Source organism: Rhodococcus sp. NKCM2511 (assembly GCF_014905595.1).
In the GTDB taxonomy this organism is placed as follows: domain Bacteria; phylum Actinomycetota; class Actinomycetes; order Mycobacteriales; family Mycobacteriaceae; genus Rhodococcoides; species Rhodococcoides fascians.
In genome coordinates this window covers 1953356-2413069 of the sequence record NZ_BNHJ02000001.1, presented here as the reverse complement: position 1 = coordinate 2413069, position 459714 = coordinate 1953356, and the positions used below count along the sequence as shown (strand labels likewise).

444 protein-coding genes, 2 tRNA genes and 1 pseudogene (2 of these 447 only partly in view) are annotated in these 459714 nt (G+C 64.2%); 217 read left to right on the top strand and 230 right to left on the bottom strand.

Annotated features, from left to right (window positions below; translation table 11 throughout):
* Positions 1-131 carry the beginning of a bifunctional 2-polyprenyl-6-hydroxyphenol methylase/3-demethylubiquinol 3-O-methyltransferase UbiG gene (locus tag JLZ96_RS11135; RefSeq protein ID WP_201010114.1) on the bottom strand. Its footprint begins 493 nt before the window's first position, so only the first 131 of its 624 coding nucleotides appear in the window; the start codon lies at positions 129-131; its stop codon lies beyond the left edge, outside the window.
* A gap of 22 nt (positions 132-153) precedes the next feature.
* Complete coding sequence (locus tag JLZ96_RS11130) at positions 154-1206, bottom strand: DUF4185 domain-containing protein (RefSeq protein WP_201010708.1); 1053 nt, start codon at positions 1204-1206, stop codon at positions 154-156.
* A gap of 191 nt (positions 1207-1397) precedes the next feature.
* Between JLZ96_RS11130 and JLZ96_RS11125 the strand changes: the two genes are divergently transcribed.
* Complete coding sequence (locus tag JLZ96_RS11125; protein ID WP_032367083.1) at positions 1398-1832, top strand: MarR family winged helix-turn-helix transcriptional regulator; 435 nt, start codon at positions 1398-1400, stop codon at positions 1830-1832.
* A gap of 5 nt (positions 1833-1837) precedes the next feature.
* Here the strand turns inward: JLZ96_RS11125 and JLZ96_RS11120 are convergent, their stop codons facing one another.
* The 5 genes from JLZ96_RS11120 to JLZ96_RS11100 all read right to left on the bottom strand — a co-directional run bounded on the left by JLZ96_RS11120 (position 1838) and on the right by JLZ96_RS11100 (position 5326).
* Positions 1838-1999, bottom strand: a complete 162-nt coding sequence (locus JLZ96_RS11120) for a hypothetical protein (protein ID WP_167328661.1) — start codon at positions 1997-1999, stop codon at positions 1838-1840.
* A gap of 175 nt (positions 2000-2174) precedes the next feature.
* Positions 2175-2831 carry a DUF2064 domain-containing protein gene (locus JLZ96_RS11115; RefSeq protein ID WP_032383144.1) on the bottom strand — a complete coding sequence of 219 codons (657 nt, stop codon included), beginning with the start codon at positions 2829-2831 and terminating at the stop codon, positions 2175-2177.
* The gene (locus JLZ96_RS11110; RefSeq protein WP_201010113.1) at positions 2828-3520 is read right to left on the bottom strand and encodes a glycosyltransferase family 2 protein; all 693 of its coding nucleotides are present in this window, start codon (positions 3518-3520) and stop codon (positions 2828-2830) included. Before JLZ96_RS11110 ends, JLZ96_RS11115 begins: the two co-directional genes overlap by 4 nt.
* On the bottom strand, positions 3474-4532 hold the full coding sequence (locus JLZ96_RS11105) for an NAD(P)-dependent oxidoreductase (RefSeq protein WP_032367080.1): 1059 nt from the start codon (positions 4530-4532) through the stop codon (positions 3474-3476). The genes JLZ96_RS11110 and JLZ96_RS11105 overlap by 47 nt, the downstream gene beginning before the upstream one ends.
* On the bottom strand, positions 4529-5326 hold the full coding sequence (locus JLZ96_RS11100; RefSeq protein WP_032369478.1) for an S-methyl-5'-thioadenosine phosphorylase: 798 nt from the start codon (positions 5324-5326) through the stop codon (positions 4529-4531). The genes JLZ96_RS11105 and JLZ96_RS11100 overlap by 4 nt, the downstream gene beginning before the upstream one ends.
* A gap of 112 nt (positions 5327-5438) precedes the next feature.
* Between JLZ96_RS11100 and JLZ96_RS11095 the strand changes: the two genes are divergently transcribed.
* Positions 5439-6722 carry a hypothetical protein gene (locus JLZ96_RS11095; RefSeq protein WP_236254096.1) on the top strand — a complete coding sequence of 428 codons (1284 nt, stop codon included), beginning with the start codon at positions 5439-5441 and terminating at the stop codon, positions 6720-6722.
* Here the strand turns inward: JLZ96_RS11095 and JLZ96_RS11090 are convergent.
* From JLZ96_RS11090 to JLZ96_RS11070, 5 genes are all read right to left on the bottom strand, one after another.
* Entirely contained in the window at positions 6709-7374 is a 666-nt protein-coding gene (locus tag JLZ96_RS11090) for a methyltransferase domain-containing protein (RefSeq protein ID WP_032367078.1), read from the bottom strand. The two genes, JLZ96_RS11095 and JLZ96_RS11090, sit on opposite strands and share 14 nt — an antisense overlap.
* Positions 7371-7841: a hypothetical protein gene (locus tag JLZ96_RS11085; protein WP_027495403.1), complete on the bottom strand. Its 471-nt coding sequence runs from the start codon at positions 7839-7841 to the stop codon at positions 7371-7373. Before JLZ96_RS11085 ends, JLZ96_RS11090 begins: the two co-directional genes overlap by 4 nt.
* Before the next feature lie 102 nt (positions 7842-7943).
* Positions 7944-8642 carry a hypothetical protein gene (locus tag JLZ96_RS11080; RefSeq protein ID WP_032367076.1) on the bottom strand — a complete coding sequence of 233 codons (699 nt, stop codon included), beginning with the start codon at positions 8640-8642 and terminating at the stop codon, positions 7944-7946.
* Positions 8643-8797: 155 nt separating this feature from the next.
* Positions 8798-10384, bottom strand: coding sequence for a GMC family oxidoreductase (locus tag JLZ96_RS11075; RefSeq protein WP_027495405.1), 1587 nt, complete (start codon positions 10382-10384; stop codon positions 8798-8800).
* A gap of 42 nt (positions 10385-10426) precedes the next feature.
* The gene (locus JLZ96_RS11070) at positions 10427-12115 is read right to left on the bottom strand and encodes an aldehyde dehydrogenase family protein (protein WP_032392338.1); all 1689 of its coding nucleotides are present in this window, start codon (positions 12113-12115) and stop codon (positions 10427-10429) included.
* A 224-nt stretch (positions 12116-12339) separates the two neighbouring features.
* On the opposite strand from JLZ96_RS11070, the gene JLZ96_RS11065 reads away from it, so the two are divergent.
* Positions 12340-13527 (top strand): CdaR family transcriptional regulator, encoded by a 1188-nt coding sequence (locus JLZ96_RS11065; protein ID WP_032367074.1) that lies wholly within the window; start codon positions 12340-12342, stop codon positions 13525-13527.
* Between the two features lie 4 nt (positions 13528-13531).
* Here the strand turns inward: JLZ96_RS11065 and JLZ96_RS11060 are convergent, their stop codons facing one another.
* The 5 genes from JLZ96_RS11060 to JLZ96_RS11040 form a co-directional block, all read right to left on the bottom strand.
* Entirely contained in the window at positions 13532-14506 is a 975-nt protein-coding gene (locus JLZ96_RS11060; RefSeq protein ID WP_201010112.1) for a triacylglycerol lipase, read from the bottom strand.
* A gap of 188 nt (positions 14507-14694) precedes the next feature.
* A tRNA-Gly gene (locus JLZ96_RS11055) sits at positions 14695-14768 on the bottom strand.
* Positions 14769-14787: 19 nt separating this feature from the next.
* The gene (locus JLZ96_RS11050) at positions 14788-16581 is read right to left on the bottom strand and encodes a bifunctional diguanylate cyclase/phosphodiesterase (protein WP_057474390.1); all 1794 of its coding nucleotides are present in this window, start codon (positions 16579-16581) and stop codon (positions 14788-14790) included.
* Positions 16582-16724: 143 nt separating this feature from the next.
* Entirely contained in the window at positions 16725-18839 is a 2115-nt protein-coding gene (locus tag JLZ96_RS11045; RefSeq protein ID WP_201010111.1) for an Rv1355c family protein, read from the bottom strand.
* Positions 18836-19564, bottom strand: coding sequence for a hypothetical protein (locus JLZ96_RS11040; protein ID WP_051364987.1), 729 nt, complete (start codon positions 19562-19564; stop codon positions 18836-18838). Before JLZ96_RS11040 ends, JLZ96_RS11045 begins: the two co-directional genes overlap by 4 nt.
* A gap of 140 nt (positions 19565-19704) precedes the next feature.
* Between JLZ96_RS11040 and dcd the strand changes: the two genes are divergently transcribed.
* The 7 genes from dcd to JLZ96_RS11005 all read left to right on the top strand — a co-directional run bounded on the left by dcd (position 19705) and on the right by JLZ96_RS11005 (position 27315).
* On the top strand, positions 19705-20283 hold the full coding sequence (dcd, locus tag JLZ96_RS11035) for a dCTP deaminase (RefSeq protein ID WP_027495411.1): 579 nt from the start codon (positions 19705-19707) through the stop codon (positions 20281-20283).
* 105 nt (positions 20284-20388) lie between these two features.
* Positions 20389-21933 carry an Hsp70 family protein gene (locus tag JLZ96_RS11030; RefSeq protein WP_201010110.1) on the top strand — a complete coding sequence of 515 codons (1545 nt, stop codon included), beginning with the start codon at positions 20389-20391 and terminating at the stop codon, positions 21931-21933.
* An 85-nt stretch (positions 21934-22018) separates the two neighbouring features.
* Positions 22019-23458 carry a CYTH and CHAD domain-containing protein gene (locus JLZ96_RS11025; protein ID WP_201010109.1) on the top strand — a complete coding sequence of 480 codons (1440 nt, stop codon included), beginning with the start codon at positions 22019-22021 and terminating at the stop codon, positions 23456-23458.
* Positions 23459-23540: 82 nt separating this feature from the next.
* Entirely contained in the window at positions 23541-24608 is a 1068-nt protein-coding gene (locus tag JLZ96_RS11020) for a hypothetical protein (protein WP_201010108.1), read from the top strand.
* Between the two features lie 150 nt (positions 24609-24758).
* Positions 24759-25046, top strand: coding sequence for an ANTAR domain-containing protein (locus JLZ96_RS11015; protein ID WP_027495414.1), 288 nt, complete (start codon positions 24759-24761; stop codon positions 25044-25046).
* A gap of 137 nt (positions 25047-25183) precedes the next feature.
* The gene (locus JLZ96_RS11010; protein WP_201010107.1) at positions 25184-26152 is read left to right on the top strand and encodes an Hsp70 family protein; all 969 of its coding nucleotides are present in this window, start codon (positions 25184-25186) and stop codon (positions 26150-26152) included.
* Positions 26153-26235: 83 nt separating this feature from the next.
* Positions 26236-27315 carry a fused (3R)-hydroxyacyl-ACP dehydratase subunits HadA/HadB gene (locus JLZ96_RS11005; protein ID WP_032374830.1) on the top strand — a complete coding sequence of 360 codons (1080 nt, stop codon included), beginning with the start codon at positions 26236-26238 and terminating at the stop codon, positions 27313-27315.
* Positions 27316-27726: 411 nt separating this feature from the next.
* Here JLZ96_RS11005 and JLZ96_RS11000 read toward each other — a convergent pair whose 3' ends face one another.
* Positions 27727-28281, bottom strand: a complete 555-nt coding sequence (locus tag JLZ96_RS11000; RefSeq protein WP_201010106.1) for an ABATE domain-containing protein — start codon at positions 28279-28281, stop codon at positions 27727-27729.
* Between the two features lie 52 nt (positions 28282-28333).
* On the opposite strand from JLZ96_RS11000, the gene JLZ96_RS10995 reads away from it, so the two are divergent.
* Positions 28334-28924 (top strand): LysE family translocator, encoded by a 591-nt coding sequence (locus JLZ96_RS10995; protein ID WP_201010105.1) that lies wholly within the window; start codon positions 28334-28336, stop codon positions 28922-28924.
* A 217-nt stretch (positions 28925-29141) separates the two neighbouring features.
* On the opposite strand, the gene JLZ96_RS10990 is transcribed toward JLZ96_RS10995, so the two are convergent.
* Entirely contained in the window at positions 29142-29612 is a 471-nt protein-coding gene (locus tag JLZ96_RS10990; RefSeq protein WP_094621350.1) for a helix-turn-helix domain-containing protein, read from the bottom strand.
* Positions 29613-29705: 93 nt separating this feature from the next.
* On the opposite strand from JLZ96_RS10990, the gene JLZ96_RS10985 reads away from it, so the two are divergent.
* A complete protein-coding gene (locus JLZ96_RS10985; RefSeq protein ID WP_032387627.1) occupies positions 29706-30875 on the top strand; it encodes a thiolase family protein in 1170 nt (389 codons plus the stop codon).
* A 69-nt stretch (positions 30876-30944) separates the two neighbouring features.
* Here JLZ96_RS10985 and JLZ96_RS10980 read toward each other — a convergent pair whose 3' ends face one another.
* Positions 30945-31658 (bottom strand): GntR family transcriptional regulator, encoded by a 714-nt coding sequence (locus tag JLZ96_RS10980; protein WP_201010103.1) that lies wholly within the window; start codon positions 31656-31658, stop codon positions 30945-30947.
* A gap of 119 nt (positions 31659-31777) precedes the next feature.
* Between JLZ96_RS10980 and JLZ96_RS10975 the strand changes: the two genes are divergently transcribed.
* The 7 genes from JLZ96_RS10975 (at position 31778) to JLZ96_RS10945 (ending at position 39207) form a co-directional block, all read left to right on the top strand.
* Positions 31778-32824: a sorbitol dehydrogenase gene (locus JLZ96_RS10975; RefSeq protein ID WP_032387629.1), complete on the top strand. Its 1047-nt coding sequence runs from the start codon at positions 31778-31780 to the stop codon at positions 32822-32824.
* Positions 32821-34026 (top strand): D-mannonate dehydratase ManD, encoded by a 1206-nt coding sequence (manD, locus tag JLZ96_RS10970; RefSeq protein WP_032374833.1) that lies wholly within the window; start codon positions 32821-32823, stop codon positions 34024-34026. Before JLZ96_RS10975 ends, manD begins: the two co-directional genes overlap by 4 nt.
* A gap of 8 nt (positions 34027-34034) precedes the next feature.
* A complete protein-coding gene (locus tag JLZ96_RS10965; protein ID WP_027495421.1) occupies positions 34035-34970 on the top strand; it encodes a sugar kinase in 936 nt (311 codons plus the stop codon).
* Positions 34967-36379 carry a mannitol dehydrogenase family protein gene (locus JLZ96_RS10960; protein ID WP_201010102.1) on the top strand — a complete coding sequence of 471 codons (1413 nt, stop codon included), beginning with the start codon at positions 34967-34969 and terminating at the stop codon, positions 36377-36379. The genes JLZ96_RS10965 and JLZ96_RS10960 overlap by 4 nt, the downstream gene beginning before the upstream one ends.
* Positions 36376-37035 carry a bifunctional 4-hydroxy-2-oxoglutarate aldolase/2-dehydro-3-deoxy-phosphogluconate aldolase gene (gene eda / locus JLZ96_RS10955; protein WP_032383131.1) on the top strand — a complete coding sequence of 220 codons (660 nt, stop codon included), beginning with the start codon at positions 36376-36378 and terminating at the stop codon, positions 37033-37035. The genes JLZ96_RS10960 and eda overlap by 4 nt, the downstream gene beginning before the upstream one ends.
* Before the next feature lie 158 nt (positions 37036-37193).
* Positions 37194-38591: an MFS transporter gene (locus tag JLZ96_RS10950; RefSeq protein ID WP_201010099.1), complete on the top strand. Its 1398-nt coding sequence runs from the start codon at positions 37194-37196 to the stop codon at positions 38589-38591.
* Positions 38592-38766: 175 nt separating this feature from the next.
* Positions 38767-39207, top strand: coding sequence for an Hsp20/alpha crystallin family protein (locus JLZ96_RS10945; protein ID WP_027495425.1), 441 nt, complete (start codon positions 38767-38769; stop codon positions 39205-39207).
* Between the two features lie 68 nt (positions 39208-39275).
* Here the strand turns inward: JLZ96_RS10945 and JLZ96_RS10940 are convergent, their stop codons facing one another.
* The 8 genes from JLZ96_RS10940 to JLZ96_RS10905 are packed head-to-tail and all read right to left on the bottom strand — an operon-like array spanning position 39276 to position 46274.
* Complete coding sequence (locus tag JLZ96_RS10940) at positions 39276-39896, bottom strand: TenA family protein (RefSeq protein WP_201010097.1); 621 nt, start codon at positions 39894-39896, stop codon at positions 39276-39278.
* Positions 39893-40645, bottom strand: a complete 753-nt coding sequence (locus tag JLZ96_RS10935; RefSeq protein WP_201010096.1) for a glutamine amidotransferase — start codon at positions 40643-40645, stop codon at positions 39893-39895. Before JLZ96_RS10935 ends, JLZ96_RS10940 begins: the two co-directional genes overlap by 4 nt.
* Positions 40646-40654: 9 nt before the next feature.
* The gene (locus tag JLZ96_RS10930; protein ID WP_201010095.1) at positions 40655-41680 is read right to left on the bottom strand and encodes a phosphotriesterase; all 1026 of its coding nucleotides are present in this window, start codon (positions 41678-41680) and stop codon (positions 40655-40657) included.
* Complete coding sequence (locus tag JLZ96_RS10925) at positions 41677-42711, bottom strand: ABC transporter permease (protein WP_201010094.1); 1035 nt, start codon at positions 42709-42711, stop codon at positions 41677-41679. Before JLZ96_RS10925 ends, JLZ96_RS10930 begins: the two co-directional genes overlap by 4 nt.
* A complete protein-coding gene (locus JLZ96_RS10920; protein WP_032392130.1) occupies positions 42708-43493 on the bottom strand; it encodes an ATP-binding cassette domain-containing protein in 786 nt (261 codons plus the stop codon). Before JLZ96_RS10920 ends, JLZ96_RS10925 begins: the two co-directional genes overlap by 4 nt.
* A gap of 4 nt (positions 43494-43497) precedes the next feature.
* The gene (locus JLZ96_RS10915; protein ID WP_032400448.1) at positions 43498-44511 is read right to left on the bottom strand and encodes a substrate-binding domain-containing protein; all 1014 of its coding nucleotides are present in this window, start codon (positions 44509-44511) and stop codon (positions 43498-43500) included.
* Complete coding sequence (locus tag JLZ96_RS10910; protein ID WP_201010093.1) at positions 44508-45404, bottom strand: carbohydrate kinase family protein; 897 nt, start codon at positions 45402-45404, stop codon at positions 44508-44510. The genes JLZ96_RS10915 and JLZ96_RS10910 overlap by 4 nt, the downstream gene beginning before the upstream one ends.
* Before the next feature lie 3 nt (positions 45405-45407).
* Positions 45408-46274: a BtpA/SgcQ family protein gene (locus tag JLZ96_RS10905; RefSeq protein ID WP_236253897.1), complete on the bottom strand. Its 867-nt coding sequence runs from the start codon at positions 46272-46274 to the stop codon at positions 45408-45410.
* 202 nt (positions 46275-46476) lie between these two features.
* Between JLZ96_RS10905 and JLZ96_RS10900 the strand changes: the two genes are divergently transcribed.
* On the top strand, positions 46477-47502 hold the full coding sequence (locus JLZ96_RS10900) for a LacI family DNA-binding transcriptional regulator (protein WP_032406079.1): 1026 nt from the start codon (positions 46477-46479) through the stop codon (positions 47500-47502).
* Here the strand turns inward: JLZ96_RS10900 and JLZ96_RS10895 are convergent.
* The 4 genes from JLZ96_RS10895 to JLZ96_RS10880 form a co-directional block, all read right to left on the bottom strand.
* Positions 47463-48545, bottom strand: coding sequence for a M20 family metallopeptidase (locus JLZ96_RS10895; RefSeq protein ID WP_201010092.1), 1083 nt, complete (start codon positions 48543-48545; stop codon positions 47463-47465). The two genes, JLZ96_RS10900 and JLZ96_RS10895, sit on opposite strands and share 40 nt — an antisense overlap.
* 84 nt (positions 48546-48629) lie before the next feature.
* Entirely contained in the window at positions 48630-49463 is an 834-nt protein-coding gene (locus tag JLZ96_RS10890; protein ID WP_201010091.1) for an alpha/beta fold hydrolase, read from the bottom strand.
* 19 nt (positions 49464-49482) lie between these two features.
* Entirely contained in the window at positions 49483-50700 is a 1218-nt protein-coding gene (locus tag JLZ96_RS10885) for a lipase family protein (protein WP_201010090.1), read from the bottom strand.
* Between the two features lie 9 nt (positions 50701-50709).
* Positions 50710-51576, bottom strand: coding sequence for a hypothetical protein (locus JLZ96_RS10880; protein ID WP_201010089.1), 867 nt, complete (start codon positions 51574-51576; stop codon positions 50710-50712).
* A 66-nt stretch (positions 51577-51642) separates the two neighbouring features.
* Here JLZ96_RS10880 and JLZ96_RS10875 point away from each other — a divergent pair, with 66 nt between their 5' ends.
* Positions 51643-52413: a TspO/MBR family protein gene (locus JLZ96_RS10875; protein WP_201010088.1), complete on the top strand. Its 771-nt coding sequence runs from the start codon at positions 51643-51645 to the stop codon at positions 52411-52413.
* Here JLZ96_RS10875 and JLZ96_RS10870 read toward each other — a convergent pair.
* Positions 52372-52839 (bottom strand): SRPBCC family protein, encoded by a 468-nt coding sequence (locus JLZ96_RS10870; RefSeq protein ID WP_201010087.1) that lies wholly within the window; start codon positions 52837-52839, stop codon positions 52372-52374. The genes JLZ96_RS10875 and JLZ96_RS10870 overlap by 42 nt on opposite strands.
* A 150-nt stretch (positions 52840-52989) precedes the next feature.
* Between JLZ96_RS10870 and JLZ96_RS10865 the strand changes: the two genes are divergently transcribed.
* Positions 52990-54210 carry an oxidoreductase gene (locus JLZ96_RS10865; RefSeq protein ID WP_201010086.1) on the top strand — a complete coding sequence of 407 codons (1221 nt, stop codon included), beginning with the start codon at positions 52990-52992 and terminating at the stop codon, positions 54208-54210.
* A gap of 89 nt (positions 54211-54299) precedes the next feature.
* Positions 54300-55010 (top strand): TetR/AcrR family transcriptional regulator, encoded by a 711-nt coding sequence (locus JLZ96_RS10860; protein WP_201010085.1) that lies wholly within the window; start codon positions 54300-54302, stop codon positions 55008-55010.
* Positions 55011-55024: 14 nt separating this feature from the next.
* On the opposite strand, the gene JLZ96_RS10855 is transcribed toward JLZ96_RS10860, so the two are convergent.
* The 3 genes from JLZ96_RS10855 to JLZ96_RS10845 are packed head-to-tail and all read right to left on the bottom strand — an operon-like array spanning position 55025 to position 58385.
* Positions 55025-56800 carry an FAD-dependent monooxygenase gene (locus JLZ96_RS10855; protein WP_201010084.1) on the bottom strand — a complete coding sequence of 592 codons (1776 nt, stop codon included), beginning with the start codon at positions 56798-56800 and terminating at the stop codon, positions 55025-55027.
* Positions 56797-57723: a fumarylacetoacetate hydrolase family protein gene (locus JLZ96_RS10850; protein WP_201010083.1), complete on the bottom strand. Its 927-nt coding sequence runs from the start codon at positions 57721-57723 to the stop codon at positions 56797-56799. Before JLZ96_RS10850 ends, JLZ96_RS10855 begins: the two co-directional genes overlap by 4 nt.
* Before the next feature lie 26 nt (positions 57724-57749).
* A complete protein-coding gene (locus JLZ96_RS10845; protein ID WP_201010082.1) occupies positions 57750-58385 on the bottom strand; it encodes a VOC family protein in 636 nt (211 codons plus the stop codon).
* Between the two features lie 154 nt (positions 58386-58539).
* On the opposite strand from JLZ96_RS10845, the gene JLZ96_RS10840 reads away from it, so the two are divergent.
* Both JLZ96_RS10840 and JLZ96_RS10835 read left to right on the top strand, forming a co-directional pair.
* Positions 58540-59163 carry a TetR/AcrR family transcriptional regulator gene (locus JLZ96_RS10840; protein ID WP_201010081.1) on the top strand — a complete coding sequence of 208 codons (624 nt, stop codon included), beginning with the start codon at positions 58540-58542 and terminating at the stop codon, positions 59161-59163.
* A 28-nt stretch (positions 59164-59191) separates the two neighbouring features.
* Positions 59192-59851, top strand: a complete 660-nt coding sequence (locus JLZ96_RS10835) for an enoyl-CoA hydratase/isomerase family protein (RefSeq protein WP_027495442.1) — start codon at positions 59192-59194, stop codon at positions 59849-59851.
* On the opposite strand, the gene JLZ96_RS10830 is transcribed toward JLZ96_RS10835, so the two are convergent.
* Genes JLZ96_RS10830 through JLZ96_RS10820 form a run of 3 tightly spaced genes read right to left on the bottom strand, consistent with a single transcriptional unit; the run spans position 59820 to position 62365 of the window.
* Entirely contained in the window at positions 59820-60590 is a 771-nt protein-coding gene (locus JLZ96_RS10830) for a TetR family transcriptional regulator (protein ID WP_201010080.1), read from the bottom strand. The genes JLZ96_RS10835 and JLZ96_RS10830 overlap by 32 nt on opposite strands.
* Before the next feature lie 12 nt (positions 60591-60602).
* Positions 60603-61388: an SDR family oxidoreductase gene (locus JLZ96_RS10825; RefSeq protein WP_032392139.1), complete on the bottom strand. Its 786-nt coding sequence runs from the start codon at positions 61386-61388 to the stop codon at positions 60603-60605.
* Positions 61385-62365 (bottom strand): SDR family oxidoreductase, encoded by a 981-nt coding sequence (locus tag JLZ96_RS10820; protein ID WP_201010079.1) that lies wholly within the window; start codon positions 62363-62365, stop codon positions 61385-61387. Before JLZ96_RS10820 ends, JLZ96_RS10825 begins: the two co-directional genes overlap by 4 nt.
* Before the next feature lie 118 nt (positions 62366-62483).
* Here JLZ96_RS10820 and JLZ96_RS10815 point away from each other — a divergent pair, with 118 nt between their 5' ends.
* Together JLZ96_RS10815 and JLZ96_RS10810 are read left to right on the top strand one after the other, a co-directional pair.
* Complete coding sequence (locus tag JLZ96_RS10815; RefSeq protein WP_201010078.1) at positions 62484-63113, top strand: TetR/AcrR family transcriptional regulator; 630 nt, start codon at positions 62484-62486, stop codon at positions 63111-63113.
* 237 nt (positions 63114-63350) lie between these two features.
* The gene (locus tag JLZ96_RS10810) at positions 63351-65708 is read left to right on the top strand and encodes a pyruvate dehydrogenase (RefSeq protein WP_201010077.1); all 2358 of its coding nucleotides are present in this window, start codon (positions 63351-63353) and stop codon (positions 65706-65708) included.
* A 12-nt stretch (positions 65709-65720) separates the two neighbouring features.
* Here JLZ96_RS10810 and JLZ96_RS10805 read toward each other — a convergent pair whose 3' ends face one another.
* The 3 genes from JLZ96_RS10805 to JLZ96_RS10795 are packed head-to-tail and all read right to left on the bottom strand — an operon-like array spanning position 65721 to position 66387.
* Entirely contained in the window at positions 65721-65927 is a 207-nt protein-coding gene (locus JLZ96_RS10805) for a helix-turn-helix transcriptional regulator (protein WP_032374896.1), read from the bottom strand.
* Positions 65927-66244: a DUF2975 domain-containing protein gene (locus JLZ96_RS10800; RefSeq protein WP_201010076.1), complete on the bottom strand. Its 318-nt coding sequence runs from the start codon at positions 66242-66244 to the stop codon at positions 65927-65929. Before JLZ96_RS10800 ends, JLZ96_RS10805 begins: the two co-directional genes overlap by 1 nt.
* Before the next feature lie 5 nt (positions 66245-66249).
* Complete coding sequence (locus tag JLZ96_RS10795; protein ID WP_201010075.1) at positions 66250-66387, bottom strand: hypothetical protein; 138 nt, start codon at positions 66385-66387, stop codon at positions 66250-66252.
* Positions 66388-66579: 192 nt separating this feature from the next.
* Between JLZ96_RS10795 and JLZ96_RS10790 the strand changes: the two genes are divergently transcribed.
* Positions 66580-67428 (top strand): GAF and ANTAR domain-containing protein, encoded by an 849-nt coding sequence (locus tag JLZ96_RS10790; protein WP_052054943.1) that lies wholly within the window; start codon positions 66580-66582, stop codon positions 67426-67428.
* 251 nt (positions 67429-67679) lie between these two features.
* Here the strand turns inward: JLZ96_RS10790 and JLZ96_RS10785 are convergent, their stop codons facing one another.
* On the bottom strand, positions 67680-68342 hold the full coding sequence (locus JLZ96_RS10785) for a TetR/AcrR family transcriptional regulator (protein WP_032374898.1): 663 nt from the start codon (positions 68340-68342) through the stop codon (positions 67680-67682).
* A gap of 160 nt (positions 68343-68502) precedes the next feature.
* On the opposite strand from JLZ96_RS10785, the gene JLZ96_RS10780 reads away from it, so the two are divergent.
* The 10 genes and pseudogenes from JLZ96_RS10780 to JLZ96_RS10735 all read left to right on the top strand — a co-directional run bounded on the left by JLZ96_RS10780 (position 68503) and on the right by JLZ96_RS10735 (position 77263).
* Positions 68503-69705, top strand: coding sequence for a cytochrome P450 (locus JLZ96_RS10780; protein ID WP_201010074.1), 1203 nt, complete (start codon positions 68503-68505; stop codon positions 69703-69705).
* A complete protein-coding gene (locus JLZ96_RS10775) occupies positions 69702-69899 on the top strand; it encodes a ferredoxin (RefSeq protein WP_032389698.1) in 198 nt (65 codons plus the stop codon). Before JLZ96_RS10780 ends, JLZ96_RS10775 begins: the two co-directional genes overlap by 4 nt.
* Entirely contained in the window at positions 69896-71038 is a 1143-nt protein-coding gene (locus JLZ96_RS10770; RefSeq protein ID WP_201010073.1) for an NAD(P)/FAD-dependent oxidoreductase, read from the top strand. Before JLZ96_RS10775 ends, JLZ96_RS10770 begins: the two co-directional genes overlap by 4 nt.
* Before the next feature lie 8 nt (positions 71039-71046).
* On the top strand, positions 71047-71439 hold the full coding sequence (locus JLZ96_RS10765) for a hypothetical protein (protein ID WP_032389700.1): 393 nt from the start codon (positions 71047-71049) through the stop codon (positions 71437-71439).
* A 6-nt stretch (positions 71440-71445) separates the two neighbouring features.
* A complete protein-coding gene (locus JLZ96_RS10760; protein ID WP_032389701.1) occupies positions 71446-72204 on the top strand; it encodes a lysophospholipid acyltransferase family protein in 759 nt (252 codons plus the stop codon).
* Positions 72205-72238: 34 nt separating this feature from the next.
* Positions 72239-72382, top strand: a pseudogene (locus JLZ96_RS25215) (TetR/AcrR family transcriptional regulator); the annotation flags it as partial.
* Between the two features lie 509 nt (positions 72383-72891).
* Positions 72892-74481, top strand: coding sequence for a GMC oxidoreductase (locus JLZ96_RS10750; protein WP_032392147.1), 1590 nt, complete (start codon positions 72892-72894; stop codon positions 74479-74481).
* Positions 74482-74501: 20 nt separating this feature from the next.
* On the top strand, positions 74502-75794 hold the full coding sequence (locus JLZ96_RS10745; RefSeq protein WP_236253894.1) for a lipase family protein: 1293 nt from the start codon (positions 74502-74504) through the stop codon (positions 75792-75794).
* A gap of 258 nt (positions 75795-76052) precedes the next feature.
* Positions 76053-76796: an EAL domain-containing protein gene (locus JLZ96_RS10740; protein WP_179274279.1), complete on the top strand. Its 744-nt coding sequence runs from the start codon at positions 76053-76055 to the stop codon at positions 76794-76796.
* A 134-nt stretch (positions 76797-76930) separates the two neighbouring features.
* Entirely contained in the window at positions 76931-77263 is a 333-nt protein-coding gene (locus JLZ96_RS10735) for a DUF3140 domain-containing protein (protein ID WP_032387659.1), read from the top strand.
* A gap of 118 nt (positions 77264-77381) precedes the next feature.
* Here the strand turns inward: JLZ96_RS10735 and JLZ96_RS10730 are convergent, their stop codons facing one another.
* Genes JLZ96_RS10730 through JLZ96_RS10715 form a run of 4 tightly spaced genes read right to left on the bottom strand, consistent with a single transcriptional unit; the run spans position 77382 to position 81098 of the window.
* Positions 77382-77984 carry a methyltransferase gene (locus JLZ96_RS10730; RefSeq protein ID WP_201010072.1) on the bottom strand — a complete coding sequence of 201 codons (603 nt, stop codon included), beginning with the start codon at positions 77982-77984 and terminating at the stop codon, positions 77382-77384.
* A 22-nt stretch (positions 77985-78006) separates the two neighbouring features.
* Positions 78007-78999 (bottom strand): tripartite tricarboxylate transporter substrate binding protein, encoded by a 993-nt coding sequence (locus JLZ96_RS10725; RefSeq protein WP_032367030.1) that lies wholly within the window; start codon positions 78997-78999, stop codon positions 78007-78009.
* Positions 78996-80519: a tripartite tricarboxylate transporter permease gene (locus JLZ96_RS10720; RefSeq protein WP_201010071.1), complete on the bottom strand. Its 1524-nt coding sequence runs from the start codon at positions 80517-80519 to the stop codon at positions 78996-78998. Before JLZ96_RS10720 ends, JLZ96_RS10725 begins: the two co-directional genes overlap by 4 nt.
* 3 nt (positions 80520-80522) lie before the next feature.
* Positions 80523-81098: a tripartite tricarboxylate transporter TctB family protein gene (locus tag JLZ96_RS10715; protein ID WP_032389707.1), complete on the bottom strand. Its 576-nt coding sequence runs from the start codon at positions 81096-81098 to the stop codon at positions 80523-80525.
* Positions 81099-81240: 142 nt separating this feature from the next.
* On the opposite strand from JLZ96_RS10715, the gene JLZ96_RS10710 reads away from it, so the two are divergent.
* Together JLZ96_RS10710 and JLZ96_RS10705 are read left to right on the top strand one after the other, a co-directional pair.
* Positions 81241-82080: a MurR/RpiR family transcriptional regulator gene (locus JLZ96_RS10710; RefSeq protein ID WP_080731151.1), complete on the top strand. Its 840-nt coding sequence runs from the start codon at positions 81241-81243 to the stop codon at positions 82078-82080.
* Positions 82080-83249, top strand: coding sequence for an MFS transporter (locus tag JLZ96_RS10705; protein WP_201010070.1), 1170 nt, complete (start codon positions 82080-82082; stop codon positions 83247-83249). Before JLZ96_RS10710 ends, JLZ96_RS10705 begins: the two co-directional genes overlap by 1 nt.
* A gap of 97 nt (positions 83250-83346) precedes the next feature.
* Here JLZ96_RS10705 and JLZ96_RS10700 read toward each other — a convergent pair whose 3' ends face one another.
* From JLZ96_RS10700 to JLZ96_RS10690, 3 genes are all read right to left on the bottom strand, one after another.
* Positions 83347-83781 (bottom strand): GNAT family N-acetyltransferase, encoded by a 435-nt coding sequence (locus JLZ96_RS10700; RefSeq protein WP_201010069.1) that lies wholly within the window; start codon positions 83779-83781, stop codon positions 83347-83349.
* An 84-nt stretch (positions 83782-83865) separates the two neighbouring features.
* Positions 83866-84642, bottom strand: coding sequence for an IclR family transcriptional regulator C-terminal domain-containing protein (locus JLZ96_RS10695; protein WP_201010705.1), 777 nt, complete (start codon positions 84640-84642; stop codon positions 83866-83868).
* A complete protein-coding gene (locus JLZ96_RS10690; protein ID WP_201010068.1) occupies positions 84639-86138 on the bottom strand; it encodes an APC family permease in 1500 nt (499 codons plus the stop codon). Before JLZ96_RS10690 ends, JLZ96_RS10695 begins: the two co-directional genes overlap by 4 nt.
* A 339-nt stretch (positions 86139-86477) precedes the next feature.
* On the opposite strand from JLZ96_RS10690, the gene JLZ96_RS10685 reads away from it, so the two are divergent.
* The 9 genes from JLZ96_RS10685 (at position 86478) to JLZ96_RS10645 (ending at position 93334) form a co-directional block, all read left to right on the top strand.
* The gene (locus tag JLZ96_RS10685; RefSeq protein WP_201010067.1) at positions 86478-87059 is read left to right on the top strand and encodes a MauE/DoxX family redox-associated membrane protein; all 582 of its coding nucleotides are present in this window, start codon (positions 86478-86480) and stop codon (positions 87057-87059) included.
* A gap of 26 nt (positions 87060-87085) precedes the next feature.
* Positions 87086-87700, top strand: coding sequence for a redoxin domain-containing protein (locus tag JLZ96_RS10680; protein WP_201010066.1), 615 nt, complete (start codon positions 87086-87088; stop codon positions 87698-87700).
* Between the two features lie 34 nt (positions 87701-87734).
* Positions 87735-88433 carry a methylamine dehydrogenase light chain gene (locus JLZ96_RS10675; protein WP_201010065.1) on the top strand — a complete coding sequence of 233 codons (699 nt, stop codon included), beginning with the start codon at positions 87735-87737 and terminating at the stop codon, positions 88431-88433.
* A 56-nt stretch (positions 88434-88489) separates the two neighbouring features.
* The gene (locus JLZ96_RS10670) at positions 88490-89743 is read left to right on the top strand and encodes a hypothetical protein (protein WP_236254092.1); all 1254 of its coding nucleotides are present in this window, start codon (positions 88490-88492) and stop codon (positions 89741-89743) included.
* 20 nt (positions 89744-89763) lie between these two features.
* Positions 89764-91329 carry a multicopper oxidase family protein gene (locus JLZ96_RS10665; RefSeq protein ID WP_201010704.1) on the top strand — a complete coding sequence of 522 codons (1566 nt, stop codon included), beginning with the start codon at positions 89764-89766 and terminating at the stop codon, positions 91327-91329.
* Positions 91330-91339: 10 nt separating this feature from the next.
* Entirely contained in the window at positions 91340-91678 is a 339-nt protein-coding gene (locus JLZ96_RS10660) for a cupredoxin family copper-binding protein (RefSeq protein WP_063216515.1), read from the top strand.
* Positions 91679-91686: 8 nt separating this feature from the next.
* Positions 91687-91983 (top strand): biphenyl 2,3-dioxygenase, encoded by a 297-nt coding sequence (locus tag JLZ96_RS10655; RefSeq protein ID WP_236253892.1) that lies wholly within the window; start codon positions 91687-91689, stop codon positions 91981-91983.
* Between the two features lie 32 nt (positions 91984-92015).
* Positions 92016-92852: a methylamine utilization protein gene (locus JLZ96_RS10650; RefSeq protein WP_201010063.1), complete on the top strand. Its 837-nt coding sequence runs from the start codon at positions 92016-92018 to the stop codon at positions 92850-92852.
* Positions 92853-92941: 89 nt separating this feature from the next.
* A complete protein-coding gene (locus JLZ96_RS10645; protein ID WP_236253890.1) occupies positions 92942-93334 on the top strand; it encodes an ankyrin repeat domain-containing protein in 393 nt (130 codons plus the stop codon).
* Positions 93335-93336: 2 nt separating this feature from the next.
* Here the strand turns inward: JLZ96_RS10645 and JLZ96_RS10640 are convergent, their stop codons facing one another.
* The 4 genes from JLZ96_RS10640 to JLZ96_RS10625 form a co-directional block, all read right to left on the bottom strand.
* Positions 93337-95475 (bottom strand): catalase, encoded by a 2139-nt coding sequence (locus JLZ96_RS10640; protein ID WP_201010061.1) that lies wholly within the window; start codon positions 95473-95475, stop codon positions 93337-93339.
* 70 nt (positions 95476-95545) lie between these two features.
* On the bottom strand, positions 95546-96190 hold the full coding sequence (locus tag JLZ96_RS10635; protein ID WP_201010060.1) for a GAF and ANTAR domain-containing protein: 645 nt from the start codon (positions 96188-96190) through the stop codon (positions 95546-95548).
* Positions 96191-96404: 214 nt separating this feature from the next.
* Entirely contained in the window at positions 96405-97457 is a 1053-nt protein-coding gene (locus tag JLZ96_RS10630) for a YihY/virulence factor BrkB family protein (protein WP_201010059.1), read from the bottom strand.
* A 73-nt stretch (positions 97458-97530) separates the two neighbouring features.
* Entirely contained in the window at positions 97531-97683 is a 153-nt protein-coding gene (locus JLZ96_RS10625) for a hypothetical protein (protein WP_196249585.1), read from the bottom strand.
* 108 nt (positions 97684-97791) lie between these two features.
* Here JLZ96_RS10625 and JLZ96_RS10620 point away from each other — a divergent pair, with 108 nt between their 5' ends.
* Together JLZ96_RS10620 and JLZ96_RS10615 are read left to right on the top strand one after the other, a co-directional pair.
* A complete protein-coding gene (locus JLZ96_RS10620) occupies positions 97792-98862 on the top strand; it encodes an NAD-dependent epimerase/dehydratase family protein (RefSeq protein WP_201010058.1) in 1071 nt (356 codons plus the stop codon).
* 42 nt (positions 98863-98904) lie between these two features.
* A complete protein-coding gene (locus JLZ96_RS10615) occupies positions 98905-99285 on the top strand; it encodes a VOC family protein (protein WP_094651069.1) in 381 nt (126 codons plus the stop codon).
* Here the strand turns inward: JLZ96_RS10615 and JLZ96_RS10610 are convergent.
* Both JLZ96_RS10610 and JLZ96_RS10605 read right to left on the bottom strand, forming a co-directional pair.
* Entirely contained in the window at positions 99272-99610 is a 339-nt protein-coding gene (locus tag JLZ96_RS10610; protein ID WP_201010057.1) for a bile acid:sodium symporter family protein, read from the bottom strand. The genes JLZ96_RS10615 and JLZ96_RS10610 overlap by 14 nt on opposite strands.
* A 118-nt stretch (positions 99611-99728) precedes the next feature.
* Complete coding sequence (locus JLZ96_RS10605) at positions 99729-100409, bottom strand: FadR/GntR family transcriptional regulator (protein WP_236253888.1); 681 nt, start codon at positions 100407-100409, stop codon at positions 99729-99731.
* Positions 100410-100460: 51 nt separating this feature from the next.
* Between JLZ96_RS10605 and JLZ96_RS10600 the strand changes: the two genes are divergently transcribed.
* A complete protein-coding gene (locus tag JLZ96_RS10600) occupies positions 100461-102224 on the top strand; it encodes a 2-isopropylmalate synthase (RefSeq protein WP_236253885.1) in 1764 nt (587 codons plus the stop codon).
* Here JLZ96_RS10600 and JLZ96_RS10595 read toward each other — a convergent pair.
* On the bottom strand, positions 102221-102943 hold the full coding sequence (locus JLZ96_RS10595) for an SDR family NAD(P)-dependent oxidoreductase (RefSeq protein ID WP_201010054.1): 723 nt from the start codon (positions 102941-102943) through the stop codon (positions 102221-102223). The genes JLZ96_RS10600 and JLZ96_RS10595 overlap by 4 nt on opposite strands.
* Before the next feature lie 74 nt (positions 102944-103017).
* On the opposite strand from JLZ96_RS10595, the gene JLZ96_RS10590 reads away from it, so the two are divergent.
* The gene (locus JLZ96_RS10590; protein WP_201010053.1) at positions 103018-103560 is read left to right on the top strand and encodes a MarR family winged helix-turn-helix transcriptional regulator; all 543 of its coding nucleotides are present in this window, start codon (positions 103018-103020) and stop codon (positions 103558-103560) included.
* Here JLZ96_RS10590 and JLZ96_RS10585 read toward each other — a convergent pair whose 3' ends face one another.
* Positions 103561-104700 carry an alpha/beta fold hydrolase gene (locus tag JLZ96_RS10585; RefSeq protein ID WP_201010052.1) on the bottom strand — a complete coding sequence of 380 codons (1140 nt, stop codon included), beginning with the start codon at positions 104698-104700 and terminating at the stop codon, positions 103561-103563. It lies immediately after the preceding gene.
* Positions 104701-104884: 184 nt separating this feature from the next.
* On the opposite strand from JLZ96_RS10585, the gene JLZ96_RS10580 reads away from it, so the two are divergent.
* Complete coding sequence (locus JLZ96_RS10580; RefSeq protein ID WP_045841083.1) at positions 104885-105292, top strand: hypothetical protein; 408 nt, start codon at positions 104885-104887, stop codon at positions 105290-105292.
* On the opposite strand, the gene JLZ96_RS10575 is transcribed toward JLZ96_RS10580, so the two are convergent.
* Positions 105293-106087 carry a hypothetical protein gene (locus JLZ96_RS10575; RefSeq protein WP_201010051.1) on the bottom strand — a complete coding sequence of 265 codons (795 nt, stop codon included), beginning with the start codon at positions 106085-106087 and terminating at the stop codon, positions 105293-105295. It abuts the gene before it with no gap.
* Between the two features lie 135 nt (positions 106088-106222).
* Between JLZ96_RS10575 and JLZ96_RS10570 the strand changes: the two genes are divergently transcribed.
* From JLZ96_RS10570 to JLZ96_RS10555, 4 genes are read left to right on the top strand one after another with little or no spacing between them, the layout of a single operon-like run.
* Positions 106223-108106 carry a hypothetical protein gene (locus JLZ96_RS10570; RefSeq protein WP_201010050.1) on the top strand — a complete coding sequence of 628 codons (1884 nt, stop codon included), beginning with the start codon at positions 106223-106225 and terminating at the stop codon, positions 108104-108106.
* Positions 108103-108267, top strand: coding sequence for a hypothetical protein (locus tag JLZ96_RS10565; protein ID WP_167326471.1), 165 nt, complete (start codon positions 108103-108105; stop codon positions 108265-108267). Before JLZ96_RS10570 ends, JLZ96_RS10565 begins: the two co-directional genes overlap by 4 nt.
* 1 nt (position 108268) lies before the next feature.
* Entirely contained in the window at positions 108269-108688 is a 420-nt protein-coding gene (locus tag JLZ96_RS10560) for a hypothetical protein (protein WP_201010049.1), read from the top strand.
* Positions 108685-110001 carry a hypothetical protein gene (locus JLZ96_RS10555; protein ID WP_201010048.1) on the top strand — a complete coding sequence of 439 codons (1317 nt, stop codon included), beginning with the start codon at positions 108685-108687 and terminating at the stop codon, positions 109999-110001. Before JLZ96_RS10560 ends, JLZ96_RS10555 begins: the two co-directional genes overlap by 4 nt.
* Here JLZ96_RS10555 and JLZ96_RS10550 read toward each other — a convergent pair.
* Positions 109962-110270: a hypothetical protein gene (locus JLZ96_RS10550; RefSeq protein WP_201010047.1), complete on the bottom strand. Its 309-nt coding sequence runs from the start codon at positions 110268-110270 to the stop codon at positions 109962-109964. The genes JLZ96_RS10555 and JLZ96_RS10550 overlap by 40 nt on opposite strands.
* 45 nt (positions 110271-110315) lie before the next feature.
* Positions 110316-111008, bottom strand: a complete 693-nt coding sequence (locus tag JLZ96_RS10545) for a hypothetical protein (RefSeq protein ID WP_201010046.1) — start codon at positions 111006-111008, stop codon at positions 110316-110318.
* A 211-nt stretch (positions 111009-111219) separates the two neighbouring features.
* On the opposite strand from JLZ96_RS10545, the gene JLZ96_RS10540 reads away from it, so the two are divergent.
* Positions 111220-111558 (top strand): hypothetical protein, encoded by a 339-nt coding sequence (locus JLZ96_RS10540; RefSeq protein WP_236253883.1) that lies wholly within the window; start codon positions 111220-111222, stop codon positions 111556-111558.
* A gap of 20 nt (positions 111559-111578) precedes the next feature.
* On the opposite strand, the gene JLZ96_RS10535 is transcribed toward JLZ96_RS10540, so the two are convergent.
* Positions 111579-112769 carry a transposase gene (locus JLZ96_RS10535; protein WP_201010044.1) on the bottom strand — a complete coding sequence of 397 codons (1191 nt, stop codon included), beginning with the start codon at positions 112767-112769 and terminating at the stop codon, positions 111579-111581.
* Between the two features lie 194 nt (positions 112770-112963).
* On the opposite strand from JLZ96_RS10535, the gene JLZ96_RS10530 reads away from it, so the two are divergent.
* Positions 112964-114247 (top strand): MFS transporter, encoded by a 1284-nt coding sequence (locus JLZ96_RS10530; protein ID WP_236253881.1) that lies wholly within the window; start codon positions 112964-112966, stop codon positions 114245-114247.
* Here JLZ96_RS10530 and JLZ96_RS10525 read toward each other — a convergent pair.
* On the bottom strand, positions 114222-115244 hold the full coding sequence (locus tag JLZ96_RS10525) for an ABC transporter substrate-binding protein (protein ID WP_201010043.1): 1023 nt from the start codon (positions 115242-115244) through the stop codon (positions 114222-114224). The genes JLZ96_RS10530 and JLZ96_RS10525 overlap by 26 nt on opposite strands.
* A gap of 96 nt (positions 115245-115340) precedes the next feature.
* Entirely contained in the window at positions 115341-115763 is a 423-nt protein-coding gene (locus JLZ96_RS10520) for a hypothetical protein (RefSeq protein ID WP_236253880.1), read from the bottom strand.
* Positions 115764-115896: 133 nt separating this feature from the next.
* Here JLZ96_RS10520 and JLZ96_RS10515 point away from each other — a divergent pair, with 133 nt between their 5' ends.
* Entirely contained in the window at positions 115897-116373 is a 477-nt protein-coding gene (locus JLZ96_RS10515; RefSeq protein ID WP_201010042.1) for a DinB family protein, read from the top strand.
* Positions 116374-116533: 160 nt separating this feature from the next.
* Entirely contained in the window at positions 116534-117061 is a 528-nt protein-coding gene (locus tag JLZ96_RS10510) for a hypothetical protein (RefSeq protein ID WP_201010041.1), read from the top strand.
* Here JLZ96_RS10510 and JLZ96_RS10505 read toward each other — a convergent pair whose 3' ends face one another.
* Positions 117062-117841 carry an NAD(P)H-dependent oxidoreductase gene (locus JLZ96_RS10505; protein WP_201010040.1) on the bottom strand — a complete coding sequence of 260 codons (780 nt, stop codon included), beginning with the start codon at positions 117839-117841 and terminating at the stop codon, positions 117062-117064.
* Between the two features lie 150 nt (positions 117842-117991).
* Between JLZ96_RS10505 and JLZ96_RS10500 the strand changes: the two genes are divergently transcribed.
* Positions 117992-118855, top strand: coding sequence for a helix-turn-helix transcriptional regulator (locus JLZ96_RS10500; RefSeq protein WP_201010039.1), 864 nt, complete (start codon positions 117992-117994; stop codon positions 118853-118855).
* Here JLZ96_RS10500 and JLZ96_RS10495 read toward each other — a convergent pair.
* On the bottom strand, positions 118818-119972 hold the full coding sequence (locus JLZ96_RS10495) for an NAD(P)/FAD-dependent oxidoreductase (RefSeq protein WP_201010038.1): 1155 nt from the start codon (positions 119970-119972) through the stop codon (positions 118818-118820). The genes JLZ96_RS10500 and JLZ96_RS10495 overlap by 38 nt on opposite strands.
* A gap of 139 nt (positions 119973-120111) precedes the next feature.
* On the opposite strand from JLZ96_RS10495, the gene JLZ96_RS10490 reads away from it, so the two are divergent.
* Both JLZ96_RS10490 and JLZ96_RS10485 read left to right on the top strand, forming a co-directional pair.
* Positions 120112-121128: a MerR family transcriptional regulator gene (locus JLZ96_RS10490; protein ID WP_201010037.1), complete on the top strand. Its 1017-nt coding sequence runs from the start codon at positions 120112-120114 to the stop codon at positions 121126-121128.
* Positions 121125-121739 carry a LysE family translocator gene (locus JLZ96_RS10485; protein WP_201010036.1) on the top strand — a complete coding sequence of 205 codons (615 nt, stop codon included), beginning with the start codon at positions 121125-121127 and terminating at the stop codon, positions 121737-121739. Before JLZ96_RS10490 ends, JLZ96_RS10485 begins: the two co-directional genes overlap by 4 nt.
* Here the strand turns inward: JLZ96_RS10485 and JLZ96_RS10480 are convergent.
* Positions 121723-122397 carry a TetR/AcrR family transcriptional regulator gene (locus tag JLZ96_RS10480; protein WP_201010035.1) on the bottom strand — a complete coding sequence of 225 codons (675 nt, stop codon included), beginning with the start codon at positions 122395-122397 and terminating at the stop codon, positions 121723-121725. The two genes, JLZ96_RS10485 and JLZ96_RS10480, sit on opposite strands and share 17 nt — an antisense overlap.
* Positions 122398-122474: 77 nt before the next feature.
* On the opposite strand from JLZ96_RS10480, the gene JLZ96_RS10475 reads away from it, so the two are divergent.
* On the top strand, positions 122475-122873 hold the full coding sequence (locus tag JLZ96_RS10475; RefSeq protein ID WP_201010034.1) for a GNAT family N-acetyltransferase: 399 nt from the start codon (positions 122475-122477) through the stop codon (positions 122871-122873).
* A gap of 340 nt (positions 122874-123213) precedes the next feature.
* The gene (locus JLZ96_RS10470; RefSeq protein WP_201010033.1) at positions 123214-124437 is read left to right on the top strand and encodes an IS110 family transposase; all 1224 of its coding nucleotides are present in this window, start codon (positions 123214-123216) and stop codon (positions 124435-124437) included.
* Positions 124438-124583: 146 nt separating this feature from the next.
* Here JLZ96_RS10470 and JLZ96_RS10465 read toward each other — a convergent pair whose 3' ends face one another.
* Together JLZ96_RS10465 and JLZ96_RS10460 are read right to left on the bottom strand one after the other, a co-directional pair.
* Positions 124584-125249 carry an epimerase gene (locus tag JLZ96_RS10465; protein WP_032392175.1) on the bottom strand — a complete coding sequence of 222 codons (666 nt, stop codon included), beginning with the start codon at positions 125247-125249 and terminating at the stop codon, positions 124584-124586.
* Between the two features lie 99 nt (positions 125250-125348).
* Positions 125349-125648 carry a putative quinol monooxygenase gene (locus JLZ96_RS10460; protein ID WP_032406119.1) on the bottom strand — a complete coding sequence of 100 codons (300 nt, stop codon included), beginning with the start codon at positions 125646-125648 and terminating at the stop codon, positions 125349-125351.
* A 173-nt stretch (positions 125649-125821) separates the two neighbouring features.
* On the opposite strand from JLZ96_RS10460, the gene JLZ96_RS10455 reads away from it, so the two are divergent.
* Together JLZ96_RS10455 and trpS are read left to right on the top strand one after the other, a co-directional pair.
* Positions 125822-126730, top strand: a complete 909-nt coding sequence (locus JLZ96_RS10455) for an AraC family transcriptional regulator (RefSeq protein WP_032392177.1) — start codon at positions 125822-125824, stop codon at positions 126728-126730.
* A 752-nt stretch (positions 126731-127482) separates the two neighbouring features.
* On the top strand, positions 127483-128529 hold the full coding sequence (trpS, locus tag JLZ96_RS10450; protein WP_201010032.1) for a tryptophan--tRNA ligase: 1047 nt from the start codon (positions 127483-127485) through the stop codon (positions 128527-128529).
* A 112-nt stretch (positions 128530-128641) separates the two neighbouring features.
* Here trpS and JLZ96_RS10445 read toward each other — a convergent pair whose 3' ends face one another.
* Positions 128642-129013, bottom strand: a complete 372-nt coding sequence (locus JLZ96_RS10445; protein WP_032374932.1) for a VOC family protein — start codon at positions 129011-129013, stop codon at positions 128642-128644.
* 441 nt (positions 129014-129454) lie between these two features.
* On the opposite strand from JLZ96_RS10445, the gene JLZ96_RS10440 reads away from it, so the two are divergent.
* Entirely contained in the window at positions 129455-130999 is a 1545-nt protein-coding gene (locus tag JLZ96_RS10440; protein ID WP_201010031.1) for an MFS transporter, read from the top strand.
* 113 nt (positions 131000-131112) lie between these two features.
* Here JLZ96_RS10440 and JLZ96_RS24975 read toward each other — a convergent pair whose 3' ends face one another.
* The 4 genes from JLZ96_RS24975 to JLZ96_RS24970 all read right to left on the bottom strand — a co-directional run bounded on the left by JLZ96_RS24975 (position 131113) and on the right by JLZ96_RS24970 (position 133950).
* Positions 131113-131403, bottom strand: coding sequence for a hypothetical protein (locus tag JLZ96_RS24975; protein WP_308436824.1), 291 nt, complete (start codon positions 131401-131403; stop codon positions 131113-131115).
* 182 nt (positions 131404-131585) lie between these two features.
* Positions 131586-131906 carry a hypothetical protein gene (locus JLZ96_RS10430; protein ID WP_236253879.1) on the bottom strand — a complete coding sequence of 107 codons (321 nt, stop codon included), beginning with the start codon at positions 131904-131906 and terminating at the stop codon, positions 131586-131588.
* A 41-nt stretch (positions 131907-131947) separates the two neighbouring features.
* Complete coding sequence (locus JLZ96_RS10425) at positions 131948-133162, bottom strand: hypothetical protein (protein WP_201010029.1); 1215 nt, start codon at positions 133160-133162, stop codon at positions 131948-131950.
* 8 nt (positions 133163-133170) lie between these two features.
* The gene (locus JLZ96_RS24970; protein ID WP_236253878.1) at positions 133171-133950 is read right to left on the bottom strand and encodes a hypothetical protein; all 780 of its coding nucleotides are present in this window, start codon (positions 133948-133950) and stop codon (positions 133171-133173) included.
* A gap of 347 nt (positions 133951-134297) precedes the next feature.
* Between JLZ96_RS24970 and JLZ96_RS10415 the strand changes: the two genes are divergently transcribed.
* The gene (locus tag JLZ96_RS10415) at positions 134298-135764 is read left to right on the top strand and encodes a sugar transferase (protein ID WP_236253877.1); all 1467 of its coding nucleotides are present in this window, start codon (positions 134298-134300) and stop codon (positions 135762-135764) included.
* A gap of 59 nt (positions 135765-135823) precedes the next feature.
* On the opposite strand, the gene JLZ96_RS10410 is transcribed toward JLZ96_RS10415, so the two are convergent.
* The 9 genes from JLZ96_RS10410 to JLZ96_RS10370 are packed head-to-tail and all read right to left on the bottom strand — an operon-like array spanning position 135824 to position 145908.
* Positions 135824-137320 carry a cellulase family glycosylhydrolase gene (locus JLZ96_RS10410; protein ID WP_201010028.1) on the bottom strand — a complete coding sequence of 499 codons (1497 nt, stop codon included), beginning with the start codon at positions 137318-137320 and terminating at the stop codon, positions 135824-135826.
* 28 nt (positions 137321-137348) lie between these two features.
* The gene (locus tag JLZ96_RS10405; protein ID WP_268963053.1) at positions 137349-138575 is read right to left on the bottom strand and encodes an acyltransferase; all 1227 of its coding nucleotides are present in this window, start codon (positions 138573-138575) and stop codon (positions 137349-137351) included.
* A gap of 16 nt (positions 138576-138591) precedes the next feature.
* Entirely contained in the window at positions 138592-140082 is a 1491-nt protein-coding gene (locus tag JLZ96_RS10400; protein ID WP_201010026.1) for an O-antigen ligase family protein, read from the bottom strand.
* Positions 140028-141131, bottom strand: coding sequence for a glycosyltransferase (locus tag JLZ96_RS10395; protein WP_236253875.1), 1104 nt, complete (start codon positions 141129-141131; stop codon positions 140028-140030). Before JLZ96_RS10395 ends, JLZ96_RS10400 begins: the two co-directional genes overlap by 55 nt.
* The gene (locus tag JLZ96_RS10390) at positions 141128-142291 is read right to left on the bottom strand and encodes a lipopolysaccharide biosynthesis protein (protein WP_201010025.1); all 1164 of its coding nucleotides are present in this window, start codon (positions 142289-142291) and stop codon (positions 141128-141130) included. Before JLZ96_RS10390 ends, JLZ96_RS10395 begins: the two co-directional genes overlap by 4 nt.
* A 2-nt stretch (positions 142292-142293) precedes the next feature.
* Entirely contained in the window at positions 142294-143376 is a 1083-nt protein-coding gene (locus tag JLZ96_RS10385) for a glycosyltransferase family 1 protein (RefSeq protein ID WP_201010024.1), read from the bottom strand.
* 17 nt (positions 143377-143393) lie between these two features.
* A complete protein-coding gene (locus tag JLZ96_RS10380) occupies positions 143394-143939 on the bottom strand; it encodes a DapH/DapD/GlmU-related protein (RefSeq protein ID WP_201010023.1) in 546 nt (181 codons plus the stop codon).
* Positions 143936-144910, bottom strand: coding sequence for a GDP-mannose 4,6-dehydratase (locus JLZ96_RS10375; protein ID WP_201010022.1), 975 nt, complete (start codon positions 144908-144910; stop codon positions 143936-143938). Before JLZ96_RS10375 ends, JLZ96_RS10380 begins: the two co-directional genes overlap by 4 nt.
* Positions 144907-145908, bottom strand: a complete 1002-nt coding sequence (locus JLZ96_RS10370; RefSeq protein ID WP_032387709.1) for a GDP-mannose 4,6-dehydratase — start codon at positions 145906-145908, stop codon at positions 144907-144909. Before JLZ96_RS10370 ends, JLZ96_RS10375 begins: the two co-directional genes overlap by 4 nt.
* Positions 145909-146157: 249 nt before the next feature.
* On the opposite strand from JLZ96_RS10370, the gene JLZ96_RS10365 reads away from it, so the two are divergent.
* Entirely contained in the window at positions 146158-147480 is a 1323-nt protein-coding gene (locus tag JLZ96_RS10365) for a polysaccharide biosynthesis tyrosine autokinase (RefSeq protein WP_201010021.1), read from the top strand.
* Between the two features lie 53 nt (positions 147481-147533).
* Here the strand turns inward: JLZ96_RS10365 and JLZ96_RS10360 are convergent, their stop codons facing one another.
* Entirely contained in the window at positions 147534-148103 is a 570-nt protein-coding gene (locus JLZ96_RS10360; RefSeq protein WP_201010020.1) for an acyltransferase, read from the bottom strand.
* Between the two features lie 221 nt (positions 148104-148324).
* Here JLZ96_RS10360 and JLZ96_RS10355 point away from each other — a divergent pair, with 221 nt between their 5' ends.
* The 7 genes from JLZ96_RS10355 to JLZ96_RS10325 all read left to right on the top strand — a co-directional run bounded on the left by JLZ96_RS10355 (position 148325) and on the right by JLZ96_RS10325 (position 158270).
* A complete protein-coding gene (locus tag JLZ96_RS10355) occupies positions 148325-149428 on the top strand; it encodes a glycosyltransferase (protein ID WP_201010019.1) in 1104 nt (367 codons plus the stop codon).
* A 370-nt stretch (positions 149429-149798) separates the two neighbouring features.
* Positions 149799-151118: a UDP-glucose/GDP-mannose dehydrogenase family protein gene (locus tag JLZ96_RS10350; protein WP_201010018.1), complete on the top strand. Its 1320-nt coding sequence runs from the start codon at positions 149799-149801 to the stop codon at positions 151116-151118.
* A 492-nt stretch (positions 151119-151610) separates the two neighbouring features.
* Positions 151611-153119: a sugar transferase gene (locus tag JLZ96_RS10345; protein ID WP_201010017.1), complete on the top strand. Its 1509-nt coding sequence runs from the start codon at positions 151611-151613 to the stop codon at positions 153117-153119.
* A gap of 58 nt (positions 153120-153177) precedes the next feature.
* Entirely contained in the window at positions 153178-154323 is a 1146-nt protein-coding gene (locus JLZ96_RS10340; protein WP_201010016.1) for a glycosyltransferase, read from the top strand.
* 394 nt (positions 154324-154717) lie between these two features.
* A complete protein-coding gene (locus JLZ96_RS10335) occupies positions 154718-155473 on the top strand; it encodes a glycosyltransferase family 4 protein (protein WP_201010015.1) in 756 nt (251 codons plus the stop codon).
* Entirely contained in the window at positions 155473-157311 is a 1839-nt protein-coding gene (locus tag JLZ96_RS10330; protein ID WP_201010014.1) for a glycosyltransferase, read from the top strand. The genes JLZ96_RS10335 and JLZ96_RS10330 overlap by 1 nt, the downstream gene beginning before the upstream one ends.
* Positions 157308-158270: a glycosyltransferase gene (locus JLZ96_RS10325; RefSeq protein ID WP_201010013.1), complete on the top strand. Its 963-nt coding sequence runs from the start codon at positions 157308-157310 to the stop codon at positions 158268-158270. Before JLZ96_RS10330 ends, JLZ96_RS10325 begins: the two co-directional genes overlap by 4 nt.
* A 1-nt stretch (position 158271) precedes the next feature.
* On the opposite strand, the gene JLZ96_RS10320 is transcribed toward JLZ96_RS10325, so the two are convergent.
* The 3 genes from JLZ96_RS10320 to rfbB form a co-directional block, all read right to left on the bottom strand.
* The gene (locus tag JLZ96_RS10320; protein ID WP_201010012.1) at positions 158272-159315 is read right to left on the bottom strand and encodes a glycosyltransferase; all 1044 of its coding nucleotides are present in this window, start codon (positions 159313-159315) and stop codon (positions 158272-158274) included.
* 291 nt (positions 159316-159606) lie between these two features.
* A complete protein-coding gene (locus JLZ96_RS10315; RefSeq protein ID WP_201010011.1) occupies positions 159607-160539 on the bottom strand; it encodes a hypothetical protein in 933 nt (310 codons plus the stop codon).
* Positions 160540-161035: 496 nt separating this feature from the next.
* Positions 161036-162040: a dTDP-glucose 4,6-dehydratase gene (gene rfbB / locus JLZ96_RS10310; protein WP_135044879.1), complete on the bottom strand. Its 1005-nt coding sequence runs from the start codon at positions 162038-162040 to the stop codon at positions 161036-161038.
* 115 nt (positions 162041-162155) lie between these two features.
* Between rfbB and rfbA the strand changes: the two genes are divergently transcribed.
* The 3 genes from rfbA to JLZ96_RS10295 all read left to right on the top strand — a co-directional run bounded on the left by rfbA (position 162156) and on the right by JLZ96_RS10295 (position 165610).
* Positions 162156-163028 carry a glucose-1-phosphate thymidylyltransferase RfbA gene (gene rfbA, locus JLZ96_RS10305; protein ID WP_201010010.1) on the top strand — a complete coding sequence of 291 codons (873 nt, stop codon included), beginning with the start codon at positions 162156-162158 and terminating at the stop codon, positions 163026-163028.
* A complete protein-coding gene (locus JLZ96_RS10300) occupies positions 163025-163603 on the top strand; it encodes a dTDP-4-dehydrorhamnose 3,5-epimerase family protein (RefSeq protein WP_201010009.1) in 579 nt (192 codons plus the stop codon). The genes rfbA and JLZ96_RS10300 overlap by 4 nt, the downstream gene beginning before the upstream one ends.
* A 405-nt stretch (positions 163604-164008) precedes the next feature.
* The gene (locus tag JLZ96_RS10295) at positions 164009-165610 is read left to right on the top strand and encodes a polysaccharide biosynthesis tyrosine autokinase (RefSeq protein ID WP_201010008.1); all 1602 of its coding nucleotides are present in this window, start codon (positions 164009-164011) and stop codon (positions 165608-165610) included.
* Positions 165611-165993: 383 nt separating this feature from the next.
* Here JLZ96_RS10295 and JLZ96_RS10290 read toward each other — a convergent pair whose 3' ends face one another.
* Positions 165994-167283, bottom strand: a complete 1290-nt coding sequence (locus JLZ96_RS10290; RefSeq protein ID WP_201010007.1) for an O-antigen ligase — start codon at positions 167281-167283, stop codon at positions 165994-165996.
* A gap of 397 nt (positions 167284-167680) precedes the next feature.
* Here JLZ96_RS10290 and JLZ96_RS10285 point away from each other — a divergent pair, with 397 nt between their 5' ends.
* Complete coding sequence (locus JLZ96_RS10285) at positions 167681-167878, top strand: hypothetical protein (protein WP_201010006.1); 198 nt, start codon at positions 167681-167683, stop codon at positions 167876-167878.
* Between the two features lie 355 nt (positions 167879-168233).
* On the opposite strand, the gene JLZ96_RS10280 is transcribed toward JLZ96_RS10285, so the two are convergent.
* The 3 genes from JLZ96_RS10280 to JLZ96_RS10270 form a co-directional block, all read right to left on the bottom strand.
* Complete coding sequence (locus JLZ96_RS10280) at positions 168234-170405, bottom strand: acyltransferase family protein (protein ID WP_201010005.1); 2172 nt, start codon at positions 170403-170405, stop codon at positions 168234-168236.
* Between the two features lie 103 nt (positions 170406-170508).
* Positions 170509-171003, bottom strand: a complete 495-nt coding sequence (locus tag JLZ96_RS10275) for a DapH/DapD/GlmU-related protein (RefSeq protein ID WP_201010004.1) — start codon at positions 171001-171003, stop codon at positions 170509-170511.
* Between the two features lie 245 nt (positions 171004-171248).
* Positions 171249-173024, bottom strand: coding sequence for a DUF4012 domain-containing protein (locus tag JLZ96_RS10270; RefSeq protein ID WP_201010003.1), 1776 nt, complete (start codon positions 173022-173024; stop codon positions 171249-171251).
* A gap of 267 nt (positions 173025-173291) precedes the next feature.
* On the opposite strand from JLZ96_RS10270, the gene JLZ96_RS10265 reads away from it, so the two are divergent.
* The 5 genes from JLZ96_RS10265 (at position 173292) to JLZ96_RS10245 (ending at position 185543) form a co-directional block, all read left to right on the top strand.
* Positions 173292-183092 (top strand): non-ribosomal peptide synthetase, encoded by a 9801-nt coding sequence (locus tag JLZ96_RS10265; protein ID WP_236253874.1) that lies wholly within the window; start codon positions 173292-173294, stop codon positions 183090-183092.
* Positions 183092-183967 (top strand): cyclopropane mycolic acid synthase family methyltransferase, encoded by an 876-nt coding sequence (locus tag JLZ96_RS10260; protein WP_201010001.1) that lies wholly within the window; start codon positions 183092-183094, stop codon positions 183965-183967. Before JLZ96_RS10265 ends, JLZ96_RS10260 begins: the two co-directional genes overlap by 1 nt.
* Positions 183968-184070: 103 nt before the next feature.
* Positions 184071-184376 carry a hypothetical protein gene (locus JLZ96_RS10255; protein WP_201010000.1) on the top strand — a complete coding sequence of 102 codons (306 nt, stop codon included), beginning with the start codon at positions 184071-184073 and terminating at the stop codon, positions 184374-184376.
* Positions 184377-184402: 26 nt separating this feature from the next.
* Positions 184403-184579, top strand: coding sequence for a hypothetical protein (locus JLZ96_RS10250; RefSeq protein ID WP_179275063.1), 177 nt, complete (start codon positions 184403-184405; stop codon positions 184577-184579).
* Positions 184580-184874: 295 nt separating this feature from the next.
* Complete coding sequence (locus JLZ96_RS10245; RefSeq protein WP_201009999.1) at positions 184875-185543, top strand: hypothetical protein; 669 nt, start codon at positions 184875-184877, stop codon at positions 185541-185543.
* Here the strand turns inward: JLZ96_RS10245 and JLZ96_RS10240 are convergent.
* Genes JLZ96_RS10240 through JLZ96_RS10225 form a run of 4 tightly spaced genes read right to left on the bottom strand, consistent with a single transcriptional unit; the run spans position 185540 to position 191074 of the window.
* Positions 185540-186946, bottom strand: coding sequence for a glycosyltransferase (locus JLZ96_RS10240; RefSeq protein ID WP_236253873.1), 1407 nt, complete (start codon positions 186944-186946; stop codon positions 185540-185542). The genes JLZ96_RS10245 and JLZ96_RS10240 overlap by 4 nt on opposite strands.
* Positions 186943-188370 carry a hypothetical protein gene (locus JLZ96_RS10235; RefSeq protein ID WP_236253872.1) on the bottom strand — a complete coding sequence of 476 codons (1428 nt, stop codon included), beginning with the start codon at positions 188368-188370 and terminating at the stop codon, positions 186943-186945. Before JLZ96_RS10235 ends, JLZ96_RS10240 begins: the two co-directional genes overlap by 4 nt.
* 8 nt (positions 188371-188378) lie before the next feature.
* Positions 188379-189773 (bottom strand): hypothetical protein, encoded by a 1395-nt coding sequence (locus JLZ96_RS10230; RefSeq protein ID WP_201009998.1) that lies wholly within the window; start codon positions 189771-189773, stop codon positions 188379-188381.
* Positions 189770-191074 (bottom strand): glycosyltransferase, encoded by a 1305-nt coding sequence (locus JLZ96_RS10225; RefSeq protein ID WP_201009997.1) that lies wholly within the window; start codon positions 191072-191074, stop codon positions 189770-189772. Before JLZ96_RS10225 ends, JLZ96_RS10230 begins: the two co-directional genes overlap by 4 nt.
* Positions 191075-191209: 135 nt before the next feature.
* Here JLZ96_RS10225 and JLZ96_RS10220 point away from each other — a divergent pair, with 135 nt between their 5' ends.
* On the top strand, positions 191210-192490 hold the full coding sequence (locus JLZ96_RS10220; protein WP_201009996.1) for a glycosyltransferase: 1281 nt from the start codon (positions 191210-191212) through the stop codon (positions 192488-192490).
* Here the strand turns inward: JLZ96_RS10220 and JLZ96_RS10215 are convergent.
* The 3 genes from JLZ96_RS10215 to JLZ96_RS10205 form a co-directional block, all read right to left on the bottom strand.
* Positions 192482-193423, bottom strand: coding sequence for a glycosyltransferase family 2 protein (locus tag JLZ96_RS10215; RefSeq protein ID WP_201010696.1), 942 nt, complete (start codon positions 193421-193423; stop codon positions 192482-192484). The two genes, JLZ96_RS10220 and JLZ96_RS10215, sit on opposite strands and share 9 nt — an antisense overlap.
* A 63-nt stretch (positions 193424-193486) precedes the next feature.
* Positions 193487-194293, bottom strand: a complete 807-nt coding sequence (locus JLZ96_RS10210) for an ABC transporter permease (protein ID WP_048318110.1) — start codon at positions 194291-194293, stop codon at positions 193487-193489.
* Positions 194294-194337: 44 nt separating this feature from the next.
* The gene (locus JLZ96_RS10205; RefSeq protein ID WP_201009995.1) at positions 194338-195345 is read right to left on the bottom strand and encodes an ATP-binding cassette domain-containing protein; all 1008 of its coding nucleotides are present in this window, start codon (positions 195343-195345) and stop codon (positions 194338-194340) included.
* 679 nt (positions 195346-196024) lie between these two features.
* Here JLZ96_RS10205 and JLZ96_RS10200 point away from each other — a divergent pair.
* The 4 genes from JLZ96_RS10200 to JLZ96_RS10185 all read left to right on the top strand — a co-directional run bounded on the left by JLZ96_RS10200 (position 196025) and on the right by JLZ96_RS10185 (position 201330).
* On the top strand, positions 196025-197494 hold the full coding sequence (locus JLZ96_RS10200) for a condensation domain-containing protein (protein ID WP_201009994.1): 1470 nt from the start codon (positions 196025-196027) through the stop codon (positions 197492-197494).
* A gap of 13 nt (positions 197495-197507) precedes the next feature.
* Positions 197508-198995 (top strand): condensation domain-containing protein, encoded by a 1488-nt coding sequence (locus JLZ96_RS10195; protein ID WP_201009993.1) that lies wholly within the window; start codon positions 197508-197510, stop codon positions 198993-198995.
* An 18-nt stretch (positions 198996-199013) separates the two neighbouring features.
* Complete coding sequence (locus JLZ96_RS10190) at positions 199014-199721, top strand: GAF domain-containing protein (RefSeq protein WP_201009992.1); 708 nt, start codon at positions 199014-199016, stop codon at positions 199719-199721.
* A 166-nt stretch (positions 199722-199887) separates the two neighbouring features.
* A complete protein-coding gene (locus JLZ96_RS10185; protein WP_201009991.1) occupies positions 199888-201330 on the top strand; it encodes a sugar transferase in 1443 nt (480 codons plus the stop codon).
* Between the two features lie 12 nt (positions 201331-201342).
* On the opposite strand, the gene JLZ96_RS10180 is transcribed toward JLZ96_RS10185, so the two are convergent.
* From JLZ96_RS10180 to JLZ96_RS10160, 5 genes are read right to left on the bottom strand one after another with little or no spacing between them, the layout of a single operon-like run.
* Positions 201343-202407, bottom strand: a complete 1065-nt coding sequence (locus tag JLZ96_RS10180; RefSeq protein ID WP_201009990.1) for an isopenicillin N synthase family oxygenase — start codon at positions 202405-202407, stop codon at positions 201343-201345.
* Positions 202408-202457: 50 nt separating this feature from the next.
* Entirely contained in the window at positions 202458-202907 is a 450-nt protein-coding gene (locus JLZ96_RS10175; RefSeq protein WP_201009989.1) for a preprotein translocase, read from the bottom strand.
* Entirely contained in the window at positions 202895-203674 is a 780-nt protein-coding gene (gene tatC, locus JLZ96_RS10170) for a twin-arginine translocase subunit TatC (RefSeq protein WP_201009988.1), read from the bottom strand. The genes JLZ96_RS10175 and tatC overlap by 13 nt, the downstream gene beginning before the upstream one ends.
* On the bottom strand, positions 203671-203877 hold the full coding sequence (gene tatA / locus JLZ96_RS10165; protein ID WP_032366957.1) for a twin-arginine translocase TatA/TatE family subunit: 207 nt from the start codon (positions 203875-203877) through the stop codon (positions 203671-203673). The genes tatC and tatA overlap by 4 nt, the downstream gene beginning before the upstream one ends.
* A 33-nt stretch (positions 203878-203910) precedes the next feature.
* On the bottom strand, positions 203911-204915 hold the full coding sequence (locus JLZ96_RS10160; RefSeq protein WP_201009987.1) for a 3,4-dioxygenase subunit beta: 1005 nt from the start codon (positions 204913-204915) through the stop codon (positions 203911-203913).
* 169 nt (positions 204916-205084) lie between these two features.
* Here JLZ96_RS10160 and JLZ96_RS10155 point away from each other — a divergent pair, with 169 nt between their 5' ends.
* Positions 205085-206107, top strand: a complete 1023-nt coding sequence (locus tag JLZ96_RS10155) for an ABC transporter substrate-binding protein (protein ID WP_201009986.1) — start codon at positions 205085-205087, stop codon at positions 206105-206107.
* A gap of 65 nt (positions 206108-206172) precedes the next feature.
* Here the strand turns inward: JLZ96_RS10155 and JLZ96_RS10150 are convergent, their stop codons facing one another.
* A complete protein-coding gene (locus JLZ96_RS10150; protein WP_201009985.1) occupies positions 206173-207147 on the bottom strand; it encodes a GGDEF domain-containing protein in 975 nt (324 codons plus the stop codon).
* A gap of 369 nt (positions 207148-207516) precedes the next feature.
* Here JLZ96_RS10150 and JLZ96_RS10145 point away from each other — a divergent pair, with 369 nt between their 5' ends.
* A complete protein-coding gene (locus JLZ96_RS10145) occupies positions 207517-208323 on the top strand; it encodes a GGDEF domain-containing protein (protein WP_236254087.1) in 807 nt (268 codons plus the stop codon).
* 10 nt (positions 208324-208333) lie between these two features.
* Here JLZ96_RS10145 and JLZ96_RS10140 read toward each other — a convergent pair whose 3' ends face one another.
* Entirely contained in the window at positions 208334-209128 is a 795-nt protein-coding gene (locus JLZ96_RS10140) for an SDR family NAD(P)-dependent oxidoreductase (protein WP_094714668.1), read from the bottom strand.
* Between the two features lie 155 nt (positions 209129-209283).
* Here JLZ96_RS10140 and JLZ96_RS10135 point away from each other — a divergent pair, with 155 nt between their 5' ends.
* The gene (locus JLZ96_RS10135; protein ID WP_201009983.1) at positions 209284-209607 is read left to right on the top strand and encodes a hypothetical protein; all 324 of its coding nucleotides are present in this window, start codon (positions 209284-209286) and stop codon (positions 209605-209607) included.
* Positions 209608-209770: 163 nt separating this feature from the next.
* Positions 209771-210739: a diiron oxygenase gene (locus tag JLZ96_RS10130; protein WP_201009982.1), complete on the top strand. Its 969-nt coding sequence runs from the start codon at positions 209771-209773 to the stop codon at positions 210737-210739.
* Here the strand turns inward: JLZ96_RS10130 and JLZ96_RS10125 are convergent.
* Genes JLZ96_RS10125 through JLZ96_RS10115 form a run of 3 tightly spaced genes read right to left on the bottom strand, consistent with a single transcriptional unit; the run spans position 210712 to position 213095 of the window.
* The gene (locus tag JLZ96_RS10125; RefSeq protein ID WP_052057102.1) at positions 210712-211449 is read right to left on the bottom strand and encodes a TetR/AcrR family transcriptional regulator; all 738 of its coding nucleotides are present in this window, start codon (positions 211447-211449) and stop codon (positions 210712-210714) included. The two genes, JLZ96_RS10130 and JLZ96_RS10125, sit on opposite strands and share 28 nt — an antisense overlap.
* Before the next feature lie 53 nt (positions 211450-211502).
* A complete protein-coding gene (locus JLZ96_RS10120) occupies positions 211503-211859 on the bottom strand; it encodes a metalloregulator ArsR/SmtB family transcription factor (RefSeq protein WP_032366952.1) in 357 nt (118 codons plus the stop codon).
* A gap of 30 nt (positions 211860-211889) precedes the next feature.
* Positions 211890-213095 carry an MFS transporter gene (locus JLZ96_RS10115; protein ID WP_201009981.1) on the bottom strand — a complete coding sequence of 402 codons (1206 nt, stop codon included), beginning with the start codon at positions 213093-213095 and terminating at the stop codon, positions 211890-211892.
* Positions 213096-213230: 135 nt separating this feature from the next.
* Between JLZ96_RS10115 and JLZ96_RS10110 the strand changes: the two genes are divergently transcribed.
* Entirely contained in the window at positions 213231-214457 is a 1227-nt protein-coding gene (locus JLZ96_RS10110) for a GGDEF domain-containing protein (RefSeq protein ID WP_201009980.1), read from the top strand.
* A gap of 6 nt (positions 214458-214463) precedes the next feature.
* Here JLZ96_RS10110 and JLZ96_RS10105 read toward each other — a convergent pair whose 3' ends face one another.
* The 5 genes from JLZ96_RS10105 to JLZ96_RS10085 all read right to left on the bottom strand — a co-directional run bounded on the left by JLZ96_RS10105 (position 214464) and on the right by JLZ96_RS10085 (position 219054).
* Positions 214464-215447, bottom strand: coding sequence for an ornithine cyclodeaminase family protein (locus tag JLZ96_RS10105; protein WP_201009979.1), 984 nt, complete (start codon positions 215445-215447; stop codon positions 214464-214466).
* 2 nt (positions 215448-215449) lie between these two features.
* A complete protein-coding gene (locus JLZ96_RS10100) occupies positions 215450-216370 on the bottom strand; it encodes an ABC transporter substrate-binding protein (protein ID WP_201009978.1) in 921 nt (306 codons plus the stop codon).
* Between the two features lie 33 nt (positions 216371-216403).
* Positions 216404-217879 carry an MFS transporter gene (locus tag JLZ96_RS10095; RefSeq protein WP_201009977.1) on the bottom strand — a complete coding sequence of 492 codons (1476 nt, stop codon included), beginning with the start codon at positions 217877-217879 and terminating at the stop codon, positions 216404-216406.
* A gap of 179 nt (positions 217880-218058) precedes the next feature.
* Positions 218059-218685 carry a GntR family transcriptional regulator gene (locus JLZ96_RS10090; protein ID WP_057473518.1) on the bottom strand — a complete coding sequence of 209 codons (627 nt, stop codon included), beginning with the start codon at positions 218683-218685 and terminating at the stop codon, positions 218059-218061.
* Between the two features lie 75 nt (positions 218686-218760).
* The gene (locus JLZ96_RS10085; RefSeq protein ID WP_201009976.1) at positions 218761-219054 is read right to left on the bottom strand and encodes a hypothetical protein; all 294 of its coding nucleotides are present in this window, start codon (positions 219052-219054) and stop codon (positions 218761-218763) included.
* Positions 219055-219131: 77 nt separating this feature from the next.
* Between JLZ96_RS10085 and JLZ96_RS10080 the strand changes: the two genes are divergently transcribed.
* Both JLZ96_RS10080 and JLZ96_RS10075 read left to right on the top strand, forming a co-directional pair.
* The gene (locus JLZ96_RS10080) at positions 219132-219314 is read left to right on the top strand and encodes a hypothetical protein (protein WP_201009975.1); all 183 of its coding nucleotides are present in this window, start codon (positions 219132-219134) and stop codon (positions 219312-219314) included.
* A 236-nt stretch (positions 219315-219550) separates the two neighbouring features.
* Entirely contained in the window at positions 219551-219964 is a 414-nt protein-coding gene (locus JLZ96_RS10075; protein ID WP_201009974.1) for a hypothetical protein, read from the top strand.
* 50 nt (positions 219965-220014) lie between these two features.
* Here JLZ96_RS10075 and JLZ96_RS10070 read toward each other — a convergent pair whose 3' ends face one another.
* Both JLZ96_RS10070 and JLZ96_RS10065 read right to left on the bottom strand, forming a co-directional pair.
* The gene (locus JLZ96_RS10070; protein ID WP_094621454.1) at positions 220015-220500 is read right to left on the bottom strand and encodes a hypothetical protein; all 486 of its coding nucleotides are present in this window, start codon (positions 220498-220500) and stop codon (positions 220015-220017) included.
* A 46-nt stretch (positions 220501-220546) separates the two neighbouring features.
* Complete coding sequence (locus JLZ96_RS10065; protein ID WP_032366948.1) at positions 220547-220879, bottom strand: hypothetical protein; 333 nt, start codon at positions 220877-220879, stop codon at positions 220547-220549.
* A gap of 41 nt (positions 220880-220920) precedes the next feature.
* Here JLZ96_RS10065 and lepB point away from each other — a divergent pair, with 41 nt between their 5' ends.
* A complete protein-coding gene (gene lepB, locus JLZ96_RS10060) occupies positions 220921-221661 on the top strand; it encodes a signal peptidase I (protein WP_201009973.1) in 741 nt (246 codons plus the stop codon).
* Between the two features lie 3 nt (positions 221662-221664).
* Here lepB and JLZ96_RS10055 read toward each other — a convergent pair whose 3' ends face one another.
* The 4 genes from JLZ96_RS10055 to JLZ96_RS10040 all read right to left on the bottom strand — a co-directional run bounded on the left by JLZ96_RS10055 (position 221665) and on the right by JLZ96_RS10040 (position 224331).
* The gene (locus JLZ96_RS10055; RefSeq protein ID WP_201009972.1) at positions 221665-221982 is read right to left on the bottom strand and encodes a hypothetical protein; all 318 of its coding nucleotides are present in this window, start codon (positions 221980-221982) and stop codon (positions 221665-221667) included.
* Between the two features lie 28 nt (positions 221983-222010).
* The gene (locus JLZ96_RS10050; protein ID WP_027495537.1) at positions 222011-222385 is read right to left on the bottom strand and encodes a PLD nuclease N-terminal domain-containing protein; all 375 of its coding nucleotides are present in this window, start codon (positions 222383-222385) and stop codon (positions 222011-222013) included.
* 125 nt (positions 222386-222510) lie between these two features.
* Positions 222511-222969, bottom strand: coding sequence for a hypothetical protein (locus tag JLZ96_RS10045; RefSeq protein WP_094651004.1), 459 nt, complete (start codon positions 222967-222969; stop codon positions 222511-222513).
* 33 nt (positions 222970-223002) lie between these two features.
* On the bottom strand, positions 223003-224331 hold the full coding sequence (locus tag JLZ96_RS10040; RefSeq protein ID WP_201009971.1) for a glycosyltransferase 87 family protein: 1329 nt from the start codon (positions 224329-224331) through the stop codon (positions 223003-223005).
* 285 nt (positions 224332-224616) lie between these two features.
* On the opposite strand from JLZ96_RS10040, the gene JLZ96_RS10035 reads away from it, so the two are divergent.
* The 4 genes from JLZ96_RS10035 to JLZ96_RS10020 all read left to right on the top strand — a co-directional run bounded on the left by JLZ96_RS10035 (position 224617) and on the right by JLZ96_RS10020 (position 226728).
* Positions 224617-225090, top strand: a complete 474-nt coding sequence (locus tag JLZ96_RS10035) for a DIP1984 family protein (protein WP_048318093.1) — start codon at positions 224617-224619, stop codon at positions 225088-225090.
* 258 nt (positions 225091-225348) lie between these two features.
* Positions 225349-225918: a cysteine hydrolase family protein gene (locus JLZ96_RS10030; RefSeq protein ID WP_236253870.1), complete on the top strand. Its 570-nt coding sequence runs from the start codon at positions 225349-225351 to the stop codon at positions 225916-225918.
* A 27-nt stretch (positions 225919-225945) separates the two neighbouring features.
* Entirely contained in the window at positions 225946-226389 is a 444-nt protein-coding gene (locus JLZ96_RS10025; RefSeq protein ID WP_057473531.1) for a hypothetical protein, read from the top strand.
* A gap of 3 nt (positions 226390-226392) precedes the next feature.
* Positions 226393-226728 carry a hypothetical protein gene (locus JLZ96_RS10020; protein ID WP_057473532.1) on the top strand — a complete coding sequence of 112 codons (336 nt, stop codon included), beginning with the start codon at positions 226393-226395 and terminating at the stop codon, positions 226726-226728.
* Here the strand turns inward: JLZ96_RS10020 and JLZ96_RS10015 are convergent.
* On the bottom strand, positions 226715-227359 hold the full coding sequence (locus tag JLZ96_RS10015; protein WP_027495545.1) for a TetR/AcrR family transcriptional regulator: 645 nt from the start codon (positions 227357-227359) through the stop codon (positions 226715-226717). The genes JLZ96_RS10020 and JLZ96_RS10015 overlap by 14 nt on opposite strands.
* Before the next feature lie 225 nt (positions 227360-227584).
* Here JLZ96_RS10015 and JLZ96_RS10010 point away from each other — a divergent pair, with 225 nt between their 5' ends.
* From JLZ96_RS10010 to JLZ96_RS10000, 3 genes are read left to right on the top strand one after another with little or no spacing between them, the layout of a single operon-like run.
* The gene (locus tag JLZ96_RS10010; protein ID WP_201009970.1) at positions 227585-228709 is read left to right on the top strand and encodes a DUF5938 domain-containing protein; all 1125 of its coding nucleotides are present in this window, start codon (positions 227585-227587) and stop codon (positions 228707-228709) included.
* An 11-nt stretch (positions 228710-228720) separates the two neighbouring features.
* Positions 228721-230280 carry an AMP-binding protein gene (locus tag JLZ96_RS10005; RefSeq protein WP_094695594.1) on the top strand — a complete coding sequence of 520 codons (1560 nt, stop codon included), beginning with the start codon at positions 228721-228723 and terminating at the stop codon, positions 230278-230280.
* Entirely contained in the window at positions 230277-231032 is a 756-nt protein-coding gene (locus tag JLZ96_RS10000) for an SDR family NAD(P)-dependent oxidoreductase (protein WP_094650998.1), read from the top strand. Before JLZ96_RS10005 ends, JLZ96_RS10000 begins: the two co-directional genes overlap by 4 nt.
* A gap of 16 nt (positions 231033-231048) precedes the next feature.
* On the opposite strand, the gene JLZ96_RS09995 is transcribed toward JLZ96_RS10000, so the two are convergent.
* Positions 231049-231981 carry a TIGR01777 family oxidoreductase gene (locus tag JLZ96_RS09995; protein WP_094650997.1) on the bottom strand — a complete coding sequence of 311 codons (933 nt, stop codon included), beginning with the start codon at positions 231979-231981 and terminating at the stop codon, positions 231049-231051.
* Positions 231978-232649 (bottom strand): TetR/AcrR family transcriptional regulator, encoded by a 672-nt coding sequence (locus JLZ96_RS09990; RefSeq protein ID WP_027495550.1) that lies wholly within the window; start codon positions 232647-232649, stop codon positions 231978-231980. The genes JLZ96_RS09995 and JLZ96_RS09990 overlap by 4 nt, the downstream gene beginning before the upstream one ends.
* A gap of 100 nt (positions 232650-232749) precedes the next feature.
* On the opposite strand from JLZ96_RS09990, the gene JLZ96_RS09985 reads away from it, so the two are divergent.
* Together JLZ96_RS09985 and JLZ96_RS09980 are read left to right on the top strand one after the other, a co-directional pair.
* A complete protein-coding gene (locus JLZ96_RS09985; protein WP_032386514.1) occupies positions 232750-233424 on the top strand; it encodes a class I SAM-dependent methyltransferase in 675 nt (224 codons plus the stop codon).
* 66 nt (positions 233425-233490) lie between these two features.
* Entirely contained in the window at positions 233491-233793 is a 303-nt protein-coding gene (locus JLZ96_RS09980) for a helix-turn-helix transcriptional regulator (protein ID WP_032383044.1), read from the top strand.
* Here JLZ96_RS09980 and JLZ96_RS09975 read toward each other — a convergent pair.
* The gene (locus JLZ96_RS09975; RefSeq protein ID WP_032383043.1) at positions 233751-234380 is read right to left on the bottom strand and encodes a ClpP family protease; all 630 of its coding nucleotides are present in this window, start codon (positions 234378-234380) and stop codon (positions 233751-233753) included. The two genes, JLZ96_RS09980 and JLZ96_RS09975, sit on opposite strands and share 43 nt — an antisense overlap.
* Positions 234377-234985 (bottom strand): ClpP family protease, encoded by a 609-nt coding sequence (locus tag JLZ96_RS09970; protein ID WP_032383042.1) that lies wholly within the window; start codon positions 234983-234985, stop codon positions 234377-234379. Before JLZ96_RS09970 ends, JLZ96_RS09975 begins: the two co-directional genes overlap by 4 nt.
* 98 nt (positions 234986-235083) lie before the next feature.
* Here JLZ96_RS09970 and JLZ96_RS09965 point away from each other — a divergent pair, with 98 nt between their 5' ends.
* Positions 235084-235551 (top strand): SRPBCC family protein, encoded by a 468-nt coding sequence (locus tag JLZ96_RS09965; RefSeq protein ID WP_201009969.1) that lies wholly within the window; start codon positions 235084-235086, stop codon positions 235549-235551.
* Positions 235552-235656: 105 nt separating this feature from the next.
* Positions 235657-236106 carry a YdeI/OmpD-associated family protein gene (locus tag JLZ96_RS09960; RefSeq protein WP_201009968.1) on the top strand — a complete coding sequence of 150 codons (450 nt, stop codon included), beginning with the start codon at positions 235657-235659 and terminating at the stop codon, positions 236104-236106.
* Positions 236107-236144: 38 nt separating this feature from the next.
* On the opposite strand, the gene JLZ96_RS09955 is transcribed toward JLZ96_RS09960, so the two are convergent.
* The gene (locus JLZ96_RS09955) at positions 236145-237608 is read right to left on the bottom strand and encodes a PLP-dependent aminotransferase family protein (protein ID WP_201009967.1); all 1464 of its coding nucleotides are present in this window, start codon (positions 237606-237608) and stop codon (positions 236145-236147) included.
* Between the two features lie 315 nt (positions 237609-237923).
* Between JLZ96_RS09955 and JLZ96_RS09950 the strand changes: the two genes are divergently transcribed.
* The 4 genes from JLZ96_RS09950 (at position 237924) to JLZ96_RS09935 (ending at position 242768) form a co-directional block, all read left to right on the top strand.
* Positions 237924-238871, top strand: a complete 948-nt coding sequence (locus tag JLZ96_RS09950) for a helix-turn-helix domain-containing protein (RefSeq protein ID WP_057473539.1) — start codon at positions 237924-237926, stop codon at positions 238869-238871.
* 131 nt (positions 238872-239002) lie between these two features.
* Complete coding sequence (locus tag JLZ96_RS09945; protein ID WP_201009966.1) at positions 239003-240790, top strand: FAD-dependent monooxygenase; 1788 nt, start codon at positions 239003-239005, stop codon at positions 240788-240790.
* On the top strand, positions 240787-241863 hold the full coding sequence (locus JLZ96_RS09940) for a maleylacetate reductase (protein ID WP_032392236.1): 1077 nt from the start codon (positions 240787-240789) through the stop codon (positions 241861-241863). Before JLZ96_RS09945 ends, JLZ96_RS09940 begins: the two co-directional genes overlap by 4 nt.
* Positions 241864-241871: 8 nt before the next feature.
* Positions 241872-242768 carry a dioxygenase gene (locus JLZ96_RS09935; protein ID WP_201009965.1) on the top strand — a complete coding sequence of 299 codons (897 nt, stop codon included), beginning with the start codon at positions 241872-241874 and terminating at the stop codon, positions 242766-242768.
* Between the two features lie 4 nt (positions 242769-242772).
* Here the strand turns inward: JLZ96_RS09935 and JLZ96_RS09930 are convergent, their stop codons facing one another.
* From JLZ96_RS09930 to JLZ96_RS09910, 5 genes are read right to left on the bottom strand one after another with little or no spacing between them, the layout of a single operon-like run.
* Positions 242773-243405, bottom strand: coding sequence for a TetR/AcrR family transcriptional regulator (locus tag JLZ96_RS09930; RefSeq protein WP_032367367.1), 633 nt, complete (start codon positions 243403-243405; stop codon positions 242773-242775).
* A gap of 10 nt (positions 243406-243415) precedes the next feature.
* Entirely contained in the window at positions 243416-244630 is a 1215-nt protein-coding gene (locus JLZ96_RS09925) for an NAD(P)/FAD-dependent oxidoreductase (protein WP_201009964.1), read from the bottom strand.
* Entirely contained in the window at positions 244627-244800 is a 174-nt protein-coding gene (locus JLZ96_RS09920) for a rubredoxin (protein ID WP_027495558.1), read from the bottom strand. Before JLZ96_RS09920 ends, JLZ96_RS09925 begins: the two co-directional genes overlap by 4 nt.
* Positions 244797-244961: a rubredoxin gene (locus tag JLZ96_RS09915; RefSeq protein WP_032366929.1), complete on the bottom strand. Its 165-nt coding sequence runs from the start codon at positions 244959-244961 to the stop codon at positions 244797-244799. Before JLZ96_RS09915 ends, JLZ96_RS09920 begins: the two co-directional genes overlap by 4 nt.
* Complete coding sequence (locus tag JLZ96_RS09910; protein WP_201009963.1) at positions 244961-246184, bottom strand: alkane 1-monooxygenase; 1224 nt, start codon at positions 246182-246184, stop codon at positions 244961-244963. Before JLZ96_RS09910 ends, JLZ96_RS09915 begins: the two co-directional genes overlap by 1 nt.
* A gap of 772 nt (positions 246185-246956) precedes the next feature.
* Here JLZ96_RS09910 and JLZ96_RS09905 point away from each other — a divergent pair.
* Both JLZ96_RS09905 and JLZ96_RS09900 read left to right on the top strand, forming a co-directional pair.
* Entirely contained in the window at positions 246957-247175 is a 219-nt protein-coding gene (locus JLZ96_RS09905) for a hypothetical protein (protein WP_027495561.1), read from the top strand.
* Between the two features lie 98 nt (positions 247176-247273).
* On the top strand, positions 247274-248383 hold the full coding sequence (locus JLZ96_RS09900; protein WP_057473543.1) for a diguanylate cyclase: 1110 nt from the start codon (positions 247274-247276) through the stop codon (positions 248381-248383).
* A gap of 69 nt (positions 248384-248452) precedes the next feature.
* On the opposite strand, the gene JLZ96_RS09895 is transcribed toward JLZ96_RS09900, so the two are convergent.
* Together JLZ96_RS09895 and praA are read right to left on the bottom strand one after the other, a co-directional pair.
* On the bottom strand, positions 248453-249175 hold the full coding sequence (locus tag JLZ96_RS09895) for a hypothetical protein (RefSeq protein WP_032392238.1): 723 nt from the start codon (positions 249173-249175) through the stop codon (positions 248453-248455).
* A gap of 44 nt (positions 249176-249219) precedes the next feature.
* The gene (praA, locus tag JLZ96_RS09890; RefSeq protein ID WP_032366927.1) at positions 249220-249729 is read right to left on the bottom strand and encodes an alkane oxidation protein activator PraA; all 510 of its coding nucleotides are present in this window, start codon (positions 249727-249729) and stop codon (positions 249220-249222) included.
* Positions 249730-250152: 423 nt separating this feature from the next.
* On the opposite strand from praA, the gene JLZ96_RS09885 reads away from it, so the two are divergent.
* The gene (locus JLZ96_RS09885; RefSeq protein WP_196248612.1) at positions 250153-251382 is read left to right on the top strand and encodes an EAL domain-containing protein; all 1230 of its coding nucleotides are present in this window, start codon (positions 250153-250155) and stop codon (positions 251380-251382) included.
* 144 nt (positions 251383-251526) lie between these two features.
* Here JLZ96_RS09885 and JLZ96_RS24965 read toward each other — a convergent pair whose 3' ends face one another.
* The 6 genes from JLZ96_RS24965 to JLZ96_RS09865 all read right to left on the bottom strand — a co-directional run bounded on the left by JLZ96_RS24965 (position 251527) and on the right by JLZ96_RS09865 (position 254075).
* Positions 251527-251748: an ANTAR domain-containing protein gene (locus JLZ96_RS24965; RefSeq protein ID WP_032406160.1), complete on the bottom strand. Its 222-nt coding sequence runs from the start codon at positions 251746-251748 to the stop codon at positions 251527-251529.
* A 119-nt stretch (positions 251749-251867) separates the two neighbouring features.
* A complete protein-coding gene (locus JLZ96_RS24960) occupies positions 251868-252176 on the bottom strand; it encodes a WhiB family transcriptional regulator (protein ID WP_135043299.1) in 309 nt (102 codons plus the stop codon).
* Positions 252177-252306: 130 nt separating this feature from the next.
* Positions 252307-252786, bottom strand: coding sequence for a cation:proton antiporter (locus JLZ96_RS25165; protein WP_308436823.1), 480 nt, complete (start codon positions 252784-252786; stop codon positions 252307-252309).
* Entirely contained in the window at positions 252720-253286 is a 567-nt protein-coding gene (locus JLZ96_RS25160) for a cation:proton antiporter (protein ID WP_308436822.1), read from the bottom strand. The genes JLZ96_RS25165 and JLZ96_RS25160 overlap by 67 nt, the downstream gene beginning before the upstream one ends.
* Before the next feature lie 15 nt (positions 253287-253301).
* Entirely contained in the window at positions 253302-253502 is a 201-nt protein-coding gene (locus tag JLZ96_RS09870; protein WP_094663394.1) for a hypothetical protein, read from the bottom strand.
* A 36-nt stretch (positions 253503-253538) separates the two neighbouring features.
* Positions 253539-254075 carry a hypothetical protein gene (locus tag JLZ96_RS09865; protein WP_094663392.1) on the bottom strand — a complete coding sequence of 179 codons (537 nt, stop codon included), beginning with the start codon at positions 254073-254075 and terminating at the stop codon, positions 253539-253541.
* A 254-nt stretch (positions 254076-254329) separates the two neighbouring features.
* On the opposite strand from JLZ96_RS09865, the gene JLZ96_RS09860 reads away from it, so the two are divergent.
* Positions 254330-254761 carry a hypothetical protein gene (locus JLZ96_RS09860; RefSeq protein ID WP_201009961.1) on the top strand — a complete coding sequence of 144 codons (432 nt, stop codon included), beginning with the start codon at positions 254330-254332 and terminating at the stop codon, positions 254759-254761.
* Positions 254762-255223: 462 nt separating this feature from the next.
* Here the strand turns inward: JLZ96_RS09860 and JLZ96_RS09850 are convergent, their stop codons facing one another.
* On the bottom strand, positions 255224-255676 hold the full coding sequence (locus JLZ96_RS09850; RefSeq protein ID WP_027495572.1) for a DUF1003 domain-containing protein: 453 nt from the start codon (positions 255674-255676) through the stop codon (positions 255224-255226).
* A 255-nt stretch (positions 255677-255931) separates the two neighbouring features.
* Here JLZ96_RS09850 and adhP point away from each other — a divergent pair, with 255 nt between their 5' ends.
* Complete coding sequence (adhP, locus tag JLZ96_RS09845) at positions 255932-256942, top strand: alcohol dehydrogenase AdhP (protein WP_201010694.1); 1011 nt, start codon at positions 255932-255934, stop codon at positions 256940-256942.
* Between the two features lie 91 nt (positions 256943-257033).
* Here adhP and JLZ96_RS09840 read toward each other — a convergent pair whose 3' ends face one another.
* Positions 257034-257396: an ATP-binding cassette domain-containing protein gene (locus JLZ96_RS09840; RefSeq protein WP_308436829.1), complete on the bottom strand. Its 363-nt coding sequence runs from the start codon at positions 257394-257396 to the stop codon at positions 257034-257036.
* Between the two features lie 172 nt (positions 257397-257568).
* The gene (locus JLZ96_RS09835; RefSeq protein ID WP_201009960.1) at positions 257569-258480 is read right to left on the bottom strand and encodes a universal stress protein; all 912 of its coding nucleotides are present in this window, start codon (positions 258478-258480) and stop codon (positions 257569-257571) included.
* A 195-nt stretch (positions 258481-258675) separates the two neighbouring features.
* On the opposite strand from JLZ96_RS09835, the gene JLZ96_RS09830 reads away from it, so the two are divergent.
* The 4 genes from JLZ96_RS09830 to JLZ96_RS09815 all read left to right on the top strand — a co-directional run bounded on the left by JLZ96_RS09830 (position 258676) and on the right by JLZ96_RS09815 (position 262889).
* A complete protein-coding gene (locus JLZ96_RS09830) occupies positions 258676-259347 on the top strand; it encodes a response regulator transcription factor (RefSeq protein WP_027495581.1) in 672 nt (223 codons plus the stop codon).
* Complete coding sequence (locus tag JLZ96_RS09825; protein WP_080729413.1) at positions 259340-261046, top strand: GAF domain-containing sensor histidine kinase; 1707 nt, start codon at positions 259340-259342, stop codon at positions 261044-261046. The genes JLZ96_RS09830 and JLZ96_RS09825 overlap by 8 nt, the downstream gene beginning before the upstream one ends.
* A 119-nt stretch (positions 261047-261165) precedes the next feature.
* Positions 261166-262008 carry a universal stress protein gene (locus tag JLZ96_RS09820; RefSeq protein WP_201009959.1) on the top strand — a complete coding sequence of 281 codons (843 nt, stop codon included), beginning with the start codon at positions 261166-261168 and terminating at the stop codon, positions 262006-262008.
* Positions 262005-262889, top strand: coding sequence for a universal stress protein (locus JLZ96_RS09815; RefSeq protein WP_201009958.1), 885 nt, complete (start codon positions 262005-262007; stop codon positions 262887-262889). Before JLZ96_RS09820 ends, JLZ96_RS09815 begins: the two co-directional genes overlap by 4 nt.
* Positions 262890-262900: 11 nt before the next feature.
* Here the strand turns inward: JLZ96_RS09815 and JLZ96_RS09810 are convergent, their stop codons facing one another.
* Together JLZ96_RS09810 and JLZ96_RS09805 are read right to left on the bottom strand one after the other, a co-directional pair.
* Positions 262901-265291: a phosphoketolase gene (locus JLZ96_RS09810; protein WP_201009957.1), complete on the bottom strand. Its 2391-nt coding sequence runs from the start codon at positions 265289-265291 to the stop codon at positions 262901-262903.
* On the bottom strand, positions 265288-266166 hold the full coding sequence (locus tag JLZ96_RS09805) for a universal stress protein (protein WP_027495586.1): 879 nt from the start codon (positions 266164-266166) through the stop codon (positions 265288-265290). Before JLZ96_RS09805 ends, JLZ96_RS09810 begins: the two co-directional genes overlap by 4 nt.
* Before the next feature lie 150 nt (positions 266167-266316).
* Here JLZ96_RS09805 and JLZ96_RS09800 point away from each other — a divergent pair, with 150 nt between their 5' ends.
* From JLZ96_RS09800 to JLZ96_RS09790, 3 genes are all read left to right on the top strand, one after another.
* Positions 266317-266712, top strand: coding sequence for a DUF6153 family protein (locus tag JLZ96_RS09800; protein ID WP_201009956.1), 396 nt, complete (start codon positions 266317-266319; stop codon positions 266710-266712).
* 82 nt (positions 266713-266794) lie between these two features.
* A complete protein-coding gene (locus tag JLZ96_RS09795) occupies positions 266795-267418 on the top strand; it encodes a DUF305 domain-containing protein (RefSeq protein ID WP_032374984.1) in 624 nt (207 codons plus the stop codon).
* A 141-nt stretch (positions 267419-267559) separates the two neighbouring features.
* The gene (locus JLZ96_RS09790) at positions 267560-268867 is read left to right on the top strand and encodes an NAD(P)/FAD-dependent oxidoreductase (protein WP_201009955.1); all 1308 of its coding nucleotides are present in this window, start codon (positions 267560-267562) and stop codon (positions 268865-268867) included.
* A 93-nt stretch (positions 268868-268960) separates the two neighbouring features.
* Here JLZ96_RS09790 and JLZ96_RS09785 read toward each other — a convergent pair whose 3' ends face one another.
* Positions 268961-269359 carry a hypothetical protein gene (locus JLZ96_RS09785; protein ID WP_205914386.1) on the bottom strand — a complete coding sequence of 133 codons (399 nt, stop codon included), beginning with the start codon at positions 269357-269359 and terminating at the stop codon, positions 268961-268963.
* A gap of 118 nt (positions 269360-269477) precedes the next feature.
* Between JLZ96_RS09785 and JLZ96_RS09780 the strand changes: the two genes are divergently transcribed.
* The 3 genes from JLZ96_RS09780 to JLZ96_RS09770 all read left to right on the top strand — a co-directional run bounded on the left by JLZ96_RS09780 (position 269478) and on the right by JLZ96_RS09770 (position 271329).
* The gene (locus JLZ96_RS09780; RefSeq protein WP_201009954.1) at positions 269478-269786 is read left to right on the top strand and encodes a hypothetical protein; all 309 of its coding nucleotides are present in this window, start codon (positions 269478-269480) and stop codon (positions 269784-269786) included.
* Between the two features lie 177 nt (positions 269787-269963).
* Positions 269964-270929: an alpha/beta hydrolase family protein gene (locus JLZ96_RS09775; protein WP_236254085.1), complete on the top strand. Its 966-nt coding sequence runs from the start codon at positions 269964-269966 to the stop codon at positions 270927-270929.
* A gap of 103 nt (positions 270930-271032) precedes the next feature.
* Positions 271033-271329 carry a hypothetical protein gene (locus JLZ96_RS09770; protein WP_027495602.1) on the top strand — a complete coding sequence of 99 codons (297 nt, stop codon included), beginning with the start codon at positions 271033-271035 and terminating at the stop codon, positions 271327-271329.
* A gap of 53 nt (positions 271330-271382) precedes the next feature.
* Here JLZ96_RS09770 and JLZ96_RS25210 read toward each other — a convergent pair whose 3' ends face one another.
* Together JLZ96_RS25210 and JLZ96_RS09760 are read right to left on the bottom strand one after the other, a co-directional pair.
* Positions 271383-271973 (bottom strand): CsbD family protein, encoded by a 591-nt coding sequence (locus tag JLZ96_RS25210; protein ID WP_063216602.1) that lies wholly within the window; start codon positions 271971-271973, stop codon positions 271383-271385.
* A gap of 167 nt (positions 271974-272140) precedes the next feature.
* Positions 272141-272302, bottom strand: coding sequence for a hypothetical protein (locus tag JLZ96_RS09760; protein ID WP_155291285.1), 162 nt, complete (start codon positions 272300-272302; stop codon positions 272141-272143).
* A gap of 196 nt (positions 272303-272498) precedes the next feature.
* On the opposite strand from JLZ96_RS09760, the gene JLZ96_RS09755 reads away from it, so the two are divergent.
* Genes JLZ96_RS09755 through JLZ96_RS09745 form a run of 3 tightly spaced genes read left to right on the top strand, consistent with a single transcriptional unit; the run spans position 272499 to position 275547 of the window.
* Positions 272499-274055 (top strand): NAD(P)/FAD-dependent oxidoreductase, encoded by a 1557-nt coding sequence (locus JLZ96_RS09755; protein WP_201009953.1) that lies wholly within the window; start codon positions 272499-272501, stop codon positions 274053-274055.
* Positions 274052-274873 (top strand): alpha/beta fold hydrolase, encoded by an 822-nt coding sequence (locus JLZ96_RS09750; protein WP_230593457.1) that lies wholly within the window; start codon positions 274052-274054, stop codon positions 274871-274873. The genes JLZ96_RS09755 and JLZ96_RS09750 overlap by 4 nt, the downstream gene beginning before the upstream one ends.
* Positions 274870-275547, top strand: coding sequence for a TetR/AcrR family transcriptional regulator (locus JLZ96_RS09745; protein WP_201009952.1), 678 nt, complete (start codon positions 274870-274872; stop codon positions 275545-275547). Before JLZ96_RS09750 ends, JLZ96_RS09745 begins: the two co-directional genes overlap by 4 nt.
* Positions 275548-275563: 16 nt before the next feature.
* On the opposite strand, the gene JLZ96_RS09740 is transcribed toward JLZ96_RS09745, so the two are convergent.
* Entirely contained in the window at positions 275564-276652 is a 1089-nt protein-coding gene (locus JLZ96_RS09740; RefSeq protein WP_201010691.1) for a 2Fe-2S iron-sulfur cluster-binding protein, read from the bottom strand.
* Positions 276653-276764: 112 nt separating this feature from the next.
* On the opposite strand from JLZ96_RS09740, the gene JLZ96_RS09735 reads away from it, so the two are divergent.
* The 7 genes from JLZ96_RS09735 to JLZ96_RS09705 all read left to right on the top strand — a co-directional run bounded on the left by JLZ96_RS09735 (position 276765) and on the right by JLZ96_RS09705 (position 282845).
* Positions 276765-277772 carry an alpha/beta hydrolase gene (locus JLZ96_RS09735; protein WP_308436821.1) on the top strand — a complete coding sequence of 336 codons (1008 nt, stop codon included), beginning with the start codon at positions 276765-276767 and terminating at the stop codon, positions 277770-277772.
* Complete coding sequence (locus JLZ96_RS09730) at positions 277769-278647, top strand: SDR family NAD(P)-dependent oxidoreductase (RefSeq protein WP_032371856.1); 879 nt, start codon at positions 277769-277771, stop codon at positions 278645-278647. Before JLZ96_RS09735 ends, JLZ96_RS09730 begins: the two co-directional genes overlap by 4 nt.
* A gap of 1 nt (position 278648) precedes the next feature.
* On the top strand, positions 278649-279569 hold the full coding sequence (locus tag JLZ96_RS09725; RefSeq protein ID WP_032366903.1) for a hypothetical protein: 921 nt from the start codon (positions 278649-278651) through the stop codon (positions 279567-279569).
* Complete coding sequence (locus JLZ96_RS09720) at positions 279566-281089, top strand: NAD(P)/FAD-dependent oxidoreductase (protein ID WP_201009951.1); 1524 nt, start codon at positions 279566-279568, stop codon at positions 281087-281089. The genes JLZ96_RS09725 and JLZ96_RS09720 overlap by 4 nt, the downstream gene beginning before the upstream one ends.
* Before the next feature lie 112 nt (positions 281090-281201).
* Positions 281202-281933 (top strand): MerR family transcriptional regulator, encoded by a 732-nt coding sequence (locus JLZ96_RS09715; protein ID WP_027495610.1) that lies wholly within the window; start codon positions 281202-281204, stop codon positions 281931-281933.
* Between the two features lie 79 nt (positions 281934-282012).
* Positions 282013-282219: a hypothetical protein gene (locus JLZ96_RS09710; RefSeq protein ID WP_027495611.1), complete on the top strand. Its 207-nt coding sequence runs from the start codon at positions 282013-282015 to the stop codon at positions 282217-282219.
* Positions 282220-282269: 50 nt separating this feature from the next.
* Entirely contained in the window at positions 282270-282845 is a 576-nt protein-coding gene (locus JLZ96_RS09705; protein WP_094715744.1) for a YdcF family protein, read from the top strand.
* A gap of 10 nt (positions 282846-282855) precedes the next feature.
* On the opposite strand, the gene JLZ96_RS09700 is transcribed toward JLZ96_RS09705, so the two are convergent.
* Entirely contained in the window at positions 282856-283221 is a 366-nt protein-coding gene (locus tag JLZ96_RS09700; protein WP_032366900.1) for a CrcB family protein, read from the bottom strand.
* Positions 283218-283637, bottom strand: a complete 420-nt coding sequence (locus tag JLZ96_RS09695) for a CrcB family protein (protein ID WP_080731924.1) — start codon at positions 283635-283637, stop codon at positions 283218-283220. Before JLZ96_RS09695 ends, JLZ96_RS09700 begins: the two co-directional genes overlap by 4 nt.
* 287 nt (positions 283638-283924) lie before the next feature.
* Here JLZ96_RS09695 and JLZ96_RS09690 point away from each other — a divergent pair, with 287 nt between their 5' ends.
* The 3 genes from JLZ96_RS09690 to JLZ96_RS09680 are packed head-to-tail and all read left to right on the top strand — an operon-like array spanning position 283925 to position 286564.
* The gene (locus JLZ96_RS09690; protein WP_027495615.1) at positions 283925-284260 is read left to right on the top strand and encodes an STAS domain-containing protein; all 336 of its coding nucleotides are present in this window, start codon (positions 283925-283927) and stop codon (positions 284258-284260) included.
* 21 nt (positions 284261-284281) lie between these two features.
* Positions 284282-284746 (top strand): ATP-binding protein, encoded by a 465-nt coding sequence (locus JLZ96_RS09685; RefSeq protein WP_027495616.1) that lies wholly within the window; start codon positions 284282-284284, stop codon positions 284744-284746.
* A 21-nt stretch (positions 284747-284767) separates the two neighbouring features.
* Complete coding sequence (locus JLZ96_RS09680) at positions 284768-286564, top strand: ABC transporter ATP-binding protein (RefSeq protein WP_201009950.1); 1797 nt, start codon at positions 284768-284770, stop codon at positions 286562-286564.
* 3 nt (positions 286565-286567) lie between these two features.
* Here the strand turns inward: JLZ96_RS09680 and JLZ96_RS09675 are convergent, their stop codons facing one another.
* Positions 286568-286954 carry a hypothetical protein gene (locus tag JLZ96_RS09675; RefSeq protein ID WP_032366898.1) on the bottom strand — a complete coding sequence of 129 codons (387 nt, stop codon included), beginning with the start codon at positions 286952-286954 and terminating at the stop codon, positions 286568-286570.
* Between the two features lie 90 nt (positions 286955-287044).
* Positions 287045-287554, bottom strand: a complete 510-nt coding sequence (locus tag JLZ96_RS09670) for a low molecular weight phosphatase family protein (protein ID WP_201009949.1) — start codon at positions 287552-287554, stop codon at positions 287045-287047.
* Between the two features lie 164 nt (positions 287555-287718).
* Between JLZ96_RS09670 and JLZ96_RS09665 the strand changes: the two genes are divergently transcribed.
* The gene (locus tag JLZ96_RS09665) at positions 287719-289113 is read left to right on the top strand and encodes an Hsp70 family protein (protein WP_052053538.1); all 1395 of its coding nucleotides are present in this window, start codon (positions 287719-287721) and stop codon (positions 289111-289113) included.
* A gap of 10 nt (positions 289114-289123) precedes the next feature.
* Here JLZ96_RS09665 and JLZ96_RS09660 read toward each other — a convergent pair whose 3' ends face one another.
* Positions 289124-290062 (bottom strand): endonuclease/exonuclease/phosphatase family protein, encoded by a 939-nt coding sequence (locus JLZ96_RS09660; protein WP_201009948.1) that lies wholly within the window; start codon positions 290060-290062, stop codon positions 289124-289126.
* Between the two features lie 358 nt (positions 290063-290420).
* On the opposite strand from JLZ96_RS09660, the gene JLZ96_RS09655 reads away from it, so the two are divergent.
* Positions 290421-291425 (top strand): DUF1839 family protein, encoded by a 1005-nt coding sequence (locus JLZ96_RS09655; protein WP_201009947.1) that lies wholly within the window; start codon positions 290421-290423, stop codon positions 291423-291425.
* Positions 291422-293839 carry a glycoside hydrolase family 2 protein gene (locus JLZ96_RS09650; protein ID WP_201009946.1) on the top strand — a complete coding sequence of 806 codons (2418 nt, stop codon included), beginning with the start codon at positions 291422-291424 and terminating at the stop codon, positions 293837-293839. Before JLZ96_RS09655 ends, JLZ96_RS09650 begins: the two co-directional genes overlap by 4 nt.
* Positions 293840-293867: 28 nt before the next feature.
* Here the strand turns inward: JLZ96_RS09650 and JLZ96_RS09645 are convergent, their stop codons facing one another.
* From JLZ96_RS09645 to JLZ96_RS09615, 7 genes are all read right to left on the bottom strand, one after another.
* Entirely contained in the window at positions 293868-294830 is a 963-nt protein-coding gene (locus tag JLZ96_RS09645; RefSeq protein WP_027495624.1) for a glycosyltransferase family 2 protein, read from the bottom strand.
* Positions 294827-295678: a glycosyltransferase family 2 protein gene (locus JLZ96_RS09640; RefSeq protein ID WP_037219046.1), complete on the bottom strand. Its 852-nt coding sequence runs from the start codon at positions 295676-295678 to the stop codon at positions 294827-294829. The genes JLZ96_RS09645 and JLZ96_RS09640 overlap by 4 nt, the downstream gene beginning before the upstream one ends.
* A gap of 238 nt (positions 295679-295916) precedes the next feature.
* Entirely contained in the window at positions 295917-297482 is a 1566-nt protein-coding gene (locus JLZ96_RS09635) for a lipopolysaccharide biosynthesis protein (RefSeq protein WP_201009945.1), read from the bottom strand.
* Positions 297479-299287: an alpha/beta hydrolase gene (locus JLZ96_RS09630; protein ID WP_201009944.1), complete on the bottom strand. Its 1809-nt coding sequence runs from the start codon at positions 299285-299287 to the stop codon at positions 297479-297481. Before JLZ96_RS09630 ends, JLZ96_RS09635 begins: the two co-directional genes overlap by 4 nt.
* Positions 299288-299333: 46 nt before the next feature.
* Positions 299334-300272 carry an amino acid--[acyl-carrier-protein] ligase gene (locus JLZ96_RS09625; protein ID WP_374758030.1) on the bottom strand — a complete coding sequence of 313 codons (939 nt, stop codon included), beginning with the start codon at positions 300270-300272 and terminating at the stop codon, positions 299334-299336.
* Positions 300269-301426, bottom strand: a complete 1158-nt coding sequence (locus JLZ96_RS09620) for an acyl-CoA dehydrogenase family protein (protein WP_201009942.1) — start codon at positions 301424-301426, stop codon at positions 300269-300271. Before JLZ96_RS09620 ends, JLZ96_RS09625 begins: the two co-directional genes overlap by 4 nt.
* A gap of 5 nt (positions 301427-301431) precedes the next feature.
* Complete coding sequence (locus JLZ96_RS09615; protein ID WP_027495629.1) at positions 301432-301689, bottom strand: acyl carrier protein; 258 nt, start codon at positions 301687-301689, stop codon at positions 301432-301434.
* A gap of 276 nt (positions 301690-301965) precedes the next feature.
* On the opposite strand from JLZ96_RS09615, the gene JLZ96_RS09610 reads away from it, so the two are divergent.
* Both JLZ96_RS09610 and JLZ96_RS09605 read left to right on the top strand, forming a co-directional pair.
* The gene (locus JLZ96_RS09610; protein WP_201009941.1) at positions 301966-303321 is read left to right on the top strand and encodes a hypothetical protein; all 1356 of its coding nucleotides are present in this window, start codon (positions 301966-301968) and stop codon (positions 303319-303321) included.
* A gap of 99 nt (positions 303322-303420) precedes the next feature.
* The gene (locus JLZ96_RS09605; RefSeq protein WP_201009940.1) at positions 303421-305286 is read left to right on the top strand and encodes an Hsp70 family protein; all 1866 of its coding nucleotides are present in this window, start codon (positions 303421-303423) and stop codon (positions 305284-305286) included.
* Between the two features lie 6 nt (positions 305287-305292).
* Here JLZ96_RS09605 and JLZ96_RS09600 read toward each other — a convergent pair whose 3' ends face one another.
* Complete coding sequence (locus JLZ96_RS09600) at positions 305293-305817, bottom strand: Lrp/AsnC family transcriptional regulator (RefSeq protein ID WP_027495632.1); 525 nt, start codon at positions 305815-305817, stop codon at positions 305293-305295.
* A gap of 112 nt (positions 305818-305929) precedes the next feature.
* On the opposite strand from JLZ96_RS09600, the gene ald reads away from it, so the two are divergent.
* Positions 305930-307012: an alanine dehydrogenase gene (ald, locus tag JLZ96_RS09595; protein WP_027495633.1), complete on the top strand. Its 1083-nt coding sequence runs from the start codon at positions 305930-305932 to the stop codon at positions 307010-307012.
* Positions 307013-307087: 75 nt separating this feature from the next.
* Here the strand turns inward: ald and JLZ96_RS09590 are convergent, their stop codons facing one another.
* Both JLZ96_RS09590 and JLZ96_RS09585 read right to left on the bottom strand, forming a co-directional pair.
* A complete protein-coding gene (locus tag JLZ96_RS09590) occupies positions 307088-308377 on the bottom strand; it encodes a YibE/F family protein (RefSeq protein ID WP_094695571.1) in 1290 nt (429 codons plus the stop codon).
* Positions 308378-308679: 302 nt separating this feature from the next.
* Positions 308680-309930 carry a pyridoxal phosphate-dependent aminotransferase gene (locus tag JLZ96_RS09585; RefSeq protein ID WP_027495635.1) on the bottom strand — a complete coding sequence of 417 codons (1251 nt, stop codon included), beginning with the start codon at positions 309928-309930 and terminating at the stop codon, positions 308680-308682.
* A 105-nt stretch (positions 309931-310035) separates the two neighbouring features.
* Here JLZ96_RS09585 and JLZ96_RS09580 point away from each other — a divergent pair, with 105 nt between their 5' ends.
* Positions 310036-310740 (top strand): SOS response-associated peptidase, encoded by a 705-nt coding sequence (locus tag JLZ96_RS09580; protein ID WP_201009939.1) that lies wholly within the window; start codon positions 310036-310038, stop codon positions 310738-310740.
* On the opposite strand, the gene JLZ96_RS09575 is transcribed toward JLZ96_RS09580, so the two are convergent.
* Entirely contained in the window at positions 310737-310973 is a 237-nt protein-coding gene (locus tag JLZ96_RS09575; RefSeq protein WP_027495637.1) for a DUF3263 domain-containing protein, read from the bottom strand. The two genes, JLZ96_RS09580 and JLZ96_RS09575, sit on opposite strands and share 4 nt — an antisense overlap.
* A 100-nt stretch (positions 310974-311073) precedes the next feature.
* Here JLZ96_RS09575 and JLZ96_RS09570 point away from each other — a divergent pair, with 100 nt between their 5' ends.
* Positions 311074-312987, top strand: a complete 1914-nt coding sequence (locus JLZ96_RS09570; protein ID WP_201009938.1) for a prolyl oligopeptidase family serine peptidase — start codon at positions 311074-311076, stop codon at positions 312985-312987.
* On the opposite strand, the gene JLZ96_RS09565 is transcribed toward JLZ96_RS09570, so the two are convergent.
* A complete protein-coding gene (locus JLZ96_RS09565) occupies positions 312980-313249 on the bottom strand; it encodes a hypothetical protein (protein ID WP_027495639.1) in 270 nt (89 codons plus the stop codon). The genes JLZ96_RS09570 and JLZ96_RS09565 overlap by 8 nt on opposite strands.
* Before the next feature lie 167 nt (positions 313250-313416).
* Entirely contained in the window at positions 313417-316746 is a 3330-nt protein-coding gene (locus JLZ96_RS09560) for a (Fe-S)-binding protein (RefSeq protein ID WP_201009937.1), read from the bottom strand.
* 539 nt (positions 316747-317285) lie between these two features.
* Between JLZ96_RS09560 and JLZ96_RS09555 the strand changes: the two genes are divergently transcribed.
* A complete protein-coding gene (locus tag JLZ96_RS09555) occupies positions 317286-317942 on the top strand; it encodes a hypothetical protein (protein WP_032375162.1) in 657 nt (218 codons plus the stop codon).
* 61 nt (positions 317943-318003) lie between these two features.
* Here JLZ96_RS09555 and JLZ96_RS09550 read toward each other — a convergent pair whose 3' ends face one another.
* Entirely contained in the window at positions 318004-319347 is a 1344-nt protein-coding gene (locus JLZ96_RS09550) for a hypothetical protein (RefSeq protein WP_201009936.1), read from the bottom strand.
* Between the two features lie 141 nt (positions 319348-319488).
* On the opposite strand from JLZ96_RS09550, the gene JLZ96_RS09545 reads away from it, so the two are divergent.
* The 5 genes from JLZ96_RS09545 (at position 319489) to JLZ96_RS09525 (ending at position 325263) form a co-directional block, all read left to right on the top strand.
* Positions 319489-320673 carry a glycosyltransferase family 4 protein gene (locus JLZ96_RS09545; RefSeq protein ID WP_094715730.1) on the top strand — a complete coding sequence of 395 codons (1185 nt, stop codon included), beginning with the start codon at positions 319489-319491 and terminating at the stop codon, positions 320671-320673.
* A gap of 111 nt (positions 320674-320784) precedes the next feature.
* On the top strand, positions 320785-321927 hold the full coding sequence (locus JLZ96_RS09540; protein ID WP_201009935.1) for a glycosyltransferase family 2 protein: 1143 nt from the start codon (positions 320785-320787) through the stop codon (positions 321925-321927).
* Positions 321924-324149, top strand: a complete 2226-nt coding sequence (locus tag JLZ96_RS09535) for a serine/threonine protein kinase (RefSeq protein ID WP_201009934.1) — start codon at positions 321924-321926, stop codon at positions 324147-324149. Before JLZ96_RS09540 ends, JLZ96_RS09535 begins: the two co-directional genes overlap by 4 nt.
* Positions 324146-324373, top strand: a complete 228-nt coding sequence (locus tag JLZ96_RS09530; protein WP_176457115.1) for a hypothetical protein — start codon at positions 324146-324148, stop codon at positions 324371-324373. Before JLZ96_RS09535 ends, JLZ96_RS09530 begins: the two co-directional genes overlap by 4 nt.
* The gene (locus JLZ96_RS09525) at positions 324370-325263 is read left to right on the top strand and encodes a family 16 glycosylhydrolase (protein WP_201009933.1); all 894 of its coding nucleotides are present in this window, start codon (positions 324370-324372) and stop codon (positions 325261-325263) included. The genes JLZ96_RS09530 and JLZ96_RS09525 overlap by 4 nt, the downstream gene beginning before the upstream one ends.
* Before the next feature lie 9 nt (positions 325264-325272).
* On the opposite strand, the gene JLZ96_RS09520 is transcribed toward JLZ96_RS09525, so the two are convergent.
* From JLZ96_RS09520 to JLZ96_RS09495, 6 genes are all read right to left on the bottom strand, one after another.
* On the bottom strand, positions 325273-326325 hold the full coding sequence (locus JLZ96_RS09520; protein ID WP_201009932.1) for a S1 family peptidase: 1053 nt from the start codon (positions 326323-326325) through the stop codon (positions 325273-325275).
* Positions 326326-326464: 139 nt separating this feature from the next.
* Complete coding sequence (locus tag JLZ96_RS09515) at positions 326465-327763, bottom strand: S1 family peptidase (protein ID WP_201009931.1); 1299 nt, start codon at positions 327761-327763, stop codon at positions 326465-326467.
* Between the two features lie 75 nt (positions 327764-327838).
* Positions 327839-329488 carry a hypothetical protein gene (locus JLZ96_RS09510; protein ID WP_201009930.1) on the bottom strand — a complete coding sequence of 550 codons (1650 nt, stop codon included), beginning with the start codon at positions 329486-329488 and terminating at the stop codon, positions 327839-327841.
* The gene (locus JLZ96_RS09505; RefSeq protein WP_201009929.1) at positions 329485-330654 is read right to left on the bottom strand and encodes a hypothetical protein; all 1170 of its coding nucleotides are present in this window, start codon (positions 330652-330654) and stop codon (positions 329485-329487) included. Before JLZ96_RS09505 ends, JLZ96_RS09510 begins: the two co-directional genes overlap by 4 nt.
* A gap of 121 nt (positions 330655-330775) precedes the next feature.
* On the bottom strand, positions 330776-333250 hold the full coding sequence (locus JLZ96_RS09500) for a helix-turn-helix transcriptional regulator (protein WP_201009928.1): 2475 nt from the start codon (positions 333248-333250) through the stop codon (positions 330776-330778).
* A 6-nt stretch (positions 333251-333256) separates the two neighbouring features.
* On the bottom strand, positions 333257-334990 hold the full coding sequence (locus JLZ96_RS09495) for an Hsp70 family protein (RefSeq protein ID WP_201009927.1): 1734 nt from the start codon (positions 334988-334990) through the stop codon (positions 333257-333259).
* A gap of 256 nt (positions 334991-335246) precedes the next feature.
* Here JLZ96_RS09495 and JLZ96_RS09490 point away from each other — a divergent pair, with 256 nt between their 5' ends.
* The 3 genes from JLZ96_RS09490 (at position 335247) to JLZ96_RS09480 (ending at position 341253) form a co-directional block, all read left to right on the top strand.
* Positions 335247-337835: an IniB N-terminal domain-containing protein gene (locus tag JLZ96_RS09490; protein ID WP_201009926.1), complete on the top strand. Its 2589-nt coding sequence runs from the start codon at positions 335247-335249 to the stop codon at positions 337833-337835.
* Positions 337836-337987: 152 nt separating this feature from the next.
* Positions 337988-339796 carry a dynamin family protein gene (locus tag JLZ96_RS09485; protein ID WP_236253869.1) on the top strand — a complete coding sequence of 603 codons (1809 nt, stop codon included), beginning with the start codon at positions 337988-337990 and terminating at the stop codon, positions 339794-339796.
* Positions 339793-341253, top strand: a complete 1461-nt coding sequence (locus tag JLZ96_RS09480; protein WP_027495651.1) for a dynamin family protein — start codon at positions 339793-339795, stop codon at positions 341251-341253. Before JLZ96_RS09485 ends, JLZ96_RS09480 begins: the two co-directional genes overlap by 4 nt.
* Here JLZ96_RS09480 and JLZ96_RS09475 read toward each other — a convergent pair.
* Complete coding sequence (locus JLZ96_RS09475; protein ID WP_032375008.1) at positions 341242-341805, bottom strand: hypothetical protein; 564 nt, start codon at positions 341803-341805, stop codon at positions 341242-341244. The genes JLZ96_RS09480 and JLZ96_RS09475 overlap by 12 nt on opposite strands.
* A 40-nt stretch (positions 341806-341845) precedes the next feature.
* A complete protein-coding gene (treS, locus tag JLZ96_RS09470) occupies positions 341846-344026 on the bottom strand; it encodes a maltose alpha-D-glucosyltransferase (protein WP_027495653.1) in 2181 nt (726 codons plus the stop codon).
* Positions 344027-344342: 316 nt separating this feature from the next.
* On the opposite strand from treS, the gene JLZ96_RS09465 reads away from it, so the two are divergent.
* From JLZ96_RS09465 to JLZ96_RS09440, 6 genes are all read left to right on the top strand, one after another.
* The gene (locus tag JLZ96_RS09465) at positions 344343-344843 is read left to right on the top strand and encodes a hypothetical protein (RefSeq protein ID WP_032366878.1); all 501 of its coding nucleotides are present in this window, start codon (positions 344343-344345) and stop codon (positions 344841-344843) included.
* A gap of 336 nt (positions 344844-345179) precedes the next feature.
* A complete protein-coding gene (gene dnaK, locus JLZ96_RS09460; protein ID WP_027495655.1) occupies positions 345180-347024 on the top strand; it encodes a molecular chaperone DnaK in 1845 nt (614 codons plus the stop codon).
* Complete coding sequence (gene grpE / locus JLZ96_RS09455; protein WP_201009924.1) at positions 347021-347680, top strand: nucleotide exchange factor GrpE; 660 nt, start codon at positions 347021-347023, stop codon at positions 347678-347680. The genes dnaK and grpE overlap by 4 nt, the downstream gene beginning before the upstream one ends.
* Positions 347681-347711: 31 nt before the next feature.
* Entirely contained in the window at positions 347712-348890 is a 1179-nt protein-coding gene (gene dnaJ, locus JLZ96_RS09450; RefSeq protein WP_201009923.1) for a molecular chaperone DnaJ, read from the top strand.
* Positions 348890-349306, top strand: coding sequence for a heat shock protein transcriptional repressor HspR (locus JLZ96_RS09445; RefSeq protein WP_045841157.1), 417 nt, complete (start codon positions 348890-348892; stop codon positions 349304-349306). Before dnaJ ends, JLZ96_RS09445 begins: the two co-directional genes overlap by 1 nt.
* Positions 349307-349554: 248 nt before the next feature.
* On the top strand, positions 349555-350301 hold the full coding sequence (locus JLZ96_RS09440; protein ID WP_201009922.1) for an FAD-binding oxidoreductase: 747 nt from the start codon (positions 349555-349557) through the stop codon (positions 350299-350301).
* Between the two features lie 47 nt (positions 350302-350348).
* On the opposite strand, the gene JLZ96_RS09435 is transcribed toward JLZ96_RS09440, so the two are convergent.
* Both JLZ96_RS09435 and JLZ96_RS09430 read right to left on the bottom strand, forming a co-directional pair.
* On the bottom strand, positions 350349-350750 hold the full coding sequence (locus JLZ96_RS09435; RefSeq protein ID WP_032386479.1) for a MarR family winged helix-turn-helix transcriptional regulator: 402 nt from the start codon (positions 350748-350750) through the stop codon (positions 350349-350351).
* Positions 350747-352162 carry an MFS transporter gene (locus JLZ96_RS09430; protein ID WP_094651191.1) on the bottom strand — a complete coding sequence of 472 codons (1416 nt, stop codon included), beginning with the start codon at positions 352160-352162 and terminating at the stop codon, positions 350747-350749. The genes JLZ96_RS09435 and JLZ96_RS09430 overlap by 4 nt, the downstream gene beginning before the upstream one ends.
* A gap of 158 nt (positions 352163-352320) precedes the next feature.
* Here JLZ96_RS09430 and JLZ96_RS09425 point away from each other — a divergent pair, with 158 nt between their 5' ends.
* On the top strand, positions 352321-352551 hold the full coding sequence (locus tag JLZ96_RS09425) for a hypothetical protein (RefSeq protein WP_027495662.1): 231 nt from the start codon (positions 352321-352323) through the stop codon (positions 352549-352551).
* 1 nt (position 352552) lies between these two features.
* On the opposite strand, the gene rsgA is transcribed toward JLZ96_RS09425, so the two are convergent.
* The 3 genes from rsgA to JLZ96_RS09410 all read right to left on the bottom strand — a co-directional run bounded on the left by rsgA (position 352553) and on the right by JLZ96_RS09410 (position 355418).
* Complete coding sequence (rsgA, locus tag JLZ96_RS09420) at positions 352553-353602, bottom strand: ribosome small subunit-dependent GTPase A (protein WP_201009921.1); 1050 nt, start codon at positions 353600-353602, stop codon at positions 352553-352555.
* 141 nt (positions 353603-353743) lie between these two features.
* Positions 353744-355192 (bottom strand): trehalose-6-phosphate synthase, encoded by a 1449-nt coding sequence (locus JLZ96_RS09415; protein WP_201009920.1) that lies wholly within the window; start codon positions 355190-355192, stop codon positions 353744-353746.
* Between the two features lie 52 nt (positions 355193-355244).
* Positions 355245-355418, bottom strand: coding sequence for a hypothetical protein (locus JLZ96_RS09410; RefSeq protein WP_008710019.1), 174 nt, complete (start codon positions 355416-355418; stop codon positions 355245-355247).
* 105 nt (positions 355419-355523) lie between these two features.
* Between JLZ96_RS09410 and JLZ96_RS09405 the strand changes: the two genes are divergently transcribed.
* The 4 genes from JLZ96_RS09405 (at position 355524) to JLZ96_RS09390 (ending at position 360144) form a co-directional block, all read left to right on the top strand.
* On the top strand, positions 355524-357272 hold the full coding sequence (locus tag JLZ96_RS09405) for an ABC transporter ATP-binding protein (protein WP_201009919.1): 1749 nt from the start codon (positions 355524-355526) through the stop codon (positions 357270-357272).
* The gene (locus tag JLZ96_RS09400; RefSeq protein WP_201009918.1) at positions 357269-359017 is read left to right on the top strand and encodes an ABC transporter ATP-binding protein; all 1749 of its coding nucleotides are present in this window, start codon (positions 357269-357271) and stop codon (positions 359015-359017) included. Before JLZ96_RS09405 ends, JLZ96_RS09400 begins: the two co-directional genes overlap by 4 nt.
* Before the next feature lie 69 nt (positions 359018-359086).
* On the top strand, positions 359087-359659 hold the full coding sequence (locus JLZ96_RS09395) for a TetR/AcrR family transcriptional regulator (protein ID WP_094651188.1): 573 nt from the start codon (positions 359087-359089) through the stop codon (positions 359657-359659).
* Positions 359656-360144 (top strand): FBP domain-containing protein, encoded by a 489-nt coding sequence (locus tag JLZ96_RS09390; protein ID WP_201009917.1) that lies wholly within the window; start codon positions 359656-359658, stop codon positions 360142-360144. Before JLZ96_RS09395 ends, JLZ96_RS09390 begins: the two co-directional genes overlap by 4 nt.
* A gap of 19 nt (positions 360145-360163) precedes the next feature.
* Here the strand turns inward: JLZ96_RS09390 and JLZ96_RS09385 are convergent, their stop codons facing one another.
* The 3 genes from JLZ96_RS09385 to JLZ96_RS09375 form a co-directional block, all read right to left on the bottom strand.
* Positions 360164-360382, bottom strand: a complete 219-nt coding sequence (locus JLZ96_RS09385) for a hypothetical protein (RefSeq protein WP_201009916.1) — start codon at positions 360380-360382, stop codon at positions 360164-360166.
* Positions 360383-360570: 188 nt separating this feature from the next.
* The gene (locus tag JLZ96_RS09380) at positions 360571-361224 is read right to left on the bottom strand and encodes a hypothetical protein (RefSeq protein ID WP_201009915.1); all 654 of its coding nucleotides are present in this window, start codon (positions 361222-361224) and stop codon (positions 360571-360573) included.
* Between the two features lie 31 nt (positions 361225-361255).
* Positions 361256-361783: a hypothetical protein gene (locus JLZ96_RS09375; protein WP_032367327.1), complete on the bottom strand. Its 528-nt coding sequence runs from the start codon at positions 361781-361783 to the stop codon at positions 361256-361258.
* A 92-nt stretch (positions 361784-361875) separates the two neighbouring features.
* Between JLZ96_RS09375 and JLZ96_RS09370 the strand changes: the two genes are divergently transcribed.
* Together JLZ96_RS09370 and JLZ96_RS09365 are read left to right on the top strand one after the other, a co-directional pair.
* A complete protein-coding gene (locus JLZ96_RS09370) occupies positions 361876-362685 on the top strand; it encodes an alpha/beta fold hydrolase (RefSeq protein WP_201009914.1) in 810 nt (269 codons plus the stop codon).
* Between the two features lie 90 nt (positions 362686-362775).
* The gene (locus tag JLZ96_RS09365) at positions 362776-363036 is read left to right on the top strand and encodes an MbtH family protein (protein WP_027495672.1); all 261 of its coding nucleotides are present in this window, start codon (positions 362776-362778) and stop codon (positions 363034-363036) included.
* Between the two features lie 10 nt (positions 363037-363046).
* Here the strand turns inward: JLZ96_RS09365 and JLZ96_RS09360 are convergent, their stop codons facing one another.
* The gene (locus JLZ96_RS09360) at positions 363047-364510 is read right to left on the bottom strand and encodes a threonine/serine exporter ThrE family protein (protein WP_201009913.1); all 1464 of its coding nucleotides are present in this window, start codon (positions 364508-364510) and stop codon (positions 363047-363049) included.
* A gap of 89 nt (positions 364511-364599) precedes the next feature.
* On the opposite strand from JLZ96_RS09360, the gene JLZ96_RS09355 reads away from it, so the two are divergent.
* Positions 364600-364671 (top strand) — tRNA-Thr (locus JLZ96_RS09355).
* 435 nt (positions 364672-365106) lie between these two features.
* Here JLZ96_RS09355 and JLZ96_RS09350 read toward each other — a convergent pair.
* Both JLZ96_RS09350 and JLZ96_RS09345 read right to left on the bottom strand, forming a co-directional pair.
* Entirely contained in the window at positions 365107-365517 is a 411-nt protein-coding gene (locus JLZ96_RS09350; RefSeq protein ID WP_201009912.1) for a nuclear transport factor 2 family protein, read from the bottom strand.
* A 95-nt stretch (positions 365518-365612) separates the two neighbouring features.
* Positions 365613-366173, bottom strand: a complete 561-nt coding sequence (locus JLZ96_RS09345) for a PadR family transcriptional regulator (RefSeq protein WP_201009911.1) — start codon at positions 366171-366173, stop codon at positions 365613-365615.
* A gap of 89 nt (positions 366174-366262) precedes the next feature.
* On the opposite strand from JLZ96_RS09345, the gene JLZ96_RS09340 reads away from it, so the two are divergent.
* The gene (locus JLZ96_RS09340) at positions 366263-367042 is read left to right on the top strand and encodes an SGNH/GDSL hydrolase family protein (RefSeq protein ID WP_201009910.1); all 780 of its coding nucleotides are present in this window, start codon (positions 366263-366265) and stop codon (positions 367040-367042) included.
* 34 nt (positions 367043-367076) lie between these two features.
* On the opposite strand, the gene JLZ96_RS09335 is transcribed toward JLZ96_RS09340, so the two are convergent.
* The 3 genes from JLZ96_RS09335 to JLZ96_RS09325 are packed head-to-tail and all read right to left on the bottom strand — an operon-like array spanning position 367077 to position 370207.
* Positions 367077-368363, bottom strand: a complete 1287-nt coding sequence (locus JLZ96_RS09335) for a triacylglycerol lipase (protein WP_201009909.1) — start codon at positions 368361-368363, stop codon at positions 367077-367079.
* A 57-nt stretch (positions 368364-368420) separates the two neighbouring features.
* The gene (locus JLZ96_RS09330) at positions 368421-369404 is read right to left on the bottom strand and encodes a phytanoyl-CoA dioxygenase family protein (RefSeq protein ID WP_201009908.1); all 984 of its coding nucleotides are present in this window, start codon (positions 369402-369404) and stop codon (positions 368421-368423) included.
* Complete coding sequence (locus tag JLZ96_RS09325) at positions 369395-370207, bottom strand: class I SAM-dependent methyltransferase (protein ID WP_201009907.1); 813 nt, start codon at positions 370205-370207, stop codon at positions 369395-369397. The genes JLZ96_RS09330 and JLZ96_RS09325 overlap by 10 nt, the downstream gene beginning before the upstream one ends.
* Before the next feature lie 63 nt (positions 370208-370270).
* Between JLZ96_RS09325 and JLZ96_RS09320 the strand changes: the two genes are divergently transcribed.
* Entirely contained in the window at positions 370271-371131 is an 861-nt protein-coding gene (locus JLZ96_RS09320) for a methyltransferase domain-containing protein (RefSeq protein WP_201009906.1), read from the top strand.
* A 78-nt stretch (positions 371132-371209) separates the two neighbouring features.
* On the opposite strand, the gene JLZ96_RS09315 is transcribed toward JLZ96_RS09320, so the two are convergent.
* Positions 371210-372526, bottom strand: coding sequence for a DUF1214 domain-containing protein (locus tag JLZ96_RS09315; RefSeq protein WP_201009905.1), 1317 nt, complete (start codon positions 372524-372526; stop codon positions 371210-371212).
* A 157-nt stretch (positions 372527-372683) separates the two neighbouring features.
* Here JLZ96_RS09315 and JLZ96_RS09310 point away from each other — a divergent pair, with 157 nt between their 5' ends.
* Together JLZ96_RS09310 and JLZ96_RS09305 are read left to right on the top strand one after the other, a co-directional pair.
* Positions 372684-373016, top strand: a complete 333-nt coding sequence (locus tag JLZ96_RS09310) for a YidH family protein (protein WP_230591148.1) — start codon at positions 372684-372686, stop codon at positions 373014-373016.
* A complete protein-coding gene (locus tag JLZ96_RS09305) occupies positions 373013-373384 on the top strand; it encodes a DUF202 domain-containing protein (RefSeq protein ID WP_080731919.1) in 372 nt (123 codons plus the stop codon). Before JLZ96_RS09310 ends, JLZ96_RS09305 begins: the two co-directional genes overlap by 4 nt.
* A gap of 72 nt (positions 373385-373456) precedes the next feature.
* On the opposite strand, the gene JLZ96_RS09300 is transcribed toward JLZ96_RS09305, so the two are convergent.
* Positions 373457-374503 (bottom strand): ABC transporter substrate-binding protein, encoded by a 1047-nt coding sequence (locus tag JLZ96_RS09300; protein WP_201009904.1) that lies wholly within the window; start codon positions 374501-374503, stop codon positions 373457-373459.
* Positions 374504-374669: 166 nt separating this feature from the next.
* Between JLZ96_RS09300 and JLZ96_RS09295 the strand changes: the two genes are divergently transcribed.
* Entirely contained in the window at positions 374670-376034 is a 1365-nt protein-coding gene (locus JLZ96_RS09295; protein WP_201009903.1) for a DUF1254 domain-containing protein, read from the top strand.
* A 34-nt stretch (positions 376035-376068) separates the two neighbouring features.
* On the opposite strand, the gene JLZ96_RS09290 is transcribed toward JLZ96_RS09295, so the two are convergent.
* Positions 376069-377088, bottom strand: coding sequence for an NADP-dependent oxidoreductase (locus tag JLZ96_RS09290; protein ID WP_201009902.1), 1020 nt, complete (start codon positions 377086-377088; stop codon positions 376069-376071).
* 104 nt (positions 377089-377192) lie between these two features.
* Here JLZ96_RS09290 and JLZ96_RS09285 point away from each other — a divergent pair, with 104 nt between their 5' ends.
* Entirely contained in the window at positions 377193-378773 is a 1581-nt protein-coding gene (locus tag JLZ96_RS09285) for an MFS transporter (RefSeq protein ID WP_201009901.1), read from the top strand.
* A gap of 31 nt (positions 378774-378804) precedes the next feature.
* On the opposite strand, the gene JLZ96_RS09280 is transcribed toward JLZ96_RS09285, so the two are convergent.
* Genes JLZ96_RS09280 through JLZ96_RS09260 form a run of 5 tightly spaced genes read right to left on the bottom strand, consistent with a single transcriptional unit; the run spans position 378805 to position 384090 of the window.
* On the bottom strand, positions 378805-379824 hold the full coding sequence (locus JLZ96_RS09280) for an ABC transporter substrate-binding protein (RefSeq protein WP_201010690.1): 1020 nt from the start codon (positions 379822-379824) through the stop codon (positions 378805-378807).
* A 40-nt stretch (positions 379825-379864) separates the two neighbouring features.
* Positions 379865-382057 carry a 3-hydroxyacyl-CoA dehydrogenase NAD-binding domain-containing protein gene (locus JLZ96_RS09275; protein WP_201009900.1) on the bottom strand — a complete coding sequence of 731 codons (2193 nt, stop codon included), beginning with the start codon at positions 382055-382057 and terminating at the stop codon, positions 379865-379867.
* Positions 382058-382093: 36 nt separating this feature from the next.
* Positions 382094-383305 carry an acetyl-CoA C-acetyltransferase gene (locus JLZ96_RS09270; protein WP_201009899.1) on the bottom strand — a complete coding sequence of 404 codons (1212 nt, stop codon included), beginning with the start codon at positions 383303-383305 and terminating at the stop codon, positions 382094-382096.
* A gap of 39 nt (positions 383306-383344) precedes the next feature.
* Entirely contained in the window at positions 383345-383722 is a 378-nt protein-coding gene (locus JLZ96_RS09265) for a hypothetical protein (protein WP_201009898.1), read from the bottom strand.
* Positions 383719-384090, bottom strand: coding sequence for a nuclear transport factor 2 family protein (locus JLZ96_RS09260; RefSeq protein ID WP_201009897.1), 372 nt, complete (start codon positions 384088-384090; stop codon positions 383719-383721). Before JLZ96_RS09260 ends, JLZ96_RS09265 begins: the two co-directional genes overlap by 4 nt.
* A gap of 91 nt (positions 384091-384181) precedes the next feature.
* Here JLZ96_RS09260 and JLZ96_RS09255 point away from each other — a divergent pair, with 91 nt between their 5' ends.
* From JLZ96_RS09255 to JLZ96_RS09190, 14 genes are all read left to right on the top strand, one after another.
* A complete protein-coding gene (locus JLZ96_RS09255) occupies positions 384182-385315 on the top strand; it encodes an acyl-CoA dehydrogenase family protein (RefSeq protein WP_201009896.1) in 1134 nt (377 codons plus the stop codon).
* Positions 385316-385417: 102 nt separating this feature from the next.
* A complete protein-coding gene (locus JLZ96_RS09250; RefSeq protein ID WP_032366859.1) occupies positions 385418-386206 on the top strand; it encodes an enoyl-CoA hydratase/isomerase family protein in 789 nt (262 codons plus the stop codon).
* A 48-nt stretch (positions 386207-386254) separates the two neighbouring features.
* On the top strand, positions 386255-386644 hold the full coding sequence (locus tag JLZ96_RS09245; protein WP_032386462.1) for a Zn-ribbon domain-containing OB-fold protein: 390 nt from the start codon (positions 386255-386257) through the stop codon (positions 386642-386644).
* The gene (locus JLZ96_RS09240; RefSeq protein WP_201009895.1) at positions 386641-387792 is read left to right on the top strand and encodes a thiolase family protein; all 1152 of its coding nucleotides are present in this window, start codon (positions 386641-386643) and stop codon (positions 387790-387792) included. Before JLZ96_RS09245 ends, JLZ96_RS09240 begins: the two co-directional genes overlap by 4 nt.
* 25 nt (positions 387793-387817) lie before the next feature.
* Positions 387818-389026, top strand: a complete 1209-nt coding sequence (locus tag JLZ96_RS09235; protein ID WP_230073728.1) for an acyl-CoA dehydrogenase family protein — start codon at positions 387818-387820, stop codon at positions 389024-389026.
* Entirely contained in the window at positions 389023-389982 is a 960-nt protein-coding gene (locus tag JLZ96_RS09230; protein WP_201009894.1) for a phosphotransferase family protein, read from the top strand. The genes JLZ96_RS09235 and JLZ96_RS09230 overlap by 4 nt, the downstream gene beginning before the upstream one ends.
* Positions 389983-390012: 30 nt before the next feature.
* Positions 390013-391215, top strand: coding sequence for an acyl-CoA dehydrogenase family protein (locus JLZ96_RS09225; protein ID WP_201009893.1), 1203 nt, complete (start codon positions 390013-390015; stop codon positions 391213-391215).
* Complete coding sequence (locus JLZ96_RS09220; RefSeq protein WP_167325445.1) at positions 391212-391970, top strand: SDR family NAD(P)-dependent oxidoreductase; 759 nt, start codon at positions 391212-391214, stop codon at positions 391968-391970. Before JLZ96_RS09225 ends, JLZ96_RS09220 begins: the two co-directional genes overlap by 4 nt.
* 43 nt (positions 391971-392013) lie before the next feature.
* The gene (locus JLZ96_RS09215) at positions 392014-392772 is read left to right on the top strand and encodes an SDR family NAD(P)-dependent oxidoreductase (protein ID WP_032366853.1); all 759 of its coding nucleotides are present in this window, start codon (positions 392014-392016) and stop codon (positions 392770-392772) included.
* Complete coding sequence (locus JLZ96_RS09210; protein WP_201009892.1) at positions 392772-393848, top strand: alcohol dehydrogenase catalytic domain-containing protein; 1077 nt, start codon at positions 392772-392774, stop codon at positions 393846-393848. Before JLZ96_RS09215 ends, JLZ96_RS09210 begins: the two co-directional genes overlap by 1 nt.
* Complete coding sequence (locus JLZ96_RS09205) at positions 393845-395362, top strand: class I adenylate-forming enzyme family protein (RefSeq protein ID WP_094718393.1); 1518 nt, start codon at positions 393845-393847, stop codon at positions 395360-395362. Before JLZ96_RS09210 ends, JLZ96_RS09205 begins: the two co-directional genes overlap by 4 nt.
* A gap of 42 nt (positions 395363-395404) precedes the next feature.
* A complete protein-coding gene (locus tag JLZ96_RS09200) occupies positions 395405-396028 on the top strand; it encodes a TetR/AcrR family transcriptional regulator (RefSeq protein ID WP_032366851.1) in 624 nt (207 codons plus the stop codon).
* A 71-nt stretch (positions 396029-396099) separates the two neighbouring features.
* Entirely contained in the window at positions 396100-396435 is a 336-nt protein-coding gene (locus JLZ96_RS09195) for an EthD family reductase (protein WP_032386456.1), read from the top strand.
* On the top strand, positions 396432-397448 hold the full coding sequence (locus JLZ96_RS09190) for an MBL fold metallo-hydrolase (RefSeq protein WP_201009891.1): 1017 nt from the start codon (positions 396432-396434) through the stop codon (positions 397446-397448). Before JLZ96_RS09195 ends, JLZ96_RS09190 begins: the two co-directional genes overlap by 4 nt.
* A 30-nt stretch (positions 397449-397478) precedes the next feature.
* Here the strand turns inward: JLZ96_RS09190 and JLZ96_RS09185 are convergent, their stop codons facing one another.
* The 11 genes from JLZ96_RS09185 to JLZ96_RS09135 form a co-directional block, all read right to left on the bottom strand.
* The gene (locus JLZ96_RS09185) at positions 397479-398243 is read right to left on the bottom strand and encodes an SDR family NAD(P)-dependent oxidoreductase (protein ID WP_201009890.1); all 765 of its coding nucleotides are present in this window, start codon (positions 398241-398243) and stop codon (positions 397479-397481) included.
* A complete protein-coding gene (locus JLZ96_RS09180; RefSeq protein ID WP_052057052.1) occupies positions 398240-399964 on the bottom strand; it encodes an iron ABC transporter permease in 1725 nt (574 codons plus the stop codon). The genes JLZ96_RS09185 and JLZ96_RS09180 overlap by 4 nt, the downstream gene beginning before the upstream one ends.
* Positions 399964-401124 carry an ABC transporter ATP-binding protein gene (locus tag JLZ96_RS09175; RefSeq protein WP_201009889.1) on the bottom strand — a complete coding sequence of 387 codons (1161 nt, stop codon included), beginning with the start codon at positions 401122-401124 and terminating at the stop codon, positions 399964-399966. The genes JLZ96_RS09180 and JLZ96_RS09175 overlap by 1 nt, the downstream gene beginning before the upstream one ends.
* A gap of 140 nt (positions 401125-401264) precedes the next feature.
* Positions 401265-402305 carry an ABC transporter substrate-binding protein gene (locus JLZ96_RS09170; RefSeq protein ID WP_032386453.1) on the bottom strand — a complete coding sequence of 347 codons (1041 nt, stop codon included), beginning with the start codon at positions 402303-402305 and terminating at the stop codon, positions 401265-401267.
* 328 nt (positions 402306-402633) lie between these two features.
* Complete coding sequence (locus JLZ96_RS09165) at positions 402634-403563, bottom strand: aldo/keto reductase (protein WP_201009888.1); 930 nt, start codon at positions 403561-403563, stop codon at positions 402634-402636.
* 100 nt (positions 403564-403663) lie between these two features.
* On the bottom strand, positions 403664-404602 hold the full coding sequence (locus JLZ96_RS09160) for an alpha/beta hydrolase (protein ID WP_032386451.1): 939 nt from the start codon (positions 404600-404602) through the stop codon (positions 403664-403666).
* Positions 404603-404644: 42 nt separating this feature from the next.
* On the bottom strand, positions 404645-406234 hold the full coding sequence (locus JLZ96_RS09155; protein WP_032367320.1) for an APC family permease: 1590 nt from the start codon (positions 406232-406234) through the stop codon (positions 404645-404647).
* A 23-nt stretch (positions 406235-406257) separates the two neighbouring features.
* A complete protein-coding gene (locus JLZ96_RS09150) occupies positions 406258-407142 on the bottom strand; it encodes a universal stress protein (protein WP_094718397.1) in 885 nt (294 codons plus the stop codon).
* 82 nt (positions 407143-407224) lie between these two features.
* The gene (locus JLZ96_RS25155; RefSeq protein WP_201009887.1) at positions 407225-411763 is read right to left on the bottom strand and encodes an aminotransferase; all 4539 of its coding nucleotides are present in this window, start codon (positions 411761-411763) and stop codon (positions 407225-407227) included.
* Positions 411760-413001, bottom strand: coding sequence for an MFS transporter (locus JLZ96_RS09140; RefSeq protein ID WP_201009886.1), 1242 nt, complete (start codon positions 412999-413001; stop codon positions 411760-411762). The genes JLZ96_RS25155 and JLZ96_RS09140 overlap by 4 nt, the downstream gene beginning before the upstream one ends.
* Before the next feature lie 2 nt (positions 413002-413003).
* Positions 413004-415028, bottom strand: a complete 2025-nt coding sequence (locus JLZ96_RS09135; RefSeq protein ID WP_201009885.1) for an amidase — start codon at positions 415026-415028, stop codon at positions 413004-413006.
* A 105-nt stretch (positions 415029-415133) separates the two neighbouring features.
* Here JLZ96_RS09135 and JLZ96_RS09130 point away from each other — a divergent pair, with 105 nt between their 5' ends.
* Complete coding sequence (locus tag JLZ96_RS09130; protein ID WP_032367318.1) at positions 415134-415757, top strand: TetR/AcrR family transcriptional regulator; 624 nt, start codon at positions 415134-415136, stop codon at positions 415755-415757.
* Between the two features lie 24 nt (positions 415758-415781).
* Here JLZ96_RS09130 and JLZ96_RS09125 read toward each other — a convergent pair whose 3' ends face one another.
* The gene (locus JLZ96_RS09125) at positions 415782-417992 is read right to left on the bottom strand and encodes a GGDEF domain-containing protein (RefSeq protein ID WP_201009884.1); all 2211 of its coding nucleotides are present in this window, start codon (positions 417990-417992) and stop codon (positions 415782-415784) included.
* Between the two features lie 229 nt (positions 417993-418221).
* Entirely contained in the window at positions 418222-418821 is a 600-nt protein-coding gene (wrbA, locus tag JLZ96_RS09120; protein WP_032367317.1) for an NAD(P)H:quinone oxidoreductase, read from the bottom strand.
* A gap of 137 nt (positions 418822-418958) precedes the next feature.
* Between wrbA and JLZ96_RS09115 the strand changes: the two genes are divergently transcribed.
* Positions 418959-420137: an acyl-CoA dehydrogenase family protein gene (locus JLZ96_RS09115; RefSeq protein ID WP_201009883.1), complete on the top strand. Its 1179-nt coding sequence runs from the start codon at positions 418959-418961 to the stop codon at positions 420135-420137.
* 29 nt (positions 420138-420166) lie between these two features.
* Here the strand turns inward: JLZ96_RS09115 and JLZ96_RS09110 are convergent, their stop codons facing one another.
* Positions 420167-420772 carry an NAD(P)H-dependent oxidoreductase gene (locus JLZ96_RS09110; protein ID WP_094662096.1) on the bottom strand — a complete coding sequence of 202 codons (606 nt, stop codon included), beginning with the start codon at positions 420770-420772 and terminating at the stop codon, positions 420167-420169.
* A gap of 79 nt (positions 420773-420851) precedes the next feature.
* Here JLZ96_RS09110 and JLZ96_RS09105 point away from each other — a divergent pair, with 79 nt between their 5' ends.
* On the top strand, positions 420852-421427 hold the full coding sequence (locus JLZ96_RS09105) for a TetR/AcrR family transcriptional regulator (RefSeq protein WP_032381506.1): 576 nt from the start codon (positions 420852-420854) through the stop codon (positions 421425-421427).
* Positions 421428-421446: 19 nt separating this feature from the next.
* Here JLZ96_RS09105 and JLZ96_RS09100 read toward each other — a convergent pair whose 3' ends face one another.
* On the bottom strand, positions 421447-422871 hold the full coding sequence (locus tag JLZ96_RS09100; protein WP_201009882.1) for an amidase: 1425 nt from the start codon (positions 422869-422871) through the stop codon (positions 421447-421449).
* A gap of 251 nt (positions 422872-423122) precedes the next feature.
* Between JLZ96_RS09100 and JLZ96_RS09095 the strand changes: the two genes are divergently transcribed.
* Positions 423123-424697 carry an AbgT family transporter gene (locus JLZ96_RS09095; protein ID WP_080729091.1) on the top strand — a complete coding sequence of 525 codons (1575 nt, stop codon included), beginning with the start codon at positions 423123-423125 and terminating at the stop codon, positions 424695-424697.
* Between the two features lie 27 nt (positions 424698-424724).
* Here the strand turns inward: JLZ96_RS09095 and JLZ96_RS09090 are convergent, their stop codons facing one another.
* Together JLZ96_RS09090 and JLZ96_RS09085 are read right to left on the bottom strand one after the other, a co-directional pair.
* Positions 424725-425714 carry an Lrp/AsnC family transcriptional regulator gene (locus tag JLZ96_RS09090; RefSeq protein ID WP_037219067.1) on the bottom strand — a complete coding sequence of 330 codons (990 nt, stop codon included), beginning with the start codon at positions 425712-425714 and terminating at the stop codon, positions 424725-424727.
* A 108-nt stretch (positions 425715-425822) separates the two neighbouring features.
* Positions 425823-426827 (bottom strand): 1-aminocyclopropane-1-carboxylate deaminase, encoded by a 1005-nt coding sequence (locus tag JLZ96_RS09085; RefSeq protein ID WP_027495701.1) that lies wholly within the window; start codon positions 426825-426827, stop codon positions 425823-425825.
* A gap of 99 nt (positions 426828-426926) precedes the next feature.
* On the opposite strand from JLZ96_RS09085, the gene JLZ96_RS09080 reads away from it, so the two are divergent.
* Both JLZ96_RS09080 and JLZ96_RS09075 read left to right on the top strand, forming a co-directional pair.
* Positions 426927-427601, top strand: coding sequence for a GntR family transcriptional regulator (locus tag JLZ96_RS09080; RefSeq protein WP_201009881.1), 675 nt, complete (start codon positions 426927-426929; stop codon positions 427599-427601).
* Positions 427602-427661: 60 nt separating this feature from the next.
* Positions 427662-428087 (top strand): nitroreductase/quinone reductase family protein, encoded by a 426-nt coding sequence (locus JLZ96_RS09075; RefSeq protein WP_032369160.1) that lies wholly within the window; start codon positions 427662-427664, stop codon positions 428085-428087.
* Position 428088: 1 nt separating this feature from the next.
* On the opposite strand, the gene JLZ96_RS09070 is transcribed toward JLZ96_RS09075, so the two are convergent.
* Positions 428089-428238 carry a hypothetical protein gene (locus tag JLZ96_RS09070; RefSeq protein WP_167328339.1) on the bottom strand — a complete coding sequence of 50 codons (150 nt, stop codon included), beginning with the start codon at positions 428236-428238 and terminating at the stop codon, positions 428089-428091.
* 105 nt (positions 428239-428343) lie between these two features.
* Between JLZ96_RS09070 and JLZ96_RS09065 the strand changes: the two genes are divergently transcribed.
* Complete coding sequence (locus JLZ96_RS09065; RefSeq protein ID WP_032389103.1) at positions 428344-429063, top strand: GAF and ANTAR domain-containing protein; 720 nt, start codon at positions 428344-428346, stop codon at positions 429061-429063.
* Positions 429064-429076: 13 nt separating this feature from the next.
* Here JLZ96_RS09065 and JLZ96_RS09060 read toward each other — a convergent pair whose 3' ends face one another.
* Positions 429077-430312, bottom strand: coding sequence for a glycosyltransferase (locus tag JLZ96_RS09060; RefSeq protein ID WP_201009880.1), 1236 nt, complete (start codon positions 430310-430312; stop codon positions 429077-429079).
* Between the two features lie 548 nt (positions 430313-430860).
* On the opposite strand from JLZ96_RS09060, the gene JLZ96_RS09055 reads away from it, so the two are divergent.
* From JLZ96_RS09055 to katG, 4 genes are all read left to right on the top strand, one after another.
* On the top strand, positions 430861-431340 hold the full coding sequence (locus tag JLZ96_RS09055; protein WP_052063090.1) for an STAS domain-containing protein: 480 nt from the start codon (positions 430861-430863) through the stop codon (positions 431338-431340).
* Positions 431341-431422: 82 nt separating this feature from the next.
* On the top strand, positions 431423-432562 hold the full coding sequence (locus JLZ96_RS09050) for a glutamate--cysteine ligase (RefSeq protein ID WP_201009879.1): 1140 nt from the start codon (positions 431423-431425) through the stop codon (positions 432560-432562).
* A 106-nt stretch (positions 432563-432668) separates the two neighbouring features.
* Positions 432669-433142: a Fur family transcriptional regulator gene (locus JLZ96_RS09045; RefSeq protein WP_045842162.1), complete on the top strand. Its 474-nt coding sequence runs from the start codon at positions 432669-432671 to the stop codon at positions 433140-433142.
* Complete coding sequence (gene katG, locus JLZ96_RS09040; RefSeq protein WP_201009878.1) at positions 433139-435364, top strand: catalase/peroxidase HPI; 2226 nt, start codon at positions 433139-433141, stop codon at positions 435362-435364. The genes JLZ96_RS09045 and katG overlap by 4 nt, the downstream gene beginning before the upstream one ends.
* Before the next feature lie 11 nt (positions 435365-435375).
* Here the strand turns inward: katG and JLZ96_RS09035 are convergent, their stop codons facing one another.
* Entirely contained in the window at positions 435376-435660 is a 285-nt protein-coding gene (locus JLZ96_RS09035) for a DUF3263 domain-containing protein (protein WP_048317425.1), read from the bottom strand.
* Between the two features lie 287 nt (positions 435661-435947).
* On the opposite strand from JLZ96_RS09035, the gene JLZ96_RS09030 reads away from it, so the two are divergent.
* Together JLZ96_RS09030 and nadE are read left to right on the top strand one after the other, a co-directional pair.
* Complete coding sequence (locus JLZ96_RS09030) at positions 435948-436460, top strand: CinA family protein (RefSeq protein ID WP_201009877.1); 513 nt, start codon at positions 435948-435950, stop codon at positions 436458-436460.
* Between the two features lie 48 nt (positions 436461-436508).
* Positions 436509-437363 (top strand): ammonia-dependent NAD(+) synthetase, encoded by an 855-nt coding sequence (nadE, locus tag JLZ96_RS09025; RefSeq protein WP_201009876.1) that lies wholly within the window; start codon positions 436509-436511, stop codon positions 437361-437363.
* An 18-nt stretch (positions 437364-437381) separates the two neighbouring features.
* Here nadE and JLZ96_RS09020 read toward each other — a convergent pair whose 3' ends face one another.
* The 3 genes from JLZ96_RS09020 to JLZ96_RS09010 form a co-directional block, all read right to left on the bottom strand.
* Positions 437382-437879 carry a DUF6328 family protein gene (locus tag JLZ96_RS09020; RefSeq protein ID WP_032369156.1) on the bottom strand — a complete coding sequence of 166 codons (498 nt, stop codon included), beginning with the start codon at positions 437877-437879 and terminating at the stop codon, positions 437382-437384.
* A 51-nt stretch (positions 437880-437930) separates the two neighbouring features.
* Entirely contained in the window at positions 437931-438386 is a 456-nt protein-coding gene (locus JLZ96_RS09015) for an STAS domain-containing protein (RefSeq protein WP_094643487.1), read from the bottom strand.
* A gap of 132 nt (positions 438387-438518) precedes the next feature.
* Complete coding sequence (locus tag JLZ96_RS09010; RefSeq protein ID WP_094643488.1) at positions 438519-439349, bottom strand: GAF and ANTAR domain-containing protein; 831 nt, start codon at positions 439347-439349, stop codon at positions 438519-438521.
* A 290-nt stretch (positions 439350-439639) separates the two neighbouring features.
* On the opposite strand from JLZ96_RS09010, the gene JLZ96_RS09005 reads away from it, so the two are divergent.
* Together JLZ96_RS09005 and JLZ96_RS09000 are read left to right on the top strand one after the other, a co-directional pair.
* Positions 439640-440053: a hypothetical protein gene (locus tag JLZ96_RS09005; protein WP_201009875.1), complete on the top strand. Its 414-nt coding sequence runs from the start codon at positions 439640-439642 to the stop codon at positions 440051-440053.
* Positions 440054-440267: 214 nt separating this feature from the next.
* Positions 440268-441179, top strand: coding sequence for a manganese catalase family protein (locus tag JLZ96_RS09000; RefSeq protein ID WP_201009874.1), 912 nt, complete (start codon positions 440268-440270; stop codon positions 441177-441179).
* A 69-nt stretch (positions 441180-441248) separates the two neighbouring features.
* Here JLZ96_RS09000 and JLZ96_RS08995 read toward each other — a convergent pair whose 3' ends face one another.
* From JLZ96_RS08995 to JLZ96_RS08965, 7 genes are all read right to left on the bottom strand, one after another.
* A complete protein-coding gene (locus tag JLZ96_RS08995) occupies positions 441249-442781 on the bottom strand; it encodes a YdiU family protein (protein WP_201009873.1) in 1533 nt (510 codons plus the stop codon).
* Between the two features lie 51 nt (positions 442782-442832).
* Entirely contained in the window at positions 442833-443612 is a 780-nt protein-coding gene (locus tag JLZ96_RS08990) for an IclR family transcriptional regulator (RefSeq protein ID WP_032386433.1), read from the bottom strand.
* A 58-nt stretch (positions 443613-443670) separates the two neighbouring features.
* The gene (locus tag JLZ96_RS08985) at positions 443671-444633 is read right to left on the bottom strand and encodes a PDR/VanB family oxidoreductase (protein ID WP_201009872.1); all 963 of its coding nucleotides are present in this window, start codon (positions 444631-444633) and stop codon (positions 443671-443673) included.
* Positions 444630-444875, bottom strand: a complete 246-nt coding sequence (locus JLZ96_RS08980) for a hypothetical protein (protein ID WP_201010780.1) — start codon at positions 444873-444875, stop codon at positions 444630-444632. The genes JLZ96_RS08985 and JLZ96_RS08980 overlap by 4 nt, the downstream gene beginning before the upstream one ends.
* A complete protein-coding gene (locus JLZ96_RS08975) occupies positions 444872-445942 on the bottom strand; it encodes an aromatic ring-hydroxylating dioxygenase subunit alpha (protein WP_201009871.1) in 1071 nt (356 codons plus the stop codon). The genes JLZ96_RS08980 and JLZ96_RS08975 overlap by 4 nt, the downstream gene beginning before the upstream one ends.
* 133 nt (positions 445943-446075) lie before the next feature.
* The gene (locus JLZ96_RS08970; RefSeq protein WP_201009870.1) at positions 446076-447179 is read right to left on the bottom strand and encodes an NAD(P)-dependent alcohol dehydrogenase; all 1104 of its coding nucleotides are present in this window, start codon (positions 447177-447179) and stop codon (positions 446076-446078) included.
* 52 nt (positions 447180-447231) lie between these two features.
* On the bottom strand, positions 447232-448728 hold the full coding sequence (locus JLZ96_RS08965) for an aldehyde dehydrogenase (protein WP_032381517.1): 1497 nt from the start codon (positions 448726-448728) through the stop codon (positions 447232-447234).
* A 160-nt stretch (positions 448729-448888) separates the two neighbouring features.
* Here JLZ96_RS08965 and JLZ96_RS08960 point away from each other — a divergent pair, with 160 nt between their 5' ends.
* On the top strand, positions 448889-449344 hold the full coding sequence (locus JLZ96_RS08960; protein WP_032367306.1) for a MarR family winged helix-turn-helix transcriptional regulator: 456 nt from the start codon (positions 448889-448891) through the stop codon (positions 449342-449344).
* Between the two features lie 22 nt (positions 449345-449366).
* On the opposite strand, the gene JLZ96_RS08955 is transcribed toward JLZ96_RS08960, so the two are convergent.
* Positions 449367-449978 carry a TetR/AcrR family transcriptional regulator gene (locus JLZ96_RS08955; RefSeq protein ID WP_032366821.1) on the bottom strand — a complete coding sequence of 204 codons (612 nt, stop codon included), beginning with the start codon at positions 449976-449978 and terminating at the stop codon, positions 449367-449369.
* A gap of 96 nt (positions 449979-450074) precedes the next feature.
* On the opposite strand from JLZ96_RS08955, the gene JLZ96_RS08950 reads away from it, so the two are divergent.
* The gene (locus tag JLZ96_RS08950; protein ID WP_082519242.1) at positions 450075-451595 is read left to right on the top strand and encodes an APC family permease; all 1521 of its coding nucleotides are present in this window, start codon (positions 450075-450077) and stop codon (positions 451593-451595) included.
* Complete coding sequence (locus tag JLZ96_RS08945) at positions 451588-453177, top strand: amidohydrolase (RefSeq protein ID WP_201009869.1); 1590 nt, start codon at positions 451588-451590, stop codon at positions 453175-453177. The genes JLZ96_RS08950 and JLZ96_RS08945 overlap by 8 nt, the downstream gene beginning before the upstream one ends.
* A 34-nt stretch (positions 453178-453211) precedes the next feature.
* Here the strand turns inward: JLZ96_RS08945 and JLZ96_RS08940 are convergent, their stop codons facing one another.
* Entirely contained in the window at positions 453212-453643 is a 432-nt protein-coding gene (locus JLZ96_RS08940) for a MarR family winged helix-turn-helix transcriptional regulator (RefSeq protein WP_032366820.1), read from the bottom strand.
* Between the two features lie 101 nt (positions 453644-453744).
* Here JLZ96_RS08940 and couN point away from each other — a divergent pair, with 101 nt between their 5' ends.
* Genes couN through JLZ96_RS08920 form a run of 4 tightly spaced genes read left to right on the top strand, consistent with a single transcriptional unit; the run spans position 453745 to position 457567 of the window.
* Positions 453745-454653 carry a 4-hydroxyphenyl-beta-hydroxyacyl-CoA dehydrogenase gene (gene couN, locus JLZ96_RS08935; protein WP_032366819.1) on the top strand — a complete coding sequence of 303 codons (909 nt, stop codon included), beginning with the start codon at positions 453745-453747 and terminating at the stop codon, positions 454651-454653.
* Positions 454650-455555, top strand: coding sequence for a 4-hydroxyphenyl-beta-ketoacyl-CoA hydrolase (gene couO, locus JLZ96_RS08930; protein WP_032366818.1), 906 nt, complete (start codon positions 454650-454652; stop codon positions 455553-455555). Before couN ends, couO begins: the two co-directional genes overlap by 4 nt.
* Complete coding sequence (couM, locus tag JLZ96_RS08925; protein ID WP_032366817.1) at positions 455552-456013, top strand: p-hydroxycinnamoyl-CoA hydratase; 462 nt, start codon at positions 455552-455554, stop codon at positions 456011-456013. The genes couO and couM overlap by 4 nt, the downstream gene beginning before the upstream one ends.
* Before the next feature lie 30 nt (positions 456014-456043).
* Positions 456044-457567 (top strand): long-chain fatty acid--CoA ligase, encoded by a 1524-nt coding sequence (locus JLZ96_RS08920; protein WP_201009868.1) that lies wholly within the window; start codon positions 456044-456046, stop codon positions 457565-457567.
* Here the strand turns inward: JLZ96_RS08920 and JLZ96_RS08915 are convergent.
* Entirely contained in the window at positions 457555-458595 is a 1041-nt protein-coding gene (locus JLZ96_RS08915) for an agmatine/peptidylarginine deiminase (RefSeq protein WP_094621548.1), read from the bottom strand. The two genes, JLZ96_RS08920 and JLZ96_RS08915, sit on opposite strands and share 13 nt — an antisense overlap.
* Positions 458596-458710: 115 nt before the next feature.
* On the bottom strand, positions 458711-459714 hold the 3' portion of the coding sequence (locus tag JLZ96_RS08910; protein WP_201009867.1) for an NAD(P)/FAD-dependent oxidoreductase. The gene runs 358 nt beyond the window's last position; only the last 1004 of its 1362 coding nucleotides appear in the window; the start codon falls outside the window, past its right edge; the stop codon is at positions 458711-458713.

The window sequence follows — 459714 nt, the reverse complement described above, 5'->3', positions numbered from 1 at the left end:
TGGCCGGCCGCCAGATCGAGGGCTCGACCGCGCGGGATTGTCGTCGCGACTTCGACCAACGTCGCGTTCGGAGCCTCGCCGTAGACGAGTTCTCGGCGTTCGTATTTGCGATCCCATTCGGCAGCGTCCACGCCGGAAGCCTAATGGGAACTGCTACAGCGTGGCCCGCAGCAACAGCACGTTGTAGTTCTGGAACACCGTCGCCAAGAAGTAGAGGTCGCGGCCCGTCGAGAACGGGTGGATGTACGGGGCGTAGATCGAGCTGATCTCGCGAGTGTCGACCAGTACCTCGGGCGGGCTCCACGGTCCGACGGGCGATGAAGAACGCCACAGCACAATGGAATTAGCGTTGTCGGTGGTCATCATCAGGTACTGGCCCACCGCGGCGTTGTATGCAACCGACAGTTCGCCGACGCCGTCGACGATGGGGGCGGCCGCAGCGGGGTCGCCCTTCTTCCAATCCTTCCCCGTCCAGTATTCGTATTCGCCGAGCCTCGTGATGTCCGCATCTCTGACGCGAGCGACGTGGCCGAGTGTGGAGCGACCCGGCGGTGTGCCGTACTGGTAGATGTATCCGTTGTCCTTCAGGTAGGCGCTTTGCTGGAAGTTTCGATCTCCGCCAGCGCTCGGCCTGTGGGTCTCGGGTAGTGCGGCCCAGTTCTCTCCGTTGTCGGTCGAGGCGGCGAGGCCGGAGAAGTTGGTGTCCCAGGTACCTGCGGGTCCCCAGTTCTTGACCGACATGAGGTTGAGGTACTGGGTGTCGCCCACGGCGACTCCGGCGGTGGGGATTCGGCTGATTTCGACGAAGGGGATCTTGGGGCTGGGGACGACTTCTTTGGTCTGTCCGACGGCGTCCTTGACGACACTGTCGAAGTTCATGCCATCGGCGAGGTTTCGGTCGCTGCTGCGGACGATGGCGTTGCTGCGCCAGGACCAGAGGCTGCCTTGCAGGAGGTTGGGGACGCCGACGCCTGCGGTGTCGCCGAAGGCGGTCAGGACCTCGCCTCGGCCGTTGTCCCACATGATGCCGAGGTCGGTGCCGATCATGTTGACGTTCTGGGTCATGTTCGGGCTCGACATTCCGGTCACCTGGGCGACGGCCTGTGCGCGGCCGTGCAGTTGCGGCAATCCGAATGTTCCGTTCAGACCGGCGATGGGGTTGATTGCGTTGGGGTCGGCGAGGGCCGTTGGGCCTGTGACCAGCATCGATGCCGTCACCGTCAGTGCTGCGACTGTCAAGAGTCTGGATCCCACGCGTGTCAAAACTGCCCCGTTTCATGGTGTTTCCCCGATAACACCTCGCAACCATGGCAGCGGTTTGTTATGGGCAAGTTCAATCAACTCGTAGCCTGTTTCGCGAATCGGGCGAATGCCCCTCGGTGTCGTAATCTGGACACGTGAGTGATCTACCCGATTCCCAGCTGGCGCGGGATCTGTCCGTCAGTGCGATGCGGCTGAATCGGAGACTGCGTCTGCGGCATTCGAGCGACCGGTTGCCGGTGGCTCAGTTGTCGATTCTGACGACGTTGCTTCGTGAGGGGCCGATGACTACCGGTGAACTGGCTTCTCGGGAGCGAATCAAGCCGCCGTCGGTGTCGCGGTCGTCGCATCAGTTGGTCGAGGCCGGCCTGATTGTCCGTGAGCCGCACCCGACCGACGGCCGGCAGGTGGTGCTGCAGTTGACCGAGGCGGGCGTTGCGACTGCTCGCGACGAGGTGGCGTCTCGCGAAATCGCTCTTGCCGAACAGCTGGACGAGTTGTCGGCTCGGCAGCGGGAAACGTTGGCCGCAGCGTCGGCAATCCTGATCGAATTGGTCGATCGAGTCGACTGAGACCGTCAGTTCTCGTGTTGAACTTCGCGATCGAGACCGTCGATATTCCACTCGATGGTGGATCCGAGTTCCTCGGAATCTCCTCGGTGCGCGACGCGGCCGAGGACGGTGGCGACTATTGCAGCGCACACCATCCAGACGACTACGCCTATCAGCAACCCGGTCATGGACACTTTGTAGCACTGATGTCTGAGAAATCGCCGTGAAACGGTGGTTATGAAGTGTTGCTGTTCGATATACATCGCGTGCGGTCCGGCAAATGCGACAAAGTGAAGCTTCTTGTTCCCCAACAGATGTAGAGACTCGACGGATTGTTTTTCGTGTCCTTCTCGAAAACAAAAATCAATGAGTTTTGCGTAATTGTTCGACGACTCGGCGAAAGCGACTGTTCGGTGTGCACATATTCGACACCACATCGAGATCGGACTCGAAATCCACATCTCGCAATTGCGACACCATGGTGACCTCGGCTCCCGCAGCGGTCAGTGCCACCCGAGTGTCGTCGCCCGTCGACGGTGCCGACATCGGTACGTCCAGCAATGCCCGGGCCTGAGCAGGATTCCGTAGACCCAGGATCCACCAACCGCCGTCCTCGGCGGCACCGAGTAGATCGGTGTCGGCCAGCAGCGCGGCTGCGTCGCTGAGCAGTCGCCCGGTGACCTGCGGGGTGTCCATTCCGATCTGAAGTACCGCACCCGCAGGCGCGGCGTCGGCGTGCGCATTCGCCAGCCGTTCGCCCAGTCCGTCGCCGCGTTGCGGGATCACGGTGAACGACGCGAGGGCTCGGGTGAGTTCCTCGGCGCGGGCCGCGTCGTGAAGATGGCCGGTGAGGGCCACGACGCGGTGGTCGACGTCCGCTGCCGCGACGGCGTCGAGGGTGTCCAGCAGCGCGGCAGCTGCCACCTCGGCGGCGGCCGCGTTGCCGATCGTGGCGGCGAGACGAGTCTTGGCAAGTCCTGGAACGGGTGCTTTGGCCACGACGAGGGCGGTGACGGTCACGAGAGCACCTTCCAGAAGTCGCGCACGGCCACGATGGTGCCGCGGACCGAGCCCGAGACCTTGGACGTGCCTGCGGTTCGTGGTCGGTAGTCCACGTCGTGTTCGACGACGGTCCAGCCGGCCTCGGCCGCGAGCACGAGTAGCTGCAGCGGGTAGCCGGAGCGTCGGTCGGTGACATTGAGGTCGAGTAGCGCTTGTCGGCGGACCGCTCGGATGGCACCGAGGTCGTGTACGGGCAACTTGTACTTGGTCCGAAGTCGAAGAGACAGAACGGCATTGCCTATTTTTGCGTGCAGCGGGGAGCTTCCCTTGGCGGGCCGGCGACGGCCGACGGCCAGGTCTGCGCTGTCCAGTGCAGCCACCAGGGTGGGTAGGTCGCGTGGGTCCATCGAGCCGTCTCCGTCGAGCACGCAGACGATATCGGTGTCGGCGGCGAGGACGCCCGCGTGCACGGCGGCTCCGTATCCAGGCACGGTTTCCGCTACCACTGCCGCGCCGTGGGCGGCTGCCACCGCGGCGGTGGCGTCGGTCGAATTGTTGTCCACGACGATCGTTCGATATCCCGGCGGGATCGAATCCAGCACGGCCGGAAGCGATTCGGCTTCGTTCATGCAGGGAATGACGACGGTGACCGATCCGGGCTCAGACACGGGGTGGGCCCGTTCCCTCGGCGTCGCGCAACGGAGCATCGGCGAACGCGGTGAGACCGTCCTGCGGCAGGATCTGCGCGCGAAATCCCAGAACCTGTTCTGCCCGCTGTGGACTGGCCACGATGTGCCGTACGTCCCCGGCTCGGTACTGGCCGGTGACCTCGGGGGCCGGTCCACCCCTCGCGTCGGCGAGAACGGACGCCACCTCCCCGATGGTGATCGGATGACCCGAGCACACGTTGAGCGCGGTGAAGCCGTCCAGTTCGGCGGAGATGGACGCGATGTTCGCTGCTGCCACGTCGTGTACGTGGACGAAATCGCGGGCCTGCTTGCCGTCCTCGTAGACCGTGGGCGGCTTCCCGAGTTCGAGCGAGGACCGGAACATTGCCGCCACACCGGAATACGGGGTGTTGCGCGGCATGTGCGGGCCGTACACGTTGTGGTAGCGCAGCGCGACGACGGAACCACCGGTCGACAGTGCCCACGCGGAGGCGTAGTTCTCCTGCGCCAGTTTGCTCGCTGCGTAGGTGCTGCGCGGTTGCAGCGGTGAATCCTCCTCGACCAGTAGCCAATCGAGTGGCTCGCCGGACGCAGGGTCGCGGTTGTCGAACAGCCCGGCGTCCAGATCGGCTCGGGTACGCGGTCGCGGCACGACGGTCTCGCCGGAGGAATTGAGGTAGCGCCCTTCGCCGTAGACCACCATCGACGATGCCAGCACCAGGCGGGAACACCCTGCCTCGTACATTGCCGCGAGCAGGACTGCAGTTCCGAAGTCGTTGTGACTGGCGTATGCCGGCGCGTCCGCGGCGTCGACGCCTGCGCCGACGACAGCAGCCTGATGGCACACGACATCCACACCGCGTAGCGCTTCGACGAGTGAATCCTTGTCTCGCACATCCAGATCGGTGATGCCCTCGGCTGTCGCGCCGGGTCCGTGGGCCGAACCCAACATGGCGTCGACGGCGACCATCTCGAGATCGGTGTCGCGCGCTGCGTCGAGAATGTGGCCCCCGATGAATCCGGCTGCGCCGGTGAGCAGTACGCGAGTCATGGCAGCTCGACCGGCAGTGTGACTCCGGCGTGCACCCGGCAGTGGGGGCACTCGCCCGTCGGTGCGTCGCGCACTGCGGATCGGACGAGCGCCTTGAGCGGTTCGATGTTCTTCTGGAATTCGGCGAACACGTCCACTGCCTTGACTCCCTGACCGGATTCGATCCCGGCGTCGAGGTCGGTCACCAACGCTATCGGCGCGTAACAGAGTTCGAGCTCGCGGGCCAAGACGGCTTCGGGGTGACCGGTCATGTTCACCAGTGTCCAACCTTGGCGCGCGAACCATTGGCTTTCGGCGCGAGTGGAGAACCGGGGGCCTTCGACGACCACCATGACACCGCCGTCGACCGCGGACCCCTGGACGGCCGCGCTGCGCAACTCCGCGCAGTAGGGATCGGCGAATTCGACGTGGATGCCGCCGTTGTCGAAGTAGGTCTGGGTGCGGCCGGACGTCCGATCGACGAGTTGATCCGGAATCACGACGGTTCCCGGACCGTATTCGGCCACCAACGATCCCACGGCACACGGGGCGAACACGCGGCTGACACCGAGCATGCGCAGCGCCCACATGTTGGCCCGATACGGCAGGGTGTGCGGCGAGTATTCGTGAGCGCGGCCGTGTCGAGGAAGAAAGGCAACTCGTCGTCCTTCCACCTCGCCGACGGTGATCGGTGCGCTCGGTGATCCGTAGGGCGTGTCCAGCTCGATCTCTTCGGCGTCGTCGGCGAAGAACGAGTAGAAGCCACTGCCGCCGATCACCGCGATCTCGGCCTGTAACCCCGCTTGCGTGTTCATCTACCCATCCTCCATCACCGTCGGTCGATATGCTGGTCCGAAACCGTGTTCGTCTTCAAGTCCGCAGGGAGAAAACACTATCCGTTACTGGAGAGAAGCCGTCGCCGGTGCGCTGGCCGTCGTGCTCGTTGCCGTCGCGTTCGTCGTTCCGTATCTGGGCAACGAGATCGTCACCCCGATCATCAACAGAACACCGCAGCAGGTGCGCGATTTCGCCGACGCCGCACCGCTGTTCGGTTTTCGTGAGGTTCATGTCGGATGGGGAACGCCGTTCGCCGTCCTCATCGCGGTGGCGACCGTGCTGTGGGGACCGACCGTGGCTCGACGCCTGTCCTGGACGCGGCTGTTGTTCGTCGTCTGGGGTGCGTCGGCGGCGTGGACGATGGCGCTGGCGATGGTCGACGGTTGGAAGCGTGGGTTCGTCGACCGGTTGGCCTCGACGGACGAGTACCTGCACGAGGTGCCCGGCATCACCGACATCCCCGCGACACTGCGCGGATTCTCCGAGCGCATTCTGGATTACCAGGCGGATTCGTGGACCACTCACGTCTCGGGCCATCCGCCCGGTGCGCTGCTGACGTTCGTCTGGCTCGACCGTCTCGGTTTGAGCGGTGGGGCTTGGGCGGCAACGCTGTGCGTGTTGGTGGGAACCAGTGCCGCAGTTGCTGTGGTTCTCACGCTGGGTGTTCTGGGCGACGAGGACATGGCCAGGCGCGCAGCACCGTTCTTGTCGATCGCACCGGCAGCGATCTGGATCGCCGTCTCCGCCGACGCGTTCTATGCCGGGGTCGCGGCGTGGGGTATCGCGCTGCTGGCGGTCTCGACGAAGCGCTGGCTGTGGCCCGCGTCCATCGGTGCGGGAGTGCTTCTCGGGTTCGGAATCTATTTGAACTACGGCCTGGTGTTGATGGGTCTGCCGGCGGTCGCGGTGCTGATAGCGGGCCGAAAGGTTCTGCCGTTCCTCGGCGCGGTGATCGGTGCCCTGCTCGTTGCGGGGATCTTCACGGCGTACGGATTCTGGTGGTACGACGGGTACGAGCTGGTGCAGGAGCGGTACTACCAGGGCATCGCCAAGGATCGTCCGTTCGAGTACTGGGGCTGGGCGAACTTCGCTGCACTGTTCTGCGCGCTCGGCATCGCTGTGCCCGCGGCGTTCCCACGCATCGCCGCGCGGGTGCAGCCGATCAACCTGTTGGTGCTCGGCGGCCTCGCGGCGGTGGTGATGGCCGATCTGAGTCAGCTGAGCAAAGCGGAGACGGAGCGAATCTGGCTGCCGTTCGCGATGTGGATGTTGATCGCCCCGGCGGTGCTGCCGCGTCGAACACATCGATTCTGGTTGGCGCTGCAGGTGATCGGGGCCTTGGCCGTCAATCATCTGCTGTTCACGAATTGGTGAGCGGAGCCGGAGTCATCTGCGCGAACCAGCGGCCGTCGATCGGAGCCACGTCCACCATCTGCAAGCCGGCGGCGCGGGCGAGGTCGGCGGTGGCGTCGGCGCTGACACTCGACCAGGCGAACCAGTCGCCGACCATGGTGTCGGTTTCCCAGCGGACGGTGCGGTGCCGAATCCCGGAGTCACTCGGTTCGTCCACCTCGGCGATGATGGCTCCGTGTGGTGCCAGCAGATCGGCGGCTCGGCGTAGCAGGCGCACCGGATCCCCGCCGATGCCGATGTTGCCGTCGGCGAGCAGCACACACGACCACGTGCCGGTGCCGGGCAGAGGCTCGAAGAGGTCACGGAGAACGGCGTTTCCGCCGCGGCCGATGGTCAGGTCGACGGCAGCCTTCGACGTGTCGACGCCGAGCGCCGAGAGTCCACGTCGGGCAAGAGCTTCGGTCAGCCGGCCGGGTCCGCATCCGAGATCGATGGTGGACCCGGTACATCGGCTGATCATGGCGTGGTCGGCTCGGCGATCCTCTTCCGAGGATGCGCTTCCGCCCATCCAGCGGGCCGTGGGCAGACGTTCTCTCGAGCCGTCGGAATCGCCGATCCAGCAAGGCAATCCAGCGGCGGCGCGGTGGAAAAGGGTGTCTGCGGTGACGCTCATGTTCGGCTCCGTACCACGGTGAAGCGAATGAAGTAGACGACGGCGCTGGCGGCGAACAACACCGTTGTCAGAACCAGCCATCGTTCCAAGAAGGGGTCTTGGGTCAAACCTGTTGCCGCACGATAGGTCTCCGCGCCCTGGGACAGTATTCCGGGGAAGAACATCAAGAACGTCAGCGCTGTGCCGAGGGCCGGGACGCGAATGTAGTTGATGGGCGAGACGGTCAGCTGCAGTCGTCCGAGCCCGGTGAGAAGGCGATCGGCCGCCGAGTACAGCGGGAACAGAACCGCGTCGTGCAGCAGTACCGATCCGAAGAACCAGACGGCAATGGAATGCCACCAGATGTCGCTGTTCCACAACGTTTTCGGTCCGGCGATGTGGACGACGTAGCCGACCAGAGCGAAAGAGAGCAGCAGGCCGACGGCATGCAGAGGGTGGCCACCGTAGATCCGTCGGAAGGCTCTCATTCCCGGTCCCCTGTCGCGTTTTACGAAACGTCTGTGAAAGCACCAGAGCGCGAGCAGCACCGACGTCGTCGGTGACTGCCCGCGCACGGGTTCAGGAGCTGATTATGCGGCAGTCTTGACCGTGATGGTCGCAACGCCGACGAGCAGTCCCGGGGTGACAGCGTCGGTCTTGAACGTGTCGTTGAGCAGTCCGGCTGCGGTCTCCGAGATCTTCACCTGCGTGCCCTGCAGGATGGCGGTGTTCTCGGGGCCGGTTGCCAACGGCTGCAGGGTGCGGCCGTCGAGGTCGAACAGCACGGCGTCGGCAGCAGCCTCTTCGCCGTTGACCGTGACGTCACCGGTGAGCAGCGACGTGCCCGGATCGATGTCGAAGTTGGTCAGCTCGACCACGGTCTCGCCTGCGGTCAGCGACAATCCGCTGCCGTCGTGGTTGATCTCGCCCTGCACGTAGGGGTCGACCGTGCCGGGCTCCCAGTACTTCACGTCGCCACCGGTGATCGGGAAGCGAATGGAACCGTCTGCGAGAGTTGCGGTTCCGACTACGCCCGGCGTGAGGCCGAGGGTGGTCAGTGCGCCCAGGAAGCCGGGGTCGAGAGCAACTGCGGTGTCGACGCCGTTGCTGAGGTCGGCGACCTCGGCTGCGGGCTCGGGAGTGCTCTCGGTGGTCTCCATGGCCGACGACTCCGAGGAGGTGGCTGCGTCGGTGGTGCTGGATGCGTCGTCGCTGGAGCACGCGGCGAGCGGGACGATGGTGAGTGCACCGATTGCGGTGGCGGCCAAAGCTTTACGAACAGTGAACATGTCGGTCAACCTTCCGTGCTCGTCTCTCGAGCGTTGTGGGTTATTCGGCGCTGCTTGCCGATCGGATGGGTCTTCATCGCGATGCCTGCATTGAAGCGGTGCCGACCTGTTACCCCACGGTGTGAACGGTCAAACCAGACATGTTCACGTTCGGCTCAGCCCAGGATCAGATCCGCGGCTCGTTCGCCGATGATCACCGACGGTGCATGAGTGTGGCCGCGGATGATGCTGGGCATGATCGATGCGTCGGCGACCCGGAGTCGGTCGACGCCCCGAACCCGCAGCGCAGCGTCGACGACGCTGCCGGCATCGTTGCCCATCCGCGCGGTGCCCACCGGGTGGTACAGAGTGTGCGCGTTCTGCTCCAGGGCCTCGGTGAGCAGATCCGCCGGGGAGATGTTCGACGCCACCCTGGGGCGTACGACGTCCCCGAGCTGGCCCTTCAGGGACGGGGTCTCCGACAGCGCGACGCATACGCGCAGTCCCTCGATCATGGCCTTGCGGTCCATTCCGTCGGGGTCGCTGAGGTAACGCGGCTCGACGATGGGCTTGGCCAGAGGGTCGGCGGACCGGAGCGTGATCTCGCCTCGGCTCTTGGGTTGCAGCAGGACTGTGCCGATGACCGCGGCGTGTGCGTCGGCGGCGATCAGGCCTTCGTCGAAGAACGGGGCCGGTCCGAAGATGAGCTCGAGGTCCGGCAGCGGCAGATCTTCGCGGCTCCGGATGAAGCCGTATGCCTCCGCGACGTTGGAGGTGAGCATGCCGCGTCGGCGCGCGAGATAGTTGATGAGCTCCGGAATCTTCTCGGCATGGAACAGGGAGTCCTTCTCGGTCTTCCATCCGATGAGGGCGGCCAGGTGGTCGAGGAGGTTCTGCCCGACGTCCGGCGAGTGGTGCCGGACGGTGATGCCGTGGGCTGCGAGCTGCTCCTTGTCTCCGATGCCGGAGAGCATCAGCAGCTGCGGTGTGTTGATGGCTCCGCCGGACAGAATGACTTCCTTGTGTGCGCGCACCGTATGGGTGACGCCGTCGGAGGTGTATTCGACGCCGACGGCGGCGCTGCCCTCGAAGAGAACCCGGGTGGCCTGTGCCTCGGTGAGGACGGTGAGGTTGGTGCGCTTCTTGGCCGGGCGAAGGTAGGCGTCGGCGGTGCTCCAGCGGGCGCCGCGTTTCTGGTTCACCATGGTGCGGCTGAAGCCCGTGGGTTCGGGCAGGTTGGGTGTTTCGACCGAGTAGCCGGCTTCCTCGACGGCGGAGAGGAAGGACGAGGTGAGCGGGCGTGAGCTGCGCTGGTGGGACACGATCAGTGGCCCACCGGTTCCGGCGTCCAGTTCTGTTGTGCCCTCGATGTTCTCGATCTTGCGGAAGTATCCGACGAGGTTGCGGAACGACCACGAGTCGTCGGAATTGGCCGCCCACTCGTCGTAGTCGGCGGCGAATCCGCGTACCCACATCATGGCGTTCATCGACGACGAGCCGCCGAGCATCTTGCCGCGCGGCCAGTAGATGCTGCGGTCGCGTAGCCCCGGCTGGGGTTCGGTGAGGTAGTCCCAATCGACCTCGGTACGAAAGAGTTTGGAGAACGCGGCGGGGATGTGGGCGAACTTGTTCTTGTCTTCCGGGCCTGCCTCGAGCAGGATCACGCTGTTGCGGGGATCGGCGCTGAGCCGGTTGGCCACCACTGCGCCGGCCGAGCCCGCGCCCACGACGATGTAGTCGGCGGTTGTGTTCTGTGTGCTCATGATTGTCCTTCGGGTTCGTCGGCAGCTGTCGTTGGACGCTGCTCAGCCGCGCAGGGCGGAGGCGAATATTGCCGGGAGTTTGGTCCAGGACGGTGCTCCGGCGAATGCGGTGAGCAGTTTCCCGGTCGATGCTGCGGTTTTGTTGGTGACGAACCACGGCGGCTTGGGGGAGATGGACATCTCTCCGCTGATCAGCGACCTCGACAGTGGGCGGAAGGGTCCGCGTACCACGGTTCGTTCGGCACCGTCGATCAGTAATGCGTTGTGCACGATGCCGATTCCGCTCTGCACATCGTCGACGGTGTGGCCGGGGAACGCGCCCCAGGTGGCCGATGCGGTGAGGAATCCGAGGGCGGTCCAGGCATTGACGGCGATGGTGCCGTACCGCAGGTCTGCAAGCATGGAGTCGAACTTCTCACCGAGTTCCTTGATGGTGCTCGGCGTGCCGATGATGTTGATGCCGAGGGTGCCGGTGAACTCCTCGTTGGCCGTCTGGACGGCCTTGGCGGCGAATGCTGCTCCGGTGTAGGGCAACTCGATGACGCCCATCACGGGTGCGAAGTACTCGGTCTGCAGGAGCGGTGCGTACTCGCCGGGATCGAGGTCGGTGATGAGCACCCGGCCACCGCCGTCGCCGAGCCGTTCGGCCGACGGGTACGTGGCGGTGGCGTCGGACACTCGTCTGTCGCTGCCCGGGTAGTAGGGGGCGCGGGCCGGTGCCCGGTCGAGTGCGGCGCGCAGGGCTGCGATGAACTCGTCGCGCTGCTTCCATTCGGAGGACAGCACGACGACCTGCGAAGCGACACAGTTGTATCCGCTGTTGTGCAGTCGCTGGGTGGCTACGTGTTCGGCTTGGAACTCGATGTCCGCGCGGCTCCACTCGCCCGGCAACACGATGGTGGGTGAGACGCCACCGAGTTCACTGGAGATCTCCTTGGTCAGGATCGGCCGGTTCGCCGCCTTACGGGCGGCACCGTCGGGTCCCGGGCCGAAGACGATGGCGTCGTGGGTGATTGCGCTGCCCGTCATGTGGACGTGGTCGACGCGATCGTGGTTGACCAGGTAGGTGCCGACGTCGGCTCCGCCGGTGAGCAGACGCAGCGCGCCGATGTCCACCAGTGGGGCGAGGATCTTCTCGAAGACCGGCAGCAGTGGGTCCATGATGGGGTTGAGCTTGAGCGCGACGACGCGGTTGAAGGCGATCAGTTCGTACAAGGCGTCGAGCGGGGCGATCGAGGTGATGTTGCCCGCGCCCAGGACGACGCCGACGCCCGCGGTGCGCGTCGGGTCGAGTTGGGCGAGGCCTGCGGTGCGCTGTGCCGTGGCACGGTCGATTCCCGGCCGGAGCCACACCTCGGCACTGAATCCGTTGAGCAGTAGTTTCTCGAAGTTGTTGAGCGGCAACACCGATACGGTCGTTCGTCCGCCCGGAGCTGTTCCGAACTTCGCTCCGGCCAGCGGGCTACCGCCTGCCTCGAGCGCCGAGAGGGTGTGCGCGAGCGTGCCGAGACCGCCGAGAAGCGAGTACGGGCCGGAGAGCCATTCCTCACCGAGCAGGTTGGACGAGGGGTCGAGGCCTTTGACTGACGCGGCGGCGGTGACCCATTCCTGCGCGTGCGTCGTGGTGAGGGCGTGCATGCGCTCGAGCAGTGCCCGGCGGTCGGCCAGGCCGAGCCTGCCCCAGGTCTGCTCGCCTGCGTCGAGGTCGGCAAGAGCGGTATCGACCGCCAGGGTGGCGTCCGGTCCGTTCGTCGGTACAGGCTGCAGATGCGGGGTGACTTCGCTGGTCAACTTTTCGTCTCCACTCGTCGTTCGGATACACGGCTTCGAGTGTGATTCTGGTCGCATTCGGGGCGGCAGGCTATGGGCCGCCGCTGTCAATCGAGCGCAGCGGATTGTGCCGTCGCACAGTTTGGGTGTGGTGTGGCTTACATCGGCCGGGCTATGGTTCAGTCATGACCACCACCGAGTCCGCTCTGCATCCGTCACCGACCGAGCTGGCGGCGGCGATGCTCGACGACGTCGACGAGCTGGCGAGCGAACTGGTCCGGCGCATCCTGGGAGCCGAGCACGCGTATCTGGAGGCGACGCTGCTCACCGCGGATCAACTCCACGAAGCGTCTCGCAGCAATCTGGCGTCGATGTTGGGCAAGCTGTCCGGGCGTGCACCGGTTCGGCTCGAGTCGGCGCAGCAGGCGGGCAGGCTGAAGGCCGAGCAAGGTGTACCGCTGGCGGCATTGCTGCACGCGTTCCGGCTCGGTGGTCGGCTGGTCTGGGACGAGTTGATGGTGCGTTCGCACGGTAGGGCCAGCCACGCGCTGCTGGACATGGCGGCGCAGGTGTGGGCATTGGTCGACGTGTATTCCGACGAGGCGGCCGAGGCGTATCGAGAGAGCGCCGACATGCGAGCCCGCGAGAGCGCCGAAGCCCGCGGCCGGCTGATTCGGGTGCTGTTCGCCGATCACGCCGCGAATCCGGCCGCGGCGGCGGATGCCCTGCGTGCGTTCCGAATTCCGGATCGCGGCTTTTTTGCGGTGGTTTCCCAGGAACCCTCGTCGACGGGACTCGGTATCGAAGGCGTCGTCGCTCGGTTGCGGGCCGCGGGAACCGAGTCGGTGTGGGATGCCGAGGTGGACGGCAGCATCGGATTGTTCTGTGCCGCTAGGGAATCCGACATCGATACAGCACTGGCCACTTTCGGAGAACTGTGCCCGGGGCGGATCGGTGTCAGTTCGGTGTTCCGGTCGCCGTCGGGAATCGGTGACGCCGTGGGGCAGGCCCGTCTGGCCCGGTCGTGCAGCTTTCCCGATTCTGTGCCGTCGACGCCGGTGCGCTACGACTCGGTACCGGTGCCGCTACTGCTCGCGCGCGACCCGAAATCCGGCCGTATCGCGGCCCGTCAGATCCTCGGCGATCTGTTGGCGTTGCCCCGCGCCGAGCGGACGAGTCTGCTCGCCACTCTCGATGCGTGGTTCTCGTGCGGTGGCTCCACCAAGGATGCCGCGGAACAGCTGCACTACCACCGCAACACGGTGCTGTACCGATTGCGGCGTATCGCCGAACTCACCGGTCGCGACTTCCGTGATCCCGTGCAGGCCGCCGAACTCTATGTCGGGCTTCGAGCCCATCAACTACTGACCTGACGGGTCAGTGGCTGGCCAGCACGACGTCGAGGATTCCCGTTCCCAGCGGTACCGGAACGCAGGACGGCTGACGTGCATTCGCGGGGTCGAGTGCGTTGAGCGCCAGACGCAGCGCGGTCGGGTCGTAGGTGAAGGTGAAGTGGGCGACCTCGGTGTCGGGGCACACGTCCTGGATCACGATGTTGTGCGCTCCCGGATCTCGCAGCAGCGCATTGGTATACGGCTGAATGACCTCGTCGACCTTGGTGGCGATCGAGGTGTAGTCGACGCCGGGGACGGTGTCGCCGCCGGCGTTGAGGTTTTCGAGAAAGTCCGATCCGGCCATCAACTGGGCGAGGCCAGGGCCGAATTCGTCGGCTACCAGACCGGTCGCGCCGGGCACGGCCTGGACGACGGGGGCGACTCCGTACATGGTGCCGCCGTAGGTCGGTGACGCGATTCCCACCCATCGGTCGACGACATCGGCCCCGCCGAGCCTGTTGACGAAGTATCGGGCGACGGCAGCACCCTGCGAGTAGCCCACCACGTCCACCGCCGCGGCGCCGGTCGCGTCGAGGATGGTCGCTGTCATCGATTTCAGTTGTGCTGCACTGTCTTCGATGACTCCGTAGCCGTTGGACTTACCGTCCGGCGACGCGCCGTAGTTGATCGCGAAGACACAGAAGCCTGCGGCGCGCAGGATGGGTGAGAAGCCGGCCCAATCGGAGTAGGCGGTGGCGTCGGTGCCGTGGACGAGAACGACAGGATTGGGGTGCTCGGCAGAGGGCACGCAGCTCATGTCGTTGGCCCCGGGCGGGGCGGCGTCGCGGTTGGTCGACGCGTACCGAATGGCATCGGCGTGGTCGGGTTGCGGCGGTGCAGCTGCGATGGGCATGAGCGGGCCGGCATGTGCGAGTGGTGCCGCTTGGGTCGACAAGGCCGACAGTGCAGCGGTGAGTGCGACGACGAGAAGAATCAGACTTCGGCGTGGTCCGCGCATGACCACACGGTATTCCTGCAGTTGTGAAATGTCCCTACGAATTCGGACATGAACGCATAAAAGTCACAACAATAGTTCTGTAGCGATTATTGTGTCGCATGCCGATTGCCGACCGAGCTACCGGTGACGGCGAGGGTGCAGACGCAGGGATCGATCGAAAGACGGGTTTACCGCCGACAAGAGGAACGTGGAGCCGGTGACGGGAATCGAACCCGCCTCTCAACCTTGGGAAGGTCGCGTTCTACCAATGAACTACACCGGCGTGTGGTGCGGCGTCCAGATTAGCAGGGTGGCCCGACGTCGATGCGTACACCGTGCAGCAGGGCCTGGGCGTCCTCGGCCGGCACCGGTTCGGAGAAGAGGTAGCCCTGAGCGCGGGTGCAGCCCAAGGCCACCAATGTGCTCCTGGCACTCTCGGTTTCGACGCCCTCGGCGATGATGCTCAGGCCGAACGCGTGCGCGAGCCCGATGATCGACTGGACGATCGCGAGGTCGTCGGTCGCTCCCGATCCGAGGTCGGTGACGAACGCGCGGTCGATCTTGAGCGCGTCGACGGGCAGTTCCTTGAGGTGTGACAGCGAGCTGTATCCGGTACCGAAGTCGTCGATCGCCACCTGCACGCCGAGGTCCCGCAGTTCTCGGAGCGTCACTCGAGTACGCGAAAGATCCTGTACGACGGCTACTTCGGTGATCTCCAGGCACAGGTTGCAGCCCGCGATCGAGAATTCGTCGAGGGCGCTCGCCACGGTGGCCGCAAAGCCGGTGGTGACCAGCTGTACGGGCGAGATGTTCACGCGCATCACGATGTCGAGGCCGGGGATGTCCCGTTGCCACGCGGCCAAGGTCCGGCACGCGTGGTCGAGAACCCACCGACCGAGCTCGCCGGCGAGGTTCGTCTCCTCCGCCACCGGAATGAAGGCGGACGGTGGTAGCAGCCCGCGGGTGGGGTGAAGCCACCGAACCAGTGCCTCCACCGCAGTGATGCGCCCGGTGACGAGGTCGACCTCGGGTTGGAAGTGCAACGTCAGCGAGTCGCCTGCAATGGCGTCACGCAGATGGATCTCGACGTCGTTGCGGAGTTCGGATTGCGCGTGCATCTCGTCGGTGAACAGCGAGATGTGATGTCCACCAGCACGCTTGGCCACCAGAGCGGCTTGCCCTGCTTGTCGGAGCAGAGAGTCGGCGGTGTGGGTGCCGGGCACGCCGAAGGCGATTCCGATGCTGGCGCTGCGACCGATTCTCTCGACACCGAGAGTGACCGGTGCCTGTATCGACCCGGCGATCGTGCGGGCACGGTCGGTGGCGACGCGGTGGGAACACGGGCCCGCCAGGACCACGACGAACTCGTCGCCGCTCAGGCGGGCCGCGAGACTCGCCGATTCGTCGACGAACGTCTGCAGGCGCCCGGCGACAGCCTGGAGATACTGGTCGCCGGCGAGGTGTCCGAGAAAGTCGTTCAGCGCCTTGGTGCGGTCCAGGTCGATGTGCAACACCGCCACCGGACCGGGCATCGACGGATCGAGTCGGTCATGGAGGTGCTGCGTGAGTGCGGTGCGGTTCGGGAGTGAGGTGAGACCGTCGTGCAAGGCCGAGAACCTGATCTGTTCCTCGGCACTGACTCGCGCCTGCAATTGCGACAGGAGAGCAGCAATTGCTTTGAGGGCGTTCAGTTCTGCTTCGGACCAACTCCGGTCTCCCACTTTGATGAAGCCCAGAATTCCGGTGGTGCGTTCGGAGTGCAGCAGCGGCACGACGGCCATCGAGGTGGCGCTCAATCCCGAGGCGGTCTCGACGCGTCGGCGATAGTCCTCCTGCTCCGGGTCGGGCCGAAACACTGCCGGTTCGGACAGTGTTTCGGCCATCGCGAAGACCGAGTCGGCCTCGTCGAAGTAGACGACGGCCAGGGGGTCGGGATCGGGCACGCTCAGGCGCGGTGGCCATTCCGCGGTGAGTCTGGTTGCCCGGGCATCGAAATCGTGGTGCCGGAGAAAGCTGAAATCGATGCCGAGGTAGTCCACGAGCTGACGCAGTACCGACAGGTATGCTTCTCGCACCGTCGCCGCGTCGACTCCCATGAGTTCGGTGGCGACGCCGGTGACGAGGACCTCGAGTGTCCGACTGTTCTCCAGGGCCCTACTCCCGCCTCTCGTCGACGCGGTCTCGTGAACCGCTCCTGTAGACGCAGTGCAGGACTGTTCCCCCTGGTCTATGCCGGACTCTACCCCGGTAAGGACGCCGAAACCGCGACTCTGCGACTGTATATCGCGCCTCGTGGCGCGGTACCGAGCCGCAACACCAGAGCGATCGACTCGGCCTCGTCCAGTTCCGCCAACGTCCGCAGCTCGAAGTTCAACTGCTGCAACGTCTCTGCGTGGGTCGGAGACAATTCTCGGTGCTCGTCCATCGTGCGTGCGTAGAGGAACGGTGGCGAGACGGGTTGAACTGCCAGTGCGTGCAGATGTGAAGTCACCCAAACGTTCTCCGTGGCAAATCCACCCCGGATGTAATGCGCCGGAGTCGATCCGGGCACCACGATCACTGCGAGCGCAGAGCTCGCCGATACCCGATCGCGCATGTCGGTGGCCAGGGCAGCGCCTGCGTTCCAGGCAGCCACGAGGGCCATGACGTCGGGCCGCCCGATGATGTCCAGCGTGGACAGGTCTGCGGCGTCGATGCCGAGGCTGGCGACGTCGATGCCCCGATCCGGGTCCGGATCGCCTGCCCAGCGCAGTTCGGAGAACATCTCTCGGTGCAGATGCGGCGTGAGATACCGAATCCGATCGGCGGCCGCGAGAATGTCTGCTGCCGCGGTGATGGACTCGCGCGTCGTCAACAGCACGGCACGTCCGCCTTCGGCGGCTGCGGCCGCAACGAGATCGGCGACCACCGCATCGTCCAGCGTCGACGGTGACCCGAGCTCTCGGTCCGTGGATCGGGTGAGCACGGCGTCGAGGAGGCGTCGATCGGTGATCGGCTCGGCGGTACCGTCGCGCAACGACAGCTCGACCGCCTCGTCGGTGATCTCGATGCCGGCGAGCGTGCCCTGGGCGGCGGCGGCCACGCGCGCGTTGAATCCGGCTGCGCCCACAGCGACGAAGCTGCCGCGGTACGCGATATCGAGGGTGGACGTTCGGGATCGATCGACGTCGACCCGGAAGGTCGGCCCGTTCGAGGAGAAGGTCCACGGCTGACTGTTTCCGCCGGAAGGCGCTCGTCGTGCCGCTTCGAGTATCGAGTCGTGGGAATCCACACTCTGCGGACCGGCCGCATCACCCGAGACCTGTCTGCGGGTGGGGGCCGGCGTGTTCAGCCCGTCGAGGTGCACCTCGAGATCGATGCGGATACGTCCGGACGGTAGGTGCGCTCCGGTCCCGAAGCGTCGGACCGCCGCGGCGATGGTGGCACCCCCCAGTTGGACGTCGCCGCCCAGCTGGGGCCACGTCTCGATCGTTTCGCCCACCTCCACCATCGAGGCCGCCATCCGAGCCGAGAGCAGGGAGGCGTCGAGTTGATCGAGCACGATGGGAATCTTGTCGCGGGTTCCGAGTCCGTGCAGGCCGGCGGACTCGATGTCGCCGAGTACGCCGTGAAACACCGGCCGCTGTGGTTCGAGGTCGAATCGCTCGACGTCCAGCAGACCTCGATCGGAGGTCTCCATCAGTACGGGGATTCGACGCGACCTGGCCGCCTCTCGTGCGCGGACCTTGATGTCGAGGGAGTCGCATTCCTCGACGAGCAGGTCGAGTCCGTCGAAGAACTCGTCGATCGTGGTCTCGTCGATCCCGTTCCGAAAGACCTCCACCGTCAGGTACGGATCTATTTCGGCGATTCGCCGGGCGGCGACGATGGCTTTGTTGACGCCCAGATCGATGATCGACGCCGGAATCCTGTTGAGGTTCGACAGTTCTATCTCGTCGAAATCCGCGAGGCGAAGAGTTCCGCAGATTCCCTCGAGTGCGAGAGTGTGCGCAATGGCGTGTCCGACGCTCAATCCGATGACGCCGATCGTGAGATCTCCCAATTTCTGCTGTTCCTCGAGGGTTATCTTGTTTCTGTTTCGGTCCAGTCGGAGGTGCCGATACGAATTCGGACCGAGAACGGCGACGACGGTATTGCGCCACGGGAAATAGACCCACCTGTCGCTTTCGTCGAGAAGGCTCTTCTCAGGGCTCGGCAACAATGCATGCAGTCCGGCTCGCTGGGTGGCGCGTTCGTCGAGAACGGTGATCGAGGTGTCACCCCGTAGCTCGTCCAGGGCGGCCCGCTGTGTGGCGACCGTCTCGTCGAATATCACAGGCTGCCAGCTGTATTCGACAGTGTTCGGAATCGTCACGACGCCACCGCCGAGTGCAGGTTCTTCGACGTGCCGTGCTGCGCGAGCAGCGAGACCGTGTTGCGTTTCATGCGCCGCCACGTCTCGAGTTCGGCATCGAACGCGAGAGTCGTTCGGTCCCACCAGAACACCTCGGTTCGGTATCGGTCGTCGGGGTACGGCACCGGTTCGATGTGCGTTGCGATCGCTGCTCCGGTGCGCAGCCACGCGGCGCGGACGTGGGAGGCGGCAGTGGCCAGCGCGTAACGAGCGCCCAGCAGTGCTGTGCTGTACGCCGGTGACTGCGCGATCATGGTGGTGACGGCGCGACCGCGGGGTGCTCCCGGGGCAACCCACGCCGATTTGATCTCGACGACCCCGTCCTCGATACGGCTGTCGAGCATCGCGCGAACGCGATGACGGCCCTCGGGATGCGCGGCGAATTCGACGAGTGCGTGTGATTGATCGGCCGAAGAATACGGCCCTTGAACGCGAACGCCGCCGAGGATCGTTCCGGTTCGGTCGAGAGCGGCGAAGAACAATGCGGTGGTCCCGCCGTCGCGAATTGCCGATATCTCGAGCGCTGGTGTCACGTCGTGGCGTCGGTAGCTTTCTTCGGCACCGTCGAGAAATTGCGTCCACAAAGCGGGACTTCGGGTGGGAGTCGTGGCCAGAATGTGGCACTGGGAGGGATGATCGAAGTACGAAGGAACGTCGATTCGAATGCGCTTGGGTCGAATGTACATAGGGGCTCTTCCTGAGGGAGTGTCACCGAATGTGAGAGGTGTGACCGATCGATTGTCCGACTGTTCGGTCCGCACGTACCTGTGGAAGTGGTCACTCGGGTGCTTCGCGTAAGGCCCGTGAGGACCAGTAGCCTGCAGTGGTGCTGCTCTCCGACCGTGACATTCGTGCCGAAGTGACCCTGGGCAACCTGGCGATCGATCCCTTCGATCCGTCGATGGTGCAGCCGTCGAGCGTCGATGTGCGACTCGACAAGCTGTTCCGGGTGTTCAACAACACCCGGTACACCCACATCGATCCGTCCCAGCAGCAGGACGAGCTGACGACGTTGGTGGAGCCACGAGCGGGTGAGCCGTTCGTTCTTCATCCGGGGGAATTCGTCCTCGGTTCCACTCTCGAACTGACGACGTTGCCGGATTATCTGGCGGGTCGACTCGAGGGGAAGAGCTCTCTGGGCCGGCTGGGACTGCTCACGCACTCGACGGCAGGATTCATCGACCCCGGATTCAGCGGTCACATCACGTTGGAGTTGTCCAACGTCGCCAACCTCCCGATCACGCTGTGGCCGGGAATGAAGATCGGGCAGCTGTGTCTGTTCCGGCTGTCGTCGCCCTCGGAGAATCCGTACGGCAGCGCCGCGGTGGGCTCCAAGTACCAGGGGCAGCGTGGTCCCACTCCGTCGAAGGCGTATCTGAACTTCATCCAGTCGGACGTGACATAGACCAACGTTCGGTCTGTTTTCTTGGACGAAACCTGGTGAGTTCCCGGTTGTAGCGGTATTCTGGTGCTCGAACGTGGGTTGGGGCCTACCAGAATGAGGTTTCTCGTGTCCGCGGTACCCGATCCGTCCGTACTCGGCGCTTCCCTGGGGTCGAGTGGCGTCCGCAGTGTGATCAGCGACAGCTCGGGTGTCGACACGGTGCTCCACGTCCTCGAACCGGTTGCCACCGGGCCTGCGCCCAACGGTCTCGCCCCGGATCCCTGGGATGCCGTCGTCGCATCGGTGCACAGCACGGCAGACGAATACGCGTCCACTCGCCACTACCCGGTGCTCGCCCTTCGTGAGAGCGATCCCGACACGGCCTTCCGCGAGGACTTCTCCGACGGCATCGTGCTCGTATCCGAACTGGGTGCGCAGCTGGGCGCGTTACGAGAAACCGGAGTGCTCGCCGGTGAGCGTTGCGTCGCGCTGTTCGACGTCGGCGCATCCGGCACCAGCGTGTCGGTGGTCGACGTCGAGTCCGGTCGCGTCCTGGCCTCGCATCGCACCGAAGAACTCCGCGGCGACGACTGCGACCGTGTGCTCAGCGACCACCTGATCGAGACGTTCGGCGCGGCGGAGGCGTTGACGGTGGCAGCTCGTCGACAGCTCGTGCACGACGTGCGAGACGGGAAACACCAGCTGTCGATCCTGCGCAGCGTCTCCGTCGTCGGGCCGTTCGTCGGCGGTCGCGCCTCGTTGTGGCGACACGACCTCGACGAGCTCATCGGCGACGCCGTTCGTGCAGCAGTCTTCACTGCCGTCGACGTGCTCGAGTCCGTCGCCGCGAGCGGCGTTCACGTGGAGGCGATTGTCGCAGTCGGCGGCGGTGCCAACATGCAGATCGTTCGGCAGACACTGTTCGACGCCGTGTCGGTGCCCGTCTACGTTCCGGAACGACCGGAATTGTTGGCCGCCCGTGGGGCAGCCGGGATCGCGCGGACCGTGGGAGCCAGGCCTGCACCGGCCCCTGCCGTGATGGCCGTGACCGCCGTGCCCTCCCGTCGTCCGCGGCACAGCGGCAGCCCGTCGAGGCGAATGGCCAGGGCAGCGAAGTCCCGCCGCGTCGGGGGCGCACTCGCCGCGCTCGTTGCGGTGTGCGTGGCCGGAACCGTGGTCGCGGCAGCGGCCCGGACCACCGACGACACCCCCGAACCGTCGATCGCGACCTCGCAGAACGCGTCGCCCTCCGCCCGATCGCAGGCTGTGATGCCGGCGGTGGACGGCTCACCGTCCGTGTCGACGCCGCCCTCGGTGTCGGCCACGGACGTGGCCGCGTCGTCCTCGACGTCTCCGACATCCGGAGTCTCGACGTCCTCTCCTGCACCCACCTCGCCGAACAGTGCCGAGTCACCGCCTCCAACCCGCACGATTCCTGACGTCACTGTCCTTCGGCCCGCGCGTGAGGGCACTCGACTTCCGACGACGACCACGGCTCCGACCACCACGACGGCTCCGACTCACCCCACGACCACCACTGCGACGACCGCCACTGCGCCGACCACCACTTCGCCGACAACCACTGCGCCGACCAGAACGACGTTGCCGCACAACACCACTCGCGCCTCGACCCCGACGAAACCCACGATAACCACGCCTCGGCGACCGTAGACACCGCCGTTCGTTTCGCCGTGGCGGTGATAGATCTACGGTTTCGACCGCCACGGGGCAGCATCCTCGAGGCAGGATGGTCGGTATGGAGTCACAGACCGAGCGCGAAGACAAGTTCGATGTCGATGCAGACTTCGAGTTCCCCTCCCTCACCTCGCTCGTTCCTGCCGACGGCGCGGCGGTGGAGACCGACACCGAACTGGTCAGCGAGTACTTCGACACCACCGGTCACGATCTGCTGCGTCGGGGAATCACCCTTCGGCGACGCACCGGAGACTCCGACAACGGTTGGCACGCAAAGGTTCCTGCGGAGAAGGCGCGAACCGAGATCAGGCTTCCGCTCGGCCACGGCGACCCGCAGGTCGTGCCCGACGAGCTGGCCGACGTACTGCGCGGGGCGGTCATGGGCAAGCAGTTGTCGGCTGTCGCCACCCTGACGACGCGTCGGAAGATTCGTACCGTCACCGATGCATCCGGAGCCGTCGTGGCCGAATTCGCCGACGACGCGGTGTCGGTCGTCCTGATCGGCGGCGCGACCGGGCCGCAGTGGCGTGAGGTGGAGGTCGAGCTCGGGCCGGCCGGCTCGGAATCGTTCCTGAAGAAGGCGAGCAAGGTGCTTCGCGCGTCGGGTGCGACGCCGTCGGCACATCCGTCCAAGTTGAATCGTGCGCTGTCGGTGGTTCGGGAGGAGCCGGCGCACGACGGGCTTCGGTTGCTCGTCGATTATCTCGACGAGCAAGCGCAGGCCATCGTGGCCGGCGACGTGTATCTGCGCCGCGGACTGGATCCGATTCACTCCACGCGGGTGGCCATCAGGCGCTATCGCAGTACGCTTCGCGTCTTCGGCAGCGTGTTCGAGGACGAGCCCGCGGCCGCACTCGAAGCCGAATTGTCCTGGTATGCAAGCCTGCTCGGCGAGGTGCGAGATCGGCAGGTGCAGCGGGCGCGGTTTGCAGCGGCGCTGCGAGACCTTCCGTCGGAACTGGTTCTGGGCCCGGTGGCGTCGCGCATCGAGAACGACCTGCTGGCCGAGCAGATCCGCCACCGCGAAGCTGCGATGGCGGAGCTCGACGGCGAACGGTATCGAGAGTTGCTCACGACCGTGGCTGCCTGGTCGAGGGGATTGCCGATCGACGGCGAGGTGAGCGAGCGGTTGCTGATCAAGCTGGCGCGTAAGGCCGGTAAGAAGGCCGTAGACCGCACCGAGAAGGCTGTGCGAGGCACCGACGACGAGCAACTGCACCGCGCGAGGAAGGCCTCGAAGCGGGCTCGGTATGCGGCCGAGTTGGTGGCACCCGTCGTGGACAAGAAGGTGTCCAAGTCGAATATCAAGAGATACAAGCAGATTCAGGAAGTTCTGGGCGAGCATCAGGATGCCGTCATCGCGGCGGAGATTCTGCGCACCCTCGGGGCCCGAGCGGGAACCGCCTCCGGCGAGAACGGGTTCACGTTCGGACTGCTCTTCGAGCGTGAGCGCCGTGCAGCCGAACTGGCTCGTGACGAGGCGAGCAAGCTGGAGTTCTGACCCCGCACACAAACCATCGTTTTCCCCGTTTAGGCCCTCGAAGTGTACTGTGAGGCCGAATCGAGTAGGGGGGTCGACGGGTATGTCCGTTGCGTTGGGCGTTCACGTCGGAACCGACGAGATCTCGGCCGTCTTGGTCGAAACCGATCTCCCCGGTCTGGGCCCGGTCACCTCGCGACCCGTGTCGATCGCCGCTGCCCCCGGCGGAATCGGTGACGCCGTTGCGACGGTTCTCGGAATCATGCGTGTACAGGCCGCACAACGAGACCTGATCGTCGACGGTGCCGCCGTGGTCTGCGACAACCTTCTGCACGGCGAGATCGTTCGGGCCGCGCTGGCCGACCACCGCGTCGTCGACGTCGAGGTCTTGGCGATGGACGATCCGCGGTTGCCCGACGAGTACCCGTTGGACGTGGCCGCCGCCGTCGTCGGTGCCGCGTCCAGGACGGGCCGTCCGTCGGGTGACGAGATCGCTGCGGGGCAACCCGACTGGGACGATCGGGCCGGAGAATACGATGCTGCGTCGCGAGGATCTCGATGGACCATGGTCGGATTGGGTGTGGCCGTGCTGGCTGCTCTCAGTGGCGCAACCGTGTGGGCGTTCTCCTCGCCCGCGCCGACTCAGGACGCAGTACTCGATACCGCAGATTCCAGCATCGCCCCATCGGCGCCCGGTCGGCCGGCGTCGAGCGCGGGGCCGGTTGTTCCTGTGGCTGGGCCGTCCGCGGTTCCACCGATCGGCGCGGGTGTTCTGGATGTGTCGACCGTCGGCTCCGGGTCGGGCGACATCTGGATCGACGCGGTCCCGGCGGCGGCCCCGAGTGCGACGTCGAACGCACCGAGTTCGTCGTCGACGGGACGGGGCAACTCGGGTGGCGGCAATTCCGCCCCCGGCGGTCGGGATACGAAAACAGAGATCTCGAAGCCCGAGACCGAGACTCCGCCGACCGACGACGAAACCACAGCTCCCACCGATACGGACGTCCCCGATCCCACGGAACCGGGTCCGTCCGAGCCCACGGAGCCGACGGAGCCCACGGAGCCTTCGGAGCCCACGGAGCCTTCGGAGCCCACGGAGCCTTCGGGGCCGACGGATTCCGAGCCCGCGCCTCGGATGGAGGAACCACCTGTCACCGATCCGCCCGAGTGACGATTTCATCGATAATCCGTTGTGAGCGAGCGGGTTCGCTACTTCGAAGAGTCCGTGATGTGACAGGTGTGTGAATTCGACTCGGACACCTGAACTTCTGCTCGAGCCTGGCTACCATCGGGTGATCGACCAGTAGACGGTGAGTTCTCGATGACCGACAAATCCGCAGTAGAACCGGTGACGCGCACGACCATCGACAGGGCGGTGGGTGTCCTCATTGCCTTGCGCGGCTGCAGTCCGGATGAGGCGTTCGCCGAATTGGCAGCGCACAGTTTCCGTTTCGATGTTTCTCTCGTGCAGTCGGCTCGGTCCATCGTCACTGCGGCACGAGGAATGGACTCCGACAACGGCGTGGGCTGTGCCGCGATGTCGTCGGCGCAGGAGGAGTGGGGCTCGTTGCTCGCCGACCGTCGAGACGGATTCGGGCACGTCGCCTGACCCAACTCGTCGCCCGAGTGGTTGTAACGAATCCCAAAACAAACCGAAAGTTGAATAGAACGGGGCATTTACCGACTCCTCGATGGTTCGAGGCGCTACGATCGCCAGGTCGGAGTAGCTAGGCGAGTCGAGGGAACATGAGATCTGTCCTTGGTGTCTCGGTGGGTTCAGCCATTGCCCGGGGTGTAGCCCTGGATGCGTCGGACGAGTCGGTACGTTCTGCGCACGTCGTGCGATCGTTCGATCCCGACGACCATCTGCAGGTCGCGCTCGATCTGTTGGATTCGATGTCGCGGGATCAGATGGTGGATCGACCGGACATCGTTCTCGCCGTTCCGGACGATCCCGGTGCGCGCGGACGCGCGTCGGCGTATTCCACGTACGAGGCCGATCGTCTGCTGGTGGCGTCGGAGCTCGGGGCGCAACTTCGGTATCTACGCGGCACGGGGATGCTCGAGGGTGCGCGCACCGTGGCCGTGTGCGACATCGGGGCGTCGGGAACCACCGTGTCCATTGCCGACCCCGCCACGGGAGCGGTGCACAGTTCGGTCCGCACCACGTTGTTCGGCGGGATCGTGTGTGACGCCCAGATCTCGCGTTACCTTCTGTCCGTCTACGGGGCAGACGAATTGGCCTCGGAACGGGCACGCGCGGAGTTGCTGGTGTCCGTTCGCACGGCACGCGAACAGCTGTCACGCCTGCGGGTGGCCGAGGTCGCCGGGCCGTTCGTCGGCGGACCGGTCCGGTTGTGGCGCAACACGTTCGACGATGTTCTCGAGCGCAGTATCCGATCACTGGAAGATTGGGTGGCCAGCATCATCGTCGACGCACCCTGCGCCGTGAACGCGTTGGTGATGGTGGGCGGATGCGCCAACCTGCCGTCGCTGCGTCGGATGTTTCGACGCGATTTGATGTTGCCCGTCATCGCGCCTGCCAATCCCGAGTCCCTCACTGCGCACGGGGCTGCCCTGATGGCGATCGATGCGGTCGCGTCGCGCCAACACCGTCCGCGCGGCGCGATGAGCAGTGCGTCGGTGCTGACTCAGCCGGCCGCGATGGTGGGCATGGTGGGGTACCGGGACGCCCCGCGGCACCGTTCTGCCTGAGCCCCTTCCTGGCCAACGTGCGTCGTCGTTGGGTAGGTTGCTCGGGTAATGATGAACAGTAGGGACGAGACGGTGGGGCAACAGTGGCAGAGCAGGTAGCGGAGTCCGGCGCAGCAGCATCCGATGCGGGAGCATTCGACCCGGCGGAGCACGCGCGCAGCATGGTCGGGTATCACTACCGCACCGAGGACTACTACGAGGTGGGCCGCGAGAAGGTTCGCGAGTACGCCCGTGCCGTTCAGGATTTCCACCCCGCCCACTGGGACGGCGATGCCGCAGCAGCGCTGGGCCACAGCGCTCTGGTGGCCCCGCTGACGTTCATGTCGTTGGTCGGCACTCTGGCGCAGAAGAAGCTGTTGCAGTCCATCGCCGAGGGCTACGACCTCAGCCAGATTCTGCAGACCGATCAGGTACTGGTGTTCCAGAAGCCGATTCTGGCCGGTGACCAGTTGACCTGCGATGTCTCCCTCGACGCGTTCAAGACGGTCATGGGTCGAGACATGATGATCACCAAGAACGTCGTGTCCAACCAGAAGAACGAACTGGTGCAGACCACGTACACCACGCTGCTAGTCGGGCGATCCGGCGAGATCGATCCGGCCATCTCCGAGGCGGCTCGCAACATCGTGATGTTCGGTGCAACGACCGACACCAGCAGTGCCGAGGCGAGTGAGCACGACACCCTGTCCACTCCCCAGGAGCACGAGCCGCTCATCGTCGAGGAGTACCGGGGCCAGCCCACTCGGAAGTTCGACGAGGTCAATGTCGGAGACGAATTGCCCTCGCGCACTGTGCGTTTGACTCGCGGAGATTTGGTGAACTACGCCGGCGTCGCCGGTGACGCGAACCCGATTCACTGGGACGAGAAGTTCGCCAAGATGATCGATCTCGAGAACGTCCTGGCGCACGGCATGCTCACCATGGGTGTCGGCGGCGGATTCATCAGCGAGTGGCTCGGCGATCCAGGCGCGGTGAAGGACTACACCGTTCGATTCACCACCCCGATCCCGGTGGACACACACAAGCCGGCCGAAATCGTTTTCGGCGGCAAGATCAAGTCGAAGGACGAGGAGTCCCGTACGGCCGTCATCTCGATCGGCGCGACCTTCGAGGGCAAGCGAATCTTCGGCCACCGCGCTACTGCGACAGTGCAATTGGGCTGAGCCTGTTGCCGCGTATCGGCTCCTCGGTTTCGGATTTCTGACTCCGATCGGCGTCGGGTTTCCGAATGGGGGGAGCTGATGTGTCGGTGGGGGCGTGGATGTGTGGGTGGGGTCGCAATCTACGCCTCGGTTCGGAATTTACGCCCCGTGTGGGGGGTGTGGATTGCTGCTAGGGGCGTAAATGTGTCGGCTGCGCTTGTTGCCGCGTATCGGCTCCTCGGTTTCGGATTTTTGACTCCGATCGGCGTCGGGTTTCCGAATGTGGGGAGCTGATGTGTCGGTGGGGGCGCGGATGTGTGGGTGGGGGTTGCAATCTACGCCTCGGTTCGGAATTTACGCCCCGTGTGGGGGGTGTGGATTGCTGCTAGGGGCGTAAATGTGTCGGCTGAGCCACCTGGCGTACTGAACTGTTCATGATCCGCGCTTCTCCTTTGCGTGGTGTCGTGCCGCACGGGCTCGATTTCCGCATGCGCTGCAGCACCATTGCTGATTGGGCCGATCCTGCAGAAACAGTTGACCGCATCGCGGAGCGTCGCAGAGTGACAATCGTGCGCGATCCGGTCCGTTCAGTAGATCGATGACCGCTGACGCTGCACGGGCGCGTATCGCGTCGACCGGATCCGACGTCCCCACAACATGTTCGACGCCACCGCCGCCCCCGAGATCGAGCCGACGGGTCACCGGATGGCGTCGGGCAATGTCGTCGATGTGGTCGACGCTGGCTCCCGGAACTTCCATGTCCGACGCCACCGCCCGCAGTAGCGCCAGCAGGTGATCTCGCGTCAGCCGGAATGTGACGATATCGGCATCGTCAGGGATTGTCTCGGGTACCCGGGCACCCTGTAGCTCGGCCCATTCCTGGAGATCGGCGGTGGAGGCGATCAATTCGACGTAGGTGCCGCGTTGCAACTGCACGGTGTTGACCACGTCGAGCGCGAAGTGATCGCCGAGCCAGTTCCAGTCCATTCGCTGATTCTAACGGTTTACGGAAGTAAAAGCATCAGATACCGTCGAGACGATGACGGACATCCAATGGTTACCGTTCCTCGGCGTCGTGCTGTTGGCCTACGCGATACCCGGTCCGGACTTCGCGGTGGTGGCCCGGGCGGCAGCGAGCAGCCGTAGTGCCGGGTGGCGAGCGGGCCTCGGCGCGCAGACCGGACTGTGCGTGCACATGATCGCTGCGGTGGTGGGGCTGTCACTGCTCATCTCACGGTCACCGATGGCGCTGAGCATCATTCAGATTCTTGGGGGTGTGTACCTGGTGTGGCTCGGTATTTCCGCGCTGCGACAGTCGTCGTCGGAGAGGGGTGTGATCGCCGATGTGCGCTGGTTTCGCATGGGCCTGGTGACGAACGTGCTCAATCCCAAAGCCATTCTGTTCTTCGTCGCGCTGCTGCCGCAGTTCGTCGATGCCGACGGACCGCTTCCCCTGCAGATCGGGTTACTCGGAATCGCGGATGTGGCAATCGGTTTGGTGGTCTGGGCGGTGGTCACCGCGGCCGTGGGCCGTCTGACCGGTGGTTCGTCGAAGTCGACATCCTGGAACCGAGTGATCGGGGTCCTGTTCATCGGTATCGGAGTCGCACTCGCCGTCGAAGCGGTGTGACCCGAAGAAGGCACTTGCGCAAATCAGCGAACGATGTCCATGCTCGGGTCGTTCTTGGGTTTGTGGTCCCAAATGGAGGTGTCGGATTCCAGGGCCTGGCCCTCGTGGCTGGGCTGCACGGGGTCTGGTAGCTGTCGCCACTGTGCTCGCGGGTCATTCTCGGGTTCGATGCACGATTCATCGTCCATGGCGGAGACGCTACGCGTCGGCCCGGCAATCATCCGGCAACGCGTACTCGCAGCTCGTTCATCGGCACTTCGGAACCGACGCGGTCGGTGACCCGTACGCGCACGGGCTCGCCTCGGGAATCGACGACGTCGAGCGGTCCGTCGTCTTGTTGCAGGTACTGGTCGCCCCACTGCATCAATCCGAGTACGACGGGCAGCAGATCCTCGCCCATTCTCGTCAGAACGTATTCGTAGCGCGTTCTGCCCTTTTCGGGGCGGTAGGGCTTCTTGACGAAGATTCCGACGTCGACCAGTTCTTTGAGTCGGGCCGCACTGCTGGCGTCGGTGATGCCGACGCGTCGGCTGAAGTCATCGAAGCGGGTGGTTCCGTAGAACGCCTCGCGCAGGATCAGCATCGTCGATCGGGTGCCGACCACCGACAGCGCGCGTGCGATGGAGCAACGGTCACCTGCTGTCCAGCTGTCGAGATCGGACAGTGGGCCGTCCATGTGGAGGGGCATGCCACGATCTTACTGGCTTTACAAAACTATAGCCAGCTCGTACCGTGGTGTCAGCGATCCGATAGGAACGGATCGATCGGACAAGGAGCCGTCATGAGAGACGCAGTCATCGTCGAGGCAGTCAGAACCCCGGTCGGACGGGGCAAAGCGAACGGCACGTTGCATCCCGAGCATCCAGTCGACCTGATGGCCCACAGCCTGCGGGAAGTAGTGCAGCGCAGTGGGATAGACCCGACCCAGATCGACGACGTCATCGGCGGAGTTGTCACCGCGGTAGGGGATCAGGCGTCGAACATGACTCGGCGCGCAGCGCTGGCGGCGGGCTATCCGGAATCCGTACCCGCAACCACCGTCGATCGGCAATGCGGAAGTAGCCAGCAGGCAATACATTTCGCCGCACAGGGCGTGATCTCCGGTGCTTACGATCTGGCCGTGGCTACCGGTTCGGAGTCGATGAGCCGCATTCCGATGGGGTCGAACCTGGTGGGAACCGAGGATCCGGCAGGTGTCGGTTTCATCGAGAGGTATCCGGAAGGGTTGGTGCCGCAGGGCGTCAGTGCCGAATTGATCGCGGCGAGATGGGGTATCAGCCGTACCGAGATGGACGAGTTCGCTCTGTCGAGTCATGCGAAGGCTGCCGCAGCCACCGAAGAGGGGCGTTTCAAGCGGGAGATCACCGCAATCCGCGGGCTCGACCGCGACGAGGGAATCCGCACCGGATCCACACTCGATGCGCTGGCGGGACTGCGACCGGCCTACTACAGCGACGCCATGGCGCAGCGGTTCCCGGAAATCGGTTGGAACATCACCGCAGGCAACGCAAGTCAGGTCAACGACGGTAGTGCGGCCGTCATGATCACGACCAGTGAGAAAGCGAAGGAACTCGGCCTGACTCCGATGGCGAGGCTGCACAGCTTCGCGGTGGTCGGCGACGATCCGTTGATGATGCTCACCGCAGTCATTCCGGCGACGAAGAAAGTGCTCGCCAAAGCCGGGCTGACGATGAACGACATCGACCTGTTCGAGGTGAACGAGGCCTTTGCGTCGGTTGTGCTCGCCTGGGCGAAGGAAACCGGCGCAGACATGAACAAGGTCAACGTCAACGGCGGGGCCATCGCCATCGGCCATCCGCTCGGCGGCAGCGGTGCCCGAATCATGACGACCATGGTCCACGCGCTCGCCGAGCGCGAGCAGCGTTACGGCCTACAGGTGATGTGCGAGGCCGGCGGGCTCTCGAACGCCACCCTCATCGAACGCCTGTAATGCCTGCGGCAGTGGCGCGGATATGTGCTCTCGAGGGCACATAATCGCACCACTGCGGCGCAGCCGCACTCATTCCCAGCTGGAGACGACTTTGCGCGTCGGGCGTTCGTTGCTGTTGGAGAACAGGTGTGGGCTTTTGCTCTTGATGTACTCGACGTCGGCGAACACGGCGCGCAGGTGCTCGCGCATCGACTGGGCGGCGGCCTCGAAGTCTCGGGCTTCGAGGCCGTCGACTATTGCGGTGTGTTGTTCGATCAGGTCGGGGATGGGACGGGTGTCGCGTAGACCGAGTCGTCGGGCCCGATCCAGATGAGCTTTCGCGGATTCGACGGATCGCCATGCGGCGGAATGTCCTCCGGCTGCGAGGAGTAGCTGGTGGAATTGCTCGTCCAATTCGAAGAATTGGTCCATGTCGATTCCCGGCTCGGCCTGCGCTGCCAGATTGGCGCGCAACGCAGAGAGGTCGTGATCCGAGCGAGACGTGACTGCATCTTTCAAAGACGCGGTTTCGATTGCCTCCCGGACGAATTGGGCATCGGCAACACGGTCGGTGTCGACCCGCGAGACGAAGGTGCCGAGTTGTGGGAAGACCTGAACCAGACCCTCTTCGGCCAACAGGATCAAGCTTTCGCGAACGGGTGTGCGGCTCACGGACATCTGCTCGGCGAGGTCGTTCTCCGACAGCGGGCTACCCGGGGGGAGCGTCAGCGACACGATGCGCAGGCGCAATTCTCGGTACGCCCGCTCTCGTGCGGTGACTTTCCTGCTGCTCTGTGTGCTCACCTGTCAAGACTAACGTGACCTCGTGGGTGACCCACAGGGCCGAAGCCTTGACGAAGTGCTGCCCGTCACTAGTATGGCAGTACTGATATTCAAGGCACTACGGCGGAGGCTCTACAGCGATGGCAGTGATCAGCGGCAACGACGAGGCAGCCGTCCTACACGGTCCACGTGACCTGCGGATCGAGAAGATCGACCGTATGCAGGTCGGCGACGGCCAGGTCAGGGTGGAGGTGCACGGCGTGAGCCTGTGTGGCTCGGACCTGCACTACTACGCCGACGGCCGCAACGGCTCCAACTCGCTGACGCAGCCCACCGTCTTGGGCCACGAGGGATTCGGGGTCGTCACCGAGGTCGGCGCGGGCGTGTCCCAGGACCGGATCGGCCAGCGGGTGGCCATCGAACCCGCGATTCCGAACGGCACCTCACCGCTGAGCCTGAGCGGTCACTACAACGTCTGCCCCAGCGTCGTCTGCTTCGGATCCCCACCGAACCACGGCCTGCTGCGGCAATCCGTCGTTCTCGCAAACGAATTCGCGCACCCACTCCCGGATTCGATCGGCGACGACGTCGCTGCGCTGATAGAGCCCCTGGCCGTCGCAGCGTGGGCTGCCGCACGGGTCGGGTCGGTGCTGGGCAAGCGCATCGCGATCACCGGTGCCGGGCCCATCGGACTGCTGGTTCTGCAGACGGTCATCGCCCTGGGCGCGTCGGAGACGACCATCACCGACGTCGCACCCGCTCGGCTCGAGGTCGCGGCAGCGCTGGGTGCCACCACGACGTTGCGTTCCGGCGAAGACGCACTGCCGGAAGGCGCTTTCGACATCGCCTTCGACTGCTCGGGACATCCCGGAGCCATTGCCGACGCGGCACGCTCGCTCGGCCCGGCAGGCATTCTGGCGCTCGTCGGCGTGCCCGGACGCGCGTCTGCCGAATTCCCGATCGGGGCAGTGCAACGCTGGGAGCTCGACATCCGCGGGTGCTTCCGTTACGGCCCTTCGGCATTCGCCGACGCGATCGCACTCGCCGGATCGGCGCGAGTGGACCTCGCGGCGCTCGTCACATCGACGTACCCGTTGGCCGAATCCGCCGCAGCGCTCGAGGCCGCGCTCACCGACCCCACCCAGCTCAAGATCGTCATCGACACCACTTCGCAAGGACCGCAATGAAAATCATCGACGCCACCGTCATCGTGACGGCTCCGGGCCGCAACTACGTCACGCTCAAGATCACCACCGACGAGGGCATCGTCGGGTGGGGTGATGCGACGCTGAACGGACGCGAGCTCGCAGTCGAGTCGTACTTGAAGGACCACATTGCGCCACTCCTGATCGGACGCGATCCCCATCGGATCGAAGACATCTGGCAGTACCTGTACAAGGGTGCCTACTGGCGACGTGGGCCGGTGACCATGACGGCCATCGCAGCCGTCGACGTCGCACTGTGGGACATCAAGGGCAAGGCCGCCGATATGCCGGTCTACCAGCTCCTCGGTGGTGCTGCACGAGACGGGATCATGGTCTACGGGCACGCCAGCGGCGGTAGCATCGAAGAGATGCTCGACGACGTCCAAGCGCATCTCGACAAGGGCTACAAAGCAATTCGTGCCCAGTCGGCCATTCCCGGTCTCAAGAAGACCTACGGAATTCCGGTCGACGGCTTCTACGAACCCGCATCCGGCGCTGCACCGCAGGAAGATTCGTGGGATACCGCCCCGTACATGCGGTTCGCACCGCAGATGCTCGGTGCCGTGCGCGAACGTCACGGGTTCGACTTCCATCTCCTGCACGACGTGCATCACCGTCTGAGTCCGATCGAGGCCGGACGCCTGGGTCGCGACCTCGAAGAGATGCGGATGTTCTGGATCGAGGATCCCACTCCAGCCGAGGATCAGAGTGCCTTCGCCACCATTCGCCAACACACGACCACCCCCATCGCCGTCGGCGAGATCTTCAACTCGATCTGGGACTGCCAGGATCTGATCACCAACCGGTGGATCGACTACATCCGAGCGTCGGTCTCACACGCCGGCGGCATCACCCATCTGCGCAGAATCTTCTCGTTGGCGGATCTCTACGGCGTTCGGTCCGGATCTCATGGTGCGGGCGATCTTTCGCCCGTCTCCCTCGCAGCCGCATTGCATGTCGATCTGTCGATCCCGAACTTCGGCGTGCAGGAGTACATGGGTCACGTCGACCCGACCGGCGATGTGTTCCAGACCAGCTACACCTTCACCGACGGTTTCATGCACCCGGGAAACAAGCCGGGCATCGGCGTCGAGGTGAACGAAGAGGCCGCCGCGAAGTACCCGTACAACCCCAAGTATCTGCCCGTCAATCGCCGTCTCGACGGCAGCATGCACGATTGGTGAAGCGCCACATGACCACAACGCAATTCGATGTCGTCCTGCTCGGCGAGCCCCTCGTCGAGGTCTCGACCACCGAGGCCTTCCGACACGGAGCGCACGGGGTGCTCGGGGTGTCGGGAGATGTCGTCAACGCAGGTGCCGCTGCCGCGGCCGCGGGTGCCTCGGTCGCGCTGATCGCGCGGGTATCCGACGACGAGCTCGGCGACGCCGTCTGTCGGCGAATTCGTGAACTCGGTATCGACGACACCTACATTCGGCGAGTTCCCGGACAGCAGGGTGTCTATTTCCTGCACATCGATCCGGAGGGGAATCGCCAGTTCTCCTATGCCCGAGCCGGATCGGTGGGCAGTCAGCTCGATGTGGCAGACCTGCCCGAGGGTGTGATCGAGCAGGCGGGTGCCGTACTGGGCGGCGGAATCGCTGCGGCACTGTCGCCGACGCTCGCCCGCACGATGCTGCACGCGGCGCAGCGCTCGGGCAGATTCGTCTACGACCCCAACTTTCGCCCCAGGTTGACCACGGCCGACGAGGCCCGCGCATTCCTGCAGAGCGTTGCTCCCTGTACCGAGGTGATGGTGCCATCGGCACCGAGTGAGATCGAATTGCTCCTGGGCACAACCGAACCGGAGGCTGCTGCAGCTTTCCTGATGGGCTGGGGTGCACGTTCCGTGGTGGTCACGCGAGGGTCCGAAGGGTCCAGCATCTTCACCGCTGCGGGGACGTCGCACCAGCCGGTGATCCCCGCGCTCGAGGTCATCGATCAGACCGGTGCCGGTGATGTGTTCGCCGGCACCCTGACGGCGCGTCTCGCTCTCGGCGACGATCTTCGCGAGGCGGCGGCCATGGCAGCTGCTGCGGCATCGCTGAGCGTCGGCGGGCGGGGCGGCACTGGTCTCATCGCACCGCTGTCCGAAATACGACGTCACAGAGAACGAGTGACGACATGAGGGCCTCAACAAGGTTGTCCGATGCGACCGCCGAGGTCGTTCGTCCCACGGCCAGCGGAATCGTGCATCTCGGCGTCGGGGCATTCCATCGGGCGCATCAGGCCGCGTTCACCTACGAGGCGGCGCTGCTGACCGGTGAGACCAATTGGGGCATCACCGGTTTCACCCAGCGCAGTAACACCGTGGTGGAACAGCTTGCCCCACAGGACGGGTTGTTCACCCTGGTGCAGAAGGGAACCGAGGAGACGACGGCGACCGTCGTCGGTTCGATGCTCGACGTACGGAACGCAGCCGCGAACCCCGACGCGGTGGTCGAGGCCATCGCCGATCCCGCAACGCACATCGTCACGCTGACGGTGACCGAGAAGGGCTATCGACTCGACCCCGCGTCGGGTCGATTGCGCCTGGACGATCCGGAGATCGCGGCGGATCTGGCCGGCAGGCCGCCGCGCACCGTTGCCGGACAGTTGGTGGCGGGCTTGGCTCGACGCATGGCGGGCGATGCGCCTCTCACGGTGTTGTGTTGCGACAACCTACCGTCGAACGGGCGGATTCTGTCCGAACTCGTCAGTGCTTTCGTCGAGGCACGCGGCATGAACGACGTCCTGGCCGAATGGATCTCGCGTCGAGTCACATTCCCCAGCAGCATGGTCGATCGAATCGTGCCGGCTACCACCGATGAGGACAGGGCGGACAACGAACGAAGAACGGGACTGCGCGACGACGCCCTGGTGGTGTGCGAACCCTTTCGGCAGTGGGTGATCGAGGACGATTTCGCTGGTCCGCGTCCGGCCTGGGAACGGGTGGGCGTGCAGTTCGTGGACGACGTGGAGCCGTGGGAGACCATGAAGTTGCGCGTCCTCAATGCCACCCACTCGGTGTTGGCCTACCTCGGAATTCTGCGTGGACACAACACCATCGCGGAGGCGGTCCAGGATCCGGAGCTCGACGAGATATGCCGGGCCATGGTCCTGCGAGATGTTGCGCCGACGACGGCCGGCGGAATGGACGCTGTCGGGTACGGCAACGAGGTACGCACGAGATTCGCCAACCCAGCGCTGAAACACACCACCCGGCAGGTGGCGATGGACGGATCGCAGAAGCTCGGACCGCGCCTACTCGGAACCGTGCGGGACGCCACAGACGCCGGTGGTTCGACGGACATGCTCGCCCTTGCCGTCGCAGCCTGGTGCGCCTTCGTTCTCGCCGAGACGAAAGCCGGACGTGCACTGGACGATCCGTTGTCGGCGCAATTGGCTCGGGCCGGGTCGGCGTCGGACCTGCTGGCTGTCGAGTCCATCTTCGGGTCCGATCTCGGGCCCACGTCACCGTTCGGCACGCAGGTCGTTGCGTGGACCGACTTCCTACGGACCAACTCGCTCGGCGAGTGGAAACGAGTTCTGGTATGACCTCCGAACACGAAGCATTGCTCGAAAACCTCACTGCCCGAGATGTATTACACGTAAGTCCGGTGATTCCCGTCGTCGTAATCGATCGGGTGGAGGACGCAGTGCCGCTGGCGCGTGCACTCTATGCGGGCGGCATCGGCATCATCGAGATGACGTTGCGGTCCGAGGCCGGGCTCGGTGCCATTGCGGCGATCGCTGCGGACGTGCCGGAAGTGGTCATCGGCGCGGGAACTGTGCTGAACCGCGACGATGCCATGAGATCGGTGGATGCCGGCTCGAGGTTCCTGGTCTCACCCGGATCGTCGAAGGGTCTTCTCGACGCGGTACGCACGCTACCGGTGCCTGTTCTGTCGGGCGTGTCGACTGCGACCGAGGCTATGACCGTTGCCGAGGCCGGATCGACCGAGATGAAGTTCTTCCCGGCCGAGTTCTCGGGTGGCGCAGCGGCACTGGGCGCGCTGGCAGGCCCGTTGCCGCACTTGACGTTCTGCCCCACCGGCGGGATCACTCCGCAGAACGCTGTCGACTACCTGGCATTGCCGAATGTGGTGTGCGTCGGCGGTAGCTGGCTCACGCCGCGCTCATTGGTGCAGGCGGGGGACTGGGCCGCGATAGAGGAACTGGCCCGTTCTGCGAGTGCGCTCGGCACCGCGTAGTTCGGTTCGCGAAGGGTCATTGACGTATTGGTATAACAGTGCTTGTATATCACTGTGGCGAGCGCCACCAACCCTCCTCGATGAGGCACAGGTCTCGCGGAGGCCGCGGCGAACTCGCATCATGAACTCATCGATCATCACCAGCAATGGAGCTTCGGATGTCACAGGACACCAACGAGTCGACGGACGATCGCGGTAACACCGCCGTCCCGACTCGCAGCACTAAAGACCTCACCAAGGCGGCGATGTCCGGTTGGCTGGGTACGGCAATGGAGTTCATGGACTTCCAGCTGTATTCGCTCGCCGCCGCGATCGTTTTCAATCGCATCTTCTTCCCCGACGTGAGCCCGGCGATCGGCTTGATCGCGGCCATGGCCACTTATGGAGTCGGCTACGTGGCCCGCCTGGTCGGTGCCATCTACTTCGGCCGGATGGGCGATCGGATCGGTCGAAAGAAGGTCCTGTTCATCACCATTGCGATGATGGGCGCATCCACCACCCTCATCGGCGCACTGCCGACGTACGACGCGATCGGCATCATGGCACCGATCCTGCTCGTCGCCCTTCGCCTGATCCAGGGGTTCGGTGCCGGAGCCGAAATCGCCGGGGCGACGGTCATGTTGGTCGAATACGCACCGGACAAGCGTCGAGGCCTCATCGCATCGCTGGTCTCTCTGGGAACCAACTCCGGAACCCTTGCGGCCTCGGCTATCTGGGCCCTTCTGCTCGCTGTCCTGTCCGAGGATCAGTTGCTCAGCTGGGGCTGGCGAGTGCCGTTCCTCGCGAGCTTCTTCCTGATGATCTTCGCGGTGTGGTTGCGCTCGAACCTGAAGGAGAGCCCGGTCTTCGAGGAGCGTGCCGACGTGGTCGACGGTGTGGCTCTCTCGCGCGACGAGATCGAGAAGTCCGACGAGGACGTGAAGGTCAGCGTTCTCGAGTCCGGTCTCAAGCAGAAGAAGGGGCGCGCGTTCTTCATCGCGCTGGGTCTGCGGTTCGGTCAGGCGGGCAACTCCGGACTGATTCAGACGTTCCTGGTCGGTTACATCGCGTCGACGCTGCTGATCGATCGTTCCATCGCCACCAGCGCGATCGTCTACGGCTCGCTCATCGGATTCGCGACCATTCCGATCATCGGCATCCTGGGCGACAAGTTCGGCCGTCGTCCGATGTATATGGTGCTCAGTGCGCTCACCATGATCCTGGCGTTCCCGCTGATGCTGATGGTCACCAGCGGCAACACCGTAGCTCTCGTCGTCGCGATGGTGTTGGCTCTGAACCTCGGTGTCCTCGGCCTGTTCTCGCTCGAAAGCGTGACGATGGCGGAGCTGTTCGGCGCACGTACCCGCTTCACGCAGCTCGCGCTGTCCAAGGAGATCGGCGGCATCCTCGCCACTGCCATCGGACCGCTGCTCGCGGCCAGCCTCACCGCATGGACGGGTAGCTGGTGGCCCATCGCGGCGATGCTCGTGATCTACTCCGCGATCACCCTGGTGTCGGCCTACCTGGCCCCGGAAACCAAGGGGCGCGATCTCGTCAGACTGGCCGACGCAGCCTGAGATGTCCGCAGTGGTGCAGTTGAGCCCACAGCTGCACCACTGCAACACAATTGGATTGAAAAAAATCGAACTACCCTATTGGCACTCTCTGGTGGAGAGTGCTAATTTGGGTTCTGCACAGTGAAGGGCGGCCCGCCACAGGGGCGGACGCTTCGTCGTACAGGAGGTGGTTGCTGTGCTTCGCTTCGATCCGTTCCGTGACCTCGACTCCATTGCTGCCGGCATGCTCGGCGCGACCAGTGGTTCGGACCGTGCGCCCAGATTCATGCCGATGGATCTGTACAAGCTCGACGACCATTACGTACTCAACGCCGACCTACCCGGCGTCGATCCCGGCTCCATCGACGTCGACATCGACCGCGGCACCCTCACTCTGACGGCGCATCGCACTGCTCCGAGTAGCGATGGTGTGCAGTGGCTTTCGTCGGAGCGGTTCGCCGGAACGTACCGTCGGCAACTCTCCCTGGGAGACGGCGTCGACGCGGAGAAGATCTCGGCCTCCTACGACAACGGCGTCCTGACGGTCACCATCCCGCTGGCGGAGCGTGCGAAGCCGCGCAAGATCGAGATCGCCCACGACAACACGCAGAAGACCATCGAGCCGCAGAAGAGCTGAGTGCGCTTCGCGCAGTGGTGCGGCAAAGCGCCGCCCAGGGCACATAACCGCACCACTGCCGCAGGCACTCACACTGCGTTGTGAAATTCGTTTTCGGCGGCCAGCATCCCCTCGAACCACCTGTCGAGCGTCTCGTCGTCCACGGCGTCCATGCGGTCGACTTCATGGGCCAGTGCGTCGACCTGAGCGACGAAGGTCGACCGGGTGTGCATGGCAATCCATTCTTGAAGTGCCGGTTCGCGTTCGGTGGAGAACGTCAGCGCAGTTCGGCACCACGACAAGTACAGAGTCTCGGCAGCGAACATCGCTACCAGAGCGGCACTTCTACCTTCTCGCTGCACGAGTCCGAGGGCATAGTCCGACAGCGCCGAGGAACTCGCGATCAACTCTTCGGTATTGCCGTCGAACGGAAACTTCTCGCGGAGACCGGCGAAGTACGCTCGCTGTTCTCCGACGAGGTTCGACATCGACATCACATGATCCGACGCGTCGTCCAATGACGTCGACTCCGCGACGACCAGCCCCAGAATGCGGACTGCAGTGAGTACGAACGCCTCCTCGATCACCAGGTACCTTCGAAAGTCCTCATCGGAGAGTGATCCGTCCGTCGATTGCACGATGAACCGAACTTGCTGAGCAGCAGCGAGGTTGGGCTGTTGACGCTCGACGAGTTGCTGCGAGCGGGTCACGCGTCGGCAACCCACGTGATCAAGCCGTCGAACAGGTCGGTGTAACCGGGCCATTGTTCGCAGAACTCGGGCGGGGCCCAGTGCGGCGAGCAATCGGAGGTGAAGACCGCAGATCGGCCCGAGCCGTATTCGCCGACCGCGACGAGCGGATCTCCATTGATGGTGGCGGGCACGGTAACGCCCTCCTTCGGCACCACTCGGTTGTAACCGAGCAAGGCGGGCCACTGTGTTCCGCTGGCACCCAGTGCGGCGTGCGTGCTGCCGACGACATCGGGAACCATTCCGCCGGGAGCCTCGACTCGGTCGTCTTCGGCCAGCAGTGTCACCGGCAATACGTCGGCGAGCACAGTCTGCCGATACGCGGCGCGCGCTTGGAAACCGGAGAACGACAGGTACCCGCCGATCATGATCAGTCCTCCTCCGCTGCTCACCCACTCACGCAGTGCGGCAAGCCTGTCGTCGCCGGCCTGGAAACGGTCGAACACGTTGGGCGCGAGCTGAATCGAATTGGATCCGATATCCGACAGCACGATTACGTCGAACTCGGACAGGGCCTCGGCCGTGCCGGGGAATTGTGTGGGAACGAGGTGCGCGGGCATGTGAACCACTTCGTGCCCGCGCGAGGTGAGCGCGTCGCGCAGGGGGCCGACCCCTTCGACGTAGGAGTGGACGGTGAATTCGTCGACGCCTTTGACGTGGGTGGACGAGGTCATCCAGCTTTCGCCGGCGATCAGAACTTTCTTACCCATGGTGGTTCTCTATCCTTTTCCGGCGCTCTCGAAGAGCGACCTGGGGTTGTCCTGCATGAGCGAGGAGACGTGGTGTGCGTCCATTCCGCTGCGGACCAGCCGCGCTGCGAAAGAGACTGGAACGTAGGCCAATCCGTTGCCACCGAACTTGCGGAGCATCGACTTGAGAAACAGATCGTGGCTGAGCAGCAACTGGGATCGATAGCCGCCGCCGACGAGGCCGCAGATCGCGAACGCGGTATCGGCGGGCGACGGCGACTGGCCCTCGCCTGCGAACTCGAAGGGCATGCCGATCATGTCGAACTCGAGGAAGACTCCGCGATCGGCGAGGGCGCACTGATAGTCGGGGTCGTCGCCCGAGGGGTCCATGTGGCAGAGCACCACAGCTGCCGGGTCGACACCCATCTCGTCCACGACGATGTCGAGGACTTGATGCCCTCTGCGTTGCCAGCCCGGGAGATGGACGAACAAGGGGACGTAGGTTTCTCTTTGGGCGATGCAGGCGGCTCTCAGCGCTTTGGCTTCGGCGTCGGTGAACGACGGCGATACGCCGATCTCGCCGATCACCCCCGGCCGAGGCCCGTCGCCGGTGAATTCGGCGACGAGCGTGGCCGCGAGGTTGTCGATACCGAGCGCAGCGACGTCGGGAGGGTGCGTGGGTTCGAGGTACCAGCCCGAGCCCATGACGACGCGTACTCCGGACTCGCGTGAGTAGTGCTCGAGGATCTCGGGTCGCCGCCCGATGCCCGGCGGCGTGAGGTCGACGACCGTGGTACCGCCGTTGTCCGCGAACACTTTCAGGTCGTCGAGTACGGCCGCCGCGTCGTCCACTCGGCAGTTGTCTGCGCTGTGGTACGGGTTGTCGTGCAGCAGCCAGGCGCGGTCCGCCGATACCGGACCGGACAGCAACTGCGCCAGAGCCGGGTCGGCAGCTTCGGAATACGCGGTCGAGGCGTCGTTGTGCAGATGCTCGTGCGGTAGCACCAGTCCCAGTTCGCTGGAGTCGATCGGCCCGGTGACGGTCTGGACGATCATTGCTTACCCGGTGCGCTCTGCAGGTGCTTGAACAGCGAAGCCAGGGAGTGCCCGCGCATGTTGATCCAGATGGCAACGAGCAGAACGACACCGGTGATGATCGGTGTCAGGAACGGGCTCACACCGAGTAGCGTCAGGCCGTTGGCGATGATGCCGGTCAACACTGCACCGATGACGGTGCCGATGACCGTTCCCCGGCCGCCGAACAGGTTGGTGCCTCCCAACACCACTGCGGTGATGACGGTGAGCTCGAAACCATTGGCGGAGTTGGCCGATCCCGAACCGAGTCGTGCAGCGATCAATAGGCCCGCGATGCCCGCGGCGAGCCCGGTGAACACCAAGGTCATCATCAGCACGCGACGGGTGTTGACGCCGGAGCGTCGGACGGATTCGACGTTCGAGCCGATTCCGGTGACGTAGCGGCCGAATCGTGTGCGGTTGAGCGCAACAGCGCCGACGATCACTACGGCCAGAGCAATCCATGCGCTTGCCGAAAAGCCCAGCCACGACGCCGTACCCAGTTTCGCGAAGGCGGAACCGGGAGTGATCGGTACCGAGAAGCCCTCGGTTCGATAGAGCGCGATACCGCGGATGATGGACAGGGTTGCCAGGGTGACGATGAACGGCGGAATGCCCTGGTATGCAGCGAGCCAGCCGTTGACCAGGCCCCATGCTGCGCCCATCAGTGGTGCCGCGACGAATACCACCGACGAGTCGACTCCGGCTTGGATGAGTTCGGCGCTCATCGCGGCGACGAAGGCAACCGTTGCTCCGACCGACAGATCGATCTGACCGGTGGTGATCACGAACGTCATGGCGACGGCGATGATGAGAACCGGTGCGATCTGCGTCGCGAGGTTCGAGATATTGGTGAAGGTCAGGAACGAGGACGTCGTCACCGAGAACACCAGGGCCACTGCGATGGTGACCGCGAGCATGGCCAGGGTCGGTTTGTTGGTCTGCTGCCACAGAGTCGGGCGAGCCGCGAGTTTCTCCACGGTCGGCTGGGCTTTCTTGTCCACGGTGATCATGGGCGGCCTTCCGGCGAGGAGGGTGAACGCTGGGGAACCGGCGTGCGCGTGATCAATCCGACGAGCGACTCGATGTTCAGATCGCCGATCGGAACATCGTCGACGCTCTGCCCCTCGTACATGACGGTGATGCGGTCGCAGACCCGGAACAGGTCCTGTAGGCGGTGCGTCACCAGGATGACTCCGACGCCTTGGGCTGCGACGTCGGTGATGAGCTTGAGGACCGATTCGACCTCTGCCACAGCAAGAGCGGCGGTGGGTTCGTCCAGAATCAACACGTCCGGTCGAAACGAGACCGCGCGTGCGATGGCCACCGTCTGGCGTTGCCCACCGGAGAGTTGCCCGATCTCCTGGTAGGTCGACTTCACCTTCACGTGCAGGTCCGCCAGAATCTTGGCGGAACGTTCGTGCATCCCGTGGCGATCGAGGAACGGCCCCTTGCGTGGCTCGCGGCCGAGGAACAGATTGCTTGCGACGTCCAAGGTGTCGCACAGGGCGAGGTCTTGGTAGACGATGCCGATTTTTTTCTGTTGTGCGTCCAGCGGTGTCGAGAAGCGCACGGGTTCTCCGTTGACGCGCATCTCGCCACCGTCGTGTTGGACGGCACCGGCAAGGATTTTCATGAGCGTCGACTTGCCGGCGCCGTTGTCTCCGACGACGCCGAGTACTTCGCCGCGGGCGAGTCGAAGGTCGACTCCGCGAAGCGATTTCACCGGGCCGTACGATTTGGTGATTCCCGAGAGTTCGATCAGTGGCGCGACCGTCAGGTCTTGTTGTGCCATAGGGCTACTTCTCCAGGTAGTACATGTAGTCGCCGACGTTCTCCGGAGTGACGATCTGGGTCGGTACCGGGATGTCAGCGGGTGCGGTCCGTCCGCAGCCGAGGTCGATGGCGGCATTCATGGCCTCGTAGCCGAACTCGAAGGTGTTCTGCTGCACGACGCCTTTCAGCCACCCTGCGTTGAGAGCGGAGACGGCCTGATCGGACAGATCCCAGCCGACGGCCTGAATTCGGTCCTGGGCGTTCTGGCTGTTCACCGCGGCGACCAATCCGATCAGAGCAGGCTCCCCGGTGGCGTACACGTACTGCATGTCCGGGTTGCCGGTGAGCAGGTTCTCGGCTGCGGTCTGCGCGTTCTCCTGGATGTTGCGGCCGTCGACCACGGTGCCGACGGTCATCCCGGCCGCCGAGACGGTATCGGTGAAGCCCTTCTGACGTTCGAGCTGGATGGTGCTGTTGAGTGCGCCGACGATTCCCACGGTGCCGGTGTTGTTCGCCAACGCAGTGAGGGTGTCGCCGATCTGAACGCCGCCTTCGGCGTTGGCGGTGCCGACCTGCGTGTCCACGGCAGGATCGTCGACGGTCGCGTCGACTGCGACGACCGGAATGCCCGCAGCATCAGCCTTGACGATCGAGGGCTTGATGCCGTCCGTGTCGATGGCGTCGACGATGATCGCGTCCACGCCCGAGGCGATGAGATTGTCGAAAGCGTTGGCCTGGCTGACCGAGTCGTCGTTACCGCTGATGATCTGCAGCTCGACGCCGGTCTGGTCCGCGATCTTCTGGGCAGCATTGTTGATCTGATTGAAGAACAGCGCCTGGAGGTTGATGGTGACGAGACCGACCTTGAGGGCACCGTTCTTACCGTCGCACGAATCGGCGACGCGGCTCGGATCCGGGATGCTCGACGCAGCTGCGTCGGTTCCGCCCGCGGTGTCGCTGCTGGATGCGGAATCGCACGAGGTGAGGGTGAGCGCGAGTGCGGCACCGAGAACGAGGGGGAGTGCGCGTTTGATCATCGGGTCTCCTGAAGGTCGACAGTGGCGAGCGTGGTCGTGAAGTCGGTGAGTTCGGTCGGCGTGGGGCATCCGCGTGGTCCGGCTGTGGCGCAGGCCAGAGCTGCCGAGGCTCCCGCCATTCGGGCTGCGTGGATCGGGAGTTCGCCCGCGTCGATGAAGGCGATGTAGGTACCGCAGAAGCAGTCTCCGGCTCCGACGGCATCTATGACGTCGACCGGTACTGCCGGTTCGGTGATGGTCTCACCCGAGGGTGTGACCAGGGTCCACCCGCGTTCGCCGTCGGTGACGACGAGGTGGGTGTCGTGCTCGGCGGTCAGTATCGGCCACCGTTCGGCTGGAATGCCGAAGCTGTTCTGCCACAGACTGCGTCCGACGATGACGTGGTCGGCAAGGGCGAATGCGTGCAGTGCGGCGTCGAGGTCGTCACAGCCGTCGAGGTCGATGGCGAGGCCGACGTTGTCGGGGAGTGTGGGTGGGAGCATCGATGCGCGGTAGCCGTCGAGGAACACGCGTCCACCGTCGATCGAGAGCTTGTCGAGGACCGTGCGTAGTCTGCCTGCGTCGTTGGCGTCGTCCTGGCTGATGATCGATCGGTCCCCGCCGTCGGCGATGAGAACCACTGCGGTGGAAAGGAATGCGTCGCGCGGTGCCCAGCTGGTGTCGACTCCGTCGCGTTCGAGTGCCGCAAGGAACTCGGAGGATCGGATGTCCGGGCCCACTGCTCCGGCGAACGCGACGCGGGCTCCCATGCGGGCCGCCGACACTGCGGCGTTGGCATTCATGCCGCCGTCGATCGACTCGATCGTCGTGGCCTGCACCCTCTCTCCGAGGATCGGGACATGCGGAACATGGACCGTCACATCGTTGTTGGCGTAGCCGAAGAAAACGATCATCGTCTATTTCCCGGCTGCGCGGGACACGTCGCGAACCTTCTCGCCGGAGACACGGCCCCACCAGCGTGCGTTCTCCTTCACCGAAGAAGCGATGATGGCACCGTCGCACTCGTTCATCAGGTCGGCGATGTTGGCCGCCGTGATTCCCGATCCGATGATGACGGGGAGCATCGTGTTGTTCTTGATGACCGACACCTCGTCGACCGAGGCGGCGTCACCGGTTCTCGAGCCGGTGGCGATGAGCACGTCTGCGTCGAAGAATTCCGCGTCCTCGGTCTGTTCGGCGATGGTGCGATCGGCAACGATGGCGTGGGCACCGTGCTTGACGTGCACGTCGGCGAAGATCTTGACCGGGTCGGCACCGATGCGGTGGCGAAAGCGGGTGGTCTTGGCTGCCTGGCCTTCGATGAATCCCTCGTTGGCGATGTAGGCGTTTGCCCACTGGTTGACCCGCACGAAGCTCGCTCCGGCGGCCCACGCCGCGGCCACGCCGCATTCGCCTGCGTTGGACAGGATGGATACTCCGACTCTGCTGCCGAACTCACCGACGACGGAGGCGGTGACGACACCCATGCTGGCCGCTGTTTCGTATCCGTGCTCTCCGGGCTTGAGGAAGGGTATGTCCCAATGATTTTCGACGATGACGCCATCGAATCCGTTGTCGATGTACGCGTGTGCCTCCTCCACGGCGAAGGCTGCGATCTCGGAGACGGGCTGGCCCTTGTAGTGCGGGCTGCCCGGTAATGCGGGCAGGTGGATTGCGCCGATGAGTGCGGGTGCCGAGGTGAACATCTCGGCCAGCGCCGACGGCTTGGTCGGAAATACCCCCAGCGCGGCTGAGGGGTTCGGATCCGACGGGGACGTACTCACGTAGGGAGCTCCTCTGGTGTGGTCGTCGACCGAGGCGATGTAATCGATTGCCTCGTATGTATGCACCGTAGGCGATCGGGACCGGGTCGTGTCAAGGAATTCGCGAGTCGTTTATGTAAACGATTACCTCTACTGTGTAAACAGCATCGCAAGCGACCGTGCGGTTCGCTAGCCTCGGTTCACACGCGAGAGTAGGAGTTGGATGCGCAAAGCAACCATTCGCGACGTCGCGGAGCGCGCGGGCGTCTCGACAGCCACGGTGTCCCGGGCGCTCTCGGGGTCACGTCCGGTGTCGGACGACGTGGCCGCGAGCATTCGGCAGGCGGCGGCCGATCTCGGCTATTCGGGCAACATCATCGCCAGTTCGCTGCGCCGCAACCGCACGGACACGGTTGGGATGGTGGTGCCCAGTATTGCCAACCCGTTCTTCACCTCGCTCGTCGTCAACGTCGAACATGTTCTCTCGCAGCGTGGACTGCAGTTGTTCCTGTGCGATTCGCGATCGGATCCGGAAGTCGAGGCGCAACGGCTGCGTAGTCTGGTCTCGCGTCAGGTCGACGGCATCATCATCAGCCCGTGCCATGGGGAACGTTCTGCCGAGGCGGTTCGTGCGTCGGCCCGTGCGATCCCCGTGGTCCAGCTCGACCGCTTCGCTCTCGATACTCATACCGATTGGGTCGGCGTCGATGATGATGCCGCTCAGGGCCTGATCATGGATCACCTTGCTGCACAGGGTGTTCGGAGTGCCGCGTTCATCAGTTCCGAGCTGACCAATTCGTCGACGGAGTTGCGGCGGGCGGGCTTCTTCCGCCATGCCGAGCGCGTGGGGATTCGGACGCGGGACGAGTGGACGTTGTTGGGTGATTATTCGATCGACTGGGGGCGTGAGTCGTCGCGCTCGATCCTCGCTTCTCCCACGCGGCCCGATGCGGTGGTGGGTGCGGACGACCTGATCGCCCTCGGGGTGCTGCAGAGCTGCCAGGCTCTGGGATTGTCGGTCCCGGGCGATGTGATGGTCACCGGGTTCGACGACATTCCGTTCTCTGCATTGAGCAATCCGCCGCTGACCACCATCCGGCAACCCCAGGAACGAATCGCTGAAGAGGCCACTCGCCTACTGGATCAGGCCATGAACAGCGATCACACCGGCACTGCGCACATCGCGTTGCAGCCGGAGTTGGTGGTCCGTCAGTCGACGGTCGGCCACGCACGCGTCGCCGCGGTGTAGGCCACGATCGCCGCATCGAGTTCGTCGAGCGTGACGGTTTCGTCGGCGGCGTGCATCAGTGCCGGCGTCCCCGGCCCCCACACGACAATAGGGGCACCGGGGGCAGCGGATCCGATGATGGACGCGTCGGTGAAGTACGTGACCGGTTCTGTAGCAACGGTATGCGGAAGGCCATCCACCCATCGGTCGCCTTGGGGTGTGCGAACTCCGGGCAGATCGATGCGAGCGTCGGCGTGATCGACCTCGGGTTGATCGCGCCACCAGGACAACAGATCGGACCCGTCCCCGACGGTGCGATGGTCGACGACGACGTGTGCGGCGTCGGGGACGATGTTGGGTGCCGAGCCGCCGTCGATCAATCCCACGTTGAACGTTTCGGCGCCGAGGAACTGATCCGTAGACAGCGGGAGCTCGGTGCGGGCTCGTGCCAACACGTCGACCAGTTTCATGATTGCACTCTCACCCCGATGTGGAGTACTTCCGTGTGCTGCAATGCCTTTGGTGGTCACATCGACCCACAGTGCTCCTCGATGCCCCAGGTGTACCTGGTTCCCTGTCGCCTCGGGAACCACGACCGCTCCTACGGCGCACTCGGCGACGGCGTGGCGAGCGGCACGCGCACCGAGTGACCCGATCTCTTCGTCGCTGGTGAGCAACAGGGCGGCAGGAACCCCGTTGTCGAAGGCGTCCATCACCGCAGCGGTGGCGGCAACAAGCCCGGCCTTCATGTCCGAGGTGCCGCGGCCACGGAGAACACCGTGTTCGATATCTGCAGCGAAGGGATCGAACTGCCAATTCGACAGATCACCCGCCGGCACGGTGTCCACGTGGCACGCGAACATCAACCGCTTCGACGTCGGCGGGGAGGGATTGGTGATCAACAGCCATGGGTGGGGACCATCCGGATCGCCGTCGATGGCAAGGTCACCGACGCGGGCCCTGAGGACGGACACGATTGCGTCCATCGACGAGCGCTGGGGACGAGGATCACCCGACACAGTGGGCTGGGTGACCAGTTCGGTGAGAAGTCCGACGGAATCCATGACTCCAGTATGCCCGTGGTGCCTGCGGCAGTGGTGCGGCAGAGCGCCGCAGAGGGCACATAACCGCACCACTGCCGCAGGCATCTATGAGGAGTTGGCGATGATTGCCTGCGCGGCTTCGGTCGGTGCCTGAGTCGGGATCCAATGTGTCACTCCGGCAAGCACAGTCAGGGTGTAGCGGGCATCGACGTACTGTTGTGCGCGTTCGATGGCCGAGCGGCCGATGAAGGTGTCGCCGTCACTCCACACCATCGATGTCGGCACTGTGATGCGCAGACGGCCGATACCAGGGTTGGAGAACGGCAGTCCGCGATACCAAGTGACAGCGTAGGGAAGTGCGCCGTAGTCGACGATGTCCGTGCGCGTGCGCTCCAGGTCGTCCGCGTTCATACCGCTTCTCTCGTACCATTTTTCGGCCCTCTGGCCGGGCCGCGTCATCCATTTCTCGGGGAGCACCGGCAGTTGGAAGAACGCGAAATACCAGGAGTGGAGTATCTGTCGCGAGGTGAGCAGAGCCGTCATGAACGACCCCGGATGCGGGACGGAGAATGCCGTCAGCGACGACACCAGATCCGGGCGTCGGCCTGCGGTGACCCACGCGATCATCGCTCCCCAGTCGTGGCCGACCAGATGCACCGGGGATCCGATCGTGTCGATGAGGGCCACGATGTCGTCGACGAGCGCACCGACGCGATAGTCGCGTCGGCGTTTGGGTCGGGCACCCGGCGAGTACCCGCGCTGATCGGGCGCGATTGTTCGGAACCCCGCCTCGTTCAGGTCGTTCATCACTGCGGACCACGACGCGGCACGTTCGGGAAAGCCGTGCAGCAGCAACACAATCGGTCCGTCCAGAGGTCCCTGGTCGAGGACGTCGAACTCGAGTCCGTCATGGGTGTAGCGTGCGATCCTCTCGCTCACCGAAGAATCCTTTCGTTGGTCAGCACGTGCTGGGAACCGATGCACCGGCGAATTCGGCGGCGAGGAATTGCATGGCCTCGTCGTCGCTCACGTTGTGTCCCTGCTCTGGTTGTTCCTGAGCGACAACCCGATCGCCGAGCACACACGCTGCGCGGACGGCGTCGGCCGTCCACTGCGGTAGCACGATGTCGTCGCGCGCACCGTAGGCGACGAACATCGGCACGGTGGTTCGTACCTGGGGGAGGGCATAGCGGCCGATCAGATCGAACAGCTTTTGTTCTGCCTCGGGGGATCTCGGTGCGAACTCCGTCGGTGCCATCTCGCTGACCGCGCGCTCCTTGGTTGCGGTGTTCGTGCCCTGGCACGCGAGTAGCAGTTCTGTGTTGGTCTGAGCGACCGTGCCGCTGTAGTCCCGAGGGTCGAGGGTGGGGTCGACCTGTTGCGCCCCGTAGAGCAGGTACGGCAGCAAACCTTTCTGCGGTGTGGTCAGGGTGCCGTCCCTGGCGGCACGCGCAAGCGGTGCCAGATCCGTGGGCGGGGACAGTGAGACCGAGGCGATCAGTTCCAGCCCCTGCCCATAGCTGGAGTTCAATTCGTTTGCAGCCCAGGCGGCTTGCCCGCCCTGCGACAGTCCGACGGCCGCCCACCGAGCAGAGGTCTCGGGCAGGGCGTTGTGGACGGCGCGAGCCGCGTCGATCATGTTGTGGCCCGCAGTGCGCGGCTCCAGGTACGGGTGGGTGCCGTCTCCGCTGCCGAGTCCTTGATAGTCGGGTAGCACCGTGACGTAGCCGAGTTCGGTGAAAGCCTCGACCGTGGAATCCAATCCGAGTAGGTCGGGGTAGAGGGACGGTCCGCAGTCGGCCTGTACGCCGGTGGTGCCGTGGCCGTAGACGACGATCGGCCATCCACCTGCCGGAGGTGTGCCGGGTGGGACAGCGGCGACACCGGAGACCGCAGTCGCAGAATCATCGACACCGGATGTCGACTCGTACACGAAACGATAGACGGTCGCACCCGTCGCAGCGAGCCTGGCCGACCGGGACCCGAAATCCTCCGATTCGAGCAGCGTCCCCGCAGTACCCGTCAGCTTGTACTGCGACTGTGCTGCAGACGTCGTTGCGGGCGCGGGCGAGTCGGGCACAGCGGGCGGCGAACTGCATCCGACGGCCGTCACCAGCGTGAGCCCGCACGCAGCAGCGAAGACTCGACGAGACGACAAGGCAATGGATGCGGGCATATCGCGTGTCTACCAGAACGCAGCCAACAACTCGTCGGTCGCCTGCAGCGGCGCATACCCGTCGGGAATGGCGCGACGGCATCCATCGAGTTCGATGGTGAGATTACGAATGTTCGACGGCCAGTCAGCAACATAAGTCGTCACCGCCGTCCGCGTTGCGGACATCGAGCAGGGCTCGGCGGGTGCCAAGTCTTCGATCGATATCCCGATCTCGCCGGTGACTCCGGTGAATTCGGTGCCGGAGAACAAGCAGTACGTGTAGCCGATGGTCAGACCCGGTGCGCGCTCACTGCCGAGGAGAACCTCGGAGTAGTGGGGGGAGCAGCTCGAGACTCGTTGCCGGTCGTAGCTGATCACCGATACGTCGTGCTCGAATTCGGTAACCATATCGAGTGTCCGAATTTCGGCGATGGCGCTGTGATTCAGCAGCCCGCATTCCCCAGTAGGGAGAGTCGGTTCCATTGCGCGCCCTCGGTTGTCGACGAGCCATATCTGCGGCGGCTCGACGACGCTGTATGTCGGGCAATAGCCGCGGATCAGCATGCTTTCGGACGGCGCGTTGAGTAGGCGGATCACCTCGGTGAGGTCACCTTCGTATCTGTGCTCGCGGTACGGCACGGTGTCGGGGGCGACCCCCTCGTCGATTTGGTCGCAGACGATCGCGGCTACTGGAACGAAATCGTCAGGCACCGTCCCAGGTGTGGGCCGAGGGAATCTCAGACGCGGCTCGTCTATCTGGGGCCCTCGGTCGCACCGAAATGCCTCTGCAGATCCGATTTCGGCGACGACCCGGTGGGGACTCAGCGACGCCGGCGACGCACAGGTGACCGCGGTGATGGCGACGAGCATCAGTCCCACCGTCCATCGCCATGTCATCAGCACAACGTAGCGGCATCGCAGTTCAGGGTTTGTCGCTTCTGTTTTACGGGGACTATCGCAGCCATGAGGATTGGCGTCGTTGTCAGTGCGGTCGTAGCGGTTGTGGTGTCGTTTCTCGGCTCCGGTGCGTGGATAGGGACGCCCATTGCCGAGGCGGCCGGCGGGGCGCTCAGTGCGACGTCGACGCTGGTGGCTCCCGCTGGTCCCGCGTTCTCGATCTGGTCGGTGATCTACACCGGTCTCGTCGTCTATGCCGTCTGGCAGTTCTCACCCGGTCGAACTGCACGTCACGACGCCTTGCGGGCACCGGTCATCGCGTCGATGTTGCTCAATCCGGCGTGGATTCTCGCGATTCAGTTCGGGCAGGTGTGGCTCAGCGTGGTGGTCATCGTCGCGCTGTTGGCCGCTCTCGTGCGCGTCTTCGTACTCCTGCAACAGCAGCGCCCGGAATCCGTGGTCGACGCCGTGATCACCGATGGCACGATGGGTCTCTATCTCGGGTGGGTGTGCGTGGCCACCGTCGCCAACATCTCGGCGTGGCTGGTCGATCTCGGAGTCACCGGTGGCGCGACGGTCTGGGCGGTCGTCGTACTCGCCGTCGCAGCACTGGTCGGGGTGACTCTGGCGCGTTACTCGAACGGAGCGATCGCTCCGATGCTCGCCATCGTGTGGGGCCTGGGATGGCTGGCGCAGGGGCGTCTCGGCGGCGAGCTGACGAACGCGACGGTCGGATGGACGGCAGTATGTGCCGCAGCGATCGTCGCCGTTGTGACGGTGGGAATCAGGCTCCGATCACGGCGGTCGACGGTCCATCGCCCTGTCAGGGCTGTGTGACATAATCGAGAGTCCGTCGAGGGTTTCTCCGAGCCGCTTCTTGAAAGTCCCCTGTAGCGCTTTGCCGATGGGGCCGACCAGCAACGGGCTGGAGACGACGAGGTCGATGGTGACGGTCGTATTCTCGCCTGACGCTTGGCATCCCACGCGCATATGAATTTTCGAGCCGGTCGATCCTTTGCCGTCGAAGGTGATTTCGTGCGGCGGGTCGAATGCTTTCACCTCGAAGGTGATGGTGTCGACCAATGCCGCAACCTTGATCTTTTCGACCATCACCGCCCCGACCTCGATGGTTTGCGGTGGTAGTTCCTCCCATCCGACGTGCAAGGCATGCCAGTGCTCGAACGTGGTGACGTCCGAGACGGTGTCCCAGACCTTCTCGGGCGAGGCGGCGATGTCTCGGTTCATGGTGGTCGTCGTACTCATCACGGTCCCTTCGATGGCGGATGTTCCTGACGATTACGCACTGTTATTGACTCGATATCAATGTTGACTTCGAGTCAATCGACTCGTACGGTCGGGTGACTCAGATCTCCTGCCGCCTCAGTGACTCGGGGCCGAATCGAAGGGAACACCATGACTGCCGCCACAAACCCGCCCGTTCTCGAGAACCACCCCATCGACACCGGCGCAGCCGTGTTGGCCAATGTGGGCGCGTTGCTGCCCGAGCTGAAGAAGGGTGCCTCCGAGAACGAGAGGGCCCGTCAGCTCTCCGACGACACCGTCGACGCCCTCCGGCGAGCGGGCGCATTCAGGGTCGCGGCACCGACCCGGTTCGGTGGACTCGAAGCCGGCCTACGCACGATGCTCGACGTCTCTGCCGCTGTTGCCGAAGGTGATGGTGGCGCGTCCTGGGTAACCACGTTGTCCAACGTCAACCATTGGGCGCTGGGTTTGTTCTCCGAGCAGGCGCAGGCGGAGGTGTATGCCGACGGGCCTGACGTCATCATTTCGGGCGTCGTGTCGCCCACGGGCGTCGCGAAGCCGGTCGAGGGTGGGTATCGGGTCAGTGGTCAGTGGCCGTACGCGTCGGCGAGCCTGCACTCGGCGTGGTGCACGGGCGGTGTGGTGATCGAGGACGAAGACGGATCGGTGATGGATCAGGGCATGGCGCTGATCCCTCGTAGCGACTATCGCGTCGACGACACCTGGTACGTGGCGGGCATGCGAGCCTCCGGCAGCAACACCGTCGTGGCCGAAGATGTGTTCGTGCCCGAGCATCGGATGCTGTCGATGATGGGGGCTTTCAGCGGATCGTATGTCGCCGAACGCACGGATTCGGCCTTCGCGCGGTCCGCGTTCGGGCCGATGCTGGTGATGGTTCTGGTGGGTCCACAGCTCGGAATGGGCCGAGCTGCTTTGGAATTGGTACGAACCAAAGCGGCAGGGAAGTCCCTGGCCTACACGGTATTCGACCGCCAGGCCGATTCGGTCGCCTTCCAGATGATGGTTGCCGAGGCCGCGCTGAAGATAGACACCGCCCATCTGCACGCCTATCGCGCCGCCGACGACGTGATGCGGTGGGCCGACGCAGCTGAATATCCGGATTTGCTCTCACGCGCACGGGTGCGCGGGGACGCGGCAACAGCACTGCGCAGCATCAACGAGGCGTTGAACATTCTGTTGGACGCCACCGGAGCGGGAGCATTCGCAGATGTCAATGCGCTGCAACGTATCTGGCGTGACTCGAATGTTGGAGCACGACATGCGGTGATGCTGCCGCGAGTGTCGATCGAGACCTACGGCAAGGCGCTGCTGGGGGTCGAACTGCACGACCACATCACCCCGATCATCTGATCGAGACCGCACATGATGAAGCCCTATACGTCGACGCGCGTCGTGCCCGGGCCGATGGCCTAAGCTCGTCAGTGTTTCACGGAGGTGCCGTGAGCCGACGCGATGAGATGGGATCTACAGTGCCGGAGGCCTCGTCGAGAAAGCAGGCGCGCTCTGCGCAGGCGGCGGAGACTCGTCGACGGTTGATCGACACCGCGGTTGCCCTCTTCGCCGAGAACCCTTACGACAAGGTCGGTGTCACCGAGATAGTCGAGGCCGCCGATGTCGCGCACGGCCTCTTGTTTCACTACTTCGGTAACAAGCGGGGCATCTATCTCGAGGCCATGCGTGCGACGGCCGACGGGTTGTCCCAGTCGTTCGTCGATCTCCCGGATGCGGAACCCGACGTGCAGTTGCGTGCGGCGCTGAAAGCTCATCTCGCGTATCTCCGCACTCATCGGGGCCTGGCGCTACGCATGGTGCTGGGCGGCCGAGGGGCCGATCCGGAGGCGTGGCAGGTATTCGAGGAAGCTCGGGCCGGCGTTCTCACAGCCGGGGCGATGCTGCTCGGTCTCGATCCGCACAATGCTGCGATCGCTATGGCCGGGCGGGCCGCCGTCGCTGCCATCGACGAGACCACGGTCAGGTGGCTGGAAGACGAGAGCGCTTTCGAGATCGACACGGTCGTCGAGATGCTGATCCACCTTGTCGCTGGGTGCCTCGAATCGGTGTCGATACTGGACTCCAGTGTCTCGGTGGACGCCGCAGTGGCCACGATCCTCGGTAACGGAAATCGATCAGGCATCGATTCCCGGTCCTGACAACTCCTTGCCTGTCACACGGTCTCGGCGTAGTACCTCCTCCACTGCGTTTCGAGGAAGTCGGACAGCGAACTCCCCGAATCGTTGGTACGCCAGGCAACGTGACCGTCGGGTCGGACGAGGACCGCTCCGGTCTCACCCACCTCGTACAGCGATATCAGTTCGTTCCGATCGACGCCGACGGGTGCGTCCAGCACGACGAGCGACATACCCGGGCGTACATCACGCATACCAGCAACTACCGGTTCCCACGCAGAACCGTCGAAGGTGAACAGCATCAACATGTTCGGGTCCAACACGTCGTGCGGCGAGACGAGCTGCCCGTCGACCGAGACGAGCGCATGCGGCAATCGCGCACCGGGGTACGTGGTGGGCACGTAATCGACAACATCTTCCACGGGCTTCGTCGACGCGTCCTGGGCGATCAGTGGACTGTCGTAGAGGTAGCCGAATTGCAGGCCGGTGGAGACGAAATGCTCCAACTGCAGTGGAATCGCGGCTGCGATTTCGGCGCGCAGTTCCGCCGACCCGGGGACGTCCGGGCGCAGGCTTCGTGACCGACTCATCTGCTTGCGGGTTGCCGCGGCCGCGATGGGCGCGATCAGTCGGCCCGGAAGTTTGTTCAGTGGTGCCCGCCCCATGGCCTGAGTTGCCCTGGCCAGCATGGCGTTGGTGATCCCGACGCGCTTGCCGATGTCGTCCATGCGGAAGTGGTTGGCCACACTCTGTTCGGCGAATTTCTCCACCACGGGGCGGCGCTCGGTGTCGTAGGTGTCCAGTAGCTCCGGGCCGGCCGCACCCGAGAGCACAGCGTCGAGCTTCCACGCGAGGTTGTGGGCATCCTGCACTCCCGAATTGAGCCCGAAGCCGCCGGTGTGCGGGAAGCGGTGAGCGGCATCGCCCAGCAACAGCAGCCGCTCGTGGCGGAACGTGTCGGCCGTCTGTGACGTCATCACCCACGTGCCCGTCGATTCGAGCGTGAAGTCGTTCGTACCCAACGCCTTCGGTAGCGTCTTCTCCCAGTATCGGCGGCCGTTCCTGGCGATCTCCTGCGCTGGGTGCAGATAGGCCGTCATCAGGATGTAGCGGTGATCGGCGTGCGAGATGAGTACTCCGCACAGGTCCGGGGTGTAGATCCAACTCAACAGCGGACGTGCGTCGTCGGGAAACAGTGTTGTCGAGGTGAAGAACGCACTGCCCATGTTGGCGAGTACCGGTCCGGTCAGCGATATCCCGGCTGCGTCGCGGGTCGCGCTGTTGGCGCCGTCGCAAGCGAGGACGTACGGCGCACGTACCTCGGCGGCGTCACCCGTGAGGGTGCGGTAGGCGACGCGCGCGTCACCGGAGTTCGATTCGACCGATTCGACGGAGACTCCGCGGCGAAATTCGATCAGCGGTTCGGCGTCCACGGCGTCCCACAGCACGGGCATCAGAATGTGCTGGCCGATGTGCGACACCATGTACGGGCTCTGGCTTTCCACGATGGCTTTGCGCTCGGGATCGGACAGCAGGTCGATCGACCCGATGGCGTCGCCGGCCAGGTCGCCGTACCAGCTGATCAGATTGACCTGTTCGTGCGGAGGCGACATCGCCGCTATGGACTTGGCCAGTTCGGGGCTGTACTCGTTCCAGATCTCCAGCGTCCGAGCATTGATGACGTGAGCCGCCGGATGGAACAAGGGACTGGTTCGACGCTCCAGCAATACCGTTCGAATGCCCCTGCGCGCCAGCAGAAGCGCTGCAGTGGTACCCGCCGGGCCGGCACCGATGATGACGACGGGAGTGCTCATCGGACGACGGTTTCCTGGGTCCCCAGGTCGATCGACCCGTCCGGAGTGCGAATGGTGGCAGTGACGACGTCGTCGACCGAGAGGTACTTCGGATTCTTGGCTTGGCGTGCGAAGAAGAACTTCCACTTCAGCGCAGGCGGGATGAGTTCACCGATCTTCTGGATCGCTTTGGGCGGCGCGGAGATTGCCGTACCGATCGGAGTTCCGGTCAACAGGACGTCGCCTGCGGTCATGTTCTGAAAACGGGCCAGTCTGGTGAAGGCCTCGGCGGGAGGAGTGATGAGGTCGTCGCCGATGGTCTGGTCCTGACGGATCTCCCCGTTGACCGCCAGTGTCATGCGTAGCTCGGGCAGTCGTCGCAGCTCATCGTTGTCGAGCAGCACCAGCCGAGGGCCGAGTGGAGTGAAGGTGGGATACGACTTGCTCTCGTACACCTGCACTTTCGTCAACTGGATCTCACGAGCCGACACGTCGTTGGCCACGACGAATCCGGCCACGTAGGACGCGAGGTTGTCGTCGGTGACGGTTGTCCCGATGGGGATATCGGCACCGACCACCACGCCCAGCTCGATTTCGTAGTCGAGCAGAGCTACCTCCGGTGGCTGCCGAATGGGATCGTTCGGGCCACTGATCGACACGGACGACTTACGAAAGAACGTCGGCTGCAGGGTCTTCGGGTCCGATCCGGCGTCGACCGCATGGGAACGGTAGTTCAGCAACTGCGCCACCACTCGGCAGGGTGCGGTGATGGGTGAGACGAGCCGGAGCTCGGCGACGTTCGTCCCGACCCCCGATGCCGCCTCGATGGCCGCGCGATCACCCAGTAGCTCACGGGTGGTCTGCGCAGCGGTGTCGATCCTGACGGCCTGGTCGCCGTCGAGACGCCACCAGCCGCCCGTGGTTCGAATGATGTTGATGGGCATAGCTTTCGATCCCCCCTAGCCTTCGGTCATAAAGTTTTCGGTGTGATGGTCTTCTTGTTGGCGATCACCGGCCGGCCGGGCCTGGTTCCGGCCTCACGCTGCCGCAGTTCCTCGTGGGTCGCTCCGTTGCGGAGTCGGCTGAGGAGGTAGTCGGGGTCGATGTTGACGCCGATGGGATTGCGCGCGAATTCCTCGGTGAAGAAGAAGGCCGCGGTGTGATCGGGGTCGAAGTTCTCCACCTGGAACTCGAGCCGAATACCGTCCGGGTCCTCGTAGTACAGCGAGATCGTCGGCCCGTGGTTGATGGACCACACCGGAAGGATGCCCTGGCGCTTGAGCCGCACGTAGTTCTCCAGCAGTCGTTCCAGCGATCGGAACGTCAGGGCGATGTGATCGATGCCGTAGGCCTTGCGGCGCAGCTTGGCGAAGGGGAACAGGAACTTCACCGGCTTGGGCACGGCGATGATCGCGAGTCGATGCGACTCGTCGTCCCAGGTCAAGAACGTGATCTCGTCGTCCTGGTAGGCGATCTCGGCCCCGAACACCGTGCCGTACCAGCGCACCATCTCCTCGGTTCGCGCAGATTTGACGACCCAATGCGCGATGTAGTCGGGAGCGATCCGTTGCGTCTCGATCGGCGGTGCATCGTGCGTTGCGCTCATGAATCGACCTTTCGTCGCGATCGGAGTGTGATCCAGATTAAGTGCAGTTTGACTGTCAGTCAATAAATTGACTGATGGTCAGTCGAAAATCTGGAATGGGTGCGGTGCCGAGCGTGTCGTTGTAACAGAGCAGTTGCTCTGTTACGGTCACGTCATGCCCCGCCCACGCGTGCACGATCTCGACCACCTACTGGATGTGGCCGAGGCGTTGGCCGTCGAGTCGGGCCCGGCCGCGGTCACCATTCGCGCGTTGTCTGAGCTGACCTCGGTGTCCAACGGGGCGATCTACCACGCGTTCGGGTCGCGGGCCGGACTCCTCGGCCGAGTGTGGTTGCGCGGCGCGCAGCGCATGCTCACCGTGCAGCGAGGGTCCGTGGACGACGCATTGGCGACGGGCACCGCGGTGGACGCAATAGTGGCTGCTGCGGATGCGCCGGCGCGCTTTCTACTCGATCATCCGACGGCCGGACAGTTTCTCATGATTGTGTCGCGTCGAGAGTTGTTGGGCTCGAACGATATTCCGGACGCGCTTGCCGACGACCTTCGTATGCTCGATTCGACGCTCGTCGAGTTGTTCGTGCGGTTGTCGACCGAGATGTGGAACCGAGCGGATTGCACGGCCGTAGCCGTGATCAAGGATTGCACCGTCGAGCTCCCTGCCGCGTTGCTCCTGCGGGGTCGCCGTGCGCCAGACGCATCGGTGCGCGAACGACTCGCTGCCGCCGTGCGCGGCGTCCTCACTCTTCCTCCGCCCCCTCCACCGCCGAAGTCTTCATAGCCTCGGCACCCTCGAAAGGTAGCTCACGATGACTCCTACGCTAGAAATTCGCAGTGACATAGCGATTTTGACGCTCGGCTCGGACGAGAATCGATTCTCACCGGACTGGCTCGATGCGGTCGACGCCCACTTGGACCAGATAGAGCGGTCGGCGCGCGGGCTGATCACGGTAGGAGCGGGCAAGTTCTACTCCAACGGACTGGACCTCGACTGGCTGATGGCCCATGGTGATCGCGCCGATTGGTACGTCGATCGAGTGCAGACGCTGTTCGCCCGAATACTCACGTTTTCGATACCCACCGCCGCGGCGGTCAACGGGCACAGTTTCGGTGCCGGAGCAATGTTCGCCATTGCCCATGACTACCGCTTCATGCGCGAGGATCGCGGCTACTACTGCTTTCCGGAAGCGGATATCAACATCCCTTTCACTCCCGGCATGTCCGCTCTGATTCAGGCGAAGCTCTCTCCGCAGACGGCCATGGTCGCAATGACCACGGGACATCGGTACGGGAGCGCGGAGGCCCTCACTGCAGGTCTCGTCGACGGCGTAGCGGCCGAGGACTCGGTGATCGATGCTGCGCTGGAGCGGCTCTCGGCAATTGCCGGTAAGGACAAAGCCACCATCGGAGCCATCAAGACGACCATGTTCGCGTCGGTCACCGCTGCGCTGCGTCAGGGCCGACAGTGACGTCGTAGTCGGTCGCGTCGCGCCGCGCAGGCGGGATCAGAAGGTGAATACGGCCGACGAGGGTCAGAGCCGTGTCGGCGTCGGCACCGTCGAACACCGCTGTGTGGATGCCGCGCATGGCACCCGTGAGCAGTCGGGCTGAGGCAGGGAGGTCTGTGGCACTGTCGATCTGCCCTGCTTCGGCAGCGGCGCGGAGTAGTTCGGTGATGGCATCGACGAAGCTGTCGTGCCAACGCTCGGCTGTGCCTTCGGATTTGGGGACTCCGAGATTGCGGAACAGCACGTGCGTGCGCGGTGTCTCGTAGATGCTCTCGGCAGCTATTCGCAGAAATGTCTGCAGCTGCTCGAGTGGGGTGCTCGGCCAGCCGGCGTCCGCAGACCGTTCACGGATGCGTTCGATCAGAACGGTGGCGGCGTCGTCGACGGCGGCCTGAAAGAGTTGGCGTTTGTTGGGGAAGTGGTGGAAGGCCGTTCGGGGGGCCAGACCGCATTGCGCAGCGACACTTTCGATCGTGATGTCTGCATAGTCGGCGTGCCGAAGCAGTTCCTGGGTGGCCTCGATGAGGCGTGTCGGTGCGGGCCCGGGTTCGTCCGTGGTGGACGACCCGGCCCAGCGGTACAGCGTGGTGGTGTGGATGCCCAAGTCCGTGGCTACGGCTGTCGGGCTTTCGGAACCCCCGAATGCCCGTGCCACCGCCTCTCGGCGATCGGCGAGTGTGAATCTCGAGACCCTGGCCATGATCGTGACAGTCTAGTGCAGCATTCGTGCGAGGGCCGGGAGTAGAACTCGTGCGGGGACGATACCCGCCGTCGCCGCCTGCAGAGCATTGCGTCGACCCGAAATAACATGTGGCCGTGAACGTTTGGCGTCTAGTGCCTTCATGGCGGTGGCGACGACGTCGGTCGGTGTCTGGTAGGTACCGGTGGCTGTGGCCGAATCGCCTATGACGTCGAAGAATTCGGTGTGGGTGGGTCCGGGGTTGAGTGCGAACACTCTGACTCCGTGTTGCGCTGCTTCGTACCACAGCGACTGGCTGAAGCTCAGCACGAAGGCTTTGGCGGCCGCATACACGGCAAGAGTCGGGACAGGTTGGAATGCCGTCGTGCTGGCCACATTGACGATGGTGCCTGCTGTGCGGGCGATCATGTCCGGCAGGAACGCCGAGCAGATGTCCACGACCGCGCGGATGTCGACGGCGACGAGCCGCTCGAAATCGTCGGCGTCGCCGTCGACGAACGGTCCCTGGACCGCAAATCCTGCGTTGTTGACGATGAGGTCGATGCGCTCGGGAACGATGGCGCGGAGCCGCCGACCACTGGCCTCCTCCGACAAGTCCCAGGGCACTGTTCGGCAGCGCACACCGTAGGTCGATTCGAGCTCGTCCGCCAGCGCTGTCAGACGATCTTCCCGTCGGGCGACGAGCACCAGATCGGAGCCGCGGGCAGCCAGCACACGCGCGAACTCGGCACCGATTCCGGAACTCGCGCCGGTGACCAGCGAGCGGCCCGGACTGTATCGACCTGCTGTGCGGCTCATCGGTCCGAGCGCCCGAGCTCAGCGGCCGAGCGACGGGCGAACTCCTCGTACGAGGTGGGTTCTCGTCCGAGCAGGGTCGGAAGAACCGTCAGGTCTCCCGCGGGCAGACCATGGCCGTCGTAATGGGTCATCATCGTGCGGTACGCCTGACGTGCGTCTTCCGGCCAATTCTTCATATCGCGGGGGTTCGAAGCGGCCTGCGCGCCGCGAACGAGGTGCCCGAGCGCATTCAGTTTCGTCGATCGCAGGGCATGACCGATGACGGTGGGGACTGCAGGCAGCACGTCGAGCGAGTTGGTCAGCGACGAGGGCGGGATTCGGATGGCGGTCACCGCATACCCCAGCACGCGTGACCAGATCTCGGCCATCTGGTGTCGGGTGAGTTCGACCGTGGACAGGTCGTAGGTGCGGCCGGTGTGCGGCGACGGGTCGATCAGTACGTTCGCCGCGGCCTCGGCGACGTCGGCGAGATCGACGACACCCATGATGCTGTCCGGCGACACCGGGTACGGCATGACGCCCGCCTGCAGGAACTCCCACACTTCCAAGTAGTTCTGCATGTAGTGCGACGGCCTGAGCACCGTGGTGGGGATTCCGCTGTCGCGGAGCAGGCCCTCGGCGATGTCCTTCTGGTGGTGGTGTGTCAGCTGATGCAGGTCCGGATGGATCACGGAGTGAAACACGATGTGCTGCAACCCACTTGCCGGAGTCGTTGCGACCAGGTGCTCGATGATCGGTCTCTCGTCGATGACCTGGGTCGGTGCCGCGTGATAGAGCACGTCGGCTCCGGCCAGGGCTCTGTCGAGCGTGTCGGACGACCGCAGATCGCCCACGACGACCTCGGCTGCCCCGTCTCGACGGGTGGTCGCAGCCTGACTGTCGTTCTTCACGACAGCGCGGACGGGCATCTTCTGCGCGGTCAGCTGCCGGACGAGCAACCGTCCGATCCCGCCTGCGGCACTGGTCACTGTGATCATCGGACCTCCTCGATGGGGAGCGCGGCAGTCCCGGCTCTCTCGCACATATTGCAGATGATCTGCACATAACGCAAGAGGTCGACGCAAATGCCGACTCGATCTGCATTAGTCTCGGACGGTGCCCTCGAACGACGTCGACGATGCAGAGCAGTCGCGGCGCGCCCGCCCACGTCGCGATCGCCGTCAGGCGTTGATCGACGCCGCGATCGAGATGATCTCCGAAGGTGCCAGCGCAGACATCAGTGCGGCGGCGATCTCGCGCAGAGCGGGTGTGGCGCACGGGTTGCTCTTCTACTACTTCACCGACAAGCAGGGCCTGGTGCAGGCTGCGCTGGCCGACGTTCTGGGCAAGTTGTCCGACGCGCAGGGGCCGCAGTCCGAAGAGCGGACCGTCCGAGCGCGGCTGGAAGGATTCGTCCGACGGCACATCGAGTTTCTGCGGGATCACCGAGCGCTCTACTTGCGCGTGGTGCGGGAGGAGGAGTTCGGTGAGGCAGGCGTCGAGAGCGCCCTCCGGCAGGCTCGCGCCGAGGGTGAGCGTCAGGTCGCGGCCCTGGCCGAACTTCCGGATCCGTTGCCGCCGCTGGTCGCTGTTGCTATTTCGGGGTGGACAGGCTTTCTCGATCGAACCGCCGACGCCTTCTTCGAGTCGGCGGATCTCGATCTGGACGAGTCGGTCGCGCTGATCGTCGACGCATTCGAGGCCGTCATCGATTCCGCGACTCGCCGAGGTGCCGGGTCTCGGTGATCAGGTCGACCAGAAACTGCAAAAGCTGATTCCGGAAATTGCGCAGATTGCTCAATACCGAATACTTCTATTGCGCAGCCCGCCGGGTTCTGGTCGACTGACGCCGGTTGCATCACAGACGCGACTGACTCGGCGCTTCGCAATCCGAACGCTTGCCTCATGGAGTGACGGGACCCATCCGGTCCCGCCACTTCCACTCGATGCAATCTTTCGTCGCCTATTTCAGGAGTGCTCGCCATGACCAGCCTCAGCTCGACCACCGGCAATTCGACCGACGGTGATTCGGTCACCGGGGGCCGCGAAACCCTGCACGACATTTCCGAGCGGGTGCTGTGGCTGTCGACGTCGATGATCCACCACGCCAACCGAATCCGGCCCAATCCGACGGGTCTCAAGGTGGGCGGTCATCAGGCGTCGTGCGCGTCGATGGTCACTATCATGACTTCGCTGTGGTTCGAGCAGCTCGAGGCAGGCGACAGAGTGTCGGTCAAGCCGCACGCGTCGCCGGTGCTACACGCCATCAACTACCTTCTCGGTGAGCTGGACGAGAAGTATTTGACGACGCTGCGCTCGTACGGTGGGCTGCAGTCCTACCCGTCGCGCGCCAAGGATCCCGATACCGTCGACTACTCGACGGGGTCGGTGGGTATCGGTGCGACGGCACCTATTTGGGGCGCTATGTCGCGCCGCTTCGTCGACTCCGCATTTTCCGCAGACACCCCGAGTGGGTTTCGCGGACGGCAGTATTCGCTCGTCGGAGACGCCGAGCTCGACGAGGGTGCCGTGTGGGAAGCCGTCATCGATCCGGGCATCGGTGAGTTGGGCGAGATCGTCTGGATCGTCGACCTCAACCGGCAGTCCCTCGACCGAGTGGTGCCGAACATCGCCGCGCGTCGCCTCGAGAAGATGTTCGACGCGGCAGGCTGGCAGGTCATCACCGTGCGGTTCGGTCGGTTGCTCGAGAACCTCTTCGCGCGTACCGGTGGTGACGCCCTGCGGCGTCGCATCCTCGACATGCCCAATCCCGAGTATCAGCGGCTGCTGCGGTGCTCGGCGTCCGAATTGCGAGATCGACTGCCCGGCAACGGTTCCGATTCCACGGCGATCACTGCGCTCATCGGAGACCTCGACGATCTGATTCTCACCGAGTCGATTCGCAATCTCGGCGGCCATGATCTCGACGCGCTGCGCGAGGCCTACGCGCAGATCGACGACACCCGGCCCACGGTGATCATCGCCTACACGGTCAAAGGATTCGGCCTCCCCACTCAGGGGCATCCGCAGAACCACTCGTCTCTGCTGACTGTCGACGAATATGCGGCTCTGGCAGACACTCTCGGCACCGACGTCGGTTCGCCATGGGGCCGCTTCGACGACGCCACAGCTGCCGGGCAGTTGTGCGCCGATGTCGCCGAACGGCTGCGCCGCGAGCCGGTGCCCGTCTCGGCACCGCCTGCAGTTCCCACCGACATCGGCCGTACTCCCAAGGGCACGGCCACGACGCAGGCCGCGCTCGGCCGCACCCTGATCGACCTGACGCGTGAGGCCCCGGATGCGGCGCGGCGCGTGGTCACGGTCAGTCCCGATGTCAGCTCGACCACCAATCTCGGCGGTTGGGTCAACAAGGTCGGTGTCTGGTCGTCGTCGGAGCGGCACGATTGGTTCGGCGACGATGCCGAAACCATCATGCACTGGCGTGAGGGTCCCACCGGTCAACACATGGAACTCGGTATCGCAGAGACCAATCTGGTCGGATTGATGGGCGAGCTGGGTGCAACGTGGAGTCGGTGGGGAGAGCCGTTGTTCCCCATCGGGGTGATGTACGACCCGTTCGTCGAACGCGCCCTCGAACCGTGGTCGTACGGCATCTACGCGGGTGGTCAGTCGATTCTGGTCGGTACACCGTCGGGTGTCACGTTGGCCGCGGAAGGTGGTGCGCACCAGTCGATCAAGACTCCGTCGATCGGTCTGGAGCAGCCCGGGTGCATCTCGTACGAGCCGGCGTTCGCCATCGACGTGGAGTGGACGCTGCTCGCCAGCATCGCCAAGTTGGGTCGTCCCGACGGCACCTCGGCGTACCTGCGCCTGTCGACCCGTCCGGTCGATCAGACGTTGGCCGACGTGCCCAGCGATCCGGCGGCCCGCGAACGCAGGCGCAAGCAGGTGGTGGCCGGCGGCTACCCGCTCGTCCGACGAGACGGAGCCACCGTCACGATCGGTGCGATGGGTGCGCTCATGCCCGAAGCTCTCGACGCCGCAGCACGTTTGGAGCGCATCGGCATTGTCGCGGACGTCCTGTGCATCACAAGTCCGGGCCAGCTCTATCGAGCCGTCCAGGCTCGACAGGGACACGGCGACGCGGAGTCGTGGATTCTCGATCAGCTGTTGCCGGCCGATCGGGCGACACCGATGGTGACCGTCCTCGACGGCCATCCGCACACGCTGGCGTTCCTGGCCACGGTGAACCGCGTGGCGTCGACGTCGTTGGGCGTCAGCAACTTCGGTCAGGTGGGCTCTCTGGACGAGGTGTACAAGCATCATCACATCGACACCGATTCGATCGTCGGTGCCGCTCTGGATGTCACCGGGCAGTAGTGCCGCGGGTGCTCATTCGTCCACCCATTCCAGGAGGTCTCCGGGTTGGCAGTGCAGCACCCGGCACATGGCGTCGAGGGTGCTCAGTCGTACTGCTTTGGCCCGTCCGTTCTTGAGGACTGCGATGTTGGCAGGCGTCAGGCCGACGCGTTCGGCAAACTCGCCGACGCTCATCTTCCGCCTGGCCAACTGAACATCGATGCGCACCACGATGGCCATCAGATGACCGCGTCCATGTCGCTGCGCAGTTCCGTGGCCTGACTGAGCAGGGTCCTCATGACGACCATCAACAGTGCGGCGACGGCGACGACGACGAGCAGGAAGAGCAGTAGCGGCAGGCCTGGGTCGTCGGCTCCGAATCCGACGTAGAGAAAGACGCCGACCAGCACCACCCAGGCCGCGACGATCGACCACGTGATCGTGTCTACCCACACCAACGAAGCGCGGGTGAAGATGGCGTTGCGGTTCACCATCGTCAGCAACTTCCATGTCGCGATCACGACCACCTGAATGCACAGCACCCAGAAGATCGACACGATGGTCAGCGGCCATCGCAGGTACGCGGATTCGGGAGTTCCTGGGCCATGTGGGCGAACTGCCCGGGCAACGACATGACTTGCATCAGCACCAGCACCGCGAACAACGCGGCGAGAAACAGGCGAAGCAACAGGACTACCACTCGATATCCACTCAGCATATAGCGAGTATCGACAGGAATCTATCGAAGGTCAATAGATCAATACGGTGTCCGGATCATCCAGTTCCGATTGACAGCGGGCGTACGGTTGTAACATTCGGCGAGGGCCAACGCCGTAGGTTGCTCGTTCACGGCGAAGGGTGTGATGGCCGCATCGTATGGGGGCGGGACCACGTGACCGATCGGACATCCGAGGAAACGCCGGATGATTCGGCTGCCGAGAGAGCGGCCGCAGCCGCGTTCGACGAGCAGATCGCGGCGGCACTCCCGAGGCAATCACACATGCCGGGTGCGACGACGTATTTCGCGGAAGACACCTTCGAGGCGCTCGACGTGTTCCGCGGAATATTGCTCGAGCACAGCCGATTCGAGACTGTGCTGCAGGGCCTGTGCGAGCAGGCCGTCGTGGCAATTCCCGGGGCAGATATGGCGGGAGTGACCCTGCTGCATCATGATTCGGAGAATCCCGCCACCGCTGCATTCTCGGACGCGCGCGTGGTCGATATCGATGCCGATCAGTACCGCGCGGACGAGGGTCCGTGCCTCGAAGCGGCGCGCCACGATCGGTTGGTGTGCGTCCGAGTCGACGAGATCACCACTCGCTGGCCCGCATTCGCAGCCGCAGCAGCAGACATCGGAGTGCAGAGTTACCTGTCGGCACCGCTGGCAGTCGACTCCGAGCATGCAGGCTCGCTCAACATCTACGGCTTCGATGCCGGTGGCTTCAACGATATCGACGAAGTGGTGGTGAAGATGTTCGTCACGTCGGTCGAAGCGGCAGTATGGAATTCCCGGCACACGGTGGAGGCGAAGCAGGAAGTCGTCGGTCTTCGTGCGGCGATGGCGACCAGGGCGACCATCGAGCAGGCCAAGGGCATCCTGATGGCAACGCAGTCGATCACTCCCGAAGCCGCGTTCGCCGCGTTGGTGCAGCAATCGCAGCGAGAGAACACGCGAGTTGCCGTGTTGGCGGCTCGGATGGTCGATTCCGTCGGCCGATGGCAGGATGCCGAAGGGCCGTAGTGTCGGGGTCACACGGTCCACCGAGCACCATCAATGGTTCAGCGAAGCCGAACGATCTGCATCTCCGAAGGTCGAGAAGGTCAAGGCCCATGACGGACACTCCGATTTACGACGAACTCCAGCATTTTCTCGACATCGACACCGGCGGGGGGAGTCGGAAGATCGAGCCGGTAGCTCGGGCCGTTCCGGCCCCGGTAGCCGTGCACGGCCCACCCCGACATCAGAGGGGTTGACGGCAAACCCAGGGGGGCTCAGTGCGACGCAGTGGGGACGACGGCCGCGTGGACGTCGCCGCTGTAGGACGCCGGTAGTGGACTGCTGCACAGTGTGCGTGCCTCGTCGGTCGAAATTCCGAGTGCGCGGAGCACTCGCTCGGTGGTGCCGTCGACCGTCGCCGCTTCGTCGCGGTCGGGCTGTGCGAGGAGCAGACGGCCCATGGAGAGCAGCGAACCGGCGACGATCGCGAGGGCGAGATCCGGGTCGTCGACGTCGAATCTCCCTTGCGCTGCGGCCGATTCGATATCGCGACGCGACCGTGGTGCCAGGCCACCGGCCGCGGCGAATGCGGCGGCCTCGGAGTTGAGCAGGACGCGGCTCAGTTGCGGTTCGAGGCGGAACAGGCGCCCGGACAGTCTGAACGATTGGGTGAATTTCTCGACCGGGTCCTCGAAACCGACGGTGAGCGAATCGAGGTAGTCGCCGACGGACTCGAGAGCGGCGTCGATGGCGGCCTGCCACAGTTCTTCTTTGCTCTCGAAGTAGTTGTAGAACGAGCCGTTGCTGACGTCGGCGGCCTGCGTAATTTCGAGCACGGGTGCGTTGGTGTTCCCGTTGGCGAGTAACCCTTGGGCGGCCTGGATCAGCGCGGCTCTGGTGCGTGCCTTGCGGCGCTCGACGCGGTTGCCTTCGGTCACGATCTGCTCCTGCTCTGTGGGTCAGTGAGCGCAGCCTATCGCGAATCAAGTATGACGAATTCGTCAAAAAGCCTTGACTTACGACCGTGCCATGAGTGACGATATCGTCAACACCCTGTGAAGGCAGGGGCCTCGACTTCCGGCAGCACCGAAGGATCCCATGACAACGAACGCGACGATTCCGCAGTACCGCACCGACCTGTACTCCACCGACGCGATTCTCGATCCGTACCCGCACTATGCCCGGCTGCGCGCGCTGGGCCCGGTGGTGTGGCTGCCCCGCCAGCAGGTGTTCGCCGTCTCGCGCTACGCGGATTGCAAGGCGGTGCTGCTCGACGACGTGACCTTCATCTCGGGTGACGGTGTGGCGCTCAATCCCGTCGCCAATCGGCTCGGCCGCGGAACGACACTGAACAGTGACGGCGACGAGCATGCGACCAAGCGATCGGTGCTGGCGCATCGGCTCAGTCCGAAGGCCGTGCGCAAGATGAAAGCGGCTGTGGAGGAAAAAGCGAACAGCATCGTCGACGCGGCACTGAGCAAACAGTTCGTCGACGGCGTGGACGATCTCGCGACAGCGCTGCCGATGTCGATCGTGCCCGATCTCGTCGGGTGGCCGGAGGACGGCCGCGAGGATCTACTCCGGTGGGCGGGGGCGACCTTCGACTCCCTCGGCCCCGTGAATCGTCACTCGATCACCGCTGTCAAGGGTGCCGCAGAGATGCTTGCCTTCTCGCGGCGCGTGGTGCGAGACCGATCGGTGATTCCGGGAAGCATGGGCGACGACGTTCTGAAGGCCGCCGACGACAACAAGATTCAGAAGTCGACCTGTCCTGCGCTGATGATCGACTACCTCGGTCCCTCGCTCGATACCACCATCGGAGCGATTTCCGGTGCCCTCGACCTGTTCGCGCGGCACCCCAAGCAGTGGCAGGCGATCAGGCAGGACCCGGACCTGATCCCCAATGCGATCAACGAGGTCGTGCGATACGAGTCGCCGATCAGAGCGTTCTCGCGTCGTGCGGTCCGTGACGTCGAGATCGACGGATCACGAATCCCGAAAGGTGCTCGCGTACTGGTGGTCTACGCGTCGGCGAACCGCGACGAGCGTGAATGGGACAACCCCGATGCCTTCGACATCACGCGTGACGCGGCGCGTCAACTCGGCTTCGGTTCCGGCGTGCACGGGTGCGCCGGTCAGGGGCTCGCCCGTCTGGAAGCCCAGACCATGCTTCGGGTGCTGGCGCAGCGTGTCGAGAAGTTCGTTCCCGCAGGAACACCCGTACGCGCTGTCAACAACGTCATTCATCGATACGAACGGTTGCCGCTCAAATTGGTGGCAGCAGAAGGGACACAGCCATGAGGATCGACGTCGATTGGGATCGCTGCGAGGGCCACGGCATCTGTGCCGAACAGGCACCCGAGGTGTTCAGCCTCGATGACGAGGGCGAACTGCACTACGCCTTCGATGGCAACGACATTCCCGACGACCTCGCGGCCTCGGCCCGGTCTGCGGTCGGCGTGTGTCCGGTGGCGGCACTGCGAGAACAGGCGTGAGCTCTCTCGAGAGCAGGATCGTCGTCGTCGGAGACTCCATAGCCGCGTGCACTGCCGTCCGCGAACTGAGGGCCCGCGGACACGAGGGTCCACTGACGATGATCGGGGCCGATGCCGACGGTTGCTACGCGCGGCCGCCGTTGTCCAAGCACGTGCTCAAAGGCGAAGTAGCCGAGGCGGAAACGTGGGATCTGTCGGACCTCGGGATCGAGGCGATCGGTAGTCGGGCCGTATCGGTGAATGTCGAGGCCCACACAGTCACGACCGCCGCCGGTACCGAGGTTCCGTACGATCGGTTGATCGTCGCCACCGGAGCGGCTGCACGTCGCATCGCGGTTCCCGGGCAAACGGGCGAGACGGTACTGCGGACCTTCGACGATGTTCGGGCACTACGTCCGAAACTCGATGCGGCGCAGACGGCGATCGTCGTCGGTGCCGGATTCCTCGGCATGGAGGTCGCCAGTGCGTGCGTTTCTCGCGGAATCGCGGTTACCGTCGTGGACGTCGACCCTCCGTTGACACGGCTACTGGGTACCTACCTGTCCGACGCGATTACCGCGCGTGCCGAGGCCGCGTCGGTCGAGTTTCTCCGCGCGGACAGCCCGGTTACGTTGACGGGCAACCCCGTTACCGGGATCGAGTTCGCGGGCCGCACCCTCGACGCCGATGTGGTGGTCACCTGCGCCGGTGATGTGCCCGAGACGGAGTGGTTGAACGGCACCGGAATTGCCGACGATCGAGGTGTTGCCATCGACGAGCACTGCGCCACAGCAGTTCCCGACGTGTTCGCCGCAGGCGACGTCGCGTATTCCAGTGCCGGTTCCGGTCGAGCGCCGTTCTGGTCGAATGCCGTCGCGCAGGGCAAGGTCGCAGCGGCCTCCGCGCTCGGTCTCGAACCCACCTGTGCGCCCGCCGACGACTACTTCTGGACCGAAATTCTGGGACTGTCCATCAAGGTCGTCGGCCCTCTTCCGCTCCTGGGTAATCCGACTGTGCTCGAGGGTTTCGTCGACGACGGATCGGCGCTGCTGCAGTGGAACCACGAGGACGGCCGCACGACCATCGTTGCCTACGGCATGAAGAAGGCCGTCGGCCTGCTCCGACGGCTTGCTCGCGACTCCGCTGTTCCCACTACGTAAGGAATTTCATGGCTTTCGGCTCTGCGTCCGGTCTGGTTCGTCGACTTCCCGAGGCGGTCGGGCTTGCTCGGGCCGCGATCGGCATCGCCCACATGGTGGCGCCCACTCGCGCCAACGAACTCCTCGCCGGGCCCGATGCTGCGGTAGCAACGACGCGAGCTGCGGCTCGCACCTTCGGAATTCGGGAAATCTACATCGGCGGCGGCCTGTATGCGGCAACTCGGTTCGCGCCGAAGGCCGTGCGCACTCTGCTGCGAGCAGGTGTGGCCGTCGACGTCTGGGACACCGCGGCGTTCGCGCTCACCGCTCACCTGCCGCAACGAACGAGAACAGCCGGCTGTGCAATTGCCGGAGGCTTCGTGATCGCCGGCGCGCTGGCAGACCTGCAACTGGACCGGTAGTCGGCGGTGGACAACATCGCTCGAGTCGTTCGCGCGGCGAGCATCAGTGCTGTTCGCCTCTACAACCGATTGGAAGTGACCGTAGCGCAACCGGTTCCGGATACCCCGGTGCTGTTCGTCGCCAACCATGGGTTCGGCGGAGTCATCGATCTCAATGTGTTCGCATTCGCGGCCGCATACGACGAGCTCGGTATCGACCGCGAGTTGATCACGCTGACCCACCAGATCGCGTGGACTCTGCATGCCGAGAAGCTGATCGAACCGTTCGGTGCCAGGCCCGCCGGGCGACAAACGGCCCTGGACGCTTTTGCGGAGGGCAGCAGTGTCCTGGTCTTCCCGGGCGGTGACGTCGATGCTTTGAAATCGTGGCGGCATCGCAACGACATAGTGTTCTCGGGTCGGACCGGGTTCGCCCGTTTGGCAATCGAGGCGGGGGTGCCGGTCGTCCCCGTCGTCACAGCAGGAGCGGGGGAGTCCCTGCTGGTACTCAGCAGTGGTAAGCGGTTGGCGAAGGCGCTGAGGTTGGACAAGGTGCTGCGGCTCAAAACGTTTCCGTTGTCGGTGTCCATTCCGTGGGGCGTCAATCTCGGTCTGGTTGGGCTTCTTCCGTACCTGCCGCTTCCCACCAAACTCGAGACCTCGGTGCTCGCGCCCATGCACGCCGACGCCGACGAGACGGCGGAGGAGTTCGCGGGGCGGGTGCACGGGGCGATGCAGGCCGAGCTCGAAAAATTGACGAAGAATCGGCGGCCTCTCATCGGATGACTCGCCGAGCCGGCGATGCAGTCATACTCGGACCATGCGCTCGAAGCAGAAAATTCTCGACGCCACGCTCGGGCTCATTGCCGAGGGTGGTTTCGAGGACGTCACCATCGCCGCGGCGGCGCGGGCTGCGGGCGTGACGCGCCAGACGGTGTATTCGATCTTCACCACCCGTGAGGACATGATCTCCGAGGCCATGGTGGGTCTTGTCGTCGACGTGATCGGCGGCATCAGGGCCAAGGCGGATCAGGCCGAAACGCCGGCGGAGTTCGTCGTCGAGACGATCGTGGCTGCACGCAACCTCATTCGACGAGAACCGGTGCTCAATTCTCTGATGCGTTCAGGCAACGCCAACCCGTTGTTCGATCCGGACATGATGGATCGAGCCGAACCGGTGGTGCGTCAGTTCCTCGACGGTTACATCGAACGCAATCCCGGATTCGATGCGACGCGGTTCGACGGTATCGATTCCGTGCTTGTGCGTAACGGGCTGTCCGTAATCTTGTTCGACGACGCGCAGATCCACGACGACGACGGTTTGCGGTCATACCTGCGGCGCTGGCTGATTCCGCTCCTGTTCTGACGAACCCCCAAAAACTTGACACCATAAGCCGCATCTGTCTAGTTTTGCTTCGCACGTGCACGTGACACAGGTCTCGGTGCGCGCTGCTGCACACCATTGGGGGGTACGTGTCGAATTTGAATCGCCGTTCGTTTCTCGGCGCGACTGGAATTGCGGGATTGGCCGCACTGTCGGGCGCGGGGGTGGCGCGAGCAGCGGGCGGGCGACGCGTCCAGATCCCGCTGACCCGCGAGGATCATCGTGTGGTGATCATCGGATCGGGGTTCGGCGGTGGCGTCGCCGCGTTGCGCCTGGCCGAAGCCGGGGTGCCGGTTCTGGTGCTCGAGCGCGGAAGACGTTGGAACACAGGCCCGAACGCAGACACGTTTCCCGATGCCACGTCACCGGACAAGCGGATGCTGTGGCACGGTTCGAGTCCCAACCTGTTCGGCAGGCCAGTTCCGTTCGATCCGTACGTCGGCCTCCTCGAGGCGGTGCCCGGAGACAACATGACTGCGCTGTGCGCGGCCGGTGTCGGAGGCGGATCCCTGATCTACCAGGGAATGACACTGCAGCCATCGCAGCCGGTGTTCGAGGAACACTTTCCGGCCGGACTGGATTGGCCGACTCTGAATCGGGTGCACTACCCACGCGTGGCACGGATGTTGCAGCTCCAGCAGGCCCCCGACGAGTTGATCGGTACGCCCAATTATCAAGCAGCACGGGTGTTTGCGGCCAATGCTCGTCGAGCGGGTCTGCCGGTGTCCAAGATCCCGATGCCGATCGACTGGAACTTCGCCCTCGACGAGACGCGCGGGGTGATGGCACCGTCGTACACCGATGGGTCCGGTGCATTCGGAGTCAACAACGGCGGCAAGCACTCCGTGGACGTCACCTACATCGCCGCCGCCGAGGCGACGGGGCTGGCCACGGTCGCGACGCAGCACGATGTCACGAGTGTCGAGCGGCGTGCCGACGGCCGTTGGACGGTCTATGTCGATCGAATCGATTCCGACGGAACGGTTCTGGAGAACAAGGTTCTCACCGCCGGCACGCTGATCATGGCAGCCGGAAGCCTGAACACCACCAAACTGCTCGTCCGCGCCGGAGCGACCGGAGGCATTCCCGATCTCCCGAACGAGTTGGGGCAGGGCTGGGGCACCAATGCCGATCGCATCTACGTGTGGTCGAGCATCGAGCAGCAATTCGGTGCACCCCAAGGCGGACCGGTGGTGTTCGGCAGCCTCAACTGGGACGACCCGAACACTGCGCACACCGTCATCCAGGCCTCGATACCGCCGTTGTCGTTCGATGCCCACAGCACGATGCTCGTCGGGTACGGAGTCAGCAGCGGCCGCGGCCATTTCGGCTACGACTCCTCCATGGACCAGGTGCGACTACATTGGCCGGCCAACGGCGACAGCCTGATTCAGGACGGTTCGATCGATCCGACGGTGCGTCGTATCGCCGGATCGGGCAGTGTTCTCACCGATACCAATGCACTGTTCCCGTCCACCTGGCATCCGTTGGGTGGGGCCAACATGGGCGCAGTATGTGATCTTGACGGTCGTGTCCACGGCCAGCGAGGACTGTATGTCCTCGACGGGGCACTCATGCCCGGCACCACCGCAGCGTGCAACCCATCCATGACCATCGCCGCACTGGCCGAACGTGCGCTGGACAACATCGTTGCCGACGACATCGGCACCGTTATCTGACCCCCACCAGAAAGAGACCGATGCATCTGTACCGCAACATGATCGGCGTCGCAGTCACCGCCGTGCTCGCGTCTTCCCTGACCGTGCTTGGAGGCTCGGCAGCGAATGCCGACCCCGTCGACGAATTCTACGTCCCTCCGGCTCAGGTCGTCGACGACCCGGGGGCCGTGTTGCGGACGCAGCCGATGTCACTGTTCGCGGCTCTGCCCGGTGCGGACGGTGCCTACCCCGTTCAGGCGCAGCGGGTGCTGTACACGTCACGGACGCAGGACGATACGCCGGTGGGCGTGTCGGGCACGTTCATCGAGACCGAGGTGCCCTGGCGTGGTGCAGGCCCGCGGCCGACCATCGTCGTCGCGCCCGGCACGGTGGGTCAAGCCGATCAGTGCGCTCCTTCTCGTGCGTTTCCGACGACTGTCAACGCTGTGACACAACCATTGTCCATCTCGTTCAATCAGGAGTTGTTGTCTTCCACTCTGTGGGGATCGATGGGTGCCAACGTGTTCGTGACCGACTACATCGGGTTGGGAACGCCCGGTGTGCACACCTATGTCAATCGTGTCGAGCAGGCTCATGCGGTGCTCGACGGTGCTCGTGCCGCGAACGAGCTTCTCGGTGATACCGATGCACCCGTTGGTATCTGGGGGTACTCCCAGGGCGGTGGGGCGGCAGCCGCGGCGGCCGAACTCGCCTCGGAGTACGCACCAGGTCTGAATGTGAAGGGTACGTGGGCCGGAGCTCCCACAGCGGACTTGCTCGAGGTGTTGAAGACCGTCGACGGGACGCTGATCGGAGGGGTGATCGGCTATGCCCTCAACGGGTTCGTAGAGCGGGATCCGAGCTTGCTGCCGCTCGTCGAAGAGCGACTCACCGATCACGGCAAGGCAGTGCTGAACGATCTGTCGACGCAGTGCATCGGCGACACCATTCTGAAGTACCCGTTCCTGCGAACCGAATCGTTGACCGCGGACGGCAAGTCGATGCTCGAGAACTTGGGCACCATTCCGCAGGCGGGTCGCATCCTCGAGGCTCAGCGGATCGGTCGCAGTACTCCGAACGCACCGGTGATGATCACCAGCGGACTCAACGACGACACCGTGCCGTACGGTCAGGCCCGGCAGTTGGCTCAGGATTGGTGTGGGCGAGGTGCCACGGTCGAGTTCCGAACCAACCCGTTGCCGCCGATCCTGCAGGGTGCTGTGTTGCCCAACCACTTCGGGCCACAGCTGATCGACGGGTACGGCGGCGCCGCTGCAGCGTTCCTGATGGATCGGTTCGCCGACGTCCCCATGGCACCATGCTCCATCGACTGATCGGCGGCCGCAGGCGCTGGCGGCTGGTGCGAGAATTCGTACTCCGCCACCGCTGTCCCGCACGCCTGAGCGCCGAGCAACGCGCCGCTGACTATGTCGCGATAGCCGAATCTTTCGGCGCCTTTTGGCCTCGCGACACACGACGAGTTCGGGTGCTGATCAGCAGCTTCGGCGATCGGGATCCTGATGCAGTCGTTGCCGCGATGCGCCCGGTTGCAGCTCCGGTTCAGCTTCACCCGGTGGTGCGGGTGTGGAATCGTGCCGTCGACTAGGGCAGCGTCGACACCGCTACGCTCGACCCTGTTGCGGTCACGGCGTCGGGTGGAGGCTGCGATTGCAGGCGGTGGCCCGGACATCGTCTTTCAGCCGATCGTCCGTGCACGTGATGGGGTGATCGAGGGATACGAGGCCCTGTCGCGTTTCCCGGCGGGCGGCGGTGACACCGAGGCGTGGTTCGCCGATGCAGCGCAGTGCGGCCTCGGTCCTGCTCTGGACAGATCTGCGGCCGTCAAGGCATTGGGAGAATCAGCGCGTCTGCCGGATGGTTGCTTCGTTGCCGTGAACCTGAGTGCTGCAACGCTACTGGTCGATGCTGCCCTCGTGGATGTGCTGCTCGACTTCGGCCGACGACGGTCACTGGTAATCGAGCTCACCGAACATGCCGCCCAGGACGACGAGGATGCGGTGATCGCAGTGTTGGCCGAACTTCGACGCGGCGGCGTCGCTGTCGCAGTGGACGATGTGGGATCCGGATACGCAGGTATGCGGCAGCTCGTCGTGCTCGAGCCGCAGATCATCAAACTCGACGCGTTCGTCGTTCACGGCATGAAAGGCAATCGAGTCAAGTCTGCCTTGGCTGAACTGGTGCTCGAGTTCGCGCGAAAAACGGAGGCGAGGTGCGTGTTCGAGGGCATCGAGACCGACGACGACCTCGAAGCGGCCGCGTCGATCGGGGCAGACCTGCTGCAGGGCTTCCGAGTGGGCCGCCCTGCTGCGCTGTGATCGGATCTGACCAGCAGGTTGAGTACCGCCCAACTGTGGGTATGGCAGGAACAAGACAAGTTCAGAAAGGCCGATGCGGTCGAACGGGAGACACGCGGCACCACCACCGAGGGTGAATCGAAGGAGACGGACTGATGGCCGATGACGACAGTGACATCAAGACGGAGTTCGATGACCTCGTCAACATGACGGCGAAGGAACTCGACGAGTTTCTCGGCACCGACGACTCGAAGGACGTCGGTCAAAAGAAGGAGGGCGGCGAGTCGACGGGCCACGAGAGCGGCCGCCGCATCGTCGAAATCCTGAAGACGAAGAAGGCGGACCTGTCCGACGACGACTACGAGCACATGCGAAAGGTCGTCGGCTACTGCAAACGACACCTTGCGCAGCGGCCCGACGGGGACATCACCGACACTAAATGGCGCTACTCGCTGATGAACTGGGGCCACGACCCGAAGAAGAAATGATCTCGCTTCGCTGACGGGAGGTCTGCTTTAGTCGGGGCCCCGGCTGCGGGAATCCCGCCACCGGGGCTCAGGAGTGGAGCAGACATTGCTCGCACCGTGGAGGACCCGACTAGCGCATCTACGACGAGAAGCTCGCTCGCTTCGAGGCCTCGCGCGCCACCACTTCCTCGGCCGCGACGATGACGTCGTCCACATCGGAGCTCTTGACGACGACCACCCCGTCTGCGTCGGCGACGATGACGTCACCTGGGCAGACGACGACACCTCCCAGTGCGACAGGCTCGTTCAGGCGTCCCGGTCCGTTCTTGTACGGTCCTGCCGGTGTGACACTTCGGGCGAAGGCGGGTAGTCCCAGTTCGGCCAACGCGTCGGCGTCGCGGACGGCACCGTCGATGACGAATCCCGCAATGCCCAGTGATTTGGCGCGGATCCCGATGAGATCGCCGATCAGGGCGCGGGTGTCGTCGCCCGAGCCGTTGACCACGATGACGTCGCCGGGGCGGGCGTCGTCGAGAGCCTTGTGGATGTAGAGGTTGTCGCCCGATCGGGTCCAGACGGTGTACGCCCGGCCGGTGACTGCTGCTCCGGCCCAGATGGGCCGCAGTCCGGCGATGATGCCGAAGCGCTCCTGGGCATCGCCTACGTTGGCTGCGGGCACTCGAGAGAAGCGTTCGATCATATCGTCGGATACGGCAGTGGCGGAATAGGTTTCGGTACTCATGAGATCAATGCCTTTCGGTGACTTATTGCTGGTCGGCGAGCAGTTCGGCGATGATCGGTTCGATCTCGGTTTCACGCTGTTCCCACAAGGTCGCGACGTCGGCACCGGACACCCAATCGGGCTGCGTCGCTGCGCCGGTCAGCTTCTCGGCGACCGCCGGATCGGCCAGTGCAGTCTCGAGGGCATTCTGCAGCGTGGTCATCGTCGCGTCCGGGGTGCCCGCGGGAGCGCTGATGGCGAAGTTGTTGGTCATGAACGGGGCGTCGTATCCCTCGCTCGCAAGCGTCGGTACCTCGGGGATGAGCTTGTTCTGCTCCTCGGTGAGTACCGAGAGGATGTTCACCTCGCCCGATGCGAATTGGCCGTAAAAGCTCGAGACTCCGCCGAGGGCGAAGTCGGTCTCACCCGAGACCAGGGCCGAGATCTTGTCGGCACCACTGTTGTAGTGGACGATATTGAAGTCCAGGCCGAGGGTGTCTTCGAGGGTGCGGAGGTTGACGTGGTCGTCGCCGGCCCTGGAATCGGTGCCCACGGTGATGGACCCCGGGTTGGCCTTGACGGCGTCGAAGAGCTCGGCAATGTTTTTGTACGGGCTGGACTTGTTGACCCCGATCACGATGTCGTTGGAAGCGAACGAACCGATGGGCGAAAAACTTTCGCGATCGAACCCGGCTTTCTTGCTCGGGTCGAGGTATCGCCCGAGGATCGACGGGATGTTGGTGAAGCCGATGGTCTCACCGTCCGGCTTGGCGTTGGCCAGGTAGTTCAGTCCGACGACCTGGCTGCCGCCCTCCTTGTTGACGACCTTGACCGGTACACCCAGTTCGGTCTCCATGGCGGGGGCCATGATTCGGGCCAGGATGTCGTTGCCTGCGCCTGCGGCGGACGGGACGACCCATTCGACGGTGGCACCGTTCCGTGGGAACGGTGCTCCGGAATCGGTTGTGCTCGAGCCGCATCCGGCAATCAGGGCGGCAGCGGAGATGGCCGCGACCAGGGTGGGCAGTGTTCTCATGAGACGGGCTCCTTGATGGGCTGGGTTCGGGTGGCTCGGCGGGAGAGGATGCGAGCGAGGACGGGGCGCAGCATTCCGAACAGAACGGCTGCGATGAAGACGAGCAGGAGAACCTTGTTGATGGGACCGTCGACGAAGACGCCGTAGTCCCCGCGAGAGAGCGCGAGTGAACGCTGAAAGTTCTCCTCGAGCAGAGGCCCGAGGATCAGGGCCAGCACCAGTGGAGTCAGTGGAATCTTGGTGAGGTGGAACAGGTATCCGATGACGCCTGCGCCGAGCATGATGAAGATGTCGAAGACGCTGCCGTTGATGCTGTAGACGCCCAGGAACATGAAGGCCAGGATCATCGCCATCAGGTAGTGGAACGGGATCTTCAGTACGGCAATCCACAGGCGAACCAGTGGCACGTTGAGAATCAGCAGGATGATGTTGCCGACGAGGAAGCTGGCGATGATGGTCCAGGCCACTTCAGGGTTGTCGCGGAACAACAGTGGGCCGGGGATCAGACCGTTGATGGTGAAGGCGCTGGCCATGATGGCTACGGTCGCGGAGGTGGGGATGCCGAGGGTGAACAGTGGAATCATCGACGACAGCGCGAGTGCGTTGTTGGCCGATTCCGGTCCGGCGACACCCTCGACGGCACCCTTACCGAATTGCCCGGGACGCTTGGTGAGCTTCTTCTCCATCGCATAGGACGCCAATGAGGTTGCAGCACCCGGAGATCCGGGGAGCAGGCCCATGAAGAAGCCGATGACGGAGCCGCGCATCGTGGGGCCTGCAGACCTGGTGATGTCGGTCTTGGTGGGCAGCAGCTTACCGACGGCGAGTGGTCGTCGTCCGGCACCGCCTGCCGAGCGGGCTTGGATGAGGATTTCGGTGAGGCCGAAGCAGCCCATCACGACGGCCACGAGTGCGACGCCGTCGAACAGTTCCGGCATGCCGAACGTGAATCGCTGGATGCCTTGGCCGGAGTCGATACCCACCGACGCGATGGCCAGGCCGAGCCCGACGCTGATCAGTGCTTTCGCGGGGTTGTTGCCCGAGAAGCTGGTGATCAGGGCCATGCCGAGTAGTGCGACGAGAAACAGTTCGGGAGCACCGAATTCGAGTGCGAATCGGCTGAACGGGGCGACGACGACGAATCCGACGACGCCGACCAGTCCGCCGACGAACGACGCGAGTGCGGCAACGACGAGGGCGGGACCGCCGCGTCCGCTCTTGGCCATCTCGTAGCCGTCGAGTGTCGTTGCAATGGACGACGCCTCACCGGGAATGCGCAGTAGGACCGCGGTGACGGTGCCGCCGAATGCTGCGCCGTAGAGGATGGCGGCGAGCATGATCAGCGCCGTGGTGGCGTCGAGGCCGAAGGTGATCGGGATCAGCAGTGACACCGCGGCGGCGGGGCCGAACCCAGGGAGGACGCCGACGAGCATGCCCAGTACGCAGCCGAGGAGTGCGAACAGCAGATGCGTCGGAGTGAGGACGTTGACGAAGCCTGCCACCAGATCGGGAAATCCCATGGCTCACAACCCCCAATCGGCGAGGAAGGGAATGGACGATGCAGGCAGGGCCGTGCCGAGCCAGACGTCGAACACCAGTCGGGTGGCGAGTGTGGTGGCCACGGCGACGCCGATGGCGACCACTGGAGTCCGTTTGCCGACGAAGGTCAGCACGACGGCGAGCATCAGCGCCATGGACAGGGTGTACCCGAGGGTGGGCAGGACCAGCGCTGCGCCGGCGATCGCGGCGACGACCACTCCGATTCTGGTCCAGCCTGCGCGGTCGGGAAGTTCGGTCTCGTCGGCGTCCTCCTCGTTGTCGCTGGAGAGGAACGCGACGGCCGCCGAGGTGGCGGGTTCTAGCTCCAGTTCAGGTTCGGGGGTCGTCACCCGCGGTGCTCGGACGAGCTGTATCGCCCACATAGCGCCGCCGAGGATCATGCCGAGGCCGCCCACCAGGGGCAGGAAGCCCGCGCCGACGCCGGGGTCGGCGGCGATGCCGTAGCCGGTTGCCATGGTGACGGTCGCCAAGCCGACGACCAGCGTCGCGCCGAGCACGATCCATTCGATCGTGTGTTGTGTGCCGAGCAGTATCTTCACGGCCGGCTGCCTTTCTGACGATAAGTTCGATGTGGCCTGGAGGGGTCGGCCGGATTGCTGTGCTTCACGTCACTTGCAATCTTGCACAGGTTTACAGGATTGTGGTTGAGTGTGTCAACAGACACAGTGGAAAGTGGAGGGTATGAGCTTCCGAACAGTGGTTGCCAGTAGCGGGAAATCGCTCAGCGCGTCCGAAAAACGTGTCATCGCAGTACTTCTCGGAGAGCCCGAACCGTCGAGTCTGCGGGCGGCCCCGGTCGCGGCCCGTGCACAGACGCATGAGTCGACGGTAGTGCGTCTTGCGCAGAAGCTCGGCTACAGCGGCTTCCCCGACCTTCGTGCCGACCTGGAGCGTGACAGCCCAGAACCGGTTGCGGCATCGGCACTGATGAGGAGCGACACCGGGCATGAGCTTGCCGTGTTCGCTCGCGACGAAGCGCGTGCTCTCGAACGGTTGTCGAGCTTCATCCCACAGGAGCAGTTGGTGGAGGTGGCTACGGCGATTCACCGTTCGCGGGTGGTCTACCTGTTCTCCAAGGCCGACGAGCGGCCCGCGTTGGATATGCTGGCACGACGGCTCCGCAGGCTCGGCCTGGTGGTCGTCGAGCTCGGGCTCGGAGGGAAGGACCTTGCCGAGCGGTTCGTCAGCTTCACCGAGGACTCCGTCCTGATCGCGTTTGCCCTGCGCGAGGCACCGTCGCAGCTGCCTGCGCTGGTCCGGGAAGCGGAACGACGCGGCGGCACGTCGATCCTCATCAGCGACGCGCCGGGATATCACTTTCGCCCCGCGCCGACGCATCTGCTCGTCGCCCAACGTGGTGACGATTCGGAATACAACACCCTCATCATTCCCATTGCCATTGCGTACGCGCTGCAGTTGGCCATCTTCCACCTCGATCCCGATCGGTACGGGGCGGTGCGCGACGACATCAACGACGTGTCGAGGTTGGTCGGAGGAACCGACGAAATTCCCTTGCGCTGATGCCTTCTCGTGACTCCATTGCTCTGACCGTTCAGGCGACGACTGCGCAGGCCGGGTGGGTCGGGGTGCGGTTGATGATCGGCTATCGGGCGATTGCCGAGGGTGCCGACACTCGAACGCTTGCAGTGATCGCGGCACTGTTCGCTGCGCCCGCAGTATTGGCGGCCCTGCCAATCGGGCGCATCGCCGACAGGTTCGGCGGGCCGGTGGTGATCGTTTCGGGAATCGTGTTGTGCTCGATCACAACCGGTGTACTCGTCACGTTTTCGGCAATGTGGGCGTTGCTCGTGTGCACGGCTGCGTTCGGACTGGGCAATCTGCTCATCATGATCGGGCAGCAGGCGTTCGTTGCACACGCCCACGTCGACGGCAAGAACGAAAGTGCCTTCGGCGCACTGACTGCCGCCGCGTCGATGGGTCAGTTGGTGGGGCCGCTCGCCGTGACGGCCGTCGCGTCGAGATTCGGCGGCGCGAGCATCGAGAGCCCGAACACGACGGCAGGCATCCTCACTGCCGGTGCCTTCACCGCGGTCGCGCTCCCCACCGCACTGTTCTTGATGGTCGGCCGCAACCACATTCGTGCCGAGAAGCCTCCCGAAGGGGAAGCGTCGGGGCTGAAATTGCTGAAGCTGCCGGGTATGTGGCAATCGTTGACGGTCAGCGGCGCGGTGCTCGTGACGGTCGATCTGCTCTATGCCTTCGTGCCCGCGTGGGCCGTCGAGCGTGGGGTGTCGGTGACGACGGTGGGGTGGCTGCTGGCGTTGCGTGCCGGGGTGTCGGTGGTCAGCCGAGTGGGGCTGGGCAGACTCGACGCGAAGTTCGGTCGCACTGTGCTGCTGAATGTTTCGCTGGCGGCGGGCGCGACCGCTCTCGCCGTGCTGCCGTTCGTACAGGCCGTCGGAGCCATCGGAGTCATGATTGCACTCGGCATCGCGTTGGGTATTCCGCAGCCACTGACCATGTCGTGGGTGGTGTCGATCGTGCCGAAATCCACGCAGGGGGAGGCGCTGGGATTGCGCATGTCGGCCAACAGATCTGCGCAGATCCTCATCCCACTGACGGTCGGCGCGCTTGCCGGCCCGTTCGGGGTGACGGGCATTCTGCTCGGCAATGCACTCGTGCTCGGGGGATCGATCGTTGCAGCCTCGCATCCGCGGAGCCGACCCTGAGCAATTGACGCTCCACTCGACGCCTCGGTCGCGAGGATTCTCCGACTCGGGGCGCAGAGTGGAGCACAAGTTGCACACGCACCGACACGGGCCTGACTCAGCTGGGATGGGTGGACATCTTCACGTGCGGGATTCCCGCTTCCAGGTATTGCTCGCCCACTCGAGTGAATCCGAATCGCCCGTACCATTTTTCGAGGTGTGCTTGCGCGGACATCTCGACCACCCCGGGGTATGCCTTCAGCGCGGCCTCGACGAGCTGTCCGGCATATCCGCGGCCACGGCCCGCAGTTGCGGTCGCGACGCGGCCGATGTGGACCGTGTCGTTGACGAGCACTCGGAGAGTGGCCAACACCTCACCGTTTTCGTCCTGGATCCAGAACAGTTCGGTCGTCGGAAGTAGGTCCGCGCCATCGAGTTCGGCTTCGTCGACGATCTTCTGTTCGTGCACGAAGACCTCGACCCGAAGCGCCATGATGCGGTACAAGGTGCTCGGATCGACGCGCGAGAGCGGTGCGTGATGGAGGGTGGTCATCGGGTCCGTTTCGTCGGGAAGCATCAATTTACGCATCGTGTGCGGTGGACCGAGCGATTCTCCCACGTCGGTGTCGGATTCGGCTCAGATGAGTCCTTCCAAATCCGAGGCTCCCTGGACGAGGAATTCGAGCAAGGCGGAGTTGGCGGGATCGACTCTGCCCGCGATTCCCTGCAGACACAGAGCGCCGACAACATCGGAATTGCGCGTTCGTACCGGTACCGCCAGAGCGGCTCGGCCGATTCGTGATTCCTCGTTCTCGAACGAAACTCCGGTGGCGAGGATGCGGGCCAGATCGCTGTGCAGGGAAAGCTCGTCGACGAGGGTGTGTGCCGTGACCGCCCGCAACTCGAGGTTGTCGACGGCCCGCGGTGTGAACGCAAGCATGAGCTTTCCCACGGCGTGCGCATGCGGATTTCGCATGATCGTGGGTGCCGAGACAACCTCGTGGTCGGGGTCCACGTCGACCATGCGCACGGTGCCGCCTCGTATCGTGACGACGTAGAGGCCGTGCCGCGTCTGCTCGCGCATGTCGCCGAGAACGTCTGCGACAGTCCGGACCGGGTCCGATCCCGTTGCTGCATAGGCCAGTTCGGAAGTGCGCCGTCCCAACGCGAAACCCGACAGGTCCGGCACTCGTACCAGGAAGCCGTCGGCCACCAAGAAGTTCAACATGCGGTAGGCGGTGGCCGGTGGTACGTGCGTATGCGCTGCAATCTGTTTCGCGGTTGCACCGGCACCCAGGTACGCCACCGCTTCCAGCATGGCGAGAGCCTTCTGCACGGCTTTCGGCTGTTGCCCCCCGAACCCTGTTCCCGATCCACCCCGGCGCGCATCGTGTCGTTCGGTCACCACGGCTATCTCCCGTGACGAGGAGGAGTCAGTACGGGTTTGCCCGCCGCGCTCATCTCCAGTTCGGCCGATCCCGGTAACAGATCAGCTGTTTCGACGCTGTCGAACACTCCGATGGCCTCGATGCTCTCAGGTCTGAACCACCGCAGGAACAAATGCCAGATCGTGCCGGACGCTCCGAGCGCCACGAACCACGCGATGTACGCCCAGGCTCCGGATCTGGCTGTGTCGATCACAGCGAACCCCAACAGTCCGGATCCGGCTGCAGCGGCGCACAATCCGCACAGTCGAGTCCACACTGTGTGTTCGGATATTCGGCCGAGGAATCGCAACGCGGCAATCGACACCATTGTGTAACCGAGAACGAGCGCAATCTCGATCACGACGTCGTAGTTGTCCGGTGCGTGATCGGGGTTGTGCCACAGCGACCCGAACAACGACACACCGACGAAGATCACGACTCCTGCCCACGGCGTCCGGAAGCGAGGGTGCACTCGATCGAGAAAGCTCGGGACGATCTTCTCGATGCTCATCGAGAACAACAACCGCGAACCGGCCTGCGCGAATCCCAGTGTCGATGCGATCCAGGACGAGCACACGCCGATGTTCACCGCCATCACGAGAAGAAGGCTCGAGCCCGAATCGACGCCGCCGAAGTACGCGTTGAGGAGTGTGCCTGCATGCCCGGTCATACCGGCCCATCCGGCGAACACGTAGAGCGCCCCGACCAGTAACGGGGACACCAGTAGCGTCCGGGTCACCGAGCGCAAGGGCGTGCGGGCCTCCGGTCCGAAGAACGCGGCACTCTCGAATCCGGCCAGGCTGAGCACGGTTTGCATCGCAAGAAAGAGGACGAATCCGATCGGTGCGTCCGTAGAGGTGTTCGCCACGTCCAACTCGATCGGCGCACGCATCAGCAGCGCGGTGATGAGGACGAGGGTGCAGATTTCGATGACGAGAATGGTCCGGCTCGCGAAGCGCACGCCCCTCACGGCGATCGACACAACGATCACTGCGACAACGGCACTGGCGATCATCACCGATCCACCACCGAGGTGAAGTCCCGATACGTTTGCCACCTTGACGAGGTTCGCGCCCGCATTCGAGAGCACCGAAATCGACACGCCCACATAACCGACGAGCAGTGCTGCGCCGGCGGTCAGGGTGGCCCGTTTCCCGAGGCCATGGGCGACGAAGCTGTAGAGCGAACCCGATGCCGCGAGCCGGAGGGTGAACTGCCGGATGCAGAAGGCGACGAGGGTCATGACGAAGGTGGCACCGACGATGGCGACGAGCCCGGCGCTGCCTACCTCGAACGTCGACATCCACAGAGCGATGAACACCATGCAGGTCGCGGGTGCCATCGTCGACATCGATTGACCGAGCAAATCGAATGGAGTCAGTTGCTTACGTCCGAGCGCGCTCAACGGGGAGTACACAGGATTGAGAGGCCGCTCGGTCAGAGCGGCCTGTTCGAGGGCGGCACGCAGTGCACTGGTGTTCATTGTTGTCCTGAGGGCCGTGTCCTGAGCGGGAATGAAGCCGGTCGAGAAGCACAAGGTACGACGCGGTGGTTTCTTCCATGTTTCAACGATTTCAACGGTTGGAACTTCAAGTGAGAATCGGCGACCCAAAATCGAACCGGACGTCGGGCGGGCAGTGATTCAGACCATAGTCGGGCGCATCGGAACGCTCTGACCTGCGCGGATCGGCCACTCGACGCACCACTTGCCGTCGTCGCGCATGTAACTCGGGAGAAGCGTCGGCGTCGCATCCACCTCGCATGATTCGTACAGCCGACCGAGCGACGGGCGGCGTGATGCGAACGAGGTGACGAGTTGGCGATGCTCTGGGCAGCCCTATCGTGCGTTGTCGGCGCAGTTCTGTTGGTGGCAGGCATACCGAAGGTCACGGACAACCAGCGGATGATCCGCGCCGTGCGCGGGTATCGACTGCTCCCCGATCAGGTGGCCGTTGTCGTCGGCCGCGTCCTTCCCTGGCTGGAAATCGTGCTCGGTGCCGGCCTGATTCTCGGCGTCGCTCCGGTGGTGACGGGCGCGGTCGCGTCGGCGATGTTCGTCGTGTTCTTCGCCGGACTGACGATCAACCTGCTGCGTGGACGCCGTGATCTCGATTGCGGATGTTTCGCGTTCTCGGCCGGTGGCGAAGAGATCGCCCACATCGGATGGTGGCACTCCGCCCGCGCAGCGTCGTTCGCGATCCTCGCGGCGGCAGTGACTCTGACTCCTGAGATCGGCGTGTTCGACCGCCTCACCGGAACGGGAGTCGGTGTGTTCGTCGTCGCGCTCGTGTGCGTCGGGGTCTACGCGCGCTCGGTCATGTCCTTCGGGCGTCGGCCCATCGACGACTACCTCACCAACGCGGCAATCGAGCTCCGCGCAATCTCGTCCGTCAGCCGCTACTGATTTCTCTCATTCCGAAAGGCACGTCGATGACTGTATTTCTCGTGACCATGGTTCTCGTCCTCACCGTGGCCGTTGCCGGGCTGTTGCTCATGATTCTCGGACTGGCCCGCGAAATCGGCCGAGTACAAGTGCGTTTGGGGCCCCTCGGTGCGCGGATGATGGATACCGGCCCGAAGATCGAACAAGCAGGACCGAGCTTCCACGGTCTGACCGATCACGTCGGACGCACCGTCAGCGTCGGCGGACATCGCGAGCGGCCACAGTTGCTTCTCTTCACCGCTCCGGGCTGCTCGACGTGCAAATCCCTTCTGCCGGGGATGAAGTCGATGGCCAAGGGCGAATCCGACCTCGACATCGTCATGATCTCCGACGGCACTCAGTCCGAGCACGCGGAGTTCCTCGCCGGCGCAGGCCTGGGATCGGAGCTGAGCTACGTCGACGGCCGCGACGTGGGTATCGCGTACCAGATCGGTACCACTCCGTTCGGCGTCATTCTCGACGAACACGGCAAGATCAAGGCGAAGGGCCTCTGCAACCACATGGCCCAGGTCGAAAGTTTGCTCAACGCACTCGAATCCGGCACACCGTCGCTGCAGCACCTGCACACCCAGGCCGCCCGGAATCACGCAGGCGCAGCCTAGTCCCACTCGGATCCCTTCACACATCGGAGCGCACATGGACAATCACGAACATCCCCACCACTCGGAGTCGGGTAGTAGCGAGCAGCGGTACCCGGTCGACGAGAACACCGTGGCCGAGCAGGCCGAATGGATGGCAGGACGCGGAGGTAGTTTCGCGAGCCGGTCGGGTCGTAAACTGTCCGAACGTGTTTCACGTCGATCCATGATCTCGAAGATCGGCAGATGGACGCTCGGTGCCTCGGGAGTAGCCGTCGTCAGCGCGCTTCCGGTCTCTCGGGCATACGCGCAGGAGACTCCTGCGGCTCCCACACCCGAGCCGCAGGTTCCCGAGTACGACGGCAGCAACCCCGCAGAGTGCGACTACTGGCGCTGGTGCAGCATGGACGGAACGTCCTGTGCTGCATGCGAAGGCGGCGGATTGACCACCTGTGCACCAGGATCCAAGCCCGGTGCCGAATTCTGGGTCGGGTGCTGCACCAACCCTGCCGACGGCAAGACCTACCTCATCGCCTACTACGACTGCTGCGGTGCGCCGAGCTGTTCCAATGCATTCTGCGGTGAACCCGACATGCAGGCAACGATGTACAACCCGGTCAGCGGCAGCTACGACCAAGAAATCATCTGGTGCGTCTCGGACGAATCGCAGGCGTACACGTGCACCATGGCTCCGATCGTCGGCGCGGACTGCCAGGCCCGTCCCGCTGCTCGCCCGAAGGTAGGTGCCGGCTCGTGACACGTCTACGCCGCACCGCGGTACTCACTGCCGCGCCGTTGGCCGCCCTACTGGCGATGACGTCGTGCAGTTCGTCGAGCGAGGACACCGAGGACTCGGCCTCGTCGACCGAGGTCACCTACCCGTCCGTCGAATTCACCGCGCCCGGTGAGGGAATCGGTCTCGGTGAAGAGGATCAGGAGATCACGGGCCAGATCCCCGAGCCGCTCCACGTCGGCGAGATCACCCCGATCGGCGCAAACCAGATCCTCGGCATCGAAGGCGGCTTCGGCAAGCTCGAAATGACCGTCAACGCACTCGATCCCGCGACCGGCAAGGTCACCACCCGCGTGACCGTCGGTGCCGGAATCTGGGATCCGGTGGTGCACGGGTTCGTCGGCAAGACCAGTAGCGACCCGGCCATTGTCGCAGCCGAGGTGTGGCGTCCACGTGGATCACGTGGGGCAGCGGACTTCACCGTCAGTACCTATTCGGGAAACCTGCTCGAACCGAAGGAGGCGAAACTCCCCGATGTGGCACGAGTGCACTCACGGGAAGGATCGAACGCCGTCACCTCCGACGGCAAGTACTTCGTCAGCTGGGACGACGGGCTCTACGGAATTCGCGTCGTGGATCTGGGGGCCGGCAAGGAATCGGGCGCACTCCGCATAATCGGCTGTGGGCCGTTCACCTGGATGGTCGGCCATGATCTGTACAGCGTGTGCGAGGACACCCGAGAGCTCTTGCACGTCAACATCGGTGACGACGGCGTCCCGACCGAGGTGGGCCGCGAGAAGGTCCTCCCGGACGACTTCGTCAGTACCCGTAAGACGACGTTCGCCGAGGACGCGAAGAAGGCTCTGCTTGTCAGTGAGAACGGCGACGTGTTCGTCTTCGACTTCTCGAACGGACTTCCCACCGAGGCAGTGAAGCCGATCGGAAACGCCGGCGACCCGTCCGGACGCTTCTCGGAGAACGTCATCAACGCCGACGCGACCCGCATGGCCATCACCTACACCGACAGCATCATCCATCCGGACTCTGCGCGCGGCGGCTCGGTGGCGAAGATAGTACTGTCCGACGCTGCGAATCTTGCCCCCGTTCGCTCGTTGACGTTGGCGGACATCGGCATCGAGAGCTTCTCCTCTATGGCGTTCAGTCTGGACGGCAAGACGTTCTACGTACTGGGCGACGGTGCCGAGGTCGACGGCGAAGCGCCCCAGAAGCTCGTCGGATTCGCTGCCGCAACAGGACAGCAGGTCAGCTCCGTCGACATCGACGGCGCAGTCAACCCGATCACGAATCTGATCACGCCCGAGGAAATCGAGTGACTTCGCCCGACACCCGGTCGATGCTGGGCCGACGCCGCTTCCTGTCCCTCGCGACAGCAGGCGTCGGCCTGGCGGGAATCGGTGCACTCGGTGTCGCCGGATGCAGCACCTCCTCCGACGGGACGTCCGGATCCACGGACAAGTTGAACTACATCAAGCCGACCGACCCAGAAGTCGCTGCCGCCGAGGCGGCGCGCGCATCCTCCGGGAAGACAGCGACGTACGCCCTCGCGGCCGGCATGGCAGCGGTGGACCTGGGCGGGCGTCTGGTGAACACGTGGACCTACGGAACCGGTGCGGTAGCGCCGGAACTACGGCTCACTGCCGGAGACACGATGCGCGCATCGGTCACCAACTCCTTGTCGAGCGATACGAGTATCCATTGGCACGGCATCCGGATTCGCAACGACATGGACGGCGTACCACCGGTGACGCAGGAGGCAATAGGTCCGGGTACCACGTTCGACTACTCGTTCATCGCGCCCGATCCCGGGACGTACTGGTACCACTCGCATTCCGGCTTGCAGGCCGACCGTGGCCTGTTCGGGGCACTGATCGTGGAAGATCCCCACGACGATTCCGGTGCCGACGCCGATGCCGTTCTGGTACTGGACGACTGGGTCGACGGCCTGGGAACCACACCAGACGCGATCATGGCAGCGCTGAATCCGGAATTGCACGGCGGCGGTCACGCCGGTCACGGCGGGGCAGCGGCTCCGGCTCCGATCGGCGCAGACGAAGCCACGGTCGCCACGTCGTTGACCTCGTCGGGACACGGGCAGTCTCAGGTGCTCGGGGGCATGACGCAGCACATCGCCTATCCGCTCCACCTGATCAACGGCCGACCTCCCAATGATCCTGCTGTCGTCGAGGCCGCTGCCGGATCTCGACTACGGCTGCGAATCATCAACGCGGGAGCGGAGACTCCGTATCGGTTCGCGGTCGCCGGACACCGCATGACGATCGTTGCCGTCGACGGCTTCGACGTGGTGCCGGTCGAGACCGATGCGATTCTCATCGGTATGGCGCAGCGATACGACGTACTGGTGACTGTCGCTTCCGGCGCATGGCCGATGGTGGCCGCAGTGGAGGGCCGACCGGGATACGCGTCGACGGTACTGCGCAGCACAGATGCCGCACCCTTGGCGAATCCGGATGTCGGAGCATCGATTCCGGAGCTGGGACGCGAACTGGTTCTCGAGAGTGACCTCCGGCCGGCAGAGAAGTCGAAGCTGGCCGACAGGGCTCCCGACCGCGAGTTCTCGGTGGATCTGCTGCAGGCCGGTGATCGGTACGTGTGGGCGATGGCCGGGGCGGATGCGGGCAAGCTCGTCATGAAGCAGGGCGAGCGAATCCGCATCACCATGAACAACACGTCGACCATGTGGCACCCGATGCACACGCACGGACACACGTTCGCCGTTCCGGACTACGGCGGGCTGCGCCGAGACACCGTGAACGTCCTGCCTGGGACCTCCCTGGCGATCGACTTCGATGCCGATAATCCCGGCGAGTGGATGTTCCACTGCCACAACGCCTATCACTTCGAGGCGGGTATGACGGCGAACTTGATGTACATCAGATGAGAGGCAATCCATGAAGAAGATACTTGTCCTGGTCGCGGCGCTGGTTTCGCTGCTGGGCCTGACGGCGTGCAGTAGCGACTCGGGAAGCGATGCCCCCGCTGCGACGGTCCGAGTCGAGAACATGAGCTACAGCCCGGCGTCGGTGACGATCAAGAAGGGCGAGACCGTCGAGTGGATCTTCGACGACAACGGTCTGCCACACGATGTCGTCGAGACGGCCGACGAGACCTTCAAGAGCGAGCTGCTGACCGAAGGTAGCTACTCCTACACCTTCGAGGAGGCAGGCACATTCGACTATCACTGCACCCCGCACCCGATGATGCTCGGCACGGTCGTCGTCGAGGAGTGAAAACGGTGGTGGCGGTCTCCATCCTGACGATCGCCGCCGGGTGCTCGTCGGAACCTGGCATCGACGCCACCGTGCTCATCAGCAACGTCCGCTTCGATCCACAGGAGGTGAGCATTCCGGTCGGCGGCACCGTCGAATGGCAGTTCGACGATGGCGGACTGCTCCACGAAGTGCACGCCGACGGCGTGTTCGACAGTGGTGTCAACGGAGACAGTACTTTTCGGTTCACGTTCGACACGCCGGGTGACGTGGAGTACCACTGCTCGATTCACCCGTACATGTCCGGAACGGTTCACGTCGGCTGATGTGAACCACCACAGAAATCGAGGAGGTATCCATGACCACGATCATCGATCACACTGCACTGCAACAGGATATGCCCCAGATCAGACCGACCCTGCAGAGCTCGGTGGGGCTCGGCACACGCACCGTTCTGATTTCGGCTGCCGCCGCGATCGGCGCGGGTGCTGCACTCGCGTTCGGTCCGACTGCCGCGACCGGGCTGACCGGTGTCGTCGTCGCCGCGGGAGCCGTCACCGCACTCGCGGCCAACTGGTCGACGTGTGGGATGTCCGTCGCAGGAGTTGTCGTAGCACCGAAGCAGCCGGGGCGTAAGGGATCATCTACCCCGGTCCGTCGACTCGGTTGGCACGCACTGGGTTCCGTTGTCACCGGTTCTGTCACGGGTGCCACGATCGGTGCCGTTGGGGGAGTCATCTCGGGTGCTGTGCCGGTTGCCGCGATGCTCGGGGTGTGGGCCGCCCTCGCTCTCGCATACGGATTGCACGAACTGGGGCTGATCTCGATGCCGACTCCGATGCGTCGACAGCAGCTACCGCGTCACCTGCGGCGGAGTATGGAACCGTGGAAGGTGTCCCTGCTGTTCGGTGCCATCATCGGGCCGGGCTTCCTGATCTACATCAGGTCCAGCGCGTACTACCTGATGGCACTGGGTGTGGCAGCGATGGGCTCGCCTGCATTGGGTGCGGCTCTGTTCGTGACGGTCTCGCTCGGCCGCTGCATGCCGAGTGCGCTGGCTATCGTGCACACCCGCCGGGGCGGATCGATGCCAGGCTTCCTGTCGTTGATGTGCGTCGTGGACCGTCGCGTTCAGGCATTCACGGGTGCCGTGCTCGTCGGTGCAGCCGTGTTCGCGGGAGTCGTCCTGCTCTGAGCTGTGCAATCAGGGGTGGCCCGGGTTCGATACCCGGGCCACCCCTACTGGTCTGGTTGGAACCTCGACGCTCGGGGAATCATGTGTTGGTGGACGACGACGATGTTCTGGCGGTGTTTCGGCATGCATTCGACTGCGCGCGCAGCGGTGACGCCTCGTGGTTGCAGTCGTTTTTCGAGGCCGGAGGGTCCGTCGACCTGACCAACGACAAGGGCGACACACTGTTGATTCTGGCGGCGTATCACGTACAACCAGGTGCGGTGAGCATGCTTCTGACGCTGGGGGCTGCGGTGGATCGCGTGAACGACAACGGTCAAACAGCGTTGGCGGCCGCGGTGTTTCGTCGGTCGACGCCCATTGTGAGGATGTTGCTGAAGGCAGGCGCGGACCCCGCAGCCGGGGCTCGATCGGCGCACGCAATCGCCCAGTACTTCGAGTTGGACGACCTGGCAGCGATGCTGACCGAGCCCCAGTCGGGGTAGCCCTACTTCCTTGCCTTGGCCTTGGCTGCCCGCTTACGAGCAGGCTTGTCGGGGACCGAAGGCGGGATGTTCGACGCCATCACCGCGGGGGCACGATCCCAGGCTCGGTGCAGTCCGACCGCAGCGAACAACGCGTCGTTGAACGCTTTCACCGCTGTCTCGCCGATGACGACGCCTGGTTCGTCGGCACCGATTCCGGCCTGCTCGAGCAGTGCCGCTCCGTCGCCCCAGGCACCCATCGCTTTGCAATGACGGAATGCTTCCTGCAGCAGCAGGATCAGCTTGATGTCGTTCGTCGGTGTTGTTCCGCCCGCGACGACGAAGGCATCGAACTCGATCGAACGAACCGTGAGGAATGTTCGCTCGACCACCTGAGTGCGCATGCCCTTGCCGAGGATGCCGCCGGCCGCAGCGATGACGTGCACTGTGGCACCGCGGCGCGCGGCTGCCGTCCGTAGCTTGCCGATTCCGGACAGGTCCGATCCGGCGTCGGCGATGACGCCGATCTTGCGTCCGGCAATCGGTCCCGGAGCCTCGACGATCTGAGACAGTGCGGGGGAGAGCAATACGTCCTCAGCGGGTGTGCCGACGGGTGCAGGCAGGCCGAGGCCGGCGGCGACGCGCTCGCACAGATCGGCGTCGACGTTCGAGAGAACCTCGAGCTCACGTTCTTTGATCGATTGCTCGAACACTTTGCCCAACTCGAACGTGAATGCCTCGACGAGGTGATCCTGCTCGACGGCACTGAGGCTGCGATAGAACATGGTGGGCTGGGTGAAGTGGTCGTCGAAGGATGCGGGGTTCGCTCGTACCGCGCGGCCCTCGATGAGGCGTTCGGTCTGCACGTAACCGTGGTCCTTCTCACCTGCTACCGCTGGTTCTCCGTCGTCGACGGAGTTGCTGAGGTACGGGGCAAGGCCGGTGTGAACGGCGGTCTGGTGCATACCGTCTCGCAGCATGTCGTTGACAGGTGCATGCGGTCGATTGATCGGCAGTTGCGAGAAATTGGGGCCGCCGAGACGCGTGATCTGGGTGTCCAGGTAGGAGAACAGACGCGCCTGCATCAGCGGGTCGTTGGTGACTTCGATGCCCGGCACCAGGTGGCCCGTGTGGAACGCGACCTGCTCCGTTTCGGCGAAGTAGTTCGTGGGGTTCGCGTCGAGGGTGAGCTTGCCGATGGGTTGCACCGGAACCAGTTCTTCGGGAACGATTTTCGTGGGATCGAGCAGATCGATGCCCTCGTAGGTCTCGGTGCCGTCGTCGGGCATGACCTGAATTCCGAATTCGTATTCCAGTGGGGCACCGGCCTTGATGCCGTCGGACATGTCGCGTCGATGGAAGTCCGGATCTACGCCCGCTGCGATCTGGGCTTCCTCCCACACCAGCGAGTGCACTCCGGCAAGCGGCTTCCAATGAAATTTCACGAGGCTGGTCTCGCCGTTCTCGGCGACGAGGCGGAACGTGTGGACGCCGAAGCCTTCCATCGTGCGATACGAGCGCGGGATACCTCGATCGCTCATGTTCCACATGACGTGGTGAGTTGCCTCGGTGTGCAGCGAGACGAAGTCCCAGAACGAGTCGTGTGCCGACTGAGCCTGCGGCAGTTCGATATCGGGCTGCGGTTTGCCGGCGTGAATGATGTCCGGGAACTTGATGCCGTCCTGGATGAAGAAGACGGGCATGTTGTTTCCGACCAGGTCGAAGGTTCCTTCGTCGGTGTAGAACTTGACCGCGAAACCGCGGGTGTCGCGGACGGTGTCGGCGGAACCACGCGATCCGAGAACGGTCGAGAATCGCACGAAAACCGGTGTCCGCTTACCCTTCTGGGCGAGGAATCCTGCCTTGGTCACGGTCTTCGCCGACCCATAGGACTCGAACGTTCCATGTGCGGCGGCACCGCGTGCGTGCACGACGCGCTCCGGAATCCGCTCGTGGTCGAAGTGGGTGATCTTCTCGCGAAGATGGAAGTCCTCGAGCAACGTCGGGCCTCGATCGCCCGCCTTGAGCGAATGATCGGTGTCGGGTAGACGTACGCCTTGCGCAGTGGTCAGGAAATCACCGGTTTGGGCTCTCGTATCGCGAGCTCCGGTCGGGCCGTTGGGTGCCGGCGACGATTGATCCGGGCGAGGGATGGGTGGCATGTTCGGCCTTCTTTCGTTGTTGGAGCTGTCAACTCGGACGTTCGTGGTCGATGGACGGTGGGCTTCGATGTCACGCGCTCCCCGGGTCGTCGTAGAACAAGCCGTCTCCGCGGACGATGTCGAACGCGAGGGAGGAGATCGAGCGGGCATCGGCGTAGGCACGGGCACGCAGCCGCGCGGTTGCCTCGTCGAGCGACACATGCAGACGCTCGGCCAACACACCGACCGCAATGTTGATGTCGGACCGAGCGAAGCGAAATGCGCCCTCGGGTGGTCGAAGTGTCGACTCATCGAAAAAATTCGGTCGGGCTGCCACTTCTCCGACGACGATGTCACCGAGGGTCGACGCCGCAGCCTGGGCAGCGGCGATCTGTTGTGTCGTCATCGTTCCTGACTTTTGGGTGTAGAGCTCGAGGACCCCGAGTCGAGCACCACCACTGAACAATGGGAACGCGTACACCCCATGCACGTCGAGCTCCTGAAGAACTTCCGACGCGAACGACGGCCATCCCGTGGTATCGGGCCGATTACCGATGTCCGGGTGTAGTTGCGGCTCCCCGGTGACGAAGGCATCGATACAGGGGCCCTCGCCGGTGGTGAATTGGAGCTCGTCGATGCGGGCTGCTTCGGAGTTCGTGGCGTACAGCAGATCCCGAGCATCGGCATCGTCGGTGAGGATGGCGACCGCGGCTCCATCCACGCCGGCGTCGGTCACACACCTCTTGCTGACTCGTGCAACCCCCTCCAGATGGTGTCCGTACATCGATGCGCTGAAGCTATCGGAGTCCGGGGCGTGGGCGCGTCGGGACTCTTCCGTATTTTCTTCCTCGGCCACGTTGCCTTGCCTCTCTGTGTCATTCGAACCGCCACACCGAATCAGCGCACCACGCGGAACTGTTTCATCGATCGGTCGGTGGCGTCCGGGATGTTCACGGAGTTCGGTTGTGTTCCTCCCGCAATTTGCGACCCTCTTCGACAGCCTGCGCATCCTTTTCGTCGTTCTTGTCCGATACCCGGGTATCGCGGGGCGGCATTTGCAGGCGTTCTTCGGCGACGATGCCGGCCTGGAGTTGGCGGCCGCGTTCGAGTTCGGAGTCCAGTTCGGCACCGAACAGCAAGGCCAAGTTGGTGATCCACAGCCACAGCAGGAACACGATGGCTCCGGCGAGGGAGCCGTAGGTCTTGTTGTAGCTGGAGAAGTTGGCGACGTAGAAGCCGAATGCGACGGTGGCGAGAATCCATACGATGATGCCGACCGCGGCACCGGAACTGATCCATTTGAACTTGGGCTGCTGCACATTCGGTGTTGCGTAGTACAGAATCGCGACCGCGAGTACCACCACGATCAGAACGAGCGGCCACCGTGCGATGTTCCAGATCGTCAGTGCGGTGTCGCCCAGTCCGACGGCGTCGCCCACAGCTTTGGCCACGGGGCCACTGATGGCCAGCATGACGGCGGCGAGCGCAATCAGGGTCAAGGCGATGAGCGTGACCAGAAGCATCACGGGGCGCAGCTTCCAGATGGGCCGTCCCTCGTCCACCTCGTACATGCGGTTCATCGCGCGGCCGAATGCGCCGACGTAGCCGGACGCGGACCACAGTGCGCCTGCGATACCGATGATCAACGCGAACCCGGCAGTGGGCGCTTGGACGAGCTGTTCGATGGTCGGACGCAACGTGTCGACAGCGGATTGCGGGCCGAGATCGCCGACGACCTGCAGGACGCCGTCGACCGTGGCCTGTCCCTGGCCGAACACACCCAGCAACGACACGATGGCCAGGATGGCGGGGAAGAGCGAGAGCACGGCGTAGTAGGTCAACGCGGCTGCGAGGTCGGTGCACTGATCCCGGGAGAACTCACGGGCAGTCTTCTTCAGAACATAGATCCACGACGGCTTGGTCAGATCGGCGGGAGAGTCCGCTTTGCGCGGGTCATCCGGATCTGCCTCGGTGGGTGCGGGTGATGCTGCTGAATCGGCCATGGCGGTCGCATACCCGGGGTTTTTCGGTGGAAACCGGGAAATGCGACCGCCATGGCGGTGGTTCGATGCGTCGTCAGTTCACTTCGTTGCGCTCGTGCTCGGTACGCGCGTCGAGGTCGCTGTCGTCGAGATGCTTCGGCGTCTTGGCGTGCTCTTTGTGGTCGGGGTGAGCTTCCTCGGTGGGGATCATGACGTCGTCGAGGGTCGGTTCGTTGTTTTCAGTCATGGTGATTCGATGCCCGGGAGGATGGCGGCTCAAACCCGTGGATCACATCGGTTTCGATCGACGCACACGAGGGCACTTCGACTGGGGGGGGATCACCGGAGGTAGAAGATGCGAACAGTCGTCGTCGGAGCAACCGGAAATGCCGGCACGGCCCTGCTGCGAGCGTTGGCACGGGATCGTCCGAACGATTCGGTTGTCGGGGTCGCGCGGCGTCCACCGGAAACCGAATCTCCGTTCCCGACAATGGAGTGGGTATCGCTGGACGTGACGGCCGCCGACGCCGCGGATCGCCTGCCCGCGGTAATGCGTGATGCAGATGCAGTCGTTCACTTGGCCATCGCTTTTCAGCCGATGCGGGAGCGCTCTTATCTACGGGCAGTCAATGTCGACGCGGTGCGCACGGTGGCAACTGCCTGTGCGGACGCAGGAGTTCCTCATCTGGTGCACATGTCTTCCGGCGGGGTGTACGCACCGGGGTCGTACGGCGAGAAGGTGGACGAGTCATGGCCGAGAACGGGGGTGTCTCTGTCGACGTACAGCATGGACAAGGCCGCCGCCGAGGATGTGCTCGACGAGTTCGAGGCAGCGCATCCCGATGTCGCGGTCGCTCGAATCAGGCCGGGCCTGATCGGGCAGTACGAGTTCGGAAGTGCGCTACTGCGATACGCCCTGCCCGATCTCGTGCCGACGGCAATCGTCGATCATCTTCCGATCCTGCCCATCGACAGGTCGTTCGCCGTTCCGGCCGCACACAGCGACGATGTTGCCGATGCCATTGTGCGAGTGCTGGATCGGCGTGCAACCGGGCCGTACAACCTCGGCGGCCCTACACCCGTGCGAGCCCACGACGTGGCCGACGCGTTCGGTGCGCGCATCGTGCCCGTGCCCTCTCGGGTGTTGTCCGCTGCTGCGCGCCTCGGCTTCGAGACCCACGTGTCCGCAGTCCACCACGGTTGGGTCGATCTCGCGTTCGCCACCCCGATGTTGAACACCGACCGCGCTCGACGGGATCTGGACTGGACTCCGCGAATCGACGGTCCGGACGTCGCCCGGGAGGTCATTCGCGGAATGCGCGACAACGCAGGGTCCATCACGAGCGCGCTGCGCTCACGTACGGTTGCCGACCGCATCCGCGCCTTCGGTCGTCGAGGATTCATCTCCCGCGCGAAGAGGCCGTGAACACCGCATGTCCGACGCCGTGCCAGGTGTAAATTCGCGCTCATGGCATGTCGAATCAGTGAATTGGTACTCGAAGGTCGCGATCCCGAGGCCTTGGCGACGTTCTGGTGTGAGGTGTTGGACTTCGTCGTATTGGACAGGGAGGGTGACGGTTCCGTCGAGATCGGTGCGCGCGACGGTTTCGGCGGCTCGCAGCCGACCATCATTTTCATCCCTAGCGAGAATCCCGAGCCGGCGAAACCTCGACTGCACATCGACGTCAATGCAACCGATCGAGATCAGGACGCCGAGCTCGAACGACTGCTCACCCTCGGTGCCCGACGAGTGGACGTCGGCCAGACCGGCCAGGAATCGTGGCACGTACTGGCGGATCCGGAAGGCAACGAATTCTGTTTGCTGCGTCCGAGACTCAGTCCCGTCTGACGGTGCTGTTCTGGCGGTGATCGGCATCCGTCGACCGTCTGGACCAGTAGCTGGCGAGCAGCGATCCGGATACGTTGTGCCACACCGAGAAGACCGCCGCGGGGAGCGCTGCAGCGGGTGAGAAGTGAACCGAAGCCAGTGCCGCTGCCAAGCCGGAGTTCTGCATGCCGACTTCGATGCTGATTGCGCGGCGGCTGGCCACATCGAGTGCGCATGCCCTACCGATTCCGTAGCACACCGCGAGCCCCAGCGAGTTGTGCAGCACGACGGCAACGACGATGAGGGCACCGATCGACAGCAGGGTCGGCGCGCTGGCGGACACCACGAGGACAACCACACAACGGTGAAAATCCGGTGCAGCTGACCGCGGTGAGCGCGGTCAGCTGCACCGGATTCTGTACTCGGACGGTGTTAGTAGCTGACAAGCCTTAACTGGCCTGTGCTCACGTCGGTGGAGCGATGGTCGTCGACAACTCCAGTAGATGTGTGCGGGTGAGCGCGTGAGCGCGGTGCTCTTCGCGTGCGGCGATTGCCTCGACGACGTCGGCGTGGGTGTCGTGGTCCGAGTCCTCTCCGAACGCGCCCTTGATCTTCAGCATGTCGATCATCGCGGTCCGTAACCGTGGAGTCATGGAGTCGAAGAGTTCGAGCAGGATGTCGTTGTGCGACGCGACCACGATGGAGCGGTGAAAAGCCATGTCCGCCTCCACCAGATCGACCGCGTCGGCGCGGGCGGTGTTGCGTAGCTCGAGTGAGCGACGGATGACGTCGAGGTCGGTGGGAGTGCGTCGGGCTGCGGCGAGAGCTGCTGCCTCACCTTCGATGGCGAGGCGGGCCTCGAGGACGGCGGTGATGTGCGCGCGCTGGAGAACTTTGTCCCAGTCCGTCCGCGCCTCGTCGATCGATTCGACGAAGACTCCTGATCCCTGCCGGGTGACGAGGATTCCGCGCCCCGCCAGTTGTCTGATGGCTTCGCGCATCGTCGATCGGCCGACGTCGAACATGGGGGCAAGGGTCGTTTCACCTGGCAGTTTGGTGCCGACCGGCCACTCACCGGACTGAATTTTGGCATGCAACAGTTCGGCGGCCTGATCGGCCAACGAGGTTCGGCGTATCGCGGTCACAGTCGAACAATACTCCTCAGCTTGTCTGAGGAGTGGTGCTACATTGCTCGTATGCGCACAGATTTCCCCACTCTGTCCACTCCCGCCGGACCCGTTCCCGCCGGCGCGCCCACCTGGAATCGGCAGCGGCACTCCCAGATGCCGTCGCATCGTTACCGTGACGTCTACGCCAAGGTCGACATTCCGCTGACCCGGCGTCGCTGGCCGGAGCGACGGTTGACCGAGGCGCCGCTGTGGGTGCCGGTCGATCTGCGCGACGGCAACCAAGCGTTGCCCGAGCCGATGGATCCTGCCCGCAAAAAACAGTTCTTCGAGTTGATGGTTGCGATGGGCTACAAGGAAATCGAAGTCGGGTATCCCTCGGCATCGCAGACCGATTTCGATTTCGTGCGGCTGCTGGCACACACCGATCTGGCACCCGACGACGTCACCGTGGTCGTCTTCACCCCGGCTCGACGCGACCTGATCGAGCGAACCGTGGAGTCGATCCGCGGAATCACCAACGACGTCGTGATCCACATGTACACCGCCACGGCTCCTACGTGGCGCGAGGTCGTGCTCGGCCGGGAGGTCAACGAGCTTCGCTCACTGATACTTTCGGGCGCAGCCGACGTTCTCGAACTTGCCGGCGACCTGCCCAACGTGCGATTCGAGTTCTCACCCGAGGTCTTCAATCTCACCGAACCCGACTACGTCCTCGATGTCTGCGATGCGGTGACGACTCTGTGGGACGCGACGCAGCAGCGGCCGGTCATCCTGAATTTGCCTGCCACAGTGGAGGTCGCGACGCCGAATGTCTACGCGGACCAGATCGAGTACATGAACGACAACCTTGCGCGACGAGACAGCGTGATCCTGTCGGTGCATCCACACAACGACCGCGGGACCGGCATTGCCTGCGCCGAGCTTGCTGTCCTGGCCGGAGCGCAACGGGTGGAGGGCTGCGTGTTCGGTAACGGCGAACGCACCGGAAACGTCGACATCGCCACTCTCGCATTGAATTTGCACGCTCAGGGTGTCGATCCGATGATCGACTTCTCCGACATCGATCAGATTCGGCGCACCGTCGAATACTGCAACCAGCTCGAGATTCACCCGCGGCATCCGTATGTCGGCGACCTCGTACACACCGCCTTCAGCGGTACGCACCAGGACGCCATCAAGAAGGGTTTCGTCGAGCATCGCACTCGGGCGCTGAGCGAAGGCCGCTCCGAGCGCGACATCGAATGGCGGGTGCCGTACCTACCGATCGACCCCAGCGACATCGGTCGCTCGTACGACGCGGTCATTCGCGTCAATTCGCAATCGGGCAAGGGAGGAATCGCGTATCTCCTCGAAACCCACTACGGCATCGAACTTCCGCGTCGCCTGCAGATCGACCTCGCCCGGCACGTGCAGGCCCGCACGGATTCGATCGGTACCGAACTGTCGGCCGAGCAACTCTGGGACGTTTTCCAGAAGGTGTACATCGGTGTAGACGAACCCGACGTGACCCTGGTCGGTTTCGACTCTCACGACGACGACGGGTCCGCCGACACCTGCATCACGTTGAAGATCGACGGCACGTCCTTCGAGTCTTCACACACGGGAGTCGGACCCGTCGAGGCGCTCGTCGACGCGTTGTCTGCTCATGGCAGGCACGTGGACATCCTCGGTCTGACGCAGACGAGTGTGCGAGCCGGCAACGACAGTGATGCGGTCTCGATGCTCGAATATCGCACTGCCACCGGGTCTCGATGGGCGGCAGGGATCGATCGCTCCGTTCTGTCCGCCACCCTCGACGCGGTTCTTCGTGCCGCAAACGCGTCGACCTAACGGGATGGCCACTCACCGCCGTTGACGGCGAATGTCTGGGCGGTGATCTGACGGGCGCGATCGGAGGCCAGGAACTCCACCATCTCGGCTATGTCCCGTGGTGCTCCGGCGCGTCCGGTCATGGCAGACGCGGCCATACCGTCCTTCGCGTCGTCGGTCAGGACGTCGCGGAAGAACTCGGTGTCGGCAATGTAGCCGGGCGCAACAACATTCGCGGTGATTGATCGCGAACCGAGCTGACGCGCGAGGTCGATGTTCCACGACGCAATGGCGGCCTTGGCCGCGCCGTACGAGCCCGATCCTTTGTCTGCGGCGATCGACCCGATGGTGACAATGGCACCGCCGTCGTTCAGTCGCGGAAGCAGGCCGGTGGTCATCAGGACGGCCGTGAGCACATTGGACTCGAAGTTCGCTCGCCACGAATCGGCAACGTCGCTCAGGCTGTTCGGCGGTGTGCGGTCGAAATCGGTGTTGCCGCCGGCATTGTTGACCAGTACGTCGACCGGCCCGACTTGTGCTGCGAACGCCGTCACGGCCCCTGCATCGGTTGCATCGACGGGAGCCGCTTCGACGTTTCCGGCAATGTCTCGGGCGGCGTGTTCGAGAGCGGTCAGCCGTCGGCCTGTAATGATCACGTGCGCACCGTCTTCTGCGAAGCGGGTTGCTATCGCGCGTCCGATGCCGGTGCCGCCTCCGGTTACCACGACTGTTCGTGTCACTTCGATCTCCTCGACGTTGTAGACTTCGTTTAGACCTAAACGAAGCTACATCACATGACAGCGGGGAGCGAACAGTGACCGATCTCGATCCGGATGATCCCATCGACGCGATCGCCCTTGCGTGGACGAGAGAGCGCCCGGACACGCCCGTCGACTCGATTGCCATCGTGACTCGAATTGCTCACGTAGCCAAGCTGTTCGGTGACGATCGGGCTCGTCTGCTGAGGCAGTCCGGAGCCGACTCGGCCATCCTCGATCTGTTGTCGACGCTTCGCCGGGCCGGGCCTCCGTACCGACTCGGTACCCGGGAGCTCGCCGGCGCGGCGCTCGTCACGGCTGGGGCGATCACCCAACGCGTCGATCGTGCGGAGCAGCAGGGTCTCGTCGTCCGTCATCCCCGTTCCGATGGAACACGGCAGGTCGACGTCGAACTGACCGAATCCGGCCATCGCACAGTCGAACGCCTCGTGGACGAGGTACTGGGACGGGAGGCGGAGCTGCTCGAGAACCTCACTGCTCGGGAGAAAGAGCAGTTGGAATCGCTACTGCGACGACTGCTCGGGGAAATGCACGACGTGCTCGGCAGCGATCGTCGTCCGCCGCATGTCGGTGGCTGATCAGCGCAACATGTCGAGTATGCGGGGCAGGGCGTCGTCGACGGTTGCGGCAATGACGTCGTAATGAGTGGCACCGGGCACGGGCAGGTAGGTCACGTCGCGGATGCCCTGTGCCACCAGTTCCGCCGCGAGGGCGGTCGTCAGAGCCGGCGGCACGACGGTATCGGCAAGCCCCTGCTCGATGGTCACCGGCCGTGTGTAACCGGTGGTCGGCACGGATAAGTAGTCGCGGATAGCCGAGGTCATGGCGGGGTCGGAGAGCGATCGAGCCAGGAGCTGTTGTGGTGCAACGCCACTGGCCTTCTGTCGTAGGTCGCTGATGCAATTGTCCTCTGCATGCGCCAGGTAGTCGCGCCCCAGTTCGCTGAGATAGCTGTCCACGTCGAGATCCGGCCGAGAATCCCTGAGCCCGTACAGGACGTAGATCAGGGTGGCCGTGATGTTGTCGAGAGGTGCGATTCGGGGAGTGGTGGGTGAGAGCAGAGGAAGGACGGCTTCGAGGTTCGACGACGGTGCGAACGACATCACCCCGCGAAAATCCGACCGTTCTCCGTAGATGTCGGCGCGAGCCCCGGTGGTGAGTGCTGCTGCGCCGCCCTGAGAGTGTCCGGCGGCAACCCAGGTGCGCGACAGCTCGGGAAGTTCGTCTGCGGCAGCGCTGACCATGTCGGTGACGGCGTTCGCCTCCGAAATGCTGTTCAGGTAGTGGTGGGCGTCGGTGGTTCCGAGTCCGATGTAATCCGTCGAGACAACGGCCGTGCCGCTTCGTAGCAGCTGGGTGAGCAGGGGCTTGGACAGCTCGACGGCCATGGGGTCCTCGGCGGCACCGTCGTCGAGTGCTGTGCTCAGGGCGCATGAATCACCCACGCCGACGGTCCCTTTGGCCCACGACACGACCGGCCATCCTCCCGGTGGTGGTGTGCCGGAGGGGAGGTAGACCTGCCCGCGGGCAATCGCGCCGCGCCCGTGCTCGTCGGTGGTTGCGTAGGACAGTGCGTAACCCGCTGCGGCACCGTCGATCAGCCGCGGAAGCACATCGATGGACGTTGCCGGTGCCGCGTCGGCGATGGGGCTGAGAAGTCCCGCGCCGCCGAACACTGCCACCGCTGCAGGCAGAATCAAGATGGTGCGAATCTTCATGGCTTCCTTCGGTTCGACCGTCCATGGCGACGTTCTGCCCGAACCCGCCCCGCAGGCAGAGTACACAGGGGCGCAGCTGAAACTGGTCTGAATAGAACGAGACCAATCGGACTTGTTCTGGCAGAATCGACAACTACGCCGGGGTGCGGCCGCAACCGAAGGACGACCAACACATGACGTCACCGTGAACAAGCTATCGACGGTGGCACTGCTGATCCTGTTGGGTGCAGCCGGAACGTTCAACGGAATGTCGTTGACCTCCGACCCCACCGGTCGGTCACTGGGCTTGGATGTCGACATGCTCCCTGCGTGGCATACCTGGGACTACCGAATCTCCGGGCTGTTCGTGCTGATCTTTCTCGGACTCGGATCGTTGATCTCGGTTGCTGCTGTGCTCGTCGATGCATACGACGCTCCGACGTGTGTCGTGTTCGTGGGGTTGGTGACCATCGGGTGGGTGGTGTGGCAGATCCTCGTACTCGATATCGACGCGCCCCGCGCCCAAATCCCCCTCACCCTGTTGGGGGTCGCGTTGACCATCCTCGCGATCGGACAATTCCGCGCGCGTGCCCGCGACCGCAGCCGGCAGTAGTTACACGCCGACTGATCCGAGGAGCGCTTCTCCCGGATCGACGACCGCCACGACGGCGGCGACGAAGAGCAGAGCCATCCCGATCGTCATCAGCGCGCCGAGTGACCCGAGGGTGACGAACATTCGACGGTGAGCGGCGTCTGTCGTGTCCGTCGCCGCATATTGACGGAACGCGATCACGGTTCCGGTACCGACAACGGCGATCACCACACCCGTCGCGACGATCACCGCCCAGTTGTAATGCTCGACCTGCGTGAGCAGCTCGAGCAGAGGCGGCCTCGTATCTCCGCTCCGCACACCGTTGTCGATCAGTGACTGCGCCGTCTTCCCGTCCGCGTTGTCGTCGGAGAGCATCGGAAGCAGGGCGACGACGGGAGCTACCGTCGACTGGATGTTGATCACGGCCACGAACACCGAAAACAGTGACAGCACGGTCGAAGTACTCGCAGCGATCACGTAGCCCATGCCGGCAGTCAGAGATCGCCCCCACAGCGTCGCTGCCAGCAGGCCCAGAACGGCGGTCAGCAGTACCGAGATGACGATCTTGATGGCGTGCCATGCGAACCAGTAGTCCACCATCTCCGCCAACCCGGGAGGAAAGGTGCGAACACCGCTGCCCCAGTACTCGACCAATCCACGGCCGAGCAGCTCGCCCATGGCGGACTGATCCTGGAACTGGGGGTAGCTTCCCCGCAGCAGAGCGGCCGGTCCGAGAACGAACGCGGCTACCAATAATGCCCCTGCACATGCCAACAGAACGATCGACCAGCGGCCGCGGTGGATGGGCTTACTCATTGGGTGACTCACGGACGAGAGTCAATCATCGGGGGGCCGGGCGCACATCACTCTGTAGGACTAGATCGAGAAGCAGTGAGCCACCGATTGTCCCGAACTTCACCGAAACGGCGGCCCGTGGTCCATACTCTCGCTATGGTCAATGTAAGTGTGACGACGAGTAACGTCATTGCTCAGTCGGAAAGCGGAGGCGCGGCGCTGGACCAGGTCTTCGGTATGACGGCAGCCGCGGCCGTCGTGTCGTTGTTTCTGCTGTACCTGGCATTCATGCACCGCACTCGCCGCATCACGTGGTTGGCGAGGCTGGCGGACTACGCGGGATCGAAACTGAACTTGCCCGGCTGGGCGGCGTTGCCGCTCGTCCTGTTCGTTTCGACGATCCTGACGGCATTCTTCGGGTTCATCTGGGACGTCAGCCTGCACATCGGACGAGGGCGCGACGAGGGACCACTGGCCAACCCGGCCCACTACTTCATCCTGGTCGGCTTGTTCTTCCTGTTCATCGCGGGCGCGCTGGCGATCATTCTGCCGCTCGACGAGAAGCCCGGTCGCGCGGCCGTCAAGATCACCCGCACCTGGTACGCGCCCACGGGCGGTCTGCTGATCGCGGGCAGTGGACTGTATGCGCTCATCGGTTTTCCGTTGGACGACATCTGGCACCGCATCTTCGGCCAGGACGTCACGCTGTGGGGCCCGACGCACCTGATGCTGATCGGCGGTGCCGGACTGTCTCTGATCGGAGTCCTGCTGCTCGAGCACGAAGGCAGACTGGCGCTCGCCGCAGCACAGCAGACGTCCCCCGACGAGGTGGACGAGACTGCGCAGGGGCCCAGACGCTCGGTGTTGTCCTGGGTTCTCAAAGCCAGCGCCTTCGGTGGTCTCCTCATCGGGCTGTCGGTGTTCCAGATCGAATTCGATTTCGGAGTCGAGCAGTTCCGGTTGGTGTTCCAACCGATGCTCATCGTCGGTGCCGGCGCGTTCGCACTCGTCGCCGCACGACTGGTCGTGGGACGGGGCGCGACTCTGTTCGTCGTCGCATTTGCCGCGGTCATTCGCGAGCTGACGGCATTTGTCGTCGGTCCAGTTCTGGGTGAACCGCACAACGTCTTCGCGCTGTTCCTCGGGATCGCGGTGGTGGTCGAACTCGTCGGTCTCACTCCGCTCGTGGTGCACAGACTTCCATTCGGAATGCTCGCTGGATTCGCTGCCGCCACCGTGGGCCTGTGGCTCGAATCGTTGTGGATAGAGGCGGTATTCGTCTACCCGTGGCCGACGTCGATGTGGGTCGAGGCACTCGCGATGGCAGTACCCGTCGGCGTCATGTGTGGGCTGACGGCGGGACTGTTCGCGCAACTGCTCAGCGGTGACGGGCTGCCGGCACCTGCCGTCCGGCGCACGATCGTCGTCGCGTTGGTACTCGTCCTCGGCGGCGCGACAGCCAACGGATTGATGATCGACGTACCGGAAAACGCAACGGCGACGGTCACTCTCGCCGATGCCGCGCCTCAGGACGGTGGCCGGATGGTGACGGCGACGGTCCGTCTCGATCCAGCCGATCTGGTGTCCGACGACCCCGAGTGGGTGGCAATCCTGGCATGGCAGGGAGCCGGTGACACTCTGCGTGGTCTGGTCGTCGATCGTCTCGAACGAACCGGGCCCGGGATGTATCAGTCGACCCGTCCGGTTCCGGCGCACGGAACGTGGAAGACGTTCCTGCGTATCCAGGACGGTCGAACGTTGACCGGAACGCCGATCTTCATGGCGGCCGATCCCGGCATCGGCGCATCCGAGGTCTCGGCCGACGCCCAGTTCACGCGGCAGTTGCAGAGCGAGACTGCGCTGCTGCAGCGTGAGCGGAGCTTCGATCACCCGGCGTGGCTGTTCGGTGCCGCATCACTGGTTGTGCTCGTCTGCACTCTGGCATTGATCTGGGCTCTGTCGTGGGGCGCAGTGCGCATCAGTACCGAGACCCCGGGAGCATCGGTGTCCCGCAGGACGCTGGATTCGAGCTCCGTATGACGGCAGCATCCGACGTCGTCTATCTCGCCGATCACTCTGTGGTGTTGGCCATTCCGGCAGTCGCGCCCGCATTGATCATCGTAGCCGCGGTGCTGTACGTCGTCAGGAAGGACCGCCGGGCGGAGCGCGCAGAGAAACTCGAACAAGAAGGAGAGCACTGACATGGGACCGTCGCTACTGCGGGCAGCGATCATCGGGTGTGCAACGGTGGCGCTGGTGGCCGGCTGCGGATCGTCGTCCGGCGGTACCTCGCCCACCGCGGCAGAACCGGTGTCCAGCACCGACTCCACCCCGTCGGTCTCCGCGCAGCTCGATACTCTGCGGATGAATGTCTCGATCGTCGGAGACACGGTCGAACCGACCAATCAACGCCTCGACGCGTCTGTGGGGCAATCGATTTCGATGTCGATCAGCAGTGATATCACCGACGAACTGCACGTGCATTCGGTTCCCGAGCACACCTTCGAGATCGAGCCAGGCAAAGATCAGCTGTTCACGTTCACCGTCGACGTGCCTGGACAGGTGGATGTCGAACTGCACCACAGCGATCGCACTGTCGCCACGCTCGTCGTTCGTCCGTGATTCTCGCCCACGGCCTCGGCGGGTCGACCGATCTGCCGATCCCGGTCACCTATGCCCTGATCGGAGGGGCATGGGCGCTGGCGGCGTCGTTCGTGCTGCTGCTGTTCGCATGGCGTCGCCCCAGACTCGAACCCACGCGTGTCGTCGTGGCGTTGCCGCGGACGACGGTGGTGGCTGATTCGGCGCTCGTCCGCGGACTCGCCGGGACCTTGTCGGTACTGCTGGCGGGCACTGTCGTCGCAGCATCGGTGTGGGGGCCACAGGATTCCGGCAACGCGTTGCTCGGCACCTTCTACGTTCTGGTGTGGGTGGGCATCGTTCCGGCGTCGCTGGTGTTGGGGCGTTTCTGGCGAATCGTGTCTCCGATGCGGGCACTACACCGCGTCGTGTGCGGGCTGTTGCGTCGTCCGACGTCGGCGGCAATCGTCCCGTATCGACGCGAATGGGGTTGCGTACCAGCCGTTGTCGGACTCTTCGCGTTCGTCTGGCTCGAACTGGCTTCACCCGACTCGGGCTCGGTATCGGCTGTTCGTCTGTGGTGCGGGGTGTACGTCGTGGTGATGGCAGTCGGTGCGGCGATCTTCGGCGACGAATGGTTCTCTCGTGCAGACCCTTTCGAGGTGTACAGCGACACCGTATCTCGGTTGTCTCCAATCACCCGAGATGCCGCGTCCGGCCTGCTGGCGCTGCGGTATCCGCTCGACGGTGCGGTGAGCCTGCCGGTGCAGCGGGGCACGGTGGCCGTGCTCGCCGTTCTGCTCGGGTCCACCGCCTTCGACAGCATCGGGCAGATACCGGCATGGCGTTCGTTGGTCGACGAATCCGCTCTCGGATCGGTGCCGACCAGAACTCTCGGGTTGATTGCCGTTATCTGCGTTGTCGGAGCGGCGTTCTGGAGTGCGGCCCGTGCCACCGGGGGAGTGTCGCGTAGTCGTCGCTCCGCGCTACCCGGCCTGCTCGCCCATTCCCTGATTCCGATCGTGGTGGGTTACATGACGGCTCACTACCTCACGTACTTCGTCGAGAAGGGCCAGCAGACAATCATTTCGCTATCGGATCCATTGGGCAACGGAGCGAATGTACTCGGGCTGCAGGATGCATCGGTCTCCTACGTCCTGTCCAGCCACCCGTCGGTCGTCGCCGGCATCGCCGTCCTGTCGGTCGTGGTGGGGCACCTGGTGGGCATCACCCTCGCCCACGACGCGTCGCTGCGAACACTGCCGAAAGAACACGCGGCTACCGGTCAACTCGCCATGATGGTCGTGATGGTGCTCTACACATTCGGCGGATTGTTCCTGCTGTTCGGTGCGTAATCGGTCCCCTCGCGCCGGACCCTGACAATCGTCACCGCGGCCAACACCAACCCGGCGAGTGTGAGGAAGTCGGACTCGGTGAGACCTCTCTCTGCGTCGACCACGTACAAGGTTCTGCCTTCGATGGGGGCGTTGAAGAACAGCCACAGCACCGAGACGACACTCAGCGATATCGCCGCGGGCCACGACGGCCTGGCCAGACACCATGCTGCTGAGGCGAACACAGCGTTCATCAGAACGAGGGCATGGAACGGATCGATAGATGGCACCGGTACATCATGACGGAGTGCGTGCCAGACGACGACATCCCGAGCTCAGCGTTCACTGCGACAGAAAACCCGCGCTTCGGGATCTGCCGAGGGGTCTGGCACGAAGTCGGCACAATCTTTCATGACGGGCAGACCCTGGTAGTCGGCCAGTTGCGGACATACATATGCCAGTGCCGAATAGACAAGAAGATCGAACTGGGCTGCCTGATCACCAGCAATCGACGGGGCCGCCCGGTCGGTGGGATGCAGTTGCTCCCACATCTGGCGGACTCCGGAACCGGCGACCGAGTTGCACGCTGCGCGTCCATACTGTGCAACCTGGCCTCGGAGGGCGCGGAACTCGACCCCCGAGTGCAGCTGCCCGTCGTTGATGGGCAGACCGCACACTGCACGTGAGAAGGCTGCATCTCCGCCGCTCGGAACTTCGTCGTTCGGCCCTAGCTGCCACTCCGTGCGCTTGTCCTCGGCGAGTTGTGCAGGTGATGGGAACGATTGATCCGGGTAGGCGGCACGCTGGTCGTCGAACACCGTCTGCCAGTACGTGACGTAGTCGTCCTCGGTGATGTTCGGCTGGTCGGAGTCCACACAAACGGCGGTTTCGTCGACGGGGGCGTTGGTAGGAGCGGTCGTGTAATAGCGCTCGGACGTCGGCGACGCGGTAGTGGGTGGGGCCACGGCCGGTGTGCCGCATGCGGTTGCCACGAACACTGCAGCAACCGGGATGATCGACCACCTCATGCCGCCAAACCCTAACAGGGAGTAGCGGTTCGCATCTGACACCCGGCCGCCCATGTGCAGCTGGGATACTCACGTGGTGAACCCCTTCTTCCCGAACCGAGAGCAAGTGTTGACCGGGACATGGACGCCATCGAGTGGAGTCGAGATAACGCATGCTGACCTGCCTGACCCTTGGTTGCGTGCTATTCACCGACTCAGCCGTGATCTGCATGTGCGCCAGTACAGCGGTCTGATCGAACACATCGATTGGGTAGCCGAGTACGACCCCGACGGCGGCGCGGTGTGGCTTGCGAGCGCGGTCACCATCACCGGGCGGCGAGCCAACGGTCTGAACGGCAACGGCACCGGCGCGAACATCGATGCCGATGAAGATGCTGCGTTGTGGTCGATGGCGGATCTTGTCCAGAACGCAGTAGCCGAGGCCCACACAGCGTGGCCGTGGGGTGATGCCGGCGGGTTCATGAGCCCTCAGCTCGTCGACGACGTAGCTGTGTGGCGCGACAGGAACGGCACCATCACACGAATGGGCGAGCTCGCAGAGAGCACGTGATCGATCGAGGACCCGTGCCGTCATCGCCCGGCATCTGCTTGCAGCACATCGTCGATCGTGTGACCGATCCAGCGTTCGTATCGGTCGGCGGGGGCCAGTTTCGGAAAGAACTCGCGACGCACGACGGAGATGAGTCCCACATGGTCGTAATCCGGCCTTTGGAATGGCAACTGGTTCGGGTGGTCGACCTGATATTGCACCTTGAGTAAGGTTTCCAGGGCGTAGAACAGGGCTGTGAACGGCTCGTCTCCGCTGGCCTCGGTCAAAGAATTGATCGCTACTGAAGCCGCCGTCGGGACCTGCTCGCCGCTGTCCGATGTGACCCACATCTGGATGCGGGTGTCGGCGTTGAAGGCGTCCCACACTTTAGTGCTGTGCCTGTCGTCGAACGGTGCCGGGAGCGGGACGTTGTTCTCGAACGCCTCGAGTCCGGCACGAATCCAGTCGATATCTGCAACGCCGGCCAACGTGTAAGACCTGCGCACGGCCCATGCTGCGATCTTGCGAAGTTTCGGTGCGCGGGCGCGCGCGAGGGCGTCGACGAGCATTCGATCGTGAAACGCGAACTGTTGGGACGTGGCGGCCCGGTCCAGCTTGTCGGTGGGTGGTCGCCCACCCCAGTTGATCGCGTTCTGTTTCACTTGGTTCGCCATGTGCTCGTAGCCGTACTTGATGTACAGGGTCGCGTCTGCGACGGGATCCGGGTCCCACCAGCTTCGGACCTTGTGGACGGTGATGTCGTCGTTCCCCACCGTGTCGGTCTTGTGGAGTCGCCGCAGTGCGGCGGGCTGGGTAACTTTCCAGACCTGCACGAGGTAGGACTCGGTGGGTGCGGTGACGGTCTGGTCCGGGCTCGCATCTCGACCTCGCGCGCTGACGCGGAAGGTGTTGAGGCCCTTCGTTATCGACAGCGCTGGGAAATCCTGCGAGATCTCACCATCGAGAGTGATGACCCGGAACGGTTTGCTCACTTTGATCGTGGCTTCTTCGATGACCTCCCACTCGACCTCAGCGCCAGGGTCGCCGGGAGCGGTAGTAAGCAGTTCGACCGTCACCGATACCGGGCCGTACGCCACACCTGTCATGACAGTGACGAAGTTCCGTCCTACTTCGATCACGCTGCCGGTCACAGCTGGTTCGTAGGTCTCTGCAGACGGTGATCCGACGACGAACTGGTGATGGTCGGCTTCGACAATTCCGGAGTGCTTCACGAAACCTGCTCTCTAGGAATGGACGTCGAGACATTCCAAGGATCTGCGCTGCCACGATCGTCCCAGCCGCCGACGCGCGATGTCATGATCAGAGCTTATGAGATCGAGAACATCGTCAGCAAGGGTCGAATACCTGGGATCCCTGAAGGGCTGAGGAGACCGCACCGGCCGTCGCGCCAGTAGTGTCGACGTTCGTGACGATCAACCCTGGAGTCGGTGGTGCGTCGGCGCGAGGTCGACTACGAGACCTTCCGTCGGTGGTCAAGCTGGTGCTGGCTTCGATGGTGTTGTTCAATGTCGGCTTCTATCTGGTGGTTCCGTTTCTCGCGGTGCATCTGTCCGAGGAACTCGGATTCGCGAGTTGGATCGTCGGGCTCGTCTTGGGCCTGCGCACGTTCAGTCAGCAGGGCATGTTCTTTCTCGGCGGCAGTATCGCCGATCGTTTCGGTCGTCGACCGGTCATTCTGTGGGGCATAGCAATACGCATCGTCGGGTTCGTTGTGCTGGCGCTTGCGAGCAGCCTGCCCGCAGTGATCGTCGGGATTCTGCTGATCGGTTTCGCCGCAGCATTGTTCGCGCCCGCGGTGGAATCGGCCAACGCTGATATCGGTCGACAGCTCGAAGACTCGGGCGTTATCAAGCGCACCGAACTGTTCGGTTATGAGCAGATGAGCAGTCGGCTCGGCACCGTGCTCGGGCCCGCGTTGGGGGCGGTGCTCCTGGTGTTCCCGTTCTCGGCCTCCGCCGCCGTGGCCGCAATCTTGTTCGCCGGCATGTGGTTCGGGTTCTACTTTCTGTTCCCCAGGACAATCGAAACGGGCAGTGTCGTCGGTACTTCCATCACCCGGGTCTGGCGTGTGGTGTTGGGCAATCGACGCTATGTCGTCCTGGCCACGCTGTGCAGCGCACAGTTCGTCGCGCTCGCTCAGCTGTATCTGATGCTGCCCGAGCAACTCTCACTACGCATCGGCTCGCAGGATCTGCTCGGCTGGTTCTACGTGGGGGCAGCGGTACTGGTGATCGTCGGTCAGCGGCCGATGGTGGCGGTCGCGGCACGGATGGGATCACGGGCCGCAACAACCATCGGCCTGGCCGTGATGGCGGCGTCGTTCGTGATTCCGGCGGTAGGGCCAGGAACCATCACCGACTCGGTGTGGCCGTACGTGCAGATTGCAGCGTGGATCGCGCTACTGCACCTGGGGCAGATGTTGATGGTGCCCTCGATGCGAGACACGCTCGCTGGAATTGCCGGAGAGCGTTATCTGGGAGCGCATTTCGGGCTGCTCAACACCATCGGTGGATGTCTGTCGTTGATCGGAACGATCGGCGTCGGGTATCTCTACGATCGACTCGACGACGGCAGCGTTGCAGCGGCGACCCCATGGTTGGTGGTCGCCGGTTGCATCGCGGTGCCTGCCGTCGTGCTCGGTGTGTGGTCGTCGATGTCCGACGCTATCTGGCCGCGTCGACAGCCTTGATGTCGTCGATGAACGCAGACAGCACGAACGGGATGGTCAGCGGATTCGGCATCGACACTGCGTCGGAGACAATCGGATCCAGAGCGATCAATCCACCGTTGCGCACGACACCCAGACTGGTGAAGGTCTCCTGCGATTCCATGGACTCGCGGTGGAGTTCGTAATTGTCGAAGAAAAGGTAGTCACAGTCGAGCAAGCTGTAGCCTTCCGCCGACAGTTCGGTGTTCAACTTGCCATCGAATTGGGACGCCAATGCGGCGGGTGCTTCGAAGCCGAGTGCGGTCAACAGCTGGGCCCGCGCCGAGTCGGGACTGAACGCCCGTAGCTTGCCGTCACTCCACCTGATGACCAATGCAGCCGTCTTGCCGACGAACTGCGGATTGTCGGTTCGAGCCTGCTCCACAAGGGCTTCGACGCGATCGACATCGGCCTGAGCGGCGCTCGGCAAACCCACCGCACGCCCAATTCTGGTGGTCACCTCCTGCCACGGCAGCACCCAATCGGTCTGACCCGCAGCGTGCAGCACCGTCGGCGCAATCGCACTGAGCTGCGCGTAGACGTTGTCGTCGATGGCGTTGTTGACGGCGATGATCAGATCGGGGGCAGCGGCGGCGATCGTCTCCACGTCGAACTCGGTCGTCGCATTCGCCAGTGCGACCGGTTCGTCACCCTTGACGGTCGGTTCGGCCCAGATGCCGATGCCGTCGTCGGTCGAGCCCTTCCACACCGGCACCAGTACGGGCGTCAGACCCAACGACAGCAGCACGTCGGAGTCGCCGATGCCCACCGCGGCGATACGGGTGGGAGCGGAGTCGATGGTCGTGGAACCGAGCTTGTGCTCGATCGTCACAGGGAACGCGCCGCTCTCGACGTTCGCCGCCGAACTGGAGCCATCCGAACGTTCCGCCGAGCCGTTGGCGCAGCCGGCAACAACGAGACCGGCGACCGACACGAACGTCATCGACAACGCAGTCCGCCGATTCACCACGGGATTCATCGAGTCTCCTTCGAGCGTAGTTTGGATGCCCTAATCTAAACCACCCTCGCCCGATTGTGCTGTCCTACGTTCTGCGGTCGATACCTTCTCGAATGGCTACGGAACGTAGAACGTCGCGAACCCCGGCACGGTGGTTGCGGAAGTCGGTAGTCCGACGAGTACCACTTGCCCTGGCCCGCTGTACACGATTGCCTCGTGCGGAAATCCGAAGAGGGCGTCGGACAATCGGGCGTTGCCACTGGCCCCGGTAGTCAGGTTCACCCAGCGCACGTCGGAAATGAGGTAGCACCCGGTGTTGGCGTTCGGGACGTCCGTGACCTTGGCGATCCCGGGTTGCTCGCCGACCACCACGGCGCAATTGCTCGGGGGTGAATCGACACTGCCCCTGGGGTTTCCGTAGGGCGCTGGGTTGAATTGAAACGGGATCGTCACCTCCGCGGACGCCACTGCAGTTGACGCGAACGCCGCACCGACCATCACCGCACCGCACACTGCAAGCCGCTGAACGAGTCTTGCCATAACAACCTCCACTGGGTTCGGAATCCGGCGATGGCCCCATCCTCTCTTCTATTCGAGGCGAGATGGTGGCAAACGAGCTATCGAGACGCCATCGACACTGGGTACGGGAGGGGGTCAGGTGTACGGTCCGGTGATGCAGGACGACATCGAAAGACGCATAGCCGACGCCACTCTCGTGATCATCGGCGAGAGTCTGTCGTCGATGACGGAAATCCTCAGGGGCCTGGGTGACGAGCTGGCCAACACCACACCGGATCTGCCGGGTGTCAACAGTCCGTACGCCATCGTCTTCCACTGTGTCGCCGTGATCGAGCACTGGGGAGGCTCGGTGATCGCCGGCCTGAAACTTCCGCGGGACCGCGCCACGGAGTTCACTGCCACCGGCCGGGTCGATGACCTGATCAGACGGGTCGACGACGTTCGTACGCGTCTGCCGGAGTGGGTGGATATGGCATTGCGCGAGGGGATTCGTGATCGGACCGTCATGGGTTCCACACGCCCGGAGCTCGCAACCGCCACCCCGGAATGGGTGTTGACTCACCTCGTGCGTGAGCTGTCCCAACACCTCGGCCAGCTGGAGCTCACGCGCGACGTCCTTCGTCGGGCGTGACGACTGCCGACGTTTCTGTTGTCCGCGTTCTCGATGAACGAAGGTACGAATCATCACGCCCTCTGCCGCCGGAGCCTGGGGGAGTGCCACATGGGGGCGCCGACTGCAACGGCAACCGTTGTCGTTGTGGCTATGCGAATCTTGGTGTGTAGTAGGTGCGATGAAGAGTCGGTGGTCGGCAGTGTCCAGCCTCGGTGCCGTGCTGGTGCTCCTGGCGTTGGTGCTCGCAGGGTGCACGCACAGCGGCACCGCTGGCGAGTCGGTTGAAACGGTCGATCGGCGGGACCCGGCAGCGGTGGTCCGAGGTTGGGTCGATGCGGTCAACGCCGGCGATTCGTCGACGGGTGAGTCCTTGGTCGCGGACGAGGGGTGGCAGGGGATGCAGGGCTGGTTCGACGCACCCCGTGCGCACCTGGACAACCTCGAGATCGTCAGAGTTACCGAGGAAGACCCGACCCCGGGTACAGCCGCCGAAGGCTATCGATTCGAGGCCTGGGTGTCGGTGCGCTTCGATCTCACCGGCGGCGACGGGTCCATGCACGAAGGGGCAACAACCTGGGGATACATCCTCGCACGGCAGGAATCGTCGGATCCGTGGTCGATCGTGAGCAACGGCATGTCGCACCCCTGCACCCGCAGCCACCTGACTATTCATTGCCAGCGCAGAAATGCACTCGGCGACAGGTGATCACGATCGCACGTGCAAGGCGAAACTCGACTGCCCGCGTTCTTCGAGGCCTTCTTTGAGACGAAGGGACGGCATCTCGTAATCGCCGAAGTTCTGTTTCCTGAACGCTATTGGTTCGGTTGCCTCGAGTTCGAGTAGTCGCCGTTCCCAGTTCTTCGCCGCAACCGCGTACTCCTCGGCCGTCAATCGATCGGATCCGTGGACGACGAACGGAGGCAGAACGTCGATTCCCGGGTAGTAGAGGACGCCGTGGTGGATGGGGAACAACAGGTCGTCGATGGGGCCGTTGATGCCACGATCGGAGTAGTGGGCTTCCGGGCCGCCCACGGTCACCGACAGCAGTGCTCTTTTGCCGGCGAGGGTTCCCTCGCCGAAGCGCTCACCGTACTTGGTGTCGCTGTGTTCGCCGACGCCATAAGCGAAGTGGTAGGTGAACACTCGGTCCACCCATCCCTTCAGGATCGCGGGCATCGAGTACCACCACAGGGGGAATTGGAAGATGATGGTGTCGGCCCACAACAGCTTTCCCTGCTCGGTGCGGACGTCGGACGTGAGGGTGCCAGTGTCGAAGGCCCGTCCGGAATCTGCAGCCACCCGCAGCGGCGACGACGCGGCAGGACCGTAGTCCGACGCGTCCAGTGCGGCCTTCCAGTTCGATCCGTAGAGATCGGTCACCTGCACTTCGTGACCGGCGGCTTCCAACGTGGTGACGGCCAGATCTTTGAGGGAGTGGTTGAGCGACTGCGGTTCTGGGTGGGCGTAGACGATGAGCGTCTTCACGGGTGCTCCCTGTTGTCGAGTTGTGTTCGAGTGACGCCTTCACCCTGTCTGGTTCTGTCCGTCTCGTTCAGGGGCGCGATGTCCTGTGGTCGGTGTTCCTGGTATCGGCGGTACCACTCTCGACCGACGAATCCGGGGGATACTTCAGGTGTGGACGATTTGGCGAACTTCTTGAGGATTCGGCGGTCCCGGGTCGATCCGGCGTCGGTCGGAATTCCCGTCGACCGGTATCGCCGCGTCGACGGGCTGCGGCGCGAGGAGGTCGCTCACCTGTCGGGTGTCAGCATCGACTACTACGTTCGTCTCGAACAGGGCCGTGCCACTCAGCCGTCCGAGCAGATTCTCGATGCCTTGGCACGGGTGTTCGCTCTGGACGACACCGAACGGGCGCACCTGGATCGGCTTGCCCGTCGGCGTCGTCGACCTGCGAAGACCCCGAAGGGGCGCGTGCGCCCCGAACTTCTGCGCGTCCTCGATCTGGTCGAGGGAGCGCCTGCGTTCATCATGGATCACCGCATGAATGTGCTTGCGGGCAACAGACTTGCGCGTGTGCTGTACGGCCAACCCATCCCGGGGTTGAACACTGCGCGGCACATCTTTCTCGAAGAGACCGAGCGGGGGCTGTACGACGACTGGAACACCTGCACCATGGATGTCGTCGGTCATCTTCGGCTTGCTGCGGGACAATATCCGGACGATCCCCAGTTGGCGTCGCTGATCGGCGAATTGTCCATGGGGAGTGACCGATTCCGTCGACTGTGGGCACGCGCTGATGTGTGCGCTCGAACGCACGGGCGCAAGGCCTACCGTCACCCGCTGGTGGGTTTGTTGGAGCTTCATCAGGAGAACTTCGCTCTGCCGGGTGAGCCGGGAATGGAGATGATCGTCCTGAGCGCCGCGGCCGGCAGTGCCAGCGAGGACGGCTTGCGGCTGCTTGCAGCCCTCGCGCTCGATACGGCGTCGGACAGTGAATGTGCTACTGCGAGAGACGATCACCCGAGCTCACAGGGGTGACGCCGGTGATCAGGTCGATCATTCCGAACGGGGATCGTTCCCCGAGGCACAGGTCGAGCGTTTCGTGTGACTGGATGGCCACTGCCTCACTGCGGGTGAACAGGGACTTCTCGTAGACGGACAGCGCTTCGTCGATGTTGTCGCGGTGATCGGCAATGGCGCGAGCAAGTTCGGCACCGTCGAACATCGAGAGATTCGCGCCGTCTCCGGAGGGAGGCATCAGGTGTGCGGCATCGCCCACGAGGGTTACTCCCGGCGTGCGATCCCAGCGGTGGTCGTTGGGGAGCGTGAAGATCTTTCGGGGAACCAGCGCGGTCTCGCCGTCGGTGATCAATGCGGTCAATTCCTGTGCCCATCCATCGAATTCGGCTGCGATCGCGGCTTTGGCCGAGGCGGCGTCGGTGAAGTCGATCGCGTCGATCCAGTCGACGCTGCGATTGAGCTGAACGTACGTGTGCAGGATGTCGCCGGCCTCGCGATGCACGGAGATCCCCTTGCCCGGGGTGAGGGCGAACATCGCACCGCCGCCGACTGCGCGAGCCGTCGCGGGGTGATGCGCGTCGACGTCGTGCAGGTAGGTCTCGACGAAGACGGTGCCCACGTAGCTGGGTACGGCATCCGAGAGCAGAGACCGCACTCGTGACCACGCGCCGTCGGCCCCGACGAGCAGATCACTGAACGTCGTGAATCCGTTCGCGAACTCGAGTGCGTGTCGATCGTCGCCCAGTGGACGGACAGAGGTGAGCTTGTGGCCCCACTGAACGGTGTCGGCCGGCAGTGAGTCGAGCAGAATGCGTCGCAGGTCGCCGCGCAGTACCTCCGGTCGACCTCCGGTGCCGTCGTCTGGTTCGTCGAGCAGAGCCTCGCCGTTCGGACGCAGGACGCGAGTCGCTTCGCCTCCCTCGTGAATGATGGCGCGGAACTGTTCTGTGAGCCCGGCCGCGGCGAGGGCGACCTGCCCGTCCTCCTCGTGGATGTCGAGCTGCCCGCCCTGGGTGCGCACGTCAGGCGTGGCGTCGGCCTCGTACACCGTGGCGGCGATTCCGTGCGCGTGCAGTACCCGTGCCAGCACCAGGCCGCCGAGTCCTGCACCGATGATCGAGATGGATGTCTTCATGAATGTCTCCGCTCGTTGTTGGAACGTTGTTCCAAGTAAGGATGGAACAGTGTTCCAACGCTGTCAAGTAGGCGGAAGAAGCCCTCGGTCGCCCTTCGCGTTTGACCTGTCCCCTGGGGGCCGGGTTTACGGTACGGAGATGGACGACCTGCTGAGTGTTGGAGATGTGACCCGCGAGACCGGTGCCTCGTCGAAGGCGTTGCGCGGATACGAGGCATTGAATCTCGTTGTCCCCGAACGGGCCGCCAACGGTTACCGCATGTACGACCGCCACCAGGTTCGAGTCGTCGCGCAGATCCACCGCCTGAATGCACTCGGAATTCCGCTCGCGGACATGCACCCGTTCATCGACTGCCTGAACGCCGGAAGTCTGCACGCGGACACCTGCCCCGCCTCGCTGTCGGGGTATCGCCGGGCGATTCAGCGGGTCGAACAGGCCATCGACGACCTCGATCGCCAACGCGTCGCGCTGGTCGCCAACCTCGCCGAGGCCAGCGCACGGATGGCCGACGAGTGGGCCACCGCCGATGCGCACAATCCCAATCTCGCCCCGCTGCCGGCCGACCTCGACGTTCCACACGACGACGGAGCGACCGATCATCTGTGGGGAGTGGCAATGCCGACCACCCGGCTGCCGTCCACCGACGGTGGCCACGTCGACCTCGCCGCCCTCGGAACGGGCCGTGTCCTGGTCTATGTATTTCCGATGACCGGTGCGCCAGGGCACGACATGCCCGACGGTTGGGACGCCATCCCCGGTGCCCGCGGATGCAGCCCGCACAACTGCGACATGCGTAACCACTACGCAGAGCTGGTGCAGGCCGGGATCAGCGCGGTCTATGGACTGTCGAGCCAACCCGTCGAATATCAATCGGAACTGGTTGGCGCACTGCGACTTCCGTATCCGCTGCTCACCGACAGCGAACTGATTCTGCACGACGTGATCGGACTACCGACGTTCAGCACAGACGATCTCACGGTCTATCGACGACTTGCTCTCGTCATCACCGGGGGAATCATCGAGCACGTGTTCTACCCTGTGTTCCCGCCGGACCGACACGCGCAGACCGTCCTCGACTGGCTCGATCAACACCCCCGGCACGTGACGGCACCGACGCGGATCGCATCGCGCACTGTCGACGGCGGCGGGCAGTGATCGGCATTGCCGAGCTCGCGCTGTTCGCCGGAGTGTTCGCGGCATCAGCTGCCACCCCCGGCCCCGAGGTTGTTGCGGTGATGGCTCGATCCCTCGACTCCGGGTTCCGGGGCGTTCCTGGACTGGCCGCCGGCATCGTCGTCGGAAAGTTGACTCTCCTCGGCATGGCCATGGCAGGACTCGCCGCGGCGACGGCGGCCTACGAGCCGATCCTTCGCGTCCTCACCTGGGCCGGCGCTGGGTATCTCTGTTACCTCGCCGCGAAGAAGTGGAGGACAGCTGGCACGTCGGTGCGCTCAGTGCCCACACGTGGCACCTCCCGCCGAGCTCATAGTGTCGGCCTCGGAATCGTGCTCACCATGTCCAATCCCGTAGCCATCGGCTTCTACGTTGCGCTACTCCCCGGCGTCCTCGACCTCGCACACGTGCACGTCGAGGACTATCTGTTGCTCGGACTCACCCTCACCACGGTCATGGCAGTGATCGTCGGGCTCTACGGTCTTGCTGGATTGCGCCTTCGTCGCTTCTTCGACCGCGGTGGTCGACGCATATTGGACCGAACCACTGCCGCGGTCTTTCTCCTGTGCGCTGTCTTCATCGTCTTGCGCTAGTTCGGTCGATACCGGCCAGGATGATGTCGACACCGGCCTGAAACTGTTCTCTATCATCATGTTCGGCGAATTGTGACGCGATTCGGGTCAGGAACGGATAGTCGCCGGTATCCGTCACCGCCGAGCGTGTGGAGTCCAGGAATGCCGCGCGGTCCGTCACCGTGGCGGCCAATTGCCTCCCGGCTTTGCGCTGGCTCGCAGCCCCGAGAGCGTGGTACATGAGCACGGACGCAGCGTCGAACTGCTCATTCTCCGGAATTCCGCGGACGTCCAGTTCGGTTCCGATGCGGTCGAACAGATGCATGACAGCCGGCTGCCACGGCGCGCCGGCCAGTTGCGTCGCCACCCATGGCCGCGTGGTGATCATGTCGAACACCCTCATCATCACGCCGGGAACGCCCTGCTCTGTTGCCTCGTTCTCGGGCGAGGATTCCAACACCGACGCCATGACGGCTTTGGCCGCTGCCGCGAGTAGATCTTCCCTGTTGCCGACGTGGTGATAGAGCGCTCCGGCACCTGTGGACAGGTGTGCGGCGAGGGTGCGAAACGTCAAAGCGTCGGTACCGCCCTCGTCGAGCATCTCGATCGCTGCCTGCACGATGCGCCCTTTGGACAGGGCGTCGGAACGTCGCGCGGGTGTCGGCTTCTTCTCTGGCATGGGCTGATCCTGTCACAACTGGAACGTCGTTCCATACCTGAATGCGGGCTATCGTCAGCATTTCTATGCTGTTCGGCATGGCTATCGATTTCCGAGTCCGCTTCGACGTGGATGATGTCCAGCTATCGCAGCTCCATCACGATGCGTTCGGGGGGAACTACGAGTTGGTGCCGTTGGGATCTCGGTTGCAGCGCCACAGCAAATCGTGGGTCGGTGCCTTTCATGGCACTGTGCTGTGCGGATTCGTGAACGCAGCATGGGACGGTGGCAAGCACGCGTTCCTGCTCGACACCGCAGTTGCTACGGAATGGCGACACCAGGCGATCGGCACCAGGCTCGTCTCCTATTTGGTTTCCGATCTGCGTACAACCGATATCGAGTGGCTGCACGTCGATTACGAAAAAAATCTAGCCGAATTCTATTCTGTTGCATGTGGATTCGAATCAACCTCCGCTGGAGTGCTGCGGCTGAAGTGACTGTCGACCGTGAATTCGAGCCTACGGGGAAGGCGATTATCTTCCTGCCAAAGATGATGCTCGACGCTACGGCGACACCGAGCCTGGCCGATCTCAGTCTCTCCCGCACAATCACCTCTAAAATCGTCCCCACCTGGAGGTGATCACTTCAGGTGCCCGACGACGTTCGAGGCGAGGCTGACAATCACCCGCCGTTGGTGTGGCTTTGGTGGGATGGCCACCTCGTCCGTCGCGGACACTCCGGCCGCTGATTGAGACACGTATCTGCGAAAGAGTCGCTACTTAGAGGAATGCCGCCGGAGCCGTCCACCCAGTCGGGGCACTTCGACGGAAGGGCTCTGTGACAGCACAACCGCAAGCGGTGTGGATCGGTATCGACATCGGTAAGACTCACCATCAGGCCGCGGCGATCGACAACACCGGCCGGCAACTGTGGTCGGTCCGCGTCCACAACGACCAACACAGCATCGAACGTCTCCTCGACAAGGCGCGCACGACTGACGGCTCACCCGTGATCCGGTGGGCGGTGGATCTGACATCACCCGAATCAGCTCTGCTTCTCGCTGTCCTCGTCGCAGCCGACCAGACGGTCACCTACGTGCCTGGGCGAGTCGTCAACCGCATGACCGGTGCCTTCCCCGGTGAAGGCAAAACCGACGCCAAAGACGCCGTGGTCATCGCCGAAACGGCTCGCCTCCGCCGCGACCTGACCACGGTCACGACCCCGGACGACGTTGTCGCCGAACTCGGACTATTGACCGCCTACCGGGCGGATCTGAGGGGGGAGTGGGTTTCCCGCATCAACCGACTCCGTGCACTTCTACTGCGGATCTTCCCTGAACTCGAGCGTGCCTTCGACTACACCACCCGCACCGGACTGGCCCTGCTCACTCGCTACTGCACTCCAGCCGCGATCCGCACCGCTGGCACCGACGAGATCGGTACCCATCTCCGCGAACTCGGTGTCCGACGGCCGACAATCCCCGGTATGGTCACCAAAGCGCTCGCCGCCGCCGAGGCGCAAACCGTTGCAGTACAAGCAGAATCGACCACCGAACAACTCGTCATTCGTCTCGCCGAGCAGCTGCTCGACCTAGACCACGAGATCAAAGCTCTCGACAAACAGATCGTCGAACGCTTCCGCAGTCACCACCAGGCCCACATCATCGAGAGCGTCCCCGGTATCGGCGCGCGCCTGGGAGCCGAGTTCCTTGCCATCACCGCGGGTGACCTCGCCGCATTCGGCACCGCCGCCAAGCTGGCCGCCTACGCAGGGCTTGCTCCCGTTCCCAACGATTCCGGAACCCGCACCGGAATCCTGCACCGTCCCAAGCGCTACCACCGACGACTACGACACGTCCTCTTCATGGCGGCCTTCAGCAGTGCGCAAAGAGAAGGACCGTCACGAGAGTTCTACCAACGTAAACGCGCCGAACACCAACGACACGTCCAGGCCACCATCGCACTCGCTCGCAGACTGGTCGACGTTCTCTGGGCATTACTGCGTGACCAACGTGAATGGCGGCCAAGTGGCCCGCTCGGGGTTGCATCTGTGGCTGCATAGATGCAACCGCGAGCGAGTGGGCACATTCGCAGGAGTGAGGACGAGTCGTCGCTAACCGAAAGGGACGATGGATCGGACTCCACCCGAATAGGTTTGCTGCTCGCATTCTGCGCCGCAGCCCGCCCATGCGGACTTTTAAGTGAGCGTCAGGAGGCCGCGAGTTGGTTGATGTGGGCCGTGGCCAACACATGACGGGGCATGCCGCCGCCTGCGGTTCGGATCATCGCGTGACCCAGTTGCAGGCTCGTGGTGACGTAGCGTGGGGCGATTCGCCGCAGCACGGGGTAGAGCGGGCCGAGCACCTTGTACAGCACGACGTACAACGCAGTCTTCGATGTTGTACCGGGCAGAGGGAGGACGAACGCGGGGCGGAACATGTATGCGCGTGGTGACAGTGCCAGCAGAGCGTTCTCCGTCTCGCCCTTGACGCGCGCCCACATCATGCGGGTCGTGCCGGTGCTGTCGGTGCCGACGCCGGAGACGTAGGTGAAGACGAGATCGGGATCGGTGGTCAGCAGTGCCCGGGCGGCGGCCAGGGGGAAGTCGTAGGAGACCCGGCGGTACTGCGTCTCACTCATCTTGAAGGCAGAGGTGCCCAGACAGTAGAAGCAGGCGTCGAACCCGACCAGATCGTTCTGAACGGTGGTGAAGTCGGCGAAGTCATCGTGGGGAAGTTCGCGGAGCTTGAGGTGGGCGCGACCGGTGGGTGTACGGCCTACGGCGAGAACATCGGTGACCTGCTCGTCACGCAGGCAGGCTTCCAGTACTCCTTGCCCGATCATGCCGGTGGCTCCGAAGATGACAATGCGCACAATGGATCCTTTTCCTACGGTCAGCGGTGGTGTCGGCTCGGTTGCTGTGGATGGTTTCGGGCATGGGAACCCGATGCCGGTGAGCCGGCGGATTCGAGCTCAGGCGTTGATCTCTTCGTAGAACTCGATCCTGAGAGGTGCGGCGAGTAGTTCGCCGAATTGCGCCATGACCTCGCCGCCGGTCTCGGCTCGCCATGCGGCATAGGCCTCTTGGTCGCGTTTGTCGTCCCATTGCTCGATCAGTGCGAATGCGGTGTCGTCGTCGGCGCTGCGCACCACCCGTACGCCGATGCAGCCGGGCCGTGAGCGGGTGGCGGCCAAGGTCTCGCGGTAGAAGTCGACGACATCGTGACTGCGGCCGGGTTTGGCTTGGGCGTGCAGGATGACAGTGAAGGCCATGGGGAACTCCGATTGTTCGGTGAGCTGGATGGATGACCGTCAGGCGCGCTGTGTGCCTGCCCGCCGCAGCTCGAATCGGCGAGAAGTGGGTCCTGTCCAGTCTGACGTCAAGACTTTGGATTGTGAATCATCGAGACGCCGCAATACCTTCGCCAGAGTCCTAGATTGTGTGTATGGATCTCATGTCCGATCTTCTCCGGATCTCCCACGCGCGATGCGTGCTGTCCGGCGGTATCTCCGGATCAGGTGCGTGGGCAGTACGGTCCCCGGCCCCGGGACGGATCAAAATTCTGGGGGTCATCCGCGGGTCCCTGTGGTTTCGGCTCGACTCCGAACCAGCAGACCTGAGGGTCGACGCGGGCGAGGTTCTGGTGGTGGACGGCCGCACGTCTTTCGACATGGGAAGCGATCTGCATGAATCGCCGGTACAGCTGCGGGAGAACGACCCGGTTCATCCGATCGATCGCGACGCCGACCACGTTTGCGTCACCGCGCACATCGAGTTGTTCGACGCCGCCGACGACTTCCTTCGAGACGCAATCCCTCCAGTCCTGCATCTGCACGGTCGAGCGCGCGAGGCGACGACTGCGGCCTGGGTCCTCGAGGAGCTCTTCGACGAATTCGCCCACGAACGCGCCGGTCGCACGGCTGCCTCGGCTCAGCTGACGCAGTTGCTGTTGGTGCAGGTTCTTCGGGCATGGGTGGCAGCGGCGGATGAGCTGCCATCAGGGTGGGTCCGTGCCGCCGCCGATGACCGGTTGCGTCCGGCATTGCAGCTCATGCACGCCGATGTGGGCAGAGATTGGCATATCTCCGAACTTGCTGCGGCGTGCGCGATGTCGCGGAGCAGCTTCGCCCACAGGTTCACCACGACCGCCGGCGTTCCTCCTCTTACCTACCTGTTCAGGTGGCGAATGCGCTTGGCCGAACGGTCGCTGGACGACGGATCGTCATCGGTAACCGAACTCGCAACGCAGCTCGGTTACCGGTCCGAGAGTGCTTTCAGCGTCGCGTTCAAACGCTGGTCCGGGCTCGCGCCGAGTCGATTCCGGCAACGCGACCCGCGATCGGACCTGTCCTGAGCCGGTCTCGATCCAAATGTCGTTGGCTGACCGGCGAAAGCCACGACCTGCGACAGCGAAGGTCGTCGTCATGGCCGCGATCAGTGCCGCCCGGGGCGATGCTCACTCAGGCGAGTTCAACCGGCGCAGGACACCGGAATATGCATGGCACGCCTACACCCCCATCGCACTCGGCTGCAGACTTGCGATGTCTAGGCGCGCCACGCGGCTCCTCACAGTTCGTCGGCGCCGCGTTCTGTGCGGATACGGCTCGATGCAGAGCCAATGAGTGCGCCGAGATCTGCCCAAATCATCGCGGCTGCTTTGACACTCGCGCCAAAACTCCGAGATTTGCTGCGACGCTAGTAGCTATCCATCGGCATTGGAGTTTCCCGGTGGCTGCAAGTTCCAGCGTGCCATCATCCATTTGCTTCCCGCATTGAGATCCTCGACCATCTTCACGGCTGGGAGGTGGCCACCCCACCGGCGTCGACCAACGGTCTTACATCCCGCCTGCGGGCAGTGCCGGCCTCCCTACGGACGTACCCCGAATGGAACGCCGCGGCGCTCCACGCCGTCGACGCGGTGATCGACCTACTTCGGTCGAGCTTGCTAGCCTGTCGGGGTGATCGACACTCATCAGGCTTGGTGGTGGCTGCGCTAGCAGCCCGGTCGACCATGTCCTGCGGGCTGTATCTCAGCCCGCTGATCTCTCGTACGGACCAGACGTGCGGCTGATACAGCCCGCTCCGTTCGTGCAGAGAGGTCTTCTAATGAGCACCAACACCTACGTCTCCAGTGTCGAGCGCAGCAACGTGCTCGCCACGAATATCGCGGCCGATCCGGGCCGGTATCGCACGTTGACCGGGGAAAGGCCTACCGGGCCATTGCATCTCGGGCACCTGTTCGGGACGATCCGAGAGCGCGTGCGACTGCAAGATCTCGGTGTCGAGACGATGATCGTCCTGGCCGACTACCAGGTGATTACGGACCGCGATGCAATCGGGCACGTGCGACGGCACGTGCACGACGCGGCCTTGGACAACATGGCGGCGGGGATCGATCCCGACAGGTCGACGATCTTCACACATTCGGCGGTACCCGCTCTCAATCAACTGGTGCTCCCGTTCCTGAGCTTGGTGACCGAGGCCGAACTTCACCGAAACCCGACAGTGAAAGCCGAACTGGCCGCCAGTGGCCGCGCCCTGGGCGGTCTGTTGCTGACGTATCCGGTGCACCAGGCGGCGGATATCTTGTTCTGCAAGGCCAACGTAGTCCCCGTCGGTAAGGACCAACTCCCTCACATCGAGATGGCGAGGGTCATCGCACGGCGCTTCAACGACCGATACGCCGCGGTGTTCGACGAACCACAAGCACTGCTGACCTCGAGTCCCGACGTTCCAGGCCTCGATGGGCGCAAGATGTCGAAAAGTTTCGGCAACGCGATCACGCTGTCGATGACACCGGACCAGACAGCTCAGGTGGTACGTCGAACGGCCACGGACTCTGAGCGTCACATCTCCTATGATCCGCAGACGCGACCGGGAGTGTCAGCACTGCTCACCGTCGCGGGCCTGTGCACGGGCAGGGAACCGGACGCGATAGCTGCTGAAATCGGCTTCGCAGGGGCTGGCGCATTGAAAACCCTTGTGACGGAGGCGGTGAACTCGTACCTTGCAGAACATCGCCGTCGACGGGCAAAGCTCGCCGCCGATCCCGGCTACGTGCAGTCGGTAGTGCGCCAGGGAAACCAGCGCGCCAATGAGATTGCAGAGCAGACCCTGGACGAAGTCCGCACCGTGATGGGTACCTACTACTGAGCGAGGCGCGCCGCTTTCCCCGCACAATTATCTCTGACATCGTCGCCCACCTAGAGGTGATCACTTTCAGCTGCCCGTCGGCGGGCCGAAGCGGCAATCACGCGATCCGCCGCTACTGGAGAGGCTGCCCGACGTCAATTCGATTCCCGTCCGGGTCGCAGAAAACGAAGCCACGAAGTCCGTAGTCGGCGTCGCGCAGACGTTTGACGATGCGCACCTGGTGTTCGACCAGGTGCTCGTAGAGGCCCACTGCGTCTTCGACCATCAGGTGCGCAACGTTGTAGGTTCCAGCTCGGTGTCCGCTCACCAAGGTCAGGTGCAGTTCGGCGGCATCTCGCCGGATGATGACGAATCCGGGCGGGCTGCCGTTGGTGAAGGTCACGGTCATGCCGAGCACGTCGCGATAGAACTCGATCGAGTGCTGTATGTCGGTGACGGGAATCGTGGCTGCGATGCGGCCGAAGCCCACGGTGGTTGCACTCATTATCGATCTCCTTGCACAGAGTTCGGGCGGCGAGGCGGTGCTCGCATCAACCCTGTCTCTGGGCGCGGTGGCCCCTGCTCGAAGTGTATTCAATGGGCGCACTATTCGCGTCACCGACATCCACGTATTCGATCATCGGGCGTCTCCGCCCACCTTGTGCTCTCGCATTGAGACCCTTCACGTTGGAGGGGCCAGAGGTAACCCACTTCAGGTGCTCGTCGGCGGTGGTTGAGTGACGGTTCGGCAATCGAAGGCGAACGCGGGCGGTAAGTCCGTGGTCAGCCGAGCCGAGGCGAGCGGTCCGTGAAGATGGCCTATTCGGTTGCTGCTGATCCGATCGCCTGCTAATTTGACTGCACCGGAAGTAAAAGCGCTGGCTGTCAGCCGCGTTCGCACGCCGCTCCATCGAGCCGCCACTTCTCCCTTGACCGGAGAGGTGCCATGAGCCCGAAAAAAGAGCGAGCTACACACAATACTGACGAGGCGCACGTCCCCTCGCCGCGGCACCGTCCGCACACCTTGAAAGCCGCGGCGGTAGCTCTAGCCGGCCTTTCGGCTGTGTTCCTGTTCGAGATGCTCGACAACTCCATCCTCAACGTTGCTCTTCCCGCCATCGGGCGTGAACTCGACGCGTCGACCACCGCGCTCCAGTGGGTCACCGGTGCCTACGCGGTTGTATTCGGCGGACTGATGCTGCTGTTCAGCGCCATCGCAGACCAATTCGGCCGACGCCGTGTGATGCTGCTCGGACTGACGCTGCTGGCCGTCGCCAGCGCTGCCACCGTCCTCGTCACAACACCCGAGCAACTCGTCGCAGTCCGTGTCGTCATGGGTGTCGCTGCGGCGATGACCACCCCCGGTTCCATGGCGCTGGCCTTCCGACTCTTCGATGAGGAGTCGCTACGCGTGAGGGCGCTCACCCTCATCTCGACGGTTGGCCTGGTGGGACTGGCGGTCGGGCCGACCGTCGGCGGATTCGTTCTGGCCTTCGCGCCCTGGCAGGTTTTACTCTTGATGAACGTGCCCATCGCGATCCTTGCATTCATCGGAATCCGCATGGGCGTAGCCGAAGACCTCCCCGAGGAGTTGCACCGCGACCCTCTCGACGTTGTGGGGGCACTCCTCGGCACGGCCACCATCGTCCTGGCGCTCGTAGCGCCGACCCTGTTCGTCGAACAGAGCGCAGGTTCGTGGATGCCATGGGCGTCAACTGCCGGTGCCGCGGCAGCGACAGTCCTCTTCGTCGTCCGCGCACGCACCGCTACGTTCCCGCTCCTGGACCTCGAGCTCGTGGCCCTCCCCCTCGTGTCCAGCGGCCTCGCCTACAAAGCCGCTTCCGGTCTGGCAATCGCAGGCCTCGGCTATATGGTCACCCTTCAGTTGCAGTTCGCATGGGGCTGGTCGCCGGCTCTCGCATCGATAGGGATGCTCCCTCAGGTCGTCGTGTTGCTCTTCAGCGGCCGACTCGTCGCACCGTTCCTGCGCAGGGTGGGGATGAACCACGCAGCCTGGATCAGCGCGGCGGCGGTCGTTCTGGGCCTCGCCGTCTTCGCCGGGGGTAGCCGTTTCGGCTATATCTGGATCGCGCTCGCCCTCGTTCTCGTCGCCGTCGGGATGCGCATCGTCGGCGTCGTCGCAGGTACCAATGTCATGACCGGCCTTCCGGAGAACCGCACGACAATCGGTGCCGCCATGGTCGATACGTCGAGCCAGGTCGCCACCGGCATCGGGATCGCTGTCACCGGCACCATCCTTGCGGCGCTCTTCACGGGCAACATCTCGTCCACAACGTGGAGTGCCGACGAAGCGGCCTCGTTCCAAACCGGAGTCACCGTAGCGGGGTTCGCCATCACCGCGGTAGCCGCAGCGCTCGTGTTGCTCGGCATGATCCGGGCGCGGTCAGATCGCGGCGCCGCCGTCGAAGCTCGAGTGCGACACTCGCTGCACCGATCCCGCCGGCCGATCGAGGGATCGATCGAGTTGTAATGGCTGCGGATGGTCCCCGCTCCCTGTGGGTCGGTAAGGCAGCCGTTAATTTCCAATATCGCTGTCTAACAACGGGTTCAGGTTGATACACGCGCCTGAGGCCGCGACGCCCATCAGAAGTTGTGACAATCCGACGCGACGCATGCCGACAGAGTCGTCGCACAGAACGCTCCACTCGACGGTTCAGCAGCGGGGATTCCGCGACACCGGCCCCAGAGTGGAGCGGGAATTGCAGCGCTACGACCCCGCACCACGTCGAATGCCGATTTGTGGGTGAAGTCTGCCCGCAGCAGTCCGAAGTTCTGTTCGGGGTCGGCGGGGTCGGTTCCGGAGTCACGCAGCGAGTGCACGAAGACCGGCCCGAACTCCATGATGGTGGCCAACCCGGCGCTGAGCACAGTCACCCCGTGATCGACGCAGTGCACGCCGATACCCCGCGGCGTCGGGCATCGGTGGTCTACGTCCCCGGGCCGAGGAATCTATACAACAGCGAGACCGAGATCCGCTACTACGGCGAGGGGTAACGTGAACTGGGACAGCGGATGTGGGAGTACCGGAGCGTGTTCCCGAGCGCCGAGTAGGAGGACTACTGCCACGGAATCCTGTAAGGCAGTTCGTCGTCGGGTGTGGACGGACCAGATGCGGGGAACCAGATGAGCATAGGGTCGCGCTTCAACTCGGCGACCTCCGGTGGCACTGGAACGGACAGGGTTTCGATTTCGTTCCAACGGCATTCGCCCGCACCCACCCGCTCCGCATAGGCCTTCAGTTCCGCGGACGCGCCCGGCAGTGAAGCGATGTCGTACATCATCGAACTGTCGACCATGCGTGGCTGGTCGAACGAGGGCAGCGGGGTGCGCTGGACGCGGGCGCGGGTCTCGGCCATAGTGTCGAAGATGTCGGTCATATTCCGAAGTGCTTGGCGCAGAACGGGATCGTCGGACTCCATCATGCATCTGCCCAGGGTTGCTTATCGGTGCCCAACGAGTAAGGGTCCTGCGGTACGTGGTACATCGGGCCCGCATCGGCGGTGGTGACGATATCCTTGGCGAGATCTGCTCGGTTGAGCCACTTGGTAACCGGTGCGAGCTTCTGCGCGAACTGCTCGTTCATGTAGCCGCTGGGGCTGGCGACGATTTCGAGAAACTCATTCAGCGCCGCGATGCCCGTCCGGATTGACTCGTAGAGCGTCATCGCCAGGTCGTATCCGGTGCGGAGAATGTCGTAGACGCGATAGAGCTGATAAGTGATTCCAGCAATCCCGGCTTTCTTGACCAAGAATTCTGCGACTTTCTCGCCGGTGGTCAGATCCAGTTCTTTCTCGACCATCTCACGGACTGTTCTGACCAACGCGTGGGCAGACTCCCTGATCTCCTCGGAGGCTCGTTCTGCGACGGCTTCGACTACGCGCCCGCACGCACCCTCCCACTTCATGGCCTCGACCTGCTTGGCGGCGTAGTCCTTGTAGGCCACGGCTGCCAATCCGTTCCACTTCGGATCCACCCGCGAGGTCCCACCAGCCAGTGCTTCGCCGCCGTGTTCCATCGCCTCACCGGCGATGCGGTAGGCACCCCCGAGTCGCCTGAGGTCATTCCAGTTTCCGCCGACCGGGCGGACCAATTCTTGCAATGGGCTGTGTCCGATCAGGTGCTCGATGGCGTTGTCGATATCACCGAGCCACCCGGCTGCATCGGCGATGACGGCCGCCAAGTCGTCGGGGAAGGTCGCGGGGGCCGGGTAGTCGATTCCTTCGGGCCGGCCGTAGTCGACGACGTCGGAGTAGTCGTCGACGCTGCCGGTCGCGGCGCGATTCGCGTCGCCGGGGTCGTATCCGGGCATACCGACCGGAAGGCCGTGGGTGTGTCGATTGAGCGCTTCGTAGTTTCTTTGGTCCTGATCCGAGTACAGCCATGCCGCGGTGTTGAGATTGTTGCCGAGTTCTCCGCAATTGACCGCCAGGTGAACGTGCCTGCCGAGCCAGATGTCTTTCATGCCCTCCAGGGGTGCAACGAGCGTCCCGAGGAGTGCTCCCGCCTCGGCCGCATCGGGAACGGCATTCTCGTTGAAGTACTTGTACGACTTCATCGTCTGACTGCTGATCTCGGACACCAGACGTCCGAGGCCGGAAATCTCCTCGGGGAAGGCCCTGAATTTCTCGTCCATGCGAATCCTCAATCCCCTGGCGTTCGACGAAGACTGGCGATGATGTCGTCGATCGTGTCGCGCGAGATCGATCGATCGGACTGTTGTTCGGCCAAGACCATGAACACGGCGACGGTCGCATTCGAAAAGCCCTGCATTGCAACAATGTCGATGGATGCCGCTGGCGGATCGCAGTCGTACTCTTGTAGGAGGTTCGATGCGGTGACGGTGTACCGAACCGCCGGTGCGCCATTGATCTGCAGGTTGACGGGCTCGGAGTATCGAATAACGGCGTCGTCGTCGGGGGTCCGCCGAAAAATGATGTCAGTTCGACGACTCACTTCCAACGCCGCAGTCTGCACGTCCACTCCGCTACGGCCGGTGATTCCGGTGCTTGCCTTCGAGACTCCGTCCCGAAATTTGGGGCAGTAGTCGTACTCGAACTCCGCGAAGTCGCCGAAGCGCAGTGACTCCTCGTCGTTCTCCCACCCCATGACCCCACCCCGCTGAAATTGCCAGTCTCCCGGCACTGTGTAGCGGATGCCGTATTTGGTGTCGATGGGGATCGGGTCGCCGTCGGGAACGTCGTTCTCCGGGGGAGCAAATTCCATGGATGGAAATCCTGGCGGAGGCTTCGAGGCAGTCGTGGTTCCCGTCGGCGGCAGCGTTGTGGCTGCCTCCGACGTCGGCGCGGTGACGCCCTGGTACGAGTTCGGTGCTTGTGGGCCGAGCTTGGGCAGCAGGTAGCCGACCGCCAAGAACAGTCCCAGTAACGCCGCGACGCGCAGTAGACGCATTTTCAGGCTCACAACGCTCCCCCCGAAGTCGCCACACGCTAGCACCTCGGTATCGGTCCGACGTTCGACCGACAACCCTTGACTTCGATCTGACGATTCGGAGCTAATGAATGGGCGGGAACCTCCCGAGGGGGAGTTTCGAGAGCCGTTTGCAACGTAGCGGACACGTCGAGGCAATCCCGCAAAAACATGTAACGACCTGCGTCTACCTGCCGATCTCCATCAGGACAAAGCAAGTAGGACCAGCTAGTCTGCTCCGTGGGGTGACACGCAGTCGTGTCGATCGCGCAGGGCGCGATACAGCGGATGCATAGGGGACTCAGTTGGCGATCAGCGGCTCGGGCGCGCTGGGATCGGTCGTGTCTCGACGCGACGCTCGGCGGTTGCGCAAGGTGACCTCGCGTCGCCAGTGGGAGTCGCACTATATCGATGGACTGCGCATCACCGACACGCTTGTGGTGCTCCTCGCCGTGACAGTTGCGCAGATCATTCGTTTCGGTGAGATCGACTTTCGCAATCCATGGTCGATTGCCGGCTACATCGGCGTATCGGGTGCCCTCGCCGTGCTGTGGCCGACGTTCCTCGCCATCTTCCGCACCCGTTCCCCTCGGGTTATCGGCAATGGCTCGGAAGAGTATCGACGCATCATCTCGGCCACGTTTCGGCTTTTCGGCACCGTGGCAATTCTGTCTCTGCTGTTTCGCTTCGACATCGCGCGTCTGTATCTCGCCATCGCCTTTCCCGTCGGCCTGATCGGGTTGCTGCTTAGCCGATGGGGATGGCGCAAGGTGGTCGCGCGCAAGCGTGCGCGTGGTGAGTATCAGACGGCGGTGCTCATCGTCGGAAGCAAGAGTTCGGCGTTGTCGATGGCTCGGTCGTTCGAGCGTTCGCCCGGAGCGGGTTACAGCGTGGTCGGCATCTGCTTGCCCAACTACGAGCCCAGCAGCGCTGCGTCCTTCACGATCGACGGCATCGACATTCCGGTGCTGGGGGACGAGCACAGCGTCGTCGAGGCCATCGAGGTCTCCGGCGCAGACACCGTCGCGGTGACGGCAACCGAGCACATCGGCCATCACGGCCTGCGAAAGATGGTGTGGGACCTCGAGAAGAAGAAGGTCGATCTCGTCGTCTCTCCCGGCGTCATGGATGTCGCCGGTCCGCGACTGGTGATGCGGCCGGTATCGGACTTCCCGCTCATCCACGTCGAGAAGCCGCAGTACAACGGGGCAAAGAAATTCGGGAAGACGGCCTTCGACCTCGTCTTCGCCGCGTCGGTGTTGCTGTTGATCTCGCCGATTCTGCTCACCCTCGCCGTGATCATCAAGCTCACCAGCAAGGGCTCGATTTTCTACAAGTCCGAACGAATGGGTATGGACGGCAAGCCGTTCCAGATGATCAAGTTCCGCAGCATGGTTCAGGATGCAGACAAGCGGGTGCAGGAACTCGCTGCTCTCAACGAGGGTGCGGGCGTGCTGTTCAAGATGCGCGACGACCCCCGCGTCACATCCGTCGGCAAGGTGATGCGCAAATACAGCCTCGACGAGCTTCCGCAGTTCGTCAACGTCCTCACCCGCGAGATGAGTGTGGTGGGTCCGCGGCCGCCGCTGCGCAGCGAGGTCGAAACCTACGACGGCGAAGTGCGGCGACGATTGCTGGTCAAGCCAGGCATCACCGGACTGTGGCAGGTGAGTGGTCGATCTGATCTGTCGTGGGAAGAAAGCGTGCGTCTGGATCTCTCGTACGTCGAGAACTGGTCCATGACAGGCGATTTGCTCATCATCGCGAAGACCGCTGTTGCGGTCGCCAAGAGCGAAGGCGCGTACTGATCGCGCCGGGTGCATTTGCCCTCTGCCTGGTGGTTCTATTTGTGTCATGTGCGGCTGACCTAGGAAGAAGTGGTCCCCGTCGTCGGTGACCACGCGATTCGCCCGTTCACAAAGTCGATGGCAACGCCGTCTGCATAGGGGTACTCGTCCGTGGTGGGGAAACCGTGTGCTGTTGTCCAGGCCGCGAGAATTGCCCCATGGACGGCGTGGGTTCCGTAAGTGGCGTGACTGAAGACGCGGAAGCCGGCGGGGTTGTCGAAGTCCTGCGTTCCGTTGGCGAAAGGTGCAATGGGCACCAACTGCCAACGGCGCGCAATCGAGCCGACGGGGACGGGAGAGCTGAACCAACCGTTGTTGGTCAGGAAGCGAGTGCCGTTGACATGCTCCTGCGCGAAGCCTCCGCCCATCTCGTAGACCGGCGTGATCGGCGCTCCGAGCGGTGAGTCCCGATTGGCCCCGAACAGTATCGCTTCCTGCCGGGCCGGAAGACCGGCAAGCTGAAGCGTGGCGACCGTGGCCAAGGCAGACTTGCCGGAGTAGTCGGTGTTCACTACCCCGAAGCGGTCCTCGTCATCGTTGCTGCTCGAGTTCGCGTCTCGTACGGTATAGATGTAGAAGGCACCTGCATACGAGACTTCGGTCCATTGCAGCAACGTGTTCATGATCAGGTCGGACTGCTGCTGTGGCGTCAATATCGTTGTTGGAGCGCCATATTCGGTAATCCATATCTTCTTGTCTCCATCCCCGTAGCGTCTCATGATCGAGTGCATTTCGACCATTTGACGCATCGGAGAGTTGTCGTAGAGTGCACCGATCGCCAATGGTGCTGCGTAGTCGTAGGGGTGAAACGAGAGTGCATCGAAGTGGCCGTGTAGTCCCGCGGTGTACATCTGGTTCAGAAATTCGATCGCATGCACTTTGCCGTCACTGTTGTCAGCTGGCCCCATCGCGCCGGCAACGACCGTGGCAGTCGGACTTGCTGCCTTGATCTTGGGATAGGCGGCGCGAACCATCGATGTGTAGAAGGCGGCATCCGGCGTCGGTGCGAAGAACTGCCGCCCGTTGGGCTCGTTCCATATCTCGTACGCCGAAATTCGGCCGTTGTATCGCCCGGCGACGGTACCGGCGAAGGCACCGAATGCCGCGGCGGACGCGGGCCGGGTCGTCACGGTGGGAGCAGTTCCGTAACCCGCCCACGTCGGACACGACCAGAGGACGCCGAGGATGTTCAGGTTCCGTGCCCGCGCGGCGGTGACCACGTAGTCGACCATGCTCCAGTCGTATGTCGCCGGGTTCGGCTGTACGACATGCCACATGATGTCGATGCGTACGACAGTGCCGTGCGGGGCGGCTATGACGTCGAGTGTTCGATCTACGTCTGTGGTGGCACCGAACAGCAAACTCGAGCCTGTGGAATACCCGACTGGAACGGGTGCGGTCTCGGGTGGGTTCTCCGCGGGACCGAGCGTCCGTGTTGGTGAATCGAATCCAGCGATAGCCAGGGCACCCACCACTGACCCGGCGGCCACCGTTCCGATGAAGAGGCGACGTGACACGACCTGGCGGCCAGACCTACTCATATGGCTACGCCCACAATCGCATCGCTGGTCTTTCGATCACCACGTAGGTGAGGCTTGCGATGGCGATCGTGGCGCCGCAGAGAGCCGCGAAGCTCCAGAGCACGCCGAAGTATGTGGCGGGTACTGGAATATCTGCTCGCTCGGCGAGCAACATGACCGGATAGTGCCACAGATAGATCGACAGCGAGATGGTTCCGACGTACTTGATCGGACGCCAATCTGTCACTGCGGCAATCGAAGAGTGCTCGCCGCGCGCGAGCGGGGTGATGATCAGCAGGACCAGGGCGGCGGAGGCGATCGCGAACGGCGTGGCCATCACACGGGGAGCAACAACGAAGCAGCAGAGCGCTGTCGCCAGAAAGACGAGCACGGCAATCCCAAGGGCGAATTGGATGCGAATCGTCGACCACGCCTTGAGTGCCCCGCCGCCGATAGCGACGTACACGACGGCCGCGATCATGCCCATGGCGAAGTTGTCTGCGAGGGCCAGGAAGCTACGGGATAGAACGGCGATCCAGTTCGGACCCCAGAAACGCTCCAGGGGTGTCAGCTGTGGGTTGGCATTCTGAAGCGCGATGACGACGGAGGTGGTGACGGCACCGACGACGATCAGAACGGCTGGGGCGATCAGCGCCAGTCTCAAAGTCGATATCGATGTCTTGCGGCTGAGCCAGAATGTCCCCATCGCCATCAGCGGCAGCAGCAGATAGAAGGTCAGTTCCACGGTCAACGACCACGAGGGATTCAGTCCGGTCTGCAACGTCGACGGGAAGAAGGACTGGGTCAGGGTGAGTTGAGCCAGCAGATGAAAGGGGTTGGTGATCATGCCCGTTCCGGCGTCCGAAGTGGTCCATCCGACACTGACGGGATTGACCACATACGAGGCTTGCAGGATGAAGTTGGTGACCAGTAAAATGAACAGGTATGCCGGAAAGATGCGCCGCACGCGTGCGATGAAGTAGCGTCGGGTGGACGGTTGTGTGTTGCCCGCGAACAGCTTTCGTACATATGGCAGGTAGAGCAAGAAGCCCGACAGAACGAAGAAGAACGTCAGCCCTTGTCCCAGGAAATCGATGCGAATGGTGTCGACGATGTTGGGGGCGTAGTGGGCCGATACGTGCACCAGTAGGACTGACAGACATGCGATCCCACGAGGTCCCTCGAGTCCGCTGAGCCATGTCTGCTTCGGCGGTTCGGAGCCTGGCGTATGGGGTGCTGTCTGCTTACGCATATGCTCGAGTGAGTGCTTAGGCATGGTGCTTGTTCACCTTTCGCGGTGGCGCTGGCGGTGCAACGGGTTTATCCACGAACGGAAGTGGCTGTGGCGCTGGATTTTCTGAGTCGTCAGCTGGTTCCACGGCATCTGCCGCGACGAAGGTCAGCAACACGACGAATGCGAGTGTCACCGAGGGGTTGGTGACGACGGGAAAGTCCAGCTGCAGCCCTACCAGCGAGAAGCCCACGAGGCCGGCCCCGGCCACCCCGCTTTCCCAGGGTTCCTTCCGCGCATTTCGGTGTGCGAGGACGGCTCCTGCGACGAGGACGAGGACGAAGGCAAGGCCGACGAAGATGCCCCCGCGATAGATCGATACCAGCGGCGAGTTCGCGACGTAGTTGGCGTTGTACCCCGCTACCTCGTTGGTGAATTCGTCTATCCCCCAGCCTTTGCCGAAAAGCCAGTGTCCCTCCATGGCAGCAGGGAAATCCGAAAGGGCTGCGGTGCGGGCGCGGGTGCCGGTATCGGAAGCTGAGAAGGAATCGAAGATTCGATCGGCAACAGCGGGTACAGCGAGGGTGGAAGCGGCCGCGGCGATGCAGCCGGCAATGATCGTGATGCGCTTGTCGGCCCGCATCTTCTGGAACATCAGCAACGCGACTGCGGCGACGACTACGGAGAACATGGCGCTTCTGCTCAGCGTGATCACCAGGGCTCCGCCGATGATGAGGGCATAGACAATTCGCTGCCGACCGCGCAGCAGTGCACACGCGAGGGTCAGTCCTACGAGGGTGAAGATCCCGGCGACGTTGGGATCGATGTAGGTTCCCGTCAACCGCACGACCTGCGTCATGCCATCCTGGTAGAAGCGCAGGTGCGTACCGATGATGCCGGTGTTTCCGTATCCGAACGGGGCGAGGTGGTTCATCCACGAGCCGGACTTGTCGAGAAAGAACATAGCCAACGCGAAAACGGATCCGGTGCCGACGCCATAGACGAAGACGCGGCCGAAACGGCGTAGATCATCCTTCGGCAACCGCAGCAGTGGGAAAATTACCGACATAGCGACGAGCCACCGAGTGAACTCGGTGATGTCCTGCATCCTTACCGCCGTGGCGATCAGCGAAACGAAGGATGCCGCGATGAGAATCAGCACGGTGACCTCGACAGGGTCGGTGGGGCCGAGTTCGATCCGATGTGTCATCGCAGAGATCCACACCATTACAACCATCAGCAACGCGATGGGTAGACCCGCGCCTGGGAGCACGGCGAAGGGCGCACATCCCGCGCTGAACGCCAAGCCCACGTAGGACCAGCGTGGTTGCACCACAGCGACAGTGACGGCGGCCAGACCGGCGATGAGCGCGGCCCCGAGAGTCAGGCCGAGCTTTTGGCCGCTGCCCAACCCGATGCCGAGCGCCAGGGGCAACGCCACTGTTATGAACACGGCCCCGAGTGCCGCACGATTCAGCACGGTCTGAGCCAATCGTGCACCGAGTCGTGCGGCACCCGGCTCTGCCAACGTTGCTCGCCTCGCTCGTAGAGCCCGCGGCCTGCGGCGACAGCGGCCGACCGGTCCAGTAGGAATTCGCGACACCGTTCGATGGCGACCGCCGGATCGGCGATGCCCTCGATGCCCAGAGCGGAGGACAGTGAGCCGACCGCCGCGGGAGTACCGACGACGGGCAGACCGCGGCTGGCTGCATCGAGGATCTTCACGCGGACGCCGCCACCGGTTGCGATCGGTGCGACCAGAGCGCGGCACGTGTCGAGGAAGCCGGCCAGATCGTCGACGAATCCGAGATCACGGACCCCGTCGGGCAGGTCGAGATCGGCCGCGTCGGGATGGGGAGTGCCGACGATGCAGAGCTCGGCATCGTCGATGCCCGCACAGATCTGTGGCCACCAGCCCAGCAGAATCTTGTAAGCCTCCTGATTCGGAGGCCATGTGCGATCTCCGAAGAACACCAATCGACTGCCGGAGTTCGCGATGTTCACTTGCTTCTTGGGAGGGAGCGTCAGATCCAGCCAGTGTGTACGGGCGATACCTGCGCGTCGGTAGAACTCGGCCTCCTCCTCGTCGTAGGTGCCCACGGTGTACGCCTCGCGGGCGACGCGCAGTTCGTCGCGCAGGATGCGCGTGGAATCGAGCTTTCCGATCAGGCCCCGGGTCGCCTTCCACACCAGAGTCTCGGAGACGACTGTGCTGACGGCAAGTGGGATGGTGCCGGCCTTGGTGGAGCGGAGGAACGGCTCGGCCATGTAGGTGTGGTCAGCGACGAAGATGTCGGAATCGGTGTCGTCGATGGCGGCGACGACGGAATCGATGTCGAACCTGCTGTGCACCAGACTCTTACGGTAGCGGGCACTGCGCAGGGCGATGGTCCTGATATCTGCGTCGGCCTTGAGAACTCGACGCCAGCCGTCGGCTGTGCTCTCGGGCCGAGTCGACAGGCAGATCGCCCGGACGTCGTAGGACTCGGCGGCAATGCCCATCACCAGTCTCGCCATGGTCAGGTCACCGGTGGATTCGTGGCTGGGATCCTTCGCCAGCAGGAAGGTCGCTTTCACGACGGTTTCACCTCCGCGCGACGGTGTACATAGATCGCGCGACGGTAGACGACGAGCATGGCGAACTCGCAGTACACGCACGCGATGGCTGCGCCGTACCCACCGAGCCAATGCGCCAGAACGAACACCGAGACCACCTTCAGCGCCGCCACACTGGCTGTGGTGCGCACTCTCAACGCATCTCGATGTTGCAGCGACAGGATCATCGTGAACACGAAGTTCACCGACCGACCGAAGACGAAGAGCGACAGGATCAGCGCTACGTAGCCGACGTCGTCGTAGCCTCCCCACAGCAGCACTCCTACGCCCACGGCTGCCATCGCCGCTGCCGTCGTCAGCGAGACCTTCACGATGTTGTTCACCGGGGGAGCGGAATCGACGTGGCCGTGCGCATCGCGCAGCGAATTGACGAAGGTGTTCGCATAATTCTGTCCGATCGAGGCGATGGCCAGGGCGGTGACGATCGCAACCGAGTAATAACCTGCCGCATCGGATCCGGCAACGTACCCGATGATGAGGACGTCTCCCGATGCGTATGCCGCGGCGGCGAATGCTTCGGAGGACAGCAGGGTGATCTCGCGTCGGTTGCCCGGCATCTGGGGTGCGCGTCCCGGTACGAACCTCAGGGTGGCGCACCAGATCACGATGTACGGCAACAGATACAGCGTGCTCGAAACGTACAGCTGCGGATCCTGTGCCAGGTACAGGTACGAGCCACCAAGGCCGATGGCGACGAGTTGTCGTGCGGCGTCGAACCGCATGGTGACATCCGGTCTGCTCTCCCGCAGGTAGCTGCTCTTGAAGGTGTTGAACAGCAGCTCGCCTGCGGCGACGACAATCGCGAATCCGGCCACGTACCACTGGGTGTACACGGCGATCCCGATGGCCGCGATGGCGGTACCGAACAACACACGCAGGCATCGTTCACGCTGGAAATCGTCCTCGGATACCCGCAGCGACCGGACGAAGAAGGCGTTGTCGAGCGGAGCGTTGAGCAGTGCTGCACCGGCGAATCCCATTGCGTAGATTCCGTATTCGCCGACACCGAGAGTGTGAATCATCGCCGCTGTCCACACCAGGCCGAACACTCGTCCGCTGTAGCTCCAGAACGAGGCGAGCCCGGCGCGGACGATGTTGCTGTTCGGAACGACTCTGGGCATGGCTACAGGTCCGCCCAGGCGTCGAGGAAGGGTTGCGCACACCGGTCGATGGTGCGGGCCTGCCGCAGTGTGCGGACTTCGGCCTCACTGGCACGGAGCTGGCCCTCGTCACAGATGATCGAATTCGCCTTGGCAGCAATGGCGTCGATGCCACCCTCGACTCCGATCGCCCCGCCTTCGGACGCGGTCTCCACCAACGAGCCGTCGAGGACGCAGATGATCGGGGTGTTGTAGGCGAACGAGCGGGACACCGCACTCGATGCGGCCCATACCTTTCCGTACGGATTGTCCTTGGAGTACGGCACGATCAGGAAGCGGAAGGAGGCGAAAAAGGCATCTTCTTTCTCGTCGTTGACCTCGCCCAGAACCTGCACGCCCTCGGTGGCGGGCAGCGTGTCGGTGCCGCGTCCGGCCACCACGATTCCGATCGAATCGTCGAGTTGCTCGCGCAGCCGGCCGATGAGCTCGAATCCCTTGCCCTTGTAGACGTGGCCGAACATGCCCACGGCGGCAGGTCGTTCGGCCAGCGGGGGCAGCTCGCCGCGCGCCGGTACAAAAATACGTGAGGCCACCGCGGTGGAACCGGTCATCTGCATGCCCACGTTGTCGGCACCGATGCTCGTGAGCGCGAACAGGGTGCGGCCCCTCGTGGCTCGACGCTGCAGCGCCGCGATCAGGGGCCGGGTGGGGTAATGCACGGCGTGATGCAGTAGCCGAAATCGATAGAGCAGCTTGGTCTTGAACGGCCACCACGCCGGGTTGGGGGCGTCGTGCACCGTCGAGGTCACCGGGATACGGCGGGGGAGCCACGAGGCCCAGAACGTCGAGAGCGATCCGGCGCTCTGCTCGAAGTGCACGATTACGGGGCCGCGTTTCTCGGCCGCGAGCACCGAGGCACGCACTGCACGGACGTTGGTGAGGACGTCGCGGACGGTCTCGGCACCGTCGGTGGCGATGCGGTACTCGATCACTTCGAGGAAGTGATCGCGGACCGAATCGAGGAAGTCGTCGGCATAGTCGCCCACACCGCTTCGGCCTGCGGACGGGGCGATGTAGACGAGTCGGGTCTCGGCGAGGGGAGCCATGATCTTCTGCCTTCTCGTCAGTACAGCAGGGGTCGAAAGACAGGGTGGTAGTCCAGAGTCGATGTGCGGGTTCCGACAACCTTGGCGGGGATCCCGGCCACGATCTCCATATCTCCGACGGACTTTCGCACCAGCGAACATCCGCCGACGACGGCACCGTCGCCGATGGTCAACCCCTGAAGGACGGTGGCCCTGCTGGCGATCCAGGCGTGATGGCCGATCCGGACAGGACCGAGCTCTACCACGAAGTCGTCACTGTGGACGAGGTGTTGGCCGGTGATGATATGCACGTCGGACGCCAGCACCACACTGTTCTCGAGGGTGAGGCCGCCGCGGGCGTCGAGCATGCAGTCGAATCCGATGGAACAGTTGTCTCCGATCACCAGGCGATCGATACCCAGCACCGTCGTGCCCATCATGATCGAAGTGTTGGTCCCGATCGTGGCTCCGAACCTCCGGAGAAATGACTGCCTGATCCAATGCGAGGGGATGCGGGTGATGGCCCAGTTGAAGATTCGCTCGCCGAACTGTGTTCTGCGACTGCTCTCATAGACATCGGTCATCGCAACTGCCCCTCGATCAGCGCCAGGTCGTGTTCGACCATCGCGGCGACGACGTCGGCGAAGCGCTTGGTGGGCTCCCACTCCAGCTCTGCCCTGGCTTTGCTTGCGTCGCCCACCATCTCCGCAGACTCCGCGGGCCTGCCGAACGCGTCGGAGGTGGTGACGAAGGAGTGCCAGTCTTCGATCCCCGCGGCATGGAATGCGGCCGCGACGAACTCTCGTACAGAATGGGCTTCGCCGGTGGCGATGACGAAGTCACCACCGGTCTCGTGCCCGGCCATACGCAGCGCCGCATCCACGTAGTCGGGGGCCCACCCCCAGTCGCGACGAGCATCGAGATTTCCCAGTTCCAGAGTCGACTGGTGGCCGTGCGCAATGGCCGCTGCTGCTGCGGTGATCTTGCGTGTCACGAAACGATGTGGGCGAAGAGTGGATTCGTGGTTGTAGAAAATTGCGTTGCTGGCCCTCAGACCCCGGGCGCGATACATCTGCACGATGTGGTGGCTGAACGCCTTGGTTGCTCCATAGGGGGAAAGTGGGGCGATAGCTGTGTTTTCGTCCTGGGGAGAGGACGGGGTTCCGGCAAATATTTCTGCGCTCGACGCGTTCACCAGAACGCGGTCTATGCCGGTCGTGTTCTGTAGATCCAGTAGTGAGTCGATGATTGCAACAATCGACTGTCCGTTCACAGCCGTGGTCTCGATCGGATGGCTCCATGAATACGCAACCGAGGATATTCCGGCGAAATGAAACACCAAGTCTGGTTCGGTGTCATAAACAATCCGGCGGCATGCATTTTCGTTGCGTAGTTCGACTTCGACGACGGAAAGTCCGCAAATATCGTCTATATCCGAGTGGTCGGTTTCCGGCTGCACGGTGCCGATTACTTCGTATTCGAGTTCCGTAAGTCGCCGGGCCAAAATGTTGCCGTCCTGTCCGGCGACGCCGGTGATGAGTGCGCGGGGGCTCACCGGAGGGCCGGCCCCTCGGCGCGCTCGGCGCGCAGCAGTTCCAGATCGCTACGGACCATGAGCCCCACCAGGTCCGGGAAATCCAGGGTGGGCTTCCAACCGAGGACGCTGCGTGCTTTGGTGGCGTCGCCGATCAGAAGGTCGACTTCGGCGGGGCGCATGAAGGCGGGGTCGATGTGGACTTTGTCTGTCCAGTCGTCGATGCCTACTGCGGCGAATGCGTGGTCGAGTAGCTCGCGAATGGAGTGGGTTTCACCGGTGGAGATGACGTAGTCGTCGGCGTGGTCTTGTTGGAGCATCAGCCACATGGCTTCGACGTAGTCGCCTGCGAAGCCCCAGTCGCGTTTGGCGTCGAGGTTGCCCAGGGCGATGTTCTCCTGTAGTCCCATCGAGATGCGGGCGACGGCCATCGAGACTTTGCGGGTAACGAATTCCGGTCCGCGGCGGGGTGATTCGTGGTTGAACAGGATGCCCGAGCTGGCGTGCAGTCCGTAGGATTCGCGGTAGTTGATGGTCATGTAGTGCCCGTAGACCTTGGCTACGCCGTAGGGGCTGCGGGGCCAGAGCAGGGTGTGTTCGTTCTGCGGTACCTGTTGGACTTTACCGAACATTTCACTGCTCGATGCCTGGTAGAACCGCACGTGTTTGCCGGAGCTGTCCTGGTAGAAGCGCAGTGCCTCGAGCACGTTGAGTACGCCGCCTGCGGTGACGTCGGTGGTGAGACGCGCGTTCTCCCAGGAATACGCGACGAAGGAGATTGCGCCGAGGTTGTAGACCTCGTCGGGTTGGGCGTCGCTGAAGGCGCGCATCAGTGACGACAGGTCCAGCAGGTTGCCGGAGAGGATTTCCACGAACGGGTGCGATTTCTCCAGTAACGTTCGCTTTGGATTGTTTTGGCCCTGTACCAAACCGTAGACCTTGTATCCCTTGGAGTGGAGGAGCTCTGATAGGTACAGCCCGTCCTGTCCGGTGATTCCGGTTATCAACGCACTCTTCATGCTCGCCTCTCGCGCCCTGATGTATCCGCCCCGACGGCTGGCTTATCTTTTCACGTACACGTCGTTCGCGTGCAGTGAACGCAGTGGTGTGAAAATTAGTTAGCGCATACGAAGTGAATGTCATCGACATCGTCGATAATCCTCGGAATGGATGTTGGTTCTGCGCGTGGGGTGAAACAAGATCTACTATTCGACCTTGGTGGTACCGCCCGGTGTCACGTGTGAAGGATTCGGCAGGAGCGCTTCGCGTTGGACATCCGTGAGTACCTGAGGATTTGGCGGTCGCGCTGGGTTTCGATAGGCGTTACCGTTGCCGTCGCGGTGCTCGGGGCTGCCACTGCCAGCGCTCTCAGCACGCCTCTGTACCAGGCATCGACACAGTTGTTCGTCGGTGCCGCGGGTGGGGCATCGGCGAGCGAGGCTTACCAGAACAATCTTTTCGCCAAGGAACGCGTCACCTCTTACGCGAGCCTCGCTGCCGGGAAACAGGTGGCGCAGCGAACGATCGACACCCTCGACTTGGATATGAGTGCCGATGAGCTGATGGAGCGCGTGACGGCTACTCCGGTCCCTGACTCGGTCCTGCTCGACCTGTCGGTCCTGGATTCCGATGCCGACAGAGCGGCGGACCTGGCCAATTCCGTTGCGGAGCAAACTAGTCGGTTGGTGTCCGAATTGGAGGGTTCGGAGGGTGAAGGGTCTCCGGCAGCGGCCACGGTGGTCCAGTCAGCCGCCGTACCGACGAGCCCAGTCTCGCCCCTGTGGGGCCGAAATATCCTGATCGGTCTCGTCGGTGGCCTGTTTTTGGGTCTGATCGTGTCGGTGCTCCGCGACCGCCTCGACGTCTCCGTCAACGACCGGACGCGACTCGGTGATTCGGTCTCGTGCCCGGTGGTCGGCGGGATTCCGTTCGTCAAGATCAAGAAGAGCGCCACCCCGGTGTTGTTCGGCGACAAGTACATCGAGGCGTCAGAGGCCCTGCGAGAACTGAGGACCAACCTGCAGTTCCTCGGTATCGACAATCCGCCACGTGCGATGGTGATCACCAGTGCCGAGGACGGTGCGGGAAAAACTGTCACCGCGGTCGGTCTCGGCGTCGCACTGGGCGAGGCCGGGCACTCGGTGATTCTGGTCGACGCCGATCTACGTAAGGCTCAGCTCGCTCGTCACCTGGGGGTGACGTCCGATGTGGGACTGTCGAGCATATTGACTCATCAGGTCAACGCGAACCAGGCGATCGCAACGTCGACGCATGAGAACGTGCATGTGATGCCCGCCGGGGTGGTTCCCCCCAACCCCAGTGAACTGCTCAGCACTCCCACGTTTCGCAAGTTGATCAGGGACCTGTCCGGGCTGTACGACTTCGTGTTGATCGACTCCCCGGCCGCCCTCCGCTACACCGACGCGGCGTTGCTGGCTGCTGCCTGCGACGGGGCAGTGCTGCTCGCGCGAAGTGGGCGGACCAGAACGACCGACTTGGCGAAGGTGACGGAAAAGATGGGAATGGTCGACGTAACAGTCCTGGGTGCGGTTCTGGTCGGGTCGAAGATCAAGGGCGGCAAGGGGAGATGACGGTGTTGTGACGGCGGACGCCAGTCATCCGGTTGACCGCCCTACACGCGGCCTCAATACAGAAGGGGCCGAAAGTTGGGGTGGTAGTGAAGTTCGGACTTACGGACACCCAGGTGCGCGGCGGGTACACCGCCCACTATCTCCATGGGGGCGACGTCATTTCGCACCAGTGCGCAGGCGGCAACCACGGCACCGGGGCCGATGTGAACTCCGTCGGTGACGGTCGCACGACTGGCAACCCACGCGTGGTGCTCGATGTGGATAGGTGACCACAGGGCTTTGAAGTCGTCGGAGTGCACGTCGTGGTGGCCACCGACGACATGAACGTCGCTGGCGAGTACCACGTCATTGTCGATGGTGAGGCCGCCCCGGGCGTCGAGTAGGCAACGGAAGCCGATGGAGCAGTTGTTTCCGATGACGAGTTTGCGGATGCCGTGAACCCGGGTGCCCATCATGATCGACGAGCTGCTGCCGATCCGAGTTCCGAACGCCCGCAACCAGTTCTGCCGAATCCAGTGCGACGGGATCTGCGTAACCAGAAGATTGAACAGACGCTCGCCGATCTGCTCGCGGGCCGATGTCGTTTCGGTGTCGAACACGATCTTTTCCCGGGACCTCGTCATGGCTGTCCTTTCGTGGGCATCTTCTGCACCTTAACGGACAGTGGGGCAGGAGTGTCCCTGCCCGACAACAGCATCCGAAAACAAGCAACGAGTACTCGAATGCCGCGAGTAAAAGACATCAAGTTTCCAATATATTTCTGCGTTACGCTCGCGCAATTGGTGTAATGATGCGACGATACCGTTCAACAAGTAAAGAGCTACTCCCGCCAGCAGGAGACATCATGCCCGCTCGACTACTCCGAGTTCTTCATGTCTCCGAGGCGTTCGGTGGTGGTGTGCGCACCGCGATGGTGAATTACGTCCTTGGAACCCCGGAGTTCGAGCACTCGATGGTCCTGCGACTTCGGGCGGGGCACGAGACCGTCGAGGTGCCCGAAGATGTTGACATGAAATATGTTTCAGGTGGGCTGATCGATTTCTTCAAGGCAGCATTGCGGGCTGTCGACCAGGGTGACTACGACATCGTGCACCTGCATTCGAGCTATGCCGGCGTGCTTCGCGCGTTTCTCCCCAAAAACGTGCGGATTGTCTACACGCCGCACTGCTACGTGATGGAGGCGAAAAAAGCTGCCTATCGCACAGTCACCTACAGAATGGTCGAGAAGGCGCTCGCGCAGCGCCCGCAGCTGTTGATGGCTGTGTCCCCCCGAGAGGCGATGATCGGGCTTTCTCTGAGACCGTCGATGCATGCCGAGGTCGTCGAGAACGTCGCAGTTGCACTGCCCGTGCCGTTCACCAAAGCGCACCGAAACAGTGCTAAGCCGATCATCACGATGGTCGGCCGAATCATGGCGCAGAAGGATCCGTTCTTCTTCGCGGACGTGGCCAGGCAATTGGGCACCGAACGCTTTCGTTTCATGTGGATCGGCGACGGCGACAGTGACGGACGGCTCGCACTGGAAGCGGCCGGCGTCGAAGTCACCGGATGGCTACCTCCCACCGACGTCTGGGATGCACTGGAGATCACCGACCTCTACCTCCACACGGCAGCGTGGGAGGGTGGCCCACTGTCCACGCTGGAGGCAGCGGATGCCGGGTGTGCGTTGCTCGCCCGCACCATCCCCAGCATGGAGTCGCTCGGGTATCCGCTTGCAGGCACCGAATCCGAGGACGTTGCCTCATCGGTCGAGCGGTTCTTCGCAGACCCTGCTTATCGGGAGGACGTGTCGATGACGAGCCGCCAGATCGCCCGCAACGCATCGCTCGAAAACTTGGGCCGCAATCTCGCTCACCTGTACGGACGCGCGATGGTCGAGTTGAAGCCGCGCACCGTGCGGGCCGAGCGTGAACACCACCGCGTCGAACGCACGGCGGCTATCAGCTGACCCCAATCGTGACGAGCATTGCCATGCGGGACTCGCAAGCGAAGACACGCGGATCTGGTGGCAGTCGACGTGGCGGGCCATCTATGAAGCGCTCGCTTCTTTTTGCAGCGTCACGTTCCGCAGCATGGTTACTCGGTGTCGACAGCCAGGTGAACGTTGTCTGCACCGAACGAAGGCGTTCGACTCGACTACTCACACGTCGAAACTCGGTAGATGAGTGGTGATTTGCTCATCAACGCCAAGACCACTGGCGCAGTTGCCAAGTGCAATGGGCCCTGTGAGGTAGCCCGCGGCTCGAGTATCGGCGCGCCCGATCCGTGTCTACTATGCGCTTGTAAAGCATCAGTAAGACCGACGGGGAACGGACAGCATGCGAATCACAGTCTTCGGTACCGGCTACCTCGGTGCCACGCACGCCGCCTGCATGGCCGAACTCGGCCACGAGGTTCTGGGCGTCGACGTGGACCCGGCCAAGCTCGCGAAGCTCGAAGCCGGCGAGGTTCCGTTCTGGGAGCCCGGTCTCGAAGAGGTGCTGCAGCGCAACATCGCGGCCGGTCGCTTGCGCTTCACCGCGTCCTACCAGGAAGCCGCGGACTTCGCGGAGGTTCACTTTCTCGGTGTCGGCACCCCCCAGAAAAAGGGGGAGTTCGCAGCCGACATGAAATTCGTCGACTCGGTCATCGAGACGCTCGCGCCGTTGCTCACCAAGCCCGCCGTGATCTTCGGTAAATCGACCGTCCCCGTCGGTACCGCCGAGCGACTCGGCCGCATGGCCCGCGAACTGGCACCGGCTGGCGAAGGCGTCGAGGTGGCCTGGAACCCCGAGTTCCTTCGTGAGGGCTACGCCGTCAAAGACACGCTGCATCCCGACCGTCTGGTGCTGGGCGTGGATCGTGAGCGGCCGGGTCGCGCGGAAGAATTGGCCCGCGAGGTCTACGCGCAGCTGCTCGACGAGAAGATCCCTTTCCTGGTGACCGATCTGGCCACGGCTGAGCTGGTCAAGGCCTCGGCCAATGCGTTCCTGGCCACCAAGATCTCGTTCATCAATGCAATCGCCGAAGTCTGTGAGGCGGCCGGAGCAGACGTCACCGTCCTCGCCGACGCCATCGGCCATGACGAACGTATCGGCCGTAAGTTCTTGAACGCCGGCATCGGCTTCGGTGGTGGCTGCCTGCCCAAGGACATCCGGGCTTTCATGGCCAGGGCCGGCGAGCTCGGTGCCGATCAGGCGTTGACGTTCCTCCGCGAGGTCGACAACATCAACATGCGACGACGCACCCGCATGGTCGAGTTGGCGCGGGAAGCGTGCGGCTCGCTGCTCGGTGCCCGGGTGGCGGTGCTGGGTGCGGCCTTCAAGCCCGACTCCGACGACGTTCGCGATTCACCGGCTTTGAACGTGGCCGGTCAGATTCAGCTCCAGGGTGCCGCGGTCAACGTGTACGACCCGAAAGCGATGGAGAACTCGCGGGCACTGTTCCCCACGCTGACCTACAACAACACCGCTCTCGAGGCCTGCGAGGGTGCCGATGTGGTGCTGGTGCTGACGGAGTGGAAAGAGTTCAAGGCTCTTGTCCCCAGTGACCTCGACGGTGTGGTGCGCAGCAAGAAGCTGATCGATGGCCGTAACTGCCTGGACCCGGAGCAGTGGCGGGCGTCGGGGTGGAACTACCGAGGCTTGGGTCGTCCCTAACACGACCAGGCATATCGATAGCACGATTCATTCGATGGAATGAATTGTCGGCCCGTTGCGCTTGCAGGTATCTGTAATTCGCATTAACGCACACTGCAATACAAGGCGCACATATTGCTTCGTTCTAGTCGGCAAGTGTTGATGTTTGTTAAAAGCGGTCATTGCCGCGATTTGCGGGTAAATCACCCGACAAACAGCGCTGAACACTGTGAGCGGTCACCAAAATCCGTCGATGACGCTCGTGTGTAACGTTTTTAGACCTCGTGGCGGTTACATCTAGGAAGTCCCTACCGCCCGTTTCGCCTAGTCAGCGTAGGTGTGGTAAACCCAACGGGAGCTGTTATTCATCTGTGATCTGCGCCGCTCGCATGGTGCTTCGGATAGCAGCGTGGGAACATTCCAATTCGAGACCAGTCGCATTCCGGATTGATTTCGATTTACAGACCAGCGTCCACCCAGAGTGGTCGGTCAAGTGCAGAAGGAGGGGAGCAGGTGGCATCTGTCGGGGCTGCACCACGCTCGCTCTGGGGATCCTCGCGGTCCGGGGAGTTGAAGACCCGCAAGCTCACGTCCAGGCATGTGTGGGAACACGAGTACATCGCCCGCCTCAGGGCGACCGACGTACTGGCAGTGGTCCTGGCCGTTGCCCTCGCCCAGTTCGTACGGTTCGGAGGGGTCGAGATGTCGGGCTTCACGAACTCTGCGATCTACACGGGTGTATCAGCCGCACTCGCCGGCCTGTGGCTCGCGTTTCTAGCCATCTTCCGAACCCGGTCGACGCGGGTGATCGGCAACGGTGCCGAGGAGTACCGCCGCATCGTGTCGGCCACCTTCCGGCTCTTCGGTGTTATCGCGATCATCTCCCTTCTGTTCCGTATCGACTTTGCCCGCCTGTACCTCGCCATCGCGCTTCCCGTGGGATTGGTGGCGTTGCTGATCAGTCGCTGGCTGTGGCGAAAGGTGGTCACTCGACTCCGCAGCGAAGACAAGTACAAGACGTCGGTGCTGATCGTCGGAAGCCGCTCAGCTGCGGTCTCGATGGCCGAGTCGTTCGAGCGTTCGCCGTCCTCGGGCTACGCGGTGGTGGGGATGTGCATGCCCGGCTACGAGGTGCCGAGCGATGGAATCGTTCACGTCGAGGGTGCAGATATTCCGGTACTAGGTAGTGAAAGAGACGTCCTCGCTGCAATCGACGAGTGCGGTGCCGATACGGTCGCGGTGACGGCCACCGAACATCTCGGGCACAAGGGCATTCGCAAGATGATCTGGGACCTGGAGAAGAAAAACGTCGACCTGGTGGTCGCGCCTGGCGTCGTTGATGTTGCCGGCCCCCGTTTGGTGATGCGGCCAGTCGCAGGGTTCCCTCTGATTCACGTCGAGAAGCCGCAGTACAACGGTGCGACACGATTCAGCAAGGTCGCTTTCGATCTGACGTTTGCGGCGCTGGTTCTGGTGTTGATCTCGCCGGTGCTACTTGCAGTAGCGATTGCTGTGAAGGTCACTAGTCGTGGACCGGTGTTCTACAAGTCGGAGCGGATGGGTATCGACGGAAAGCCGTTCTCGATGATCAAGTTCCGCAGCATGACCGTGGATGCGGACCAGCAGGTGGCGCATCTGCTCGACCAGAACGAGGGTGCCGGTGGGGTGCTGTTCAAGATGCGGAACGATCCGCGGGTAACACCGGTCGGCAAGATCTTGCGTCGCTTCAGCCTCGATGAGCTTCCTCAGTTCATCAACGTGCTCAGGCGCGAGATGAGCGTCGTTGGTCCGAGGCCGCCACTACGCCGCGAGGTGGAAACCTACAACGGTGACGTTCGTCGTCGCTTGCTGGTCAAGCCGGGGGTCACCGGGCTGTGGCAGGTCAGTGGACGATCCGACTTGTCGTGGGAAGAGACTGTCCGGCTGGACCTTTCGTATGTGGAGAATTGGTCGATGGTGGGGGATCTATTGATCATCGCAAAGACCGTGAAGGCGGTTGCCGGAAGCGACGGAGCGTATTGAGTCTGCGCAGGTTCGGGTTTCGTCGCCTAGCTCAAGTGCCGGAAAGGTCAGTTGTTCGATGAGTAAGTCAGTTGCGATTATCGGTACGCGGGGGTATCCGAGTTACTATGGTGGTTTCGAGACGCTGGTCAGGCGTCTGAGCCCGTACCTTGTCGACTCCGGCTGGGACGTAACGGTTTACGGTCGTCCCGATGCAGTGAAGAACGACGATCCGCTGCTGGACCCACGTGTTGATTCCGTCATGACCAAGGGGCTCGAAACCAAGTCCCTCAGCACACTGAGCTATGGGTTGTCGTCGTCTATCAATGCGGCCCGACGTAAGCCAGATGTCGCTCTGATCATGAACGTAGCCAACGGATACTGGCTTCCGCTGCTTCGTTCTCGTGGGATTCCGACGGTGGTCAATGTCGATGGTATCGAGTGGGAGCGGGCAAAGTGGGGCACCAACGCCAAGCGCGTGTTCCGCGGCGGAGCACGCTTGACAGCAAAGTATGCAACCGAGTTGGTGTGCGACTCACACGAAATCCGGCGTCGTTGGAGTCGCGATTTCGGCCGTGACGGAGTGTTCATTCCGTACGGCGGGGACGCGCCCGACCGCCTTCCGGTCGTGGAAGGCCTGAGGTCCAGGGAGTACGTACTGATCGTGGCCCGATTCGTACCAGAGAACACAGTGCCTGAATTCCTGGAGGCCGCCCGAGAGCTCGGAAAGAAGTGGGACGTAGTCATCGTCGGCTCGTCGGGATACGGCGGTGAGATGGATCTTGCAGCCGCGAAACTGGCGAACGAGTCTTCTCGCGTGCAATGGCTCGGTCATGTCAGCGACGACAAGAAGCTGTTTTCGCTATGGCAACATGCCGGCGCTTACTTCCACGGTCACAGCGTCGGTGGGACGAATCCAGCGCTTGTTCAAGCAATGGCCTGCGGCGCTCCAGTGGTTGCGCGTGACACTGTTTACAACAGGGAGGTACTTTCCGAGACTGCTACTTTCGTGCAGCCGGACCCCTCCAGCATCACGGCTGCCGTGAGTCGCGCGATGGCCGACAGGACGTGGCAAGACTCGTCTGCGGCGTTGTCTTTTCAGCGGTCGCGAGAGCTTTACACCTGGGAAGGCGTGTGCTCCAGCTACGAGTCGTTGCTGGAGGAAGTCGCTAGACCCGGTACGGCACATAGCGACAGGCTCGTGAATCGTGTCGGGGACAGCTAGCCTCGAGATGAGTGAGCCACCCTCAGTACTCCGCATAATTCCGGAGCTACGAGCCGATCATGTCAAGAGAAGCCGGTACCTGACTGCGGCGAAAACGTTGTATCTTGACACGAACTCGGACTTACCCGGCACTTCAGTACCCGACGATTTTCAGCGCGTATCGCTGCTCGGACTAATCAAGAACGTGATTCTCTCGCGTGCAATCATATTGGAGCTTCCGGAACCACTGTGGATGCGCTTCCTACCGAGGACGGCGCTGGCGGCGTTGGCGTGGAAGGCGTCGAGACTCGTGAGGCGGTTTCCGGGAACGACCGTCGCCTATGCAATCGAGAACAATGAACCGGTCAATCTGTTGTTCGGAAACCGAAGTGTCGCAGGTAGCCTTTCGAGACCCTTGACTCTGACGCTCGGCGTCGTCATACGAATCAGTGTCGATCGCCTGTGCTTCGGGAGTGAAGGGTCGCGTGCGACATATCAGTCGATTCCGATGGTGAAAGGCATCGATCATTCGGTCGTGGTGAACTTACCCGCAAGGCCGTATTCCCGTAGTTTGCTGCTGTCCGATGAGGAAAGCCGCCGAGGCAGAGTGGCCTTTGTGGGTGTTTTGGAGCCCCGCAAAGGTATTGACGTGCTGATGAAGTCATGGCCGTCGGTGGAGCAGAGTTGTCCGGAGGCGGTCCTCACCATCGTGGGTGACGGGCCGATGAGCCGCGAAGTCGAGCAATGGAGCGCCAAGAACCCTCGCAGCCGAAACTTCGTTGGTCGACTGCCGCATTCCCAAGTGTCGAGCCTCGTCGGCGGAAGTGCGCTGCTTGTCGCACCGTCGGTTCGTGCCGGTCGGTGGAGAGAGCAGATCGGTCTGCCCATCCTCGAGGCACTGTCTGTCGGCGCGACGGTGGTGACGAGCGACGAGACAGCGCTTGCCACTTGGCTTGCGGCGCAGGGGCATTCGGTTCTACCCGCAGGTGAGTTGTCCACGGAGCTGGCCGGCGAAATCCTCGATCGCTTGAAACAGCCTCTGCCAAGCGACAAAGTCATCGCATCACTGCCGGAGGTGGCCGGTCGAGTCGCGGCGGACAAGTGGATGAACCAAGGCCGGCAATTACACAGCGAAGGCTCGACCGAGAATCAGAGTAGAAACGGGAACTGATGACGAACTCGGCAAGTCGCGTCGATCGCGTGGTGGCGGTAGTGGTGCACCACAAGAGTTATGACTCGATCGGGTCGACGGTAGCGCTGTTGATCGATGACGGAATCGACACCAAGCGTGTGGTCGTAGTAGACAACGGAGAAGAACCCGACCGGCGTGCCGAACTTGCGTCACTGCTGCCGGACGGAGTGCATCTCTTGTTCGAGGAGAACCGTGGCTACGGTGCTGCGGTCAACCGTGGTGTCGAGTATGCAGATTCGCTCGGGGCACCATACGACTATCTTCTGGTGTCCACTCATGAGTGTCGTGTCGAAAAGGGCGCGGTCGGAACTCTTGTTGCAGCGCTGGACCGAAACCCTGACGCCGCGATTGTTGGCCCGACGCTGACTTCCGGGGAAGAGGATGAATTCATCTGGTCCGCCGGCGGGTTACTCACCCCGACTCTCCGGCTGCCTCGGCACTACTTCCACCGAGCCGCAGAGCTTCCTCCTCAAGCAGATGCGGAGGTGGACAGGGAATGGCTCGATGGCGCGTTCCTGGTCACCAGACGATCCGCATTGCGAGACCGGGCGGTGGACGAGCGGTTCTTTATGTACATGGAAGAGGTCGATCACCACGTCGCGCTGAGAAGTCGCGGATGGAACATCCTGTGGATACCGTCTGCTCGGGTGTGGCAGTCGTCTGGTGGAATCCCGCCCTACTATCTGGGGCGCAACATGCAGCTGTTTCAGAGGTGGAACGGGACACTGGTCAGTCGCGCAGCTGCAACACCGTGGTCGATCGCGCATCGCGCATTGTCCGACCTGCGACACAGGAGGGGCCTGAGCAGCGTTTCCTCAATGATCAAGGGCTGGAACGATGCCAGACGAGTGCGCGACTCAGCGGGCGGCCCAGTCGTCATCGTCAATCCACTCGGTGGGGCGCTTGCTCACTACGAACGTGAACTGACAGACGTGATCAACGCTCTCGGCTTCGGAAACACCACGTTGTCGACGTTCGAGCCTTCGCACGGTGGCCGCTCCCGTATGGGATGGCTCTCGGCCTATTTCCGTCTACTGATCCGATCGCGATTGACCAAGAAACGCCGCGCCACTGTCGTCGTATGGCCGGCCTTGGGCTACCTCGACGCAGTGCTGGTTCGCTTTCTCGCCGGTCCTCGAGCTTTTGTCGTTCTACACGACCCAAGCCCACTCGTGCGGGCCATCGGCTACGACGCAGTCTCGATCCGGCTCGCGAGAGTGTTCGGTGGCGATAGATTCATCATCCACAGTGAAGCGGCGAGAAGAGTCACGGAGTCTTCGAGCATCAACAGCACTGTGCTTCCTCACCCAGTCCTCGCGCCGATTCGACGCAGTGGGGAGGTCTCCCGCCGGCAAGTTGTAAGGGTGCTCGGGCAGTACAAGCCAGACCGGGACTTGGTGGCGCTCGAGGAGATTGCGGTCTCGATCGCAGACGTCGACCTGGAGATACTGGGCAGAGGCTGGCCTGAAGTGAAGGGTTGGACAGTCGCTGATGTTTTCTTGTCAGAGCAGGATTTCGACGATGCTGTGGACTCAGCGAGCGTCGTCGTGATTCCCTATCGGAAGTTCTTCCAAAGCGGTGTGGCCATACGCTGCTTCGAGCGGGGGACACCGGTAGTCGGCTTAGGCGGAACCAGCCTCGACGAATTAGCCGGCGTTGATCGCAAGCTTCTTGTCGGTCCGTCGTATTCGTCAACTTGGTCCGAGGCCGTGAAGTATGCGCTCGAGCGCAAAGAACCCGGCGATCAGCCAGAATCGGACGCAGTACGGGTTGCCAGCGTGGCCGGCTGGGACCGCTGGCTGGGGTCGGTGTCATGAGCAGCGATTTGACCATGCTCGCTTTGGGGCGACGTAGTGAGCGCGTGGACGAGGCATGGGCGCGTTCCGGGCGAGTAACTTCGATAGTTCGTTTCGAGCATGCGGCACCTTCGGGAGTGCGCTTCGGGAAACGGGTCTTCGGCATCGCTATGGACTCTTTTTTGCTCGCCGCCAAAGCGCGACTTCGACACGGTAGTGAGAGCCTCTTGTGTGCGAATCCGTGGATTGCCGTGGCGCTGAGAGCTGTAGGAGTGTCAGCTTTCGCAGTGACCGGGCTCTATGCGGTGCCAGGCACCAACAGCTGGAAGCTCCTTAGACGGTCCCTGAAAGACATCCCAATAGTGACAACGGCTGAGATCGAAGCGGAGCAATGGGTGGCTGAGGGTGGCAGGGCCACCGCCGTGTTGTACGGCAACACTTTTGGGTACCCCAGTGCGAAAGCGTCATCGAAAGTTCCGTCGATATTCATCGGCGGTACCTCGGATCGCGATACCGAACTCATCAACTCCCTCGTCGACGAAGTCCGTGCAGACACGAGAAGCGTACGGCTCATCATTGCCGACGGCTCGGGTTCCCGACTGTGGCGGGGAGAACGCGGCGAGATCGAACATTTCGGGCGGGTGAGTTCGGAGGAGTTCGGCAGGATCATGAGTACGAGTGACGTTGTGTTCTTGCCGATATTGAACAAGCCCAGAGCTTCTGGGCACATGGTGTGTGTCGGTGCATTGGAGTGTGGGATACCGGTGGTGTCATCGGAATGCACCGGTATGGATGGGTACGTAGACGGAAGGTTCGTTACACACTTGCAGCCGGGGGCATCGATTCTCAATCAATTGATCGCTCGCACTCAGGGGCCGCTAGACAGTGAACAGGTCAGGGGGTACTGGACGGAACACTTCAGCCTGGACGCGTACATCGGACGGGTGCTGACGGCCGTGGACCATCTGACGGGTCGCTAGGTCAACGTGCAGTAGCCGTCGCGTCGGGGTCGTTGTAAGTGCGAGCTGAGTTCATCCATCGATCGAAGTCGTGTCGGGAGCTGGTGAGTGGAAGGGTGCCCACGATCTGGGCGGCAGGCCGGGGTGTTCGTATCTTGCCCAGTATCACCTCGGCAAGTCGTCTGTAGTCGACGTCCTGGGAAACGACCGTGTGACCATTTGCGCCGAGCCATTCTGCGTAGCCAGTTTGGTCGGTGGTGATTATTTCACAGCCATGGGCCAACCCCTCCATGATCGGAAGGCCGATCTGTTCGCGCCAACGCGGAGTCGACTGGGAAAGAAGAACTAGGGCTGACGCCCTTCGCAGATGGGAGTGGATTTCCTCACGCGGCGGGTCAACGATTACTTGGACTCTGAAGTGAGCCCTGCTCCAGTCGAGTACGAGGTCGAGAAGCGGGCCCTGACCGATCATCGTGAACGTGATGTCGGGGCAATCCCATACTTGATCCCACAGACGCATCGCCTGCCTGATTCCCTTGCGATCCGAAAACTCACCCACAAAGAGTAGGTTCGAGCTCTTGGCAGGGCCATGGCAGGTGCATGGCGTAGGCAACTCCAGAGTTTCTGCGACATCGATTTTCGCCAGTAGCTGCGGTACCAACAGGCGGTAGTTGCTCGCGGCACCGGGGGTCCCGAACGCGACTCGATCCACCGGTTTCATGATGTAGGCGCAGATCGCTTGAACGACGTTTTTCACCCAACTTGGCGGAAGCGGAAGCAGTTCCTGGATGGGCAGGACTGGTGAGTTGTTCTCGATTGCGTACGTAGTCAATTGAAACCGTTTGCGAAGGACACTGCGAGAGACCCTCGCGGCAGTCGTGTACAGAAGAAGCGACGGCCAAGCCCTCACCATGAACGGTTCGTTGATCTCGATGAACTGCTCGTTCGCGGTAAGTATGCGCCTAACTGTCCGGAGTCTGCTCGCCCGCTCGATGCTGACGTGTTCGGTGAGTTGCTCCTCGAAGTCGTACATTTTCTCGCGATACAGAAGATGCCCTGCGGTCATCGTTCGAAGATCCGATAGGTGGGTACTGCGGATGGATTCGTAGATTCGAAGAACGGGAACATTCGGAGCTTTGTCCGTTTTGGGCATCTTGGGGTAGATCTGGGGTGGGTGTGCGCCGTGCGCGTATCGGTTGGCAAGCACTGTCTCTCCCCAATTCCCAAACCTGACTCCACTCGAATCAACTCAAACAGGAGAGTAGCCCGTTTCGGCAAGGATCAGCGGTCCATGGTCCGAATTGCATTCAAACGGACGACGCAGCCCACCGGCGGGTTGATGCAGCCGATATCGGGCTTAGGAAGTGAGGCTGCCGATCCATGCGCCCGTCAAGAATGCGGAACAAAGAATGGTGCAGAATCCTAGTAGTCGAACTTTGAGCGCGAAGAGTAGTAGCGCTCCGCTCAGTGCCTCAACCGACGCGTATGCGGCGAGTAGAACGTTGACGTCGAAGTTGCCCACTCGTGAGGAAACAATTGCAGCTACCGCGACCACGCTGACAGACACCATTGTTAGTCTGGACGCGCTGGGCGGAAGAAACCGGAAGGTCATTCGCTGCGCAACTGCGGCGGTAGTCGCGCAGATGAGCCAGATGCCTACAATGGCGACCGGAACTAGGAGTTCGCGATACCAGAAGAAGGCAATGACGCTGCCTCCCAAAGCGATTGGCGTCAGTCCAATCCATAAAGCCTGAAGGAATTTCCGACCAGAGGCTGGAGAGTCGGTTGATTGGTGGATCAGGGTAGGGACGACGGCATTGACCAGCGTGGCTGACGCGGCACCGACGATCTTGGTTGCAACGCTAAGAATCGTTAGATTAGACGCTGGAAGCAGAACTGCAGTGGACTGAATCAGCACAACTGCGGTTTGTCCAATTCCGGAGCGTGCAAAGAACCATCCCGCACCAGACCTGGACCGTATTCCCACCAATGGAACTGCCGCGAGTGCCGTGTTGCCGACCCCTTTGCGGACCATCGCCAGCAACAAGCAGATGTTCCCAAGGAACAGGGCTATGAGCATCGCTGTGACTGATCGAACTGGATCACCCCAGGGGATCAGTAGTGTCAGTACAGCAAGCATGTTGGCGGGCAGAGCGATTCCTGACATCCAACGCGGGTCGCCTTCTGCTTCCGAAAATACTGCTCGAAACCACACCACTGCCTGTATCGCGGCGTTTGCTGCGCTCGCTGCCACGATGGGGAGCAGGTCGATGCCTAGCTTGCCGTTCAATTCCAGCCACGCAGCACCTACTCCCACGAAAACGATGCTTAGGAGGGGGGTTGACCAGCGGAGAATCCCCACCCCTCGTCTGGATATTCGGTGTTCGCTTAGCAGCATTGGATACATGACACCGACGAGCAGAGTGAGCGTTGGCAGGAGGCCAAGGTTCCACAGGTAGAAATACGCGTCCGTCGAAGTGTTCGCACCGTTCCGCCAAATCAGGAGTGCGAGCTGAACCACGCCAGTGCCCTGTGATGCGAGGGACAGGACGGGCCCCCGGAGCATTGCAAGCGGCGGCCGGGCCTTTCGTTGAACCATGGACGTCACTTGCTAACTATGGCTGCCGGTTCCCCGATGGACAACACGAGTGGGGTCGGACACATGAGCGAGGAACACGGCTATTGACGAACGTCATCGTCGGGTGCTCGATCAAGGTGAACCGCGGACTGCCATCCAACTTCGCTGCAGTCTCCGCAATCCATTGGTCGGGTGGCCGTGGGCGGTATCAGGGCAGTACGGACTCTTTCGCCGCATAGACGGCCTCGGTGGCATCCTTCTGCGGTCGCCACCACTGCTCGTTGTCGCGGTACCAGTCGACGGTCGCTTTCAATCCGGCGCGGAAGTCGACATAGGTTGGTGTCCAACCCAATTCGGTGCGGAGCTTGGTCGAGTCGATGGCGTAGCGAAGGTCGTGGCCGGGGCGGTCGGTGACGAAATCGAATGCGTCGGGTGCGTTGCCGGTCTCTTCGAGGATCGCTTCGAGGACGGTGCGGTTGTTGGCTTCGCCGTCGGCTCCGATGAGATAGGTCTCGCCGATGCGGCCGCCGTCGATGATGGCCCAGACGGCACTGTTGTGATCGTCGACGTGGATCCAGTCGCGCACGTTCTGCCCCGCACCGTAGAGCTTGGGGCGTGAGCCGCTGAGGATATTGGTGATCTGACGCGGGATGAACTTCTCCACGTGCTGATACGGGCCGTAGTTGTTGGAGCAGTTCGAGATGGTGGAGCGGACCCCGAACGATCGGGTCCAGGCACGCACCAGCAGATCACTCGACGCCTTGGTCGAGGAGTACGGGCTCGACGGGTTGTACGGGGTCGATTCGGTGAACCGTGCCGGATCGTCGAGTTCGAGGTCGCCGTAGACCTCGTCGGTGGAGATGTGGTGGTAGCGGACGTCGTGTTCGCGGACCGCGTTGAGCAGGGTGGTGGTTCCGATGACGTTGGTGTGCACGAACGGCCACGGGTCGGTCAGGGAGTTGTCGTTGTGGGATTCGGCGGCGAAGTGGACGACGAGATCGGTCTCGCGGACGAGGCTGTCGACGAGATCGGCGTCGGCGATGTCGCCGTGCACGAAGTCGATGCGATCGGCGACGGGGTCCAGAGAGGCCTTGTTGCCGGCGTAGGTGAGCTTGTCGAGCACGGTGACCTGGGAGTCGGGGCGCTGCGCGAGGGTCTGATGGACGAAGTTCGCGCCGATGAACCCGGCCCCACCCGTGACGAGGATTCTCATGAACAAGAACGGTACCGGGCACTCCCGTCAAGCACGCGACGTAGCGCCGGAGCTAACAAAGGCGCACTCGTCTGCACCGCGCGTTCAGCGACGTTCTCTGGAAGACTTCGGGCTCATGCGGGGAATCATTCTGGCGGGCGGCACGGGCTCACGGCTTCATCCGATCACGATGGGCGTCAGCAAACAGCTGGTCCCGGTCTACGACAAACCGATGATCTACTACCCCCTCTCGACCCTGATCCTCGCCGGGATCCGCGAGATCCTCGTCATCACCACCCCCCAGGACGCCGACCAGTTCGCACGCCTCCTCGGTGACGGCTCCCAGTTCGGCATCTCCCTGACCTACAAGGTCCAACACGAGCCGAACGGCCTCGCTCAGGCATTCGTGTTGGGTGCCGAGCACATCGGCACCGACAGTGCGGCATTGGTGTTGGGCGACAACATCTTCTACGGCCCCGGGCTGGGCACCCAACTCTCACGCTTCGAGACCATCGACGGCGGAGCCGTCTTCGCCTACGAGGTCTCCGACCCCACCGCCTACGGCGTCATCGAATTCGATGCGAACCGAAAAGCTGTGTCGTTGGAAGAAAAACCCGCCGCCCCGAAATCGAACTACGCCGTCCCGGGCCTGTACTTCTACGACAACGACGTCATCGCCATCGCCCGCGACCTCGCCCCCTCCGCCCGCGGGGAATACGAGATCACCGACGTCAACCGCCACTACCTCGACGCCGGCCGCCTGCAGGTCGAAGTCCTGCCCCGCGGCACCGCCTGGCTCGACACCGGCACCTTCGACTCCCTGCTCGATGCCTCCAACTACGTGCGCACCATCGAACAACGCCAAGGACTCAAGATCGGGTCCCCCGAAGAAGTCGCCTGGCGACGCGGATTCATCACCGACGACGAACTGCGCGCCCGCGCCGAGACACTCGTCAAATCCGGCTACGGCCGCTACCTGCTCGACCTGATCGACCGAGGAAACCGATGACCTTTCGCGAACTGACAATATCCGGCGCCTACGAATACACCCCACGCCAGTTCGGCGACGACCGCGGCGTGTTCTTCGAATGGTTCAAAGCGAGCCTCTTCGAGGAAACCACCGGGCGAGCCCTGGATCTGAAGCAGGCGAACTGCTCGGTCTCCGCCGCCGGAGTGCTGCGCGGTATCCACTTCACCACCAACCCACCCGGGCAAGCGAAGTACGTCACCTGCGCCCGCGGAGCGTTCCTCGACGTCATCGTCGACCTACGCGTCGGCTCCCCGACGTTCGGGCAATGGGACAGCGTGCTGATCGACGACATAGACCGGAAAGCGGTGTTCCTCTCCGAAGGACTCGGCCACGCCATCCTCTCGCTCGAAGATGACTCCACCGTCATGTACCTGTGTTCGTTGGAGTACACCCCGGCGTTGGACCGCGACATCAACCCCCTCGACCCCGCCCTGGGCATCGACTGGCCCACCACCGGCCGCGACGGCACACCCCTGACCTACGAGCTCTCCGACAAAGACAAAGCCGCCCCCACCCTCACCGAAGCCCTCGAAGCAGGAAACCTGCCCTTGTGAGGTTTTCGCGCCAGTAGAGGTGCGGAAAAGGCAATGTTGGCGAGCTTCTATCGGTGGCGGGGCAGTCTGGTAGGCGATCCATCCGCGGCATTCGGCCGGGGTGTCGAGAATCACCCTCACGTTGGGCCGGGCCGCAAGAGCGACTTACCGTTCCTGCTTGGGCCGGGTGGAACGCCGCTCAACGTATTCCGCCCCATATAAATATCTGAAGCGAAATTAGGGACCCAGATTGTCGTGAGACGTCACAACAGGGAATTCGCCGAGTAGATCTCGTGAATCAAACGAATGAGTGACTGGCTCCAGGGGCGATACTGATCCGGTGCACGGCGATCGAATACTTATGTAACGATTGAGCCACACGGTAGCCCGTTGCGGGGTTTTACGAACGGACGAGGAGCTCGAAGCATGGAGATACAGGATTATCTGAAAATCCTGAAGGCGAGATGGATCATCATCGCTGTAACCGTGGTCGTAGCGATCCTTGGTGCCCTGGGTGCGTCCCTGCTGACGACGCCGTTGTACGAGTCGAGCGCCAGGATGTTCGTGTCCACCACTGGTGGCGCGTCGGTGAGTGAGACATATCAGGGAAACTTGACCTCTCAGCAACTCGTGGCCTCGTATTCCGAATTGGCCACCAGTGATGCTCTCGCAGCCAGGGTCTTGGATGTGGTACCGCTTGAAGGTATGTCTGCGTCCGAACTGGCGTCGAAGGTGAAGACGTCGTCGACTCCCGACACTGTTCTGTTTAATTTGACGGTGACCGACCCGTCGCCTGCACAGGCTCGCGACATTGCTAATGCGATGGCGACCGAGCTGACCGAGCAAGTCCGAGAACTGGAGACACCTGCCAATGGCGGTGACCCCGCAGCAGGCGTCAAGACGTTCCAACAAGCTGAGGCGTCATCCACGCCTGTCAGCCCTAAGACCAAGCGCAATCTCGCCCTGGGGGCGGCCGTCGGCCTGCTGCTCGGAATTGCCCTCGCGGTCCTGCGCGACCGCCTCGACAACACCATCAAGGGTCGTCGCGAGATCGAAGAAATCTCCGGAAAGGCACTTGTCGGCACGATCCCATTCGACAAAGAACGGAAGGCACATCCGGCTGTCGACTTCCAAGACCTCACTCAATCGGCTAGCGCCGAGGCGTTCCGTGAGCTGCGCACCAATCTGCAGTTCCTCGAAGTCGACCATCCGCCACGAGTCATCGTCGTCACGAGTGCGATTCCCAGTGAAGGCAAGACGACCACTGCAGTGAATCTTGCTGTGGCTCTGGCCGAAGCAGGTCATCATGTGGCTCTCGTGGAGGGCGATCTGCGTCGTCCACGTGTCTCGAAGTACATGGGTCTGATCGGCTCGGTCGGACTGAGTACGGTTCTCGCGGGCCAAGCAACGGTCGAGGAGGTGCTGCAGCCCACCAAGTACGAAGGCCTGCAGGCCATGGCGTCGGGCCCCATCCCGCCCAATCCATCCGAGCTTTTGGGCTCCGAGGCCTCACGTGCGCTGTTGGTCGAGCTGCGTTCGCGGTTCGACTACGTGATCGTCGACGGTGCCCCGCTGCTTCCGGTGACCGACTCGGCCGTCCTCACCACCCATGCTGACGGCGCTCTTCTCGTCACCCGGTACGGACACACGAAGTCCACCGAACTCGCGCGAGCTATCGGCAATCTCGAGACAATCGGTGCCCATGTCCTCGGTGTGGTGTTGGCGTTGACCCCATCGAAGAAGGGGGACATGTACAGCTACTCGTACAACTACACCGCCGATACCAACCTGCCGCGTCAGGTGGTGCCCCCGGTTCCCGCACCGGCACCCCAGGGTCCAGTTGAACCGCCGCCGACCGCCGCATCCGCCCCCATACAGCGCAAGTCGACATACAGCGGACTGACGCAATCTGTGCTCACGACACCTGCCGAGAGTGCGCCCACTCCGACCGCTAACGCAGCCCCCTATGCGCGCGCACGTAGGCCCTCGGTGAGCACGGATCCGTCGCCAAATGCAGTAGAGGACTAGCGTTTTTCGTAAATAGAGAGGCGACGGCCTCTAGCCTCTTATTATCCCGCCTCAAACGTGGACTGTTCATTGGGCGAAAATTCGTGCTAGGCGTTACGGAAGTAGATTTGGATTACTTCTCCGAGCAGAGCGTCGTACAACATTTACGTGGTCGCTGCCCGGTAGGTTCTCCTTGTATCTCTGCACCGCCGACCTTATCCTCCTAACAGGCTGCCGCTTCTCTGTTAAGGCGATCTGCGATTATCCGTGCACCCAACGCAACTTGCCAGTGCTGCACAATGGTGGCTACGAGCAATGAGGGTGCCTAGCCTCCGCGCCGGCAGCCGGTTAAGCGCTTAAACGCTGTGCGAAACCTCCGCTGGCATTAGTTTTGCTCTTGAGACCTAAAGACGGCTAACCGCTACGCCAGCAGTGTTTTGTATAGATCGTGCTCCCGTGCGAAACCCATTTGGCTTGCTGCTCGCTGCGAGCCCCACCGCGACAATGAGAAGTGCGTAGCTCGACGGCCACATCATCACCTCGAATGTCCACCACATCGCGAACGTAGCGACGACGGCCCACATCAATCGGCGATCACCCTGAACGACGGCAAAGACGGCGAGGCCGGCCATGGCTAGGACACCGATCAAGCCAACCTCTGCAAGCGTGGAGATTAGCTGATTGTCGACCGCGTAGAACCCACCAGCGCTGGGTAGTAGCCCTTCCCGGTACAGGCGGATTGTGGACCAGAAGCCGTTGCCGACCATTAGGTTCACCGCCCCCTGCTCAGTAAGTAGCTGACCGAGCGAGCTGAACGAGGACTGTCGGTGCCCAAGCGAATCGCTGTTGAGGAAACGCTGGAATACCTGCGACTCCCAGAACCCGGACATTGTGAGCAGTGCAATCGCGGATGCTGCGGCATAGAGACCTAGGATGACGCGACTCAGCGGGTGCCGCGCGGAGAACAGGAGAATTACCACGGCGACGGCCAAACCGCTGCGGCTGCCGGCCGCAAGGATTCCGGCGAGGCATACTGCGATCACAACAACGTTGAGCCACTGACGGGGCATCGGTCGAAAACCGACAATAAGACCGATCCCGACAACCATCAGGAACGCCAGCACCAACGGTTGTCCAAGTGTTCCCTGTGCACGGATAACTCCGTCGAATATTTGGCTTTCAAGCAGGATCGGTAAACCGTTCGCGTTTAGTCGCGAATAGCCCCAAAGTGGACCGGGCTGGAAGACGGCTTCGAACACCGAATAGATGCCCTCCATCGCGGCTACCAAAACGATGACCCGAACGACCATCAACCGTTCGCGTTCGTTGACCATCAATGCCATCACCATGAGCGAGACACCGAGGAGTACGTGGAGCCGCGACTGCGTTGGCCCTTCAGGGTCGGCAGCTCGGTACGTAGCCAACATCATCGAAGCCAAGTAGGTAGCCAGGAGAATCATTGGAACGTACGAGCGGAACCGCAAACCCCGCGAATAAATCGCAAGAGTGGCTAGTCCGACCACAGTCAAAGGCACTACGCGACTCAGGATGCCGACGAGACTGACCTGCAAGATTGGGACGGCAACGAGCAGGAGTACCGCGATCGAGAGGTATACACCGACGCCTTTGCGCCGGTCGAGTTCGACATTCCTTGTAACGTCGCGCCGCGCAATGGTCGGAAGAGCTGAGTCCATGAACGCAATGATGCCGTACCTCGTGCTCGCTCGCGCAGGACAGTAGTCGCTACGGGTTCATGCCTGCCCTTGTGCGGCGTGCAATGAACAGGCTCGGGAGCGCCGAAGACGAGAATGGCGATGGTGGATCTAGTAGCGGTCCAGCCTGCGTTGCTTCCGGGTAGCGACAAACTGACCAGTGGCGCGAAGATGTTCCCACGACGCCAAAGAAAGGGCACTGACCCCACTCGACAAGCGGGCCATTAGATTGCTTCGACTGCATGTAGGAATCACGCTGCATGTTTTAGTCCCTGAGGGCACTCCAAGCGGGTTTCGCTCGCGGTTCTTCGACACCGCCTTACGCAGTCGTTATAAGCCGCATACGGCACCAGCGGCGAGGCAACGCCACTGAAAGGTCATGTGGGCAACCGCGCAGCTGTTGGCCAAGACGGAGGGAGTCGCTGATGGCGCAATGTATCTAAATGTGGCCCCGGAAACGGGGGGCGCGGAGTATCACCGCGTGGCGATGGTCGTCACAGTTCCCGACGGAGACTCCGTCATGACCGGCGTGGGATACGAAGAGGCAATCCCGGCGTACTCCTCGTCGAACTTCTAGAGTCGAGCTGACCGGTGTTACGGGCAACTCCCAAATCGCGAACGACGCGAGCGGAAAACTCGCGCTCGGAGAATCCGGAGTCGTCCACCTTGATGGTTTCAACGGGTCAGGCGGCTCCTTCATTGAGGGGCCTCTTTTTCGCACCGAAGACGCGGCCGACAGCCCGGCGGTGGCAGCACCGTTCCCGCTACTTCGTCTTCCTCTATGTACGCCGGCTTCAGCATCGGGTGCAAACGTGGAAAAGTTGCGTGCCGCAGATCAAACCCGCGGTACTGAACTCCATTATTGGTAACTCAACTATGAAGGTTTCGACCCTTTCGGCTTTAGAATGGAGCGCTGAGGCCCAAATCTACCGCTATGGAGTCGGCAACAGCCCAGCAAGAGTCTCGGTGAACGCCGCTGCGATCTTGTCGCCAAAAGCGGGGGCCATGTGAACCTTGTCCATCTTCGTCGGAGTTTCTCCCACAAAACTTGGGCAATATCCGTCGGCGCAAAACCAAGGTCGTGAATCTACAAACAGTCCGCCGTGGCTGGCTGCCAGCTTCTCTTCCGCCCCCGCAATGTCCGTCCACTGCTTGGTCACGTTACTGATGCATTCGGCGGGAACGCTGTTTGGTGTGTAGCAGTCTCCGATGTCTATGTCGGATGGAGGCGGCGACAGGAACGCCACGCGACCCACGTTGTCATCGAACTGACTGATCATTCGCTCCATGCCTGCAGTCCATTCATTTGGGGTCAACGATTTGGGCTGGCCCAATTGCGTTCTCGGTTCATACGTGTTAGTGATGACAACGAGTTCGGGCCGTTGTTCGTTGATGGCATTGATAGCGTGCGCCTTCCTCGTGGGGCAAGCATCAACGAGTGCTTGATCGGAATTACCGATCGCGTAGTCCACGAAAGTGCATCCAAACATGGCTTGGGATTGGACCTGCCACTGACCTCCGGAACCTTCTGCGAAAACTCTCAGTGGTGCGAGGTAGGTCAGTGCAACTGAATCCCCGACTACGACGATCTTGCGGGGAGCGTCTGGTGAACCCCAAGTGCACTCGCTCTGGTTTGGAATTGAGGTCCCACCGCACGCACTAGCGAAGTCGGGGACTTGAGGCCCTGCGATCACACTGTCCATGGAAGGTGAGAGTTCCGGCCAACTATCGACCCTGATGGCGTTCCTGATTTCGTCAGTCAACGCAGCCTGAGCTGGGCCGACCACTTCGGTCGAAATGCCGGTAGTTGGTGACAAGGCTGCGGGCGGAGCCACGACGACGTGCGGAAACAATGCGTAGGCTGACAGCCCAACCGTGAACAGGGCCAGTCCACCGGTTCCGGCGACCTGTTTTTCGTACGGCATTTTCGGGATCGACGCTAGACGCCAGCGGGACAGGCTCAGCATCTTGCGTTCGATGACCTCGTTCGGCGTGCTCAGCCAGTTGGATTTTCTGATCGGGTCCTCGAAGAAGGTGTACCCGAGCACCGCAAGGGAGAACATGATGCCAAGCGCGGCCGCGTAGTAGTACAACCCAGGTTCGATCAGCGCACCGAGAAGGATGATCACCGGCCAGTGCCAAAGATAAAGTGAGTACGAGATGTCACCGAGGTACGTGCTGACCCGGTTGGTGAGTAAATGCAAATATCGATGGTCGCCGCCGACTCCCGCTGCGATGACGAGTGCCGCACCGAGTACTGGCACGGCTGCCCAAGGCGCGGGGAACCCACCACCATCCTCTGTGATCGTGAATGCGCCGACGACTATGGTCCCGAGTCCAGCCCACGCCAGCACCGGGCGCAGCGGGTGCGGGATACGCTCGAGATATGTGATGGTGATCGCTAGGAGAGCACCGACCCCCAATTCCCACACTCGGGCAAAAGTGGAAAAGTAGGCCCAGGTCGGGTTCTCCGCCGTGACCAGTACGGAGTAGGTGAAAGACGCTGCGACAGCTAGCCCCATCACGCCGGCAGAAGCAGCTAGTCGAGCACGGCGACTGCCCGCTCGGGCAGTCACAGCGGCGGCGAGCGCCAGCATCACCAGCGGCCACACGAAGTAGAACTGTTCTTCGACACTCAGCGACCAGTAGTGCTGTAGGGGTGAGACAGCAGCGTCGGCACTGAAGTAGTCGGTACCTTCAATTGCGAACCGCCAGTTCGATGCAAAGAAGAACGCGTACACCGAATCGGTCAAGATCGATTTTGCGCGGGCTGCGTTGGCGATGAAGTAAGCGGCGGCAACCGTCGCGACGAGCACTAGCGTTGCAGCTGGAACGATTCGCCGGATGCGTCGCCGATAGAAATCGGTGAACGAGATGGTGCCGGTCTTTTCGTAGGTATGCAGCAGTGAGCCAGTGATCAGGAATCCGGAGATCACGAAGAACACGTCGACTCCAATGAAACCGCCGCGCGGCCAGCCGAATAGATGCGACAGGACGACGAGAATCACCGCGACCATACGCAGGCCTTGGATGTCGAGCCGCGCTAGAGTGGTCGCAGTACTTGATCTGTTCACCCGGGTCACCGATGTCATGCGGAGAATCATGCCGTACCGCCTAGTCTGCCCGCTCGCTGAGCGCCGTCTTGACGGGTGCGTAACGCGCAATCAGCCATGCCATCGGGAGCAACAGTTTGCTTTCAATCGCGGTTCACAGTCTGCGTACTAAACTTGCCGGGCTTCCGACATACAAGCTGTCCGGTTCGCAGTCTCTCAGCACCAGTGAGCCAGCGCCGATAACGGCTCCGTCGCCGATGTTGACGCCAGGACAGATGGTGCTGCCCGCGCCGATCCAGACCCCTCTGCCAATCGTCACCGCGCTGGATACTCCCCTGCCGGCCCGTCTCTCCGAAAGACCGATTTCATGCGATGTCGTGATGATGGATACGTTCATGCCGAAAGCAGTTTGTGCGCCGATCGTGACAGGTGCGATAGCGTCTATGAAAGCTCCATGATTGATGAAGACTGCACGTTCTACGCGCAACTTGGTGCCGCCAATGAAGCAGTGCGATTGTATTCCGCAGCGTTGAACTTCCAGTCCGGCAATTCGGTAGAAGAACCAGCGAATCTCTGACGGGATCAGCGTCGACGAGATGAGGCCGTTGAATACTATGTTGCGAAGGATGGTTCGCAGGCGGGTGATCACGAAGTAATCCTCCCATTAATTCTGCTGTCCGTTGCAACAATCACCATCGGTTGACCGCAACGTCATGGGCAGCCATGGCTGTCTCAATAAACGACGCAGTCGAGTGTGAGATCTAGCATCGCAACGAATGACCCTTGAACGCGGCGAGAAGAAGAGCGCGATAGGAGGAGAACGGCCGTACTCCCGGCGCGCCCGCTGCGAGTACGATGCGCGGGCTGTGGCAACCTTACTGCTAGCGCTGGGCATCAACATTGCGGAACGTCGATGCTCACCGTCGGCTGATCGACCAGAGGTTGCACGGGCACCGTCGCCTCACCCGGAGCCGAGGGCTCCTCGAGCTCCCAGGTGACCGTCTGCGACTTTCCCGGCGGAATAGTCAGATACGCGGCCTGCACGGGACGACCTAATTCGGTGCCGGCCTGTATGGAGAATCCGGAGACACCGTTCACCTTCATGGACGTGATTTTTGCGCCCTGAGTGCCGTATAGATAGACGATCGACTCGTTGGTGCCGTACGGGACGTTGGGCTGGAACGTGCTCGCCACGTAGGACGTCAGGCCGTTCGGATCAACGTTGTTGGTGAGCGTCGCCGTCACTGTCGACTTACGCGTCCCAGCGGTGCAGGATTCGGCCGAGTACTTGATATCGCGGGCCAGGTAGTAATCCAGCTTGTTGCCACCGGCATTGTTGACCACCACATTGGCGTAGGGAGCCGGGCTGTCCGGCAACACGTGACCTACCTTGGTGCCGGCCAGAATTGCCTCCTCGGCTGGGTCTGCGCTCCACACCGAGATGCGGCCTTCACTGCCGGCGCGGCCCACCGCGTCGAGCAAAGATCTGGTGGGGGCAGCGCCCGTGGTCATCTTCTGTACCACTGCAGACGCGATCTGCTGTAGATACGCCTTACGTGCCAACTGGTCGTCGCCGAACCTCGAATAGGCTGTGCTGAGGGTGATTTCGACGACGTTGTCTGCAGTGATCTGCTCGCCGTCGGCCAGTGTGACCGGGCCGGTGGCTCCGAGGATGTAGCTCAACGCAATCGGATCGGTGGCGATGGCACCGTTGAGCACCTCACCGGTCTGCTCTGTCCACATCGACGACCAGATCTGGCCGGCATACGGAAAGTGTGGGCTCGCATTCGAGTTACGGAAGTCGGTCGTGGTGTTACGCGGTGCCCACAGTGCGTTGTATTCGGGGCCCAGGTCGATGGGCTGCTTCGCGAATTCGAGTTCGTTGTTGCTACCGAGAGTGTCGACACGGGCTGTGCCGTTCTCGGCGCGAATGATGCCGTAGCCACCGAGCAGGCCGCCGGTGCCGCGGGCCTCCGCATTGGTCTGGAACGCGAGAAAGTAACTGCGCGGGCCGTTGTCGCCGAGCATCGACGGCAACAGCTGACTGGCGATGCGGGTGTTGGTGAGCAGGCCTGCGAGATCGTGTGTTTGATCGATCAACGACGTACGTGCATCGCTCACGACGCCGAGGAATGCGGGCTCGTCCACTTGCTGCGCCTGGAGGCTCAATTCCTCGGCTGCGGCAGCGGTCTGCTCCAGCACAGGTTGTGCGTCCCGGAGAGCCGCGGTATCGACCTTGCCGCCGCCTTCGACGAGGCTGCTCGGATTCAGGCTTTCGCCCGCCGTGGATGCGGGAGTGAGGACGTCCACGGCCAAACCGTGCACCACATCGGTGATCTGAGCTACCGATTTCAGCGGACTACCAAGGTAAGGAACGGCTTTCGCTATCGAAAACGGGATGGACGTCGTTGCCGACACCGCGTCGTCCGCTGATTCCGAAGCCCGAGCGGCCGCGGCCTCGGCACCGGCCGCATCACCGTCGAGCAGAGCATCTTTCGCCTGCGTAGCGGAGTCGCGCGTCGCGTTCAGGCTGGACTGAGCGGTGTAGGCCTCGTACCCCAGCCACACCAGAAACGCGACGAGGACGACCAGCAACACCCCCACCGTAAGGAGAATCGGCCGCTTCTTGCCGGATCGAGAACCACGAACATCGGTGGAACTGGTCGCCATTGTCGGTGGCCTCTCGGTCATAGGAAGTCGGTCGAGTGCATAGCCTAAAGGGGAGCGGCGGTTCCGGCGTACCTGTCGTTCGATCCGGGTAGAGCATTCACAATGGGTCGACTAGGTTTGTCACGGGCGATGTAGATCGACGTTGCTGGGCGGCACGTCAGCCGAAAATTCACGCCGTCGAAGCATATGCGTTGAGGAGGTCATCGAGTGTCGCCAGAGGTCGGTGAGCTGTTCGAGGATGGCCGCTTCCCTTTGTCCGCTGCTCAGATGAATATCTACCTCGCTCAGCAGCTGGCACCGGACGTACCGTTCACCATCGCCCAATACGTCGAAATTCGCGGCGATATCGATCCGGCCGTACTGATCCGAGCCACGGACATCGCGTGCAGGCAACTCGAATCGCCCGCAGTGCGGATAGGGCTGCACGACGGGCATCCGTATCAGTGGCGAGACCTCCGGGTGCCGTACGCGATGATCTATCGCGATTTCCGAGACCGCGAGAATCCCGTCGAGGATGCTCAGCGCTACATGAACGAGCAGTACCGTCGCCCCGTCGATCTGGTTCGCGATCAGTTGATCGCCTCCGAGATCATTCAGGTGGGTGAGGCGCACTACTACTGGTACAGCCGCGCCCACCACATCGTCATGGACGGACTCGGCGCGATCTCCGTCCAGGAACGCACCGCGGCGGTGTACACCGCGTTGACCGAGGGCACCGAGATACCCAAGACGCGCGCCATCGGCGTCCGTGAGATTTACGACTACGAGGCCGCCTACCCCAACTCCTCCCGCTACGACACCGACCGCCAGTACTGGCTCGGCCGACTCGACGGCCACCTCGACGCACCCCGATTGGCCGGCACCACGTACACACGCGCAGCACCGAGCGGCGTGACGGTGAGTGTGGGGGCCGTGCTGGACGCAGACCTCACCGAAGCCGTGGCGGCCGTGGCACATCGGTACAACAGCTCCGACGTTCCCGTCGTACTCGCCACGTTCGCGCTGTATCTCGCGCGCATGACCGACACCGACGACGTGATGCTCAGCCTCCCTGTATCGGGCCGAGCGACCACCAAACTGCGGGAATCCTCCGGCATGATGTCCAACGTCGTGCCCCTGCGCATCGGCGTCGAACAGGGTGTGACGGTCGAAGAGCTCCTGCGACGTATTCAGGTGGAACTCACCGGCGCGCTGCGCCATCAGCGCTTCCGCGTCGAGGACATGCAGCGCGAGACCGGCGACGGCACCGGCAGCGCTGCCGCTGGACGCGGAGTGTTCGGCCCCACGGTCAACATCATGATGTACAACAGCACGATTCGGCTCGGCGATGTCATCGGCGAATACCGCGTGCTCTCCAGCGGACCCATCGACGACATGATGGTCAACGTCTACCCCGGAGTTGCCGGCACCAGCACCCGCGTCGACTTCCTCGGTAATCCGGCTCTCTACTCCACCGACGAGCTCGCAGCCCATCACCACCGATTCCTGGTTCTGCTGCGTGCGGTGGTCAATGCCCCTGAGGGCCTTGCGGTATCGGAACTGGATGTGCTCGACGCCCAGGCCGAATCAGCGTTGCTGACTGCACGTCCTGCGGACACGGTGACGCCGGCACCGCTGTCGTCGCTGCTGCGACGCGGTGCGGTGGTGCGTGCCGCGGGCGTCGATCAGTCCAGTGAGGACTTCACCAGGGTCGCCGAACACATTGCTGCACAACTGGTCTCGCTGGGCGCGGGCACCGAGAAGCGTATCGCTGTTGCGATGGAACGCTCCTACGAATCGCTGCTCGCCTCGTGGTCGGTGTCTACGGCCGGGGCCTCGTTCGTTCCGGTCGACCCCGCCGAGCCCACCGAACGGCTGGCCACGGTGTTGGCCGGCGCAGACATCGAATTCGGTATCACCACCAAGGATGTGCTGGAACAACTTCCGAGCACCATCGAATGGTTCGACATCGAGGATCTGCTCGACGCGAACGAGCGTGACCTCGTGCCGCCGGCGCTGCACGTCGACAACGAGGCCTACGTCATCCACACCTCGGGATCTACCGGAAAACCCAAGGCCGTCAGCGTCACTCACCGCGGCCTGGCGCAATTGGCCGACAACGTCGTCGATCGGTACGCCGTCACCGCCGACTCACGAGTGCTGCACCTGGCCTCGCCGGTGTTCGACGCTTCCATCCAGGAGGTTCTCGCTGCCTTCGCGGCGGGTGCCACCCTGGTGATCGCCCCGGCCGATGTCTACGCCGGGCCAGCCCTCGCCGAGTTTCTGGCGAGCGAGAAGATCACCCATCTGATCACCTCGCCGACGGTGCTGGCGACACTCGACCCGGAAGATCTGCACTCCATCGAAGTCTTCGACGTCGGCGGCGAAGAGTGCCCACCCACGTTGCGTGACCGGTTCGCCACTGCTGAGCGGACGATGTTCGACGCCTACGGCCCGACCGAGGCAACGGTATTGGCGACGCTGTCTGCGCCCATGGTCGCCGGTGAGCGCGTCACGATCGGTACGCCGCTGCCGGGTGTTCGTGCGCTGGTACTGGATTCGCACCTGCGGCCCACGCCCCACGGCGGCGTCGGCGAGCTGTATCTCGGGGGCGACGGACTCGCCCGGGGATACGACGGCCAATTCGGTTCGACGGCGGCGCGGTTCGTTGCAGACCCGGGCGTGGCCGGAGCGCGGCTGTACCGGACGGGCGACATCGTCCGGTGGTCGTTCGACGGGTCCTCGCTCGAATATCTGGGCCGCTCCGACCATCAGATTCAATTGCACGGGCGTCGACTCGAACTCGGTGAGATCGAATCCGCAGCAACCTCTTTCGCTGGGGTGACTGCGGCTGTTGCGATCGTTCGCGACGACCGACTGGCCCTGTACGTCACCGGTGCCGCCGACGGGCTCGACGGCCACCTGAGGAACCGGTTGTCGGCGTGGATGATTCCTCGTCACATCGTGGTTCTGGACGCACTGCCGATGACGGCAGGCGGCAAGGTCGACCGCCGCGCACTACCGGCCCCCACCGAGCCGACGGACACCGAGTACGTGCCGCCGCAGACCGAGACCGAACGCGCTGTCGCCGCAGCGTTCGCCGGCGTCCTCGGCGTCGAGGAGGTGGGGCGTGAGCACTCCTTCTTCGAGCTCGGCGGTGATTCGCTCAGCGCCACCCGAGTGCTCGCTCGCCTCGGCTCGGGAGTCTCGCTCACCGCGTTGTTCGCCGATCCCACCGTCCGCGCCGTCGCGGCCGCCATCGATTCCTCGGCCGAGCGTGAAGCGTCGCTCGACTTGCTCGATACCGTTCTGCCGGAGCATGTCCCGCTGTCGTATGCGCAGCAGCGGCTATGGTTCCTCAACCAGTTCGACCCCACATCGCCGGCCTACAACATGCCCATCGCCATCCGGGTCGCAGCGGGTAGCGATGCGTCACTGGTTCTGACAGCCCTGCGCGACGTCGCTGAACGACACGAAGCGTTGCGCACCTACTACCCGGACGACGGCGATGGTCCGCGGCAGGTGGTGCGGCCCACCGACACCGTCCTGGTCGATGTACCGGCGCGCACTGTGCCCGAGCGCCATGTCGACGCCGCCGTCGCCGGGACTGCCGGGCAGGGATTCGACGTTTCGGCCGACGTGCCCATCCGGGCAGCGCTGCTGAGCGTGGAGGAGTCCGGCGACACCGTGGTCGCCGTGGTGGTGCACCACATTTCGATGGACGGATGGTCCCTCGACCCGCTCGTGCGCGACTTCGCGTTCGCCCACGCATCACGCGCGGCCGGTCACGCGCCGACGTGGCCGCGCCTACGCGCGCAGTACGGCCAGTACTCGGTGTGGAACCGGGCATCGGTGGATGCGATTGCCGACGAACAACTTTCGTTCTGGACCTCGGTGCTGGGGGAGCGCGACACCGCGTTGGCGGAATTGCCGTCCGACTTCCCCCGGCCCGCAGTGCAGTCGATGACCACCGACGCGGTTCCCTTCGAGATCGGGCCGGACCTGCATGCGGGTATCCGTGAGCTGGCGCGGTCGAACAACGCGACCACGTTCATGGTGGTCCACGCCGCGGTGGCTGCGGCCCTGAGTCGATTCGGAACATCGAACCGCGTGGTGGTCGGATCGCCGACGGCCGGGCGAGGCCACGAGGCGCTCGACGAGATGGTCGGAATGTTCGTCGGAACACTCCCTCTCGCAGTCACAGTGGACCCGGCCGGTAGTTTCGCCGACCTACTGGGTGCCGTCCGTTCCGCTGACCTCGACGCCTTCTCTCACTCGGACGTGCCGTTCGAGCGCATCGTCGACGCCGTGACGACCGATCGATCGCTGGACCGGCACCCGCTGTTCCAGGTGATGCTGGTATTCGACAATGCACCGCACCGATCGGTCGACGACCTGCCGTTCTCGGTGTTGGAGATCCCCACTCGTACCGCTGAGTTCGACCTCAATCTCATGCTGGAGGAATTCTCCGCCGGACAGGCCGAATCGGCCGGTCTCGTCGGACAGATCGAATACGCGTTGGACCTGTATCGCCGGGCCACCGTCGAGCAGTTCGCGTCGGCAGTGACGGCAATCCTGCACGCGGCAGTCACGGACTCCGCATTTGTCGTCGGCAACCTCGCTCTCGCCGATGCGCCGACACAACCGGCCGAATCCGCCACCGGCACGATCCTCGACGTAATGGTTGGTGGCACAGCAGATTCGGCTGCAATTGATGGCCTGGAATCGCTGACGTACTCGGAACTCGATCGCCGATCCAACCGGATCGCGCGACTGTTGATCGCCCACGGCGTGGGACCGGAAACTCTCGTCGCGTTGTCGCTTGAGCGTTCGGCCGAGTACATCGTGGCGTTGTGGTCCGTGGTGAAGGCCGGCGGAGCATTCGTGCCGGTGGATCCCCGCTACCCGGCGGCCCGACGGGAGCAGATGCTGGGGCCCATCGACATCGGTTTCGGCGGAACGGAACCGGGACTGCCGTGGGTCGAGGAGAGCCACGCGCAGACCTTCAGCGACGCGCCACTGACCGACGACGATCGACTGGCGACGCTCGACCCTGCGCACCCGGCCTATGTAATTCACACGTCGGGTTCCACCGGTACGCCCAAGCCGGTCGTCGTGACGCATCAGGGTGTGTATTCACTGGCGCAGCAAGTTGTTAAGCGTTACGGAGTCGAAGCGACGTCACGGGTGCTGCACGGTTACTCGGTGAACTTCGATGCCGCCGTGCTCGAGCTCGTGCTCGCATTCGGGGCCGGAGCGACCATAGTGATCGCCCCGCGTAACCTCCTCGGCGGTGAGGAGATGGCAGCCTTCCTCACCGAGCATCGGGTGACCCACTACCTGTCCACCCCCGCGGTACTCGCGACGGTGCCCCCGGTTGCCGGCGTCGAGACCGTCGCGGTCGGCGGAGACGTGCTTGGTGCCGGGGTCGTCGACGAGTGGTCGACCGGACGGTCGATGCTCAACGCCTACGGACCCAGCGAAGCCACGGTGGTGGCCACCCTGGCCGAATCACTGCGCGCTGGAGAGCCCGTCACGATCGGCCGCCCCTTGGACCACGTCGGAGCATTCGTGCTCGACGACCGATTGCAGCTGGTGCCACTCGGAGGCGTCGGAGAGCTGTATCTCGCGGGGTCCGGCGTGGCTCGCGGCTACCGCTCCGATCCGGCGTCGACCGCCGCTCGCTTCGTCGCAACCGACGGCGGTGCCCGGATGTACCGGACCGGCGACCTCGTCCGACGTGAGCTCTCGGGTCTGCTCGACTACCGCGGTCGACGCGACGACCAGGTGCAGATCAACGGTGTGCGCATCGAACTGGGAGACATCGAGAGTGCGCTGACGGCACATCCCGACGTCAGCGCCGCGACAACACTGGTGGTCGACAACAGAATTCACGCCTGGGTGGTGGGAACCGGAGAGTTCGACGCGGCCCAGTGGCTCTTGGACCGGCTGCCGTTGTCGATGCAGCCGGCCGTCGTCACGTCGATCGATCGTATTCCGTTGACCGGCAATGGAAAAGTGGACAAGGCGGCCTTGCTTCCGGCGGTGCCGTCGGACTCCGAGTCTGGGGCCGGACGCACGTTGACGCAGGACGTCATCCTCGGAATCTTCGCCGACACTTTGGGAATCGACGCCCCCGCCGTCGACAGCAATTTCTTCGTCCTCGGCGGAGACTCCCTCGCGGCCACCCGCGTGGCCACCCGCATCAGTGCGGTTCTCGGCGTTCGGGTTCCGGTGCGGACGGTATTCGAGGCCCCCACCGCGGCGCAGCTCGCGTCGGCGATCGAGTTGCTGTCCGACAACTACACCGCACTCCCCGCGCTGGTGCACCGCGCCGATGCGGGCTCCTACTCCGGCCTCGCGCCGGCCGAGCGGCGCATCTGGCTGCAGAATCGATACGACCCGACATCGGCGGCATACAACATCGCCTTCGAGGTGACGCTTCCAGAAGTCCTCGACCTTGAGGTGCTGCGCGCGGCGATTGCCGATGTGCTGGAACGGCATACGCCGCTCCGCACGGTCTACCCGTCGACGGGGGACGGGCCCGTGACCGTCGCGCTGGATCCGCAGATCGTGCTGTCGACACTGGACGACGCCCATGCCGGCATCGGCGGGGTGGCGCAGCAGGGCTTCGACCTGACCGTCGAGGCACCACTGCAACTGATGCTCGCGGAACGTCGCGGTGAGCGCGTGCTGACCGTCGTCGCCCACCACATCGCGGTCGACGGCCTGTCGCTACGTCCACTGAGCCGCGACATCGAAACGGCTCTGCTGGCTCGAACGGCCGGAGCCGCTCCGCAGTTCACTCCACTCGCCGTCGACTATCCGGACTACCGGGTGTGGCAACGCGATGTACTGGACGCGGTGGCCGCCGACCAACTCGACTTCTGGCGTCGCACGCTGGACGGTCTGCCGGAATTCCTCGACCTTCCCACCGGCACTCCGGACACGGAGCACGACGCGACTGCAGTGCAGTTCGCCGTCGACGCAGACACTCTCGCGAGTCTTCGATCGCTCGCACATCGACTGGGCGCGACGGTCTTCGTCGTCGTCCACGCGGCGCTGGCGGTCGTACTCGCCGAGGCCAGCGGCACGCGTGACATCGCCATCGGAACCCCGGTATCGGGCCGAGCAGACCCGGCGCTCGACCACCTCGTCGGCATGTTAGTCGGCACCGTCGTCCTGCGGACCGACGTCGATCCGGCGACGACGTTCGAGGACTTCGTGACCGAGGTGCGCAACAGGGATCTCGATGCCTTCGCGAATTCGGACGTTCCGTTCGAATGGGTGGTGGACGCGGTGCAACCCACCCGCGCCGTCGATACGCACCCGTTGTTTCAGGTACTCCTGGCCTTCGGCGACGTCAGCACGCCCACAATCGAATTGGGCCAGAGCGCCGTCAGTCCGCGTCGAGTGGACATCACGGCGACGCAATTCGATCTGGAATTCGTCGTCGAAGAAGCCGATACCGGGATGCTGGGCACACTCGCGTACTCCGCCGACCGGTTCTCGCGGGCGGTCGTCACCGGACTCGCAGAACGTCTGACTACCGTGTTGAACACGGTCGCTGCGTCACCGGACCTTCGTCTCGGCAGCGCAGAGTTCGGCCAGGGTGGATCGGCGGTCGTGTCCCGCCGAGACGGTACGGCCGACCAGTCCACACTGGCGCAAGTATTCGTGCGGGCGGCGAGTAGCTGGCCCGACAACATCGCGGTGATCGGCGACGCACGATCGCTGACCTACCGCGAACTGGACAGGCAATCGAATGCACTGGCCGACAAGCTCGTCCGGTCCGGAGTCGAGCTGGGATCTCTGGTGGCGATCGCCCTGCCACGGTCTATCGAGTACCTCACCGCGATCTGGGCCGTGGCCAAGACCGGTGCCGGCTTCCTGCCGATCGACCCGTCGCAGCCCGCCGCGCGAGTACGGGAAATTCTCGATCGCGCAGCCCCCGCGACGGGAATTGCGCCCGTGGACTTCCATTCGGCCGGAAACGATTGGCTGACGGTCGACGGTGACGAGCTCGACCAGTTCCAGGTACGCGCAGTCCCCGTCGACAGCACGGCGTACGTCGTCTACACCTCGGGATCCACCGGGGCACCCAAGGGTGTGCGGGTGACGCACCGCGGAATCGCGAATCTCGTTCAGAACCAACGAGACCTGTTCGACGTTCAGCCGGCATCACGGGTGCTGCAGTTCGCGTCACCGAGTTTCGACGCGTCGATCTTCGAGACACTGATGGCCGTCGGTGCCGGTGCGAGCGTGGTGATCGTGCCGCCCGACGTCCACGGAGGACGCGAACTCGAAGCGCTCATCGACCGGCACCAGGTGACCCACGCCTGCCTCACCCCGACCGTGCTGCAGGTGACCGACTCCGCGGCTCTGCCTTCTCTTCGTGTGGTCGTCATGGCCGGCGAGGCCGCCAATTCTGCACTGCTGCAGCGATGGTCGCAGGATCGCTCCGTGTTCAATGCGTACGGGCCCACCGAGGGAACCGTCATGAGCACCTGCACCACGCATCAGCGGGACTGGGCATCGGCTGCGGTGACCATCGGCGAACCGACCCTCGGATTCGACACGGTGGTTCTCGATGCCCGTCTGCGACCGGTGGGCACCGACGTCGTGGGGGAGCTGTACCTGGGCGGGGCCGGCCTGGCCGAGGGGTACGTGGGCGACGCTGCGTTGACATCGAGCAGCTTCGTCGCCAATCCCTTCGGCGACGGCAGGCTCTATCGCACCGGCGATCTGGTGCGGTGGGTGGCGCGCGAGACCGGACGCGAACTCGAATACCTGGGCCGAGTCGATTCACAGGTGAAGATCCGCGGCCATCGCGTCGAACTCGCCGAGGTCGAGGCGGCATTGCTGCGTCACCCGACTGTGCGTCAAGCCAGCGTGATCGGGCATGCGAACTCGTTGGCTGCCTACGTGGTGGGTGCGGTCGAAGCGCGAGAGACTCGCGACTTCCTGGCGAGAACAGTGCCCGCCTACATGGTGCCCAGCACCGTGACCGTCGTGGATGCACTGCCGATGACGTTGTCGGGCAAGGTCGATACGAGCAGGCTGCCCGAGCCCGCAGTGATGTCGAGTGAACGGCGCGCGCCGGTCTCGTCCACCGAAGAGCTGGTGCACACCGTGTTCTCCGACGTACTGCACCTTGCCGCCGACGACATCGGCATCGACGAAAACTTCTTCGACCTCGGCGGGCACTCCCTGTCGGCGGTGCAGGTGATGGACGCCCTCGGCGACAAACTGAGCCGTCGAATTCCGATCAGTGCATTGCTCGAGCACCCGACGATCACGGCATTGGCCGCGCGCCTCGACATGGACGACGGGGATGCCGAATCGAGTGGCGCGTTCGATGTGCTGCTGCCGCTGCGGACCGACGGCGTGGGCGCACCTCTGTTCTGTGTGCACCCGGCCATCGGAATTGCTTGGAGCTACCTGTCGTTGCTCGGGGAGACGGACCGCCCGGTGTACGGCCTGCAGGATCCGGGCATCTCGAACCGCGACGCTGCGCCGTCGTCGATCGAGGAGTTCGCTTTCGTATACGCGCGGATGATTCGAGATGTGCAGCCTCACGGGCCTTACCACCTGCTGGGGTGGTCGCTCGGCGGCGTGATTGCCCACGCGGTGGCCGTGCAGTTGCAGTCTGAAGGCGAGGACGTCCCGCTGCTGGCCCTCGTCGATGCGCAACTCGCGGCACCCGACGACGCCGAGGAATTCGGCGTCGACGATCTGGCTCGTCAGCTCGGGGTCGAGGCGACGTCCTTCGAGGACATCGTTGTGGAATTACGGAGTACGCGAACCGAACTGGCGTTCCTCACCGAGGATGATCTGCGCGCCATGTATCGACCGGTCGTCTCGGCTCCCAGCTGGGTCGCGTCGTACGAGCCGGCGGTGTACGCGGGCGATGTCCACTACTTCGCCGCCCGGGGCTCGGACGGCGCGAAGCACTGGACGGCTCTGGTCGACGGCCGGATCTCGGTGACAGAGGTCGATGTGGAACACGAAGACATGCTGGGCGAGCAGGGTGCCCGTGCACTAGGCCGAGTGATCGGCACCGATGCTGTGGGGAAGGGTGTGGCGTGATGAACCAACAACTGGAGCCGTTCGTCGACGATGTGCGGGCGCATTACGACCTGTCGGACGATTTCTTCGCGCTGTTCCTCGATCCGAGCATGACGTACAGCTGCGCCTATTTCGAGCGCGACGACATGACGTTGGAGGAAGCGCAGACGGCCAAGATCGACCTGGCGCTGGGCAAGCTCGATCTGAAGCCGGGCATGACACTGCTCGATATCGGTTGCGGCTGGGGAGCTCTCGTCAAACGGGCGGTGGAGAAATACGACGTCAATGTCATCGGTTTGACGTTGAGTCGAAATCAGTACGACCGTGGCCGCGCGCTCGTCGCCGACCTCCCGACCGAACGCAACGTCGACATCCGGTTGCAGGGTTGGGAGGAATTCGACGAGCCCGTCGATCGGATCGTCAGCATCGGCGCGTTCGAGCACTTCCGACGTCAGCGGTATTCGGCGTTCTTCGCCAAGTGCCGCTCGGTGTTGCAGCCGGGTGGGCGAATGTTGTTGCACACCATCGTCATCACCCCGCCCGACCCAGCCTCCGGGGGTGGACTCACGCGTGAGGATGCGCATTTCTCCCGCTTCATCCTGCGCGACATCTTTCCCGGTGGGCAGTTGACGTTGGTCAAGGTGGTGAAGGCGAAAGCGGCCGAGGCGGGATTCGAGTTGCTCCGCGAGCATGCGCTGGGACCACACTATGCACGCACACTCGACACGTGGGCCGAGAAGCTGATCGCGTCCAAGGACGAGGCCATCGCACTGTCGTCGGAAGCGACCTACGACAAATACGTGCAATACCTCACCGGGTCGTCGGAGCGATTCAAGAACTCACGCATCAACGTTGTGCAGTTCACCCTCGAAGCCGGGGACGCGCTTACGGAGTGATGGTGCGACCAGCCCTTGACTGGGGAGGTCAACTAGGTACTCTGGCTAACGATAGTGGCCATGTTCGTAAAATGCGGGGCAGCGGTTGGGCCGGGGTGGAGACATGAAGAGCATCCGGACTCCGTGGGGTGTGACCCTGCCGTCAGTGGTCTACGCGGCAGTAGTGTCGCTGGCCATCACGCTTGGATCCGCGTTGACGATGGCACGACTCGACTTGCCCTGGTGGGTATGGGTTGTCGAGTTCTTGCTCTTGCTCGCGGTCACGTTTTCGATCACCGAAAGCAACGCCACCCCAGCAGGCGACGGGGTTTTCAACGTGACCAACGCGCGAACACTTGCTCTGTCCGGCGGTGGCCTGGTGCTGTTCGTCGTCTTGGTCGTAATCGTTCTCGTCTTCTGGTCCGAGTGAGACTGCTTCTGATGTAGGAGGAATCCGTGCACACAGTGTTCTGGGCACCACGTTTTGCGGTGGTGTACTTTCTCGCGGCTCTGGCAGCGGTGGTCCTGTTCACTGCCATCGGCGCGAACATGGCAATAGTGGCACCGCTGATTCTGGCCCTGATCGGGATGGGAGTTGCCGTGTTCTTCCGAGGTCGCACGGTTCGCCCATGACGCGTTCCTGAAGCCGGCTCGCAGTGGCTCCGCTCGACTACGCGGCGTCCTTTTCGGGTGGTGGTTCCTGTGTCGACCTGCTCGGGGACTCGGTTGCCGACTCCTCGACGTCCGCTCGGCGAATGCCACGACCGATCCACACGGCAACGAGCGCGCCGATCAGCAACCACACGGCAACAATGCCGAGAACCCACCACACGAGTCGCATTCGTAGCCGGGCGCTGGTTGGATGGGCGTGAAACGCGACCAACGTCGCTCACCCCGAACCGACATTCATCGACGAGGAATGCCCACCATGAAGATTGCTCGACTCGGTGTTGTCAGTGGACTGTTCACCGCCCTGGCTCTCGCGTTCACAGCGGCCACCACCGGCACCGCGGCCGCAGCGCCACTTCCCTTGGTTGGCCCCGGTAGTGGGTTCGTCACCACCGGTGGGCTCGATGATCTCACTGTCTGTTCCATCGCGGCCGTTGGCTACGACGACGCGGGCCGACTCGTCGCGCTCACCGCAGGCCACTGCATCCTTCGGTCGGGACTACCCGTCACGCTCGTCGGATCACCCGCGGCCCCGGTCGGCACTACCGCCGTCGGACATTGGGGGCCGGATTACGGCGTCATCGTTCTCGACCCCACCAAAGTCGTACCCGTCAACAGTCTGGGCGGAGTCACCGTCACCGACATCGGTACCGGATCGGTGGGGCAGCCCGTCTGCAAGACCGGGCTCGGCAGCGGAGTGACATGCGGCAGCATCGTCGACGCGCGCGGCAGCGACCTGATGTCCGACGCGCTCACTGTCTGGTCCGACTCCGGTGGACCTCTGGTCGTCGGCACCACCCTCGTCGGCATCACGAGCCACGCCTCCGGGGTGCCGCTGCTCAGTCCCACCGCGTACGCGTCGGCGGCGGAATCCGTTCGGCTGCTGAATCAATCAGGTGCGCCGGGGGCCGGCTTCCGTCCGGTCTAGCTTGTCGCGTCGACAGCCAACGTCGGCTCTGTTGCTTCCGAGACCGCACTCGGCACGGTACGCAGAATCAAGTCGGCTGCGTCGGCCACGGCCTTGTTGGATGCGACCATCGATGAACCCAATGCTGCTGCTGTGGCGACAGTGTCGGGTGTAAGTACAGCACCGAGCGCGTCTGCCAACTTCTCTGGCGTGATTGCGGACAGCTTCATCGCTCGACCGACTTCAAGCTCGGTGATCCGCGCGCCCCAGAACGGTTGATCTGCAGTGACGGTGCAGATGACCATCGGCAGTCCGGCGCGCATCGCCGCCGCGGTGGTACCGGCACCGCCGTGATGAACAACGGCCGAGCAGTGGGGGAGTACAGCCGCATGGTCGACGTTGCCGACGAAGAACACGTCGGGGTCAGCACGGTCGGGTCCCCGGCGGTCGCCGATGGCAATCAAGCATCGGGCACCGATCAGCTGCCCGGCCCGGCGCACGGTCTCTATCAGCTGGTCGGGATCGGTCAACGGCATGCTGCCGAATCCGACGAAGACGGGCGGGGGTCCCGCTGCCAGCCAGTTGGCCAAAGAGTCTGTGCCGGTGCCGGAATGGCCGTCGGGAGTCGGCGTCAACACCGCTTCGTCGAGCCCTGCGCGCTCTCGTCGCGGCAGGTCGAAGAACCCGACGATGGGCTTGTGCGCACCCCATTCCTCGGCAAGACCGGGCACGATCACCGGATCGTATGCCTGGATCTGCACAACTCCGAACTCGGACAGCCGGGTCGGCAACGGTGATCGTGCTTTCGGGAGACCGAGTCGACGACGAAAAGCGTTCTCGTTCCACCCCGTTGCCCACCAGGTGATGCGGTCGGCGATTCTCCACGACCGTCTCTTCCACGTCGCGGACCAGCCCGAGGTGAGGCCGGGAATCGCGCCCAGGACGCCGTTCTCGGACATCGGTCCGTACCGCAGCACCGTCAACGGGAGCCCGAGTTTCTGGGACAGCGCGAGCGCACGATCCTGACCGAGGGGTGAGACCACCACTGCGTCGACGCCGGACATCGGGGCATCCCCGTCGAGGAACAGCTCGACGAGAGCGTCGTCGAAGGCGCGAAAGCCCGCGCGAACCGTCGCGAGGGCGAACCTGGTCTTCGCGATGGGATTCCTGCTTCGGGCGGTGTTGGCCTCGTCCGACGACCAGGCCGTATGAGTGTCCAGTCCGAGCGGCAGTACCGACTGCACACCGACCGATGTCGCGAAGTCGACGAGGTTGGGCGGTACCGCGACGACGGGACGAGCCCCGCGCGCCTGCAACTCCAACGCCAGACAGACTCCTGGCTGGATGTCACCTCGGCTGCCGTACAGCATGATTCCGATCCGGCGGTCCACCTCGATCATCGCGTTCTCTTTCGGGTCGGTCACCAGAATGTGTGGGGGAGGTCCCACGCGGACAGCTGATCGGTGATCAGGGCTCGCAGCACGGCCTCGTCGCTGAAGTGCTCGGGATGTATTCCGAAGAATGCCAGGGTGATTCGATCTCCGTATTCGACGAGCCACGCGGCCACACCGGGCCCCTGTATGCGGCGCTGTGCCGCAGGCGTGCCGAGCGTGACGGCCCGAACGGTGAACCACGACGCTTCCCGGCCACCGAGCGTCAGTACGTCGTCGGGGACGATGCCGAGATTGGAGACCGTGGTGTCGGGACCAGGGATAGCGCGCATCAGTCGTCCGACGAGCCATCCCGGCAGCAACCGGACCAGTGGTTGGAGGTTGTCGGCGGCTCGATCCGCACCCGATTCTGCGTAGCTGGCGAACGCGCTCTTGCTCAGTGTGCGGATAGGGGAGAGGTCACCCCCGGCGACGACCGGTTTGTCCAGACGAATCCACACTCCGCCCGACGCATTCGCCCGCTCGTCGGTGGCACCCTCGCGTCGGTTCACTGCGATACAGACCCGAAGTCGATCACCGACGGGATAGGCCGATGCCTGCACAATGCCCGCCAGTATCACGGTGAACAGACTGTTCGAGGTGCCACCGTGGTCGGCGGCACGCCGTAACCAGGTATTCCGATCGATGTTGACATTGACGAGTGTTGTTTCGGCACCGGCATTCTCGGGTGCAGCTCCCGAGTCGGGCGGACGTGGTGGCTTCTGGAACGGAAGAGCTTCGCCGGCGCCGGCCGTCGGTGTTACCGCAGTCGACTTCTGCTTACGTGCACGCACGAGTTCGGCGAGCAGGGTGCGAACCGACATGGCCGCGGAGCGAATCTGATCGACGCCGTCGAGCAGATCGTCTCGGATCTCCTGCACACCGCCGAGGGCATCGGGCAGCGGTCGGGTGTGTGCGTGCGCCGCGGCTGCCGCGAGCGCGAGGTAGACGCCCTGCCCGTCAGCGATCATGTGCGAGACCGCCAGCGACACGACCCGACGACCACCGGTGGTAGTCGTCGTCTCGAGCCGCCAGCCTCTGCCCTCGGTGGGTGCCATATCGGACCGCCGGACGGCCGCCTCCGTCCACTCGCCGATCGCATTGTCGTCGATGTCGTTGTCCACGAACACCTGCGGCGGCTGTGTGGAGCGGACCCATGCGTGCCGAGCAGCCGGAATCCTGGTTCGTCGAACCGCGCGGTGCAGCGGACCCTGGGCGAGGCGAGCGCCGAGCATTTCGATCGCGGCCTGCCCGGGGTCGTCGTCGAAAACCCACGCGAATTGCATCGGAGCCGCCATGCCGAAGAGATCCTCCGCAAGCAGATAGGACTCGTCGGAACCGGTCACTCGTGGGCTGGGCCCGACCGCCGCACCCTGTTCCGTTGTTGCCGAATCGGTTTCATCAATAGTCGTGCTCATCGTGCTCCTCACCAGATCTCGTTCGGCAGCTGCCACGCTGCCAGTTCTGCTGCCAACAGATCACGTAACCGCGACGCTCCACCGAAACTGTTCTCATCGAACCCCAACACCGAGAACGTGAACGTGGTGTCGGTGCGTAGTGCCCAGGCCTGAGCGCCGTCACCGAATCGGTACGGCTGGGCCGCATCGACGCCCTGTGCGTTGCCTCGGAACGCAAGGCGTGTTGCGTCGACGTCCCCCCACCGCATCGCCGCCGAGGGGACGACGCCCAGATTGGACACCATCGCGTCGGGCATGCCTGTTCCCGACGTCGCCACGCCGACGAGCCACGACGGCGGAAGCAGCCACGTCAGCGGGTACAGGTGTGCCACGGCGCTCCGGTGCCCGGACTCCAGCCGTTGGTACGCGGCCTTACACGCGGAACGAATGCTGCGTAGGTCGCCTCCCGGTACCGGCTGATCGGTCAACATCACCGACACGCCCGCGGTCGCATTGGCGCGGTCGTCATCGCTGTCACCGCGCCGGTCGACGGGAATTCCCACCTTCACCGTGTCTCCGAGCGGGGCGTATCCACTGGACCTCAGCAACCCGGCGACGACGGCCACGAACAAGACGTTGGCAGTACCTCCGTGTCGTGCGGCTATTGCATCCCAGGCGTCACTGGGAACGGTCACTGTGGCCCACGAGCCCACTGCTTTCGGTGATCTGTCGGCCATCGGTGCCCGGACGGGACGCGTCGGGACCGGGCTGGCGTCGGCCGTGTCGGCACCACCGAATCCTGCGTGTTGGGCCACCACGTCTCCGATGGCCCGCAGTGCGCCTCGGCCCGCGGCCAGAACTCTGCCGGTCGCGTCTATCGTGTCGGCGATGATCGCGCTCGCGGTGCCCGTCTCCGATGTCAGTGCACGCTCAGTGAGTATGTTCGGCGACAACGCGTTCGGTGACACAGCCGCCAGCGCTGCTGCAGCAGCTGTCACCATGGTCTTGCCGTCCGCGGCGAGATGCAGTGCGCACAGCGAAACGACGGTGCCTCCCCCCGCGCGACTGGTCGCGCGCAGCCGCCAACAGCCGCCCTCGACCGCATCCAACTCGACCGAAGCCAACTCCTCCGCCGCCCAGCGATCGATGTCGGAGTTCTCCACTGCGTCGTCGTCGATCCGGCAGGCGGGCTCACCTGTTGCGCGTACCCAGCGTGGACGCGCCCCCGGCACTGTGGGTGGGACGAGCCGTCGGTGCAGGCGTCCGCTCGCCAACGCGGAATTCACCTCGGTGAGCACTGCTTTCGACACCGGGGAGTCCGTGATCCAGACCAGCTGTAGGACTACCGACCACCCGAATGCCCGCCTCAGGAACCAGTAGGTGGCATCTTCATCGGCGAGTCTGCCCTGTACGGAGTGCATCATCGAGTCTGCCCCACTCGTCGCGATGTCACGGCCGTCTCGATGTGGTCGATGGCCTGCGCCAGCGCTACGTCGCCCGTGATCAATTGTGTTGCTGCGCTGACGGTTGCGTGTCTCCCACGGAGGTCGAGCACGCGGGTGAGCGCGCCGGTGAGGAGATCGGCGTCCAGCCGCCGCGCGGGTAGCGTCGCACCTACCCCGAGCCGCTCCAGTTCACGACCCCAGAACGGCTGGTCGGAGCCGTACCAGCAGATCACCGACGGCGTCCCAGACCGCACTGCGGCAGCCGTGGTGCCCGCCCCGCCGTGGTGGACGATTGCCGCACACCGACCGAACACCGCGTCGTGGTCGACGGCCCTCACGACGCGGATGTCCTGTCCTGTCAGGGAATCCGTCGGCAGGTCGTTCCAACCGGTACACAACAGAAGTCGACGACCCAGCCGACGTGTGGCGGTGACAGCAGCGTCGATCATCTGTGCCGGGTCGCGGACCGGCATGCTGCCGAATCCGACGTAGACGGGGGGATCCCCGGCATCGAACCAGTCCGACAGTTCCTCGGTTGAGTGCATCTCGTCGAGGCCGAGTCGAAGCCGAGCCGGTAGTTCCAGGAAGCCGACCACTGGACGGGGTCGGCGGGCTGCGTCGGCGTCCCACACCGGGTCGTTCCGTACCGCGAACAACGGATCGTATGCCTGGATCTCGATTCCTGGTGCCGCTACGAGCTGAGCCGCTGGTGATCGGAGCGCCGGGGCGCAACCCAGACGCTCGCGCAGAAGAGCGTCGCGACGTCGGGTCATGAGTCCGAAAAGCCGGTCGAACAGCCACCATTGCGCGAGAACCGTGCGTGTACCACCCCAGTGCAGACTCGGTAGCGGGCCATGGACCGTGTTGCGGCGTACGGGTGCGTGGTGCAACGAGATCAGCGGCACACCTGCGCTTTCTGCGTACGCGAGCGTGATCTGTTCGGTGGTGAAACCCGTGACGATGGCATCGGCACCGTCCACGATGTCGCCCAGGTCGGTGATCAACTCCGAGTACCCGAGATCACGCAGCTGTGCGACGGCTCTGATCTGGCGCAACGGGTTTCGGCCCGCCTCGGCCCGCGCCTCGGTGACCATCTTCATGTGTGTTCGCGTGTCGGGGCCGAGAGCAGTGGCCTCCAGTCCGCAGCCGCGGGCGAACTCGACGAGGTTCGGCGGCACTCCCACCGAAACCTCGTGTCCCCGTGCGGTCAGGGCTGCGGCAAGTACGACGGCAGGTTGCACGTCGCCGCGAGTACCGTTGATGGCGAACGCTATTTTCACTTGTTCGCCCCCAAGAATTGCGCCGTACCGAGGTATTGCACTACACAGCACCATCTTTCGTCTCACAGGGGCAGATCGGGTGTTGTCGCTTAGACTGATCGGGCTCACCGAGCACCGGGGAACGAAGGGATGCGCATGAAGTTCGTTCTGGCAGCCAATGGAAGCCGCGGCGATGTTCAACCGGCAGTCGCCGTAGGTCTCGAGCTGCGTTCGCGTGGGCACGACGTCGTCTTGCTCGCTCCGCCGAACATGCAGGAGTTCGGTACCGGTGCAGGGTTGTCCACGTCCGTGTACGGAGACAGCACTCGCGCGGTGCTCGAGTCCGATGCAGTCCGCACCCGGCTGAAGTCTGCCGATCCGCGCGCCAGGCTGGCTGCCGCCACCGAGATCACCGTTCGCGGTGGCCGACAGATGCAGCAGGCGTTGCTCGACGCCAGCGAAGGTGCCGACGCGATCATCTCGACCAGTGCGGGACAGGAACGAGCGCATAATGTTTCGCAGGTGAGAGGAATTCCTCACGTGCCCCTGCACCTGTGCCCGATCCGGCGAAACTCCACTACGTCCCTGCTGTCGCAGGCGGGTGTCGATGTGTCCGGCCCGCTCGCGTCGGCAAGTTGGACGGTGGTGGAGTGGCTGTTGTGGAAGGCGTCGAAGCGAGCGGAGAACGACCTGCGTTCCGAATTGGGACTGGGGCCCATGCGAACTCCGTTCGCAACCGCGATCGCCGCGACCGGGATCCCCGAGATACAGGCGTACGACCCCGCTCTGTTTCCGGGTCTGGTCTCCGAATGGGGTGACCGACGACCGTTGGTGGGCTTTCTCGGTTTGCCTGCGTCGGCTCGGGAGGGGGTGGGCGACGTCAGCACAGACGACGACCTCTCGGAGTGGATCGCCGCCGCGGACGCGCCGGTCTACGTCGGCTTCGGGAGCATGCTTCCGAAAAATCCCGACCGACTCGGCGAGGCGATCGTGGCCGCTGCGGACCAGTTGGGAGTGCGGTTGCTGGTAGCCGGTGGGTGGAGCGACTTCCTCGGCAATGCAGGCGAACTCGGAAGTCGAGTGCGAGTGGTGAAGCACATCGACCACGATGCCGTTCTGCCTCGATGCCGTGCTGCGATCCATCACGGCGGTGCCGGCTCGGTCGCGGCCTCGCTGCGCGCGGGGTTGCCCACTGCCGTCACCTGGATCGGTGCGGATCAGCCCATCTGGGGGCGAGCTGTTGCCTCCGCACATGTCGGTTCCTCACTTCCTCTGTCCCGGGTGACTCCGTCGCGCCTCACCGATGTGCTGCGTGATGCCCTGTCTCCGCAAAGGCGAGTTACTGCAACGCAATTGCGTGACAGATTGATTGCCCCGTCGATCGCTGTGTCCCACGCCGTCGATCTGGTCGAGCGGGTCGCGAGCGGCTCACGGTAGCGCGCGCGTGGGTGTCGAGGTGCGCTGCAGCAGTCGTCTCGGGTCGAGCTGCCCCGTTTCGGAATCGTAGAGCCGGAGCATCAACAATCGGCCGGTGTGCAACACCGTGAGTGCCGGCACGTAGATCAATGCGGTACCCGCTGTATAAGAAAACCTCCGATGCAGGGCAAAGGTTCTGGGCAGAAAGCTCATGTACTGCACGAACTCCGGGAGGCTGCTCTGCATACGCCGGGGCGATACCCCCACGGTCAACGACGCGAGGAAGGCGTTGCGACCACCGTCGTCCAGGATGCACAACCCCATGTCGACGTCCTCGAATATGTCCCGCCGCATGCTCACTCGGGTACGTATCCGATTCCACACCTCTCGCCGCACGACCATGTTGGAGCCGTACAGGACGGGGATCTCCTTGACCTCGTCGGAGGGGCCGCGGTCTCCGAGCGGATGCAACTTGATCTTCCACTTGTCGAATCGTCCCGACATCGGCACGTCGTAGGCCTCACCGCGACCGCACAGAGCGGACCATTTGTGGTCGAGATCGGCGGTGAAAAAGTCGACGATGGTCCGCGACCAGTCGTCGCCGACCATCGTGTCGGAGTCGATACGAGCAATGAGATCGCCGGTAGCCGCATCCATTCCGGCGTTGCGTGCGTACACCAGGCCCTGCTCGGCCTCGTGTATCAACCGAATCGTGGTGTGACGCCGGGCAAGATCCCGCACTATATCGGCGGTCCGGTCGGTCGAGTTGTTGTCCACCACGACGATCTCGTCGATGCAGTCGGCTTGCGCCGTCAGGCGTTCGAGGCAGGCCGCGATCGTGTCCTCCTCGTCGAATGCCGGTACCACCACCGACAGCGTCGGAGCTGTGCTCTCGGCGAGGAGATCCATGGTCGGTTCGGTGCCCTCTTCCATCGTGCTCGACTCGCTCACCATCACTCCTGTCGCTTCGGTCGGTCTGTCCAAGCCCATCGTGAAACCCTCTCGTGTGGAACGACTTCAGGTCTTGGCCATGTAGACGCGCAGAGTGACCGGGACGAATACGGCCAGGACCACGGCCGCGCCGATGAGTGTGTACGCCACCTGAAGCCCCGCGTCGGTGCCATCGGCGAGTCCGCGTACCGCCGACACCAGGTGGGAGACCGGGTTGGCACCTGCGATCGTGCGCATCCACGCGGGCATGGTGTCGATGGGGACCAGAGCGTTGGAGACGAAGGTGATGGGCATCAGAACGAGCATCGATACTCCCTGCACCGTGGACGCCTTGTCCAGCAACACTCCCACCAGAGCGAAGATCCAGCTCAACGTGAACGCGACGGTAACGACCAGCAGACATGCCAGTGCGAGGCCGGCGGGGTCGTTCGGACGGTAGCCCATCGCGACTCCGACTCCGACAGTGATCACCGTCGCCACGACGTATCGAAAGGCGTTGGCCGACAACGCGCCTGCGAGAGGCGCGATACGGGCGATGGGCAGCGACTTGAACCTGTCGAAGACCCCCTTGTCGAGATCTTCTCGAAGCTGCACGCCGGTGACCACCGACGCAGCCACGGCGACCTGCACGAGCACCCCGGGAATCAGCAGCGGCAAGTAGTTGTCGACATCGCCGACGATGGCCCCGCCGAAGATGGTCGAGAACATCACCGTGAAGACGATCGGTAGGACGATGACGTCGAACATCTGCTGGGGATTGTGCTTGATCTTCAGCAGCCCCCGAAACGTCATGGTCATCGACTGTGCGAGTGCGGCAGAAAATGGTTGCGCGTTGCGAGGAGTATCGCTGACCGGGGGCGCGGTGTGGGTGATACCGCGCTCTCGACGGGCGAGCCCGTCCGTCGACGTCGTCGTGTTCACGCGGCGGGCTCCTTGCTCGTCGTTCCCGCGCCGGTGATGCTCGGGACACTGTCCAGAACGCGGGGCGATGCGTCGGTCAACTCGAAGAACACGTCGTCGAGCGTCGGCCGAGCCACGTTGACCGCGCTCGCCGAGATCTGCATGGACCGCAGCGCCAGGAGCATCTCCGGGAGACGCTCGATGTCCGGCATGGGCACCGACACGATGTTCCCGTCGTCTTCGACGGTGACCTCGAGCGGCGAGAAGGCCGCGCACGTTCGTGCCGCGGCAATCGCCTGCGTCGAATCGAGCAGCGTGAGTTTCACAGAGCTGCCGCCCACCTTGGCCTTGAGTTCGTCCACAGTCCCGTTCGCAACCACCTTGCCGCGATCCATGACCGCGACACGGTCTGCCAACGCGTCGGCCTCGTCCAGATATTGAGTGGTCAGCAGCACTGTCGACCCGGCTGCCACCATGGCTCGCACGGTGTCCCACATCTGTGCGCGGGTGCGGGGGTCGAGCCCGGTGGTCGGCTCGTCGAGAAAGAGCAGGCGTGGGCGCGTGATCATCGAGGCGGCGAGGTCGAGGCGTCTGCGCATACCACCGGAGAACCCACGAACCTGTCTACGTGCGGCATAGCCCAGTCCGAACTCGTCCAACAATTCGGCCGCGCGGGCACGGGCGCGACGCCGTGATGCGCCGACGAGTCGGGCAAAGATGAGGAGGTTCTCCTCGGCAGTGAGATCTTCGTCGACCGATGCGTACTGCCCTGTCACACCGATCATCGACCGCACGATTCCAGCCGAGGTGCGCACGTCGTGGCCGAATACTGTGGCCGAGCCGGAGTCGGGTCGCTCCAGTGTTGCGAGCATCCGCACTGTGGTCGTCTTACCCGCACCATTGGTACCGAGCACGGCGAACACTCCGCCGACAGGAACCTCGAGGTCGACGCGGTCCACGGCGACGGTCGACCCGTAACGACGAGTCAAACCTGATGCAGCGATGGCTAATTCGGAATCCGTCATTCGCCTACTCCCGTGCTGTGACCGACGGTGGACGAGTGGTGGTACCTCGTCTTCCGGCGGGCAGTGATGTGGTGTGGTCGTCGCACCTCGGTTCGGTGTTGGCACCTGTGGCTTTGTCGGTCGAACGTTATAGGCGCGAACGAGGCGGTGCAACAGATCGGCATCGGCGCTGCACGGGGAGAAGTGTTGCATCCGTGCATCGTTCGTAACGGTTGATCGCTCGACTACTGGCAGTGAGGTGGGGTCGTCCGGCAGAGGAACCGCTGTTCGGACGTGGCCCCATCGGGGGCTTTACATCTCCGAAACATGCTGGTTACGTTGAGAAATCGCAATATCCGCGGGGAGTCGCGTCCCTCGCCGGGCAGCAGTGATCGCCCGATTGTGACATGATCGGACCGTATCTCCGGCAGTGACGAAGTCCACTCGCACTCCACTGGACGTGGCAGCTCCTGGGGTCGATGCTCGATGTGTGCACCGCCTCTGCTGATGTCGTCGATGCTGTTGACAATAAGCAGGATTCGGACCACAGGGTCCGAATGTGCGGTGCAGAACCATCGTGTGAGGCATGTAGTGTCCACAACGAAGTTATCGGATCCGCACGCGCGCAACGCTATTGACGAAGTGATACTCCGACGCTTTCCCAACGGACAGCGCGTCGCCGGAAAGCAGGTGTCGAGCAGTGAAATTCACCGAAATCGCTGATTATCAACTCCCTGGTGGGAGAGTTACCAAGTTCTCTCCGCAGGCCGACTCCGGCACGTTCCGCTGGGATCCCGACGATCGTCCTCTCGCGTACGACCACGAAACGTATGTACGTCGAGCTGCTTCCGGAAGAGCGGAAAGCTCATGGCTCGGAGCTGTATTCGAAGTAACCGGTCATCTCGACACGGCGGCGATGAACCGAGCTCTGTTGGCGTGGCACCGCCGCCACGAAGTGTTCCGAACGACTGCAACGATCGCGGAAGACGGCGCAGGAAATCAACATCTCGTCCGAAGGACGTGCGCACCCGACCGCCTCCGTTTCGGTTCGACCGACCTCGGCTGGATCGACGCGGACGCCGTCGGGACCACACTGACCGACATGTTCGACGGCGAACTTTCGCCACTGCGATGGCCACATTGCATGGTCGTCACCATCTCGGACGCGCCCGATGTCGGAGAGGATCGGTTTCTCCTTCTGTTCGCCGCCGATCACTCGGTCATGGACGCGTACTCGATGCTGTTGTCGATCGGTGAGCTGTCCAGGCTGTACGACGCCGAGTTGCGCAGCCAGTCCGTCGAGATGTCCGATATCGGCAGCCACGTCGACTTCAGCGTGCGAAGCCGCACCATGGGTAACGAAGTGACGGTAGTGCACGACACGGTCGAGCGATGGCGGCAATTCCTCGCCGCGACCGGAGGGTTCCCCGCACTGTCGTCGGTCGCCGCGACGCGTTCGCGGACCAACTTCTCGCCCCCGGCGGACGCAGTCCAGCGGGGGTGGGCGTTGCAAGTGGCCGGCGGGGAACAAGTCGCAGCGGTGAACTCGGTATGCCGCGCTGCGGGCCACACGACGCAGACCGCGGTGATGGCGGCGATGGCACTGGCCCATCGCCGACTGACCGGGGAGCCGACTCTCAGACTGGTGATGCCTCTCCACACCCGTGACGAGGCCAGATTCCTGGAGTCGGTCGGCTGGTACGTGGGCATCGGGCCGCTCGAAATCGACGTTCGACACGCGCGCACCTTCGCCGACGCATTGAGCGCCGCTGCCACCGGTATCTCCGCGGCCAAGAAGCTCTCTCGGGTTCCCTTTCCCCGCGTAGCTGAACTGCTGGGCACGGTGGCCGAACCGCAATTCGTCGTCTCCTACCTCGATCTTCGTTTCGTCGCCGGAGCCGCGGACTGGACCGCGAGGCGGGCACAGACGTTGCGCAGTGCCGCCAGGTCGGAATCCGAGGTCTACATCTGGGTGGCCAGGACCGCCGAGGGCATCACGGTCTCGGCACGGCATCCGGCGGACGACGCCGCGACAGCGGCCGTGACGGACCTCGTCGTCTCCACGTTCGAGACCATGTTCGAGGTGATCGACGCCGGAATCGGCGCCCCTGTCGGTGTCGACTCCGTCGGTCTCGATTCCGTAGGTGCGGCCGACGTGCACATCGCCTGACGAGAGGGAAACAGTGAAGATCACCGCGCTCGATTCGTGGCACTCGGCTCCCGGCACCACGATCGAATGGCATCCGACCGTCGACTCGGTCGCCAGAACCGCCCATGCCTCGCCGACATTCGGAGGCCTGACGTTTCTGGCCGAGAACCACGTTCGTGGTGCCCACGCTGCGGCCCTGAACGGCCGACCTCACCTGTCGTACATCGGTTCGGGAACCACTCTCGACGGGGTGCTGAACGAAGCGGCGATGACCAGCGCCCTCACGCAGTTCGTCGCGCGTCATTCGATCCTTCGCATGTGGTTCGACGTCGAAGGCGGCACGGTGGTGAGCCGCTCGCTGCCGGCGGACGCGGTGGAATTCGAGGCCACCGTCGGATCGCGGCTGACGAATGCCGCGGACGTTCACGATCACATCCGGGCCCGGTTGGGTGCGGAGACCCGTAGCGACTCGTACCCCGGCTTCGCGTTCGGCGCGATCGTCCGCGAGGACGACTTCTCGATCTTCTTCGGTGCCGACCACGCCCTGAGCGACGGCTCCTCCCAGGCCTTGGCACTGACCGAGATCGTCGGCTTGTATCGCCGAGCTATTGCCGACCCCGAGGACACGTCGACGCCGGTGGCCGAGTCCGCCTCAGGTGGGTTCGCCGAGTACGCGCAGATCGAAGCGACACTCGCCGTTACACATGTCGCCGGCACCGACGAGTTCGCGGCGTGGAAAGACACGTTCACTCGAAACGACCTGCAGATGCCCAGGTTCGCCCTCGACCTCGGACTGGCACCGGGCGAGACCGCACCGGTGAAACCGATCGAGCTGCCACTGCTCGACAGGGCAGGCATCGCCGGCTTCGACCGCGCCTGCAAAGCCGTGGGCGGACGGTTTCTCGCCGGACTCTACGCGGCCCTGGCGATCACCGACCACGAACTCGGCGGAGTCGACAACTACTACGGCATGACCGTGTTCGATTGCCGTGCAATGCTTCCCACCTATGCGGCCGACCAAGGGTGGATCTGCTCGTTCGCGCCGGTGGAATTCGCCGTGTCCGGGGCATCGACCTTCAGCGAACTCGTCCCGCGTGCCAACGTCGGCTACGAACGCGCCAAGAAGCTCGCGACGGTGCCGGTAGGAGCTGCAATGGCAGCCATGATGGCTGCAGGCGCGTCACCCGAGGCAGTGGTCACTGCGCCGAATATGCTCTCGTACATAGACTTCCGATGGTTTCCCGGCTGCGGAGACGACGCCTACGATCGTGGCGTCATCTTTACCGGCGAGGGACGCACGGGCAATGCGTCGCTCTGGATCAATCGTGATCACGACAGCGTGTATCTCGGTAGCCAAACCCCGGATGCCCCGTTTGCGCAATATCAGGTGCGACGGTATTTCGAGCATCTCGCCGCGGTGATCGACCGGGTGGCTCGAACCGGAGATCGGGCGATTTCTCCGACAACGGACCGATCATGCCGTTATTTCGATCGGCCGGTAGGTACGCGCAACAGCGCGTAGTGAACTACCGTCCGATAGGTGGACTTGGGAAAAACCGGATTCGGAGATCGAATCAACAGGCTGTTGACGCACCATGCCGACAGGGCCGGCGAGTCCCTCAACACCTACGCACGTCGGGCAATCATCACTCGGCTCGTCACCGAACTCGAACGAGAGTCTTCACCGGAAGTGGCCGCCGTGCTCGCGGACGCCCGTAGTTTCGAGTACGAGAACATCGAGTTGTCCGATCCCGATTCGACGTCACTTCCGCAGACGTACTTGCAGATCGGCGACGTCGACCGTCTCGCCGCGGTACGAGCTACCGGCATGATCGGCAGTCCTCGTGACGAGCAGTTCGACAAACTGGCCCGGATGACATTGCGAGCCATGGGAGCACAGGGTGCGTCGATCTCGTTCGTCGACGATCACACACAATTCATCAAAGCCAGCGTCGGAACATCGGGAACGGCAGCGCAGCCACAGACCGTAGCGGTGGAACGGTCGGCATGCCGTGTCGTGGTGGAAACCGGCGAAACGCTGGTGGCGCAGGACATTCGAGAGCACGCGCTATTGAGGGATCACGCGACTGCGGATCTGATCGCCTATATGGCAGCGCCGATCAAGTCCGACGCTGGGTTCACCGTCGGAATGCTGGATGTGTGGGACTACCGACCACGTAAATGGACGTCGGGCCACGTGAAGACCCTCGAAGACATCGCCTGGCTCATTCAACAGCGAATTCGTTGACAGCGGCCCTGTTTCGACAGTGACAATGCTTGCGTTGCACGCCGGACGAAGGTGAAGGGTGATATGTCTTCGGTGTACGAAATGTCGACTGCCGAACGGCGTCACCGCTCTGAGGACATGAAACTTGGAAGGACCGGATATCGAGTCGAACTCGCGCGGATCGACGATGACGATATCGACACCGCAGTCAGTGAAAGCCCGCTTCGGGAGGAACGTATCGGATCGAATACGGAGCAACTCTGTTCGTACGATCCTCACCGTTCTTTTCGACGCGCTCGCCGCCGCCATCGGCGTAGCCGAAGGCGTCCAGTGGCGCTCCGGTAGCGTCTCTGCGTTGGGGTGGTACCCATGGTTGTTCGTGCCCACGGTCCTGGTGCTGCTCGCGTCGAGAAAGCTCTACCGACGTGGGCTTCGACGAAACTTCATCGATGAAATCGGCCCGGTTCAATCCGCCGTCGCTTTCGCGACCCTGATCACGCTCGCTTTCATACTGGCCATCGAGACTCCCTATCGCCCAGGTGCGGTCATGGTCCGTGTGTGGCTGTGCGCAGCTGTTGCGCTCGCGATCGCGTGCCTGGCACGGGCATGGGGGCAGCGCTGGCTTCGCGCGAAACACCATGCGAGTGCACCGACTGTCATCGTCGGTAGTGGTCCCGTCACAGAGCAACTGGCGCGCAGAATGAAGCAGTCCTCTGAATACGGGATGGATCTCGTCGGGACAGTCGACTCCTCGCCCGACGTCGACCCCTCTGTGCAACAGGGGCTTTCGTATCTGGGACCGCTCACCGACCTGACTCGAATACTCCGAGCGCATCGGGTGGAAGAGGTGGTGATCGCGTTCGCGTCGGCTCCGCACGAACAAATAGTCGACGCGATCCGTGCGGCACAGCATGCCGGTGCCCGCGTCTGGCTCGTACCCCGCATGTTCGACACCGTCGGAATGCACGCGCGCATAGAGCATCTGGGCGGGCTGCCCCTGATGGTGTTGCGGCACGTCGACCCGAGGGGGTGGCAGTTCGTCCTCAAGGGTGCACTGGACCGGGTCGCTGCGGGGCTGGCTCTGCTGCTGCTGTCGCCGGTGTTCCTCGTGCTCACCGTGCTGGTACGGGCGAGTTCCCCCGGGCCCATCTTTTTCGCGCAAGAACGAATCGGCCGAGACGGAGTTCCGTTCGACTGCTTGAAGTTCCGATCCATGCGGCCACCACGTGACTCCGATGCAGACTTCGTCCGGACCGAGGGAGCGGCACCCGGCGGTGTGGAAGGCGTGGATCGACGCACCCGGATCGGCAAGATCATGCGGCAGACCTCGCTCGACGAGCTGCCGCAGCTCATCAATGTGCTGCGCGGCGACATGAGCCTGGTCGGCCCCCGTCCCGAGCGGCCGGAGTACGTCGACCTGTTCGCAGCGCAGATCAGACGCTACGGCGAGCGACATCGCGTCAAAGCAGGTCTCACCGGATGGGCTCAGGTGAACGGACTACGCGGTCAGACCCCCATCGCGGATCGTGCGGAATGGGACAACTACTACATCGAGAACTGGTCCCTCCGGCTCGACATCAAGATTGTCTTTCTGACGTGCATCGCCGTGCTGAAGAGGTCGGAAGACTGACCGACGCGTCCGTCATCGGCCTTCCGCCGCGCGTACGCGTGCGGCCTCGCGGACCGCGCCGACATTCGCCTTGCCCTGCCGTGATCCGGCGAGCTTGGCGGCGATGTGATCGCGTACCGACACCGGCTCGTAGGCCAGGCCGGAATCCGCGTCGAGGTGCGACGGCAAGGTGGAGATCACCGCGTCGACGTTGCCGTCGTGGAAGAACGCTGCCGACCGCCGACGCACGATCGTGCCGTCGACGACGGGTGGCTTGACGCGATGCAGAGTGGACAGCCACCGGTCGTTGGTCAATCGCGCAGTGAGGTCTCCCAGGTTCACCAACAGAGCGCCGTCCCGAGGAGTGACGTCGTGCCACACGCGGTCGGTACCCAGCACCTGAAGACCGGCCACCTGGTCGGCCCACAACACCGTCACGATCCCGAAATCGGTGTGCTCGCCCATCCCGGTGAGGTCACCGTCGAGGGTGGCCATGCCCTCGGGCAGGGCGTAGTTGTTCATCCGCAGCACGTCGATCGAGTGGTCGGTGAGCGTGTCGAAAAAGTCGACCGGTAGCTCGAGTGCCGCAGCGAAGATTCCGGTGAGAGTGCGGGCGACCCGAGACGCCTCGGCGAAATACCGTTCGACGTCGCGTTGGAAATCAGGCACCTCGTCGGGCCACACGTTGATCCCGTAATCCGACTCGTCCAGATCGAGGGAGTCGAAGGACCGCGCTTCGACCCCCACATTGAACGCCTCGAAGAAGTCGTTCATCTGCGACGCAGACTCGACTCCCACACTGAGGCTCAATGATTCGCTCTTGGGCGGGCTGTATCCACGATTCGCGTCGGGTATCCGGTACTCGTTCTTGGTCGCAAGCGGCAGCGCGAAGAACGAGTCGATGGACCGCGCCAGGCCGTCGAGTACATCGTCTCCGATGCCGTGCCCGACGATCTGCATGAACCCGGAACGGGTGCAGGCGTCGTCGATCTCGGCCACCACACGACCTCGGGCTGCCGCATCGGCCGTACTGCCCGAGGCGAAGGGACCGATGTCGATCGTGGGGATCTCGAACTCGTGTGCACGGTGATCGGACATCGGCGTTCACTCTCCTGGAGTCCTGGCTGCTGAGCCGACAATTTACCGCCTCAGCACGCACTTTCGCGCGTCGATGCCTCGGCAGCGATCCGGCGTGGATCGTTCTCGGGCAGTGACTCGATGAGCACGCGACGCGGATGCGACGACGGTCCGGTGATCAGATACTTCTGACCGGGTCGCACTCGGGCGGCCTCTGCGACCAGATCTGGATTGGTCGGCGTCGCCGTATCGTTCTCTCGCAGAGCGTCGTTCTCTCGCAGTGCGTCGGCGACGATGCGGCGTGGATCGTACTGTCTGAGGTCCAACGACTCCCACTCGCTGCGGCGCAGCGGGACGCCCATCTCGGCCGCCGCTGTGCTGCGGGTGCTGTCAACGAAGTGCCGCAGCGTGCGCACCGCCCGTCCGAGTCGGTGGGCGTAGCCGGGCAGTCTCTGCGGGCCGAGGACGAACCCCGCAATGATCGCGACGAGGAACAATTTCTCGAATGTCAGGCCGAACATGATGAATTCTCCTGTGCAGTGGCACGTCTGGACGATCGTCTGTCGTGTATCTCGGTGATCGCGAGAGCCGCGCCGAACAGGGTGACCATCGGCAGCGCGACGAGGAACATGGACAGCACGTCTGCCGCGGGGGTGACCAGAGCGCTGAACAGGGCGATCGCCACCACGCTGACACGCCAACTGCTGCGCAGCCTGTGCGCGGAGACGATGCCGAGGCAGTTCAGCATGACCAACACTGCCGGCAGGACGAAGGCGATACCGGTTGCCAACACGATCTTCATGACGAAATCCACGTAGTACGACGCGTTGAGGATGGTGCTGTCCTCGTCGGAGGAGAAGCCCGCGAGCACGCTCACCATACGAGGGAAAATGGTGAACCCGAATGCGCAGCCGGCGACGAACAGTGGGGTGGCAGCCGCGGAGAAACCGAGAACGTACTTCTTCTCGCGACGGGTCAATCCTGGAGTGAGATAAGCGAAGATCTCCCGCAACCACACTGGACTCGACACGATGACGCCGGTGAACAGTGCGATCCGCAGCTGGAGATCGAATGCGCCCGTGACGGTCTCGAAGTTGAGGCTGGCCTGGCGGGACAGCGCCAGTTCCTCGACGGGGCCGCGGAGGATGTCGAGAATCCGATCGGAGGTTGCGAAGCCGATCACGACGCCGACGAGCAGCGACACCGCCGCACGGATCGCACGGCGACGTGCCTCGCGCATGTGCCCGGCAAGGGGCATCGCACCCCGCACGGCGGTGGCTGCGGTCATGAGGCGTGTCGGTACGGAACCGGGACCGAGACGTCGTCGGGCGTCGCCGATGTCTTCGCTTTGTCCTCACGCACTTCGTCTTTGAGAATGCGCATCGACTGGCCCACACCCTTGGCGAGCGAGGGGAGTTTGGTCGATCCGAACACGAGCAGAACGATGGCGAGAACGACGAGGGCGTGCCATCCAGTGAGGTTGTGCAACATGATGTTTCCTTCGGTGGGTAGTGTCGGGGAGGGTCAGTTGGTGGGAGCGGTGCCGGCAGGTCCGCCGGCCGGGGGTGTGCCGCCCATCGGCGGTTGTCCGCCCCCGCCGCCCGCACCGCCGCCGGAAGGCGCTGCGCTCATGGCGGGTTCGGTGGTGGTGTCGATCGCGACTGCCAGCGAGCCGACATAGCCGCTCGTGGGGTCGCCGGCGAAGGTGCCCATCTCCAGGTCGTAGCCGTCGCCGAACACGTTGTCGTTGTCGAGACTGCCGAGCTGGGCGAGGTTGCTCGCGGAGCCCGGATAGGTGTCGAGCTGGTAGATGTCGTTCAGGATCTCCTGCGGAAAGGCGACCTGCGACGTGGCAATTGCGTTCTCGGCGTTGGTTGCCGACGCTGCGTCGGGGTAGACCTCGAAGTGCATGTGCGTCCAGCGGCCGGAGTAGCAGCCGGGCACGATGGTGTCGAAGGTGGCGCTCCCGCTGGCATCGGCCGTCTGCACACCGCGTAGGTACGTCTCGTCCTCGGCACCCTCGGAGTACATCGAGTACTTGCCGTTCGCGTCGCACTGCCACAGGTAGACCGCTGCCCCCTCGAAGGGGTGGTTGTCGTTCGCCATGTCGGTGAGGGTGAACGTGAACGACAGTGGGACACCGCTGACCGTGGTGCCGCCGTCGAGGCTCGACGTCACGTCGCGGCGAACGATTCCCGATTCTTCGAGAACGTTGACGCCGTTGGTGCCGTCGGCGGGATACGGGCCGTTGGTCTCCTGCGGAATCTCGCTCGTGGCCGCGGCGGTGGTCGCCGTCGTGGATGCAGCTGTGGTGGTGGTACTTCCGGCGTTCGACGTGCTCGAGCACGCCGCGAGGGCGAGTGCTCCGGCACCGGCTCCGACGATGCTCAGAACGCGGCGACGGGTCAACAGGGTGGTGATGTCGAACGCGGCACCCTGATCGACCACCTCCTCGTCGGGACGGTCGAGCAGTCGACCTTCGTACGCGGGTCCGTCGGGGGTGTTCGTGGGTTCGGGAATGCGAGGCATCGCGTTGTGTCTCCTTCGATGTGGCACTGGATGTTTCGGTAGTGCCAATACTCTGCGGAGATCCGGGGAGAACCCTGGGCTCCGGCTGGGAGGTTCCTGGGAGCCCGATTCGCGGTTAAAGCAAGCTAAGGCTAACCTCTAGTCACCACCCCGACATACAGGACTTTTCATGACTCATCGTGTACTGACCAGCATCGCTGCCGCGGTGCTCACCTCGCTCGCTTTGGTGAGCTGCAGCTCGTCCGATGCCGACGACGCTTCCGCCCCCGCCGCGTCGTCCACCGACTCGTTTCCGTTGACCGTGCAGCACATGTACGGCGAGACCACACTCGACGCCGTGCCCGAGCGGATTGCCACGTGGGGCTTCGGCACCACCGACGCCGTGCTCGCACTGGGTGTGGTGCCGGTGGCCATGCCGTCGGCCGAATACGGCGGCGGCGACGACCTGATCTATCCGTGGATCTCCGACGCCATCGACGCCAGCGGTGGCCCCGCTCCGACGTTGCTGGACAACGTGACCAACGCATTGACGGTCGAGAAGGTGCTCGCCGCCGACCCCGACGTTCTGCTCGCCCCGCATTCGGGTCTGACCCAGGCCGAGTACGACGCGGTGACCGATGCCGGAATTCCCGTCATCGCACCGCCGGAAGAGCTGTGGTCGACGCCGTGGCGCGACGTCATCACCACCACGGGCGACGTGCTGGGCGTGCCGGATCGGGCTCGTGACCTGGTGGCCGATCTGGACAAGCAGGTCACCGACGCAGGTTCGGAACACCCCGAGTTCGAGCGTCGCACAATCGCTTACGTGTCCGAGGCTGCAGATGTCTACTACCTGCTGCTGCCGTCCGACCCGCGAGTGGAGCTGCTCGAGAATCTGGGCTTCACCTCGGACCCGTCGGTGACGGCCCTGGCGAGCGGCGACTCGACGTTCTCGACCACCGTCTCAGCGGAGAACATCTCGAAAATCGACGCCGACGTGGTGTTCACTCAGGTCGACACCGACGCTGCACTGGCCGAATTCACGGGTTCACCGGTGACGCGGCAGATCCCGGCCGTCGCCGGGGGAGCAGTGGCAGGATTCGTGGGCCAGGAAGCCGGGGCCGCAGTAGGCCCGACGGCACTGTCGATTCCGTACTTCCTGCCGACCCTCGTCGACGGACTGGCTCGGGCTACCGAGGTAGCCGGGAACTGACGCGGCAGCGATGCGGGTAGGGATTTGGTGTGGCGGCGTGGGGATTCCCCCATGACACCGACTCCTCAAGGGCGTTCTCGGCGAACATGTTTGACGCCGTACAGATCTTCGTCGGCGCGGGCGAGGATGTCCGAGACAGACTCCTGCGGATCCGTGGACTGAGCTGTTCCGACGCTGGCGTAGGGCAACGACTCGGCGGTGATCCGGGCGAACTCGTCGACCACGTCACGGCTGTGCCCTGTCAGGAGCGCCGCGAACTCGTCACCGCCCAGACGTGCGATCACGGCGTCGGAGGGAGCTGCGCGGGTCCAGGACTGCGCCAGATCGATCAGCAGTTCGTCACCAGCACGATGTCCGCCCGAATCGTTGACGGCCTTGAAATTGTCCACGTCGACGATCACCACCGCGACCGGGAGCTCCGTAGTCCTGTTGCCTGCCACCTCCGCCGCGGCCATCTCCCATCCCGCCCGGTTGAACACTCCGGTCAGAGGATCGGTGCACGACGCCACGATGAGAGCCTTGGTCACCACACCGAACGCCTCGCCTGCGGCAATCACCGCGACGCCGAAGATCAGGTACGAAATCGGATACATCGGAGCAGGAGAAACCCACACCGCAGACAGCACACTCACCACGAGCACGCCGACCAGCGCTCTGCCGGGTCCGTCCCGATGGAACGCACGGATGTACATCGCCAGAAACATCGCCGCGATCAGACACTGGCTCTGTGCCGCCGCGAGCCGATGGAACGCCATCACCGCGGGTGTCGCCACCATCGCCGCGGCCAGGGCAAGCCGAAGCGCCACCGCGGTACCGGGTCGAACCCACAGCAGCACGACGCCGGCCGCTCCCAGACCGACAGCCACGACACCACCGGTGACATCGGACGTCACCCGGTCGCCGTGAGGCAGCAACGTCAAGATCACCCCCACTGCATAGAGACCGGTTGTGGCCAGCAGAAAGTACATCAACAGCCGCGTCCGTAGACCCGTCGTACCGTGCACCGAACTCGGATGCGGAACGTGCGGGAACGAGGGCATGGCCAATACCCTGCCAGGGCGCACGGCACCTGTCTCGACCACGACCCCGCCGTTCCGTTGCCTGCGACGACTTTCGCATCGAACGAGGTCATCGGCGGCGGTGAATGCCGCCACAGCGTGCCCGCTTTTCGGGCTGATCGTGTTGCTGGTGCAGGAAAAGTACGGGGCGGTCCGGTAACGCCAGCGGGTAGGCGGCGATGATGAGCTGTGTCCCCACGGCGAAACAGGCAGCCGGCGAGCGCGGGGTCGGTGGTGATCGACTCGCGTCGCCGCGTGCTGTCGTCCCTTCTCGCTGTACAGCTGGTGCTCTATTCAGCCGCGTTTTTCGCATCCTGGGCTGACACGAACGGTGCCGGAGCTGTGGGTGAGATGTGGGCCGCAGTGGTCGCTGCGGTGGGATTCATCGCGATACTGTCTCGCCGACCAGGCCCAGTGCGGCAGGGGATCGCCATTGCCTGTGCGGCATTGGCTCCAGCGCTGACGATGCTGACCCATGAGAATCTCGCTGCCCAGGTGTGGGCGTTGATTCCCGCGATGTTTCTGGCGCTCTACCTGCGCGCGACGTATCCCGTCGTCGTGGCACGGGTCCTGTGTGTGGCGTTGGCTCTGCTGTCGGCCACGGCACTGCTGCTCGCGCCTGCCCCGGCACCGATGCTGTGGGGCGCGCTCTACGTCGTGTGCATTCTCGCTGCCGCCGAGGTGTTCGGCGCTCTCGGTGCCGCCCTGATCGCCGGCGCGCTTCGTGACCCGCTCACCGGGGTGTTCAACCGCGCCGGTGCCGTCGACGCGGCGACGAATCTTGCTGCCCGAGCGGCTCGTCGATCGGAGAACATCGCCGCGATCGTGTTCGATGTCGACCACTTCAAAGCCGTCAACGACAGGGACGGCCACGCTGCGGGCGACCGCATTCTCATCGGACTCGCCGACACACTGACCGAGAAAACACCGGCCGGAAGTGTGATCGCCCGGCTAGGCGGCGACGAGTTCATCGTTCTCGTCGCCGGCCTCGACACGGTGCAGATCGACGCTCTCGCGAGGGAACTCGTCGACGGGCATGTCGTCACTGTCACGTACGGCATCGCCGTCGGTTCCCCCGGACCCGACGTACTCGAGGCGCTGACCCAGGTTGCAGACGCCGACATGTACCGCCGAAAGATGCTGCGCCGCAGGCGCTGACAGTGCCCGGTCAGGGCAGGATGGAATCGACGTAACCGCCGTCGACCCGCAGAGCGCCGCCGGTGGTGGCCGACGCCTGATCCGAGCTCAAGTAGACGATCATGTTGCCGACTTCCTCGGGCTCGATCAGTCTGCCTATCAACGAGTTCGGGCGATGGTTCTTCATGAACGTCGCCTGAGCCTCATCCCACGGGAGGTCGTCGCCGACGAGCTCGGCCACGAAATCCTCTACGCCGCCGGTATGGGTGGGGCCGACGATGACGGAATTGACCGTAACTCCGGTCCCGGCAGCAGCTTTGGCGAATCCGCGACTCACGGCCAGCAACGCGGTCTTGGTCATGCCGTAGTGGATCATCTCCTCGGGAATGACCACGGCGGAGTCGCTACAGATGTTCTGCACTCGACCCCAGCCGAATTCCATCATCCCGGGCAGGTAGGTGCGGATCAGGCGGACGGCCGAGAGCACGTTGACCTCGAAGTAGCGACGCCATTCGTCGTCGTCGATCTCGAGGGCGGGCTTGGATCCGAAGATGCCGAGGTTGTTGACGAGGATGTCGACCGCGGGGACGCGCGCGGTGAGTTGCTCGACGCCCTCGGCGGTGGCGAGGTCGGCGGCGACGCCGATGACACGCGCGCCGGGAACGGTGTCGAGTATCTGCTGCTCGGCTTTGTCCACGGTGGCCTGCGAACGCCCGTTGATCACCACGCGGGCACCCGACTGTGCAAGCGCCGTAGCGATCGCCGAGCCAATTCCCTGCGTGGAGCCGGACACCAGGGCAGTACGTCCGTCGAGATCTATGTGCATGGATCCTCCTCGTCGTGTTCGTTGTCAGCCTACGCCGTTATAGCGCGTATGCAACTAATTTGGGATTAGCACTCTCGGGCGTCGGGTGCCAAAATGGAGAGGCATACTTTCGTGCACCAAACCCCAGCTCAGCGAGCCTGAGGAAGGAGAGAACAGTGACAGTGACATCCCCCGATTTCGACGCTCACGACATGGATGACGTGCCGCCGCGGTGGTGGAATCGACATATTCGGACTCGAACGCAGGTGACCGAGATCGCCGTGATGTTCGGCGCTCTGTCGATCGTGTCGTTCTGGGCCGCCGGCCTCGGCATCGCAGCCGGTCTGATCGCCACCGTGTCTGCGCTGTGGGCGGATCGAAGCCCGGATCTCTCCGGGGCGCGCGCCGAACGCAGCGATACCGCGCTCGCCATCGGCACCGGAGCGGTCGGCGTTCTGATCGGTCTCGGCTTCCTGTTGATGGTGCTGCCGCACTGGTGAGGTGAGGGTTCGTGGCGAGAGCCGGTCGACGACGCGTCGGCCGGCTTTCGTCGTCTTCGGCAACATTTCGGTAAGTATCTGCGACGGTCCGTTGCACTAACGGGATTTATATGTGACGCTCTGTAGCGTAAAGATTGTTCGGGACGCAGGCGGAAGGACCACCATGACTGCAGTCGACGACGCACGAACGCACTACCGAGACACCTTGCACTCCTTGTCGACGGCATCGGTGCATCAGCACTTCGACGCCTTCCTCGACATTCCCTGGGACGAGCCCGAATACGCGATCATTCCCAACGATCCCCGGTGGGTACTCCCGGACGAGGATCCTCTCGGTCACACCGATTGGTACAAGTCGCTTCCCCTGGATCGGCAGATCCACATCGGCATGTATCGCCAGGCCAGCATGGTCAAGGTGGGCCTGCAGTTCGAGCAGATCCTCATCAGCGGCCTCATGCAGTACGCCCTGACGCTGCCCAACGATTCACCGGAATTCCGGTACTCGACGCACGAGGCCACCGAAGAGTGCCACCACACCCAGATGTTCCAGGAGCTGGTGAACCGCATCGGCATCGACGTGCCGGGTGGACCCGGATGGTTCCGCAAGATCGTACCGATGCTCACGGTGTTCGCCAGCCGCTCGGCACCGTTCGGATTCTTCGTCGGCGTCCTCGCGGGCGAAGAGCCGATCGACCACATGCAGAAGGGCGTTCTGCGCGGAGGCTCAGTCGGCCACCCGTTGGTCCAGCGCGTCATGCAGATCCACATCGCCGAGGAAGCCCGCCACATCGGCTTCGCGCATCAGTACCTGCGGTACAAGGCACCTCGCCTCGGTCCCATCGAGAAGGCGTCGATCTCGATTCTCACGCCCGTCATCATGCGGTTGCTGTGCGACGTCATCATGAAGCCGAGCAAGCAGATGCGACGCGAACTCGACATACCCGACGAGGTAGTGGACGCCGTGTGGTGGAACAGTGAATCGTCACGAAAGGCATTGCGCGACACCTTCGGTGACGTCCGCATGCTCACCGGCGAACTGGGACTGATGAACCGCGTCTCCAAGCGCGTGTGGCGCGCCCTCGGAATCGACGGACGACCGTCGCGCTACCGCAGTGAGCCCTCGTTCGGCTGAGCTGTCTGGGGGCCGGTGACAGATTCGAGAGGGACTTGGGGTATCGCGATTCCGCGGGATGCCCCAAGTCCTTTGACCTGCAGCCAGATGGTGTCGGCCAGGAACGTCGCGAAATGATCCAGGCCGGTACGTGATTCGGTTTGCGCGCTCCAGCTGCGCACTGCGCCCATGCAGCCGGAGACCAGGCCCGCGACCCACGGGCGCACCAGCGACCAATCCTCCGGCGACAGATCCGCATTCACCAACGCGAGGAACGCCGCGACGCTGACCTCCAGCTGCTCGGCGAGCAGGGCATTGGTCTCCTCGAGCGGACTGGGCGACTCGGCACTGACGTCCTGCTCGACGAACCGCGTCCACGCGGGATGCTCGGCGACCCAGCGGACATAGGTACTCACCACCCGATGCACCACATCGCGTGGAGTGCCGGTCAACGCGAACGAGGCGACCAGCGCAGCGCTCAACTGCTTACAGATGGCACGCTGAATCGCGGTGTCGAGATCGGTGCGATCGTTGAAATACCGGTAGAGGCCGGTGCGATGAACGCCCGCCTCGGCCGAGATCTGTGCAGTGGTCAGCCGCTCCCCGGGAGCGATGTCACGGGCCAGTACCGTCATCGCGGCCTCGATGATGTGGCGTCGACGATCGGTGTTGTGCTGTTCCCACCGCCGCTTGCGGCCATCGGCCTTCGGGCGTGCGCCACCGTCACTCATGCTGCATGGTCTCATGTTCGACGGGCTGCTGTGGGCGCGTTGGGGTTCGGAGGTCACTCGTGCGGGGGTTCACCGGTGACCTTGTGGTCGGCAAAATTGAGGCCCTCACGCACCAGTCGAGCGAGGTGCCCGTCGGCGAGGTTGTAGATGACGTTCCGCCCGTCTCGGCGAGTCTCGACGAGACCGGTAAACCGGAGCTTGGCCAGATGTTGGCTGACGGCAGTGCGGGACGTGCCGGTGGCCGCGGTGAGCTCGCTGACGTCGGCGGGGCCGCGATCGAGTAGCCAGAGTATGTGCAGCCGAGTGGGATCGGACAGCATCCGGAACGTGTCGGTTGCCGTCGCCAGTCGCGCGGAGTCGGGTTGTGCCTCGTGATGGAGACTGATGCGCTGTTCCTTCTTCGGTGGCATCGAGGTGTCTCCTTCGTGGACGGCGTCTCCTCATGCGGAGGCGGCGACCGGGGTTCGGGAGCGACTCCACAGGCGTGCTGCGGACAGTGCCGCAAGTGTAGCCAAGGCCGTGAGCACCGTCGCCGCGGCGAGCAGTCCGAATTGCGCCCCGACCCAACCGGCCAACGGATACGTGAGCAGAAACGCCGCATGGGACAGGGAGAACTGAGCAGCGAAGATCGAGGTTCGGCTGTGTTCGTCCGACTCTCGGCGCAAGATCCTCGCCGACGGCGTGTTGATCAGCGAGGTGCCGATACCCAGGATCGACCACGTGATCGCCAGAGCGGTCCACGCGGTCGGCCCGCCGCCGAGGGTGGCGACGAAGGCTGCGGCTGCGGTGCCGACGACCGCGACGGCGGCACCGGCGAGCATGAGGCGATGGTCGGAGATCCGCTCGAGGGCTCTCGGAACGAGCAGCGCCGCCGCCATCGACCCCGCACCGAAACAGCCGAGGGCGACGGCCAATTGGGTGCTCGAACCGCCGAACAGATCACGCACGTACACAACGGTATTGACGAGTACGAGTGCCGTGGCTGCGGCGACCACGATGTTCAGTGCCAGCAGACCCTGGAGTTCCCGCTGCCGGACGAACGTCGCTATGCCGTCGAGTGGTTTCTTGTGTTGTGGTGCAACGTATCTGGGAAGGGCTGTGCCGACCACCATCGCTGCGGAGGCGACGAACCCCACCGCCGTCCCGACGAACAGGGTGTGGAAGGTGACGACCGTCAGCAGTGCGGCGGCGATCAGCGGGCTCACCAGGGACTCGAGGTCGTAGGCCAGGCGGGAGAGCGTGAGCGCGCGGGTGTACTGCTGTGCGTCCGGCACGACGGACGGGATGACGGCCTGAAAGGTGGGTGTGAACGTGGCCGATGCCGCCTGCAGCACGAATATCAGGACGTAGACCTGCCACACCTGATCGACGAAGGGGAGCGCCAGCGCGGTGAGCGCTCGGACGAGGTCCGCGGCGACGAGGACGAGCTTGCGCGGCACTGTGTCGGTCAGTGACGAAACAGCCGGCGCAACAACCACATACGAGATCATCTTGATCGCCAATGCGGTGCCGAGGACGGCTCCGGCGGCGCTGCCGGCGATGTCGTAGGCCAGGAGCCCGAGCGCCACCGTCAACAACCCGGTGCCCACGAGTGCGACCACCTGTGCGGTGAACAGGCGTCGGAAAGTGTGATTGTGCCGAAGCATGCGTTCACTGTACATATGCGTGCGCACTTGCGCACTCATATGTTTTATTGAAGATGCACCGACGAACGCCCCACGAAGGGGCTATTTTCTGTAGCGTTGTCGGTTGTCGGCTCAACGAATATCCAGGGGTGGTCAATGGCCGATCAGCGCACGTATCCAGTGGGGCAACTGGCACGCGCCATCGACCAGCTGCCGTCGATGATCGGCTACTGGGACAGCTCGGAGCGCAACGTCTTCGCCAACAAGGTCTATGCCGACTACTTCGGCATCGAGCCGGCGCGCCTGGTCGGTATGCACATCAGCGAGCTCCTCGGTGAGGGACTGTACGAACTGAACAAGCCCTACATCTCGGGAGCGCTCGCCGGCGAGCAGCAACAGTTCGACCGCACACTCATCGACGTCAACGGCGTCGTACGCGTCACCCAGGCCACCTACGTCCCCGATATCGTCGACGGCGGCGTCGTCGGATTCACGGCAATGGTCGTCGACGTCAGCGCCCGTGCCGAGGCAGAACGCGAACGCGACCGTGCCGTCCGCCTCTTCCAGATCGCCATGGAGTACGCGCCCATCGGTAAAGCGCTACTGACGATCGACGGCCGCTGGCTGCAAGTGAACAAAGCACTGTGCGATCTCCTCGGGTACACCTCGGAAGAACTGCTGCAGAAGACCTTTCGAGACCTGACACATCCCGACGACATCGCGATGGCAGACGAACACCTCGCCGGATTAGCCGACGGGACCCTCGCCAGCGTGGCATCGGAAAAGCGATACATCCGCAAGGACGGAGCCACGATCTGGGTCCAGCGGAACGCCACCGTGGTACGAGACAACGACGGGGACGACATCATCATCGCTCAGATCCAGGACATCACCGCCCGGAAGGGAGCCGAGGCGGCACTCGAGCGCCAACTGTTGATCGACGACCTGACCGGTCTGGCCAATCGCCGACGGTTGATGGCAGAACTTCAGGCCCTCAAAGAAGCCGGCGACGAAACCCCCGTCGGAATCCTGTTCGTCGACGTCGACTCCTTCAAATCCGTCAACGATCGATACGGCCACGCAGTAGGCGACCGACTGCTCGCCGCCATCGGAGCCCGCATCCGCGCCAACCTCCGCGCCGGAGACATCGCCTGCCGCACCGGAGGCGACGAATTCGTCGCTCTGCTGCGTAGCTCCCGATCGGCCGACAGCGTCGAACGCCTCGCCGCACGAGTGCGGGTGCTACTGGCCGGCCCGTACCTCATCGACGGTGTTCCGGTACCCGCATCGGTCAGCGTCGGATGGAGCTGGGACAAGCCCGTCAGCCCGGAGAAGTTACTGCACATCGCGGACGAACGCATGTACTCGTCGAAACGACGCTGACCCCTGTCAGGACGACAGATCGACGCGAGCGCCGATTCCGGTCGAGAGAGCGCGTTCGATGACCAGTTCTGCGACCGCGAGATCCTCGAGCCCGATACCCGTGGAGTCGAACAGCGTGATGTCGGAGTCGGCCGTGCGCCCGACCTTGCGTCCGGTGATCACGTCGCCCAACTCGGTGTGGAAGTCGGATTCCTGCGCGGCACCGTCGGCGATCGCCAGTAGGGCGTCACCCGACTTGGACAGCGCCGTTGCGGTGCTGTCGACCACCACCCGTGAACGCGCGATCGCCGTTCCGTCGACCTCACGCTCGTCGGGGCGCGGCGCTGCACCGACGACGTTCAGATGGGTGCCGTCCACCAGCCAGTCTCCGAACAGCACGGGATCGACCGACGGGGTGAGCGTGCACACGATGTTCGATTGGCGCGCAAGCTGTTCCACGGACACCGCGTGCTCGATCTTCAGGTCCAGGTCGCTCAGAGCGTCTCGAAAACGTTCGACGGTATCGGCTGATCGCGACCAGACGAAGACACCATCGATGCCTCGGACGCTGTGGATGGCGCGGACATGTTCGACGGCGAGGTTTCCCGCGCCGACGATTCCCAGTATCGAACTGTCCGTCCGAGCGAGGTGCTGGGTGGCCACCGCACTGGCAGCGGCCGTGCGAATCGCAGTGATTGCACGGCCGTCCAGTACCGCGACACATTCTCCGGTCCGGGTGGACGTCACCAGCATGGTCGAACGCTGCCGAGGCAGAGCGCGGGAACGGTTCCCCGGTAGGTCCGACAACACCTTCACCACCGCGAGTTCGGAGGTGCCGGACTGCGCCACCATCGGAATGACTCGACCGTCCTCGGCAGCGTCCATCGACGACGGTGCCGGATTCTGAGCGATGCCTGCGGACAGGTCGGCCAACGCGCGCTCGACCGCCGCGAACATCGTCGTTCGGTCGAGCAGGGCGCTGATCTCCGAGTGACGCAGTACCAGGGCCATGGTCAGCCGACCGTCGTCAGTTCTGCTGCATCGACGACGCGGGAGGTGACCAGATCTGCGAACGGAGGTGCGGTGTGAACCATGCCCTCCTCCTGGAGGATTCGCATCCAACGATCGCTGGCGTCGGCATCGATACGCAAGGTGTCCCACGTCCTGGACTGTTGGATCTTGGTGCACGCAGCAGACAGGGTCGGCAGTGCGATGTTCGGCCAATGCTCGACCAGGAGGGGCTGCAGTTCACTGACGGGTGTCGCCTTGACGGTCGCCATGGCTGCGTCCAGGCCGGATACGAACTTCACCAGACGCTCTTCGAGTTCCTCGAAACGGTCTGTGCGGCAGTAATACACACTGTTCGGGCCTAGCCCACCCACCTCGGCGTATTCGACGACGATGTGGCCGGTCCCTCGATCCGACATGATCTGCGCAGTGGTGATGTCCAGAATGATCGCGTCGCCGAGCCCGTCCTCGAACAACTCCACGAACATCGGAGTCGACAGATCGCGGAGGAATGTGGTTCGTGAGGAGTCCACGCCGCTCTCCCGCATCATGCCTGCGGTGATTGCGTACGGAGCGCTTCCGCCGATACCGGGGGCGAGCACGGTCTTTCCGGTGAGCGCCGACCAGTCGAACGGGCCCTGAAGCTTCTCGCGCATGACCAGAGCTTTGGGGAACTGGTGGTTCAACTGTGCGAACACGGTGAGCTGACGCGATGTGCCCCAGTACATTCCGGGCACCCACAACCCGCCGAGGGCGATATCGGCTGCGCCGCTGGCAAGGTCGTCGAGCACGCCGGTCCAGGGGTCGCAGGCTTTGGCGTGGACCTCGAGGCCGTTGTCGGCGAAGAGTCCGGCGTGGTCGGCGTAGTACTCGGGAAGGTAGTTCAGGCCGTGTGCGGTGGCGGAGATGGACAGTGAATCGGTCATGATGTGTCTCTTTCTTTCGTATGAGGCTCTGGATTACGCTGCGACGAGTTCTTTTTCGGTCACCGCCTCGAGCGAGCGTCCGAAGGTCTCGGGGCCGAACTTCGCCGCGACGACGAGCAGGGCGTACATGCCGGCGATCATCAGGAACACTCCGGCCACACCGGCGATGTCGAAGAAGAACAGTGCCGCGAACGGCATCACCGCGCCGGCGACATTGCCGATTCCGTTGACGACCGAGGTGCCCATGCCGCGAATCGAGGTGGGGAACAGCTCCGGCGTCCACACCGAGAGCATGGTGTTGAGCATCATCGTGAAGAACTGGAAGACAGCGCCGAGGACGAGGATGGTCGCAACGTTGTGGGCCAGCGTGGCGAAAGCGATGGCAGAGATGCATCCGAGCACGGCGGCGGTCATCACGGTTGGTCGGCGACGTACCCGGCCGGCCAAATAGCATGCAGCACAGGCACCGAAGAGACTGCCGATGTTCATGATCATCGTGAACAGGAGTGAATCGGTGAGGGAGTAGCCACGGGAGACCAACAGAATGGGCATGAGGAACAGCAACGTGACCTGAGCACCGAACGACATCCACGAGGCAGCGCCGATGGCGGCAGTGCGGCGAAGATTCTGTCCTTTGAACACCTCTGCGTACGACGTCTTGCCGGTGGCGGGAAGGACATCCGCTGCGGTGACGAATTGCTTTGTCGGGCCCGGGTTTCGGAGGCCGGAGATCGATCCGCTGGCGAGTCGGGTGAGGCTGCGGTTCGCGTCGTCGATTCGGCCCTTGGACATGAGGAATCGTGGCGACTCCGGGAGATACCGCCGGAAGAACACCACGAGTACCGCAGGCACCGCCAGGATGACGTAGGTCCAGCGCCACGACGTGTCGTCGCCGCCGAGAGCTCCACCGAGAGGGCCGAGTACGAGCATGAAGAAGCCGAACGACGCGATATTGCCGATGCCGCCGGACGAGATGTTGAGTGTGGCCAGCAGTGAACCGCGGTGCCTGGTTGCGACGAGTTCGGCGAGAATGGCCAAGCCGACGGTGAATTCGCCACCGAGGCCGATACCGACGATAAAGCGGCTCGCGAGCAACATCTCGTAGCTCACCGCGGCAGCGCTGATGAGACCGCCGAGCGTGTACACGAGTAGGTTGAGGCTCAACGCCATTCGGCGACCCCAGCGGTCTGCGATGTATCCACCGATGAGGCGACCGACCAGTCCGCCGATCACGGTGGCGGTGTTGATGAGGGTCAATTGTGCATTGCCGATTCCGAGTGATTCCTTGATGAGCGGGCCCATCGCTCCGGTCGAGTTCTGCTCGAGGCTGTCGAAGAACAGTCCGGCCATCAGCAGCAGGATCACCGCACCTTGGACTCGAGTGAAACCGATGCGATCGAGCGCATTGGTCAGCCCTGACGCAGGGGCAGGCGGCTGTGTGTCGGTCGGCTGGGAAGTGGTCGGATGAGGGTCGGTCGGATGGACGGATTCCGAGGTAGAGGCAGACATGGTGTGCTCCAGCGGGCTGGCAGGCACCGGCAACGGGTGTTTTCCGGTGAGTCGCCTCCGGTGACACTCTGAAACGACTGCCTAATTTGTATACAAACCATGTGTCGTCACCGTTATCTTCCGCTACGAACGTGTTAAGGACTCCATATATCGCTCGTAATTGTATACAAAGACGGGCGCTATGACGGCCCCGGGGTTGCAGCGGACGCATCCTCGTCGCGCCGCAGGTGCTCATCCATCAGAAACCCTGCCTGTACAGGGGAGCCGTTCAGAATGGCTGCCGCCAGAGCAGCGTGATCGTGAACGGACGCGCCCGGGTCGTCGCCGAGACCCCACGCGACCCGGCGATTGACACCCGCCAGCATCTCGCGCAGCTGGTCGTTACCTGCCGCGGTCGCAACGAGATCGTGGAACGACGGCCCGTCGGTGGAGCCGGGAGTGTCCGATCGTGCTCCGTGGCGCGCCCGCTCCACCACCGACGCCAGTTCGGCGGCCACGGAACCGCCCCTGTTCCTGGCTGCCAACTGAGCAGCCAAGACCTCGAGACCATGACGAACCTCGAGAAGTTCCTTGTTCTCCTTGTGCAGGGTGGTGGACACCGTCGCACCCCGATAGCGAACGATGGTGACGAAACCCTCGGCCTGCAGCTGAGCCAGCGCCTCGCGGACCGGCACGCGAGACACGCCGAACGCCTTGGCAATCGACTCCTCGATCAGCCGCTCACCGCCGACGCGTCGACCCGACAGAATGTCGTCACGCAACGTCTGAGCAATCGTGTCGCCGGGTGATTCGTCGTCTGAATTCACGAAGTGGAGTCTAGTGCGGGCGATGTCCAGGAGGCGGGCCGCCGGATTGTGGCCTCACGCGCAGGAGTCGGTGACTCACAGTCGTGTCGGACGTGCTCCCAGTATCGGTGCGGGAGCAGGGACCTGCTTCTTGCGCGAATCGACCCGATACGCCAGATAGAGATACAGAAAGCCGGTGATGGTGCCGCCGAGGCATCCTGCTGCAATATCGAGGGCGGTGGATCCCGAGTTCACCAGTAGCTGCATGAGAAGGAAGCCGACGCCGACTGCAGGAGTGAGTGCCAGGGCGTTGATGTAATCGGCGCGAGTTGCGCCGCACTTCTTGCTCAACGCGCCGGTCATGACCCACTCACGAAATGGCTTCTGCATCTCAGGCTCCTCGTATGGGTCTGATTTGTCTCGTTCAGCCAGGATACCGGAGAGTTGGTTTAGGTAGGGTTCGAGTTGTGCGCGCTGTTGTCTTCCTCGCTGTACTCGCGATCATCTACAAGTGGCCGGTGTTCGGAAACAGCCCCGGCCACTGGTCGGCCCTGAGTCAGGGAATCATGTTCGGCGCGATCATCTGCACCGTCGCTACTCCTGCGGGATGGAAGGCCATCCGGCGAATAGACGGACGGATGCGGTCTTAGATCGATGCCCGTGGGGGTCGGCGTCGGGTCGGCGTGGCGGCGCAAACGCGAGCGCATTCGTCAGGTGCGCGCGGATTCGTCGCCAATTTCGACCGCCAGAGAGGGTCATTCGACAAATGCGTGCGCGTTTGCGGCGGGGTTCACTCTCGTTTCGTGACTCGGCCGGAGCAGTTCGGCGTGGGCACCCGTTGCCTCCCGATTCGAGGGTGGTGAGGCCATGTGTTTGGGTGAGTCCCATGGACTGGGTCGGCAGAGAGCTGAGCGTGGCCGCCGGGAGTGGGGCAGTCACGTCTGCGGTACTCATCGCACCGGTCATCGATGGCAAGTGGTTGGATCTGACTCTCCCAGCCGTACTCGGTGCAATCGGTGGACTGATGGTGGGATTCGCGGCGGTGGTCGGCGGCAAGTACGCACTGAAGACTGCGGTGCCGTGGCCACCGAGCGGTCGCACACAATGGCGACACCGATTTGCCCTGTGCACTGCGGCAGTGGTGACACTGTTCGTTGCCGGGCTCTCTGCATGGGCCAGCGCTGCCTCGGGGATGGTCGCTTCGGACAGCGCGGAGCCGCCGATACAGCTGATGGTGACAATTGCGTTGACTGCAATCAGTTACGTGTTCGCGTACTACCTTGCGCCCGAGGTCAACTGACTCCGGCTGGAGCGGTTCAGTCCGAACCGGTGAACGCGCCGAGGACACGCTCACCGACAGGCGTCAGGGCCGTCGAACGCGCCCACCAAGAGACAGGCGATATCACGCGGGACTCTCCACTGATTGTCGTATCGCACGAATGACATCGGTCCGACGGGATAACTGTCCATGCTTCGGAAAGTTCCGACACCCATGGCCTCCACCGAATCGGGACCGGTCGAAGCGACGGTTGTGAATTCGATGTGTTGCGGATCCGGCTGAGCGCCCCAGGCGTGTGCGAGCCGCACGTTGTTCTCGGCCGGCCCGTCGAACAATCGAGCTCGATCTTCTTCGCGAATCGAGTAGTCCACGCTCGCTGCGAACAGAGCCGTCAACTGGGCTGCGGTCGGCACATCGTCGGTGATGGGCGGTGGCGGAGAGGCGAATTGCGTCGGGCTGACCGATGCGACTGGCGACTTCGGCTCGTCCACCTCGGCGGGGGAGCAGGCGCAGGCGAGCAACACCACAGCGACCGCGCTCACTCCAACAAGTTTCACCGGCCCAGTATGAACCGAACCAACATGGTGGGTAGGGGAATCGGCGTCAGATACCCGACGTCGTCAGGCGCCGGTTGTGTTGGGCGGTGATCACCAGTACCGGTATGGCGATCGGAAGAATCAGGGCCGCCGCTGGAAGAACGAGGGCAGCAGGAGCAGTCGTCAGGTTGTGGACCGCTACAGCCACTATCCATGCACCCACGGCCGCGATGGCCTGCGCACCCAGTCGGAGGGCCGTCACTTTCCACGGTGAACGAACTGCGAATTTGCCGATGGTCATCGGCAGATAGTGGCCCTCGTTCACCTGTGACAGCTGCAGCGTAGCGACAGTCATCATGGCCGCGCTGATGGCGGCGATCACGAGGCCGAGAAACAACATGCTCAGTACGATACGCAAACTTGTGGCCCTAGGCTGCTGCTATGACTGCCGCTGCGAATTCCGATGCGACCCGTCGTCGGGTGCCGTCCTGGTTACGAGAGTTGGCGGTTCTGGTCGTGGTCGCATTGTTACTGAGTGTGCTGCTGCAAACTTTTGTCGGCCGTGTCTATCTCATCCCGTCGCAGTCCATGGAACCCACGCTGCACGGCTGTCCCGGTTGTACCGGCGATCGAATCGTGGTGGACAAGATGACGTTTCGATTCGGAGATCCGCAGCCGGGTGATGTGGTGGTGTTCAAGGCTCCGACGGAGTCGTGGAACAGGGGATACACGTCGAGCCGATCGAGCAACGCAGGAGTGAAGGCGTTGCAGGACGCGGGATCGTGGGTCGGACTCGTCGCGCCCGACGAGAACGACCTGGTGAAACGGGTGATCGCAACAGGCGGGCAAACCGTCCAGTGTTGCGATGTGCAAGGAAGAGTCGAGGTCGACGGGCAGCCGCTCGACGAGCCCTACATCGCGTTCGACTTCCCCTACGACGCGGACACACTCAACTGCGCAACAGTTCCGCAGTCCGGTCGCTGTTTCGGGCCGGTGACCGTACCGTCCGGCAATCTGTGGATGATGGGCGACAATCGAAGCGGCTCAGCAGATTCGAGGGCACACTCCCGTGACGAACTGGGCGGAACGGTCCCCATCGAGAATGTGATCGGCAAGGCCAGATTCATCGTGCTGCCACCGTCGAGATGGGGAGTTATCGAATCGCCTGCGATACAGCGCTGATCGCTAGTCGGCGTCGCGCCTGCGTGTGATACGAAAACCATTGCAGTACAGAACAACGGCGAGGACCGCTCCTATCGCCGATCCCGCGAGCGGAGCGAGCCACAGCCACAACCAAGTGCGTGAACGCACCTCGAAGGACAGGTCCAGCGCATTCACGTAGCCCGAATTCATCGTGACTCCGGACAGCGGCGTGTACGTGCCGTAATAGATCTCGGGTGATGCGATGTCAGGGGCCAACGCCAGCTCGACGAGGTGAGCGCCCATGGGAAGCAGCCCCACCACGAAGCCGAGGGTGGTGAGAATCAGAACGATCGAGCGCATTCCCACGATCCCGTCGAGTAGCAGCGTCTTAGAATCCGAGATCGCGCTTACGACGCTCGCGTTCGATGCGTCGCTGTTCCTCTGCGCGTTCGCGGCATTGCCGGAGGAATTCGGCGTCCGCATCCGGATTCTGGGCGGCCTGACGGCCCGGCCGCGTCTCGTACTCGGGGTACGCGGAGTTGCTCGCGCGACCGTAACCGGAGCCGCCGGCACCTCCCCAGATCCCGGCACCGACGGGCCGGCCCGCAACGAGCCAGGCCAACGACCCAGCGAACGGGAGGAAGACGATGAGCAGAATCCAGACTATCTTGGGCAAATACCGGATTCCACCCTCGTCTGCGGTGATCGCGTCGATCAGACAGAACACCCACAGCAGCATGACCAGCAAACCGAAATACGGCATTGTGTCCCTCCATGTCCAAGACCGCTCGGTCCGTTGTATCGAAGATCGTAGCGCTGTCTTCGCGATTTCGACAGACGAGTCGGTTTGGAAATCTGGGTGGGGCTCGGGCACGGCCGGATGTAGCGTCAATGTCCTTGGCAGTAGATGTACAGAGATGATCGCTGCCCATCCCTGGTGAGCAGGACGGTCACCGGATCTGTCGTGCTCTTCGGCTCGGCAGAGGTGGTCATCATCTCCGACTCACACGTGAAGTTCACACCCGCCCAGCTTCCCGGGGGCACCGTCTGGCACGCGAAAGGCTGAAGCGGAGGATAAGACGGGTTGGCCGCCGACAGCGTGAGTCCGTCACCGAGTTCTTCCGGTGCATCGAATCGAGCCGACCAGGCGGGCTGACCCGAGAACTCCGAATGTGTCGCACCCTGCGCGAACTCGAAGCCATCCGGAACTGTGAACGCTATGCGTTGCAGATTGTGCGTCGCCTCATCGCTGTCCATGGACCTGGGCTTGCCGATCTCGCTGGCGCACGAGGCCGTGAGGAGAACAAGAATTGCCAACGCGCAGAGGAGTTTCCACGAATCGGTCATGGACGCAGCAACATCGGGCGGACGCGTGTGCGCCTATTGCCGAGCATTGTCATGGCCCGCAGTGGGCCTGGTCCTCAGACCGACGAGAACAACGACAAGGGTCGTCAGAAACACCGCGGGATAGGTGAATTGGACGGCGAACTCGAAGGCGGGGGAGCCCTCGAACATGAAGATTCCGATGGCCTTGATGCCGCGGTAGTCGGTGAAGTACCAGGCAATCATCGGCGTGGTCACGGCGATCGGGGCCAGCCAACTCCACCAGGTTCGGTGTCGGTTGGCGTAGTCGAGGGCGAGGACGGTCAGCGGAATGCACCACACCCAGTGATGGCCCCACGCGAAAGGCGAGACCATCGGCGTCGCCATTCCACATATCGTCAGGGCCAGCAACGTTTTTCCGGCTGCCTGTGCACGTGCCGCCACCCACAGCGCCACGGCGGCGACGACGAGGGCGAGCACCAGCCACACGGCGAAGGGAGGTGTGTTGCCCGGCCACAGTCGAGCCAACGCGCCATGGATCGACTGGTTGGCGGGTGAGGCCAGTGCGCCGATTCGTTCCGAGTCGATCATCGTCGACGTCCAGAATCTCCACGAATCGGCGGGAATGACGATCAGTCCGGCAATCACGGTCACCGTGAACGCAGCGATCGCGGTGACGGCTGCTCGCCATTGTCTCTGTGCCAGTAGATGAAGCACGAAGAACGCGGGCGTCAGTTTCAGTCCTGCAGCGATGCCGACCCCCACACCGCGGAGCCGACTGCCCTCGCCGCGGGTGAGATCGAGCAGAACGAGAACCAGTAGAAGCATATTGATCTGGCCGAGCCAGATGGTCATGCGGACGGGCTCGAGCCACGTCAGTGCCACTGCCAATCCGACACTGACGAGATACATTGTTGCGCTTCGATATCCGAGCGCGCGCCAGCTCGCGACCACGGCCACGTAGATCAGCAACAGATTGATCGCCTGGACCACCGCCACCGCGCTCGTGACCGAGAGGAGGGCGAGCGGGGCGAAGGCCAACGCCGCGAAGGGCGGGTAGGTGAACGGGAGGCCGATGTCGAACAATGCGAACTCGTACAGCGGCTCGCCATGCTGAACGACGTACGCGCCGTGTCGATAGACGATGGTGTCGATTCCGTTGCCGAACAGACCGAAGGGGGTCGTCCATCCCAAGAAGTAGGCGTGCGCCACGACCGCGACGCACGCGGCGATGGCCGACGCGAGGAACCAGCGCCAACCGAGCCGGCCAGCGCCCGTCGCGTGCACTTCCGGCTGCGTCTCCCGGATGGCCGTCTCCTGGGCGTTCTCTGCGCGCACGTCCGAGTCTGACCGCGCGTAGAGCGGCCGAAAACTGGACGTCGTCATGGCCTACACGATAGATCGTTGTACCTGATACAAGGAACTCGACACGGACAGACCGGTACGTTTTCTGGCCGACGCCGCCGATTGGTCATCGGAGAGGACGTCGACCGGGGGTGAATGGAAGGGCGCATGACATGTCGAGCGCTGAGAAATATCTATATGACGAGATCTACCGTCCATGGATGATCTGTGATACTTCTTGACTCATGAACACATTCGACACGTCGAAAGGCGCATGAGCGCCCGTAGCTATCCCACCTCCGGTTCCACTACACCGAGGTGCAGATCATGAAGCTTGCCGAGGCCCTCGCTGAACGAGGGGAACTGATCAAGCGCACCGAACATCTGAAGGTTCGGATTCTGGCGAACGCTCGCCACCAAGACGGTGAATCACCGGCTGAGGATGCAGCGATCTTGTTGTCCGAGTACAACTCCGCGCTCGATCGTCTCGAGGTTCTCATCCGTAGGATCAACCGAACCAACAGTGCTGCCGCGGTGCGGGACGGAACCATCACCGATGCGCTCGCGTCCCGCGACGTGCTGCGTATGCGACACAAGGCGATCTCTGCGGCCGCGGACGCAGCATCGGGACGCAACCAGGAGCACAGGTACGGCCCACGTCAACTGAGGTCGGAATTGGTCTACGTCGCAGCTCTTCCGGTTGCCGAATTACGTTCTGCCGCAGATGATGTTGCCAAGCAGATTCGGTTGGTGGATTTGGAGATCCAACGCGTCAATTGGGAGTTCGACCTAGTGGAATAGCATGCCAAATGCCGGGTAGTAGGTAGTTTTCGGTCGAGGCGAGCACGTACCGCGGGTCGGCGGTCTTCCGGCCCTTCTCCTGCGTGGTGAGCAGCGTTCCGGGCATTCACTCGGTCACAGTGCAGCTCAGTACAATTCACGCAGAACGGTGCACAGCTTACCGTGCACTACCGTGTGCTGATCGAACGGAAACGAGGGTGGGTAAGGGGCCGCCCGGCATGATGGTTTGCGCCTGTGTTCGCGACTAGTCTGGTCAGAATGACGGCTCTATCGATGTCCCTCAGCCGACCTGCACTTATCGTCGTCGATGTGCAGGCCGGTTTCGACGATACGGAATTCTGGGGTCCGCGGGACAACCCGTCGTGCGAGGCCAATATTGCTGAGCTCGTTCAGTTCTGGCGATCTCTGGCTTGGCCCGTGGTATTCGTTCAGCACGATTCCGACAATCCGCAGTCGCCGTTGTCGCCGACGCAGGACGGGCATCGCTTCAAGGACATGCTCGACGGGACTCCGGATCTGCTCGTTCGCAAACGCGTCAATTCGAGCTTCTACGGAACTCCCGATCTGGACGCCTGGCTACGCGGCGAGGACATCGACCAGGTGGTCATCTGCGGAATCACCACCAATCACTGTTGCGAGACCACCGCGAGGATGGCCGGGAATCTCGGCTACGACACCTACTTCGTCATAGACGCGACGCATACCTTCGATCGCGTCGCGCCCGACGGGACAGTCGTGCCTGCCGCAACACTGTCTGCCATCACGGCAACCAACCTGCACGGCGAGTTCGCGACGGTGATCGAAACGAAAAAAATAACTTCCCGCTGACGTCGCCCCGATTTGATACCGTTCGGTATGGCCGATCGGGGAGCGGTAGCAGGGCTCGCGGGACCCATTGTGCTGCTGTATCTGGGGTACTTCGCGTCGGTGCCGACCCTCTCATCGCTGATCCACGGGATCTTCGACCCACGAATAGACTGGGCCGACACGGGCTTCGGTGAAGTGTTGCTGTTCTCGTTCCTGGTCGTGGGCGGTCTCGCTGCATGTGTTGCGGCAGTTCGCACACTGGCCGACTCTCCGAGGTTCCCAGGAATCGTCGTCACACCGGGGTCGTCGATCGGGCGGAAAGTCGACGCGGTGGTGGTGACACTGATTGCCTACACCGTCGTTGTTCTGGTGTTCGTGACCGCTACCGCGTCAGCCGGATTCCTGGTGCCGCTCATCGCGGCATGGGCTTGCTCCAACACGATTCGGAATTACCGCGAACTGAAGAGTCGACGTCGAGCGTCTGCTACATAGCCCATGAACACCGTGCTGATGCTGATGCTGCTCCTGTCTTTCGTCGTGTTCGCGTACGCGGCATCCGTCGGATTCCGAGGCAGGGCAACGAATCCCGACTACTACGGTGCACGAGTGTCGGACGCGGTGAAATCGACACCCCGACTGCGTGCACGAGCCAATCGATCGGTCGGAATCTGGTGCACGGTCAGTTCCGTGATGGCTGTGGTGCCAATCGTATGGATCGGCTCCGACTTTCACCGTGAAAGAACGACTTGGGAGCTGGCCGGTCTGGCCGCATACGTCTTCGTCGTCGTGGTGGTCGGCACTTACCCGTTGGAGAAGATCAAGAAGTCGTGACGTTGGGATGGTCCAACAACGCGAACGCGGCCGTCAATTGCGCTCGGGCTGCGTCGACTTCGGATGTGTTGCCCGCCAGATGGTGCAGCAAGGCGCGTTGGAAGATCCCGTCGAGCAGGATGTAGGCGGAGGGGCGGTCGAGGGCGGATTCGGAGCCGCGTAGTTCGCAGTACTTTGTCACCACGCGCCAGATCATGTCTTCGCGACGTTCCTCGATGTCCAGGACGTCGCCTCGAAAGGAACCGTCGAACAGGGCTTGGTTGCGGAGGTCGTACCAGAGTCGATGAATTCCGGCGTCCGCCACCAGGGTGGCGAAGTACTTCGTCTCGAAGTCCGCGTACAGGCCGGGGGCGTCGACGGCGTTGGCCACCACCTCGTCGTACCGGGTGACGCAGATGGCCTCGTACTGGCGAACTGCGTGGGTGATGAGGTCGAGCTTGTCGGTGAAGTAGTAGTGCAGAACGCCGTGCGAGTACTCGGAGTTCTGCGCGATCTCCCGCAACGAGGTGCGGGCGTACCCCAGCTCGGCCAGCGTGTGGAGCGTCGCCTCGGCCAGCTCGGTTCGCTTGGACTCGAACTTGTTGCGGGCGCGTTCCTCGATGCGCGCGCGCGGATCGACCGTCTGGGTCATGTTCGGTGTCCTTTCCGCGCGGCGTTTCGCTGATCAGTGTATGCCCGAGCCGTCGAAAACCGGATTCTGGGCAGTCGTCAAGAAAAACCTTGACGTGTGTACAAATTCTAACTTAGTGTGATCCGCAGCACACGTCAGAGGGGTGGATGCACACCTGCCTCCGGTGCTTCACGGCTCGACCAACCTCGGCCCGTCCGACGACGGCCGATCACGAGAGGACTCTTCATGCCAACCGACAAGCGCGTCGTCGTCTACGGGGCATCGGGATACACCGGGCGACTGATCTGCGAATACCTGCGCGAGTACAACATTCCCTTCCTGGCCGCCGGCCGCGACGAAAGTCGAGTCAAGGGCATCGTCGACGCCGTCCCCGGCGTCGAGACGGTCGAGTACGACGTTGTGGAGGTCGAGCACACGGCTTCCGCACTGGCAGGAGCGTTTCGAGGAGCCGAGATCGTGCTCAACACGGTCGGTCCGTTCTCGCGGTTCGGACACGAGGTGGCACAGGCATGCATCGAGATCGGTGCGCATTACACCGACACCACCGGTGAGCAGGACTGGATCATCGATGCCGAGAAGAAGTACGGCGCAGAATTCGCCGCCCGAAACATCGTTCTGACACCGGGTTTGGCGCAGATGTACAGCATCGGCGAGATCGCAGCCAACATCTGCCTCGAGACCCCGGGTCTCGACACCCTCGACATCGAGGTCTTCTGGAAGGGACATCCGACGGTCGCGTCGACCAACACCATCCTCACCAATGCCGCCTTCTCCAAGGCGTACTACCTCGAACAGAACGAGTACGTGGAATGGCCCGACGACGGGGTGTTCCAGGTGGTCGTGCCGGGCCAGCACGATCTGGGCTTGGCGCTGCCGTGGGGCGGTACGTCGCATCCGGTGTGGTTCAAGAACGATCCCCGAGTCGCGAACGCACGCGCCTACGGCGGGGTGATGAACAAGCCGCTCATGCTCGCCGTGCCTCAGATCATCGCCGGCGCAATGGCGCAGATGGAAGGCAAGACCGACGCCGAGAAGTACGACATCATCGATACGGTGTCGGCGTCGGTGCGCAGTGAGACACCGCCGCGGGAGAATCCCCGTATCAACACCTCCCTCGACTCGGTCTACGCATCGGGCCCACTCGGCCGCGTGCACACGGTGATTCACGGCAACTGCAACTACAAGCAGACCGCTCTGCTCAACGCATTCGCGGCAGCACACGTATTGCAGGGGCCGCCCAAGAAGGTCGGATTCGCCTCGAGCTGCCAGGCATTCGGACACCGCGAACTGCTCGGCGTGCTCCGCGCCTTCGGTCTGGTGCTCGACCCCGTCGTCACAGCACACAGCTGAGGACCCGGCCGATGCGGCTATCCGACTACCTCGACAAGGGCATGTCCCTGGGCCGAGACGCCCCCTGCCTGACGATGGGTGACACCACGAAGAGCTACGGCGAGGTGTACGACGACACGGTGTCCATCGCCGGAGCGTTGCAACACAACGGTATCGAGACCGGGGATCGTATTGCGGTGCTCTCCGGCAATGACCCTCTCGCCCTGACCTGCGTTTTTGCGATCTCCCGCGCAGGCGCAGTGTGGTGTCCGATCAACCCGCGAAACGAGGCCGACGAGAATCGTCAACTGTTCGATCTGTTCGGGTGCCGATTCCTGTTCTTCCAGAAAGCATTCGCGGATTTGGTCGGCCGCATCAAAGACCACCTGCCGCAACTGGAGTGGCTCGTCTGCCTGGACGGCGACGTGCCGGGAGCACTGTCGTACGACCGATGGCTCGTCGAACACCGCTCGGACTCGGTCGTCGACAGGCGACCGGCCGACGGGCTCGCCATGATCGCCGGAACCGGCGGAACGACGGGAAAACCGAAGGGCGTCAGACTCACCGAAGAGAACATGATGACGTCGACGGCTACGGCACTGATGAGCTATCCGTTCGGGGACCGGCCCCGATACCTCGCACTGGCACCGTTGACCCATTCGGCGGGGGTACTGACATTCCCCATCCTGAGCCTGGGTGGCCACGTGGTGGTGATGCCGGCTCCGGACATCGGAGAGTTTCTCTCACTCATCGAGCAGCACCGGATCACGCACGCATTCTTGCCGCCGACGGTCATCTACGGGGTGCTCGACCATCCCGACCTCGGTACGCGGGATCTGTCGTCGCTCCGATGCCTCTGGTACGGGGCTGCGCCGATGTCGCCAACCCGGTTGGAGGAGGCACTGACCCGAATCGGGCCGGTGCTGGGGCAGCTCTTCGGGCAGACCGAGGCACCGAACATGATCGCGACGCTCGCACCGGCCGATCACTTCCGGAGTGACGGTTCCATCGCGGTCGAACGGTTGACCTCGGCGGGCAAGCCGACGCCGCTGACGACGGTGGCGATCATGAACGAGGACGGCGGCCTGCTCGATCGAGGGGATCGCGGCGAGATCGTGGTCCGAGGACCTCTCGTGATGCAGGGCTATCACCAGAATCCCTATGCCACAGCCGAAGTCGGCGCTCATCGCTGGCACCACACCGGAGACATCGGGTACCTCGATCGAGCCGGCTACCTCTACGTCGTCGATCGTGCCAAGGACATGATCATCACCGGAGGATTCAACGTGTACTCGGCTGAGGTGGAACAGGCCCTGCTGTCGCATTCCTCGGTGAAGGAATGCGCAGTCGTCGGCCTTCCCGACGACAAGTGGGGTGAACGAGTCACGGCTGCAGTGCTTCTGCGCCCCGGTCGCGACGCGTCCCCCGAGGATCTGATCGCACACGTCAAGGCACGGATCGGGAGTGTCAAGGCTCCCAAAGAGATTCAGATATGGAGCGATCTGCCCCGCTCGAAGGTGGGAAAGATCCTCAAGACCGAAGTACGAAGCACGATGTCTGCACCGTCACCAGCGAAGGGAAGCACAGTATGAGCGAGTTCGAGGGCAAACGAGTCTTCGTCACCGGGTCCGGTGCCGGAATCGGAAAGGCCATCTCCCGGATGTTCATCGAGCGGGGCGCGCGCGTCGTGGTCAGTGACATCGACGAAGGTGTCGCAGCGACGACGGCCCAGGAAATCGGTGCCGAGGGCACCGCCAACTGCGATGTCTCCGACGAGAGCCAGGTACAGCGAGCCGTCGCCGGCGCGGTCGAGATTCTGGGCGGACTGGACATCGTCGTCAACAACGCGGGCATCGAGGTCTCGTCCCCGTTGCTGCAGCAGTCCACCGAGAGTTTCGACAAGATCTACGCCGTCAATGTGCGCGGCACATTCCTGGTGATGAAAGCCGCGATCGGTGCGCTCGTCGAGTCGAAGGGCAACATCGTCAACATCGCATCGCTGGCCGGTGTCGGCGGCACGGCGCTGCTCGGGTCGTACTGCGCCACAAAGGCAGCCGTCATTCAGCTGACACGCGTCGCGGCCATCGAGATGCGTGCCGCAGGAGTACGCGTGAATGCGGTATGCCCCGGGTTCGCCGATACCGCCATGGTCGAACGACTCGTTCCGGACTTCGAAGCGGCAACTCAGATCCCGTTCGGTGATCTGGTCGCCGCCAAGCAGGGACGGCTGGGAACACCTGAGGACATCGCAGAAGTGACGCTGTTCCTGGCCTCGGACCGCGCAACATGGATCACGGGCAGTCACTACATTTTGGACGGCGGCCTCTCGGCGTCCCTGGTGTAGCGCTCGGTGCTCCCCGTCAGCCGAGTGCGACGGGGAGCAGGCCGGGTCGCGTCCGAGATGCGATGTCGGCCAACGCACCCTCCAACGTCGGGTATCGGAAGTCGAACCCGGTGTCGGTCAACACCTGCGGCTCGACCCACCGGCTCTTGAGGACCAGCTCGGGTTCGGTTCGGATCACCCGTGCGCCCAGCTTCAGCAGCCATGCCGGCGTCGCCAGTCCGTGATCGCGACCGAGAGCAGACCGAACCTGGTGCATCAGAACCTCGTTGGTCACCGGGAACGGTGTCGCCACGTTGACAGGTCCGACGATGTTCGAGGTGGCGTACAGATGGTCGAGAGTCCGAGCGACGTCATCGACGTGAACCCAGCTGAACATCTGGCCACCATCACCCATGCGGCCACCCAATCCCACTCGAGCCAGATCGATGATCGGATTGATCGCCCCGCCGCCCGCGCCCAGCACGATCGACAACCGCAGTGCCACTCTGCGGATCGACACGTCGGCGTCGAACAGTTCGCGCTCCCACGACCTGGCCACCTCGACCGAGAAGCCCGATCCCAGTTCGCCGTTCCGTTCGCTCATCGACCTGTCGCGGGCATCGCGATAGATGGTTCCGGTGCTCGCGTTGACCCACAGCGCGGGCGGATTCTGTACTTGTGCCAAGGCAAGCCCGAGCTGGGCTGTGGTCTGAATTCGCGACGACATGATCGCGTCGGCGTTGGCCTTGTTGTAGCGACAGCTCACCGAGCGGCCGGCGAGGTTGACCACCAGATCGGACCCGTTCAGGACCTCGACGAGGCCGCGATGGTCGGACCATGGTGCATCGCTGGACGATCCGCGTCCGACCGTCCTGACGCCGATGCCGCGGTCCTCGTAGTAGCTGCGCAGATACCCGCCGATGTAGCCGGAGGCACCGCACAGGACGACGGTCGATGGTGAATCGGTCATTGGCTCAACCCTTCTGGAGAGGTCATTCGTTTCAGGAGACCGGCGACATCGGCTACCAGGCCGCGCGCAACCGGGAGTCGGGCGAGACGAACCGCCTTGGATACGACGGGCACGAGCCCGTCGACCAGAGTGCGGGTGCGAGCCTGGTTGTCGGACGAATCGGTGACCCAGTGCAGCGTGACGCCCATGTAGATCATCCAGAGCAGCAGCGGCAGTGCATCGTTCAGCGAAGCGGGTACCTTCTGCTTCGATGCATCCAACGTCGTGCGCATCAGATCGATGGCCATGGCTCTGGCGTCGGAGGATTCCTCGGAGAACGGACTGGAGCTGGACCTCGTCGGTAGCGCCAGCTGGAGGAACGCGCCGCCGAACGCGTGATACGGCGTCAGGACGTCCAAGCCGGAATGCAGAACCGCGGCCAGGTTCTCCGACAGCGACCCGCCCTGGGTGATGACCTGCTCCGCACGTTCGCGGTGATCGCGCTGGATCACCACGTACAACTCGTTGACCAGTTCGTCCTTGCCCGCGAAGTAGTAATACGCATTGCCGAGCGACACGCCGGCCTCGTCGGCTATCCGGCGCATGGTGGTGGCCTGGAACCCCTCTTCGCGAAACAGCCGAAGAGCCACTTCGACCAGCTTGTCGCGCGTCTCGGATGTGCGGGCCATGCGGTCACCTCGTTTTCTGAACGTGTTCAAAAAGGACGGTAGACCCATTTTTGAACATGTTCAAGCGCAACGGCCGGGCACTGACCTGGATACTCGACGCATGCTCAGACGAATGGGAACCTCGTTGATCGGAGGCAAGGGGGCTCAATGGGTACAAGCGCTGAACGCGCGGCATCCGTGGAGTCACAACGACTACTTCCACAGTTGGATTCTCGCCAACCTGCCGAGCCGACGACGCGAGGCACTCGACGTGGGTTGTGGCCGTGGCGGTCTCGTGCACTCACTTGCACCGTATTTCGATCACGTCACCGGAGTCGACATCGACTCCGACATGCGCCGCCGCACAGGTCTTGCGTGCTCCGATGTCACCAATGTGACTGTCTCCGAACGCCAACTCGACTCGTGGGCGGACCAATCCGTCGATCTGATCACGATGATCGCTGTTCTCCACCACCTCGACATCGACGACGCCCTTCGCCAGGTCGAGCGTGTTCTTGCACCCAACGGCCGACTGTTGGTCGTGGGTATGGCTGCGCCACGAAGTCCTCGGGATCTGCTGTGGGACGCCGTATCCATCGTGACCAATCCGCTGATCGGATTCGTCGGCCATCCCTGGCCGAGTCCAGCGGGAAAGCAGCCGGCACCTTTCCCGGTCAAGGACCCGGTGCTCAGTTTCGACGAAGTGAAGCGGTCGGTCGACGCGATACTGCCCGGGGCAACGATGCGACATCGCGTCGGATTCAGGCACACCATCGAATGGACGAAGCCTGAGTGACCGGAAGGTTCTCTGCTCTGAGCAGAATCGCCGCCCCTCCATAGCATCGAGGCTTAGGCTCCGATCATGGGCGAGGTCATACGAATCGATGAGCGCCGAGCAGCGCGCGCAGTGGAACCGCTGTGGCGTGAGGTGGTCGGCCGCCGGCTGCGCGAGCGCAGACACTCCCGCGGCGACACACTCGCCGACGCAGCAGCGCGCGCAGGGATTGCACCGCAGTATCTTTCGGAGCTCGAACGCGGCCGCAAGGACCCGTCGAGTGAGATCCTTGCGGCCGTCGTCGGGGCACTCGGCACCTCGATGGCCGAAATTTCAGGCCTGGCGCATCACGACCTGTCCCGCGGCAATGCGACGTTGATGGCTGCCTGACGTCGTCCCTCGAGCACCTGGTCGACGAGGCCGTACTGCAGCGCCGATGGAGCCGTCAACACCAGGTCACGGTCGGTATCGTGCCGAATCTTCGCGGCATCGCGTCCGGTGTGTTTCGCCAGAATCATCTCCATCTCGGCGCGCACCCGGACGATCTCGTCGGCAGCGAGAATGAGATCGGGAATGGTGCCTCGCCCTTGCCCCGCAGGCTGATGCAACACCACCCGGCTGTGCGTCAACGCCGAACGTCGACCCGGCGCACCTGCGGCGAGCAGCACCGCGCCGGCCGCCACCGCCTGCCCCACACATGTTGTGGCGACAGGGGATCCGATGAACTGCATCGTGTCGTAGATCGCCAACATGGCCGCAGTATCGCCGCCCTCGCAGTTGATGTACATCGAGATTTCCTGATCGGGGGAGTCGGCTTCGAGATGCAACAGCTGCGCGATCATCGCATTCGCAACACCGGCATCCAGTGCAGTACCGAGGTACACGATGCGTTCGCTGAGCAGATGCGAATACACGTCGACGACGCGTTCGCCGCGCGAATCACGGGTGACGACATTGGGAATGGTGTACGTACTCATCGGGCCATCTCCATCCCGAACGACACCCGACGCGCAGGCATGACCTGATCGAACGAACTGACGATGGCGTCGACGAACCCGTAGTCACGCGCGGCGTCCGCGGTGAACCAACGATCGTGCAAGGAGTCGTCGAATATTTGTTCTCGTGTCTGCCCGGTGTCGTCGGCGATGAGGCCGAGCACCGTATCGCGGGTATGACGAAGATCGTTGGCCTGCACCTCCACTTCGACAGCAGAACCACCGATACCGGACGAGCCCTGGTGCATCAGAATCCGCGAATGCGGTAGCGCGTAGCGCTTTCCGTGTGTTCCCGACGACAGCAGGAATTGACCGGCGCTGCAGGCCAATCCGAGTGCCAACGTCGAGACGTCGCAGGGAATCAGGTGCATCACGTCACGGATCGCGAGCATGGCAGGCACCGATCCGCCAGGGGAGTGAATCCACAGGGCGATATCGGCCGACGGATTCTCGGCCGCCATCGTCAACAGGTGGGTGGTGAGGACGGTGCCGTTGTCGTCGTCGAGTGGGCCGTCGAGCACGAGGATTCGATGACGCAGCAGTCGGTCACGCAGTTCGGGTGGGAACATTCGGGGTGTCTCGCTCATGATTCGAGTGTGATCACGAATAGCGCTGCATGCCAACGATTCTGCTGTCGGCAGCGACGCTGCTCAGAGCTGCGCGACGCTCGAGGGACAATGGAGGCATGACCACACTCGAATTCTCCGATTCCGTCGTCGTCGCCGCATCCACCGAGGATGTCTATGCCGTCGTATCGGACGTCACCCGAACAGGTGAATGGAGCCCGATCTGCCAGGAATGCTGGTGGAACGAACCCGACGGCGGCGGTGTGGGATCGACGTTCACCGGACGCAACGTCACTCCCGACCGCACCTGGGAAACGGTCTCGACCGTCGCAGCGGCCGAGCCCGGACGCGAATTCGCGTGGGTCGTCGGCGACAACTTCGTGCGCTGGGGATACACACTCGAAGCTGTGGACGGCGGCACCCGGCTGACCGAGAATTGGAACTTCCTGCCCGACGGCATCGCTCTCTTCCAACGCAAATTCGGAGACTCCGCGCAGGAGCAGATCGACACCCGCAGCAAGGCTGCACTCGACGGCATTCCGCGCACCCTGGCGGCCATCAAGCGCATCATCGAATCGGAGTCCTGACAGGTAGGTGCGCTGGCTGTCCCCTTTTCGCGTCGGCGCGCGGGATTCCGCCCGTCGACGCGAATTGTGGACACTCAGCTCTGTAGTCGCGCCTATTCTGTGCCGATGACGTCCACGGTTCTTCAACTGACCACGGTCCTCGAGCCTCGCGGCCCAGCGGCTGCGATCGTGCTGACCGACGCCCAGGTCGCGTCACTCGGCAGCACCAAGACGCCGCCGGTGCGGTTCACGATCGGTGGGCAGACGGTGGCAGGACGCATCGGGCGCATGGGCGGGGAGAACCTGCTGGGCCTCAACAAGAGTGTGCGCACGACGCTCGGAGTCGAGGCCGGCGACACCGTCGACGTGACCATCGAACTCGACGACGAACCGCGCACCGTCGAGCTACCGGGCGAGCTCGCCACTGCACTCGACGCCGACCCCGCGGTGCGCGCAGCATTCGACGCGCTGTCTCCGTCGAAGAGGAAAGAACACGCACGATCGGTCGCCGACGCCAAGCGCGCCGACACCCGCGACCGACGCATCGCGTCGATCGTCGAGGCTCTTCGGCACTGACGTACTACCCGGCTTGAGGGCGCGGGTGCCCGCGTCGATCAGACCACGGTCGCGGGCCTGTTCGATGGGACGACCTCCGTCGACCTGTCCGCCGCAGACAGGCGCGCGAGAATATCCACAGCCGAGGTGATGTCGGGAAGTGAACGAGTGAAGGGAATTCGTTGACGGTCGTCGAAGGCATATCCCGTCCCGAATCGTAGTCCGGGTGCCAGCAGCACGCCGTGCGACTGAGCCTCGGCGACAAGGACACTGGATCGAAGACCGTCGGGCAGGGAACACCACAATGCCAGCCCGCCGTCCGGAACGCGAAAGTGCCAATCAGGCAGCCGATCTCGCATCAGAGCAACAGTGTGATCACGTGCGACTCTCGATATGTCGGCGCGCACTCGGCGTACCTCGTCGTATTTGCCCATCAACTCGACCGCAGCGAGTTGATCGAGAATGGACGTCGACAGTTGGCGTCGCGCATAGGTGGCGGCGATCCTCGCCAGCAGCCCTGCCTCGGCGCGAACCCACCCGACTCGCAGCCCACCCCACACCGTCTTGCTCGTCGACCCGATCGTCACCGTCGCACTATCCGGTGTTGCCGCCCCGAAGGGTTCGATGTCGGGCGACCCGTCGAGGGACAGGTCCGCCGCTACCTCGTCGACGATGGTCAGTACTGCGTGGCGGTGCATCGTTGCGGACAGCTGTCGGCGGGTGCCGAGGGGGAGTCGAGCTCCCGACGGATTGGAGAAGTCGGGCATGAAATAGGCCAGGGTCGGTGCGCTTTGACGTGCGGCCCGGTCTGCGGCCGGCACGAACGCCTCGGTCTCGTCCGGGTCGATGGGCACCGGGATGCATCGGCCGCCGAGTGAGTGGACGAGTTCGACGACACCCGGATACGTCGGGTGCTCGACCAACACGCGGGCGCCCGGCTCGGTGAATGTCGCCAACACCGCATGGATGGCGTCGGTCGCACCGGAGGTGACGAGGATGTTCTCGGCCGTGGTCGGCACTCCGCGCCCCCGGTAGTAGGCGGCGATCGATTCGCGGAGCTCGGACAGCCCGAGTGGGGCATAGCCGCCGGTTGCGAATCGACCCTGAATCCTTTCGGCCGCGGTTCTGTACGCATCGGCCAACAGCGGAGAAGCCGACGGTGACGCGTTGACGAATTCCAGTGTCGCAGTGTCGCGGTCGCCGGCGAGGGAACTCCACGCCGGCATCGAACCCGTCGGGGAAACGTATGTGCCCGAGCCCCGTTGGGCGCTGATCCAGCCACCTTCACGAAGGTGGCGATAGGCCGACGCCACCGTGACCCGACTGACGTCCAGACTGATCGAGAGTGCCCGCTCGGCGGGTAGCCGCGTCTGAGCCGACACCTCGCCGTTCTCGATCAGCCGCCGCAACTCGTCGGCGATCTCGAGGTAGAGCGGACCACCGGATCTGTTGCGCAGCGTCGACGGGCCGATACGTGCTGCCAACTCCGGGGCCGAGATCGCGGTGGCGTCGAACGAGTCCATGCAGTCCACTGTCGCACACTGGACTGAACTATTCACGGTAAAGCCAGTCCATTGTTGTCGCATGATCGCAATTGGAGCTGTATTGGCCTTGTCATTGGTCGGCGCGGGATGGACCGTGGTCGCCCTGCGGGAGGGAGGGAGAAGCGCTCCTGCTGGTCCGCCGCGCAGTCGTATCGATGTCGACTGAGCTCACCGCCCACTATTCGACTCCAACCACGGGATTCCGCCTCAGCGGTCGAATTGTGGACACTGAGCGCACCACCCTCGACCGCAAATCGCCGACGCAACCGGCGTACGCGGAGGACAATCGAGCCCATGCCCGTTCCCGTCGAGTTCTCCACCCTCGATCTCCCGCTCGAGGAGCGGATCGAGCGCTGGGAGGGACACAACGCGGACCTACTCATCGGGCTGCGGTGCCGCATGCTGGAGGTCGAGCAACTCGAGGCGACGGGTACCAATCTTCGACTCGATTCGGTCGACCTGGCTCGGGTCATCGGAACTTCGCACGTGGTCGAGCGCGACGCCGAACTGATCAGACAGCAGCCGTCGGATTCCGTGATGATGTACTTCAGCCTCGTCGGCGATGCGTTCTTCTACTCCGCGGACGGCATTCGCTCCGTCGGCCCGGGGCAAGGGCTGGTGTTCGACGCAGACCGAGCGTTCATGCGCGGCTTCTCGCACGGGCTCGAGGAGCTGGTGCTGAAGCTGCCGCGGTCGGTGTTCGCGGACGTAACGGGAGCGGCGGTGCCCTCGGAACCCACGGTGCTCGACTTCTCGCCGAACGGAAACGTGCACGCCGCAGCACTCGCTCGACAGGTAGGGCGGGCCACCAGTCGACGCGACCCGACACCGCCGGACGAGCGCGCGATCCTCGAACTCGTCTCGGTGCTGACCACCGGTGCTCGCGCAGACCTGAACTCGGCCCATCGAGCGGCGGCGCGATCGTTCATCGAACAGCGACTGTCCGACGCGTCGCTGTCCGCCGCGCAGGTGGCACGTGCGGTCGGAATCAGTGCCCGGCACCTGTCCCGGGTGTTCGCCGACGACGGCACCAGCGTGCCCAAGTACATCCTCGAACGTCGGCTCGAGCGGGCCCATGCGCAGCTCACCGGCAAGTTCGACGCATCGATGACGGTCGCCGATATCGCTCTTTCGTGCGGATTCACGTCGGCCACTTACTTTTCGCGGTCGTTCGTCGCGAGATTCGGCCGTCGCGCATCCGATGCCCGACGCGACGCCGTGATCACCAGGGCAGCCGGGTGACACCCGAAAAAATCGGCCATGTCTGTTCATTTGCGCCGACCTCGCCGGCATTCGGGTAATCCCGATACGTGATGCAGGACACTCGGTCGTAGGGCCCGAGACCAGAGTCGGGCACGACGAAGGGTGATCCGATGCCGGTATTCGACGACGGTCAGAAGGCGACTGCACTGCCCGATTCCTCGGTGGTGGAGACCGACGTGCTCATCGTCGGATCGGGTCCGGCGGGCGGGTCCGCGGCCCTGCTGCTGTCCACTCTCGGCATCCCCAACATCATGATCACCAAGTACCGCTGGACGGCCAACACGCCACGCGCGCACATCACGAACCAACGGACGATGGAGATCTTCCGGGACGTGGGAATCGCCGAGCAGGTGCTCGCCGACGCGACCCCGCACGAACTCGTCGGCGACACGGTGTTCTGCACGTCCATCGCGGGCGAGGAGATCGGCCGAATCCGCACGTGGGGAACGGGTGCCGACCGCGAGGCGGACTACCAGCTCGCATCTCCGTGCCTGACCGTCGACATCCCGCAGACCTACCTCGAGCCGATCCTGGTGAAGAACGCGACGATGCGAGGAACGCAGACCCAGTTCTCGACCGAATACCTTTCCCATGTGCAGGACGACTCGGGAGTGAGTGTGTCCGTGATGGATCGGCTGACCGGCAATCGGTACACGATCCGAGCCAAGTACCTCATCGGCGCGGACGGAGCTCGGTCGAAGGTCGCAGCCGACATCGACCTGCCGTTCGAGGGCGCGATGGACATCGCCGGGTCGATGAACATCACGTTCAAGGCCGACATCGCCGAGTACGTGGGGCATCGACCGTCGGTGCTGTACTGGGTGATTCAGCCCGGATCGAATGTGGGCGGCATCGGTGCCGGCCTGGTGCGGATGGTTCGGCCCTGGAACGAGTGGCTCGTTGTCTGGGGATTCGACATCTCGGTGCCGCCGCCGGTGGTGGACGAGGACGCCGCCATAGCGATCGTCCGGAACCTGCTGGGCATGCCGGAGCTGGACGTCGAGATCACGGGAACCTCGTTGTGGGGCAACAACGAAGCCCACGCCACACATCTGCAGAAGGGGCGGGTGTTCTGTGCCGGTGACGCGATCCACCGACATCCGCCGAGCAACGGTCTGGGGTCCAACACCTCGATCCAGGATTCCTACAACTTGGCGTGGAAGCTCGCCGCGGTACTGAAGGGCCGTGCCGGTGAATCCTTGCTCGATACCTACAGTGCCGAGCGAGCCCCGGTGGCGAAGCGGATCGTCGAGCGGGCCAATCGTTCCAGTCGTGAATTCGCAGGCCTGTTCGACGCGCTGGGCGTCACCGACGCGAAGACCGAGGCCGAGATGATCGAACGGATCGAAGAGCGCAAGGCGAACACGCCTGCCGGCGCTGCCAAGCGAACGGCACTCGCCGCTGCGATGGAGACCAAGAACTACGAATTCAATTCGCACGGAGTGGAATTGGGGCAGTTCTACACGTCGTCGGCCATCGTATCGGAGGGGGCGCTGCCCGAACCTGCACGAGACCGCGACCTGTACTACCAGGTGTCCACCCTGCCCGGATCTCACCTTCCCCACGCCTGGGTGGGCGATCATCTGAACAAGCGCGCAATGCTCGACCTTGCGCCTTACGAGCGCTTCACGCTCATCACCGGAGTTGCCGGATCGGCTTGGGAGGCGGCCGCGGCCGCGATCACCCAGGAACTCGGTGTGCCGCTCGAGACCGTCGTCATCGGACCGGGACGCGAGGTGACCGATCTGTACTTCGACTGGGCTCGGCTTCGCGAGGTGTCCGAGAGCGGCGCGCTGCTCGTGCGTCCCGACAAGCACATCTGTTGGCGTGCAGAAGAACTCGTCGACGACCCCGAAGGTGCACTTCGGAAGGCTCTGACCTCGGTGCTGTCGCGATGATCGGCGACTTCGCCTACGAGGCCAACCCGATGCGAGTGCGATTCGGCTCCGGTTCTCTGGAGCGCGTGGCCGACGAACTCGATCACCTCGGACTCCGCCGGGTGTTGGTGCTGTGCTCTCCGAGCCAGCAGAGCGTCGCAGACCGGGTGGCATCCATCCTCGGCGATCGTTGTGTAGGAATACGTTCGGACGCCGTGATGCACGTCCCGGCCGACCTGGCCGCCCGAGCCAACGCGGAGGCCGTCTCACTGGGGGCCGACGGCTGCGTGACCGTCGGCGGCGGATCGGCAATCGGGCTCGGTAAGGCCATAGCACTCGAACACCGTGTGCCCATCGTGGCCGTGCCCACCACCTACGCCGGGTCGGAGATGACACCGGTGTGGGGCATGACGACCGAGGGACGCAAGGAAACCGGCCGCGACACAGCGGTATTGCCGCGCAGCGTCCTCTACGACCCCGACCTGACGGCAGGTCTTCCGGTGGGGTTGTCGGTGACCAGCGGCATCAACGCCGTCGCCCATGCGGTGGAAGCGCTGTACGCACCCGACATCAGCCCGATCATCGCACTGATGGCCGAGGACGGGGTACGAGCACTCGCATCCGCGCTCCCGGTGATCGTCGCCGATCCGTCCGACCCACAGGGGCGCAGCGACGCCCTCTACGGCGCATGGCTGTGCGGCGCGACGCTCGGCAGCACGACGATGTCGTTGCATCACAAGCTGTGTCATGCACTGGGGGGAACGCTGAATCTGCCGCACGCCCCGACCCATACCGTGGTGCTTCCGCACGTGTTGGCCTTCAACCAGTCGCACGCGCCGGAAGCGGTGGCAGCTCTGACCCGGGCGCTACCGGGCACAGCAGACCCGGCCCGACGACTGTGGGACCTGTGCCGGACCCTCGGCGCGCCCCGATCCCTGGCCGAACTGGGCATGCAGGAGAGCGACATCGACCGGATCGCCGAGGAAGCGACGAGCCGATCGTACGGAAACCCCCGTCCCGTCACCCGCGAGGCCGTCACCACAATTCTTCGAGCAGCGTGGGCCGGCGAGCGGCCGAACGAGAGCGAACAGTGAGCGAGAGTATGACCGACGAGACCGTCTCCGAAGCCCAAACCGCCGTCGAAGAACGACTGGTGGACACCGTCATCGGCTCGTTCGGTGAGTGCACCGATCCGCGACTGAAACAGGTGATGACGTCGCTGGTGCGGCATCTGCACGGATTCATTCGGGACGTGCGCTTGACCGAAGGCGAGTGGAACACCGCTGTTTCGTTCCTGACCGAGGTGGGGCACATCACCGACGATCGTCGTCAGGAGTTCATTCTGCTGTCCGACGTACTCGGTGCGTCGATGCAGACCATCAACGTCAACAATCCTGCCCACGTGGGTGCGACCGAAGCAACGGTGTTCGGCCCATTCTTCGTCGACGACGCACCGCGCATCGGAAATGGTGGCGATGCGTCGGGAGGTGCTGCAGGACAACCGTGCTGGGTAGAAGGAACCGTACGGGACACCGACGGTAACCCGATTCCCGGTGCCCGGCTCGAGGTGTGGGAGGCCGACGAGGACGGGTTCTACGACGTTCAGTACGACGACGCCCGCGTCGGCGGTCGAGCTCATCTCTACAGCGACGACGACGGGCGCTATCGATTCTGGGCGCTGACACCGACTCCGTACCCCATTCCGCACGACGGTCCTGTCGGGCGAATGCTCGCGGCAACCGGCCGCTCGCCGATGCGGGCATCGCACCTGCACTTCATGGTCACGTCACCGGGGATGCGAACGTTGGTGACGCACATCTTCGTTCGGGGTGACGAACTGCTGGACAGCGACACGGTGTTCGGGGTCAAGGATTCGTTGATCAAGGACTTCGTGGAGCAGCCGGCGGGCACCCCGACACCGGACGGTCGAGACGTGGGCGACACGACATGGGCGCGGGCCGATTTCGACATCGTGCTCGTTCCTGCCGACAAATCCTGACGGGTCAGGACTCGGCTGGAGCACCACCGGCGATGGAGTCGATGAACGGCGTCAGCAGCAGGGCGAGATCGTCTGCGGCAGAGGCGACATCGTCGGGCGGCTCGGGGATGTAGCTCAGGGCCAGGCGCACGATGGACTTGCTGATGACGTCGGCCTGTCGTGGACTTGCGCCCACCCATCCACGCTGAAATGTCTCCGCCAGACGCTCGCCCGCACGGTCGATCAGCACCTCACTGTCGGTGGTGATCAGGCGCAGAAGATCCTCCGGTGCGTCGCCGCTATGCAGGGACCGGACGAGTGGATCCAGACCGCTCAGCTCGAAGAACGACGAAAAGCCTTGTCTCAGAGCGGCGGACGCATCGTTCTCGTGTTGGTACAGCGCGGTCTCGCACATCGCGACGAATGCGTCCGTCAATCTGATGGCATACCCCTGTGCGACGCCGCGTCGCGAACCGAACTCGTTGTACAGACTCTGCCTGCTCAACCCCGCGGCCTTGGCGATGTGGCTCATCGTGACGTTGCGCCAGTTGCGCTCGTGCAACAACTCGCGCAGCGCATCGAGCGCCACATCGCGCGCCAGAGTGGACGCGGCTTCACGGTATCGACCGGGAGTCGACGTCTGTTCGGCGGCGGGCATGAACACGACTCTATCGAACGACCGCATGTGGCCTGTCCAGCCAACCTTCTTCGAGACTGTTCCGATCGACGGGGTCTGCGCTCGCGATGAGGGTGCGGACCTGCCGGATGTCCTTGGGATGACCTACCCCGATTGCCCCGACGAGCCTGTCGCCGCGCACCGCGCAGGCCGTGAACCGACGGCTTTCGATGGAGCCGCGCACCACGAAATACTCGTCGTGTGCATCGGTCCACCCCGCGAATTGCAGGTTGACGCCGTGCTGCATGGACCATCCCCACGGAACATCGAGAGCACCCACATCGAGACCGAGGATGGATCGCGCCGCCCGGGTCGCCTGATCGACGGCTCCGTTCCAGTGCTCACTCCGATACGTCCCGCCGAGTACCGAGTTGGGAACTTCGGCGACGTCGCCCGCGGCGTAGACGTTCGGTCTCGACGTACGCATGCCGGCGTCCACCAAGATTCCCGACGCGGTCTCGAGGCCCAGGTCCGCCCCGAGCTCGGTGTTCGCGACCGAGCCGACGGACATCAGCACGGTGCCGGCGGACCATGAACGACCGTCCTCGGAGGTTGCGAGAACGGTGCCGTCGGCCAGCTTCTCCAGGCCGGTCACGGCGACGTCGGTGTGCATCGTGACGCCGTTGTCGGCATGCAGGTCTCGGTACATCTGCGAGATCGCGGCCGGTGCGATCCGATTCAGCGGAGCCGATGCCGCCTCCAACACCGTGACCTCGGCACCGAGCGATCGTGCCGCTGCCGCCGCCTCGCACCCGATCAGGCCGCCGCCGATCACCAACAGTGATCTCGTTCGGACGATCTCGGCCTGCAGCGGGGCGACATCGGCTGCGGTGCGAAGGGTGAACACATGCTCGGCACCCGGTAGGTCGAGTTGCCGTGCACGAGAACCCGTTGCCAGCAGCAGGGCGTCGTACGGGACCGGAGCTCCCTCGTCCAGGTGCACCTCGGAATCGGTGACGGCGGTAGCCGTGACGCCTGTACGTACATCGACCCCGTCGATGGCTGCACCGAGCTGAACCTGATCGACCGATTTCGTACCCAGCAGCAGTTCCTTGGAGACAGTCGGTCGGCGGTACGTGGTCCCCGGTTCGCTACCGACGATCGTGATGGATCCGGTGAACCCCTCGGCGCGAAGCACTTTGGCGGCGGTGTATCCGGCGGCCCCGGTGCCGACGATCACGACGTTGCCGGGTTGGCGAGCGGTCACCCGCGCTCGACCTCGACCATCTCGAAATCGGCCTTGGCCGCACCGCAGTCGGGGCACGACCAGTCGTCGGGAATGTCGTCCCAGCGCGTGCCCGGTTCGATGCCGTCCTCGGGCCAGCCCAGTTCCTCGTCGTACTCGAATCCGCACTGCACACAGCGGTAAAGCTTCATTGCTTGCTCCTGAAGTCGATTTTCTCTCGGACGCCGCAGTCGGGGCACGGCCACTCGTCGGGTACCTCGGACCACGGAGTTCCGGCCGGGAAGCCCTCGCGCGGTGCGCCCGCGGTCTCGTCGTAGACGAACTCGCACACCGGACACTCGTAGGCAGCCATCACTTCGCTCCGTATGCGGCGAGGATCTTCTCCCGCTTGGACGGCTGGATGTTGACGCGAGTGATGTCGCCGTCGTAGTGATCGAGAACGCGGTGATCCATCACCTTGCGCCACACGGGCGGGAAATAGGCCAGCGAGATCATGCTTGCGTAACCGCTCGGCAGGTTGGGTGCTCCGTCCATGCTGCGCAGAGTCTGGTAGCGCCGGGTGGGGTTGGCATGGTGATCACTGTGTCGCTGAAGGTGATACAGGAAGATGTTGGTCACGATGTGATCGGAGTTCCAGCTGTGCTCGGGGGTGCATCGCTCGTAACGGCCGTTGTCCTTCTTCTGGCGCTGCAGGCCGTAGTGCTCGAGGTAGTTGACCGTTTCGAGCAGCGAAAAGCCGTAGATTGCCTGAACGACCAAGAACGGCAACACGATCGGGCCGAACACAACGGCAAGGACCGTGTAGAGGACGACGGACATCAGCCACGCGTTGAGTACATCGTTGTGAATACTCCACGTGCTCTTGCCCAGTCGCTCCATGCGAGTCTTCTCGAGTTCCCAGGACGACCGCAGGCTTCCCCACACGCTGCGGGGGAGGAAGGCCCAGAAGCTCTCACCGAACTTGGAGCTCGCCGGATCCTCGGGAGTGGCGACGCGTACATGGTGACCGCGGTTGTGTTCGATGTAGAAGTGGCCGTAGAACGTCTGTGCCAGTGTGATTTTCGACAGCCAGCGTTCGAGGTCGTCCTTCTTGTGACCGAGCTCGTGCGCGGTGTTGATGCCCACGCCGCCCATGACACCGATGCTGATGGCCAGGCCGATCTTCGAGAGCAGCCCCAGGCCGCCGTCGATGCCGAGCCACGAGAGGTTGTCGGCGGACCAGAGGTAGCAGGCGAACACCAGGCTGGCGAGCTGGAACGGAATGTAGGCGTACGTGCAGTAGCGGTAGTACTTGTCTTCCTCGAGCGCCTTCATCACCTCGTCGGGCGGGTTGTCGCCGTCAGGGCCGAAGAACCGGTCGAGGATCGGGAGCAACCCGTAGACGAGCAGCGCGCCGATCCACCACCAGACCGGTGCCACGGCGTTCCAGCCGAGCTGGTTGAAAGCCCACACCAGGCCGGTTGCCAGAAACACCGCCGTCGGCGGGATCAAGCCCATGAGCCAGAGGTATCGCTTGCGGTCGTGCCACTCGTCGACGGGCACCTGTGCCTGATCGTCGACATTCGATGCCGTCATCGTCACTCCTCGTGTAGGGCGGATCACTGTGCTGTGGACAATACGCGCAATTTGTATCCCGTGTGTACAAATCAAGATATTTGTACATCGAACAGTGGGATTGTTGCGGCAGTCACAGCGTCGCCGTTTGGACGAGTCGGCCTGCTACCTTCCGACTCGTTGTGATCGGTCACGAATGATCACGGCACTCGCAGGTCCGTCTGTATCCCGTCGGGGGTACTTCACATCAGGAGTAGTTATGGACGCATTCATCGCCAAGATCATCGTCGACGTCATCCTCGGGCTCATCGGCAGCGGAAGTGCCGAGAGCGGCAGCACCGCAGTGAGCGCAATCCTCGGATCCTGACCCGAAGGGGCTGCGTCGGCGAGAATGCCGGCGCAGCCCGCGGAGCGTCAATGGCGAAGCGGTAGGAGTGAACGCGGGGCATCGCCGCACACGCTCGATGGCGAACAGCTAGAAGCGGCCCTCGGCGATGGCGAGTACGACGAGAGCGATCGCCGCGATAATGAGTATTGCTAAGAGTGCCAACTGGATTGGGCTGGTCGAGCCTGGCGGCCGAACGCCGTTCGGACCCCTTTTCTGGAGCATGGCACAGACTGTAGGTCACTTCTCGGGTTTGTGCACAAGTTGGATGGTACAAACCGGCGAATGTGACGATATGATTCGCACACCTGTTCGATCGGGAGTAGAGTTCGAGTCGGTGGAGCGAGGAGGGAAGCCTTGCTCCACCGCTCCTACATATGACACCCGAGCGAGTGGACGGTGACGGCGATGGACGACGTGTTGCGCAAGGTAGCGGAGCTCAAAGCACTGGTCGCCGAGCTCGAGGCACTCGACCGCCAACGCGTCGGGATGGGTGACCGGCTGGTCGATCTCGAACATTACTTTCGCCGAGCGGGTTGCCCCGAGTTGTCGCAGCAGGCACTCGACGCGTTCGTCGGCACTTATGCCGGCCGAGTGCTCGAATTGGCGGACGGCATGCGCGGCTGACGCCTGTCGAAGACATCTGCCGTTCGCGTACCAGGCGGTATCTTCTGTGGTTCACTGGTTCATCCAAGTCGGGACACGAGGAAAGCCGCTCGAGATACGTGAACAGTCTGCGCGAATGGTGGGCACTTCCAGTCGACTACGGATGGAACGTTGCCTTCGCGCGCTCGCAGCAGGCGCTCGAGATCACGAAGATCCTCATCGGCGTCTGGTGTTGGCTGTTCGGCGCGGCGGCGGCCATCGGATTGGTGGTGCCGGGCCTCGCCGAAGGCAGTCTGGGTACGGCTGCACTGTGGTTCACCGTCGCTACGACAGTCCCGGTCGGGGTCGCCTGGTGGGTCGGTGGCTGGCCGAGCTGGCAGATGTCGATCGCCTTCGTCTTCTACGCCGACGTCGTCCTCGCGGCCGTGGTGCTCACCATCGGTGTTCCCACGACGGTTCTGCCGACAGCCGCTCTGTTCACCGTCATCGGCAGTTACGTCGTCGGGTTCCACGGTCCCAAGCTGCTCACTGCCCACTACGGTTTCGCCTTGGTCACGACCGCGGTGCTGTACGGCTCGGCGTTGGTGTCCGAACCCGAACTACGGTTACTGGCCACGGTCTACCTGGTGATCTTGATACTGGTGATGTTCTCGGCACCGCTGATCGTGCACACGTTCATGATGATGCTGCGACGCGATGCCACCGGCGCGTTCTACGACCCCCTCACCGGATTGCAGAACAGGCGGGGATTCGACGCGGCGATCGGGAACCTGCGACTACGGCCCGGATCGGCAACCGGAATGACGGCCGTGGTGATGGACATCGACAACTTCAAGGCCGTCAACGACCGATACGGCCATCTGCAGGGAGACGCCGTGATCCGGCTGGCGGCGTCCCGCATCCTCGACGTGTTTCCGGCACCCGCCATCACCGTCCGGCTCGGCGGCGAAGAGTTCGCCATTGTTGCCCTCGATGACCGTGACTCGGTTGTCGCCAGCGCTGAGGTACTACGAATCCGACTGTGCAACGCCACCGATCGGTCCCCGCTGACCGCCTCGATAGGCGTCGCGCATGCGGTTGTCGACGCGCGGGAGATCGGCACCGCAGTGGAAGAGTTGCTGGGTCGCGCGGACCGGGCGATGTACCGGGCCAAGGGGCTCGGCGGCGACCGCGTCGCCCTGTCGGAAGGCGAGCCTCGATCGCCGCGGCCGGCCGGCGAGCCGCACTGACGAGCGACGGCGTCGACCGATCCCGCTACTGGAACCGGTCGACGCCGTCAACGAAGTCGAAATATAATGCTACAGAGCAACCTTGGACGCGATGGCCTGCTGCGTTCCGACGTCGAAGACCGGGTTGGTCAGGTGCACGTCGAGGGTGTTGTTGGGGCCGGCGATGAGACCGTTGAGCAACGAGGTGTACGTGCCGCAGTTCTGGAACTGCGGAATCGTGTACGTGCCCTTCACATGGGTGTCGGCCTCGTTGTTCTGAATCAGATCGATCGCGTCGAGGGCACCGGTCAGATTGGCGGTGGTCTCGCTGGTGACGCAGTTGCTACCCGGGGGAATCAGGTCGAGTGCCGCCGACCCGGACGATCCGGTGCCGCCGATGCCGAGGGGCTTGACGGAGTCGATGCGAATCTTGAAGCTCTGCGCGACATTCAGCTCCAGCTGCGGTGCCTCGGCGGGACCGCCGGCTGCAATGGTGCCGGAGACCGGAGTGGCGTCGACGATCGAGATGGTGAAGTTGGCGAGCGTTGCCGGGCCGAGCTTGAGATCGGCCGACGCCTGCGGCAAGGCAAGAGTGCCGGTCACCGTTCCGCCGACGAGGTCGACGTCGGTGGCCAGAGCGGTGGTCGGGAAGACCACCGGCTGGCCGGTCTTGGCGATCACGGTCGTGGTGTCGGCCTGGAACGTGATGGGAAGGGTGTCGGCAGCGTTGGCCGGGCCGGCGACCAGGGTCGCCAGAGCGACACTCGACGCCAAGGCCGTCGCGGTGACGACGGCTTTGTTACGGATCTTCACGTGCTCTCCTGAATATTGTTGTTGTGCTGGAAAGGAATTGGCGATCAGGACAAGGTGAATGCCGGGTTCGGCTGCACCGACAGGCTGTTCACCGTGCAGTTGCCCGACATCGGCTGGTTGCTCGACGTCAGAGTGTTGGTCATGTTGTCGAACGAACCTGCGAGCGTTGCGGGCCCGCAGTTGTAGCCCAGAAGCGAGAAGCCGACGTTCGAGACCTCACCGGTGGTGGAGCTGGTGGGAGTGAGGGTCCAGGGCAGGTTCTTCAGCTGCGGCAGGCCGCAGAGGCGGTTCGATCCGCTGATCTTCGCGTCGGTGATCGACGCCGACGAGCCGTCCGCGCTGGTGGATCCGGACAGGGTGATCGAGCAGCTGACGGGTACCCCGAACGAGGCCGGTGTGGTGACGACGATCGTGCCGGGTGCGGTGAAGGCGGTATTCGCCGGTGAGATGGTGGCGGCAGCGGCACTTCCGGCACCGAGGGTGGCCCCGGCAATCGCGACTGCAGCAGCGACAGTGGTGAACGTTCGGGTACGGGACGGCAGGTTGAGCGTCATCGATCCTCCAAGTCCGAGCAGCTTCCGGCTCCCAGACGGGCATCCGGTGGCTCCGGTGCTCCGGCAGCCGAAACGAACATTAGGACGACGAAATGGATGTCGGATATGTTCTTTTGCAAGACAGTGACAAGTCACAATCCGGTCGGTATGTTTGTTGTAAGTCTTGGTATTGATTTCGGTCGGCACCTCGGAAGGTATGCGCTTCATGGGTTTTCGGCCTGTTTTTCCTGGGGGAGTCGGCATGATGGGCGCGTCGAACACCCGTCTGTGGCGTTATCGAACCGTTATCGTTCGTTACCGAAACGAGACGCGCCGTAGTGCTTCGGTGACACCTGAGTCGTTCAGGCTGGCGTCAGCGAGAAAAGACGACCCGAAGAGGTTTGAAACAGATAGCAACCCCTGCGTGACGGGGGTGGTTTTTTCATGTCAAACTGTGGTGTGACGTTCGCGCTGGCCGAAGCAGGTTCAACAGTCGACACGGACACGGGAGAGTTGACGGTGCAGCCGTATTTCGCCCCGGTCTGTCGACTGGACAACGGTGCGCTCGCGGCAATCGAAGTACAACTGCGCGGCCCGAAGGACGGTCCACTCGCCTCTGCCGATGCACTCAAGCGCGCCGCTCGCGCCATGGACGCCAAGCGTGAACTCGATGTTCTCGCGTGGGGAGTGGCCCGGCTCGAAAGCGCCGTTCGGCTACCGATGCTGGTCTCGATGGATGTCGACTCGCTCGCAGCACTCGACGAAGCCACCGAAGAACAGTTGCGTCGCGACATCGTCGTCGTCACCGAGGCGGCACTCGTGGACAGCCCGGCGCGCACTCTGGCCGCGATCGACAAGGCACGTCGCGACGGAAAGGTGGTTGCCGTCGACGACGTCGGTCGCCGACCGCAGTCCCTGACGCTGCTGCCGCTCATCGAACCCGATGTCATCATTCTGTCTTCCTCCATGGTCTCCACCAGGCCCGATCTGGCCACCGCCCGTACGGCGCACGCGGTGTCGGCTCAGGTGGAGCGAACCGGGGCCGTGGTCGTGGCCAGCGGAGTCGACACCGCCGTGCACCGCAGCCGGGCACTCGGTCTCGGTGCCACCTACGGAGTGGGCGAGCTGTACCCGGCTGCTCAGACGACGGAAGAGTTGCCGGCCGACGCCGCGGAGATCATGCCGCCGTTCCCCACCTGGAGCACCCCCGCCACCGCGCTGGAGTCGCCGTACGCAATTGCCGCCGCAGGCAAGGTCGCGACGCGGAGCACCAAGCGTCTGTTGGTGGCCATGAGCACGTCCCTGGAGATGCAGGCATCGGCATCGGGCCCGGAAACATTGGTACTCGGCACCTTTCAGCGGGCCGAGCATTTCACGCCGACCAGCCGTGCGCGGTGGGTGTCGATGGCGGAGCAGATCTCGTATGCCGGCGTCTACGGCGTGGGGATGGGCTACGTGCAAGAGGGCGGCATCGTGCACGCCCCGCTCGACCCGACGGACTCACTCGTCGAGGAGTGGAACGTGGTAGTTCTCGGCCCGCATTTCTGCGGAGTGCTCGCTGCCATCGACCTACACCGGGGCGAAGCCGATGCGGATCGTGAATTCGACTATGTGATGTCGTACGACCGCGCCACCGTAGTCCGTTGCGCCCGTGCAATTCTCGCGCGCTTCTGAACCGTCGAGTCGGCGGTGTGCGTACTGGATGTTTCGGGCAGCCACGGCAGGGCATACGGCACAACAGGTGATGAAGTAGTCCGGACTGCCACATTGCTCAGACCCCGTACGTTGAAAACACAGCGTGCGGGGTCGACTTGTCGGTCAGGGCAACTCGGACATCTCGTGCACGAAATCCAGAGCGATGTCGTGCACTTTGCGATTGGCACGTTGCGACCTTTCGACCAACAAAGCGAACGCCTCGTCGGCAGTGATGCGGTGCACCGCCATCAGGATTCCCTTTGCCTGTTCGATAGGCGCGCGACGCGCCAACGCGTCCTGGAGATCGAGCGGGCCCTCGATCCTCGTCACGTGCGCTGTGCTCATGCAGTCATTGTTGCGCACCTGACGTCCATGCAGGTCAGAGACAGAAAGACACGCGGTGAAAGCGACAGACCGTGCCGTAGCCGTTACCGGTGGCGTAGCGTTCCGTAACCGCCCCGTTATCAGGCAGCCGGGTTGGCCAGAGGTCTCCCGATCAGAAGTTCGAGGGTGCGGTAGGCATCCGTTCGCCGACCGTTGCTGGCATTGTCGTGATACGCCGCGCCGGCGACGACCACGCCGACCGGAATTCGACCCGACTCGATATCGCGAGCCGTTTGCTCGGCGCAGTTCCGCAACACCGGGCAGTCGGCGCAAAGCCGCCATGCCTTCTCTGCGCGTTTGCGTCCGTGCCGAGGAAGTTGTTGCGAGTCGTATGCATCCATGTCTTCGATGCACGCACCCTTGAGGCGCCAGACCTGGTCATCCGTCATCGTCGTGATCCGTTTCGCGTCGTGCCGATCGTTCCACAACGCTTATTCCCCATCCCTGGAGACTCGAAACAACCAAATGCCTTGCGGCGCCGAACACCCGCCGTTGGGCCCAGCAGTTCTGGCCCACCGCTCAGGCAGGACGACGAGCAGCAGACCGAGATATGACGGCCGCCGCCGCGATGGTCACCAGTGCGCCGAGCACGATGGCGGGGCCTTCACCGGGTGCCAGAACGCTGCTCTGCTCCCCGAGAGTCACGGCCGAAACCGGAACGCCCAGTTGGGCGGCCGCGAGTATCCCAAGCCCGACGGGCTGGCCTGTCGCGCGCATCGCACCGTGCACCGCGATTGCACCCAGACCCAACACGAGCCCCAGCACGATCATGCTCGGGTGGCCACCCAGTGCACGCAGGTCGAGTGACGCGCCGAGCCAGACGAAGTACAGCGGACCCAGGAAACCTTCGGTGATGGCGAACAGCTGTTTCGCCAGACGTCGCGGTTCTCCGATCGCAGCGATGGCCAGTCCGAAGCCGAAGCCGGCCAGCATCACCGACGCATGAGTGTGGACCGCGAGGGCCGCGAGGCCGAACAGCAGAACCAGGTTGAGTCGCAATTCGAGAGCGAACTTACGCTGGGCAGATACATGGTGGATTCGACGGCGCAGTCCGGTGAGGTCGAAGTGTCGCCGGATGTGGCCGTCTTGCTGGATTCGACTATCGGCATGATGACCGCGGCCGAGGACGATGCCATCAACACCGCGTAGAGACCGGGGTGCGGTGGATCGAACGCAGTGGAGACGGCCCAGCCGAGTGCGGTAGCCAGCAGCCCGATGGCCACAGCCCGCGCAGCGCCCACCCGGAGGCCGACCCGCAGTCGAGGATCGCGAATCGGTACCTGACTGCCCGCCACGAACATCACGAGCGCGAACCCGACCTGCGCCAGAAAGCTCAGTGTCTGCTCACTCGGATCGATGACGCCGAAGCCTGTGTGACCGATGACAATTCCAGCGACGAGTTCTCCGATGACAACCGGTATCCGAAGCCCACGCGGAAGCGCCAGAAGTGGGCCGAACAAACCCACCGCGGCACACAGGGCGAGCGTCTCGAAGGTCATACGACCCCGCCGACGTCAGGCAGAGTTCAGCGTCGGGTGCATGTTCGGCGGCAGCGCCGACGCAACGAGATCACGAGGGTGCAGCACGCCTTGCTCGGCCATCATCAGTCTCATCAGCTGCTCGACAACACGCAGCTGCGCCGCCAGAGGGCTGCGCATGAGTTTGCGGTCGTAGTCGATGCGGGCGGACCGATATTCGGTGTCGAGATCGCTCATGTCATCGTCTCCTCGAACGGTGGATGCTCGACGGCTCTACCGCGAGGGGTGGTTTCGCGCCTGCAGGAAGTCTTTCCAGTCGCTGTCCCAACGCCGCATGCGAACTCGATCACCGGCCACGGTGGTGAGATAGACCAGGAATCCGACCACGACCGCGCCGAGAACCCACACGAACACGGCTGTAGAGGCCCCGTTGACGACGGCACCGACTTCGCTGACGGGCGCACGCGCGAGGGTTCCGTTCGCGTCGCACCAAATCGGAGTGGTCTCACCGATGTGGACGTCCGAGGGAACCTCGGTCGATTCCGAGCGAATCGACCCGTCCGGTGCACTCCATTGCACCGTTGCGACACCGGTGGCGAGCGTGGTGCTGTCGCTGCCGGTACTCGTGGACTGCACGGTGTCGATCACTCGGGCGTCGACCTGAACGTATTGTGCCCGTTGCTGACGCGACCGCGTCGACAGGTCGCTGTAGGTCACCGAACCGATCGTCGCGGCGACGGGTATCAGCAACAGAAGGACCGCGACACCGACGACGTACGCCGTTCGTTCGATCCTGTCGGGCAGTCGCATCAGCGGATTGGAACACCAAGGAGTTCGGCGCCACCACCGGTGCGCGAGTTCTGCGAGCATGCGGTCACCTACCCCTCACCGCCGTGTGTTCGGCGTCGATTACGAGTCTCCGACGCCGTGCACTCGTAAGTAAGGGCACAAGGTCCCGATACGGCGAGGGCGGTGGACGGTTCAGTCACGAAGTGGAGAGAAGTCCTCGTGGCGGCGGACCTTGTGCCCTAGCTCCCGGATTGTTTGGCAGCCACGCTGAGCTCATGATGTCGACAACACGAGCACTCACCACGAGGGACCGACGATGGCCGTGGCTGGGCGCAGTGTGCGCCGGAATTTCCATCAACGCCTTCGGTGGCGCGATCGGGTTGGCCTCGGGTGCCATCGATCTGGGCACCGAGGCGCACGCACGCCTGCCGCTGTCGAATACGGCGCTCGCCGGCCTCGCGTTGGTTCTGGTCGTCGGAGTGCCGATGGGACTGGCGGCGGCGTCGGCTCTGGCGGGTGGCGGCAAGACCGGCCCCATCGCCCACACGGCGGGCGTACTGCTCGCTGCCTGGATAGTGGTCCAACCGCTTGTGATCGGCGAAACGAGTTGGCTGCAGGGCATGTTCGGCGTACTGGGAGTTCTCGTCGCCCTCCGAGGGTGGCGGATCACGGCGTACACGAACCGCCTCGCACGTCGCATCGCATGAGAATCCTGGTCTCGACCGCCGGACGGCACGGAGCGACGAACTCGCTCGGGCAGGAGATGGCCCGTGTGTTCCGGCACGGGGGAGCCGAGGTCGACGTCTGCGCTCCGGATTCCGTCGTCGATATCAGTGGCTACGACGCCCCTGGTCATCGGAAGTGCCGTCTATTCCGATCGGTGGGTCCCCACCGCCAAGCGGCTCGTCGAGCGGGTCTCCGGGTCTGCGCACCCACCCGTGTGGCTGTTCTCCTGCGGGCCATTGCATTCGAGCGACCGACCGGTCAACGACACCGCCGACGCCGCACGCGCGGTATCGATGTTGGATGCATCCTCGCATCGAACATTTCCCGGTCGGCTCGACGCGGAACGGCTCTCGGTGGGCGAACGTCAGATCTTCGACAACTCCGGCGCGGTTGCCGAGACTGGGTTCGTGTGTGCAACTGGGCCCGAGAGATCCTTGCCTGTCTCACGGCTGGGACACCGGGCTCGTGACCTTCGTGAACGTGCCTGCACCGACACGCCGAGCGGACGGGCAGACGTGCTCGTGAATCTCTGCCGCCAATTGTGCCACCGATTCGGTCAAGACGGTATTCGCTTCGATCATGTCCTGCAGCAGTGCAGTATTCGAAAGTGTATGTACGGCAACCTCACTGCTCACCGAGTCCGCGCGCTTGGCCGAGATCAGCAGAATGGCGCCCTGCAGTCCTGCGATCATCGACAGGAACAGGTTGAGCAGGATGAAAGGGTACGGATCGAACCCGTCGTTCTGGTTGTACGCGGCCCACAGCGCCATCACGCCCAGGAACAGGAATACGAACGGCCAGGAGCCCATTCCGTTTCGGACGTAATCCGCCGCACGCTCACCCGTGGTCAGTGCATCACCGGTTCGAACGCCCGGATGTCTTCTCCACAGGTTCATCGTTCGCAAGTCTTCGAATCGGAGGGTGCAGAAGTGTCCATGGTGCCTAGTGTGGCCCCTGATCGCCAGAGTCGCCAGGGACGAAAGTCCATGACTGCTGTGCCTTTTGCCTCCCCACGCGCACCTCGGGAGACGTCCCGACCGGTCGATGACTTCCGGCCCTACGTGCCGACCGCCGCAGCGCCGATCATCGACGGTGTGCATTGCTCGACGGTCGAGAACGGCACCGGTTTCCGATGTTGGAGGAAGTTCACGATGAAAGCAGCTGTTGTCACCGAGTTCGGCAGGCCCCTAATAGTCAAGGACATCCCGATACCGCAGCCCGCGCCCGAACAGGTGCTGGTGAAGATGGAGACGTGCGGTGTGTGTCACACCGATATCCATGCTGCGCAGGGGGATTGGCCGGCCAAGCCCACCTTGCCCTTCGTCCCCGGGCACGAGGGCATCGGAGTGATCGAGGCGGTCGGGTCGCAGGTGTCGAAGGACAGAATCGGTGAGCGAGTCGCCATCGCGTGGCTCGGTTCGGCGTGCGGCGAGTGCGACCACTGTGTCTCGGGTTGGGAGACGCTGTGCGAGACACAACAGAACAGCGGCTACTCGATCGACGGTGCGTACGCCGAATACGCTGTCGCCCATGCGAAGTATGTCGTTCGTGTTCCCGACGGGATCTCCTCGTTCGACGCTGCCCCACTGACCTGTGCCGGCGTGACCACGTACAAGGCTGTCAAGGTCGGTGGCGTCACCCCGGCGCAGCGCGTGGCCATCTTCGGTGTCGGCGGGCTCGGTCACATGGCGGTGCAGTACGCCAAGATCGCCGGCGGCTTCGTCACCGCGGTCGATATCGAGGACGAAAAACTCTACCTCGCACAAGAACTCGGCGCAGACCACACCGTCAACTCGGCGACGACCGATCCGGTGGAGGCAATTCAGGCGCTCGGTGGAGCCGATGTCGCGATCGTCCTGGCCGTCATCCCGAGTGTGTTCGATCAGGCCTTCCGGTCGCTACGCCGCGGAGGACGTCTGGTGTGCGTGTCGATGCCGGCGCACGGCGTGTTCCCGATCCCGATCTTCGAGACGGTGGTCGGCGGAATCTCGGTACTCGGCTCGATCGTCGGCACCAGGACAGATCTGCGTGAAGTGTTCGCACTGCACGAGGCCGGACGAACGACGGTATCGGCGGTGTCGCGCAAACTCGACGAGGTCAACGACTGCTTCGACGACCTGATGGCCGGACGCGTCACCGCTCGTCAGGTTTTCGAGTTCTGAGGGGCTCTCCGATCTCGACGAGTGTTCCCCATGGGCTCGATTCGCCGTAGGGTTGCTCGAGGGCAGACACGCGCTGGACCAGCGCGTGTGCTCACAAGGAATCGAGCAGTGATGAATGCAGCGATTCAGGTGCAGAATGCGCGCCGCCACTGACGTCGCGTAGACCGACCAGCTCCAGTACGTCGATGATGCGTGTGACCGGGATACGTTGAGTCTGAGCCAGATACAACAAGTGGTCGTATGCGGTCCGGCCCGGGTGGACGGCCTCGGAATCCAGCAAGGTGCCGACCGTGAATAGTGGGCGGTACAACTGCGCGTACTCGACGCCCCCGATCAGTGCGGTGCCCGCGCTGGGGCGATCCAATCCGACGATCAATCGCATCGTGGTGGACTTACCCGATCCGTTGGGGCCGAGAAAGCCTGTGACGGTGCCGGGTTCGACGACGAACGACAGGTCGTCGATGACGAGCTTCCCGCCGTAGCTGTTGCTCAGTGCGGCGTACTTCGATCGCGTAGGCGGCGGTGTCCGGTCGGCTCATGGACACAGCGTGCTCGGCTCGGCTCGGCCGTCGTAGGGCATTAGGACCCTCGTAGGTCGACGAACGGCATTGTCCGGTCGGGGACAGTCACATGCTGGGCCGGTGGGTGACAGCGGCGAGGCGACCGGGCGACGGCACGACGGTGACCGGGCAGTGCGCTCGCGTCAGCACCGACCGGCTGGTCGAGCCGAGCATCATCTCCGCGTAGCCGCCGCGTCCGTGACTACCGATCACCACCAGCTGAGCACCTTGGGCGTGATCGAGAAGTGCCTGCACCGGTTTGTCCTTGACCACCACGAACCGCACCGACACCGTCGGATGGAGTCGAGTGTGCGGCTCGAGCAGCCGCGCCACGTGATCTGCAGCCGGGCGTCGGTTGTCCGGCCACTCCATTCCTCGAATCGGGAAGCCGATCGACAGATCCGTGTCCGACCAGGAGTGCACCGCAGTCAGTGGTGCCGATCGAACATCCGCCTCCTCGAACGCCGACGTCATTGCGGCAGCGCTCGCCTTGGTGCCGTCCACGCCCACGACCACCGGTTGGATCGCGTGGTCGAGACCGCCGTCGGTCCAGCCACGCACCACGGTGACCGGGCAGCGAGCATGAGTGGTGACGGCGAACCCGATCGAGCCGAGTGACCGCTGCTCGGTGCCACCGAGCCCCCGCGTGGCAATGACCATCATGCGGGCCGTCTCGGACAGTTCGAGCAATGTGGACACCGCAGAGGCCTCGGACGAGACGGTATCGACGGTGACCGTTGCCGTCCCACGAGTCGCAGTCTCCCGGGCCTCGTCGAGAATTCGGTCGGTTTCCGATCTGGCCTGGTGCACCACGGTATCGGGAAGGACGCCCAACCCGGTCAAGACCTTGGGCAGCGACATCGCCGAGACGACAAGGAGATCGGACAGGTGCAGGCGTGCGTCGAGAGCGGCCCAGCGCACCGCGTCCAGAGCCGCCGCCGAACCGTCGACCCCGACGATGGTCGGAAGTGGACCCATCGATTTCCTCCTCGGTCGTGGTGTCGAACATCCATCAGACGCCCCGCACAGACTCTGGCGCGGCAGGACAACAACACCTGGACCGAGGACTTTGGTCCTCTGTTTCGGTGACGAAAGGTCGGACCACCGCCGCCGGTCCCCCGTAGGCTCACAGGTCGAGGCGTCCGACATGGACGTAGGTAGAGGGGTGTCGACGTGGTCACGGTGTTCTTGGTGGACGATCACGAAATCGTGCGCCGCGGTCTGATCGACCTCATCGACTCCGATCCCGATCTCGAGGTCATCGGCGAGGCAGGCAGTTGCGCGCAGGCGCTGGCCCGAATTCCGGCCCTGCAGCCCGACGTCGCGGTGCTCGACGTGCGGCTACCCGACGGCAACGGCATCGAACTGTGCCGTGAGCTTCTCGATCGACTGCCGAACCTCAAGACCATGATGCTGACCTCGTTCACCGAGGACCAGGCCATGCTCGACGCGATACTCGCGGGCGCAAGCGGCTATGTCGTCAAGGACATCACCGGCATGGAACTGACCCGAGCGATCAAGGACGTCGGTTCCGGCCGGTCGCTGCTCGACAACCGTGCAGCCGCGGCGTTGATGGACAAATTGCGAGCCGGGACGGCGTCATCGGGCCCTATCGATCACCTCACGCCCCAGGAGCGCACCCTGCTGGATCTGCTGGGAGAGGGCCTGACCAACAGACAGATCGCGGCCAGGATGTTCTTGGCGGAGAAGACGGTGAAGAACTACGTGTCTCGGCTGCTCGCCAAGCTCGGGATGGAACGCCGCACCCAAGCTGCGGTGTATGCGTCGAAGCTCGCCGACGGCGATCCGCCTGCTCATCGGAAACCGGGGTCCCGGGATGGATGACCAGCACGGGGAGACCCGGTCTTCGCTACCGCAACTCCGGCTCGGGGAGCTGCTTGCCGAGGTGCAGGATCGTATCGGTCGCATCGCCGATGCGAGGATTCAAGCCGACGGTCTGCTCGACGCGATGCTCGTCATCACTTCGGGACTCGATCTGGAGGTGACGCTGCGTTCGATCGTGGAATCGGCCGTCAAGCTCGTCGACGCCCAGTACGGTGCGCTCGGCGTGCGCGGAGAAGGCCACGGATTGAGTGCGTTCATCAACTACGGCATGGACGAGGACACCCGGGTGGCCATCGGCCCGCTCCCCACCGGCCGCGGGGTACTCGGACTGTTGATCGACCAACCGAAAGTGCTGCGTCTGGACGATCTGACATCGCACCCGGAATCGGTGGGGTTCCCGCCCAACCATCCCCCGATGAAAACCTTTCTCGGAGTCCCGATTCGGGTTCGCGACGAGATCTTCGGCAATCTCTATCTCACCGAGAAGAAGGGCGGCAAGCAGTTCACCGAGGACGACGAAGTCGTCACCAAGGCGTTGGCGTCCGCCGCCGGCATTGCCATCGACAACTCGAGACTGTACGAGGATTCGCGGGTGCGTCAGGCGTGGATGGAGGCAACGCGGGACATCGGCACCGAGCTCCTTTCCGGGACGGACATCGACGAGGTACTGCAGATGGTGGCGCGTAAGTCGTTGCACCTGACCGGGTCCGATGCGGCGTTCATCGCGGTACCCGAGGACGCAGACCAAGCCTTCGGGGATGTCACGCAACTCGTCGTCACGGTCAGCGACGGGCTCGGGGCCGATCGAATGATCGGGGCAGTCGTTCCGATCGAGGGCTCGAGCTCGGGAGTAGCCTTTCGGCGTCGAACAGCGTTGAGGAAGGAGCGACTCGACTACGGGGTCAAGGAACTGGGCTCTGCTTTCGGACCCGCAATGATTTCACCCTTCCGCGTGGCAGAGGGCGTCAGTGGAGTCCTGGTGGTTCTGCGCGCCGCGGGGCGGGGACCGTTCGACGAGACCCAACTCGAACTGGTCTCGAACTTCGCCAACCAGGCCGCGCTGGTGATGCAGATCGCGGACGCCAGTCGGCGGATGCATCAACTCGACGTGTTGTCCGACCGGGATCGTATTGCCCGTGACCTGCACGATCACGTGATTCAGAGGATCTTCGCTGCAGGATTGGCGCTGCAGAGCACCCTGCAGCGCACCGAGTCCCCGGACCTACGGCAGCGTCTGTCCAGAACGATCGACGACCTGCAGGACACGGTGCAGGACATCAGGACGACCATTTTCGACCTGCAGAGCACATCCCACTCCGCAACACGGTTGCGGCAACGTATCAACAGCGCGGTACTCGAACTCACCGAGAACGTCGATATCCGTGCCGTCGTGCGGATGTTCGGACCACTGTCGGTCGTCGACACCAAACTCGCCGATCATGCCGTTGCCGTTGTCCGCGAGACTGTCAGCAACGTCGTTCATCACGCCCAGGGCGACACTGTGACCGTTACTCTGTCGGTGGGGAACGAGCTCGAAATCGTGGTGTCCGACAACGGAATCGGTATGCCCGACAACACCACCACCAGTGGGTTGTCCAACCTGGGGACCCGTGCGGCCGAGTGCGGCGGGACCATGACCGTTTGCCCCGGTGCCTCCGGCAGCGGCACCGATGTGACGTGGGCGGTACCGCTGCCCTGACGGCTCCAGTCGTTGGTCACCTCTTTCGATGACCTCCGGCCGTTGCCGCGAGTGGCGATGAGCTCGTAGCGTTTTCGGTGACGGTGCCGATCCTGCGTCGCACCACCGAGAGGAACCCGATGAACATCTCACACACCACCGGACCCGTTCTGGTCGGAATCGACGGATCGACGGCCGCGCTCGATGCAGTGCGCTTCGCTGTGCGTGAGGCGCGAGGCCGAGGAACATCACTGCGACTGGCACATGTGATCGAACCCCAGATGCAGCGTGAAACGGTATACGGGGCACCCGACGTGGACGGTGACTATGCGCGCACCGTCTTGGACCAGGCCGCGATCATAGCGCGGGCGAGCGACCCGACCGTCATCGTGGAAGCTGTTGTTCTACAGGGTGTCCCGGAAACGGTGATGCTGTCCGAAGCAGCGTCTGCGTGCCTGATCGTATTGGGTGCCAAGACCGAGAATTCGATCGCTGCACGGGTTCTCGGATCCATGGTGCGCACGGTGGTCGAATGCTCACCGAACCCCGTGGCCGTTGTGCACACCTTCGATTCCGAGCGCGACGGCGCGGTCGTCGCCGCTCTGGGAGACGTGAAGGTTTCTGCATCGGATCTCGTTGTGGCGCAGGCATTCCACGAAGCGTCGATGCGCGGGGCCAGCGTGTTGGCGGTGCACACCCAGACTGTCTCGACCATTCTGGCCAGCGCCATCGGCGGTCCGGTCGACCATCTGCACCCCGAGTCGGCGATGGACGTCCGGTTGGAACCCTTCAGTGCCGACTATCCTTCGGTGCGGGTCGCGTCGGTCTACGCCGAGGCCGATGCGGGTTCGGAACTCGTCGCGGTGTCCGACACTGCACAGCTGCTGGTGGCGGGGCACGAGCGCGATCGCGTGCCGGGAAGCACGTTGACGACAGTCCTGCGGCACGCCGAATGCCCCGTACTCGTGGTGCCGCACGCATGAGTGCCGTGAACGCGAGGGCGATCGTCGTCGGCGTCGACGGATCCGGTTCGTCACTCGACGCGGTCGGCTGGGCCGCACGCGAAGCCGAATTGCGTGGAGCACCGCTGAAGCTGGTGTCCGCGTACCAAATCAGGGCCCTCTACACCAGTTTCGTCGCACTCCCGTCGCACCTCGGCTCCGAGGAGAATGCACGTGCGGATTCGATTCTGACGTCGGCATCCCTCGTCGCGCGGCGGTCGGTCGAGAAACCCGACGCGCTGACGATCATGATCGAACCGATTGTCGGACCGACTGTTCAGGCGCTGATCGATGAGTCCGCCACCGCGCCGATGATGGTGGTCGGCTCACGCGGCAACGGCGAGTACTTCGCCGAGCTGCTCGGCTCTGTGAGCACGGCGGTGGCTGTGCAGGCGCGCTGTCCGGTAGTCATCGTGCCGCGCAGCGTGGAGTTGCATTCGGCACGGGGACCGGTCGTCCTCGGGGTCGACGCCTCGGCGCACAACCAGGAGGCTGTCCGGCTGGCCTTCGAGGAGGCCTCGCTTCGGGGCACTGGCCTTGTTGCAGTCCACGTGTCGACGGACCGACTCGTCTCGTCACCCGACGCGTCGACGTCGGACAAGTCCGAGGCAATTGTGTCCAACGGCCGAACCGTGTTGGCCGAGAACCTGTCCGGGTGGAGCGAGCTGTATCCCGACGTGGTGGTGAAGCAGACAGTGCTGCGCGGCGACGTCGTCGAACGCATCCTCGGCGCGTCGGTGCGCGCAGAGGCCGTGGTGGTCGGTTCGAGCGGACGCACCGGTTTCAGTGGCCAGCTGCTCGGATCCACCGTTCGGTCACTGGCCCACCGCGTCGACTGTCCGCTGATCATCGCTCGCGGATAGCAACCGATCCGTCACGACCACCGCCATTCGCGAATCTCGGGTAGATCCTCGAAGTGTTTCCGGATGTAGGCGTCGTGCCGGGTCAGTTGGTCCCGGCAGTGCTGCCGCAGTTCCTCGGCACCGGCCGGCGCCGTGTGTGCTCGGTCGAGTGCTTCGATCGCCAGGTGGTAGCGACTGATCTTGTTGAGCACCACCATGTCGAACGGTGTTGTGGTAGTGCCTTGTTCGGTGAAGCCGCGGACGTGGAATCTCTGCGCGTTCGGACGGCCGTGCAGCAGCTGGTGCACCGCCCGGGGGTAGCCGTGGAAAGCGAAGACGACATCGACCGAGTCGGTGAACAGATCGGCGAACTGATCCTCCGAGAACCCGTGTGGATGATCGGCGACGGGTAGCAGCGCCATCAGGTCGATGACGTTGACCACGCGCACCTTCAGCTCGGGAGTCCAGTTACGCAACAGGTCCGCTGCAGCGAGAGTCTCCTCGGTCGGAACGTCGCCGGCGCAGGCCAGGACTATTTCGGGGTCGCCTGGTTTGTCGGTGTTCTCGGTACCGGCCCAGTCCCACCGTGAGGCACCGGCTGCTGCGTGTGCGCGAGCCTCGGTGAGCGTCAGGTACTGGGGATGGCTCTGTTTGTCGACCACCAGCACATTGACGTGTCCGCGGCTCCGAAAGCAGTGGTCGGCAACGGCGAGAAGAGTATTGGAGTCCGGTGGCAGCCACACGCGCACCACATCCGGTGCCAGAGGGATCACCGCGTCGATCAGTCCGGGCCCCTGATGACTGAACCCGTTGTGGTCGTTGCGCCAGCACGTGCTGGTGAGCAGCACGTTCAACGAGGCGACGGGTGCTCGCCAGGCCAGAGTGGCCGCATGCTGCAGCCACTTGGTGTGCTGAATCAGCATCGACACGCTCACCATCGCGAAAGCCTCGTAGCTCGCGAACAATCCGTGTCGGCCCGACAACAGGTACGCCTCGAGCCAGCCTTCACACAGATGCTCACTGAGCACCTCCATGACGCGGCCGTCGGCGGCCAGGTTGTCGTCGAACTCGGTGGTCGGCAGCTGCCAGCATCGGTCGGTGGCCTCGAACACGGCCTGCAGACGGTTGCTGGCGGTCTCGTCGGGGCAGAACAGGCGGAAAGTGCCACCGCCGTCGGGTCGTGCGTTGTCGAGGTAGATATCCCGCATCATCTCCCCGAGTACGGTGGTCGTCTCGTGCGAGATGCGTCCCGGGGAGTCGATCGTCAGAGCGTAGTTCTCGAGATCACGAATGACCAAGGGTTGCAACAGCACACCGCCGTTGGCGTGGGGAGTGGCCCCGAGCCTCTTGTCGCCCGTCGGAGTGAGTTCACGGATGTGCGCCGCGGGTACGCCGTTGTCGTCGAAGAGTGATCCGGGATCGTAGGAGAGCAACCACTGCTCGAGCTGCGCCAGATGCGACGGGTTCTCGCGGACGCCGGACAGCGGGACCTGGTGGGCCCAGTGCGTTCCCTCGATCAGCTTGCCGTCCACTTCGTGTGGCCCGGTCCAGCCTTTCGGGGTGCGCAAGACGATTGCAGGCCATGCACTTCCGTGGTGCGACTCGCCGCCGCGGGCCGCACGCTGGATTCTCCGAATATCGTCGTGGGCGCGGCTGAGAGCGAACTGTAAGGCCGGGAACACCTCTCGCGGATCGTCGCCCTCGACGAAGATCGATTCCCAACCCTGACCGCCGAGGTAGTCGGCAATCGCTTGATCGGTGCTGCGCCCGAGCACTGTCGGACCGGAGATCTTGGCGTCGTTGAGATGCAGAATGGGCAGCACTGCGCCGTCACGAACCGGGTTCAGGAACGCCGGGATCTTCCATGAACCCGACAGCGGACCGGTTTCGGCCTCCCCGTCACCGACGACACAGGCGACCACCAGATCGGGATTGTCGAACGCCGCGCCCGCGGCGTGGATCAGGGCATACCCCAGCTCGCCACCCTCGTGGATACTACCGGGGGTCTGCACGCTCACATGGCTCGGAATGCCACCGGGAGTCGAGAATTGGCGACACAGTCGACGCACACCGTCGCTGTCGAGCGAGATATCCGGATAGATCTCGCTGTACGTGCCTTCGAGATAGGTGTTCGCGACCAACGCCGGGCCACCATGACCGGGACCGGTGACATACAGCCAATCCGAACCGGTTCGGCAGATGAGGCGATTGAGCAGCGTGTAGATCATCGACAGACCGGGGCTGGTGCCCCAGTGCCCGAGCAGTCGGGGCTTGATGTGTTCCACCGTCAGTGGTTGCCGTAGCAATACATTGTCCTGCAGGTAGATCTGGGCGACCGTCAGGTAGTTCGCGGCAGCCCAGTAGCGCAGATCGGCGTCGAGTTCATCGGAGTTGTAGGTGGTCTCGGTGGTGGACGCGGTCATCGGTTCGTGGGTACGACAACGACGGGGACATCGACCGAATGCAGCACTGCGCGGGAGGTCGATCCGAGCAGCATCGAGGCGAAGCCGCCCCGGCCGCGGCTGCCGACCACGATCAGCTGCGCGCTCTCGGAGGCGCGGACCAGTTCGCGAACGGGTCTGTCCTGAACCACCACCCGGCGGATGGTGACGTCGGGGTAGTCCTCCGACCACCCGGCCAGGCTCTCGGCCAGCGAAGTCTTCTCTGCCAGTTCGGAATCGGCCCACGGACCTTCTTCGTCGCGGGTCAGCACGCTCCCGAGCTCGAGGTCGCTCCACGCGTGTACGGCAACGAGGTCGACACCTCGCATCGACGCCTCGCGCAACGCGAATCCGATGGCCGGCTGGCTGTTGGACGTGCAATCCACACCCACGACCACCGGCCCGTCGCTGACCGTGTTCGACTTGATCACTGCAACAGGGCACTTGGCGTGTGACACGACGGCGGTACTGACCGACCCGACCAATCCACCGGTGAACTCACCGAGGCCCCTCGAACCGACGACGATCAAGGCAGGCGCGACGTCGAAGTGCGTCAGATTTCTTGCAGCCGAGCCATGTTCGAGACGAGTGTCGAGAATCAGCGAATTGCCTGCCGCGGTCTTGTGCGCAACGTCGACCGCAGCGGTCAGGACCCGCTTGGCCTCGACGTCCGGATCTGCGAACGCGCCGATCCGGAGGCTGATGGCATCGCCGTAGGTTCCCGGTGCGAACAGTGACGACGTGACCAACTCGAGCGGGGCGTGGCGTCGTATTGCCTCGCGCGTTGCCCAACGGACCGCGTCGAGCGATGTGGCAGATCCGTCGACTCCGACGACGACCCGACTCGATGCATTCATGTTGTATTCCCGTTCGTTGACTGTCGTGTTCAGGTACACCTCGAGCATGGCCGGTTCGCTGGAGCGCAGACAGAGTCGGAAGTCACTCGGCTCGAGCCGGAATGCCCTGACCGCTACCCCTGGGGGGTATGTCTTGCTATCGTCGGTGACATGCATTCAGTGATCCGACGCTGTCGTCCGGGCTTTGCCTCGGCGACCGGATTGTTGATCGCGCTGACGATCCTCGGGGTACTGCTGATGCACTCGGTGACGCCGACCACGTCGGCGCAAAGCGAGCATGCGGCCATGGCGTCGGCGACCCACCACGAGGACCCGGTTCAGGTGGCAGTCGGTGAGCACGACTGCCCGTCGGCACATCAGATGATGCATCCGTGCGCGGGAACCACCGTGTCGTGGGCTGCGCTGTCGGTCCCGGTGACGAGCGTCGATGGCGTCCACTCGGTCATGTCGGAGGACGGGATCGGTGGGCGCGTCCATTCCATATCGGAGCGTGCGCCGCCGTGGACTCTGTGGGAGTTGGACAGATCGGTGACCTTGCGAGTGTGACAGGCAGCCCGGTGGACGCACGACCACCGGCGGATCGACATACCTAGATCCCTGTATTGCACACTCGTTCAAGGAGATTCACATGCGTACAACACTCGTCGCTTCGGTGGCTGCCGCCACCGTAAGCGCATTCCTCGTCGCCGGCTGCAGCAGCGACACCACGTCGGATTCGTCGATGTCGACTACCTCATCGGCTTCCGTTCAGGATTCGGCATCGGCATCGGCATCGGCATCGGCGGAGTTCAACGACGCCGACGTCATGTTCGCGCGGATGATGTACCCGCACCACGCGCAGGCCGTCGACATGGCTGACATGGTCCAAGGTCGCACCGACAATCCGGACGTCGTGGCACTGGCGTCGGCGATCCAAGCCGCGCAGCAACCGGAAATGGACCGGATGACGGCCTGGCTCGCCGAATGGGGTCAGCCCGCATCCCCGTCGGACATGGGTGAGATGAGCGGAATGGACCACAGCTCGGGTATGAGCATGATGTCCCAGCAGGACATGGACGCCCTGACCGGTCTGTCGGGCCCGGAGTTCGACCGTCAGTGGCTGACGATGATGATCGAGCATCACGAGGGCGCGATCGAGATGGCGAACAACGAGATTGCGGACGGCTCGAACCCCGACGCGCAGGAGATGGCCCGCACGATCGTGGCCACGCAACAGCAGGAAATCGACACGATGCAGCGGATGCTCGGCTGAACTGTTGTCGGTACGTTGCCGGGCCGCACCCAAGACCGGGGTGCGGCCCGGCGGGGGACGGCTGCACGCCGTTGCCCTCGAGTACGCTGTGACGCGCGAGGAATTGTGTTCTGCGGGTCGGATCGAGGGAGAGTATCGACGATGTCACGTCCACGGGTCCTGGTCCTCGGCGGCGGCTTCGGCGGGTTGTATGCAACCCGCCGGCTGCACGGTTCGGATGTCGACATCACCGTTCTCGAACGAGGCACCTCTCACGTCTTTCAGCCGCTGCTCTATCAGTGCGCAACCGGCCTTCTCTCCGAAGGCTCGATCGCCAGCCCGTTGCGGCACCTGTTGCGCAAGCAGAAGAACGTGAAGGTGGCTCTCGGTGAAGCGACCTCGGTGACAACCGTGGGCGATGGCGGAGTGGTGACGGCGAGCCGCTTCGACGGGTCGACGTTCGAGTTGCCGTACGACTACCTCGTGGTTGCCGTCGGAATGCAGCAGGCGTATCACGGCCACGACGAATACGTGCAGTGGGCACCGGGCATGAAGACCCTCGACGACGCCTTGGCGATCAGGCGAAAACTGATCTCGGCATTCGAGATGGCCGAGTCCCTGCCCACCCCCGAAGAGCGTCGCCCCTGGCTCACCTTCGCCGTCGCCGGTGGAGGGCCCACCGGAGTCGAATTGGCCGGGCAGATCAGGGAACTCGCCACCCGGGCGCTGGCGAAGGAATTCGATTCGATCCACCCGTCCGAAGCTAAGGTGCTCCTCTTTCACGGTGGCGACCGCGTACTCGAATCGTTCCCAGACTCCCTGACGAAGAAGGCCCAGCGCACCCTCGACACGGTCGGAGTCGAAACGCATCTCGGCGTTCACGTCACCGACGTCACGGCCACCGACGTCGAGGTGACGGCCAAGGCCGAACCGAAGACCGTCACACGCCACGACACTCGCACCGTGCTGTGGACCGCAGGCGTCGAAGCGGTTCCGTTCGTGAAGCACCTGGCCGACGCCCTGGGCGTCGAGCAGGACAGGTCCGGACGGATCGCCGTGCAGCCCGACCTGTCCGTACCGGGTCACCGCAACGTGTTCGTCGTCGGCGACATCATGGCGTTGAACGGTCTGGCCGGTGTCGCCGAAGTGGCGATGCAGGGTGGACGTGCAGCGGGCGCAGCAATCGCAGCAGATGTATCCGGTTCTGCGCGTTCGGATTTCAAGTATCGAGACCTGGGCACTGCCGCCTACATCGCCCGCGGCCACGCGCTGGTGCAGGCCGGGCCGCTGAAGATGTCGGGATTCTTGGGCTGGGTGTCGTGGGGCGTCATCCACATCGCATTCCTGGCCGGTAAACGCAACCGAGCCGGGACGCTGATCAACTGGGGCGCAACACTTCTCAGTGGAACACGACGTGAACGGGCAATCACCTACGGCGACCCGGAAACGGCGCGCAAGCCGTACAACTGACCTGAGCGCCCACTATTGTCACCCTCGTACGGAATCCCGCTTTCGAGGGCGAATTGTGGACACTCAGATCAGTTGCTGCCGGTGTCGACGGGGTCAGCCGATGCCGGGGATGTAACCGGGGTAGACGAAGTGCCGTGGACCGCCGCCGGGGAGCAAATGACCCGTCGAACCCGGGTAGTCCATACTCAGCGGAATGAGCTTGTGCGGGTTGCCGTTCGAGTCGGCCTGCCAGCACTCCAGCAGTACGCCATGGAATCCGGTGCAGACGATGCGAGTGCTGTTGCCGTACGGGGACGTCAGTCGATTCTCGCTGACGAAGGGATTCCAGTAGTCCGGGTCCTGAGGGGTGAGGAACACTCCGGTGACGTCCTGCGGAGCAGTCGGGCTCGGGTACGGCGGCGCGACGGGCCATTCGTCGGCGTTGGCGGTACCGACTCCAAGTGCGGCGGTACCTGCGACGACAGCAACCGTGACGGCGATACGACGAAACATGGCGCACTCCTGACGTTGGGTTCGCGTCGAATAGACCACACATGGCCGTCGATTGGGAAGCCCTCTTCTGCCGATCGGAGACGACTCGATCAATACCGTTGGGACTGTGTGCTATTGCGTGCTGCATCCCATCGCTGTCGGATTGCTCGTCGGATCGGCACGAGTGACGCGCACGGTGGCGTCGACCATCGGTCCGCTCGTACCGTTCGCACTGACGCTGTTCTCGGTGTCGGCACCGGTACCGCCGCGGGTGTTCGGTTGGACGGATGGGACATCCGACGATTATGTGCCGCCCATTGTCTGGCTGTATTCGCCACTTCCCGTCGGCGTTGTCGTGGCGGTGATCGTCATCCTGGTGTGTCTCGTCCTCGGTCGCAGGGCCGAGCGCGAGCATCACGATCGCGTCTCGGATTCGTCCGGTCCATAACGCTCGGGACGTTTGCTCGAGGTAACGTCACCTCATCTTCGGCCGATGTAGAAACTCGACCGGTGTAACTCGACGAAAAGGTGAAACAGCGTGCCACGATCTCGACGACACGGCTTCCAGCGATTCGGTTCGGCTGCGGCCGTCGCCCTCGCAGTGGCGATTCTTCCGACCGCGCTGATGACGCCCGTCGCGTCCGCGGACGAACTGCCCGCCGCAACGACTCAGTCGAGCAACGGCTCGCGAATCGAATCGGTGAACACCCTCGACGGCCGCCGGGTTCAGCTCCAGGTGTACTCCGCGTCGATGAACCGCACCATTCCGGTAACGGTGCAGCGCCCCGCCGACGAGAGCGTGTCGCGTCCGGTGCTGTACCTGCTCAACGGTGCAGGTGGCGGCGAGGATGCCGCATCGTGGCAGTCGCAGACCGACGCCGAGGCCTTCCTGTCGGACAAGAACGCCTACATCGTGACTCCGCAGAAGGGCAAGTGGTCCTACTACACCGACTGGCTGCAGGACGATCCGAAGCTCGGCAGCAACAAGTGGAGCACCTTCCTCGGTGAAGAACTGCCTCCGCTGATCGACGCCCAGTTCGACACCAACGGTCGCCAGTCGCTGGCAGCGTTGTCCATGACGGGCACATCGGTCCTCAACATCGCGATCAAGTACCCGGGCAAGTTCACCGGCGTCGCGGCCTACAGCGGTTGCGCGCAGACCTCGGACCCCATCGGTCAGCAGTTCGTCAAGCTCGTCGTCGAGACGTACGGCGGCGGAAACGTCGAGAACATGTGGGGCCCGCTCGACGGCCCCGTGTGGCGCGAGAACGATCCGCTGCTCAACGCCGAGAAGCTGCGCGGCACCCAGATCTACATGAGCACCGGCAGCGGACTGCCCGGCATCCCGAACGACACCTTCGCCAACCCGCGCCTGAAGAACGACCCGGCGACGCTCGCCAACCAGGTCATCGTCGGCGGCGGCATCGAGCTGGCCACCAACTTCTGCACGTCCAACCTGGCCAAGCGTCTCGACCAGCTGGGAATCCCGGCAACTGTCGACTTCCGTCCGGTCGGCAACCACTCCTGGGGCTACTGGCAGGACGACCTGCACAAGTCCTGGCCGTTCCTGGCAGGATCGCTCGGCATCTGATTCATCCTGATCGAAGACGGCCATCCGCACCTCGTGTGCGGGTGGCCGTTTCTCGTTGCGGGGATGGGTAGGACTGCATTCGAATCGAACGTATGATCGAACGATGGCACGACGCGCTCAACCTCGACCCGCGTCTGCCGTGCGTCCGTTCAAGATGCTCAGACCACCACTCAAGGTGTGGATCGATCTGAACGTCCTGTATCCGCTACCACCGCATCACGCGTCGAAGTTCAATCCGGAAGGCTTCGATGTTCGACGCGTGGTCCCGGGGGATCTGGTCGAATGGTCCATCACCGTCGACGGCGATTGGTTGGGTCGCGTCACCTACGAACTGATGTCGCGAGACCGGAGCGAAACCGTCACACACTGGGTGCCCAGCCGGGCGCTGAAACCGCTGTAGAACGAGCGAAAGCCCCGCCTGAAAACGAGGCGGGGCTTTCCGGGTGATTACCTTCAGAAGCTGTGCTTACGCGCCTTCTTGGCGAGCTTGCGGGTGGTGCGCTTCGACGGAACGAACAAATGTGCAGCGCTGCGGCGACGGTTGCGGCGACGGATCAGCACGAATGCGACGGCACCGGCGGCGGCTGCAATGGCGGCGATGATCGGAGTGCCGACCTTCGCGGCCTCGGCCACATCCTCGCTGTCGATGTTGCGGACCGTGGTCTTCACGTCGTCGGCGACGGCGGAGGCCTTCTCGGCTGCCTTGTCGGCGACCTGGGAGGCCTTCTCCTTCACGTCGTCGACGTCGACGTTCTCGACCTTGTCCTGGACGGCGCTCTTGACGTCTGCGGCGGTGTCGGCTGCCTTGTCGGCAACGTCTGCAGCTGCGTGCTTGGCCTGCTTGGCAGCGCCGGCCGCGGAGTCGGCAACGCTCTCGGCGGCGTCGGAAACCTTGTCGGCAGCCTGCTGAGTGTTGGCCTTGGCCTGGTCGGTGGCCCCTTCGGCGCGAAGGCTGTCGTCACCGGTGGCCTCACCGGCCTTCTCCTTCGCAGTCCCGGCCAGTTCTTCTGCCTTGTGCTGAGCCTTGTCGATGAAGTCGGCCATCGGTATCCCTCTTTCGTGTAGGTCGTCTCCGGAAACCGGAGCGGTGACGTCGCGGACGACGCCGGTAAGTATGAGTCGAACTCGACGGTCCGAAACATACGTCCGACCACGGGTGTTTCGGGTCACTACGACGAGTAGCCATATTTGTGCTGCTCGGCGTGCTGTGACTACTTCGTCGAACGCGGCCACCATGTTCGACGGCGTGCGCGCGTCGCACGTGCCGAGTAGGCCGTCGACAACGAGCGCCGATCGAAGTCCAGTCCCGACCCTCTCGACGTGAGCAGGATCAGCGCGATGACTCCCGCAGCCCCGACCGCCACGGGAGTCATCGGCTACTGGTTCCGGTTGCGTTGGGCATACACCCAACGAAGAGAGTGTGGTTCATGACAGCTCCTGTCTGTGATGTGCTGAAGGCTGCCATTGACACCGCCACCAGTCAATGGCACATTATGTGATGTTAGTCGCGGTGTCGCTGCTGGGTCGGCGTCCGGGCGATGGTGTTCGGTGAGACAGCGAGGCGCGTCGATGAATGCAGATACTTGGCCCGAGGTCGACGGTTCGATCCACGACAACTTCAGGGATGTGCTCATCGTCGGTGCGGGTATTTCGGGAGTCGGAGCCGCGTATCGCTTGCAGGAGATGGCACCGGAGCTCAGCTACGCGATCCTCGAAGGGCGCGAGCGAGCAGGCGGTACCTGGGATCTGTTCCGGTACCCAGGTATTCGTTCGGACAGCGACATCTTCACGTTCTCGTTCCCGCACACGCCATGGCAGGGAGACACCTTCCTTGCTCATGGCGAAGACATTCGCAACTACATCGTCGAAACCGCCCACGCCAACGGCATAGACGAGCACACGCACTTCTCGACCTCGGTCGTTGCGGCGAACTGGGATTCGTCGACGGACCTGTGGACCGTCGACACACTGTCCGACGGCGTGCCGCGGACGTATCGAAGTCGATTCGTGTTCTTGTGTACCGGCTACTTCGACTACTCGGGTGGGTACACCCCGGATCTTCCCGGGATGGAGAAGTTCACCGGGCAGGTGGTGCATCCCCAGCAGTGGCCGGAAGGTCTCGACCACACCGGCAAGCGGGTCGTTGTCATCGGAAGTGGCGCGACCGCAATCACTTTGGTGCCTTCGCTCGCGGTCGATGCTGCGTCGGTGACGATGCTGCAGCGCTCGCCGACCTACATCGCGTCGTTGCCGATGACCGATCCGTTCACCACCCTCACTCAGCGTGTACTGCCGGACTCCCTCGCGCACAGTGCACTGCGGTGGCGCAATGCACTGTTGATGGTCGGCTCGTATCAGCTGTGTCGACGTGCGCCGAAGACGGCCCGCAGGGTGTTCCGGGCGATGACGAAGGCGCAGCTTCCGCGTGGATACGACGTCGACAAGCACTTCAAGCCGACGTATGCCCCGTGGGACCAGCGGCTGTGCGTCGTGCCGGACGGCGATCTCTTCAAGGCCATTCGCTCCGGCCGCGCGACTGTGGTGACCGACCGGATAGCCGAGATCACCGCCGACGGGATCCGGTTGGAATCTGGTGACGAGATCCCCGCCGACATCATCGTCACCGCAACCGGATTGAAGCTCCAGGCGTTCGGGGGTATCGAATTGTCTCTGGACGGTGAGCGGCTCGAGGTGCACGACAAGTTCGTCTACAAGGGTCACATGCTCGAGGACGTACCCAACGTTGCATGGTCCATCGGGTACACGAATGCATCGTGGACGCTCAAGGCCGACATGACGGCGCAGGCAGTAGCTAAACTGTTGGTGTACATGCGGTCTCACGGCTACACCCATGCGATCCCGGACCGACAGGGCAAGGCCGTGGACTCTCGTCCGGTCGTCGACCTCGCCTCCGGATACGTCACGCGTTCCTTGAACGAGCTACCCAAATCGGGGACCGAACGTCCCTGGTCGGTGCGGCAGAACTACATTCTCGACAGGATCGACGCACGATTCGACGATCTGACGGAATCGATGACGTTCGGCCGAGCGGACAACGCCCGTGTGGCGGGGGCGGATATCGCGCCCGTATACCGCATCTGGCCGAGAAAGGTCGGCACGCAGTGACTTCCGACATCGACGGTCTGACCCTCGCGCACACCATCCGGGGTGAGGGCCCTACATTGGTGCTCATTCACGGCATCGTGCACAGACAACATGCGTGGGACAGTGTCGTCGACATACTGGCGCGGCATCGACGAGTGGTGACGGTGGACCTGCCCGGTCACGGCGCGTCACCGGACTTGCCCACCGAGGAATTCGACCTGGGTCCGTGGATCGTGGCCGAGTTGGAGCGATTTCTCGACTACGTTGCGGTGGACGGCGAGAAGCCGCACGTGGCCGGTAATTCGTTGGGTGGATACTTCGCGATGGAACTTGCTGCCCGCGGGTCGGTCGCCTCGGCGACCGCCCTGTCACCGGCCGGTTTCTTTCGCGGACACTGGGATCAGACTCGGGCGCTCTTCGTGTTCCGTCTGTTGCGGGCGTTGTCTCGAGTGATGAGCCCGATCGCACCGACCGTCATGCGTTCGGTCGTGGGACGCACAATCGCCAACGCTGTCTTCTACGCCAAGCCGTGGCGAGTTCCCGCGGCAACGGCCACGATCGACGCGCTCAGCATCACTACCAATCGTGCGATCGACGCGGCCGGAAACGCAGTGCCGCGCTTCAGCGTTCCGGTCGACGAGTCCGTTCCTGTCACCGTCGCGTGGGGACGCCGGGACCTGGTGTTGCCGGTGTATCAGGCACCGCTGGTGCGTCGAACGTTTCCGCAGGCAGAAGTTCGCACCTACTCGGGGCTCGGGCACGTTCCGATGTCGGACGATCCGGAGTTGGTCGCCTCGATTCTGTTGAGGGGATCACGAACCGTCTCGCGCTCGGCGTGACCGTGCCGGAGAAGGTCGACGGGCGAAGCCATCGGTGGCACGATCACCGGATCACTCGGCGCCGTGAACTACTCGATTGCACACTGGCCGCCATTCGTCGGCATGGGCACGACATCGGGATGAACGAGATCGCCGCGGCGAACCACGTCTCGAAAACTGTTCTGTACAAACACTTCGCCGACAAGAAGGGGCTCGCGAACGCCGCGATGGCGCGATACGTCGAGACTGCACTGGTGCCTCGGATCCGGGACGCGATCTCCGAGGATCTCGACGAATATCACCTCACCCGTGCCGTGATCACTGCCTATGTCGCGACGGTCGCCACCGATCCCGAGATCTACATCTACGTGCACGCGAACAATGCCGTCGGTGGCAATCAGGACATCGTCACCGCATCGGAAGAACTGATCGCAGAGTTGCTGGCGACCGTCATCGCCGACAGATTTCGAGCGCGGGAGTTCTCGACGGCCGGCTCGACGCCGTTCGCTTTCGCCTTGATCGGTGCGGTCCGGTTGGCGTCGCACTGGTGGATGTTCGACCGGACCATGACGGTCGACGAACTCATCGACTACCTCACCATGATGGTCTGGGGCGGTATCGCGGGGATTGCGCGAGCCTCCGGCTCGGCCGCGGCGTTCACCTCGAAGCCGCATTCGTTGACGCTCGAGGGCTGAGCGCCCTCCTCCGGGATCAGCGGTCGAACACCGCACGAACGCTCGTGGAATCGGGCACGGACTGGCAGGCCAGTCGGACGCCGTGCTGCAGTTCGTGTTCGTCGAGCGTCTCATTGGCGAGCATGTTCACCGTGCCCTCGGTGAGGGTGTACGCACAACCGCCGCAGGTTCCTTCGCGGCATACGTACGGCGGGTCGAGACCCAACTCGAGGAGTCGGTCGAGCAGCTTGGTGTCCGCATTCCAGGTGAACTCGGTCTCCATTCCGTCGATCTCGACCTGAGCGGTGATGGAGTTCGCGCCCGGTTCGTCGGAAATCGTCGCGTCGCCGGGCCGAAACGGATTCGAGTCGAAGGAGGAGAACACCTCGCGATGGGTTCTGTGCGCCGTCGTACCGGTGCGAGCGAGCCACTCCTCGGCGACGTTCATGTATTGCGTCGGTCCACAGAGGAAGGCCTCGCAGTCGGACGGAGTCGTCACGTTCATCGAGGCCAGTCCGGCAGCGGTGGGTAACCCCGATTCCGAGGTGTACCAGTGGTGAACGTCGAGTCGTTCGGGGAAGCGCGACAGCAGTTCGGTCAGTCGCTCTGCGAAGATCACCGAGTCGCGATTCTGGTTGGCGTAGACGAGGGTGATCCGATTCTCGTGCTGCACCAGGGCGGTCTCGAGTATCGACATGATCGGGGTGATGCCGCTGCCGGCGGCCAGCAGGACGAAATGGTCGTCCCAGCTCTTGGGTCCGAACATGCCCGACGGCTTCAGCGCCTTGAGTCGCATCCCACGAACAGCGTTGTCGTGCAACCAGTGTGATGCCAGACCGTCCTGAATGCGCTTGACGGTCACAGTGGGGAACGGGGCCCGGACCGGAGAGCTGGAGAAGGAGTAGCACCGGGCCACCGATCCGCCGTCCGTGCACGGAATCTCCAGGGTGAGGAATTGTCCCGGCTCGTACCGAAACTGCGCTTCCCGATGCTCGGGAACCAGAAAGCCGAGGGAGATCGCATCTTCGGTCTCGCGGGTCACCTCGGCGATCTCCAACTCGAAGATCCTGTCCTCGGGACCGATGGCAGACGCATCCAGTTCCGCCGGTGGATTACTCCTGAACATCGTCACGTGTGCTCGCTCCCTTGCGCTTTCGGTGTTGGACGCCACTGTCGCACACTTCGCCACTAAATAATAGGCCATTGACAAATGGCGAATAGCGGGTGAGGGTGATGACGTGACTCCGACCACCGACGACGACTACCTGCCTCGCGGCGCTTTCAGGGCCGGGTCTCGGCGAACCCGTCTGGCTGCCTTGATGACTCGGCTGATTCTGCGTCCGATGACGAACCTGCTGCCGACCTCACGCGGCGGCATCGAGTTCTCTCGACGCCTCGTCGCCACCTCGATGAACCTGTGCGGTCCGGTCCCGAAAGGAACGGCAGTGGACCTCGTGGCCGAAGGCCCGGTTCGCGGTGAGTGGGTGCGAGCGCCCGGCCTGTCGCCGGGGCCACGCGTGATCCTCTACATCCACGGCAGTGCATACGTCATCTGCTCGGCGCGGACGCACCGTGGTCTCACCGCACGATTGTCCAGGGCGACGAGCCTGCCGGTGTTCACGGTCGACTACCGGCTCGCCCCGGAACACCCATTTCCCGCCGCAGCCGACGACCTCGAAGCCGCGTACCGCTGGCTGCTGGGCCAGGGGTACGACGCATCGAACATCGTCATCGCCGGGGACTCTGCCGGCGGACACCTGGCCGCTGACCTGATCATCGAGAACGACCGAACCGGGACGCCGCAGCCGGGAGCATTGGTGTTGTTCTCGCCGTTGATCGATCTCGACTTCGAGCTATCGGCGCGCATGGAACGCACGCGCAAGGACCCGATGATTTCGGCGAAGGCAGCGCGAGGACTCGTGGCGCTGTACACCGACGGCCACGATGCGGATCTCCCGCGTCTCCGGCTCGATCTCGGACGTGTGCGAGAGCTGCCACCGACGCTGATCCAGGTGGGCGGAGCCGAGATGCTCAGGGGCGATGCGCGACACCTGCACTCCATGATCGACGCGGCCGGCGGAGAGAGCGAACTCGAAATCTGGCCCGATCAGATGCACGTGTTCCAAGCTCTCCCGAGGTTGATCCCCGAGGCCGACCGAGCACTAGAGCATGCATCCGCATTCATCGCGTATGCGCTCGATAATCAAGCCCTACAACATAATTCGAAGGAACAGGTATGTCGATGAGAAGCAAGACCGGAAGACCCTCGTACGGGTCGAGAGCGGTAGTGACCGGCGCAGGCAGCGGCATCGGCCGGGCGTTCGCATTGGAACTGGCTCGACGTGGAGGAGCCGTCATGTGCGCCGACATCTCGTTGCCGCGAGCGCAGGAGGCCGTCGCGATGGTGAACGCCCTCGGCGGCACCGGATACGCCGTCGAGTGCGATGTGTCGATCCGCGAGAACGTCGAGGAACTGGCCCTGCGTGCAAGTATCGAGTTCGACGGACCCACCACGGTGCTCATCAACAACGCAGGCGTCGGAATCGGCGGAAAGCCCGTCGGCAACATCGGATTCGAGGACTGGAATTGGGCCTTGGGAATCAACCTCTGGGGCGTGATCCACGGCTGCGAGGTGTTCACGCCCGGGCTTCGGGCCGCGGGTGAGGGCGGGATCATCAACGTCGCGTCCGCCGCCGGCTTCGCCGCTGCGCCGCTGATGGGTCCGTACAACGTCGGCAAGGCCGCAGTGATGAGCCTGTCGGAAACGATGGCGGCGGAATTCTCGGGTACCGGTGTGCGGGTGTCGGTTCTGTGTCCCACCTTCGTCAAGACCAACGTTGCCGTCGACGGCCGGATCACCGCGAGTTCGTCCCGACTGGCCGAGTTCGCGATGCGCTGGACCGGACGGTCTCCCGACAAGATCGCTGCCAGAACGCTCGATGCATTCGACCGGGGACGGCTCTACGTCGTGCCCCAGTTCGACGCCAAAGCCGTCTGGCGGTTCAAGAGATTGCTGCCCGCCGTGTACGTGCGCTTTCTCGGCTTGCTCAATCGTGTGCTGCCCGCCGAGCAGCAGCCGGCGAAGAACGAATCCCTCACCTCGACAACCACAGGAGCCTGACATGGCAATGGACTTCGAAGACATGTTGACCAAGATCAAGGACCGTCAGTGGGCATTGGCGGACATCGACTGGGACGGCCCGGGAGCCGAGACCATCAGCCCCGAACTGCACGCCAAACTCAAGCCCTTCATGTCCGATCTGATGTGGATCGAGAACGTGGGCGCTCGCGGCTTCGCGGCGATGGCGCTCAAGGCACCGAACGAGACTCTCGCGGAGATCTATCGCTACTTCCACGCGGAAGAGCAGAAGCACGCCAACGCCGAGCTCGCTCTCATGCGTCGTTGGGGCATGCTCGACGGTGACCGGATGCCCGAGCCGAACGTCAACGTCAAGCTCGTCATCGACTGGCTCGACAAGCATTCCGACGGGCTGTCTCTGACCGTGCTGGGCACCGTCATACCGATGCTCGAGGTGGCCCTGGACGGCGCGCTGGTGAAGTTCATCATGGACGAGATCGACGATCCGGTGTGTCAGGCCGTGTTCAAGAAGATCAACTCCGACGAATCTCGGCATCTGGCGGTCGATTTCGCGGTCATCGAATTGCTCGGGCATTCCCGGATGCGCAAGCTGGTGGTCGAGACCATCGGTGCTTGGATGAACCCGGCCCTCATCGTCGGATTGCTGCGCTACATCCCACTGCTGAACAAGATGCGCGACAACATCGTCGAGATGGGTGTCGACGAGGAACGGCTCTACACCGCGATGAAGCGATTCCGCAGTGTGGGGGAGCGTAGCCCCGAGGCGCTCCGCGTGCCGATGTATCGATTCGTGCAGTGGCACAGCAGCATTGTCATCAACCGCAAGCATCCATACCACCGCGTTGCGGACGGCCTGGTGAAGCTCACTCGCCGGTACCCGACCAAGACTCTCAATTCCGAGCCCACCTGGGCCAAGGAACTGACCTACGAGCCCGTCGCATGAGCGAGTTCGATGTGCGCGAAGGTGTGCTCGACGCCGTGATCGTCGGTGCGGGATTCGCCGGAATCGGTACCGCTATCCGACTGCGCAACAGTGGAATCGAGAATGTCGCGATCCTCGAACGCGGCAGCGCCGTCGGCGGAACCTGGCGCGACAACACCTACCCGGGCGCAGCCTGCGACATACCGTCGAGGCTGTATTCGTACAGTTTCACGCCCAATCCCCACTGGTCGCACACCTATTCCGGTAGTGGTGAGATTCTCGATTACATCCACACAATGGTGCGTGAGTTCGACATCGGATCGCGTATTCGATTCGGACACAACGTAGTCGACATCATCTGGAACGAGGGGGCCGGGCATTGGCACGTGAGCATCGACGGGCGCCCCGATGTTCGGGCGCGCACGGTGGTGATGGCGTCGGGGCCGCTCGCCAATGCCAGCCTGCCGAACATTCGAGGCATCGATACCTACGAGGGACACAAGATCCACAGTGCACGGTGGGATCACGACTACGACTTCGAGGGTAAGAAGGTCGCGGTCGTGGGAACCGGGGCGAGCGCGGTGCAGATCGTGCCCGAACTGGTGAAGATCGCCGATACGGTCAAGGTGTTCCAACGCACCCCGGGTTGGACCCTGCCCAGGATCAATCGAAAGGTGCAGGCAGGCACCAAGCGTCGATACGCCCGGTACCCGCAGACGCAGACCCTGGCGCGGTCGCTGTGGTTCTGGGGGCACGAGTCCGTTGCCCTCGGTGTCGTGTGGAAGACCCCGTTGACGCGCATCGTCGAACTGGTCGGGCGCGCGCATCTGCGTCAGCAGGTTCGCGATCCGTGGCTGCGGCGACAGCTGACACCTCGGTTCCGGGCCGGGTGCAAGCGATTGCTGATGACCAGCGACTACTACCCGGCCCTGCAGAAGCCGAACTGCACGTTGGTGACCTGGCCGATCGCGACTCTCTCACCCAAGGGCATTCGAACCGTGGAAGGCGTCGAGCATCAGTTCGACGCCATCGTCTTCGCGACCGGGTTCGACGTGTCCAACACCGGAACACCCATTCCGATCACCGGACGCGACAGCCGCGTGCTGGCCGACGAATGGAGCGCGGGAGCCAAGGCGTACAAGAGCATTGCGGTATCGGGGTACCCGAACATGTTCTTCACCTTCGGCCCGAACTCCGGCCCAGGACACAGCTCGGCATTGGTGTACATGGAGGCGCAGATCGACTACATCGTCGAGGCGATCTCTCTGGTAGTCGAAGGAGATCTGCACAGCGCCGATGTGCGCCAGGACGTCCAGGATGCCTACAACGAGGACATGCAGCGCAAACTGGCGAAGACGACCTGGAATTCCGGTTGCAGCAGTTGGTATCTCACCGAGGACGGCTTCAACGCGACCATGTTCCCGGGTTTCGCCACCCAGTACGTCAACCAACTCAGAGGTGTCGAACAGGGCGATTTCACCATGGTTCCGCGCCGCGTCGACCTGCCGCAGGAACCGGCACAGGTCGTCGCCCACTCCTGAATCGCTCGAGAGCACGCTTGTCGTTTCGATGACGGTCGGATTCGGCTCTTCCTTCCGCCGCGTGGTCGACGTATATCCTGAAGGTCGACGCGCGGCGGAGGTAGGGAGCTCGGTGGAGTATCGAATCGACGACTTGGCCCGAGAGGCCAAGACGACCACTCGCAACGTGCGGGCGTACCAGGAACGCGGGCTGCTGCCGCCGCCCACGCTCCGAGGACGAGTAGGTATTTACAACGACGATCACCTGACTCGATTGAAGGTGATCGACTCGCTGCTTCAGCGGGGGTTCACCTCGGCGCACATAGCCGATTTCCTGTCGGGCTGGGAGCAGGGCAAAGACCTGGAAGAAATCCTGGGCCTGCAGGAAATCGTGACTCGCAAGTGGTCGTCGGCCGAGACCACGGTCATTCCCGTCGAACTGATTGCGCAATTTCTCGGTGAGGACAACGACGACATCGTTGCCCGACTGATCGAAGCGAAACTGATCAGAATCGACGGTGACCAGTGCGAGATTCTCGATCCGACCCTCCTCGAGGTGTTCGTCGACCTGAGTCAGTACGGCTTCACATTGGAACGTCTGCTCGACCAGCACGAGCGGACCGCGTCGAAAATGAACGAAATCGCCGAGTCGATGGTCGGGAGCGTGACCGACCATCTGGCCGCGAAACACGGTCCAGGTTGGCTGCCCAAGTCCGGAGAGGTAGCCGAGACCACCGAGATGTTCGAGAAGATGCGCAGCCTTGCCATGAAATCGGCACAGGCAGAACTGGCGCGCGCACTGGACCGGGTACAGGAACGCGCCCTCGACGATTATCTGTCGGAGACTCTGTCGAAGCGCACGTGACGTGGTTTGAAGCCTGCCACAATCGGACATACCTGCCCTTCGACAGCCGAACGGCGGCTGACCGCCTAAGGGGGCACCAATGAGGTTCGTAACGTTGATCGTTCTGGTTTGGCTGATCATCGGCGCATTCGCGTCGTACCAGCGCGGAGACTTCGAGAATGCGCCCGAGAACTGTGCAGGTGCGGGCACAATCGCCCTCACCGTCGTTGCCGGTCCGCTCAACTACTTCGGAATCAACCCCGAGGTCACGGACTGCAACGTCACCGTGCCGCAGCCCAGCGAGTGATATGAGTCGCTGACCGCGCGCTCGCGGAGCGCCTTCCCTAACCTGGTGAGGTGTTCCGCGGACGCTGGTTGCTGTTTCTCGCCCTGGCGATCCCAGTTGTCCTGGTGTCGTCGGTAGGTGTCGGCGGCTACCTCGCGTTTACGAAAGCTCGGGTGGATCCGCTCGTTGCCGCCGACGCAATCGTGGTGCTCGGCGGCGAACACGACGGACGTGAGGCCTACGGCATTTCGCTCGCCCAACAAGGCCTGGCCACGACAGTGGTGCTGTCCGATCCCTACGGATCCAGCGATCCGACGATGAGGAAGGCCTGCGCGGCGTCCACGTCGCAGTTCGAGGTGTTGTGCATTCCGCCGTCGCCCTCGACCACCCGTGGCGAAGCCATGTTCACCGAAACCCTTGCCCGCGAACGCGGCTGGAACCACGTCATCGTCGTCACGTGGCGATACCACCTCCCGCGGGCTCGCTACATCTTCGATCAGTGCTTCGACGGAACCGTCACGATGCGTCCGACGCCTCGCGCGTACGACTTCTCACTCGTCGAATGGGAGTTCACGTACCTGTACCAAATCGCAGGGTTCGTCAAGGCCGGAGTGCAGGGCTCCTGCCAGGATTCGGAAAGCGACTGACCGGATTCGGTCACAGAATCTTGTGATAGAGCGTCACACCGGACTTCCACGCCAGGAACCCGAACATCACCGCGGCAATTCCACCCACCACGTTCGCGCCGAAGAACAGTGCTGCCGAGCGGTACCGACGATCTCGCGCAAGCCCGATCGTCGCCAGCGTTGTCCCCGCCAGCGGAGCCACCGACGCCAGAAACCCGACCGCCACCACGGAGCGAACAGCATTCGGCGGATCGAGTGCGAACACCAACCCCAGCGCGGCACACGCCACCAGATTCAGTGCCGTCGCCCGTCGCCTCGACCGGAGGGCGAACGAGAACACGAACTGGCACAGAGCCGCGAGTCCGCCGCCGGCCGCCACCAGGATCAACGTCGTCACAGCGTCGGGCTCGTTCGTGCCGGTCTCGTGATCGCAGCCCCGACGGCCATCGCGATCAACGCGAACACCGGCGTCGCCACCAGATAGATCACCGAATTCCACGCCCCGCGATGGGTGACCGCCTGAAACGCATAGAGACCGAACGTCGTCAGACCGCACGCAAGACCGAACAGCCCGGCCCGAGTCACCGGAGCCCGACGACCGGACAGATACCCCAACGCAGCGCCGACGAGCAGACAGCCGAACACATTCACGCCGAACGTGGACAACAACTGCCACCGCGGCGTCGCCCGCCACGTCCACACCTCGTACCGAAACGCCGCACCGACCGCGCCGCCCACAACGACCGCGACGTACTCCCCGAGCAAGCGACGACGCAGACCGCGACCGTCCATGGAATGCAGGCCCTCGATCACCTGGACGAGCCTAATGCGATCGATACCCCTCGGCTGAGTGAGCCGACGGCGGCAAACCAACCCGAAGCCGACCCCGAGGGGACTCAATGTCACGTTCGGTGGTCCGGAGTGGAGCCTGCGGAACGACCATCGACACTTTTCGGGGGTCAATGTCACGTTGAGCGGACCTGCCGGGGGTCGATGTCGGGTCGAGTGGACTTCGGCGGCGGTGGCGGGGCGGGGGAGCGAGGTAAAGTCTTCGTGTGACTGCGGACGAATCGGGGCTCGGACCCCAGCATTTCGATGTGATTGTTGAATGGCGTGATCAGGATGTCGTTTTGTCGGTGTCGGGTGAGTTGGATTTGGTGACGGCTCCTGATCTGTCCGAGTCCGTGGCTCTGGTGCTCGAGAAGTCGCCGTCGGCTGTGGTCATCGATCTCAGTGATGTGGGTTTCCTCGCATCGGCAGGCATGTCGTTGTTGGCGTCGACGCATCAGCAACTGGGCGGTACTGCCGGGTTTGCCGTGGTGGCGGACGGTCCGGCGACGGGGCGACCATTGACTTTGGTCGGGCTCGACGAGGTGTTCGGCATCTATGCGACGGTCGACGAGGCACTCGTTGCGATTCATGCGGGTAGATCCTGAAGTTTTGGGTAGACGGGATTCATGATGGCGACTCTCTTCGGAGGTGACGACTCACGTACCGACAGTTCGATCTCGACGGCAGGTGCGCGAATGGAAGAACTGCTGTTCACCGACGAGCCTGCCGATGCGGATCGAGCGTCGGAGCTTCGGCGTGAGCTCGGTGACTGGTTGAACGAGTTGGGCGTCGACCCGGATCGTGCGTACGACGTCGTGTTGGCGACGTACGAGGCAATAGCGAACAGTGTCGAACATGCGTATCGCGATCACACCGACCGCGGAACCCTCGATATTCGTGTGTTGTGCGGTGCGCAGGGCCGGATCGATGTGAAGGTGACCGACCGCGGCGATTGGGCGACCCGCAATTCCGATCCCAACCGAGGTCGAGGCGTCCCACTGATGCGGGCTCTGGCCGATACGGCGGCGGTGACGTCGGACCAGAACGGCACCACGGTCCACATGATCTGGGACGCGATCGGTACCAGCTGATCGTTGCTGCACACTGACTACATGGTCGATGTGCAGATCGCGACAGCCGAGAAGAAGAAGATAACGGTACCCAACCTACGGGTGTTGTGGCAGTTCGTGCGGCCTCATCGGCGCACCCTGATCCTGGGCATGATGCTCGGCCTGATCGGTACCGGAACGGCGTTGGCTACGCCGATGGTCGCCAAGGGTGTGCTCGACGGACTCGGCACCGACGCGTCGCTGATCGTTCCCGTCGTCGTTCTGGTGGCCCTGTTGGTCGTCGGCTCGGCCGTTCTGTATCTGCAGTGGATCGTGCTCGGGGTGTTGGCCGAGCGGATCGTGCTCGACGCACGCAAGTCGATCGTGCGGAAGTATTTCGGTGCCACGGTCGGCAGCCTGAACACTCGGCCCACCGGTGAGTTGGTCACCCGCGTCACCTCGGACACCGTGCTGCTGCGTGAGGCGACATCGAATGCGCTGGTGGCCATAGTCAACAGCGTCGTGGGTCTGGTGGGCGCATTGATCCTGATGGCGGTTCTGGATCTGGTGTTGCTGGGCGCGATCGCGGTGGCCATCGTGGCGATCGCAGTGTTGTTCGCCCGGCTGATGCCTCCGATCGCCATCGCGCAGAGGCAATCACAGGAAGCGATCGGACGACTCGGCGGCATTCTCGACGGCACCCTGCGGGCCATCCGAACAGTGAAGTCCAGCAGAGCCGAGACTCGCGAATCCGAACGCGTCATCGCGGAGGCGCGGACCTCCGCTCGGCACAGCGTGCACGCCGTCAAGATCTCGGCACTGGCGTGGACCTTCGCGGGCGGCGGCGTGCAATTGGCCATCATCGGCATTCTCGGCCTCGGGGGCTACCGCGTCAGCACCGGGGATCTGGCGGTATCCAGCCTGATCGCGTTTCTGCTCTACGCATTTCAGGTCATGAGCCCGGTCTCCACCCTCGCCACCAACATCACCGCGCTGCAGGCGGGTATGGCTGCGGCGGCGCGGATACGTCAGATCGACGACCTCGTCGTCGAAGTGGGAGAGGAAGGTACCCCCGCGCCGACCCAATCCGTTGACGACGCTGCTCCGGCGCTCGAATTCCGAAGTGTGACAGCACGTTACGGTCCGGGACGAGATCCGGCCGTGCGAGGAATCGACCTGGACGTCCCCGCGCGTGGCCACACAGCGATCGTCGGTCCCTCCGGTGCAGGCAAGACCAGCGTGTTCTCGCTGATCCTGCGGTTCCTGACGCCCGAGAGCGGCGAGATACGGCTCGGCGGAACGCCGTACAGCGAGCTCACGATCGACGAGGTGCGCTCTCGACTGTCCTACGTGGAGCAGGAGACGCCGGTGATCCCCGGTTCTGTGCGGGAGAACCTATTGTTCAGTCACCCGGACGCCAGTGAGGGTGACATCTGGGCGGCGCTCGAGTCGGTGCACCTGGATTCGACCATCCGCGCTCTGGACGAGGGATTGGACACCGACCTGATCGGCTCGACAGTCTCCGGTGGGCAGCGGCAACGAATCGCGTTGGCGAGAGCCATCGTTCGACGCCCGCAGATCCTGCTGCTCGACGAGGCGACGGCTCAGGTCGACGGACGCACCGAGGCGGCGATCCACGAGGTGATCCGTTCCATCGCCGAGGATGCTGCCGTCGTCACCATCGCGCATCGGTTGTCCACCGTGCTCGACGCCGACACCATCCTGGTGATGGACGATGGGGTGGTGCGCGCACGCGGAACGCATGCGGAGCTCATGGCGTCGGACGAGCTGTATCGAGAACTGGTGGCCGCGTTGAGAATCGGAGACAGCGCGCCCGATCTGACAGCGGGCCGTCCGTGAGATCTACCGGCCCGACTCGGTGGTCGTGGGCTCGTCGGTCGTCGGCTCGTCGGTCGAGTCCTCGTCGGTGGTGGTCGTGGTAGTTCGGTCCGACCGCTTGGTGGTTGTTCGGGGCGTCCGCGTCGTCGTCTGAGGCCGCTCCGGCGTCGTCGTCGGCGGCTTGGCGGTGGTGGGCACCGCGACCTGCCAGGTGGGAGACGGCGGAACCACGACGATCGCGGACGTCGGTGACGCCTGGACCGAACTGAGGGAGTCCGACTTCAGCGCAGGCGGCCTGACGTCCTGGCTCGAATCGTCGAACGCGCCGCCGAGGGCACCGATGACCAGACCCACGGTGACGGCTACTCCGGCACTCGCCACTGCTGCCAACGCGATGACCTTGTCGCGCATGAACAGACCCTAACGCCGTGGCCGCACCCGGGTGGTCGGCAATGATGCGAGAACGTTACCGCAGCGTGCGAATTCGTGGTGGGTCGAAGGTTACGGCTGCGCCAGGCGGAGAACATTCGGCAACGATGCTGCGATCAGCTCGCCGGCTTCCTCGTACACGGACGGGTCGCGGCGGTACGGGTCGCCGATATCCAGCGTCTCGACGCTGTGGACGGCCCGCGCGTCGGCGAGGGCAGCAACCGATCGTGCGCCCGACGCCGCGGCCAGGCTCGACGCCTCGAGCAAGGTGAAGGTGCGACGCATGTGCCTCGGCGACAGTGCGAGCACGGCGTCGCGATGCGACGCGGTCATCGTCAGAACGAGTTCGGCGTCGGCGGTGATCGCCGGAGTGAGGCGTCGAGCCACGAAGCCCTCGGGATCGCCGCCGAGTTGTGACACCACCAACGCTGCCGTCGGGTCCATCGCGTGCCCGGTCAGTCCCCGTGTCCCGGCACTGCTGGCGGTCAGCTCGAATTCGCCCTCACGGGCGAAGGCGACCGCAAGGCGCTCGGCAGTCGGAGATCGGCAGATGTTGCCGGTGCAGACGAATAGAACTCGCATGCCGCAACTGTAGTGGTGTGGCTGGGTGCCCCAGGGGGCACCTGAACGCACCACTGCGGCGCAGCCGCACCGACGCGCTACAGTGATCAATTGGGGGGATCGAGACTGGTTCGTGACATGAAGTCTCGGCGTGTGTTGACGGGGAAATCGACAAGAGGCAGGTAATGACCGAAGTTCTCGGTGTGTCGGTGGGGGCCAGCGCGGTGCGCATGGCTCGACCCGACCTGCGCCCTCAGGATTCGGGACGCCTCGACTTCCACCACGACACCGTCGACGCCTACTGGGACCGGGCCGAGGAACTGGCCGCCGAGTCCATCGGCGTGGTGCTCTCACAACCGGGCAACGGCGGCCCAGTGCAGGCAACCGGCGTGGCGTATCGCGACCAGCAGCAGTTCGGTGAGATCCAGCAGGCCATGGCCGGTCAGCGGCTGTACAACTACCGACTCGTTCCCGAAGCTCGGGCTGCGCTGCAGTACCTCGAAGCGTCGGGCGAGCTGGGGCATTTCGGAACCATCGCGTTGTACGACCTGGGCAGTTCGGGTCTGACGATCAGCGTGATCGACCGCGGTACAGGCCAAGTTCTGCTGGCAGAACGCACCATCGACATCAGCGGCGACGACTTCGATCGCCTGATCGCCGACAACCAGTTGGCCAAGCAGGGCGTCGACATTGCCGACAACCAAGAACTGAGCGCGTTCACCGCGCGGTGCCGGGTCGCCAAGGAACAATTGTCGACGAGCGGCGCAGTATGTCTTCCGGGCGACGGTGGCGTCATCCTGATCTCCCGCGAGGCATTCGAATCACTGGTGACCGTCCCGATCGAGTACTCCGCTCGCCTGGTTCGTGACGTCATCGGGCGTTCACCCAAGCATGTCGACGCGCTGTTCCTGATCGGCGGCGGCGCCCGAATACCGCTGGTCGGAGCGATACTCGATGCCTGGGTCGGGTTACCCGTCGTCACTCCGGCAGACCCCGAATCGGTTGCGGCCCGTGGAGCGGCACTGCTCGCCACACCGGTCGTCGAGGCTCCGCACCAGCCGGTTCCCCAACCGAATGCGCAGTCCAACCCCCAGTCGAATCCGCAGTCGGGCGGGCGACAGCCCGCGGCCGACCCGGCGTCGCTGACCGGTGCACCCGATTGGTTGACTCCGGAACCCCACTCCGACAAGCCTGCGGATTCGAAGCGCAAGGTGCGCGGTGCCGTGCTGGTCGCGGGTGGTCTCGTCGCGGTCGCCGCCCTCGGCCTGTCTCTCGGATACGGGGGTGGGTCGCCGGCCCCGACCAGTGCACCGGCAGATTCACCGGTACCGATCACCGCAGGTCCCACGACAACCCGGGTCACCCCGACGCCGACGACGCCACCGCCGACCACAACGCCGCCGCCCACGTCCGAGCCCGTTCAGGCTCCGGCTCAGACGTATTCCGAGCCCGAGTACGTGCCGCCCGCGGCGCCGGCTCCTGCGCCTGCCCCGGCACCGCTGATTCCCGGTCTGCCGCAGATCCAGCTTCCACAGATTCAGCTGCCGCCGCCTCCGGTCATTCAGCTTCCGCGCTTCTAGCCGGGAATCGTCACGGCAACTGCACCGTTGCGAGCACCGCCAGATGATCGCTCTCCGGGATCGGTAACGGCTGCACCGACCGGGCGCGGACGCTGTCACTGGTCACGACATGGTCCAACCGCGCCAACGGACGTTCGGACGGGAAGGTGCGGAACAGTCCTGCCCCCGCAGCGTCGGCCGCATCGGAGAACGGAGCCGATGCCAACCTGCGGAATTGCCGGTGATCGTTGGTGGCATTGAAGTCGCCGGCGACGATGGCAATGTTGTCGTAGGTATCCATGATGGCCCGCATCCTGGCCAGGTCTGCGTCCCACTGGGTGGTGTGGCGCGGCGTCGCGGGAGACATCGAGTGGAACGAGACGAGGGTCAGCGAAGTGCCGTCGACGACGGTGTTCGCCTGCACCGGTACGAAGCCGAAGTCGTCCAGTCGGGTGCCGTCGGTCAAGGGTGTTCGGCTCCACAATCCGGTGCCGTCGGCCACGGGCAGTGCGGCGGTGAAGGAGAACGGCAGCAGGTCGTCCAGACCGGCACCCCTCAGGTCGGTCACTTCCTCGGGCGTGAGTTCCTGGACGGCGAGCACGTCGACGTCGTGATCACGGACCGCGTCGACGATTGCGCCGGCATCGGCGTCCCCGTGCGCCACGTTGACCGTCAACACGGACAGGTCCGGTCCGGAGTTGTCCGGCCCGTCGGCCAGGAACATCGGCACCTGGACGCCCACGACGGCGACGGTGACGACGGCTGCGACCGCCGATCCGATACGTGAGCGGGCGGCGGCGAAGAGCAGAAGCGCCGCGACGGTGGCGACTCCGAGGTACGGAGTTCCGACCACCAAAGCAACGAAAGTGATCTCGGTCACGCCGACCTGTCGGACGGCAAACATTCCGATAGCTACGGCGAGGAGGCACCACCCCACGACCAGCGCTGCGCTGCGAACGAAACGGCGCATTGCGCTCGTGCCTCCTCGTGTCCGCCCGAGATGGGCATGGATGTTGCAGGTGTTGTCTACACTCGGCATGTGCCCAGCTCAGAGCGGATATGCAAGTGTCGACACGAACAAGCTGCGCATCAGCATTACCGCCGCGGAACCAACTGTTCGTTGTGTGATTGCCCGCGTTTTCGGGTTCCTGTTGTGCAGACGCTCAAACGGTGGATCAGTAAGTAGCAATTGCGTCGGAAACAATCCTACCGCCGGATCGGAAGCGTAGAACAAACCGATTCGCTACGATGAGTAGCCTGGATGCAGGCAATATGGACAAATGCGGCTCGGGGACCGTCCGACATTGTTCCGGTAGGAGAGGCGCGTCATGTCGAACGATGCAGTGCTGGAGAGGCTCGGTACCGGCCTCCGGGTTCTCGAACTCGACCCCATCAGCTACCGGCCTCATCCCATCCACAACCACGACCGCATCTGGACCGAGACCAACTGCTACGTCGATCTGTGGATCGAGGTACTGCACTCGCTCGGTGCCGATCCCACCCCGGCGCTCGCATTCGTGCTCAGCGCCGGCTGTGACGGACGGCAGTGGGACTTCGTGAAAATTCTGCCCGAGGATCTGCGCGCGCTCTACGGCATCGGCGTGGCCGAGATGAACGTATGGCGACCCGTTCTCGAGCACGTCGTCGAAGGGCTGCTCGACGGCACTCACGTCACGGTGGAGGTCGACGGTTTCTGGCTTCCCGACACCGCAGGCACCAGCTACCGGAATCAGCACACCAAGACCACCATCGTGCCGAATCTCGTCAACCGAGACGACAGGGTGATGGGCTACTTCCACAACCGGGGTTACTTCGAGCTGACCGGGGCGGACTTCGACGGGGTGTTCAATCTCGCGCCCGAGCCTCACGCCGAGGTGTTGCTGCCGTACGTCGAACAGGTTCGAGTCGACGCGGGAGTGCTCGACGCGGGGGTCGGTGACCGCGACCTCGACGTCGCCCGGGCACATCTGTCCAGAAGGGCACCGGGCAATCCCGTCGATGCCCTCGCTCGGCGCATCGTGGCCGACATCCCGCTCGTCCAGACGTCCGGGCCCGACGCCTTTCATCTGTGGTCGTTCGGATTGCTCCGGCAATTCGGTGCCACCGCGGAGCTTGCCGCCAACTACGTGCAGTACCTCGAGACCCGCGGGATACGCGGAGCCGGCGACGCGGCGCAGCATTTCCTCGACGCCGCGTCCGGCGCGAAGGCCGTGCAGTTCCGGATGGCGCGAGCAGCGCGTGGCCGCGCCGTGGTGCTCGACGAACCGCTGAACGACATGAGCAAGAACTGGGCGGCAGCGATGGATATCGTCGTGGGTGCATTGAGCGCGTGATCGATCTGCTCGACGGCGTGCCGTGGCGGCTGGCCCGAACCGACGCCGGATCCATCCTCGACCCCGCTGATCTGCCTGCCGACCTCGAGTGGCTCGACGCCGTCGTGCCCGGCACGGTGGCGAGCGCGCTCGGTGACACCGATTGTGCTCCGGACGAACACGATTGGTGGTACGCGACCACAGTCCCGACCGGCGAATACCCCGAGGTGCGGCTGACCGTCGGCGGAATCGCGACTCGGGCCCAGATCTGGGTGGACGGTGTACATCGGCGAACGGTCACGTCCATGTTCGTGCCCGAGACTGTCGATCTGACCGGTTGCGGGCCGACCGTCACCATTGCAGTTCATATCGAATCCCTTGCCGCACATTTGAAGACCCGACGGCCACGTGGTCGGTGGCGGTCCTCGATGATCGCTGCGCAGGGTCTGCGGCACGAGCGTACGACGATGCTGGGCCGGGCACCGGTGTACGGGCCCGTGCCTGTTCCGGTGGGTCCGTGGCGGCCGGTGTCGATGGTGCCGATGTCGAGCCCTCGTGGCGTCGGTCTGTCGACGACGGTCCGCGGCACCGACGGTATCGTCACGGTCCGCGCCGAGCTGGATTCCCCGTCGTCGACGCGAATCCTGATCGGGGACAGCGTGTTCGAGCTCGGAACGGTCGACCGTATCGATACGACTCTGACGCTGCCGGACGTCGAGCTGTGGTGGCCGCACACGCACGGACGGCCCAGGACCTACCGCGTGGCGTTGGATGTGAACGGGGTGGAATACCCGTTGGGCGACATCGGCTTTCGCATCGTCGTACTCGATCGCTCCGGAGGCGGCGCGCAGTTGGTGGTCAACGGTAGCCCGATCTTCTGTCGCGGTGGTACGTGGACTCCACTCGATCCGGTGCGACTGTGGTCGTCGGAGCAGGACCTGCGTGCAGCGTTGGTGCAGCTGCAGTCGGCGGGCGTGAACATGGTGCGCGTGGTCGGCACGCTGGTGTACGAGCAGGCCGAATTCTGGTCCCTGTGCGCAGAACTCGGCATCATGGTGTGGCAGGACGTCATGTTGGGAACCGTCGACCCGCCCACCGACGAGGTGTACACGGCGGCGGTCACCGGAGAGCTGCACGCGTTCGCGGACATCGTCTGCGCCAATCCGGCGCTGATGGTCGTCAGCGGCGGAAGCGAAACGCAGCAGCAACCGACGATGCTGGGGCTCGCGGCCGAGGATCAGCGAATGGACATGCTGGACACCATCGTTCCTGATTTCCTCGCCGATCGTCTGCCGGACGTCGCCTACGTGACGTCGTCTCCGTCCAGCTCGACCGGCGAATTGCACACCCACGTGGGCGACGGTATCGCCCATTACTTCGGGGTGGGCGGCTACCTGCGGCCACTGTCCGATATTCGTACCGCGGGTGTGAGATTCGCTGCGGAATGCCTGGCCTTCTCCGTTCCTCCCGAACGTGCGCAGGTCGACAGGTTCTTCGGATCTGCTGCGGTGGCAGGGCACCACCCCGAGTGGAAATCCGCGGTCCCCCGCGATCGCGGTTCGTCGTGGGATTTCGAGGACGTCCGCGATCATTACGTACGCACTGTCTTCGGCGTCGACCCGCACCTGATTCGGCGGGACGACGCCGAGCTCTACCTGGACTACGGCAGGGCGGTGATCGTCGAGGCTTTCGAGGAAGCGTTCGGTCGGTGGCGGCGGGCGTCTTCCGGATGTGCGGGCGCGCTCGTGCTGACGTTACGAGACACCGTGCCCGGTGCCGGGTGGGGTATCACCGACGCCACCGGTGCACCGAAGGCACCGTTCTACGCGCTCGCGAGGGCCGGCTCACCGACCGCAGTGCTGTTGTGCGACAACGGTCTCGACGGCTATTCGGTGGAGCTCGTCAACGACGGCTCGGCCCGATCGGGCACACTGCGCGTGGCACTGCACACCGCGCGCGGCGTGCAACAGTTCGAGCGGGCGGTATCGGTCGACTCGAACGGCTCGACCGAACTGACGGTGGACTCCCTCGTGGGGTCGTTCACCGATGCCAACCACGCCTACCGTTTCGGGAGTCGGACGTACTCGGCGATCACAGTGGTGTTCGCGGGCGACGACGGAGTCGAGATAGCGCGGAACACTGCGCTCGTCGGGGCGCAGAGTCGGCAGAACACCGTTGGCCTGAGCGCGAGTGTCGTCGATACCGGAGCCGGGACGTGGGAGCTCACAGTGTCCTCGGAGTGGGCAGCGCAGTACGTCTGCGTCGATGTCGACGGCTTCGACACGTCCGATTCATGGTTCCATCTCGCGCCGAACGAACCGCGCACCATCACACTCGTCAACCGAGGCACCGGGAAGCCCAGGGGACACGTTCGGGCCTTGAATTCCGTCGAACGGGCGTCGGTGGCACCGAGGGTCGTGAGTGGAAGTTCGTAGTGGGCTACGAAGTTCCGTGCACGTGCCGCTAGCGGCTCACACTGAATTTGCCTCGGACATAACCGACTCCCGCGGCCCCGACGCTGGCCACCACAGCCATCGCGCCCCACGCCCGCGCCGGGTTGCCGCGAGCAGCTGCGCTCGTCTCACGGCCGACGGCACGCGGGAGAACCTTGGCGGTGTACGCACGCTCGGACGACAGTGCGTCGCCCGCACCGATCAGGCGCGCGATCGCTGCCTTGGACACACCCTCGGCGTAGCTGCGGGTGATCAGGTAGCGGGGTCGCGTCCGATCGGCACTGACGGTGTGATCGACGACGATCGAGGGATCGAACACGATCTGCGCGTCGGGATGCGTCTGGCGCAGGCGAATACACAGTTCCGTCTCCTCGCACCCGAGCGGAACGCGTCCGATCCGGCCGATTCCGGAGACGAAGCCGCCGAGTTCGACGACGGGCGCGCGGCGGAAAGACATGTTCGCGCCCATGAGATTACGGACCTGAGCGGTTTCCGTCGGCTGCCCGCGGTAGGTGCACCCGACGACCCAATCGAGTTCGCCGGGTTCACCCACTACCTCGGCCGGTAAGAAGGCCGGACGCTTGTCCGGCCATACCGGGTATGCAGAGCCCCCAACGGCGTACACGGCATCATCCGAGTAATGGGACAGAATGGCGTCGAGCCATTCGGTCGTGCGTGGGGACGCGTCGTCGTCCAAGAAGACGACGATGTCACCCGTGGCGAGGTCGAGGGAGGTGTTCCGTGCCCCCGACAGTCCTCGTGGGTGGCTGTTCTCGACCACGTTCACGGTGTCGCTCAGCGGCAGGAATTCCGCTCGAGCGCGCTCGGCCAACTGCTGATTGTGGTCGACGACGAGAATCAGCTCGTCGGCAGCGACGCTCTGATCGAGAACGGCACGCACGGCAGTGCACAGTTCGGACCATCGAGCCAACGTGTACGCGCAGATGACGACCGAGGAAGTCGGCAGACTCACGCCGTTCTCTCGCGGAGCTCGATGACCTCGCCGAACGACTCCATGACCTCGAACTCGAGGTCCATGTCGGTGCGGGCATCGATCGACTCACGCGACGGACGAGCGATGTGCTTGCGGGAGATTCTGCGGGCGCGCATGCGCTCGGTCATCAAGGTGCGCAGCACCCGGAAGCCGTCGGAGAAGGTGCGTAGGTTGCTCTGGCCGTAGATGCGCGCCAGCTCGACACTCGGCACTTCTTCGATCCGTACGGACGCCTCGGCGAAGCGGCAGTTGATGATGGTCTCGATCTCGAATCCGTCACCCCACAGCATCATTCCCTCGCTGCCCGGCTGATCGACCACGGGCAGATCCAGGACCGGCACCAGGTCTCGCCAGAATGCGTTGTAGCCGTAGCAGAGATCCGAGAAGCGGGTGCCGAAGAGCGTGTTGGCCACCAGGTGCAGACCACCGTTGCCGGCGCGGCGCAGCGGCGTGATGTCGTGGCTGCCGCCGCCCTCGCAGAACCGGCTGCCCTTGGCGAAGTCGGCACCGGCGATCAGGGCATCGACGAACCGGGGGATCTCGGCCGCGTCGGCAGAGCCGTCCGCGTCGAACATGACGATGATGTCGCCGGTGGCGGCTTCGAAGCCGCAGGCGAGTGCGTTGCCCTTACCCTTGCGGGTCTGGCGGATGACGCGGATGTCGCTGCGAATCTCGCGTGCGGCATCGATGGTTCCGTCGATGGATCCGCCGTCGACCAGAACGAGCTCGTATTCGTGGGACAGCAACGGGAGGACATGGCGAAGGTTCGCAGCCTCGTTGAGAGTCGGGATGACGACACTGACGCGGGGATTCTGACGATTCAACATATCCATTCCAGATGTTCGAGTTCGGTGGGCACTAGCTGATCGAGCTACTGCAGCTGTATCTGACCGATGCGACACGACCCCCGCCGAGTTCGCACGTAGGTTTCGGCGGGATTGATCTACCCGTCGAACCCACTGTCTTTTCCTGACTAGAAGCTTAAAAGAAGCCATGAGATTGTCAAGCTGCATATAAACGTACTCGAAGAATGTTTGCGGTGCCAGCTAACAAGAGTGATGTCGCTTACGCTCGTACGCGCTGCTCACGACCCGTCGCCTGCGACGTGGATTCGTCGCGCGGATCGAGAGCCGGCGCGGCATGCTCAGCGCCGGACAGGTCCCCGATCCACCTGATCAGGGGCACCAACAGAACCACGGCACCGAAGGCTTCGGCCGCCAGATAAGACCAGCCGATGCCCGCGATGCCCAAGCTCGGGGACAACGTCAACGACCCGGTGACGATGATGATGGTGGCCGCGATCTGGACGAGCACCGCAAGCCGCATACGACGACGGACCCTCGCCAGACCGTCGTACAGGGCCCCGACGACGGACAGCGGGATGGTCACGGCAGCGAGATGGACGATGATGGTCCCGTTCTCGCGGTAGTCGGGGCCGACGATACCGAGTCCGAACGGTGCGACGACCGCCAGAAAGAACGATCCGCCCACGGCGACGATGCACAGCAGGCCGATGAAGCGTTTGGCGAGCTTGGAGAACTGTTCGGGATGTGCAGCCGCCTCCGCCACGAAGGGGCCGACCAGTACCCCGATCAACACGTAGATGGCGCTCACGATGGACCAGGTGAGCGAGAAGTAGGCATTCTGTTCGGCACCGAGCGTGCTCACCACGATGATCGGGATCATCAGGGGTGCCAAGGTTCCCAGGGCAGTGATGCCGTACGCCGACCCGAAGTACGACCACAGCTCTTTACGGGGCGGCAGGTTCGGTGTGAGCTGGTAACGCGGATCGGTGCCGAGCTTCTTCCCGAACGCGCGGAACAGCACTATCGCCGCGATGGCCGCTGGTACCGCCCACGCCGCGATGATGGTGAAACTGCGGCCGGTTTCGTACGTGACGGCCAGGACCGCCAACTTCACGACCGCGTGGAAGACGTTCTTGGCCGCCGCCCACCGCGCGAAGCCCAGCCCGGACGACGTCTGATCCTGCAGCGCGAACACGGCCAGTACGCCGACGAAAATCGGGAACGTCGCGATCTCGGTCGTGGTGGTGAACAACTCGTCCACCGGTGCCACGACCAAGAACGCGCACCCCAGGACCAGCGCCAGCGACAGCACGGCGGCGTAGCCGCGAAGCACATAGGACTTGGCCTTCACGCCCGCGGTCGGCAGGAACCGCTCGTACATCGAGCCGAGGCTCAGGTTGGACAGCGTCGCGATCATCACCGCCGACGCGATCACCGCCGATGCACTGCCGACTTCTTCGACGGGGAACAGCCGGCCCGCCACGGCCCAGAAGGCCAGACCGAGCGCGCCGGTGGCAATGGTGGAGAACATCATCGCGAACGAGTTCAGTGCGAGATTGCGGCCGGCGGGCTTGGAGCCTGCAACCGCCGTGCCCGACGCCTCGGCCGCGGTGAACATCGGGTCCCCGTCGGGGATCGAATCGGCCGCAGACAGCTGTCCGGGGGGTTGCGACGCCGCGACCGCGAACTCGGGCGGCACCGCGTGAAAAGGCACGGTGCGGCTGTTGAAGCCCATGTCCCATCGGACCTGCTCGACGGGGTAGTAGGTGATCTTGTCGAGTCGGCCGTGATCGGGCGGGGGTACCCGGCGAGCGCGATGTTTCACAACGGCTTCCAGTTCACCTTCACAGGTGGGTCCTGCGGTTCGACGTGGACTCCGAGCGCAGCACCGATCGTCTGCAGCATCTCGGCCCTGACCGTGTCGCGAACATCGCGTCCGAAGAGGGTGTGATCTCCGTCCGTGAACGCCTTCACCACGGGTGGGTGCTCGGGCTCGGCCCGGCGGCGCAACCGATGCAGGCTCTCGGGGCCGCGGTTGTCGAGGAACCACTGCTTGTCGTCCGGGACGAGTAGCACGGACGCGTCGACTCCTTTGCGCTGCAGTTCTCCCAACGAGATTTCGGGAACCTGGATCCAGCCACGACGGCCGAGCGCGAGCCACAGTCGGTACGGCATCCGGGGTTGCGACCAGTTCTTGAAGCGAACGGCGGCCGTGTGTGCGCGGTCGAGTGCGATCGCGGTCAATCCCTGCTTCTGGGCGATCGTGGATCTCTTGGTGAAATCGACACGCCGCGTTGTCCATTCGCGCATATTGATCAGGATTGCGGTGTTCAGGCCCTCGCGGTGGGCGGCGTAACCGGCGTACCACGCACCCGAGCACAGACCTGCCGAGACGATCTTGTCGGGCGCTGTTCCCACGGATCGAACGGCGCACAGTGCGTCGTCGTCGCCGAGTTCGCTGTAGAGCGTGGGTGCGTCGTCGGCACCGACGTCTCCACTCTCTCCGGTACCGCGACGGTCGAAACGGACCGAGGTGATGCCCGCCGTCGCGAGGGTGCGGGCCAACTCGACCCACAGCCGTACCGGTCCGACCCGGTGCTCGTACGCGGTGCCGTACATGACCACGGCAGGACCGCCGGTCGTCGTGGCCACCGCGGTGGTGCGGATGGAGAACAGCTCGTCGTCACCGAGCCGCTCGATGGTTTCGACGACGTCGCCCCGGGGAGTCGAGACCACGGCGGAACGTCGAATCGGAACGGTGACCGGCGTGGTCGTCGACGCGAACGTGGCCTGTACCCAGCGCGCGATCACGTCGATGTCCGGACGCGGAATGACCACGTCCCAGGCGGGTGGTTCGAGGAATGCGTCGTGATTGCGGAGGGTGTGCTCGTCCGCCTGCTGCGCGGACACGAGTCTGCGAACAGGCGTGGCGTCGGCACGTTCACTGCGGGTGGCAACCAGTACCGGGCAGTCGAGCCGTTCCAGCTTCGAGGAATCCAGGGTCGAGAATTCGGCGGCCACTCCGGCATGCAGGACTGCGCCGACGATGGACACTCGCGGGTCCGACTCGTCGTCTCGCGCAACGGTCATCGAATACAGGGCACGCTGTTCCCGAAAATACGAGCGGCCACTGACGACCGGATCCCAGAACACCATTCCCGTCAGAGGACCGCACCGATCCGCCACGGATGCGGCGAGCAGCGAGCCGGCTCGCAGACCCACGACCGCAACATCGCGAACACCGCACTGCCGAACGAAATCGACCGCCGTGACGACGCTGCGTTGCCACTGCTCGACGATGCCGTCGTCGTCCTGTGCACCGGACGAGTCGCCCGTTCCCGGGTAGTCGAAGCGCAGTACGAGCAGGCCTCGAGCGCAGAGGCGCTGAGCCAGGAGGACCAGACCGCGGTACGAGTCGACCTGCTCCTTGCCGAGCGGCGGTGCCAGTACGACGGCACCGCGGGCAACCGATCCCTCGGGAACGTGCACGGCACCGAGCAGCGGCGATGTTGCCGACCCGAACCAGGTCGACTGTCTGCCCGGTACGCCTGCCTCGGTGATCAGCAGCTGTTCCAGCTCGTCGGTACGGTTGTCGGCGGACTCGGATGTCGCCGTATTCGTGGTGTTCACAGCGCGCTCCGATCGCTGGTAGGGATATCGACGTCGGCTACCGACGTCACGAACGAAGCGACCTCGGCCACTTGTCGCGGTCGATACCGTGGGTCCGCAACAGCGCCAGCGCAATACGCTCCATGCCGAAGCCGACGCAGGCACTGTGTGCAGGTTCGCCGTCGGCGGTGCTGATGTCGAAGGTGTGGCCGAAGTGATCGCGATGGCAGTTGCACGAGACCACGGCCGTGCCGTCGTCAAGGTCTCCGTACAGCCGCACGACCAACTCGGTCTTGAGGTTCTCGTTGCGTTGATTGGCCGCGAGCATGCGACCTGCCCGACCGAAGAACGGATCGTTGGCGATCACCGCTTCCGCCTCGAGACCCAGATCGGCCAGTACCTCCAGGCCGCGCTGCACCCACCTCTCCCGGTGGGCGACGGCGTCGTCCGGAGTGCCGACCCGCACGATCTCGTGCATGCGGAAGGCCTGCATGCGAGCAGGGTCGACGGCAGGCTCGTGCCGAAAGCAGTACCCGTAGATGTCGTACGTCGTCCCACCGGACGGGAGTACGGACGGCAACATCGAGTACGACGGGTGACATGCCGCGGACACCAGCATCGTCCCGGCCGACTCGAGGTGATGATCCCAGTCCTTGCCCTCGGACCGATCGGCGAGCAGCGCGGCATGGGCCTTGTTGTCGCCGTCGAACGTGTTGATGGCACCGGTGAGATTGGGGAACGACGCGATGTAGTCGGTCTTCTCGAATGCTTCCCGCGGGAAGACCGGCGGGAATCGGAACCTGGGCACACTCGATCCGTGCTCCGACGCGCTCGCGGCCACGACCCGACGGTCGATCGATTCGATGATGTCCTCGAACTCGCCGGACCGGCCGTACAGACCGAGCACCGACGACGGGATCAGCAGGCCGGCGTCGACGAGCTCTTGCCTGAATTCGCTTCGTGCCGAATCCAGTTCGGAGGTCTTGTCCTGTGTCTGGGTCATCATTTGCCTTTGTAGAGAAGCGCGAGTTGAGAGTTGTGCGCGAGGATGCGTTCGTTGCTGACCATGATCGCCGAGCCGTGCGCGTCGCGGAGGTGCCGTCCGATGCTGAAGTCGCCGTCTTCTCGATACCCGGAGATGCCGCAGATCTGCATCGCCTTTCCGACGATGTCGATGACGAGAGTCGACGCCGTCACCTTGACGTTGTTGATCTTGACGGCGAAACCGATGGAACCGAGCTCCTCGGGGGAATCTGCGATGGCCTCGAACTTCGCCGCTGCGCCGAACACGGTGTCGACGAGTTGTTCGTGGGCCACGAACAACTCGGCCAGCCGCAGGGCGGAGGGAGGAGTGACGCCGGGGCTCTTGCTCGCCGCCTTGCGGACGAACTTGCGGGACTTGGACACGGCTGCGTCGGCGATGCCGAGCCAGGCCGAGGCCCACAGCACATGGGCCACCGGAAGCATTGTCTGCGAGGAAATCTCGCCGTAGTTGTCGCGCAGGATGCTCGAGCGGTCGGCAACGGCGTCGAGCTGGAAACCCGGGCTGCAGGTGCCACGAAACCCGAGAGTGTCCCAGTTGCTGGTGCGTTCGAGAGTGACGTCGGGCTTCTGGCACACCACCAGAACCTGATCGCTCGGCGGGCTGTCCACCGTGCGCCGCGCCGTCGCGAGAACGATCTCGGCGTATTCGCCGTACGAGATCACCGGTGCGGTCTTGGCCAGGTGGATGCGGTCTCCGTCGTACTCGACCGCGCAGCTGCTCGAACGCACGTCGCCGCCGATGTTGATCTCCGTCGTCGCCGACGCGACGAGCGGTTGGTCGGTTGCGATGCGGCGCAGCAACGCGTCGGATGTGGGGGTGCCGCCGTGCCTGACGATGCTCAGGATCTGAGACTGGTGCATGACGAAAATCATTGCTGTCGATGCGCATTCGGCACCGAGGTCGCGTGCGACCCGGGCGAGCTCGGTGAGGGACAGGCCACCGCCGCCGAGCGCCGTCGGTATCGCGGCGGCAAACAGATTTGCCGAGCGCAGCGCGTCGACGGACTCGGCGGGAAACCTGCCCTCACGGTCGACCTCGGCCGCGAACGTGCGGAGGGTCTTGAGGACGTCGGTGAGGGGCAGTTGCGCGGGGCGACTGTCGGACGAGACCGTCATGGTCGTCAGCCTGCGAGTTGTGCGACAGCAGCTGCGATCGCGTCGATGCTCGCGAACGTGGACTTCTGCAGCATCGAGTCCGGGAACTCGATGTCGAATTCGTCCTCGAGGCCGATCATGACGTTGACACTGGCGTGCGAGGTCAAGCCACTGTCGTAGAGGTCGGAAGCAGAGTCGATGTCCGACGCGGCGACCGGCATCTTGCCGAGCTTGTCCAGCACGTCCCGAATGCGTGCGTCGAACTGCGTACTGAGTGTTTCCATCGTGACGGACCTCCACCGATCGCTTGGGTGCGAGACCGGGCGGCCTCGCAAGTCGTACGGGCCGACGGAAAATATTTCGACCCGCAGTCTCCCCAGACCCGGGTAAACAATATCTCAGATTGTTTGAAGCCGATACCGCATACCGAGTGCAAGTTTCGTGACCTACGTCCCGCATGTCGGTTTTCGGCCCGTTTGCTCGTTTCGGCCACACCGAGCGTGCGTACGATAGGTTCCGATCGTCTGTACATACGGCAAGCAATCGAAGGACAACACTCGATGGGACCAGTCTGCGGCGTGGCCGTGGAGTCGGACGCCCTGCGCATCGCCTACACCGATGGTGACCGCCGCGTCGTCGAGTCCGTCGATCTCGAGCTCACCGATCCGGACCGTGCGATGCACGACCTGTCCGACCGAATCGGAGCGCGCGGCCCCTTCGACTCCGTCGTCATCACCGGGCGCGAGGCTCGCACCCTGCGCTACACGGATTTCCCGACGTCGGCAGGCCTGGCTGCATCCGTCGAGACGGTCGACGAGCACTACGCGCTGCTTGCGTTCGTGCGTTCGCTCGACACCCTCGCCGACGCGACGACCGTGCTGGTGCTCGACCTCGGGAGACGCGGAACGTCGGCCTTGGTTCTGAACACCGCCGAGGAAACCGTCGAATGGCACGACCGAACGGAGTCGTTCGGCGGCGAACGCCTCGACGACGTGGTGCAGGGCCTGGTGATGACCAAGGGGATCCTGCCGGAACCGGAAGGACCCGAGGGTGCCGCGTCCTATCGCACGTTCTTCCGAGAGCTTCGGGAGCTACTGACCACGTCGGCCGGTGTGCGCGCACCCAACAACGGCCCGATGATCCTCGAACGCGACGAGTTCGAGGCGGTCGCCACCCCACTGATCGACGACATGATCGAGTGGGTCGGTCCCCAGACCCCCGACGCGATCGTGTTGCTGGGAGGAGTGGCCAACAGCCCCCTCGTCCAGCGGCGAGTTCGCGCCACCTGGCCGGTGCCGCTCACCGTCCACGACTCGGTGTCGCCGGTTGCCGAGGGCGCGCTGATCAGGGCTGAAATCGGCTCGAAGCAGGCCCCCGATCCGGTAGTGGAACCGTCGCCGGTAGTGGAGGTAGTGGAATCGGAGTCGCCGTCCGAGGTCGAGTCGACGACGCAACCCGAAGCGGAACCGGAACTCGCTCGGGAAGACCCATCGCCACACAAAGCCCGTGGTGTCGGTCGCCGCGGGGTCGCTGCGATTCCTATGTCGTACCTGTCGACTCTCTCGGACCGGCAGTGGACTCGGCAGGCGGTACTCAAGATCGGTGCCGTGGCGGTGTCGGTCGGAGTCGTGGTTGTCGCGCTGATGTTCGCGCTCTTCGCCGATTTCGACAATGCGCCCAGATCCGTGATCAATACCGACCCCGGTTTCGAGGCGACTCTCGCCGAGATCGCACCCCCGGTCACCGACACGCCTCCACCGGACGAACCGGCGGCGGCGGGACCGACCACTCTGACGTACGAGCAGCTCTACGTCGAGCAATATTCGTACACCGGTGAGATGTACCAGCCTCCCGGCGAGGCGTCCGACATCGGTTTCGGCTTCATCGACACCGAAGCCGAACAAGCAGGCCCGTAGGCACCCTTTAGTGCAGCTCGCCGCGAGACGGTACCGTGTGCGGGTGGACTCCCGATGGGGCGTTCACCGAAACCGCCGAACGAAGTGAGGCCGACGATCGTGACTGTGCTGCTTGGGGTGTCCATGGGGACCCGAGCCGTGCGCACGGCGCAGCCCAGAGCCGACCAGTTCGGAGCCTCCGGCGACACCTCGTCCGCCCTGGTCACCGACGTCGAGCGGCCACTGTTCTTTCGCAACGAACTCATCGACAGTGCCACCGGGGACCTCCCGCACCTGGCCGCCGAATCGATCGGTGCCGCTGCCGAGGTCGAACCCGAACTGTCCACCGGCATCGCCTACCGGGATCCGCGTCAGGCCGATGCACTGCGCGCCGCCTTCGCCGGTGCTCACCTGAACAACTACCATCTGGTCCCCGAGGTCGAGGCCGTCATCGAATACCTCGCCGTCACCGGTGAGGCGCGAGGTGCCGGCTCTGTCGCCCTGTTCGACCTCGGTAGTTCCGGATTGACGGTCAGCGTCGTCGACCTGACAGCGCGCACGGTGACTGCATCTCAGCGCTCCGGCTCCTACAGCGGTGATCTGATCGACGCCTACGTGCGCAACAATCAGCTCCAGCGCCTCGGTAAGCCGGCGACCGACCCCGACATTGCGCTGTTCGAGAAGCGCTGCCGCATCGCCAAGGAACGCCTGTCCACCCAGGACGCCGTGTGCCTGCCCGACGCGAGCGGGATGATCCTGCTGTCTCGGGAGAATTTCGAACTGCTGATCACAGACCTGCTCGACGAGGCGATCGAGTTCGCCCGCGAGGTCATGATCGGTGCCAACGTGCCGATCGACGCGGTCGTGTTGATCGGTGGTGGTGCCCGCATGCCCATCGTCCAGCAGCGCGTGGGCCCACTGCTCGAACTGCCCTCCATCGTCCCGACCGAGCCAGAGACGGTGGCCGCACGCGGAGCAGCATTGGCCGCGCGGCCGAATTCGCGCACCAGAACCGCTCCGGACCGTACTGCGCGCGACGCGCAGGCAAGCGTGCCGAGACGTCGACACACGGACAGCGCCGCTGTTGTCCCGCCGGCTCCGGTGGCACCGCCGGTGCCTGTGGTGCCACCTGCGCCCGAGCCGATGATGCCCGCGCGTTCGGAGTCGCAGCATGCCGCACCGCCGGTGGCGACGCCGAGCTCGACTCGTCCCGTGCCCGCACGTCCGTGGATCGCTGCCGCATCGATTACCGAATCTGCTTCTGCAGCAACCGGTTTCGAATCCTCGAAGTTCGCCGACGCGCCCGCCGATATTCCCGAGCCGTCGACCGTGGAGGCTCAGCCTTCGTCGGAATCGACTGCTTTGCACGAGTTTTCCGAGAACGGCGTGGGTGAAGTCTCTGCTCTCGCCGTGGAAGCGCCTGCAGTACAGCCGGTGTTGCATACGTCCGCCACAGATGCCGCCGCGGACACCGTCGAGGACGGGAAGCCCGTTCCGTTCCAGCTGAAGAACATTTACTGGCTCGACGCCGATTACGACGACGACGACGGTGAAGACGATCGCACTCGCGCACGGCGCAGGCTGCGTACCGGCGGAGTGCTCGCGTTCTGCGCGGCAGCGGTGGTCGCCGTGTCCGGCTTCATGTTCACCCACCAGAACTCTCCGCAGGTAGTGGACACCTCGGTCAGTCGCGACCAAACCGATACTCCGGTGGTCACGACGGTGCCGACGACGACGCCTGCTCCCGTTCTGTTGCCGCCACCGCCTGCGCCGGAACCGACCACCACTGTGGAGCCGACGACCGAGCAGCCGGAAACCACGTGGGAACAGCCGGTCACGACCACCGAGACCACCACGGTCGAGCCGCCGCCGGCACCGGTCGAGTCCGTTCCGCCCGTCACGACGCAGCAACCGCCGCCGCTGATTCCGGGCTTCCCGGACTTCACGTTGCCGGGCTTCCCCCCGATCGTGCCGCCGGCACCCTGATCGGTTCTATTTGTCCGCGTTCGTGTTTCGCGGCCTGATGTGCTCGAAGATCAAGATGGTCTCGGTCGCTGCGACGGCAGGGTCGGCACTGAGATTCTCGACGACGAAATCGCGCAGGGTGGCCGTGTCGACCGTCGCCACATGCACCAGGAAGTCGTCGGCCCCGGCAATGAAGTAGATGTTCAGCGTCTCCTTTCGGGACGCGATCTTCGAACCGAATTCGCTGATCCGCCGTCGAGCATCCGCTTGCAGCCGAACCGAGATCATGGCCTGAATGCCCTGCCCGAGGGCCTCGGGGTCGATGTCGGCGTGGAAGCCGCGGATGACGCCGCGTTCGACAAGCGCCCGAACTCGGGTGAGGGCAGTGGACGGCGCGATCCCTGCTGCGGCCGCCAGCGCATTGTTCGGTGTGCGTGCGTCTCGACGCAGTTCGTCGAGCAGAATGTGGTCGATTCGGTCCAGGGCGACGGACCGAACATCATTCGATCGAGCCCCCTCATCGACCGGCTGAAATGAACTATCTGCATCCATGGCCCGACGATACAGAATTGTGTTCACATCCATTGCAGCAATTCCGCACATAATTCATAGTTGGCGTACCCACGGAGCGTCGCTTCGGTCACCGCCACTGCAGGAGGACGTCATGAAAATCGGAATTCCACGCGAGATCAAGAACCACGAATACCGGGTGGCCATCACCCCGGCAGGCGTGCACGAACTTGTCTCGCGAGGACACGAAGTGATCATCGAAACCGAGGCCGGCGCCGGTTCGTCGTTCACCGATACCGATTACAAAGCCGCAGGCGCGCAGATTTTCACCGACGCGGTTGCCGTCTGGGACGCGGCCGATCTCCTGCTCAAGGTCAAAGAACCCATCGCCGAGGAGTATTCACGCCTGCGCAAGGGTCAGGTGCTGTTCACCTACCTGCATCTTGCGGCGTCCAAGGCCTGCACCGACGCGTTGCTGGCGTCGGGCACCACGTCCATTGCCTACGAAACCGTTACGGCCGCAGACGGATCGCTGCCCCTGCTCGCGCCGATGAGCGAAGTTGCCGGCCGTCTGGCACCGCAGGCCGGTGCCTACCACCTGATGTCGAGTGAAGGTGGCCGCGGCGTACTGATGGGTGGCGTACCGGGAGTGCGTCCCGCCAACGTCGTCGTGATCGGAGCCGGCGTCTCCGGAAAGAACGCCACCGCAATCGCTTTCGGCATGCACGCCGACGTCACCGTACTGGATCTCGATGTCCGAGCGCTGCGCGCGATCGACGATCAGTACCGCGGTGCCGTCAAGACAGTGGTGTCGAACGCATACGAACTCGAACAGGCCGTGCTGGCTGCCGATCTGGTCATCGGAGCCGTACTCGTCCCCGGAGCGAAAGCGCCGAAGCTGGTGTCGAACAGCCTGGTTCAGCGTATGAAGCCGGGATCGGTACTGGTCGACATCGCCATCGATCAGGGCGGTTGCTTCGAGGACTCGGTGGCCACCACCCACGCCGATCCCACCTACAAGGTGCACGAATCCGTTTTCTACTGCGTGGCCAACATGCCCGGAGCCGTGCCCCGTACCTCGACGTACGCGCTCACCAACGCCACCCTGCCCTACGTGGTTGCCCTGGCCGACAAGGGTTGGGAAGCCGCCTGCGCCGCGGACCCCGGTCTGAAAGCGGGCCTGAGCACCCATGAGGGTGAGCTGCTGTCCGCCACCGTTGCGGCGGCGTTCGCCTGACCGAGCGGCTTCGCCGCACGTGCACGAAAGATCGGTGCCTGCTACGAGTTTCCACTCACATGCGGCGAAGCCGCTCTACGCGCTGTGGCGGCCCGAGCCCCGCGATCGTGTGGGCTTGGCCTGCCGCGGCGAAGAGGGCATCCGCGACGAGGTGAGCGGCCGAGCCAGCAGGACGGCAATGGCAGTGGTGAGCGGTACCGACAGGGCCAGCGCGACGCCACCGACGGACGACCGCACGATTTCGATCGCCACCGCGTCGCCGGTCAACACGTCTTGGATCGACCGGTCGGCGACGCTGAAGAGCAGTAGCAGCGGCAGCGCACCACCGGCGTACGCGAGTACCAGGGTGTAGACGGTACTGGCGATGTGATCGCGCCCCACCCGCATCGCGGCGGTGAAGATCTCGCGCCGCGACGCCGTCTCGTCCACCGATGCCAACTCGAAGGCCGCCGAGGCCTGGGTGATCGTCACGTCGTTGAGCACACCGAGCGAGCCGATGATGAAGCCGGCCAACAGCAGACCGGTGACGCTGACATTGCCGATGTACGTCTGCACCGCGGTGTTCTGTTCCTCCGACAACCCGGTGAGGTGCGTCATCCGAATCGCGACGTAGGACAGTACTGCGGCAACGCCCATCGAGGTCAGCGTGCCCAGTAGTGCCGAGCTGGTGCGCAGATTCACGCCGTGCGCCAGATACAGCACGGCGTAGAGAATGATCGCGCCGGCGACCAGCGCAACCGGAATGGCCGGAGCGCCGTCGAGCAGCGCGGGCAGCATGAACACCACGAGGACGGCGAACGCGATGAGCAGGCCCACCAGCGCGCGGAATCCTCGCCAGCGGGCCACGACGCAGATGACCACGGCGAACACGCCGACGATCAACCCGAGCGGAAGCCCGCGGGAATAGTCGTTGAAGGAGTATCGGACTCCACCGGAGGGGTCTGTCTGCAGAACCAGCCGGATGTCCTCACCGGCGCTCAGAGTCGGTTGCCCGGGACCCGGCGCGATCTCGAGTACCGTCCTTTTGCCTGCGTCCTCACCGGTGGTGATGTCGACGATGCTGCGCTGACATTCGTACGAGTCGTTGACCGCAGGGGTCGGGTTACCGGTGAATGCTCGACCTGCGTCGGGACTCCCGCAGGGCCCGATGCTCTGCGAGGTGATGGTGCCCGCCTCGGTGGACACTGCACCGCCACCCGAGGTCTGGAACGGCAGCGGGATGTCGATGCTCTGTTTGCTGGGCCAGAGCGCGAAGGCCCCGGCGATGACGGCTATGGCAATAGCGATCAGCAATCCGACGACGACCTTGGCTGCCACCGGTCCCAACGGCACGGGGGAGTCGCTGTGGCCGTGACCGTGACCCATATGAGAAGTGGAGCCCGGCGAGATGCCGTCCGAGGGTTGCGTGCCGTGTGGTTCCACGGTGCAAGGCTAGTACGGGGCCGGATCGTTACCGGCCGGGTACTCGGCCGATGCGAGGAGCTCGGTGGCGGGGAGCAGGGGGGGCGTCCCCCGCCACCACCTGATCGACCCGGGGGGGATGGGTACGACCAGGGCTCGCGGGCACCGAAGTGCCGTCCGCCAATGTACAGATGATTCGCGGCGGAGGCGGGATCACCCCGGTGTTTTGTCCATCACTTTCAACTACTTGTCGGTAACTTCGAGCCTCACTGTTTGTACGAGGACAGGAAGTTGCCGAACCTCTCGATCGCGACGGCCAGATCGCGGGCCCACGGCAGCGTCACGATCCGCACGTGATCGTGCCCGGGCCAGTTGAATCCGGTGCCCTGCACAACCAGGATCTTCTCCTGCAGCAGCAAGTCCTGTACGAGCTTCTCGTCGTCGTAGATCTCGTGCACCTCGGGATCGAGTCGTGGGAATGCGTACAGCGCACCGCGCGGCTTGACGCACGAGACCCCGTGAATGGCGTTGAGCTTCTCCCACGCGACATCGCGCTGCTCGAGCAGCCGCCCGCCGGGCAGGATCAGATCCTCGATGCTCTGATACCCACCCAGAGCAACCTGAATGGCGTGCTGGGCAGGCACATTGGGACACAGACGCGTCGACGCGAGCAGGTCGATACCCTCGATGAACCCCGCGGCGTGCTTCTTCGGGCCGGTGATCGCGAGCCATCCGGCACGGTAGCCGGCCACGCGATACGCCTTGGACAGACCGTTGTACGTCAGGCACAGCAGATCCGGAGCCAGGCTCGCCAGTGAGGTGTGCTCGGCGTCGTCGTAGAGAATCCGGTCGTAGATCTCGTCGGCGAGCAACAGCAGCTGATGCTTGCGCGCCAGATCGACGATGCCCTGCAGGACCTCCTTGGAGTACACCGCACCCGTCGGATTGTTGGGATTGATCACCAGCAGCGCGACGGTCTTCGGGGTGATCTTCGACTCGATGTCGGCGAGATCGGGATTCCACCCGTTCTCCTCGTCGCACATGTAGTGCACCGCCTTGCCGCCGGACAGCGTCGTCATCGCCGTCCACAACGGGTAGTCCGGGGCCGGAATCAAGACCTCGTCGCCGTCGTCCAGCAGCGCCTGCATCGTCATCGTGATGAGCTCGGAGACGCCGTTACCGAGGTAGATGTCGTCGACGTCGAGGTCGGGGAAGCCCGGTTCGAGCTCGTAGCGCGTCACGATGGCACGTCGAGCCGACAGGATGCCCTTCGACTCCGAGTAGCCCTGGGCCACCGGGAGCGCCGCGATCATGTCTCGCACGATCACGTCCGGAGCCTCGAACCCGAACGGGGCCGGATTACCGATGTTCAGCTTCAGGATGCGATGGCCCTCGGCCTCGAGCCGGGCAGCATGCGCGTGTACCGGTCCGCGGATCTCGTACAGCACGTTCTGCAGCTTGGTCGACTGCTGCAACGTGCGATAACGCGGCTGTGGGTGGATCTGCGGAGTGCTCACCCGTCACATCGTGCCAGGTGAGTGCCGTGGGAATCCACGAGGTTGTCGTTCGGGCACCGCCGTTTCACTGGGCCGTGTCGGTGGCAGGTGGAACAATCTCGTTCCATGTGCGGACGGTATGCCAGTACCCGGAGTGACAGCGACCTGCAGGCGGTCTTCGACATCGCCGAGACAGTGGGCGACGAAGTGCCGCCGTCGTACAACGTGGCCCCGACCCAGACCATCAGGACGGTGCTCGAACGCGCGCCCAAGGACGAACCCGAGTCCGACGGCGTGCGCCAATTGCGTTCGGTGCGATGGGGATTGATTCCGTCGTGGGCGAAGGACGCGAAGATCGGGTCCCGGCTCATCAACGCCAGGTCCGAAACGATCACCGAGAAGCCGTCGTTCAAGAAGGCCGCAAGCCGTCGGCGCTGCATCATTCCGGCCGACGGGTACTACGAGTGGGAGAAGCGCGACGGTGCCAAAGTGCCGTACTTCCTGCACGAGCAGGGCGTGCTGGCGATGGCGGGTCTGTACGAGCTGTGGCGAGACCCCACCAAGGCCGACGACGACGAGGACCGCTGGGTCTGGTCGGCCACCGTGCTCACCTCGCCTGCTGCGGACGCCCTCGGGCACATCCACGATCGATCACCGGTTGTGCTTCCCCCGGAGCTGCGGGCGAGTTGGCTGGATCCGACTCTGACGGACCTGAACGAGGTGTCCGAGCTGCTGGCCGCGATACCGGAGCCACGGCTCGAGCCCTACGAGGTGAGTACCGCGGTGAACAGTGTGAAGAACAACAGCCCCGAGCTGTTGACTCCGGTCTAGCCCTGACCGTCGGTGCGGTGCCGGCAGATATCGAGCATCGCGGCTCGCTCGCTCGCAGTCAGGTCGTCGGCCACCGGGGATTCGAGGATGCGCTCGAGTCGCCGGAAGTAGGTGGACGCATCGACCCCGAACGCCACATAGATGTCCTCGGCACTGCCGCCGCCGTACCCATGCCAGGTACGACCGAACGTCAGAATCTCGTGGTCGACGGAGTGGGTGGTGGTCCGGCGCATGATCTCTCCCTCGTGCTGCGTCCCACCATCATCTGTGTCGCGGTTGAAGGTGCGATGAACAGCGCGTTACGTGCGTGTGGAGTTCACTAGGGTGGAGCAGGTGACCGCTCTCGCGTACGGATCCTGGCCATCGCCCATCACCGCAGCCGACCTGTCGTCGGCCGGCCACCCCGTCGAGGGTGGACGATTCGTCGGACACGAAATCTGGTGGTCCGAGGTGCGGCCCACCGAACAGGGCCGAACCGCGATCTGCCGCCACATCGACGGACAGGTCGAGGCGATCCTGCCGGCACCGTTCAACGCCCGCACCCGCGTTCACGAATACGGCGGCGGCGCATGGACGGCAACGCCGAACGGCGATCTGGTGTTCGCGGAATTCTCCGATCAACGCATCTACCGACTCACCCCCGGCGACGCACCGCTACCGCTCACCCCGGCCCCGGCTGTGGCGTCGAGCATTCGGTACGGGGAGCTGTCGGTCGTCGGTACCGACGTGATCGCCGTCCGCGAGACGCACGACGCCGGAGCTGTCACCCGAGACATCGTCGCGATCGACCTCGGCGGCGGCGGTGTGCGCTCACTGGTCTCGGGATCGAACTTTCTTGCCTATCCCAGGCTTTCGCCCGATGGCAACCGCATCGCGTGGATCGCCTGGAACCACCCGCAGATGCCCTGGGACGGAACAGAACTGCGGGTCGCATCGCTGGCGGATCCGTCGTCGTGGACGGTGTTGGCGGGTTCGACCGAGGAATCGGTGTTGCAGCCGAAATGGATCGACGACGAGTCGCTGTACGTCATCAGCGACCGAAGTGGTTGGTGGAACCTGTATTCGGTCACGCTGGACGGCGCAGCGACGCCGGTGTCTACCCTCGATGCAGACTTCGGCGCCCCGCTCTGGCAACTCGGAGCCCGCTGGTACGACGTTCTGGACGACGGCACGTTGCTGACCGTTCGCACCGTCGGCACGGATACGCTCGCCATTCTCGACCCCGCCACCGGCACCCTCGACGACATCGAACTCGACGGAGTGACTTCGGTGGGGCTCGGGGGACGGCTCGGATCGACGGTTCTGCTCCGGGGCGGCGGCGCTCAGGTGCCGTCGGGACTTTTCGCAGTCGACCTGAGCACCCGCGAATTACGCAGTGAGCGTTCGAGTTTCGAATCGATACCGGATGTCGCGTACCTGCCCGAAGGGCGTCAGGTCACCTTCCAGGGACCGGATCGCGAAGTGCATGCCATCGCGTACGCACCACGTAACCCGTCCTACGAGGGGCTCGACGGCGAATTACCGCCGTACGTCGCATTCGTGCACGGCGGTCCGACGGCACACGTGGCACCGGCGTTGAACCCGGTGTTCGCGTACTTCACCAGCCGCGGCATCGGCGTCGTCGATGTGAACTACGGCGGATCCAGTGGATACGGTCGCGAATACCGTAACCGGTTGCGTGGACGGTGGGGCGTTGTCGACGTCGAAGACACCATCGCCGCGGTCCGTGGCTTGGCCGACGCCGGCCTCGCCGACCCCGATCGGCTGGCCATCGAAGGTGGTTCGGCAGGTGGCTGGACGGTATTGGCCGCGCTCACATCGTCCGACGTATTCGCCTGCGGTGCTTCGTACTTCGGCGTCGCCGAACTGGAGATGTTCGTCGCCGAGACGCACGATTTCGAGTCCCGCTACATCGACGGGCTCATCGGGCCGCTGCCCGAGGCCATCGACCTGTATCGCACCCGCGCGCCGGTGAACAACGTCGACGGACTCTCGTGCCCGGTACTGCTGCTGCAGGGTCTCGACGATCCCATCGTGCCGCCCTCACAGGCCGAGCGATTCCGAGACGCGATGGTGGAGAAGGGAATACCGCACGCCTACCTCACGTACGCCGGTGAGTCCCACGGATTCCGCAAACTCGAAACACAGGTGAACGCACGAGAATCGGAACTGTCGTTCTACGGTCAGGTCATGGGATTCACCCCACCCGGAATCCCCGAACTGGAGCTGTGGCGACCGTCTAGCTGAGTGGTGGGTGTGCGCGCTTCGCCTCGAGAAATTCGAGCAGCGCGCTGGGGATCGCGCAGTACTTGCTGTTGCCGACGGACAGTTTGCTGCCCGCCTCGAACGCCGCCTTCGACGGGCCGTTGTGCTCGATCACCAATGCACAGAGGCGCTCGTCGGTGCGGCCGGATTCGCAGCACTTCTCGACATGCGCTCGATCGTCGGGCGACAGCGCCGTCCACCACTCGTCGTAGCGGCGAAAGAGCTTGTCCGCGTCGTCGGTCATGCCTGCTCCTACTTCTTCGGGTATGCAGTTCGGTTCCGACCATACTCACGATGTCCGATTCGTCCACCGCCGCGGGGGTCCAGCAGGGACTTCACACCCCTACTGACGACTGCGCGCCCCTGCTCTGAAGTGAGCAGGGGCGCGCAGTCGGTAACAAGGGTGGGAGGTTACTTCCGGCGACCCGGAACCTTTGCACCCGGAGCGAATCCGAGTCCACCGGCCTTCGGCTTGGGCGGGGTGCGATCACCCGAACCGTTGGATGTGGTCTCGGCCGCAGTGTCCGACGCTTCTGCCTTCGGTGCCTCTGCTTCCGGTGTCGGCTCGGCCTTTTCGGGCTCTGCTGCAGCCGGCTCGGCTGGTGCTGCGGCAGGTGCAGCGGCGGCCGCACCCGGTGTACGCGCGCCCGGCTTCTTGAATCCGGACTTCACGGCCAGACCCTTGGGCTGGACGGTCGGCTTGGACTCTGCTGCTACGGATTCGGTTGCAGCAGGCTCCGTTGCAGCACCCTCGGTGGCGGATGCCTCGGACGCCGTGGCCTCGGTAGCCGGTGCCTCAGCAGTAGGAGCCTCGGACGCAGGGGCTTCGGTAGCAGGCTTGCCCGGTGCCTTGGCTCCCGGCTTCTTGAATCCGGACTTGACGGCCAGACCCTTGGGCTGGACGGTCGGCTTGGATTCTGTGGCTACGGATTCAGTTGCAGCAGAAGGTGATTCCGCTGCATCATCGGCCGCTTCCGGGGCGGGTGTCGACGCCGCAGGAGCAGCGTCGGCGGGCTTGCCGGGTGCCTTCGCGCCGGGCTTCTTGAATCCGGACTTGACGGCCAGACCCTTGGGTTTGACGGTTGGAGTCGACTCGGAGGCCTCTGCGGGAGCAGGTGCTTCGGTTGCCGCAGGAGCGTCGGCAGGTGCCGGGGCAGCCGCCTTCGCGCCGGGTGCCTTGCCCTTCATCTGCAGACCCTTGCCGCCGGGTGCCTTGCCACCGGCCAAACCGAGGCCCTTGGGCTTCGATGCGTCCGCGGCAGTATCGGCCGAGTGCCCCGACGTCTTGTCGGCTTCGGCGTTGGCGGGCGCAGAACCGGGTGCTTTGGCTCCGGGAGCTTTCGCAAGTCCCTTCATCTTCAGGCCACCAGCAGCCTTGGCCGGTTGCGCCTTCTTCGTCTCGGCTTCGGGATCGCCGCCTTCGGCTGCGACCTCGATCTCCTCGACGCGCCCCTTCTCCTCGACGGCTGCGACCTTTTCGGTGGCCAGCTTCTCTTCGGGAGTCTGCTCGCGGGGGATGACCTTGATGTTCTCGGCCAATACCGAGGACTCGACGCGGGTGATCGATTCGAGCATCAACTGCGCGACGTCGACGACCTCGACGCCCTCGTGTGCGCCGCCTTCCTGCCGTGCGGTGACACCGTCGGTGAGCATGACGCGGCAGAACGGGCAGCCCGTGGCGATCTTCTTCGGGTTGGTCGCAAGCGCTTCGTCGACCCGGTCGATGTTGATGCGCTTGCCGATGTTCTCTTCCATCCACATACGAGCGCCACCGGCACCACAGCACATGGACCGCTCACCGTGACGCGGCATCTCCTTGAGGTTGGAGCCCGACGCGGCCATCAGCTCACGCGGGGCGTCGTACACCTTGTTGTGCCGGCCGAGGTAGCACGGATCGTGGTAGGTGATGTCCTGGCTGACCGAGGCCACCGGGATCAGCTTCTTCTGCCGCACGAGACGGTTGAGCAGCTGCGTGTGGTGGACCACCTCGTAGTCACCGCCGACCTGCGGGTACTCGTTGCCGAGTGCGTTGAAGCAGTGGGCGCAGGTGACGACGATCTTGCGCTTGCTCTGCTCGACGCCGTCGAACACGTTGTTCAGTGTCTCGATGTTCTGCATGGCGAGCTGCTGGAACAGGAACTCGTTGCCTGCGCGGCGAGCGGAGTCGCCGGTGCAGGTCTCGTCGGCACCGAGCACCATGAACTTCACGCCTGCGGTGGCGAGCAGCTCGGCGACGGCCTTCGTGGTCTTCTTGGCGCGGTCCTCGTAGGCTCCGGCGCAGCCGACCCAGAAGAGGTACTCGTAGTCCTGGAACGAATCGGCGTCCTGGCCGAAGACCGGGATGTCGAAGTCCATCTCGTTGATCCAGTTGAGGCGGTCCTTGGAGTTCTGGCCCCACGGGTTGCCCTTGTTCTCCAGGTTCTTGAACAAGCCGGCGAGCTCGGACGGGAACTCGGACTCGATCAGCACCTGGTAGCGACGCATGTCGATGATGTGGTCGACGTGTTCGATGTCCACCGGGCACTGCTCGACGCACGCACCGCAGGTGGTGCAGCTCCACAGCACCTCGGGGTCGATGATGCCGCCCTCGATGGCGTCGGCGACGAGCTTGCGATCGGCTTCGTCGCGAGCATTCTGCGGAATGGCGTCGAGCGCCTTCTGGTCGACGTTGCCCTCGGCATCGACGAGTCCGACCTCGTCGCCCGCCATGTCCTTCTTGCCGCCGGCCAGCAGGTACGGGGCCTTGGCGTGGCTGTGATCGCGCAGCGACATGATCAGCAGCTTGGGGGAGAGGGGCTTGCCGGTGTTCCAGGCGGGGCACTGCGACTGGCAGCGGCCGCACTCGGTGCAGGTGGTAAAGTCGAGCCAGCCCTTCCAGCTGAAGTCTTCAATTTTGCCTGCGCCGAACGCGTCGACGTCGGGATCGGCCTCTTCCATCTCGAGGACCTTGCCGCCGGACATCATCGGCTTGGCGGCACCGAGGGCGACGGTGCCGTCGTCCATACGCTTGAAGTAGATGTTGGGGAAGGCCGTGAAGCGGTGCCACGCGACGCCCCAGTTGATGCGGGTGCCCACGATGTAGAGCCAGATCATGCCGGACATCAGCTTGATCAGAGCAAAGATCGACACCATGTTGGAGTTGGCCGGCAACAGCTCGGCGAGGCGCATCGTGAAGAAGTCGGTGTAGGGGTTCGCGTGTCCGTAGGTGGCGATCTTGCCCGCCTTGACGAACACCATGCCCAGGCCCTCGATGAGGACAACGGCCTCGACGAAGTAGGCGGCCTTGAACCCGGAGCCGGCGAAGCGTGACTGACGCTCGGGCTTACGCGGGTGGTTGAGCTGGCGAATGATGATCAGCGTGGTGATGCCGATGACGGTGCCGAGCCCGAGAATCTCGTCCATCAGGTGGTAGACGGCGGTGTCGCCGACGATGGGCCAGTGGAACTCGGGGTTGAACGTCTGTCCGTAGGCCTCGAACCAGAACACGGACCCGACCATGAAGCCGATCATCACCAGCCAGTGCGCCCAGCCGACGGTGCGGAACTTGACCATCTTGGTGTGCGCGGCGAACTCGATGATCATCTGCTTGAAGCGGGGGACGATCGGTCGCCAACGGTCGGGTGCCGGCTGACCCAGCCTCACGATGTTGAACATGCGCAGGGCGCCACGAATGAAGGCGTACCAACACACGAGGCTGAGCAGAGCACCGACTGTGCCCAACGTGATCGTCAGGGCGTTCATGTCGCGGCCTTTCGTTCAGTGGCAGCTGGAGCAGCTACCGCGGGTCCAGCCCGTCGAGAGGAATACAGCGATGTTACCTGCCAGTAGATCGCGAAATCTACCGACGGGTAACTTAGGTCAGAATCGCATGGAGCGACGCTGGTGGTTGTGCGCACGAGACCGTCCGACGGGTGGGCTGAACTCGTCAGTAGGTTGTCGCCCGCATCACGTTAGGCGTACGGGCTTGTGACTCCTGCGAGAAGGCAGACCTAACCCGGCCGAATCGGCCCGATGTCCGAGGTTTGCCGCCGGCTGCGCCGTGGAAGACAAGTCCCGCGAAACCGAACAAAAGTGCGGTCTTTCTGTCCGATTTGGGCGTTGTGATTGTTCATAACTTTTCGGACACGGTAAAGGGTCGGTAGCACAACGACCGGTCTGATTGATGGTTTACACTGCCTGTGGACCAGAGGTGCGAGGACGTCATTCGGGGTGATGTCGCGTTCGACGGTTTGCCGCCAAAAGCACTGCAGCACATGCACAGAAACGGAACACAACACCACATGAAACTCAGCAAACTGGTCGTCACCTCGGCTCTCGTAGCAGTTGCTACGGGTCTGGCCAGCGGAACCGCCTACGCGCAGCCCGACACCAGCGCCACGACCCCCGACACGAACTACTCCGTCGAGCTCGAAGACCGCACCATCGTCACCACCATCGATGCGGGCGTCTTCAAGGTTGCCGACGACGGCAAGACCGTCGACGTGCTCGACGCCGCCGACAACACACTCGTCACCCTCCCGCTGTCGTTCAACCTCGGCGGACTGAACTTCCCGTACGAGCAGAACGTCGACGACAACGGCAAGACCCTGCGTCTGGTGCCGCAGCTCGACTTGACGAAGGCCTCGGCCAACTCGCGCAGCATCGGCGCGACGACTGTCGCCTCGCCCGAGGAAAACCTCAAGGCGCAGCAGAACTTCTCGTCGCAGCTCGGAATTGCCACCGCGATCGGCGGATTCACAGGAACCGCTATCGGTGCCCTCGCCGGTGGACTCGGCTTCCTGGGTGGACCGGTTGGCTTCGCTTCGGTTCCGCTGGGCGCGACCGTCGGCGGGATCGTCGGTACCGTCATCGCAGGTGGCCCGACCCTGGTCGTTGCCGGCATCGACCTTCTCAACACTCTGAATGCGGCCCCCGGAACTTCGGCCTGGGCCAAGTAGTCACAGCGCATTCTTCGAAAGAACCCACGATCTCGTCGAGGTCGTGGGTTCTTTTGTGTTGTCAGGCAGCAGGATTGGTGGCGACGGCTGCGGTCGATGCGTCGGCTTCGAGGAATGCGATGGGCGTCGAGCAGGCGGCGCGTAGTGCCCGTCGGATGGTGTCGGCATCGACGACGTGCGAGTGGAACGACGCGGCGACGCGAATGGAGTCGCGTAGCCGTGCGGTCGTCAGGGTGATGTGTCCGTGGCTCGCGGGTGCCACCATGACTCGGTACGAGCCCTGTGTCTCGCCGACGAAGGCGATGGCGTTCAATCGGGCATGCCGGCCCATGTCGGACAAGGCCAGACGGATGGTGTCGGGTGCGGTGGGCGGCAGGGTGTCGGTCGCGCGGGCGGAGCGCAACCTGGCCAGTTTCGAGCGAAGTGCGACCAGCATCAGGTTTGCGATCGGGTGCCCGCAGTCGATGATTCGGCGCCACTGGCGGGACAGGAGAACTGTGTCGGTCGTGTCGGGGAGGTAGACGTCGATACCGGCCGACAGGTTCGCAAGGGTGGTCAGCTCGGGTGGTAGGTACCGGCGAACGTCGAACAGCACTTTGGCGACATCGTCGACGGCCAGTCCTTCGGCGCGCAGTGCGGCATCGAGGGCGGCGAAGAACAGGATCGAGATCGACTGTCCGGGTCGGTGTTCGTCTCGCCACCTCGCCAGTTCTCGGGTGCACTCGATCGTGGCGGCCGCGGCCACCACCTCGACGGGTGAGCCTGCGGCGGTCGACGCCGCCTGTGTAGATGCCGTCTGTGTGGACCCGTGACCGGCCGACCCGCCACCTGCATGCTTACGTCCGCACACTCCGATACTCGGGTGAATGCGTGAGCGCAGCAGCCGGGGAAGCCGCCTGGGATCGGTTCCGAAACAGCGCATCGCTGCTACGGCGAGCGGGTGACGCGTCTGCGCTGCCGTTGCCCAGCGGGGCACGATGCCGTTGCGAGCGTCGGCATCAGCGAGTGTGTGGGAGAGGTTGATGATCATCTGGCCGTCGCCGAGCCCGTGATCCATGTAGAACACCACGTGGTCACCGCGCACCGTGATGGACAGTGGCTCGGCGGGGTCGTGCGTGGCCAGTAGCTGCGACATCGCGGTGTCGTAGTCGTCCTCGGTGATCGCGGAGTCTTCCCGGACGGCGTGCAGTGGGGCGCCGGGATCGTATCGCCAGCGACGGGTGCCGGAATCGGGACGCAGGCCCACTCGCGCGGCCGGGCCGACGCTCATTGTCGTGCGTAGCGCCCGGCGGATCCCGTCGACGCCACCATGATCGACAGGACCGAAAGCCACCACGGTCCAGTTACCCGCAAGCGCGACATCGGTCTCGTGAACCGTGACGTGCGAGGGAAAGACCACGTTCATCGCGTAGGTCCCTTCCGATAGACGGCTTTACTTCTTGTTTATGAAAGCCTCAGAAGCAGTATGAACTCAAATGGGCATTCCAGCCAACTCTGAGTACGATGTAATGGAGTCAAACAAACTATTGGACAGGAAACCGGAGTCGTGGACGGAGTCAGCGAAGTGCAAGTACTCGCGGTCTCGCTGTCGACATCGGTGGGCGGAACCGATCACAGTCTGCGAAACGTGGCGCTGGCATTGCGTCCCCTGGGCGTGACCGTCACTCTGGGTGCGCCCGGTGGCAGCGACACCGAACAGTGGTGGCGAGCCGCCGGCCTGCCGTTCTTGCCGCTGGACCTGCCGCAACGCATCGGAATCCATCGTCAGGGCGAGAATTCTCTGCATCCCATCGGCGGGCTCGCGGCGCAGGTACCGAAGAGCGCACGCACGGTGTCGAAACTTCGGCGAGCTGCCCGCGACTTCGACGTCGTACATTCCAACCATCTGCTGCTGCATCCCGACGCGGTGCTCGCGTCCCGACTCGCACGCACCCCGGTCGTCGTCGAATTTCACGACATCGTCCCCGCCGGACCGGGGCGCACACTGCTCGCCGCGATCGCGGCGACGGCAACCCACACGGTGGCCGTCAGCACAGCTGCAGCACAGCAACTCCCGACGCGTGCGCGTGGACGGGTGAGCGTGGTGCACCAGGGAATCGACACCACGGCCTTCGCGCCGGGTGCCGGTGACCCGGCTCTGCGGGCCGACATGACCGCCGACCCCGATGCTCCACTGATCGCAGCCGTCGGCCGGATCGATCGCGAGAAGAAGCTCGACGTACTGATCGACGCCGTGGCGCGGGTGCGTCGGTCCGGAGTCGACGCGCATCTGGCGATCGTCGGCGCGCCCAGCGAGGACGACGGTGGCTACCTCGTCGAGTTGCAGCAGGCCGCGGAACGGTTGCTGCCCGGTGCGCATCGTTTCCTCGGCCGCACAGACGCGGTGGCGTCGACGTTGCGTGCCGTGGATGTGTTGGCCTGCCCGTCACAGGACGAGCCCTTCGGGCTCATCGCCCTCGAGGCACAGGCCTGTGCGGTGCCGGTCGTGGTGAGCGACACCGGGGGCCTGGTCGACTTCGTCTCGCACGAGCACACCGGCCTCGTTGCCCGAACCGGCGACGTCGACTCGCTGGCCACGCAGTTGTGCAGGATGCTGACCGATCGCGGCCTGGCCGCCACCCTCGCCGAGGCCGCGCGAGGGCAAGCAGTCGCGCGATTCGATTCCCAACATCGCGCGAAGCATTTCGCCGACATCTACAGTTCAGCAATCGGGAAGAAGCGCATCACATGACGTGACGCATCGGCTCTGCAGCGGAGCCGACGACGCAACCCAGCCGTGCGGATGTCGGGGCATCCGCACGCACACGCTCGTACCGAATCGGAGTTCTTGATGCTCGACCACATGGCCCCCGGCGTCCCGCGCCGCCGCACCCCGCAGCGGGTCGGCGTTGCCGTTCTGGCCGCGACTGCGACCGCGACCCTGGCCGGGGCCGGCTGGGTCCTCGCACCCAGACGGTCGCCGGAACCCCTGCGCGCGGCAGAGCCGTTCGTCGACGGCGACCTCATCACCGTCGTCGTGGGAACCGTGGGCAGGCCGTCGCTGTCGGGCACGGTCGAGGCCGTGCTCGCGCAGTCCTACCCGGCCGTGGAGATCGTGGTGGTGGACAACGCACCCACGTCGGGACGGGTGGACGACGCGTTGAGGTCGATCGACGATCCCCGCTGCATCGTCGTCCGTGAGCTGCGCCGCGGGGTCTCGCGAGCCAGAAACACAGGTGCCCGGCACGCGTCGGGCCGCGTGATCGCCTTCACCGACGACGACGCCGAACCGGATTCGCAGTGGCTCGCCGCCGTGGCGCAGGTGTACGCGGCAGACCGAGACGGTGTCGTGGCCGGGGTGACCGGACGGGTCGTCGGACTGGCGGTCGAGACCGATCAGCAGCGGTGGTTCGAGGAATCGGGGCTGTTCGAGAAGGGATCGACGCGCACGGTCTGGACCCTCGCGCCGACCGGATCGATCGACGAAGAACTGGGTGCACGCGGCACCGCAGCGCTGTTCCCCTATACGGCCGGGGAGATGGGCAGCGGCAACAACATGTCGTTCCGAAAGAGCGCCTTCGACTCGCTCGCAGGATTCGACGAGAGGATCGGACCGGGCACGCCCACCAAAGGCGGTGAGGACCTCGAGCTCTTCCGGCGTGCAGTGCTGCGCGGGGGAACGATCGTCTACGACCCGACAGCCGTCGTCGGCCATCATCATCGAGCCGATCACGAAGCGTTGCGCGAGCAGATGTTCGGGTACGGAAGCGGAATGGCCGCCATCGTCACCAAACTCTTTCTCGACGGCGGAGCTCCGGCCCGCGCACTGCTCGGCCGGCTCCCGACCGCATTCCGCATGCTTCTCGCGCCCGAGGAGAACCGCTTCGCGGACGGGGCTCCGCCGATGCCTCGCGATCTCAAGCTCACCGAGCTCTACGGCTACCTGTGCGGGCCGTTCCTGTACGTCAAGGCCATCACGGTTCGCGGCACCGGGATCAATTCGTGACGATCACCGACACCACCGACGCACCCGAGGACGCAGTAGGTCGAGCCGATCCGACGCGTCCCGACTCGAGCTACCGCGGGGCGCAAGCGCTGCTGTTCGTTGCCGCAGCGGTCGCCATCGCGTCGACGGTGCTGGCCATCCTCGCCGGATCCGATCACGCGGGTGCGGTACCCAACGGGCTCCGGGTAGCCGTGGTCGTCGCCGCCGTGACGCTGTTGCCCGGGGCGCCCATCGCGGTGCTGCTGCGCCTCCGACAGCCGGCACTGGTCGGTTCGGTGACTGTCTCGATTTCGTTCGCGACGATGCTGATCATCGCGCAGGCCGAGGTCGTCACCGGGAATCTGCGTCCGGTGACGGTGCAGCTCTACATCTGTGCGGTGTCCGCCGCGCTCATTCTGTGGGCGTCGCGAACGTTGGTGGCTGCGGTGCCCCGACCGCGCCCGGACCGGACTGCGGTGGTGACCCGGTACGCACTGCTCGGCGCGGTGGCCGTCGCCGTCGTGCTGTTCGCTCACGCGACGAAGGTGCTCAGGCCGCAGGCGTCCGGGGCGTTGGGCGTCATCACCCACATCGGCTTCAGCTACCTCGTCGCGCTGGCCATCGTGGCGGCCGTGATCGCCGTGGCGCTCTCGCGGGCCCGACTCGACCCGGTGGTACTCGGCGCGGCCGGTCTCGCTCTGATCATGTTCACCACGATGTACGTGTCGTTGGCCGACGGCGTCACGTCGATCCCCACGGCGTACACCCATCGCGGGCTGATCGACATCATCGCGTCTCTGCAGGGTCTGCCACCGCCGTCGGACGCGCGATTCAGTTGGGCCGGGTTCTTCTCTGCCGGAGCTCATATGTCGGGTGCCGGCGCGCTGTCGGACCTGTCCCCGATGCTGCTGTGGGCTCCGCTCTTCTACGGCGGCGTGACCATGCTGCCGCTGTACTCGATCGCGTTGTCGCTGACCGGGCGCAGGCGCGTGGCGTGGATCGCGGTGATCCTCTACCTGTCGTTCAACTGGTACCAGCAGGACTACTTCGCGCCGCAGCCGACGGCGACCATGCTGTACCTGACCATCTGCGCCTTGCTGCTGTGGCAGTTGCGCAGTGCGCCCCTGCCGTCGGCCCCGCGGTCGTGGCGTCGGTGGATCGTCACGGTGCCGCGGCGAACTCTGGGCACGGTCCCCGGTGTCGGTGCCGGCCGCACCCTCGCGATCGAGGCGCTGATGATCGTCCTGATCGCGGCGATCGTCATCACTCACCAGCTGACGCCCATCGTGTTGATCGCGGCGCTGTTCCTGTTCTCGCTCACCGGAACCACGCGGTACCGACTGCTGTGGCTGTTCGCGGTCGCGTTGTTCGTGGCCTGGTTCAGTTACGGAGCCGTCGACTACTGGAAGGGCCACCTCGCGTACGTGCTCGGCGATGTGGGACAGGTGTCAGGCGCGGTGCAGGGCGGCGTCAGCGACCGGATCGGTGCCGATCCGCTCTATCAGAAGATGCAGTATCTGCGGTTGGCGGCGTCGGGCGCGCTGCTGATGTTCGCGTTCGCCGGTTGGCTGACCTACCGCCGACGCACGACGTGGCTCATCGGCGGCTTGCTCTGCATGGTGCCCTTCGGTTTGGTGCTGGTGCAGAGCTACGGCGGTGAGGTGGTGATCCGGTGCTTCGTGCTGGCGTCGCCGTTCATCGCGCCCTACGCCGCGGACGCGTTGGTGCGCACCTTCGCGATCATTCGACGGTTCACGGGTCGATCGGCCCAGCCCCGGCACTGGTCGCGCACCGTCGCCGCGACCGCGGCAATCCTCGGAATTGCCTTGATACTGACGGCAACTCGTGGGTTGAACACCTCGTTCGAGCACACCGACGAGGACCAGATCCGATACGGAGACGCATTGATGCGGTCGGTTCCGCAGGGCTCGGAAATCATGGTCATCGGAACGGCGGCCGGGCTGGTGTCCGCACGCTACTTCGACGACGTCAGAGTGGCGACCATGGAATCGTTCGAGTGCCTCGACGATCTCAGCGGGTGCGTCCGAAAGGAGAACCCCGACTTCGTGTTCACCACTCGACAATCGTCGGCGCAGATATACCTGCAGTACGGATATTCGCAATCGGTCGTCGACCAACAGCTGGGCATGCTGGTCGGATCCGACGAGTATCGCGTGGTTGTCGAAACCGCCGACCTGACCATTCTGCAGAATGCGTCCACCCCACCGGTGGTGCTCAAATGACCGATCTGTGGCTCGGCTTCCTCGCATTCGGTGCCCTGTTCGCCGCACTGATCGTCGCGTCGGTACTGCGCGAACGCGAGGTGCCCTCCGACGGTGCCATCGGGCGCGGCGGCAGCGGACGCATCAACCGCGCAGTGGTGCTCTCCGCGACACTGATCGTGTTGTTGCTCCTGGCCGCAGTCGTCGTGATCGTGCGGTTCCAACAGATCGCGATCTGGGAGTGAGAATCGGACGCGGCCTGTCGGTGGCCCTGCTGGTCGTGGCGACGACGGTGTCCTGCGCGCAGTCGACCGGACCCCAACCCGAGTTGGTCAGCAGCGAACGGTGCGACCCCATGGCGGACGACGTCATGTCGGGTGAAGCCGTGCCCCGGGAGGATCTGCCGGGGTGGCGGCAAACCTTCGTCGACGATTTCGACCGGTGCGATCTCGGTGACGACTGGGGTGCGTACTACGGCCAACCCGGAGGCGACCCGGCCAGTTGGTGGGAGTACGAACAGGCCTCGGTCACCGGTGGCGCACTCCGGCTGCGCGCCGAGCAGAAGGACGGCCGCTGGGTGACCGGCGGCGTCTCGAATTCGCCTGTGGCACAGAAGTACGGCAGGTGGGACGTACGGCTGCGTGCGGACCGATCCGACGAGATCAGCTACCACATTCTGCTGTGGCCCGCCGACGAGGTGTGGCCGCCGGAGATCGACATCGCCGAGAGCGCCGACGGGACCAGACAGACGATGTCGTCGTTCCTGCACTGGAGCGGTGCAGAAGGAGACCGTCACTTCTCACAGGCGAATCTGCAGTTGGACACCAACGACTGGCAGACCGTCGGAGTGGAATGGGACCCCGAGCAGATCAGGTATCTGGTCAACGGAAAGGTCTGGGCGCGAACACCACTGGGAGCATCCATCCCGGACAAGCCGATGTGGTTGGGCATCCAGGCCCAGGCGGGCGCCTGCACCAAGCTCGAATCCTGGGGTGTCGGAGAATGCGGCCGGGCGGGAACACCCGACGTCGCGAACGTGGATGTGGACTGGGTGTCGGTGTACGAATCGGACGGGACACCGTCCGTCGTGGAGGACACGCCGTCGGGATCGGTTCTGCTGGAACAACAGAACTGACCCGCCGGCCTACGACGTACGAACCGTCAGGCCCGGGTTCTCGGCGAGAATGTCGTTGATCGGCGTCGCGAACAGTTCCGGACGCTGACCCTGCAGCATGCTGACGACGGTCGCGATCTCGCACGAGGGTTGATCGCCCACGTTCGACGCGTTCGCGATGCCCACGGCGAGCGTGCCACTGACGATGGGGCCACCGCTGTCGCCGCGCAGCGCGCAGATCGACGTGGAGAAGCTGCGGTCCAGGACGTTGCCGCCCATGGTGACGTGCTGGCCTGTCGACAGGATTGTGCCGCAACTGAATCCGGTGGTGGCTCCGGATTTGCAGACCGGCGCGCCGACGACCGGATCCACCGTGCCGGTGATCAACAATGGGGCGGATCCGGGAACTCGCATCGCGTTGCTCTCGAATTCCCCGGTGTTGCCGTCGTCGATGTCGATGAGCGCATAGTCGTTGTGCGCCCGGCTGGTTCGATAGAACGAGCCGAACTTGGAGCCGACGAGGCTGCCGTACATGGGGTACGCGCCCGTCGTGACGGCGGAACCGGTGCTCGACTCGCCCGGATCACAGTGTCCTGCAGTGATGTTGACGGCACCACGCGTCGGATCGACGGCATTGAAGCCCAACGAGCAACGCAGACCGGCCCCGGCCGGGGTACCGGCGAGAAAGCTGTCGCCGCCGAGGTACGAACTTGCGCGAATGGGCCCAGCGGTGAGCGAGGGATCGAACGGCACCCGGTCGAGGAGCGGACCGATTGCATCGATGACGGGGGCCGGGATGTCGAATACAGCCGGGTCGATCACGAATCCGGCCGCCGTCGCCGCCTCGACCATATCCGCGTGGGACGGTCCGTCGGCGACCGCGACGACCGGCAGCCCGGCCGCGTCGAGATGACCACGGACCGCCGGGCCGACGGCGGCGGTGAACTCGGCCAACCGGCGCGCTGCGACGGCGCGGTCGAGAAACTGCTGAGGGCTGAGCCCGAGATCGCGTGCCACAGCGTCGGCCAGTGACGCCGGTTCGGGCGGTGCCGCAACGGCAGTGGGAGTGGATACCACCGTCATGAAGAGCAACGAGACAGCAGTGACCGATAGTGCACACGCACGGCGACGCATAACGACCTTCCCCCCGGGCATCGAACGATGTGATGCCGTTCACTTCGCACACGAACTATAGGGGGTCGGCGGCCTCGCGCGTACCGGTTTACCCGGTTCGGACAGTAGCTCCGGTCGCGCTCGTGACCTGATCGATGGGAATGCCCAGGCTGGCGGTGCCGCCGAACTGCGCCAGCGCGAGGTTCGCCTCGGTGCAGTCGGGTGCTCCACCACTGTTGGACCCGCTGGTGATGCCCAGTGCCAGCGTGCCGGTGACGATGGCCCCGCCGCTGTCACCGGCCAATGTGCATGCGGTGCTGGCGAAGCCGCGCACGGTGCGCGACGTGCCGTCCTCCATGAAGAGCTGCGTCTCGACGCGGTCGGCGGCCACCACTCCGCACGTGAACGACGACGACTGCCCGGATTTGCAGACGGGTGCGCCGATGACGGGGGATGCCGTTCCGGTGACGGTGACGGTGCTGCCGTTGGCCCCGCGAACGGTGGGACGGTCCAGCCCGGCCTTCTGTCCGGCGGCGTCGAGGCCGATGACCGACCAGTCGAGGCCGTCCGGTGCTCCCAGGCTCGAGCGATCGAACGAGCCGATCTGGGAGCTGCGCGCGATGTCGGCCGGATCGGGCAGGTACACCGGTGCTCCGCCGGACCCGGTGGCCTTGTTCGGATTGCAGTGTCCCGCAGTCAGATTGACGGCACTACCGTCGGCGTCGACGGCATTGAAGCCGAACGAGCAGATGCTGATCTCGGTCGGCGGTGCGTCGGCGATCGGCCCGGCGGTGGTGACGTACGTGTCGCCGCCCATCGGTGCCGGGTCGGCCGGCTTGTTGCCACCGGGGGAGAGCATCACCTTGATGTTGGCCAGCAGGGTCGGCAGGTTCAGGGCCTTACCGATCGGGCTGTTCGCCACATTCAGCACGATCTGGTTGTCGATGAAGTCGATGGCTGTGCCGTTGATCTGCTCCGAGATCTCACGCGGGAGGCCGGCGATCCACGCGTTCAGATCTGCCAGCGACTTCTCCAGCCCGTCCGCGGACACCGGCGACTGCGCAGTGGCATAGCCGTCCTTGGCGACGGCCTGCGCGGCTGCGGGAGAGGTGACGGCAACGACGGCATTACCGTCGGGCCCGATCCAGGCACCGGCGAAATCTGCGGGTCGGCTCGCCCGGAAGTCCGAGGCGTAGGCCGACAGCTCCTGCGCACGCGCCGCACGATCGAGGTATTCCTGCGGGGAGATCTTCAGATCTCGCTGCACGGCTTCGACGAGCTCCCGCGGAAGCTGATCGGCGGGCGACTGAACCACAGGTTCGGCTGCCGCTGTTCCGGAGAACGAAGCAAGAAGTACGAAAGCCGTCGAGCACAGCACTGCAGTACGCAGAGCCCCGGTGTTACGCATGAAATCCCTTCATCGGGTGCTTGGCATCAGCGCCCCACCCTAGGGCATGCACAACCGAACCAGTGTTCGCCCTGGTCAGGACGCTGGGACTGTCGCTGAGGTGGTCGTCGTCGTTGTCGTTGTGGTGGTCGTCGTCGTTTCCGCCGGCGTTGTCGTTTCCGGAGTGGTGGTCACCGCGACGGGCGGTGTCGTGACCACCGGAGGCGGTGCCGGTGTTGGTTCCGGAGCAGGCGGCGGCGCAGGCAGGGGCGCGGGCTGCGGCGGGGTGTACTCCTCGGCCGTCGGCTCTTGAACCACCTCGGGAGCAGCCGCGGGCACCGTCGTCGTGGTCGGTGCGGTAGACGGCACCCGCGCGGAGGTGGTGACCGGTGATCCGGCGTCGGTGACGGTGGGCGGTGTCGTGGCGGGTCCGCTGCTGAACACCCCACTCAGGGCTGCGATGACGAGAACGATGACCACGCCCGCACCGGCACCGGCGATGATCGTGGTGACGGTGCGCGAGCGCTCGCTGCGTTCCTTCTTGTTCTCGGTCGCCGCACCGGCGAACGCGGTTGCGGCGTACTGCTGGGTCGCGGTGTCGGAACCGTCGGGATCTCCGGCCGGAACGATGGGCTCCGAGCGCAGCTGGGACGGGCCGAACACCGGTGCCACCGCCGGTATCGCCTCGGAGAACGCGAGGGGCGGCGGCGGAGCGACCACCGGGATCGCGTCGGTGTCGAGCGAGTCCGTGCCGTCGTTGCGAGTGACCACCGGCGCTGCGCCGGTCACCAACGAGTTGCCGTCGACGTCCTCGATCTCGGCGATGTTCAGTGCGCCGCGAGCCGCAGCGAGCGGCTCGACGAGCAGCGCGCCTGCGGTGCGCTCGCCGATGTCCGCGACCACCGAAGGTAGGGCAGCACTGCCGCCGCTGAGCACGACCGTGCCGGTCGACGGCACGTCGAGCAGGCCCAACGTCGGCGCGATCAGGTCTGCGAACTCGGCGCGGGTGACCGTCGTCGTATCCGAGACGCCGGGCAGCTCCACCGCGATCGTGGCCACGTCCGCGGTGCTCAACGTGTGCTTCGCCTGCTCACAGGACGCGACGACACCGGTGAGAGAAGCCAGAACTGCGGCGTCGGACAGGTCGAGGTGTTCGCGATCGGTCACGACGTGATCGAACAGGGCATCGGTGAACACGTCACCGCTGACAGCGGTGCTGCGCTCGGTGCCGCCGCCCGGGTAGGTCGAAATGTCGGTGCCGGTGGCCCCGATGTCGATCACCGTGACGGCAGCCCCCGGGCTCGGCTGCGCGAAAGCGCTCGCGGCCTTGGCCTCGGGAACGAGCGCGACTTCGCTGAGACCGGTGTGATCGAGGGCGTCGCGCAGCAGAGCGATGTTCTCGCGGGGCCATCGCGTCGGATACGTCATGGTCGCGACGGGCGTGGACGCTGATTCGGGCGACTCGGAGAACATGCTCACGAGGCAGTTGGCGGCGTTGGCCATCAGATCCTCGGCGCGGTACGCGTCGGCATCGGGTTCGAGATCTTCTTGTCTGCCGACCAGATCGACGAAGCGCGTGAACGGGGCCGTGTCGACGGGTTCTCCGAGATGGGCGCGGCCGTCGTCGTCGAACCTCAGTGTCGTCGGCAGTACGACGACGGTGGGCTCGAACGCGGTCGAGTCGCGATACACCGCAACGGACCTGGTGTTGCCGATCGTGATTCCGAGATGCCCGGCACCGCTCATGGAGTGCCGCCCGTCGTGGCCCCGGCCGGAGCCTGGTCCCGGGCCGGAGCGAGACGTCCGGCCTGGGTGTCGCCGCCGGCGTTCTCGTCGGGGGTGGGCTTCGTCGGGTCCTCGGCGGTGTCTTCGTCGGGTAGCTCGGGTCCGACCGGTTCGTCGTCGGTCGGCGGGGTCGTGGTGGGGTCCTCGGTTTCGGTGATGTCCGGAAGGTCGACGGCGGGTCGCGTGTCGACCTCGGCCGCGTCGCGTTCGGAGCGTCGGTCTCGGGTGGGATCCGTAGCCGTGGTCGTGGTCTCCGGCGTGATGATCGGTGCAGGCGGGGCGGCGGGGACGAGTTCGGCTGCCGGTTCGACGACGGCGGTGGGGAAGTCGATCGGCCCACCCTGCCGGATTCCCGACGTCGTCGTCGGGGGTGCCACCTGAGCGTTCTCGATAGTGGGCACCGGCGTCTCGGGGGACGTACCGAGCTGCAATGCGATCACCCCGGCACCGACCGTCAGCGCCGCCGCGAACGCTGCGGCGGCGAACAGAGGGGCGGTGAACAGGGGGCGTCGGTCGGGGCGGGTCGGTGCGCCGACGACCGCGAGGCGTTCGGTGGCAGCGTCGACCGGATACCGGGCAGCCAGAATCGCTGCACCACGGGCCGCGGCGACAGCGGTGTCCTTCTTCTCCATGGTTGCTCGCATCGACGAGTTCCAGGCGTCCAGCGCCTCCTCTTCCGATACGAGCGCAACGTGCGCCAACCCGTGGCCGTTCATGGCCGCACGCAGGGCGAACACCTGCTCGGCCGTCCAGCGGGCCGGGTAGGTGGCGGCCGCAGCGAGATCGCCGGGGCGCAGATCGATCGACGACGCCACCTCGGTGAGCAGGCACAGCAGCGCCATCGACGTCAGCTGTTCGGCGGGGAAGACGGTGCCCCGGCTGCCGGTGACGCCGTCGCCGAGCGAGTCGAGGAAGTGCGTGTACGCCTCGGAGTCGTTGTCGGTGGCGTCACCGAGTGAGACGGTGCCGTCGGGGTGAGTGTTGAGCACGGTCGAGTGCAGGGACGCCAGATGCAGGGAGGGACCGGGCGCGACGGGGTGCGACACGGCCGCAACGGCCTGGTCGTCGTCCAGATAGAGGCCGACGTCCGGTGCGCCGATACTCGCCCCGCCGGGCTGCTCGGTCATGCGGGCTGCTCGGTCATGGGGATATCTACCTGTCCTGGGCTCGGAGTCGATGGTCGGTCGTTATGTCGCTTCGGATCCTCACACAGTTACACCCGCAGTAGGGGGCATCAGCGTGCCGAGGTCAGGTGGTCGATGTTCCGTAGCCCATCGCCCGCAGCATCGAGATCAGTTCCGAGCGCGACCCGGCTCCGAGCCTGCGGCGAATGCGAGCCACATGATGTTCGACGGTTTTCGGGGAGATGTAGAGCCGGCTGCCCACCTCGCGGTACGTGACGCCGAGAACCAGTAGCTCGGCCACCTCGGCCTCGCGTTCGCTCAGAGATCCCGACGGCTGCGGCGTCGTCCCGTCGGTCTCCCGCTGATGCGAGCTGGGCTGACGCAACGACCGGGCGATGTGCAGTAGCGAGGTGGCCGTAGCGGTGTCGGCGACGGTCAGTGCGGCCTCGCTCGCCAACCGGGCACCGTCCCACGGCAGGCCGAACGCGGTGAGGGTGCGCGCCGAGAGTTCCACCTCGGCGGCGTCGGGCCTGCCCTGCAGAACGCCGAGCCACGCCCGCCCCGCCGCGGCGAGTGCGGAGCTGTACGGGTGCGTCGAAGCGGCGGACGCGAGGGCCTTCGCGTGCGGCACCAGGGCTTCGGGCGTCTGCGCCACGATGGCGGCCTGCACCTGATACCAATGCAGCGCCGAGGCCCAGACCGGCGGATCCCCCAACGCGGCGAGCAGCGTCGTGGCCTGCGACACGAGGTGCTCGACGCGATCGAACTGGCCCACTCGTGTTGCGGCCAGCACCAATTCGCCGAGGGGCAAGAGCGAGAACAGGTCGATCGAGTACGCGGCGACGACGTTCTGCGCCTGGGTCCACGCCGTGACGAGAGATCCGGCGTCCCCGGACCTGCGGGCCAACCCCACTCGAATGCCGTGCAGGAACAGGTGATTGCGCACGTGCGAGTCGGGGATCTCGAGCGGGTCGACCAGGTGGCAGGCCTGCGCGGCGTCTCCTCGCAGCATGGCCGCCCAGCCGCCGATGAGAACGAGCCGCGTGTGGGCCTCGGATCCCGGCCGCAGCTCGGGTAGGGCACGAGCGATGACGGAGTCGACGCGGGCGAGATCACCGCAGTGCACCGCGTGCAGAGCGGCCACCGCGGCCGCCGAATCCGGAGCGCACCAACGATCGGACGGCGCGGCCGTCAACGTGACCGCGCGCATCAGCGAGTTCGCCGCCGCACTCGACGCCGCAGCGCTGCGTGAGTCGATCGAACCGAGGACCCCGTCGACGAGCAACGCACCCGACGCCGTACTCGACGTCGGTGCCAGCGATGCCACGACACTCAGTGCGCGGTCGGCAGCAGGGCGGTCGCCGGCGGCAGCGGCCGACAAGGCAGCCCACACCGCATCGGTCCCGAGTCGATCCGTCCCGAGCCAGGCGAACAATTGCGCACTGCGCGAGACCATTCCGCGCTGCGCGGCGATCGACGCCGAGACCCTGACCGCAGTGCGTAGATCGGCCTGCGTGTGATCGGTGGCCGCATCGAGGATCTCGTCGGCACGACGGCCTGCCTCGTCGAGGTGTCCGGTCGCGGCGGCCACCTCCGCCCGGCGGGCCGCGAGCGCCGACGGGTCGAATCCCGCCGCTGCTGCCGCGTCGTACAGCTGGCCAGCGGACTCTACGGAAGTCGAATCGCCTTGTCCAGCAAGGAAGTCAGCAAGGTCGGCGCGTACGACCCCGTGCGTCGCCAACGCTCGCGCGGCCGAGGCGTCGAGCAGACCGGATTGCGCGGCAACGTCGGCAATGCGGTCGAGCAGCACCCGGCATCGACGCTCCCCGATCATCTCGGTCAGGGGACCTTCGGCGGACGGGACCAACGCGCCCGTGGCGTCGAGAAGACCGGAGCTGCAGGCGATATCAACGACCGTCTCCGCGTCGGCCGCCCGTGTTACGAGCTGCGCCGCCGTGACCGGGTCCGGGACGACGCCGAAGCGAGCCGCGAGCAGCACGGCGCGGGTGTCGTCGGTGGTATCGACGAGCAGTCGGCGATGCTGCTCGGCAACGGATTCGGTGACCGCACGCAGCGGAGTGGGGTCGGACCGTTCGCCCCCGAGCGCGGCCAGTGCCGCGTCGACGGCGACGAGAAGCCCTCCGGTGGACTTCGCGATCGCGCTCGCCAGCGACGCGGAGATCGGCCGAGCGACTGCGGCTGCCCGCGTTGCGATCGACGTCTTGTCCAACGGTACCAGCGTCAGGCGAGCGGCACCGGCGGATGCGACGAGCTTCTCGATCCGGGAATCGTATCGGCGCGGGGCTGTGGCAAGAACCAGCGTGATGTCCGAACGGGTTGCCGCAGCGGCGATCTCGTCCACGCGGTGATCCGGCAACAGATGGGCGTCGTCGACCAGAACCGTCGCACCCGACGGCGCGTCGGTGACACTGCCCGCATGCACCGTCGTCGCGGCGGCCGCGACCGCACCGAGCACCGCGGATCGACCGGAGCCGTTCACCCCGACGACAACATGCACACCGGTGCTCGACGACGCGTCACGAACGAATCGATCGGCGCGCTCGACGCCGACGAGAGCGGATGGGGTGCTGGACACCATCGCTTATCAGCCGAGCGGAAGAATTTGGCCTGGAAGGTTGAGGACCCCATCCAGAGTTTTATCAACGGTATTGGCGGTGTTGGGAAGCGGATTCGTAAAGGTGGGAGCCTGTACGTTAGGTAGCTGCCCGCTCGGCAGTTGCGGTGCCTGCGGTGCCTGCGGGACCTGCACGGCCGGAGGCTGGTAGTTGGGCACCGTCGGTGCGGCGATCGACGGGATGGTCGGCACGGTGGCGGCCCCGTTCTGGCCGGGGACCGCGGCCGGCGCTCCGCCGACGGGTGCCCCGGCAACAGGAGCCCCGGTGGCCGGATCGATCTGGGTGACACTGCCGTCGGCGTTGACCACCGTGGTGGGTGCACCCGTGGAGCCGACTGCTGCAGAACCGGTCGGCCCGGTCGTGGACCCGACTTCTGCCACAGCGGCCGTGCTGCCGGGAGTCTCGGTGCTCGAGATCTCGGCGTTGGATTCGGCCGGAGTGGTGTTGTCCGAGGTGAGGGCCGTTCCGACCGACAGTCCGCCGCCCGCGAGAAGGGCAAGCACGACGACGGATCCGGCGACTAGGCCGGCCTTCTTGCGTCCGGACATTCCCGATTCCGACGCCACTGCCGTCGGGGTCGGGGCGGGCCGCGGGGTGGGACGGGGCATCGGCGCGGCAACGGCGGTCGCGGCGGGAACCGCAGCCAATGCTGCTGCGTCGTCCGCGGCGGTGGCGTCGGCGATGTCGCTGCCGAGGATTGCGGCGCCGATCGCGACGGTCAGTTCGGGGCGCGGCCCGGCCACGACCGGTACTCGCAGTTCGGTCGAGACGAGCTCGGCGACGAGCGGGATGGCCGAGCTGCCGCCGGTCAGCACCACCTGATCGATGTCGGTGACCTCGAGGCCTGCGGCCGTGACCGCGTCACGTACTACGCCGATGGAGGCCAGCAGCGATGCGCGAACGAGGTCTTCGATCTCCGCGCGGACCAGTCGTACTTCGGTGTGCAGCCCCGGCAGGTCCACCGTCAGCGACGTGGAGGTGTCGTAGGACAACTGTTCCTTGGCCTCGCCGCAGCGGGCGCGCAATTCGACCAATGCACCGACGGTGTCGGGATCGAAGGGATCGAACTCGAACGACTGACTGCCCGAGACGGTGTCGAGTACGTACTGCATGATCTCGTGGTCGAACTGAGCGCCGCCGAACTCCTGCGAATGAACGCCGGTTCCGACGACGCCTGCGTCGGACCCGGTCCGCATCAGCGTGACGTCGAGAGCCGTCGCGCCGAGGTCGTAGACGACCGCGAGACCGTCGGACTGGGTTCCACGGGTGACTTCGAGCCAGCGCATCGTGGCGACCGACTCGGGAACGAGCGTGACGTCGGTCAGGCCTGCGCGATCGAGCGCTTCGCCGAGCACCTCGACGGTGTAGGCGGTCCAGCGTGTGGGGTGGGTGACCACCAGGGAGGGGGAGGAGTCGACACCGGCGGAGACGTCGGCGACGAGGGCACGAGTGGCGGTGGCGTACAGGTCCTCGGCGCGGTGACTGCGGCCGTCGTCGTCGATCAGTTCGACGGGGTCACCGACGCGATCGGCGAACCCACTGATGAGATGGCGCGTCGAGCGGTCCCACAGGTCGGCGAGACTGGGGGCCGCACCGGGACGAAGATCGAGGGCCGAACGCTTGACCACCGAGGTCACCGGGTCGGTATCCAGGGCGGCGACAGCCGTCACAGTTCCGATCCGTATGCCGAGCCCTGCGTTCATCTGCCGCCACCTTCTTGTCGCACTGCCCTGGTTCCCACCGCCGTTACCCGCACTGTCGGCTCGGTGCCGCGATTCGTTACGTCTCACAGCAGGTTAGAGCGTGCAACGAGGTAAATCCCCTAAAGCGCTCAGATCCCCTAATGCAAGTCCCCTGGCGGCCCCCGGGGGAGTAGGGGGATCGTCCCCGTTGGGCGGGGGCTCTGCGGACCATAGCTTTGTGATCAACCACGAAGCATCACTCGTCAAGGAGACTCACATGGCTACCAACGCCGTACTCGATTTCATTCTCGGCCTGCTGCGCGACGACAACGCCGCTGCTGCCTACTGCGCCAACCCCGAGACGACGTTGGCCGCTGCCGGCCTCGGCGGCGTCACCCACGCAGACATCGTCGCGGTGGCCCCGTTGGTCGCCGAGTCGGGACTGTTCGCCGGTGCAGGCAGCCAGCTCTCCGCCATCCTGGGTGCAGGCGGATCCGCAGGCCTCGACGGCGCACTCGCCGGAGGCGCGAGCCTCGGCGGCGGACTGTCGGCCGGACTCGGCATTGCCGCAGGAGCGGTAGCCGGCGGCGGGCTCGCCGCAGGTGGCGCGCTGACCGGTGGAATCGACGTGGCGGGCGAGATCGAAGCGTCGCTCCAGGCAGCTCTCGCTGCAGCTCTGGCCGTCGGTGGTCAGATCGGCCTCGAACTCGGCACCGCATTCGGTGGCGCTCTCGACGCACTCATCGGTGCCGGTGCGGGCATCGGCGGCGGACTCGGTGGCGGAATCGATCTGGACCTCGACGGCCTTCTCGGCGGCACGGTCGGACTCGGCGCTGCGCTCACCGGACTCATCGGAGCAGGCGCAGGCATCGGCGGCGAGATCAGCGCCGACCTGGCAGCGCAGCTGCAGGCAGCCCTCGACGCCGCGATCGGTGCCACCGGCGCAGTCGACCTCGCCGCGCTGGCCGACATCCAGGGCGGACTGTCCGGCGCGCTCGGTGCCCTCTTCGCAGTCGGCGGAACCGTCGGAGCCGAACTGGGCGCTGCCGTCGGTGGCGTCTTCGAGTCCGTGCTCGACGCCGGAGCCGGCCTGGACATCGTCGGCGGCCTCGGCACCGCGCTGACCGCAGGCATCGGCGGCGCTCTCGTCGGACTCGGAACGGTCGGCGCCGACCTCACCGCAGACATCGCAGCAGCCCTCAGCGGATCCGCCGAAGCCGGAGCCGCGCTCGTCGGCGACATCGCCGGTGGCATCGGTGGCAGTCTCGGCGGACTCTTCGCCGTCGACGGTGCCATCGCAGGATCCATCGGAACCGCACTCGGTGCAGTACTCGACGCCGGTGCCCTCGCTGACATCGACGTCGACGCACTCCTCGCAGCCGGCGGCAACATCGGCACGGTCGTCAGCGGCGCCCTGGGCGGCGTCCTCGATCTCGACGCCGGAGTCGTCGGAAACCTGGCCACGGCCATCGACACCGCCATCGAGGGAACCCTCGGTGCCGGTCTGGGCATCGGTGGCAGCATCACCGGCGAACTGGCGGGTGAGCTGTCGGGTGAGCTGACCGGCGGAATCACCGGCGCACTGACCGGCGGAGTGACGGGCAGCCTCGAAGGAATTCTCGGAACCGCATTCGGTGTCGGAGGCGCTGCCGGCGCACAGCTCGGCACGGCCGTCGAAGCGATCGTCGACGCCGGAGCCACACTCGACCTCGGAGCAGCACTCGGCGCGAGTGCAGATCTCAGCGCTCAGCTGGCCGGTGCGGTCGACACGGCCGTGTCCGCAGGTGCCGATCTCACCGGCACCGTGGAAGGCACCCTCTCCGGACTCGGTGGCCTCGGCGGCGGCCTGACCGGCGGCCTCGCCGGACTCGGCAACGTCGGCGGAGACCTCACCGGCGGCCTGGCCGGACTCGGTGGCCTCGGCGGCGGCCTGACGGGCGGCCTCGCTGGAGTCGGCAGCGTCGGCGCAGGCATCACCGGCGGCCTCGCGGCCGTCGGTAGCGCAGGAGCAGATGTGACCGGCGGCCTGGCGGCGGTCGGCAACGTCGGCGGCGACGTGGCCGGTGGACTGAACGGGCTCGTCGACGCGGGCACGAGCCTGACCGGCGGACTGGCCGGACTCGGCAGCCTCGGCGGCGGAATCGCAGGCGGTGTTGCAGGCGGAGTCGAGGGCGGTGTCTCGACCGGGATCGACGCAGCCGCGCAGGCCGGTGCGGGTCTGGAAGGCACCCTGACCGGTGCCGTCGACGGCGGAATCGACGCGGCAGCGCAGGCCGGTGCAGGACTGGAAGGCACTCTGACCGGCGCTGTGAACGGCGGAATCGACGCCGGTACGCAGGTCGGTGCAGGACTCGAATCGGCAGGTGACCTCGCCGGTTCCGCCGCGGGTGACCTGGCCGGAAACGTCACCGGAGGACTCGAGGGCACCGTGGGCGGCGTCGTCGACGCGGGAACCTCGGTGGGCGGCGAGATCGCGTCGAACATCGGCGGCGGACTGGATGCCGGCGGCTCGATCGGCGGCGGACTGGCCTCCACGGTGAGCGGGGGTTTGGATGCTGGTGCGGACGCTGCGGGTTCCGTGGCCGGCGGGTTTGACTCCGCCGCGCAGCTCGGTGGCCAGGTCACCGGTGCAGTGCAGTCCGGCGCCGAGGGATCCTTCGAGTCCGCGAGCTCCTTCGATTCCAGCGCGAACGCATCGGGCACGGGCTGGTCGAGCGTCGACTCCGACGTCTTCGGACAGAGCGAGAGCAGCACGGACCTGTTCGGCGAGACCGGCGGCAACCTGCACGGATCGGTCGATTCGGCAGCAGATTCGCTGGGCCACTCGCTGACCGTCGACCACGACATCGACCCGCTGAACCCCTGATCGAGTTGCCTGTGATCAGGTGACGAAGTGACGAGTCGGCCCCGAGTGTTCAACGACACTCGGGGCCGAGTCGTCGCTAGAGTTTGGGAATGCGGCCTGCGGGACGAGTTGGGTTCGCGGGAGTCGATGAGATGGGTTGTGGAGACACAGGTATGGACGGGCAATCTACGGAACTGGCCGAGCTGCTCGATCGCGCCGCGGAGGTAGCGACATCGGCGGGACGATCCGATCTGGTCGATCGAGTCGAGGCAGCGAAGTCGCGTATGCTCGACCCTCGCCGTCGCATCATCGTGGTCGGACCCCTCAAACAGGGCAAGAGCCAGTTCGTGAATTCGCTGCTGAATCTGACGGTGTGCTCGGTGGGCGACGACGAGACCACCGCGATTCCGACGGTGGTGTCCAACGCGGACAGCTTCTCCGCGCAGCTGGTGCTGGCGAATCCCGGTGACGAACCGATTCGGGTCGACGTACCGCTCGAAGAGATCACCACGGTCACTCCGGCGAGTCCCCGGGCTCAGGGCCGGGAGGTGCTGCGGCTGGACATCGCGGTACCGAGCCCACTGCTCGCCGACGGCCTGGTGCTGGTCGACACGCCGGGAGTCGGTGGCCACGGAAACCCGCATGCGGCAGGGACATTGGGTCTGATTCCGTCGGCCGATGCCGTGCTCGTCGTGTCCGATGCCTCTCGTGAATTCACCGAGCCGGAATTGGCGTTCCTGCGGCAGGTGCAGGGTCTGTGCCCGGCGGTGGCGGTGCTGATCACCAAGATCGATCTGTATCCCCATTGGCGGCAGATCGTCGAGGCCAACCGTGGACATCTGGACCGTGCAGGCATCACCGTGCAGATGCTGCCGGTGTCGTCGTTGTTGCGTTCGCACGCAGTGCGTTTGAACGACGAGGAACTCAATGCCGAATCCGGTTTCCAGCAGCTGTACGCGTTTCTGCGCGACGACGTGGTGGCACGAGCCGACGTGCTGGCTCGCGCATCGGTATCCCTCGATGTCCGCTCGGTGACCGAGCACCTGACACTGTCGTTCGGCAGTGAGCTTGCGGCGCTGAAGGATCCGGAGCGCGCGGCCGCCGCAGTCGCCGGGCTCCAGCGCGCCAAGTCCGCCGCCGAGGAACTGCACAAGAGGTCCTCGCAGTGGCAACAGACGCTCGGTGACGGAATCGCCGATCTCGCGTCGGACATCGATCACGACCTGCGCGACCGACTGCGACGCGTCACCCGGGAGGCCGAGGAGACCGTCGACGAAGGAGATCCAGGGAAGGACTGGCCGCAACTGGGCGAATGGCTTGAAGAGCAGATCGCTGCGTCGGTGGGCGACAATTTCGTGTGGGCGCACGAGCGGGCTTTGTGGTTGTCGGAGTTGGTGGCCGAGCACTTCGCGTCGTCCGGCGCGGCGGCCCTGCCCGATCTCGATCTCGGCGATCTCGACAATGTGCTCGAGCCCGTGACGTCCCTGGCCGATCTGGAGTCGGGTCGGGTGGGTATCACGCAGAAAGTGCTCGTCGGAATGCGTGGATCCTACGGCGGCGTACTGATGTTCGGTCTGATCACCACGTTCGTCGGGCTGAGTTTGCTCAATCCGATCTCGATCGGAGCAGGCGTACTGCTCGGCACCAAGGCGTACAAGGAAGACAAGGAGAATCGCGTCAAGGCGCGTCGTTCCGAGGCCAAGATGGCGATTCGCCGCTTCACCGACGACGTCAGCTTCCAGGTGGGCAAGGAGTCGAAGGATCGGCTGCGTCAGATTCAGCGGGTGCTGCGAGATCACTTCACCTCGATCGCCGAGCAGACATTGCGTTCGCTCAACGAGTCGTTGCGCTCGGCGCAGGAAGCCGCTGCCGCCGACAACACCGATCGCACCGCCCGGATCGCGCAGCTGGAGAACGACATGCGGCTTGTCTCGGAATTGAATGCTCGCGCAACGCGTCTGGTGAAGGACGTCGCGGTATGAGCGTGACGGCACTGGCCCGAGCGCGCGATCTGATCTCGGCAGCGCGGTCGACGTACGCCGGCGACGCCGAGGCGTCCTGGATGCTCGACGAATGTCTCTACCGGTTGGACGAGCCGCTCCGGGTCGCGCTCGCCGGATCGCTCAAGGCCGGCAAGTCCACTCTGCTCAATTCGCTTGTGGGGCAAGATATTGCGCCGACCGACGCCACCGAATGCACCAAGGTCGTCACGTGGTATCGCAACGGCGTCTCACCCAGTGTGACGGCCTGGTACGACGGCGATCGCGCGGCGAACGTTCCGGTGCAACGACGTGACGGGCGGCTGACGTTCGATCTCGGTGCGTTGACGGCGGCGCAGGTCGATCGCCTCGACGTCGAATGGCCGGCAAGTACTTTGGCGCAGACGACGATCATCGACACACCCGGCACCTCGTCGCTCTCTCGCGATGTCTCGGCGCGCACGTTGGCGATGCTGACCCCCGAGAATTCGTCGTCGGGGGCCGACGCGGTGGTCTACCTGCTGCGCACCCTCAATGCCACGGACGTCTCGTTTCTTGGGCAGATCGGGGCACACGTCGGAGGTGATTCCGGGCCACTGGGGGTAATCGGGGTGGTCTCCCGGGCGGACGAGGTCGGCTCGGGCCGCATGGACGCGATGATGTCGGCCAAGGAGGTCGCGGCCCGGTTCGCGTCCGAGCTCGAAGCCACCGGACTGTGCCAGGCCGTCGTCCCGGTGGCAGGGCTGTTGGCGTTGGGAGCAGAGACGTTGCGGCAGAGCGAGTTCGCCGCATTCCAGATGCTCGCGACGGTACCGACCGAGGATCTGCAGCTGGCGATGCTTTCGGCCGATCGGTTCGTGCGGGCGGAGAGCACTCTGCCCGTCGATGCCGCCCTGCGCGCCAGCATTGTCGACCGCTTCGGCTTGTTCGGGATTCGGATGGCCGTGACGCTGATTCGGCTCGGTGTGCGTGATTCGCCGACACTGGCGGCCGACCTGGTCGAGCGCAGTGGACTGTCCGAACTTCGCTCGGTCATCGACGTGCAATTCGGCCAGCGTGCGGATCAGCTGAAGCTGCACTCGGCTCTGGTTGCGCTACAACGAATTCTGGAGTTCCGGCCGGAGTCGCATGCGCTGCGTACCGAAGCCGGCAGGATGCTCGCCGACGTGCACGGGTTTGCCGAACTACGGTTGCTCGGCCGATTGCGTTCGGTCACACCGACATTGCCCGACGGAGGACTGCTCGATCTGCAGCGCATCATCGGCGGCTTCGGTATCGCCGCCACCGAGCGTCTCGATCTGCCGCCCGATGCGGGGCACACTCAGCAGCGCGACACGGCACTGGCTGCGGTGCGTAAGTGGCGATCCCTCTCGGAGCATCCGCTTCTGGACCGGTTCACGTCGAATTCGTGTGCCCTCGCCGCGCGCAGTGCCGAAGGGATTCTCGCCTCACTGACGTGAGGGGCGTCGAGGTAGCAGCGCGACGACCGTGGCGGCTGCGGCAGCGCCTGCCACGACGAACGGACCCCATTGCAGCACGCCGCCGAGCAGGGCCGAGGCGTCGGAGACGAAGGTCGAGAACGTGACGGCCGCCCCGATGGTCAGAATTCCTACCGCGCCCATCAATATTTTGGACGACGTGGCTGCGCCGCGGAGCAGGTTCAACGAGACGAACCCGAGTAGTACCAGCACGGCGGCGGCAGCACCGCTCGAGATGAGGGTGGCCGACGCCGTGTTCCGGACGTCTGCGGCGCTCGCCGTCGAATCCTGCTGAGCCACGGCGGTTTCGACGCCCGACAGAACGACGTTCCAGTTCAGCGCGATGACGGCGGCCAGCGCCAGGATCAGTGCAGCGGTCGCCGCCCACAGCCCGGTCGCGATCTTCGGCAGACGGGAGTCTGCGGTGGATTCCTGTCGTGGCCGAAGAGGTTCGACGGACAGCTCCGGCCGCGGTGGTTGCGGTCGGGCAGGCCGAGGCCTGTGCGCTGTCGGATCGTTCGGTTCTTCGGCCACGGTGCAGAAGTCTATCCGTCAGCGGTGCTGCGACGCCGTCTCACCGCAGCACCACCGCGACGCCCTCGTACGGACCGAGGTTCATCGGGAAACTGTGCAGTTCGTCGACCGTCGCGATCTCGTTGTCGTCGAACACATCGATGGCGCAGGTGCCGGGCACCAGGTGCTTGGACTGAATGGTTGCGCTGATCTCGTCGGACGAGAAGTTCAGCACCGTGGCCTGAATGGTGCCCTGGCCGAGCTCGTGCACCATCACCAACAGGCTCTTGTGCGAGACCGTCGGAATGTCGATCTGCTGCGCCGTGGCAATTCCGTACTTGTTGCGCAGCTCGATGATTCGAGCCAGCTGCCGAGCGAACGACTGCGGGTCGGCCAACTGCTCCGGTAGCGACCCGTACAGGCTGCGTCCACGGGGAATGCCCGATTCCGAGCGCACGGCGTCGGGGAAATACCCCATCAGGTCGTGTGCGCCGCGGTTGAGCCAGCGAGTGTCGCCCTCCTTGATGAGATCCTCGACCTCGTCGGCGGCGATCGGAAGAATGCCCAGCAAGTCCCAGCCGGACAGTGCGAACACGCCGGGCTGCAGTGCGTTGTACATGGCGAGCAGCAGGTGCGCTCGTTTGACGGTCTCGATGTCCTGCTCGTCCATCCGATCGAGATCGCGGATGCCGAGCGACGCGGTGATCACACTGGCTGTGGTGCAAGCGATTCCGTTGGTGGTGAACGTTCGGTTGTACGGTGCCCAGCGGCCGGTGAGGCGATCGGTGAGTTCACCGCGAATGCGATCGCCCAGATCGCAGCCCTTGACCGACTCGCCGCCGTAGGCGAACTCGTCTTCTGCGTGCAGTGTCGCGAAGTGGATGAGCTCGAACGTCATCTCGTCGTGGTTCTGCAGCGCGTGCACCAACGATGCCGTGTCGACGCCATGATCACGCGCCAAAGTCATGGTGAGTCTGAGGAATTCGGTATTCCCCATGACGAGCGCGTGCTGGTAGGCCGGACGGTTGATGAAGTCGTACGACAGGTCGGCACCGTTGGTGCCCATGGCCTTGATGTCGTCGATCGTCAGGTTCAACTCCTGGAAGGTGAACCCACCCATCTTGCGCACCACACTGGCGATCAGGTGATTCGCGGCCTCCGAGAGTGGGTGCCCCTCGGACCAACCCGGACCCTCTGCACGCCGTTCGACGCCGAGAAAACCGTTGGCGTCCAAGCGCAACGCGCCGGCACCGAGATCGGCGATGGAATGGCAGGCGTCGCCGATGACGAGGCGCATACCGGCGAACGATGGGTCGAGCCAGTTGATGGACGGCTGACCGGCCTTGAAGTAGTGCAGGTACACCCAACGCCGCTCGACGCCGTCGATGCCGACGACGGGAGGTGTTGCGCTCCAGTTGGTTTCCTTGACACCGAGCTCGTAGAAGATCACTCGCTGCAGCTGACCGATGATGTAGCCGGCGCGAGCGAGATTTGCCTCGGCCTCGGCGTCGATGTTCTGCGAGTCCGCACCGGCGCGCACGCGCGGCAGCAGATGCCAATCCTGCGGTTCGATCTCGACCATGTGGTAGATGCCGGGGTAATCGGCGACGGCCATCTCGGCCAGCCGGAAGTCCGCACCCTTACCGGTGTGGCCGGGAACGATGTCGTCGATGACGATGCCGTCGTACGCGGAGGCCACGACGCACAGGCGTCGGAACTCTTCTTCCGAGCCGAAGGCGGGGTCTATCTGCATACCGATGCGGTCGAAGTGGCCGTCGACGGACGGGGTGGGACGCCACCCGTGGATGCCGCCCGCCACTTTCACCGGTCCGGTGTGCACGGCGGTGACGCCGATCTCGGAGAACGCCTGCCACAACTTCTCGTCACCGAGGGTGCTCAGGAAGCTGGTCTGCGGAGCGTTGATCACCGAGATGGGGTAGGCGGTGAACCAGACGGGTGCTCGCTCGACGGCAGCACGCGGGTCGGGATCGGCATACGGGTTCTGCCACATGCTGCCCTTGCCCGACAGCTGTTCGGCAATGAGCTTGGCATCTCGCAGCATCGACTGTTCGGTGAGCCAGTCCACGTACTCGGGATTGGACGCGACCGGCTCGCTGTCCGGTGTGGGACCACTACTTCGGTTCGCACGACGCACGGACGGACGAAGCGGTTTCGGCCGAGCCGGGTAGAACTTTTCGTCGTAGGTGATCTCGCTCGGTTCGTGCTGCACTTCGGGATCCATGTGCCTCCGTAGCCTCGCTTTTCCTCAACCCTACGTAGGGCGCGGCCGATCCGCAGGGTTGTGGTTCCCCTCTTCTTCGACCAGCGAAACCTAGCGAGTGGGCGCGCCGGGCCCGGCCCGTCGATCGGTGAGCGTCGGCCGAATCACACGAATGTCATTCGGCCCGACCGGTTTTGTTCGATATGCGAACGTCATCGAATCGAGACCGCCTGGTGTGGAATGTCTGAATCGGATAGGCCATAGTGAGGAAGTACCAACTGTCCCTTCAGTCACATCAGACTCACGGGTCACATCCCCTCAGCCACAGGAGTTGTCCATGCGACGTCTTGCCCGCACATCGATCCTGGCCTCGACGGCCGCCCTGGCCGCCGGCATCGGTGCGGTCGTCCTCGTACCCATGGCCTCGGCCGAGCCCGAGACCGAGCCAGCGATGCCACTCGGCTCCGCAGTTCTCGAAAGCCCCGACCTGGTGGTTTCGATGGCCACTGTCTGCGACACCGCAGTCGAGAAGGCCCCCGAGGGCGGCGTCGTCGCACTGCAGGTCAAGGTCGAGAACAAGGGTGCCGACGACGCGTCGAACGTCAACGTCAACTACGGCGCACTGCCGGGTCTGCAGGGTCAGAACACCGAGAAGACCATCAAGGCAGGCGAGGCAATGACCTACACCGTGCCGTCGGCCGATCGCGAATGGGTCGCTCGCCCCGCCGGCGCAGCAGCCTTCGCCAGCGCACTCGATGCCGACTTCATGAACAACATCACCGGCGGACTGCTCAGCTACAGCTGCATCCCCGCACCCGCCACCGAGCCTGCCGAGTAATTCTCGTTCTGCACTTCTCTCCCGCTGCGCCGCGACGATCCCCGCTGATCGTCGCGGCGTACTGCTGTGGAGGGGCTTCGCCCCATGTGCGTGGAACTTCGTAGCAGGGGTCGAGTTTCCACTCACCTGGGTCGTTCCGCAGGCTCCACTCCTACTCACATGCGGCGCAGCCGCTCCCTCGGGAACAAATTCGCCACACCCTCCGTTGTGCAGGTCAGCAGCCTTGAGTGGATGAGGCTCAAGTTGGAAGTTGACGCGATAGATCGCGTTGTGCAAACTTGAGCGGAGTTCGCTCACCCAGGGACTGGAACCCACGCAACAACAGGAGGAAACATTATGGCTCGTGCGGTCGGTATCGACCTCGGGACCACCAACTCGGTCGTGTCCGTCCTCGAGGGCGGCGAACCGGTTGTCGTCGCCAACTCCGAGGGATCACGCACCACCCCGTCGATCGTCGCTTTCGCCAAGAACGGTGAAGTGCTGGTCGGCCAGCCCGCGAAGAACCAGGCGGTCACCAACGTCGACCGCACGATTCGTTCCGTGAAGCGCCACGTCGGCACGGACTGGACCGTGGAGATCGACGGTAAGAAATACACCCCTCAGGAAATCTCCGCGCGCACGCTGCAGAAGCTCAAGCGCGACGCCGAGGCCTACCTGGGTGAGGAAATCACCGACGCGGTCATCACCGTTCCCGCGTACTTCGAGGACGCACAGCGTCAGGCCACGAAGGAAGCCGGCCAGATCGCTGGCCTCAACGTCCTGCGCATCGTCAACGAGCCCACCGCGGCGGCTCTCGCATACGGCCTGGACAAGGGCGACAGCGAGCAGACCATTCTCGTGTTCGACCTCGGTGGCGGCACGTTCGACGTCTCGCTGCTCGAAATCGGCGACGGCGTCGTCGAGGTCCGCGCGACGTCCGGCGACAACCACCTCGGTGGCGACGACTGGGACGAGCGCATCGTGACCTGGCTCGTCGACAAGTTCAAGGCTCAGAACGGCATCGATCTGACCAAGGACAAGATGGCCCTGCAGCGTCTGCGTGAGGCTGCCGAGAAGGCGAAGATCGAACTGTCCTCCGGGCAGAGCACCTCGATCAACCTCCCGTACATCACGGTCGACGCGGACAAGAACCCGCTCTTCCTCGACGAGCAGCTCAGCCGCTCGGAGTTCCAGAAGATCACCTCCGACCTGCTCGACCGCACCCGTGCGCCGTTCCAGGCAGTGGTCAAGGACTCCGGCATCGCCGTCAAGGACATCGACCACGTCGTGCTCGTCGGTGGATCGACGCGTATGCCCGCAGTCTCCGAGCTGGTCAAGGAACTCTCCGGTGGACGCGAGCCCAACAAGGGCGTCAACCCGGACGAGGTCGTGGCCGTCGGCGCTGCACTGCAGGCCGGTGTGCTCAAGGGTGAGGTCAAGGACGTTCTGCTCCTCGACGTCACGCCGCTGTCCCTCGGTATCGAAACCAAGGGTGGCGTCATGACCAAGCTCATCGAGCGCAACACCACCATCCCGACGAAGCGTTCCGAGACCTTCACCACCGCTGACGACAATCAGCCCTCGGTGCAGATCCAGGTCTTCCAGGGTGAGCGCGAGATCGCATCGCACAACAAGCTCCTCGGCTCGTTCGAGTTGACGGATCTGCCCCCGGCTCCGCGCGGCGTCCCCCAGATCGAGGTCACCTTCGACATCGACGCCAACGGCATCGTGCACGTCACGGCCAAGGACAAGGGCACCGGCAAGGAGAACACGATCAAGATCCAGGACGGCTCCGGTCTGTCCAAGGAAGAGATCGACCGCATGGTCGCCGACGCCGAAGCTCACGCAGACGAGGACAAGGCTCGTCGCGAAGAGGCCGAGGTCCGCAACCAGGCCGAGTCCCTCGTTCACCAGACGGAGAAGTTCGTCAAGGACAACGAGGACAAGGTCGACGCCGAGCTCAAGGGCCGCGTCGAAACTGCCATCGCCGACGCCAAGACGGCACTCGCGGGCAGCGACATCTCGGCAGTGAAGACCGCCGTGGAGAAGCTGTCGAGCGAGTCGCAGGCTCTCGGCACCGCCATCTACGAGGCTCAGGCCAAGGAGCAGGGCGGCGCAGAGGGTGGCGCGCAGGCCGCTGACGACGGTGTAGTCGACGCAGAGGTTGTCGACGAGCCCGCCGACGACACGGACAAGAAGTGACGTCGGGTAACTCCGAGCAAGAACCGGTCACTTTCGTGGACAAGCGGAAGATCGATCCCGAGACCGGTGAAGTACGGGAAGGTGACGCAGTTCCGGAGCCCCTCGCGGGCACCGGTACTGCGCCCCAGCCCGGCTCGGTGGACGAAGGGACAGGCGAGATCGTGGTCGAGGCGGAGGACACAGAAGATCCGCGCGACACTCAGGTCGCCGAACTCACTGCCGATCTGCAGCGCGTGTCGGCCGAGTACGCCAACTACCGTCGCCGCACGGATCGGGAGAAGCAGACGGGAGCGGAGAACGCGAAAGCGTCCGTCGTGTCCCAGCTGCTCCCCGTCCTCGACGATCTGGAGCGAGCTCGCCAGCACGGCGATCTCGAAACCGGACCGCTCAAGTCCGTGGCGGACAAGCTGGCGGGGGTGTTCACGAACATCGGTCTGAGCACCTTCGGGGCCGAGGGCGACGCCTTCGACCCGGCCATCCACGAGGCCGTCTCCCATGAGGGCGACGGCAGCAATCCGGTCGTCGGCACGCTGATGCGTCCGGGCTACAAGCTCGGCGAGCGCGTGCTGCGTACCGCGATGGTCGGCGTGGTCGACAGTGCTTCCGAGGGCACGGCAGCAGAAGAATCGGACGCACCCGCGTCCGACGAGCAGTAAAAAGAAATAGCGCGAGAGGAGGAAACGCCCGGTGAGCCAGCGGGAGTGGATCGAGAAGGACTTCTACAAGGAGCTGGGCGTTTCCTCCAGCGCTACTGCAGAAGAGATCAAGAAGGCGTACCGAAAGTTGGCGCGGGACAACCATCCCGACGCCAATCCCGGCAACGCCGCGGCCGAGAACAAGTTCAAGGCGGTCAGCGAGGCGCATGCCGTTCTCGCCGACCCGGCCAAACGCAAGGAATACGACGAGGCCAGGCGGCTGTTCGCGTCCGGTGGCTTCGGTAGTCGCGGCGGAGGCGGATTCTCGCCCGGCGCAGGCGGATTCGGCGGCGGCGGCGGCCAGACCTTCGACGTGGGCGACATCTTCGGTCAAGGCGGTGGCGGCGACGGCGGCATCGGCGATCTGTTCGGAGGTCTGTTCAATCGCGGCGCAGCCCAGCGCCCGCAGAGCAACCGTCCCCGACGCGGCAGCGATGTGGAAACCGAGACGTCGCTGCAATTCCGTGAAGCAGCGCAGGGTGTGACGGTCCCGTTGCGGTTGACCAGTCCGTCCTCGTGCACCACGTGTCACGGCAGCGGTGCGAAGCCCGGAACGAGCCCGCGGGTCTGCCCCAAGTGCAACGGCCAAGGTGTCGTCAACCGAAACCAAGGCGCGTTCGGGTTCAGTGAGCCCTGCGACGATTGCCGCGGTACCGGATCCATCATCGACGACCCGTGCGTCGATTGCCGCGGCACCGGAGTGCAGAACCGCACCCGCACCATCACCGTGCGAGTACCCGCCGGCATCAGCGACGGCCAGAAAGTACGACTCGCAGGCCAAGGCGAGGCCGGGCTACGCGGAGCACCGTCCGGCGACCTGTTCGTCACCGTTCGAGTCAAGCCCGACAAGGTCTTCGGCCGCACCGGCGACGACCTCACGGTGACCGTGCCGGTCAGCTACGGCGAACTGGTTCTCGGCACCACACTGTCGGTGCCCACCCTCGAAGGACGCGTCGGCGTCAAGGTGCCACCGGGCACCGTCGACGGCCGAGTACTGCGGGTGCGCGGACGCGGTATCCCGAAGAAGTCCGGTACCGGTGATCTGATGGTGACCGTCAAAGTTGCCGTCCCGCAGAAACTCGACGATGCTGCTACCGACGCTCTGAAGACCTATCTGGAAGCCGAGAAGGCCAGCGGATTCGACCCGCGGGCCGGGTGGGCAGGTGTGTGATGTCGGTCCCTCCCGAGGGCGGTTCCGCGAAAGCCGGTGGGGCACAAGGTGATCCCGACGCGCAGATCTTCGTGATCTCCGTCGCGGCTCAGCTGGCCGGCATGCATGCGCAGACGCTGCGCACCTACGACCGACTGGGCCTGGTCATCCCGCACCGCACCACCGGCGGGGGTCGACGCTACACACCGCGCGACGTTGCGCTGCTCCGTGAGGTGCAGCGACTCTCGCAGGACGAGGGCGTCAACCTCGCCGGTATCAAGCGCATCATCGAGCTCACCAACCAGGTCGAGGCCCTGCAGGCCCGGGTCTCGGAACTGGCGCAGGAGGTAGCGAACGTGCACGCGAGCTATCGCCGCGACCTGGTGCCGATCCAACGCAACGCCCTGGTGGTCTGGAAGCCGAAGCACCAGCGCTAGGTTCGCCGCCTTCCCCGCAAACGCGCGCGCATTTGTCGGGTGCGTGCAGATTTGCCAGTGATTCGGTCACTATTCCGCGCGCCTTCCCCGCAAACGCGCGCGCGTTTGTCAGGTGCGCGCAGATTTGCCAGTGATTCGGTCACTATTCCGCGCGCGTTCAGCAAACGCGCGCGCGTTTGCGACATCGGCAGCGGCGAACCTCGCGCGCGTTTGCGAGACACCCGGCATCGACCCCTATCCTGGTCCGCATGCAGGCGTGGAATTCGACAGTCGTTCAGTACCATCGCCTTCGGAACGACCTCGCGGTGATCAGGCTCGAGGGCGACGCGATCCCGTTCAGGGCCGGGCAGTCGGTGTCCGTCACAGTTCCTCAGAACACTGCTCTGACGCGGCGATATTCGCCTGCCCTGCCGCCGTCGCTGGACGGCAAGCTCGAATTCCATGTGCGCGCGGTACCCGCGGGGTGGGTGAGCGGGTCGATCGTCAACGAGACCCGCCCCGGTCATGTCTGGCAGATCAGTGATCCGCAGGGCGGTCTGCACGTCGACGATTCCGGGCGTGACGTCGTCATGATCGCGGGCGGTACCGGTCTCGCTCCGCTGCGCGCGATTCTGCTCGATCTCACGCGCTGGGAGCGGCCGCCGAATGTGACGCTGTTCTTCGGCGGCAAGTCGCCGCGCGATCTCTATGCAAGCGACATGCTGTGGTTGATGGCGGCCGAGTTGCCGTGGCTGACCGTCGTTCCTGTCGTCGATCAGCTGCACGAGCCGTGGGCCTCGGACCGCTGGAACGATCGCATTCACGAGGAAATAGGTTCCACCACATCATTTTTCGAGCCGGAGCACTGCTGGGAGGGTGCTATCGCCGACGTCGTTGCGGTGCAGGGGCCGTTCCCAGACAGTCAGATCCTGGTGTGTGGTTCACCCGGCATGGAGGCCGCCACCGTGCGCGCCCTCGTCGAGATCGGAACCCCGCTCGCAGACATCCGCCGCTGAAGCAGAAGACGAAGCCGAAGCCGAAGCAGAACCGCCGCCCCACCACATCAGGGCAGTCGCAGTATTCGACGCAGATGCGCCAGGTCCTCCGGCGGTAGTGCCGTGAATTCCGGCGGCGGGGCGTCGGCGATCGTGCGGGCTTTCTCGGCGAGGCGGCGCCCGGTGTCGGTGAGTCCGATGATGCGTCGTCGACGATCGTGGGGGTCCTCGGTGCGCACCACCAGGTCTCGCTGTTCGAGTTCGCGCACGTTCAAAGATACGTAGGGCACGTCGGAGGCGAGCAGATCGGCGAGTTCGGTGACCGTCCGATCGCCGGCCAACAGCTTGATCAGCAATTTCGCGCGCAGGAAGCTCATCCCGGTGGCCTCGGCAACGGCTCGTCGAGTGTCGTGTACTTCGAGCATCAGCGCTCGCATCTCGCGCCAGATCTGCGCTGCTTCGCTCGTCATACGAGCACCGGCTGGTCGATACGTTCGGCGGTCGATCGTGCCCACCGGCCGGTGGTGACCAGCGCGAGCACGGTCACGACCACGCCTGCACCGGCGATGACGAACCAGGCGGGCACGGCGGCGGCAGTGAAGCCGTCGGAGATTTCTCCGACGATGCTGGCGGTGACGATCGATCCCATGACGGCCACACCGAGCGACTGACCCACCTGCCTGCTGGTCGACGCGATGGCCGAGGCCACGCCGGCTTGGCTCCGTGGCATCCCGGACACTGCGGTGTTGGTGATCGGGGCGTTGACCATGCCGAAGGAGATTCCGAAGATCACGTATGCCGTCGCCAACCAGGTGAAGGATGTCGTCGGCGTCGTTCTGGTGAGCATCAGCGCCGAGACCACGAAGCCGAGGCCGGCCACGAGCAGGGGGATGCGAGCCCCGAGGCTGCCGACGATGCGTCCCGATATCGGCGCGAAAATCAGCGTCATCAGTGCCATCGGCAGAGTGTAGAGACCGGCGTGCAGTGGTGAGTAGCCGCGAACGTCCTGCAGGTACAGCGTGTTGAGGAACAGGAACCCGCCGAGGGACGCGAACGCGCACACGGCGATCACCGTAGCGCCACTGAACGGTGCACTGCGGAAGAACTTCAGCTGGATCAGCGGTTCCTCGATTCGCGATTCGACCACCAGCAGCCCGACGAGAGAGCCGATCGCGACGGCACCCGTGAACACGATCAGCGGTGATCCCCAGCCCTTCGCGGGACCTTCGATGATGGTGAAGACCAGGGACGCGAGGAACGCGAAGATGAGGAACTGACCTACCGGATCGAACTTCCGCGCGTGCTCGGCCTTGGATTCCGGGACGAACTTCAGTGTCATCGCCAAAGCGAAGATCCCGACGGGGACGTTAATCCAGAAGATGGACTGCCAGCCGGCGCTGGTGACGAGCACGCCGCCGAGTGCCGGTCCCGCGGACATCGAGATTCCGACGACGGCACCCCACATGCCGATCGCGCCGGCGCGTTCTTTGGGGTCGGTGAAGGTGTTGGTGATGATCGACATCGCGACGGGATTCATCATCGAGCCGCCGATGGCCTGCAGCATCCGGAAGGCGATGAGCCAGCCCAGCGACGGCGCGACGCTGCACAGCAGCGAGCCGAGCACGAACGTTCCGGTGCCGATCAGGAAGAAGCGTTTGCGGCCGTACTTGTCGGCCATCGAGCCGCCGAGCATCAGCAGAGATGCCACGACCAGCGTGTATGCATCGATGATCCATTGCAGACCCGATACCGATGCATTCAGATCTGCGCGCATCGACGGCAGCGCGACGTTGACGATCGTGTTGTCGGTGCTGACGAGAAACAGGCTGAGGCAGCAGATCCCGAGCACGAGATATCGGTGTCGTCGAGTCAGCTCGGCCACGTGCACCTCCGCATATTTGCTTGTACATCTACAACTATTACATGAGTACTCCTAACTTGTTCGACGAGCAAGTGGCGTCGGGCTGGTCGGCGCCCGATAGGGTGTGTGTCACAGGCTTGCTCGACCCCCGATACCTGCTCGGTGAATGGAGAACAACAGTGGCTTCCGAGATCGCACCAGGCGACCTGGTTCAGGCGTCCGGGCATGCAGGCCCGTGGAAGGTGCTCGAGATTCGTCAGGGGTTGGCGTTGCTCGAGCATCACGACGGGCATCGGCTGTCGGTCCGTACGACGACGGTCGAGGTGGTGCGCAAGGCGTCGCCGCGCGAGGGCTCGGCTCCGCTGGAAGAGGCGGAGTCCGAGAGCCCCTCGCTGTTCGACGAGAGCTGACCTAGCGCCGCCCACCGTCGGCTGCGTACTTCTGCCGTAGCGACTTGGTCATCTGCTTGTATTCCCTCAACTTCTCGCTGCGCGCTCGCGCATCGTGGCGCGACGTGGTCCAGGCGTTCTCCCGCAACAGCTTTCGGTAGTTACCCAGCCGGCGTTCGGTGAGTCCGCCTGCCTCGACGGCGGCGAGAACGGCGCAACCGGGCTCGTGTGCGTGCGCGCAGTCGCCGAAACGGCACAGTGCGGCCAGCTCGTCGATATCCGAAAAAGCGTTCGCCACTGCGTCTTCCGATCCTTGTACGCCCACCGATCTCAATCCGGGAGTATCGAGCAGGGTCAGTCCCAGCCGTGGTACCGGAATCAATTCCCGACGCACCGTCGTGTGTCGGCCCTTGCCGTCCGCCTCGCGAGTGGTGCCGGTGGCGAACGCGGTGGTTCCGATCAGAGCATTGCCGAGAGTCGATTTACCCGATCCCGACGGCCCGATCAGCGCGACCGTGCCGTGCAGATGTGCTGTCAGCGAGTCAATTCCGTCGGTCGACACCGCGCTGGTGCTACAGACGGTGACACCCGGCGCGGCGGCCAGTACCGACTCTTCGGTGACGCGTCCGCTGTCGGTCTTGGTGATCGCGACGACGGGCACACCGCCGCTGCCCCACGCCAGCGTGAGGTAGCGCTCGACGCGACCGAGATCGAGGGCAGTGTCCGACGCGACGGTGACCACGACGGTATCGACGTTGGTACCGAGAACCTGTGCGGCCGAGGTAGATCCGGCACTGGCGCGAACTATGGCCGTCCGGCGGGGCAGGATGTCGATCAGCCGGAACGATTCCGCGTCCAGTGCCACCCAATCCCCGGTGCAGAGGCCACCAGGAGTGGAGCCTGCGGAACGACCGCTGACACTGCCGGTACCGCGCGCGATTCCGTGCTCGGTGATGGCGTCGAATTCACCGCGGTCGACGCGAACCACGCGGGCGAGAACTGCGCTGTGAGAATGCTGTTCGAACTCGTCACGCCAGTGTTGGTCGAGTCCGTATTCGAGTAGAGAAGACATGCGAGAAGTCCTTCGTGGAGGAGGTGTGAGGGCTCGGGTGTGTTCTCGTCCAGGTGGCCACGATGCCCACCTCCTCACTTCTCGTATGCACAAAACCGTCGACGGCAAACTAACAGCCGTCGACGGTGGGGGTAAAGCGATTTATCTGACGAGGTTGGTGCCCTCGGCCGGTTGTGCCAGAGCGGACAGGAACGAGCGAGCCCAGCGGTCGACGTCATGGGCGAGAACCTGCCGACGCATGGCTCGCATGTGACGCTTACCTGCCTCGGGTTCCTGTTCGAGCGCTCCGGTGATGGCGTCCTTCACGCTGTCCAGATCATGGGGGTTGCACAGGTACGCCTGGCGCAGTTCTGCTGCGGCACCGGTGAATTCGCTGAGCACCAACGCGCCACCGAGGTCACTGCGGCACGCCACGTATTCCTTGGCGACGAGGTTCATACCGTCGCGCAACGGCGTGACCAGCATGACGTCGGCGGCGACGAAGTAGGCCAGCAGGTCGTCGCGGGGGATCGGCCGGTGCAGGTAATGCACCACCGGATGACCCACCTGGCCGTACTCGCCGTTGATGCGTCCCACCTGCTGCTCGATCTCACCGCGCATGGCGACATAGCTCTCGACGCGTTCACGGCTGGGCGTCGCCAATTGCACGATGACGTTCTCGGCCGGATCGACTCGGCCTTCTTCGAGCAACTCTCGAAATGCGTTGAGCCGAACGTCGATTCCCTTGGTGTAATCCAGTCGGTCGACGCCGAGCATGATCCGTTTCGGATTGCCCAGGTCTTTGCGCAACTGCTTGGCGCGATCCCGGACGGCTTTCGTGCGCGACTTGGTGTCGAGGTCACCGGAGTCGATGGAGATCGGGAACGCTCCGACGCGTACGGTCCGGAACCCCACCTGGACGACGCCGAGCTTGGACCGCACACCGACGGTTCCGCGTGACGTGGTTCCCCCGGCGAGGCGTCGGGCAAGGTAGAGGAAGTTCTGCGCGCCGCCGGACAGATGGAAACCGATCAGGTCGGCACCGAGCAGTCCTTCGACGATCTCGGTGCGCCACGGCATCTGCATGAACAGCTCGATCGGCGGGAACGGGATGTGCAGAAAGAAGCCGATGGTGAGATCGGGCCGCAGCATCCGCAGCATCTTCGGGACGAGCTGGAGCTGATAGTCCTGAATCCACACCGTCGCACCCTGCGCGGCTGCCTCGGACGTCTTCTCCGCGAAGCGGCGGTTGACTTCGACGTATGCGTTCCACCAGTCACGGTCGTACTCGGGCTTGACGATGACGTCGTGGTACAGCGGCCACAGCGTGGCGTTGGAGAAGCCCTCGTAGTACTGGGTGTATTCCTTCTCGCTGATCGGCACCGGACGCAGGTGCAGGTCGTCCTCGACGAACGGCTCCACGTCGACGTCGGATACGCCGACCCATCCCACCCAGGCACCCTTGTTGGCGCGCAGGATGGGCTCGAGCGCAGTGACCAGCCCGCCGGGGCTGCGCTTCCATTGCGTGCTTCCGTCGGGAAGTGTCTCCAGATCGACCGGCAACCTGTTGGCTACGACGACGAAATCCGAACCCTGCGAGGCGTCAGCCACAACTGTCCAATCCGCTTGTTGATCCCTGGGTAATCAGCCCTGCGAAAACCTGTCAGTCGGTCTTCGCTACGGGGTCTATACCCAGCATCGACAACAACATGCGGCACTCGTCTGCATCGGTCGCATAGGCGGCGACGACGCGCTGGGCCTGACTGGCGGTCTCGTACTCGAGTGGGACGATGTCTTCGTCGGCGATGTCGTTGTCGGTCGATGTCTTGGCAGGCATGGTGATCTCCGTACTCTCTGCTGGACTTACTCGGTGTTCGCTGGTGCCAACTCTATGTAAATGTGACACCCCATCGCCACTTCCCGATGCCATAGGCTGCAGCGAATGACCGATTCTGTCTCGCTTCACCATGCTCGAAACGTGGTGGAGGCACCTTTCCCGGCCACCGGTGGCGCGATTCTGCGCCGCACCGTACGACGTCGTCGCACCCGCTTGATCGTCTCGTCCCTGCTGTTCGGGGTGCATCAACTGTGCGAAACGATGGTTCCGGTCGCGATCGGTCTGATCGTGTCGCGGGCGATCGACACCGGCGACGTGACGGCGATGATCGTCTCGTTGGTCGGTCTCGCGGCTCTGTTCGTCACACTGTCCTACGCCTGGCGCATCGGTGCCCGCATCATCGTCGTCGCCATCGAGCGTGAGGCCCACGATGTGCGGGTGGAGGTCGCCGGCCGCGTTCTCGACCCACGCGGACTGCGCACCGATCTGTCGGCCGGGGAATTGCTGACGGTCTCGACGTCCGATGCCGAGAAGGAATCGTGGATTCTCGATCTGATCGCCCGAGTCTTCGCGTCGGCAGTGGCCGTGGTGGCGTCGGCGGTGGCACTGCTGATCATCGACATTCCCCTCGGCCTGGCCGTCGTGATCGGTACTCCGGTGATCCTGATCGCGCTGCAGCGCCTCGCCCCGTTGCTCACCCGCGCGGCCACCGCACAGCAGGCCGAGATCGCCGGGGTATCGGGAATGGCCACCGATCTGGTCAGTGGAGTGCGTCCGCTGCGCGGAATCGGAGCAGAGGACGCCGCGACCCAGCGGTTCGTGACGTCGAGCCGAACGGCACTGGCGGCCACGCTGAGGTTGGCCCGCGCCAACAACGTCTATCAGGGCCTGGCGGCGGCGGTCAACGCGTTGCTCGCCGTCGGAATCGCCGGTACCGCAGGCTGGTTCGCGTTGCAGGGTCGCATCTCGGTCGGCGAGCTGATCACCGTCATCGGGCTCTCGCAATTCGTCATCGAACCGCTGACCGGGTTGTCCAAGGTCCCCGGCGTGGTGGCGATGGTGCGTGGCTCTGCCGATCGGCTCGCACTCGTACTCGGTGCCGACCACGTTCTGCCGAAATCGGATTCCGCTGTGCCCTCGGGTACCGAACTCGCCGTCGACGAGGTCGGGTTCCGTTCGCTCGACGGCCTCACCTTCTCGGCCGCACCCGGCGAGATGCTCGGAATCGTCGCCTACCGGCCGCAGGACGGGGAGGCACTCGCCCAGGTGCTCTCCGGTCAGATCTCCGAGTCCGACTACACCGGAACGGTACGGATCGGCGGCATCGCAACAGGGAACATCGATCTCCGACGCGCCCGCGAGACCGTGCTCGTCGAGCCGCACATCACCGACCTGTTCGCCGGTACCGTCCGCAGCAACGTCACCGCAGGTCGCGCGCAGCCCGACGCCGAACTCGACCGCGTGCTCGAGGCCTCCGCGGCCACCGACGTCGTCGAACTGCACGAAGCCGGACTCGACCACGCCGTCACCGACCGCGGTGCCAGCCTCTCCGGTGGCCAACGTCAACGGGTCGCGTTGGCGCGGGCCCTGTCGGTCGACGCCCCGGTGCTGGTGCTGCACGACCCCACCACTGCGGTCGACGCCGTCACCGAGCACACGATCGCGCGCGGTATCGCCGAGCTGCGACACACCGGCAGCGCTGCGCAGACCACGATCCTGATCACCACCAGCCCTGCGCTGCTGTCGGTGACGCATCGCGTACTCGTGGTCGACGACGGCCGCGTCGTCGCCGAAGGAACCCACCACGATCTCGCGTCCTCGGACGCGCAGTACAAGGAGACGGTGCTGCGATGACCGCCCCCGAACTTCTTCCCATCGCCACCGGTGCCCGGTCGGGGAAGTGGCTGCTCGAACAGCTGAAACTACGACGGGCACGAACGGCAGTGACGCTGCTCCTCGGCGCAATTGCCGCGGGGATGTCGCTGGTGCCCGTCTACGTGCTCGGCGTCCTGGTCGACCGCGTCCGCGACGGGGCCGACTCGTCGACCATCGTCGGGGTCGTCGTCGTGATCGCGGTGGCAGCGGTCATCGGCGGTGTCGTCACCGGGTTCAGCGGCTACTTGATCAGTACCCTCGGTGAGGGCATCCTGGCGTCCCTGCGTGAGGCGGTCGTTCGACGCGCTCTCCGTCTGCCGGTGGCCACGCTGGAGCGAGTGGGCAAGGGTGACTTGCTCTCCCGCGTCGGCGACGACGTCGCAGTGATGGCCAAGTCGATCGGCGAAGTGATTCCACAGCTCGTCGGAGCATTCCTGCTCGTATGCCTGAGCATGATCACGATGCTCGGAATCGACTGGCGTCTGGGGCTTGCCGGTCTGGTGGCATTGCCGATGTATGTCCTCGCACTGCGCTGGTATCTGCCCCGATCGGCTCCGCTGTACGCGGCCGAACGAGTCGCTATGGGCGAGCGGGCGCAGTCCTTCGTCAGCAGCATGCAGGGCGCAAAGACTGTGCGCGCCTACGGACTCGAAGCAGAGCACCTCGGTGAGGTGGATCGAGCGTCGGCGAAAGCCCGCGACATCGGCGTCGACGTCTTCCGCCTGTTCACCCGTTTCGGCTCACGCAGTAACCGCGCCGAATGTGTCGGTCTGTCGGTGATCCTGCTGGCCGGATTCCTGCTGGTACGAGGCGATTACGTGACCGTCGGTGAGACCACGGCCGCGGCGCTGCTGTTCCATCGCCTGTTCAATCCGATCGGCACCCTGCTCTTCACGTTCGACGACATCCAGTCTGCCGGAGCTTCTCTGGCCCGACTGGTCGGTGTCGTCGACATTGCCGACGAGCGGCCGGTGGGCGACGGTTCCGTGCCTGCCGACGCCACCCTCGATGTCGTCGACCTGCGCCACTCGTACGACGGGGGTCACGAAGTACTGCACGGGGTCGACCTGCGTGTCGACGCAGGTGAGACGGTCGCGCTCGTGGGATCCACCGGTGCCGGGAAGTCGACGATCGCGGCCATTGCGGCCGGGTCCATGGCGTCGACGTCGGGCACGGTTCGTGTCGGCGGCGCGTCCCTGGACTCGTTGGGCCACCAGGGTTTACGCCGGCATGTCGCGATCGTCAGCCAGGAAGTGCACGTCTTCGCCGGCCCACTGATCGACGACGTGTTGCTCGCGGCACCGGACGCCGGCCGCGACGACGTGGAAGCCGCACTGCGGACCGTCGGTGCCTGGGGATGGGTCGAGGCGCTCGAGAACGGCCTCGACACCGCCGTCGGCGAGGGCGGTCACCAGTTGACCGCGGCGCAATCGCAGCAATTGGCTCTGGCGCGGCTGGTTCTCGCCGATCCGGCTGTCGCGGTGTTGGACGAGGCCACCGCAGAGGCCGGCAGCTCCGGTGCCCGTGAGCTCGAACTGGCTGCGGAGGCGGCGACGAGAGGCCGCAGCACATTGGTCGTTGCGCATCGCCTCACCCAGGCCGCTGCAGCGGACCGCGTCGTGGTGCTCGAGCACGGGAAAATCGTGGAGCAAGGTCCGCACGACGAGTTGGTCACTGCCGGTGGGCGTTACGCAGAGCTGTGGGAGGCGTGGCAGGGTCGCTGATTGCTATAGCAATTTGCCTATAGCTATTAGTTTTGGCTACGGTGTCCTCGGAAGATGGAGGAGGCCGACATGGCACGCGCAGGATTGACCGCGCAGCGCATCGTGGCAGCAGGAGCGGATCTGGCCGACGAGGTCGGCTTCGATCGCGTGACTGCCAGTGAGTTGGCGCGACGCTTCGACGTCAAAGTGGCGAGTCTGTATTCGCATCTGAAGAGCGCGCATCAGCTCAATGTCGGCATCGCTCTGCTGGCGTTGGAGGAATTGGCCGACCGGGTGGCAGAAGCGTTGGCGGGCAGGGCAGGCAAGGACGCGTTGGTAGCAGTGGCCGACGCGTACCTGGTCTATTCGCGCGAACATCCCGGCCGGTACGCGGCGACCCAATTTCCTCTCGACCACGAGACGGCGATCAACAGTGCCGGGGTGCGGCACTCGGCGATGATGAAGGCAATTCTTCGTGGGTATCACCTGAACGAGGCCGATCAGGTGCACGCTGTTCGATTGTTGGGCAGTGTCTTTCACGGTTTCGCCAGCCTCGAAGCGGCCGGCTCGTTCGCTCACAGTGCACCCGACTCACAAGAGTCGTGGGCCCGAATCCTCGACGGAATCGACACACTCCTACGGCAATGGAGGCAGGAACCATGAAGCCGATCTCCGAACGCGACATCAGATCGTCGTTCGTCAACTCGTCCAAGGGTGACGCCACTCGGCTTTCCCTCCCCGATATGTTCGACGAAACGCCGTGGGAGGATCTCGATTTCCTCGGCTGGGGCGACCCGAAGCTGGCGGGACGAAGCTACATCGTCGTACCGCAGGAAGATCGACTCCGGGGAATTGCGTTGCGATACAAGGCAGGTGGACCCCGCACCGCGCAGATGTGCAGCATCTGTCTCACCACCCATGCCAACGGCGGTGTGTCGCTGATGGCCGCTGCGAAGGCGGGGGAGTCCGGGCGACGCGGCAACACCGTCGGTACCTACATCTGCTCGGATCTCGCATGTTCTCTGTACGCACGCAAGAAGAAAACACCGGCCCTGGGACGACAGTTCAAGGAGGACTTCGACGTCGACACCCGCACGGCGACGGTGAGGGAGAACATCGACGCATTCCTCGCTCGTGTCCTCGGCTGAATGTCGCTGCGCGCATGACCTAGCTCTTTTGGCTGGACCGCTGTGGCCGCAAAGCTGTGAAAAGCCAGGCCGCTGCCGCGACAATTGCCAGACCCCAGCCCGCGATGCCGGCCCATGGCAGATCCAGTCGCGGGATGGCAAGAACGCCGAAGATCACCAGAGTGGCGAACAGTGGCGAGAGTCTCTGCCGGGCATGGATAAGTCGAGTGGACTCGGTTCCCGTTTGTCGCATGCGCATCTACCCTCCTCGTCGATGTGTTCGGCGAACCTACAGTAAACCGGGCAGTCGGGCTTCGCTGGTGCGCCCCGGTCGATGCTCTCGGAGTGTGGCACCCAACGGTTGCAGCGCGCACCAGCCCCGCACCGAGAACACGGTGCGGGGCTGGAAGGGGTTGTAGCTGAGCTCGATTCGAGAGAATCGGGCTGTCAGTCCTTGTTCTTCTCCGCGATGAACAGCTTCTCGATGCGCTCTGCCTCGTCCTTCTTGGCGTCGGCTTCCTCGGATCGCTCTGCAGCCTCGGCCAATTCGGCCTCGGACGGTGCTGCGGCCAACTTCTCCTGCTTGTCGACCTGAGCCTGCTGAGTCTTCTTGCGGTCCTCGGCTGCCTTGGCTGCAGCGGCAGCTTGCTCGTCCGCCTTCTTCTTCTTGGCAGCCGCTTCGCGTTCGGCTTCCTGGGCGGCCTCGCGCTTGCGCTGCTCGGCCTCCTGTCGCGCGTCGCGGGCGGCTTCCTGGGCTGCGGCGTCGGCGGCTCGCCGGTCTTGCTCGGCGGTTTCACGAGCCGTCTTCAGGTCGGCGTCCGCGGCAGTTTTCTTCGCACGTGCCTCGGCGTCCAGGCGTGCTGCTTCGGCGCGGTTCTCGGTGCTGTCGACCAGAGTCTCGCCGCGATCGGCAAGGCTTCTGTCTCCCAACAGATTTCCGACGGCGCGATCGAGTGATCCGAGCGTGTGCTCGTAGGCGAGCCGCGCCGGTGATTCCGCATCCATCTTCACGACGACATTGGTCTCGATGAGCTGCAACGGAATTCGTGCGATCTTGTACTGAATTCTCAGGATGGTCAGTGGAAGGGCCAAAACACTCATGTAGTCGAACTCCTAGATCAGCAGTAGTGGGTCAAGCCTGGTTGCGAAGCTCTTCGGCTTTCTTGCGGTCGGCCTCGGCCTGTAGGAGCGCTTCCTGGTGCTTTTGCGCAGCTACCATTTCGTCCGCATCTGCCGCGGCCTGCTCGGCTTTGCGCTCCTCGGTCGCTTCGATCTGTTCGGCCGTTGCGTCGACCTCGGCTGCCGCTCGTTCCTGCGCCACGGTCTCACGCTTGTTCTGCTCGGCCGCGGCCACCTGGGTCTCTCGAACGCGATCTGCGTTCGCCTCGGCAACTGCTGCGTTCTCTTCCGCTGCCTCGCGTCGGCTGTCTGCCGCAGTCCGCACGTCGGCGAGCTCCTCAGCGGCCTCGGTGGCCTGCGCATCGGCGACGCGTTCGGTGGCCTGCGCCTCCTTGCGTTCGCGAGCCTGAGCGGCCTGCAACTGGCCCTCGGCCGTCAACGAGTCGTTGCCGGTGACAGCGCCCACGACCTCTTTGGCTTTGCCCTTGATCCCGTCGAGCATTCCTTTGCGTGCTTCGCCCGCTACGTTCTCGTCAGTCATGTAACTGCAGGTACCCACTGGGTGTTCGAGTAACCCCACGTCGACCTCGGACGATACGATCGCCGACGAACGAATCAGCAGTGAGGAGACGTATGCCTATCGCAAAGATCAACGGCATCGACGTGAACTACCAGGTCAAGGGCAGTGGCGACCTGGTAGTTCTGATCATGGGCACCGGCAGTCCCGGCCGAGTGTGGGAATTGCATCAGGTACCGGCCCTCCTGGCGGCCGGCTACCGGGTGTGCACCTTCGACAACCGCGGTATCGCGCCGTCGTCGGAAAGTGCAACCGGTATCACCATCGACGCCATGGTCGCGGACACCGAGGGCTTGATCGAACTGGTCCGCGACGGTGCCGAGAAGGCGTTCGTCGTCGGAACGTCGATGGGCTCTCGCGTCGCGCAGGAGTTGACTCTGAAGCGTCCCGATCTGGTTCGCAAGGCGGCGTTTCTGGCCGGGCACGCGCGGGTCGACGAGTTTCAGAAGACGCTCGCCCAGGGTGAGCGGGCGCTGTACGACAAGCGCGTCGAGCTGCCGGGGACGTACTCGGCCGCGGTGACGGCGGTGATGAACCTGTCGCCCGCTACGTTGCGTGATGCGCGAACGGCTCGCGATTGGCTCGACCTGTTCGAGTTCTCGGCATCCTCACCATCCGCCGGGGTGCGCGCGCAGCTGGGCATGGACGACGATTTCGATCGCACCAACGCCTACCGGGCAGTGTCGGTGCCGTGTCTGTCGGTCGGGTTCGCCGACGATCGGATGATCCCCGCCTACCTGGGCAAGGAGCTCGCCGACGCGATTCCGGGGGCTCGATACGTGGAGATCGCGGACGCTGGGCACTACGGATATCTCGAGCGTCCCGAGGCCGTCAATGCGCACTTGCTCGACTTCTTCAAGGCCTGACGCCACCTGAGCACGACCTGCGTTGCTAGGGTCGTGTGGCACCTCACGGTGCAGACTTACCAATCAAACGTTCGCGACGAGTGAGGCGAGATGAGTACCAACCCGTTCGATGACGAAGACGGACGCTTCTTCGTGCTGGTCAACGACGAAGATCAGCATTCGCTGTGGCCGACGTTCTCCGAGGTCCCTCAGGGGTGGCGTGTCGTCTTCGGTGAAGACACCCGCGCTGCGTGCCTGGAGTACGTCGAGAAGAACTGGACCGACATGCGTCCGCGCAGCCTGCGTGAGGCCATGGAGGCCGACGCAGCTGCCCGCGCAGGTGCTGAGGGAACCCCCAGCACCGAGGCTTGAGTTCCGCCTTCTACGAAGGACTCGTACCGCGCCGCCGACGTACCGTCGGTCGGCGCGGTTCTTCTCTGCGGCGAAGCGTCGGGCGCAGTAGTTCCTCGGTGCGTGCCAGGATCCGGGGGCGACGCAATGTTCGGGCACCCCACTCACCCAATGTGACGCCCGCAGCCAGGCCACAGCCGATGCCGAACGCCGCGAAGAGCGAGCTGATACCGAGCAGCAACTGGTCGTTGAGGATCGCGTACAGACCTCGGTAGAGCGAAAGACCGGGTAGCAACGGAGTGATGCCGGCGACGGCGACGATGAGCGGCGGTATGAGCGCTCGACGTGCGAGGAGACCACCGGCGAATCCGACGACCGTGGCCGCGATGGCAGACGCGATGATCGGACCCACAGCCAACGTCTGCGACATCAAGTAGACGAGTGCGCCCGCGAAGCCGCCCATGAACGCTGCCGTCAGTGCGCGCCGCTCGGCGTAGCAGGCGAGCGCGTAGAACAGTGACGCGGCCGCGCCGGCCAGGACCTTGGTGGGCACCTGTGTGATGTCCGGGGGAGGCAGGTTGCTGATCTGCGGCAGATCGCTCCCGATCAGGGCCGCCAGCCGCAGCGACGTGGCGACGCCGGCAATGATGCCGCCCGTCATCATCAACACTTCGAAGAATCTGGCCGACGCGGTGATCGGTGCCCCGGTGATCGCATCCTGCACCGAGCCGACGAGCGAGAGCCCCGACAACAGCACCGTGACCCCGGCACCGATGATCACCGACGGTGAGATGTCGATATTGAGCTGTTCCTGAAAGTTGTACAGAGTGATCGCCGGGGTAGCAGCGACGAATCCGCCGACCACCTGCTGAAAGAAGAAGGGCAGTCCGGCGCGATTGAGGACTCGGCCGATTCGGTCGATCACCATCGTCGTCAAAAAGCTGACGACCGCGACCAATGCGCCGCCGCCGAGCAATACACCGATCGCTGCCGCCATCCCGGCCCACGCGAACGTCGCGATCCACCGGTTGTACGGGTGCGGGGCCGAGGTGATCTCGTCGAGGCGGTCACGCGCAATGCTCGCCGGGACCACCTTGACGCGCACCGAGCGAATGAGGCGGTCGACCGCAGCCAGCCGCGTGAAGTCCATCGAGCGGTAATGGACGATGCGCATCGTCGATGCCGGCGGCCGCGTCGGACCGCGATGTGCGCTCAGCGTGATCGAGTTGTACGTGACGTCGACATCGCATCGTGCGAGGCCGTACGTCGCGGCGATGAACTGCACCTGCGTCGCCGTATCCACCGCAGACGTGCCCGACGCCAACAACACCTCGCCGACGCGAACCGCCAGCTCGAGGACCTCGGCGACCGTCGCGTCGTCGGTCAGATCGATTGGGCGAAGAGGTGACGGCGCGGCGGTCGGTGTATCGATGGTGGCCCGACGCTCACCGGTGAGACGGCTCAGCGAAGCCGTCAGGTCTTGCAGGAAAGTCATGACCGTCTTTACGTTGCTGGGGTGATCCACCGACAAGGTACCTGTTGTCGCTGAGCGTCCGTTGAACGGTATGCTTGGCTCGCTTCACTGCCTCCTTAGCTCAGCGGTAGAGCACTCGCCTTGTAAGCGAGCGGTCAACGGTTCAATCCCGTTAGGAGGCTCTCTTGGCTCCGATTCCGTCCCTGGGATCGGAGTTTCTGCGTTTTCGTCTCGGATCGGCTCCTCGGTTTCGGATACCCGACGCCGATGGGAGTCAGGTATCCGAAACGGGGGAGCTAATCGAGCGGACGGCCCGCATCTACGCCCTTCGTCGGAATCCGCACCCCGCGGAGGAGGTGTCGATTCCGATTGGGGGCGTGGATTCAGTTCATCGATGCGCAACCGCGGGCCCATCACATCGCCGCGGCGCGGAATACGAGTAGACGAGTCGTGGTTGACTCCATCGACGGTGTTCGATCCCAATGCCCCGGGTACCAACCATCAGCCGCTACGAGCGGCCACCTGCCGAGAGGCGCACTGGCGAACACCGTCACCCAATACTGATCTGAGCCGCGCACCCAGAGGTGCGCGGCTCTGATCGTTCCAGAAGCCCGGTATCACTGCTTGTCTTGCTTCTCCGCGGGAGTCATCGAGCCCATTTCGGCGGCGAATTCTGTCGCCATGGCCTTCGAGAGTGCCTGCGCAGCCGACAGCGGACGCACCATCACGGTGAAATTGTCGATCAGGCCGTCGGAGTTCAGGTGGAGGATGTCGCAGCCGTGCACGGTCACGTCGTCGATGCGGGTCTCGAAGAACAGGATGTGATCACGGCCGCCGATGTCTTCGACGGTTTTCACGTAGCGAAGGTCCTCGAAGACGCGCGTGACGGCGCGCAGAATCGCCGCGGTCAGCTCCTTGCCGCGGTACGGCTTGAATGCGACGGGGGAGCTGAAGACGACGTCGTCGGCCAGGGTGGCGGCCATGGCGTCGTGATCGTTGGCCTCGACGGCCTGTCGGAACTGCTGCACGCGTCATCTCCTGGGTGGGGCCAGGGCCTGAGGCACCCTAGGCTGGTGACCGAACACTACACAACTTTGCGACTATGAACGGGTGTTCGGCGGGATCATCGGCGTCCAGCGCGGGTGTCGAGTACTTCGAGGACGCGGGCACCCCAGCGAAGCGATTCCTCCTCGAACATTCGTCCGCGCATCAGGGTGAGATACGGGCCGATGCGATCGGCGGTGGCCAGGAACTCGGTCTCGGTACGTCCGTCGAGCAGGCGGTGCGCCATCCGGTCGTACCGGGCCAGCTTGTCTCGTGACAGCTGCATTCGTTCTCGGATCGCCTCGGTCATCGGCTCCAGGTCGCCGGCTTCGAGAGCGTGGATCGCCACCAGGTGCTCGTCGCGGATCGCAGGAAGTTTCGGTTGCCGATGGCTGACCTGGCGTAGCGCTGTCCGTCCTTTGTCGGTGAGGCTGAACAGGCGTTTGTTGGGTCGACCGTCCTGCTCGACCAGTCGCGCCGAGATCACCTCGTCTCGATCCATTCGATCGAGCTCGCGGTAGAGCTGTTGAGGAGTGGCGGTCCAGAAGTTGGCGACGGTTGCGTCGAACGCCTTGGACAGGTCGTAACCCGACATCTCCCCGTCGACCAGTGCTGCGAGCACGGCATCACGTAGCGACATGATCCAGCACAGTACCCGTCGCGAGGTGGCGGGCAGGCCAGGCATTAGACAATTTGTTGTATATTGCTGGCGAGTGAAAGAGCGGTGACGTGGTGGATCGGACGAAACAATTGCGATACGTAGCCCTGGGCGACAGCCAGACGGAAGGGCTGAACGACGGCAACGACGAAACGGGCTTTCGTGGTTGGGCCGATCGGCTCGCCGAGCACATGGCCGAGAGTGCAGACGAGGTCGTCTACGCCAACCTCGCGGTACGTGGTCGTAAGGCTGCGCAGGTCAAGGCCGAGCAGTTGCCGGCTGCGTTGGCGTTGAAGCCGACGGTCGCGTCCGTCGCTGCCGGTGTCAACGACATCTTGCGTCCGCAGTTCGATGCGCGGACCGTGGCAGGTGAAGTGGGCGCAATATTCGCCGCGCTCCGAGCGGCCGACTGCACCGTGATCACCATGACGTTTCCCCGCCTCGCTCACCCGGTCCCCGGAAGGACCGTCATCGCCAGGCGTATGACCGAGCTGAACGCCGAGATTCGCAGAGTCGCAGCCGAATCCGATGTAGTGGTGATCGACCTCGAGAAGCACGACGTGGCCTCCGATCCTCGGCTATGGAGTTGGGACCGACTGCATCTGAACGAGACGGGACATGCGCGACTCGCTGCGGCCGCCGCCTACGCCCTCGGTCTACCGGGCGCTACCGACGCATGGAATCTCCCGTTGGCACCGCTCGCCAGCCCGCGCCTGCACTCCCGAGTTCGCGCCGACCTCACCTGGGCCGGGATGTTCCTCGCGCCGTGGTTGACTCGTCGAATCCGTAAACGCTCCTCGGGGGACAGTCGTACGGCCAAGCGGCCGGAGCTGACCTCGGTACTCGGGTAGAGCCGGGCGAACCGACGCGAGCAGACCTGGTGAATCAGAATCCCGGGCCGAGATCTGCAGTGTTATCGACCAGGCTGCGCCGCATCCAGCTGTACACCCTCTCGTCGTTGAGCAGGGTGAAATGGTGAGCACTGTAGATCGCCAGACCGTCGTCCGGTCGAAGTCCTATGTTGCGGAGCTTGTTTCGACCTCCGGCACTGTCGGTACGGACCAGACCGTCACCCACGAAGACTCCGACCGGGTTGCGCGGACTTCCGGTGACGACCGCGGACGCGTGATGATGACGCACCCGTTCCGGAACCGAGATGTCCATGGCTGCACCGACATCGAAGCTGTCGGTGTACCGAGCATGACCGTCCTCGTCGGTGATCGCTCCGTGGATCAGATCACGGATACCGGCACTTCGACGCGCCAGTAGGTTCGCGAACGGCCGGGTCTCGGGTACGAGTGCCATTGCGGCCGCGGCGACGTGGACGCCGTGAGCAAGTGGCGCGCCCAGATGTGGTGTCCCCAGAGTGAATACGTCCGTCAGCAGATCCACCCATCGTCGACCGCCTTCGGCAGCGTGATGAGCGGCGCTGCGTGAGACCAGCCCGCCCATGGAATGTCCGACCAACGTGATCCGGTGTACCCGGACGGGCCACGCCGGTACGAGCTGTTCCAACAAGTCCGACAGATCGACGCCATTCGACGCAATTCGCCGTCCGGTGTTGTAGCGCAGAAAGATCGAGGCCGTCCCGGCTTCGGCGTCCAGCCGCTCTCCATATGTGGGCCGCCCACCGAGCCGCCATGCGTATTCCGTTTCGACCAGCCCATGAACGAAGACCACTAGGTGCGCTCCCGCTGTGGGAAACCCCGCGGCCAACGCTCGGTACGCCGGCGGTACGGGGCGTCCGTCGACTCGAATCGACATCGGATGGGCCAGTACCCGGGCTGTTCTCTCCATGTCGTCGCCGATGAGACCGTTCAGAACGGCGATGGTTTGCGCGCCACGGCTGGTGTGCGACGGTGACGGCCGCGAGTCGTCCTCGGTCACGTCGTCGCCGTCGGTCAGGGAACCGACGATCTTGGCTGCGCCGGTGCAGGCGGCCGCGATGCTCGCGTAGGTGCCGGCGGCGATCGCGTCGTGCATCAGTTGTGTCGGCAGGGCGGCGGGGCCGATGCCGTGTTTGACGGCAGCGAACGTGCGTCGTGCAATCGCCGAGTGGACGGCGCGAACGCCACCCGCAGCCGACGCCAACTCGCGAAACGTGAGCTCGCCGAGCTCACCCCACTCCTGTGTGCGCCGAGATTTCTTCCCCGGTCCAGGTTTCGTCCCCACCGGATTCAGTGTACGCACGTCCACTCAAACTGCTGCCGATGCAGAATCGGCTGCGAATCAGCGGCGGCCCACCACCGGGTTGAGCTCGGAGTTCGCGAGGCCACCGGGCTCGATGCCGGGGAGGAATTCGCGCCAGGTGCCGCTGATCAGGGTCGGCGACTCGACGACGCGGGTGCCGTCGGCGAAGTAGGTGGTGGCCAGTGCGCGACGCGGCTGTGTCGTCCGGTTCGGGCCTGCGGTGTGGAAGCACAGCGCGGAGTGGAACGATACGTCTCCCACGGCGAACGGCTCGGACTCCACCGCCACGTTGCGCGTGCGGAAGCGCTGGGTGACGGCCTCGTCGTAGGAGGTGCCGACCTTGTCGAATTCCAGGTCGGCGACTTCGCCGAGAACGTCCCGGCCGCGCGCGAACGACAGTGGACCCATCGGGCCCGGAATGGCCGACATCGGCATCCAGGCGGTGACAGCGTCGGTGGTCTGCAACGGGAAGTGCTCGGCGTCGTGGTGCCACGGTGTGCGTCCGCAGCCGGGCTCCTTGGACAGCGCATTGTCGTGGTACAGCCGAACGCCAGGCACGTCGAGCAGTGCCGCGGCCAGGCCGCCGATCCGCGGTGACAGCGCCACGGCACGCATCAGGTCGTCGTGGAGCCACATCTGCTCGAGCGCAGTGAACCGGCCCGCAACGTCGTCGCCGTGCTCGGCTCGCAGTAACTCCTCGAGGCGCTCGGCGAGTCGACGTACGACGGCAGGCGAGAACACCGCGGGCAGCCGCACGAAGGCGTGTCGCGCAAATGCGTCGACGGCAGCCGGGTCGAGATCGTAGGGCTCGGCAAGTTCGTGCTCGACTTGTTCGTCCGTGGCGGCCTCGACATCCGGCAGTCCAGGGCCGTCGACGAGTTCGGCGGGTGCGGCGTCGTTGGCGGCCAGCGTGACGTACCAGTCCCACCAGTCCTGGTCGTTGCCCGCCCAGTCCTGGTCGATTCCGCCCTCGCGATTGCGTTCGGGCAGAAGCTCGTTGGTGGCAGGGTTGTTCAGAGCCACAGCAGGGCCGCCTCGTGCGAGAAGGTGTAGGAACCGGACGCGTCGCGACACGAAGCGAGGTAGTCACCGAGCACTGGGGCCGCCTCCATCTCGTCGAGGGACACGGAGTCGTCGAAGGCACACCGCTGCAGAAAGCCTTCGGCGACAGCGCGATCGGACGTTCTGGTGGTGTAGGAGACGCGCTGATCGCGCACGTCCGCACCCGCGCGGATCAGCGCGTCGCGCACCTGCTCGGCCGTCGTGTACGGCGTTGCTTCGCGCACGCCGGCGCGGAAGGCATCGTAGAACGCGATGTAGTGGGAGGCTTCCGTGGCCTGCGCGACCAGACCGAGACCACCGGGAGTCAGTGCGGCCACGAATCTTTCGGCTGCGGCATCCAACTCGGCGGGCGGAAGGGCGTAGAGCGCGTGGGTGGCCCACACGACGTCGTAGCCTGCGTGATCGGCGGGCAGATCCTGCAGTGTCATCACCAGATCGTGCCGGGCGACGAAAGGTGCGGCCAGAGCTCCGCGCGCCTCGGCCACCGAGAATTCGGATGGGTCGAGCAGGTCGTAGGCGACCTCGGGTACCGCGGACAGGTCGGTGTAACGGCGCAGCGCAGTGGGGAACTTACCGCTGCCGCAGGCCACGTCGAGTAGCGACCAGCCGTCGTGAGCCCGGCCGGCGAGCAGCGTCGGCCAATCGGCTGCCAACGCCAGCTGGTGATAGTCCTCGGTGGCCAGAGCGTAGAACGCCTCCATACCCGTGCGGCCCGCCTCGCTCCAGTGCTCGAGACTGCGTTCGGCTGTGTCTCCGCTGCTCACGAGATTCCTCCTAGGAAGCCGACTCCGACGCACCGGCCGGGGCGTCGTGGTTGACTCGGTCCAATGTCCAACATAGCTCCGAATTCGCCGACCGACACTGCCGTCGCGCTCATCGACGGATTGCGGGCGATGCGGCGTGGGGCCGAGGCGCTGGCGGGCCTGCCGCCCGAGTCCTACGCCGAGCACCACGCCGCCTTCGAGATGCTCTCCGATCAGCGCGGTCTGATCGCCCAGCACTTCGCAGATCGGCTGGCCGGGATGGGGAATGGACCGCTCTCGGTGCTGTCGGTGGGCTGCGGAGACGGCTCGCTCGATGCCAGGCTCGCAGCAGGCCTGGTGCTGCGAGCACCCGGCCGTACGGTCCGGTACGTCGGCATCGACCCCTGGATCGGCAGTACCGAGCTCTTCGCCGCCACTATGGCGGCGCTCGAGGCCGCCGAACTCGACGCCCACGCGTACGTTGCATCGTTCGACGACGCACCCGTCGACGAGACTTTCGACGTCGTGATGTTCGTGCACTCGATGTATTACGTCGCAGACTTACGAGCTACGTTGCGTGCCGCGCTCGCCCTGCTGCGACCCGGCGGCGAACTGTGGGTGGCGATTGCGCCGACGGCGGCGCTCAACGCACTCGTCGAAGTACTCGCTCCTCCGCTGGAGGGCCATCGGCAATGGTTCAGCGCAGATATCGAGAAAGCGTTCGTCGACGCCGAGATCGTCCTCGACGACACAGTGACTCTCGACGCGCTGGTCGATCTTTCCGCCGCGAGCGACGAGGTGCTGGACTTCGCGGTGCAAGCCCGGTTGACGCCCGAGCTGCACGAGCCGGTGCGGGCCTACCTCGCGGCGGTATCGGTGCCCGGTGCCGACGGCGTCCCTCGGGTGCCCCACCCGGTCGATGTATTCAGAGCGACCCGTCGCTGACATCGTTCTCGATGATTCCCCGTCAGAACGTAGGTGGTTGTCTCGCAGCGCTTTCGAGCTATGTGGGCAGGACGTCGGTCACTGCTGGCGAACCACCGGCGGGGGAGACCAACGGCTGTCCGGTTTCGGGCCGTAGAGCCTGAGCATCAGCCGGAAGGCACCGGGTGGGCACGGCAGCCAGTTGGCCGTGTTTCCGTTTGTCGGGCAACTATTTTGCACCCTGACGGTGAGTGAGCCGTCCGCGTCGTAGTGCAGATTCGGTGTGCGGTCGGTGATGGCGTAGCGGTCGAGTTCGTTCGCGTACAGCAGTCCGCGTGCGTGGTAGACGGTCATCGACCAGAAGAACTCGGCAGGAGGAAATTCGCCGGCCCGGAAAGTGAAGGCATAGTCGTTCGCCCCGTCGAGTGGACGGCCTTCTTCGTCCTGTTCGCATACCGGGTAGGACGCCTCGGCGGCGGGATTGATGTAGATCTGGGAATAGGCGACGGCGGCCCGCAGGAGATGGTTCGCACCGAAGTCCGCACCTGCATCATTGATCGCCCAGCCGTTGACGGAGCGACCCACCGATTTGACCTGTGCAGCAATGTCTTCCGAGCCGGATCGCAGACCGTCTGCGATCTCACGTTCGGCGGCATCACGGCCGGCTGCCGCGTCGAGTGCGTCCATCAGGCGGCGGTGCGTCTGCCCGACCCAGCGCGGTACGTCCGAATCGCCGAGGCTTCCGATCGCGTGATCGAGGGCACCGAGAAATTCGCGAGGCCGCTGCAGTTCGTCAGAACGTTCGACAGTGCAGAGGGCGAGCTCCGCATGCGCAGTCGGTGGTGCAGGCGGACCGGTCAGAACGATGTGCTGTTGTAATCCGTTGACCGCGAGTACGTCTCCGGGTCGGGATGGATCGACCAGAATCCGAATCGCGATCATCACGAATCTCGACCGACACGCAATCCATCCGTCCGCATTCTCCGTGTTCGCAGGCTTCGATGCCTGTCGGTACAACGTGACCGGAGGGATACGGGACCCATGAGTCCTCCGACCGATGACCGTGTTCGTGGACGAGTCCGCCTCACCGATCTGCACGCTGTAGTAGCGATCGGCGAAGTCCGGCAGCCGAAGCTCGAAGGTGCCGGAATCGAGGTCGACGAAGGCCAACGAGTACAGGGTGTCGACATTCGGGGCGACACCCGCGGTCAGCGCGGGATTCGACAATTCTCGTTGGTGTCCCAGGGTATTCAGAGGAGCGCCGGCCGACGCGGGAGGTCGCTGCGCGTGCGGATTCGCTGGATCGGTGAACCGCAGCCGGAGGCGTTGGGCAAAGATCACCGGGAATCCCCAGACCTGGAGCGCGCTCGCATCGTCGCGCAGGTCGGTTTGTTCCGGCTGGGTGCGGTTCGGCATAGGACCCCTTATGTGAACTGAATTCACCTTGACTGTAGCCTGGTGGGTGTATCGGAGGGCGTGATACGCAGAGGTTCGGACACGGCGATGCTGCGATTGCAGCGGAGTTCGAGAGGTCGATGTGACAAACGACAGGCCTGGAAGGTTTCCTCGCTCGGTGTATTCCGTTGGAGCCGAGCCCGATCCGCGCTTCAGTCTCGCGAACGAGAGAACCTACCTGGCGTGGATTCGAACGTCGCTGGCATTGATGGCAGCGGGGGTAGCTCTGCAAGTATTCGATATCGGTGGCGGGTCCGTGCCGAGTGTGGTGGCCTCGGCGATGCTGATCGTGTCGTCGATCGGAGTTCCGTTGCACGCATGGTGGGGCTGGGCGCGCACCGAGAAGAGTATGCGTAAGTCCGAGGCTCTTCCTTCTCCTCGTATTGCCCTGCCGTTGGCTTTCGTCCTCGCGGCGGTCGGGGTTCTGGTGCTGTGGTCAGTCCTGCGATGACCCGTCGACGTCGGGGCGAGCCCCCAACTTCACGGCCGGGTGGGGAACTGGGAGACGGAGGCCTCCAAGTAGAGAGAACCCAGTTGGCCTGGGTCCGTACGGAATCGGCCGTGGCCGTGTGTGCAGTGATCGGCATACGCCTGAGCTCGCACACGCGCCAACCTGCGTTGATAGCGCTGGCAGTCCTCGTCGGTTTCGGTGCCGCGGCTTTGCTGGCCTCGGGTTGGATCGCGCGAGTGAGGGCCGGACGTACCGCGGAGGACAGCAGGGTGGTGTTCCCCTTACGTGCTCACGTCATCGCAGTGTTGATTCCGAGCCTCGGGCTGATCGCCCTGAGTTTTGTCGTCTGGTCTGCCTCATCGCCGTGATGGGAAAGAGTGCAGGCCGTGACGGTGTGATCCCGTCACGGCCTGCGCTCGGTTCTACTGGGCTGCAGGGCGCTAGCTCACGAACTGCTGTTCCCACTCCGCAGACTGTTGGTCGACGTACTGCTTGGTCAATTGTTCGGGGTCGGGAGCCTGGACGTCGTGTGCGTCGGCGGTCGCCCCGGCAATGCCGGGCAGTGCTGTTGCTACTCCGATGGCCTGCGCGGTCTGTCCCTCTGTGCTGACCAGGAAGTCGGCCAGAAGCTGAGCCGCATTCGGATGTGGCGCGACTGCAGTGACGTGCCCGTAGTAAGGGGTTCCCCATGAAGGTTCAGGAAGAGCCCAGTTAACCGGTGCGCCGCTCGCCACCTCTTGAACCAGTGGCTGCACCATCGGGGCCACGACAACTTCGCCGGAGGTCAGTGCCTGCGCGAGCACGAGGGCGCTGGGGTAAATTCTCGGCTCTAGTGCGGCGAGCCGTTCCTGAAAATCGTCGCCGAAATTCTGTCGGTAGAAGCTGTAGAGATCGACGTAGGATGCAATGCCCACAGGGCTGACAACGCCCACGCGCCCTTTGTATTCGGGGTCGAGAACATCACGAGGATCGGTCAGGCCGTTCGGGGCCGCATCGGTGTTCCAGCCCATTCCGAAGGTAGCCGCGACGTTCAGGAACAGGCGGTTGTTCTTGATGCTGGAGTCCCGGTCGTAATCGGGGTTGTCGAAACCAGGGCCGCGTAATTCCTGGGAGTAATTGCCCGACTCCGCAGCGGAGGCGATCCACGCGGTATCGGTCACGACATGGACGTCGGCAATCCCCTTCTTGGTCTTGTTCTCGACCTCGACGCGTGGGTTGAGATCCGCGTCGGTACCCCGCACGTATTCGAGAGTGATGTTGGGATACTTCGCATTCCACGCGGCTTTGACGCTGTCGAGGATGGTGGTGTTCTGGCTCGAATAGAGCGTCACCGAGCCTTCCTCTTCGGCCGCCGACACTACGTCTTCCCAGTTTCCTTCCACCGATGCAGTGTCTCCGCCCGACGATCCGCACGCGCTGAGCGCGACGGTCGATGTGGCGACGAGTATCGCGATGATCATGTGTTTCGTCCGGACCGAATGTCGCATGTATTGTCCTCCTGTTTGAACTGACCTCAGTTCAGCAGCTATGCTGCGTGATGTCAATCACTTTCCAGTGGCTGTCCACGGCTTCGACGCGCCGAGAGGCCGCAAACAAAGAACGCGACTGGTGTTCGGATCAGCGACAGCGTCTGCGAGAAGGGACTTTTCACCGATGCGAACGTACGACCCGAGTTCGGCCGATCAGATCGCTGCAACCGATGCGGCGGATGTACACCCGTCGGACGCACTGGACCGGCAGCGCTGGGCACAATCACTGGCAATGCACGCGGTGGTCTACGGTCTGCCATCGGTGTACCAATACGCTGGCATGTGTGACGCGTGCGCCCCGGCTGCAGACGGCGAACGGTGGGCGACCAATTCGCTGGTCCACGAACGGACGATTGCCGGCGCGGAGTTCCAGGCCTTCCGGGTCCCCAATGTCGACACGCTGTATTCCAATGCTTGGCTGGACCTTTCGGATGGGCCGATTGTCATCGTTCTTCCCGATTTCGGTAGTCGGTACTACACGCTGAATTTCCTGGACGCCTACAGCAACGCCAGCAATGTCAGTCGGCGTACGCACCCCGAACAGCCGCGCGCGTTGTTCCTGGCGTGTTCGGACTGGACCGGTTCGGTTCCCGAAGGTATCGAGGTGTTCAGAGTCGCCACACCGATCATGTGGCTGTTGATGCGGATACAGGCGTTCGGAGATTCGGACCTGCCGACCGTGCACAGTCTGCAGGATGCGGTCACGATCGACGCACCGACCGCGTCGGCACACGCGTGGCCGGTGGTCGATGCTCGTTCGGTCGAAGTCTCGTCGGCGGCGTTCTTCACTGCCCTCGATGTGTCGTTGGCAGTGAACGGAGTCCCGTTCACCGACGTAGCCCACGTGCACCAATTCCGACAGCTCGGTGTGGGTACTGGCACCTTCTCTGTGCACGACCTCGATGAGGCCACACGGAAAGGCATGGAACAGGGCTTCGAAACCGCGATGACGATGTTGTCCCGGTCTCGATCGCTGCTGGGGCGACGCACCGAATCCGGCTGGACCCGGGTGCTCGGCAAAGGTGCCCACGGGCACAACTTCTTTGCACGTGCGGTCATGAACTACGTCGGTCTCGGCGCCAACGTTGTCGAGGAGAACTGCTCGTACAACACCTATGTCGACGACGACGGACAGCGACTGACGTGCGAAGCCGGCGACGAATACCACATCGAGTTCATCAATTCCCCGCCAGCGCAGGCCTTTTGGAGCATCACGCTGTACGACGCAGAAACCGGCTGGTTGTACGACGCGCCCGAGAAGAAGCACTCGGCGGGATCGGCGGTCAATGGCGACGACGCAGCCGCAGGACCGTCGACGATCACGGTGAGTGCATCGCCGCCCACAACCGACAGTCCCGACCACGCCTGGCTTCCGGCACCCCAGCATCCGTTCTTCTTGGTCCTGAGGATCTATCAACCGACCGAGGATGCCCTGAGCGAGCAATGGACGCCGCCGCGCGTCGTGCGGTCGAACGCAGGACCGCTGTGAACCGATGCGTCAAAGGCTCACAACCGGCAGGGATTTACAGTCGGCAGAGTGTCTTTCCGCTCGTTCGTCCGTTGAGTAGGTCGACCAGTGCGGTGGAGGACTGCTGGAGGCCGTCGTAGACGGATTCCTCGTAGATCATGGTTCCGTCTGCGAGTCGGCTTCCGACGGTGGATCGCATCGTGTCGTAGAGATGGCCGAACGAGCCGGCTCGAAATCCTCGTACCGACAAGCTCTTGGCTGTGATCTGAAACAGGTTCGACGGCAACGTGTTCGACGTTTCGTAGGTGGAGATTGCCCCGCACATCGCGACGCGTCCCCCGGGTCGTAGTGCGTCGAGTGCAGCGGTGAAGTGAGAACCGCCGACGTTGTCGAAGTATGCGTCGATTCCGTCCGGAGCAGCGCTCGCGAGAAGGCTCTCCATGTCGCCGTCGTGGTAATCGAACGAGCGGGAGGCTCCCAGGGCATCGACCAGATGATCGGCCTTGCGTCGGCTGCCTGCGGAAGCGATCACCGTGCAGCCGTGGTGTACAGCGAGCTGGGTAGCGATACTGCCGACTGCTCCTGCCGCGGCCGAGATCCAGACGGTATCGGACGGTCGAATGTCCATGATCTCGAAGAGGCCGACATAGGCCGTGAGCCCGGAACTGCCCAGCGGACCCAGGAACCACTGTGGGGGCCAGTCCTGGGTATCGATTCTGGTGAGGGTGCCCGCGCCACCCAATCCGCCGGCGGTGGCAGAGACCACTGCGAAGTCGCGATAGCCGTACATGTGCGACACCAGATCTCCCGGCCGAAAGTTCTCGTCCCGTGATTCGACGACGACGCCGAGTGCCAACCCCACCAAAGCATCTCCGATTCGGAGCGGTGGCAGATATCCCGACGGTGCCGAGTCGCCGAGGCGCAGTCGAATCGACGGATCGATCGACAGCCACGTATTTCGTACCAGCACTTCGCCATCGAGCAGTGGGGCGAGCGGGATGTCCGCCAGCTCCAGATGCTCGGTCGTGAGTTTTCCGCTGGGACGGGCGGCGAGGCAGAGTACTCGACTGATCATGGTCTTCGATGACGTCCCTTCGAATCGGGTGATGCGGAAAACGCAACAATCTTTCCACAACTGAATTAGGTTCAAGTGTAGGCCGCGTCCGAAAGGTGACACAGGTGAAATCGTCGAATCACATCAGTTTCTTTGCGCCGATGCGTATTCCGAAGTTGCGCCGGATGTTGGGCTTCGAGCTGAGCGCCAGTGTGGGCGTGTGGATCCTGGTTCTCGCTGCACAGTGGACGCTCACCGAGTCGGGGGAGTCCGCGCTGGTGGTCTCCTCGGTCCAGTTCGCCGCCAGTGTGCCGTTCTTTCTTCTTGCTCTACCGATCGGGGCCATCGCGGAATTCGCCGGTCATCGGTTGTTGCTCGCGGGCACCGCTATCGTCCTGCTGGTGGCGTCGATCGTCATGACGGCGTTGCAACTCCTCGGCCTGTCCTCCACGCCGGCGTTGATGACAGCGGTGTTTCTCGCCGGGTGCGGGCTCGCGTCGGTGGCAATCGTGTGGCAGGCCCTGCTCCCTCATCTGGTCCCCGCCGACATGATGGCGGTCGTTCCTGCAATCGACGGTGCCATTTTCAACGGGGCGCGCGCTGTCGGACCGGTGATCGGGGGCGCGATACTCGCATGGTGGGGTTCGAGCGGTGCATTTGCGACCGTTGCCGCGCTGTTCGCAGTCTGTGTCGTCGTGGCGCTCACTCAGGTGCCGCCCGAGTCCGGTAAGAAGCCCAAGACCGAATCTGTGCACCATGCTGTCGGGGTGAGTGTGCGGTTCATTCGCCACTCGCGGTGGACTCGGCGACTGTTGTTGCGCGTCATCACGTTCGGAATTCCGGCCAGTGCTCTGTGGGCGTTGCTGCCAGTGGTGGCATACGAACGACTACATGCATCGTCGGTTCAGTTCGGTGTTCTCTCGGGTGCCATCGGGATCGGTGCGGTGGCCGGGACCGTCGCACTGATGCCACTCCGTGCACGGTTGAGCTGGAACACGTTCGTAGCGATCGGTTCGATTGCGTATGCGGCGGTCCTCGCGGGCATCGTGCTCGTGCCGTCGGTGAGTGTGGTGTTCGTACTGCTGGTCATCGTGGGTGCGGCGTGGGTTGCGATCCAGAGCACCTGGATGATCGCTACCCACGCTGTGATGCCGAAGTGGATCAAGTCGCGTGTCATCGCATTCGTGATGCTGACCTTTCAGGGCAGTCAGGCAGTAGGGGCCCTCCTGTGGGGGTTCCTGGCCGACGCGGTCGGTCTCGTTGCAGCAGTGATCGTCTCGGCGGCGATCATGTCCCTCTCCGCAGTAGAGATTCTCCGACGGGGAATTCTGCCGAGCGAATCGATAGCACCGGATCTGTCGGGAGGAGCAGGTCCGCCGGTACTCTCGACCGAATTCGACGGCCGCCGGATAACCGTCGAAACGACGTATGTCGTCGATCCGGAAAAGCTGGCGCAGTTCGTCGACGATGTCGGACGCCTGCGATCGTCGAGACTCCGACTCGGGGCCGTACGGTGGTCCTGTGCGCAGATGTCCAGCACCAGAGCGACATTCGTCGAGCTGTGCACCTTCGAGAACTGGTCGGAGTATGCCGCCCAAGAGACGGAGAGGCTGACGGTGCCCGAGCATCGCATCAGGACCGCGATCGCCTCCCATCTGACGGCCGAACCGCAGGTGCGAGTGCTGGTGGATGTGGCACCGCGATAGTGGCGAACCCGGCCACCACATCCACCGACGTTCAGTTGAACTTGCTTTCCCATTCCTGTTGGAACTGCGAGACCTTCTCGGGCGTCAGTGAATCCGAATCGGGCAGCGAAATGTCTTGTGCCGACCCGACCGAGTTCTCGACATCGGGCAGTGCGCTGCCGTACCCCTTCGACAGGGCGCGTTGCCCCTCGGCCGACACCATGAAGTCGGCCAGCACTTGCGCGGCGTTGGGATGCGGAGCCGATGAGAGCACGTGGGAGTAGTACGGCGCACCCCACGCCGGATCGGGAAGTATCCAGTCGACGGGTGCGCCTGCGTCCTTCTCCCGGACCAGTGGGGGAACCATCGGCGACGCGGCGATCTCGCCCGAGCTCAATGCCTGCGCCACGGCCAACGTGCCCGGGTACACCCGCGGTTCCTGCGCGGCGAGCTTGTCCAGAAAGCCGCCACCGGTCCAGTTCTCGTCGAAGAAGCGATACTCGTCGACGACGGCGGCGAACCCCGCAGGATTCACGACGCCCAGCCGGCCTTTCAACTTCGGATCCAACAGATCCTGCGGGGACGACAGCCCGGCAGGAACGGCATCGGTGTTCCACCCGAGTGCGAATATCGCTGCACTCGTGAGGAAGAACGTGTCGTTCAGCATGCTCGTCGACCGAGCGTACGCAGGGTCGTCGAAGGCCGGCCCGACCACCGGCGTCGAGTAGGTACCCGATTCGGACGCATTCGTGATCCATGCGGCATCGGTCGACATGTGTACGTCGGCAGTTCCACGGCCGGTGCGGGCCTCGGTCTCCACGCGCGGGTTGAGCTCGACGTCACTGCCCCGCGTGAACTCGAGATCGATGTCGGGATACTTCGACTCGAAGGCGGTCTCGAGTAGCGCGAGGTTCTCGGGATGCTGACTGGAGTACAGGTACACGGTTCCTTCCTCGTCGGCCGCAGCCACGACGTCGTCCCATGTGCCCTGCACCGGTGCGGATCCGGCTTCCTGCGAGGATTGCCCGCACGCCGCAGCGACGACGGTCACCGCTGCGATCCCGACGGACATCACCGATCGACGTACTGCATTCACAGCATTCTCTTTTCGTTCAGGAAACGAGTGTATGGACGCGCTCTCCGCGTAGTGCTTTGTTCACCAACGACTGCGGCGGCTCGAAGTGAGCCCCGTACTTCGATGCCAACTCGCGTGCTCGGTCGACGAAGCCGGACAGCCCGCCGTCGTATTGGTCGATGTACTGGATCACGCCCCCGGTCCACGGCGGGAAGCCGATGCCCAGCAAGGACCCGATGTTCGCGTCGGCCACGCTCGTCAACACACCTTCGTCGAGGCACTTGACCGCCTCGATCGCCTCGGCGAACAGCATCCGTTCCTGCATGTCCACGAACGGAATTCGAGTCGAGCCCGAGTCGAAAGACGTGCGCACGCCCGGCCAGATCCCGGTTCTCGCACCCGATTCGTCGTAGCTGTAGAAGCCGCCGCCGCCGGCACGCCCGGGGCGGTCGAGTTCATCGACCATCCTGTCCATCACCGCGTCGGAGCCGTGTCGGCGAGGCGGGCTGCCTTCGCTCACCAGCGCGCGTTCGTTCTCCTTGCGGATCTTCTGCGACAGCGACAAGGTCACCTGGTCCATCAATTGCAGCGGCGGGACGGGGTAGCCGGCCTGCGCTCCTGCCTGTTCGATGAAGACCGGGTTGACGCCCTCGCCGACCGCGGCCATCGCTTCGTCGAGGAACGCGCCGATCACTCGCGAGGTGAAGAAGCCTCGACTGTCGTTGACGACGATGGGCGTCTTACCGATCTGGAACACGAAGTCGACGACCTTCGCCACGGTCGCGTCGGAAGTCTGCCGGCCACGGACGATTTCGACGAGGGGCATCTTGTCGGCGGGGGAGAAGAAGTGGATTCCGATGAAATTCTCGGGTCGGCTCACGCCGTCGGCCAGGATAGAAATGGGAAGCTGAGAGGTGTTGGAGCCGAGGACGATATCGGCGGGAACGATCCCTTCGAGTTCCCCGAACACCGCAGTCTTGACCTCCACGGACTCGAATGCGGCTTCGATCACGAGATCGACTGCGGCGCACTCGGTCGCGTCCGCGGACGGCCGGATCCGGTCGAGCAGTGCCGCCGACCTCTCGGCCGTCGTCGAGCCCCGCTCGAGAGCTTTCGCTTCGAGTTTTTCGGCGTACAGTTTTCCGCGGTCAGCAGCGTTCTGGTCGAGGTCTTTCAATACGACCTCGATACCGGCCTTGGCGCAGACGTATGCGATCGCGGCACCCATCATTCCGGCTCCGATGACTGCCACCGAACGGGCTGTGAACGTATCGTGGCCGGCCGGGCGGGACGTGCCGCGTCGGATGGTCTGCATGTCGAAGAAGAACGCACGAATCATGTTCTGCGCCACTCGATCGGTCATCAGAGAGACGAAGTAGCGGGTTTCGATGCGATCCGCAGTGTCGACGTCGACCGACGCGCACTCCGCCGCAGCGGCGAGGATCGCCCGCGGTGCCGGGGCGGGTGCGCCCTTGAGCTGCTTGCGTAGCAGCGCCGTTGCGGCCAGAAGATTCTGAGCGACGGCAGGATCGGTCGGTCCGCCACCGGGTATCTCGAAACCCTTGACGTCCCACGGCTGCACAGCCGACGGGTTCTCGGCGATCCACGCCTTCGCGGCCGGAATCAGCTCGTCCACACCGGCAACGGTGGCGTCGATCAGCCTGAGCTTTTTCGCATCGGCCGCCGAGTGCTGCTGGCCCTTCGTCAACACCTTCGACAGGGCGGCGTCGAGTCCCATCAATCGGACCGTTCTGACGATCCCGCCGCCACCGGGCAACAGTCCGAGTGTGGCCTCGGGGAGGCCGATTCGGGTGCCCGGCACATCCGCTCCGATGCGGTGGTGGGTGTGCAACGCAATCTCGAACCCGCCGCCGAGGGCCGCGCCGTTGATCGCGGCCACCACTGGGCGGCCGAGGGTTTCGAGCCGTCGGAGAACACTCTTGATGCCGTCGATCCGCTCGGTCAAGGCGCGCGCAACGTCCCGCTCGTCGACAGCGCCCGGGTCCTTCGTCATGTCGTCGAGGTCGCCGCCCGCGAAGAACGACTTCTTGGCCGAGGTGATCACGACACCGGTGATGTCGTCCTTCTCGGCTTCGAGCCGCTCGACCGTGGCGGCCATCGACGCGATGTACGTATCGTTCATCGTGTTCGCGCTCTTGCCTGCGTCGTCCATCGTGAGTACGACGATGCCGTCGGCACCGCGTTCCCATCCGATCATGTTCTCGCTCATGTTTTCTCGTATTTCTATGTGTCGACGATGGGCGGTTCAGAGGCGTTCGATGACGGTGGCGACGCCCATTCCGCCGCCGATGCACAGGGTGATCAGGCCGTAGCGGCCACCGGTTCGTTCCAGTTCGTCCAGCACGGTGCCCACCAGAATCGCGCCGGTGGCCCCGAGCGGGTGGCCCATCGCGATTGCTCCGCCGTTGACGTTGGTCTTCTCGTGCGGGATGTCGAGGTCCTTCATCCACTTGAGCACGACGGAGGCGAAGGCCTCGTTCAGCTCGAACACGTCGATGTCGTCCACGGTCAGGCCCGCTCGCTTCAACACCGCGACGGTGGCCGGGGTCGGACCGGTGAGCATGATCGTCGGTTCGCTGCCGACCTGAGCCGTGGCCACGATGCGGCCACGGGGAACCAGGCCTGCGCGTGCTCCGGCCGCGGCGCTACCGATGAGAACCAGGGCGGCACCGTCGACGATCCCCGACGAATTACCGCCGGTGTGAACATGATCGATGCGTTCGACGTCGACGTACTTCTGCAGCGCTACGTCGTCGAAACCCGCGGCTTTGCCCAGCGCGGCGAAGGCCGGCTTCAATGTGCCCAGGCTGTCCGTGGTGGTTCCCGGGCGCCGGTGCTCGTCGTGGTCGAGCAGGGTGACGCCGTTGAAGTCCTCGACCGGAACGACGGATTTTTTGAAATGGCCTGCACTCCAGGCTGCCTCGGCGCGTCGTTGGGACTCCGCCGCGTAGGTGTCGACGTCGTGACGGGAGAAGCCCTCGACCGTCGCGATCAGGTCGGCACCGATTCCCTGCGGAACGATGTAGAGGTCGTATGCGGTGGCCGGGTCGGTGAACAAGGCACCGCCGTCGCTGCCCATCGGTACCCGAGACATCGACTCGACGCCGCCGGCGATCACCAGATCGTCCCAGCCGGACGCGATCTTCTGGGCGGCCAAGTTGGTCGCTTCGAGCCCGGACGCGCAGAAACGATTGATCTGGGTGCCGGGGACCGATTCCGGTAGGCCCGCCACCAATGCGGCTGCGCGCGAGATGACCGCGCCCTGTTCTCCGACCGGTGAGACGACGCCGAGGATGACGTCGTCGATGTCGGCCGGATCCATATCGGGGAATCGAGCCCGGAGTTCGGTGATCAACCCCGCGACGAGGTCCACCGGCTTGGTGCCGTGCAGCGATCCGTTGCGCCCCTTGCCTCTCGGGGTACGAATGGCCTCGAAAATCAGTGCTTGCTCAGGCATCTCGCTCTTTTCTTCTCTGTTTCGCGAGCCGATCGGCTCCTAGTCGAACGCCAATTCCGGCGTGCGGGCGATGAGCAACCGTCGGACGTGCCCGTTGGCGTCGAGTTGGGCCGAGGCGTTGAACGACGCCTCGAAGGCTCGGTCCCGGGTGGTCCGTCCCAGCACCATCTCGGTGCCGTCGACGGATGCGCCGCGATCGAGATGATGAATCAGGGTGCTCTTCTCGCGTTGCTGGAGGTAGGCGACGAGCCCGTCGCGGTCGCCCACGAACTCGGCTGCCTCGCCGTGTCCCTTGGAAAACTGCACGGACATACGGAAGTCCGCCGAGATCATGGTCAGGACCCGATCCGGGTCGTCGGAATCCATGTATTCGAACCAGCGGAGCAGAGTGGGGGTCGGGTGCGTGTCGGAGTTCATCGGCCTTCTCCTGCATCGGTGACCAGTAGGTTGAATTCGGTGTCGAACGAGACCTGGTAGCGGTCGATCAGGCCGTCCGAGCGCACGTGCATGGTTCCGACGAAGTAGCCCGTGGTCCGGTCGCCTTCGGTCACTGCACCGTGTGCGAACTGCAGGTCCTGGTCGACGGCGGATCGGAGAACTCGGTGCTTGCGGTCGACGGGGGGTCTGCCGGACAGGTATTCGAGCATCGCGGCTCGTCCGGTCTTTCGACTCGCCCCGCTCGGCAAGACCATCGAATATTCGACATCCTCGGACAGCATCGCCACCGCGTCGTCCAGGTGCCCGGCATCCAAGGTGGCGTAGTACTCCACAATCTTCAATGACATGAAGTGAACTTAGTTCAGGTAAACCCTGTTTGTCGAGGGTTCAAGCGGTTATGGTTCGAGAAAGAACTGAATTCAACTCGAGTGGAGCGACATGTCATCATCTCACCGCGACGCACAAGCCCCCTGGCCTCGTTCGGAGCCGTCGGCGCTGACGCCCGGCAGCGAACAAGCCGAGATACGCGAGGCCATCCGCGGAGTCCTCGCCAAGTACTCCACGATCGAGCAGGTGCGCGCGTCTGCGGACTCTGACCCTGGCTACTCGGTCGAACTGTGGAAACGCCTGGTCGACGACATGTCGGTGACCGCCATGGCTGTGCCGGAGGAGCTGGGTGGGCTCGGCTACGGCATGGTCGAGCTCGGCATCATCGTCGAAGAATGCGGTCGCGCTCTGGCGGTCGAACCCGTCTATCAGCATGCGGCCGTCGGCGTTCGCGCCATGATGGAGGCGGGCAACTCGGACCTGCTCGAGGAAATCCTCGGCGATACCACGGTTGCGGCAGTGAGCGCATTGTCTGCCGAGTCCGACGACGTCGATGCCGACCGGACCGACGACGGGTGGGTTCTGAGCGGACAGGTGAGGTTCGTCGTCGGAGGTGGAGCAGCCGATCTTGTGGTCGTCAGTGCCCGCTGCCCGGACGGCATCGCACTATTCGGAGTGTCCGCGAACAATTTTTCCGCACTGCATGATCGACGCGTCGTCGACTCCACCAGGCGACAAGCGGACATCTCGTTCGATCGTGCCCCCGCGACGCTGTTGGTGTCGGTGGACGGAGCCGGCGACGCGATCGCGCGGATACAGGACGTGGCAACGCTGGCTCTCGCGTGCGAGAACACCGGTATCGCCGACGCCCTGCTGCAGATGACTCTCGAGCACGTCAAGACGCGTCATCAGTTCGGCCGTCCCATCGGTTCGTTCCAGGCGATCAAACACCGGTTGGCCGACATGCTGGTCGAACTCGAGCGGGCCAGATCGGCCGCCCGGTATGCCGCAGCGGTGCACGACGAGGATCCCGACGAGGCCCGGCTGGCGATTGCCGTCGCGGGTGCGGTGTGCAGCGATGCCGCGGTACACGCGGCCCACGAGGCCGTGCAGTTGCACGGTGGAGTGGGTTTCACGTGGGAGCACTCGGCGCACAGCTACTTCCGTCGAGTTCTCGGAAACGAAGCGCTGCAGGGTGATTCGCGGGCTCATCGGGCGCGGATCGCCGATTTGCTTGCCGTCTAGACCGATTGATGCGGTCGCCGGGGATCGGCTATTGACGCCATCGCCTCGATGATCAATACTGAAGTGAATCCAGTTCAACTTGCACTCTCGAAAGGCTGTCACATGATCGACACCGACCACATTCTGTTGGAGAAGGACGGCGACGTCGCTCGCGTCTGGCTCAACCGCCCGCACAAGAAGAACGCTGTCACGGTAGAGCTGCTGCATCGTCTGGACGAGATCATCGTCGAGGTGGACAACGATCCGAACCTCAAGGTTCTCGTGCTTCGCGGAGTCAACAACACCTTCTGCTCGGGCTTCGACCTCGACGAATTGCTGTCGGACTTCATCGGCACCACCACCGCCATGGACGTCGCCGTCCTGTCGGCGAAGGTGTGCGATCGTCTGTACTCCATGAACACTCCCTCCGTTGCGGTTCTCGAGGGTTACGTCACCGCCGGTGGCTTCGAACTGATGATCTCGTGCGACTTCGCTATCGCGGCCGACGACGCAAGAATTGGCGACTTCCACATCCGCCGTGCATTGTTCGGTGGTGCCGGCCCCATCTACCGCCTGCCCCGCATGATCGGCATCCGGAAGACCAAGGAACTCATGCTCACCGGCAAGCTGCTCTCGGGCACCGAGGCCGTCGACTTCGACCTGATCAATGCGTCCGCGCCGGCCGAGGACCTCGACAAGACCGTCGACGAGTTCATCGGGAACCTCACCGACAAGAGCCCGTTCATGATGAAGCTGACCAAGATGTGCATCGACCGCGGTCTGGATGCAGACATCCAGTCGCTCATGGTCATGGAGCATCTCGCAGTCGGCAATGCGCTCCAGTCCGAGGACGGCAAGGAGGGCGTCACCGCATTCCTCGAGAAGCGTGAGCCCAAGTGGGTCGGGCGCTGATCCGCACCACGTCCGCGTTCTGACCGAACAGCCCGAAAGGCAGCATCAATGGAGCAGGCAACGGCCGTCGCACTCGAGGGCAGCAGGTGCACAGTGTGCAGCACCGTGGCTTTCCCCGCGAGTGCGATGTGCAGCAGGTGCGCCACACCCACTGCGGAGAACATCACGTTGAGTACGCGAGGCACCCTGTGGGCCTATACGATTCAGCGTTTCTCGCCCAAGTCTCCTCCCTACGTGCCACCGGTCGGCGGGTTCGTTCCCTTCGCAGTCGGCTACGTGGAACTGCCCGAGGGCATCAAGATCGAAGCGATCATCGACTGTGAGAGCTTCGACGAACTGGATGGGGCACCGGTGCGTCTGACGTCCACCGCGCCGGTGCCCCGATTCGCTGTCGACGCGCTCGGCACGCAACCGGAATCGACAGGAATCACGCAGTGACACAGAATGTTTCGATCATCGGTGCCGGTCTCTCCAAGTTCGGTCGCCAGCCAGGAGTGTCCGGCCGCCAGATGGCCGTCACCGCGATCGGCAACGCGTTGCGCGATGCCGGTCTGGCCTGGCCGGACGTTCAGGTCGCGTTCGGTGGCAGTGACGGCTCGGGCCTGGCCGATACTCTCGTTGCCGAACTGGGTTTCACCGGAATTCCGTTCACCAACGTCAAGAACGGTTGCGCAACAGGCGGAAGCGCGTTGTTCTCGGCCGTCAACGCCGTGCGCTCGGGCTCCGCGGACGTCGCGCTCGCAGTCGGCTTCGACAAACATCCGCGTGGTGCGTTCGACCCACGACCGGCGGAGTGGGGCCTACCCGACGGCTACGGCGAGGCCGGTCTGATGGTGACCACCCAGTTCTTCGGTGTCAAAATCTCTCGCTACATGCGTCAGCACGACATCTCGAGTCGGACGCTGGCCCTGGTCGCCGAAAAGGCCTACCGCAACGGAGTTCTCAACCCCAACGCCTGGCGTCGCGAGGCCATGGATGCCACGACGATCGCCGAAGCCGACATGGTCAACGATCCACTGACTCGATACATGTTCTGCTCACCCGGTGAGGGAGCGGCCGCAATCGTCGTCGCCGGCGAGGACTACGTCGCGCGAGCCACCGGTCGGCCGATCAAGATTGCCGCTATCACCCACCGGACCCGCCGATTCGGGTCCTTCGAGGTCTTCAGCCCCTCCGTTCAGGGCGACGGCGAACCCACCAGTGTCAGCGCCGACGCAGCACGTGCGGCCTTCGAGCAGGCCGGTATCGCTCCAGGTGACGTCGACGTCGCGCAGCTGCAGGACACCGAGAGCGGTGCCGAAATCATGCACATGGCCGAATGCGGTTTCTGTGAGCCCGGTGAGCAAGAAGCCATGATCGCGGCCGGAGAAACCGACATCGGCGGGCGCCTGCCGATCAACACCGACGGCGGTTGCATCGCGAACGGAGAACCCATCGGAGCCTCCGGTCTGCGCCAGGTGCACGAGATCGTCACTCAGCTACGTGGCGAAGCCGGCGAACGCCAAGTGCCGGGCGATCCGCGTGTCGGCTTCACCCACGTGTACGGCGCGCCGGGCATCAGTGCCTGCACCGTGCTGACGGTCTGACCCGAGACGAACCAGAGGTAATGCAGTGACACAACGAACGATTCCGGACATCGCCGAGTTCGGCGAGCAGGCGACCGCGTGGCTGACAACCGTGGCCGCGCCGCGCACCGACTCCGTGTGGGGCGACGGGCCGGATACGGTCGCTGTCTTCGAGAATTGGACCGCAGAGGAAGAGCAGGCGCACACCGACGAGATCGCCGCGTACGAGCAGGCGAAGTTCGACGCGGGGTGGGGCGCGTTGAATTCCCCGGTCGAGTACGGTGGCCGCGACCTACCGCTGTCGTACGTACTCGCCTTCCGGCGAGTCGAGGACACGTTCGACGTCCCCAAGAGGACCGAGATGTTCTCTGTCACTCAACAGTTGGTTGCGCCCACCATTGCGCAGTGGGGAACCGAGGAGCAGCGGACCAGGTTCGTTCGTGCCATGCTTCGGGCCGACGTCATCGCATGTCAGTTGTTCTCCGAGACCGAGGCGGGTTCCGACTTGGCCGCGGTCCGGACGCGCGCAACCCAGGCCGAGGACGGCTCGTGGACGATCGACGGGCACAAGGTGTGGACGTCGGGGGCGCGGGTCGCACACTACGGAGTCGCTTTGTGCCGCACCGACTCCACCGTCGCCAAGCACGCCGGTCTGACCATGTTCCTGATCCCGATGGACGCGCCGGGGGTCGACGTACGTCCCATTCGCCAGATGACGGGGGGCAGCTCCTTCAACGAGGTGTACCTCGACGGGGTGCACCTGAGCGACGACCTTCGGCTGGGCCCGGTCGGGAAGGGTTGGCAGGTTGCCCTGACAGTGCTTGCGGCCGAACGCCTCGACGGCGGAAACCTCGGCCTGGCGAACGCGGATCGTGCTGTGGCCCTTGCCCAGAACCTCGGCCGCGAGCTGACCGAGATCGAGCGCGACGCCGTAGCCGATCTGGTGACGCGTAGTTTCGTGCAGCGAATCGGCAACATGAGAGTGGCCGGTGCCGTCATCGCGGGCAACGATCCAGGTCCGGAAGCGTCACTGGGAAAGCTGCTGGCCACCGACACGATGGCCAGGACCTCCGAAGTCGCGCGCTTGCTGCTCGGGCGTGAACTGACGTCCGACTCGGGAGGGTGGGGCACGTTCGCGTGGTCCGAGCATCTACTCGGAGCCCCGGGCTATCGAATTGCCGGTGGTACCGACGAGATTCAGCACAACATCATCGCCGAGCGCGTGCTCGGTCTGCCGAGAGAGCCACGACCATGACCGAATCCTCCCTGCGCACACGCGTGTCCGCCGCGCTGGACGCCGAGCTCGGCGTCACCGTCAGCACATTCGAACCGCTCCTCGGTGGCCATTCCGGATTGACCTATCGGGTGGGAACGTCCGGCGGCGACTTCGTCGTCAAGGCGGTCCCCGAAGGGCAGCGCTCGGTCGGGCGGCACGACATGCTCCGGCAGGCTTCGATTCTGCGCGCGTTGGCGGATACAGCGGTGCCGGTACCGGCAATAGTGGCGGTCGACGAGCAGGAACCGGCGTGGTTCGCCATGCAGCTCGTCGTCGGCGAGTCGCTCGAACCGGTGCTCGACGACCCCGAGGTGGAACCGAGTATCGCGGCCGCTCGGATGCGGCGCGCGGCGGAGGTATTGCCGTCGTTGCACGCAGTCCCGCTCGAGACCATCCCGAACGCAGGCGACATCCTCTCGCCGGCAGACGAATTGGACCGGTGGTCCAAGACGCTCGCAGCTGTTCCGGTGGAACTCGTGGAGGGTGCCGACGAGTTGGTTCGACTGCTTCGCAGGGACATTCCGGCGGCGATCACACCCACACTCGTCCACGGGGACTACCGGTTGGGAAACATCATTTCCGACGGTCTCGAGCCGGCGGCTCTGATCGACTGGGAGATCTGGAGCGCAGGTGATCCACGCGTCGAACTGGGGTGGTTCCTGGTATTCGCCGACGGCACCAACTTTCCCGGGGTGGGCCGCGACGTGCCCGGACTGCCCAGTACCGACGAACTGATCTCCTGCTACACCGGGAGCGGTCCGGCGCTGCCGGACATGACATGGTTCGACGCCCTGGGACGGCTCAAGATGGCGGCAATCATGGGCCACAACCTGCGCCGGCATCGCGAGGGGCGCCACATCGACCCGGATCAGGAAAAGCTGCCCGCGACCATCCGCAGGTTGATCGACACCGGCACCGCATTGCTCGCGCGCTGACGCACCATCACTCGACAGGAGCACACGGAAGTGGACTTTTCCTACTCACAGCGGACGGCCGAATTGTCGGCCACGCTCGAGACATTCATGAACGACCACGTCTACCCGGCCGAGAGTGTCTACGACGCTCAGATCGCCGCGAACGACAATCCGCACGAGCAACCGCAGATCATGCGGGATCTGCAGGCACGCGCTCGTGATCTGGGGCTGTGGAACCTGTTCATGACCCACGACGACCTCGGTGCGGGGCTGACCAATCTCGAATATGCGCCGCTCGCCGAGATCGTCGGCCGTTCCATCATCGGGAACGAGGCGATCAACTGCTCGGCACCCGATACCGGCAACATGGAGATTCTGGCCATGTACGGCACGGAGGAGCAGAAGGAACAATGGCTGAAGCCGTTGTTGGACTGCAGCATTCGCTCTGCGTTCGCCATGACCGAACCCGATGTCGCCAGCTCGGACGCCACCAACATCACCTCGACCATCACTCGTGACGGGGACGAGTACGTCGTCAACGGCCGAAAGTGGTACACCTCGGGCGTTCTCGATCCCGACTGCAAACTCATGATCTTCATGGGGAAGTCGGATCCGGACAGTTCCACCTACCGCCGGCAAAGCATGATTCTGGTTCCGGCCGACGCCCCCGGCGTAGAGGTGGTGCGCGACCTGCCCATGTTCGGGTTCCAGGATCGTCTGGGCCACGGCGAAGTTCAGTTCACCGACGTGCGCGTGCCCGCCGCCAACATGCTGGGAGAGGAAGGCGACGGATTCGCCATCGCCCAGGGGCGACTCGGGCCCGGCCGCATGCACTACGCCATGCGGGCGATCGGCATGGCCGAGCGTGCTCTGGAGATGATGTGTCGGCGCTCGCTCGTGCGGCAGGCTTTCGGCGGACCATTGTCCGATCAAGGTGTGGTGCGTGAGTGGATTGCCCGCAGCCGCATGGAGATCGACCAGATCCGGTTGTTGGTGTTGAAGTCGGCCTGGTTGATGGATACCGCCGGAAATGCCTCGGCTCGTTCGGAAGTGGCGGCCATCAAGGTGGCTGCGATGGAGGTGGCACACAAGGTCGTCGACCGAGCGGTGCAGACCTACGGCGCGGCCGGAGTCAGCAACGACACTATTCTCGCTCGGCTCTATGCCATCACCCGAGCTCTGCAGATTGCCGACGGCCCCAACGAGGTCCATCTGCGGACCATCGCCCGACTCGAGGTCAAGAGGTACGCATGAGTACACCGAAATTGGACGGCAAGGTCGCTCTGGTGACGGGAGCGAGCCGTGGGCTCGGTCTGGCGATCGCACGCGGACTGAAGGACGCGGGAGCGACGGTCATCGTGTCGAGCCGAAAGCTCGACGCCTGCGAGAGCGCGGTCTCGAGCCTGGGTGACGCGGGCCCGGGCAGCGCGCATCCGTACGCACTGCACGTCGGGCACTGGGACAGCATCGAACCGGCCGTCGACGACATCATCGCGCGATTCGGGAGCCTCGACATCGTCGTCAACAACGCCGGGATTGCGCCGCTGGCGGAGAATCTCGTGTCGGTCACAGAGGGGCTGTGGGACAAGACGATCGAGGTCAATCTCAAGGGACCGTTCCGGTTGATGGCTGTGGCCGGGAACCGGATGGCGGCAGCCGGAGGTGGGTCCATCATCAATATTTCGAGCATCGGTGCCGAGCGACCCAGCCCACCCGAGGCGATGTATGCAGCAGCCAAGAACGGGCTCAATGCACTGACCCGCGCGTTCGCCCAGGAGTACGCGCCCACGGTGCGCGTCAACTGTGTGATGCCCGGCGGTTTCGCCACCGACATGTCGGAGAACTGGGACGAGGAGTTCATCGGCAAGATCGTCGACCGGCTCCCGGCCGGGCGGCTGGGGCGGCCCGACGAGCTCGCCGGCTTGATCACCCATCTTGCCTCGGACGACGCCGGGTACACGACGGGCGCGATCATCCCGGTCGACGGCGGCCGTACCGCCGTCTACTGACCGATCACTCCTATTGGCCGACAATCAGTTTGGAAGTGGACACATGACCCAGGACATGTTCTCGCTGACCGGTCGCGTCGCTGTGGTCACCGGTGCCTCGTCGGGGCTCGGCCTCGGTTTCGCCCGGGCTCTCGCCGCGGCAGGTGCCACGGTGTACGCCGCCGCGCGACGGCTCGACCGGCTCGAAGCGTTGTCGGCCGAGATCCCGGCCATCGTGCCCGTGCGGTGCGACGTCACCGACGACAGCGACCGGCGAGCTCTCGTCGACCGATGCTTCGACGAACACGGTCGGCTCGACGTCGTGATCAACAACGCGGGCAAGCCCGGTCCGCCCAACGCCGAGGACGAGACACTGGACGGTTTCCAGTCCATCCTCGACGTCAACCTGATCGCCGGGTTCCATCTGGCCACCTATGCGGTCGGCAAGATGCCGATCGAGGCAACAGCGTCGATCATCAACATCTCCTCGGTGATCGGACTGGTGTCCACCGCACCGATCGGCGGTGCCAGTTACGCGGCGTCGAAGGCAGGCACGCTCGGCCTCACTCGTGAACTGGCCGGTCAGTGGGGTCGACGAGGCATTCGCGTCAACGCCGTGGTGCCGGGGTGGTTCGATACCGAGATGACCGATGGCCTGTTCACCAACGACAAGTCCGCAGGATGGGTGCGGCGGAACACCATGCTCGGACGCGGCGGCGTCGACGGCGAGATCGACGGTGCCGTGCTGTTTCTGGCCTCGGACGCCAGCTCCTACATGACCGGTCAGACCCTGGTGGTCGACGGTGGATGGACTGCTCGCTGATGTTGGCCGTGCAGGTCCTTCAGTGGGGGAGCGCACCGGAGTTCCAGGAGGTGCCGGACCCGGTGCCGACCGGGCACGAATTTCTGATCCAGGTGGACGCAGCCGGACTGTGCGGATCCGATCTGCACGTGATGAACTCGAGCGCAGAGACTTTCGACTACGACCTGCCGCTGACGCTGGGGCACGAAGTGGCCGGAACGGTCGTCTCGGCGGGACCGTCGGCAAACCCTTCCTGGATCGGTCGCGCCGTGGTCGTACACGGAATCTGGAGCTGCGGAACGTGCCCGAACTGTCTGCGGGGCCGAGAGAACTACTGTCGCAGCCTCGCTCGGCGTCCCGACGGCCGGCTGGCCCCCATCGGAAACGGTCTGGGGTACCCGGGCGGCATCGCAGAGCTGATGCTGGTGCCGTCCGAGCGCGTACTGGTCCCGATCGGTGATCTCGATCCTCTCGGAGCCGCGCCTCTGGCGGACGCGGCACTGACCGCGTATCACGCCATTCGCACCAACTCCGCCGTGATCGACGACCGAAGCAACGTGGTCGTGATCGGAGTCGGCGGTCTCGGCCACCTCGCCCTGCAGATCCTGCGCACCATGGGCGTGCCGCACATCGTCGCAATCGACTCCAAGGCCGACGCCGCTGCCCTGGCCGAGTCCTCGGGAGCGCACGAATTCTACGAGTCCGTTTCCGCTGCGACGCAACGGCTCACGGCACTGGACGGGGCAGATCTCGTCCTCGACTTCGTCGGCGCGCCGACCACGACCGCTCCGGCGGCCGCCCTGCTGCGGTCCGGGGGTTCTGTCGTGGTGGTAGGCAGCGCCGGCGGCCGACTGACAGTCGGGAAGGATGTCGGTCTGGCCACAGGATGGACGGTGGATGCACCGTTCTGGGGTACGCATGCCGATCTCGAAGCCGTTGTCGCACTAGCGCAGGACGGCCTGCTGCGCGCCGAAATCACCACCTTCCCCTTCACCGAGGCTATCTCTGCATACGACCGGTTGCGAGACGGATCCGTCACCGGCCGTGCAGTTCTCGACATGAGCGCATCACGTACCAGGAAAGAGTCACACCAGTGAAACGGCTTGCCCGCGAGATGGTCATCCGCGCCGAACAGACCCCCGATGCCATCGCAGTCGTCGACGAGGACGGCAGCCACTCGATCCGGACCGTGGTCGAGGCGGCGACATCCCTCGCCGACGTGTTCGGCGGTATCGACCCCAGCCCACCGACCGTGGTGATTCAGGCCGACAACACCTGGGGCACCGTGGCGGCTGCCCTCGGTGTCGGTCTCGCCGGCGGTGTGGTCGCGGTGGTCAGCCCGCACGCAACGGAGTCGGAGTTCGCGCTGGCCCTCGAGGACATCAGACCGGACGTCGTCGTGGGAACGCCCGAGGCCCTTCGTCATTGGGGTGTGCCCGACGAGCAATTTCCCGTGGACAAGCCCGCCTTCGGCTCGTACCGCGTACGAGCGACGAGTGGTGCGTTCGCCTCTGTCGCGCGATGGAACGGAGGCGATGCGATTGCGATGACCTCGGGTTCGACCGGCCGGCCCAAGTGCGTGGTGCAATCCGAGGACGCGATCAGGTATGCGTCTCGATCCACCATCGATGCCGTCGGTCTCCGCCCGGGCGAGGCGATCGGTGCCTTCGTTCCGCTGTCGTCGGTTGCCGCATTCTGCTTCGGAATGTATCTGCCTGCGCTACTGGGAGGTCCGATGGTCGCCATCGGGAAGTGGTCCCCGGAGGTGGCTCTGCGGGCAGCGAAGGAACACCGGATTGCCTGGACGATGCTGGTACCGACCATGGCGCTGCAGCTCTCGGTCGCACCGAACTCCGAAGGCGCACTGGACACGATGCGCGCCATGACGGTCGGCGGCGGACCGATGAACGAGCGCGCGCTCGCCAAGGCCGAACAGTGGTTGCACACCACGTTCCTCCGGGTGTTCGGAATGTCCGAGTGCTTGGGCCACACGACACCCGCTCTCGACGACCCGGTGTCGATCCGCCTCGGACGCGACGGTCGGCCGTTTCCCGGCACCACCGTGCGAGCCGTCGACTCGGACGGCCGTCCGCTCCCCGCGGACGATATCGGTGCCGCCCAGGTCAAGGGCCCGTCGCTGTTCGTCGGGTATGCCCGGGCCGGCACTCCGGTCCCGCCCGAGCTGACGCCCGACGGTTTTCTTCCGACCGGTGATCTGGTGGAGGTCGCATCGGACGGCTCGATTCGCGTCATGGGTCGACAGAAACAGATCATCATTCGTGGTGGACGCAACATCGACATCAACGAGGTCGAGTCGGCGATCGCCTCGCTGCAGTCCGTCGTGCAGGTCTGTGTCGTACCGGTACCGGACGACCTGCTGGGGGAGCGCGCCGCAGCGCTCGTGGTCACCGGTGGTGAGGAGCTCGAACTCGAGGACGTCACCGCGCAGTTGGCCAAGGACGACTTCCCCAAGTCGAAGTGGCCGGAATTCGTCTTCACTGTCGCCGACCTACCGCAGAATCGCGTCGGAAAACTGTCCCGTCCCGATGCGACGGCGCTGGCCAGGCAGCTCGCGGCCGCAACTGACTCGAATTCACATCGAAAAATGTAAACTCCGACCGAGGCTGCATACGTTCTATCAGTAGGGGCAATCATGACCGTAGGAACCGACGTTCGACGCGAGAGCCCGCGGTCCAAGCGAACGCGGATTCTGTCGGCGGCTATCGACCACTTCGGCAAAGTGGGTTACGAGCACACCAAGTGGGCGTCCATCGCCGACGAGGTCGGTATCGGTCAGACTGCGCTGTACCACTACTTCGAGTCCAAAGCGCATTGCCTGTTGACGATCATGCGTATCGAACTCGCGGACTCCGCCGCCCGGTTCGTCGCGGCCACCGAGGGGGTCACGCATGCCGAGGACGCACTGCGTGCGGCGATCGCCGCATCGTTGGCCGCATCGCCTCAGGACGCCTTGGCGCGTCGCATCCTGCACAATCACATGGACCTCCTGGCGACCGAACGTCAGTCCGCGAAGGAAGAGGCCGAACGAGTCGAGTGCCGCGCCCTGGTCCAACGTATCGAGCGGGATTGGACCGCGCTGGTCGGCCGGGGAATCGAGGCGGGGCAGTTCGCCGAGTCGAATCCGACGATGTCCGCCCGGCTGGTACTCGCCTTGGTGGTCAGCGTATGGCGGTGGTACCGCCCCGACGGTCGCCTGACGATCGACGAAATCACCGACGTGGTCACGGACGCGGCCATCCGCGTCGTACGCAAGTAGCGCCCGCGAGCGGGGTCTGCACCGGCTCTTCGTTGTCATTGAAACTGAACAGAATTCACTTAGGAGAAAATATGTACAACCTGGTACTCGTCGCCGCCCGTCCGGAAGAGTGGACCCACGAGCAGTTCATCACGTGGTGGCGCGGCGAGCACGCCGACGTCACGTATCCCCTGCCCGGCTTGCTCCGCTGGCAGCACACCGAATTACTCGAAGCATTCGGGAGCAAATCCCAAGGTTGGGACGGCTTGTCGGTGCTCAGCTTCGAGTCGCGCGACGCACTCGAAGCGGCCCTGGCCAGTGACGAGTGGAAGGCCGCCGTCGACCACGTCGGGACCATGGGTGGCAGACGGATGATGTGGTACGGCGACGAGAAGACGATGGTGCCCCTCGCGAGCGACGCGGGATGACGTCGTCGTGGGCCGACCCGGGCTGTTTCGCAGTGGCAGACGGCGTTCATCGCGTCCCTCTGCAGATGCCTCAGGACGGTCTGCGTGCGATCAATGTATATGTGCTCGAGACCGATACGGGGCTGGTGTTGATCGACGGCGGTTGGCACCGGGCATCCACGCACGACGAGCTCGTCGACGCGTTGCGTCGCATCGGGCGTCGACCGTCGGAGATTCACGACGTGTACGTCACTCACGTCCATCGTGATCACTACACGTTCGCCGTCGAGCTGCGTCGTCGATACGGGACGCGGGTGCATCTCGGTGCCGCAGAGGTACCGGGCATCGAAGCGATCGGTCGATTGCGCAGCAACGTTCCGGTCAGCTCGATTCGTGAACTCGGGCGCGCGGGCGCGTTCGAGATCGCTCGCATCGCAGCGGAGAGCGGGAAGGCCGAACCCTTCGACGCCGCGGACTGGGAGCTACCGGACGCGTGGTTGCAACCCGGTACCGTCGACATTCCCGGCCATGCGGTAGTCGCTGCACACACTCCCGGACACACGAAGGGCCACATGGTGTTTCACGACACCGACCGGAACCTGTGCTACACCGGAGACCACGTTCTGCCCACAATCACGCCGTCGATCGGGTTCGAGCTCGGCGAGTGGGATCTCCCGCTGGCCAAGTATTTGACGTCTCTGTCGGTGATGCTCGACGAACCCGACCGGACGATGTTGCCGTCGCACGGCCATCCGGGTGCCGGTGTGCACGAGCGCTGCCGGCAGCTGCTCGAACACCACGATCGCCGTCTCGCCGCTACCGAAAGCGTCGTCGAATCTGCTGCTCGCGCAACCGGGTTGGACGTGGCAGCCGGCCTGACGTGGACTCGGCACGATCGATCGTTCGCCACCCTGGACAGCTTCAATCAGATGGTGGCGACTTGCGAGACGCTGGCGCACCTCGATGTTCTGGTCCAGCGCGGCAGACTGTCGGTGCGGACCTCCAACGGGGTGGACTTCTTCACCACCTGCTGAAGCATCCGCCCCGACAGCCCGCCCGAGCGGTCAGTCGCAGGTCCAGCCGCCGTCGACGTACAGCTCGGTCCCGGTGACGAACGTGGAGTCGTCTCCGGCCAGAAAGGCAACGGCGGCAGCCACTTCGGCCCCGGTTCCCAGTCGACCCATCGGGGTGTGCGCGATCATTGCGCTGTGTCGTTCGGAGCCCTCATAGCGCTCGAGCAGCTGCGTGGTGCCGATGAAGCCGGGGTGGATGGAGTTGACTCGGACACCTTTGGTGGCCCAGTGCAGCGCGGCGTTCTTGGTCATGGTGCGCACAGCGCCTTTGGCTGCGGCGTAGGCAAAGCTGTTGCCGAGGCCGCCGACGCTGCCGAGGATGGAACAGATGTTGACGATGGATCCTCCGCCGGAGCGCTCGACGTACGCGCCCGCATGCTTCATTCCGAGCCACGTCCCGGTCTGACTGACTTCGACAACTCGGTTGTAGCGGTCGAGATCCTCGTCGACGACGGTTCCGAGGCTGCCGATGGCACCGTTGTTCACCACGGCGTCGAGCCGGCCGTGCTGCGCGGCCACGGCCTCGACAGCGCTGTGCCACTGATCTTCTCGGGTGATGTCCAGGGCGATCGGGAGATGGCGTTCACTGTCGGCCTGGTCCGCCACGAGTGCTGCGCACGCGTCACCGTCGACGTCGGTCACCACGAGCACTGCGCCTTCCGAGGCCAGCCGTTCGACGATAGCGGTACCGATCCCTCCGGTTGCTCCGGTGACGAGAACGACCTTGTCCCGGAGCCGGGACTGCACGCCCGTCACAGCTTGCTGAGCACGTTGCGTCCGCCGACGAGCATCGCCGCGGCGACACCGATCGTGGTGACGGCAGTCATGAGCAAGGCCATCGCGGCGACGAGCGGATAAGAGCCGTTCTGCCACATGTCGAACAGCAACGTGCCCATCACCTGGGTCGTCGACGCTCGCACGAGAAGCGATGCGGCGAATTCGTGGGTCAGCAGAATGAACATGAGCGCGACGGCACTGAGGATGGTTGGACGCATCAGCGGCAACATGATTCGGAGATTCGTCACGAACGGTGACGCACCACTGGTGGCCGACGCCTCGGTGTACGTGTTGCCGAGCGACAGCATGGCCGTCATCTGCATCCTCGTCGAGAAGGGCAGCATCAGCACGATGTACACGAGGATGATCACCGTTCTGGTTCCGTAGAGGATCAGCGGCGGCTCGGTGTACGTGAGCAGGAACCCGACGCCGAATATCACGGCCGGGATGCCCAGTGGCAGTGCGGTCATGAGGTCTGCCATCAGCGCGAGAATTCTGAACCGGCGACCGCGGACGAGAAGGTTTGCCATCAGGTAGCCGAGCGGAATGCAGATCGCGACCGCACCCAGTGCAGTCAGCACACTGGTCAGTACCGACTCCACCACCGCCGTCGTATCCATCAGTGCCCGAAAGTTGTCCAGCGTCAACAGACTCAGCGACAACGATCCCGACCAGTACGGCGTCAACGAGACGATGATCAGACCCACCAGCGGGATGACCAAGGCGAAGAGCGCGAACACGACGATGGTGACCGTGGCCCACGTGGCCTTACCGGTGGAGGGAGCGAATGCCTTGCCTCCGTGCGTGACGAAGCGAGTCTGGTTGCCCAGCAACGCCTTCTGTGCCAGGACCAGTACCAGTCCGAAGATCACCAGCGGAGAGCCGGCGGCCGCTGCCGCCGCGAAGTCCGACGGGGACTCCGACACCCGGCGGTACATCTCGGTGGTCAGCACCTTGACGCCGGTGTTCGCACCCAACAGCAGGGGTCCGGTGAACTGGCCGAGTCCGAGGAGCAGCGCGATGCCGCCGCCGTAGATGAGGGACGGTCGAAGCAGCGGGAGGACGATCTTGAAAAAGATTCCGACCGTGGACGATCCACTGACCTGAGCGGCTTCGAGGTGCTCGGAGCTGATGTTCTGCATGCCGGAACTGACGAACAGGTAGACGAACGACGTCAGACCGAAGCCCGTGAGAACGATGATCCACGGGACGGTGTACACGTCGATCGGGCCACTGTCCGATCCGCTCCACCACGGCAACAGTCGAAGGAGCACATTGAGGTAACCGGGCCCGGGGGAGAGGAGGAATGCCCACCCCACCACACTGGCCACCGCCGGCATCACGATCGGCAGGATGGGAATGACACGCAGCCAACCGAGCTTGGCGGGAAGCCTGCTCGCAGCGAAGGCGAGCAGCGTTCCCAGCACCATCGCGATGACCAACGAACCCAACGCCAACGCCACCGTGGTTCGAAGGGTGACGCCGATGTCGAAGCGGCCGTACTGACTTCGGTATCCGGCAGCTCCGTCCTCGAACGCGAGCATCTGCAGACGCACCATCGGGAGCACGACCAGGTAGGCCAACACGGCGAGGACGGCGGCGTACCCGATTCGCGCGCGCCAATTCGGCGAGATCGTCAGTGAGCGCTTGGCGGGCGTCTCGGCGGTCTGGGGCCGTTCGACGTCGACTGCGGTGGCCATCACGAGGTCTTTCCAGCGGAGCCGACGAGCTCGGAGCTCGCGGCCGACGACGCGTCGGGCAGCGCGTACACCCGCAGACAGGACGGCGCGAAGCTGACGAGTACGGGTTGTCCGGGACTGCTACGCCGCAGCGCCGGACTGTGTTCGGTAGCCGAGGCTCGCAGCGTCAACTGCTCGTCGCCGGTCTTGACCGCCACGTCGAAGTACCGACCGCCGTACTCGTACGTGACGAGTTCCGCGTGCAGGGCGATGTTTCCGGGCGGCACCTGGTCGGCAGTGTCGTGCAACAGCACGTCGTCCGGTCGGAACCGCGCGACGGCACGAGTGCCCTCGTCGGCACGCTCACGCACCGTGGCCGTCTGTAGGTCGATGACGTCCGAGCCACTGGTGACCCAGCCGTCGTGGCCGCGCCGCAGTTCGAGCCGATTACCCATCCCGATGAACGCGGCGACGTACTCCGAAGCCGGGTTCTCGAAGACGTGCTCGGGCTCGTCGTACTGCTCGATCTTTCCGGCCTTCATGATCGCGAGACGGTCACCGAGCGCGAACGCCTCGGACTGGTCGTGCGTGACGAACACCGCGGTGAAACCGAGCTGTTGATGCAACTGGTGAATCTGCGATCGAACCTGATCTCGCAGGCGCGCATCGAGATTGCTCAGGGGCTCGTCGAACAACACCAGATCCGGTTGCGCCACGAGCCCGCGAGCGACCGCGACACGTTGCTGCTGGCCACCACTGAGCTGCGAGGGGTACCGGTCGAGCAACGCACCGCAGTCGACCATGTTCGCGGCCGTCTCGACCGCGCCGTCGGCGATTGCCTTCTTCAGTTTGCGCACCGTCAGCGGGTACCGAATGTTCTCGGCGACCGTCATGTGCGGCCACAGTGCATACGACTGGAACACCATGCCGATGTTTCGCTTGTGTGCCGGGACATGGACTTTCGACGCCGCGTCGAACACGGTCCGCCCCGCGAACGAGATCGAGCCACCCTGCGGGGTCTCCAGCCCGGCGAGGCACCGCAGGGTCGTGGTCTTGCCGCAACCGCTCGGTCCGAGCAGGACCAGGAATTCGCCCTGCTCGATCTCGAGGTCGAGACTGTCGACGACGACGTTGGCACCATAGGTCTTCGTCAGTCCGGAGACCGCGAATCGAGAGGTCATTGCATACTCGCTTTCGGAGCATCGGTGTGCGTGCACCGACGGCCGCTGTACGTCGACCGTCGGTGTTCGTCTCTGTCACAAATCATTTCGCATTCCGCGCACAAGGCGACGGTCTGCGTTCTCGTGCTGTGTGCGGAGAGTCAGCCCTGGAACAGGGTCTGCCATTCCTGGGAGTACTGGTCGACCTTCTCGGGAGTCAGTTCGTCGATGTCGGGAGATGCGATGTCCTGAGCTCGCGCGACCGCTCCCTCGATGTCGGGAAGGACGGCTGCATATCCGCCGTTCAACGCCTGCTGTCCCTCGGCCGTCACCATGAAGTTCGCGAGCACCTGTGCTGCGTTGGGGTGCTGCGAGGCGCTGAGAACCTCCGAGTACCAGGGTGTTCCCCATGGCTTGTCGGGCAGAGCCCAATCGACCGGTGCGCCTGCGGCAACCTCGGTGACGAGCGGCTGCACCATGGGACTGACCGTCACTTCACCGGAGGTGAGGGCTTGCGCCACAGCGAGTGCGCTGGGGTAGACCCGCGGCGAGAGTTCGGCCATCTGGTTCCAGTAGTCCTCACCGAAGTTCTTGGCGTAGAACTTGTACAGATCCACGTACGACGCGAATCCGGTGGGGTTCACGATGCCGATCTTGCCCTGGAACTTCGGGTCGATCAGGTCCTCGGGCGCACTGACGCCGTCCGGAACGGCCGCAGTGTTCCAGCCCAGACCGAATACCGCAGCACTGGTCAAGAAGAATCGATCGTTCATCACGCTCTTCGCCGGATCGAACGCTGCCGCATCGAGATCGGGACCGACCAGTTCGGTCGAGAACTTCCCGGACTCGGCGGCGTTCTGGATCCACGACGCGTCGGTCGTCATGTGGACGTCGGCGATGCCGGTTCCCGTCCGATTCTCGGTCTCGACGCGGGGGTTGATTTCGGAGTCGGTGCCGCGCACGTACTCCATCGAGATTTCCGGATACTTCGCCTCGAAGGCCGCCGTCAGGGCATCGAGGTTGGCCGGCTTCTGGCTCGAGTAGAGCATGACGCTGCCCTCCTCCTTCGCGGCCGCGACCACTGCGTCCCAATCGCCCTCGACCGGAGCGGACGCGGAGGAAGACGATCCCCCGCATGCGGTGAGGCCCACCAACGCAGCAGTCGCTGCCACGGCAACCATCGTCGTCCTGAACTTGTTCATGCCTGCGTTCCTTTCGGGCACGTCGATAACTTCCCGCGGACTCGGCGAGTCGTCGTAAGACGTGGAGTCGTGTCGACATCCGATCGCAGACTCGACCCACGTGCTCGAGGTGGCTGCAATGTTCCATCAAACTGAACTGATGTCAGTTTGAAAGATAGCCGCCGGTGCGTGTGATGTCAATCACCAGGTGGGGGCAGGGGTGACGGGCCGCTCTACCTCGACATGCTCGAATGCCGAGCCGGTTCGGCTCCTCGGTTTCGAATATGCGACACCGATCGGCGTCCGACATTCGGATGGGAGGAGCCGATTCGGGAAAGGTGGGCAGAGGTCAGGTCCAGGCCATGCGGGAGCGGTTGTCCCAGTAACTCCGCGGGGACTCGGCGATGTCCAGGTCGGCAATGTTCAGGTCGCCGGGCGCGATCACGGCGCGGTCGATGGAGAGCGCAGCGATGTTCTGTTCGAGTTGCGCCACCGTGGCGGCACCGGACAGCACCACATCGGCCCACGGTTGCGCGAGGGCGACGGCCAGTGCGAGCGCGTCGCGGCCGACTCCGGCCGAGTCGGCGCGCGCGGCGAGTTCGGAGTTCTCGGCGACGAGTCGACCGTTCGCCATCGCCTCTTTGACGACGACGAACCAGCCGGCCTCGTGCGCTTCCGCCAGGGCGGGGGCGACGGACGGTTCGAGGGGATTCCACGTCGACTGCACCGAGCCGAACACCCCGATCTCGAGCGCGGCACGCACGACATCGGCCTGGTGCGGCCCGCTGGTGCTGATACCGATGCGCGTGCCACCGGCTGCCAGCGCGCGAAGATCGTCGAGCAGGGCTGCGTCGCGAAGGGCAGGGCTGTCCGGGGTGACGCTGTGAATCAGGTAGTGGTCGGGCTTTCCGCCGAGGTCGCGCACGGTAAGCGGCCACTGTTCGGCCAGGCGTGCGACCGAGTGTTCCTTGACCTCGTGTACCTCCGCGCCCCGCTGGAAGTCGGCGACGTAGGCGTAGCCCCACTTCGAGCCGATCACGAGTTCCTCGCGCCGGTTCGGACGGGCAGACAACCAGCTGCCGAGGAACTGCTCGGCCAGACCGTAGGAGCGGGCGACGTCGAAGTGCCGAATGCCACTGTCCCAGGCGGCGTCCAGTACTGCGTGGCAATGCTGCTCGAGCGCAGCCGGGTCGAACCGCCCGTCCACCGCACGCGAATGCCCGATGGTCAGATACTCCGGGCGTCCGAGTGCGGCAAGTCCGAGACCGAGTTGCGTCATACGCGAATTCTGTCATCACAGTCGAGTGCGCGTTGGAGACGTGACGGTGATGTTGCGACCGTCGGGCATCGCGCGTCACCGGTCGCAACGAGCAAGTCCGTCAGAGCGCCTCGATGACTCGATATCGATCTTCGGTGGACCGGCGACTAATTGCCGCCTCGGGTGCGATCCACTCGAAAGCGTGTGGGGCACCGGTCCGTACGTGCAGCTCGCACGGCACTCCGGCGCGAAGCAGGCGCAGCGCGTAGTCGATGCTTTCGTCTCGGAAGATGTCGAGGTCTCCGACGTCGATGAATGTCGGTGCAAGATCGGCGAAGTCGTCGAGGTGAGAGGGTGAGGACAGCGTCGAGACCGTCACTCCCTCGGGAAGCAGCGCGTTCCATCCGGTGAAGTTGTCGTCGTACGTCCACGTCGCAGTCGCTGTCAGATGGGGGTCGGGTACGAGAGTGCGGGAATCGAGCATGGGATAGATCAGGATCTGGTGTGCCAACGCAATGCCGTGGTCCCGTGCGAGGATTGCGGCACCCGCTGCCAGTCCACCTCCGGCGCTGTCTCCCATGATCGCAATGCGTTCGCGATCGACGCCCAGTGCATCCGCCTCGCGAACCAGCCAGGCGAGCGCGGCGTAGACATCTTTGACGGGGGCATCACCGGTCGCCTCCGGAGCGAGGCGGTAGTCGACCGAGAGAAATGCCACGCCGGTCAGCTCGGCATAGTGCGCGATGACTGGGTCGTACAGCTCGAGCGACCCGCTGATCATTCCACCTCCGTGCGCGTAGACGACGGCACTGGTGCTCACCCTGTTGTCCGGCAGGTACCAGCGCATCGCTACGGCACATCCGTCGTCGGCCTCGACAACATGATCCGACCTGCGTACAGCAGTGCTGCCCGGTAGCTTTCCGTGGTCGATGGCAAGAGTCGCATCGATGACAGCTCGCAGCGTCCAGACATCGCCTCGCTCGGTCGCGGTGGGAACGCCCGAGGTCGCTGCGGCCGCCTGCAGTGCCGCCGCAACCTCACTGTCGAGAGCAATAGCCATCGTGTTTACTCCTGTTGATTGTCGAGTCGGCCGGAGACCGGACTATTCGCCGCGCTGGGAATCCAGCGTCGCCGGTCGCTGGTAATCGGAGAGGTCGCCCTCGTTCCGTAGGGCCGTGGTGTTCCGATCGAGCGTTTTGCCTTGGAAGAACGCCGGACTGCGAAATCTCATGACGGTCATCAGCACAGCGCCGAAGAGCAGCACGCCGAATCCCAGGAAGAACACCAATCCGATTCCGCCGATGGACGCGCCACTGGCATTGTTCGGGTCCATGCTCTCGTCCAACGAGAAGACGAACACGGCAAGGAGTATGAGTCCGCCTACCAACGGGAACACGAAACGGAAAAATGCGTTGCGCACGCTGTCGAACAGTGCGCCGCGGAAATACCAGATGCAAGCGAACGCTGTGATGCCGTAGTACCAACAGATCATGATGCCCAGTGCCGCAATGGTATCGATCAGGATTCGCTCCGACAGGAATGTCACCACCGTGTAGAACACTGCGGTCACGACACCTGCAACCAGCGTGGCGTAGGACGGCACCAGGAAGCGGGGAGAGACTTCGGCGAATTTTTTCGGGAACGCGCCGTACACACCCATGGCAAGCATCGTGCGCGCCGCGGGAAGAAAGGTGGTTTGCAGGCTCGCCACCGAGGACACGAACACGGCCAGGAACAGCATCAGCCCGCCCCACTTGCCCAGGACCGGGTCGGCAAGTGCGCCGAACACGTTTTCCGAGTTGTCGGGGTTGCCGAGTCCGAGGCCGGTGTCGCCCACTCCCGCATACATCATCGCAGCGACCGATACCAGCAAGTATGTCAGCAGCACAGTCAACACACAGAGCAGTCCGGCGCGCCCGGGCGTTCGCTTCGGGTCCTTGGATTCCTCGCCCAGCGTCAGGCAGGTGTCCCAACCCCAGAACGCGAAAATCGACCCCGTCAGACCGATAACGAACGCCCCGGCGGCCACTCCGGTGAACGGATCGAACCAATCGAGATCGAAGCTCAGTCCAGCGGGGGAGTCACCCGAGCCGACGTGCACCAGAGCCATCACGGCGAAGATGGCAAGAAGAACCATCTGGAAACCTACGAGCGCAACCTGCAATTTCTCGCTTGTCGTGATACCTCGACTGGCCACCCACGTGGCAATCCCGAGGAACACCAAGGTGGTACCGACATTGACCAACTTGTTGCCAGGAAGATCTGCGACGGAGGGACTTTCGAACAAATTGGCAATGAACAAATAGAAGAATTGGACGCCGATCGCAGCAAGGTTCGACAGCACGATGATGGTGGCGATCACCATGCCCCAACCGCACATCCACCCGACGTACGGCCCGAACGCTTTGGTCGACCAGGTGAACGAAGCGCCGCAGTCCGGCGACGCCGAATTGAGTTCGCGGTAGGCATATGCGGTGAGGAACATCGGGATGAATCCGGCGATGAATATGGCGGGCATCTTCAGACCCACGGCCGCAACGATGAGGCCGATGCTTGCGGTCAGCGTACAACCCGGAGCGACCGACGAGATTCCCAGAATGGCACCGGAAATGGTGCCGACTGTCCCCGTGGCCAGACCCTTCGCGCTTACGGTACTCGTAGGCCCGGCCTGTTCGCCCGCATCGTTCGTCATATCGGAACCTTCGTTCGTTCGATTCATGATTCGAAGTCCTGCTTGGGTACGACCACCATGGGGACCGGTAGGACGCGAAGCATCTTGGTTGCAGTAGACCCCAGGAAGAGTCGATGGGGTTGGGCGAGGCGGCTCGAACCCACCATGACCAGGTCGCCGTCCTGCCAGTCCAACGTGCGTACGGCCGACTCGACCGTCGATCCGTCGGCGATCGACACCGTCACCGGAAATCCCTGCGGCAGAACAGCTGTCGCCTCGTCGAGTGTCGTCTTCGCGTGCGACACCGCAGCCTCGCGAACTGTGTCGAACGCGTCATGACCGTCGTGCAGGTCGTTCTGCGGATCCAACGCGACGAGCGAAACCAACCGCAGCGGTGTGCGGATCCTCTCCGCCGTCCGCACCGCTGTGCGAAGCAGCACATCGGCCCCGACTCGGGCTCCGAGCGCGCAGGTGACCTCTTTGATCTTCTGGACCGACGAGTGCCGCATACCCCGTGGTGCGAGGGCCAATGGGACGTGAGCCGAGTGCAACAGCTCGGTGGACACCGATCCAACGGAGTGTCGGCCGAGCAGGCCGTCTCCGGCGGCACCGACGACGATCGCCTGCGCGTTCAACCGAGTGACCTCATCGAGAAGTCCCTGAGCGAAGGATTCGTGGACGGACAGGTGCACCGCGACATCGATATCGGCGGGCACCGTCGCCCTCGCCTTACGCAACCACTCCATTCCCTGAGTCGTCAGGACGTCGTCGTAGCCGGAGATGGACGGAACTCGAGTTGGAACAGTGCGCTCGGGTGGTAGAACCATGCAGATATCAAGAGCAGCACCGAGGCTTCGGGCAAGTTGTACCCCGAGAACGAGGCCGTCCTCGCCGCTCGGAGTGGCGAGATAACCGACTATCAAACGCATCTGGCAGTTCCTCAGTGTAGTCGGAAGGTGATCGGTGCATCGAGCGCGCGGTCTGGTGACCTGAGGACTTGGGACCGGCACATCACCAACCAGTGGTCAGGACTCTGTCCAACGAGTCGACGAAGTAGTCGACCGATTCCTTCGAGACGCACAGGGGCGGTTTGATCTTGAGCACGTTCTGGTGGTCGCCGGTCGGTTGCATGATCACTCCCAGTTCGAGGAGTCGATTGCAGATGGCCTCGGTTTCCTCGGTGGCGGGCTCGAGGGTGGAGTGGTCGCGGATGAATTCGAGTCCGAGATACAACCCCGAGCCGTGCACCGTGCCCACGATGGGGTGCTCGGCCGCGAGGGCCTGCAGTCGAGACTTCAGGTGGCCACCCACCACACGCGCGTTCTCCTGCAACCCCTCTTGTTGGATGACGTCGAGCACGGCGAGACCGATCATCGACGACACCGGGGATCCGCCCGTGGAGGAGAAGAAGTAGCCACCGGTGCGATAGCGGTCGGCGATCTTTCGGGTCGTGACAACGACGCCGACGGGTTGGCCGGTACCGATGGATTTCGCGACCGCGATGACGTCGGGAATCGCCTGCTGCTGCTCGAAGCCCCAGAACCATTCGCCGAGTCGGCCGTAACCGACCTGCACTTCGTCGGAGATCGCTACGCCACCGTGCTTGCGGACGGCGGCGTAGACCTGCTGGAGGTAGCCGTCGGGAAGTGCGACTCCTCCGGCGTTGCCGTAGTAGGACTCGCAGATGAACCCGGCGGGGAGAGTGCCTGCCGCAGCCAGGTCGTCGATGAACTGTACGGCCTCGGGTGCGTACCTCGAGGCGTCGTCACCGCGGTGCTTTCCTCGGTAGGAGTTCGCGGCATCGACGGTGTGTACCCAGTCCGGCCGGGTGGCAAGGGCATTGGGATTGTCGGCTATCGAGGTCGAGACGGCGTCGCTGGCGAAGGTCCACCCGTGGTAGGCCTCCTTCATGGCCACGATATCGGTACGTCCGGTCGCTGCCATCGCGATCCGGATGGCGAGATCGGTTGCCTCCGAACCGGAGTTGACGAAGAACACGGTGTCGAGTTCGTCGGGGAGGGTCGCGGTGATGCGTTCTGCGAATTCCGTGATCGCACGATAGTTGAAGCGCGAGTTGGTGTTCAGCAGTTGCATCTGCCGATGGGCGGCCGCCACCACCTTCGGGTGGGCATGGCCGACGGAGGCGACGTTGTTGACCATGTCGAGATAGACCCGGCCGTCGACATCGGCCAGGTACTCACGCCACCCCCGCTCGATGCGGGGCGGCTCCGCGTAGTAGTGCTCCTGGACCTCGGCGAGCAGCCGTTCGCGGCGCTCGAGGGTGTCGTCCTCGGGGGCGACGACGGTAGCGGGCAGCCCGAGTGCCGGCGCGGGGTCACCGGCGAGTACCGACCAGCCGTGGGCGTACGAGGGCTCGACGCGCAGTGGTATCGGCCCCGAGTTCGATCGGGTGAGCTGGACGTCGATCGGTGTACGCGCCGGCAGCACCAGGGTATTCGGTGAGTTCGGTACGCCCACGAAGTGGACGGCGTCGTCACCGGACGTGACGGTGATGCCGTCGTCGGTGTGCGTGGTGTAGCAGTCTGCAGGTACGTCGAGCGTGGTGTCCTGGGCGAGCCAGATGGTCAGCGCAGTGGAGATCGTGGCCGGCTCTGTGGGAGTGCGGCTGGGTCCACCGGTGAGTCGAGCAGACCACGCAGGTACCACTGCGGCGGGAGCGCCTGCATCGAGTGCGGCAAGCGCGGCGGCCGTCAGGGTGTGTCGGTCGAGCCAGCGCCCTTCGTCGTTGACGGTCGACGTGGTGCCCGCGTCGATGGTCACGGCGTCGGACATACCGGCGACCAACGGTTCGGCCTGCCAGGTCGGTCGCGGCCGGGCGTCCAAACCCAGTGCCCGACGGATGGTTTCGGTCATCACGGCGCAGGGCACCGATGCTGCTTGGGTGAGGATGCGGAATTCGCGATCCAGCGCGGAGTCGGCGTACGAGTTCCCGGCGTCGAGGCGTACCTGCTGACGGCCGCTGAGTACGAGGACCACTCCGCGCAGGGTGACCAATGGCCACAGTGCCTCGATCTCGTTCTCGCTCAGCGGACGTGCGGCATGGAAGGCGCGGATGGCGGGCAGTGCGTCGACCGGCGCGAAGCCGTCGTGGTGCAGCAGCGAGGACAAGGTCACCGCAATTTCGTTGACCGCCCACGATCGACTGACATCGCCGAAGTCGATGACGGCGTCGGGGAGAGACCCGGGTGCCGTCGGCGCGAGAACGTTGTCGTCGGTGATGTCGAAGTGACCGAGTTGAAGTGGCAGGTCGGCCGACACCGAATGCAACTGGCGCAAGGCCGAGGCGGTGACGTCGGTGATGAAATCGCTGACATCCTGGTCCGACTCGTCGGGCAACAGCGTCGCGATGACCCGATCGGCATGGCGCAGATCCCATTGCAGCACCCGGCCCGACGCCGGGTGGTCGACATCGGAGAGTGCAACGCTCACCTTGCCTGCGAGTTCACCCATCCGCGCGGCCGTGGCGGGGGAGAGATAGTTCGAGCCCATCAGCGTTGTCCCCGAGATGAATTCGATGACCCGGCCGTGGATGCGCCCCTGCGACGAGTTCCACCACGCGGACATCGGTCCGCGCGGGCCGACGACCACCTTCGGGGTACGCAGCGTCGGCTCTCGCTCGGCAACGATGCTTGCGGCGAGGTCCTGCAACTCGATCTCGGACTCGCTGAACACCGGGTTGCTGAGCTTGAGGACGCCGACCGGGGCGCCGCTGTCGATGTCGCGAACCACGAAGTTCTGGTCCTGTTGGCTGCCGAGTTCGGTGAGGGTGCATGCCAATCCGAAGTTTTCGTCCATCAGCCTACGGACCTCGTCGGACTCGAGGGTCGGCGTCGGAAGCTCGGGCTGGGCGAAGAAGTCGAACACGGTGTCAGACATGGGTTTCTCGGTCTCTTTCTCGAACACGGTCTTGCCGCCGACGATGGTGCGCACGACCGACACAGCCAACAGACTGCCTCCGTCGAGTACGTCACCGTCCAGTACGACCAGGTCGGCGTACATGCCGGGTTGCACTCGACCGACCCGCGAATCGGCATCGAAGGAAGCGGCGGAGTCGAATGTCGCGTGGCGTAGGGCGGCGTCGAGCGGCACCGCGAACTGCGGCTCGTTCGGTGGTAGCGAGTGGTCGGTGGCCGAGCGTCTCGTCGTGGCGATGTACAAATTCGCCAGCGCTTCGTGGGGCGCGGTCGGGGCATCGGTGCCGAATGCCAGGCGGGCCCCCGCAGCGGTGAACAACGTCCACGGGTAGCCGCGTTCGACGCGGTCGTCACCCAACTGGGCGCGCCAGTTCGGTTGGATCGCAGGGTCGGAGTGCACCGGCTGTACCGATGCCGTGATGCCCAGCCGAGCCATTCGGTCGGGTGTCCGATCGCTGACGATTTCGAGGTGCTCGAGCCGCGGTCGTCGATCCCACGGCGGATTGACGTCGATCATCTCCTCGAGAACATCGAGGGCCATGTCGCTGGCCAGATCGCCGATGGCATGGATGGCCAGACGCAGGTGTGCAGCATCCGCGGCGACGACGACGGGTAGAAGGGCCTCGGCGCTCCACAACAGGTCTCCGTCGGTGCCGTTGGCGTACGGGTAGTTCAACGCTGCGGTACACGCGTCGATGACACCGTCGAGTACGAGCTTGATACCGACGAGCTCGAGCCACGGGGTCGGGTCGTTCCGCAGCTCGAGAACACGGTTCACCTGGTCCAGATTGTGCTGCGCGTCACCGGTATCGACGACGAGCCAATGCGCCGAGACACGGACCGGTAGCCGGCCTCCCGAGCGCTGCGCGACACCGCACAGCGCGCGCCAGCCGTCTTCGTCCATCCCCATGTCGACGACCGAGGTGACACCGGCGGCCGCGAACGCGTCGAGCGCACGCCCTATGTGTCGCTCTCGATCCTGGTTCGAGGTGACCGAAGACAGGTAGGCCCAACCCAATTCGTGCGCGGCGCGTTCGTACAGCATCCCGGCGGGTGAGCCGTCGGGAAGACGCGAGATCCGGCCACCGGCCGGATCCGTTGTCGTCGCGTCGATTCCCATCGCTTCGAGTGCGGCGGTGTTGACCCAGATCGAGTGCATGTCGTTGGAGTCGAGGAACACCGGAATGTCCGAGACGACCTCGTCGAGCATGGCTGCGGTGGGTTCACCGTCGATGGCATCGAAGAGCCATCCGCGGCCGCGCAGCATGGTCGCCTCGGAGCCGAGGGATTCTCGTGCGTCGACCAGCCTGCGTCGAATCTCCGTGAGATCGCCTGCGTCGGTCAGGGCTACGCTGCTGAGCCCGGCGCCGAGCCACAACAGGTGTACGTGCGAGTCGACGAATCCGGGGAGGACGAATCGGCCTTCGAGGTCCACCGTGACGTCGGCTGACGCCGCGTGCGTGGTGCCGGGCAGGTGCACCTCGGCGATGTGGTCGCCGTCGATCACCACACGATCGGCCTCGGCCAACGTACCGTCGGCGACGGCCTCCAGGGTGCCGGAGGAACTGAGGATCCTGCCGTTCACCAGTGCGGTCCGGGTGGTCGGGGTTGTCATCGAGATGTCTCCTGCGGTAGCGAATCCGATTGCCGTGCTTGGTTTTCTGCCTGTTCGACGCGGGTGGACAAGCGTGCGACGAGAACGACCGGTACGACCAACAACCAACTGGTCACGCCTACGACCCAGCCGAATGTGCTGTAGCCGAACGACTCCACGAGCCAACCACCGAACGCTGGAGCGAAACTGGTACCCACGAGATACACGCCGAGCGAGGGACCCGAGAATCTGCCGTTGGCATCCAGTGCGGCCGCGGTGGCGATGAAGAACAGGAAGGCCGCCAGGTACACAGAGTTCCACGCGACGAGCAGCACGCCGTACACCGTGGGATCGGTCGCCAGGGACGTACCGAGCTTCAGGGCGCCACCGACGATCAGTAGGACCGCCATCGGAAGCGCGCGGCCCACCCGGTCGCCGAGCAGGATCAGCACGAGGGCGGCGAAGAATCCCCCTGCGCTGGATGCGCTGAGAACCACACCGAGTGCTGCGTCGCTCAGCTGCGCATTGTCTGCGCCCATGGTGCCTGCGATCGCCCAGAGCGAATCCTCGCTGATCGCCCACACCGCGTACATCACCAGCAGGGACACTCCGGCAACTGTGATGCGCCGCGTGCCGACCGAGGCGGGCGGCTCCACAGCCCGTCGCACCGGGTCGGGTGAGTCGAGTACGGGTGCGGCGGGCAACCAACCCGACGTCACCAGGAGAACGATCGCCAGAGCCGCGACGAATCCGTAGACACTGCCCAGGCCGACCCCGACCAGCGGGATCACCGCGAGGACGAGGGTCACGACGGCTCGGTTGACGAGTCCGTTGGCCGCCGACATCCGGTTGGGATTGCGCAGTGCCGCCAGAGCTGCACCGCTCGCGGCCAGTGCGCCGCCGGCTCCCGCACCTCCGATGATGACGCCGACGACGGTGACGGTGGCACCGAGCGGGAACGCAGCGACACCGAATGCGAGTGCGGTCACCACGAGACCGACTCGGGCTACCGCGATCCGCCGCGACCCCTCGGCCAGTCGGGTGACGGCGATACAGGCCAGCGCGGTGGCGAGCAGCGAGCCCGTCATGATGGTCCCCGCCTCGGCGACGCTGACGCCGAGGGAGTCCTGGAGTGCGATCACCATGAACGGCAACAAGTTTGCGGTCAGCAGGCCGAGTACGGACATACCGAATGTCGACGTCGCTCGTCGAGTGTTCAGTGGAAGCCGGGTGGCGTCGGGCGTCAGTGGAATGGTCATGATCAGAGAGGCGATCCGTCGGTGGTCGCCATGGCACCGGCGACACCACCGTCTGCGCAGCGGGCGACGGCGACGACGAGGGGACCGTACGGTGCCCGCCACTCACTGTGCAGGGTGTCGTACGAACCCGTCGGAATCGACACCGTCCCGGTGACGGCGCTGCCCGTCGTGTGGAGCGGCACCCGTACTCCGTCGACGAAAGCCTGTACGTCGTCGATGGAACCGCCGTCGATCCGGACGGCGAAGGTGAGTTCGTCGCCCGCGGAGCCCGGCCGAATCTGCACGTCGGTCACTGCGATGGAGGCATCCGAGTCACCGGCACCGACGATGCCGTCGAACACGTGCTCGTCGGTCAGTGCCGGGGTGCGTGCGGGAGCCACTCGTCGTGCCCCGAGGGCGTCGACGGAACGGGCGAGACGCAGCAGGGTCGAATCGGAGTAGGCAGCACCGGCCAGGGTCAAGCCGACCGGCATCGACGTGTCGCTCATCGACCCCATGGGAATGGTGACGGTGGGTATGCCGAGGTGGCGGGGCACGAGATTGCCGTTGGCCACCCAGACTCCGTTGCGCCAGGCGATGTCGGCGGACGCGACGTCGACATCGGCGTCGGCGGGGCCGACATCGGCGACGGCAGGAAAGACGACTGCGTCGAAGCGGTTGTCCTGCAACCACTTCTCGAAGTCGACGCGGCGGACCTCTTCCAATCCGCGCATGCCGGCCTCCACGGACGGAATGCGATCGAACGGCGTCACCCCTGCCTTCGCCATGGGAACGTAGTCCGCCAGATCGTAGGCCGTGTCGAACGGCAGAATGCCGTAGCGATCGGGTAGCGCGCCCGTGGGATGCGGGAAGATGCGCGCCCCGTCGGTCTCGGCCAGGCCGCGCAGGCCTGGCTGACCGTTCGCGGCGAGGAAGCTGTCGAACGCCCACACGGAGAGTTCTTCCAGCTCGCGTTCGAGGAACTCGGCGGGAACGAGACCGCGGTCGACCATGGTCTGCGAGTTCGGGTGCAGGCCTTCGTAGTTCTCCACGACGGGGAAGTCGGTGTCGATCACTTCTGCGCCTGCAGCGACCAGATCGTCACGCATGGTCTGCCACAGGGTCATCACCGAATCGCGGGTGTGGATCGGATATGCGCTGTCGGGATCGCCGTTGACGTACAGGCGAGGTACGGCGAGGCGGAGCCCCTGCAACGGCAGTGGCGGCAGATCGGTGAAGGACGCGGGCCGAACATCCGAGGCCGGGGGGATCGACACCCACTCCTGCATGCGCCACAGGTCGCCCTCGGTGACCGCGTCGTCGGCCACGACCACGTCCAGTAGGTGCAGTAGGTCGTCGACCGTACGGGCATGCGGCACAACGACATCCATCGTGGGCACCAACGGCCAGTTGCCCCGCACCGAGATCACCCCGCGAGAGGGCGTGTAGGCGACGAGCGCATTGTTCGACGCGGGTGCGCGCCCCGAGGACCAGGTTTCCTCGGCGAGCCCGAAGGCGGCGAAACTCGCAGCTGTCGCCGTACCCGAGCCGTTGGATGATCCCGAGCCGAACGCCGAGGTGAGAAACTCTGCGGAGTAGGGACTTTCGGCGCGTCCGTAGAGTCCGCGCTGCATTCCACCCGCTGCCATCGGCGGCATGTTGGTCAGGCCCAGGCAAATGGCGCCTGCCGCTCGCAGCTGGGCCACGGCGAAGGCGTCGTCGGTCGCGACGAGGGTCTCGAATGCGGGCGAGCCGGCCGTCACCGGGAGGCCGCGCACCTTGTAGCTGGACTTGGCGGTGTAGGGGATTCCGTCCATCGGGCCGAGGGTTTGCCCAGCGCTCCGGCGCCGGTCGGCTGCGCGGGCTTCCTCGAACGCGTCGGGGTTCAGTACCGGGACGGCGTTGAGGCTGATTCCGGTGCGGTCGTAGTGCCCGATTCGATTGAGGTAACGCGCTACCAGTTCGACGCTCGTCACAGTGCCCTCGGCGAGCGCGGCGGAAACGCCGGCGACATCGGCCTCGACCACGGTGAAGGAAGAAGAAGTCATGACAGAACTAAAACACACACTGTCGGTTTTGGGAACGGGTGAATCGAAAAAAATCCCGACATGCAAGGCTGTCCGTACTCGACGACCGCCCGAGAGGAGGCGACCATGGCACGACCACCTCGCGCCATTCTCAGCCGTGACCTGATCGCCCGCACCGCATTGGCCCTGGTCGATCGGCACGGAGCCGACGGTGCGAGCATGCGGGGCGTGGCGCTGAAATTGGGCGTGAACCCCACTTCCCTCTACAACCACGTCGCCGACCGCGCGGCTATGATCGAAGATGTCCGAGCTCTGGTCTCGGCCCGAATCGACTCGGCCCCGCTACGCGAATTGCCGTGGGAGGAAGGCCTTGTCGAATGGGCAAGGTCCTATCGATTGGCGTTCGCGGAGCATCACCGCGCCGTTCCCCTCCTCATGACCACACGCGCATCGACCCCGGTGCTGTTGGCGGAGTACGAGGATTTCTCTGTTGCCGCAGAGGCGGTGGGCTGGGCGAGCAGGGACGTGTTGCCTCTGCTGACCGCGTTCGAATCGTTCATCCTCGGCAGTGTCCTCGACATGTCCGGCCCGAGTGTCGTATTCGATCCTGCCGGCCAGGAGGAGGCTTTCCCGCGGTTGGCCGCGGCCTACGAGACCGTCCAACACGAGGATGCCGACGATCCCATTGCCACCCGCGCCTTCGAGATGGGTCTGGCGATGCTCGTCGCATCGGCGCGCCCACGGCGGTGAGATCGAGACCCGTGTTCGACGCGCTCAGCGTTGTCGCGCTGCGCTGTTACGGGACAGCAGTAGTGCCGTGTGCTCGGCGTCGGCGGGCCGGCCCAGCAGAAATCCTTGCACCAGATTGCATCCCGCTGCGGTGAGAGCGTCGAGTTGCGCCTGCGTCTCGACGCCTTCGCCCACGACGGTCACGCCGTAGGCTTTCGCCAGTGACACGATGGCGGTCAACACTTCTCGTCCTCGCTCGGTGTCGAGAGCGTCGATGTACGTTCGGTCGATCTTGAAGCTGCCGATCACCGGGAATCGTTCGAGGTAGGCCAGGCTGCTGTAGCCCTTCCCGACATCGTCGAGTGACAACGCAACTCCCATCTCGTGGAGTCTCGCCAAATTGGACGCAACCGTGCCGGTGTCGGCGAGCCATTCCGTCTCGGTGAGTTCGAGAACGATGCCGTCAGCGTGCGCACCTGTGGTGAGCAGGGCGGCAGCCACTCGATCGGGAAAGGCCGGGTCGCGCAGTTGCAGCGCGCTGATGTTGACGCGCATGCCGACGCAGCCCAGCCCGCGCCAGTCGACGAGTTGTCGACAGGCGGTGGTGAGGGCCCAATCGTCGAGAAGCGTTGCCACACCCGTGCGTTCGGCCACGGCAACGAATTCGGACGGTTCGATGGGACCGAGATTCGGGTGCTGCCAACGCGCCAGAGCTTCGACGGAAACGATGTGTCCGGTCTCGACGTCGATCACGGGTTGGTAGTCCAGTGTGAGGTCGCCGGAGGCCACGGCGCGGCGCAGGTCCACCGACATGGAGCGCACCCGGTCGGCGTCGTAGAGGTCGCTCGAGTCGAAGACGGCGTGCCCGGCCCTGGTGTCCTTGGCGCGGTACATCGCCAGGTCGGCCGATCGAAGGAGCTCGCGTCGGGTCGAGCCCGCAGTGGACACCGCAACTCCGATGCTGGCGCTCACCGGAATCGGGTCGTCGCCCTCGTCTTCCGCGGTAGGGGCCGCGAGAGCGGAACGGATGCACTCGGCGACGCGTTCGGCATGTGCGACGTCGTCGATGTGATTGCAGATCATCAGGAATTCGTCGCCGCCGAGCCTGGCCACGGTATCGCCGGGTCTCGCGGTCGCGGCCAGGCGGCGTGAGAAGTGCACGAGTGCGCGGTCTCCGACGTCGTGGCCGAGGCTGTCGTTGATGATCTTGAAATCGTCGACGTCGAGCAACAGCAGGGCCACTCGGCCGCCGGTGTCCGCGACCTGTGCGAGCGCAGTGTCGATCGCGTCGTACGCCACCGCCCGATTCGGCAGTTCGGTCAAGGGATCGTGCGCGCTGCGCCAGCGCAGCTCGCGGTCGAGTTCCACTCGTTCGAGTGCAGCGGAGAGCACTCCGGCGACTGCGGAGACGAATGCGATGTCTCCGTCGCCGAAAACGTGTGGTTCCCGGCCGAACAGGATCAGTACGCCCCACAGCCCGGCACCGATGGTGATCGGAACGGCGGCACCGCTGCGAAAGCCCAGGGCAGCCATGGCCGAGGTGTCGAATCGTGTTTCGGATTCGACGTCGGAACACACGGTGATCGCCCTTCGCGCCAAGGCATAACCGGTCAACGACCCGTCGCCGGTGGCAAGCACGAAATCGTGTGGGAGCGTGCGGGTGATCGCGTCGATGGACAGAAGCGGGTCGGTCGAGTCCTCCGAACGTCGGGCCAGGGCCGCAGACTCGACGCCCACCAACTTGGCCGCCGTGCTCGTGGCCGCAGTCAGCACAGTATCGAAGTCCGCCGTGACGGCAAGTGCGCTCAATTCGGCCAGTGCCCGTTGCTCGACTGCGATTCTCTCGGCCGACACAGCCGCGGCCAGCAGGTCCAGATCGCGCTGGTGGCCACGGGTGCGGTCGCGGACGATCGTGGCGATCAGGTCGGGTTCTGGCCCGGAACGTCGAACGACGAACGTGGACAGGGCAACGGGAATGCCCGCGCCGGAGACGAAGTGGCGTAATTCGGTACGGCCCTGCCAGTGACCGGTCGTCTGCAACGCATGTTCGACGTCACCGGAGACTTCGAGCCCGCGGGCCGTGAAGAAATCTGCTGTGAACAGGCCTGTCGACGGCAGTTCCTCCAGGCCGACCAGGCGGAGGCCGACCGGATTGACGTCGATCACGCTGCCGGAGAACGCGGACAGGGCCACCATGTCGGGCGATTCGTCGAACAGGGCGCGGAGAACGAGCGGATCGAAGCCGGGATCCTTCATCGATGTCCGTTTCGCACTCGTCGCAGCGACGAGTCGGTGGGCGACGCCACCGACCGCTCGCAGAAGTCAGCGGAGTTGCTGTTCCCTGCACACAGCATGGCGGTGCGCGCCCGAGATGACAAACACGCCGTTTTTCATAACGCATGTACTACGTCCGGGTCCGCACTGGCGATGTGCGGACCCGGACGCGAATCGGGCGGTCTTTTCTCGAGGTGACGAGAGCCGGCCTCTATTTCGCCAGAGCCTCGGCGATGGTGACGACGCGCGTGGCCATGTGAGTCAGCGCTGCGCTGGTTGCGTCGTCGAGTTCGTTCTTGTTCTCGGGTCCGGTGACGTGGCTGACGCCGTAGGGGTTGCCGTCGGCGAACTTCAGTCCGTCGGTGTATCCGGGCGGAACCAGGATGCCGCCGAAGTGCATCAGCGAGGTGTAGAGACCGATGAGCGTGGTCTCCTGGCCGCCGTGCGCGGTCTGGCTCGAGGTGAAGGCGGCGTATGCCTTGTTCGCAAGTTCACCCTTGGCCCAGTAGCCGCCGAGCGAGTCCATGAAGTTCTGGAACGGTGCTGCGGTGCTACCGAAACGCGTCGGAGATCCGAGGATGACGCCATCGGCCCAGACGATGTCGTCGCCGCTGGCAGCGGGAAGATCCTTGGTTGCCTCGTAGTTGGCGGACCAGGCGGGGTTCTCGGCGAAGGTGCTGGGGTCGCGCGTCTCCGCGATGTGCCGCACGCGTACTTCGGCTCCAGCCGCCGTCGCTGCGTCGGCGAGCTTGTTCGCCATCGTGGATCCGTGGCCGGTTGCGGAGTAGTAGATGATTGCGATCTTCGTCATCGATGAGACCTTTCGTCGGGTGGACATCCGAAGTAGTTGCGATGTCAACTGTATTCGATGGTACCCACTATGATTGTTGTGTCAACTACTCGCGGTTGTCGGTTGTCCGATCCGTGGGCAGCGTCGATAGTGGTGCCATGACCGTGCGCAATGCCGAGGTACCCGACGACGTCTTCGCGGACGTGAAGAAGCAAGTCTCCCAGTTCGTCCGATCGCGGGTGGTTCCGCGTGAACTCGAGATCATGAACGCCGATTCGATTCCCGACGATCTCCGGAGACAGTCCGCCGAGATGGGGTTGTTCGGATACGCGATTCCGCAAGAGTTCGGTGGTCTCGGCCTGAACTTGATTCAGGATGTCGAGATTGCCATGGAGCTCGGCTACACCACACTGTCGTTGCGGTCGATGTTCGGCACCAACAACGGAATCGCGGGCCAGGTGCTCGTCGGGTTCGGCACCGACGAGCAGAAGGCAACGTGGTTGCCCGGCATGGCGGCCGGCGACGTCGTCGCGTCGTTCGCGTTGACCGAGGACGGTGCCGGCTCGAACCCGGCAGGGTTGAGAACGACGGCAGTAGTGGACGGTACTGGCTGGATCATCAGCGGAAGCAAGCGCTACATCACCAATGCGCCCATCGCGGACCTGTTCGTCGTGTTCGCGCGAGTGGACCCGAAGCCGAACAGCGGCAACGGGATCGCGGTGTTTCTGGTCCCCGCCGACGCTGCGGGTGTCGAGGTCGGTGACAAGGACGCGAAGATGGGTCAGCAGGGAGCAGGAACCGCGGATGTGACGTTCACCGACGTCGAGGTCGACGCCGACGCTCTGGTGGGTGGCAACGGTGACATCGGATACCGGGCGGCGATGACGTCGTTGGCGCGCGGCCGCGTCCACATCGCAGCTCTCGCCGTCGGTCAAGCGCAGCGTGCCCTGGACGAATCCGTCTCCTACGCTGCGTCTTCCACGCAGGGTGGCGAGCCCATCGGCAATCATCAACTCGTCCAGGCGATGATCGCCGACCAGCAGACGGGAGTCATGGCAGGCCGGGCCATGGTGCGTGAGGCTGCCCGGGCCTGGGTGGAAAACGCCGATCGACGGATCGCGCCGTCGGCGGTGAAGCTGTTCTGCACCGAGATGGTCGGCACAGTTGCCGACCTTGCCGTCCAGATCCACGGCGGCGCGGGGTATATGCGCGGCGTTCCCGTCGAGCGAATCTATCGAGATGTCCGTCTTCTCCGCCTGTACGAGGGAACCAGCGAAATTCAGCGGCTGATCGTCGGCGGCGGCTTGATCCGTGCCGAGCAGAAGCGGAATCGTTGACCACACTCATCCCGCGTGGCTGTCGCAGGTCAGGTGAGCGCGCGCTGCGCGGCGACCCGGTCTGCGACCGTGCTACCGATAGCGGAGATCTCGGCAGCGAGTTCCGCGCGACTCCTGGTGTCCGACCCGTATACGAAGTTCGTGGATCCCACTGTGGCACCGCAGTATTCGATGATGCCGCGTTCGATCTGCGTTCGAATGGCCTGGTGGACGCCATGGCGCTCGAAGCTGTCTGCATCGTCTCCCGCGACGACGACCAGATGGATGGTGAGTCGGTCCAGCTTCTTCACGAATACTCTGTCCCCGTATTCGTAGGCCCAACCCTCGACGAACACGCGGTCGATCCAGCCTTTCAGTAGCGCCGGCATCGACCACCAGTACATCGGGAAGACGAGAACCAGGTGTTCGGCGCGGTCGATCCGTGTCTGCTCCTCGGCTACATCGGACGGTGTGCTCCCGTTTCCACGAAACAGGCTCAGATCTGCAGCCGAAAATCGTGGATCGAAGCTCTCCGCGGCGAGATCTGCGGTCTCCACGGTGGTGCCCGTGGATCGGATGGCCTCGACTACGGAGTGAGCGACCTGATGGGTCAGAGAGTGCGGGTCGGGATGGGAGACTACGACGAGCGTGTTCATGGCTGTTCCTTCGGCTGGGGAAGATCGGCTATGTACGAACAGTAGGTTACTATTAGTACATAAGCAAGGAGGTGGCGGAATGGCACGGACGAGGCTGTCGCGCTCCGATCGAAACGCACAGTTGATCGAGGTGTCCTGGGCTCTCGTACGCGCCGAGGGGGCCGACGCGTTGACTCTCGGACGGCTCGCAGAGCATGCCGGTGTCGCGAAACCGGTGGTGTACAGCCACTTCGCCTCCCGCGCCGAACTTCTTGCCGCTCTGTTCACCGAATTCGATGCCAGGCAGGCGGCGATGCTGGAGGAATCTCTCGACTCGGCACCCATGACGGTCCGCGGTCGGGCGAAGGCCATTGCCGACTCCTACGTGGGGTGCACATTGGCCCAGGGGAGGGAATTGACGGGTGTGCTTGCCGCACTCGAAGGTTCGCCCGAACTCGAACAGGTCAAGCGCACCGCCGAGCGCGCCTACTTCGAGCGGTGTCGGGAGATTCTGCGTCCGTTCACCGATGCCGACGGCATGTCCACGCCATCTCTGACCGCCGTCTTCGGTGCCGCAGACGCGTTGTCCCACGGTGCCGTATCCGGGTCACTCACACCGGCCGAAGCGATCGGGGAGTTGACCGATCTGATCGTCGCCGCGGTCGCCAGGTCCTGAACTCGGCCCGCCGGATCTGTCAGACGGTGGCGGCCGCCGATTCGGGCGCACGACGGTGGAATGCCGTCTCGGCCTCGAAGGCATGCGCGACCCGGAGCAGCAGGTGATCGGCGCGGTCGGCGGTGACGATCTGCAATCCAACCGGAAGACCGGAGGAGCTGAAGCCGCCGGGCATCGACAGTGACGGTAGGCCTGTCGCCGAGATCAGCGAAGCGGCCCGCATCCAATCGAGGTAGTTGTTCATCGGGGTGCCGTCGACGACGGCGGGGTACTCCTCGTCCGCGGGGAACGGAAGTACCTGAACGGCAGGCGCGATCAATACGTCGTATCGCGAGAAGAACTGCCGCACTGCAGTATCGAGATTCTTGCGAGCGGTGTTGGCGGAGATCATGTCTCGTGTCGTGAGCGCCATTCCCTTGTCGACGTTCCACTGCACGGCGCTCTTGATGCGGTGCCGGTGTTCGTCCAACAGGTGCCCGTAGGCGGTGGCGAAGTCGAAGGCACGCGTCGTCTGGAACACCTCGTCCGCGTCGGACAGGTCCGGGCAATCGACGTCCACACTGGCACCGAGTTGCTCGAACACGTGCAGTCGGCGGCTCAGGACGTCGATCACCTCACGGTCGACGGGTACGCCGAGACCGAAATCCGTTGTCCACGCGACTTTCAGCCCACGCAGCGAGCCGGCTTCCTCCGAGCGGTACGAGTCGTCCAGCGGGAGACCACGAGGACTGGACGAATCCGGACCGGCGAGTGCGCGCATCAGAAAGCGCACGTCCTCGATGTCGTGCGCGAGCACGCCCTGCCGAGCGATCCAGGCCCACGGGTTCTTGGCGGGCAGCATCGGAATTCGGCCCAACGACGGCCGGTATCCGACGAGGTTGCAGAACGATCCCGGAGTGCGCAGCGACCCGCCCATGTCCGACCCGTCGCCCGCCGGTTGTATCCCGGCGGCGATGGCGGCGGCGGCACCGCCACTGCTGCCGCCGGCACTGCGAGTCGGATCGTACGGATTGGTGGTGGTACCGAACAGCGGATTGAAAGTGTGTGAACCTGCAGCGAATTCGGGAACGTTGGATTTGCCGGTGGTGTTGACACCTGCGCGCTTGAGGCGGGCGATGATGCCCGAGTCCTCGGTGGGGACGTTGTCGGCCAGAATCGGCGAGCCGAAAGTCGTGCGCAGACCGGCGGTCAGGTGATTGTCCTTGTGCGTCATCGGGACGCCGTGCAGAACGGGCAGTGTCTCGCCGGACACCGTTGCGCGGTCCGCTGCACTCGCACGTTCGGTCGCCCCATCGATGTCGAAGGTCACGATCGCGTTGACGACAGGGTTGACGTCGTCGATGCGAGCCAGATGCGACTCGAGCGCCTCGCGGGCCGAGATCTCGCGATCACGGATGTGTGCCGCGAGCGCGCGCAGGGACAGTGACTGAATGTCGCCGGTCATGAAACTCCTCGCTTCGATCCGGATCGGCCGGAGTTGTTGTCGGAAGCCTGTTTCAAGACTGCACCACCGCGCGGAGCCCACCGGGCTATCGTCGTCCATTGAGCTTTTTCGCCGTTGGATTGGCGGTTTCGCTCAGACGGCCGAAAATTTCACACATGCAACATATCGGCAACGTGAACCGACTTGAGTGAGCAGGACATCCGAGCCCGGGGCTCGGTCGCAATCCGACGGTATGCGAAAGAGAGTCAATCATGTCCAGTCAGATCGACGGTCCACCGGCAACTGCGGATGCGCCCGAAACACGAATGCCCTGGGGGCTGAAGACACTGTTCCGTCTCGTGTCCAGCATCGAACGCGTCGGCAACAAACTGCCGCACCCCTTCCTGCTGTTCTGGCTTCTGGCCGCAGTGCTGGCAGTGGTCAGCGCGATCCTGGCCGCGCTCGGCACCGGGGTGGTGCTACCCAGCACCGGTGAGGTGTCGATGGTTCGCAGCCTGCTCAGCAGTGACGGCGTAGCCATGATCTTCGGGACGGCACTGGACAACTTCGCGGGGTTCGCGCCGCTCCCCATCATCGTGACCGTCATCCTCGGCGTGTCCGTCGCCGAGCATTCCGGTGTGCTCACCACGCTGCTGCGCGCCACCATCGTGAAGCTGCCCGCCAAGTGGGTGACGTTCTCGGTTGCCTTCGCCGGGACCATGTCTCACGTCATGTTCGACGCGGCATTCATCGTCGTCCTTCCGCTGGCGGCAATGGCGTTCAAAGCAGCGGGCCGAAGTCCGGTACTGGGCATGATGGTGGCGTTCGTGGCCATCGCCGGTGGCTACAACGCGTCACCGTTGATCACACCCAGCGATGCCATCATGTCGTCGTTGACGACCTCCGCCGCTCAGATCGTCGACGCGGACTACAGCGTGACCCCCGTGGACAACTACTTCTTCAGTCTCGCGTCGTCCCTGGTGATTTCGATCTTCATCACCCTGGTGGTGGAGTTGGTGATGGCCAAGCACATGAATCTCGATGCCGACGAGGGCGTCGAGGACGGCGCAGAAAAGCTGGCACTCGATCTCGAGCCGATCGAGAAGAAGGGAATGCGCCGCGCCGGAGCAGCTTTGGCGGTGTACGTGGCCGTCGTCGTCGCGGCACTGCTTCCTCCCTCGTCGCCGCTGCGTGGTGAGGACGGCGGGTTCGTGCAGTCGATCGTGCTGCAGAACATCGCGTTCTTCATCGCGATCGCCTTCGTCCTGGTCGGATGGGTGTACGGACGCACCACCGGCAGTCTTCGGCAGCTCCGTGAGATTCCGGAATCGATGGCCGTCGGCATCAAGACCCTTGCTCCGATCCTGGTGCTGTTCTTCGCGATTTCGCAGTTCCTCGCCTACTTCAAGTGGACCGGCATCGGCAACGTCGTCGCAGTCGAGGGCGCGGAACTGCTGAAAGCCGGGGGATTACACCCCCTCGTGGTGTTCGCCATGATGCTGGTGCTGATCTCGGTGATGAACCTGCTCGTCACCAGTGGTTCGGCCATGTGGTCGATGCTGGCCCCGGTTCTCGTGCCGATGCTCATGTACATCGACGTCAACCCCGAAACCACCCAGGCCGTCTACCGAATCGCCGATTCCTGCACCAACGCGATGACCCCGATGTCGGCCTACTTCGTGCTCACCCTCGGACTCATCCAGCGCTACAAGAAGAATGCAGGCATCGGTACCCTCGCCTCGTTCACCATCCCTGTCGCGCTGGGCATGCTGATCGTGTGGGCGGCGTTGTTCGCAGTCTGGTACATGCTCGGCATCCCGCTCGGCCCCGGCGCACCGATCCGTTGACCGCAGTGACTGCCGCGTCGTACCGGATCAATACAGGTACGACGCGGAGTCCGCGGCCAGCAGACGGTTGCCGCTGCGTTTGGTGGCCCGCAGAATCGACACGACCGAGATCGCGTCGGCCAGGGCGGCCCAGTCCGACGCAGTTGTCATGCGATGCAACGCCATTCGGTCCGGGCACGCGAGGTTGACGAGCAGACTGTCCGAGCCCGCGAGGGCCACCGCGTATCGAACCTCCGAATGTGCGAGCAAGAGCTCGACCAGTGCTTCGTGGTGTCGAGGCGGAACCTTGACCCAGGCAAGGGCTTCCGCCGAATACCCCAGCAGCGCCGGCTCGACGACCACCCGCAGTCGGGATTTGTTGGTCTGTTCCAGAGTGTCCATGTGGCGTCGGACAGTGTTCTCGGTAGCGCCGACGACGCGCGCGATGTCCGAGGTGGGCGTCCGGGCATCCTCGGCCAGGACGCGCAGAATGCTGCGGTGCAGGGTCGAGATCTCCGGTCCCACACGGCCGTCCGGTTGGTAGCCCTCGTGTACGGGAGGCGTCAGAGCCGCGATCTGATGCGAATTGAGAATCGCCGGCCGCCACTCGCGGACCGAGCGATAGACCCGCGTGATGGGATCTACCCGAATGCGTCTGATCCCGGTGATGCCGGGTAGGTCGTCGAGCATCAGATCCGCCAGATGGGCATCGTCGACCAGGACTTCGGCGACGCATTCCTCGTGCCCCGACGTGGCGTACACGAACATCGTGTCGTCGCGGCGCGCCAATCCGACTGCAACGGCACGTGCCATACCGACGTGACATCGAGCTCGCAGAACGACCGCGCCTGTCGCGCCGATGACGCCGACCACGCGCACGTCCCCGGAATCGAGTAGTTCCTTGCCGCGTCGGGTGACGGTGCGTTCGGGTTCACCGAGCGCCTCGGCGATGCTGACCCAGGACGCCCGGGGATTGACCTGCAGCGCCGCCGTGATTCGGCAACTCAGCGAGTCCAATTCGTCGGAGCGCTGCCTCATGCGTACACCTTCGCTCGTCGTGCCGAATCGGGTCGGCCGGTGCAGAAACAGGTTCGGTGCCCGAGGATCACCTGTCGATCCTCGGGCACCGGTACCGCGAAGTCCAGCTCAGAAGATTCCGCTGTACGCGTTGAGGGCGGGCTGACCACCCAGGTGCGCGTAGAGAACGGTGGAGTCCTTGCCGATATCGCCCTGCTGAACCAGATCGATCAGTCCGGCCATGGACTTGCCCTCGTACACCGGGTCGATGATCACGCCTTCGAGACGGCCGGTGAGCTTGATTGCCTCGATCGTGGAGTCGACGGGAATTCCGTAGTAGTCGCCGGCCCAGCCTTCGAGGACGGTGATCTCGTCGTCGCGAAGATCGCGTCCCAGTTCGATGAGTTCTGCTGTGTTACGGGCGATTCGGGCCACCTGGTCGCGGGTCTGAGCGATCTTGGCGGACGCATCGATGCCGATCACTCGACGTGGCCGTTCCTGCCCGGCGAACCCGGCGATCATGCCGGCATGCGTCGACCCGGTCACGCTGCACACGACGATCGTGTCGAAGAAGACGCCGAGCTCCTCTTCCTGCTTCTGTACTTCGTACGCCCAGTTGGCGAAGCCCAGTCCGCCGAGCTTGTGGTCGGAGCCGCCTGCGGGAATGGCGTAGGGCTTGCCGCCCGCTCGCTCGACGTCCTCGATGGCCTTCTGCCAGCTGTCCTTGAATTCGATTCCGAAGCCCGACGGATCGAGGCGGACATCTGCACCCATGATGCGGGAGAGCAGGATATTGCCCACCTTGTCGTTGACCGAATCCGGCCAATCGACCCACTTCTCCTGCACGAGAACTGCTTTGAGTCCGAGCTTTGCGGCGACCGCCGCCACCTGCCGCGTGTGGTTGGACTGCACGCCACCGATCGAGACCAATGTGTCGGCACCCTGGGCGAGAGCGTCCGGGACGATGTACTCGAGCTTGCGAGTCTTGTTGCCGCCGTAGGCCAATCCTGCGTTGACGTCTTCTCGCTTGGCCCAGATCTTGGCCCCGCCGAGGTGCGCGCTCAGTCGTTCCATCGGGTGAATCGGGCTCGGGCCGAAGGTGAGGGGATAACGCTCGAAGTCCGCGATCGCCACGTGGTTCTCCTTTGATCGGTGTGTCATGCAGGATGCAATATATCGCATACTGTACGTGGGATGCCTCGCCAGCGAAAGCGGTGGGCTACGATATTTTGCATGCCGGTCCCCGTCGAGCTCGGAAAACACAAGCGCTCGCTGCTACGTGACAACGCCTATGTCTCGATTCGCGACGCCATCGTCGACGGCACCTTCGCGCCCGGCGAGCGGCTGCGGGATGCCGAACTCGAGCAGTGGCTCGGAGTGTCGCGTACACCTATTCGCGACGCCATGGCCAGGCTGGAACTGGCGGGCCTCGTACACACACAGCCCGGGCGTTCGACCATCGTGTCGACCATCGAACGCAAGGCGGTGCTGGACGCGCAGGCGGTCGCGGCATCGATGCATGCACTCGCGGTCCGGACGGCTGTACCGCTGATGAACAAGCGCGACATCGCCGCGATGCGTCGCGCCAACAAGGATTTCGCCGCCGCATTCACCCGAGGCGATGTGGACCTCGCGCTGGCCGGCGACGACGCGTTCCACGCAGTCGCCGTCGAGGCGAGTCAGAATCAGGTCGTGGTCACGGTTCTCGAGCAGGTGACGCCGAGCCTGCGTCGACTCGAACGCCTACGGTTCGCCTCGCTGGTGGGCCGCGATTCGATAGCCCAACACGAACGAATCATCACGCTGTGCAGTGAGGGTGACGCGGACGGCGCGGCCGCTGCCGTGCAGGAGAATTGGGAGTCGTTGTCTTTGCTCGTCGATCACGAGGACGGAATACCGGGAAACTGACACCGTCGAACGCCGGCGAAAAGTGGAGTGGCCGCGCCGCATCGGCGGCATAATCGGCCCATGGCCGACTTCAACGAGATCATCATCGACGAGTTCCGAAGCAACAATGGCCACGTGTCCACGGCCGGCTTCGGTGATTCGCTCGTTGTTCTACACACGATCGGTGCCAAGAGCGGCGCGGTGCGGCTCAACCCGCTCATGGCGATTCCTGAGGGAGAGAGCTGGTTGGTGGTCGGCTCGGCTGCCGGGTCACCGAAAGATCCAGCGTGGGTGCACAATCTGCGAGCCCATCCGGCCATCGACATCGAGACACCCGGGGACGGAGGCATTCGCACCGTTGCCGTCGACGCCGACGAGATTCCGGAATCCGAGTGGGACCGGCAGTGGCAGAAATTCCTCGACGCATCGGACGGATTCGCGAAATACACGGAGACGGCCGAGGGCAGGCGGTTTCCGATCTTCCGTCTGACCCCGACCGCCCGATGAATCAGTTCTGCGTGTCGTCCTCGGGCGGGTGTGGGACGTTCTCTTCGTCGACGTGAGCACCGACTGCAGCCTCGTCGGGAGATTCTTCGCGCGGACCGTCGTTGCTGCCCTCGGATGGGATCTCTGCACCTGCATCGGTCGGCATGGTCATGAGCACTCCTGATCGTCGGTCGGTTGGTTGCTGCGCTCTGCATGCCCCGCTTCCGGTGGACTCAACCGTCGAGCAGTCGATTCCTCTTGACTAGCATCGTCAGGTATGGGACCCGATCGATCGATGACAGCTCGCGACCTCACACAGGCGATTGCCGAAGCGACGAGGTCATTCTTCGCACCGTCCAGTCTCGACGAAACCCTGCGCGGCGTGACGGAGAGCGCCCGATCTCTGATACCCGCGGTCGATTGCGCCGACATTCTCGTGGTGGCGGGGCCGAAGAAGTACCAGTCGCACGCCGCGACCAGTGAGCTGCCGGTTCGCCTCGACGCTATGCAGGAACGCCTCGACGAGGGGCCGTGCATCGACGCCGCACGAAGCGAGCTGTTCGTGCGGTGCAACGACTTCCGCTCCGATTCCCGCTGGCCACGTTTCGGTCCGGAGGCGGTGGGAGCAGGGGTTCTCAGCAGCCTGTCCTTCCGCCTCTACACCAACGAGGACACCATCGGGGCGCTCAATCTGTTCGCACTGACCAGTGATGCGTTCAGCGACGAGGACGAGGAACTCGGTCGCGTGCTCGCAACCCACGCTGCGGTGGCGTTGTATGCAGCGAACAAGACCGAGCAGTTCAAGTCCGGCTTGGCTTCACGGGACATCATCGGCCAAGCCAAGGGCATGTTGATGGAGCGGTACGGTATCGACGCGGTACAGGCGTTCGACTTGATTTCACGGCTGTCGCAAACCCAGAACGTCCCGGTGGCCGCCTTGGCCGCAGAACTCGTCGACCTCGGTTCCGAATCGAACAAGGAACGCTCGTCCAGATAGGCTCGCCGGCTGTTCACACCGTGTGCCGACGAGAGGGTGCAGTCGGCGGCACCGGATGGTCGTGAGTCGAGCCGGCTTGCTGGGTCGACCCGGCGTTCGCTGTCGACCCGGTCTGTGCGGTTGCCTCGTAGACGCGTGAGGTGTCCTCGGCGATGCGGTCCCACGAGAAGCGAGATTGCGCACGGTCGGAGCCGGACACTCCCAGCTCGAAACGCCTGGACTCGTTGCGTACCAGCAGGGCCAGCTCTCGTGCCAAGCGACGACGGTCGCCCGGCCTGATCGAGCGGCCGGTGACCCCGTCGATCACCAACTCTCCGGCGTAGCCCACTCCGTATGCGACGACGGGAAGTCCGCACGCCATGGCTTCGAGGGTGGCGATCCCTGCCGATTCGGTCGGGGACAGGCAGACGAACACGTCGGCCGACCTCAACAGCGACGACATGTGGCGATGGCGGACCGGGCCGGTGAACACCGTGCGCCCGGCCATGCCGTGTGCTGCGGCGACCGTGCGTAGCTGCGCCACGCCGCTGGAGTCGCGTGGCTCGCCGCCGACAACGACCAATTCGGTGTCGTCGAGTTTTCCGAGCAGTTCGATGATCGTCGATACGTCGGCGTCCGACCCGACGGTCGCCACCCGGCACGCGGCACCGCTGCGTGGTGCGGTCGGTCCGGATGGATCGAAGTCACTCAGATCCACCCCGGTCGGGACGATGGACACCTTGGCTCTGGCGACGCCCATCCGCGTCAACATGTCGGCCTCGTCGGGGCACGACGCGATGATGCGGCTCGCCGATCGAGCGATCTTCTTCTCCATGGCCGCCCGGGGAACCACCGAATCGGTGCCTGCCGTCGGGGGCCCGGATCGGTCGGTCGCGGCGAGACCGTGGAACGACATCACCGTGGGGACGCCCGTCGCGCCGGCGGCCAGTACGGTTGCCAGCCCCGATACCCATGAATGTGCATGTGCTACATCGGGTTTCGTTCGGAGCAAGTGATCGCGGAGCGAGGAGGCGAACGCACTCGTGTGAGGAATCGATTCCTCTTCGGTCATCGGGACAGCAGGCCCCGCAGACAGGTTGACCACCCGGTAACCGTCGGGGGTGAGCAGCTCGTCCTCGTGATCCGGGTTCTGCTTCCTGGTGTACACATCGACTCGGGTGCCGGCGCGGGCCAGCGACGAGGCCAGCCGATCGAGCTGGGCAGCCGATTGTTCTGCCTCGATGCCGGCCGCATCATTTATCGGACTCACGTGTTCGGAGACAAGCGCAACGTGCATATCGATTCGATCCCTGATGGGTTCGCACGGCCCCTTTCGGGCGCATAGCCCGGCACCGGTGAAGGGTGTGGGATATGCCGACCCGATTTTGGAGTCAGCGTGCTCGAGACGCGGCCAGAACGGTCATCGCAACTGGGCGTCGAACACCACCCTATTACGTGCAGCCGCGTTGCGAAACCTCACACGAGGGAGTTGCCATCGCTGGAACGCTCACAACGGGCCGAACCGACGTGCCTTGCGGCCGAAGCGGGGAGCGTGTTCGGTACGGCTACCGGGCACTGGATTGCGGTCGGTTCAACCGTCAACCGCCGACAATCGCAGCAGCGTAGCGTGTTTCGCCAGGCGCATTTGTGTATACACTGTTTCCACGCGGTTGAGGAGAAGCCCCGTAGTCAGGACGTAGCGACTGCGAGATGTGCCCGACCGCGCTCTTCGACACCTGATGGTCCGAGATTCGTTTCTCGAGAACTGGTGTCAGAGGCAGCCGACAGTCTCCGGTCGCGAGCCGGTGGAGGTGGGCAATGGTGTTTCTACGGTCGGTGCACAGTGATCCGGAATCGATTCGATTGTCGTTCTGTGGGCCGGACAATCCCGAGGACGGCGCATTCGCGCTGTCCGTGGACGAACTCGTCGGCGGACCGGTCGTCATCCGCATCGTCGGGTCGATCGACAGATCGGCAATTCCGGTCATAGGCGAATGCGTGTCGGAGGCCATCGTGTGCGGGCGGTCGCTGGTCGTGGATCTGCTCGATGTCGAATTCGTCGACCCCGCAGTGGTTCCCGTCCTCTCGGCAGCTGCCTCGCGGCTCGCTGCGCACCGGTGTCGCGCGATCGTCGCCTGTACACCCGAGCTGCAGCGACAACTCGATCCGAGTGGCGCTCACCTCGGTACGGAGTGCGTCCGCAGCGTCGCGGACGCCGTTCGAAGTGCGGTGAAACCGGCGAGATCCGAACAGGTTTCGAATTCCTGCACAGGCGAGACGCCTGCGCGGTCGGCGTGACCGGCAGTTCCGCACCGTGCACGATCGTCGCCGCGGTGTATCTCGCGGTGGGGGTCGGCGATCACCCGGGCGACAGCGCCCGATGAGTGCAAAGGCAGTCCCCACGGTTGGAGTGGAGGAGGAGTTCTTTCTCGCCGACATCGACATGCTGCGTCCGGTGGCGGTCGGCCCCGGTGTCGTTGCGCATGCCCGAGCTGCGGGAATCGATGCCGTCTCGGAGCTGACCGAGGTGCAGGTGGAGGCCAATTCGCCTCCGCTGCAGTGTCTTCGCGAATTGCGGGAGAACGTGATCTCCACCCGCGCCACGCTGTCGGCGGTGGCCCTGGCGCAGGGTGCCCACTTACTGGCGGCAGGTGTCTCGCCGGTTGCGCCTGCTGATCGTGGCCGCCTGCCCATCTCGGACGGCTCCCGCTATCGGCGTCTGGCCGAGACCTACGGGGCACTGGCAGAGAGCGTTGCCACGTGTGGGGGTCACATTCATGTCGAGGTGCCGGACAAGGAGACGGCGATCGGGGTATGCAATGTCGTGCGGCCCTGGCTCCCGACACTTCTGGCGTTGACGTGCAACAGCGCGATACACGACGGCGTCGACACTCGGCACTCGAGTTGGCGTTCGACGGTGTGGGGCAGGTGGCCGACGGCTGGTCCGCCCCCTCACCTGAGTTCGACGGCGGAGTACGACGACCTGGTCGGCTCGATGATCGAGACCGGCATGATTCTCGACGAAGCATCGCTCTACTGGGATGTACGGCCCAGCTCCCACCAGCCGACGGTCGAGGTGCGGGTCGGCGACGTACCTGCGGTCGCCGAGGAGATGGTGTTGTCCGCTGCACTGGTCCGCGGTCTCGTCGTCACGGCCCTTCGGTCCATCGACCGCGGCGAGCCGGCACTCGTCGTGGCCGGCAATCACCTCGCAGCGGCATACCACCGTGCCCGCATGGATGGATTGACCGGCGTCGCAGTGGATCCGAGCACCGGGAGACCGGTGTCGGCATCGAGTCTGCTCCGATCGCTCGTCCGCTACGTGGAACCGGCGCTGACCAGCACAGGCGACCTCCGCTGCGTGCAAACTTCTCTCGAACGTTTGACGCACCTCGGGAACGGCGCGCAACGCCAACGCCGGATCTTCTCGCGCAATGCAGACGCTGCCGCCGTCGCTGCTCACGCAGCCCGTTTCACTACTGCCGAGTGGAACTCGCCGGTGGCACAGGACGCGGGTTGATCGCGGTGGTCGGCCTCGTCTGTAGGCGGCCGTGCCCGCGCCGCGACACTCGACCGATTCCAGGAAACGATCGACGATGCGAACGAAGGTGGTTATCGTGAAAGCCATGGCAAGCACGTCCGCCAGCATGCTTCGTGACGCCGGACTGAGGGTGACGCGTCCCCGAGAGTTGGTTCTCGATATCGTTGATGCACAACCGCATTCCGATACCGACACCATCTTGCGACTGGCGCGCGCCACCCTGCCCACGGTCTCGAAGCAGGCCGTGTACGACGTGCTCGATGCGTTGACTGCATCGGGTTTGGTTCGTCGTATCCGCCTCGCGGGTCACTCCGCACGTTACGAAACCAGGGTGGCAGACAATCATCACCACATCGTCTGCCGTTCCTGTGGTTTCATCGTCGACGCCGACTGCGCCACCGGTGAGCCACCGTGTGCACGACCCGCCCGAGATCACGGTTTCGTCCTCGACGAGGCCGAGGTGACCTACTGGGGAACGTGCCCCAGTTGTGCATCCGACCGATCGATCGCAGCCCGCGATCGTCCATCCACAATGCCCATCGGAAAGGACAATTCGTGACCTCCGACGCACGCCCACCCCACTCCGCCACCGAGACCGCCAGCACCAGCGAGAGCGAGAATCCGGTCATCGAGTCGCCGAAGCCCAAGGCGCACGCACCGCTGACGAACAAGGACTGGTGGCCGGAGCAGATGGACCTGTCCATCCTGCATGCGCATACCTCCAAATCGAACCCGTTCGGCGAAAAGCTCGACTACAAAGCGGAATTCGAGAAGCTCGACGTGGACGAGCTCAAAGCCGACGTCGTCTCGGTGATGACCACTTCGAAAGATTGGTGGCCGGCCGACTACGGCCACTACGGCGGACTCTTCATTCGTATGAGCTGGCACGCCGCCGGCACCTACCGCACGTTCGACGGACGAGGCGGTGGGGGTCAGGGCGCGCAACGCTTTGCGCCACTGAACAGTTGGCCGGACAACGCCAACCTGGACAAGGCGCGTCGGTTGCTGTGGCCGGTCAAGCAGAAGTACGGCAACAAGATTTCGTGGGCCGATCTGCTGGTGTTCGCCGGTAACGCGGCGCTCGAGTCCATGGGGTTCGAAACGTTCGGATTCGGCTTCGGTCGGGAGGACATCTGGGAACCGGAAGAGGTCTTCTGGGGTCCCGAGGATCAGTGGCTGGGCACCGACAAGCGATACTCCGGCGAACGGGAGCTCTCCAAGCCCCTCGGTGCCACCACCATGGGCTTGATCTACGTCAATCCCGAAGGCCCCGAGGGAGAGCCGGATCCGGTGGCCGCGGCCCACGACATCCGGGAAACCTTCGCGCGGATGGCGATGAACGACGAGGAGACTGCGGCGCTGATCGTGGGCGGACACAGCTTCGGCAAGACGCACGGTGCCGGTCCGGCCGACAAGATCGGGCCCGAACCCGAGGGTGCTCCCATCGAACAGCAGGGCCTCGGCTGGAAGAACGGCTACGGCAAGGGCAAGGCCGAGGATCAGATCACCAGCGGGCTCGAGGTGGTCTGGACGGAGACTCCGACGCAGTGGGGTAACGGCTACCTGAAGAATCTCTACGGATACGAGTGGGAGCTCACGAAGAGCCCCGCCGGCGCGTGGCAGTTCACTGCCAAGGACGGTGCCGGTGCGGGCACGATTCCCGATCCGTTCGGCGGTCCGGGCCGTGCCCCCACGATGCTCGTCACCGACATCTCCATGCGGGCAGATCCGGCGTACGAGAAGATCACTCGGAGGTGGTTGGATCACCCCGAGGAGCTCTCGCTCGCGTTCGCCAAGGCGTGGTACAAGTTGCTGCACCGCGATATGGGACCGGTGTCCCGGTACCTCGGGCCGTGGGTTCCCGAACCTCAGCTGTGGCAGGACCCGGTTCCATCGCCGCACGGTGACCTGATCGACGAGGCGGACGCATCTGCGTTGAAGTCGGCGATCCTCGACTCGGGCTCGACGATCGCTCAGCTCATCGGTGTCGCGTGGTCGTCGGTCAGCAGCTTCCGAGTCACCGATTACCGCGGCGGTGCCAACGGCGCTCGGGTTCGGCTCGAGCCACAGAAGAGTTGGGAGGCAAACGAACCTGAGGTCCTCCGCGAGGTGCTCGCAATCTTGGACGGTATACGCGAAAAGTTCGAGGGCTCGGCGGCCGGTGACAAGAAGGTCTCGCTCGCCGACGTCATCGTGCTGGCCGGCAACGCGGCCGTCGAGAAGGCCGCACGCGACGCCGGTTACGAGGTGACCGTCCCGTTCCGGCCGGGTCGCACCGACGCGACGCAGGAGCAGACCGACGTCGAATCGTTCTCGGTACTCGAGCCACGAGCCGACGGGTTCCGCAACTACATGGCTGCAGGGGAGAGCACTCCCGAGCAGGTGTTGTTCCTCGATCGCGCCTACATGCTGAATCTGACTGCGCCCGAGATGACGGTTCTTCTCGGCGGTCTTCGAGCCTTGGGGGCCAACCACGGTGGTTCGAGCCATGGAGTGTTCACCGATCGCCCCGGAGTTCTGAGCAACGATTTCTTCGTCAATCTGCTCGACTCCGACACCGAGTGGACGACGAGTGAGGACGGCACCTACGTCGGCACGGATCGTGGCTCCGGCAGCCAGAAGTGGACAGCGACATCCATCGACCTGGTGTTCGGGTCCCATTCACAACTGCGAGCGCTGTCGGAGGTGTACGCCCAGGCCGACAACGGTGGCAAGTTCGTCGACGACTTCGTGGCCGCGTGGGCGAAGCTGGCAGACAACGATCGATTCGACATCCGGTAGCGCGGAGCCGATCACCGGGTGAGCCAGATGCGCCTTCTGGCAATGGCTTTGATTCGCGTCACCATGACAGGGCTGAGGCCGAACTCGCCGAACACGCTGCCGGGATCGCGGTCGAGGATCTCCAGCACGGTGCGGTAGTAGTCCTGAGTCGACATCGCGAAGGCGGACCGGATTTCGTCGTCCGGTCCGCCTCCGTGATTGACCCATCTCAGGGCGAAGTCGATCATGGCGCGGTCTGTGTCGGAGTAGAACGCTACCGGTCGCTCTGCCCCCGCAGAAGTACGTCGATTCGGCATAACACACCTCCTGGAACTGACTGTCGATCCGAAATTAGCACTGCTCGCGAACACGTGCCAAGGGTCCGGTATCTGCGATAAGGACCCGAATATCGGTCGTAAGCCCCGTGTTTGGACTGCCGTCGTGCGTGGAAGTCGATACACAGCTCGGCGTACGCGCCCGGGCCGTGCGGTCGAGCCAGGGGCCGGAGGTTCAACCCCTGCAGCCTCCGGCCCCGCGCCCACAGAACCAGTCGCTGAAACAATCCGGCGAACACCTTCGACGAATCAGGTACGGAGAGTGTGTGATGGACACCGATGCAGAACAGCGTCTACCGACCGAGGCCGACGCCTCCTCGGTATGTAGGAAGATTGCCGACCTGGCGCAGACGTACGACATCGCGATCGGCACCGCCGAATCGCTGACCGCCGGAAATCTCGCGGCCATGCTCGGCAAGGCACCGTCCTCGGGGCAGTGGTACCGCGGCGGAATCGTCGCGTACCACGAGAGCGTGAAGCACACGCTGCTCGAGGTCCCCGACGGCCCGGTCGTCAGCGAACAGGCCGCGACGGCGATGGCTCGATCGACGGCGTCGCTGGTCGGCGCACATCTGACGATCGCCGTCACCGGCGAAGCCGGGCCGCAGAGCCAGGAAGACCAACCACCGGGGACGGTGTGGGCAGCGGTGTACGACCGCGGCGACGTGAGCACCGAATGCAAGCACTTCGAGGGTGAACCGGAAGAAGTTCTGGCCCGGACCATGGCGTTTTCCCTCGATACCCTGCTGCGCCACGCGCGGAAACGGGCCACGGGTAGCTGACGCCGGGGGAGTGCACACAACTGTTCGTCAACGAGATCGGAGCGCAGTATGAGTACCGATTCCAGTGTCCGAAGCCGTATTCAGCACGAGCTGGGTGTTCGGCCGTCGATCGATCCCGACGAGGAAATCCGCCGCCGGGTCGGTTTCCTCGCCGGTTATCTGAGAGTCAGTGGCACAGCGGGTTTCGTGCTCGGCATCAGCGGGGGGCAGGACAGCACCCTGGCCGGAAAGCTCGCTCGGCTGGCCGTTCGCGAGGCTGCGGAACTCGGTAACCAGGCCACATTCGTCGCGGTGCGTCTGCCGTACGGCACTCAGGCGGACGAAGCCGACGCCGTCGTCGCACTCGACTTCATCGAGCCGGACCGGACGGTCACTGTCGATATCCGCGACGCCGTCGACGCCTCGGCGCGCTCGGCCGCCTCGGCGCTGGATACTCCGCGTATCGCCGACTTCGTACGGGGCAACATCAAGGCGCGCGAACGCATGATCGCGCAGTACACGATCGCCGGCCAGGAGAATCTTCTGGTGGTGGGTACCGATCACGCGGCCGAGGCGGTGACGGGCTTCTTCACCAAATACGGTGACGGAGGCGCGGACGTCACTCCGCTGAGCGGTCTCACCAAAAGCCAAGGTGCGCAGCTCTTGCGGCACCTGAACGCACCGGAATCGACGTGGCGCAAAGTGCCGACAGCAGACCTGGAGGACGACCGTCCCGCGCTCCCGGACGAACAAGCACTCGGCGTCACCTACGCACAGATCGACGCATACCTGCAGGGCGGACCCGTCGACGACGATGCGGTGGACACCATCGAGCGCTGGTTCGACAAGACCCGGCACAAGCGCGCCATGCCGGTGGGGCCGGACGATCGGTGGTGGCGCACGGCCGTCGACTGCCGGCCCTGAGGCACCGTCGACGAGACGTTATCGACGGCGGTGGATCCGGGGCAGTAGGAACCAGAACGCGACGGCCGTCGACGCCACGACAGCGGCCGCGGGGGCTGCGGCGCGCACACCGAGCACTATCTCGAACGTCAGGGCGGCAGCACCCACCAGTGTCACTCCCAACATGGCGAGACCGCTGATGGCGAGTATGTTGCCGACGCGCACTATGACCCCTATTGCACGCTGCCGGAACAGGAGTCGGTGCATGCTGACGGGAGCCACCAACAGGATCGTCGCAAGCATCGACGCCGACACCGTCATCAGATAGACCACGTGGCCGGCCGTGGACAGCCCGTCGAAGCGGGCCTGGAACGGCAGGGTCAACAAGAACCCGGTCAGAAGTTGTACACCGGTCTGTACGACACGGAGTTCCTGTAGCAACGACGACCAATTGCGATCCAACTGCTGAGTGGGAGTTTCGTTGCGCGCTTTGTCGTTCCACGCACGGTGGTCCTCGTCCTCGTCACCCGTCGTCATCGACCAAGACTAGTGCGATCTCGACGGGTAGGCGGTGGAAATCGGACCGGTTCACGCAGTGTGTACATCCGCGGTCGACGTGCCGGTCGCACACTCTGGACACCCGGCACCGGACTCGGACGAGCCCGATGCCCCGGTTACGGACTTCCTCAGCGACGAACCGACGGACTCGAGGGCCGAATCGATATCGGTGAAAATCGGAATCGCAGCATCGAGTCCGACCAGATGCATCGGCCGCCCCGTGGTCGGCCCGGATGCGACCACCACCAACGAGGTTGAGCAGCATGCCTTTCGGCGAGCTGCGATGAGCACGCTCATGCCGACGGAGGCCAGGAAGGACACCCCCGACAGATCGACGATCACGGCTGCCGGCGCTGCCGTGACCGCTTGTTCGATGTGGTGGGCGAGATCGGAGGCGGTCGCGAGATCCACTTCTCCGTTGACCCGCAGAACAATTGCGTTGTCATGGTGTTCGCTGGCGATCCCGAGCAACTCGTTGTGTTTCATAGGGGGTCACCGTCCTTACCCTGTGCAGTGGCATGTTCGTCGAACAGCGCACTGCGGCGTAACCGAGACCGGCAAGGATTGCAGAACCGAGGCGAACCCGGTGCGAGCGGCGCTGTCGACTGCGGGCAGGGGCTACACCACGCTGTCCGAATCATACCCACTGTTCGTTTCTTCGTGCAGGCCGGTTCGAGAGTTCGAATGTTCGGCAACCGATTCGATCATCGCCGACGCAATCTCGCTGACCTTGATGTTTCTGTTCTGCGACTGCTCGGACAGCAGGGCGAACGCGTCGTCGGCGGAGATTCCGCGCATCGCCATGATGATTCCTTTCGCCTGGTCGATGTCAGCTCTCGTTTTCATCGCTGTCCGCAGGCCGGTGATTTCTCGTTCGGCCGACCGGGCGCGCTCGGTGATCGCGATGACGGTCTCGATCGAGGTGGCGAGCAGGGCCACCGAGACCTCGTCGAGTGGGTCGAAGCCGTCGGCACTCGTCCCGTAGATGTTCAGCGACCCGTGGCGGTGCTCGTCGGGCGTCAGCGGGGCCGACAAATAGCTGTGGACGCCCAGATCGGCCACTGCGGCAGCGAAGCGAGGCCAGCGAGCTACTGCCTCGTGCGCCTGTGCGCGAACCATACGTCCGCTGCGGATGGCGTGCAGGCAGGGGCCTTGACCAGCGCGATACTGGTCGGAATCGATGTCGTGCACAGCGGGGTCGGTGGACGCCACGGTTCGCGGTCGTCCGGTGTCGTCGAGCATGGTGATGCCGACGAGATCCGCGTCGGGAACCACGGCTGCGACCTCGGAGCACACGGCTTGAAGAACGGCATCGACGTCGGCACCGGTCAGTATCTTCCCCTTGATTCGGCGCAACGCTTGGATGTATTGCCCGATCCGGGCGAACGCCGAACCCGAGGCGTCCGGTGCGTCGTGAAGACGGTCGTCTTCGATGGAAAAGTCACTCATCTGGTGGGCTCGTTTCGGTCGGGCCCCCGCATGGACAGCAGGCAGCCACTCGTCAACTCCCGGCCCCGACTCGACCGAACGGGGTCATAATATACAGAGCCTCGCGGGTGCATTCGCACCTGTCCCGAGCGCACGCCAACGGCCCCGCCGAACGCAGGGGTGGTCGCGTCCAGGCCCGAGTCGAGGTATCCTACACAGTGATTGGGTGGAGACCACGCCCGCAGAATCGACTGCGGTACGAACCACGATCTTCCCCTGCCACAGTCTTCGATCTGTGGAGGTCAATGCCCATGATTCCCGAATCCTCGTCGTTTTCGATGTCCGTCGACCGCGGAGACGACGGCCCCATCGTCGTTTCGGTGCAGGGCGCACTCGAGATCCCCGGCAATACCCGCCTGTTGGCAGACTGCCTGGCGGGGTCCGTGCTCGCTGACCGACCGGTGGTGGTCGACCTGGTCGGTGTCACCGAGATCGGTGATGCCGCAACCGAGTACATCGTCGACGCGGCCCATCGGCTGTTGTGCCGTGGGTATCGCCTCACCGTCGTCCTGGCCACCTCCGCTGCCGACCGTAATGTGCGACGGCTCAGCGAACGTGTGCACGTCGAGCGTGCCGGCTCGCTCGGTCAGGTCGTCTTCGCGTCGACGACGCCTTCGCGACCGCGAGTCGCTGCAGTGGACGCACTGCAGGGGACTTACCTGTAGGTCGATAGCACCGCGGCCCTCGTGCGGACGGTGCTGCGGAAAGCCGTGTGTACCCGGATTTTCCGCCGGTGTCCGTCGTCGAGGCGTGGAGAAGTCGCGGTCCCGACCTATGTATCGAGTTCTAAACCCTTGCAGTGCAATGTGTTTGCTGCGAATTTCGGCGGGTAGCCGGATCGAGTCACCTGCTCGAACTTCGACCCGAACTGGAGTCCCTATGTTCCGACACACCGACTACCTACAATTCGATGCCAAGCCCGAGAAGCCGGACCCTGTGTACGCACACAAGCTTCAGGAGCTCATCGGTGGTGCATTCGGCGAGATGACCGTGACCATGCAGTATCTGTTCCAAGGCTGGAACTGTCGCATGGAGGGCAAGTACAAGGACCTGATCATGGACATCGCGACCGAAGAAATGGGTCACGTGGAGATGCTGGCCACCATGGTCGCTCGTCTGCTCGAGGGTGCACCGGCCACCGAGTCGACCAAAGCCGCTGCTACCGATCCCGTGGTAGCGGCAGTGATGGGCGGCATGGACCCGCAGCAGGCGATCGTGTCCGGCGGCGGTGCGCTTCCGGCGGATTCCAACGGCTACCCGTGGAACGGTCGGTACATCATCGCCAGCGGCAACCTGCTCGCAGATTTTCGTGCGAACGTTGCCGCCGAGGCGCAGGGGCGGCTGCAGACCGCGCGTCTGTACAACATGACCGACGACCCGGGCGTCAAGGCCATGCTGCAGTTCAATCTCGCTCGCGATACGCACCATCAGAATCTGTGGCTCGCTGCCATCGAAGAGCTGCAAGCCGACGGACTCGAGGACGTCGTAGCGCCGAGTGCACTTCTCGACGAGGAGGCATCCGAGCACGCAACCGATCTGTGGCACCTCTCGGACGGTGAGTTCTCCTCGACCGGTGGCTGGGCGAATCGGCTTGCGCCCGACGGCAAACGGCAGATGGGGTTCCTCGCCGATCCGCAGCCTCTGGGCGGCAAGTCATCCGCGCCTGCACCCGATCCGAAGTTGTACGCGACGTACGACGGGGCCAAGGGGGATCCCGCGTCGGCCGCACTGGGTACCGAGAAGGGCGTCATGGGAAAGATCAAGGACGCCCTGGATCCCGACGAGAAGTAGGCCCGAACTCCCTGTGCCGCACAGCAGTTGCGACGCGAACATCGCGTCGCAACTGCTGCGGTCAGCTGACTACGTCCCGCAGAACGTTCGGAACCCTGCGCTGAAGTCGACGGGCGCGGGTCCGGCGTACTGCGACAGCTCGTCCCGACCGTCGAACGGATTCGTCACGACCGACAACAAGCGGTCGAAGGGCGCGAGGTCGCCCTCGGTCGCTGCTGCCAGCGCCGCGTCGACCATGTGGTTGCGAGGAATGTACGCGGGGTTCACTCGGTCCATGGCGTCCGAGACGGACCGGAGGTCGTGGCCCCGCTCGATCACCGCCGTCCGCCACCGCTCGAGCCACAGTGCAGCTGCCTCGTGCGGTACGAGGGCTGCGAAATCTGCTTCGTTGCCCCGCAGATTCTCCGCCAACGCGCGGAAGGTCAGGGTCCAGTCGGCACGATGATCCCGCAGAAGCACGTGCAGTTCGTCGAGGAGACTGCCGTCCGGTTCGATCGCATCGAGGCCGAGCTTGGCGGCCATCAGGTTCTCGTAGTGCTGTCGGTAGCGATCACCGTAGGAGTCCAACACCGTCGTCAGCGCGCTGATGGCGCGGTCCGGAACCGAATCAACCAGCGGCAGTAGTGTTTCGCCGAATCGTGCCAGGTTCCAACCCAGGACGGCGGGTTGATTGCCGTACGCGTAGCGGCCGCCGTGATCGATCGAGCTGAAGACCGTTGCAGGATCGTAGGCGTCGATGAACGCGCACGGCCCGTAGTCGATCGTCTCACCGGAGATCGTCGTGTTGTCGGTGTTCATGACGCCGTGCACGAAGCCGACGGACATCCACTGCGCCACCAACTGTGCTTGCTTGTCGACGACGGCCTCGAAGAATGCGAGGTATCGACTCTCCGCGCCCTCTGCCGGCAGTTCGGCAAGCTCGGGATAATGACGCGCGATGGCGTAGTCGGCCAGGCTGAGCGCGAGGCCCTCGCGGCGGGCCGCGAACTCGAAGGTACCTACGCGCAGGTGGCTCGAGGCAACCCGAGCCAGCACTGCGCCGGGCTGCGGACCTGCCTCTCGAACCACCTGCTCACCCGTCGTGACGACGGCCAACGACCGAGTGGTCGGGATGTGCAGAGCGTGCATGGCCTCGCTGATCAGGTACTCGCGCAGCATCGCACTCACCACCGCGCGCCCGTCTCCGCCGCGGGAGAACGGCGTGGCACCGGAGCCCTTGAGATGCAGATCGACTCGTCGGCCGTGTTCGTCGTGCAGCTCGCCCACAAGTAGTGCTCGACCGTCGCCCAGCAAAGGCACGAATCCGCCGAACTGATGACCGGCGTACGCCATCGCCGAGGGGGTCGAATCGGCCGGTGCGAGAGCCCCGGACAACACGCCTGCGCCCTGCTCGGAGCGCAGCATCGACGGGTCGAGCCCCAGTGACCTGGCGAGGTTCTCGTTGAGGATCAGCACCCGCGGATCCGGTGCAGGTGCGCCCTGCCACGGCACCGTGAAGCCGGGAACGTCGTCCACCAACGTCGACTCCAGTCCCCATGACGATGGGACCGATGAAGGCGGGTTGTCGGACGCAGCTACCGGTCCCGTCGCGAATTCACTCATACTCCAGGGGTACCACGAGATCGGGTAATCACACCGACCGTGCTCCGCGCATTACGAGCGCGCGGATATGTCGGGCGGGGACAGTGCGCGTTCGATACTCAGGGCGGCGGCCCGCAGCAACGGGGCGAGCATGTACGGGGCTGCGGTATCGGCGTCGACGACGACCGAGACGGCCGCGCGGATCGTGCGAGTGCGGTCGAAGATCGGTGCGGCGACCGATACGGCGTCCGAGGTGATCTGTCTGTCGCTGACGGCGACTCCGGTTCTCCGAATATCGGCCAGCGTGCGCCGCAGGATGTCCGGATCGCAGATGGTGTGCTCGGTGAATCTGGTCAACGGTGCCGAGCACACCTCCTCCTGAACGTGGGCGGGCGCGTGGGCCAGCAGCGCCAGACCGACTCCGGTGGGCGGCAACGCGAAACGGCCGCCGACGCGCGTGCGCAGGGCCACCGAGTCGCGGCTGCGAATTCTCTCGACGAACACGACCTCGTGACCGTCGCGTACTCCCAGCTGCACGTTCTCCTGGGTGACGTGGGCGAGATCTTCCATGACCGGTAACGCGCTTTCCCTGAGGACCAGGCCCCGCGGTGCGAGTGACGCGATCTCCCACAGTCGCAGACCGATGTGGAATCTGCCCGACCGGTCATCGCGCTCGATCGCTCCCCACCCGACGAGATCGAGCGCGAGCCGGTGCGTGGTGGAGAGCGGGAACCCCGATCGTCGAGCGAGCTCGCTCAACGTCAACGTCGGATGCTCTGGCGTGAACGCCTCCAGCAGTGTCAGCGCGCGTACGGCCACCGGACCGGTGCGAGCGGGGCCCTCGGCCGTCATGGAGTGCTTTCTTCGATTCGTCGGGCTTCGATTCGTGTGGAATGTCGTACAACGAGCTCTACAGTTCGAGAACGAGCCGGGAGCCCGTCGACCGGGACACACAGATCATCATGGTGTCGTTGGCACCGCGTTCCTCCTCGGTCAACAGTGTGTCCCGATGGTCGACGGTGCCGGCGAGAACGGCTGTTTCGCAGGTTCCGCACGTTCCCTCTCTACACGACGAGAGCACCTGCACTCCCGAGTTCGTCACGGCGTCGAGCACCGATTCGTCCGGATGCACGGTGACGGTTCGTCCGCTCACGGAGAGTTCGACTTCGAACGGCGCATTGGGTGTCGGCCGATCGAGTGTGTCGGAACGGAACCGCTCGAGGTGCACGCTTCCTTCGGGCCAGTGCCCCGCCCGTTCGGTCACGGCGTCCAACAAAGGCCCCGGTCCGCAGCAGTAGACGGCCGTGCCGACGCGCGCAGTCCCGAGCAGATCGTCGAGATCGAGCAGTCCTTTTTCGTCCTGCGGGACCACGGTCGTGTTGCCGGGGTAGCGGGAAACGAGCTCGTCGACGAACGCCATACTGTCGCGGGACCGGCCGCCGTACGCCAGCGACCACCCGGCCCCACGCCGCTCGGCCTCGGCCACCATCGTGATGATGGGTGTGATTCCGATACCGCCGGCGATGAACAGATAGTTCTCGGATTCGGTCAACTCGAAGTGATTGCGCGGTCCACGGACACGGACGGTGTCGCCGACGGCAAGGGTGTCGTGGACATGGAGCGAACCACCGCGGGATGCCGGTTCTTTCAGGACACCGATGCGCCAGGTGCCGCGGTCGGCCGGGCTTCCGCACAGCGAGTACTGGCGCGTGATGTCGGAAGTCAACTCCAGATCGATATGAGCTCCCGGCGTCCAGCTCGGTAGGTCTGTGCCGTCCGGCTTGCGCAACTGCAGCAGGGCAACGCCATCCGCGCCGCTGCACTTGTCCGAGACGATCAGATCCAGGTTGCACTCGGGGAGGTTTCGCGTCACTCGGCTCTCCCCACGTGACTCACGAGTTCGCCTCGCACCGAGGGCAACTCGGGATGGACGGGGTCGACGGTCGAGAAGTGCCCGATGGGGTGCGCGAGCAACCACTCCCACAGCAGTGCCGGATCCTCCTCGAGCCGGGACGAGCCACAATGGCAGACGCCGCGCAGCCGGTCGGTACCCGGAACCCACACCACGCGCAGCACGTTGGGACCCTGCAGCATTCGATTCGGTTCCGGTGTCACGACACCACCTCGGCACCTGCTCGCGAGCCCTCGAGGAGCTTGCTCAGAAGCCGACGCGCACCGAGGCCGCCCGCATCGATGTTGATCGACAGTTCCTGGTAGCCGGCCTTTTCGGTGTCCAATGCTTGCTGGAGAATGTTCAGCGCCACCACGTCCTGCATGACCACTGTGCGATTGTTCTCGGCCAGAAACTGGGACACGTCGTCGTCGTCGATCGCGAAATCACGAGCAACAGCCCAGAAGTCGTGTGTCGAGGTCTCGGTTTCCGGAGTGATCGCGTACACGATCTCGCTGTGGAACGCGTGGGCGTCGGAGCCGTCGTCCGCGGGTAGCGGTGATCCGAGCGGAGCGATGCGGCTGTGCAGTAGGTACAGGCACGGGGGCGTGTATTCGATGTCCTGCCAACGTGAGATGCGCGAGTCGATGCCGGTGGACGTCGAGTAGAACGGTGGGCATTCGGCGTCGTCCATGTGCCGCGAGACGTAGATGACGTTGCGATCGTCGTCGATCTCGGTGGTGATCGGTGTGTCGGCGACTTCCGGAGTGCCGATGTAACCGCCGTGCAGGTAGGTCTCGTGCGAAAGGTCCATGAGGTTGTCGACGAGCAACCGATAGTTGCACGAGATCGGCTCCATTCCGCTCACCACGGCGTAATCCGGGGAGTCCATCCACGGGGCGCGAGGGATACGAGCGGTGTCACCGTCGATCGGGTCGTCCGGGTCGGCAATCCACACCCAGACGAACGAATCCTGCTCGTACACCTGATAGGTGGTGAGCCTGGCCGTCCTCGGCACCCGCTTCTGGCCGGGAACGGAGACGCAGCCACCGTCGCTGCCGTACGTGAACCCGTGGTAGCCGCAGACCACGGTGTCGCCATCGAGGTGGCTGGGGGCCGCGGAGAGTGGGTACCGCCGGTGCACACAACGATCGCTCATTGCGGTCACAGCCCCGGACTCGGTGCGCCACAACAGAATGGGCTCGCTGCAAATGGTGCGCGAGAACAGCTCTCGGCCCACTTCTCTGCTGTACGCGGCGACATACCACTGGTTACGGACAATTGTCGTCATCGATTCTCCTGAACACGTAGAAGTCGTTCGGTCGCTTGACGTCTCGTCAGCGCTCGTCACATCGAGTGTGTGGCACGCGACCCCGCCGGTGCGAGCGGACTTCCGGATGCCGGAAGCCCGGTCGGAATCCCGGTCAGAAGAGGAGGACCGGTTTGATCGACGCACCGCTGATCATGTCCGCCACCGCGGAGTTGATGTCGTCGAATCGGTAGTGAGTGATCAAGCGCTGCAGGGGTAATCGACCCGACACGACAAGATCCACCAGCACCGGAATCAGGGTCTGCGTTTCGCTGTCGCCGAGGGTCAGCCCCACGATGCGTCGGCCCGGCAGCATGGCGTTGACGTCGACCGGGACCTCGGTGCCGAAGGGCGGAGCGCCGACGACGACGGCGGTTCCACGAGGGGCCAGGGCATCGATCGCGGTACGCAGCACCCCTACGTTCCCGGTGGTTTCGATGGCTCCGTCGACGCCGGAGCCCTCGGTCAGTTCTGCCAACGCAGCCGCGGTGTCCTCGCGGGTGGCGTCGACGACGTGGGTCGCTCCCAACTCGGTGGCCAGTTCCAGACGTTCGGCAACCCGATCGACCGCGATGATCTTGGCCGCGGGAGTGAGAGCGGCAGCCATGATGGCCGAAAGCCCCACTGCGCCTGCGCCGGTCACCACGACGGTATCTCCCGGGCGTGGACGCAGCACATTCCACACGGCACCGACTCCGGTCTGCACCCCGCAGCCCAGCGGTGCCAGGATCTCCAGCGGTGCGGAGGAATCGACCCGAACCAGGCTCCGCTCGTCCACGATCGCGTGATCCGCGAACGACGACTGGCCGAAGAAATGGCCACCGAGCGCAGTGCCGTTGCGCGTGATCGGGCTGGAGCCGTCGGCGCGAGCCCCACCGATGAGGTTGAGCGGCAACCACGTTGCGCAATAGGCGGGATGACCGGATCGGCAGTTTCCGCAGGTACCGCACGAGGTGAACGACAGCAGAACGTGGTCACCTTCCTGCACGCCGGTGACTCCGGGACCGATGGCTTCGACGACCCCCGCACCCTCGTGGCCGAGGACGCCGGGAAGCGGAAACGGCAGCCCGCCCGCGGCGACGCCCAGATCGGTGTGGCACAAGCCGGCTGCGACGATACGCACGCGCACCTCTCCGCTGCGGGGTTCGCCCAGTTCGACCGGGGACAATGTGAACGCGGCTCCGCCCGATTCGACTACTGCCGCTGTGGTTGTGGTCATGGCACTGCCCTTTCGATTTGGTCGAGGCCTTCGATTCGGTCGAGCCTTCGATTCAGTCGAGCGAGATGACGACGGATTTGACCTTGGTGTACGAGTCGAGGCCCTCGGGGCCGTACTCACGGCCGAAGCCGGAGTTCTTGACTCCGCCGAAGGGAACGGCCGGATCGAGCATCGCCCAGTCGTTGACCCACACGATGCCGGCGTGCAGTCGTGCTGCAACACGATGTGCGCGAGCCACATTCGTCGTCTGCAGACCGGCAGCGAGGCCGTATTCGGTGCCGTTGGCCAGGCGGACCGCGTCGTCTTCGGTGTCGAACGGTTGAACCGTCAGAACGGGTCCGAAGATCTCTTCTCGAACGACCCGCGACGTGGCAGGCAAGTCTGCGATGACGGTGGGGGAGTAGAACGAGCCACCGGCGAGGGGCGTACCGGACAGGTCGGGACGGTGCCCGCCGACGACGATACGGCCGCCGTCGCGGCGGGCGATGTCCACGTACTCCTCGACCTTGTGCACGTGCCGCTCTCCGGCCATCGGCCCGACCACCGTGGCCGGATCGAACGGGTCGCCGACGGGAACACCGGGAACCGCCTGGGCCAGAATGTCCAACACCGTCTCGTATCGGGAGCGCTGGACGAGCAGGCGCGGGCCGCCCATGCAGAACTGCCCGGAGTTGAAGACGAACCCTTTGATGATCGCTCCGATCGCCTTGTCGATGTCGGCGTCCTCGAACACGATGTGCGCGGCGTTGCCACCCAGTTCCATCGTCACCGGTACCAGATTGCGGCCTGCGACCCCGGCAGCGTGCCTGCCCACAGCCGTGGACCCGGTGAATGCGATCTTGTCGACTCCCGGATGCTGCAGAAGTGCCTCTCCCGCAACGGAACCTGTTCCGGTGACAACGTTGATCACGCCTGGCGGTACGCCCGCCTCGGTCAATATTTCAGCCATCAGCAATGCGCTGAGCGGGGTGTCCTCGCTGGGTTTGTGGACCACGGTGTTACCCGCGGCGAGTGCAGGCGCGATCTTCGAACTCGACAAAATCAGCGGAAAGTTGAACGGGGTGATCGCGGCGACCACACCCAGCGGTTCTCTGCGCGTGTACGCGTGCGCAGACAGCGGAGTGTCGCGATGCGATCCACCGAGCGTCTGAGCCAGTGCGGAGCAGTACTCGTACTGCTCCGCGGAGGTCAGTACGTCCACCGGGCGGCACAACGACACCGGCTTACCCACATCGGCGCTCTCGACGGCAACGATCTCGTCGGCGCGTTCGCGGATGAGCTGACCGGCTCGGTGCAGAATGCGTGCCCGTTCGCGTCCGGGCAGTGACGACCAGCGGCCGTCGTCGAAGGCGGTGCGAGCTGCGGACACTGCTGCGTCGACGTCTACAGCGGACGCCTCGGACACGGAGGTGAGCACCGCTCCCGTCGACGGATCGAGCACGTCGGATCGGCCACCTGCGGCAGCGTCACGCCAGTGACCGTCGACGAAGAGCCGTCCGGGAGTGACGTCGGGTCGGGTGAGAGTGACGCTGTCGTCGGTGATCGTCATGAACGCCTCGCTTCGATGGCCGGCTGCGACCTGATTAACAGGGTTCCTTATATACAACCGCGCGCATGCGCGGAAAGCAATAGGCGATCCAGGTGCCGGTCGGCGGCATTCGGTAATTAGGCTGCAGGCACACGCGAGTTCGGAAAGCGAGGTGGTGAACGTGGCATCGAGGCCGTCGTCGGCAGGCGAGCAGCCGACGCTGCTCTACGCCATCAAGCAGGTCGAGCTGGCGGTGCGGGCCCAGATGGATGCGCTGTTGCGGCCGATCAACATCACTGCCGTGCAGTACACCGCGCTGACGGTGCTACGTCGACGCGACGGGCTGTCGTCCGCGGAGTTGGCACGCAATTCCTTCGTGACGGCTCAGACGATGGGCGAGATGATCGCCGCACTCGAGAAGCGTGGATTGGTCACTCGCCGAACGGATCCGGCCAACAAACGGCGGATGCTCACGAGCTTGACCGAGGAAGCACGACGCTTGCTCGCAGAGTACGACGCGCAGATCGGTGACCTGGAGGACCGCATGGTCGCCGATCTGTCGCCGCGTCAACGAGACGAATTCCGCGGCTTCCTCCGTAGTTGTCGCCTGGCTCTCGGACACACCGGGGCGCACTGAGCCCCGAGGAGCGGAGGGTGCGTCAGCGATTGCCCAGGCGGTGTTGCAGGCCCGTCAGCAGTGCCGACAGTCCCAGCTCGAAGGCGACGTCGGTGGGGTTCGGCTGTTCCTCGGGATCGCCCACCGCAGCAGTGAGGGCCGGGTGCATCTGCGGGTCGGGTGTGTAGAGGTTACCGCCGCTGCCCATGTCGAGGGCCGAGCCGAGAATGAAGTTGTCGAACGCGATGATGATCGGAAGTACCTCGGGCCAAGCGAAGCCCGCATCGTGCAGACCGTCGGCGATTCGCTCGTACTCGGACAGCGATTCGCGGTCGCGGATGCGTGAGGTCGCGAACAAGCGAATGGACCCGGGGTGACGGGCGAACGCCGCTCGATACGACCACGCCAACCTCTTCAATGCCTCGTCCCACGGGCCCGTTCCGAAGCCCGTGTTGTCGATCTTGCGACCGATTCGAGCCCGCATTCGATCGATCACTTCGTCTTTTCCGGACACGTGGTGGTACAGCGAGGATGGATGCACGGCGAGTTTGGAGGCGAGCTGTGCAACTGTGAAATCGCCTGTGGCGTCGGTGATCTGAAGTGCGGCATCGACGATGCGATCGACATCGAGTAGTGCTGTCTTCGGCCTTGCCACGTGTACTCCATTTCGCCGGGGTCTTTCCAAACTGTCTTCTGTGGTCTACGTTACGTCAAAACCAAACATCGTTGGATTAATCACACGGAGCCGGCCATGACCATCCCCCAACATTCCGGGCAGCCGAATGCCCTCGATAGTTCCAGCCTCAACTCACGCGACATCGTCTTCTTCGTCGTCGCGGCAGCGGCACCGCTCACCGTCATGGTGGCCGTTGCTCCGATCGCGTTGCTGATCGGTGGGATCGGCGCTCCCGCCGGATACCTGTGCGCCGGTCTGATCAGCACGGTGTTCGCCATCGGCTTCACCAAGATGGCGCGGCACGTGCACAACAACGGCGCGTTCTACTCCTACATCCGGATGGGTCTGGGCAAAGTTGCCGGTCTCGGTAGCGCTCTGGTGGCCGTGGCGGGGTACACCCTCCTGCAGATCAGCACCTACGGGTTGTTCGGAGCGGTGACCAAGGCGACGATGAACGACTTCGTCGGAGTCGACCTACCCTGGTGGCTGTGGGCGTTGGTCGCTGCGGCGATCGTGTCCGTGCTGGGATATCGATCGATTCGGGTGGGGGCCAAGGTCCTCGGCGTGCTGCTCGTTCTCGAAGTGCTGGTGCTGCTCGTATTGGCGATCGCAGTGATCGCCAAGGGCGGTGCGAGTGGTCTGAACCTGCAGCCGTTCTATCCCGAGAACGTCTTCACCGGATCGATGGGGGCGGTACTGGCCGTGTCGTTCGCCGCGTTCGTGGGCTTCGAGGCAACCGCCCTGTTCCGCAACGAGGCGGTACGACCGGACCGGACGGTCCCCCGCGCAACCTATGCCGCTGTCATCTTCCTCGCGGTCTTCTACTGCTTCATCGTCTGGGTTGCGGTCATGGCGTTCGGTGCCGAGAACGCGGTCGCCGCGGCTGCATCGGATCCTGCCGGTTTCTTCTTCACTGCCATGCAGACCTACGTCGGTAGTGCGGCAACGGATGTGATGCGCGTGCTGATCGTCTCGAGCGGGCTGGCGGCTCTGCTGGCCTTCCACAACGCGATCACCCGGTACGGCTATGCGCTCGGTCGTGAAGGAATCTTCCCGGTGCGGCTCAGCCACGTGCACAGCAAGCACTTGTCTCCGCACATCGCCAGCATCGCGCAGACGGCGACGGCCGTAGTGGCCATCGCGTGTTTCGCCGCGGCCGACGTCGATCCGGTCCTGCAGTTGGCTGCGTGGACGGCGAGTACGGGAACCGTGGGAATCCTTGCGCTGCAATGGCTCACCTCTCTCTCGGTTGCCGTGTTCTTCCTGCGCGGTAGAGAAGTGGCACGGGATCGGGGCGCGGCACTCGCTGGAATCGCCGCGTTCGTCCTGATCGGAATCGCTCTGTACCTCGTCGTCGACAAGATCGAAATCGCCACCCTGACGACCGACCCGGTGGTGAACACCGTCGCCTCCATCGGATCCGTCGTGGTGTTCGCGTTGGGTTCGGCAGTGGCCCTGTGGATCCGGGCACGCCGCCCCCAGGTGTACGCACGGCTGGGGACGACCGACATCGATTCCGAGATACTGCCCGATACTCAGGCCGGACCGTCGACCGCGCTACCTGCCGATGATGCACGAGGAGTGCGACATGACTGATGCCACACTGATTCTGATGAACGCCACGGTGCTCACCCAGGTCGATGGTGCCGATCCGCAGCAGGCCGTCGCCGTTCGCGACGACCGAGTGATCGCACTCGGGAGCACCGACAACGTCCTGGGGTGCAGTGGTCCCGGAACGAAGATCATCGACCTGGCCGGGAGCACGTTGACGCCCGGATGGGTCGACGCCCACACACACGTGGTGCAAGGCGCGTTGATGTCACTCGGCGTGGATTTCAGTCGGTGCGAGAATCTGGACGACGTGCGTCGGGTACTGCACGATGCGCACCCGACGGACGGTTGGATTCGCGGCTGGGGCTTGAATCACAACGTATTCGGCGGCCGAGCTCCGAGCTTCGATGCCATCTCCGACTCGGTCACGACCCCTGTTCTCATTCGGTTCTACGACGCGCATTCGTCGCTGGCCAATCGGGCTGCACTCGATATTGCCGGCGTGACCGGCCGAGAGACCTTCGACCACGGCGGTGCCCGAGTGGCGGTGGACAGTGGCGGGAAGACCACCGGTCACCTGATCGAGGAGCCGGCCATCCATCTGGTGGAGGCGGTCATGCCTGCCCAGAACGTCGTCGCGGCGAAGTCATTGTTACGCACCGTGACCGAGGAGATGGCGTCGGTCGGGCTGACCGGGGTGCACGTCATGGACGACCTCCCCGGGACCGTGGAGATGATCCGGGCGCTCGACGAGGACGACGCCGGACTCCGGTTCTGGGTGTACGGCTGGGTCCAGCCGGATCATCCTGCCGGTCGGGTCGCAGAACTCGCTGCGCTGGTGCACGGTACCGCCGGGGATCGGTGGCGATACGCGGGCGCAAAACTGTTCATGGACGGAACCGTCGAAGGTGGAACGGCGTGGTTGTGTCACCCGGACCTGTACGGCGACGGTACCCGGCCGTCGTGGACCGACCCGGAACGGTATGCGGCCGTGGTGCGCGAGCTCGACCGCCGTGCAGTGTCGACGACTACTCATGCGATCGGTGATGCTGCTGTGCACCACTGCGTACGGACGCTGGCGGCCCTCGGGAAGGGGGTTCGGCATCGCCTCGAACACCTCGAGACCGTCTGTCCCGAGGATCTGACAACGATTGCGAACGCCGGTATCGCCGCATCGATGCAGCCGACCCATTGCACCAGGTACACCCGAGCGGACGAGGCCGACGACTGGTCTCGGCGCATGGGTCGCGATCGTATCGACCGTGGTTGGCCGGTGGCGGAGCTTCTCGATCTCGGTGTGACCGTTGCGCTCGGATCCGATTGGCCGGTAGCACATTTCGATCCCCGAGTCGTGATGGCCGATGCCCGGCTACGCCGCCCCGCAGGCCTGCAGGCCGACCCTCCTCGTCAACCCCGGCAGGCGATTTCGGCTCGACAAGCCCTCGACGGGTACACCACCCACGCCGCGGCGGCGGCCGGTCTGACCGACGGAACCGGAACCATCGTCGTCGGTGGTCCCGCAGATTTCACCGCAGTCGGCGGCGACCTGATGGGCCCGGCGGATCGAATTCCCGAACTACCGATCATCGCGACGGTCGTCGGTGGCAGGGTTGTCTACGAACGGTGATCGGTCTACGTGTGCACGATCTACTGTGCAAGATCTACTGTGCGCGGACGATGGACTGCAGCGACTGCCGCAGCTCTCGGACACCGCGGTCGCCGAGGGCTGAGAGCGTGGCGGATTGGGTCGCCGCGAGCGCGCGCTGTGCGTCCACGCACAGCGCGCGGCCGGCGTCGGTCGCGTGGATGCGCTTGTTTCGTCGATCGCCGGGGTCGACCCGTCGGGTGATCAGTTCACGGACCTCCAGATCGTCCACCAACGCCACGATCTGACTGGGGTCCAAGCCCAGTTCCTCCGCGAGCTGCCGCTGGCCGAGTCCGTCCGCATGCTCGCAGGCCAGGGCCAGTACGGAGTACGAACGTACGCGCAGCTCGAAGGGTGCCAGTGCCGTTTTGGCGGCGGCCGTCAGCGACGTTCCTGCGCGCGTCAGCAGGAATCCGATGTCGTCGGACAGGGGTGCGATGTCGGTCATGAGGCTCCTCGTATCGGCGGTAATTCTAGCAAACGTAAATCATTGACTTTATCAATTATTGATGGTTTTCTCAGTCTGGTAACCACGAAGAGGAGAGAGCTATGAATCTCGACAACAAGGTCGCTGTCGTCACCGGTAGCGGCCAGGGGCTCGGACTTGCGTATGCCCAGGACCTCGCGCGCCACGGTGCAGCAGTCGTGATCAACGACGTGAACCAGGCGACAGCCGACGCGGCTGTCTCCTCGATCGTCGACGCGGGTGGACGGGCAGTGGCTGTCGTGGCTCCGGTGGGCAGCACCGAGACCGCACAGAAGTTGGTGGCAGGCGCGGTCGAGGCGTTCGGCCGCCTCGACGTCATGGTCACCAACGCGGGGATCCTGCGCGACAAGGTGTTGTGGAAGATGACCGACGACGACTTCGATGCCGTCGTGAACGTTCATCTCCGCGGCACGTTCACCTGCGCACGCGAAGCAGCCGTTCACTTCCGCGCTCAGGGTGAGGGCGGCCGGATCGTGTGCATCGGCTCTCCCGCCGGTCAGCGCGGAAATTTCGGACAGACCAACTACTCCGGTTCCAAGGCCGGAATCGTCGGCATGGTGCGTACCTGGGCCATGGAACTCCAGCGTGCAGGTGTCACCGTGAACGCGGTGTGCCCGGTGGCGGCCACGGCGATGACCGAGACCATCCCGTTCCTGCAGCCGTACATCGAGGCCATGCATAACGGGGATCCGTTGCCGCCCTTCGCCCGTCGTGAACTCGGGTTCGGGACCCCCGCGGACGCCGCAGGAATCGTCTCTTTCCTGTCAAGCGACGCGAGTGCAGACGTGACCGGTCAGGCATTCGCCGTCGGCGGTGACCGCCTGGCACTGTGGACGCACCCGGACATGATCGCCACGAGTTATCACGACGGTGGCTGGTCGGCCGAGGACATCGCCGCTGTGTGGCCGTCGACGTTCGCGGACAGCCTCGAATCGGTCGGAGAGAACCTCCCCGTCGAGCCGGCGCGATGAGCTCGAAATACGAGTGCGCCATCGACTTCGACTCGATACTCGCACTCGATGTGCACACCCATGTGGAGATCGACGGGTGCGGACACCGCGCACTGGACGACGAATTGATGACCGCGTCGGAGAAGTACTTCAAGTCGGGCGAGGACCGTACTCCAGGGATCGACACCATCGCCGAGTACTACCGGGCCCGCAACATGGCCGCAGTGGTGTTCACCGTCGATGCCGGTGCAGCGTCGGGACATTCACCGAACTCGGTGGAGGAGATCGCCGAGGGGGCGGCACGCCACAACGACGTGTTGATCCCCTTCGGCTCGGTCGACCCGTGGCAGGGTAAGGCCGCCGTGCGGCGGGTGCACCGGCTCGTCGAGGAGTTCGGGGTGCGCGGCTTCAAGTTCCATCCGAGCATGCAGGGCTTCGAGCCGAATGACCGCCGCTTCTATCCGATCTACGAGGCCATCACCGAAGCCGGAGTACCCGCGCTCTTTCACACCGGCCAAACCGGTATCGGTGCCGGACTTCCCGGCGGGCACGGCATCAAGTTGCGCTATTCCGATCCGATGCTGCTCGACGACGTCGCCGCGGACTTCCCCCAACTGACGATGATCATGGCGCACCCCGCGGTGCCGTGGGCGGACGCGCAGATCTCGATCGCCACGCACAAATCGAACGTGTACATCGACCTGTCGGGTTGGGCACCGAAATACTTTCCGCCCCAACTGGTGCGGGCGGCGAATTCCATGCTGAAGCGAAAGGTGTTGTTCGGCTCGGACTTTCCGGTTCTGACGCCGGATCGTTGGATGAAGGACTTCGCCGAGCTCGACATCAAGGACGAGATCCGTCCACTCGTGTTCAAGACCAATGCACTGGCCGCACTCGGCCTGTCCGCCAAGGAGACATCATGACCACCCGCGTCGCCACTCTCGCCGAGTTGAAGAACCTCGAAGGCACCGAACTGGGAACCAGCTCGTGGATCGAGGTGCCGCAACAGCGCATCGACACCTTCGCCGACGCCACCGACGACCATCAGTGGATTCACGTCGATCCCGAACGGGCGAAGGCCGAAAGCCCCTTCGGCGGTCCGATCGCGCACGGCTATCTGACTCTGTCGCTGATCATTCCGATGTGGGACGAGCTACTGGTCGTCGACAGCGTCACCACGAAGATCAACTACGGATTGAACAAGGTTCGCTTCACCAACCCGGTCCCCGCCGGCGGCCGAGTGCGCCTGGCCGCCACGCTGAAGGGGTACGAGGAGCTGCCCAAGGGCGGAGCTCAGCTGACCGTCGCCGCGACGATCGAACTCGAAGGCAGCGAGCGCCCCGCGGTCGTCGTCGAGGCCGTCTACCGCATGTTCGACTGAGATCACGGACCCGAGAGGAACAGATTTCAGATGCGTAATCAAGGCGTCGGTTCGTGGATCCGTCGACGTACCAGGCAGTGCCCGCGAGCAACGGCACTCGAGTTCCGCGGCCAGGTCTCGACCTACGAGCAATTGGACGAGCGCACCACCCGGCTCGCGCACGGTCTACGTGAGCTGGGGGTGGGCCCCGGGGACCGGGTCGGGCTGTTGTCCACCAATCATCCCGCCTACCTCGAAGTACTGTTCGCCTGTGGCGTGCTCGGAGCGATCTTCGTGCCACTCAACGCACGGTTGACCGCACCGGAAGTTGCTTTCGCAGTGCAGGACTCGGGGCTGTCGTTGTTGGTGCATTCCGAGGCCTTGCACGACGTCGCGACCTCGGCGGTCGGTGACGGCCCCACGCGTCGCCTCACGCTCGGCGGGGAGTACGAATCGCTGATCGCGGCGGCCCGCTCGACGCGCATCGACGAAGCGGTGGAGGGTGCGGATCTGTGCTTCGTCATGTACACCTCCGGTACGACCGGTAAACCCAAAGGCGTCGTGATGACTCACGACAATGTGCTGTTCGCCGTTCTCAACGCAGTCCTCGATCTGGACCTGTGCAGCGACGAGGTGGCCCTGGTCTGCGCTCCGCTGTTTCACACCGCCGCGCTCGACATGGTTGCGTTACCTGTCCTGTTCAAGGGCGGCTCGGTCGTCATCGAGGAAGGGTTCGATGCCGGACGCGTGCTCCATCTGGTCGAATCGCGCTCGGTCACGTACACGTTCGGAGTGCCGACGATATTGGACTCGCTCGTCTCGCATCCCGCGTGGGACGACACGGATCTGACGTCGCTACGCCGGGTGGTGGTGGCCGCGGCGCCGGTGCCGCCGCGCACGCTCCGTACGTATTCCGAACGCGGGATCAAGATGTGTCAGGGCTACGGGCTCACCGAAAGTGGTCCTGGCGCAACGATGCTCGCTGCCGTCGATGCCGAACGAAAAATGGGTACCGCGGGTGTTCCCCATACGTTCTCCGACGTCAGGATCGTCGACGCGATGTCGCAGCCGGTGGAACCGGGGGAGCGCGGTGAAATCCAGATCCAGGGTCCCCACGTGATGAAGGAATACTGGGGTCGTCCCGACGCGACCGCCGACGTGTTCGACGACGGCTGGCTTCGTACCGGCGACGTCGGAATTTCCGACGCGGAGGGATTCGTCACGATCGTCGATCGGCTCAAGGACATGATCATCTCGGGCGGAGAGAACATCTATCCGGCCGAGGTCGAAGCGGCACTTCTCGAACTGCCCGGCATCGACAGTTGCGCAGTGTTCGGTGTACCGGACGAAAAATGGGGCGAATCCGCCGTTGCCGCAATCACTGTCGTCGAGGGAGCAGACGTCGACCTCGATGCCATCGCGGACGCGCTCGGCGGCCGGCTCGCGCGGTACAAGATCCCCAAGCGATACATCCTCGTCGACGAGATCCCACGCAATCCGACGGGCAAGATCCGCAAGAACGAGTTGCGGGAGCAGTATTCGATACCTGCTCCCGCGTCCACTCAGTCCGTCTGAGCCTGTGGCTGGTTCTGTGTGATGCAGTGAATTCCGCCCCCGCGGGCGAAGAGTGGCCGAGCGTCGACGGTGACGACGGTGCGGCCCGGGTATGCCGCCGACAGAATGGCAGCAGCCTCTTCGTCCGCGGGATCGCTGTAGCTGCAGGCGATCACACCGTCGTTGACGACGTAGTGGTTGATGTAGCTGTAATCGACGAAGCCCTCCTCGTCGCGGAGAATCTCCGGTGCCGGGACTTTCACGATGGTCCACTTCTCACCGCGTGCGTCCGTGCTGTTCTCGAAGATCTCGAACACGGCCTTGCTGATGTCGTGATCGGGGTGTTCGGGATTGCGTTGGTCGTGCACCAGAACGACGCCGGGCGAGGGGATGGCAGCGACGATGTCGACGTGGCCTCGGGTTCCGAACTCGTCCGCGTCACGGGTGAGTCCACGAGGAAGCCAGATCACCGTGGTGGCGCCGATCGTGCGGGCAAGTTCGGCCTCGACATCGGCCTTCGACAGCGTGGGATTGCGACCGGGATCGAGTTGTACCGTCTCGGTGACGAGAACCGTTCCCAGTCCGTCCACCTGAATACCACCGCCCTCGTTGACGATCGGTGAATCGATCATCTCGGCACCGGACTTCTCGACGACGAGCGCGCCGATCTTCGAGTCCTTGTCCCAGCGCGCCCAGTCCTGCGCGCCCCAGCCGTTGAACACCCAGTCGACGCCGCCGACACGGCCGTCCTCGGACAGCACGAACGTGGGCCCGATGTCGCGCATCCAGGCGTCGTTCAACGGTGCCTCGAGGATGTCGATGGGGAATGTGCTCTCGGACGAGAGGTAGGTGCGTGCGACGGCACTTTCGGCGGGGTCGACGACCACGGTGACCGGCTCGAATCGAGCGACCGCCTGCGCGACCTCGGCCCACGTGGTGCGAGCCTCGTGGTGCTCCTCGGGCGTGTCACCGAGCGAATACCCCTCGCACGGATAGGCCATCCAGGTCCGTTCGTGCCGAACACCTTCGGCCGGCATCGTCCACGTCATCACTGCCTCCCGAGGTTCGAGGCCGCAGCAGCGGGCGAGTTGTGTTCTGTGACAGTGCGCATGTGTGTCCTCGGTGCTAGGTGTGGGTCTGCGGTGTGCGATCGAAGATCGGGTGTCAGGAAACGATTCTCGAGACGATGTCCGCGGCGGTGCGATGACCCATGCGGATTGCGCCGTCGACGTGTTGGTAGCCCTCTGCGGCGATGTCGGAGCAGGAGAAGTGAATCGGGCCGACGGGAGTGCGGCTGTCCTTGCCGTAGCGGTGCAGACCCCCCAGATCGAAGCTGGCCGCGTACGCACCACGGGTCCATTCTTCCGAACCCCAGTCCGACTCGTAGTAGACGACCGGCTCGGTTGCCTTGGGCCCCAGGTAATGTGCGATCGATTCGAGGATCTTCGCGCGGCGCTCCTGCTCGTCGAGCTCGAACATCGCGTCTGCCTTGGCGTCGGACACGAAGCCGACCAGTGTTCCGCGGCTGTCCTGATAGTTGGTGTTGTCGTACACCTCCTGCACGATCTCTGAGGCACCGAAGCCGGTTCCCGACAGCCCGTCCTCGCGCCAGAACGGGGTGTCGTAGACGGCATGGACCTTGATCACCAGTCCGAGGGACTGATGCTGGTGCATCTGATGCTGGCGACGCGGGAGCGGCGGGTCGTAGGAGATGCGCGAATACAGGTTCGGTGGAACGGCGAGAACGACCCGCTTGGCGTGTACCTCGATGTCACCGTCGGCGAATACCGTTGCGCCGTCGGAGTTCCACCGCACCGTTCGCACCGGCGCGTCGAGGATGACGTCGTCGCCGAGGGCGGCCGCCATGCGGATCGACACCTGCTGCATGCCACCGACGACGCGCTTGTCGAGGATGAAGTTCTCGTCCACCAAGTGCGAGAACGATCCCGCCGATGCGGCCATCAAGACTGCTTGCAGAGCCGAGAACGCGTGCGCAGGTTTGGTGAGCATGCCACCGGCGATGAACATGCCGATGTTTCCTCGTGCCTCGGCATCGTCGGACTCACGAATCAGCCACTGCTCGAACGAGATCGTGTCCAGTTCACGCGCCAGCGGGTGCGCCCACGGCTCCTCGGGGCCGACCTGGGCGGCCAAGTCGTCGAGCAGAG

Excerpts from the sequence above, each read along its gene's own strand:
- JLZ96_RS10265 (WP_236253874.1), top strand. The coding sequence starts at position 173,292 with ATGAATATCTACCTCGCTCAGCAGCTGGCACCGGACGTACCGTTCACC.
- JLZ96_RS09180 (WP_052057052.1), bottom strand. The coding sequence starts at position 399,964 with ATGGCCACCGCAGTCGACGTCGAACGGCCCCAGACCGCCGAGACGCCC.
- JLZ96_RS11065 (WP_032367074.1), top strand. The coding sequence starts at position 12,340 with ATGACCACCACCGAGTCCGCTCTGCATCCGTCACCGACCGAGCTGGCG.
- JLZ96_RS10845 (WP_201010082.1), bottom strand. The coding sequence starts at position 58,385 with ATGAGCGCAACGCACGATGCACCGCCGATCGAGACGCAACGGATCGCT.
- JLZ96_RS10020 (WP_057473532.1), top strand. The coding sequence starts at position 226,393 with ATGAACACCGTGCTGATGCTGATGCTGCTCCTGTCTTTCGTCGTGTTC.
- JLZ96_RS08950 (WP_082519242.1), top strand. The coding sequence starts at position 450,075 with ATGACCATCCCCCAACATTCCGGGCAGCCGAATGCCCTCGATAGTTCC.
- JLZ96_RS10115 (WP_201009981.1), bottom strand. The coding sequence starts at position 213,095 with ATGCTTCGGCACAATCACACTTTCCGACGCCTGTTCACCGCACAGGTG.
- JLZ96_RS09275 (WP_201009900.1), bottom strand. The coding sequence starts at position 382,057 with ATGAGCGAGAACATGATCGGATGGGAACGCGGTGCCGACGGCATCGTC.
- JLZ96_RS10685 (WP_201010067.1), top strand. The coding sequence starts at position 86,478 with ATGCTCTGGGCAGCCCTATCGTGCGTTGTCGGCGCAGTTCTGTTGGTG.
- JLZ96_RS09105 (WP_032381506.1), top strand. The coding sequence starts at position 420,852 with ATGGCACGGACGAGGCTGTCGCGCTCCGATCGAAACGCACAGTTGATC.
- rfbB (WP_135044879.1), bottom strand. The coding sequence starts at position 162,040 with ATGAGAATCCTCGTCACGGGTGGGGCCGGGTTCATCGGCGCGAACTTC.
- ald (WP_027495633.1), top strand. The coding sequence starts at position 305,930 with ATGAAAATCGGAATTCCACGCGAGATCAAGAACCACGAATACCGGGTG.
- JLZ96_RS09550 (WP_201009936.1), bottom strand. The coding sequence starts at position 319,347 with ATGAACGTGGTCTTTCCCTCGCACGTCACGGTTCACGAGACCGATGTC.
- JLZ96_RS09480 (WP_027495651.1), top strand. The coding sequence starts at position 339,793 with ATGAGCGTGACGGCACTGGCCCGAGCGCGCGATCTGATCTCGGCAGCG.
- couO (WP_032366818.1), top strand. The coding sequence starts at position 454,650 with ATGAGCTCGAAATACGAGTGCGCCATCGACTTCGACTCGATACTCGCA.
- JLZ96_RS11105 (WP_032367080.1), bottom strand. The coding sequence starts at position 4,532 with ATGACTCGCGTACTGCTCACCGGCGCAGCCGGATTCATCGGGGGCCAC.
- JLZ96_RS09655 (WP_201009947.1), top strand. The coding sequence starts at position 290,421 with ATGTCGAACGATGCAGTGCTGGAGAGGCTCGGTACCGGCCTCCGGGTT.
- JLZ96_RS10360 (WP_201010020.1), bottom strand. The coding sequence starts at position 148,103 with ATGACGAGGTCCCGGGAAAAGATCGTGTTCGACACCGAAACGACATCG.
- JLZ96_RS09905 (WP_027495561.1), top strand. The coding sequence starts at position 246,957 with ATGGACGACGTGTTGCGCAAGGTAGCGGAGCTCAAAGCACTGGTCGCC.
- JLZ96_RS09730 (WP_032371856.1), top strand. The coding sequence starts at position 277,769 with ATGAGAAGCAAGACCGGAAGACCCTCGTACGGGTCGAGAGCGGTAGTG.
- JLZ96_RS10875 (WP_201010088.1), top strand. The coding sequence starts at position 51,643 with ATGAGGATTGGCGTCGTTGTCAGTGCGGTCGTAGCGGTTGTGGTGTCG.
- JLZ96_RS09970 (WP_032383042.1), bottom strand. The coding sequence starts at position 234,985 with ATGAGCGAGACACCCCGAATGTTCCCACCCGAACTGCGTGACCGACTG.
- JLZ96_RS10205 (WP_201009995.1), bottom strand. The coding sequence starts at position 195,345 with ATGACGGATTCCGAATTAGCCATCGCTGCATCAGGTTTGACTCGTCGT.
- JLZ96_RS09015 (WP_094643487.1), bottom strand. The coding sequence starts at position 438,386 with ATGAAACACAACGAGTTGCTCGGGATCGCCAGCGAACACCATGACAAC.
- JLZ96_RS09195 (WP_032386456.1), top strand. The coding sequence starts at position 396,100 with ATGTACAACCTGGTACTCGTCGCCGCCCGTCCGGAAGAGTGGACCCAC.
- JLZ96_RS09380 (WP_201009915.1), bottom strand. The coding sequence starts at position 361,224 with ATGAGTGTTTTGGCCCTTCCACTGACCATCCTGAGAATTCAGTACAAG.
- JLZ96_RS09685 (WP_027495616.1), top strand. The coding sequence starts at position 284,282 with ATGATGGCGACTCTCTTCGGAGGTGACGACTCACGTACCGACAGTTCG.
- JLZ96_RS10425 (WP_201010029.1), bottom strand. The coding sequence starts at position 133,162 with ATGGACGAGAAATTCAGGGCCTTCCCCGAGGAGATTTCCGGCCTCGGA.
- JLZ96_RS10050 (WP_027495537.1), bottom strand. The coding sequence starts at position 222,385 with ATGCCGTATTTCGGTTTGCTGGTCATGCTGCTGTGGGTGTTCTGTCTG.
- JLZ96_RS11120 (WP_167328661.1), bottom strand. The coding sequence starts at position 1,999 with ATGACCGGGTTGCTGATAGGCGTAGTCGTCTGGATGGTGTGCGCTGCA.
- JLZ96_RS10065 (WP_032366948.1), bottom strand. The coding sequence starts at position 220,879 with ATGTTGTTTCTCGGCCTCGTGATCGCCGCCATCAGCGCGGCCATGATG.
- praA (WP_032366927.1), bottom strand. The coding sequence starts at position 249,729 with ATGACGCTCAACCTGCCGTCCCGTACCCGAACGTTCACCACTGTCGCT.
- JLZ96_RS10975 (WP_032387629.1), top strand. The coding sequence starts at position 31,778 with ATGGCAGTGATCAGCGGCAACGACGAGGCAGCCGTCCTACACGGTCCA.
- nadE (WP_201009876.1), top strand. The coding sequence starts at position 436,509 with ATGAGTACCGATTCCAGTGTCCGAAGCCGTATTCAGCACGAGCTGGGT.
- JLZ96_RS10440 (WP_201010031.1), top strand. The coding sequence starts at position 129,455 with ATGAGCCCGAAAAAAGAGCGAGCTACACACAATACTGACGAGGCGCAC.
- JLZ96_RS10520 (WP_236253880.1), bottom strand. The coding sequence starts at position 115,763 with ATGGCAAGACTCGTTCAGCGGCTTGCAGTGTGCGGTGCGGTGATGGTC.
- trpS (WP_201010032.1), top strand. The coding sequence starts at position 127,483 with ATGAGCACCAACACCTACGTCTCCAGTGTCGAGCGCAGCAACGTGCTC.
- JLZ96_RS10040 (WP_201009971.1), bottom strand. The coding sequence starts at position 224,331 with ATGACGACGTCCAGTTTTCGGCCGCTCTACGCGCGGTCAGACTCGGAC.
- JLZ96_RS09995 (WP_094650997.1), bottom strand. The coding sequence starts at position 231,981 with ATGACCGATTCACCATCGACCGTCGTCCTGTGCGGTGCCTCCGGCTAC.
- couM (WP_032366817.1), top strand. The coding sequence starts at position 455,552 with ATGACCACCCGCGTCGCCACTCTCGCCGAGTTGAAGAACCTCGAAGGC.
- JLZ96_RS09080 (WP_201009881.1), top strand. The coding sequence starts at position 426,927 with ATGCCGGTCCCCGTCGAGCTCGGAAAACACAAGCGCTCGCTGCTACGT.
- JLZ96_RS10805 (WP_032374896.1), bottom strand. The coding sequence starts at position 65,927 with ATGGCCATCGTGGTGCGCATCGATGTTCAGTTGGCCAGGCGGAAGATG.
- JLZ96_RS09140 (WP_201009886.1), bottom strand. The coding sequence starts at position 413,001 with ATGACCATTCCACTGACGCCCGACGCCACCCGGCTTCCACTGAACACT.
- JLZ96_RS09055 (WP_052063090.1), top strand. The coding sequence starts at position 430,861 with ATGGTGTTTCTACGGTCGGTGCACAGTGATCCGGAATCGATTCGATTG.
- JLZ96_RS10350 (WP_201010018.1), top strand. The coding sequence starts at position 149,799 with ATGCGAATCACAGTCTTCGGTACCGGCTACCTCGGTGCCACGCACGCC.
- JLZ96_RS10330 (WP_201010014.1), top strand. The coding sequence starts at position 155,473 with ATGACGAACTCGGCAAGTCGCGTCGATCGCGTGGTGGCGGTAGTGGTG.
- JLZ96_RS10325 (WP_201010013.1), top strand. The coding sequence starts at position 157,308 with ATGAGCAGCGATTTGACCATGCTCGCTTTGGGGCGACGTAGTGAGCGC.
- JLZ96_RS10630 (WP_201010059.1), bottom strand. The coding sequence starts at position 97,457 with ATGGCCGATTCAGCAGCATCACCCGCACCCACCGAGGCAGATCCGGAT.
- JLZ96_RS10030 (WP_236253870.1), top strand. The coding sequence starts at position 225,349 with ATGACGGCTCTATCGATGTCCCTCAGCCGACCTGCACTTATCGTCGTC.
- JLZ96_RS09505 (WP_201009929.1), bottom strand. The coding sequence starts at position 330,654 with ATGACCGAGCAGCCCGGCGGGGCGAGTATCGGCGCACCGGACGTCGGC.
- JLZ96_RS09230 (WP_201009894.1), top strand. The coding sequence starts at position 389,023 with ATGACCGAATCCTCCCTGCGCACACGCGTGTCCGCCGCGCTGGACGCC.
- JLZ96_RS10995 (WP_201010105.1), top strand. The coding sequence starts at position 28,334 with ATGACGGACATCCAATGGTTACCGTTCCTCGGCGTCGTGCTGTTGGCC.
- JLZ96_RS09975 (WP_032383043.1), bottom strand. The coding sequence starts at position 234,380 with ATGAGTACGTACACCATTCCCAATGTCGTCACCCGTGATTCGCGCGGC.
- JLZ96_RS09445 (WP_045841157.1), top strand. The coding sequence starts at position 348,890 with ATGTCGGTCCCTCCCGAGGGCGGTTCCGCGAAAGCCGGTGGGGCACAA.
- JLZ96_RS09985 (WP_032386514.1), top strand. The coding sequence starts at position 232,750 with ATGCTCAGACGAATGGGAACCTCGTTGATCGGAGGCAAGGGGGCTCAA.
- JLZ96_RS10900 (WP_032406079.1), top strand. The coding sequence starts at position 46,477 with ATGCGCAAAGCAACCATTCGCGACGTCGCGGAGCGCGCGGGCGTCTCG.
- JLZ96_RS10180 (WP_201009990.1), bottom strand. The coding sequence starts at position 202,407 with ATGTCCGATCACCGTGCACACGAGTTCGAGATCCCCACGATCGACATC.
- JLZ96_RS10185 (WP_201009991.1), top strand. The coding sequence starts at position 199,888 with ATGACGATATCGACACCGCAGTCAGTGAAAGCCCGCTTCGGGAGGAAC.
- JLZ96_RS10005 (WP_094695594.1), top strand. The coding sequence starts at position 228,721 with ATGCGGCTATCCGACTACCTCGACAAGGGCATGTCCCTGGGCCGAGAC.
- JLZ96_RS09000 (WP_201009874.1), top strand. The coding sequence starts at position 440,268 with ATGTTCCGACACACCGACTACCTACAATTCGATGCCAAGCCCGAGAAG.
- JLZ96_RS10960 (WP_201010102.1), top strand. The coding sequence starts at position 34,967 with ATGAGGGCCTCAACAAGGTTGTCCGATGCGACCGCCGAGGTCGTTCGT.
- JLZ96_RS09100 (WP_201009882.1), bottom strand. The coding sequence starts at position 422,871 with ATGACCGGCGACATTCAGTCACTGTCCCTGCGCGCGCTCGCGGCACAC.
- JLZ96_RS11100 (WP_032369478.1), bottom strand. The coding sequence starts at position 5,326 with ATGAACACGCAAGCGGGGTTACAGGCCGAGATCGCGGTGATCGGCGGC.
- JLZ96_RS09110 (WP_094662096.1), bottom strand. The coding sequence starts at position 420,772 with ATGAACACGCTCGTCGTAGTCTCCCATCCCGACCCGCACTCTCTGACC.
- JLZ96_RS10700 (WP_201010069.1), bottom strand. The coding sequence starts at position 83,781 with ATGACCACCCTCCATCACGCACCGCTCTCGCGCGTCGATCCGAGCACC.
- JLZ96_RS10355 (WP_201010019.1), top strand. The coding sequence starts at position 148,325 with ATGCCCGCTCGACTACTCCGAGTTCTTCATGTCTCCGAGGCGTTCGGT.
- JLZ96_RS10620 (WP_201010058.1), top strand. The coding sequence starts at position 97,792 with ATGCGAACAGTCGTCGTCGGAGCAACCGGAAATGCCGGCACGGCCCTG.
- JLZ96_RS10830 (WP_201010080.1), bottom strand. The coding sequence starts at position 60,590 with ATGGCCAGGGTCTCGAGATTCACACTCGCCGATCGCCGAGAGGCGGTG.
- JLZ96_RS09590 (WP_094695571.1), bottom strand. The coding sequence starts at position 308,377 with ATGGGTCACGGTCACGGCCACAGCGACTCCCCCGTGCCGTTGGGACCG.
- JLZ96_RS10600 (WP_236253885.1), top strand. The coding sequence starts at position 100,461 with ATGCGCACAGATTTCCCCACTCTGTCCACTCCCGCCGGACCCGTTCCC.
- JLZ96_RS10950 (WP_201010099.1), top strand. The coding sequence starts at position 37,194 with ATGTCACAGGACACCAACGAGTCGACGGACGATCGCGGTAACACCGCC.
- JLZ96_RS10920 (WP_032392130.1), bottom strand. The coding sequence starts at position 43,493 with ATGGCACAACAAGACCTGACGGTCGCGCCACTGATCGAACTCTCGGGA.
- JLZ96_RS09660 (WP_201009948.1), bottom strand. The coding sequence starts at position 290,062 with ATGCGCCGTTTCGTTCGCAGCGCAGCGCTGGTCGTGGGGTGGTGCCTC.
- JLZ96_RS09955 (WP_201009967.1), bottom strand. The coding sequence starts at position 237,608 with ATGGACTCGTTCGACGCCACCGCGATCTCGGCCCCGGAGTTGGCAGCA.
- JLZ96_RS10675 (WP_201010065.1), top strand. The coding sequence starts at position 87,735 with ATGGACAATCACGAACATCCCCACCACTCGGAGTCGGGTAGTAGCGAG.
- eda (WP_032383131.1), top strand. The coding sequence starts at position 36,376 with ATGACCTCCGAACACGAAGCATTGCTCGAAAACCTCACTGCCCGAGAT.
- JLZ96_RS09740 (WP_201010691.1), bottom strand. The coding sequence starts at position 276,652 with ATGTTCAGGAGTAATCCACCGGCGGAACTGGATGCGTCTGCCATCGGT.
- JLZ96_RS10160 (WP_201009987.1), bottom strand. The coding sequence starts at position 204,915 with ATGCCTCGCATTCCCGAACCCACGAACACCCCCGACGGACCCGCGTAC.
- JLZ96_RS10220 (WP_201009996.1), top strand. The coding sequence starts at position 191,210 with ATGAAGTTCGTTCTGGCAGCCAATGGAAGCCGCGGCGATGTTCAACCG.
- JLZ96_RS10475 (WP_201010034.1), top strand. The coding sequence starts at position 122,475 with ATGGCTATCGATTTCCGAGTCCGCTTCGACGTGGATGATGTCCAGCTA.
- JLZ96_RS10855 (WP_201010084.1), bottom strand. The coding sequence starts at position 56,800 with ATGAGCACTCCCGTCGTCATCATCGGTGCCGGCCCGGCGGGTACCACT.
- JLZ96_RS09320 (WP_201009906.1), top strand. The coding sequence starts at position 370,271 with ATGTCCAACATAGCTCCGAATTCGCCGACCGACACTGCCGTCGCGCTC.
- JLZ96_RS10725 (WP_032367030.1), bottom strand. The coding sequence starts at position 78,999 with ATGAGAACACTGCCCACCCTGGTCGCGGCCATCTCCGCTGCCGCCCTG.
- JLZ96_RS09825 (WP_080729413.1), top strand. The coding sequence starts at position 259,340 with ATGGATGACCAGCACGGGGAGACCCGGTCTTCGCTACCGCAACTCCGG.
- JLZ96_RS09035 (WP_048317425.1), bottom strand. The coding sequence starts at position 435,660 with ATGCCGAATCGACGTACTTCTGCGGGGGCAGAGCGACCGGTAGCGTTC.
- JLZ96_RS10445 (WP_032374932.1), bottom strand. The coding sequence starts at position 129,013 with ATGAGTGCAACCACCGTGGGCTTCGGCCGCATCGCAGCCACGATTCCC.
- JLZ96_RS10985 (WP_032387627.1), top strand. The coding sequence starts at position 29,706 with ATGAGAGACGCAGTCATCGTCGAGGCAGTCAGAACCCCGGTCGGACGG.
- JLZ96_RS10670 (WP_236254092.1), top strand. The coding sequence starts at position 88,490 with ATGACGTCGTGCAGTTCGTCGAGCGAGGACACCGAGGACTCGGCCTCG.
- JLZ96_RS09215 (WP_032366853.1), top strand. The coding sequence starts at position 392,014 with ATGACCCAGGACATGTTCTCGCTGACCGGTCGCGTCGCTGTGGTCACC.
- JLZ96_RS09135 (WP_201009885.1), bottom strand. The coding sequence starts at position 415,028 with ATGACTTCTTCTTCCTTCACCGTGGTCGAGGCCGATGTCGCCGGCGTT.
- JLZ96_RS09720 (WP_201009951.1), top strand. The coding sequence starts at position 279,566 with ATGAGCGAGTTCGATGTGCGCGAAGGTGTGCTCGACGCCGTGATCGTC.
- JLZ96_RS11020 (WP_201010108.1), top strand. The coding sequence starts at position 23,541 with ATGTCCGTTGCGTTGGGCGTTCACGTCGGAACCGACGAGATCTCGGCC.
- JLZ96_RS09785 (WP_205914386.1), bottom strand. The coding sequence starts at position 269,359 with ATGTTTCGTCGTATCGCCGTCACGGTTGCTGTCGTCGCAGGTACCGCC.
- JLZ96_RS11015 (WP_027495414.1), top strand. The coding sequence starts at position 24,759 with ATGACCGACAAATCCGCAGTAGAACCGGTGACGCGCACGACCATCGAC.
- JLZ96_RS09405 (WP_201009919.1), top strand. The coding sequence starts at position 355,524 with ATGACCGATTCTGTCTCGCTTCACCATGCTCGAAACGTGGTGGAGGCA.
- JLZ96_RS10000 (WP_094650998.1), top strand. The coding sequence starts at position 230,277 with ATGAGCGAGTTCGAGGGCAAACGAGTCTTCGTCACCGGGTCCGGTGCC.
- JLZ96_RS10565 (WP_167326471.1), top strand. The coding sequence starts at position 108,103 with ATGACGGCAGCATCCGACGTCGTCTATCTCGCCGATCACTCTGTGGTG.
- JLZ96_RS09980 (WP_032383044.1), top strand. The coding sequence starts at position 233,491 with ATGGGCGAGGTCATACGAATCGATGAGCGCCGAGCAGCGCGCGCAGTG.
- JLZ96_RS09495 (WP_201009927.1), bottom strand. The coding sequence starts at position 334,990 with ATGAACGCAGGGCTCGGCATACGGATCGGAACTGTGACGGCTGTCGCC.
- JLZ96_RS10055 (WP_201009972.1), bottom strand. The coding sequence starts at position 221,982 with ATGCGCTCGATCGTTCTGATTCTCACCACCCTCGGCTTCGTGGTGGGG.
- JLZ96_RS10870 (WP_201010087.1), bottom strand. The coding sequence starts at position 52,839 with ATGAGTACGACGACCACCATGAACCGAGACATCGCCGCCTCGCCCGAG.
- JLZ96_RS10300 (WP_201010009.1), top strand. The coding sequence starts at position 163,025 with ATGACCTTTCGCGAACTGACAATATCCGGCGCCTACGAATACACCCCA.
- JLZ96_RS09125 (WP_201009884.1), bottom strand. The coding sequence starts at position 417,992 with ATGAAGGATCCCGGCTTCGATCCGCTCGTTCTCCGCGCCCTGTTCGAC.
- JLZ96_RS09295 (WP_201009903.1), top strand. The coding sequence starts at position 374,670 with ATGCGAACGTACGACCCGAGTTCGGCCGATCAGATCGCTGCAACCGAT.
- JLZ96_RS09490 (WP_201009926.1), top strand. The coding sequence starts at position 335,247 with ATGGCTACCAACGCCGTACTCGATTTCATTCTCGGCCTGCTGCGCGAC.
- JLZ96_RS09945 (WP_201009966.1), top strand. The coding sequence starts at position 239,003 with ATGCCGGTATTCGACGACGGTCAGAAGGCGACTGCACTGCCCGATTCC.
- JLZ96_RS09930 (WP_032367367.1), bottom strand. The coding sequence starts at position 243,405 with ATGCCCGCCGCCGAACAGACGTCGACTCCCGGTCGATACCGTGAAGCC.
- JLZ96_RS10320 (WP_201010012.1), bottom strand. The coding sequence starts at position 159,315 with ATGACCGCAGGGCATCTTCTGTATCGCGAGAAAATGTACGACTTCGAG.
- JLZ96_RS10230 (WP_201009998.1), bottom strand. The coding sequence starts at position 189,773 with ATGATGCACTCCGTACAGGGCAGACTCGCCGATGAAGATGCCACCTAC.
- JLZ96_RS09540 (WP_201009935.1), top strand. The coding sequence starts at position 320,785 with ATGGCCCCCGGCGTCCCGCGCCGCCGCACCCCGCAGCGGGTCGGCGTT.
- JLZ96_RS09625 (WP_374758030.1), bottom strand. The coding sequence starts at position 300,272 with ATGATGACCCAGACACAGGACAAGACCTCCGAACTGGATTCGGCACGA.
- dnaK (WP_027495655.1), top strand. The coding sequence starts at position 345,180 with ATGGCTCGTGCGGTCGGTATCGACCTCGGGACCACCAACTCGGTCGTG.
- JLZ96_RS11130 (WP_201010708.1), bottom strand. The coding sequence starts at position 1,206 with ATGCTGGTCACAGGCCCAACGGCCCTCGCCGACCCCAACGCAATCAAC.
- JLZ96_RS10710 (WP_080731151.1), top strand. The coding sequence starts at position 81,241 with ATGAGCTTCCGAACAGTGGTTGCCAGTAGCGGGAAATCGCTCAGCGCG.
- JLZ96_RS08920 (WP_201009868.1), top strand. The coding sequence starts at position 456,044 with ATGCGTAATCAAGGCGTCGGTTCGTGGATCCGTCGACGTACCAGGCAG.
- JLZ96_RS09375 (WP_032367327.1), bottom strand. The coding sequence starts at position 361,783 with ATGACTGACGAGAACGTAGCGGGCGAAGCACGCAAAGGAATGCTCGAC.
- JLZ96_RS11080 (WP_032367076.1), bottom strand. The coding sequence starts at position 8,642 with ATGTTCACTGTTCGTAAAGCTTTGGCCGCCACCGCAATCGGTGCACTC.
- JLZ96_RS10665 (WP_201010704.1), top strand. The coding sequence starts at position 89,764 with ATGCTGGGCCGACGCCGCTTCCTGTCCCTCGCGACAGCAGGCGTCGGC.
- JLZ96_RS10340 (WP_201010016.1), top strand. The coding sequence starts at position 153,178 with ATGAGTAAGTCAGTTGCGATTATCGGTACGCGGGGGTATCCGAGTTAC.
- JLZ96_RS10285 (WP_201010006.1), top strand. The coding sequence starts at position 167,681 with ATGTGGGCAACCGCGCAGCTGTTGGCCAAGACGGAGGGAGTCGCTGAT.
- JLZ96_RS10585 (WP_201010052.1), bottom strand. The coding sequence starts at position 104,700 with ATGAAGATTCGCACCATCTTGATTCTGCCTGCAGCGGTGGCAGTGTTC.
- JLZ96_RS09465 (WP_032366878.1), top strand. The coding sequence starts at position 344,343 with ATGCGACGTCTTGCCCGCACATCGATCCTGGCCTCGACGGCCGCCCTG.
- JLZ96_RS10280 (WP_201010005.1), bottom strand. The coding sequence starts at position 170,405 with ATGATTCTCCGCATGACATCGGTGACCCGGGTGAACAGATCAAGTACT.
- JLZ96_RS10150 (WP_201009985.1), bottom strand. The coding sequence starts at position 207,147 with ATGCCCTCGTTCCCGCACGTTCCGCATCCGAGTTCGGTGCACGGTACG.
- JLZ96_RS09610 (WP_201009941.1), top strand. The coding sequence starts at position 301,966 with ATGGGACCAGTCTGCGGCGTGGCCGTGGAGTCGGACGCCCTGCGCATC.
- JLZ96_RS08915 (WP_094621548.1), bottom strand. The coding sequence starts at position 458,595 with ATGACGTGGACGATGCCGGCCGAAGGTGTTCGGCACGAACGGACCTGG.
- JLZ96_RS25155 (WP_201009887.1), bottom strand. The coding sequence starts at position 411,763 with ATGACAACCCCGACCACCCGGACCGCACTGGTGAACGGCAGGATCCTC.
- adhP (WP_201010694.1), top strand. The coding sequence starts at position 255,932 with ATGAAAGCAGCTGTTGTCACCGAGTTCGGCAGGCCCCTAATAGTCAAG.
- JLZ96_RS09555 (WP_032375162.1), top strand. The coding sequence starts at position 317,286 with ATGAAACTCAGCAAACTGGTCGTCACCTCGGCTCTCGTAGCAGTTGCT.
- JLZ96_RS10780 (WP_201010074.1), top strand. The coding sequence starts at position 68,503 with ATGACAACGAACGCGACGATTCCGCAGTACCGCACCGACCTGTACTCC.
- JLZ96_RS09820 (WP_201009959.1), top strand. The coding sequence starts at position 261,166 with ATGAACATCTCACACACCACCGGACCCGTTCTGGTCGGAATCGACGGA.
- JLZ96_RS09090 (WP_037219067.1), bottom strand. The coding sequence starts at position 425,714 with ATGAGGCAGCGCTCCGACGAATTGGACTCGCTGAGTTGCCGAATCACG.
- JLZ96_RS10085 (WP_201009976.1), bottom strand. The coding sequence starts at position 219,054 with ATGCAGAAGCCATTTCGTGAGTGGGTCATGACCGGCGCGTTGAGCAAG.
- JLZ96_RS10650 (WP_201010063.1), top strand. The coding sequence starts at position 92,016 with ATGACCACGATCATCGATCACACTGCACTGCAACAGGATATGCCCCAG.
- tatA (WP_032366957.1), bottom strand. The coding sequence starts at position 203,877 with ATGTTGCACAACCTCACTGGATGGCACGCCCTCGTCGTTCTCGCCATC.
- JLZ96_RS09220 (WP_167325445.1), top strand. The coding sequence starts at position 391,212 with ATGAGTACACCGAAATTGGACGGCAAGGTCGCTCTGGTGACGGGAGCG.
- JLZ96_RS10575 (WP_201010051.1), bottom strand. The coding sequence starts at position 106,087 with ATGAGTAAGCCCATCCACCGCGGCCGCTGGTCGATCGTTCTGTTGGCA.
- JLZ96_RS09065 (WP_032389103.1), top strand. The coding sequence starts at position 428,344 with ATGGGACCCGATCGATCGATGACAGCTCGCGACCTCACACAGGCGATT.
- JLZ96_RS09560 (WP_201009937.1), bottom strand. The coding sequence starts at position 316,746 with ATGAACGCCCTGACGATCACGTTGGGCACAGTCGGTGCTCTGCTCAGC.
- JLZ96_RS09615 (WP_027495629.1), bottom strand. The coding sequence starts at position 301,689 with ATGGAAACACTCAGTACGCAGTTCGACGCACGCATTCGGGACGTGCTG.
- JLZ96_RS09920 (WP_027495558.1), bottom strand. The coding sequence starts at position 244,800 with ATGAAGCTTTACCGCTGTGTGCAGTGCGGATTCGAGTACGACGAGGAA.
- JLZ96_RS09265 (WP_201009898.1), bottom strand. The coding sequence starts at position 383,722 with ATGAACTCCGACACGCACCCGACCCCCACTCTGCTCCGCTGGTTCGAA.
- JLZ96_RS09990 (WP_027495550.1), bottom strand. The coding sequence starts at position 232,649 with ATGGCCCGCACATCCGAGACGCGCGACAAGCTGGTCGAAGTGGCTCTT.
- JLZ96_RS09940 (WP_032392236.1), top strand. The coding sequence starts at position 240,787 with ATGATCGGCGACTTCGCCTACGAGGCCAACCCGATGCGAGTGCGATTC.
- JLZ96_RS10825 (WP_032392139.1), bottom strand. The coding sequence starts at position 61,388 with ATGAGCCGCACAGCAGGTCGATACAGTCCGGGCCGCTCGCTGGTCACC.
- JLZ96_RS09070 (WP_167328339.1), bottom strand. The coding sequence starts at position 428,238 with ATGACCATGCCGACCGATGCAGGTGCAGAGATCCCATCCGAGGGCAGC.
- JLZ96_RS10045 (WP_094651004.1), bottom strand. The coding sequence starts at position 222,969 with ATGACCGATTCGTGGAAACTCCTCTGCGCGTTGGCAATTCTTGTTCTC.
- JLZ96_RS10775 (WP_032389698.1), top strand. The coding sequence starts at position 69,702 with ATGAGGATCGACGTCGATTGGGATCGCTGCGAGGGCCACGGCATCTGT.
- JLZ96_RS09020 (WP_032369156.1), bottom strand. The coding sequence starts at position 437,879 with ATGACGACGGGTGACGAGGACGAGGACCACCGTGCGTGGAACGACAAA.
- tatC (WP_201009988.1), bottom strand. The coding sequence starts at position 203,674 with ATGACCGCAGCCACCGCCGTGCGGGGTGCGATGCCCCTTGCCGGGCAC.
- JLZ96_RS09010 (WP_094643488.1), bottom strand. The coding sequence starts at position 439,349 with ATGAGTGACTTTTCCATCGAAGACGACCGTCTTCACGACGCACCGGAC.
- JLZ96_RS09800 (WP_201009956.1), top strand. The coding sequence starts at position 266,317 with ATGCATTCAGTGATCCGACGCTGTCGTCCGGGCTTTGCCTCGGCGACC.
- JLZ96_RS10480 (WP_201010035.1), bottom strand. The coding sequence starts at position 122,397 with ATGCCAGAGAAGAAGCCGACACCCGCGCGACGTTCCGACGCCCTGTCC.
- JLZ96_RS10525 (WP_201010043.1), bottom strand. The coding sequence starts at position 115,244 with ATGAATCCCGTGGTGAATCGGCGGACTGCGTTGTCGATGACGTTCGTG.
- JLZ96_RS09510 (WP_201009930.1), bottom strand. The coding sequence starts at position 329,488 with ATGAGCGGTGCCGGGCATCTCGGAATCACGATCGGCAACACCAGGTCC.
- rsgA (WP_201009921.1), bottom strand. The coding sequence starts at position 353,602 with ATGTCTTCTCTACTCGAATACGGACTCGACCAACACTGGCGTGACGAG.
- JLZ96_RS10255 (WP_201010000.1), top strand. The coding sequence starts at position 184,071 with ATGAAGAGCATCCGGACTCCGTGGGGTGTGACCCTGCCGTCAGTGGTC.
- JLZ96_RS09865 (WP_094663392.1), bottom strand. The coding sequence starts at position 254,075 with ATGCGACTGCCCGACAGGATCGAACGAACGGCGTACGTCGTCGGTGTC.
- JLZ96_RS10730 (WP_201010072.1), bottom strand. The coding sequence starts at position 77,984 with ATGAGTACCGAAACCTATTCCGCCACTGCCGTATCCGACGATATGATC.
- JLZ96_RS09315 (WP_201009905.1), bottom strand. The coding sequence starts at position 372,526 with ATGCCGAACCGCACCCAGCCGGAACAAACCGACCTGCGCGACGATGCG.
- JLZ96_RS09600 (WP_027495632.1), bottom strand. The coding sequence starts at position 305,817 with ATGGATGCAGATAGTTCATTTCAGCCGGTCGATGAGGGGGCTCGATCG.
- JLZ96_RS09815 (WP_201009958.1), top strand. The coding sequence starts at position 262,005 with ATGAGTGCCGTGAACGCGAGGGCGATCGTCGTCGGCGTCGACGGATCC.
- JLZ96_RS10615 (WP_094651069.1), top strand. The coding sequence starts at position 98,905 with ATGGCATGTCGAATCAGTGAATTGGTACTCGAAGGTCGCGATCCCGAG.
- JLZ96_RS09935 (WP_201009965.1), top strand. The coding sequence starts at position 241,872 with ATGACCGACGAGACCGTCTCCGAAGCCCAAACCGCCGTCGAAGAACGA.
- JLZ96_RS10245 (WP_201009999.1), top strand. The coding sequence starts at position 184,875 with ATGAAGATTGCTCGACTCGGTGTTGTCAGTGGACTGTTCACCGCCCTG.
- JLZ96_RS09305 (WP_080731919.1), top strand. The coding sequence starts at position 373,013 with ATGACCCGTCGACGTCGGGGCGAGCCCCCAACTTCACGGCCGGGTGGG.
- JLZ96_RS09755 (WP_201009953.1), top strand. The coding sequence starts at position 272,499 with ATGAATGCAGATACTTGGCCCGAGGTCGACGGTTCGATCCACGACAAC.
- JLZ96_RS09410 (WP_008710019.1), bottom strand. The coding sequence starts at position 355,418 with ATGCCTGCCAAGACATCGACCGACAACGACATCGCCGACGAAGACATC.
- JLZ96_RS10720 (WP_201010071.1), bottom strand. The coding sequence starts at position 80,519 with ATGGGATTTCCCGATCTGGTGGCAGGCTTCGTCAACGTCCTCACTCCG.
- JLZ96_RS08995 (WP_201009873.1), bottom strand. The coding sequence starts at position 442,781 with ATGAGTGAATTCGCGACGGGACCGGTAGCTGCGTCCGACAACCCGCCT.
- JLZ96_RS10545 (WP_201010046.1), bottom strand. The coding sequence starts at position 111,008 with ATGAGGTGGTCGATCATCCCGGTTGCTGCAGTGTTCGTGGCAACCGCA.
- JLZ96_RS09565 (WP_027495639.1), bottom strand. The coding sequence starts at position 313,249 with ATGACCGACGACGCGGACAAGCTCTTTCGCCGCTACGACGAGTGGTGG.
- JLZ96_RS10745 (WP_236253894.1), top strand. The coding sequence starts at position 74,502 with ATGCATCTGTACCGCAACATGATCGGCGTCGCAGTCACCGCCGTGCTC.
- JLZ96_RS09950 (WP_057473539.1), top strand. The coding sequence starts at position 237,924 with ATGCCCGTTCCCGTCGAGTTCTCCACCCTCGATCTCCCGCTCGAGGAG.
- JLZ96_RS08990 (WP_032386433.1), bottom strand. The coding sequence starts at position 443,612 with ATGACGGCCGAGGGCCCCGCTCGCACCGGTCCGGTGGCCGTACGCGCG.
- JLZ96_RS10145 (WP_236254087.1), top strand. The coding sequence starts at position 207,517 with ATGTGGGCCGCAGTGGTCGCTGCGGTGGGATTCATCGCGATACTGTCT.
- JLZ96_RS09115 (WP_201009883.1), top strand. The coding sequence starts at position 418,959 with ATGACCGTGCGCAATGCCGAGGTACCCGACGACGTCTTCGCGGACGTG.
- JLZ96_RS10460 (WP_032406119.1), bottom strand. The coding sequence starts at position 125,648 with ATGGCCTTCACTGTCATCCTGCACGCCCAAGCCAAACCCGGCCGCAGT.
- JLZ96_RS09640 (WP_037219046.1), bottom strand. The coding sequence starts at position 295,678 with ATGTTGAATCGTCAGAATCCCCGCGTCAGTGTCGTCATCCCGACTCTC.
- JLZ96_RS10405 (WP_268963053.1), bottom strand. The coding sequence starts at position 138,575 with ATGCGTAAGCAGACAGCACCCCATACGCCAGGCTCCGAACCGCCGAAG.
- JLZ96_RS08945 (WP_201009869.1), top strand. The coding sequence starts at position 451,588 with ATGACTGATGCCACACTGATTCTGATGAACGCCACGGTGCTCACCCAG.
- JLZ96_RS10880 (WP_201010089.1), bottom strand. The coding sequence starts at position 51,576 with ATGACATGGCGATGGACGGTGGGACTGATGCTCGTCGCCATCACCGCG.
- JLZ96_RS10925 (WP_201010094.1), bottom strand. The coding sequence starts at position 42,711 with ATGATCACCGTGGACAAGAAAGCCCAGCCGACCGTGGAGAAACTCGCG.
- wrbA (WP_032367317.1), bottom strand. The coding sequence starts at position 418,821 with ATGACGAAGATCGCAATCATCTACTACTCCGCAACCGGCCACGGATCC.
- JLZ96_RS11050 (WP_057474390.1), bottom strand. The coding sequence starts at position 16,581 with ATGGGAGTCGACGCGGCGACGGTGCGAGAAGCATACCTGTCGGTACTG.
- JLZ96_RS10380 (WP_201010023.1), bottom strand. The coding sequence starts at position 143,939 with ATGACCGATGTCTATGAGAGCAGTCGCAGAACACAGTTCGGCGAGCGA.
- JLZ96_RS09680 (WP_201009950.1), top strand. The coding sequence starts at position 284,768 with ATGGTCGATGTGCAGATCGCGACAGCCGAGAAGAAGAAGATAACGGTA.
- JLZ96_RS10295 (WP_201010008.1), top strand. The coding sequence starts at position 164,009 with ATGGAGATACAGGATTATCTGAAAATCCTGAAGGCGAGATGGATCATC.
- JLZ96_RS08970 (WP_201009870.1), bottom strand. The coding sequence starts at position 447,179 with ATGACCACAACCACAGCGGCAGTAGTCGAATCGGGCGGAGCCGCGTTC.
- JLZ96_RS10990 (WP_094621350.1), bottom strand. The coding sequence starts at position 29,612 with ATGCCCCTCCACATGGACGGCCCACTGTCCGATCTCGACAGCTGGACA.
- JLZ96_RS10820 (WP_201010079.1), bottom strand. The coding sequence starts at position 62,365 with ATGATCACAGTGACCAGTGCCGCAGGCGGGATCGGACGGTTGCTCGTC.
- JLZ96_RS10930 (WP_201010095.1), bottom strand. The coding sequence starts at position 41,680 with ATGATCGTCCAGACCGTCACCGGGCCGATCGACTCCAGCGAACTGGGA.
- JLZ96_RS09515 (WP_201009931.1), bottom strand. The coding sequence starts at position 327,763 with ATGCGTAACACCGGGGCTCTGCGTACTGCAGTGCTGTGCTCGACGGCT.
- JLZ96_RS10270 (WP_201010003.1), bottom strand. The coding sequence starts at position 173,024 with ATGGCGACCAGTTCCACCGATGTTCGTGGTTCTCGATCCGGCAAGAAG.
- JLZ96_RS09050 (WP_201009879.1), top strand. The coding sequence starts at position 431,423 with ATGAGTGCAAAGGCAGTCCCCACGGTTGGAGTGGAGGAGGAGTTCTTT.
- JLZ96_RS10835 (WP_027495442.1), top strand. The coding sequence starts at position 59,192 with ATGACTCCTACGCTAGAAATTCGCAGTGACATAGCGATTTTGACGCTC.
- JLZ96_RS10850 (WP_201010083.1), bottom strand. The coding sequence starts at position 57,723 with ATGCCCATCAACATCATTCGAACCACGGGCGGCTGGTGGCGTCTCGAC.
- JLZ96_RS10430 (WP_236253879.1), bottom strand. The coding sequence starts at position 131,906 with ATGACCGACATCTTCGACACTATGGCCGAGACCCGCGCCCGCGTCCAG.
- JLZ96_RS09390 (WP_201009917.1), top strand. The coding sequence starts at position 359,656 with ATGAAGCCGATCTCCGAACGCGACATCAGATCGTCGTTCGTCAACTCG.
- JLZ96_RS10385 (WP_201010024.1), bottom strand. The coding sequence starts at position 143,376 with ATGGCTCCCCTCGCCGAGACCCGACTCGTCTACATCGCCCCGTCCGCA.
- JLZ96_RS09345 (WP_201009911.1), bottom strand. The coding sequence starts at position 366,173 with ATGTCGCTACGTGATGCCGTGCTCGCAGCACTGGTCGACGGGGAGATG.
- JLZ96_RS24965 (WP_032406160.1), bottom strand. The coding sequence starts at position 251,748 with ATGAGCACAGCGCACGTGACGAGGATCGAGGGCCCGCTCGATCTCCAG.
- JLZ96_RS11000 (WP_201010106.1), bottom strand. The coding sequence starts at position 28,281 with ATGGACTGGAACTGGCTCGGCGATCACTTCGCGCTCGACGTGGTCAAC.
- JLZ96_RS11075 (WP_027495405.1), bottom strand. The coding sequence starts at position 10,384 with ATGAGCACACAGAACACAACCGCCGACTACATCGTCGTGGGCGCGGGC.
- JLZ96_RS10495 (WP_201010038.1), bottom strand. The coding sequence starts at position 119,972 with ATGAAGACATCCATCTCGATCATCGGTGCAGGACTCGGCGGCCTGGTG.
- JLZ96_RS09360 (WP_201009913.1), bottom strand. The coding sequence starts at position 364,510 with ATGACTTTCCTGCAAGACCTGACGGCTTCGCTGAGCCGTCTCACCGGT.
- JLZ96_RS09440 (WP_201009922.1), top strand. The coding sequence starts at position 349,555 with ATGCAGGCGTGGAATTCGACAGTCGTTCAGTACCATCGCCTTCGGAAC.
- JLZ96_RS09385 (WP_201009916.1), bottom strand. The coding sequence starts at position 360,382 with ATGCGCATGCGACAAACGGGAACCGAGTCCACTCGACTTATCCATGCC.
- JLZ96_RS10035 (WP_048318093.1), top strand. The coding sequence starts at position 224,617 with ATGAAGCTTGCCGAGGCCCTCGCTGAACGAGGGGAACTGATCAAGCGC.
- JLZ96_RS10910 (WP_201010093.1), bottom strand. The coding sequence starts at position 45,404 with ATGATCGTTTTCTTCGGCTACGCCAACAACGATGTGACGGTCCATGTT.
- JLZ96_RS09175 (WP_201009889.1), bottom strand. The coding sequence starts at position 401,124 with ATGACCTCTCGATTCGCGGTCTCCGGACTGACGAAGACCTATGGTGCC.
- JLZ96_RS09130 (WP_032367318.1), top strand. The coding sequence starts at position 415,134 with ATGGCACGACCACCTCGCGCCATTCTCAGCCGTGACCTGATCGCCCGC.
- JLZ96_RS25210 (WP_063216602.1), bottom strand. The coding sequence starts at position 271,973 with ATGGCCGACTTCATCGACAAGGCTCAGCACAAGGCAGAAGAACTGGCC.
- JLZ96_RS09095 (WP_080729091.1), top strand. The coding sequence starts at position 423,123 with ATGTCCAGTCAGATCGACGGTCCACCGGCAACTGCGGATGCGCCCGAA.
- JLZ96_RS10455 (WP_032392177.1), top strand. The coding sequence starts at position 125,822 with ATGGATCTCATGTCCGATCTTCTCCGGATCTCCCACGCGCGATGCGTG.
- JLZ96_RS09155 (WP_032367320.1), bottom strand. The coding sequence starts at position 406,234 with ATGACGAACGATGCGGGCGAACAGGCCGGGCCTACGAGTACCGTAAGC.
- JLZ96_RS09045 (WP_045842162.1), top strand. The coding sequence starts at position 432,669 with ATGGCAAGCACGTCCGCCAGCATGCTTCGTGACGCCGGACTGAGGGTG.
- JLZ96_RS10125 (WP_052057102.1), bottom strand. The coding sequence starts at position 211,449 with ATGAGTGACGGTGGCGCACGCCCGAAGGCCGATGGCCGCAAGCGGCGG.
- manD (WP_032374833.1), top strand. The coding sequence starts at position 32,821 with ATGAAAATCATCGACGCCACCGTCATCGTGACGGCTCCGGGCCGCAAC.
- JLZ96_RS10105 (WP_201009979.1), bottom strand. The coding sequence starts at position 215,447 with ATGGCCCTGGTACTGCGTCACTCGGAGATCAGCGCCCTGCTCGACCGA.
- JLZ96_RS09775 (WP_236254085.1), top strand. The coding sequence starts at position 269,964 with ATGACGCCCGTCGCGTCCGCGGACGAACTGCCCGCCGCAACGACTCAG.
- JLZ96_RS09725 (WP_032366903.1), top strand. The coding sequence starts at position 278,649 with ATGGCAATGGACTTCGAAGACATGTTGACCAAGATCAAGGACCGTCAG.
- JLZ96_RS10130 (WP_201009982.1), top strand. The coding sequence starts at position 209,771 with ATGACTGCAGTCGACGACGCACGAACGCACTACCGAGACACCTTGCAC.
- JLZ96_RS09165 (WP_201009888.1), bottom strand. The coding sequence starts at position 403,563 with ATGACGCAACTCGGTCTCGGACTTGCCGCACTCGGACGCCCGGAGTAT.
- JLZ96_RS09885 (WP_196248612.1), top strand. The coding sequence starts at position 250,153 with ATGTCAAACTGTGGTGTGACGTTCGCGCTGGCCGAAGCAGGTTCAACA.
- JLZ96_RS10120 (WP_032366952.1), bottom strand. The coding sequence starts at position 211,859 with ATGCCACCGAAGAAGGAACAGCGCATCAGTCTCCATCACGAGGCACAA.
- JLZ96_RS10010 (WP_201009970.1), top strand. The coding sequence starts at position 227,585 with ATGCCAACCGACAAGCGCGTCGTCGTCTACGGGGCATCGGGATACACC.
- JLZ96_RS10640 (WP_201010061.1), bottom strand. The coding sequence starts at position 95,475 with ATGCCACCCATCCCTCGCCCGGATCAATCGTCGCCGGCACCCAACGGC.
- JLZ96_RS10155 (WP_201009986.1), top strand. The coding sequence starts at position 205,085 with ATGACTCATCGTGTACTGACCAGCATCGCTGCCGCGGTGCTCACCTCG.
- JLZ96_RS09960 (WP_201009968.1), top strand. The coding sequence starts at position 235,657 with ATGACGTCCACGGTTCTTCAACTGACCACGGTCCTCGAGCCTCGCGGC.
- JLZ96_RS10680 (WP_201010066.1), top strand. The coding sequence starts at position 87,086 with ATGACTGTATTTCTCGTGACCATGGTTCTCGTCCTCACCGTGGCCGTT.
- JLZ96_RS09395 (WP_094651188.1), top strand. The coding sequence starts at position 359,087 with ATGGCACGCGCAGGATTGACCGCGCAGCGCATCGTGGCAGCAGGAGCG.
- lepB (WP_201009973.1), top strand. The coding sequence starts at position 220,921 with ATGACTGCCGCTGCGAATTCCGATGCGACCCGTCGTCGGGTGCCGTCC.
- JLZ96_RS09150 (WP_094718397.1), bottom strand. The coding sequence starts at position 407,142 with ATGCGTTTGATAGTCGGTTATCTCGCCACTCCGAGCGGCGAGGACGGC.
- JLZ96_RS10260 (WP_201010001.1), top strand. The coding sequence starts at position 183,092 with ATGAACCAACAACTGGAGCCGTTCGTCGACGATGTGCGGGCGCATTAC.
- JLZ96_RS10705 (WP_201010070.1), top strand. The coding sequence starts at position 82,080 with ATGCCTTCTCGTGACTCCATTGCTCTGACCGTTCAGGCGACGACTGCG.
- JLZ96_RS09520 (WP_201009932.1), bottom strand. The coding sequence starts at position 326,325 with ATGACGGTGGTATCCACTCCCACTGCCGTTGCGGCACCGCCCGAACCG.
- JLZ96_RS09280 (WP_201010690.1), bottom strand. The coding sequence starts at position 379,824 with ATGTCCGTCGGGATCGCAGCGGTGACCGTCGTCGCTGCGGCGTGCGGG.
- JLZ96_RS10515 (WP_201010042.1), top strand. The coding sequence starts at position 115,897 with ATGCAGGACGACATCGAAAGACGCATAGCCGACGCCACTCTCGTGATC.
- JLZ96_RS10840 (WP_201010081.1), top strand. The coding sequence starts at position 58,540 with ATGCCCCGCCCACGCGTGCACGATCTCGACCACCTACTGGATGTGGCC.
- JLZ96_RS09190 (WP_201009891.1), top strand. The coding sequence starts at position 396,432 with ATGACGTCGTCGTGGGCCGACCCGGGCTGTTTCGCAGTGGCAGACGGC.
- JLZ96_RS09620 (WP_201009942.1), bottom strand. The coding sequence starts at position 301,426 with ATGACGGTCTCGTCCGACAGTCGCCCCGCGCAACTGCCCCTCACCGAC.
- JLZ96_RS09485 (WP_236253869.1), top strand. The coding sequence starts at position 337,988 with ATGGACGGGCAATCTACGGAACTGGCCGAGCTGCTCGATCGCGCCGCG.
- JLZ96_RS09795 (WP_032374984.1), top strand. The coding sequence starts at position 266,795 with ATGCGTACAACACTCGTCGCTTCGGTGGCTGCCGCCACCGTAAGCGCA.
- JLZ96_RS09260 (WP_201009897.1), bottom strand. The coding sequence starts at position 384,090 with ATGTCATTGAAGATTGTGGAGTACTACGCCACCTTGGATGCCGGGCAC.
- JLZ96_RS09200 (WP_032366851.1), top strand. The coding sequence starts at position 395,405 with ATGACCGTAGGAACCGACGTTCGACGCGAGAGCCCGCGGTCCAAGCGA.
- JLZ96_RS09675 (WP_032366898.1), bottom strand. The coding sequence starts at position 286,954 with ATGCGCGACAAGGTCATCGCGTTGGCAGCAGTGGCGAGTGCCGGAGTA.
- JLZ96_RS09435 (WP_032386479.1), bottom strand. The coding sequence starts at position 350,750 with ATGACGAGCGAAGCAGCGCAGATCTGGCGCGAGATGCGAGCGCTGATG.
- rfbA (WP_201010010.1), top strand. The coding sequence starts at position 162,156 with ATGCGGGGAATCATTCTGGCGGGCGGCACGGGCTCACGGCTTCATCCG.
- JLZ96_RS10570 (WP_201010050.1), top strand. The coding sequence starts at position 106,223 with ATGGTCAATGTAAGTGTGACGACGAGTAACGTCATTGCTCAGTCGGAA.
- JLZ96_RS10625 (WP_196249585.1), bottom strand. The coding sequence starts at position 97,683 with ATGACTGAAAACAACGAACCGACCCTCGACGACGTCATGATCCCCACC.
- JLZ96_RS09245 (WP_032386462.1), top strand. The coding sequence starts at position 386,255 with ATGGAGCAGGCAACGGCCGTCGCACTCGAGGGCAGCAGGTGCACAGTG.
- JLZ96_RS10235 (WP_236253872.1), bottom strand. The coding sequence starts at position 188,370 with ATGAGCACGACTATTGATGAAACCGATTCGGCAACAACGGAACAGGGT.
- JLZ96_RS08965 (WP_032381517.1), bottom strand. The coding sequence starts at position 448,728 with ATGACGATCACCGACGACAGCGTCACTCTCACCCGACCCGACGTCACT.
- JLZ96_RS10025 (WP_057473531.1), top strand. The coding sequence starts at position 225,946 with ATGGCCGATCGGGGAGCGGTAGCAGGGCTCGCGGGACCCATTGTGCTG.
- JLZ96_RS09290 (WP_201009902.1), bottom strand. The coding sequence starts at position 377,088 with ATGATCAGTCGAGTACTCTGCCTCGCCGCCCGTCCCAGCGGAAAACTC.
- JLZ96_RS24960 (WP_135043299.1), bottom strand. The coding sequence starts at position 252,176 with ATGACGGATGACCAGGTCTGGCGCCTCAAGGGTGCGTGCATCGAAGAC.
- JLZ96_RS09210 (WP_201009892.1), top strand. The coding sequence starts at position 392,772 with ATGTTGGCCGTGCAGGTCCTTCAGTGGGGGAGCGCACCGGAGTTCCAG.
- JLZ96_RS09270 (WP_201009899.1), bottom strand. The coding sequence starts at position 383,305 with ATGCCTGAGCAAGCACTGATTTTCGAGGCCATTCGTACCCCGAGAGGC.
- JLZ96_RS09580 (WP_201009939.1), top strand. The coding sequence starts at position 310,036 with ATGTGCGGACGGTATGCCAGTACCCGGAGTGACAGCGACCTGCAGGCG.
- JLZ96_RS08940 (WP_032366820.1), bottom strand. The coding sequence starts at position 453,643 with ATGACCGACATCGCACCCCTGTCCGACGACATCGGATTCCTGCTGACG.
- JLZ96_RS10810 (WP_201010077.1), top strand. The coding sequence starts at position 63,351 with ATGACCAGCCTCAGCTCGACCACCGGCAATTCGACCGACGGTGATTCG.
- JLZ96_RS11090 (WP_032367078.1), bottom strand. The coding sequence starts at position 7,374 with ATGAGCGTCACCGCAGACACCCTTTTCCACCGCGCCGCCGCTGGATTG.
- JLZ96_RS10370 (WP_032387709.1), bottom strand. The coding sequence starts at position 145,908 with ATGAAGAGTGCGTTGATAACCGGAATCACCGGACAGGACGGGCTGTAC.
- JLZ96_RS09170 (WP_032386453.1), bottom strand. The coding sequence starts at position 402,305 with ATGAACAAGTTCAGGACGACGATGGTTGCCGTGGCAGCGACTGCTGCG.
- JLZ96_RS11025 (WP_201010109.1), top strand. The coding sequence starts at position 22,019 with ATGGAGTCACAGACCGAGCGCGAAGACAAGTTCGATGTCGATGCAGAC.
- JLZ96_RS09810 (WP_201009957.1), bottom strand. The coding sequence starts at position 265,291 with ATGACCGCGTCCACCACCGAGACCACCTACAACTCCGATGAACTCGAC.
- JLZ96_RS11060 (WP_201010112.1), bottom strand. The coding sequence starts at position 14,506 with ATGCGCGGACCACGCCGAAGTCTGATTCTTCTCGTCGTCGCACTCACC.
- JLZ96_RS09250 (WP_032366859.1), top strand. The coding sequence starts at position 385,418 with ATGATCGACACCGACCACATTCTGTTGGAGAAGGACGGCGACGTCGCT.
- JLZ96_RS10765 (WP_032389700.1), top strand. The coding sequence starts at position 71,047 with ATGGCTTTCGGCTCTGCGTCCGGTCTGGTTCGTCGACTTCCCGAGGCG.
- JLZ96_RS09255 (WP_201009896.1), top strand. The coding sequence starts at position 384,182 with ATGTCATCATCTCACCGCGACGCACAAGCCCCCTGGCCTCGTTCGGAG.
- JLZ96_RS11085 (WP_027495403.1), bottom strand. The coding sequence starts at position 7,841 with ATGAGAGCCTTCCGACGGATCTACGGTGGCCACCCTCTGCATGCCGTC.
- JLZ96_RS10075 (WP_201009974.1), top strand. The coding sequence starts at position 219,551 with ATGGACTGGGTCGGCAGAGAGCTGAGCGTGGCCGCCGGGAGTGGGGCA.
- JLZ96_RS10895 (WP_201010092.1), bottom strand. The coding sequence starts at position 48,545 with ATGGATTCCGTCGGACTTCTCACCGAACTGGTCACCCAGCCCACTGTG.
- JLZ96_RS09530 (WP_176457115.1), top strand. The coding sequence starts at position 324,146 with ATGACCGATCTGTGGCTCGGCTTCCTCGCATTCGGTGCCCTGTTCGCC.
- JLZ96_RS10390 (WP_201010025.1), bottom strand. The coding sequence starts at position 142,291 with ATGCCCAGAGTCGTTCCGAACAGCAACATCGTCCGCGCCGGGCTCGCC.
- JLZ96_RS10885 (WP_201010090.1), bottom strand. The coding sequence starts at position 50,700 with ATGCCCGCATCCATTGCCTTGTCGTCTCGTCGAGTCTTCGCTGCTGCG.
- JLZ96_RS09760 (WP_155291285.1), bottom strand. The coding sequence starts at position 272,302 with ATGACTCCCGTGGCGGTCGGGGCTGCGGGAGTCATCGCGCTGATCCTG.
- JLZ96_RS09075 (WP_032369160.1), top strand. The coding sequence starts at position 427,662 with ATGGCCGACTTCAACGAGATCATCATCGACGAGTTCCGAAGCAACAAT.
- JLZ96_RS10690 (WP_201010068.1), bottom strand. The coding sequence starts at position 86,138 with ATGAACACCAGTGCACTGCGTGCCGCCCTCGAACAGGCCGCTCTGACC.
- JLZ96_RS09965 (WP_201009969.1), top strand. The coding sequence starts at position 235,084 with ATGACCACACTCGAATTCTCCGATTCCGTCGTCGTCGCCGCATCCACC.
- JLZ96_RS09850 (WP_027495572.1), bottom strand. The coding sequence starts at position 255,676 with ATGAACCTGTGGAGAAGACATCCGGGCGTTCGAACCGGTGATGCACTG.
- JLZ96_RS11110 (WP_201010113.1), bottom strand. The coding sequence starts at position 3,520 with ATGCTCCGTTGCGCGACGCCGAGGGAACGGGCCCACCCCGTGTCTGAG.
- JLZ96_RS10965 (WP_027495421.1), top strand. The coding sequence starts at position 34,035 with ATGACCACAACGCAATTCGATGTCGTCCTGCTCGGCGAGCCCCTCGTC.
- JLZ96_RS09365 (WP_027495672.1), top strand. The coding sequence starts at position 362,776 with ATGAGTACCAACCCGTTCGATGACGAAGACGGACGCTTCTTCGTGCTG.
- JLZ96_RS11010 (WP_201010107.1), top strand. The coding sequence starts at position 25,184 with ATGAGATCTGTCCTTGGTGTCTCGGTGGGTTCAGCCATTGCCCGGGGT.
- JLZ96_RS10560 (WP_201010049.1), top strand. The coding sequence starts at position 108,269 with ATGGGACCGTCGCTACTGCGGGCAGCGATCATCGGGTGTGCAACGGTG.
- JLZ96_RS09860 (WP_201009961.1), top strand. The coding sequence starts at position 254,330 with ATGATGTCGACAACACGAGCACTCACCACGAGGGACCGACGATGGCCG.
- JLZ96_RS10865 (WP_201010086.1), top strand. The coding sequence starts at position 52,990 with ATGACTGCCGCCACAAACCCGCCCGTTCTCGAGAACCACCCCATCGAC.
- JLZ96_RS10490 (WP_201010037.1), top strand. The coding sequence starts at position 120,112 with ATGGACGACCTGCTGAGTGTTGGAGATGTGACCCGCGAGACCGGTGCC.
- JLZ96_RS09030 (WP_201009877.1), top strand. The coding sequence starts at position 435,948 with ATGGACACCGATGCAGAACAGCGTCTACCGACCGAGGCCGACGCCTCC.
- JLZ96_RS10915 (WP_032400448.1), bottom strand. The coding sequence starts at position 44,511 with ATGATCAAACGCGCACTCCCCCTCGTTCTCGGTGCCGCACTCGCGCTC.
- JLZ96_RS09160 (WP_032386451.1), bottom strand. The coding sequence starts at position 404,602 with ATGGCTATTGCTCTCGACAGTGAGGTTGCGGCGGCACTGCAGGCGGCC.
- JLZ96_RS09835 (WP_201009960.1), bottom strand. The coding sequence starts at position 258,480 with ATGGGTCCACTTCCGACCATCGTCGGGGTCGACGGTTCGGCGGCGGCT.
- JLZ96_RS09915 (WP_032366929.1), bottom strand. The coding sequence starts at position 244,961 with ATGGCTGCCTACGAGTGTCCGGTGTGCGAGTTCGTCTACGACGAGACC.
- JLZ96_RS10140 (WP_094714668.1), bottom strand. The coding sequence starts at position 209,128 with ATGCACATAGATCTCGACGGACGTACTGCCCTGGTGTCCGGCTCCACG.
- JLZ96_RS09805 (WP_027495586.1), bottom strand. The coding sequence starts at position 266,166 with ATGAATGCATCGAGTCGGGTCGTCGTCGGAGTCGACGGATCTGCCACA.
- JLZ96_RS09300 (WP_201009904.1), bottom strand. The coding sequence starts at position 374,503 with ATGCGACATTCGGTCCGGACGAAACACATGATCATCGCGATACTCGTC.
- JLZ96_RS25160 (WP_308436822.1), bottom strand. The coding sequence starts at position 253,286 with ATGACCTTCGAGACGCTCGCCCTGTGTGCCGCGGTGGGTTTGTTCGGC.
- JLZ96_RS09400 (WP_201009918.1), top strand. The coding sequence starts at position 357,269 with ATGACCGCCCCCGAACTTCTTCCCATCGCCACCGGTGCCCGGTCGGGG.
- JLZ96_RS10015 (WP_027495545.1), bottom strand. The coding sequence starts at position 227,359 with ATGACCCAGACGGTCGATCCGCGCGCGCGCATCGAGGAACGCGCCCGC.
- JLZ96_RS09870 (WP_094663394.1), bottom strand. The coding sequence starts at position 253,502 with ATGAGCGATCTCGACACCGAATATCGGTCCGCCCGCATCGACTACGAC.
- JLZ96_RS09790 (WP_201009955.1), top strand. The coding sequence starts at position 267,560 with ATGTCACGTCCACGGGTCCTGGTCCTCGGCGGCGGCTTCGGCGGGTTG.
- JLZ96_RS08975 (WP_201009871.1), bottom strand. The coding sequence starts at position 445,942 with ATGACGACAATTGTCCGTAACCAGTGGTATGTCGCCGCGTACAGCAGA.
- JLZ96_RS10735 (WP_032387659.1), top strand. The coding sequence starts at position 76,931 with ATGGCCGATGACGACAGTGACATCAAGACGGAGTTCGATGACCTCGTC.
- JLZ96_RS10290 (WP_201010007.1), bottom strand. The coding sequence starts at position 167,283 with ATGGACTCAGCTCTTCCGACCATTGCGCGGCGCGACGTTACAAGGAAT.
- JLZ96_RS10100 (WP_201009978.1), bottom strand. The coding sequence starts at position 216,370 with ATGACCGATTCACTGTCCATCTCCGCCACCGCACACGGCCTGAACTAC.
- JLZ96_RS09910 (WP_201009963.1), bottom strand. The coding sequence starts at position 246,184 with ATGACGGCATCGAATGTCGACGATCAGGCACAGGTGCCCGTCGACGAG.
- JLZ96_RS09770 (WP_027495602.1), top strand. The coding sequence starts at position 271,033 with ATGGCACGACGCGCTCAACCTCGACCCGCGTCTGCCGTGCGTCCGTTC.
- JLZ96_RS10175 (WP_201009989.1), bottom strand. The coding sequence starts at position 202,907 with ATGTTCGGCCTGACATTCGAGAAATTGTTCCTCGTCGCGATCATTGCG.
- JLZ96_RS10935 (WP_201010096.1), bottom strand. The coding sequence starts at position 40,645 with ATGGGTAAGAAAGTTCTGATCGCCGGCGAAAGCTGGATGACCTCGTCC.
- JLZ96_RS09670 (WP_201009949.1), bottom strand. The coding sequence starts at position 287,554 with ATGCGAGTTCTATTCGTCTGCACCGGCAACATCTGCCGATCTCCGACT.
- couN (WP_032366819.1), top strand. The coding sequence starts at position 453,745 with ATGAATCTCGACAACAAGGTCGCTGTCGTCACCGGTAGCGGCCAGGGG.
- JLZ96_RS10095 (WP_201009977.1), bottom strand. The coding sequence starts at position 217,879 with ATGTCTGCCTCTACCTCGGAATCCGTCCATCCGACCGACCCTCATCCG.
- treS (WP_027495653.1), bottom strand. The coding sequence starts at position 344,026 with ATGGATCCCGAAGTGCAGCACGAACCGAGCGAGATCACCTACGACGAA.
- JLZ96_RS10660 (WP_063216515.1), top strand. The coding sequence starts at position 91,340 with ATGAAGAAGATACTTGTCCTGGTCGCGGCGCTGGTTTCGCTGCTGGGC.
- JLZ96_RS10215 (WP_201010696.1), bottom strand. The coding sequence starts at position 193,423 with ATGGTGAGCGAGTCGAGCACGATGGAAGAGGGCACCGAACCGACCATG.
- JLZ96_RS09005 (WP_201009875.1), top strand. The coding sequence starts at position 439,640 with ATGATTCCCGAATCCTCGTCGTTTTCGATGTCCGTCGACCGCGGAGAC.
- JLZ96_RS09665 (WP_052053538.1), top strand. The coding sequence starts at position 287,719 with ATGACCGAAGTTCTCGGTGTGTCGGTGGGGGCCAGCGCGGTGCGCATG.
- JLZ96_RS10110 (WP_201009980.1), top strand. The coding sequence starts at position 213,231 with ATGGCCGATCAGCGCACGTATCCAGTGGGGCAACTGGCACGCGCCATC.
- JLZ96_RS09575 (WP_027495637.1), bottom strand. The coding sequence starts at position 310,973 with ATGCGCCGGACCACCACCCACTCCGTCGACCACGAGATTCTGACGTTC.
- JLZ96_RS09500 (WP_201009928.1), bottom strand. The coding sequence starts at position 333,250 with ATGGTGTCCAGCACCCCATCCGCTCTCGTCGGCGTCGAGCGCGCCGAT.
- JLZ96_RS10510 (WP_201010041.1), top strand. The coding sequence starts at position 116,534 with ATGAAGAGTCGGTGGTCGGCAGTGTCCAGCCTCGGTGCCGTGCTGGTG.
- JLZ96_RS09710 (WP_027495611.1), top strand. The coding sequence starts at position 282,013 with ATGAGGTTCGTAACGTTGATCGTTCTGGTTTGGCTGATCATCGGCGCA.
- JLZ96_RS09370 (WP_201009914.1), top strand. The coding sequence starts at position 361,876 with ATGCCTATCGCAAAGATCAACGGCATCGACGTGAACTACCAGGTCAAG.
- JLZ96_RS11040 (WP_051364987.1), bottom strand. The coding sequence starts at position 19,564 with ATGTACATTCGACCCAAGCGCATTCGAATCGACGTTCCTTCGTACTTC.